Annotated in this window: 414 protein-coding genes, 1 tRNA gene, 1 other RNA gene, 3 pseudogenes and 3 riboswitches (2 of these 422 running past the window's edge); of the genes and pseudogenes, 334 read left to right on the forward strand and 85 right to left on the reverse strand. The window is 40.3% G+C overall.

What is annotated here, in order from left to right:
* The 19 genes from IQ283_RS01710 to sat form a co-directional block, all read right to left on the reverse strand.
* Nucleotides 1-246: the 5' portion of a hypothetical protein gene (locus IQ283_RS01710; RefSeq protein WP_194218438.1), read on the reverse strand. Its footprint begins 471 nt before the window's first position; only the first 246 of its 717 coding nucleotides appear in the window; it begins with the start codon at nt 244-246; its stop codon lies beyond the left edge, outside the window.
* A gap of 109 nt (nt 247-355) precedes the next feature.
* Complete coding sequence (gvpU, locus tag IQ283_RS01715; RefSeq protein ID WP_194218439.1) at nt 356-745, reverse strand: gas vesicle accessory protein GvpU; 390 nt, start codon at nt 743-745, stop codon at nt 356-358.
* A gap of 27 nt (nt 746-772) precedes the next feature.
* Nucleotides 773-1,672, reverse strand: coding sequence for a YtxH domain-containing protein (gvpT, locus tag IQ283_RS01720; RefSeq protein ID WP_194218440.1), 900 nt, complete (start codon nt 1,670-1,672; stop codon nt 773-775).
* A gap of 19 nt (nt 1,673-1,691) precedes the next feature.
* Nucleotides 1,692-2,018, reverse strand: coding sequence for a gas vesicle protein (locus IQ283_RS01725; RefSeq protein ID WP_160918163.1), 327 nt, complete (start codon nt 2,016-2,018; stop codon nt 1,692-1,694).
* Nucleotides 2,019-2,045: 27 nt separating this feature from the next.
* Entirely contained in the window at nt 2,046-2,327 is a 282-nt protein-coding gene (locus IQ283_RS01730; protein ID WP_160918162.1) for a gas vesicle protein K, read from the reverse strand.
* Nucleotides 2,290-2,568 (reverse strand): gas vesicle protein, encoded by a 279-nt coding sequence (locus IQ283_RS01735; RefSeq protein WP_194218441.1) that lies wholly within the window; start codon nt 2,566-2,568, stop codon nt 2,290-2,292. The genes IQ283_RS01730 and IQ283_RS01735 overlap by 38 nt, the downstream gene beginning before the upstream one ends.
* A 24-nt stretch (nt 2,569-2,592) precedes the next feature.
* Complete coding sequence (locus tag IQ283_RS01740) at nt 2,593-3,396, reverse strand: GvpL/GvpF family gas vesicle protein (protein ID WP_194219559.1); 804 nt, start codon at nt 3,394-3,396, stop codon at nt 2,593-2,595.
* A 4-nt stretch (nt 3,397-3,400) separates the two neighbouring features.
* A complete protein-coding gene (locus IQ283_RS01745) occupies nt 3,401-3,661 on the reverse strand; it encodes a gas vesicle protein GvpG (RefSeq protein ID WP_194218442.1) in 261 nt (86 codons plus the stop codon).
* Nucleotides 3,661-4,428 (reverse strand): GvpL/GvpF family gas vesicle protein, encoded by a 768-nt coding sequence (locus IQ283_RS01750; protein ID WP_194218443.1) that lies wholly within the window; start codon nt 4,426-4,428, stop codon nt 3,661-3,663. The genes IQ283_RS01745 and IQ283_RS01750 overlap by 1 nt, the downstream gene beginning before the upstream one ends.
* Nucleotides 4,429-4,441: 13 nt before the next feature.
* On the reverse strand, nt 4,442-5,353 hold the full coding sequence (gene gvpN / locus IQ283_RS01755) for a gas vesicle protein GvpN (protein ID WP_194218444.1): 912 nt from the start codon (nt 5,351-5,353) through the stop codon (nt 4,442-4,444).
* A 23-nt stretch (nt 5,354-5,376) separates the two neighbouring features.
* Nucleotides 5,377-5,643, reverse strand: a complete 267-nt coding sequence (gvpO, locus tag IQ283_RS01760) for a gas vesicle protein GvpO (protein WP_194218445.1) — start codon at nt 5,641-5,643, stop codon at nt 5,377-5,379.
* 55 nt (nt 5,644-5,698) lie between these two features.
* Nucleotides 5,699-5,959: a gas vesicle protein GvpJ gene (gene gvpJ, locus IQ283_RS01765; protein ID WP_159786140.1), complete on the reverse strand. Its 261-nt coding sequence runs from the start codon at nt 5,957-5,959 to the stop codon at nt 5,699-5,701.
* A 19-nt stretch (nt 5,960-5,978) separates the two neighbouring features.
* Entirely contained in the window at nt 5,979-6,440 is a 462-nt protein-coding gene (gvpQ, locus tag IQ283_RS01770; protein WP_194218446.1) for a gas vesicle protein GvpQ, read from the reverse strand.
* A gap of 25 nt (nt 6,441-6,465) precedes the next feature.
* Nucleotides 6,466-6,954: a GvpT/GvpP family gas vesicle accessory protein gene (gene gvpT, locus IQ283_RS01775; protein ID WP_242057214.1), complete on the reverse strand. Its 489-nt coding sequence runs from the start codon at nt 6,952-6,954 to the stop codon at nt 6,466-6,468.
* Between the two features lie 32 nt (nt 6,955-6,986).
* Entirely contained in the window at nt 6,987-7,247 is a 261-nt protein-coding gene (gene gvpA / locus IQ283_RS01780) for a gas vesicle structural protein GvpA (protein ID WP_194218447.1), read from the reverse strand.
* Between the two features lie 502 nt (nt 7,248-7,749).
* Nucleotides 7,750-8,508 carry a sulfotransferase domain-containing protein gene (locus IQ283_RS01785; RefSeq protein WP_194218448.1) on the reverse strand — a complete coding sequence of 253 codons (759 nt, stop codon included), beginning with the start codon at nt 8,506-8,508 and terminating at the stop codon, nt 7,750-7,752.
* Between the two features lie 98 nt (nt 8,509-8,606).
* Nucleotides 8,607-9,209 carry an adenylyl-sulfate kinase gene (gene cysC, locus IQ283_RS01790; protein ID WP_194218449.1) on the reverse strand — a complete coding sequence of 201 codons (603 nt, stop codon included), beginning with the start codon at nt 9,207-9,209 and terminating at the stop codon, nt 8,607-8,609.
* Nucleotides 9,210-9,227: 18 nt separating this feature from the next.
* Nucleotides 9,228-10,979 carry an SLC13 family permease gene (locus tag IQ283_RS01795; protein ID WP_194219561.1) on the reverse strand — a complete coding sequence of 584 codons (1,752 nt, stop codon included), beginning with the start codon at nt 10,977-10,979 and terminating at the stop codon, nt 9,228-9,230.
* An 18-nt stretch (nt 10,980-10,997) separates the two neighbouring features.
* The gene (gene sat / locus IQ283_RS01800) at nt 10,998-12,155 is read right to left on the reverse strand and encodes a sulfate adenylyltransferase (RefSeq protein ID WP_194218450.1); all 1,158 of its coding nucleotides are present in this window, start codon (nt 12,153-12,155) and stop codon (nt 10,998-11,000) included.
* 254 nt (nt 12,156-12,409) lie between these two features.
* Here sat and IQ283_RS01805 point away from each other — a divergent pair, with 254 nt between their 5' ends.
* The 22 genes from IQ283_RS01805 to IQ283_RS01910 all read left to right on the forward strand — a co-directional run bounded on the left by IQ283_RS01805 (nt 12,410) and on the right by IQ283_RS01910 (nt 32,518).
* A complete protein-coding gene (locus IQ283_RS01805; protein ID WP_194218451.1) occupies nt 12,410-12,820 on the forward strand; it encodes a BlaI/MecI/CopY family transcriptional regulator in 411 nt (136 codons plus the stop codon).
* 1 nt (nt 12,821) lies between these two features.
* Entirely contained in the window at nt 12,822-13,664 is an 843-nt protein-coding gene (locus IQ283_RS01810; protein ID WP_194218452.1) for a M56 family metallopeptidase, read from the forward strand.
* Nucleotides 13,665-13,723: 59 nt separating this feature from the next.
* A complete protein-coding gene (locus tag IQ283_RS01815) occupies nt 13,724-14,113 on the forward strand; it encodes a DoxX family protein (protein ID WP_194218453.1) in 390 nt (129 codons plus the stop codon).
* An 11-nt stretch (nt 14,114-14,124) separates the two neighbouring features.
* Nucleotides 14,125-14,829, forward strand: coding sequence for a DsbA family protein (locus tag IQ283_RS01820; protein ID WP_194218454.1), 705 nt, complete (start codon nt 14,125-14,127; stop codon nt 14,827-14,829).
* Between the two features lie 166 nt (nt 14,830-14,995).
* Nucleotides 14,996-15,406, forward strand: a complete 411-nt coding sequence (locus IQ283_RS01825) for a ferritin family protein (RefSeq protein WP_194218455.1) — start codon at nt 14,996-14,998, stop codon at nt 15,404-15,406.
* A 402-nt stretch (nt 15,407-15,808) separates the two neighbouring features.
* Nucleotides 15,809-16,498 (forward strand): response regulator transcription factor, encoded by a 690-nt coding sequence (locus IQ283_RS01830; protein ID WP_194218456.1) that lies wholly within the window; start codon nt 15,809-15,811, stop codon nt 16,496-16,498.
* 1 nt (nt 16,499) lies between these two features.
* Nucleotides 16,500-17,504: a sensor histidine kinase gene (locus IQ283_RS01835; RefSeq protein WP_194218457.1), complete on the forward strand. Its 1,005-nt coding sequence runs from the start codon at nt 16,500-16,502 to the stop codon at nt 17,502-17,504.
* 95 nt (nt 17,505-17,599) lie between these two features.
* Nucleotides 17,600-18,283 carry an ABC transporter ATP-binding protein gene (locus IQ283_RS01840; RefSeq protein ID WP_098445333.1) on the forward strand — a complete coding sequence of 228 codons (684 nt, stop codon included), beginning with the start codon at nt 17,600-17,602 and terminating at the stop codon, nt 18,281-18,283.
* Complete coding sequence (locus IQ283_RS01845; protein WP_194218458.1) at nt 18,280-20,862, forward strand: ABC transporter permease; 2,583 nt, start codon at nt 18,280-18,282, stop codon at nt 20,860-20,862. Before IQ283_RS01840 ends, IQ283_RS01845 begins: the two co-directional genes overlap by 4 nt.
* A 248-nt stretch (nt 20,863-21,110) precedes the next feature.
* A riboswitch (cobalamin riboswitch) is annotated at nt 21,111-21,295 on the forward strand.
* A gap of 138 nt (nt 21,296-21,433) precedes the next feature.
* Nucleotides 21,434-22,417 (forward strand): ABC transporter substrate-binding protein, encoded by a 984-nt coding sequence (locus tag IQ283_RS01850; protein ID WP_194218459.1) that lies wholly within the window; start codon nt 21,434-21,436, stop codon nt 22,415-22,417.
* Nucleotides 22,401-23,441: a FecCD family ABC transporter permease gene (locus tag IQ283_RS01855; RefSeq protein WP_194218460.1), complete on the forward strand. Its 1,041-nt coding sequence runs from the start codon at nt 22,401-22,403 to the stop codon at nt 23,439-23,441. Before IQ283_RS01850 ends, IQ283_RS01855 begins: the two co-directional genes overlap by 17 nt.
* Before the next feature lie 2 nt (nt 23,442-23,443).
* Nucleotides 23,444-24,913, forward strand: a complete 1,470-nt coding sequence (locus IQ283_RS01860) for an adenosylcobinamide amidohydrolase (protein WP_194218461.1) — start codon at nt 23,444-23,446, stop codon at nt 24,911-24,913.
* Nucleotides 24,910-25,872, forward strand: a complete 963-nt coding sequence (cbiB, locus tag IQ283_RS01865) for an adenosylcobinamide-phosphate synthase CbiB (protein ID WP_194218462.1) — start codon at nt 24,910-24,912, stop codon at nt 25,870-25,872. Before IQ283_RS01860 ends, cbiB begins: the two co-directional genes overlap by 4 nt.
* Nucleotides 25,850-26,914 carry a threonine-phosphate decarboxylase CobD gene (gene cobD / locus IQ283_RS01870; protein WP_194218463.1) on the forward strand — a complete coding sequence of 355 codons (1,065 nt, stop codon included), beginning with the start codon at nt 25,850-25,852 and terminating at the stop codon, nt 26,912-26,914. Before cbiB ends, cobD begins: the two co-directional genes overlap by 23 nt.
* On the forward strand, nt 26,902-27,465 hold the full coding sequence (locus IQ283_RS01875; protein WP_194218464.1) for a bifunctional adenosylcobinamide kinase/adenosylcobinamide-phosphate guanylyltransferase: 564 nt from the start codon (nt 26,902-26,904) through the stop codon (nt 27,463-27,465). The genes cobD and IQ283_RS01875 overlap by 13 nt, the downstream gene beginning before the upstream one ends.
* Complete coding sequence (locus tag IQ283_RS01880) at nt 27,462-28,949, forward strand: cobyric acid synthase (protein ID WP_194218465.1); 1,488 nt, start codon at nt 27,462-27,464, stop codon at nt 28,947-28,949. The genes IQ283_RS01875 and IQ283_RS01880 overlap by 4 nt, the downstream gene beginning before the upstream one ends.
* Nucleotides 28,946-29,737 (forward strand): adenosylcobinamide-GDP ribazoletransferase, encoded by a 792-nt coding sequence (cobS, locus tag IQ283_RS01885; RefSeq protein ID WP_194218466.1) that lies wholly within the window; start codon nt 28,946-28,948, stop codon nt 29,735-29,737. The genes IQ283_RS01880 and cobS overlap by 4 nt, the downstream gene beginning before the upstream one ends.
* Nucleotides 29,695-30,309, forward strand: a complete 615-nt coding sequence (locus tag IQ283_RS01890) for a histidine phosphatase family protein (protein WP_194218467.1) — start codon at nt 29,695-29,697, stop codon at nt 30,307-30,309. The genes cobS and IQ283_RS01890 overlap by 43 nt, the downstream gene beginning before the upstream one ends.
* Nucleotides 30,261-30,695 carry a bifunctional adenosylcobinamide kinase/adenosylcobinamide-phosphate guanylyltransferase gene (locus IQ283_RS01895; RefSeq protein ID WP_194218468.1) on the forward strand — a complete coding sequence of 145 codons (435 nt, stop codon included), beginning with the start codon at nt 30,261-30,263 and terminating at the stop codon, nt 30,693-30,695. The genes IQ283_RS01890 and IQ283_RS01895 overlap by 49 nt, the downstream gene beginning before the upstream one ends.
* Before the next feature lie 16 nt (nt 30,696-30,711).
* On the forward strand, nt 30,712-31,302 hold the full coding sequence (locus IQ283_RS01900) for a cob(I)yrinic acid a,c-diamide adenosyltransferase (RefSeq protein ID WP_194218469.1): 591 nt from the start codon (nt 30,712-30,714) through the stop codon (nt 31,300-31,302).
* Between the two features lie 2 nt (nt 31,303-31,304).
* On the forward strand, nt 31,305-31,790 hold the full coding sequence (locus tag IQ283_RS01905) for an ECF transporter S component (RefSeq protein WP_194218470.1): 486 nt from the start codon (nt 31,305-31,307) through the stop codon (nt 31,788-31,790).
* Nucleotides 31,787-32,518 (forward strand): ATP-binding protein, encoded by a 732-nt coding sequence (locus IQ283_RS01910; protein WP_194218471.1) that lies wholly within the window; start codon nt 31,787-31,789, stop codon nt 32,516-32,518. The genes IQ283_RS01905 and IQ283_RS01910 overlap by 4 nt, the downstream gene beginning before the upstream one ends.
* 77 nt (nt 32,519-32,595) lie before the next feature.
* On the opposite strand, the gene fbpA is transcribed toward IQ283_RS01910, so the two are convergent.
* Complete coding sequence (fbpA, locus tag IQ283_RS01915) at nt 32,596-32,760, reverse strand: Fur-regulated basic protein FbpA (RefSeq protein ID WP_194218472.1); 165 nt, start codon at nt 32,758-32,760, stop codon at nt 32,596-32,598.
* Nucleotides 32,761-33,392: 632 nt separating this feature from the next.
* On the opposite strand from fbpA, the gene IQ283_RS01920 reads away from it, so the two are divergent.
* The 9 genes from IQ283_RS01920 to IQ283_RS01960 all read left to right on the forward strand — a co-directional run bounded on the left by IQ283_RS01920 (nt 33,393) and on the right by IQ283_RS01960 (nt 44,715).
* Nucleotides 33,393-35,144: a solute:sodium symporter family transporter gene (locus tag IQ283_RS01920; RefSeq protein ID WP_194218473.1), complete on the forward strand. Its 1,752-nt coding sequence runs from the start codon at nt 33,393-33,395 to the stop codon at nt 35,142-35,144.
* Nucleotides 35,145-35,160: 16 nt separating this feature from the next.
* Nucleotides 35,161-36,183 carry an inositol 2-dehydrogenase gene (gene iolG / locus IQ283_RS01925; RefSeq protein WP_194218474.1) on the forward strand — a complete coding sequence of 341 codons (1,023 nt, stop codon included), beginning with the start codon at nt 35,161-35,163 and terminating at the stop codon, nt 36,181-36,183.
* Nucleotides 36,184-36,263: 80 nt separating this feature from the next.
* Nucleotides 36,264-37,076: a 5-deoxy-glucuronate isomerase gene (gene iolB, locus IQ283_RS01930; RefSeq protein ID WP_194218475.1), complete on the forward strand. Its 813-nt coding sequence runs from the start codon at nt 36,264-36,266 to the stop codon at nt 37,074-37,076.
* A 46-nt stretch (nt 37,077-37,122) separates the two neighbouring features.
* Nucleotides 37,123-38,121: a 5-dehydro-2-deoxygluconokinase gene (gene iolC, locus IQ283_RS01935; RefSeq protein ID WP_194218476.1), complete on the forward strand. Its 999-nt coding sequence runs from the start codon at nt 37,123-37,125 to the stop codon at nt 38,119-38,121.
* A gap of 17 nt (nt 38,122-38,138) precedes the next feature.
* Complete coding sequence (locus tag IQ283_RS01940) at nt 38,139-39,599, forward strand: CoA-acylating methylmalonate-semialdehyde dehydrogenase (RefSeq protein ID WP_194218477.1); 1,461 nt, start codon at nt 38,139-38,141, stop codon at nt 39,597-39,599.
* Between the two features lie 107 nt (nt 39,600-39,706).
* Entirely contained in the window at nt 39,707-41,608 is a 1,902-nt protein-coding gene (iolD, locus tag IQ283_RS01945) for a 3D-(3,5/4)-trihydroxycyclohexane-1,2-dione acylhydrolase (decyclizing) (protein ID WP_194219562.1), read from the forward strand.
* A gap of 11 nt (nt 41,609-41,619) precedes the next feature.
* Nucleotides 41,620-42,513: a myo-inosose-2 dehydratase gene (gene iolE / locus IQ283_RS01950; RefSeq protein ID WP_194218478.1), complete on the forward strand. Its 894-nt coding sequence runs from the start codon at nt 41,620-41,622 to the stop codon at nt 42,511-42,513.
* 10 nt (nt 42,514-42,523) lie between these two features.
* On the forward strand, nt 42,524-43,564 hold the full coding sequence (locus IQ283_RS01955; RefSeq protein ID WP_194218479.1) for a Gfo/Idh/MocA family protein: 1,041 nt from the start codon (nt 42,524-42,526) through the stop codon (nt 43,562-43,564).
* Between the two features lie 119 nt (nt 43,565-43,683).
* Nucleotides 43,684-44,715 carry a LacI family DNA-binding transcriptional regulator gene (locus tag IQ283_RS01960; protein ID WP_194218480.1) on the forward strand — a complete coding sequence of 344 codons (1,032 nt, stop codon included), beginning with the start codon at nt 43,684-43,686 and terminating at the stop codon, nt 44,713-44,715.
* Nucleotides 44,716-44,809: 94 nt separating this feature from the next.
* On the opposite strand, the gene IQ283_RS01965 is transcribed toward IQ283_RS01960, so the two are convergent.
* Nucleotides 44,810-45,427, reverse strand: a complete 618-nt coding sequence (locus IQ283_RS01965; RefSeq protein ID WP_194218481.1) for a cell wall hydrolase — start codon at nt 45,425-45,427, stop codon at nt 44,810-44,812.
* A gap of 443 nt (nt 45,428-45,870) precedes the next feature.
* On the opposite strand from IQ283_RS01965, the gene IQ283_RS01970 reads away from it, so the two are divergent.
* The 19 genes from IQ283_RS01970 to IQ283_RS02060 all read left to right on the forward strand — a co-directional run bounded on the left by IQ283_RS01970 (nt 45,871) and on the right by IQ283_RS02060 (nt 67,571).
* Nucleotides 45,871-46,881, forward strand: a complete 1,011-nt coding sequence (locus tag IQ283_RS01970; RefSeq protein WP_194218482.1) for a cell wall-binding repeat-containing protein — start codon at nt 45,871-45,873, stop codon at nt 46,879-46,881.
* Between the two features lie 201 nt (nt 46,882-47,082).
* The gene (locus tag IQ283_RS01975; protein WP_206759418.1) at nt 47,083-48,483 is read left to right on the forward strand and encodes a cell wall-binding repeat-containing protein; all 1,401 of its coding nucleotides are present in this window, start codon (nt 47,083-47,085) and stop codon (nt 48,481-48,483) included.
* Between the two features lie 206 nt (nt 48,484-48,689).
* The gene (locus tag IQ283_RS01980; protein WP_194218484.1) at nt 48,690-50,072 is read left to right on the forward strand and encodes a cell wall-binding repeat-containing protein; all 1,383 of its coding nucleotides are present in this window, start codon (nt 48,690-48,692) and stop codon (nt 50,070-50,072) included.
* A 482-nt stretch (nt 50,073-50,554) separates the two neighbouring features.
* Nucleotides 50,555-51,301 carry a YveK family protein gene (locus IQ283_RS01985; RefSeq protein ID WP_194218485.1) on the forward strand — a complete coding sequence of 249 codons (747 nt, stop codon included), beginning with the start codon at nt 50,555-50,557 and terminating at the stop codon, nt 51,299-51,301.
* Entirely contained in the window at nt 51,291-51,983 is a 693-nt protein-coding gene (locus IQ283_RS01990; RefSeq protein WP_194218486.1) for a CpsD/CapB family tyrosine-protein kinase, read from the forward strand. The genes IQ283_RS01985 and IQ283_RS01990 overlap by 11 nt, the downstream gene beginning before the upstream one ends.
* Before the next feature lie 99 nt (nt 51,984-52,082).
* Complete coding sequence (locus IQ283_RS01995) at nt 52,083-53,459, forward strand: sugar phosphate nucleotidyltransferase (protein WP_194218487.1); 1,377 nt, start codon at nt 52,083-52,085, stop codon at nt 53,457-53,459.
* A gap of 98 nt (nt 53,460-53,557) precedes the next feature.
* A complete protein-coding gene (locus tag IQ283_RS02000) occupies nt 53,558-54,244 on the forward strand; it encodes a sugar transferase (RefSeq protein ID WP_408962557.1) in 687 nt (228 codons plus the stop codon).
* Between the two features lie 40 nt (nt 54,245-54,284).
* Entirely contained in the window at nt 54,285-55,037 is a 753-nt protein-coding gene (locus tag IQ283_RS02005; protein ID WP_194218488.1) for a sugar phosphate nucleotidyltransferase, read from the forward strand.
* 93 nt (nt 55,038-55,130) lie between these two features.
* On the forward strand, nt 55,131-56,036 hold the full coding sequence (rfbD, locus tag IQ283_RS02010) for a dTDP-4-dehydrorhamnose reductase (RefSeq protein ID WP_194218489.1): 906 nt from the start codon (nt 55,131-55,133) through the stop codon (nt 56,034-56,036).
* Nucleotides 56,023-56,985, forward strand: a complete 963-nt coding sequence (locus IQ283_RS02015; RefSeq protein WP_194218490.1) for a glycosyltransferase family 2 protein — start codon at nt 56,023-56,025, stop codon at nt 56,983-56,985. Before rfbD ends, IQ283_RS02015 begins: the two co-directional genes overlap by 14 nt.
* A gap of 26 nt (nt 56,986-57,011) precedes the next feature.
* Nucleotides 57,012-58,316 (forward strand): glycoside hydrolase family 55 protein, encoded by a 1,305-nt coding sequence (locus tag IQ283_RS02020; RefSeq protein WP_242057216.1) that lies wholly within the window; start codon nt 57,012-57,014, stop codon nt 58,314-58,316.
* Nucleotides 58,317-58,520: 204 nt separating this feature from the next.
* Nucleotides 58,521-59,810 carry a hypothetical protein gene (locus tag IQ283_RS02025; protein ID WP_194218491.1) on the forward strand — a complete coding sequence of 430 codons (1,290 nt, stop codon included), beginning with the start codon at nt 58,521-58,523 and terminating at the stop codon, nt 59,808-59,810.
* 4 nt (nt 59,811-59,814) lie between these two features.
* Complete coding sequence (locus IQ283_RS02030) at nt 59,815-60,999, forward strand: glycosyltransferase family 4 protein (RefSeq protein WP_194218492.1); 1,185 nt, start codon at nt 59,815-59,817, stop codon at nt 60,997-60,999.
* Nucleotides 61,000-61,108: 109 nt separating this feature from the next.
* Nucleotides 61,109-62,506, forward strand: a complete 1,398-nt coding sequence (locus IQ283_RS02035) for a lipopolysaccharide biosynthesis protein (protein ID WP_194218493.1) — start codon at nt 61,109-61,111, stop codon at nt 62,504-62,506.
* A gap of 19 nt (nt 62,507-62,525) precedes the next feature.
* Complete coding sequence (locus tag IQ283_RS02040) at nt 62,526-63,707, forward strand: glycosyltransferase family 4 protein (protein WP_194218494.1); 1,182 nt, start codon at nt 62,526-62,528, stop codon at nt 63,705-63,707.
* Between the two features lie 81 nt (nt 63,708-63,788).
* Nucleotides 63,789-64,859 carry an acyltransferase family protein gene (locus tag IQ283_RS02045; RefSeq protein WP_194218495.1) on the forward strand — a complete coding sequence of 357 codons (1,071 nt, stop codon included), beginning with the start codon at nt 63,789-63,791 and terminating at the stop codon, nt 64,857-64,859.
* Nucleotides 64,860-64,939: 80 nt separating this feature from the next.
* Entirely contained in the window at nt 64,940-65,884 is a 945-nt protein-coding gene (fcl, locus tag IQ283_RS02050; protein WP_194218496.1) for a GDP-L-fucose synthase, read from the forward strand.
* A gap of 14 nt (nt 65,885-65,898) precedes the next feature.
* Nucleotides 65,899-66,924 carry a GDP-mannose 4,6-dehydratase gene (gmd, locus tag IQ283_RS02055; protein WP_194218497.1) on the forward strand — a complete coding sequence of 342 codons (1,026 nt, stop codon included), beginning with the start codon at nt 65,899-65,901 and terminating at the stop codon, nt 66,922-66,924.
* 482 nt (nt 66,925-67,406) lie between these two features.
* Entirely contained in the window at nt 67,407-67,571 is a 165-nt protein-coding gene (locus tag IQ283_RS02060) for a hypothetical protein (protein ID WP_194218498.1), read from the forward strand.
* A 54-nt stretch (nt 67,572-67,625) separates the two neighbouring features.
* Here the strand turns inward: IQ283_RS02060 and IQ283_RS02065 are convergent, their stop codons facing one another.
* Complete coding sequence (locus IQ283_RS02065; protein WP_194218499.1) at nt 67,626-68,531, reverse strand: LytR family transcriptional regulator; 906 nt, start codon at nt 68,529-68,531, stop codon at nt 67,626-67,628.
* A gap of 234 nt (nt 68,532-68,765) precedes the next feature.
* Here IQ283_RS02065 and IQ283_RS02070 point away from each other — a divergent pair, with 234 nt between their 5' ends.
* The 15 genes from IQ283_RS02070 (at nt 68,766) to galU (IQ283_RS02140) (ending at nt 85,024) form a co-directional block, all read left to right on the forward strand.
* Nucleotides 68,766-69,530: a tyrosine-protein phosphatase gene (locus tag IQ283_RS02070; RefSeq protein WP_194218500.1), complete on the forward strand. Its 765-nt coding sequence runs from the start codon at nt 68,766-68,768 to the stop codon at nt 69,528-69,530.
* 254 nt (nt 69,531-69,784) lie between these two features.
* Entirely contained in the window at nt 69,785-70,525 is a 741-nt protein-coding gene (locus IQ283_RS02075) for a YveK family protein (RefSeq protein WP_194218501.1), read from the forward strand.
* A complete protein-coding gene (locus IQ283_RS02080) occupies nt 70,515-71,216 on the forward strand; it encodes a CpsD/CapB family tyrosine-protein kinase (protein ID WP_194218502.1) in 702 nt (233 codons plus the stop codon). Before IQ283_RS02075 ends, IQ283_RS02080 begins: the two co-directional genes overlap by 11 nt.
* 105 nt (nt 71,217-71,321) lie before the next feature.
* Entirely contained in the window at nt 71,322-71,474 is a 153-nt protein-coding gene (locus IQ283_RS02085; RefSeq protein WP_159785920.1) for a hypothetical protein, read from the forward strand.
* Entirely contained in the window at nt 71,475-73,298 is a 1,824-nt protein-coding gene (locus tag IQ283_RS02090; protein WP_194218503.1) for a polysaccharide biosynthesis protein, read from the forward strand.
* A gap of 211 nt (nt 73,299-73,509) precedes the next feature.
* Nucleotides 73,510-74,145: a sugar transferase gene (locus tag IQ283_RS02095; protein WP_194218504.1), complete on the forward strand. Its 636-nt coding sequence runs from the start codon at nt 73,510-73,512 to the stop codon at nt 74,143-74,145.
* On the forward strand, nt 74,142-74,996 hold the full coding sequence (locus IQ283_RS02100; protein WP_194218505.1) for an NAD-dependent epimerase/dehydratase family protein: 855 nt from the start codon (nt 74,142-74,144) through the stop codon (nt 74,994-74,996). Before IQ283_RS02095 ends, IQ283_RS02100 begins: the two co-directional genes overlap by 4 nt.
* Nucleotides 74,993-75,772, forward strand: coding sequence for a glycosyltransferase family 2 protein (locus IQ283_RS02105; RefSeq protein ID WP_194218506.1), 780 nt, complete (start codon nt 74,993-74,995; stop codon nt 75,770-75,772). The genes IQ283_RS02100 and IQ283_RS02105 overlap by 4 nt, the downstream gene beginning before the upstream one ends.
* A gap of 197 nt (nt 75,773-75,969) precedes the next feature.
* Nucleotides 75,970-77,007, forward strand: a complete 1,038-nt coding sequence (locus IQ283_RS02110; RefSeq protein ID WP_194218507.1) for a glycosyltransferase family 4 protein — start codon at nt 75,970-75,972, stop codon at nt 77,005-77,007.
* Between the two features lie 58 nt (nt 77,008-77,065).
* Nucleotides 77,066-78,208: a glycosyltransferase family 4 protein gene (locus IQ283_RS02115; protein WP_194218508.1), complete on the forward strand. Its 1,143-nt coding sequence runs from the start codon at nt 77,066-77,068 to the stop codon at nt 78,206-78,208.
* 29 nt (nt 78,209-78,237) lie between these two features.
* A complete protein-coding gene (locus IQ283_RS02120) occupies nt 78,238-79,734 on the forward strand; it encodes an oligosaccharide flippase family protein (protein ID WP_206759419.1) in 1,497 nt (498 codons plus the stop codon).
* 64 nt (nt 79,735-79,798) lie between these two features.
* Nucleotides 79,799-80,989, forward strand: a complete 1,191-nt coding sequence (locus IQ283_RS02125; RefSeq protein WP_194218510.1) for an O-antigen ligase family protein — start codon at nt 79,799-79,801, stop codon at nt 80,987-80,989.
* 59 nt (nt 80,990-81,048) lie between these two features.
* Complete coding sequence (locus IQ283_RS02130; protein ID WP_194218511.1) at nt 81,049-82,191, forward strand: glycosyltransferase family 4 protein; 1,143 nt, start codon at nt 81,049-81,051, stop codon at nt 82,189-82,191.
* 43 nt (nt 82,192-82,234) lie between these two features.
* Entirely contained in the window at nt 82,235-82,939 is a 705-nt protein-coding gene (locus IQ283_RS02135; protein WP_194218512.1) for a hypothetical protein, read from the forward strand.
* Between the two features lie 1,197 nt (nt 82,940-84,136).
* A complete protein-coding gene (gene galU, locus IQ283_RS02140) occupies nt 84,137-85,024 on the forward strand; it encodes a UTP--glucose-1-phosphate uridylyltransferase GalU (RefSeq protein ID WP_194218513.1) in 888 nt (295 codons plus the stop codon).
* 349 nt (nt 85,025-85,373) lie between these two features.
* Here galU (IQ283_RS02140) and IQ283_RS02145 read toward each other — a convergent pair whose 3' ends face one another.
* Nucleotides 85,374-85,922, reverse strand: a complete 549-nt coding sequence (locus IQ283_RS02145) for a DUF4760 domain-containing protein (protein ID WP_206759420.1) — start codon at nt 85,920-85,922, stop codon at nt 85,374-85,376.
* A gap of 91 nt (nt 85,923-86,013) precedes the next feature.
* On the opposite strand from IQ283_RS02145, the gene IQ283_RS02150 reads away from it, so the two are divergent.
* The 22 genes and pseudogenes from IQ283_RS02150 to IQ283_RS02250 all read left to right on the forward strand — a co-directional run bounded on the left by IQ283_RS02150 (nt 86,014) and on the right by IQ283_RS02250 (nt 108,444).
* Entirely contained in the window at nt 86,014-86,670 is a 657-nt protein-coding gene (locus tag IQ283_RS02150) for an acetyltransferase (protein ID WP_194218515.1), read from the forward strand.
* Nucleotides 86,671-86,798: 128 nt separating this feature from the next.
* Entirely contained in the window at nt 86,799-87,038 is a 240-nt protein-coding gene (locus tag IQ283_RS02155) for a hypothetical protein (RefSeq protein ID WP_194218516.1), read from the forward strand.
* 174 nt (nt 87,039-87,212) lie between these two features.
* On the forward strand, nt 87,213-87,980 hold the full coding sequence (locus IQ283_RS02160; RefSeq protein WP_194218517.1) for a hypothetical protein: 768 nt from the start codon (nt 87,213-87,215) through the stop codon (nt 87,978-87,980).
* 260 nt (nt 87,981-88,240) lie between these two features.
* Nucleotides 88,241-88,849: a hypothetical protein gene (locus IQ283_RS02165; RefSeq protein WP_194218518.1), complete on the forward strand. Its 609-nt coding sequence runs from the start codon at nt 88,241-88,243 to the stop codon at nt 88,847-88,849.
* 909 nt (nt 88,850-89,758) lie between these two features.
* Complete coding sequence (locus tag IQ283_RS02170; protein WP_194218519.1) at nt 89,759-90,187, forward strand: hypothetical protein; 429 nt, start codon at nt 89,759-89,761, stop codon at nt 90,185-90,187.
* Nucleotides 90,187-90,483, forward strand: coding sequence for a YwqI/YxiC family protein (locus IQ283_RS02175; RefSeq protein ID WP_194218520.1), 297 nt, complete (start codon nt 90,187-90,189; stop codon nt 90,481-90,483). The genes IQ283_RS02170 and IQ283_RS02175 overlap by 1 nt, the downstream gene beginning before the upstream one ends.
* 20 nt (nt 90,484-90,503) lie before the next feature.
* A pseudogene (locus tag IQ283_RS24045) lies at nt 90,504-91,088 on the forward strand (T7SS effector LXG polymorphic toxin); the annotation flags it as partial.
* A 711-nt stretch (nt 91,089-91,799) separates the two neighbouring features.
* The gene (locus tag IQ283_RS24050; RefSeq protein WP_408962574.1) at nt 91,800-92,459 is read left to right on the forward strand and encodes an HNH endonuclease; all 660 of its coding nucleotides are present in this window, start codon (nt 91,800-91,802) and stop codon (nt 92,457-92,459) included.
* Nucleotides 92,456-92,923, forward strand: a complete 468-nt coding sequence (locus IQ283_RS02185; protein WP_194218522.1) for a DUF6985 domain-containing protein — start codon at nt 92,456-92,458, stop codon at nt 92,921-92,923. Before IQ283_RS24050 ends, IQ283_RS02185 begins: the two co-directional genes overlap by 4 nt.
* A gap of 248 nt (nt 92,924-93,171) precedes the next feature.
* On the forward strand, nt 93,172-93,756 hold the full coding sequence (locus IQ283_RS02190; protein WP_194218523.1) for a cupin domain-containing protein: 585 nt from the start codon (nt 93,172-93,174) through the stop codon (nt 93,754-93,756).
* Nucleotides 93,757-94,104: 348 nt separating this feature from the next.
* Entirely contained in the window at nt 94,105-95,391 is a 1,287-nt protein-coding gene (locus IQ283_RS02195; protein ID WP_194218524.1) for an ammonium transporter, read from the forward strand.
* Between the two features lie 24 nt (nt 95,392-95,415).
* Complete coding sequence (locus tag IQ283_RS02200) at nt 95,416-96,396, forward strand: DUF294 nucleotidyltransferase-like domain-containing protein (protein WP_194218525.1); 981 nt, start codon at nt 95,416-95,418, stop codon at nt 96,394-96,396.
* Nucleotides 96,393-97,124: an exonuclease domain-containing protein gene (locus tag IQ283_RS02205; RefSeq protein ID WP_194218526.1), complete on the forward strand. Its 732-nt coding sequence runs from the start codon at nt 96,393-96,395 to the stop codon at nt 97,122-97,124. Before IQ283_RS02200 ends, IQ283_RS02205 begins: the two co-directional genes overlap by 4 nt.
* A gap of 334 nt (nt 97,125-97,458) precedes the next feature.
* Nucleotides 97,459-98,172, forward strand: coding sequence for an acyltransferase (locus IQ283_RS02210; protein WP_242057217.1), 714 nt, complete (start codon nt 97,459-97,461; stop codon nt 98,170-98,172).
* Between the two features lie 400 nt (nt 98,173-98,572).
* Nucleotides 98,573-99,826, forward strand: a complete 1,254-nt coding sequence (locus IQ283_RS02215) for a hypothetical protein (RefSeq protein WP_194218527.1) — start codon at nt 98,573-98,575, stop codon at nt 99,824-99,826.
* Nucleotides 99,827-100,285: 459 nt separating this feature from the next.
* Entirely contained in the window at nt 100,286-101,329 is a 1,044-nt protein-coding gene (locus tag IQ283_RS02220; protein ID WP_194218528.1) for an acyltransferase family protein, read from the forward strand.
* Between the two features lie 238 nt (nt 101,330-101,567).
* Nucleotides 101,568-102,134, forward strand: coding sequence for a dTDP-4-dehydrorhamnose 3,5-epimerase (gene rfbC / locus IQ283_RS02225; protein WP_194218529.1), 567 nt, complete (start codon nt 101,568-101,570; stop codon nt 102,132-102,134).
* On the forward strand, nt 102,134-103,372 hold the full coding sequence (gene lhgO, locus IQ283_RS02230; RefSeq protein ID WP_194218530.1) for an L-2-hydroxyglutarate oxidase: 1,239 nt from the start codon (nt 102,134-102,136) through the stop codon (nt 103,370-103,372). The genes rfbC and lhgO overlap by 1 nt, the downstream gene beginning before the upstream one ends.
* Nucleotides 103,373-103,385: 13 nt before the next feature.
* Nucleotides 103,386-104,456, forward strand: coding sequence for an NAD-dependent epimerase/dehydratase family protein (locus IQ283_RS02235; protein WP_194218531.1), 1,071 nt, complete (start codon nt 103,386-103,388; stop codon nt 104,454-104,456).
* A gap of 37 nt (nt 104,457-104,493) precedes the next feature.
* Nucleotides 104,494-105,645, forward strand: coding sequence for an NAD(P)-dependent oxidoreductase (locus IQ283_RS02240; protein ID WP_194218532.1), 1,152 nt, complete (start codon nt 104,494-104,496; stop codon nt 105,643-105,645).
* Nucleotides 105,646-105,690: 45 nt separating this feature from the next.
* Nucleotides 105,691-106,035, forward strand: coding sequence for a helix-turn-helix domain-containing protein (locus IQ283_RS02245; RefSeq protein WP_194218533.1), 345 nt, complete (start codon nt 105,691-105,693; stop codon nt 106,033-106,035).
* Between the two features lie 264 nt (nt 106,036-106,299).
* Nucleotides 106,300-108,444: a glycoside hydrolase family 140 protein gene (locus tag IQ283_RS02250; protein WP_194218534.1), complete on the forward strand. Its 2,145-nt coding sequence runs from the start codon at nt 106,300-106,302 to the stop codon at nt 108,442-108,444.
* Nucleotides 108,445-108,712: 268 nt separating this feature from the next.
* Here IQ283_RS02250 and IQ283_RS02255 read toward each other — a convergent pair whose 3' ends face one another.
* On the reverse strand, nt 108,713-110,071 hold the full coding sequence (locus tag IQ283_RS02255; protein WP_194218535.1) for an SLC45 family MFS transporter: 1,359 nt from the start codon (nt 110,069-110,071) through the stop codon (nt 108,713-108,715).
* Nucleotides 110,072-110,463: 392 nt separating this feature from the next.
* Between IQ283_RS02255 and IQ283_RS02260 the strand changes: the two genes are divergently transcribed.
* From IQ283_RS02260 to IQ283_RS02290, 7 genes are all read left to right on the forward strand, one after another.
* On the forward strand, nt 110,464-112,095 hold the full coding sequence (locus IQ283_RS02260) for a DUF2207 domain-containing protein (protein WP_194218536.1): 1,632 nt from the start codon (nt 110,464-110,466) through the stop codon (nt 112,093-112,095).
* A gap of 486 nt (nt 112,096-112,581) precedes the next feature.
* A complete protein-coding gene (locus IQ283_RS02265; RefSeq protein WP_194218537.1) occupies nt 112,582-113,769 on the forward strand; it encodes a M14 family zinc carboxypeptidase in 1,188 nt (395 codons plus the stop codon).
* A 68-nt stretch (nt 113,770-113,837) separates the two neighbouring features.
* A complete protein-coding gene (locus IQ283_RS02270; protein WP_194218538.1) occupies nt 113,838-114,890 on the forward strand; it encodes a M14 family metallopeptidase in 1,053 nt (350 codons plus the stop codon).
* A 264-nt stretch (nt 114,891-115,154) separates the two neighbouring features.
* The gene (locus IQ283_RS02275) at nt 115,155-115,949 is read left to right on the forward strand and encodes an SDR family oxidoreductase (RefSeq protein WP_198427138.1); all 795 of its coding nucleotides are present in this window, start codon (nt 115,155-115,157) and stop codon (nt 115,947-115,949) included.
* A gap of 37 nt (nt 115,950-115,986) precedes the next feature.
* Nucleotides 115,987-117,459, forward strand: a complete 1,473-nt coding sequence (locus tag IQ283_RS02280; RefSeq protein WP_194218539.1) for an FAD-binding oxidoreductase — start codon at nt 115,987-115,989, stop codon at nt 117,457-117,459.
* A gap of 10 nt (nt 117,460-117,469) precedes the next feature.
* The gene (locus tag IQ283_RS02285) at nt 117,470-118,903 is read left to right on the forward strand and encodes an FGGY-family carbohydrate kinase (protein WP_194218540.1); all 1,434 of its coding nucleotides are present in this window, start codon (nt 117,470-117,472) and stop codon (nt 118,901-118,903) included.
* Nucleotides 118,904-119,058: 155 nt separating this feature from the next.
* Nucleotides 119,059-119,775, forward strand: coding sequence for a MurR/RpiR family transcriptional regulator (locus IQ283_RS02290; RefSeq protein ID WP_194218541.1), 717 nt, complete (start codon nt 119,059-119,061; stop codon nt 119,773-119,775).
* Nucleotides 119,776-119,839: 64 nt separating this feature from the next.
* Here IQ283_RS02290 and IQ283_RS02295 read toward each other — a convergent pair whose 3' ends face one another.
* The 3 genes from IQ283_RS02295 to IQ283_RS02305 are packed head-to-tail and all read right to left on the reverse strand — an operon-like array spanning nt 119,840 to nt 122,657.
* Nucleotides 119,840-120,178, reverse strand: coding sequence for a hypothetical protein (locus IQ283_RS02295; protein WP_194218542.1), 339 nt, complete (start codon nt 120,176-120,178; stop codon nt 119,840-119,842).
* 24 nt (nt 120,179-120,202) lie between these two features.
* Nucleotides 120,203-122,053 (reverse strand): DUF6792 domain-containing protein, encoded by a 1,851-nt coding sequence (locus IQ283_RS02300; protein WP_194218543.1) that lies wholly within the window; start codon nt 122,051-122,053, stop codon nt 120,203-120,205.
* A 4-nt stretch (nt 122,054-122,057) separates the two neighbouring features.
* Nucleotides 122,058-122,657 carry a hypothetical protein gene (locus tag IQ283_RS02305; protein ID WP_194218544.1) on the reverse strand — a complete coding sequence of 200 codons (600 nt, stop codon included), beginning with the start codon at nt 122,655-122,657 and terminating at the stop codon, nt 122,058-122,060.
* Between the two features lie 151 nt (nt 122,658-122,808).
* Here IQ283_RS02305 and IQ283_RS02310 point away from each other — a divergent pair, with 151 nt between their 5' ends.
* Nucleotides 122,809-123,234 carry a hypothetical protein gene (locus tag IQ283_RS02310; RefSeq protein WP_194218545.1) on the forward strand — a complete coding sequence of 142 codons (426 nt, stop codon included), beginning with the start codon at nt 122,809-122,811 and terminating at the stop codon, nt 123,232-123,234.
* A gap of 254 nt (nt 123,235-123,488) precedes the next feature.
* Here the strand turns inward: IQ283_RS02310 and IQ283_RS02315 are convergent, their stop codons facing one another.
* Nucleotides 123,489-123,974, reverse strand: coding sequence for a MarR family winged helix-turn-helix transcriptional regulator (locus tag IQ283_RS02315; RefSeq protein WP_194218546.1), 486 nt, complete (start codon nt 123,972-123,974; stop codon nt 123,489-123,491).
* 166 nt (nt 123,975-124,140) lie between these two features.
* Between IQ283_RS02315 and IQ283_RS02320 the strand changes: the two genes are divergently transcribed.
* From IQ283_RS02320 to IQ283_RS02430, 23 genes are all read left to right on the forward strand, one after another.
* Nucleotides 124,141-125,793, forward strand: coding sequence for an alpha-keto acid decarboxylase family protein (locus IQ283_RS02320; protein ID WP_194218547.1), 1,653 nt, complete (start codon nt 124,141-124,143; stop codon nt 125,791-125,793).
* 240 nt (nt 125,794-126,033) lie between these two features.
* Nucleotides 126,034-127,485, forward strand: coding sequence for a cell wall-binding repeat-containing protein (locus IQ283_RS02325; protein WP_194218548.1), 1,452 nt, complete (start codon nt 126,034-126,036; stop codon nt 127,483-127,485).
* Between the two features lie 232 nt (nt 127,486-127,717).
* On the forward strand, nt 127,718-129,091 hold the full coding sequence (locus IQ283_RS02330; RefSeq protein WP_194218549.1) for a hypothetical protein: 1,374 nt from the start codon (nt 127,718-127,720) through the stop codon (nt 129,089-129,091).
* Between the two features lie 153 nt (nt 129,092-129,244).
* Nucleotides 129,245-130,510 (forward strand): LysM peptidoglycan-binding domain-containing protein, encoded by a 1,266-nt coding sequence (locus IQ283_RS02335; RefSeq protein ID WP_194218550.1) that lies wholly within the window; start codon nt 129,245-129,247, stop codon nt 130,508-130,510.
* Between the two features lie 260 nt (nt 130,511-130,770).
* Nucleotides 130,771-131,298 carry a sigma-70 family RNA polymerase sigma factor gene (locus tag IQ283_RS02340; RefSeq protein ID WP_194218551.1) on the forward strand — a complete coding sequence of 176 codons (528 nt, stop codon included), beginning with the start codon at nt 130,771-130,773 and terminating at the stop codon, nt 131,296-131,298.
* Nucleotides 131,299-131,988, forward strand: coding sequence for a DUF6241 domain-containing protein (locus IQ283_RS02345; protein WP_194218552.1), 690 nt, complete (start codon nt 131,299-131,301; stop codon nt 131,986-131,988). It begins immediately after the preceding gene.
* Between the two features lie 37 nt (nt 131,989-132,025).
* On the forward strand, nt 132,026-132,553 hold the full coding sequence (locus IQ283_RS02350; protein WP_194218553.1) for a DUF6241 domain-containing protein: 528 nt from the start codon (nt 132,026-132,028) through the stop codon (nt 132,551-132,553).
* A 69-nt stretch (nt 132,554-132,622) separates the two neighbouring features.
* Nucleotides 132,623-132,814 (forward strand): hypothetical protein, encoded by a 192-nt coding sequence (locus IQ283_RS02355; protein WP_194218554.1) that lies wholly within the window; start codon nt 132,623-132,625, stop codon nt 132,812-132,814.
* A 181-nt stretch (nt 132,815-132,995) separates the two neighbouring features.
* Nucleotides 132,996-133,250 carry a hypothetical protein gene (locus IQ283_RS02360; RefSeq protein WP_194218555.1) on the forward strand — a complete coding sequence of 85 codons (255 nt, stop codon included), beginning with the start codon at nt 132,996-132,998 and terminating at the stop codon, nt 133,248-133,250.
* 214 nt (nt 133,251-133,464) lie between these two features.
* Nucleotides 133,465-134,703, forward strand: coding sequence for a multidrug effflux MFS transporter (locus tag IQ283_RS02365; protein WP_194218556.1), 1,239 nt, complete (start codon nt 133,465-133,467; stop codon nt 134,701-134,703).
* Between the two features lie 246 nt (nt 134,704-134,949).
* The gene (locus IQ283_RS02370) at nt 134,950-136,014 is read left to right on the forward strand and encodes an acyltransferase family protein (protein ID WP_194218557.1); all 1,065 of its coding nucleotides are present in this window, start codon (nt 134,950-134,952) and stop codon (nt 136,012-136,014) included.
* A gap of 504 nt (nt 136,015-136,518) precedes the next feature.
* Entirely contained in the window at nt 136,519-139,467 is a 2,949-nt protein-coding gene (locus tag IQ283_RS02375) for a CDP-glycerol glycerophosphotransferase family protein (protein WP_194218558.1), read from the forward strand.
* A gap of 572 nt (nt 139,468-140,039) precedes the next feature.
* Nucleotides 140,040-141,788 carry a polysaccharide deacetylase family protein gene (locus IQ283_RS02380; protein WP_194218559.1) on the forward strand — a complete coding sequence of 583 codons (1,749 nt, stop codon included), beginning with the start codon at nt 140,040-140,042 and terminating at the stop codon, nt 141,786-141,788.
* On the forward strand, nt 141,785-143,044 hold the full coding sequence (locus tag IQ283_RS02385; RefSeq protein WP_194218560.1) for a glycosyltransferase family 2 protein: 1,260 nt from the start codon (nt 141,785-141,787) through the stop codon (nt 143,042-143,044). Before IQ283_RS02380 ends, IQ283_RS02385 begins: the two co-directional genes overlap by 4 nt.
* 27 nt (nt 143,045-143,071) lie before the next feature.
* Entirely contained in the window at nt 143,072-143,215 is a 144-nt protein-coding gene (locus tag IQ283_RS02390; protein ID WP_194218561.1) for a hypothetical protein, read from the forward strand.
* A 199-nt stretch (nt 143,216-143,414) separates the two neighbouring features.
* Nucleotides 143,415-144,422 carry a glycosyl hydrolase family 8 gene (locus tag IQ283_RS02395; RefSeq protein WP_194218562.1) on the forward strand — a complete coding sequence of 336 codons (1,008 nt, stop codon included), beginning with the start codon at nt 143,415-143,417 and terminating at the stop codon, nt 144,420-144,422.
* A 269-nt stretch (nt 144,423-144,691) separates the two neighbouring features.
* Entirely contained in the window at nt 144,692-145,696 is a 1,005-nt protein-coding gene (locus tag IQ283_RS02400) for a LacI family DNA-binding transcriptional regulator (RefSeq protein WP_194218563.1), read from the forward strand.
* Between the two features lie 201 nt (nt 145,697-145,897).
* Complete coding sequence (locus tag IQ283_RS02405) at nt 145,898-146,653, forward strand: sugar phosphate isomerase/epimerase family protein (protein ID WP_194218564.1); 756 nt, start codon at nt 145,898-145,900, stop codon at nt 146,651-146,653.
* A 42-nt stretch (nt 146,654-146,695) separates the two neighbouring features.
* Complete coding sequence (locus IQ283_RS02410; RefSeq protein ID WP_194218565.1) at nt 146,696-147,976, forward strand: extracellular solute-binding protein; 1,281 nt, start codon at nt 146,696-146,698, stop codon at nt 147,974-147,976.
* Between the two features lie 55 nt (nt 147,977-148,031).
* Nucleotides 148,032-148,970, forward strand: coding sequence for a carbohydrate ABC transporter permease (locus IQ283_RS02415; RefSeq protein ID WP_194218566.1), 939 nt, complete (start codon nt 148,032-148,034; stop codon nt 148,968-148,970).
* Nucleotides 148,970-149,791 carry a carbohydrate ABC transporter permease gene (locus IQ283_RS02420; protein ID WP_194218567.1) on the forward strand — a complete coding sequence of 274 codons (822 nt, stop codon included), beginning with the start codon at nt 148,970-148,972 and terminating at the stop codon, nt 149,789-149,791. Before IQ283_RS02415 ends, IQ283_RS02420 begins: the two co-directional genes overlap by 1 nt.
* Before the next feature lie 25 nt (nt 149,792-149,816).
* Complete coding sequence (locus IQ283_RS02425) at nt 149,817-150,920, forward strand: Gfo/Idh/MocA family protein (RefSeq protein ID WP_194218568.1); 1,104 nt, start codon at nt 149,817-149,819, stop codon at nt 150,918-150,920.
* A gap of 3 nt (nt 150,921-150,923) precedes the next feature.
* Nucleotides 150,924-151,967, forward strand: a complete 1,044-nt coding sequence (locus tag IQ283_RS02430; protein WP_194218569.1) for a Gfo/Idh/MocA family protein — start codon at nt 150,924-150,926, stop codon at nt 151,965-151,967.
* Nucleotides 151,968-152,068: 101 nt separating this feature from the next.
* Here the strand turns inward: IQ283_RS02430 and paaK are convergent, their stop codons facing one another.
* A complete protein-coding gene (paaK, locus tag IQ283_RS02435) occupies nt 152,069-153,409 on the reverse strand; it encodes a phenylacetate--CoA ligase PaaK (RefSeq protein ID WP_194218570.1) in 1,341 nt (446 codons plus the stop codon).
* Nucleotides 153,410-153,698: 289 nt separating this feature from the next.
* On the opposite strand from paaK, the gene IQ283_RS02440 reads away from it, so the two are divergent.
* A complete protein-coding gene (locus tag IQ283_RS02440) occupies nt 153,699-154,514 on the forward strand; it encodes an alpha/beta fold hydrolase (protein WP_194218571.1) in 816 nt (271 codons plus the stop codon).
* Between the two features lie 210 nt (nt 154,515-154,724).
* Nucleotides 154,725-155,102 carry a hypothetical protein gene (locus tag IQ283_RS02445; RefSeq protein WP_194218572.1) on the forward strand — a complete coding sequence of 126 codons (378 nt, stop codon included), beginning with the start codon at nt 154,725-154,727 and terminating at the stop codon, nt 155,100-155,102.
* 112 nt (nt 155,103-155,214) lie between these two features.
* Here the strand turns inward: IQ283_RS02445 and IQ283_RS02450 are convergent, their stop codons facing one another.
* Nucleotides 155,215-155,865 (reverse strand): DUF1796 family putative cysteine peptidase, encoded by a 651-nt coding sequence (locus tag IQ283_RS02450; protein WP_194218573.1) that lies wholly within the window; start codon nt 155,863-155,865, stop codon nt 155,215-155,217.
* A gap of 117 nt (nt 155,866-155,982) precedes the next feature.
* Nucleotides 155,983-156,633, reverse strand: coding sequence for a cyclase family protein (locus tag IQ283_RS02455; RefSeq protein WP_194218574.1), 651 nt, complete (start codon nt 156,631-156,633; stop codon nt 155,983-155,985).
* A 183-nt stretch (nt 156,634-156,816) separates the two neighbouring features.
* On the opposite strand from IQ283_RS02455, the gene IQ283_RS02460 reads away from it, so the two are divergent.
* From IQ283_RS02460 to IQ283_RS02485, 6 genes are all read left to right on the forward strand, one after another.
* Complete coding sequence (locus IQ283_RS02460; RefSeq protein WP_194218575.1) at nt 156,817-157,932, forward strand: NAD(P)/FAD-dependent oxidoreductase; 1,116 nt, start codon at nt 156,817-156,819, stop codon at nt 157,930-157,932.
* Between the two features lie 203 nt (nt 157,933-158,135).
* Nucleotides 158,136-159,746, forward strand: coding sequence for a gamma-glutamyltransferase family protein (locus tag IQ283_RS02465; protein ID WP_194218576.1), 1,611 nt, complete (start codon nt 158,136-158,138; stop codon nt 159,744-159,746).
* A gap of 31 nt (nt 159,747-159,777) precedes the next feature.
* Entirely contained in the window at nt 159,778-160,359 is a 582-nt protein-coding gene (locus IQ283_RS02470) for a chromate transporter (RefSeq protein WP_194218577.1), read from the forward strand.
* Nucleotides 160,356-160,886: a chromate transporter gene (locus tag IQ283_RS02475; protein ID WP_194218578.1), complete on the forward strand. Its 531-nt coding sequence runs from the start codon at nt 160,356-160,358 to the stop codon at nt 160,884-160,886. Before IQ283_RS02470 ends, IQ283_RS02475 begins: the two co-directional genes overlap by 4 nt.
* Before the next feature lie 247 nt (nt 160,887-161,133).
* Nucleotides 161,134-161,736, forward strand: coding sequence for a TetR/AcrR family transcriptional regulator (locus IQ283_RS02480; protein WP_194218579.1), 603 nt, complete (start codon nt 161,134-161,136; stop codon nt 161,734-161,736).
* Nucleotides 161,737-161,747: 11 nt separating this feature from the next.
* Nucleotides 161,748-162,923, forward strand: coding sequence for an FAD-dependent oxidoreductase (locus IQ283_RS02485; protein WP_194218580.1), 1,176 nt, complete (start codon nt 161,748-161,750; stop codon nt 162,921-162,923).
* A gap of 108 nt (nt 162,924-163,031) precedes the next feature.
* Here the strand turns inward: IQ283_RS02485 and IQ283_RS24055 are convergent, their stop codons facing one another.
* On the reverse strand, nt 163,032-163,754 hold the full coding sequence (locus IQ283_RS24055; protein WP_242057218.1) for a hypothetical protein: 723 nt from the start codon (nt 163,752-163,754) through the stop codon (nt 163,032-163,034).
* A gap of 158 nt (nt 163,755-163,912) precedes the next feature.
* Here IQ283_RS24055 and IQ283_RS02495 point away from each other — a divergent pair, with 158 nt between their 5' ends.
* Together IQ283_RS02495 and IQ283_RS02500 are read left to right on the forward strand one after the other, a co-directional pair.
* The gene (locus IQ283_RS02495) at nt 163,913-165,415 is read left to right on the forward strand and encodes a plasmid pRiA4b ORF-3 family protein (protein ID WP_206759421.1); all 1,503 of its coding nucleotides are present in this window, start codon (nt 163,913-163,915) and stop codon (nt 165,413-165,415) included.
* Nucleotides 165,416-165,578: 163 nt separating this feature from the next.
* Nucleotides 165,579-166,313, forward strand: a complete 735-nt coding sequence (locus tag IQ283_RS02500) for a GntR family transcriptional regulator (protein WP_194218582.1) — start codon at nt 165,579-165,581, stop codon at nt 166,311-166,313.
* 120 nt (nt 166,314-166,433) lie between these two features.
* Here IQ283_RS02500 and IQ283_RS02505 read toward each other — a convergent pair whose 3' ends face one another.
* A complete protein-coding gene (locus tag IQ283_RS02505; protein WP_194218583.1) occupies nt 166,434-167,855 on the reverse strand; it encodes a peptide MFS transporter in 1,422 nt (473 codons plus the stop codon).
* A gap of 302 nt (nt 167,856-168,157) precedes the next feature.
* Nucleotides 168,158-169,978: an asparagine synthase (glutamine-hydrolyzing) gene (gene asnB / locus IQ283_RS02510; protein ID WP_194218584.1), complete on the reverse strand. Its 1,821-nt coding sequence runs from the start codon at nt 169,976-169,978 to the stop codon at nt 168,158-168,160.
* A 314-nt stretch (nt 169,979-170,292) separates the two neighbouring features.
* Here asnB and IQ283_RS02515 point away from each other — a divergent pair, with 314 nt between their 5' ends.
* The 4 genes from IQ283_RS02515 (at nt 170,293) to IQ283_RS02530 (ending at nt 173,487) form a co-directional block, all read left to right on the forward strand.
* Complete coding sequence (locus IQ283_RS02515; RefSeq protein WP_194218585.1) at nt 170,293-170,628, forward strand: hypothetical protein; 336 nt, start codon at nt 170,293-170,295, stop codon at nt 170,626-170,628.
* 349 nt (nt 170,629-170,977) lie between these two features.
* Complete coding sequence (locus tag IQ283_RS02520) at nt 170,978-171,790, forward strand: YitT family protein (RefSeq protein ID WP_194219568.1); 813 nt, start codon at nt 170,978-170,980, stop codon at nt 171,788-171,790.
* Nucleotides 171,791-171,964: 174 nt separating this feature from the next.
* On the forward strand, nt 171,965-172,639 hold the full coding sequence (locus IQ283_RS02525; protein ID WP_194218586.1) for an MgtC/SapB family protein: 675 nt from the start codon (nt 171,965-171,967) through the stop codon (nt 172,637-172,639).
* A 173-nt stretch (nt 172,640-172,812) separates the two neighbouring features.
* Complete coding sequence (locus IQ283_RS02530) at nt 172,813-173,487, forward strand: MgtC/SapB family protein (protein WP_194218587.1); 675 nt, start codon at nt 172,813-172,815, stop codon at nt 173,485-173,487.
* Nucleotides 173,488-173,549: 62 nt separating this feature from the next.
* Here IQ283_RS02530 and IQ283_RS02535 read toward each other — a convergent pair whose 3' ends face one another.
* Nucleotides 173,550-174,155, reverse strand: a complete 606-nt coding sequence (locus IQ283_RS02535) for a polysaccharide deacetylase family protein (RefSeq protein ID WP_242057219.1) — start codon at nt 174,153-174,155, stop codon at nt 173,550-173,552.
* Nucleotides 174,156-174,186: 31 nt separating this feature from the next.
* A complete protein-coding gene (locus IQ283_RS02540; protein WP_194218588.1) occupies nt 174,187-175,215 on the reverse strand; it encodes a glycosyltransferase in 1,029 nt (342 codons plus the stop codon).
* 639 nt (nt 175,216-175,854) lie between these two features.
* On the opposite strand from IQ283_RS02540, the gene IQ283_RS02545 reads away from it, so the two are divergent.
* The 4 genes from IQ283_RS02545 (at nt 175,855) to IQ283_RS02555 (ending at nt 179,471) form a co-directional block, all read left to right on the forward strand.
* Nucleotides 175,855-176,139 (forward strand): YhdT family protein, encoded by a 285-nt coding sequence (locus IQ283_RS02545; protein ID WP_194218589.1) that lies wholly within the window; start codon nt 175,855-175,857, stop codon nt 176,137-176,139.
* Complete coding sequence (panF, locus tag IQ283_RS02550; protein ID WP_194218590.1) at nt 176,136-177,602, forward strand: sodium/pantothenate symporter; 1,467 nt, start codon at nt 176,136-176,138, stop codon at nt 177,600-177,602. Before IQ283_RS02545 ends, panF begins: the two co-directional genes overlap by 4 nt.
* Before the next feature lie 172 nt (nt 177,603-177,774).
* Nucleotides 177,775-177,867, forward strand: coding sequence for a putative holin-like toxin (locus IQ283_RS24060; RefSeq protein WP_242057220.1), 93 nt, complete (start codon nt 177,775-177,777; stop codon nt 177,865-177,867).
* 365 nt (nt 177,868-178,232) lie between these two features.
* Nucleotides 178,233-179,471, forward strand: coding sequence for a Zn-dependent hydrolase (locus IQ283_RS02555; RefSeq protein WP_194218591.1), 1,239 nt, complete (start codon nt 178,233-178,235; stop codon nt 179,469-179,471).
* A gap of 136 nt (nt 179,472-179,607) precedes the next feature.
* On the opposite strand, the gene IQ283_RS02560 is transcribed toward IQ283_RS02555, so the two are convergent.
* Nucleotides 179,608-180,039: an acyl-CoA thioesterase gene (locus tag IQ283_RS02560; protein WP_194218592.1), complete on the reverse strand. Its 432-nt coding sequence runs from the start codon at nt 180,037-180,039 to the stop codon at nt 179,608-179,610.
* A gap of 167 nt (nt 180,040-180,206) precedes the next feature.
* Here IQ283_RS02560 and IQ283_RS02565 point away from each other — a divergent pair, with 167 nt between their 5' ends.
* Entirely contained in the window at nt 180,207-181,166 is a 960-nt protein-coding gene (locus tag IQ283_RS02565; protein WP_194218593.1) for a 2-hydroxyacid dehydrogenase, read from the forward strand.
* A 98-nt stretch (nt 181,167-181,264) separates the two neighbouring features.
* Here IQ283_RS02565 and IQ283_RS02570 read toward each other — a convergent pair whose 3' ends face one another.
* Nucleotides 181,265-182,218, reverse strand: coding sequence for a polysaccharide deacetylase family protein (locus tag IQ283_RS02570; RefSeq protein ID WP_194218594.1), 954 nt, complete (start codon nt 182,216-182,218; stop codon nt 181,265-181,267).
* Nucleotides 182,219-182,410: 192 nt separating this feature from the next.
* On the opposite strand from IQ283_RS02570, the gene IQ283_RS02575 reads away from it, so the two are divergent.
* Entirely contained in the window at nt 182,411-183,052 is a 642-nt protein-coding gene (locus IQ283_RS02575) for an REP-associated tyrosine transposase (protein ID WP_322097927.1), read from the forward strand.
* 72 nt (nt 183,053-183,124) lie between these two features.
* Here the strand turns inward: IQ283_RS02575 and IQ283_RS02580 are convergent, their stop codons facing one another.
* Complete coding sequence (locus IQ283_RS02580; protein WP_194218595.1) at nt 183,125-183,601, reverse strand: hypothetical protein; 477 nt, start codon at nt 183,599-183,601, stop codon at nt 183,125-183,127.
* Between the two features lie 154 nt (nt 183,602-183,755).
* Between IQ283_RS02580 and IQ283_RS02585 the strand changes: the two genes are divergently transcribed.
* Nucleotides 183,756-184,721, forward strand: a complete 966-nt coding sequence (locus IQ283_RS02585) for an ankyrin repeat domain-containing protein (protein ID WP_194218596.1) — start codon at nt 183,756-183,758, stop codon at nt 184,719-184,721.
* A gap of 50 nt (nt 184,722-184,771) precedes the next feature.
* Here IQ283_RS02585 and IQ283_RS02590 read toward each other — a convergent pair whose 3' ends face one another.
* The 5 genes from IQ283_RS02590 to IQ283_RS02610 all read right to left on the reverse strand — a co-directional run bounded on the left by IQ283_RS02590 (nt 184,772) and on the right by IQ283_RS02610 (nt 190,197).
* Nucleotides 184,772-185,671: a glycerophosphodiester phosphodiesterase gene (locus IQ283_RS02590; protein ID WP_408962559.1), complete on the reverse strand. Its 900-nt coding sequence runs from the start codon at nt 185,669-185,671 to the stop codon at nt 184,772-184,774.
* A 347-nt stretch (nt 185,672-186,018) separates the two neighbouring features.
* Nucleotides 186,019-187,011, reverse strand: coding sequence for a LacI family DNA-binding transcriptional regulator (locus IQ283_RS02595; protein WP_194218597.1), 993 nt, complete (start codon nt 187,009-187,011; stop codon nt 186,019-186,021).
* 110 nt (nt 187,012-187,121) lie between these two features.
* The gene (locus IQ283_RS02600; protein ID WP_194218598.1) at nt 187,122-187,952 is read right to left on the reverse strand and encodes a carbohydrate ABC transporter permease; all 831 of its coding nucleotides are present in this window, start codon (nt 187,950-187,952) and stop codon (nt 187,122-187,124) included.
* A gap of 23 nt (nt 187,953-187,975) precedes the next feature.
* A complete protein-coding gene (locus IQ283_RS02605; RefSeq protein WP_242057221.1) occupies nt 187,976-188,875 on the reverse strand; it encodes a carbohydrate ABC transporter permease in 900 nt (299 codons plus the stop codon).
* Nucleotides 188,876-188,955: 80 nt separating this feature from the next.
* Nucleotides 188,956-190,197 carry a sugar ABC transporter substrate-binding protein gene (locus IQ283_RS02610; protein ID WP_194218599.1) on the reverse strand — a complete coding sequence of 414 codons (1,242 nt, stop codon included), beginning with the start codon at nt 190,195-190,197 and terminating at the stop codon, nt 188,956-188,958.
* A 278-nt stretch (nt 190,198-190,475) separates the two neighbouring features.
* On the opposite strand from IQ283_RS02610, the gene bglX reads away from it, so the two are divergent.
* Nucleotides 190,476-192,638: a beta-glucosidase BglX gene (gene bglX / locus IQ283_RS02615; RefSeq protein ID WP_194218600.1), complete on the forward strand. Its 2,163-nt coding sequence runs from the start codon at nt 190,476-190,478 to the stop codon at nt 192,636-192,638.
* 21 nt (nt 192,639-192,659) lie between these two features.
* On the forward strand, nt 192,660-195,965 hold the full coding sequence (locus IQ283_RS02620; RefSeq protein ID WP_194218601.1) for a GH36-type glycosyl hydrolase domain-containing protein: 3,306 nt from the start codon (nt 192,660-192,662) through the stop codon (nt 195,963-195,965).
* Between the two features lie 80 nt (nt 195,966-196,045).
* Here the strand turns inward: IQ283_RS02620 and IQ283_RS02625 are convergent, their stop codons facing one another.
* The 4 genes from IQ283_RS02625 to IQ283_RS02640 form a co-directional block, all read right to left on the reverse strand.
* Complete coding sequence (locus tag IQ283_RS02625; protein ID WP_194218602.1) at nt 196,046-197,401, reverse strand: glucoamylase family protein; 1,356 nt, start codon at nt 197,399-197,401, stop codon at nt 196,046-196,048.
* 206 nt (nt 197,402-197,607) lie between these two features.
* Nucleotides 197,608-198,369, reverse strand: a complete 762-nt coding sequence (locus tag IQ283_RS02630) for an IclR family transcriptional regulator (RefSeq protein ID WP_194218603.1) — start codon at nt 198,367-198,369, stop codon at nt 197,608-197,610.
* Nucleotides 198,370-198,411: 42 nt separating this feature from the next.
* Nucleotides 198,412-199,071 (reverse strand): bifunctional 4-hydroxy-2-oxoglutarate aldolase/2-dehydro-3-deoxy-phosphogluconate aldolase, encoded by a 660-nt coding sequence (locus tag IQ283_RS02635; protein ID WP_194218604.1) that lies wholly within the window; start codon nt 199,069-199,071, stop codon nt 198,412-198,414.
* 13 nt (nt 199,072-199,084) lie between these two features.
* Nucleotides 199,085-200,047, reverse strand: a complete 963-nt coding sequence (locus tag IQ283_RS02640; protein ID WP_194218605.1) for a sugar kinase — start codon at nt 200,045-200,047, stop codon at nt 199,085-199,087.
* Nucleotides 200,048-200,272: 225 nt separating this feature from the next.
* Between IQ283_RS02640 and IQ283_RS02645 the strand changes: the two genes are divergently transcribed.
* The 21 genes and pseudogenes from IQ283_RS02645 (at nt 200,273) to IQ283_RS02745 (ending at nt 220,516) form a co-directional block, all read left to right on the forward strand.
* On the forward strand, nt 200,273-201,079 hold the full coding sequence (locus tag IQ283_RS02645) for a histidinol-phosphatase (protein ID WP_194218606.1): 807 nt from the start codon (nt 200,273-200,275) through the stop codon (nt 201,077-201,079).
* A gap of 204 nt (nt 201,080-201,283) precedes the next feature.
* Nucleotides 201,284-202,291: a LacI family DNA-binding transcriptional regulator gene (locus IQ283_RS02650; protein ID WP_194218607.1), complete on the forward strand. Its 1,008-nt coding sequence runs from the start codon at nt 201,284-201,286 to the stop codon at nt 202,289-202,291.
* Between the two features lie 18 nt (nt 202,292-202,309).
* The gene (locus IQ283_RS02655; RefSeq protein ID WP_194218608.1) at nt 202,310-203,266 is read left to right on the forward strand and encodes a sugar kinase; all 957 of its coding nucleotides are present in this window, start codon (nt 202,310-202,312) and stop codon (nt 203,264-203,266) included.
* A gap of 5 nt (nt 203,267-203,271) precedes the next feature.
* Nucleotides 203,272-203,922, forward strand: coding sequence for a 3-hexulose-6-phosphate synthase (gene hxlA, locus IQ283_RS02660; RefSeq protein ID WP_194218609.1), 651 nt, complete (start codon nt 203,272-203,274; stop codon nt 203,920-203,922).
* Nucleotides 203,894-204,448 (forward strand): 6-phospho-3-hexuloisomerase, encoded by a 555-nt coding sequence (gene hxlB / locus IQ283_RS02665; protein WP_194218610.1) that lies wholly within the window; start codon nt 203,894-203,896, stop codon nt 204,446-204,448. Before hxlA ends, hxlB begins: the two co-directional genes overlap by 29 nt.
* 11 nt (nt 204,449-204,459) lie before the next feature.
* Nucleotides 204,460-205,125 (forward strand): annotated as a pseudogene (locus IQ283_RS02670) (bifunctional 4-hydroxy-2-oxoglutarate aldolase/2-dehydro-3-deoxy-phosphogluconate aldolase).
* A gap of 13 nt (nt 205,126-205,138) precedes the next feature.
* Nucleotides 205,139-206,161, forward strand: a complete 1,023-nt coding sequence (locus tag IQ283_RS02675; protein ID WP_194218611.1) for a TRAP transporter substrate-binding protein — start codon at nt 205,139-205,141, stop codon at nt 206,159-206,161.
* Nucleotides 206,162-206,246: 85 nt separating this feature from the next.
* Complete coding sequence (locus IQ283_RS02680) at nt 206,247-206,726, forward strand: TRAP transporter small permease (protein WP_194218612.1); 480 nt, start codon at nt 206,247-206,249, stop codon at nt 206,724-206,726.
* Nucleotides 206,723-208,012, forward strand: coding sequence for a TRAP transporter large permease (locus tag IQ283_RS02685; protein ID WP_194218613.1), 1,290 nt, complete (start codon nt 206,723-206,725; stop codon nt 208,010-208,012). The genes IQ283_RS02680 and IQ283_RS02685 overlap by 4 nt, the downstream gene beginning before the upstream one ends.
* A 287-nt stretch (nt 208,013-208,299) precedes the next feature.
* Nucleotides 208,300-209,232, forward strand: coding sequence for a GntR family transcriptional regulator YhfZ (gene yhfZ / locus IQ283_RS02690; protein ID WP_194218614.1), 933 nt, complete (start codon nt 208,300-208,302; stop codon nt 209,230-209,232).
* Between the two features lie 67 nt (nt 209,233-209,299).
* Nucleotides 209,300-209,662, forward strand: a complete 363-nt coding sequence (locus tag IQ283_RS02695; RefSeq protein ID WP_194218615.1) for a PRD domain-containing protein — start codon at nt 209,300-209,302, stop codon at nt 209,660-209,662.
* Between the two features lie 13 nt (nt 209,663-209,675).
* Nucleotides 209,676-210,035: a DUF2620 domain-containing protein gene (locus IQ283_RS02700; protein ID WP_194218616.1), complete on the forward strand. Its 360-nt coding sequence runs from the start codon at nt 209,676-209,678 to the stop codon at nt 210,033-210,035.
* 20 nt (nt 210,036-210,055) lie between these two features.
* Nucleotides 210,056-211,351: a YhfT family protein gene (locus tag IQ283_RS02705; protein WP_194218617.1), complete on the forward strand. Its 1,296-nt coding sequence runs from the start codon at nt 210,056-210,058 to the stop codon at nt 211,349-211,351.
* Between the two features lie 14 nt (nt 211,352-211,365).
* Nucleotides 211,366-212,283: a phosphotriesterase family protein gene (locus IQ283_RS02710; protein ID WP_194218618.1), complete on the forward strand. Its 918-nt coding sequence runs from the start codon at nt 211,366-211,368 to the stop codon at nt 212,281-212,283.
* Nucleotides 212,284-212,285: 2 nt separating this feature from the next.
* On the forward strand, nt 212,286-213,380 hold the full coding sequence (locus IQ283_RS02715) for an aminotransferase class V-fold PLP-dependent enzyme (RefSeq protein WP_242057222.1): 1,095 nt from the start codon (nt 212,286-212,288) through the stop codon (nt 213,378-213,380).
* A gap of 49 nt (nt 213,381-213,429) precedes the next feature.
* Nucleotides 213,430-214,584: a YhfX family PLP-dependent enzyme gene (locus IQ283_RS02720; protein ID WP_194218619.1), complete on the forward strand. Its 1,155-nt coding sequence runs from the start codon at nt 213,430-213,432 to the stop codon at nt 214,582-214,584.
* Between the two features lie 2 nt (nt 214,585-214,586).
* The gene (locus IQ283_RS02725) at nt 214,587-215,774 is read left to right on the forward strand and encodes a phosphopentomutase (protein ID WP_194218620.1); all 1,188 of its coding nucleotides are present in this window, start codon (nt 214,587-214,589) and stop codon (nt 215,772-215,774) included.
* A 12-nt stretch (nt 215,775-215,786) separates the two neighbouring features.
* A complete protein-coding gene (locus tag IQ283_RS02730; protein WP_194218621.1) occupies nt 215,787-217,067 on the forward strand; it encodes a serine hydrolase in 1,281 nt (426 codons plus the stop codon).
* Between the two features lie 76 nt (nt 217,068-217,143).
* Nucleotides 217,144-218,070 (forward strand): nucleoside hydrolase, encoded by a 927-nt coding sequence (locus tag IQ283_RS02735; protein ID WP_194218622.1) that lies wholly within the window; start codon nt 217,144-217,146, stop codon nt 218,068-218,070.
* 147 nt (nt 218,071-218,217) lie between these two features.
* A complete protein-coding gene (locus tag IQ283_RS02740) occupies nt 218,218-219,825 on the forward strand; it encodes an ATP-binding protein (RefSeq protein ID WP_194218623.1) in 1,608 nt (535 codons plus the stop codon).
* Complete coding sequence (locus IQ283_RS02745; protein WP_194218624.1) at nt 219,818-220,516, forward strand: response regulator; 699 nt, start codon at nt 219,818-219,820, stop codon at nt 220,514-220,516. The genes IQ283_RS02740 and IQ283_RS02745 overlap by 8 nt, the downstream gene beginning before the upstream one ends.
* A gap of 57 nt (nt 220,517-220,573) precedes the next feature.
* Here IQ283_RS02745 and IQ283_RS02750 read toward each other — a convergent pair whose 3' ends face one another.
* The 3 genes from IQ283_RS02750 to IQ283_RS02760 form a co-directional block, all read right to left on the reverse strand.
* Nucleotides 220,574-222,091: a tripartite tricarboxylate transporter permease gene (locus tag IQ283_RS02750; protein ID WP_371017666.1), complete on the reverse strand. Its 1,518-nt coding sequence runs from the start codon at nt 222,089-222,091 to the stop codon at nt 220,574-220,576.
* Between the two features lie 15 nt (nt 222,092-222,106).
* Nucleotides 222,107-222,556, reverse strand: coding sequence for a tripartite tricarboxylate transporter TctB family protein (locus IQ283_RS02755; protein WP_194218626.1), 450 nt, complete (start codon nt 222,554-222,556; stop codon nt 222,107-222,109).
* A 62-nt stretch (nt 222,557-222,618) separates the two neighbouring features.
* Complete coding sequence (locus tag IQ283_RS02760) at nt 222,619-223,632, reverse strand: tripartite tricarboxylate transporter substrate binding protein (protein WP_194218627.1); 1,014 nt, start codon at nt 223,630-223,632, stop codon at nt 222,619-222,621.
* A 465-nt stretch (nt 223,633-224,097) separates the two neighbouring features.
* On the opposite strand from IQ283_RS02760, the gene IQ283_RS02765 reads away from it, so the two are divergent.
* From IQ283_RS02765 to murQ (IQ283_RS02825), 13 genes are all read left to right on the forward strand, one after another.
* Nucleotides 224,098-225,774, forward strand: coding sequence for a serine hydrolase domain-containing protein (locus IQ283_RS02765; RefSeq protein ID WP_194218628.1), 1,677 nt, complete (start codon nt 224,098-224,100; stop codon nt 225,772-225,774).
* Nucleotides 225,775-225,791: 17 nt separating this feature from the next.
* Nucleotides 225,792-227,891: a glycoside hydrolase family 3 protein gene (locus tag IQ283_RS02770; RefSeq protein WP_194218629.1), complete on the forward strand. Its 2,100-nt coding sequence runs from the start codon at nt 225,792-225,794 to the stop codon at nt 227,889-227,891.
* A gap of 60 nt (nt 227,892-227,951) precedes the next feature.
* Nucleotides 227,952-229,214: an exo-beta-N-acetylmuramidase NamZ family protein gene (locus IQ283_RS02775; RefSeq protein ID WP_194218630.1), complete on the forward strand. Its 1,263-nt coding sequence runs from the start codon at nt 227,952-227,954 to the stop codon at nt 229,212-229,214.
* Between the two features lie 274 nt (nt 229,215-229,488).
* The gene (locus IQ283_RS02780; RefSeq protein WP_242057223.1) at nt 229,489-230,889 is read left to right on the forward strand and encodes a PTS transporter subunit EIIC; all 1,401 of its coding nucleotides are present in this window, start codon (nt 229,489-229,491) and stop codon (nt 230,887-230,889) included.
* 21 nt (nt 230,890-230,910) lie between these two features.
* Nucleotides 230,911-231,978, forward strand: coding sequence for a DUF871 domain-containing protein (locus tag IQ283_RS02785; protein WP_194218632.1), 1,068 nt, complete (start codon nt 230,911-230,913; stop codon nt 231,976-231,978).
* A gap of 4 nt (nt 231,979-231,982) precedes the next feature.
* Nucleotides 231,983-232,888 (forward strand): N-acetylmuramic acid 6-phosphate etherase, encoded by a 906-nt coding sequence (gene murQ / locus IQ283_RS02790; protein WP_194218633.1) that lies wholly within the window; start codon nt 231,983-231,985, stop codon nt 232,886-232,888.
* A 72-nt stretch (nt 232,889-232,960) separates the two neighbouring features.
* The gene (locus IQ283_RS02795) at nt 232,961-233,812 is read left to right on the forward strand and encodes a MurR/RpiR family transcriptional regulator (RefSeq protein WP_194218634.1); all 852 of its coding nucleotides are present in this window, start codon (nt 232,961-232,963) and stop codon (nt 233,810-233,812) included.
* Nucleotides 233,805-234,824 carry a serine hydrolase domain-containing protein gene (locus IQ283_RS02800; RefSeq protein ID WP_194218635.1) on the forward strand — a complete coding sequence of 340 codons (1,020 nt, stop codon included), beginning with the start codon at nt 233,805-233,807 and terminating at the stop codon, nt 234,822-234,824. Before IQ283_RS02795 ends, IQ283_RS02800 begins: the two co-directional genes overlap by 8 nt.
* Before the next feature lie 25 nt (nt 234,825-234,849).
* Entirely contained in the window at nt 234,850-236,118 is a 1,269-nt protein-coding gene (locus IQ283_RS02805) for an ABC transporter substrate-binding protein (RefSeq protein WP_194219574.1), read from the forward strand.
* A gap of 15 nt (nt 236,119-236,133) precedes the next feature.
* A complete protein-coding gene (locus tag IQ283_RS02810; RefSeq protein WP_194218636.1) occupies nt 236,134-237,084 on the forward strand; it encodes a carbohydrate ABC transporter permease in 951 nt (316 codons plus the stop codon).
* Nucleotides 237,085-237,096: 12 nt separating this feature from the next.
* The gene (locus IQ283_RS02815; protein ID WP_194218637.1) at nt 237,097-237,921 is read left to right on the forward strand and encodes a carbohydrate ABC transporter permease; all 825 of its coding nucleotides are present in this window, start codon (nt 237,097-237,099) and stop codon (nt 237,919-237,921) included.
* Nucleotides 237,908-238,876, forward strand: coding sequence for an N-acetylglucosamine kinase (locus tag IQ283_RS02820; protein ID WP_194218638.1), 969 nt, complete (start codon nt 237,908-237,910; stop codon nt 238,874-238,876). Before IQ283_RS02815 ends, IQ283_RS02820 begins: the two co-directional genes overlap by 14 nt.
* Nucleotides 238,877-238,888: 12 nt before the next feature.
* Complete coding sequence (gene murQ, locus IQ283_RS02825) at nt 238,889-239,794, forward strand: N-acetylmuramic acid 6-phosphate etherase (RefSeq protein WP_194218639.1); 906 nt, start codon at nt 238,889-238,891, stop codon at nt 239,792-239,794.
* 133 nt (nt 239,795-239,927) lie between these two features.
* Here murQ (IQ283_RS02825) and IQ283_RS02830 read toward each other — a convergent pair whose 3' ends face one another.
* Nucleotides 239,928-240,077 carry a BH0509 family protein gene (locus tag IQ283_RS02830; RefSeq protein WP_159785356.1) on the reverse strand — a complete coding sequence of 50 codons (150 nt, stop codon included), beginning with the start codon at nt 240,075-240,077 and terminating at the stop codon, nt 239,928-239,930.
* Between the two features lie 393 nt (nt 240,078-240,470).
* On the opposite strand from IQ283_RS02830, the gene IQ283_RS02835 reads away from it, so the two are divergent.
* The 7 genes from IQ283_RS02835 (at nt 240,471) to IQ283_RS02865 (ending at nt 249,182) form a co-directional block, all read left to right on the forward strand.
* On the forward strand, nt 240,471-242,471 hold the full coding sequence (locus IQ283_RS02835; protein WP_198427139.1) for an alpha/beta hydrolase family protein: 2,001 nt from the start codon (nt 240,471-240,473) through the stop codon (nt 242,469-242,471).
* A 109-nt stretch (nt 242,472-242,580) separates the two neighbouring features.
* A riboswitch (SAM riboswitch) is annotated at nt 242,581-242,689 on the forward strand.
* Nucleotides 242,690-242,858: 169 nt separating this feature from the next.
* Entirely contained in the window at nt 242,859-243,665 is an 807-nt protein-coding gene (locus IQ283_RS02840; protein ID WP_194218641.1) for a MetQ/NlpA family ABC transporter substrate-binding protein, read from the forward strand.
* A 21-nt stretch (nt 243,666-243,686) separates the two neighbouring features.
* Nucleotides 243,687-244,721, forward strand: coding sequence for a methionine ABC transporter ATP-binding protein (locus IQ283_RS02845; RefSeq protein ID WP_194218642.1), 1,035 nt, complete (start codon nt 243,687-243,689; stop codon nt 244,719-244,721).
* A complete protein-coding gene (locus tag IQ283_RS02850; RefSeq protein WP_194218643.1) occupies nt 244,711-245,385 on the forward strand; it encodes a methionine ABC transporter permease in 675 nt (224 codons plus the stop codon). The genes IQ283_RS02845 and IQ283_RS02850 overlap by 11 nt, the downstream gene beginning before the upstream one ends.
* 100 nt (nt 245,386-245,485) lie before the next feature.
* Entirely contained in the window at nt 245,486-246,580 is a 1,095-nt protein-coding gene (locus IQ283_RS02855) for an iron-containing alcohol dehydrogenase family protein (protein WP_194218644.1), read from the forward strand.
* A gap of 527 nt (nt 246,581-247,107) precedes the next feature.
* Entirely contained in the window at nt 247,108-248,502 is a 1,395-nt protein-coding gene (locus IQ283_RS02860; RefSeq protein ID WP_194218645.1) for an L-cystine transporter, read from the forward strand.
* 179 nt (nt 248,503-248,681) lie between these two features.
* The gene (locus tag IQ283_RS02865) at nt 248,682-249,182 is read left to right on the forward strand and encodes a DUF6843 domain-containing protein (protein ID WP_194218646.1); all 501 of its coding nucleotides are present in this window, start codon (nt 248,682-248,684) and stop codon (nt 249,180-249,182) included.
* 104 nt (nt 249,183-249,286) lie between these two features.
* On the opposite strand, the gene IQ283_RS02870 is transcribed toward IQ283_RS02865, so the two are convergent.
* Together IQ283_RS02870 and IQ283_RS02875 are read right to left on the reverse strand one after the other, a co-directional pair.
* Nucleotides 249,287-249,853 (reverse strand): histidine phosphatase family protein, encoded by a 567-nt coding sequence (locus tag IQ283_RS02870; protein WP_194218647.1) that lies wholly within the window; start codon nt 249,851-249,853, stop codon nt 249,287-249,289.
* Between the two features lie 61 nt (nt 249,854-249,914).
* Complete coding sequence (locus IQ283_RS02875) at nt 249,915-251,888, reverse strand: LuxR C-terminal-related transcriptional regulator (RefSeq protein ID WP_194218648.1); 1,974 nt, start codon at nt 251,886-251,888, stop codon at nt 249,915-249,917.
* A 136-nt stretch (nt 251,889-252,024) separates the two neighbouring features.
* On the opposite strand from IQ283_RS02875, the gene IQ283_RS02880 reads away from it, so the two are divergent.
* Nucleotides 252,025-252,402 carry a DUF4870 domain-containing protein gene (locus IQ283_RS02880; protein ID WP_242057224.1) on the forward strand — a complete coding sequence of 126 codons (378 nt, stop codon included), beginning with the start codon at nt 252,025-252,027 and terminating at the stop codon, nt 252,400-252,402.
* A gap of 48 nt (nt 252,403-252,450) precedes the next feature.
* On the opposite strand, the gene galU (IQ283_RS02885) is transcribed toward IQ283_RS02880, so the two are convergent.
* The gene (gene galU, locus IQ283_RS02885) at nt 252,451-253,341 is read right to left on the reverse strand and encodes a UTP--glucose-1-phosphate uridylyltransferase GalU (protein ID WP_194218649.1); all 891 of its coding nucleotides are present in this window, start codon (nt 253,339-253,341) and stop codon (nt 252,451-252,453) included.
* An 855-nt stretch (nt 253,342-254,196) separates the two neighbouring features.
* Between galU (IQ283_RS02885) and IQ283_RS02890 the strand changes: the two genes are divergently transcribed.
* The 9 genes and pseudogenes from IQ283_RS02890 (at nt 254,197) to IQ283_RS02930 (ending at nt 263,592) form a co-directional block, all read left to right on the forward strand.
* Complete coding sequence (locus IQ283_RS02890) at nt 254,197-255,252, forward strand: glycosyltransferase family 2 protein (protein WP_194218650.1); 1,056 nt, start codon at nt 254,197-254,199, stop codon at nt 255,250-255,252.
* The gene (locus IQ283_RS02895) at nt 255,212-255,985 is read left to right on the forward strand and encodes a CDP-alcohol phosphatidyltransferase family protein (protein ID WP_194218651.1); all 774 of its coding nucleotides are present in this window, start codon (nt 255,212-255,214) and stop codon (nt 255,983-255,985) included. Before IQ283_RS02890 ends, IQ283_RS02895 begins: the two co-directional genes overlap by 41 nt.
* Nucleotides 255,986-256,113: 128 nt before the next feature.
* Complete coding sequence (tagD, locus tag IQ283_RS02900) at nt 256,114-256,509, forward strand: glycerol-3-phosphate cytidylyltransferase (RefSeq protein ID WP_194218652.1); 396 nt, start codon at nt 256,114-256,116, stop codon at nt 256,507-256,509.
* Between the two features lie 47 nt (nt 256,510-256,556).
* A complete protein-coding gene (locus IQ283_RS02905) occupies nt 256,557-258,716 on the forward strand; it encodes a bifunctional glycosyltransferase/CDP-glycerol:glycerophosphate glycerophosphotransferase (RefSeq protein ID WP_194218653.1) in 2,160 nt (719 codons plus the stop codon).
* 127 nt (nt 258,717-258,843) lie between these two features.
* Complete coding sequence (locus tag IQ283_RS02910; protein WP_408962560.1) at nt 258,844-260,046, forward strand: CDP-glycerol glycerophosphotransferase family protein; 1,203 nt, start codon at nt 258,844-258,846, stop codon at nt 260,044-260,046.
* Nucleotides 260,047-260,048: 2 nt separating this feature from the next.
* Nucleotides 260,049-260,852 carry an ABC transporter permease gene (locus IQ283_RS02915; RefSeq protein WP_194218654.1) on the forward strand — a complete coding sequence of 268 codons (804 nt, stop codon included), beginning with the start codon at nt 260,049-260,051 and terminating at the stop codon, nt 260,850-260,852.
* A gap of 15 nt (nt 260,853-260,867) precedes the next feature.
* A pseudogene (tagH, locus tag IQ283_RS02920) lies at nt 260,868-261,653 on the forward strand (teichoic acids export ABC transporter ATP-binding subunit TagH); the annotation flags it as partial.
* A 196-nt stretch (nt 261,654-261,849) separates the two neighbouring features.
* Nucleotides 261,850-262,878 (forward strand): UDP-glucose 4-epimerase GalE, encoded by a 1,029-nt coding sequence (gene galE, locus IQ283_RS02925; RefSeq protein WP_194218656.1) that lies wholly within the window; start codon nt 261,850-261,852, stop codon nt 262,876-262,878.
* 147 nt (nt 262,879-263,025) lie between these two features.
* Nucleotides 263,026-263,592 (forward strand): class I SAM-dependent methyltransferase, encoded by a 567-nt coding sequence (locus IQ283_RS02930; RefSeq protein WP_194218657.1) that lies wholly within the window; start codon nt 263,026-263,028, stop codon nt 263,590-263,592.
* A 128-nt stretch (nt 263,593-263,720) separates the two neighbouring features.
* Here the strand turns inward: IQ283_RS02930 and IQ283_RS02935 are convergent, their stop codons facing one another.
* Together IQ283_RS02935 and IQ283_RS02940 are read right to left on the reverse strand one after the other, a co-directional pair.
* Nucleotides 263,721-264,935: an alginate O-acetyltransferase AlgX-related protein gene (locus IQ283_RS02935; protein ID WP_194218658.1), complete on the reverse strand. Its 1,215-nt coding sequence runs from the start codon at nt 264,933-264,935 to the stop codon at nt 263,721-263,723.
* A gap of 21 nt (nt 264,936-264,956) precedes the next feature.
* Complete coding sequence (locus tag IQ283_RS02940; RefSeq protein WP_194218659.1) at nt 264,957-266,381, reverse strand: MBOAT family O-acyltransferase; 1,425 nt, start codon at nt 266,379-266,381, stop codon at nt 264,957-264,959.
* A 254-nt stretch (nt 266,382-266,635) separates the two neighbouring features.
* Between IQ283_RS02940 and IQ283_RS02945 the strand changes: the two genes are divergently transcribed.
* From IQ283_RS02945 to galE (IQ283_RS02995), 11 genes are all read left to right on the forward strand, one after another.
* The gene (locus tag IQ283_RS02945) at nt 266,636-267,928 is read left to right on the forward strand and encodes an ABC transporter substrate-binding protein (protein ID WP_242057225.1); all 1,293 of its coding nucleotides are present in this window, start codon (nt 266,636-266,638) and stop codon (nt 267,926-267,928) included.
* A 236-nt stretch (nt 267,929-268,164) separates the two neighbouring features.
* Nucleotides 268,165-269,445, forward strand: coding sequence for an ABC transporter substrate-binding protein (locus IQ283_RS02950; RefSeq protein WP_194218660.1), 1,281 nt, complete (start codon nt 268,165-268,167; stop codon nt 269,443-269,445).
* 61 nt (nt 269,446-269,506) lie between these two features.
* Complete coding sequence (locus IQ283_RS02955) at nt 269,507-270,358, forward strand: carbohydrate ABC transporter permease (protein ID WP_159785293.1); 852 nt, start codon at nt 269,507-269,509, stop codon at nt 270,356-270,358.
* 107 nt (nt 270,359-270,465) lie between these two features.
* Nucleotides 270,466-271,257 (forward strand): carbohydrate ABC transporter permease, encoded by a 792-nt coding sequence (locus tag IQ283_RS02960; protein WP_048312872.1) that lies wholly within the window; start codon nt 270,466-270,468, stop codon nt 271,255-271,257.
* Between the two features lie 12 nt (nt 271,258-271,269).
* Nucleotides 271,270-272,988, forward strand: coding sequence for a glycoside hydrolase family 35 protein (locus IQ283_RS02965; protein WP_194218662.1), 1,719 nt, complete (start codon nt 271,270-271,272; stop codon nt 272,986-272,988).
* 13 nt (nt 272,989-273,001) lie between these two features.
* Entirely contained in the window at nt 273,002-275,206 is a 2,205-nt protein-coding gene (locus IQ283_RS02970; protein ID WP_194218663.1) for an alpha-galactosidase, read from the forward strand.
* Between the two features lie 15 nt (nt 275,207-275,221).
* Nucleotides 275,222-276,211, forward strand: a complete 990-nt coding sequence (locus IQ283_RS02975) for a LacI family DNA-binding transcriptional regulator (RefSeq protein WP_194218664.1) — start codon at nt 275,222-275,224, stop codon at nt 276,209-276,211.
* Nucleotides 276,212-276,230: 19 nt separating this feature from the next.
* Nucleotides 276,231-277,409, forward strand: coding sequence for a galactokinase (locus tag IQ283_RS02980; RefSeq protein ID WP_194219578.1), 1,179 nt, complete (start codon nt 276,231-276,233; stop codon nt 277,407-277,409).
* A 25-nt stretch (nt 277,410-277,434) separates the two neighbouring features.
* The gene (gene galT / locus IQ283_RS02985) at nt 277,435-278,967 is read left to right on the forward strand and encodes a UDP-glucose--hexose-1-phosphate uridylyltransferase (protein WP_194218665.1); all 1,533 of its coding nucleotides are present in this window, start codon (nt 277,435-277,437) and stop codon (nt 278,965-278,967) included.
* Nucleotides 278,968-279,043: 76 nt separating this feature from the next.
* The gene (locus IQ283_RS02990; protein ID WP_276511790.1) at nt 279,044-281,056 is read left to right on the forward strand and encodes a beta-galactosidase; all 2,013 of its coding nucleotides are present in this window, start codon (nt 279,044-279,046) and stop codon (nt 281,054-281,056) included.
* 58 nt (nt 281,057-281,114) lie between these two features.
* Nucleotides 281,115-282,098: a UDP-glucose 4-epimerase GalE gene (gene galE, locus IQ283_RS02995; protein WP_194218667.1), complete on the forward strand. Its 984-nt coding sequence runs from the start codon at nt 281,115-281,117 to the stop codon at nt 282,096-282,098.
* Between the two features lie 102 nt (nt 282,099-282,200).
* Here galE (IQ283_RS02995) and IQ283_RS03000 read toward each other — a convergent pair whose 3' ends face one another.
* Both IQ283_RS03000 and IQ283_RS03005 read right to left on the reverse strand, forming a co-directional pair.
* A complete protein-coding gene (locus tag IQ283_RS03000; RefSeq protein ID WP_194218668.1) occupies nt 282,201-283,760 on the reverse strand; it encodes a zinc ribbon domain-containing protein in 1,560 nt (519 codons plus the stop codon).
* Between the two features lie 15 nt (nt 283,761-283,775).
* On the reverse strand, nt 283,776-284,261 hold the full coding sequence (locus IQ283_RS03005) for a zinc ribbon domain-containing protein (RefSeq protein WP_194218669.1): 486 nt from the start codon (nt 284,259-284,261) through the stop codon (nt 283,776-283,778).
* Between the two features lie 196 nt (nt 284,262-284,457).
* Here IQ283_RS03005 and IQ283_RS03010 point away from each other — a divergent pair, with 196 nt between their 5' ends.
* The 10 genes from IQ283_RS03010 to IQ283_RS03055 all read left to right on the forward strand — a co-directional run bounded on the left by IQ283_RS03010 (nt 284,458) and on the right by IQ283_RS03055 (nt 297,259).
* Complete coding sequence (locus tag IQ283_RS03010) at nt 284,458-285,861, forward strand: zinc ribbon domain-containing protein (RefSeq protein ID WP_194218670.1); 1,404 nt, start codon at nt 284,458-284,460, stop codon at nt 285,859-285,861.
* 164 nt (nt 285,862-286,025) lie between these two features.
* On the forward strand, nt 286,026-286,691 hold the full coding sequence (locus IQ283_RS03015) for a DUF4867 family protein (protein WP_194218671.1): 666 nt from the start codon (nt 286,026-286,028) through the stop codon (nt 286,689-286,691).
* 14 nt (nt 286,692-286,705) lie between these two features.
* Complete coding sequence (locus IQ283_RS03020; protein WP_194218672.1) at nt 286,706-288,487, forward strand: solute:sodium symporter family transporter; 1,782 nt, start codon at nt 286,706-286,708, stop codon at nt 288,485-288,487.
* A 24-nt stretch (nt 288,488-288,511) separates the two neighbouring features.
* A complete protein-coding gene (locus tag IQ283_RS03025; protein WP_194218673.1) occupies nt 288,512-290,557 on the forward strand; it encodes an alpha-glucosidase in 2,046 nt (681 codons plus the stop codon).
* A gap of 93 nt (nt 290,558-290,650) precedes the next feature.
* A complete protein-coding gene (sftI, locus tag IQ283_RS03030; RefSeq protein WP_194218674.1) occupies nt 290,651-291,994 on the forward strand; it encodes a sulfoquinovose isomerase in 1,344 nt (447 codons plus the stop codon).
* A gap of 14 nt (nt 291,995-292,008) precedes the next feature.
* The gene (locus tag IQ283_RS03035) at nt 292,009-293,172 is read left to right on the forward strand and encodes a diphosphate--fructose-6-phosphate 1-phosphotransferase (RefSeq protein ID WP_194218675.1); all 1,164 of its coding nucleotides are present in this window, start codon (nt 292,009-292,011) and stop codon (nt 293,170-293,172) included.
* Nucleotides 293,162-293,893, forward strand: coding sequence for a GntR family transcriptional regulator (locus IQ283_RS03040; RefSeq protein WP_242057226.1), 732 nt, complete (start codon nt 293,162-293,164; stop codon nt 293,891-293,893). Before IQ283_RS03035 ends, IQ283_RS03040 begins: the two co-directional genes overlap by 11 nt.
* Before the next feature lie 15 nt (nt 293,894-293,908).
* Nucleotides 293,909-294,799, forward strand: a complete 891-nt coding sequence (locus IQ283_RS03045; protein WP_194218677.1) for a class II fructose-bisphosphate aldolase — start codon at nt 293,909-293,911, stop codon at nt 294,797-294,799.
* A 20-nt stretch (nt 294,800-294,819) separates the two neighbouring features.
* Complete coding sequence (locus IQ283_RS03050) at nt 294,820-296,253, forward strand: aldehyde dehydrogenase family protein (protein WP_194218678.1); 1,434 nt, start codon at nt 294,820-294,822, stop codon at nt 296,251-296,253.
* Between the two features lie 97 nt (nt 296,254-296,350).
* Nucleotides 296,351-297,259, forward strand: a complete 909-nt coding sequence (locus IQ283_RS03055; protein WP_194218679.1) for an AEC family transporter — start codon at nt 296,351-296,353, stop codon at nt 297,257-297,259.
* Between the two features lie 90 nt (nt 297,260-297,349).
* Here IQ283_RS03055 and IQ283_RS03060 read toward each other — a convergent pair whose 3' ends face one another.
* The 3 genes from IQ283_RS03060 to ahlS all read right to left on the reverse strand — a co-directional run bounded on the left by IQ283_RS03060 (nt 297,350) and on the right by ahlS (nt 299,676).
* Nucleotides 297,350-297,514: a hypothetical protein gene (locus IQ283_RS03060; protein ID WP_194218680.1), complete on the reverse strand. Its 165-nt coding sequence runs from the start codon at nt 297,512-297,514 to the stop codon at nt 297,350-297,352.
* A 100-nt stretch (nt 297,515-297,614) separates the two neighbouring features.
* Nucleotides 297,615-298,817, reverse strand: coding sequence for an iron-containing alcohol dehydrogenase (locus IQ283_RS03065; protein WP_194218681.1), 1,203 nt, complete (start codon nt 298,815-298,817; stop codon nt 297,615-297,617).
* Between the two features lie 13 nt (nt 298,818-298,830).
* Entirely contained in the window at nt 298,831-299,676 is an 846-nt protein-coding gene (gene ahlS, locus IQ283_RS03070; RefSeq protein WP_194218682.1) for an AhlS family quorum-quenching N-acyl homoserine lactonase, read from the reverse strand.
* A gap of 365 nt (nt 299,677-300,041) precedes the next feature.
* Between ahlS and IQ283_RS03075 the strand changes: the two genes are divergently transcribed.
* The 3 genes from IQ283_RS03075 (at nt 300,042) to IQ283_RS03085 (ending at nt 302,797) form a co-directional block, all read left to right on the forward strand.
* Nucleotides 300,042-301,715: a sigma 54-interacting transcriptional regulator gene (locus tag IQ283_RS03075; RefSeq protein WP_194218683.1), complete on the forward strand. Its 1,674-nt coding sequence runs from the start codon at nt 300,042-300,044 to the stop codon at nt 301,713-301,715.
* A gap of 106 nt (nt 301,716-301,821) precedes the next feature.
* The gene (pcp, locus tag IQ283_RS03080; protein WP_194218684.1) at nt 301,822-302,439 is read left to right on the forward strand and encodes a pyroglutamyl-peptidase I; all 618 of its coding nucleotides are present in this window, start codon (nt 301,822-301,824) and stop codon (nt 302,437-302,439) included.
* 58 nt (nt 302,440-302,497) lie between these two features.
* Entirely contained in the window at nt 302,498-302,797 is a 300-nt protein-coding gene (locus tag IQ283_RS03085; protein WP_194218685.1) for a TIGR04104 family putative zinc finger protein, read from the forward strand.
* A gap of 65 nt (nt 302,798-302,862) precedes the next feature.
* Here IQ283_RS03085 and IQ283_RS03090 read toward each other — a convergent pair whose 3' ends face one another.
* Both IQ283_RS03090 and IQ283_RS03095 read right to left on the reverse strand, forming a co-directional pair.
* Nucleotides 302,863-304,701 carry a diguanylate cyclase gene (locus IQ283_RS03090; protein ID WP_194218686.1) on the reverse strand — a complete coding sequence of 613 codons (1,839 nt, stop codon included), beginning with the start codon at nt 304,699-304,701 and terminating at the stop codon, nt 302,863-302,865.
* A 177-nt stretch (nt 304,702-304,878) separates the two neighbouring features.
* Nucleotides 304,879-305,469, reverse strand: a complete 591-nt coding sequence (locus IQ283_RS03095) for a DUF5317 domain-containing protein (RefSeq protein ID WP_194218687.1) — start codon at nt 305,467-305,469, stop codon at nt 304,879-304,881.
* A 284-nt stretch (nt 305,470-305,753) separates the two neighbouring features.
* On the opposite strand from IQ283_RS03095, the gene IQ283_RS03100 reads away from it, so the two are divergent.
* From IQ283_RS03100 to IQ283_RS03135, 8 genes are all read left to right on the forward strand, one after another.
* Nucleotides 305,754-306,680: an ROK family protein gene (locus tag IQ283_RS03100; protein ID WP_194218688.1), complete on the forward strand. Its 927-nt coding sequence runs from the start codon at nt 305,754-305,756 to the stop codon at nt 306,678-306,680.
* Nucleotides 306,681-306,692: 12 nt separating this feature from the next.
* Nucleotides 306,693-307,655, forward strand: a complete 963-nt coding sequence (gene manA / locus IQ283_RS03105; protein ID WP_194218689.1) for a mannose-6-phosphate isomerase, class I — start codon at nt 306,693-306,695, stop codon at nt 307,653-307,655.
* 147 nt (nt 307,656-307,802) lie between these two features.
* The gene (locus IQ283_RS03110; RefSeq protein WP_194218690.1) at nt 307,803-309,539 is read left to right on the forward strand and encodes an ABC transporter ATP-binding protein; all 1,737 of its coding nucleotides are present in this window, start codon (nt 307,803-307,805) and stop codon (nt 309,537-309,539) included.
* The gene (locus tag IQ283_RS03115) at nt 309,514-311,280 is read left to right on the forward strand and encodes an ABC transporter ATP-binding protein (RefSeq protein ID WP_242057227.1); all 1,767 of its coding nucleotides are present in this window, start codon (nt 309,514-309,516) and stop codon (nt 311,278-311,280) included. Before IQ283_RS03110 ends, IQ283_RS03115 begins: the two co-directional genes overlap by 26 nt.
* A gap of 172 nt (nt 311,281-311,452) precedes the next feature.
* Nucleotides 311,453-314,839: a hypothetical protein gene (locus tag IQ283_RS03120; RefSeq protein ID WP_194218691.1), complete on the forward strand. Its 3,387-nt coding sequence runs from the start codon at nt 311,453-311,455 to the stop codon at nt 314,837-314,839.
* 214 nt (nt 314,840-315,053) lie between these two features.
* On the forward strand, nt 315,054-316,052 hold the full coding sequence (locus IQ283_RS03125; RefSeq protein ID WP_194218692.1) for a sugar-binding protein: 999 nt from the start codon (nt 315,054-315,056) through the stop codon (nt 316,050-316,052).
* Nucleotides 316,049-317,497 carry a sensor histidine kinase gene (locus tag IQ283_RS03130; protein WP_194218693.1) on the forward strand — a complete coding sequence of 483 codons (1,449 nt, stop codon included), beginning with the start codon at nt 316,049-316,051 and terminating at the stop codon, nt 317,495-317,497. Before IQ283_RS03125 ends, IQ283_RS03130 begins: the two co-directional genes overlap by 4 nt.
* Nucleotides 317,490-319,046, forward strand: coding sequence for a response regulator (locus tag IQ283_RS03135; protein WP_194218694.1), 1,557 nt, complete (start codon nt 317,490-317,492; stop codon nt 319,044-319,046). Before IQ283_RS03130 ends, IQ283_RS03135 begins: the two co-directional genes overlap by 8 nt.
* A gap of 35 nt (nt 319,047-319,081) precedes the next feature.
* On the opposite strand, the gene IQ283_RS03140 is transcribed toward IQ283_RS03135, so the two are convergent.
* Nucleotides 319,082-319,681, reverse strand: a complete 600-nt coding sequence (locus tag IQ283_RS03140) for a YdcF family protein (RefSeq protein ID WP_194218695.1) — start codon at nt 319,679-319,681, stop codon at nt 319,082-319,084.
* A gap of 205 nt (nt 319,682-319,886) precedes the next feature.
* Here IQ283_RS03140 and IQ283_RS03145 point away from each other — a divergent pair, with 205 nt between their 5' ends.
* The 13 genes from IQ283_RS03145 to IQ283_RS03205 all read left to right on the forward strand — a co-directional run bounded on the left by IQ283_RS03145 (nt 319,887) and on the right by IQ283_RS03205 (nt 336,778).
* Nucleotides 319,887-321,185 (forward strand): ABC transporter substrate-binding protein, encoded by a 1,299-nt coding sequence (locus IQ283_RS03145; protein WP_194218696.1) that lies wholly within the window; start codon nt 319,887-319,889, stop codon nt 321,183-321,185.
* A gap of 59 nt (nt 321,186-321,244) precedes the next feature.
* A complete protein-coding gene (locus tag IQ283_RS03150; RefSeq protein ID WP_194218697.1) occupies nt 321,245-322,210 on the forward strand; it encodes a carbohydrate ABC transporter permease in 966 nt (321 codons plus the stop codon).
* Nucleotides 322,210-323,031 (forward strand): carbohydrate ABC transporter permease, encoded by an 822-nt coding sequence (locus IQ283_RS03155; protein WP_194218698.1) that lies wholly within the window; start codon nt 322,210-322,212, stop codon nt 323,029-323,031. Before IQ283_RS03150 ends, IQ283_RS03155 begins: the two co-directional genes overlap by 1 nt.
* 243 nt (nt 323,032-323,274) lie before the next feature.
* The gene (locus IQ283_RS03160; RefSeq protein WP_194218699.1) at nt 323,275-324,729 is read left to right on the forward strand and encodes a circularly permuted type 2 ATP-grasp protein; all 1,455 of its coding nucleotides are present in this window, start codon (nt 323,275-323,277) and stop codon (nt 324,727-324,729) included.
* Between the two features lie 5 nt (nt 324,730-324,734).
* The gene (locus IQ283_RS03165; RefSeq protein ID WP_194218700.1) at nt 324,735-325,700 is read left to right on the forward strand and encodes an alpha-E domain-containing protein; all 966 of its coding nucleotides are present in this window, start codon (nt 324,735-324,737) and stop codon (nt 325,698-325,700) included.
* Nucleotides 325,697-326,563 carry a transglutaminase family protein gene (locus IQ283_RS03170; RefSeq protein ID WP_194218701.1) on the forward strand — a complete coding sequence of 289 codons (867 nt, stop codon included), beginning with the start codon at nt 325,697-325,699 and terminating at the stop codon, nt 326,561-326,563. Before IQ283_RS03165 ends, IQ283_RS03170 begins: the two co-directional genes overlap by 4 nt.
* Nucleotides 326,564-326,720: 157 nt before the next feature.
* Nucleotides 326,721-327,914, forward strand: a complete 1,194-nt coding sequence (locus tag IQ283_RS03175) for a CdaR family transcriptional regulator (protein ID WP_194218702.1) — start codon at nt 326,721-326,723, stop codon at nt 327,912-327,914.
* Between the two features lie 141 nt (nt 327,915-328,055).
* Complete coding sequence (locus IQ283_RS03180; protein WP_194218703.1) at nt 328,056-329,783, forward strand: sugar phosphorylase; 1,728 nt, start codon at nt 328,056-328,058, stop codon at nt 329,781-329,783.
* A complete protein-coding gene (locus IQ283_RS03185) occupies nt 329,780-330,919 on the forward strand; it encodes a glycerate kinase (protein WP_194218704.1) in 1,140 nt (379 codons plus the stop codon). Before IQ283_RS03180 ends, IQ283_RS03185 begins: the two co-directional genes overlap by 4 nt.
* 3 nt (nt 330,920-330,922) lie before the next feature.
* The gene (locus IQ283_RS03190) at nt 330,923-332,554 is read left to right on the forward strand and encodes a sodium:solute symporter (protein ID WP_194218705.1); all 1,632 of its coding nucleotides are present in this window, start codon (nt 330,923-330,925) and stop codon (nt 332,552-332,554) included.
* A gap of 15 nt (nt 332,555-332,569) precedes the next feature.
* A complete protein-coding gene (locus IQ283_RS03195) occupies nt 332,570-333,109 on the forward strand; it encodes a hypothetical protein (protein ID WP_194218706.1) in 540 nt (179 codons plus the stop codon).
* 188 nt (nt 333,110-333,297) lie between these two features.
* Entirely contained in the window at nt 333,298-336,264 is a 2,967-nt protein-coding gene (gene fdhF / locus IQ283_RS03200; protein ID WP_194218707.1) for a formate dehydrogenase subunit alpha, read from the forward strand.
* A complete protein-coding gene (locus IQ283_RS03205; RefSeq protein WP_194218708.1) occupies nt 336,248-336,778 on the forward strand; it encodes a DUF1641 domain-containing protein in 531 nt (176 codons plus the stop codon). Before fdhF ends, IQ283_RS03205 begins: the two co-directional genes overlap by 17 nt.
* A 46-nt stretch (nt 336,779-336,824) precedes the next feature.
* Here IQ283_RS03205 and IQ283_RS03210 read toward each other — a convergent pair whose 3' ends face one another.
* Nucleotides 336,825-337,307: a VanZ family protein gene (locus IQ283_RS03210; protein WP_194218709.1), complete on the reverse strand. Its 483-nt coding sequence runs from the start codon at nt 337,305-337,307 to the stop codon at nt 336,825-336,827.
* Between the two features lie 176 nt (nt 337,308-337,483).
* Between IQ283_RS03210 and IQ283_RS03215 the strand changes: the two genes are divergently transcribed.
* The 3 genes from IQ283_RS03215 (at nt 337,484) to IQ283_RS03225 (ending at nt 339,840) form a co-directional block, all read left to right on the forward strand.
* Nucleotides 337,484-338,833: a UDP-glucose dehydrogenase family protein gene (locus IQ283_RS03215; protein WP_194218710.1), complete on the forward strand. Its 1,350-nt coding sequence runs from the start codon at nt 337,484-337,486 to the stop codon at nt 338,831-338,833.
* A gap of 307 nt (nt 338,834-339,140) precedes the next feature.
* On the forward strand, nt 339,141-339,293 hold the full coding sequence (locus IQ283_RS03220) for a hypothetical protein (RefSeq protein WP_194218711.1): 153 nt from the start codon (nt 339,141-339,143) through the stop codon (nt 339,291-339,293).
* Nucleotides 339,294-339,426: 133 nt separating this feature from the next.
* Nucleotides 339,427-339,840, forward strand: coding sequence for a hypothetical protein (locus IQ283_RS03225; protein ID WP_194218712.1), 414 nt, complete (start codon nt 339,427-339,429; stop codon nt 339,838-339,840).
* 88 nt (nt 339,841-339,928) lie between these two features.
* Here IQ283_RS03225 and IQ283_RS03230 read toward each other — a convergent pair whose 3' ends face one another.
* Entirely contained in the window at nt 339,929-340,066 is a 138-nt protein-coding gene (locus IQ283_RS03230) for a hypothetical protein (RefSeq protein ID WP_194218713.1), read from the reverse strand.
* Between the two features lie 47 nt (nt 340,067-340,113).
* A riboswitch (cyclic di-GMP riboswitch) is annotated at nt 340,114-340,202 on the reverse strand.
* Nucleotides 340,203-340,593: 391 nt separating this feature from the next.
* Nucleotides 340,594-340,731 carry a hypothetical protein gene (locus IQ283_RS03235; protein WP_194218714.1) on the reverse strand — a complete coding sequence of 46 codons (138 nt, stop codon included), beginning with the start codon at nt 340,729-340,731 and terminating at the stop codon, nt 340,594-340,596.
* 199 nt (nt 340,732-340,930) lie between these two features.
* On the opposite strand from IQ283_RS03235, the gene IQ283_RS03240 reads away from it, so the two are divergent.
* From IQ283_RS03240 to IQ283_RS03260, 5 genes are all read left to right on the forward strand, one after another.
* Complete coding sequence (locus tag IQ283_RS03240; RefSeq protein ID WP_194218715.1) at nt 340,931-341,386, forward strand: SRPBCC family protein; 456 nt, start codon at nt 340,931-340,933, stop codon at nt 341,384-341,386.
* Between the two features lie 53 nt (nt 341,387-341,439).
* On the forward strand, nt 341,440-341,922 hold the full coding sequence (locus tag IQ283_RS03245) for a VanZ family protein (RefSeq protein WP_194218716.1): 483 nt from the start codon (nt 341,440-341,442) through the stop codon (nt 341,920-341,922).
* A gap of 285 nt (nt 341,923-342,207) precedes the next feature.
* Nucleotides 342,208-344,445, forward strand: coding sequence for a SpoIID/LytB domain-containing protein (locus IQ283_RS03250; RefSeq protein ID WP_194218717.1), 2,238 nt, complete (start codon nt 342,208-342,210; stop codon nt 344,443-344,445).
* 133 nt (nt 344,446-344,578) lie between these two features.
* A complete protein-coding gene (locus tag IQ283_RS03255; protein ID WP_194218718.1) occupies nt 344,579-344,866 on the forward strand; it encodes a hypothetical protein in 288 nt (95 codons plus the stop codon).
* Nucleotides 344,867-345,155: 289 nt separating this feature from the next.
* Entirely contained in the window at nt 345,156-346,148 is a 993-nt protein-coding gene (locus tag IQ283_RS03260) for a Gfo/Idh/MocA family protein (protein WP_194218719.1), read from the forward strand.
* Between the two features lie 19 nt (nt 346,149-346,167).
* On the opposite strand, the gene IQ283_RS03265 is transcribed toward IQ283_RS03260, so the two are convergent.
* From IQ283_RS03265 to IQ283_RS03270, 3 genes are all read right to left on the reverse strand, one after another.
* The gene (locus IQ283_RS03265; protein WP_194218720.1) at nt 346,168-346,944 is read right to left on the reverse strand and encodes an HAD-IIB family hydrolase; all 777 of its coding nucleotides are present in this window, start codon (nt 346,942-346,944) and stop codon (nt 346,168-346,170) included.
* A 99-nt stretch (nt 346,945-347,043) separates the two neighbouring features.
* On the reverse strand, nt 347,044-347,166 hold the full coding sequence (locus IQ283_RS24240; protein WP_276511792.1) for a hypothetical protein: 123 nt from the start codon (nt 347,164-347,166) through the stop codon (nt 347,044-347,046).
* A 19-nt stretch (nt 347,167-347,185) separates the two neighbouring features.
* Nucleotides 347,186-348,451, reverse strand: coding sequence for a helix-turn-helix domain-containing protein (locus IQ283_RS03270; RefSeq protein WP_194218721.1), 1,266 nt, complete (start codon nt 348,449-348,451; stop codon nt 347,186-347,188).
* A 215-nt stretch (nt 348,452-348,666) separates the two neighbouring features.
* Here IQ283_RS03270 and IQ283_RS03275 point away from each other — a divergent pair, with 215 nt between their 5' ends.
* The 19 genes from IQ283_RS03275 to IQ283_RS03365 all read left to right on the forward strand — a co-directional run bounded on the left by IQ283_RS03275 (nt 348,667) and on the right by IQ283_RS03365 (nt 375,814).
* Entirely contained in the window at nt 348,667-348,816 is a 150-nt protein-coding gene (locus tag IQ283_RS03275; RefSeq protein WP_194218722.1) for a hypothetical protein, read from the forward strand.
* A 145-nt stretch (nt 348,817-348,961) separates the two neighbouring features.
* A complete protein-coding gene (locus IQ283_RS03280) occupies nt 348,962-351,055 on the forward strand; it encodes a cell wall-binding repeat-containing protein (RefSeq protein ID WP_194218723.1) in 2,094 nt (697 codons plus the stop codon).
* Nucleotides 351,056-351,332: 277 nt separating this feature from the next.
* On the forward strand, nt 351,333-355,484 hold the full coding sequence (locus tag IQ283_RS03285) for a cell wall-binding repeat-containing protein (RefSeq protein ID WP_194218724.1): 4,152 nt from the start codon (nt 351,333-351,335) through the stop codon (nt 355,482-355,484).
* A 122-nt stretch (nt 355,485-355,606) separates the two neighbouring features.
* A complete protein-coding gene (locus tag IQ283_RS03290) occupies nt 355,607-356,398 on the forward strand; it encodes an SGNH/GDSL hydrolase family protein (RefSeq protein WP_194218725.1) in 792 nt (263 codons plus the stop codon).
* A 104-nt stretch (nt 356,399-356,502) separates the two neighbouring features.
* Nucleotides 356,503-357,645: a non-hydrolyzing UDP-N-acetylglucosamine 2-epimerase gene (gene wecB / locus IQ283_RS03295; RefSeq protein ID WP_194218726.1), complete on the forward strand. Its 1,143-nt coding sequence runs from the start codon at nt 356,503-356,505 to the stop codon at nt 357,643-357,645.
* Nucleotides 357,646-357,804: 159 nt separating this feature from the next.
* Nucleotides 357,805-359,886, forward strand: a complete 2,082-nt coding sequence (locus IQ283_RS03300) for a cell wall-binding repeat-containing protein (protein ID WP_194218727.1) — start codon at nt 357,805-357,807, stop codon at nt 359,884-359,886.
* 39 nt (nt 359,887-359,925) lie between these two features.
* Complete coding sequence (locus IQ283_RS03305; protein WP_194218728.1) at nt 359,926-360,528, forward strand: hypothetical protein; 603 nt, start codon at nt 359,926-359,928, stop codon at nt 360,526-360,528.
* Between the two features lie 321 nt (nt 360,529-360,849).
* Nucleotides 360,850-361,629, forward strand: a complete 780-nt coding sequence (locus IQ283_RS03310; protein WP_206759422.1) for an ABC transporter permease — start codon at nt 360,850-360,852, stop codon at nt 361,627-361,629.
* Complete coding sequence (locus IQ283_RS03315) at nt 361,630-362,355, forward strand: ABC transporter ATP-binding protein (RefSeq protein WP_194218730.1); 726 nt, start codon at nt 361,630-361,632, stop codon at nt 362,353-362,355. It begins immediately after the preceding gene.
* Nucleotides 362,352-363,563 carry a glycosyltransferase gene (locus IQ283_RS03320; RefSeq protein ID WP_194218731.1) on the forward strand — a complete coding sequence of 404 codons (1,212 nt, stop codon included), beginning with the start codon at nt 362,352-362,354 and terminating at the stop codon, nt 363,561-363,563. Before IQ283_RS03315 ends, IQ283_RS03320 begins: the two co-directional genes overlap by 4 nt.
* A 58-nt stretch (nt 363,564-363,621) precedes the next feature.
* Nucleotides 363,622-364,905, forward strand: coding sequence for a nucleotide sugar dehydrogenase (locus IQ283_RS03325; RefSeq protein WP_194218732.1), 1,284 nt, complete (start codon nt 363,622-363,624; stop codon nt 364,903-364,905).
* A 12-nt stretch (nt 364,906-364,917) separates the two neighbouring features.
* On the forward strand, nt 364,918-366,288 hold the full coding sequence (locus IQ283_RS03330; protein ID WP_194218733.1) for a nucleotide sugar dehydrogenase: 1,371 nt from the start codon (nt 364,918-364,920) through the stop codon (nt 366,286-366,288).
* Between the two features lie 23 nt (nt 366,289-366,311).
* Nucleotides 366,312-368,438, forward strand: a complete 2,127-nt coding sequence (locus IQ283_RS03335; RefSeq protein ID WP_194218734.1) for a glycosyltransferase — start codon at nt 366,312-366,314, stop codon at nt 368,436-368,438.
* A gap of 22 nt (nt 368,439-368,460) precedes the next feature.
* Nucleotides 368,461-369,162 carry a glycosyltransferase gene (locus tag IQ283_RS03340; protein ID WP_206759423.1) on the forward strand — a complete coding sequence of 234 codons (702 nt, stop codon included), beginning with the start codon at nt 368,461-368,463 and terminating at the stop codon, nt 369,160-369,162.
* A gap of 325 nt (nt 369,163-369,487) precedes the next feature.
* Nucleotides 369,488-371,176 (forward strand): hypothetical protein, encoded by a 1,689-nt coding sequence (locus IQ283_RS03345; RefSeq protein ID WP_194218736.1) that lies wholly within the window; start codon nt 369,488-369,490, stop codon nt 371,174-371,176.
* Complete coding sequence (locus IQ283_RS03350) at nt 371,173-372,237, forward strand: glycosyltransferase family 4 protein (protein ID WP_194218737.1); 1,065 nt, start codon at nt 371,173-371,175, stop codon at nt 372,235-372,237. The genes IQ283_RS03345 and IQ283_RS03350 overlap by 4 nt, the downstream gene beginning before the upstream one ends.
* Before the next feature lie 226 nt (nt 372,238-372,463).
* On the forward strand, nt 372,464-373,690 hold the full coding sequence (locus tag IQ283_RS03355; RefSeq protein ID WP_194218738.1) for a glycosyltransferase family 4 protein: 1,227 nt from the start codon (nt 372,464-372,466) through the stop codon (nt 373,688-373,690).
* Nucleotides 373,687-374,805, forward strand: a complete 1,119-nt coding sequence (locus IQ283_RS03360; RefSeq protein WP_194218739.1) for a glycosyltransferase family 4 protein — start codon at nt 373,687-373,689, stop codon at nt 374,803-374,805. The genes IQ283_RS03355 and IQ283_RS03360 overlap by 4 nt, the downstream gene beginning before the upstream one ends.
* Before the next feature lie 40 nt (nt 374,806-374,845).
* Entirely contained in the window at nt 374,846-375,814 is a 969-nt protein-coding gene (locus IQ283_RS03365) for an LCP family protein (RefSeq protein ID WP_194218740.1), read from the forward strand.
* A gap of 32 nt (nt 375,815-375,846) precedes the next feature.
* Here the strand turns inward: IQ283_RS03365 and IQ283_RS03370 are convergent, their stop codons facing one another.
* Together IQ283_RS03370 and IQ283_RS03375 are read right to left on the reverse strand one after the other, a co-directional pair.
* Nucleotides 375,847-376,926 carry a glycosyltransferase family 4 protein gene (locus IQ283_RS03370; protein WP_194218741.1) on the reverse strand — a complete coding sequence of 360 codons (1,080 nt, stop codon included), beginning with the start codon at nt 376,924-376,926 and terminating at the stop codon, nt 375,847-375,849.
* Between the two features lie 203 nt (nt 376,927-377,129).
* Nucleotides 377,130-377,762, reverse strand: a complete 633-nt coding sequence (locus IQ283_RS03375; protein ID WP_194218742.1) for a YigZ family protein — start codon at nt 377,760-377,762, stop codon at nt 377,130-377,132.
* Between the two features lie 270 nt (nt 377,763-378,032).
* Between IQ283_RS03375 and IQ283_RS03380 the strand changes: the two genes are divergently transcribed.
* Both IQ283_RS03380 and IQ283_RS03385 read left to right on the forward strand, forming a co-directional pair.
* The gene (locus tag IQ283_RS03380; protein WP_242057228.1) at nt 378,033-379,184 is read left to right on the forward strand and encodes a sensor histidine kinase; all 1,152 of its coding nucleotides are present in this window, start codon (nt 378,033-378,035) and stop codon (nt 379,182-379,184) included.
* Between the two features lie 3 nt (nt 379,185-379,187).
* On the forward strand, nt 379,188-379,892 hold the full coding sequence (locus tag IQ283_RS03385) for a response regulator (protein WP_159785070.1): 705 nt from the start codon (nt 379,188-379,190) through the stop codon (nt 379,890-379,892).
* A gap of 109 nt (nt 379,893-380,001) precedes the next feature.
* Here the strand turns inward: IQ283_RS03385 and IQ283_RS03390 are convergent, their stop codons facing one another.
* Nucleotides 380,002-380,928 (reverse strand): peptidoglycan-binding protein, encoded by a 927-nt coding sequence (locus IQ283_RS03390; RefSeq protein ID WP_194218743.1) that lies wholly within the window; start codon nt 380,926-380,928, stop codon nt 380,002-380,004.
* A 310-nt stretch (nt 380,929-381,238) separates the two neighbouring features.
* Here IQ283_RS03390 and IQ283_RS03395 point away from each other — a divergent pair, with 310 nt between their 5' ends.
* From IQ283_RS03395 to IQ283_RS03475, 17 genes are all read left to right on the forward strand, one after another.
* Complete coding sequence (locus IQ283_RS03395) at nt 381,239-382,087, forward strand: DegV family protein (RefSeq protein ID WP_194218744.1); 849 nt, start codon at nt 381,239-381,241, stop codon at nt 382,085-382,087.
* A 28-nt stretch (nt 382,088-382,115) separates the two neighbouring features.
* On the forward strand, nt 382,116-383,606 hold the full coding sequence (locus tag IQ283_RS03400) for a DEAD/DEAH box helicase (RefSeq protein WP_194218745.1): 1,491 nt from the start codon (nt 382,116-382,118) through the stop codon (nt 383,604-383,606).
* Nucleotides 383,594-384,316 (forward strand): ComF family protein, encoded by a 723-nt coding sequence (locus IQ283_RS03405; RefSeq protein ID WP_206759424.1) that lies wholly within the window; start codon nt 383,594-383,596, stop codon nt 384,314-384,316. The genes IQ283_RS03400 and IQ283_RS03405 overlap by 13 nt, the downstream gene beginning before the upstream one ends.
* Before the next feature lie 139 nt (nt 384,317-384,455).
* On the forward strand, nt 384,456-384,656 hold the full coding sequence (locus tag IQ283_RS03410; protein WP_194218747.1) for a cold shock domain-containing protein: 201 nt from the start codon (nt 384,456-384,458) through the stop codon (nt 384,654-384,656).
* 276 nt (nt 384,657-384,932) lie between these two features.
* Complete coding sequence (gene hpf, locus IQ283_RS03415) at nt 384,933-385,496, forward strand: ribosome hibernation-promoting factor, HPF/YfiA family (protein WP_194218748.1); 564 nt, start codon at nt 384,933-384,935, stop codon at nt 385,494-385,496.
* A gap of 218 nt (nt 385,497-385,714) precedes the next feature.
* The gene (secA, locus tag IQ283_RS03420) at nt 385,715-388,228 is read left to right on the forward strand and encodes a preprotein translocase subunit SecA (protein ID WP_194218749.1); all 2,514 of its coding nucleotides are present in this window, start codon (nt 385,715-385,717) and stop codon (nt 388,226-388,228) included.
* 226 nt (nt 388,229-388,454) lie between these two features.
* Nucleotides 388,455-389,559 (forward strand): peptide chain release factor 2 gene (gene prfB / locus IQ283_RS03425; protein WP_194218750.1). Its coding sequence is split into 2 segments (ribosomal slippage): nt 388,455-388,526 and nt 388,528-389,559, totalling 1,104 coding nucleotides; the frame shifts between segments, so codons are not numbered across the junction.
* Between the two features lie 288 nt (nt 389,560-389,847).
* Nucleotides 389,848-390,720 carry a YitT family protein gene (locus IQ283_RS03430; RefSeq protein WP_194219581.1) on the forward strand — a complete coding sequence of 291 codons (873 nt, stop codon included), beginning with the start codon at nt 389,848-389,850 and terminating at the stop codon, nt 390,718-390,720.
* A gap of 89 nt (nt 390,721-390,809) precedes the next feature.
* A complete protein-coding gene (locus IQ283_RS03435; protein ID WP_194218751.1) occupies nt 390,810-391,190 on the forward strand; it encodes a c-type cytochrome in 381 nt (126 codons plus the stop codon).
* A gap of 357 nt (nt 391,191-391,547) precedes the next feature.
* Entirely contained in the window at nt 391,548-392,234 is a 687-nt protein-coding gene (gene ftsE / locus IQ283_RS03440; RefSeq protein ID WP_194218752.1) for a cell division ATP-binding protein FtsE, read from the forward strand.
* The gene (gene ftsX, locus IQ283_RS03445; RefSeq protein ID WP_194218753.1) at nt 392,224-393,117 is read left to right on the forward strand and encodes a permease-like cell division protein FtsX; all 894 of its coding nucleotides are present in this window, start codon (nt 392,224-392,226) and stop codon (nt 393,115-393,117) included. The genes ftsE and ftsX overlap by 11 nt, the downstream gene beginning before the upstream one ends.
* A gap of 52 nt (nt 393,118-393,169) precedes the next feature.
* Nucleotides 393,170-394,531: a murein hydrolase activator EnvC family protein gene (locus IQ283_RS03450; RefSeq protein WP_226615293.1), complete on the forward strand. Its 1,362-nt coding sequence runs from the start codon at nt 393,170-393,172 to the stop codon at nt 394,529-394,531.
* 158 nt (nt 394,532-394,689) lie between these two features.
* Nucleotides 394,690-396,129, forward strand: a complete 1,440-nt coding sequence (locus tag IQ283_RS03455; RefSeq protein ID WP_194219582.1) for a S41 family peptidase — start codon at nt 394,690-394,692, stop codon at nt 396,127-396,129.
* A 253-nt stretch (nt 396,130-396,382) separates the two neighbouring features.
* Nucleotides 396,383-397,573, forward strand: a complete 1,191-nt coding sequence (locus IQ283_RS03460) for a PDZ domain-containing protein (protein ID WP_194218755.1) — start codon at nt 396,383-396,385, stop codon at nt 397,571-397,573.
* Nucleotides 397,574-397,867: 294 nt separating this feature from the next.
* Nucleotides 397,868-398,203 carry a hypothetical protein gene (locus IQ283_RS03465; protein ID WP_194218756.1) on the forward strand — a complete coding sequence of 112 codons (336 nt, stop codon included), beginning with the start codon at nt 397,868-397,870 and terminating at the stop codon, nt 398,201-398,203.
* 143 nt (nt 398,204-398,346) lie between these two features.
* On the forward strand, nt 398,347-398,874 hold the full coding sequence (locus tag IQ283_RS03470) for an acyl-CoA thioesterase (RefSeq protein ID WP_194219583.1): 528 nt from the start codon (nt 398,347-398,349) through the stop codon (nt 398,872-398,874).
* Between the two features lie 133 nt (nt 398,875-399,007).
* The gene (locus tag IQ283_RS03475; protein ID WP_194218757.1) at nt 399,008-399,238 is read left to right on the forward strand and encodes a DUF2198 family protein; all 231 of its coding nucleotides are present in this window, start codon (nt 399,008-399,010) and stop codon (nt 399,236-399,238) included.
* A gap of 3 nt (nt 399,239-399,241) precedes the next feature.
* Here the strand turns inward: IQ283_RS03475 and IQ283_RS03480 are convergent, their stop codons facing one another.
* The gene (locus IQ283_RS03480) at nt 399,242-400,108 is read right to left on the reverse strand and encodes a sulfite exporter TauE/SafE family protein (RefSeq protein ID WP_194218758.1); all 867 of its coding nucleotides are present in this window, start codon (nt 400,106-400,108) and stop codon (nt 399,242-399,244) included.
* A 205-nt stretch (nt 400,109-400,313) separates the two neighbouring features.
* Here IQ283_RS03480 and uvrB point away from each other — a divergent pair, with 205 nt between their 5' ends.
* From uvrB to IQ283_RS03550, 14 genes are all read left to right on the forward strand, one after another.
* Complete coding sequence (gene uvrB, locus IQ283_RS03485) at nt 400,314-402,290, forward strand: excinuclease ABC subunit UvrB (protein ID WP_194219584.1); 1,977 nt, start codon at nt 400,314-400,316, stop codon at nt 402,288-402,290.
* Between the two features lie 7 nt (nt 402,291-402,297).
* The gene (uvrA, locus tag IQ283_RS03490; RefSeq protein WP_194218759.1) at nt 402,298-405,165 is read left to right on the forward strand and encodes an excinuclease ABC subunit UvrA; all 2,868 of its coding nucleotides are present in this window, start codon (nt 402,298-402,300) and stop codon (nt 405,163-405,165) included.
* 108 nt (nt 405,166-405,273) lie between these two features.
* On the forward strand, nt 405,274-405,567 hold the full coding sequence (locus tag IQ283_RS03495; RefSeq protein ID WP_194218760.1) for a DUF4870 domain-containing protein: 294 nt from the start codon (nt 405,274-405,276) through the stop codon (nt 405,565-405,567).
* Nucleotides 405,568-405,610: 43 nt separating this feature from the next.
* The gene (locus IQ283_RS03500; protein WP_194218761.1) at nt 405,611-406,663 is read left to right on the forward strand and encodes a DUF4097 family beta strand repeat-containing protein; all 1,053 of its coding nucleotides are present in this window, start codon (nt 405,611-405,613) and stop codon (nt 406,661-406,663) included.
* Between the two features lie 63 nt (nt 406,664-406,726).
* A complete protein-coding gene (locus tag IQ283_RS03505) occupies nt 406,727-407,089 on the forward strand; it encodes a phage holin family protein (protein WP_194218762.1) in 363 nt (120 codons plus the stop codon).
* Between the two features lie 85 nt (nt 407,090-407,174).
* The gene (locus IQ283_RS03510; protein WP_194218763.1) at nt 407,175-407,735 is read left to right on the forward strand and encodes a glycerol-3-phosphate responsive antiterminator; all 561 of its coding nucleotides are present in this window, start codon (nt 407,175-407,177) and stop codon (nt 407,733-407,735) included.
* A 205-nt stretch (nt 407,736-407,940) separates the two neighbouring features.
* Nucleotides 407,941-408,768 (forward strand): MIP/aquaporin family protein, encoded by an 828-nt coding sequence (locus IQ283_RS03515; RefSeq protein ID WP_194219585.1) that lies wholly within the window; start codon nt 407,941-407,943, stop codon nt 408,766-408,768.
* Nucleotides 408,769-408,799: 31 nt separating this feature from the next.
* Nucleotides 408,800-410,296 carry a glycerol kinase GlpK gene (glpK, locus tag IQ283_RS03520; protein ID WP_194218764.1) on the forward strand — a complete coding sequence of 499 codons (1,497 nt, stop codon included), beginning with the start codon at nt 408,800-408,802 and terminating at the stop codon, nt 410,294-410,296.
* 272 nt (nt 410,297-410,568) lie between these two features.
* On the forward strand, nt 410,569-412,245 hold the full coding sequence (locus IQ283_RS03525) for a glycerol-3-phosphate dehydrogenase/oxidase (protein WP_206759438.1): 1,677 nt from the start codon (nt 410,569-410,571) through the stop codon (nt 412,243-412,245).
* 219 nt (nt 412,246-412,464) lie between these two features.
* Entirely contained in the window at nt 412,465-413,403 is a 939-nt protein-coding gene (gene hprK / locus IQ283_RS03530; RefSeq protein ID WP_194218766.1) for an HPr(Ser) kinase/phosphatase, read from the forward strand.
* A gap of 36 nt (nt 413,404-413,439) precedes the next feature.
* Nucleotides 413,440-414,252: a prolipoprotein diacylglyceryl transferase gene (gene lgt, locus IQ283_RS03535; RefSeq protein WP_194218767.1), complete on the forward strand. Its 813-nt coding sequence runs from the start codon at nt 413,440-413,442 to the stop codon at nt 414,250-414,252.
* Nucleotides 414,253-414,262: 10 nt separating this feature from the next.
* Nucleotides 414,263-415,213 (forward strand): nucleoside recognition domain-containing protein, encoded by a 951-nt coding sequence (locus tag IQ283_RS03540; protein ID WP_194219586.1) that lies wholly within the window; start codon nt 414,263-414,265, stop codon nt 415,211-415,213.
* Nucleotides 415,203-415,847 carry a pyrophosphatase PpaX gene (gene ppaX / locus IQ283_RS03545; RefSeq protein ID WP_194218768.1) on the forward strand — a complete coding sequence of 215 codons (645 nt, stop codon included), beginning with the start codon at nt 415,203-415,205 and terminating at the stop codon, nt 415,845-415,847. Before IQ283_RS03540 ends, ppaX begins: the two co-directional genes overlap by 11 nt.
* On the forward strand, nt 415,844-416,350 hold the full coding sequence (locus tag IQ283_RS03550; protein WP_194218769.1) for an acyltransferase: 507 nt from the start codon (nt 415,844-415,846) through the stop codon (nt 416,348-416,350). The genes ppaX and IQ283_RS03550 overlap by 4 nt, the downstream gene beginning before the upstream one ends.
* Nucleotides 416,351-416,386: 36 nt before the next feature.
* Here IQ283_RS03550 and map read toward each other — a convergent pair whose 3' ends face one another.
* Nucleotides 416,387-417,142, reverse strand: coding sequence for a type I methionyl aminopeptidase (map, locus tag IQ283_RS03555; RefSeq protein WP_194219587.1), 756 nt, complete (start codon nt 417,140-417,142; stop codon nt 416,387-416,389).
* A 212-nt stretch (nt 417,143-417,354) separates the two neighbouring features.
* Entirely contained in the window at nt 417,355-418,428 is a 1,074-nt protein-coding gene (gene cax / locus IQ283_RS03560; protein WP_194218770.1) for a calcium/proton exchanger, read from the reverse strand.
* Between the two features lie 305 nt (nt 418,429-418,733).
* On the opposite strand from cax, the gene IQ283_RS03565 reads away from it, so the two are divergent.
* From IQ283_RS03565 to IQ283_RS03640, 16 genes are all read left to right on the forward strand, one after another.
* Nucleotides 418,734-419,915 (forward strand): ATP phosphoribosyltransferase regulatory subunit, encoded by a 1,182-nt coding sequence (locus IQ283_RS03565; protein ID WP_194218771.1) that lies wholly within the window; start codon nt 418,734-418,736, stop codon nt 419,913-419,915.
* Complete coding sequence (gene hisG, locus IQ283_RS03570; RefSeq protein WP_194218772.1) at nt 419,915-420,556, forward strand: ATP phosphoribosyltransferase; 642 nt, start codon at nt 419,915-419,917, stop codon at nt 420,554-420,556. Before IQ283_RS03565 ends, hisG begins: the two co-directional genes overlap by 1 nt.
* Nucleotides 420,543-421,814, forward strand: coding sequence for a histidinol dehydrogenase (hisD, locus tag IQ283_RS03575; RefSeq protein ID WP_194218773.1), 1,272 nt, complete (start codon nt 420,543-420,545; stop codon nt 421,812-421,814). Before hisG ends, hisD begins: the two co-directional genes overlap by 14 nt.
* Entirely contained in the window at nt 421,814-422,407 is a 594-nt protein-coding gene (hisB, locus tag IQ283_RS03580; RefSeq protein ID WP_408962561.1) for an imidazoleglycerol-phosphate dehydratase HisB, read from the forward strand. The genes hisD and hisB overlap by 1 nt, the downstream gene beginning before the upstream one ends.
* Complete coding sequence (gene hisH, locus IQ283_RS03585; protein ID WP_194218775.1) at nt 422,408-423,043, forward strand: imidazole glycerol phosphate synthase subunit HisH; 636 nt, start codon at nt 422,408-422,410, stop codon at nt 423,041-423,043.
* A gap of 1 nt (nt 423,044) precedes the next feature.
* The gene (hisA, locus tag IQ283_RS03590) at nt 423,045-423,764 is read left to right on the forward strand and encodes a 1-(5-phosphoribosyl)-5-[(5-phosphoribosylamino)methylideneamino]imidazole-4-carboxamide isomerase (protein ID WP_194218776.1); all 720 of its coding nucleotides are present in this window, start codon (nt 423,045-423,047) and stop codon (nt 423,762-423,764) included.
* A 2-nt stretch (nt 423,765-423,766) separates the two neighbouring features.
* Nucleotides 423,767-424,525, forward strand: coding sequence for an imidazole glycerol phosphate synthase subunit HisF (gene hisF / locus IQ283_RS03595; RefSeq protein ID WP_194218777.1), 759 nt, complete (start codon nt 423,767-423,769; stop codon nt 424,523-424,525).
* Nucleotides 424,522-425,151 carry a bifunctional phosphoribosyl-AMP cyclohydrolase/phosphoribosyl-ATP diphosphatase HisIE gene (gene hisIE / locus IQ283_RS03600; RefSeq protein ID WP_194218778.1) on the forward strand — a complete coding sequence of 210 codons (630 nt, stop codon included), beginning with the start codon at nt 424,522-424,524 and terminating at the stop codon, nt 425,149-425,151. Before hisF ends, hisIE begins: the two co-directional genes overlap by 4 nt.
* 67 nt (nt 425,152-425,218) lie before the next feature.
* A complete protein-coding gene (locus tag IQ283_RS03605) occupies nt 425,219-425,356 on the forward strand; it encodes a hypothetical protein (protein ID WP_194219657.1) in 138 nt (45 codons plus the stop codon).
* 191 nt (nt 425,357-425,547) lie between these two features.
* A complete protein-coding gene (locus tag IQ283_RS03610) occupies nt 425,548-427,128 on the forward strand; it encodes a tetratricopeptide repeat protein (protein ID WP_194218779.1) in 1,581 nt (526 codons plus the stop codon).
* Nucleotides 427,129-427,240: 112 nt separating this feature from the next.
* Nucleotides 427,241-428,209, forward strand: a complete 969-nt coding sequence (gene trxB, locus IQ283_RS03615) for a thioredoxin-disulfide reductase (protein ID WP_303535194.1) — start codon at nt 427,241-427,243, stop codon at nt 428,207-428,209.
* A 368-nt stretch (nt 428,210-428,577) separates the two neighbouring features.
* On the forward strand, nt 428,578-429,051 hold the full coding sequence (locus IQ283_RS03620) for an 8-oxo-dGTP diphosphatase (RefSeq protein ID WP_408962562.1): 474 nt from the start codon (nt 428,578-428,580) through the stop codon (nt 429,049-429,051).
* Nucleotides 429,052-429,096: 45 nt separating this feature from the next.
* A complete protein-coding gene (gene rapZ / locus IQ283_RS03625) occupies nt 429,097-429,987 on the forward strand; it encodes an RNase adapter RapZ (protein WP_194218782.1) in 891 nt (296 codons plus the stop codon).
* A 1-nt stretch (nt 429,988) separates the two neighbouring features.
* On the forward strand, nt 429,989-430,957 hold the full coding sequence (locus IQ283_RS03630) for a gluconeogenesis factor YvcK family protein (protein WP_194218783.1): 969 nt from the start codon (nt 429,989-429,991) through the stop codon (nt 430,955-430,957).
* A 40-nt stretch (nt 430,958-430,997) separates the two neighbouring features.
* On the forward strand, nt 430,998-431,939 hold the full coding sequence (gene whiA / locus IQ283_RS03635; RefSeq protein ID WP_194218784.1) for a DNA-binding protein WhiA: 942 nt from the start codon (nt 430,998-431,000) through the stop codon (nt 431,937-431,939).
* Nucleotides 431,940-432,259: 320 nt separating this feature from the next.
* Nucleotides 432,260-432,514: an HPr family phosphocarrier protein gene (locus tag IQ283_RS03640; RefSeq protein ID WP_194218785.1), complete on the forward strand. Its 255-nt coding sequence runs from the start codon at nt 432,260-432,262 to the stop codon at nt 432,512-432,514.
* A 207-nt stretch (nt 432,515-432,721) separates the two neighbouring features.
* Here IQ283_RS03640 and clpP read toward each other — a convergent pair whose 3' ends face one another.
* Both clpP and IQ283_RS03650 read right to left on the reverse strand, forming a co-directional pair.
* Entirely contained in the window at nt 432,722-433,306 is a 585-nt protein-coding gene (gene clpP, locus IQ283_RS03645) for an ATP-dependent Clp endopeptidase proteolytic subunit ClpP (RefSeq protein ID WP_098445023.1), read from the reverse strand.
* 164 nt (nt 433,307-433,470) lie between these two features.
* On the reverse strand, nt 433,471-433,857 hold the full coding sequence (locus tag IQ283_RS03650; protein WP_194218786.1) for a hypothetical protein: 387 nt from the start codon (nt 433,855-433,857) through the stop codon (nt 433,471-433,473).
* Between the two features lie 302 nt (nt 433,858-434,159).
* Between IQ283_RS03650 and IQ283_RS03655 the strand changes: the two genes are divergently transcribed.
* Nucleotides 434,160-434,238, forward strand: a tRNA-Arg gene (locus IQ283_RS03655).
* A gap of 160 nt (nt 434,239-434,398) precedes the next feature.
* On the opposite strand, the gene IQ283_RS03660 is transcribed toward IQ283_RS03655, so the two are convergent.
* Entirely contained in the window at nt 434,399-434,680 is a 282-nt protein-coding gene (locus tag IQ283_RS03660; RefSeq protein WP_194218787.1) for a hypothetical protein, read from the reverse strand.
* Between the two features lie 191 nt (nt 434,681-434,871).
* Between IQ283_RS03660 and rpoN the strand changes: the two genes are divergently transcribed.
* The 19 genes from rpoN to IQ283_RS24070 all read left to right on the forward strand — a co-directional run bounded on the left by rpoN (nt 434,872) and on the right by IQ283_RS24070 (nt 457,180).
* Nucleotides 434,872-436,167, forward strand: a complete 1,296-nt coding sequence (gene rpoN / locus IQ283_RS03665) for an RNA polymerase factor sigma-54 (protein WP_194218788.1) — start codon at nt 434,872-434,874, stop codon at nt 436,165-436,167.
* Between the two features lie 80 nt (nt 436,168-436,247).
* Nucleotides 436,248-436,484: a glutaredoxin family protein gene (locus IQ283_RS03670; RefSeq protein WP_194218789.1), complete on the forward strand. Its 237-nt coding sequence runs from the start codon at nt 436,248-436,250 to the stop codon at nt 436,482-436,484.
* Between the two features lie 150 nt (nt 436,485-436,634).
* Complete coding sequence (locus IQ283_RS03675; RefSeq protein WP_194219588.1) at nt 436,635-437,666, forward strand: sugar-binding transcriptional regulator; 1,032 nt, start codon at nt 436,635-436,637, stop codon at nt 437,664-437,666.
* Nucleotides 437,667-437,713: 47 nt separating this feature from the next.
* The gene (gene gap, locus IQ283_RS03680; protein ID WP_194218790.1) at nt 437,714-438,721 is read left to right on the forward strand and encodes a type I glyceraldehyde-3-phosphate dehydrogenase; all 1,008 of its coding nucleotides are present in this window, start codon (nt 437,714-437,716) and stop codon (nt 438,719-438,721) included.
* Nucleotides 438,722-438,854: 133 nt separating this feature from the next.
* The gene (locus IQ283_RS03685; RefSeq protein WP_194218791.1) at nt 438,855-440,039 is read left to right on the forward strand and encodes a phosphoglycerate kinase; all 1,185 of its coding nucleotides are present in this window, start codon (nt 438,855-438,857) and stop codon (nt 440,037-440,039) included.
* A 41-nt stretch (nt 440,040-440,080) separates the two neighbouring features.
* Complete coding sequence (tpiA, locus tag IQ283_RS03690) at nt 440,081-440,842, forward strand: triose-phosphate isomerase (RefSeq protein ID WP_194218792.1); 762 nt, start codon at nt 440,081-440,083, stop codon at nt 440,840-440,842.
* Complete coding sequence (gene gpmI, locus IQ283_RS03695; protein WP_194218793.1) at nt 440,835-442,367, forward strand: 2,3-bisphosphoglycerate-independent phosphoglycerate mutase; 1,533 nt, start codon at nt 440,835-440,837, stop codon at nt 442,365-442,367. Before tpiA ends, gpmI begins: the two co-directional genes overlap by 8 nt.
* Before the next feature lie 26 nt (nt 442,368-442,393).
* On the forward strand, nt 442,394-443,683 hold the full coding sequence (eno, locus tag IQ283_RS03700; RefSeq protein WP_194218794.1) for a phosphopyruvate hydratase: 1,290 nt from the start codon (nt 442,394-442,396) through the stop codon (nt 443,681-443,683).
* 299 nt (nt 443,684-443,982) lie between these two features.
* On the forward strand, nt 443,983-444,213 hold the full coding sequence (gene secG / locus IQ283_RS03705) for a preprotein translocase subunit SecG (protein WP_098445013.1): 231 nt from the start codon (nt 443,983-443,985) through the stop codon (nt 444,211-444,213).
* 337 nt (nt 444,214-444,550) lie between these two features.
* Nucleotides 444,551-445,297 carry an alpha/beta hydrolase gene (locus IQ283_RS03710; RefSeq protein WP_194218795.1) on the forward strand — a complete coding sequence of 249 codons (747 nt, stop codon included), beginning with the start codon at nt 444,551-444,553 and terminating at the stop codon, nt 445,295-445,297.
* Nucleotides 445,298-445,335: 38 nt separating this feature from the next.
* Nucleotides 445,336-447,663, forward strand: a complete 2,328-nt coding sequence (gene rnr, locus IQ283_RS03715; RefSeq protein WP_194218796.1) for a ribonuclease R — start codon at nt 445,336-445,338, stop codon at nt 447,661-447,663.
* 98 nt (nt 447,664-447,761) lie between these two features.
* Nucleotides 447,762-448,229 carry an SsrA-binding protein SmpB gene (smpB, locus tag IQ283_RS03720; RefSeq protein ID WP_194218797.1) on the forward strand — a complete coding sequence of 156 codons (468 nt, stop codon included), beginning with the start codon at nt 447,762-447,764 and terminating at the stop codon, nt 448,227-448,229.
* 100 nt (nt 448,230-448,329) lie between these two features.
* Nucleotides 448,330-448,688: a transfer-messenger RNA gene (gene ssrA, locus IQ283_RS03725) on the forward strand.
* Between the two features lie 164 nt (nt 448,689-448,852).
* Nucleotides 448,853-449,827 (forward strand): tyrosine-type recombinase/integrase, encoded by a 975-nt coding sequence (locus IQ283_RS03730; protein WP_242057230.1) that lies wholly within the window; start codon nt 448,853-448,855, stop codon nt 449,825-449,827.
* Between the two features lie 71 nt (nt 449,828-449,898).
* Nucleotides 449,899-451,653, forward strand: coding sequence for a hypothetical protein (locus tag IQ283_RS03735; protein ID WP_206759425.1), 1,755 nt, complete (start codon nt 449,899-449,901; stop codon nt 451,651-451,653).
* A 358-nt stretch (nt 451,654-452,011) separates the two neighbouring features.
* Nucleotides 452,012-454,351: an EcoAI/FtnUII family type I restriction enzme subunit R gene (hsdR, locus tag IQ283_RS03740; protein ID WP_194219590.1), complete on the forward strand. Its 2,340-nt coding sequence runs from the start codon at nt 452,012-452,014 to the stop codon at nt 454,349-454,351.
* A 10-nt stretch (nt 454,352-454,361) separates the two neighbouring features.
* Complete coding sequence (locus IQ283_RS03745; protein WP_194218799.1) at nt 454,362-456,608, forward strand: N-6 DNA methylase; 2,247 nt, start codon at nt 454,362-454,364, stop codon at nt 456,606-456,608.
* 165 nt (nt 456,609-456,773) lie between these two features.
* On the forward strand, nt 456,774-456,995 hold the full coding sequence (locus IQ283_RS24065) for a recombinase family protein (RefSeq protein WP_242057280.1): 222 nt from the start codon (nt 456,774-456,776) through the stop codon (nt 456,993-456,995).
* A gap of 116 nt (nt 456,996-457,111) precedes the next feature.
* Nucleotides 457,112-457,180, forward strand: a complete 69-nt coding sequence (locus tag IQ283_RS24070; protein ID WP_242057281.1) for a hypothetical protein — start codon at nt 457,112-457,114, stop codon at nt 457,178-457,180.
* A 157-nt stretch (nt 457,181-457,337) separates the two neighbouring features.
* Here IQ283_RS24070 and IQ283_RS03755 read toward each other — a convergent pair whose 3' ends face one another.
* The 5 genes from IQ283_RS03755 to IQ283_RS03775 form a co-directional block, all read right to left on the reverse strand.
* A complete protein-coding gene (locus IQ283_RS03755) occupies nt 457,338-458,126 on the reverse strand; it encodes a phospholipase D-like domain-containing protein (RefSeq protein WP_194218800.1) in 789 nt (262 codons plus the stop codon).
* Nucleotides 458,127-458,504: 378 nt separating this feature from the next.
* Nucleotides 458,505-458,990 (reverse strand): DUF4188 domain-containing protein, encoded by a 486-nt coding sequence (locus IQ283_RS03760; RefSeq protein ID WP_194218801.1) that lies wholly within the window; start codon nt 458,988-458,990, stop codon nt 458,505-458,507.
* Nucleotides 458,991-459,004: 14 nt separating this feature from the next.
* A complete protein-coding gene (locus IQ283_RS03765; protein ID WP_194218802.1) occupies nt 459,005-459,544 on the reverse strand; it encodes a PadR family transcriptional regulator in 540 nt (179 codons plus the stop codon).
* A 175-nt stretch (nt 459,545-459,719) separates the two neighbouring features.
* Nucleotides 459,720-460,151: a carboxymuconolactone decarboxylase family protein gene (locus IQ283_RS03770; protein WP_194218803.1), complete on the reverse strand. Its 432-nt coding sequence runs from the start codon at nt 460,149-460,151 to the stop codon at nt 459,720-459,722.
* Nucleotides 460,152-460,267: 116 nt separating this feature from the next.
* A complete protein-coding gene (locus IQ283_RS03775) occupies nt 460,268-461,146 on the reverse strand; it encodes a LysR family transcriptional regulator (RefSeq protein WP_194218804.1) in 879 nt (292 codons plus the stop codon).
* A 184-nt stretch (nt 461,147-461,330) separates the two neighbouring features.
* On the opposite strand from IQ283_RS03775, the gene IQ283_RS03780 reads away from it, so the two are divergent.
* Nucleotides 461,331-461,373: the 5' portion of a DJ-1/PfpI family protein gene (locus tag IQ283_RS03780; RefSeq protein WP_194218805.1), read on the forward strand. The gene runs 509 nt beyond the window's last position; 43 of the gene's 552 nt are visible here — the first part of the coding sequence; the start codon lies at nt 461,331-461,333; its stop codon lies beyond the right edge, outside the window.

Raw genomic sequence — 461,373 nt, forward strand, 5'->3', positions numbered from 1 at the left:
TGATAACAGCATGCTAAATGCAAAAAGATAGGAAACTTTCACATACAGTGCCTGATCACACTCACTCGCGGTGAATTGTCTAACGAGTGAAATGAGCAAAAGTAAATAAATCAATAACCAAATCGCGAACGTATAGCCGGCGGGGGCAATCAGTACATCATTAGTACCCGACATATCTCCTGAGAAGAGGAGTGAAGAGGCGAGCAAATACAAGTAAGCAGCAATCGTAACGAGCTTCATGGTCATGACCGTTCCTCCTTCATAGGTCTAGTTACTCGTATGCTCCCCTGATTGGAGGATTCCTATTAAACAAAAAGGAACAGAGAATGGCGATAAGCCTTCTCTGCCCGCGATATCATTTATTCGCACCTGAAATTTTACCAAGAAAAAATCCATCGATTTCACTTAATTTTCCTCTCCAAACAATCTTGCCCTGTGAAGGGGTTGGCTTGCTATCGCCGAGATATACCTTTGTATTCTTTAAGTGAATAAAATTGGTCTGCGCATCATTTGTTTCTTCTAAAGTTTGTCCAGCATCAGCAAGTTTTTCACTCAATTTCTGAGCTACATCATTTCCGTTTCCAATTGATTCGCTTAAAGTATCAAAATACTCCTTTGCGGAAATCGTTGTTCCGGTAATCAGCGCTCCATTTACATTTAACGTAATATCCATCGCAAAATCATGTTTGTTCGAAGCGTGCGTGAAAAATTCAAGAATACTGTCTTTGCTTGATTCAAAACCCATCTTCACTTCTCCTTTCGCTGCAGTTGATTAAGAAGACGTGTCGTCATTACTTGAAAGTGTCGTTACTTTTTCTTTTTCATCACGGTTTTGCTCATCATTTTTATCACTCGTCTTTTTTGAACTGTTTGATTTTCGGGAAGTGCTTCGTTTCTTTTTATTTGATGACGACGAGGACTTCGGTTCTTCCGATTCCTCATTTTCATCCTCATCCTCTTCGTCGTCCTCATCTTCATCACTTTCTTGAGTGTTTTTCATCTTCTTATTGTCAGGAGTTTTATCTTCCTCCTCGTCTTCCTCTTTTTCGTCACTGTCGTCGTTCTTATTCTCCAGTTCACTTGAAGTTTTCTTATTCTTCTTTTTAGAGATAGGCTTACTTCCTTCGTCCTCTTTGTCCTCTTCGTGATCGTCCTCCTCAACATCTTCACCAAGTGCTCTCGTCAAACGGTCTAATTTTTCTTCGATCTGACTAAGGCGATTTTGGAGAGAATCATTTTCTTCTTTCAAAGAGTTGTACGCCTCATCTTCCGATTCCTGCTGTTGATCGGCTTTAACTTGCTCATCGGCTTCGATCGTTGGTGCTGCTTCATTGGAAGCGAGAATTGTTTCATTCGATTCTTCATTTTCAGGATCTTCTTGCTTATCACGCTTAAAAAGGTTAGCGGTTGATGTTCGAATCGAACCTGCTGCTTGCTTTGATTTTTCTTTTGTAGCTCGTCCAAAATCTTTTCCTTTGCTCTTCAACTTTTCCTGATCGATTTTGGCGATTAACTTTTTCCCGTTTTCCGGTGTAGCTAGGTAGCCAACAGTAGCACCAAGGATACTTCCCGTTACTGTTCTCGTAAGTGGGCCGTTCATTCCAGATTTGTTCTGATTCGTTTCCTGCTGAGGCTGAGTTTGGCTTTCAACTTTCGTATTTTGTTCTGTCATGATAAATCCCTCCAATAAATTATTTTTCATTTAGGCTAAGACGATTTTGGCTTAAGTTGTTTTCAAGTGCTTCCAATCTTTCTTGTAATTGCTTGTTTTCTTGTTCAAGTGCGGCTGTTTTGTTATCGGCGGCTTTCGAGCTAAGGTAGGGGTCATTTTCCCACCAGTCCATCCCTATTTCTTTTGCTTTATCAACGGAAGCGACGATTAAGCGAATCTTAATCGTAAGAAGTTCGACATCAGCGATCCCGACCGTAATATCACCGGCAATCACGACGCCTTTATCTAGCACTTTTTCTAACACATCGACAATCGTATTTGACTGCATCTGATGCTCAATAGCCATCTGAATGCCTCCTTTACCTGAAGCAAATTAAAGCAAGTTGCCAAGTGGGCCTAGATCGATGTTCAAATCTTCCGCATCAAGGCCAAATACATCCTTTAACTCTTCCATTTTTTCTTCTAAATTCATTAATGCGACACCGAGGTTCTCAACCTGCTCATCGGTTAACGTGCCGCCTTCAACACGTCTCATCGCATGTCTCTCGACAATCTGCCGTAGAAGTTCGACGACCGTAAGCACAAGCTGGGCGAGCCCTTGCTCGGCGTTATCAGGGTCAACGTTGATGCGACCACTCGTCGGGTTGTGCTGCATGATCCAAAGCCTCCCTATCTCGATCAAATTGTTCTGAATTTATGATTTTTCGTGTACCCTGCTTGTGTTGCACAAGCGTCTCTACAGATGAGATTAGTACGCGTAAGTCGAGGTAGACGAGGTCAACCCCAGCAATGGAAATGATTAAGTCTCCTTTAATCGCCACCCCTTTATCAAGAATGACGTCTAAAATATCGATAAGGGCAATGTCTTTATTTTCAATGGTTTCTCGTACCGTCATGGCAATTCATCCTCACTGTCTTCACTAAGAAAAGCTAGAAAAATGGTAGGGGGGCCATGGTCCAGATACTTCAAATTTCCATCCGGCTTCTTCAAAATCTCCTTCGTATTGCTCGACGTTGTTTAAAAACGTCTCCACGTTAGGCGAAGGGAGGAGAAAAACGCTATTCCACGCCATTTTTTCCTTACGGCCCGTTACATCCTTACCCCAAGTTTTCTTAATACTTCCGTAGAGAGAAACGCTCTTAAGCTTTTCATGAATGTCTTCACAAAAACGGTTTTTCTCATCTTCGAGTTCTTGATTGATCAGCTCGTCCATTTTCTTTTTCTCGAAAAATTGTCTGCCACGAGGTAAAACACTAATTTCTTCTCGTTTCGCTTTAATGACCGGATTGCTTTCACTTACTTGCTGTTTGATCTGCTCGTCATCACAATAAATTTTAAGATTCCATTCTTCGTTTCCATCAAGTAGTTCAAACGTTTCCTTCAGCTTCGTTTTGTTTTTATTAACCGTTTCTCGTAAGCTTTCTTCATTTTTATAAAGCGTACAGAATTTTAACGGGACAATCGTATATTGCTTCGCGAGCTGTTGCACCGTTTCATGATGATGAAATGCTTTTTCTTGTAGCCATTCCATATCATTGTTGATTTTGTCGCTAATCGTTTCTTCTGAATAGGCTGCATGATCCAGGTGACAAACGATTGCTGTCACGTCTTCATTAGGAAGCATAAAGATCTCGTGCTCACCATCAAACCCTTTTACAGAAGGGAGGGGGTGAGTTGCTTCACTTGTTGGGATAAGACCGTATAAGTAGAGGAGGTCCCCCATATCGTCACCTTCCATCTTTTTTCGTTAATTCTTCCCATTGCTCCATTTCTCGCTGCTTCGCAATTTCATAGCGCATCAGCAATTCTTCTTCTTTTTCCGTATAAGCATCTTCTGGCAGTTCGCCAAGCTCGTACATCATTTGAAGCTGAATTAACTTCTTTTGAATGGTAGGAAGATCGTATAATTCTTTATCTGCTTCTTCTTTAATTTTCTCACCGACTTTAATGACAAGATCAAAAGGCGCGGTAACCAGTTTGTGTATCATTACGCTTCTTCTACCTTTAAGTGAATGTTGACGAAATTATAGGCGGGCCATGGGCCGGTATAATTAAAATCAACTTTGTCTTTCCACTTCTCATGAGCTTCATTGACCTTTTGATCAAATTCCTGCTCACGATCGCGGTCTATGAGAAAGGAAGCATTTAAAAGCATTTTTTCACCAAGTGGGTCATTTGCTTTCGCCGACTCTGCCGTTTCTTCTAATGGAACGAAGATCTCCTGTTCAATTTCTTTTTGAAGGGAGACGAAGAATTTTTGTGCCATTCCCCCGAGCTGAATGCGCTCATAATACCCAGCCGCTTCTGATTTCCCTTTGACAGCTGCTGCCATTTTCTCTACCTCAGGGTTGTCGTTCACAGCGGCTTCAAGCCATTCTTTTTTACCAATCACTTTTAATCCAACTTCGATTTTGCCTTTAATATTCGGAAAAAGGTTCACGAATTGCGGATAGAGGTTTTCAAGGAGAACCTTTACATCGTCTTTCGATTTAAATACGTTCCCAAAGCTAATTGGAATAACCGTATCCTTCTGACTCATCACTTGAGAGACGGCGTTCTGATGCGTTAAGAGATTATCTTTCTTTGGATGATAAATTTTCATCGGCACTTCTGCCGCTACCATCGCGGCATCTTTGTAGCGAATCGTAAAAATGTCACGATTTTCGTTTTCAAGTTCAATTGTGCCAAAATCATCATCCTGGTTCGTTTGAATGGCACAAAAAATATAGATTCCCGTTGTTTCTGCTTCACTCATCGTTGACACTCCTTTATTCCTTAACAACTTTCATGTTTTCACAAGCATCTCGTATCACTTTTTCTACGGATTCTTGGTCTTCTTCTAAGCATTCGCTCATCGTGTGAGCTGTTATATCAAGACATAGACGTTGAAAATCAGCGTTTTGTCCATCTATGGGAATATCAGATTCAATCGCGAGGGTGGCGATCATCATGGAAGCCCGCAAACTTGGTCCGTGATTCGAACAATGGCTCCGTAACTCTGAGATCATGGAAGTGACTGCGCGTGCTTCACTCATGACCAGGTTCGCTTTCTCAGATACGATTAGCGCCTCGCGTTCAGGATCTTTGTAATCGACATTGATCGTAATTAGGCGGTCTAATAAAGCATCCTGCGTTCGATAAACACCGGCATATTCGGCAGGATTGCTGGTGAAAATTACCGAGAATGCAGGGTGAACGCGGATAAAAGGTTCTGTTAACTTGGAACCGTATAATGGAAGAATGCCTTCTTCAAGGATCGATAGGAAAAGGTTATTTGTCGTTGGTTGTGAACGCGTAAATTCGTCGTAGACGAGCGTATAGCCATTTTTCACAGCTTCCAACAAACGCCCATCTCGCCATGTTTCCGTCACGCTTTCATCTTTCTTATAAACCGATCGAACATATTGATCGACGACTTTTTTACTTGTATAACCAGTAAAATCACCAATTAAATCTTTGTTATTTAACTCATGATTTCCATGGATAAGCATCACCGGACGATTTCGCTTTTTTGCTAAAGCTAGGGCAAGAGATGTTTTTCCAGCACCTGATGGGCCGATATAGTGGACAGGATAGCCGGATTTCAGGTACTGAAGTGAACGTGAGAGCAGTTCCTTTGTTTCGTCATCCTGTATAAGCGCGCGTCGATCCTTTTTCTTGTGATTCGTTAAAACGGTCACGTCACATACCTCCTGCTCGTCGCCTACATTTCTTGTCCGATCGCACTTCGATAGCGGACGTCACGTCTCGAGAAAGAGACCACTTCTTTTTCATTATTTAAAAGCACTTCATATGTTCCGAGCATTTCATCTTTCGCGTACTTTTTCATATATTCTTTTTCTTCGATCACTTCAGCAATCACTTTCCAGCCTTCTTGGTCGTTCATTTCGACGGAAGTAATTTTATGGAGGGGAGCTACATGCTGGTTAAAAAAATCGGCTACTTGATTCATAATTTCCTTGATTTCCATAGTGTCCTCCTATCGTAATAGGGGAGGCGGCGATCCGCCTCACAATTGATTTCAGTTAAATACTAAACTGTGCGTTACGCTCATTCTGCTGATTCGCGAGACCCTCTTCTTGAACGTCATCACGAAGCAGACCAACGGCTTCCGCATAACGGAGCCACGTATCGACACTGGCAATGACGACGCGAGCTTCAATCGTAAGAATCTCAATTCCTACAACCGAGACGCGAGCGAAAGCGTCAATGACAATCCCCTTATCAAGAATACGGTCGATTACCTCAGCAAGACTTGAACTATCGGCACTTTTTTGAATAGCCATCATCATTCTCCTTTCATACTTAAGATGTGATCCGTTTAATGTCTTTCGACGATTTAATGTTTTCAGAGCTTTTAATTTCGGTGGAGCTTTTAATGTCGAGTGAACTTTTGATATCACTCACGCCTTTAAGACTTCCAACGCCTTTCACTTTTGTCTTCTTCTGATCAGAATCAGACATTTTTTCCTGGAACTCTTCGCCGGCTTCTTTTGCATTTCCAAGCTTTTCGCGAACAGATAAAAGCACATCTTGTACTTTCTCTTTCGCGTCTTCCGCTTTAGAATGAACGTTTTCCGCGTTTTCCTCTTTGGTTTTCTCCAATTTCTCAGAAGCTTCATTGACCTTTGATTGAACGCCATCCTGAACGTGATCCCGCATATCATCAGCGAACTTTTCCTTCGCTTTGTCCATCACTTTTTCTTTCACAGGCTCTGGCGTATGCTCAGCAACCTTTTTTACGATTTTCTTACCTACATGACTCATCGAATTCCCCCTTAAGGGACGTCTGTTATTTTGAATCTACTAAGCTCGAAAGCATGTTTTCGATTCGGTCTAACCGCTCGTTTAACTGTTTATTTTCTTCTCTAATTTCATCGATTTCTTCATTGGAAGATGAAGCGGCTACTTCATCGTTGGCTTGTTGCTGTTCTCCGCCGCCCTTCTTCGTTGATGAGAGGAGACGTCCTTCATATTTACTCATGTAGCCAGTCGCCGTTTGCCTCAATGTAATCATCGCTTGTTCTGTTATGAATTCTTGTGCCGATTTTCTTAGTTCCTTACCGGCATTTCTTACCGCTTCCGATTTGCCGAGGCTTTCAACGACTTTTTTGCCTGTTCCAGGATTTGAAAGTAAACCAACCCCGGCGCCAACAACGCCACCAATGATGGCGTAGTTCAATGATGGGCGTTCACTCGTTTCTTGTTGCTTCGTGTTCGCACCGTTTTCCGGCTGCGATAAAATTTTTCCACTTGTATGATTCACATCGTTTTCACTCATGTTTTTCCCTCATCTCTATTAGAATGGATTCATTAAACACTAAACTGTGGTGCGCGATCTTGATCCCGATTGGAAAGACCTTCCTCCTGGACGTCATCTCGAAGTAATCCGACGGCTTCTGCATAACGAAGCCATGTATCGACACTTGCGATGACGACGCGAGCTTCAATGGTTAGAATTTCAATCCCAACAAGAGAGACTCTCGCAAATGCATCAATCACAATACCTTTGTCGAGAATACGATCAATCACTTCCGCCAGACTCGAGCTGTCAGCGCTTTTTTGAATACTCATGCTTTCACTCCTTTTACGCGAATAGTCGATATGAGACTTTTGAACTGGATTTTTTTAGTAGAGTTGATTGTTGATTAAACGGAATATACCTCGGTGTGAATACCTTGAAACCACCGTATTTACCGCTATATCTTAAAAGAGTCATTTTTCCGACATCTTTTTACGGTTTTATAAACTTTTGTAATAAAAGTTTCGTTGATAAGTAAGGGTTTTCAAAAAAAAAACGAGAAGAAAAAACAATTATTACAAATACATTACATTTTTTAGACGCTTATAGAACTGAAAAACTATTGAAAGGAAAGTAGTACAAAAGACGGTATGGTGGGGGTTGGAACGAAAAAAGAATGAGAAGAAGGGGGTCAGGCGCGAGCCTGACCCCCTTTACAAACAAAAGTAACAAAGTGTCTCTCACAGAAAGACACTTTGTTACTAGTAATCTTATTTTTTGCTGAAAGTGAACGTCTCAAATCTATAGAAGAAAATCACATGGGGGAAACTAAATTTATCTCCCATACCCCAATTCATCTAACAACTGCCCTGCATGTTTCATAAATAGCGCTTCAAGCTCACCGTTTAATTCTTCACGCCAGCTGCCGATTTTTCCTTTTCGGAACGTAACGGATTCTTGTGGTTTGATGTTTGCCGTCATTTTTGTGATCAGTTCTTCACGATTGTAGCTATGCGCTATGTCACCCCAAAGAAAATCAATGATTTCACCAGTGGCTTTTCTTCTTTTCTCTTCTGAAGACATCAGGTCTTCAAATCGAACAGAGTGAACGTTTGGACGCCCCATCCACTCACTAAAACTTTGGTACCACTCAGCAAAATGAGGTTGCACAGCAACAAAAGGCGTGATCGGAACGCCCCCTTCGATTAGAAATTGAATCCGATCGTTGTGCGTAAATCCTTCCTGCATAAACGTTTCATAGAGATGGTGAGCTGGCACCTTTGGAATAAAATGTGCGTATGAAATGAGCACGTCACGTGGATCTCTCAGTACAAAAATTTGTTTTAACTTTAAATCTTCAAAAAATGTCTCCCACTCTTTGGAATAATGGAAATGTCCATTTAAGAAGCTGTGGTTAGGAAATGCTCTTGCAGTGGCCAATTTTTCTTCCGTTTGGTAATGAAAATGTCCGTACATACCAATGAACGGATCATTTTGCATACCTGGTACACCGAGCAGTAGTTGTTTTAAAAGATGCGTCCCGCTTTTCGGAATCGAATTTAATAAAAAGCGTGGTAGCTTTGTGTCAGTCAAACGTGTAAACCTCCTTTAATAAGCAAACGTGGTGGTGGACTTGCTTTACTATCCTATGAAGAAGAATGGTAAGAGGAGTGGACAGGGGGCCCGCCTGTTTACACATTTAAGTACCCGTTTTTTACCAAAAATGATTTGATCGTTTGAACAGCTTCTTCAATCGTTTCCTTTTCCGTATCGATTGTAAGCTCTGGCGAAACCGGAGCTTCATAAGGCGCATCAATTCCTGTGAACTGACGGATCTCACCTTTTCGCACTTTGGCGTAAAGGCCTTTAGGGTCACGGTTCTCACACGTTTCCACACTGGCTTTCACATAGATTTCAATAAATTCTTTGTCGCTGAAAAGTCCTCGAATCTTATCTCGCTCTTGCTGAAAAGGGGAGATGAACGCAGCAAGCGTCATAAGGCCAGCATCAACAAAAAGACGAGAGACTTCACCGATTCTTCGCATATTTTCAATCCGATCTGCATCTGAAAAGCTAAGGTCTGCGTTCAACCCGTGTCGAACGTTATCACCATCTAGCCTGTAAGTATGCACTCCTGATGCATGTAAGGCATTCTCAAGCTCAACCGAAATCGTTGATTTTCCTGACCCGGAAAGTCCTGTGAACCAGAGGACAGCTCCTTTGTGCATATTCATTTTTTCACGGTCCTGTTTCGTCACTTTTCCTTCATGCCAGGTGACATGTTTTTCTTTCATTTATTCGTCCTCCTTTCATTAAATCATCACAATAAACCGAACGATCAATAGCGTCGTCATCATGACGATCAGCGTTAACGGGAAACCAATTTTCAAAAAGTCGTGAAAGCGATAGCCTCCGGCGCCATAGACGATCAAATTCGTTTGATAGCCAATCGGGGTCATAAAACTTGCGGAGGCTGCAATTGCGACAATCATCGCAATGGGGAGGAGGTCAATCTCAAGCGTATGGGCAACCTCGATGGCAATGGGAAACATAAAGACAGCGGCAGCGCTATTTGTCATCATTTCAGTGAAGATGTTCGTTAACACATAAATGCTAAGCAACGTTGCAAGAAGCCCGAGCGGCGCCGTTAATTGGATAAGGAGACCTGCCATCGAAGCGGCTACACCTGAATTCAGAAGCGCTGTACCAATACCAAACGAACAAGCGATCATAAGGAGAACATGCCATTGAATCAAATCACGCGCTTCGCCTGGCGTCACAACCTTTGTTAAAAAGAGAAGCAGCGTCGTCACAGCCATAGCAGTGAGCATGGAGAGAACGCCCATCGTAACGAGAATAATCATGACACCAAGCCACCCAATCGAAAGCCAGCCTAATCTGATTTGACGCTGCGTAACGAGCTTATGATCGATTGGGGTAATGTCGTAGAAATCCTTTTGCTTATGAAACTGCTCTCCCGCGATCATTAAGAGAACGTCACCTGGTTTTAAGACAATATCACCAATTTTCGATTTCAGGCGCTGATTTTGGCGATGAACAGCGATTACGGCTGCTTGATGCTGGTGTCTAAAATTGGTGTCCTTTATCTTTTTGAAAAGGTGTGACGAATGAGGTGTGACAATCCCTTCAATGAGCTGGTGATTCTCTGGAAAATAAGATCCGGAGCTTCCCTGTAGCTGTAGTCCCTTCATCCGCTGTATCTCAGCGATGGTTGAGATGTCACCACTAAAAACAAGGCGGTCCCCTTCCTTCAGAACCGTCTCGCCTGATACAGGCGCGATCGCTCGTTCGTGACGCATAATACTGACGAGAAATAACCCTTTCAAGCTCCTTAGCTGCGCTTCTTTTACAGTGCAATTAATATAGGGGAATTGTTCTGTAACAAGCACTTCACCGGTGTATTTTTTGAGCAATTCAGGTTCAGTGAAGAATGCAGAACGTCGATCTGGAAGCAGGTTGTTACTAAAGAAGATCAAATACGCGAGACCGAATAGCGTGATCGGAATTCCAATCGCACTAAGCTGAAAAAAAGAAAAACCAGCATAGCCGTTTTCGAGTAGCAGTCCATGAACGACAAGATTTGTCGAAGTACCAATTAACGTAATGGTGCCGCCAAGAATCGTAGCGTAGGAAAGCGGAATAAGAAACTTCGAAGGAGACACCCCGTTTTCATCACACCATTTTTTCACCATTGGGGTAGAAGCGATCACGATCGGCGTATTGTTCACAAATGCTGAAATGAACGATATCGGAAATAGCAATGTAGTCAGGCGTTTCTTTGGTGAATGCGAGCTTTTTAGGAGACGTTGAAAGAGGCGATCCACAATGCCACTCCGCTGAATGCTTCCAGCTACGATGAAAAGAAGGGCAATCGTAAGCATCCCTTCATTCGAGAATCCGGCCGTTGCTTCCTCAGGCGTAATAATGCCAGTGAATAGAAATAAGACGAGAACCGAGGCTAGAATGACCTCAGGTCGTCCTTTTTCAAAGAAAAGACAGTAAAGCATGATGATCATCGTGATCAATACGAAATAGAATGCCATCATTCAGCGCACGCGGCATCATACGTCTTCATAATCGTGCTGCACCTCATCCAATAGAATCTCAATTACTTCAGGGCGAGAAAACTCTTTCGGAGGTCTTTGGCCATTCTTCAGCATTTCTCGGACCTTTGTGCCGCTTAGATGAATGTGAAATTCGCCATTGTGCGGGCACGTTTTGGCCGTAGCCATGCTCGAACACTTGATACAATAAAACGCGTGCTCGAAGGCCATAATCTCAATGCCGATTTCGTCTTTCGAAAATTGGTGAAAAATGTTCTGTGCCGCGAACGTATCGTAATAATCGCCAACACCTGCGTGGTCACGGCCAACAATAAAATGTGTGCAGCCAAAGTTCTTCCGAACGAGACTATGAAAAATCGCCTCGCGCGGGCCAGCATACCTCATCGCGGCTGGGAATACGGAGAGAATGACGCGATCAGACGGATAATAGTTTTCTAAAAGAGCGCTGTAGCTTTTCATCCGAATATCCGCTGGAATGTCATCTTTCTTCGTTTCGCCAACGAGTGGATGGATGAGAAGGCCATCAACGGTTTCAAGTGCCGTCTTTTGAAGGTATTCATGTGCGCGATGAATCGGATTGCGCGTTTGAAAGCCAACGATTGTTTTCCAGCCGCGTTGTTGGAATGTCTCTCTTAATTCTGCCGGCGTTTGAAAATGGTCTTGAAGAGCTGTTGGGTGCTGAAGGAGCGTGATTGGGCCACCGAGGTTAAACGCTTCCTGCTCGTACGTTTTTTGAACGCCTGGATGCTCAGCGTCGATCGTTCCATAGACGAGTCGAGCTTCTTCTGTTTTGTCTGCTTCATAAATATCTTCTACTTCCATTAGTCCATAGATCTCCCCGTCTTCACCCTTCAGGCAAACAGTAGGACTAGAAAAAATCTTGTCACGCGTTTCTTCGGAAACAGAAAGTGTAATAGGCAAGCTCCAGATTGTCCCATTTGCGAGTCTCATTTTATTTAAAACGTGCGTATAATTTGTTTGATTCATAAAGCCCGTTAACGGACTAAAAGCACCTATTGCAATCATATATAAATCAGATAAATTCCATGGTGTTAAGGTGACGACCGGCAACATTGTGGCCTTCTCGAGAAGCGCCAGGCGATCCTCTTCACATGGAATGCGGTTTATTAGCTGACCGCCATGTGGTTCTATCATAAATAAATCTCCCTTCTTGCTTGTTCACATATAGAGTTGCTACTAGCTTATGAAAGAAGGAGAGGAGAAGAGAGGGCTAAGGAGAAAAATGGATGAAGGGGGTTTTTAAAAGGGGGTCAGGCGCGAGCCTGCCCCCCTTCAAGTACAACTGTCTCCGCACCAAAGACACTCCAACACAGTCGGAGATATCCTCTCTTTTGCTTCTTGACCCTACCACACTTTTGGACTACACTGTGTAGTGTGAGGTGGAAGCGATGAAAATTCATCAGTTTAAAACGAATGAAACAGGGTTAAACCGCTTTTTCGGCTCTCTTGAAGCGAAGGTTATGGACATCCTCTTCGAAGGTCCAGAAATGACGATCAAAGATGTGAAGCAGAAGCTCGATCAAGAGAAAAGTACGAACTTTAACACGGTTATGACGGTGATGAATCGTCTCGTGGATAAAGGAATCCTAGTAAAACGAGTTGAAAAGCGCACATCAATGTTTAAGCCGCTTCTATCGAAAGAAGATTTTTTACAAACGCAATCGAAGGAATTAACACAGGATCTAATGGATGAATTTGGTCCGCTTGCTGTGAATCATATGCTTGATGCGCTCGATGAAGCGGATCCAGTTTTGATCGAAAAGCTTGAGCAAAAAATCAAGCAGCTAAAGGAGAAGTAAGATGAGAATAAAACAGCCGCGATTTTTGTTTATGCTGTCTTTTTTTCTTGTAGCCACGATGATTGTTCAAATGTCACTATACAGTCTGCATTTATACTCGAACTGGACGCTTATGTTAAGCGTACTTGAAGCCTGCCATAATATGCTTCGTGCGATCGGACTATCATCTATGAACATGCTATTAGAAGCTCTGATTCTCTCAACATTTTTATTGATCGTGATGATGGTCGTGAAGCAAATTTATCGATATGTCACCTTTTCGAAACGGCTGTCGCTTCTTCGTGAAGACACTGTCACACAGGAAATCATTCAGAATTTCGATTTAGGAAAGCAGGCACTCGAGGTAATTAGAAGCGATGAGCCTATCGCTCTTACTTATGGAATGATTAGACCCAAAATCGTTCTGTCGACTGAACTAGTTAGCATGTTGAGCAAAGAAGAGCTGCGCGCCGTGATTTATCACGAAACTTTTCATCAGCAGCATCGTGATCCATTGAAAAAATTTATCATCACCCTTCTCGTTCACGCGCTTTGGTACGTGCCGATTCTGAAATGGGTATCGAATCACTATCACACGCTACGCGAAATTGCCGCGGATCGGTTTGCGATGAAAGAAGCAAATATGCTGGATCTTAGTAGCGCGTTATTAAAACTATTAAAAAGCGATCACCGACAGCGTCATGCGTTTGCCGTATCTTTCGCGGAAACGTCTGTGAACGATCGCATACAACATATTCTTGCGCCAGAAAAAGAAGTGCATGTAACGTTGCCTGTTGGTACAGTCCTTTACTCACTTTATATTGTGTTAGGGTTATCCATCATGTTTATGGTGGCTACACCCTAGTTCTTTTTCGAAAACGAACACTACGACATGTAGTGTCAAAATTAGGAGGGAGTTAATTTATGAATTTATCACAAAACGTTGCTCTTGTCGTATTACGAATCGTACTCGGTCTCATTTTTACGGTTCACGGTCTTGATAAATTTGCTGGAGGGATTGGGAATACTGCTGGCTTTTTCGAGAGCATTGGCATTTTGGGTGGTTTAGCGTATGTCGTTGCAACGATTGAACTAGTCGGAGGTCTTCTTATGATCGTAGGACTAGGCACACGCATTGTTTCTTTTCTTTTCATTATCGTCATGCTAGGAGCGATTTTTACGGTTAAACTAACAACAGGATTTATCGGAGGCTACGAATTGGATCTTGCCCTTCTCGGTATGTCAGTCGCTGTATTGATTGGCGGAGGCGGAACGATTTCCGCTGATTACAAATTCTTTTCGAAACAATCATAGGAGGAAGAATGATGGCAAATAAGAATAAGAAAAAGCAACCGAACAAGCAAGCAAAAGCTAACGCGCAGAAAAAAACGAATACTTGGATCTACTGGCTAGTGGCAGCAATCGCTGCAGTTATCGTAATCGTGATCGTCGTCTCAAGCGGCTCGAGTTCCGATGGTTCAGAGGAAGAAGCGATGGAGCAACCATTTCTCGGGGATGAAAATGCGCAGGTAGAAGTAATTGAATTTGGAGATTACAAATGTCCTTACTGTAAAGCATTCGAACAGTCCTTTTTCCCGCAAATTGATCAAGAGTTAATTCAAACAGGGGAAATCAAATTCTCTTTTATCAACTATCCATTTATTAATGTTGATTCTGATCGATCAGCTGAATTTGCTGAAGTGGTGTACCAGGAGCTTGGGAATGACGTGTTCTGGGATTTCCATTCATTAATGTATGAAAAGCAAACAGAAGGCACGGAAAAGCAGGACATCTACACAGAAGATTACCTTGTCGACACGCTAAAAGAAGTGACTGATGAAGAAAAAGCTGAACAGGTTCTTGCAGCTTTTAAAGATGGCGAAGGAGAAGCGGCGATCGACTACGACTTATCGAAAGCCCGTGACCTTGATGTTACTGGTACACCAGCACTCTTCGTGAACGGCGAGGCTTTTGAAGGACAAACAATTGATGACCTGAAGAAAATGGTAGAAGAAGCGAAGGAAGAATAAAAAGAAGGAATGAAAGTAATTAAAAAACCGTAGATTGTCCGTCTGTGACGGACAATCTACGGTTTTTTGTATTTTAGAGGGGTCATATTTTAGAGGGGTCAGGCACGTGTCTGACCCCTCTAAAATACACTATCTTATTCAAACACCCCAATAAAGGAGCGAGCTCATGTCTTATCTCTACCGAACACTTGCAGATGATATAGCGACTGCCATCAACGGTCAATACACCGCCATTCAATGCTATAAGAAGCTAGCGAGACTAGCGCCAAATGAAGCGGAAAGGAACCGCATTAAAGAAATTCGACAGGATGAAAAGAAGCATTTCAGAGCCTTTCAACAAATCTATACGCAAATAACTGGCCGACAGCATGAGCCCCAGATCGTTGAGGAATGTGCAACTGATTATAGATTAGGTCTCGATCTTGCCTTTAACGATGAGCAAAACACAGTCGACTTCTATCTTGATATCGCTGAACAAACGCAGGACCTGTATATAAAAGAAACGTTCAAAAGAGCAGCAGCGGATGAGCAAAACCATGCGGTGTGGTTTTTGTATATGTTAACGAAGAGAAGGTAGTAACAAATTGGCGGGGTTAAGGATGTGATTCCACTCTGACCCACCACACGTGAAAAAGCGGACAAGTTTCTTTTACTAAATGATATCAGCCGTGCAAGGCATCATAGCAATAAGTACATAAGCAAACTTTACAATCTTTGGGACATGATCTATATGATAGTATGTAAATATTGTACACTTGAAAAAGAGGAAATAGTTGAAAGGGGTCAGGCTCGAGCCTGACCCCACCAAAAGACAAAACAGTGAAAAGTGTTCCTCATCTAGGGACACTTTTGATATTTAAATTAATGTAAGTAGCTCCTTAAAAGCCTTATCATTAAAGGGTTTGAGAGGGAATAGAGGAAGGAGGGGGTCAGGTTCGAACCAGACCCCCAAAAAGAACACAAAATGAGGGTGCTCCAAATGAAACTATTAATGGTGGAAGATGATAAGACGATTGCAATGGGGCTTGACTATTCCTTGCAAAACGATGGATATGAGACCATTGTCTGCTATAATGCTGAATCGGCCAGGGAAGTACTTATGAAACAGTTGCATGAGATCGATTTATGTTTAATTGATTTATCCTTACCAGATGGTAGTGGGTATAATCTTTGTGAATTAGTGAAGAAACAGAGTGATAAACCAGTTATTTTTCTTACGGCATTTGATGATGAAGTAAATGTAGTAATGGGTCTTGATATGGGCGCGGATGATTATATCACAAAGCCGTTTCGCATTCGTGAATTACTTTCAAGAATTAAATCGGTTTTGCGTCGTTACAATAAGCAACCACAGCCAAAATCCACTAGCATCATCACGATTGAAGATATCCGAATCAATACGCTAGAAGGCAAGGTTTATAAAAAAGGAGAGGAAGTTCTTCTAACGGCACTCGAGTATAGGCTCTTTCTGATTTTTGCCAATCATGTTGGACAGGTTTTAACGAGAAATCAGCTACTGGAACGAATCTGGGATGTGGCTGGTGATTTCGTCAACGATAATACGTTAACGGTGTACATCAAACGTCTACGAGAAAAGCTAGAGGACAATGCACAAAGCCCGAAAATCATCAAAACCGTGCGCGGATTTGGTTATAAGGTGGGTGAGTAGGTTGTTGCGTAATCGTGAAATACACTTTCTTTTTCTCGTTATTGGGGGAATCATTCTTGTTGCAACGGGACTCGCTGTGTTCGTGCTTTCTTACCAAGCGGCACTCTTAACACTGCTTACCTCGATCGCGCTCGTTAGTTGTTTTGTGTTTTTTACAAGATGGCGGTACCGTGAAATCGAGCGGCTTTCTGGTTATTTAAGACAGATTAGTAGTGGGGATTATACGTTAGATGTGAGAAATAATCATGAGGGTGAGCTCAGTATTTTAAAAAATGATATTTATAAAGTTACGATGATGCTTTCAGAGCACCGTTCCCTTTTACAAGAAGACAAAGTGAAATTAACCAACGCGATTTCGGATATCTCCCACCAGCTCAAAACTCCGCTAACTTCGATGCTGGTGATGGTGGATTTAGTGAGTGATCCGAATTTAGATGAGGAGAAACGCGTTGAATTCACGACGAACATTCGCGTTCAATTAGAAAGGATCGAATGGCTAGTTTCTTCTTTATTGAAATTATCGAAAATAGATGCTGGAACGATTACCTTTAAAAAAGAGAGCATTTCCCCTCGGCAGGTGATCCAAAAAGCAGTAGAATCCATTCTCATTCCAGTCGATATTAAACAACAAAACTTAAGCATATCGGGTGACGACTCTGCCACTTTTGTCGGAGATGTTAATTGGACTTCGGAGGCGCTTTTAAATATATTAAAAAACTGCGTGGAGCATACCGGTGAGGGTGGAACGATTTCACTCTCGTATTCCGAGAATCCGTTGTATACCGAAATCATCATTTCAGACAATGGAAATGGCATTCCGAAAGAAGATCTGCCTTATATTTTTAAACGATTTTATAGGGGTAAAAATGCGGGAGACGATAGCGTTGTTATCGGCCTTGCGATGGCGTACAGCATTATCACCAGCCAGAATGGGGATATTGAAGTAACGAGTGAACAGGGTACGGGGACCGAATTTACTATTAAATTTTATAAGCAAGTTGTTTAGAAAGGCCAGGTGACTAAACTGTCACCTAAGAGTCACTTTAACGTCATTTTAGGCAGATAAACTGAAGGTACATTAAATTTATGGGGGAATCTGCAATGGATATTTTACAAATAGAAAATCTGTCTAAAGTGTATGGCAAAGGGGAAACGGCCGTGAAGGCACTTGATAACGTCTCGTTTTCAGTTAAAAAGGGAGAATTTGTCGTCATTATCGGCCCATCTGGTTCGGGAAAATCAACCTTGCTTCACCTACTCGGAGGCGTGGATCGACCGACAAGCGGCAACGTTCTCGTCGATAATACAAACATCTATCAACTTGATGAAACGCAGCTTGCTATCTTTAGAAGAAGGCAAATCGGGTTGATTTATCAATTCTATAATTTGATTCCGATCTTAACTGTGGAAGAGAATATCACTCTTCCGATGCTATTGGATGAACATAAAGTCGATCAAAAACAGCTTGAGAATATCGTCGGCACATTGGGCTTACAAAATCGACTTGGGCATTTGCCGAATCAGTTATCAGGAGGACAGCAACAGCGTGTGTCAATTGGAAGGGCACTCATTAGTAATCCTTCCATTATGCTCGCCGATGAACCTACCGGAAATTTGGATAGTCAAAACAGCAGTGAAATTATGGAACTGCTGAAAATGTTTAATAAAAATTACAACCAAACGCTGATTGTCATTACGCATGATGAACGCATTGCTTTACAAGCGGATCGCGTCATTTCGATTGAAGACGGGAGGATTGCCAAAGACGAGGTGATCCGTCCATGAACATCGTAAACAAACTGACCGTGAGGCATTTGAAGGAGAATAAAAGACGGACGCTGGTTACCATCATTGGTGTCATTATCTCCGTAGCGATGGTCATGGCTGTCGCGACGCTTGGTGTCTCGTTCATGGATCTCTTGCAACGACAATCGATCGCCACGGATGGAGAGTGGCATGTTCAATATGAGAACGTCGATTCCGATCAAATCGAAGCGATCGAAAGCAACGAATCAACCAAGACTCTGGTTCTCGCAAACGATGTTGGTTATGCCAAATTAGATGAAGCGAAAAATGAAAGTAAACCTTATTTGTTTATTAAAGAATACAATGCGCAGGGATTCAAAAACTTCCCAATTGAAATAAGCGAGGGACGCTTGCCGCAGGAAGACAATGAGATTGTGTTGTCTGAAGAAGTTGCGGGGAATGCAAAGGTGAAACACGGGATTGGCGATCAACTCACACTGAACGTTGGCGAACGCCAGATGAAAGGTGTTGAACGTCCTTTTTCTCAAAACGATCCCCTCCAAACGGATGTAGAAGGTATAAGTGAGTCATTAGAAAATGAGAACACGAGAACGTATACGATTGTAGGAACAATCAAACGTCCCACATGGGAACCCGCGTGGGCGCCCGGTTATACGGCGATTAGCTATGTCGATCAAAGCCTTATGAATAGCAAGGACACCGTTGATGCCGTCGTCGTGTTGGACAAAGTGAAACGATCTCTTTATGAGCATGCAGAAACGCTGGCGAAACAAAACAATATTGAAAACGTCTCGTTTAACGATGAACTGCTTCGCTACTATGGCGTGACCGATAACGATAACCTGTTAACAACATTGCTACTGTTAACCGGAATTATTATGAGCGTTATCATTATCGGTTCCGTTGCATTGATTTACAATGCATTTGCGATTAGTGTTTCCGAACGTTCGAGACATTTAGGCATGCTGGCGAGCGTTGGAGCGACGAAACGACAGAAGCAAACATCGGTCTTTTTTGAAGGAGCGATTATTGGCCTGATCAGTATCCCGATCGGAATTCTTGCTGGATTTGCTGGAATAGCGGCTACTTTCATGTTCATTAATTCCTTTATTGAAGGGGCGCTTGGGGGTACAGAAAAGCTCCAAGTCGTCGTAACGCCTCTCAGTATTCTCGTTGCCTGTGGGATTTCAATCATCACAATTTTTATTTCATCCTATATGCCAGCACGTAAAGCATCGAAGGTCTCAGCCATTGATGCTATCCGACAAACGCAGGATATCAAGCTATCTGGCAAAACAGTGAAGACTTCCAAACTGATTCGAAAATTATTTGGGATCGAAGCGGAGATCGGCTTGAAGAATTTAAAGCGGAATAAAAGAAGGTATCAGGTGACCGTTTTTTCACTTGTGATTAGCATTATCCTGTTTCTATCTGTTTCCTACTTTACGTCTAATTTAGAAAAATCTCTTGAACTATCCCAGCAAAATATCAATTTTGATATTCAAGTATGGGGAAGCGGTGCGGATGAAGGGGACCTTGAGCCTTATACAAGGCTTAAGAATGTAACGAAGTCTAGTATCGTGAAGGAGCTGAACGTTAACACCTATGTGGCTCGGGATGCGATCCCGCAAGCGTTAGAAGAAAATGTTCAGCAGGATGAGAGCATTCTCAAAGATGGCAAATATCCATACTACACGGTAATTCATGGATTGGATGAGCAAAGTTTTCAGGACTATGCAAAAAAAGTGGGCGTTGATGCAGAGAAGCTCAAGGGTTCGGACAATCCAACTGGCATTGTCATTGAGAACATCTCTTATATGGATCAAGAGACAGGTCAATTTAAAGAAACCAAGTCTATTAAGACCCAAATTGGAGAAAGCATCGACCTTTATAAGATGAACTATGAAACAGAAGAAGAAACGCTCATGAACAAAGTCGAGGTCAGTGCGTTAACGGATGAGGTGCCAATGGGAGTGCATACAGCTGGTATTGGTGGAATTGACGTCATTGTTTCTAAGGAAACCATGAATCAGTTGATCGATAAAGACGTCCAAGAAGACGTGCAAGCTTATCTGTATATGAACAGTTCAGATCCGATGGAGACGCAAGAAGCGATTGAAGATGAGAAAGGAACGAATCTGAATGTCTATAATGTTGTCCAAAGTAGACAGCGCGACAAGCAAATGATTCTGCTCATGTCGGTCTTCACGTACGGATTTATTTCGTTAATTTCCCTAATCTCAATCGCAAATATTTTCAATACCATTTCGACAAGCATTTCTCTTCGTAAGCGAGAATTCGCTATGCTAAAGTCCGTCGGGATGACCCCAAAAGGGTTCAATAAAATGATGAACTACGAAAGCATCTTCTATGGCATGAAAGCAATCCTCTACGGGATTCCAATCAGCATTGCGATCATGTTCCTGATGTATTTGTCATTTAGAAGTACGTTTGTCTACGGGTTCACATTGCCGTGGATGAGTCTTCTCTTTGTGATCATTGCCATCTTCATCATCGTAGGTTCGGCGATGTTCTACTCCATTAAGAAATTAGAGAAGAATAATATTGTTGATACGCTGAAGCAAGAGAATGTGTGAGGGTGAGCGGTGGAAGCGGCGGGGTCATGGTCATGCCTGACCCCGCCAAAAGACAAAAGCAACAAAAGTGTCCTTCAGTGAGGGACGCTTTTGTTGCTTTTATAAGCCTGAGAATTTCTTCGAAGCCTTAATGAATAAGGGGGATCGTTGTTGAATGATAGCGAACGGGTCAGAGAGGGGTCTGACCCCCTCAAAACACAACTGTTCCCCCCACTCTCGCAATCATGTATAATAAACCTGTTACCAATTACATAGTGATCGATTCAGGTGTCTTTTCAATGAAGACTTAATAGGGAAGCTGGTGCAATTCCAGCGCGGTCCCGCCACTGTAAATGGTCGCCTGCTGCAGAATCCACTGTTCGAAACAGCGAATGGGAAGGAGCAGCATGCGATAACCATGAGCCAGGAGACCTGCCTGAATCTAGCACGAACAGCCTACGAGGATAGGGATGTGCGAACGGATTCAGGTGTAGACTTTGGCACACCGTTACTTCCATTCGACCATCTCCATGCCCTCGTGCGTGGAGATTTTTTAGTTTAGAGACATCAGAAAACAGGAGGAGAAACACACATGAAAAAGCTTTATTCACTACTCGTTTTACTTTTTCTCGTTACAGGAATTATCGCAGGTTGCGGAGCGAGTGAAGAGAACAGCGCGACAAATGAAGGAAATGCGAATACAGAGCAAGCGGAACAGTCAGAAGATAGCGCTTTCCCAGTAACGATAACGGATGCGTTAGACCAGGAAGTTACGATCGAAAAAGACCCTGAAAAAATTGTCTCCCTGATCCCGAGTAACACTGAGATCCTTTTCGACCTAGGAGCAGGGGAAGAAGTCGTTGGCGTTTCTGACTTCGCCAACTATCCAGAAGAAACAGCTGATATCGAAAAAATCGGCGGCATGGAATTTAACGTGGAGAAAATCATTTCTCTAAAGCCTGATCTCGTACTTGCACACGGCTCAAGCGCACATAACTCAGAAGCAGGGCTACAGCAGCTTCGTGATGCTGGCATTACCGTACTCGTTGTGAACGATGCGAAAAGCTTCGATGAAGTGTACGATTCCATCGAAATGATCGGACAAGCAACGGGCGAAACGGAAGAAGCGGAAACAACGATCGATGAGATGAAGCAAGATCTTGAAGACATTCAAGCAAAAGCAGAAAGCATTAGTGAAGAAGATCAGAAAAATGTCTTCGTCGAAGTATCCCCTGCACCCGAAATTTACTCTCCAGGGAAGAATACGTTCATGGATGACATGCTAGCAATGATTCACGCGAAAAACGTGACGCATGACCAGGATGGCTGGAACCAGGTGGATCAGGAAGCGATTATTGAAGCGAATCCTGACGTGATCATCACAACATACGGCTACTATACAGAGAAGCCAGTTGAACAGGTGTTAAGCCGCGAAGGCTGGCAAGACGTGACAGCTGTCAAAGATGAACAGGTTGTCGATGTGCATTCTGACCTTGTTACACGCTCTGGCCCTCGTCTTACTGAAGGAGTAGAGGAACTTGCAAAAGCGGTTTACCCGGATGTTTTTGCTGAATAAACGTTTTATTGCCTATCCGATTGCGTTAGCACTCTTAATTGGTGCCATGCTCCTTGGCATTTCAATCGGTACTGTTTCAGTTCCAGTGCTTACCATTCTGAAATTAATCGGAAGCGAAGTTTTGCACCTTCCATTCATAGGCACAACCGATCCGATGTTTACAACAATTGTGATGGATATTCGCCTGCCGCGCGTCATTTTGGCAGGTATTGTGGGGGCGTCTCTTGCGATAGCAGGGGCCGCCTTTCAAGGTCTTTTACGCAATCCATTAGCGGATCCGTATGTGCTCGGCGTGTCGTCCGGAGCATCTGTTGGGGCCGTTCTCGTACTCTTTTTCAACCTATCATTGCCATTTGTCGGCATGTTCACCTTACCAGTTATGAGCATTGCCGCATCGATTCTTACCATTTTCCTCGTGCTTTTCTTTGCACGACAAATTGAGCGATCGATGCGCGTGGAGACGATCATCCTCACCGGAATTGTGTTTAGTTCATTTCTTGGCTCACTTCTGTCACTTATGATCGCTTTAACTGGAGAGGAGCTTCGTCAAATTATCGGCTGGCTTCTTGGAAGCGTGTCGATGCGCGGATGGGAATACATCGGGATCATTCTTCCCTTTTTCATCATTGGATCAGGGATCCTGCTCTTTAGCAGCAAGGAGCTGAACGCAATGTCGTTTGGTGAAGAACGCGCTCAGCATATCGGCGTGAACGTCGCGAAACGAAAGCTTTGGATTCTCATCGGCGGCTCGATTTTAACAGGGGCAGCTGTTGCGGTTTCAGGAACGATTGGCTTCGTTGGCCTTGTGATTCCGCATTTAACGCGCCTCCTATGGGGTCCGGATCACAGGCATTTACTGCCACTCTCCATTTTACTTGGAGCTGCTTTTCTAATCATCGCTGATTTAATTTCAAGAACGATCATTTCACCAACTGAGCTGCCGATTGGCGTCATCACTTCGCTTATCGGTGCCCCGGTATTTGCCATTATTTTAATAAGAAGACGTAAGGAAAGAAGAGGATAAGCATGCTAAGCGTACATTCTGTTACAGGAGGATACCCCGGTCACGACGTGCTTGATGACATCACGTTTGATGTGAATCAAGGCGAGCTTCTCGGCATCGTTGGACCAAACGGAAGCGGCAAAACGACTATTTTTAAAATGGTTAGCGGCATCCTGAAGGCAAAGTCAGGCTCAATCATGCTCAAAGATAAGCCGCTCTCAAGCTACTCAGCGAAACAGCTGGCGCGCGTGCTCGCGGTTCTTCCACAGCATGCGGATCAGGCTTTTCCTTATACCGTTAAAGAAACCGTTTCGCTAGGTCGCTATGCCCATCAAACGGGATGGTTTCAAATGTGGAGCGAGCATGACGAGGCGGTTGTACAGCGTACAATGGAGCAAACGGGAATCGCCGCCTTCGCGGATAACTACGTGAATGAACTCTCAGGCGGTGAGCGTCAGCGCGTCTTTCTCGCACAGGCGCTCGCGCAGGAACCTGAGATTCTCTTGTTAGATGAGCCAACGAACCACCTCGACCTTTCTTATCAAAAAGAACTGCTCGATCTCTTAAAAAAATGGACGCGCGAACAGGGGCTAACGGTGATTTCGATTTTTCACGACTTGAATCTGGCAGGTCTGTACTGTGACCGCCTGCTTCTTCTTGAAAATGGGAAAATCAACATGCACAACAAGCCAAATGACGTCCTAAACGAACAGCGCATTCAATCGGTTTATCGCACAAAAATTGAAAAGCATCCTCATCCGACCGTGCCAAAGCCACAAATGCTGTTATTGCCAGAAAAACAGGCAGAGGATCAAAGCGATCTCACTATTGATGAGCGCTACCTTGAGCGGTCAGAAAACATGATCACGCTTACCACACCATTTCCGCTTCGCACGATGTCTTCGGGTGTCGTAGGATCTGGAACTGGCTGGTATCGCACGTTCGTCAACCGACACGTCCCTAAAAGCTACAGTTGCTCAGATCATAAAGAAGAAATGGCGACGTTTTTAGAGGAGCACGGCATCGATCCGACAGAAACAGTTGGCATGATGACGGCCGTTCGATTAGAGGATGTCTCTTACCGCTTAGTAGAAGATGAAGGCGTTTCGGTATTTGTCGTTGTAACGGCAGGCGTTGGAAACGCCGTTGATGCCTCGAAAAGCGCAGAGCACGTATACGAGCCGCTCCCTGGAACGATCAACACGTGGATTTTCGTGAACGGAACGCTCACAGATGAAGCGTTCATCCAAAGCATCATGACCGCAACGGAAGCAAAGGTTAAGGTCATGCACGACCAGCAAGTAAAAGACTCGGTGACAGGCACCATAGCAACAGGTACTTCTACAGACAGCATTCTGATCGCCGCGACACAGCGTGGACAGCATCAGGCATACGCGGGCACGATTACAACGCTCGGAAAATTGATTAGCCTCGGCGTTTACAACTGTATGACAGAGGCACTTGAAAAGTACCGTACGAGGCTCTCGCTATGATCATGCATCACCTTCTTGCGATCAGCCTCGCTTTTTTTCTAGATCTATTGATTGGCGATCCACCAAAATGGCCGCATCCAGTGAAGTGGTTTGGCTCACTTATCAGCTTTCTCGACAAACGCTGGAACTATGGTGCGAACCGCAAACAAAAAGGTGCCCTCATGATGCTCACTGTTCTTGTTGTTGTGATCACACTAACCGGGTTAACCGTTTTTCTTGCCTACAACCTTCACCCGCTTGTGGGGATTTTCTTTGAAGGCATTCTCATCGCAACAACAATCTCACAGAAAAGCTTGCGAGAGGCGGCACTGGACGTATATAAGCCCCTTCAGCAAGGCGATATGCCAGAAGCGCGACGCAAGCTTTCCTGGATCGTTGGACGTGATACAGATCATCTCGATGAAAGTGAAATCGTACGAGGCACTGTTGAAACGGTTGCTGAGAACACTAGTGACGGCATTACGGCACCGCTATTCTGGGCACTTATCGGCGGTAGCGTTGGGGCGATGGCCTACCGAGCGATTAACACATGTGATTCAATGGTTGGCTATCGAAACGAAAAATATGAAGCATTTGGCTACGCCTCTGCGAAGCTTGATGACGCTGTGAACTGGATTCCAAGTCGCATTACAGGCTGCTGCATGATGCTTTCCAAAAAGCCTGAGCATACCGCAAGAAGCCGCGCCTGGCACGTTCTATTTCGCGATGCAAAACAGCATCCGAGTCCAAACAGCGGCTGGGGAGAAGCGGCAACGGCAGCGCTTCTCGGCGTGCAGCTTGGCGGGATAAACACATATAAAGGCATCGTCTCAAACCGTGCGCTGATCGGTGATCCCATCATCAAATTAAGCGGCATACATATTCCAAAAGCGATTGCGATCATGAATCGCACGAGCGTTCTTTTTCTACTTATCTTATGGATCGGAGGGCTTTTCATTGCTACCATCACACGGCTCTAATCCGCACTATTTATACGATTCGCTAAGCATCGCGCAGCCCGAGGAGACGCTCGATTTCAGCGCAAACCTGAATCCATTCGGTCCTCCAAAGGCGCTAATCGAAAAGTGGCCTGACGCTTTCAACCTTATCACAACATACCCTGATCCCCACGCCTCATCGCTAACGAAAAAGCTTGCAGCAATGCACGATACGGAAGAAAGTCACGTTCTCGTAGGTAACGGTGGTGCTGAGCTGATTACGCTCGTCGGCCGTTTTCTTTTTCATAAACGAGTTTGCATCGTGCAGCCGGCTTTTTCAGAATATGAAGAAGCGTGCCGTAGTGCAGGATGCGAAATCACTTACCATATGCTTGAAGAGGGATGGCGTCTTGACCCAAATCCACTTATTGAAATAATGAATCACCTTGACGCCATTTTTCTCTGTACGCCAAATAACCCAACTGGTGTTTCGTACGATGCTGAAACAGTCAGAACCTTGATTGCTGAAGCGGATAAGAGAGCTTGCTATTTGATCATCGATGAAGCCTTCGCTGACTTTTTACAAAAAGAGCCCTGTTATACCGTAGAGATCTTGACAAATAAGCGCTTGATTATTCTGCGCTCGTTAACGAAAATGTTCGCCATTCCAGGCTTACGTCTAGGTTATATGATGGCGCATCCTGAAGTGATTCGCACAGTTAAAAAGCTCAAGCCACACTGGAGCGTTAACGCTTTGGCGCTTATGGCGGGGGAGATTTGTATCGAAGAACAGGCGTATATGACGCTAACGCGAAAGTTTATCGAGGAGGAGCGGGAGAAACTCCAGACTTTTTTTGAAAAGCATCGCTATATCTACTCACGATCAAGCGTGAATTTTTATTTGCTAAAAGATCCTGAACAAATTGATCAAGCGCCGCTTCTACTTTACTTAATGAAAAACGGCATCGTCCCAAGGCATACGGAGAACTTTCCGGGTCTTAACGGGCGATGGCTCAGATTTGCGATTCGAACTTCCGATGAAAACGACCGACTCATGGAGGTGCTAGCATCATGGCGACGCTGATCTTTATAACAGGAGGCGTGAGGAGCGGGAAAAGTCGTTTTGCGGAAAAGCGAGCAGCTTCGGCCCGGACAGAAAACAGTACGCTTCATTACATCGCCTGCGGTCAGGCAAGTGACGTAGAGATGGAAGCGCGAATTCGCCGTCACCAGCAGGATAGGGAAAAAGCCATCGTTCCATGGCAAACAGTTGAATGCCCAAAGGATGTAGGAAGCGACACCGCGCAACTTGGGGCAAAGGCGGTTGTTTTGCTAGATTGCGTAACAACGCTTCTATCTAATGAATTGTTTCAAAACGGAGACTGGTCAAACGCCATTTTTCAGGAACAGACGAAACAGAAAATTCAGCGTGATATCGAAAAACTTAACGAAAGCTCAGAAGCCCTCGTCATTGTTAGCAATGAACTTGGGCATGAACCGTTAGAAGGGGAACTTGTCTCCGTTTATGCACGATTGCTTGGCGAGATTCATCAGTGGATTGTTAGCCAAGCGGACGAAGCTTATCTGATTGAAATGGGCCTGCCGCAGGTTATGAAGGGAGACGGAATCACATGAAGGGTGTCATGATTCAAGGCACAGCATCAGACGTTGGCAAAAGCTTGATCGTGACGGCCCTTTGCCGTCTTCTCGCAAACGAAGGCTATGCCGTCGCTCCGTTTAAATCACAAAACATGTCGAACAATTCTTACGTAACAATGGAAGGAAAAGAGATCGGACGGGCACAGGGCGCGCAGGCAGAAGCCGCTAGAACCGAAGCGAGCGTTTGGATGAATCCGATCCTGCTAAAACCAAGATCCGATCAGCATGCGGAAGTGATTCAGTTCGGAACCTCTTACCGTACGCTCTCGGGCAAAGATTACCGAGAATCGTACTACGAGATGGGCATAGAAAGCATTGAGCGTGCGCTCGATCACCTACAGCAAAACTATGATGTGGTTGTAATGGAAGGAGCGGGCAGCCCGGTTGAAGTCAATTTAAAAGATCGCGAGCTCGTGAACATGAAGGTGGCTGAAATGGCCGATGTTCCTGTCATTCTTGTGGCGGATATCGATCGCGGCGGCGTGTTTGCAAGCATCGTCGGCACGCTTGAGCTCCTGGATGCTCACGAGCGGAAGCGGGTAAAAGGCATCATCATTAACAAATTTCGTGGCGATCCAGCGCTCTTCGAAGATGGCATCACATGGCTTGAAGAGCGAACCGGTCTACCAATGATCGGCGTCCTTCCTTATGTGGAGCATCATGTGGAAGGGGAGGATTCTCTCTCGCTTACCGATCGGTTTACACAGAAAAAGGGTGCGCTTGAAATCGTCGTGCTTCAGCTTCCGTTTGTTTCCAACTATAGCGATATGGAGCCGTTTAACGATGAGGACGTCACAGTTCGCTGGGTGCAGCACTCGGATGAAGTTGGCGATCCTGATGCGGTCATTATTCCTGGAACGAAAAGTACCATCCGTGATTTGGATTGGTTGAAGGATCGAGGTTTTGACGACGTGTTACAAAGCTACATAGCACGTGGCGGAAGCGTTGTTGGCATATGCGGTGGCTATCAAATGCTAACGGAGACGCTGATGGATCCTTATGGCGCAGATACAGGGGAGCCTGGGAAAACGGTTGAAGGAATGGGGCTCATTCCCGCGCAAACGTCGTTTCATATAGAAAAAACAACCGTACGAGCAAGCGGTTCACTTCATTCAGCTACTAACCTAGCAATGCCAATTGAAGGCTATGAAATTCATCTAGGGGAAACACGTTTTGCTCATACAGCCAAACCTTTCCTCCAGATCGAGGGTCGGCCTGAAGGCTACTATGGTGAAGGAGGTCGCGTGATTGGTACGTATTTACATCATCTTTTTCATAATGATGAATGGCGAACCGAGTGGCTGAATCGTCTGCGAACGAGGAAAGGATTACCTCAACAAAAGCAACTCAACCGTGCGAGCATGAAAGAGAAAACGTACGATCATCTCGCTAACCAGCTGAAGCCACACTTGAACTGGGAGCTTATGAAAAGCATCATGTTTCAGCGTGTGCGCCAATGAGTTTGTGGCAAGGATTTCTTATTAATGTGCAATTTTTCACCGTTATCCCGGTGCGACGCGAACTTCCAATGGAGCGGGAGCCGTTAACGCGCTCGGTTCAAACGTTTCCGATTCTTGGACTGCTTCAAGGTATGCTATCGGCAGCGCTTCTCTACGGGCTCATCGAATGGACGCCTTTTTCGTCGCTAGCGATTGCGTTCATTACATGGGTGTTTCTGATGGCGCTAACGGGCGGTCTTCATCTTGACGGCTGGATGGATGCGAGCGATGCGTTTTTCTCGTATCGCGATTTAGGAAAACGTCTTGAGATTATGAAGGATCCACGGACAGGGGCTTTCGGCGTGCTTTCGGTGATTGTGCTTCTCTCGGCAAGGTTTCTTTTTCTTTATGAAATCATTCAAATGGCGACGTTCAGCTCGTATCTCCTCATTGCTGCCATACCCTTTTTAAGCAAAAGTGTGATGGGATATTTTCTGTTAAGCATTCAACCTTCGAAACAAGAGGGGCTTGCTTACTTTTTTCAGAAATCGATTCAGCGATCAAGCTTATGGATTTATCCGATTTATTGGATCGCGCTCATCGGAATGACGGTGCTACTCTCACTGGAGGTTTCTCTAGGCATGCTGTTGTTAAGTGCAATAACAGTTCTTTTTACGATCGCGATGAGAAGAAAGGTACTTAGCTGGTTTAACGGCGTAACCGGAGATGTGCTCGGCGCGAGCGTTGAAGGGATGGAGGTGATCTTATGGATGAGCGTGTGGCTATTACATTATTTCGTCATGGGATAACGGATGATAACAAGCGCGGTGCTTATATTGGCTGGACAGATACACCGCTTAATGAAGCCGCTGAACTTGCTACAGTCGACGCTGATCAGTACGATCTTATTTTCACGAGCGACTTGCAGCGATGCATGCAAACAGCGAAACGCCTCTTTCCGAATCGGAAAAGAATTCCCGTGCCTCTGTTGCGGGAAATCCTGTTTGGGGAATGGGAAGGAAAAACGTATGCCGACCTTGAACATGATATCCAATACAGAAGCTGGATTGATGATCCATTCACCATCTCTCCACCTGGAGGTGAGAACTACGCTCAATTTGGTCAGCGGATTGAAGAAGGGTTCAAATCGGTCGTCGAACAGGTCATTGAATCACAGAATCAGAGAGGCATCGTGATTACACATGGAGGCGTTATTCGCTATTTGCTAACCAAGTATGCCCCAGAAAAGCGTTCGTTTTGGGAATGGAAAGTTCCCCACGGTTCAGGAATTGAGCTTGAATGGAAACGAGATGATTTAAGGAGGGATATGCGATGCACTTCGTTACAGGAGGTGCCTATAACGGCAAATCAAAATGGGTGAAAACGTTCTACGGATTAACGGAGGATCACTGCTGGAGATCCGCTTATGACCAAATGAAAATCCCGCTTAATGTAAGTCGCTTCTACGGAGATGTCGTTGTTCTTGAAGGTGTAGAACAGTGGATTAAAGGACTTACGGCTGACTCGGGGCATGAAGAATGCCGGGCGATCTGGCAGTCGTTGCTAGGTATCTGGCGCTCGTGGGAAAGCGAGCAACATGAGCGAACGGTCGTAATCATAGGCGCGGATATTACTAAAGGAATCGTACCAATGGAAAAAGAAGAGCGCGAATGGCGTGATTTAACAGGATGGGCGTACCAGGATTTAGCGGCCATAGCCGACCGTGTTGATGTGATCTGGTACGGACTCAATCAGCAGTTAAAATAATCGAGGGGGAATAGGGATGAGAATTTATACACGAACAGGTGACGAGGGAAAAACGAGCATTATCGGGGGAAGAGTCGATAAAGACGATGTACGAGTAGAAGCTTACGGCACGGTAGATGAAGCGAATGGCTTCGTTGGACAGGCGATTGTCGAATTAAGCGAGCTTGGCTCAGATCAATTTACGGATCTTCTAGAAGATTTGGAAAAAATTCAGCATGAGCTTTTTGACTGTGGCGGCGACCTTGCGAACGTCTCACCAAAACGAGAAATGAAGCTAATGGAAGAGTCGATTACGTACCTTGAAGGACGCATCGATGAATTTATTGAAGAAGCGCCAGCGCTTGAGAAATTCATCTTACCGGGTGGAAGCAAGCCGTCCGCAACGATTCATATCGCTCGCACAATCACACGTCGCGCCGAGCGCCACGTTGTTACGTTAAATAAAGTAGAAGAAAACATTCCACCCGTCCCAATGAAATACTTAAACCGCCTATCAGATTACTTTTTCGCCCTTGCTCGCGTGATTAATTTCCGTTTGAACGTAAAAGACGTGGAGTACGCAAGAAGCGCGAAAGTATTCCGTGGCGGCAAGCGTAAAGGAGAGTAGGCATGTCGGGAAAACGCGCAAGCCTTCTCGCTATGTTCATTGCACTATCCGTTGTTGGCGCGCTTATTAAAATCCCATCCGTTATCGGAAGCGTTGCGCTCGATGCGTTTCCAGCTCTCGTAGCAGCCGTTCTCCTCGGAAGCAGGAGCGGTGCGGTGATCGCAGGATTCGGTCATCTACTATCTGCGCTTATTGTCGGCTTTCCGCTCGGTCCCATGCATCTACTAATCGCGGCAGAAATGGCGGTGCTTGTTTGGTTGTTTGGTGCGCTTTATGAGAAAAGTAAACGAAAAATAGCTGTTGGACTCTTTTTAGTAGGAAACGGAGTTATTGCTCCACTACCGTTTCTTTTTATGCTTGGCACGGGCTTTTACATGGCGATTATGCCAGGGCTAGTTGTTGCATCAGCGATCAATCTCGTACTTGCAATGGCTCTTATCCCACGCTTAGCAACGATTTTTGAGAAAAAAGGACTTGCGAGCTTATGAGAGACGGGACGATGATTCCTCTATATGATGAATATCTCGTAATTACAAGCGATAACAGCGGAGGCATCGGAGAGAAAGAGCATGATATCGTGAACGTGCCATATGATGTGCTTTCTTACTTCGCTTTTCGCGTTGCGGTAATGGAAAATATCGCGCATGGAGCAACGCCACTTTCTGTCGTTTTACATAACTTCTGCGGCGGCGCAAAGTGGGAGGAGTTTGTAAGCGGCATCGAGCGAGGAAAAAGAGAATTAGGCATGAACGAGCTGACAATCACAGGAAGCTCCGAAACAAATATGCCTCTCCTCCAATCAGCGCTTGGTGTTGTGGTGATTGGACGGAAGCGGCGTAACGAACTTCCGGAAGTATCGCTAAATAACGGTATCCGTTTTGCCGTAATCGGTAAACCGCTCGTTGGTGAAGAAGTGGTGAACGAGCCGAATGCGATAGCACCGCTTGATCTGTTTCGATGGGTGAGTGAACAAGAGGACGTTCGAGCTGTATTGCCTGTTGGATCAAAAGGGATACTGTATGAGTTAAATGAGCTTCTATCAGATGATGAAGTGATGGATGAACAAGTGATGGTAGACCTAGACGTTCATAAATCCTCAGGACCGTCTACTTGTTTTATTGTCGCTTATGGAGAAGAGATAGAGGAGCAGCTACGTGAACGAGCGGGTGGGCTTCTTCATGTAGTGGAAATTGAAAGGGGTCAGGCACGTGCCTAACCCCACATACAAACAAAAACCGCGCATTGTCCGCCCGAGGCAGACAATGCGCGGTTTTCTATCTATTCAAGTATTCTTTACAATGTTTTCATACGATTTTCTCTCTCATACTTCTTCTCAAGCTCTGTTAACGTAAGGCTATGAAGTTGAGTAAGGTCTTCTCGATTGTGTGGTGAATTTAGTAACTTGCGAATTAGGTAGGTTCGACGATCAATCATGCCTTTTCGGAGTTGAACTCCCATGAACACAACCTCCTTCCTTTACTATCAAGTTTGACTCTAGCATAACGCGTTTTGCTTCTTTTGTGTGTTAAGAAATTGTGAAGAAATTAACAAAGAATGTGGGAAAGGAGGGAGAAGTGGAGCGATGTGCGGTGAAGGGGGTCAGGCGCGCGCCTGACCCCCTTCACATACAAAAAAGAAGCAAAGTCCACTCCACACGGACATTCAAATGAGCTATACTCCCTGTTTCTTTAAAATTTAAGCTAACCCGATTTGCATTCAGAATAGGTTAAGAAGAAATATGCAACTAAGGTCTTTATTTTCTGAAAAATCACAAAAAACATTGCGTGTAGAAAAAATGTGTTTTATAATAACTCAGGTAAGCGCTTTCTTTTACTTTTTTAGGAAGGAGACTTGATTTGTGGATTTGAAAATAAGTGATAAGTCATGATTATGTCGCCGTTTTCACTGAGTTTTGTTTTCCAGGGGAAAAGTGCATTAATTATAAGGCGAACAATCATGGTACATTAATTTCGTTAATAAGGTAAGCGCTTTCCTTGTGAAGCTTATAAACATGTTATAAGTAGATTGGTTTAATTTATTTGCTCTATTACGCAAATCAACAAAATTACTTGAAACGGAGGTCTACGCCTATGATGTGGGTGATTGTTAGTAGTTTTCTTGTTTATACGGGTTTTGTCGCCTGGTTTTCTTGGTATAAGACGAGAGAAACAGACTTAACAAGTTCCGATGGTTATTTTCTGGCTGGTCGAAGTTTAACGGGTATTGTTATTGCAGGATCACTTATTTTAACGAACCTCTCAACAGAGCAAATGGTAGGACTGAATGGACAGGGGTTTGGTGAATCAATGGTCGTAATGGCGTGGGAAGTAACCTCGCCTATAGCGCTTATATTCATGGCTTTTATCTTCCTTCCAAGGTATTTAAAAGCAGGAATATCCACGATCCCTGACTTTCTGGAACAGCGGTATGACCTTCGAACGCGACAAATTGTTTCGATTCTATTTCTTCTTGGATATGCGGTTGCTTATTTACCTACCGTCCTCTACTCTGGTGCGCTTGTATTAGATAGTATATTCTCACTGTCCACCATTAGCGGGACGAGCCAGTTTACAACCGTCATGATCGTTGCTTTTGCAATCGGAATTATTGGCTGCTGCTATGTCATCTTTGGTGGGTTACGAGCCTGTGCCATTAGCGATACGATCAATGGTGTTGGGCTAATTATAGGAGGATTTCTGATTCCCTTTCTTGCATTAGTTGCTCTTGGAGGCGGCAATCTTGTTTATGGAGTAGATAAACTACTTCATGCCAATCCTGCCAAGCTAAATGCGATTGGAAATCATGAATCGTCTGTTCCGTGGACGGTGCTTTTAACGGGTCTTCTTTTTAATAACCTTTTCTATTGGTGTACCAACCAGGCAATTATTCAACGGACGTTAGGAGCAAAGAATCTCGCAGAAGGACAAAAGGGAGTTTTGTACGCAGGATTCTTTAAAATATTTGGTGCCTTCTTTTTAGTTTTACCTGGGATCATTGCTTTCTTACTTTACGGAGAAGGTGGACTTAAAAACGCTGATATGGCGTATCCGTCATTAGTGACAGATGTTCTTCCTCTGGCGCTATCTGGGTTTTTAGCTGCCGTTCTATTCGGAGCAATTTTAAGTTCTTTTAATGGAGCATTAAATAGCTCTATTACTCTTTTTACTTTGGACATTTATCGTCCAATTTTCAAACCCAATGCAAAGGAACGAGAGCTTGTTAAAGTGGGAAGGATTTTTGCCGGTGGACTTGCAGCGGTTGCCGTAATTGTGGCGCCGTTCATTATCTTTGCTCCTTCGGGTTTGTACTATTATCTTCAGGAAATGTTTGGTTTTTACAATATACCGATTATCGCCATGGTACTTGTAGGCTTCTTTAGTAAACATGTACCGTCAAGTGCACCAAAAATAACGATTCTTGTTCATATAGTCGTTTATGCTCTATCAAAGGTGTTTCTTGGCCACGTGAATTTTCTGTACGTTCTTTCCGTACTGTTCCCACTCAACATTTTTGTTATGGTGCTAGTTGGTAAGCTTCGACCGAGAACGACAGCTTACGAATTATATGATTCTAAAAAAGTTGATCTCACACCATGGAAGCATGCGAGGATTTTCTCGATTTTTATCTTAGTATTAATGATCGGTGTCTATGCTTTCTTCTCTCCGATAGGGGTGGCAGAAGCTAGTGCCGAATATTTACCAATGTCACTTGTTTTCATGCTTGGAACGCTTGTTTTAATAAGTGGAGTGATCTGGTTCTGGCGAAGTACGACATTGAAACAAAGGAAACAGGAAGCAGAGCGATCGAAGTTTAATCAGGCTCTAAAACAATCATCACTATAAAGAAAGGGGATTTTACATGTCAAAAGTAACTGCAGGTATTATCGGAGGTGGCCGCATCGGTCAATTACATGCTGATAACTTAATTCAATCACCTTACTATCAGTTGAGAAGTATTTCAGATATTCATATCTCACACCTTGAGGGGACGGTATATGAAAAGGAAGCAATCATTACAACTAACCCTAATGACCTCTTTTTAGACCCTGAAATCGACGCTATTTTTATTTGCTCATCAACAGATACGCATGTTGATTTTATTAAACGAGCTGCACAAGCAGGAAAGCACGTCTTTTGCGAAAAGCCAGTCAGTTTTCAAATTGAAGAAACGCGTGAAGCTCTTCAAGTTGTTAAAGACGCTGGGGTCAATTTTCAAGTTGGCTTCAATCGTCGCTATGATAAGCATTTTAGGAAAGTATTTGAAACAGTACGTTCCGGTACAATTGGTGAACCGCACGTGATCAAAGTAACTTCTCGAGATCCTGAAGCACCACCAGAAGCTTATATCCAACGATCCGGTGGAATGTTCATGGATATGACCATTCATGATTTTGATATGATTCGTTATTTATCTGGAAAAGAAGTTGTAGATGTCACAGTGAAAGCAGCGAATCTAATTGATGAGAAATTCAAACGAAACGACGATGTCGATACAGCCATCATCACGCTAACTTTTGAAGACGGTAGTCTTGGAGTAATAGACAATAGTCGTCAGGCGGCTTATGGATATGATCAACGAATCGAAGTTTTTGGAGATAAAGGCGTTGTTTCTGCTGAAAATGAACAAAATACGACCGTGAAAATTAGCACGAGAGAATCGGTGTCAAGTGATCATCCTAAATACTTTTTCCTTGATCGCTATAAAGAAGCTTATGTAGAAGAAGTGAGGGATTTTGCTTTATCTATATTGGAACAAAAGCCTTTAACGTGCAGTGGATATGACGGGTTACAGGCTGAAAATCTTGCGCTCGCTGCCCGCTTATCGTGGCAAGAGGGTCGAACGGTTACACTTTCTGAGCTAATTCCAGTAAAAATAGATTGAATTTTTAAACATCATGTTGTAGACTCGAATATAGACAAGGTAAGCGCTTACCTTAATTATTGTGAAGGAGGAAGTTGATCATGTCTCAATTGCTTATCAAACCTATCCAGGCAACTGAAGAAGGCAACATACTTAGAGTAACTCCTGAATCAGCGGGGTGGGAGTATGTGGGCTTTGAAGTCTACTCGTTAGAAAAGGGGAGTACGCTAAAGCAGAACACAAACAATCAAGAAGTTTGTCTAGTTTTGCTAAGCGGAAAAGCAGATGTCCAAACGAATAAAGAAAAATTCGTGAACATCGGAAAGCGTATGAGTGTATTCGAAAAAATTCCACCATATTCCGTTTATATACCAAACGATGATCATTATGAAGTAACTGCTTTAAGTGATGTGAAACTTGCCGTTTGTTCTGCCCCCGGTAGAGGATCTTATCAAGCAAGACTAATTGCTCCAGACGATGTTGGCGTAGAAGATCGAGGACATGGAAAGATGTCTCGTAAAATTCACAATATCTTACCAGAGCAAAAAGAGGCGGACAGTCTACTTGTGGTAGAAGTATATACACCTGACGGAAACACTTCAAGCTACCCACCTCATAAGCATGATCGCGATCATTTACCATATGAATCCTATCTTGAGGAGACATACTATCATGAACTTAATCCACCTCAAGGTTTCGTGTTCCAAAGAGTTTATAACGACAATCGGAGTTTAAATGAAACACTGAGCGTTGAGAATGGAAATGTCGTTCTAGTTCCGGAAGGGTATCATCCCGTCTCATCAATTCCAGGATATGAATCCTATTATTTAAATGTAATGGCTGGTCCAAAAAGAACCTGGAAGTTCCATAACGACCCGGATCATGAATGGTTATTCGAAAATGTAATGAAGTAATGTCTTTAAGGTAAGCGCTTAACCTAATTGGGATGGAGGGAAACGAATGTATCACCTTGAGTTCAAAAAAGATCGCCCTATTGATTTAATCGGACTTGGAAGACTGTGCATTGATTTGAACGCAAATGAAATCAATCGACCGATGGAAGAAACTTATTCTTTTACGAAATACGTCGGAGGTTCACCAGCAAATATTGCTATTGGAGCAGCGCGACTTGGCTTGAACAGCGGATTTATTGGGAAAGTCTCAAGTGATCAAATGGGAAACTATATCGTTGATTATCTTGAAAGGAACAAAATAGATACGTCAAGTGTCGTGAAGGACCAGACAGGAGCAGTAACGGGTCTTGCCTTTACTGAAATTAAAAGTCCTGAGGAATGTAGCATCCTCATGTACCGAGATAACGTAGCCGATTTAAAACTTGAAACAACAGATATATCAGAAGACTACATTAGGGAGTCCAAATCACTTCTGATTTCAGGAACTGCCCTTTCCCAAAGTCCTTCAAGAGAAGCTGTTTTTCTTGCTCTTGAATACGCACGCAAACATGACGTCATCGTGATCTTTGACCTTGATTATCGTCCTTACAGCTGGAATTCAGCCAAAGAGACAGCCATCTATTATAATCTTGCTGCTGAAAAGTGTGATGTGATTATCGGAACAAGAGAAGAGTTTAATATGATGGAACAATTTGAGAAAGAGGATAAAAATGATCAACGTACCGCTCAAAAATGGTTCGATCATCATGCGGAAGTCGTCGTAATCAAGCATGGTGGGGAAGGTTCGATCGCTTATTCCAAAGACGGTAGTGCACATCGTGGCGGGATTTTTAAAACAAAAGTTCTGAAAACATTCGGTGCTGGTGATTCTTATGCTTCTGCATTTATATATGGATTACTTAATCACTGGGGTTTATCTGAAGCGATGAAATATGGAAGCGCTTCAGCGAGCATTGTTATCTCAAAACACAGCTGTTCAGAAGCAATGCCAACGAGAAAAGAAGTTGATGAAAAAATTCGTACAACAGAATTCCAACCAGTCTAATTTTAGGAGGAAATAATATGACAAAAACAGCGGTAAAAACAATTCAAAACTATGTAGGTGGAGAATGGATTGATTCGAAAACGAAGGAATATCAACCGGTATATAATCCGGCAACAGGAGAAGTCATTGCTGAAGTTCCGATTTCCACAAAGGAAGACCTTGATCATGCAGTAGCGACTGCGAAGGAAGCATTCAAAACATGGAGTGAAGTTCCAGTACCTCGTCGTGCACGAATTCTATTTAAGTACCAGCAGCTCCTTGTAGATAACTGGGATCAGCTTGCTGAGTTAATTACAATTGAAAACGGAAAAAATGTGAAAGAAGCAAAGGGAGAAGTACAACGTGGCATTGAGTGTGTGGAGTTTGCTGCGGGTGCTCCGACATTAACAATGGGCTCACAGCTTCCGTCAATTGCAACAGGGTTAGAGTCAGGTGTTTACCGTTATCCAATTGGGGTTGTTGGTGGCATTACACCATTTAATTTCCCAATGATGGTCCCATGCTGGATGTTTCCGATGGCTATCGCAACTGGGAATACTTTCATTATGAAGCCATCTGAACGCACGCCTCTCCTTGCTAATCGTCTGGCAGAGCTTCTTGAAGAAGCAGGGCTTCCGAAAGGCGTATTTAATATTGTGCATGGCGCTCATGATGTGGTGAACGGTCTTCTTGAACATAAACAAGTAAAAGCGATTTCGTTCGTCGGCTCTCAACCAGTGGCAGAATACGTGTACAAAAAAGGAACAGAAAACCTTAAGCGTGTTCAAGCGCTAGCAGGTGCTAAAAACCATTCGATTATTCTTGAAGATGCTAATTTAGAAAATGCAGCAACGCAGGTGTTAAATGCCGCTTTCGGTTCGGCTGGTGAGCGTTGCATGGCTTGCTCGGTTGTGGCTGTAGAAGAAAGTGTAGCTGATCAGTTTATCGAAACTCTCGTCCAGAAGTCGAACGAAATAAAAATTGGGAATGGCCTGGAGGACGATGTTTTCCTTGGACCAGTCATTCGTGATCAGCACAAAGAACGGACGCTTCAATACATTGAAACAGGTGAAAAAGAAGGAGCGAAACTGATTCGCGATGGTCGTAAGGATAAGGATATTCAGCGAGAAGGTTATTTTGTTGGACCGACCATTTTTGATAATGTGACGAGCGAAATGAAAATTTGGCAGGATGAAATATTTGCTCCGGTTCTTTCGATTTCTCGTGTGAAAAATCTAGAAGAAGCGGTAGAGCTAACAAATCAATCCCGCTTCGCTAACGGAGCTTGCCTGTTCACAAACCACGGAGGTAAAGTACGTACATTCCGTGAAACGATTGATGCAGGTATGCTTGGAATTAACATTGGCGTGCCGGCCCCAATGGCCTTCTTCCCATTCTCTGGGTGGAAAGATTCGTTCTATGGTGATCTTCATGCTAACGGTTCTGACGGAGTGGAATTCTACACGCGCAAAAAAGTAGTTACAACACGCTGGGTATAAAAAGAATAGCCGGATAGGTGCAAACCGTCCGGCTTTATTCCTTGATGAAGGGTTATCCATTATTAAGTTAATTTTTTCTTTATTTTCATGGAGGTGATCATTTGAGAATGACAATGGCTCAAGCACTCATAAAATTTTTGGATCAACAGTATATGGATCGAGACGGAGAGGAGCAGAAGCTCTTCAAAGGGATTTTCACCATCTTTGGACACGGCAATGTTCTTGGACTCGGTCAGGCTCTAGAAGAAGATTCTGGGGATCTAGAAGTTTATCAAGGGCGTAACGAACAGGGAATGGCGCATGCAGCGACAGCATTTGGGAAACAGAAACGTCAAAAGCAACTGATCGCATGTACCTCATCAGTGGGTCCAGGTGCAGCGAATATGATCACAGCTGCCGCTACTGCTACTGCTAATAATGTTCCTTTGCTTCTTCTACCAGGAGACACTTTTGCTTCACGTCAGCCAGATCCAGTATTACAGCAGGTTGAACAAGCACATGATGCAAGCATCACGACGAATGATGCCTATCGTCCTGTGAGCAAATATTGGGATAGAATTACGAGGCCAGAACAGCTGATGACTGCGATGTTAAACGCCATGCGTGTCTTAACAAACCCTGCAGAAACAGGTGCTGTTACGATTGCTCTTCCTCAAGATGTTCAGGGGGAAGCATATGATTATCCGGAGAGCTTCTTTAAGAAAAGGGTACATCGTTTAAATCGAAAACAGCCAAGTGAAACAGAACTAAATGAAGCTGTTCAATTGATTCGTTCAAAAAAGAAGCCGCTTATTATTTGTGGTGGTGGTGTCCGCTATTCTGAAGCAGGCGATACATTAAAAGCATTTGCAGAAAAGTATCACATTCCTTTTGCTGAAACACAGGCAGGGAAAAGCGCTGTAGAAAGCACCCATTCTTACAATCTTGGTGGAGTAGGTGTAACAGGGAACAAAGCAGCAAATGATTTGGCGAGAGAAGCAGATCTTGTCATAGGAGTAGGTACGCGTTTTTCTGATTTTACAACGTCATCCAAACAGCTTTTCCAACATACCGATGTTTCCTTTTTAAATATTAATCTATCAGATTATCATGCAAATAAATTCGATGCGACAACTTTAGTGGCGGATGCCAAAACGGCCCTTAAAGCATTAGATGATCATCTTGGAACTTATTCCAGCGCTTATGGAAATCAGATTGAGCAAGCGAAAGCGGAATGGAAAGATGAACTTGAACGCCTTTACAATACGAACTATGAAGACGAAAACTATCAACCTGAAATAGATGGTCAACTTGATTTATCCGAGTATCAACAAGTTCTTAAGTCTTCACTTACACAGACAGCAGTTCTAGGAGAGGTTAACCGTTCTATTGCTGAAAATGCGATTGTTGTAGGTGCAGCAGGTAGTTTGCCAGGAGATCTCCAGCGCATGTGGGTGAGTCATACCCCGAACACGTACCATCTGGAATATGGTTATTCTTGTATGGGATATGAGATTGCAGGAGCACTTGGAGCAAAAATGGCAGCTCCAGATCAGGAAGTGTATGCCATGGTTGGAGACGGAAGCTACATGATGCTCCACTCCGAGCTAGTTACTAGCATACAAGAAGGCCTTAAGATTAACGTCATTCTTTTTGATAACGCTGGGTTTGGCTGTATTAATAACTTGCAGATGGGTAACGGCATGGGGAGCTTTGGGACTGAGTTCCGGAAGCGGGATCCTCAGCAGTTAACAGGTGAGTTAATGCCAATTGATTTTGCGAAAAGTGCAAGCGGATATGGTGTGAAAACCTATTCTGTTCGAACGATGGATGAACTGAAAACAGCGATAGAAGATGCGAAGCAACAGAACGTTTCAACGCTTATTGACATTAAAGTTTTGCCTAAGACGATGACGGCTGGCTATGGCTCATGGTGGCACGTTGGCGTAGCTGAAACGTCGAAGAAAGAAGCGATCCAACAAGCTTATAAAGAAAAGGAAAAACAGCTAGAAATCGCACGTCGCTATTAAGGGGGGAAATCATGTTTCGTGAAAACAGTGTAAAGCTAGGCATTGCGCCAATAGGATGGACAAATGATGATATGCCGGAGCTTGGGAAAGAAATTACATTTGAACAATGCGTCAGTGAAATGGCGTTAGCGGGTTTTTCTGGAACGGAGATTGGCAATAAATATCCTAGAGACCCGCATGTATTAAAGCGAGCTTTATCCATACGAAATATCGAAATTGTAAGCGCATGGTTCAGTACTTACCTCACAACAAAACCATATGAAATAACGGAAAAATCCTTCCTTGAGCATCGCGATTTTCTTCATGAAATGGGAGCGAAGGTAATCGTCGTATCAGAACAAGGAAAAAGCATTCAGGGTCAGGACATTCCGCTCTTTGAGCATAAGCCGTCCTTTTTAGATCAAGAATGGGGACGACTTGCTTCAGGTCTCGAACGGCTCGGGGAACTGGCACATGAAAAGGGGATGAAGCTTGTTTTTCATCATCACATGGGAACAGGTATTCAGACAGCGGATGAAATCAATCGACTGATGGAGATGACTGATCCTGAGAAAGTTCATCTTCTTTATGATACAGGTCATTTGTATTTTTCAGATGAAAACCCGCTTGACGTGTTGAAGAAATTTCAGCATCGCGTTCATCATGTTCATCTGAAAGATGTGCGCAATCCGATCGCCAATCGCGTGAAAGAAGAAAAGCTCAGCTTTCTCCAGGCAGTGAAAGAAGGAGTGTTTACCGTTCCAGGTAACGGTGATATTGATTTTGAACCGGTTCTGAAAAGCATTGGCGAATCAGATTATACAGGCTGGCTTCTCGTCGAGGCAGAACAAGATCCTGCAATTGCCAATCCATTTGAATACGCTCTTATGGCGCGCCAGTATTTGAAAGAAACTGCAGGAGTGTAAGGGGGATCATATGGAAAAAGTAAAAGTTGGCATCGTAGGGCTCGGACGACTTGGCAGACAACACGCAGAAAATTTAGCTTTTCGCATTCCTCATTGTGAGTTAACCGCCATCTGCAGTGTGGTTGAAGAAGAAGTGTGGGAAGTTCAGTCTAAATGGAAGATTCCATATGGCTACACCACCTATGAAGAAATGCTCAAGAACAAAGAGCTGGATGCGATCTTTATTGCGTCTCCATCTGGGTTTCATTGCAACCAAATCCAGTTAGCACTTGAAGCCGGCTTTCACGTATTCAGTGAGAAACCATTGGGATTATATTTAGAAGAAGCAATTGACGTTGAAAAAGCTGTAAAAGCACACCCAAATCAAGTGTTTATGCTTGGATTTATGCGTCGCTATGATAAATCGTATTTGGCTGCTAAAGAAAAGATCGATCGCGGTGAGATTGGAGATCCGATTTTTATTCGCTGCTACGGTCTTGATCCAGCTGCTAAAATAGAAAGTTTCCTTCAATTTGCTGAAGCTAACTATAGCGGAGGACTATTTATAGATATGGCGATTCATGACCTTGACCTCGCACGGTGGTATCTTGGAACAGAAGGGAAAGAAGTTTGGGCGATCGGCGGAGGCTATGAGCGAAAAGAATTCGATGCCCTTCAAGATGCTGAAACAGGTGCTGCCATGGTTCGATTTGAGAACAACGCAATTGGTGTTTTTCTAGCTGGGCGGAATTGTGCTCATGGTTATCATATCGAAACCGAAATCATTGGGACGAAGGGAAGCCTTCGAATAGGAACCGTCCCTGAACGTAATCAAGTGGTTCTCTTTAACGAGTTGGGAGCGGTACAAGAGTGCGTTGATGGTTTTCTTGAACGTTTCGAGCAGGCCTATCGTAGTGAGGTAGAAGAATTTATATCTTGTATTCTCGAAGGCCGAAAGCCAGCCGTGACAGTTCAAGATGGCGTAGAATCCACAAGGCTTGGCTATGCTTGTAAGGAATCCTTTGAGAAGCGTGAACTTGTTAAAAATAAGGCGCATACGGGTATCGTTTAAGCAGGCTGAGCGTTCAGCCTGCTTTTAGCATAGCTTTTCCTAGAAGCCAAACACACTACATAAATGGTATGATGAAAAATAGAAGAACAGGGAAGTTTGGAAAGAAAGGAGGGGAACTGATGAAAGCGACAATCTATGATGTAGCGAAAGCAGCAGGTGTCTCAATTGCAACGGTTTCTAAGGTTATTAACCATACCGGTAAAATTAGTGAAGCGACGCGTGTAAAAGTACTTGAGACGATGAAGGAGCTAAACTATCATCCAAGCGTAGTAGCCTCTGCTTTAACAGGAAAACGAACGGAAACTCTAGGGCTCTTGGTGCCGGACATTTCAAATCCATTCTTTTCAGAAATGGCAAGAACGATAGAGGATCGCGCTCATGATCGAGGAATGAGCGTCATTATGTGTAGCACAGACGATCAAGCAGAGAAAGAAAAGAAATACATTGAGCTTTTACAGCGGAAACAGGTAGATGGTTTAATTATCGCCTCTGGATTTCGAGACAAAAGTTTATTAGATGAATTAAAGAGAAATAAGGTGCCGCTGGCTATGCTATCTTTTGATGACCCTTCCCTTGATGTAACCACGGTATCCGTCGATGACTACAAAGGCGGATATGAAGCCGCTTCACATCTCATATCACTTGGTCACCGTAATATAGCCATTATCGGTGAAGACGTTCATAGTAGTCGAATGAGGATTTTTGGGTATCGAGATGCATTTGAAGCTTTTGGAGTAACATGTTTAGAAGAGAACACGCTAAGAACAACGGCTTCTCTCGAAAATGGTGCAAAGTGCGTTAAAGAGTTGCTTCAACGTGAACATCCTCCGACAGCGATCTTCGCATGCAATGACCTCATCGCTATTGGAGCGATTCAGGGAGCAAGAGAATTGGGAATTAAGGTGCCTTCTGATTTATCAATAGTTGGTTTCGATAACACTATTTTAGCAACGACAACCGTGCCGGCCCTTACAACAATTTCTCAACCTATTGAGGAAATGGGGCGTAAGATTGTTGATGTGTTGATTGAGGAAATACATAAACGGGTTGTTATAAGAGAAAGAGTTCTCTTTAAGCCGTCACTCATTGTAAGAGGTACTACGACTGCTTTCAAAGAAGAGATCAATGAAGGGGGTCAGGCTCGCGCCTGACCCCCTCCACAAACAAAAAAGCCACAAAGTCCGCCCCACGCGGACTTTGTGGCTTTCCCTCTATAAATCTCTTTCATTCTCTCTCTATTGCCATCTACCGCGCATACACATGCTGCCCAATCGTCTTAATCACATCACGCGAATAAATCCACTCATCCGACACGCCACTCGGATTGTAGTAATACGTCGCACCGTCAGATGGATCCCATCCAAAGTAAGCATCCTTCGCAGCGCGGTAAGAAGAAGCATCAGGCGTGAGCCAGTACTGGCCATCATTCAAAGCGGTAAACGCATTCTGTTGATAAATTACCCCGTATGTACTCCCTGGAAACGAAGAGGATTGAACGCGATTCAAGATAACAGCGGCGACCGCAACCTTACCTTCATAGAGCTCACCACGAGATTCACCATGAACAACATGTGCGATCATCTCAAGATTACTCAGCATGTTCAGCGTATTCGTACCCGCTACGCCATCTGCGCTAAGTCCAAAATCCGCCTGGAAATTACGAACCGCTTCTTTCGTCACCGATCCATAATAGCCCGTTGGCGTCGTATGGAAGTAATCGAGCTTCTCTAAAATTGACTGCATGTGCTGAACTTCTGATCCTCTTGATCCCGTGTCCATCATTGCTGATGCATTGTCCTCTAAGACGAATAAATAAAAGCATGATGCAAGGACGAGGGAACCAAGGACATGTACAAATTTCATTAGCAAACTCCTCTCCATAAATTAACCTCTATTATAATACAGGTAATTGAGGAAAGATATGGAACGTAATGCCTTCCTTATAGATTGGAAAATAACATCGATAGTCTAGTTTTAACCAAAATAAGGAGTATAGTAGGTTCCTTCTACCTAATCAAACTTCAATACGCCTCTTCTATAAAAGGATAAATGGGCCACTCCAGCTGCTCAAATTCTCTTTGGGAATAGCATTCCTGATGGTAAGGATGCTATTGGAGAAGGCGTTGAGAAGACTTAAATGTTTTAGTTGGTTAATCAATAAGCAAGACTCAGACACGTGGCTGAGTCTAGTAAAAAAACTTTTTCGTTCGACAAAAAATGCTATAGCTATGCGGCAAAAATCTATATATAATCCTCTTAGCGCTATTGAACGGAAGGATGATGAAGGAGCAGGGGGACATGCTCGTATGGCACCATATATGAGAATGATAGGGGAAAAGAAACGAATGAAAAAGGCACTTGGTTTATTATCAACCGCAATCCTCGCAGGAAGCTTGCTTGCTCCTGCTGCTTCAGCTGCTACAACTGACACGGAGATTATGAGAATTGAAGGGGCTGACCGCTACGAAACGGCTGTGAAAATCGCTAAAGTCGACTATGAAAAAGGCGACACTCCGGAAGTTGTTTTCGCAACAGGTCTCGATTTTCCTGACGCCCTTGCTGGAGCACCGCTTGCTTACGAGATGGATGCACCAATCCTATTAACACAAACTAAATCGATTCCAGCTAAAGTTAAAGAAGCTCTAACTTACTTCGGCGTTGATCACGTCACCATTCTTGGCGGCACGAAGGCAATTTCGAAGGATGTCGAAGCCGAGCTAAAGAAAATGAATATTGATTATGATCGTATCGCAGGAGAGAATCGCTATGACACGGCAGCTAAAATCGCCGCTGAACTTAGCCCATCTCCATTTGATTCAGCTTATGTAACGTACGGAGGGAATTATCCTGATGCTTTATCCGTTGCAGCGATTGCAGCGCTTGAAGGCAGTCCGATCCTTTTGACTCAAACAAATTCGCTTCCTGTTGAAACAGAGAAGGCACTTAAAAATTACAGTGAATCGATTGCGATTGGCGGACCAGCTGTGATTAGTAACGACGTTTTGAAAAAGCTCCCTAGCAAAGAGCGAATTGCAGGCGTTGATCGCTATGATACATCTGTGAAAGTAGTAGAAGAACGTTATGGCCCAGCGTTCTCAGTCACGCTTGCAACAGGAGCAGGCTTTGCCGATGCGTTAACGGGATCGATTTATGCAGCAAACGGCTTTGAGCCGGTAGTGTTAACGAAGAAAAACGGTTTATCGGATCAAGCTAAAGCATTTTTCCGCGATAGTGAAACGGAATACTACACGATTCTTGGTGGAAAAAGTGCCATTGGCGTAGGCGTTGAACAAGACATAAATCACTTATTTGATTAAAATCTACGAAAAGCTCAGGCCCACGTCTGAGCTTTTTATTTAGTGGAAGAAAAAACTTCCTATTCGACAAAAACAGCCTATAGCGCAACCTTCGTTTCTCCTATATAATCCTCTTAGTGTAAAGAAATGGAAGGGTGATGAAGGAGCAGGGGATATGCTCGTTTTGCTTAAAAAATGAGAATGATAGGGGAAAAGATCCGAATGAAAAAAGTACTTGGATTAGTATCAACCGCACTCCTGGCAGGAAGCCTCATTGGTGGGCCTGTTGCCTCTGCCTCCACCCACGATGCGCTTATGAAAAAAGCGCAGAAAATGACGATGAACGACGGTTATGATGATTGGGAATACATCTCTGAAGTCGAACCAAATAATAGTTTCAAAGAAGCAAATTCCTATATAAATGATGACGTCATGACCGGTAAATTAACCGATCAGGATCAAGATTTCTATAAATTCGAAGTCGAAGCAGACGAGCCAGTCTCCCTATCTTTCGGTGCAGGTACGGATGAAGAAGAGCCAACAATGGAGCTTTGGGTTGATCTTTATGATGAGAATCAGAAGAAAATCACACCTGATTACGAAGAAGGCGAATACGGTTATTACGGAGGTATCGAGGAGCTTGAGCCTGGAACCTACTATTTCAGAGTCACGGATTCCGCTAATAAAAATAATAACGTAGACTACTATTTCTCCGCCTTCACGTACTCCAATGATCCAATCGTGATGAGAATCGCAGGCGAAGACCGTTACGAGACAGCGGTTGAAATCGCCAAGACAGGATTTGAAGAAGGCTACACCAGACACGTTGTTCTTGCGACAGGACAAAACTTCCCTGATGCCCTTGCAGGAGCACCACTTGCTTATCAATATAGCGCGCCAATCCTTCTCACCCAAACGAAAGAGCTACCAGCTTCTGTGAAAGAAGCGCTAACCTATTTTGGAACAGAGCACGTCACGATCCTTGGTGGCCAAACAGCTGTATCAAAGAATGTGGAAAAGTCCCTCACAAAAATGGGCATCACATTCGATCGTATTGAAGGAAAAGATCGCTACGAAACAGCTGCCAAAATTGCTAAACAAATCGATCCTTATTTCAGTGATACAGCGTTTGTCACCTACGGAGGAAACTTCCCAGATGCGTTATCTGTCGCCTCCATTGCGGCTGCACAGGGAAGTCCAATTTTATTAACAAAAACAAAAGAAATTCCAGCTGTAACAGCAAAAGCATTAAAAAATTACAATGACACATACGTTATTGGCGGAACGGCCGTTGTCAGCAATACGGTCTTCAACAAGCTCCCACATCCAAAGCGGATCTCAGGAGAAAACCGCTATGATACATCTGTTCAGGTGGCAAAGCAGCTCGATACGTCGGGGTATGCAGTTAACCTCGCAACGGGTGAAAACTTCGCAGATGCTCTTTCCGGATCCGTCCTTGCCGCAAACTTCTACGAGCCCGTTCTCCTAACGAGAAAGAACGAGCTTCCTAAGGAAGTTAAAAAACTATTTATGGATAAAGATACATTCTTCTTCACGATCTTCGGTGGACCGAATGCGATTAGTGAAGACGTGGAGGATGAGATTTGGGAGATGTTTGAGTAAAAAATGGACGGTTAGCATGAGCTAACCGTCTTTTTTGTCTTTGAGCGGGGTCAGGCACGTGCCTGACCCCACACGACATTATACCTACACCCTCTGGATTATTCTCCCACTTTCTTGTTATACTCAAACACGTGCAATGAACATAACAGGAGGTGGAGAGAGACAACACAGGCATAAATCAGAGAATACCGGGGGAATACATACTAATGAAGAGAGCATTCGGGATCCTAACATCACTTTTACTCGCAGGAAGCTTAATCGGTCAGTCAGCTTCTGCAGAAACAGGTAGCGCAGAACAGCCTCAGCCGAGCGCTAAAGCACCCTTTGACATTAAAGGCTTTATCGGGGAAATGGAGCCAAATAATGAGTTTAAGGATGCACGTGAAACGGGCATCGATTACATAGCGGCTGGAACTTTAACAGATCATGATCAAGATATTTATAAACTAGAAATCAGGGAGGAACAGCGACTTGATTTTTTCGCTGGAACAGATACATTGGATTCACCTCTTCAGTTTCAAGTGGATGTCTATGATCAGAACTTCGAGAAAATGACGCCAGATAGTGAAGAGAACATTGAACTGTACAAAGGAAGTTTTGATCACCTGAAGCCAGGAACGTACTATTTTGTTATTAAAGACCTTAACAACGTAGATAACGGTGAGACATATTATTTCCAGACGTTCGGGGAAGGGATGCTTTTCTCTGATCGCATTTACGGTTTTAACCGCTACGATACAGCTGTTGAAATCGCCAAAGAAACGTTTCGAGAAAATGAAGCGCCACACGTGGTCCTTGCAACCGGATCAGATTTTCCAGACGCTCTTGCAGGTGCACCACTAGCCTATGCAAAAGATGCGCCAATTCTTTTAACGAAAACAGATCGAATCCCAGATGATGTTCTCAATGCATTTGACTACTTTGGCGTAGAAGAAGTAACGATTATCGGCGGGGAAAATGCAGTATCCAAAAAGGTAGAGAGCAAATTAAAATACGATCTTTCGATGAAGGTAAATCGTATCGCAGGTAATGACCGCTATGATACGGCAGCAAAAATTGCTGACGAGCTCGACACAACAAGCGAAACAGCTTATGTCACGTACGGTGGTAACTATCCCGACGCACTATCCATTGCTTCAATTGCCGCGATGGAAGGAAGTCCGATTCTCTTAACGAAATCAAACGACATTCCGGAAGCCACGAGCGACGCGCTTCAAAACTACAGCGATTCGTACGCCATCGGTGGACCGGCTGTTATCTCAGACAGTGTCGTTGATCAACTTCCAGACGGAGAGCGTATTGCAGGATCAGATCGTTATGAAACATCTGTAAATGTCGCAAAAGAGCTGGACGTTCGCTTACAATCTGTGAATCTAGCAACGGGTCTTGGCTTCGCTGATGCGCTAACAGGATCCGTGCATGCAGCGGTTAATGAAGAACCAGTGATCTTAACAAGACCAAACAAACTGTCCACTCCTGCGAAAAATCTCTTTGAAGACTATGGTACGAACACGTTCACGATTTTTGGTGGACCAGCTGCCGTAGACTTTGAAGTTGATGATGAGATCTATGAGATGTTCTTAGACTAAAAATGGGATATTAAAATGGTGATTAAACCGGTTGTGAGTATGGTAAACAACCGGTTTAAATTTTTCTTGAAATCTTTGTAATCGGAGATGCCTTCCTGGGACTTATCGCAGTTCTTGACCTCAAAAGGTACCTCTAATGGAACAAGTTGTTTGAATCGTATGGTTGTTAAATTAGTTCAAAATAAGATTCATTTCCATATATTTTCAAAACAATGATTAGTAAAGAAAATTGAAGGAAAAGAGAGAATAAGCCTTTAATTATCTAATTGTAATAGAAAAATAACACTTGTGTTTTATATAAAAAACACTATAATAGCATTAAGTTCATTAAAAAGAACGAAATAGTGGTTGTTTGTGTATGACTGATCTTGAAAGGGTATTTATAGCAAATCCTGGTTTCACGATCAATTTTTTTGTTAGTGTGTTCTTTTTAAAGAACGGATTATACTAAAAGTGAATGTTAACAATGGATGGAGGCAGTGATGGAAGAAAAGTTGAATTTAAGAGACTTGTATAGAATGGTCAAAAAGCATCTTGTCATGATCGTGGCGATCACTATTGTGGCGATGGTGATTAGTGGAGTTGTTTCGAAATTTGCTATTACGCCAATTTACCAGTCATCAACACAGATTCTAGTAAACCAAGCTGATTCAGAAAATATTTTTGATGTGAATGTTGTGAAATCAAATCTTGAATTAATCAATACGTATAGTGTCATTATGAAAAGCCCGCTTATCTTAGAAAAAGTTATTAAGGAACTTGATCTAAATCGAGATTTTGAAGTTCTATATGAACAAGTAGCTGTTTCGAGTCAAGAGGATTCACAAGTTGTTGTCATTTCAGTTGAGGATGAAAATCAAGAAACAGCAGCCAATATCGCAAATTCGATCACCAAAGTATTTGAGAGTGAAATTAAAAAAGTAATGAAAGTCGATAATGTAAACGTTTTGTACCCGGCAATGGTTAAACCAAATCCCGAACCCATTAAACCTCAGCCAGCTTTAAATGTTGTGGTTGCAGGACTAGCAGGTCTATTTCTTGGGATTGGCATTGCTTTTACAAGAGATTATTTTGATAACACTATTAAAACAGAAGCAGATATTGAGAATAAACTTGGACTTCCAGCATTAGGTTCGATTACAACGATAAACGAAACTGGAATTACGTCAACTGTAGCGCAAATGAAAACAAAGAAAAAGGACGTGGGAGGTAAGATGAGTGGTTCATAAAAAACATAACGAACAACGAAGTCATAAGCTTGTAACCCATCTAAATCCTAAATCACCAATATCAGAACAGTATAGAACAATTCGTACAAATATACATTTCACTTCTATTAACGAGACTATGCAAACTTATATGGTCACATCCCCCATGTCTGGTGAGGGAAAAACAACTACAATTACCAACCTTGGTGTTGTAATGGCGCAACAAGAGAAGAAAGTATTAATCGTTGACGCAGATACAAGGAAGCCCTCAGTCCACTATTCTTTCCAAAGACATAATACAAAGGGACTGACCAATGTATTAACAAGCCAGCTTTCGCTTAGAGGAGCTGTCATATCTACAGCTGTTCCTAACCTTGATATATTGACAAGCGGACCAATTCCTCCGAATCCTTCTGAATTACTAGCTTCACCACAAATGGAACAACTTCTTAAAGAAGCTTGTCGGCATTACGATATTGTATTGGTAGATACACCGCCAGTATTAATCGTATCTGATGCGCAAATCATGGCCAATCGATGCCACGGTTCTATTTTAGTTGTTAACAGTGGAAAAACGGAGCTGGATTCGGCCAATCAGGCGAAAGAAGCACTAGTGCACGCGAAGGCAAAATTATTAGGTGTAGTGTTAAATCGCAAAAATAAGCGTAGGGACAAAACATTTTATTATTACGGTCCACAATGATAACGTCCTTTTTTCTAAGTTGTTGTTCTCTTTGGAGAATACAAACAACCTAGATGAAGAACGGTTCATATATATTTATATACAGAAAGGGGCGCGAATATGAAGCTTGTATTGTTATCTGGAGGGTCTGGAAAACGATTGTGGCCATTATCGAATGATTCAAGATCTAAGCAATTTCTAAAAGTACTTAAGAATCGACAGGGTGGCATGGAGTCTATGGTTCAGAGGGTATGGAAGCAACTTAAAGCAGTGAATTTAGATGAATCAGCCTTTGTGGCAACGAGTAAGAGTCAGGTTGATATGATTCAAAATCAGCTTGGTGGGAGCGTTCCTTTGATAATCGAACCAGAGAGAAGAGATACATTTCCAGCTATTGCATTAGCCGCAACATATTTATATTCGATTGCCGGTGTAGGATTGAATGAAGTAATCGGTGTACTTCCGGTTGATCCGTATGTGCACGATAATTTCTTTCGTAAGGTGAAAGAATTAGAAGAGGTGCTGAAGAAATCGGATGCGGAACTTGCGTTGTTAGGGGTGGAACCAACCTATCCTTCCTCAAAATACGGGTATATTATTCCAGAGCTTCCTCAAAAACCAGGTACTAGCGGTCTAACTGTAAGTCATTTTAAGGAAAAACCATCTGAGACTGAAGCGGAAGGGTTAATCCAACAGAAAGCCTTATGGAACTGTGGTGTTTTTGCTTTTAAACTGGATTACATTATCAATTTGCTTGTTCAAAAAGGGCTTCCTATTCATTACGAAGAACTTTCCAAACAATATAGTCGTCTCTTGAAAACAAGCTTTGACTATGAGGTGGTAGAAAAAGCTGAGAAGATCATCGCTTTACCATACTCAGGGAGTTGGAAAGATCTTGGCACGTGGAATACTCTGACCGAAGAAATGTCTACTCTACAAATTGGAAAAGGGAAAATTTGTGATGAATCATCAAACACGCATATTGTAAATGAACTTGATATCCCTGTTACAGTTCTAGGTATCCAAAATGCAGTCGTTGCCGTCAGTCCTGATGGTATTTTAGTAACAGATAAATCATCGAGTCCTCGAGTAAAGGATTTAATTAAAGATCTGGTGCAGAGGCCAATGTTTGAAGAACGACGATGGGGGTGGTATAGGGTCCTTGATCATGTAACTTATTCTGAAGGGAATGAAGTGCTTACCAAGAGAATTGGTGTTTTCGCTGGGAAAAACATTAGTTACCAAAGACATGGACGGCGAAGTGAAGTGTGGACAATTCTAAAGGGAGAAGGACTATTTGCCATAAATGATGAAATTCGCTTAGTTAAAGCGGGAGATGTTTTAGAAGTACCAGTGGGTAGTAACCATGGTCTTAAGGCGCTATCAGATATGGAATTTATCGAAGTTCAAACGGGAATTGAATTGGTCGAAGAGGATATTGAGCGCCTCTATCTCACATGGGAAGATATAGAAGCTCATTGTGAGTTTTCAAGGTAATGAGAGGAGTCATGCATGGTTGTTCTTTAATAAGAACGATCGTGCATGTGTAATCTATCAAGCTCTTTCCAATTTACAAGTAGGAGGATGGTAAATCAGTGGCTAAGTCTAATTTTGAAATGGAAGCGGTGAAATCCTTTCCGACTCCTGAACAGGTGAAACCCGTTCAGTTATCACCAGGATACTATGCAGTCAAGCGACTCACGGATATAGTTGCTGCACTGATTGCCCTTATTCTACTATCACCCTTACTCGTCATACTAATGCTGACGTATATTTTTGATCCAGGGCCAATTCTTTTCAAACAACGAAGATACGGAAAGGAAGGAAAGTTATTTTATATCTACAAATTCCGTTCGATGGTTAGGGATGCTGAACAGGTGTTGAGAAGTGATGAACTTCTTTATCAGAAATATGTAGAAAATAACTTCAAACTCGGGCCTGAAGAGGACCCACGAATTACAAGAATAGGTCGCTTTATGAGAAAGACCAGTCTAGATGAAATACCACAGCTACTCAATGTATTAAAAGGTGAGATGAGTCTAGTTGGTCCGAGACCAATTGTAAATGAAGAACTTCAGGAGTATGGCACTAAACAGAATGTGTTTCTCTCGGTAAAACCAGGAATGACAGGATATTGGCAAATTAGTGGAAGAAGTGCGGTGGGGTACCCAGAGCGTGTAGATGTTGAATTGTTCTATGTATATAACCAGTCACTTAAACTGGATCTGAAAATTATATTAGGAACGTTTACGGCCGTTCTTAAGCGTAAGGGCGCTTATTAAGTAAGAGGAATTAAAATTATACTAATGAGGTGAGCGGAATATGAAAGGCATTATACTCGCTGGTGGAACGGGGTCTCGTTTATATCCATTAACAAAAGTAACGAATAAACACTTATTACCTGTTGGGAAATTCCCAATGATTTACCACTCTATTTACAAGTTGAAGGAAGCAGGAATTGAAGACATCTTAATCGTTACCGGGCGAGAACATATGGGTGACGTCGTGAATTTACTAGGCAGCGGAGCAGAATTCGATGTTAGCATCACTTACCGCGTTCAAGATCAAGCAGGAGGCATTGCGGAAGCCCTAGGGTTAGCGAAAACCTTTGCACATAATCAACCCATGGTCGTTATTCTAGGAGACAATATATTTCAGGATAGTATTTCATCTTATGTTCAAAGCTATATCACACAAGGCGAAGGTGCAAAGTTGTTAATTAAAGAAGTAGAAGATCCCGAGCGATTTGGTGTTCCAGAAATTATTGGAGATTACATTGTTTCAATAGATGAGAAGCCAAAAGTTCCGAAATCTAAATATGCCGTAACGGGCATTTATATGTTCGATTCAAGTGTATTCGATATTATCGATACCCTTATTCCATCCGGAAGAGGTGAGCTTGAAATTACGGATGTGAATAATGCTTATATTGCTCGAGGGGCGTTAACATTTAATACGCTTGAAGGGTATTGGACAGACGCAGGTACACATGCTTCACTTGCAAGAGCTAATCTTCTTGTACAGAATATTGACTTCAGCCCACTTTTTGGAAGAGAAACGGCTTTAATTAAGTAGAGGTAAGAAGGAGTATATGATGAGAAGAGACTGGAATAAAACGCATTATTGCTATTTTCTATGGCCGAATAATTTTTTGAGAAGTTGTGTGAAATGATGGACATTCATGAAATAAAGCAAGCAGAGTCTTTTGATCAACCTGTCAAAAAAATCATGGTTTTAGGAGCAGGGGGACAGGTGGGAAAAGAGTTTGTGCGTGTGTTGCGAACATTACCTTATGAAGTTTTTTTCTATACGAGAAATGAGCTTGATATTACTCAATATGATAGTGTCCTGAAGAAATGCAAAGAGGTTATGCCTAATATAATCGTGAACTGCGCTGCTTATACAAATGTGGATCAAGCAGAATGGGAGCAAGAACTTGTCTTTGAGGTTAATGAGAATGCTGTTAAGCGATTAGCAGAAGTGACAAGAGAAATAAATGCAGAGCTTGTTCATATCAGCACAAATTATGTTTTCGATGGGGAGTCAAGAGTACCTTATACAGAAGACGACCTTCCTAATCCGGTTAACATTTATGGCAGAAGTAAACTTGCTGGTGAAAATGCGATAAAGAAAACACTCGAAGCTCATTACATTATTCGAACCTCCTGGGTATACGGGTGTGCGGGGGATAATTACTTTGTGAATCTATTAGAAGCCGCGAAAATACAGGAGACGATCGGTATAGTTGATGTTCAGGTTAGTAGTCCAACATATACAGAAGATTTGGTTTATACAGTAGTGAAATTGATGGAGACAAAAAAATTCGGCACTTATCATATGACTAACAGTGGCTCGTGTTCTCGATATGAATTTGCATCAGCTGTATTAGAGTTGGCAGGTAAAGAAAAGAAGCTTGAACGCATTATACCAGATCAGCTAATGGCAAAAAGACCGGCGTATTCAGTGCTCAATCATGAGCAGTTGAGGCGAGCTGGAATGGCACCTCGACGTTGGAAAGAGGCTTTGTCGGCTTGTATGACAGCTAAAATGGGGGACATAAATGGTGATCAATAGTAAAAAGTCTGTGGCCATTATCTTGTTGAATTGGAAAAGTTATGAGGATACTTCAGAATGTCTGAAGTCATTAGAAAAACTCGACTACGAGCCTTTTCATGTATACATTGTGGACAATCTATCGGGCGACGGTTCTTATGAGAAACTCATCCAAATATATGAAAACAATGGTTTTTCAACTAATGTAACGTTTATACAATCTGGTGGAAATCTCGGTTTTGCTGGTGGAAATAATAAGGGTATTAAGCAAGCTTATGAAGATGGGTACGAGTACATCTGGCTGTTAAATAACGATACAACAGTCGATGAACTTGCTCTTCAACCGCTGATTGACGTTATCGAAAACGATAAACAGATTGGAATAGTAGGATCAAAGATTTACTTCGCTGATACTGGCCTACTTTGGTTTGCTGGTGGGGAGGTTAATTGCTATTCGGGTTCAACTCATCACATTGGTTATAAGGAAAAGGATCATGGACAATACGATGAAGTGAAGCTTGTAAAATACATTGTGGGATGTAGTCTTTTATTCAGAAGAGAATTAATTGATTCAATTGGTTATCTAGAGGAAGATTACTTTCTTTATTACGAAGATACTGATTGGAATATTCGAGCAGCCAGAAATGGATGGAAAGTCATTTATGTACCACAGTCTATTGTTTACCATAAGGTTTCAAGTGCATCTTCTTCTAAAGAAGTAGCACCTTTCTTTGCTTATTATAATATTCGAAATGCATACTTGATGATACTTAGGAATGAAGGGTTTCTTGCGAGATTTAGTGCTTTTCTTCATGTACTGTGGAAGGTATTTGAATATCATGTCCGTGTAATTGTAAAGAACCAAGATAGTAAGCGGAGACGAAGTAGTTTAATTATGCAGGGAGCTCTTGATGGTTTTCGAGCGAGATCAGGTAAGAAGGACCTCCGTATGAAATTAAAAAATGGATAGGGCGTGGAGAGGGGCAAGAAGGAAATATGAAGAAGTGGTTGATGGCAAGTATTACGATCTTATTGCTGATAGTTGGGGGTTATCTCTTTTTGCAAGAAGACAAAGGGCAGCGTACTCCACCAGTTAGTGCAGATGTTGGCCAAGATGTAGTAAAAGAACCAGATCGTATTAATGTTCAAGATTACGGTGCCAAAGGCGATGGGAAAACAGATGATACTAAAGCGATACAAAAGGCGATCAATGATGGCGCCTATTTATTTTTTCCTGCGGGTACTTATTTAATATCTGAAACAATCGTACTTGATCATCATAAAGTTCATGGTTCTGGTATGGAGAACACAGTACTTATGAGTAAAGCAGATGCCCCTATTTTTAAGGTGCAAGGATCTTTTACTAACATTGAAGATATGACTCTTCAATATGAAGGCTGGTATCAAGAGGAACACCCTGATCGAAATGCGATTGTCTTTGATGGTGAGATCGGTCATTCTAATTTTGAGAATTTGAGACTCATTTCTGTATATAGAGGCTTTTATATTCTTCCTTCTAGCGAGAAAGAAAATCATGCTTTCTCATTAAATCTACGAAATATCTATGTGTTTAACTATGCAAAGAATGCGCTACATTTCATGCCATCTACTGGTGGACTTTCAGGTAGTGTGATGGAGAATATCTATACGCACAATGGTCTTCGAGATGATCGTTATGATGAGAATGTTATTCCATATGTGTTCGATCATTTCTCTGAGGTCACGCTTATTCAACTTAATGCGGAATGGTCAGATATCTCGACTGCTTTCCAGATTAATGACAGTAGAAACGTCGTGATGATTAGTCCTCACATCGAAGGTACAGATTTGTATGAAGATGGTGTTTATTTTGATGTGCATAATTCTAACGTAAAGATAATGGGAGCTGACTTAATTAATAATGCTGTGCACTCAGACAGTGCTATATTTAAAGCTTACGGTAATTCGAGCTTGTCAGTCGATGGCGTGCATACAAGGGACACTAACCAGGAGAAGGGAGCACTCTCCATTTTTAGAACCGTAGGGGAAGAAAATAATTCTGCCTATATTGATCGATTCATTGGAGATATAGAGAAAGTCGGGGCATTGAATGGCCTTGTAAATAATGATGGAACGCCAATATTGAAGCGTTACAATGATCAACAGTTCTATGAGAAAATTGGTGTTCACAACGAGAGTAAACTACCTATACCTTCAGAAGCGATGCGAGGAATGGTTGTATTAGTTGAAAACAACCAAAAGGATGAACTTTATATTTGTGTAAAGGATGGAAACGTATATAAGTGGGAGTTACTTAAATAGGTTTTGTTCTATATAAAGTACAACGGGGCGTAAATTAGATCAATTAGGAGTATTTTAAAGAAAAATAAGGATAATATGACTTAAATCCTTGAATATCATACTTTATCAATCTTTACATTATTAGTATAATTTACTCAATCGTTCAATATAAAGAACAACAGCTGAGGTATTCATATTTTGGGAGTAAGAGAAGAGGTGAAGGACATGGAGTTAGATGATAATAAAATCACATCAGAACGTTTTTTACTTCTTTTCCTCCTTGTATTATTGGTATTTGTCCAGCGTTTGGGAATTACTATAAGTGGAATGGTGATTCCCTTGCTTTTTTGTATAGGCATGCCGATCATACTGCTTCTATTCTTATTCAATCGGCTAGTCGTTGATCCTAAGAAGTTCTTTTTGTTCGTTATAGCGCTTGTTTGTGTATTAGTATCAAGTGTCTATTCGATGTTCTTTACTTCAACTTTTAGTCTAAACTCTCTCTTATTCTTGTTAACTTTCTACCTACCAATCATTTTTGTTTATCGCGACAGGAAACAATTCTTCTTTTTGCTAAAGAGTTTTCAAACGGTAATGGTGATGATCACTGTGATAGGTATATTTCAGTTTCTATTTCAATTTGTTGGAGAGTTTATTGACCCTTTTGAAAGTTTGCCACCAACGCTTATGCTACAAGGCTACAATACACATATTCCGCTTGTGTTTGGGTCTCCAATCTTCAAATCACATGGAATGTTCCTTCTTGAGCCTTCCTTCTACTCGAAATTCATAGCAACAGCTATCATTATTGAATTTTTTTATTTCAAAAGGATGAAGATCATTTTGCTCTTTGTTATAGGGATGCTATTTGGCTTTTCGGGGACCGGGATTATTCTCTTACTCCTAGCGGGAATCCCAATTTTACTACAGATGAAGATGAAGCAGCTTTTACCACTAGCGATTCTTTCTTTAATTCCTATTATATTTTTTCTTTCGAGTGAGTTTGGAGAATTGATGATTGGAAGGTTGGATGAGTTCACACAACCAGAAAGTAGTGCATATATTCGGTTTGTAGCACCTTATCTTGCATACGCGGAATTTATACAGTTAAAAACCTTCGCGACGATCATATTTGGAACAGGTCCAGGTACGATTGATATCTTTCAGGGGATTAACTATACATTCAACGAAGCGATTCCTTTAAAGCAAGCGCATAGTATAGCATTTATCAAATTATTAATAGAGTATGGGCTTCTTGGAGGAACGGCGTTTATTCTGCTAATTGTCTATTCTTTCTTCGCAAATACACATAACAAAGTCCTAGCATTCTGTATGTTTGTCAATTATGTCATTTTATCAGGTGCCTTACTTGAAGCTGTAACATTCTACCTTTGCTACATCATCGGGATAATGTTCACAGCGGAAGGAGTGGCAAATGCTGAAGAAGTAACACATATGAAATCTACTTCACAACAATCGCTACACACCCTGTACTTAATCGATCAAAGGAGGTAATGATATGCGCATAATGGTGCATGACTATGGTGGTTATTCTTTTCCAATCCAATTAAGTAGAGCCCTCTCTGAACGAGGACATGATGTACGACATGTTTATTCAAAATCAGTTCTTGCTCCTCAAGGATCGCTTCAACGGAAACAAGGTGATCCTGAAAGTTTAACATTTAAAGGCATTTCGCTTTCTTACATAATTGATAAACAGTCCTACATGAAAAGACGAAGACAGGAAATTGAATATGGTAGGCTATTGGCCGAAGAAGTCAAGGCATGGAAGCCTGATGTTGTTTTGTCAGGTAATACCCCCCTCGATACGCAGAAGCTTCTAATGAAACAATGTCATGCACTGGAAACGAATTTTGTTTTTTGGATTCAAGATCTGTATGGAGTAGCTGTGAATCGAATTTTACGTAAGAAACTTCCGATTATCGGAAGTATAATCGGAAGTTATTATGTAAATCTTGAGCGCTCCCTTCTTCGGAATAGTAAGGACATTATTTTGATTACTGAAGACTTTAAACATCAGATGAAAGAATGGAAGGTGAGAGAAGATAACCTTCATGTCATTGAGAACTGGGCTCCTCTTGAAGACTTGCCAATTCGGACTAAGCAAAATGATTGGGCGAAAAAGCATAAGCTAGATCAGTCAAAATGCATTGTTTACTCTGGCACTCTTGGAATGAAACACAATCCTTCTCTTCTTTTGGATCTATCTGTTCGTTTTAAGGAACAAAAAGATGTGAAGGTGGTAGTTGTATCAGAAGGTGCAGGGGCGGATTGGCTGAAGAAAAAAAAGCTAGAGATGGGACTGGATAACTTACTCATTCTTGGCTTCCAGCCTTTTGATCAGGTAGCGAATGTTCTAGGAACAGCTGATTTACTTGTAGCTGTACTTGAACCTGATGCTGGTTCGTTTTCTGTTCCTTCTAAAGTATTAACCTATCATTGCTCAGGGAAACCGATGCTACTTAGTGTACCTGGAACGAATTTGGCAGCGAAGATTGTAAAGAGGCAAGGATCAGGGAAAGTGGTAGAGCCGTTTGAAACGGAGGAATTTGTAAATCAAGCAGAGCATTTGATTCGAGATGACATCGCTCTTAAGAAGATGGGGAGAAATGCAAGAGCATATGCAGAAGAGGCTTTTGATATTAAGAGAATTACCGATAAGTTTGAATCTGTCTTCGGGTAACTTGAGTTAATCCAGAGGAAGCGGTGGTTGTTTTGTCAGAAAGGATTACTAGTGAAAGCTTGTTTTATAAATATAGAGAACGTGTATCTCAGAAAGGGGGAAGTGAGTGATGTTGCAGCAGCTAATGGAAAGAATGATGGACAATCCAATAGCAAAGCGGTTGTTAAGTCACGGAGTATGGGCTATGGCAGGGAAATTTGGAACGGTTTTTCTTAGCCTGCTCGTAAATTCACTGCTTGCGCGAATTCTTGCCCCTGATGAGGTAGGGATTTATTTTCTTCTTTTCAGTGTTGTGACATTTGGTAGCTACATAGGGATGTTGGGGCTGAGACAGACGATTGTTAAAATGCTTGCAGAGAATTTGGACGATCCTCATCGAGTAAAGCTTCTAGTAAAACGAATCTTGAAAATCGCTCTTTGTGGAGCAGGTGGATTTACAATTGTCTTCGCTATTTTCTTTCAATCGATAGCTGAAGCAGTGTTTAACATAAACCTCGTTATGCCAATTGTTGTTTTGGTTGCCGTTTGGATCTTGATCGATATTTTTCAGCAGATTATCTCGGAAGGTTTCAGAGGATTTCATAATATTAAGCTCGCTTCGATCTTCGGAGGATTTCTTTCAAGTTTAACTCTAGTTGTGAGTTTGTTTGTCATCTATTTTCTCGGTGAAACACGATTAATAGTTGTCGTCGCTCTCATGGTTGTTTCGTTACTAACAAGCGTTAGCATTGCAAGCTGGCTTTTTAAACGCCAGGTGACTAGAGTGAAAAAAACGTATTCTGGAATCACGCTTCCCTCCGTCGATACGATTTCGTACAAAGGTATTCTTGGTGTTTCTGTTCCATTATTAATTTTCACTATAACGGCATTCTTTTTGTATCAATCAGATTTATGGATCGTTGGGGCCTTCGGAACGGAGGAAGAGGTAGCGATTTATGGAGCCGCTTTTCGTCTCGTCTTAATTGTATCAATGCCAGTGGTCATTGCTGATATGATTACGCCTCCTTTAATTGCCCAGATGAATGCCCAGAATAAATTAAAAGAAATTGAAGGAACGTTAAGAAACGTATCGACTATAGCGAGTATTCCTGCTATTGCTGTGATCGTTGTCTTTATCGCTTGTGGTCAACTTATTCTTGGTTTAATCTTTGGGGAATTTTACAAGAGTGGGGCGGTTATTCTCTCTATCCTCTGTATTGGACAACTATTCAATGTCATCGGTGGTTCAAGTGGTTCAACTCTTATGATGACTGGCAATCAGAAAGCGATCATGATTATTACCCTTATCTCAAGTTTCCTCATGATCGTGGGAAGTATTATCGCCGTTCAGAAATATGGTCCGGCAGGAGTGGCCGTCGTTAAATCAGCGGGCTTGCTCGTTCAAAACATTCTAATGATCATTGTTACAAAAAGGAAGTTGGGCATCTGGACACATATTACATGGATTACGAGGCTATCCCTTCCGAATGGGAAAGAAAGTTATAAAGTTGAGCGCGAAGCAAATTAAGGAGAGGGGAGTGGACAGAATGAGGGTGCTATTTCTGAATGGTGATCATCCCTGGGAAGGACAGGATGGTTATTATAAGCTGACCAGACAGATTTTGGATATGATTAGTGTTCAGCATGAGGTTCATTTACTTGCCCTAACAGGCAGTGAAGAAATTGCAGGAGGGAAGAAACATCCCCTCGCTTCATTAAATGTTCTATTTAAAGTAAGAAAGAACAAGAAAGCATCTCAGATTCGGTCAGTAATTAGTCGAGAGTCAATGGTGACATGGCAGTTTAAACACAAAGATCTGCTGGATAAAGTGAACAAGCAGATTGATAAATTACAACCAGATTTGATTATCTTTAATCATATCCGCAGTGCCTGGCTTGCCCCTTTAATCAACAGTTATGCCCGTAAAATCTATATTGCTCATAACGCGGAAGCACATGCGATTGGTTCTATTTCAACAAATGAAACGGGTCTAATGAAGCGAATTACGAAGCTTGAGTCAGGGAAATTAAGAAAACTTGAAAGTGATATTCTCGAAGGCATTGATACGTGTGTTACGTTAACGGCTGAAGATCAGGAGCGTTTAGCATTGTTATGTCCCAACTTAAACTTTGAAGTTATTCCTCCTCCAATCACGATGCCTTCTTTGAAAGCGACCATTCGTAAACCTAACCTTCTGCTAGTCGGGAGTTATAAATGGTATCCCAAACGTAAGAATGCCCTATGGCTTGCGGAAGAAGTACTGCCTAGAGTAGCAAATGTATACCCTGGCATTACTCTAAAGTTTGTTGGAGAGGGAGCCTCATTGCTTGAGGATGAGATTGGTAAGAAGTCAACGATCGAGTATTACTCAGATGTTCCTGAAATCGCGCCTTACTTAGCTAATGGCGATATCTTTCTTGTACCCGAGCGCCAAGAAGGTGGAATAAAAATAAAGACACTCGAAGCAGCAAGCTATGGTCTTCCGATTGTAGCGACTAAAGCGGGTATGGAAGGTTCTACATTAATTAATGGGAAAAACATTTTGCAAGCAAATACTGCCCAGGAGTTTGCGGATCAGATTACTTATTTGCTTCAGCATTCAGATGAAACAACTAGAATTGCGAGCGAAGCCCATATGGCCATTAAAGAATCGTTCCAAGCTTCTCATATACAACAGATGTATGAAGAACTTCTCCAAAGCCATCGTGTTTTAGAAGTCGTCCGTTAATCATCTAGCAATTAATACAAGGGTTATCGCTCATGGTAAAGGAGTAGATGAAAGGGTCACTATTAGAGTGGAGGAGATAGTGTGAAACCCGGACATGAAAAGCTTGTTGAGCGTATGGGGGGAAGGAAAAATCAGTTTGATATTATTCGTTTCGTAGCAGCTTCACTCGTCGTGGTCACACATGCGTATGCTACATCGCTAGGTCATGAAGATACAGAACCATTCATGCTAGTAAGCAGTGGACAATCGACTCTTGGATATTTGGCCGTTCTAGTCTTCTTTGTGACAAGCGGTTTTCTAATTACAATGAGTTTTGATAGGGCTTCTTCACTTGTTTACTTCTTAAAAGCAAGGATATTACGTATTTTCCCTGCACTTTTGATCATTGTTTTATTTACTGTCTTTCTACTTGGTCCACTGATGACATCGATGGATGTAAGAGAGTACTTGAGTCAACAAGAGACCTATCACTATTTAAGAGCAATAGCGCTATGGCCTATGCCTTATGAGCTGCCAGGTGTTTTTGAAGGGAATGTAAATCAAGCAATAGTCAATGGTTCACTCTGGACACTTGCTTATGAATTTCTGTTCTATCTAGTTGTAGCTATGCTGGGAATAATGGGGATATTAAAGAAACGAGTTCTTATTTTGACGTTATTCGTCATAACCGTTCTCCTATCGAACTTCTCCCTTCCTATTGGGGGACAAACGGTTGAATTATTCTCAGCTTTCTCTAGCGGAATGATCTTTTACCTTTATCGAAAAGAAATACCATACCACGGTGGTTTAGCACTAATTTCACTCGTGATACTTGGGTTAACGGTTCAATTCGGAGAATTCACCATAGCCTTTCCAATTTTCGGCGGATATCTTACTTTCTATCTAGCCTATATGAAAAGCAACCATTTATTTAAATTTGGTAAATATGGAGACTTTTCTTATGGAATCTATATTTACGGCTATCCAATTCAGCAGGTAGTAACAAAGCAGTTCGGCGGGAGTATGGATCCATACGTCAATCTCCTTATCTCTTATCCGATTATTCTACTCTTTGCCTACTTATCCTGGCATATCGTTGAGAAACGATCGCTGAAATGGAAGCATCGTAAAGTCGGACTTTTAAAGAAAGAAACAGTCGTTCAGCATCTTTAGCGCAAACAAAATAGACACTTCAATGAACTAAGATAAGAGCAAGATGTAACATGAAAGTATAAGAGCAAAGGGGTGGCGACATGCGTAAGGAAGATCGAATTTTTGTAGCCGGACACAGAGGGTTAGTTGGATCAGCGATCGTAAGACGGCTTGAACAGGCAGGATATAATAACTTAGTTAAAAAGACAAGTAAAGAACTGGATCTTCGTAATAAACACGATGTTGATCAATTCTTTCAAAACGAAACCATTGATATCGTGTTTCTAGCTGCTGCAAAAGTAGGTGGTATCGTCGCCAACAACGATTATCCGGCAGATTTTATAAGAGATAATTTGCTAATTCAGACAAATGTCATCACATCAGCATTCGAGGCTGGCATTACTAGATTGCTTTTTCTTGGGAGCACATGCATTTATCCAAAATTTGCTCCGCAACCAATGAGGGAAGAATATCTACTCACTGGGGAACTAGAGGAAACAAATGAACCGTATGCTATAGCCAAAATAGCCGGTATAAAGATGTGTCAGTCGTATAACCGCCAGTATGGAACGAACTATATTTCTGTTATGCCTACGAATTTGTATGGCATCCATGATAATTTTGACCTGCAAAGTTCTCATGTTTTACCTGCTTTACTTAGGAAATGCCACGAAGCAAAGGAGAGTGGCAATCCAACAATTGAAGTATGGGGATCTGGGAAACCACGAAGAGAATTTCTTTACAGTGATGACCTTGCAGATGCATGTGTCTATCTCATGGAAACGTATGAAGGAAATGAGATCGTAAACATCGGTGTAGGAAAGGATATTTCTATTTCTGAGCTTGTTGAGAAAATAAAGGGCGTTGTTGGATATGAAGGAGAGATTGTTTATAATACTGGCAAACCAGACGGCACCCCAAGGAAGCTTGTGAATGTAACGAAGCTTCAATCACTTGGTTGGCAGGCTTCTACTTCGCTTGAGGATGGACTAAGTGAAACATATCGCTGGTATCTAGAAAACTATGAAACGCTTGCTATTAACTAAATGGGGGGATCACTATGAAAAAAGCATTGATTACTGGAATCACGGGTCAGGACGGGTCTTATCTAGCAGAATTTCTTCTAAGTAAAGGGTATGAAGTATACGGAATGCGTCGTCGCACGAGTACACCCAACTTCCAAAATGTTGAACTGATTAAAGACCAAATTCAATGGATTTCTGGTGATCTAACAGATCTTCCCTCGATGATTGAGGCAGTACGAGAAGCCGATCCAGATGAAGTCTATAACTTAGCTGCCCAATCATATGTTGCTGCTTCTTGGCCTCAGCCTTCTCTAACCTCACAAGTGACAGCTCTTGGAGTGAACAACATTCTAGAAGCTGTAAGAATCGTTAAACCTGAAGCGCGATTTTATCAGGCTTCAAGTAGTGAAATGTTTGGAAAAGTGTTAGAAACACCTCAGAAAGAATCAACGCCTTTCTATCCAAGAAGCCCATACGGTGTTTCAAAAGTGTACGGACATTGGATTACCGTGAATTATCGTGAAAGCTTTGACATGTATGCATGTTCAGGTATTCTTTTCAATCATGAATCACCGAGACGGGGGCATGAATTTGTAACACGAAAGGTAACCGATGCAGTTGCGAGAATCAAACTCGGTTTACAGACAGAGCTTCGAATGGGAAATCTGGATGCGAAGCGGGACTGGGGATTTGCAGGCGATTATGTGAAAGCAATGTGGCTAATGCTTCAGCAAGATGCCCCTGATGATTATGTTATTGCTACGGGAGAAATGCATACAGTCAGAGAGCTAGTTGAAATTGCATTTTCACAAGTTGATCTTGATTATCATGATTATGTCGTGCTTGATCCTAAATTTGTTCGACCAGCGGAAGTAGATCTTTTGCTCGGTGATTGTACAAAAGCGAAGCTGAAACTAGGTTGGGAGAAAGAAGTGAGCTTTGAGCAATTAGTTCAAATGATGGTGGAAGAAGATTTGAAACGAGTAAAAGCTGAACTAGCTTATCAGGAAGCTTATCAGGGGCAAAGCGAAACGAGTGTTTCAAATTCCCTTGTGCTATAAGTAAAGTACAAACTAAACAAAGGAGTTGAGCCTAATTGGCACAACTCCTTTGTTCTATATCATTAAGTTACTGTGTTCATCACGATCTTCGCCCACCCAAACAATGCGATCCAGAGAGGAATACTTAATGAGACGCCCCATACCATGCCTTTAGCAAAATTGCCTTCTTCCTGGTAATGCATATGCTCATCCCCTTTGACTGAAAGTCCATCCGGTTAAGGCAGGGTGACTTTCATCTATCATACATGAAAACGCAATCATAATCTGTCGTTCTACGAAAAAGAATCAGGCGTGTTTTGGTTCATTTTGTTTAAACCCTCTTACTAGAGTATACCCCGTTTAAGCAATTGATATACCGGTTAATAGAATGTAGAGAAGAAGCGCTAAATAAATTTACAGATAATTAACAATCATTCTATGGAAATTACTTGAAAACGGTGGTATAATCGCCAAATAGTTTACTAGAAAACGGAGGATTTGGAATGAAAGGGAAAGAGAATCAAAACCCGATGTGGGATGAATTACAGCAATTTGTGCAGCAGGTTGAGGGAGAAGCGAAGCAGGCAGGCGAGGCGAAGCCTTACATAGACCAGATTCGAGACATCCTATCAAAGAACATGTCACTATCAAAACTAGAAATAGAATAGCAGAAAGAAAGCCTCTTCCATTTCAATAGGAAGAGGCTTTCTTTTACTAATAAGCTAGCTAATTTCGAGATGGTTCTTCAACTTCTGTGTAATCGACTGCTTCTCCTGATCAGATACAATGTAATACCAGAGACCGTCAATCATCTCACCGCTGCCATCAATTTCGAATGTCTCCATGTTATTACGTGCGCCCTTATAGTTCTTGAATATATCATTCATTTCTTTGAACGTCATGTTCGTCTTGACGTTGCTGCCGACGGCTTCAAGCAGGTCGTCGATTTTATTAATGCTTCCAACGTTAGCGCCTTTGTCGATAATCGCCTTAATGATTTCACGCTGACGATCGTTTCGACCAAGGTCACCTTTCGGATCTTCGTAGCGCATGCGAGAGAAAGCGAGAGCTTCGTCTGCATTTAAGCTTACTTCACCTTTAGGGAAGGTGTAGCCACCGTAGTCGAACGCAAATGGATTGTCTACTGTAACGCCATTCAATGCGGATACCACATCTTCAAATGCTTCCATGTTTACTTTAAAATAATAGTCAATCGGAACATCGAGGAAATTCTCAACTGTATCCATTGCCATTTCAACGCCACCGTATGCGTAGGCGTGGTTCATTTTTTCAACTGTACCACGACCGATAATTTCCGTTCGCGTATCGCGTGGGATATTGAACATGATCATTGAATTGTCATTTGGGTTTACTGTAATCATGATCATTGTGTCGGAGCGCCCCTGATCATTCTCTCGTTCATCAACACCCATTAAGAGAATCGAGATCGGGTCTTTCTCCTTCGTCTCTACTTTATCCGCTCTTAGTGTAGAGGTTTCACGGCTAATGGGCTCATGCATGTCGCTTGCTGTGTCTTTTACGGAGTCATATAAATAATAGGCGTATCCGCCACCTGCTAGTACAAGAACACCAAGAATTACACCAACGATGATAAGGAACTTCTTCATTTTACATTCCAGCTTTCCATAGAGTAGTTGTCTGTTTGAAAGGTTAAAAGTCTATCTTTCATTATAAGTCGAACTATTTTGCAAAGTAAATACCTACCAGAAAATGATCAGCTCGAGATGCACAAAGTTGAAGATTATGGTAACATCATAAAAAGACGTTCTTCAAAAAGAACATGCCGGTTTCTATAAAACAATGAATAGAACATGCTACAGCAAAGAAAGGGGAATGGGGAAATGATTGATATCCACTGTCATATCTTACCCGGAATCGATGATGGCGCCCAAGAGTTAAAGGATAGTCTTGAAATGGCACGTCAGGCACAATCGCAGGGCATTACCCAAATTGTCGCAAGTCCTCACCATAAGAATGGAAGCTATGATAACAACTTGCAAGACATTCTGACGGAAGTAAATCTACTAAACAAAGAACTAGTGAGGGAAGGAATCGATCTAGAGATTCTTCCGGGTCAGGAAGTGAGAATATACGGAGAGATGGAAGAGGATCTTGATGTGGATCTTCTTACCGTTAACAATTCAGGGGTTTACATGCTAATTGAATTTCCATCAAGCCATTTGCCGCGCTATGCAAACAAGCTTCTGTTTGATCTTCAGCTAAAAGGGATCGTTCCCATTATCGTTCATCCTGAGCGAAACCGTGAGATCATGGAGGATCCATCCAAACTCTATCGTTTGATTAAAGAAGGCTCGCTTAGTCAGGTAACGGCATCGAGCGTAATGGGGAGAATGGGAAAGAAGATTAAGAAGTTCTCGCTTGATTTGCTTTCTCATAACCTGGCTCACTTCATCGCTTCCGATTCACATAACACGACAACGAGGCCGTTTGATTTAAGGGACGCTTATGAAACGGTTGAAAAAGAGTTAGGGACATCTTTCCGGTACATGATTCAAGAAAATCCAGAGGATATGATCAAAGGGAAGATGATCGACAAGGACATTCCGGAACGAATCAAAAAGAAAAAAGTTCTTGGACTGTTTTAATAGCGAAAAAACACGAAAATCCGCTTGTTTAAAAATGAGCGGATTTTTCTTGTGAAGAAATTTCGTTATTTTTTTGTAAAGAAAGCGTTTTCTTCGACAGTGTTCGACACTGTTCTATGTATCTATCTTACTATTTAAGGGTTTAATGGTTTTAACGTAAAAAAAACCCTAAATTTTACTGATTTTCTGTGTTATAGTAAAACCTGTAATTCTTTCTGTACCAAAATAAATTACGATTGCGTTGGAGGCACCTTATGGAAGAAACGATTAGTTTAAAGGAAATATTTGAAGTACTTAAGAAACGTCTTGCACTCATTCTACTTATTACTCTACTCGCTACAGCTACGAGCGGTGTTGTCTCTTATTTCTTTCTTACCCCAATTTATGAAACTTCAACCCAAATTCTAGTAAATCAAAAAGCTGATTCCGAAAATGGATTTGACTATAACCAAGTTAAAACAAACGTGGAGCTTATTAATACATATAGCGTCATTATTAAAAGTCCAACGATTCTTGACGATGTAAAAGAAGAACTTTCATTAGATATGACAACAAGTGCGCTTAATAACAAAATTTCAGTAAGCAATGCGCAAAACTCTCAAGTTGTTTCATTATCTGTTACAGACCCTGATCCTGCTGTTGCGGTTGATATCGCGAATAAAACAGCAAGCGTATTTGAAAAAGAAATTAGTAACATCATGAACGTCGATAACGTTAGTATTCTTTCAAAAGCTGGTTTTGAAGGCACGCCTTCTCCAGTGAATCCAAATCCGGTCTTGAACATGGCGATCGCATTCGTCGTTGGTTTAATGGTTGGTGTTGGACTAGCATTCTTACTTGAATACCTGGATAACACGATTAAATCTGAGGAAGATATCGAGAAAGTCCTTGGCGTTCCTGTACTTGGAACAATCGCCGTCATTGAAGACAAAGAAGCAGGCATCTCCAAGAATAAAGGCAAAAAGTCAGTAAGGGGTGAAGCAGTTGAGTCGTAAAGAGCGCGGAGCTGTTAAAGTTGACAAGGAAAGAAGTCTTTTAACGCACCAAAATCCAAAGTCACCAATCGCCGAGCAATACCGTACGATCCGTACAAATATTCAATTTGCTTCTGTTGAAGAAGATATGCGCACGATCATGGTAACCTCTTCTGGCCCAATGGAAGGGAAGTCTACAACGATCGCGAACCTTGGTGTTGTGCTCGCGCAACAAGGAAAAAAGGTTTTGATTGCTGATACGGATCTTCGTAAACCAACAGTTCACTATACATTCCGCGTGATGAACACAAGAGGATTAACAAATGTGCTTACGCGTCAAGCGGAGTTAACGGATGTTACGACGGCAACAGAAGTACCGAATCTAGACGTGCTAACAAGCGGTCCAGTTCCACCGAATCCATCTGAACTTCTTGGTTCAAAAGCAATGGATGCACTAATACAAGAAGCACTTACGCACTATGACATTATACTCTTCGACTGTCCTCCAGTACTTGCGGTGGCAGATTCGCAAATTATTGCGAATAAAGTTCAGGGAACAGTGCTTGTCATTAGTAGCGGAACGACCGAACGAGAAGCAGCGGTAAAAGCAAAAGAACGACTTGATTCAGCTAAGGGGAAGCTGCTTGGGGTTGTGCTTAACCGTAAGAAGATGAAAGACGGTAGCTATTATTACTACTACGCACAGAAATAAATAGGAAAATACTTCTTTAGAGAAGTATTTTTTTGGGAGAATAGCGTGACTTAAGATGTGCGCCTTAAGTCACCTTAAGCGTTTATTAAAAGGGGGAGTGGTGAAATGAAGGGGACGGATCAATTGCCAAAGTCGATTCGAAAAGCCATTCGGTATATTAAGCAAGATGCTCCAGATCAGAAGCTGCTAGAAATTCAGGGATTATTGAACAGATCCATTGAAGAGCGTATGACAAAATCAAAAGTGGGGTGCAAGTAAATGACTTATCGAAAACGGTTATCGTCGTTAATCGTGATAGATTCATTGATTGTAGCTTTTGCGATTTTTATTAGTAGCTTTCTTCTTAATTATCATGATTTTTTATCATCAAAACCGATCATAGCTAGCTCGATTGTACTTTTACTTGGTCATCATTTCTTTTCATACTATTACAAGCTATACAAACGAGCATGGCAGTATGCGAGTATCGGGGAGCTAGTCGTTATATTCCGGGTCGTGACGTTCTCGATCGCTCTAGCAGCATTAGCACAATTCGTTATGCTACAGGATATATACTTCAGAGCGTTAGCGATCACGTGGATGATTCATATGTTACTCATCGGAGGCTCACGCTTCGCCTGGAGAATGTTCCGAGATACGTATATGAATACGAAAAATAAGAAGAAGCGCGTACTTGTGATCGGCGCTGGCTCAGCAGGGCGGATGATCGTTAGGCAGTTAAGGCAAAGTGTTGATTCTGACTTGAATCCAATTGGCTTTATCGATGATGATATCAGAAAGCAGAACTTAGAAATCATGGGTGTTCCTGTTCTTGGCTCAACAGATGATATCGAAGAACAAGTGAGAAAGCTTGAAATTGATAATATCGTCATTGCGATTCCCTCTCTCTCTAAAGGTGAGATGAAGCGCATTTACGAAGAATGCTCGAAAACAAAAGCGAAGACGCAAATCATTCCAATGATTGAAGACTTAATGACTGGTAAACTGTCGATCAACAGCTTTCGTGATGTGAAAGTAGAAGATTTATTAGGCCGCGAGCCGATTAAATTGGATACGGACAATATCGCTGAAACGCTCACTGGAAAAACAGTTCTCGTTACAGGTGCTGGCGGTTCCATCGGTTCTGAAATCTGTCGCCAGGTATCGAAATTCAATCCAGATCAAGTTGTTCTACTCGGTCACGGTGAAAACAGCATTTATACAATTGAAATGGAACTCCGCAATACATACGGTGACACCATTACGTTCATTCCAGTGATTGCGGACGTACAGGATCGTGAGCGTCTTGGCGAAGTGATGAAAACGCACTGTCCGAATGTTGTGTATCATGCGGCAGCGCATAAACACGTACCTTTAATGGAAGCAAACCCGCATGAATCGGTGAAAAATAACGTTATCGGAACGAAAAATGTTGCCGAAGCCGCAAGCGATGCGGACGTTGATACGTTCGTTATGGTATCAACAGATAAAGCCGTTAACCCAACAAGTGTCATGGGCGCAACAAAGCGTCTTGCGGAAATGATTGTCCAACAGATGGACAAGATCAGCGCGACACGATTCGTAGCCGTTCGTTTCGGTAATGTACTTGGCAGTCGTGGTAGCGTCATTCCACTCTTTAAGAAGCAAATTCAAAAAGGTGGACCGGTTACCGTCACGCATCCGGATATGGTTCGTTACTTTATGACCATCCCTGAAGCGTCAAGACTAGTGATTCAAGCTGGCGCAATGGCAAGAGGCGGAGAGATTTTTGTTCTTGATATGGGTGAGCCGGTTAAGATTGTGGATCTCGCGGAAAATCTTATTAAACTGTCCGGTTACTCGGTTGATGAGATTGGGATTAAGTTTGCCGGTGTGCGACCAGGTGAGAAGTTGTATGAAGAGCTTCTTGGTAAGGATGAGGTTCATGATGAGCAGATTTATCCTAAGATCTATGTTGGGAAGTCGATTAATGCGGATTTGAGTGTAGTGATGGATTTTGTTGGGCGGTTTGAGGATATGGATAAGTTGGGTGTGAGAGAGAGGGCTTTGGATATTGCGCATAATCGGGTTGGTTCTGAGGAAGAGTTGGTGTATGCGAAGTGATCTTCTCTTTCTGATTTTTAACTAGTAATTTTATGTAGGTGTTGAGTACTTTCAGATTCCTGTACTTAACACCTATAACATTGAGGAGTTAAGTGTGATTAAAAGGAAGATAGACAAAATAGTGGGTTACTTGGTTAGTTGCTAGTTTGATAGAAAAACTATCTTAGAACTAGCATCTACCCAACTAGCTGACTTAAAAGGAGAGTTAACTATGTATATGAAGGTTAAGAGAGTTATGGATATTGTTCTTTCTTCATTAGGAATTGTGATATTATCACCGGTTTTTATCGTTTTAATTATTGCAATCAAGGCAGAATCGAAGGGGCCGGTACTATTTAAACAAAAACGTGTCGGTATTCATAAAAAGCATTTCAATATATTGAAGTTCCGTACGATGAGAATTGATACACCTAAGGACACTCCTACTCACTTATTAGAGAATCCGGAACAGTATATTACAAAAGTCGGGAAGTTTATGAGAAAGACAAGCTTGGATGAACTTCCGCAGATCTTTAATATATTTGCTGGTCAAATGGCAGTGATTGGACCTCGTCCAGCGCTTTGGAATCAGTATGATCTTATTGAAGAGCGTGATAAGTATGGGGCTAATGATGTTCCGCCTGGGTTGACTGGGTGGGCACAGATTAATGGGAGAGATGAGCTGGCTATTGAGGTGAAGTCAAAATTGGATGGGGAGTACATTGAGAGAATTGGTTTTGGGATGGATGTTAAGTGTTTTTTTGGTACTCTAATAAGTATTATTAAGAGTGATGGAGTTATTGAAGGTGGTACGGGTAACATGGTGGATAAAGAAATTGCTAGTACGAAGGAGAGCTCTTCCAAATGAAGACGATTCTAATTACAGGAGTTAACAGTTATATAGGTTTAAGCTTTAAGCAATGGCTGGAAAACTACCAAGGTCAATATATAGTAGAGTCAATTAGCTTACGAAACGATGCATGGAAGACAAAAGACTTCTCAAAGTATGATGTTGTTTATCATGTAGCTGGAATAGCACATATTAAGGAAACGAGAGAAAACGCTAATCTATATTTTAAGGTAAATCGAGATTTGACTAGTGAACTAGCACTTAAAGCAAAAAATGAGGGTGTCAAACAATTCATATTCGTGAGTTCTATGAGTGTTTATGGAATTGAGAGTGGTGTAATTGATGAAAAATCTCCTCTTAAGCCAAAAAGTAATTATGGAATGTCTAAGCTACAAGCTGAGAAAAAGATTAAAATGTTAGAAAATGATTTTTTTAAAGTTGTAATATTACGCCCGCCCATGATTTATGGTAAGGATTGCAAAGGGAATTATAATAAGTTAGCAAAAATCGCTCGAAAATTACCTTTCTTTCCAAATATAGAAAATAAACGTAGCATGATATATATAGATAACTTATCCGAACTCGTAAGATTGCTAGTTGAGAATTCTAATAGCGGTTTATTTTTTCCTCAGAATAAAGAATATGTCTCTACTTCAAAAATGGTTAAACTTATAGCAGATAATCATAAAAATAAGATTAGATTTACAAGATTATTTAATCCTTTGTTAAAGCATAACAGGGTTAGCATTATTAATAAAGTGTTTGGGAATCTGGTATATGAGAAGCAGATGTCTGAAGTAAATATGAAATATCAATTATATGACTTAGAAACTTCAATTCCTCTAACTGAAAGGGGGCACTTAAAATGAGTACTATAAAAACTGAGGGTAATTTTATAAGCATTATTATGCCTTCATATAATTGTGAAAACTTTATAGAAGATGCTATTAGGTCTGTAATAGAACAAACATATAAACAATGGGAATTAATAGTAATTGATGATGGATCTGTAGACAATACAAATAGAATAATAGAAAAATTATCAAATACAGATAGTCGTATTAGATTCTATATAAATGATGAAAATCAGGGCGTATCAGCTACAAGGAATAAAGGCCTATCACTTGCAGTCGGTGATTGGATTGCTTTTTTAGATAGCGACGATATGTGGGAGAAAACAAAACTTGAAAAACAGATGCTTCACGCACGAAATTCAAAGTCTGAGTTTTTATTCACAGGATCCTCTTTTATTAACGAATCTGGAGAGTATTATCAAGGTGAATTTAAGGTTCCAGAATTGGTTGACTATAGAAAATTGAAAAAACATAATGTGATTTCTTGCTCATCAGTTCTTATTAAAAAGCGGTATTTTGATGATGTTAAAATGGAAAATGACGATATACATGAAGATTATGCAGTATGGTTAAAGGTTCTTAAATCTAATACAGTTGCTCATGGTATTAATGAACCGCTCTTAATATATAGAATTTCTCGAAAATCTAAATCAGGAAATAAAATAAAAACTATAAAAATGACATATAAAGTTTACCGGTTTATAGGGATAAATCCAATTAGTTCTTTATATTATATGGTAAGTCACATTTTGGGATCAATTAAAAAGTACAAAAAAATCAAATTTAATTGATAAGGTTGTATATTACATCTTACATATTGAAAAATTGTAATGTTTATCTGAATAATTCTCTTTGATAATAGTTAATTTTAATTAGATATTACTTTGAACCGAGCATAAAAATTATTATCAATCACTTAGAGTTTTTCAAGAATACATATATAAACTAGTTTTTTTATGTGAATTATTAATTAAAGTAGGGATAAATAATGGAAAAGCAAATTTTTATTTGTGGTAACTTTGGTTATGAAAATAACCAATTAGATGGACAAACAATTAAGACTAGAGTTTTAAAAGAAGAGTTAGAGAAACGTATCAATACTAATATTGTTTTTACAGACACATCTTATATAAAAAAGAATCCAATTTCAGTACTAAAAGACATTTTTAAAAAATTCATAAGAAGTTCACATATTATTATTATGCCTGATAGCAGAGCATTAAAGGTGTTACTGCCATTTTATATACTTCTTAATAATAAAAAAAGGGATATTAGATATGTAGTAATTGGTGGTTGGTTACCTAGCTTTTTGGAAGCAAACAGCATTTATCGGATTTTATGCGCGAAACTTAACGGTATATATGTAGAAGCAAATGAAATGAAGAACAGGATGGAGAAAATAGGATTAAATAACATTAAAGTGTTGCCTAACTTCAGAGACTTTAGTGTTGAAAAAAAACAGAAAAAAGGAAAACACCTCCCGTTGAGACTTGTTTACTTTTCAAGAGTGATAAAGGAAAAAGGTGTGGAATTAGCAATAGCAGCTATAAATGAACTAAATAAAAAAGAAACAGTAGTTATGTTAGATATATTTGGGCCGCTAATTGAAGAATATAAGCCTGATTTTCTAGAGATAATGAAAAATCAAGGTAAAGAAATAGAATATAAAGGTTATTTAGAGCCTGATGAAATACACGAAAAATTATCTGAATATGATGCCATGATACTTCCTACATACTTTTCATCTGAAGGTTTTCCAGGGGCAGTGATAGATGCTTACATTTCAGGTCTTCCGGTATTAGCTTCTGATTGGAAATATAATAAAGAGTTTGTTATTGATAATTACACAGGTTTAATATTCAAAGTAAAAGACATTGAAGATATAATCAAAAAAATCGAAATAATATTAACAAACTCTAATTTACTCGAAAGCTTAAAAGAAAATAGTTTGAAGCAATCCTTAAAATATCATGTAGATTTTGTAATTCCAGAAATAATAAAAGATATGAATATAGATAAAACATGAATTAACTGGTATTAGTTGTACAAATATGAATGAGTTGTTATATGAGGTGTGGATTTTAATGAGGAAAAAAGTACTTTTTTTTGCGATTTCTAAAAAAGAATTATCTGGTGGCCAAACCATGATTTATAATGCCTTGAAACATATTGATAAAGCAAACTATGATGTTGAATTACTTGTTCAATCAGAGTGCCCATTATCAAGAAAAGTTGAACGTGAAGGAATAAAAGTTAATTTTTTACCCTTCCCTAATATATCACTTCAAAAAAAGAGAATTAATTCTAATTGGATTAGTATATTCATTAGTAAAATTTTGATGGTTTTAACGCTCTTATTATTCTCAATTCGAACATTTCAATTTGTTAGAAAACATGAGTATGAAATTGTTTGGTGTGAAAATATAAAAGTTTTATTATCTGTCTCATTACTAAAGTTTTCCAATGTTAAGTTAGTATTCAATATGTGGAGCATGGTCAACTCCCGTTTGGGCATACGGTTAATTACTTTAATCTCTAATCACATTATAGTTGAAGGCTTTTTTCAAAAGGAATTGTTTACTTCCGTAAAAGCGCCACCAATCACAGTAATTTATACTCAAATTGATAAAGATATATTTAAAGGTTCACAGATAAACACGAGAAAGGAAACTAGTAAAACTATAATTGGTTTTCTAGGAGGATGTAGGTATAGTAAAGGTTATGATATTTTTATTGAAGTTGCCTATAACTTGGTTGTGAGACAAGGATTAACAGATTTAATTTTTCATGTTGCAGGGGCTAGCCAAAGTGATGATTTAATAGATGCCACCGATTTGAGAATAAAAATAGATAAGTTAGGCGATCACATCCAGATAAATCAATGGATTGAGGATAAACACTTTTTTTATAATGAAATTGATATATTTGTCTCAACCTCTAGGAGTGAGGGACTCCCCGGAGCGGTAAGAGAAGCAATGGGATTTGGTTTACCGGTTATAGCCACAGACGTTGGAGGTACCCAGGAAGCATTGGGGGAAACCGGGCTTATAATAACAGGAAATACTAGAGAAGAGATAGAAAAACATTGTGAGCAATTTATAAAACATTTAGTTACTTATAAACGAAAATCTCAAATTCTTGGTTCTGCTGCTCATAAAAGAGCGAATGATCTTTTTATTGGATATGGCTGGGTAAAACAACTAGAAAAAGTATTTTCTAAACAATAGTTTTGATAAACCTAAGGTTGAGGTAAATAATGTCGAATAACAATTTGAAACAGATTAAGAATAAAACAATTAAAAGTCTTAAATGGCAATCTTTTAATTCATTAGTTAGCACAATAGTGAATCCTATTTCATTAATAGTGTTAGCATATCTTTTAACACCTAAGGAGTATGGTTATATTGCAATTCTAACTATAATTATTAGTTTTGCCGAAAAAATAGCTAATATGGGTTTTTCACATGCGATAATTCAGAAAGAAAAGGTTTCTAAGAAGGATCTTAACAGTATTTTTTGGTTTATTACAACTTTTAGTGTGATGATCTCAATAATAATTTATATATTTTCTTATAATATTGCAACGCTTTTTGGAGAACCAGAATTAGTTAAATTAATTAAATACTCATCATTAATATTTTTATTACAACCTATTGGATCGATATTCAATTCGATTCTAAAAAAGGAACTGCAATATGACTTATTTACAAAGGTTCAGATAGCACAGTTAGTTACTAATAAAGGAAGTATGTTATATTTAGCTTTTATTGGCTTAGGAACAGCAAGTTTCCCTATAGGCTATATACTTGGAAATTTAATAGCTAATTTACTGTTAATTGTAATTTTCATCAGAGGAAATATCTGGTTTCCGAAGATTCAATTTTCATTAAATAATCTTTCTAAATATTTTAAGTTTGGTTTTTCAGTATCATTAAATTCAATTTTAAATAACCTTAGCTATTATATCGATGAAATAATTATTAGTTCTATTTTTAGTATTGAAACATTAGGGATTTATCATTTTGTGAAAAATATATTTAATAATGTTATTAGAATAGTTGATTCAACTATATCCCAAGTAATGTTTCCAGTATTTTCAAAGATGCAGAGTTTTGATAAAGAATTTACAAATTCAATTTTAAAACTTCTCAAATCTGTTTCGTTACTTATTGTACCTGTATCAATTGGTTTATCACTAACTAGCTCACTTTTTGTACCAGTGCTGTTCGGTAGTGAGTGGCTAAATGCTATTACTATGTTTTATTATATGTGTTTCTGGGCAATATCTCACCTTACTACATCAATTTTAGTAGGGCCATTATATGGGAGAGGTAGGTCTGATTGGGTATTATTAGTTACTGTAGTAGAAATTCCTGTAAGAATATTAGTACTTTATCTATTTAGTTATATGGGAATTAATTATTTCATTCTAGCATTTAGTATTTTGCCGCTATTTAAATTAATTATTTATTTAAATATGATAAAAAAATTGACCGGAATTGATCTAGTTTATACAATTTTGAGTTTAAAGGGAATATATTTGGCAGCAATATTTTCTTCAAGTATTGGGCTATTAATTAAATTATCCTTACAAAATATTATTGGATTAATTTTCACGTTATTAATAGTTATTTTATTTGTCGCCATAATATATATATTATTAATACGTTATTTAGATAGAAGTATGTTTAACTACACCATTACTTTAATGAAGAAAGTATTTAATAGCGAGAAAAAAATTGAAACTCAGTGAATTAAGAAGTAAATTATTTTAAAGTTAAGTTGACATATTCGTCGAGTGTAAGGGGTTATACATTATGATTTATCGTAACTTTAACTTAGTAGTGTTTATAAATAAAATAGCTATTTTTCTTATCTATACGTTTCCCTTTATACCATTGTTTAATATTGGATCGAGAGTAATTCAAGTCGAGACATTAGTATTCATTTTAGTACTTATATCTTTTACTATTGAGTTGTCTAGAATTAGTTTTGGGGATTTATCCAAAGATAATATTATTTTGTTATTTGTATTGTGGTTGTTTTCCTTACTAACAGTGATTAGTCTTTTTTATACAAGTGAAGTAATATTGGCACAATTACAAGATTTAATCTATTGGCTGCTCAGTTTTTCGCCACTTATTCTTATTAGAAGTAAATTAAATGGTGTCCCTACATATAATTATATTCGTAGCATAATGTTCTCATCTATAGTAGGGTCACTTATAGTTATTCTGATTAAAGTAAGTAGTGATACGGTCATAAGAAGTACAGGATTTATGTCTAGTTCTAATTTAGCAGGAGTACTATTTGCATTAGCTGCAATTATTAGTTTTGGATATTATCTTGAATTCAAAGGTAAACTTGCTCTAATTACATTCTTAATAAATATAGTTGCAATTCTTTCCACCGGATCAAGAGAATCTTTAATTACGTTAGTAATAGCTATTGTAATCATTGGTCTGTTATTATTTATAAAATCAAGAAAACAAGTTATGAGATGGGTTTTATTGGTGATAGTTATTTTTGTTGCCGGTTTGTTCATATTAAATAAGTTACTACCAGATATTTTGCGTCGGTACTTGGTTACCATCACAAGTATATCTAGTGGGAATGAAAGTGAAATAAACTTTGCATTTTCAGATAGAATTATTTTATGGAAAGAGTTGGTTAATTGGATTATTGAAAATCCCTTAACTCCTTTGGGTTTTCAAGGTTTACAAATAACAGGGACTTTTGGGCTTTATGCGCATAATATGTTTTTACAATCTATAGTGATTGGTGGATTGGTTGGTTTAATTGCATTTTTTTTATTGATAGGGATTATCTATAAATACTGTCTAAGAGTTTTTTTAAATCAACCCTCACCTATTTCATCATCATTATTAGCACTATTAATAAGTTATTCATTAACTGGAATGGTCTCCGATCATTTTTTGAATTTTTTTACCTGGAATTTCATAATGTTTATAGTTTTAAGGCAGCATGTTGAGAAGCAAAATTTATAAAAAATTTGATTTATATATACGTAAATAATAACAATAATGTAAAAGAAAAGGTGTTTTGAATGAATGTATTAATCGCAGGGGTCCCCAAAAAAATATCAAGTGGTGTTCGTACTCACACACATTCACTAAGGTCAGGTTTAGAAGAAAATGGTGTGGAAACTTCATACTTATCTTCTTACCCACAACGTATGGATAAATTATTAACTTCAGTGCCCTATAGATTATTAAATATGGCTGATAAGAATGCTGCTTTCAATTGGAAGTTTAAATCATTGAATCAATATGTCTATAAAAAAAAGATAAACAAAACCTTTAACAATTTTCAAGTAATAAACATTCAATCTGTGGATTGGTTTTATAGTATTAATTCTTTGTTGGAAAATAAAGATGTTGGAATTGTGTTAACTATACACGGTGCGTACGCTGATCAGTTAAAAGCAAAGGGGTATAACGAAAAGACTATAGAAAGAGTCTTAAATTTAGAAAGAGAAGCTTTTCGGTCTGTTAAAGCATTAGTTGCTGTAAGTCCTAAGACAGCTGAGTATGTTACTGAAATTTCTGGACGAAATGATGTTCAAATAATTCCTAATGGTATTATTACTGACACTCAAAAATTAGAAAAGAATGTAGATTATACCGAGAAAATAAAGTGCGTATTTGTTGGTAGTCTTATAAAATATAAAGGAGTACATATAGCAATTGAAGCTATATCAAAAGCTAATTCTAGGGGTATAGATGTCTCACTTGACATCATTGGTGATGGACCAGAAAGAAAAGCTCTTTATAGCCTTGCAAAGGAATTAGGGATTGAAAACAAAATTAACTTTCTAGGAATGTTACCTCAACAAGATGTTCGAAAAAAGCTATCTTATTATCATATATCTTTAATTCCCTCTATTCCATATGGGGAAAAGGGGGAAGAGTCCTTTCCATACTCATGTTTGGAATCTATGTATAGTGGCTTGATAACAATAGCCTCAAATGTAGGTGGATTATCAAAAATTGTTTCAAATGGTCATGATGGTTTTTTAGTAGAGCATAGTAAGCCAGGCGAAATCAGTGAAATAATTGAAAGGTATTATAAATTCCCTGAAAAATTCATTCAAGTAAAAAAGCATGCTAGGGAAAATATTAGTAGTAATTATTCAGCATCAGCTATGGCAGAGAGATATTTATACGTTTATGAATCACTTCTTAAATAGAATGAGTATAAAATAGTCGTTATTAGCGAAAGGAATTTTTATATTGAATAGTAATAAACCCTTAGTAGTCGAGTTAAACGGTATACCAGGTAGTGGTAAAACCTCTACTGTGAAAGAATTGTTTCATAACTTAGAAAAAAGAGGATTAAAAGTACTAATTCTAAGGGATGTTTATTTTTACAAGGAAAAGAAAACGTCGAGCAAATTATTGGTAACTTTGAAAGCTATTTTTTCTTTTACTCTGTTAAAAAATAATATGTTAACTATTAAGTTTTTACTACTCTTTCCATTCAATCTTTCAAGGTTATTATTCGCTCTAAGGTTAATTAAATTAAATTATCAATTATTAAGAGTATATGAAAGTGAAAATTGTGACATAATTCTTCTTGAAGAAGGTTTACTACAGTATACTGCTAATATTCCCCATGTAGATTCTTTCGATAATAAAACTACTTTAAACAAATTACTAAAGAATATGACCTTCCCTTATAAAAATATGTTATTAATAAACTGTGATTTGAATTTAAAGGAATCGGTAAAAAGGATATATAATCGGGGATTAAAAAATCGTAGATTTGATGTTATGGAAGAGCAAGAACTCTTGACCGGATTAAAGAAAAACCAAGAGTTTTTTGGTTATATGAGAGAAATTTGTAAGCATAAAGATAGTATAAGTTTAAACATGTCTTGCGAACTTAATTATAATGTTGACATAGTGGTAAATAAAATTTCACAAAAATTAAGTTGACGAAGCGAAAAGAGTAAATTCAGAATTGTCAATAAGTATATGTGATGTGGTTTGTTAAATAGGAATATACTTTAGTTTTTATTGGAGTATCAGAAGTTATAGAGCGTTCTCGGAGGCTTATGTTAATAAATTTGCTTTTGACCTTATTACTGAGTGTCTCCAAATATTTGGATTTCAACATTGAAAAAGTGCATAATAATTTTATTATTATGCACTTTACAGCTTTTACTACATTTTTTGGATTGAAATTGTAAGATGTATCTTGCGTGTTTTAGAGTGTCAAGCTGAATGCAATTATATTCAATCATTAATTATTTGGGAGAAATAAGATATTTCTGCAACCGTCAGCTTAGGTACAAAAAATCTAAAGTGATAAATGTCAATTATGGACATAGTGTACGGTAGTAGTAGTTTCGATTATTTAAGAAATTGACTTCTCTAATAATTATAGCTATTTTTAGAAAGGTATATTTCACAAAAAATATTAAACTAAAATCATTCACCTACCTAATGAGTATTAGATTTAAACTTAACAGTTGAAAACTGTAAATTTAAATCTAATGTTGATAATGTTTTTTTAACTTCATCTAACATCTTTTGAGATGGTAAATTGCTTTCATTAATAGTTTACTTTTTAATTTTTCTTCTAGGCAGTCATTAGCTAAGTTTAATAAATAGTTTTTTCTCAATAAATGAAAAGTTTTAATCAAGACAAATCCCCTCCTAATATATTGATTTTATTTTAACTAAGGAATGTAAATTATCGGTTAAATGAGCATTAAAATATTATGAATAATTACGAGATCAGAATCGTGGTATAACTTTCCGAAAACTTTATGGGGATAACAATAGATGTAGTGTATAAGATTAAGTATGGGAATTCACAAATAATTATTCACTATATCTAGTAGTTCCTTAAAACGGACATGGGGCAAGGTTCCCATCCTATTATTAAAAAGGAGTCGATGGTGCTCCTGACTTTTCAAATTACCGCCATTCTCTCAACTTTTGCTTTTAAGTATCATTGAGAAAGTATTCATGAGGCTATCTAAAATATTGAATTTAGAATTTAATTTGGATATTTAGAGGCGTAAATTGTTCTATTCAGTAGTATTAATTCAAGGATAGATTTATTTATAGTTAAAAAACTCAAATTACATATGTGTCACATATATTAAGCGAACGGGGGACTTACTTATGAAAGTGAAAAAGGCAATTATACCTGCAGCAGGACTAGGAACTAGATTTTTACCAGCTACAAAAGCACAGCCAAAAGAAATGCTTCCAATCGTAGATAAACCAACGATTCAGTATATTGTGGAAGAAGCAGTAGCTGCAGGAATTGAAGATATTATCATTGTAAGTGGTCGTGGAAAACGAGCAATTGAAGATCACTTTGATAAGTCTTATGAATTAGAAGAGACACTAACAAAGAAGCAGAAAGATAAGATGCTTGAAGAGGTGAAGGGGATCTCCAACCTTGCGAACATTCATTATATTCGTCAGAAAGAACCAAAAGGATTGGGACATGCGATTGGGTGTGCGAGTCGTTTTATAGGAGATGAGCCATTTGCTGTGTTATTAGGTGATGATATTGTGCGTTCTGAAACACCATGTATTAAACAATTAATGGATGTGTTTGATCGTTATAGAAGTTCTGTGGTTGGTGTTCAGCAAGTAGCCGAACAGGATGTTTCAAAGTATGGTGTGATTGCACCTAAAGGTAGTGAGTTAGAAGAGAGAACGCTTCCTGTTGAGACACTGGTTGAAAAGCCGGCAGTTGAAGATGCTCCTTCAAATTACGCGATTTTAGGGCGTTATATACTTACTCCTGAAATTTTTGAGATTCTTGAGACATTGCCAACTGGTGCTGGTGGTGAAGTGCAGTTGACGGATGCGATTAAAGTGTTGAATGAGTCGCATGCGGTGTTGGCTCATGAATTTACTGGTGAGAGGTATGATGTAGGGGATAAGTTTGGATTTATTAAAGCGACTGTTGATTTTGCTCTTAAGAGAGAAGATCTTCAGGGTGAAGTGATGGCGTATTTGAAGAGTGTTGTGGAGAAGGAATTGGCTTATAATTAATCGAACTAAAGAGATGAGTTGAGGGTAGTGACATGTTCCAAAAGCTGACTCACAAAAAGGTCCAGAATTACAACATTTCAGATATCAAATCAGTATGAGATTATAGATAGTTCAATTTCGGAGCCATTCTTTAATATAGTTTCTGAGAATCACGGGGACGTTTCTCGTGATTCACTCTCTAAACGTGTGAAGATCTGCTTGAATCTATCTTCTATATCAAAACTCTAAGGAGTGCTAATTATTATTTTGATTAGCACTTCTTTTATATATAAGATGGACTTATAAGAAGAATTCTCACGATGATTTTAGGTTGTGAGCTCCCAAAAGCTGTTTACTGTGTCGAATATATTTATTCTTCTTCATCTTCAGATCGTGGAATGTAAGTGTACTTATATTCCTTGGTTATTCTCTTCGCAAGGTATTCAAATCCTTCACCATAATATTTGTTATTGGATAGTCTTCGCTGTGCTATGTATGGTGTTACTAAGTGGTGAAGGCGAACTATGGATGGTCCTGAAGCGCTTTTGAAGATCCATAGAGGTAAAAAACCTTTCTTCACCATCATTCCCCAGAAATGAAAAAAGGAACATATTAGTGTTGCAGCTTCAGGATCAAGATCAACCCCCTTGTTTTCACTTTCATAAATGTTATGCCTGGCTTTTGTCATTTCTGGTGTATCACCCTGTTGGAAATACTCCCTTATGGCTTCGAAGTTTGCCACTCGTTTTGTTGACAGACTCATTAGAATACCTGAAACCCCAGAAGCTATTGCAGCTATTCCCACTAATGTACTCAGTCTCACCTCTTGAGACAGCGAAGATACTTCCTCCTGAAAAAATAATAAGCTTAGTAGAACACTTAAGGTTATCAGAGTGTAAGCAATAATTCTCTTATTCACATCATTCTCCTTTTAAGGTAAAATCTTCTATCTTCTATTCTAATACTTTGATAAATTAAAGTTAATAGAGAATGAGAGGAAAATGAATTTAATGGATAACATTGTAATCTTTGGATCAGGTGGTCATAGTAAAGTAGTCATTGATATTGTTGAGAAAGAAGGTCGCTATAATATAGTGGGACTCGTTGACCCATTTCAACCAATTGGAAAAGAAGTATTGGGGTACGAAGTGATTGGTGATTTACAAGATTTAATAGAAATGAATGAAACTGTGCTAGGTGGAATAGTAGCAATGGGAGATAACTGGAAAAGATATGAGACAGTAAAAAGAATACAGGAACTTCTTCCTACGTTTTATTTTGTAAAAGCTATACACCCATCTGCACAGATTGGCAAAAATGTAACGATCGGAAATGGAACAGTTGTGATGGCGAATACAGTAATTAATAGTCACACTAGTATCAGAGATCATTGCATTATTAATACGAAGTCTTCGATCGATCATGACGGATGTCTACATAACTTTGTCACAATAGCCCCAGGTGCAACGTTAGCTGGCTCAGTCTCGATTGGTGATCATTCAGTAATATCAATAGGTGCGACTGTCATTCATAATCGGAACATAGGTAGGCATACCGTAATCGGAGCAGGATCAACTGTCTTACACGATATCGACTCTTATGTGGTAGCTTATGGTACTCCTGCTAAATCTATTAGGGAGAGAAAAGAAGGGGAACCTTACTTGTAAGCAATGCGGTAGTGTTACCCCTGGATATAGAAACGTTTTGCTAATCCTTATAGACTAAAATCAATTTAATATAAAATTAGTTTTTTATACCTAATCCAAGTGAAAAGTAGTAAGGGAGGAATATATGTATGGCCGAGAGATATTCTCTAAATGAACAGACTCTCCAATTCATCTTAGAATTTGAAAAAGGTGTTGAAGCTCGTAAGTCTTACACTACTCAAGAATTAGTTGATCAGTTTATATCTTCAACTTATCATAGAGTGCAATTTGATTCTTATAAGAAAACTCCAAACAGTTCAATGTGGTATGCAATAAGACGTAGTAATAAGTGGGTAAGGGTGGAGAATGGTACGTATATGAAAAAGTAAAAAAATCAAGAAGACGGTGCCTTGAGTTAGGGACAATAGTAGTGCGCTACGTACTTGTGTTGAATTCTGAGTCAATATAATTGTCCAGCTGATATTCAGTAAATTACTTAACTTGTTTCTAGTGATATATGAGGTCATCCTCAAGTGAGCCTATTCTAAAAAAGGAGAATGTTAGTGAGTACGGGAAAAGAAAGTAGGAACATTCTAGCACGATATATAAAAAACGAACCCCAAGTTACCATCCCAATTTTGACTTCGGCTGTGTTTATCGGTGCTTTAATCAATAAAAAAGGTTATTTTGATTATCATAATATCCCTATTAGCTATGTGGATTTTAACATCTTTCAGTTTTTTGTAAATGATATGCTAGTTATCATATTAACTGGATTATTTTTATTATTATTATGTGGGTTAATTTATTTAATAGGTGAAATTGCTATTAGCAGAAGAGAAGTATTAGAAACCAATAATTTGTACTCAACAAAAGAATCCAAAGTTATTTCAAAAAATAACATTAAAGATGACTTTGCAATCATGATAATCATATTAATTGATATATTTGTGGGTTTCGCAATAATTTTCTATTTGGATAAAATAAGCTGGGTTTTCTTGTTTATGATTTTAATTTTTGTTACGTTTATTCCTTTATTTTATTGCCTTATTATAAAACGATTTTATGCTATAGCATTACTCACAATATCACTTCAATTCTTAATAATATGTTATATATCAGGATACATGAATGGAAAAGTAACTGTTCTTGATATTGCTTGTGTGGAAGGTGAAAAATTCAAAGTGATAGATTATTATGACGACAAATATATTTTAAAACCCACAAAGGATAAAAGCGAATATTTTAAAGTCAGTAATCTTAATAATTCCCCTGTGAGTGTATTTAATACTAGGGAAGTAAATGATATTTCCTGTAATAGTTCTAAGTAATGTGGGATCAGTGGTTGCAGTGTTCGTGAATTATTTCAATGTTGATATAGATTTCATAAATGTAAGTCAAAAATGAATGACGGGTACGGTTCTTGTGATTCACTTCAGAGTTATGCGAGGAGTCTAATCGTTCTATTGGTTGTAAAACTGATTTTTTCTGTTTTGTGTAAGAAGGTGAATTAGCAGAACCGGCTCGATTATTCTAGTTTAGGGTTTAAAATTGAGCGAAATTATATACAAAAGTAATGAGGTGTAATTTGTTGGGAGCATATAAAAAGAAAGCATTATCGTTATTTTTAATAGTTATGGTTTTCATTACATTAATGATAGCATTGCATTGGAAATACAATATAAGTTTAGAAACAATTATACAGGTTATTGGATCTATGTTTGGCATACTAATTGGTAGTTATTTGACTGGAAGATATGCAGTTAATTCAGTAAGAGAGCAAATTAGTCACAATGAACAGCAAAAAAGAGATGAGATCGAAAGCAGACAAAGTAAGTATAATATCTTTTTACGCATTCATTTAAATCTTATTCGAAATGAAGCAAAGAGTATTAATTCCTTTATGAATCTGAATGCTCACCCAGTGAACCCATATAACGTGGATCCTTTAGAAAAAGTGGAAAATGCATTTCTAAAAATAAAAGACACAATTAGTTTGCTATTTAGCATTAGTCCTGATTATATATCTGAAGATAACTATAGGCTTTTGGGTGAAGTTAACAATAAAATTTATGAAACAGAAAGAGCATATGAGGGTTTTTTAGCTACAGAAGAGGAAGAGCAAAGAAGTCATTTTGATGAAGTTAAGAAATTATCGAATCAATTAGAAAATCTAGTGAATGTAGATCATGATGAATGAATTACGGACGGTTCTCGTGATTATATATAGAAATAACAGTGTGTATAAATCGATGGATTAGACCCAGCACTGGAGGGACATGGGAGGGACATGGGGACAGGTTCCTTGTCCCAACCAGTGAAGAAGGAGATAGGATAGACCCACCTCTGTCATTTATTTGATCCACTTAGGACAAGAAAATGATCCACTTGTGCCATAAGTGAACCACTATCAATAATGATAGTGGCTTTAATCTTCATTTTGCAGGTAGGGAAATAAGGGACACGGGGACAGGTACCTCGTCCCACTGGATCTGTTCAAGTAAGCGAAATATTATACGCTGAAGAAGTAATGAAGGAAACCCACTGAGTTGGCTGATGCAGCCGCTTGGTGGGCTTTTTTGTTGTTATGAAATGTTTTATTTTGAGACAGGCCTTTTTATTGATATGGTAAAATTATCAAAAAATTATGATTTATGATGGGGAATAGATAATGAATGAAACGATCAAACATACTCCAAATGATATACAAAATATTAAAGTCCCTAAAGATGAAGCAGCTAAACTCATTAAACATTATGCTATCCAATATAGGAGGGACATGGAGACCGGTTTCTCTTCTCACCAGAAATCGCGGCATTAGTAATACAGTAATACTTCAGTAATTGTAGAAAGGTTATGATTATGTCTGCAGTGTTGATCTATTAGTTATCTGCTGTGACAAGGCACCTATTTCGGTGTCCCCCCCAGGAATTACTGAGCTGAAACATGACTATTAAGTTTAATAAGTACATGATTTCCCGACTATTTGCTCATTTTTTATGAAAAATTATTGATTGGAAATAAATTGAATTGGGTAAATGGTAAGATAGATATCGGGATAAATCCTTTTGTGAAGAGGAATTCATATTGAAGGTATTGAGGTGAAGTCATGGGGATTTATGGCGAGTTAAGTAGTCTTCAAGGATTGATAAATGGAAAAGCAAGTGAAATAGCTGATCAATTGCGTAGGCTACGAGAAGCGAAAGCTGAAATTAATCGAGAGCAAAATTTGTTGCTTGGGGAAATTCGGAATTTGCGAAGACCCGATTTATCAGATCAATGGGTAGGACCACTCTCCGATAAATATGATACTGATCGAGAGGCATCCTATCAAGCTATGAATCAGATAGGGAATGAACAGTACGATTTGTACCAAAGGGTCATAGACTCTCGGATTCACGCTCTTGAAGCCCAGCAAAGTCACTATAGCTTTCTTGGGAGTCTCGCACATGAAGCAGAATCTTTGTTGCATAAAGGGGAAGATTTTGCGGAAGATGTATCAGCGAAAATCAATCATATTAAGGGGAGGATTTTCTGATGTATATAGCCGTTTCCGGCGGAGGATCTTCTACGGAGATTAAACTCAATTATTCAGAAGTGATGACGAAATTAGAAGAAGCAATGAATGCCGTTCAACATCTCACGTTACCAGAGCCTTCAGCAGGTCAACTGGGGCGTAACAAAATAAACTATACAGATGCCTGGATTAATCGTGAACAAAACCTTCAACGTTTATTGCAGGATTATATGACGGTTGTGCAAAAAAACCTTGAAGATACGAAAGCAAATGTGGATTCACTTAAAGAGCAGGATGAAGCTATTACAAGATCTTAAAGAAGGGGTAGTCGTTATAAGTGACAGTCTATGAAGCTTCAACCTTATTTGATACGATGTCGACAAGAAAAAGGGAATACGAGACCCTAAGAGAACAATTGATCACCCTTCAAAAGGCTTTTCAAAGTATCGTTGAACTTGATGAAGCCCTTAAAGGCAAAGGTGCCGAGGCGATTAAAGGATTTTATCAGGCTCAACTTGAAGTGTTAAGTTTATGGCTTCAGCTTGTTGATCGAAATATCGCTTTTTTTAATGAGATTCCTGAAAGGGCTGCGTCAAAAAATCTTGAAAATGAAACGGTTGAGCTGCCTTTTCTAGAAGATGAGCTATCGAATAGTGAAAGTAGAGCGAGAGAAATGATTGCAGAGCAGCAGGAAGATCTGCAACGGATTTTCGATCGCATCAGCGACATTCAACCACTGCAAATTTTTTCTCGAAACGAAGTCGATCAACAACTTGATGAAGCAAAGATGAAACGAGAAAAGACGATTGAGAGCGTTGAACAATTTGATGAAGAATTAACGAGTAAGTACACGATGTTGGAAAGTGATGAGCAGGTCCTAACCGCTTTGTTCAGTGAATTAATGAATGCCTCGAGTCAAGGGAATCAGGTTTCATCGATCTACTACGATGCCGCATCTTTTCATTCGAGTGATATTTATTCGGCGATTGCTGCGAGCCAAGCGGAAGCGGCAATCGTGAAGAAAGAGCAAACTTCACAGGAAGTTAAGTCGACTGTGGAGGAAAACGAGAATCCTTTTATTGAATCGGTTAATAGTTTTAAAGAGATTGGTACTGATTTTTGGGCTGGCTTTCAAGAGCGTGGCGAAAAGAAAATGGATTCTCTTTACGACTTTGGCAATTACCTCACCTCCGGATTGTTCGATGGCGTAAGAGGTACTGTTAGTGCAATGGACGAACGATCTGATAAAGCTATGGATTCACCTTATGATTTTGTGAACTACTTGACGAGTGGCGGAGCGGATCTTGTGAAAGGTGCAGTAAATCCAGAAGACGATTTTTCTAAAGAACATTGGTTGAGTAGTTTTGGGCTGGCTTCGATGGTTGCTGGGGCTAAGGTGAGTGTACCTAAAAGCGGCACGGCTAAGATGAATAGTATCAAGCATACGATTCATCTGGACGTTACAAGGAAAGTCATGAAAGAGACTTATCAAAAAGTGGTGCAGGGTCCACTTATTAATTCGGGGATGTATATGAAAGATAGTGTGCGGCAGGTCCTTGATTATAAGGTTCCGTTGCGAACGGATTATGCTTTGGCGGGAGTTGGAGATATTCCTCATAATACTGTGAGAGATATGGGGAAGAATGCTAAAGAAACGTTGCATTTTAGTGTTGGGAAAAGAGATGGAAGAATTAACGAAAATGGTAATGACACTCCAGCCGCTTTCAGACAAACTGAATTTGCTAGTTCATATGAAAATAGGCTTAATCAGACACCTTCAACAATTAACCCAAAGGTAGAATTTGATGGAATAAGAGGAGAGTCTTTATGTACACTAAAACCACCACCAGATCAAGAATTAAAACGATTATTTGATGATGCCGGCATTGGAGGAATCCAATATAAAAGTGGAGTACCTGATTTCTCATCAGTAGCAAAAGCCCAAGTGGAAATCAATTATATGCTAGGTGGAAAGAGTGTTTATGGAGGTAAAGCTAGACGAGCTAATTTTACACAATCAGATCAAAAATTAGCTGGACAGCTTAACAATTCACCTGAATTAGCAAGTGAGTTTGGAATGGAATCTGGTACAATCAGAGCAAGAGATATAAAAAAATACCGCGAAATAAACAATTTCACATGGCACGAACTAAATGATGTTAAAACAATGCAACTTGTGCCAACCAAAATTAATAGTGAATTTGGACACCTTGGTGGTGTTGGTGAGATAAATGCAGGAGCTTTTGGGCATGGAGGCTTTGCCAATAAACAAAGGGAGAAGATTTTTGAATGATTATAAAAGATGCAATTTTCGGTGAACTCGAGTATGAATTTGGATGGTCAAGAGTTATGACTATAGATTTCTTTGGAAATGAAATCGAGATAGATCTAATGATCGATGGTGAGGAAGATGGGCAGTTTGATGAAGGTCAATATATAGCGTACCAATTAGTAATGAAACATTGGAACGATTTACAACAGGATTTTTTGAATTCTGTATTAACTTATTACACACAAAAACGGAGTGAATTAGGCTTTGATACTGAGTTAAATGAAAATTATCCAGTAGTTGAGACAACTGATCAAATACTCAAAATGATAAGTTTAGATGGAATTGTTGTTCCATATGAAGATATTTTTGAGGAACGACATATTGGGGTTTTATTTAATTGCACCTGGGATACAGAAAACGGACTAGGACTTCGCTTGTTAAATGAGAAAGTAACAGAAGTTGGTTATCAAGATGTCGCAATATAAACATTTCTGTTTTAAAAAAAATGCCGATTAGCGGTTCTCTTGATTCGTTTCAAAGTTTAAGCAGGTTACCACAAATTTAAGTCAAAAAAACCAGGGGGGCAAATCGTTCTATTGATTAGCTTACCTGGCTTTTCTATTTTTTTAACAAGTGAATCAGCAGAACCGTCCCGGTGATTCTCTCTAGGCATTTATCACGGGTTAATGGCTCTCTCATAGTATATAAAAAATTCTAATGGAGAGTGATTCCCGTGCCAGCCCCAAATCAAAATTCCAACCAGCTGCAGTATTTTTCTGACGTCAATCAAAATCGATTGTTTACACGTAATGCAACGAATTACATTAATCGGCTAGGAAGGGATGTTCTGAATACGCTAGGGAATGTGTCTCTTCTAGATATTTATCTAAGTCAGGGGCGCGTGGTAGAGCCACATTATCATCAAAATGCGTCAGAATTAGTTTACTGTATTGCTGGTTCTGCAGGTGTTTCACTCATTAATCCTTTTACAAATGAAGTTATTCATCTATCGATTCATCCTGGTCAAGTAGCGAATATTCCTCAAGGTTGGTGGCATTGGGAAGTGGCTTATGAAGACAAAACTCACCTCCTTGCGATCTTCGATGCGCCTTATCCAGAATATATTTTTGGCTCGGACATTCTAACTAAAACCCCTATTCAAGTATTGGCTCATACTTATTGTTTAAATCCGGAACTGTTAAGAAAAGCATTAAAGCCACTTAATAATGAAACGATTATAATTGGCCCAACTAATCAGTGTGTTGAAGGGCATTCTAATGGGGGGTATGAACAACAGAAGATGAATCAACATTATTAAGGATTTCCGGTGTTTCTTTTGAATAATTCTATATAAAAACAGAGAGAAAGTATGTCGAGTCCCAAACAGCCTAATGAAATTTCACAAACAAGTTAATGAAACCCAGTTGAGCGCATCTTTCTAATGATTCGCTCAACTGGTTTTTTCGTATTGCACATTAAAGAAAACCAGCAGTCTCGTTCCTCTAATACCTGACCACCCCTCAACAGATAGTCAGAGAGATAATGTGACATGATTGTTGTAGACAATTTTTGTTCATGCAAAAATACTTATAATAATAAATGTCAGATTAATTAACATTTTCTAAAAATAAGATTATGGTTCTGAAAAGTGAAAGGGGAAGTTGGAATGGATTCGATGTTTTTGATGAATAGTCTTTGGGTGATGTTTTCAGCAGTACTTGTTATTTTGATGCTAGGCGGTTTTATTTTACTTGAAGCTGGGTCAACGCGAATGAAAAATGCTGGCCATATTGCTGGTAAGACGATCTTCACATTTGGGATTGCTTCGTTGGTCTTTTGGGCAGTGGGATACGGCTTAATTTTCGGTGAAGGAAATGCTCTCTTCGGTTTAACGGACTTTTTCTATTCAGGTTATGAAATTGAGGGATTAGGACTTTCAGCTCCAGTTTTCTTCTTATTTCAGCTAGCGTTCGCAGGTATTTCCTTAACGATTGCATTTGGTGGCTTTGCTGAACGTGCGAAACTAACAGCTTATATTCTGTTTGCGGTTTTATTCTCAGTCCTCGTTTATCCTGTGATTGCCCACTGGATTTGGGGCGGCGGCTGGTTAGCTGAGCACGGGAAACAGGACTTTGCAGGTTCAACGGTTGTTCACCTTACAGGTGCAATGGGCGCTTTTGCCGCAACAATTCTTTTAAAACCACGGATTGGTAAATACAATAAAGATGGTTCTCCAAACAACATTGCCGGACACAACCAGGTATTTACGGCACTTGGTGTGCTTGTTTTATGGGTAGGTTGGTTCGGATTTAATGCAGGTAGTACGTTATCTGCTGACGCTGCATTCTTTGGATTTGTTGCCATGAATACAAACTTAGCAGCAGGTGCTGGAGCGGTAGCCGCTTTAGTTGTGGCGTGGGCCGTAACAGGAAAAGCGGATGTGCCAACGATGTTAAACGGTGGATTAGCAGGATTAGTTGCGATTACAGCTTCCTGTGCTTTTGTCGACACGTGGGCAGCGGTTGTGATTGGATTAGTTGCTGGAATGATCGTGTTTTACAGCATGAGATTTTTCGAAAAGCGAAAAGTGGATGACCCGATCTTTGCTTTATCTGTTCACGGGGTAGCAGGCGTTTGGGGTACGTTATCAAACGGTTTGTTCGCAACTCCAGAACTTGCAACAGTAGGTCAACCAGGACTTTTCTACGGAGGCGGTTTCGAACAGCTAGGTGTTCAAGCACTTGGTGTTGGTGCGAGTGGGGCTTATGCCTTTGGTGTTTCGTTTATTCTTTTGGTGATCATTAAGAAAGTGCTAAACGGTTTACGAGTCACTGAAGAAGAAGAGATTATTGGTCTTGATCTCAGTGAGCACGGTAGCTATGGCTATCCAGAATTTTTGCAGACGAGCGAACAGCCAGTACAACAAGGTGGAAAAAGCTCAAAATCCGGTTAATTGAGATGCAAAGGGGCTGTCGGTATGGATGATGGTGTTGAAACTTATGAGGATCTAAGAAAAATGAGAGAACAACAAATCAAGAACGTTGCGACAGATCATTTTGCACTGAATCACTTCCATGATCAGCTGATGAGTCAAATCGTGCATCTAGCAGTGGAGAAAGTGAAAAAAGAGTGGGGGCCACCTCCCTCTCCTTTTTCATTTTTTTTAATGGGGAGCGGCGGTCGGTTTGAGCAAGCGCTATGGAGTGACCAGGATCATGGGATTGTCTATGAAGTTACGAGCGAAGAGGCGAGTAACTATTTTCTTAAGCTTGGAAAAGAAATCTCGGTTGGTCTCAATACGATTGGATATGAATTCTGTGATGGAAATGTGATGGCGTCTAATCCACTTTGGTGTAAATCAGTGGAAGAGTGGAAAAGGCAGCTAGAAAATTGGATGGATGATGAAAGCTTTGAAGCTATCCGACATTTGTTGATTTTTATTGATGCGAGAGCGTTAGTGGGTCGGGAGGCGTTTATTGAAGAGTTAAAGCAAGTGATTCACTCTAAAATCGAGGAATCACCATACTTATTAAAAAGAATGCTGAAAAATACGATGAGGCTTCAAAAAGGGATCGGTGTATTCGGACAAATACTCGTCGAAACGCATGGAACCCATACTGGAGAAATCAATTTAAAACAGACGGCTTTATTTCCCTATGTTAATGCAGTGAGGCTTCTTGCATTGAAGGATAGCGTGATGACGACGTCTACTTTAGCAAGACTTGGTGCATTATCAGACAATAGCCGTTCAGAATGGAAGCAGTATGAAGATAAATTTAGGCAGCTTTTACAGTTTCGGCTTCGTTATGGAAAACAAGAAGATTATGAAGCCGTTCATTACGTGACGATTGACTCCCTTCCTAAAGAAAAGAAGAAAGAGCTCAAGGAGATTATGAAAAAAGGGATTGAGCTTTACAATGACACCACAAAGCACATCGAAAAGGGTGTTACTAAATGAAGATGAATCAAATGGTTCAATATTTAAAGCAGCTGTCCGGTAAGGTGAATACGAGCATGTACGCATCCATTCAAGATCAATCAAATCCTCATCATATTTCCATGCTAAGACAGATGCAGAAAGAAATTAAAATGAAAAACACGTTAGAAGTACCCTTAAATCAATTACGAGTCGTTGTGTTTGATCTTGAAACAACTGGTTTTTATCCGAATAAAGGGGACGCCATCCTGTCGATTGGGGCGGTGAAAGTAACCGGTGAAACCATCGAAAAAGATACTTTTTATTCATTAGTTCAGTCTAGTAACGCCCCATCCGAAGAGGTTACTGAATTAACGGGCATTAAGGTGGAAGATCTGGATTCAGCACCACCCCTCTCAGATGTGCTCGCTCGATTTTATGAATTTATGAAAGGGCACACCTTAGTTGCGCATCATGCAAAGCATGAACAAGCCTTCATGCAGCACGCTACCTGGAGTTTGATGCGTGCCAATTTCGATCATCGTATTGTGGATACTTCTTTTTTAATACGAATTGCTGATCCTGAGCTAAAAGGGTTTCAATTAGAAGAGTGCTGTACAAATTGCGGAGTTGAGGTAAAGGATCGGCATCATGCCCTGGGAGATGCCAAAATGACAGCTGAGCTTTGGTGTCATTACTTGAAGAGAATTCAGGAGATGGGGTTTACGAATTTGCGTGAGGTTTATGAGCGGTTGGCGCGGATGGGGTAGTGGATGCAACGGTTGATTTTTTCGGTCTATTTGAAATTTATACTGTTGGCTACAAGTAAGTCTCAAAGAGAAAACAAGTGAGTTTTTCATGCTAATGAAAAACTCACTTGTTTTTATATGTAAGCTAGTAAATCATTATAAAAGCTTTTGTGATTTTTCCTAAAAAAGGATTTAATACCTTGAGACACGAATTATAGAATTATGATTATCAATTTTTTAACCTTTCGTCTTAGTGTGTTCTTTATAAAGAACGCTGGTGTAATTGTCACTAATAGGTGTATTCTCTCATGGATTACTATTTAATTTATTCTTAACAAAAGAAAGGAAGTTAAGTATGGCCAAAAAAGTAGTGTTTTCTAATCAATCAATTATTCAAAGTCGCGAACGAGGTATCGCGAATCGAGCCAAAATCATGCATTTCATTAGCAGAATCGTGAAAGTGAATTTATTGAAAACGTTTTTGATGATGTTCAGGTTTTCCGGAAATCATATTTCATCATTTATTATAGGATGGAACACAATTGTGAGGTTAAAGAAAACCGCTGTAATATCAGTTTGTCCAGAAGGAAGGTTAACGATTGGAATGAATGAGGTTAATGGTAAAAAAACCATCATTTTACTTGATCACTACGCAAATTTCCACATATCAGGAAAAGTATCGGTGTTTAATGGTTGTAAAGTTTCTGTGGGGGAAAATGCTACCTTATCAATAGGAGATAATACATATATTAATGAATCTTCTAGAATCACTGCTGTAGAGAGAATTACCATCGGTGATTCATGCGCTATTTCCTGGGATGTAACGATTATTGATAGTGATATGCACTCTATTATTGAGGACAGTAAACCCAAAATACATACTGCTCCAATATCGATAGGAAATAAGGTTTGGATTGGTGCGAATGTACTGATTTTAAAGGGGGTTACAATTGGAGATAATGTAGTAATAGCAGCTGGAACGCTAGTCAATCGAGATATCCCAGATAATAGTTTAGTAATGGGAAATCCAATGAAAATCGTGAAATCTTCTATTCAATGGGAGCTATAATAGGCTGCGGTGCCTGTCACTCCCCGAATGATGTTACATATGGTCGAATTCAGTTTATATAAAGCAGAATTATAATATTAGTAATCTTTAGAGTCCCTCACAATTGAAGGATTCTTTTTCTAGTATTAATTTTCAAGAGTGAACAGAACAATATAACGGAATAAAGGTATTTATTTCAACCAGCTAGTATCTTGTCCAATCGTATAATTTCGTTACGCATATTATAGAATACACTAATCCAAATCGAAATATGGATGTTTCTATCCTTCTGCCTATTTATCAGATTTAATCCCATTCTTCCATATATTTTTTATTGAAAAAGTGAGAATGAGTATTTAGGATAAGGGACAATCTCTCAGCCTGGAAGGAAGTGTAGACTAACATAGTAAAGGTGGTATAAATGGAAAATCTTTTGCCTTATTCATTTGATCAAGATGGTAATCTTGAATTGAAAATACCAAGTGATATTTTTGATGGAAATAACGGCGGACAACCCCCAGTTGACCCACCGGCTGGTGGCAACACCTTGGATGTGACAGTTGAGGACTATGGTGCGATACCGAATGAAGCTTCAAAAGCTTCACAAAATCGAGCAGCGATTCAACGAGCAATCAATGAAAATAATTATATCGTTTTTCCCGGTAAATATTACATTGATGCTCCTCTACTAACGGGTTCTACTAAATATACCGTAGGACGAGGTATGAATAAGAGTGGTCTAATCGGTGTCGCTGGTATGGACGCTCCTCTTTTCATTTTTGAAAATGGCTTTAATAGCCAGATCAGTGACATGGAATTATCATACGGAGATTGGGCACCTGGTCAAAATCGAAATGCTATTTTATTCAGAGGACAAGTAGCTCACTCTAATTTCAGGAATCTTCGTTTCATTTCTGTCACGCGTGCCTTATTTATTGATCCAACAAGTACGATTGGTGGAAATGTGTTTTCCAATAATTTTGAGAACCTTTATACCTTCTGGTACTCAGCAAATGCCTACCATCTTAAAGCGAGAAGTGGTGCCAATACAGGGAATGTTTTATCAAACCTTTATTGTAACAATGGACAGCCTAGTAATCGCTACCAGGGAACAGTGACACCATTCTATTTTGAAGAACTATCTGAAAGTACAATGATACAATTGAATGCCGAATGGTCAAATATAGATTCGGCCTATCATTTCAAATATTGTAGGAATATAAACCTATTATCCGCTCATATAGAAGGATTGAATATGAAAACTCAAAATAGAGGACTATTTCGAGTGGAGGGCATTTCAGGATCTCCGAATCAAAAAGGATCGCTGCGCATCATTGGAATAGATCTGTATAGTGTAAAATGCGATGTTCCAGGTTACGTTTTTCAACCGATAAACAATGGTATTATCTATGCTCATGATATGAATGAGCAGGTAACTGAGGGGACGCTTAAGTTGGTGCATACGACGGCAGCGGGAGATGATTATCTTTATTTAGAAAACATAAGGTATAGTAAAATAACAGATATAGAGCCTCCTGTTAAGATGAATTCAAATGGAAAGCCTAAATTAATGAAATTCAATGACGACAATCGCTACCTAGTTGTATCAGGAACTGATGGACAGCAGTATCAGATTCAAGTTGAAAATGGTTCTGTGAGAGCAAAAAGAATATAGATGAATTAGAACTTGATCAAAAGATCGACACGGTGTGTAATCGACCTGTCGATTTTTTCTTATTAGATAGGAATAGTAAGAGCGATTCTTTTATAGTAGAAGGGCTGTGGTACATAAAAAATTATATGCAGATAATCACCAATTAAAATTAATTCTTATAGAAGACAGCAGCTTATCCATATGAAGATTGTTGAATAACATAAAAAATCAAATCTTGAAAAAGTGAATTTTATTTAAATAATAACAAGGATTTTTGTTCGTTATATAGAATTTATTAATAGTGTAAAAAGAACAAAAGTGAGTTTGTGGAAGATGAAGCAATAGGACTTTATTTTTATAGTGTTAGCCATTCTATAAAGATCGGTTGCATTTCGCAAATGAATGACTCTTTTTTATTCCAATAATCTGTATGATTTTGAAAGAGGTGCTGTTAACAGTGGCTTAAAGGAGAGAAATGACGTGAAAAACAGATCCATTGATTCTTATATCGTTAGTAAGGGGCGAAATAATAATCTAGATATTTTTCGTTTTACCCTGGCAACCCTCGTAGTCTATTCTCATTCTTACTGGATAACTGGTACAGAAGACGGAACTGAATCACTTAGGGTAATGATGTTTTTTATTATAAGTGGATTCTTTATATCAGCTAGCTACAATCGCTTAAATAATTTGAAATCTTATTTCAAAGCAAGAGCTTTACGTATTTTCCCGGCGCTTATCTTAGTCGTTCTTCTTACAGTTTTTTTATTAGGCCCTCTTGTTACAACGTTGCAGACAGGGGACTACTTAACTAACTATCAAACCTATCACTATTTAAAGACACTTCTTCTATTTGATATTCAATATGATCTACCGGGTCTTTTTGAAAACAACCCTGAGACATTAGTTGTAAATGGCTCTATATGGACGATTTATCCAGAAGCTCTGTACTATATTGTAGTTGGAATTCTTGGTTTTACAAAAATATTAAATAAACAAATCGTGTTATTTCTTTTTATTCTCACTCACATTTTGTATTTCATTCAATTTCCTATTGGGCATTTGTATATTGGATTTTTTAGGTACTTTCTAGCAGGTATGTTATTTTACCAGTTTAAAAATAAGATTCCGCTTCACTATTCGCTATTTCTTTTATCTGGTATTGGCATGTATATAGGCTATTTAACAGAACATTTCGCGGACTATTTCGTGTTTTTTGGAACATACATGGTATTTTATTTTATCTATGTTCCAAAAATTGAACTTTCTTTTAGCCGACAGCTTGGAAATTATTCATATGGTGTGTTTCTGTTTGGGTACCCGATTCAACAAACTATTGCCCTTTTATACGGAGAGGGAATGACACCTCTTCTGAATTTTGTTATAGCCATGCCTATAGCAATTTTATGTGCTATTGTTTCTTGGAATCTAGTTGAAAAGAGAGCGTTAGCTATGAAAGATAAACCAATTAAAAGCATTGTTCCTACCTTTTCTTTCCGCAAACAATGGAAAAAAGTTAGTTAATGAAGAATTTAATCTTTTAGGGGATCAGGTATTTTATACAATATAGAAATAATGAAGAAAAATTTAGAATACAGTCTTGTGTTCTTTATAATGAACAGTATAATGGTTTATATAGAACTTATTTACTGATCCTATTTTAGAAAAAGTGAGAATTACTTTGTGACGGAACAACAGTAAATGAAAATGATTGGGTACTCGATCTGGTTTGAAATAATACGTGCGTGGGAGGAGAAATTAAATGGAAGTCATTGCATCAACTCTTAATGGTGTGAAATTGTTACAACCAAAGGTTTTTGGTGATCAGAGAGGATTCTTTCTAGAGAGCTTCAATGAAAAGATGTTTAACCAAAATGGATTGCCGGTTGGATATCTTCAGGATAACCACTCCTTGTCAGAAGAGGCAGGTATTTTAAGAGGTCTTCATTATCAATTGGAGCCACGATCACAGCTTAAAGTTGTTAGGGTCATTACCGGTGTTATTTATGATGTTGTTGTAGATTTACGAAAAGGATCGCCAACTTATAAAGAGTGGAAAGGTTTTATTTTAAGTGAGTTCAATCATAGAATGCTTGTTGTTCCAAAAGGATTTGCACATGGTTTTTGTACACTTACGACGCATACAAATGTTTGCTACAAAGTCGATGAATATTATTCTCCAGAACATGATCGGGGGATCATGTGGAATGATCCAGAATTGAATATAGATTGGCCTGTTAGTGATCCAATTCTATCTGCAAAAGATCAGCAGCATCCTCTTCTTAAAGATGCAGAAATTAATTTCACTATGGAAAGCGTTCAAGTGTAATGGAAAAGTCTTATGATTACCTCATCGCAGGTGGTGGGATTATAGGCTTAACGATTGCAAGAGAGTTAAAGCTTCGGTATCCACATTTGCAGATTGGCATCCTTGAGAAGGAATCAGGTATAGCCTATCACTCTAGCGGACGTAATAGTGGCGTTCTCCACGCTGGCTTTTATTATACAGAGGACAGCTTGAAGGCTCGCTTCACTCGTGAAGGTAATCAAAAAATGACAGCATACTGCCTACATAAAGGATTAAAGATAAACCAATGTGGGAAGCTTGTCGTGGCAACAAATGAAGAAGAAGTAAGAGGACTTGAAGAGCTTAAACGAAGGGGCGATCGAAACGGAGTTGAACTTCAATGGATGACGGAAGAGCAGACTTCACGTATTGACCCCTCGGTTAAGACTTACAAGAAAGCACTTTACTCTCCTTCGACATCTACTGTAGATCCTTTGGAAGTTTGCAATGCCATTTATCAGGAGATTGTCAGTCTAGGAGTTGAAGTACTCTTTGAGACAGCTTATAAAGGTAAACAAGACGCCACTATTTTAACCAATAATGGTGAATTACGTTGCCACTACTTTATTAATGCTGCGGGATTATACGCTGATCGTATTGCAAAAGATTTTAATTATGGTGATGACTATACGATCATTCCATTTAAAGGCATTTATCTAAAATATGCAAAGAATAAAGAGGATGTTGAAACCAATATATATCCTGTTCCTAATCTAGCAAATCCATTTCTCGGTGTTCATTTTACTAAAACAGTTGATGGAACGATCAAGATTGGACCGACTGCTATCCCAGCTTTATGGAGAGAGAATTATAGAGGATTGGAGAACTTTAAACTCAAAGAGTTTTTCTCCATTCTTTATTATGAAGCAAAACTATTTATAACGAATTCTTTTAACTTTCGTAGACTAGCATTTGAAGAAATAAAGAAGTATTACAGACCAGGATTCATTAATTTGTCGTTAAACATGGTGAAAAATATTGATCGACGAGGTTTTGGACAATTTGCGAGACCTGGGATTAGAGCTCAATTACTGAACAAAAAAACGCTAGAGTTAGTCTCTGATTTTGTTCTTGAAGGTGACGAGCAATCCATGCACGTCCTAAATGCTGTTTCACCTGGATTCACCTGTTCTTTTCCTTTTGCTTCATATGTAGTAGATGAGATTGAAAAAAAGAAGCAGATACCAGAATTGAATCACCAATTAAAAATGAAAGTATAGGAGTGGGTTAACTATGAAAGAAATTCTTGTAACAGGGGCAGGCGGCTATGTAGGTAGTGTTTTAGTACCTAAGTTACTTGATAAAGGATATCATGTGAAAGCTATTGATCGTTTTTTCTTCGGGAGAGACAAACTTCCTACCCATGCCAATTTGACTGTTGTACAAGAGGACACTAGAAGACTGCAAGCTAGCCACTTCAATGGTATCGATGCAGTTATCGATTTAGTCGCGATTTCCAATGATCCAAGCGGTGAACTGTTCCAGGATGTTACTTATGAAATTAATCATCGTTCACGACTGAATTCTGCTGTCCTTGCAAAGGAAAACGGTGTAAAGCGTTATATCCTTCCATCTTCTTGTAGTATATATGGATTCCAAGATAAAGATGTGGTTGTTAATGAAGAAACAGTCACTAATCCATTAACAACATATGCAAAGGCAAATGAGAAGGCAGAGCAGGATGTGCTCCCTCTTGCGGATGATGAATTTACAGTCGTGGTAATGAGACAAGCAACTCTTTATGGCTATTCGAAACGTATGCGTTTCGATTTGGCTATCAATGGAATGGTATATGGAGCTTGGAAGAATGGATCGATTCCTTTAATGAGAGACGGTTCACAATGGAGACCGATGCTTCATGTTGAAGATACAACAGATGTAATGTGCCTATTACTTGAAGCAGAATCAGAAAAAATAAACGGCCAAATTTTCAATACGGGCTCTGAGGAAGGGAATTACCAGCTTGGTAATCTTGCAGAAATCATCGCTTCTACTATTCCAAATGAAGTGAAGATTGAATGGTATGGTGATCCGGATCATCGTTCTTACCGAGTGAATTTTCAGAAGGTCGAAAAAGTACTTAATTGGAAGGCAAAGTGGAACGCAGAACTTGCAGCACTACAGATTTTTGAAGCGCTTGAAAGTGGAAAGCTATCAAAAACAGAGGACACGATTACGCTTGATTGGTATAAGAAATTAATTGAGCTACATCAATTCGCACAGTCTGTGGAAATGCATGGTGGTATTCTGAAACTAAACTCTCCTGTTTTTGAAAAAGAGAAGGTTCCGGTAATTGGTAAGTAAAACAAGGCATTTATCATATTGAAAGCGGGGGGAAAGTATGGAGCACGCTAGAGTAGGTGTGATTGGTACGGGTTTAATAGGAACAGGCTTGATTAGACTACTAAGTAGACAAAAAGATGTTAGTGTCTCTAATATCTTAACAAGAAGAAACACAGCAGAAATGGTAGGATACCCTTTACATGATCGGCTAACGAACTCAGTTGACGAGCTGATTCAGACTTCAGATCTGATCGTTGAATGTAGCGGCGATGTTATCTATGGTAGTGAAATAATCGAGAAAGCTATGGAAGCGGGCCTGCCTATCGTTACGATGAATGCTGAGTTACATGTTACAACAGGGTCATATTTTGCTCGAAAAGGTTTCATTACTGAAGCTGAAGGTGATCAGCCTGGTTGCCTTGCAGCCCTTAATGAGAACATAAGACAAATGGGATTTAAGCCAGTAGTTTATGGAAATATTAAAGGCTTCTTGAATACGAATCCGTCAAAGGAAGACATGGAGTTTTGGTCTAAGCGAAATGGCACAACTCTAGGAATGACAACCTCCTTTACAGATGGAACGAAGGTACAAATTGAACAGGCTCTTGTTGCAAATGGACTAGGGGGCACGATAGCTAGGAATGGTTTGCTAGGGTTTGCTTCGGATGATGCGAATGATGGAGGCGAGCAATTAGCGAGAGTGGCTGAAAGTACCAACATGCCAATTAGTGATTATATTCTTTCATCCAAACTTCCTCCAGGAGTGTTCATTACTGCAACCCATGACGAAGGTCAGCAGGATACATTGCGTTATTACAAAATGGGTATGGGACCTTACTATACTCTTATGACAAATTATCATTTATGTCATTTGGAAATACTTAAAACGATTAGACGGGTATTAGATGGTAAAGGGGTATTACTCAATAATAGTGAGCATCCTAAAGTAAGTGTTGCAGCAATCGCAAAAAAGAAGCTAGATGCGAATCAGTTTATCGAACAAGGCATTGGAAGTTTTGATGTTAGGGGAGAGGCGGTCTTAATTGAAGGGAATGAGAATCATATTCCAATTGGTGTCCTCCGTAACGCAAGGCTTAAGAGACCAATTGAAGAAGGAGAGATGATTCAATTCTCTGATGTGGAAATCCCTGAAAGCATTGCCTTAAAAGCATGGAATAGTATATTGAAGAAGCAAATCACGCTTAAATAGTTTAAGCATGAGAAGGGATGATAAGCTGGAAGGTGAAGATGTTGAATGATAGGAAAAAATATCAAAAAGTACCGTCTTGCAAAAGGGATCTCTCTAACGGAATTAGCTGAGAGGTCAGGTGTTTCCAAATCATATCTAAACAGCCTTGAGCGCAACATTAAGAACAATCCCTCTATCAATGTCATCAACCGACTTGCGGACGTATTAGAAACAGATTTGAATGATATACTTGGAGCTGAAGCAACCGGGGATGTTCATCCAAACGATTTGGAAGGCTGGCAAAGATTCATTGAAGAAGCTAAGAAGGCAGGAATTGAACAGGCTCACTTAAGTGAGTACAAAGAAGTTATTGCTTATATTAAATGGAAAAATAGACAGGATAAATCATAAAACAAGGTTATTAACTGAAAGATGTCTTTTCTTTTATATATGAGAGAAGACGTCTTTTTGTTATGCAATATTTAATGAAATGAATCTGTTTAAATAAACGTTTGTTTAACCTTCTATAGCTATATTAGAAACATGATTCGTCTTTCGGTTGCTATTTCAGTGAGTTAAGAGCCCTATTTTTCTAATAAGAGCCTGATATGTTTAAATAGCCCTTACTAATTCTCGTTTTCTAAATAAGATATATTATAAGAAAGGAGACAAGTTGTGAATTTGTTACCAGATTTTTCAAGCTATCAGTGGATCAAACATAGTCCAAATCGAATAAATGTAACTGGAATGAATGAAGTAGTCATTAATGCTAATGCCCAGTGGCACGTGGTTGATATAATAATATCTGTTCAAGCAAATACTAATTATCATTTCAAAGTAGATAACCCCAATAATGGTAGTGTTTTTATTTTTGAAAGAAACAATGGCAAAGAGACTTATTTAGCTGGTTCTTCTGATTTAGAATTTACTACAAAGAATAATACAGATAGTCTGCGGATTGGTGTATCTAACGGAGTTATTTCTACCGGTTCCTATTTATTTAGAAATTCTTTATTAGAAATAGTGAATACAAATAATGAACTTTTACCAGAGCTTTCTAATAGTCAGTGGGTCAATAATAGTCCGTCACAAATATCAATCACTGCTCAGAATGAAATTACAATTCAACCGAAAGCACAATGGCATGTTTATGAGATCATTTTGGCAGTTCAGCCTTCTAGAACTTACTCATTAAGTGTAGAGAATTTGAATAATGGAACAGTCTTCATTTTTGAGCGAGACCAATTTAATAAAGAACAATTTCTAGCAATTTCATCAACGATTGAATTTGAAACGAAAAGTACTACAAAAAGTCTACGTATAGGACTGTCAAACGGTACAACTTCTTCGGGTAAATTTCTTTTTCGAAATGCAAGTCTTGTAGATAAAGTTGGCGATTCCACTCCACCACCCCCGCCTCCACCACCTCCGAATAATGAGCTGTTTAGTCATGGTGATTTAAAAGTAAGTAGTAATGGGCATTATCTCGTTCACCAAGATGAAACACCATTTTTCTTTATGGCTGACACATCATGGGAGTTATTTGCAAGAGCGACTAGAGAGCAAGTAGAAACTTATCTGCTCAATCGAAAGCAAAAAGGATTTAACGTTATTCAGGCGGTTGTTGTGTCACAGTTTGAAAGGTTTAATGTCGCTCCAAATATTTATGGAGAAAAACCAATATTGAACAATAACTTCTATCAACCGAATGAAGCTTACTATCAAAACGTAGATTGGATTGTAAATAAGGCAGAGGAAATCGGACTCTACATTGCTATGCTTCCTATTTGGGGAAGTGCTGAATTAGAAGGACCAGCAAGGGGATTTCCAAATCCGATGTTAAATCCAGGAACAAACAATCAGGGGTTGCAAGAAGCGGAAAACAAAGCGTACTTCCACGGGAACTTGCTAGGAAATAGATATAAGAATAAACCAAACATCATTTGGATGCTTGGAGGAGATACCGATCCAGTTAAACCAGGAGAATATGATTATATCTCCATTTATAGAGCGATGGCGAATGGCATTGTTGATGCAGATGGAGGACGCTTATTAAGAACGTATCACTCTGCAGGAAGTCCAACATCTAGATTCCTTCAAACAACGACTTTAGCAAATGGTGAAAAAATGATTGATTTTAATACGATTCAAACGACCTCTGTTTTTGATTTTCCAAATTATGTTCCAGTCTATAATGATTGGAAATTAACACCGCCTACTCCTACCTTGAATGCAGAGAACAGATATGAAGATTCTCCTAATAATTATACAGCAGGTAATCCACGCCTAACTGATTTTGATGTTAGGCAAGCACAATATTGGGCGTTATTCTCTGGTGCTTTTGGCATCACTTATGGTCATAATGATATCTGGCAAATGTACGTGAGCGGACTTTACCCATCATGGACTGGGGCAAATACAAATTGGTACGATGAGCTAGATAGCCCAGGAGCTTTTCATATGTCATATCTCAAAAAATTAATGATAAGCCGTCCGATTTTAAGTAGAATTCCAGATCAAACAATTATTGCATCAAGTCAGCCATCTACTGCTGGAGCATATATTGTAGCGACAAGATCTTCAGATGGAAGTTATGCATTCGTTTATTCCCCTTACGGCGGTACTGTATCAATCAATATGAATAAAATCAGTGGTGGCACTGTAAAAGCGCAGTGGTATAATCCGCGAAATGGTTCGGTAACTTTAATCGGGACATATACTAACACCGGAACACGAAATTTTACTGCTCCAAGCTCTGGAAGAGGAAACGACTGGATTCTAATACTTGATGATAATTCCAAGAACTTCCCAACACCGTAGAAATTAGTGATTTATTCGTAGTAGAGAAGCAATAGATGTAAACAATAAAAGAAAAAAGGCTAAAAATACTTTTATGTAGTTCAATTTATTTGGAGAAATATAGTGATTGATTTGTGATAAGAATTGTTAGAGACAATGAGATTTTCTTCAGAAAAACGCGAAGAAATTTCAAAAAACCAGGAGGCCATCTTATGTATGGTTCACCTGGTTTTTGTGTTTTGTGTAATCAAGAGAGTTTATTGAACAAATAGTATTATATTATGACTTCCTACTTCGCATACGTCTCCTTAATAACCGGTACAGACAACGCCCCAACCACAAGTAACACACCTGAAAGCAAGATCATAAACGGCATAGAAGAGCCGATCAATGGAAATAAAACAAAGCTTAAGCATGATGCAATAATTTGCGGCAAACAAATACTACCGTTAAACAGCCCAAGATATGTACCCATATTCTTCCCTTTCAGCGCGTTCGTTAAGATCGTGAATGGGAAGGTCATCATCGCGGCCCAAGCGATTCCGATTAACGTAAAGGAAATAATGAGTGCCCACTGATTGTGCACGAAGAAGACAGATCCAAATCCGATCCCACCTAGCAATAAGCTCATGGAGTAATAGAATTTGCGTGAGTTGTTTGGAATTCTGGATAACGCGAGAGACCAGAGTACGGCGCCAATCGACTGAACGGCTGTTAAAATCCCAAACCAGTTCCCGGCATCTTGATAAGCTGCGCTAGAAGGGTCGCTCGTATTCCAAACGTTTAACGCAATGGCACCGGTGCCATACGTCCACAAGTATTGAAAACCCATCCAGCAGAATAATTGAACGAGTGTAACGGTCCAAAATACTTTTGGAGCGCTTCCAAGTAATTTGAAAATGTTTACCTTTTCTTTCGTTGATTCTTTCGAAATGCCGTGATAAATAGCAAACTCATCTGGTGTATACTCTTTTACTTTCCATACCGTTATCAGACTACAGAAGATAAGAACTCCTGCACCAACATAAAATGAAAGGACGACAGATTGTGGCACGACGCCTTTGGGTGCACTGTTTGAAACGCCGATAATCGTTAATAGAAACGGGAAAATACTAGCTAACACAGCACCACTATTTGATAAAAAGCTTTGGATCGAATACGCAAATCCTTTTTGTTCTTTGTTCACCATGTCTCCAACCATCATTTTAAATGGCTGCATCGCCATGTTTGATGAAACATCCATAAATAGAATGGCGATGGCTCCAAACGTCATCGCTGTGACTGCAGTAAATCCGAAACTACCCGAATTGGGCAAGAGACACATGACAATGACAGCAACTACAGCTCCAACGAGTAGATAAGGAATTCGTCGGCCAAGCCCTGGAATCCAGGTCCTATCGGAAAAATATCCAACTAAAGGTTGTACAACTAATCCAGCGAGTGGCGGTAGGATAAAGAATAAACCGAGATTATGAGGATCTGCTCCTAAGGTTTGGAAAATGCGCCCCATATTCGCGCTTTGTAATGAAAAGGCCATTTGAACGCCTAAAAAACCGAAGCTAATTAACCAGATTGTAGTGAGCGGCAGTGCAGGTAATTCTTTTTGATATCGTTTTTCATTCGTTGTGGCAACTTGTTCTTGTAGCATAATTTCCTCCTGTATATGTATGGCGTATAAATAAGTGAACATAGATAATGCAATCGCTTGCATGAGAATTAAAAAATAAATGCTGTACTCGCGAATGGTTCCGATCAGCCTTCTGTAAAGTGAATTAGTCGTGATAACGCTTTAGTTATAAGCTTTATACCTCACTAGGATCGTGAAGTAGTAAAGGAATGCATCGTTAATATGATAAAGCGTTTTCTTTGAATAGTATATACTAACCTTTAATATTTACGCAACCGCTTGCATTGATGTTATTGTGAAAAATAATGGTTTAATGTTAAAACGATTTCTAAGCTGAACGTAATGAATTTGTAACTTTTACCTATTTTATCCGTATATAAAAGTGTAAATGTACAGGAAAGAAGGTTACGTCTATGAAAAAGGTGCTATTTTTAGGCTTCTTTCTTTTTATCTTACTCATTCCTGTAAATGTATGGGCGGTTGAATTTTCAATTGAAGCGACCGATATCACTGCCCAACTACACGAGGACGGTCGGGTAGATGTAAAAGAAAGTCACACGTATGAATTTGATGGAGATTTTAACGGCATTACAAGGAGACTTATCTCGAAAGAAAAGACGACAATTAAGAACTTCCAAGCTACTGAAAATGGGAAGGAACTTAAGGTAGAGAAAGATGGAGATGTTTATAAAGTATACCGTGGTGGCTCTGATGAAACTGTGACTGTCGACATCACCTATACGATTACTAATGGAGTGGAACGATTCGAAGACGTCGCCCAGTTTTATTATCCTTTTTTTGACGAAAGCAATGAAACGACATACGAAAATATGACGATAACGGTTGTACCTCCCAAACCTGCTGATGTGAAGGCAGCGTACGGATATGATGAAGCTTATGATGCTGTTGAAACGATTGATGAGGGGACAGTCGTTTTCAATCTCGGGGAAGTATCGAGTGAGGAAAACGGCGATATTCGCGTTGCATATGATGCCTCACTTTTTTCAGAAGCAACTTTGACAGCTGAAATGCCAATGCTTGGTGACATTCTTGCTGATCAAGAGAAAACGGACGCGGAAGTAACTGCCGAAAGGGAGGCGAGAGAGCGTTGGGGTGGGGTTGCTCCTGTTATTGTTGGTGGATTGCTTCTAATTGTAATTGTATTGCTCGTTCAAGCAATCAGAAGAAAGAGGTTGACTGGGATTGAGATTGAACGGCAGATTAGCGGAAATGGTCGCTTTCCAGATACAGAAATGAGCTTGCCTGCGATTCTATTGTTTACAGGAGGTAATCTTAAAGCATCAGCGGTTATTGCTTCGTTACTTGAACTTGTTCGAAATGAAAATATCAAAAAGATATCAGATGAAGAGTTTGAACTAGTGAATAGAGATACTGATTTTAAGCATGAAACTAGATTAATCGAATGGCTATTTGATGATATTGCTTCAAGTCATATCTTTCACGTGAAGGATCTGGAAAGCTATGTGGAAGAGAAGAAAAATCATGAGAAATATCAAAGAAGCTTTTCAGGCTGGAAAGAAGCGGTACGGAGAGAGTATAAGCAGTATGATCTGACTGAAAAAGCAGTGAAAACCCGTTGGATTTCAGGATTAGCCGCACTTGGATCCTTCATAAGCATCTTCTTGTTTGCTTATCATGAACTGTTTCTCTGGATGCTTCTGGTTAGTTTGCTTTTCCTTTTCTTTCTTATCTTTCCCATCGCCTACCGACCGTTAAATGAAAAGGGAAGAAGAATTATGGAAACAGTGACGCCGCTAAAGGTCAGCGATCAATGGAAAGAGTGGGATCAGGATGAGCAAGTTCAGGCTCTTCTATACCAAATTGGAGCAGGGAAGCGAAAGATGTCCGCTCAATTTGCTTCTACGTCACAAAATAATGAGTGGATGATTTACCTACTTTTAGCTGAAACGTTTCAGTCAGGCTTTGAGAAAGCAGATCAACATACTGCCGTATCAGCAGCTGGTTCTAGCGGTGGCGGTGGATCAGGCGTAGGAGGTGGGGGAGGAGGTTCAGGGGCGTTTTAGAAAAAGCCCGCTGAAAAAGAAATCGTCTTTAAAATTAACTTACAAGATTATACAGAAAAACCAGGGGCTAATCTGTTAATTGATTAGTTTACCTGGTTTTTTTGTGGATTTTTGAAATTCATTTATTAACTTTCGTTTATCTGCTTTATGTGTTGAAAGACAAAAGAAAGATGGAGATCACTTTTTAGCTACCTGAAACCGTAAAACCGGAACCCTTCCATTAACAATATGATAGCAAATCCTAATGACAACGAAGAAGAACACGGTGATGAAAGCATTGAAATTTGCTTGGTGTTGAAGAAATCACAATCACCGTCAAATGTCCTTTTCTTTTTTATAACGATGTTAAAATCCCCCATGTAAATCGACCTATTTTCTCCATAACCCTTAGTCCAAACGTTTCGTTTTCGCCAGATTTAAAAGGGAAGGAGATGGAAATCGAGAATGACGGAGTGGTAGAGTCTTTAAAAACGGAGGAGGAATGAGATGAATCGAAAGAAAAAGGTAACGTTGTTGTGTAGCACGCTGATATTGACATCAGTATTTGCTAGCCCTACGATGGCAGCGCCGAACGCCAAACCAGTGCAAGCGCAAAGCCAAGAATACTCGATCTCTGGTTTTATTAGTCATGCGGAGCTAAGTAAAAAACTTCAGCAAATTGATAAAAGCAGTCAGGGACAGGTTAATGTGGAGGTTGCAGGTTACTCCAATCAAGGCCGTGAAATTTATAAGGCGACAGTTGGATCGGGTGACAAAGTCATTTTAGTACAAAGCGAAATTCATGGGAATGAAAAAACGGGTACGGCAGCACTATTGAATTTACTGCAGAAGCTTGGCTCGAATTCGCCAGAAGCAAAGAAAATCAGGAATGAAGTGACGATTGTTGCCATGCCGATGGTGAACCCGGATGCGACAGAGTTAAACAGACGGGGAAATGATATGTCCTGGAGTGAAGTTGTGGAAGATTTCCCTCAGCTCGCTAGTGCGTTGCCATCCTGGAATTACTACACGTATACGAACCAATATTGGGATTATGATTCGAATCCGGGATTTGATGTGAACCGAGATTTTAATCCAAATCTTAACTATGTGCCACAACCTGAAGATTTTCCAAATAACTCTTCGAATCCAGGCTGGTACATTACTCCTGAAGCCCAAACGGTTCGTGATGTTTACAAAGGGTTGTTGAGTGAGTATGGAGTAGTCGATGTGTTCGTTGATTTGCATCATCAAGGCGAATATTTTGTTGAAGGCACAGATGATAAAGTGACGCTTTCGATTTCAGGGGATTTTGTTCCTGATCCTGAAAGTGAAGAAGGCTCGAAATACAGTGAGTATGCTGATACATATGATGGTGATTTTTCAAAGCAGTTAAATGTTGCTGCATATAACGCTCTGCAAGAACGAGGGAATTCCCCATTTGATCATATTAGCCTGTATCCACAGAATCTTGATTTACCTGGTACTGCACTTGGTTCCTTTGCACTTAATGGAAGCGGCGCAGTGCTGTTTGAGGTAACTGGTCAAACGCAAAGCTATGGTCAGAAGGAAAAAGGAAGGCTGATTAAGGCCGTTGAAATTGGACTTAATGGCATTATTGACAGCGTAGTGAGCGAAGATGTTTATGAAATTGACCCTGAGGATTATGATAGCATCCCATTAACAGAACGATAGTCCAGTTAGATACAGAGTTTTATAAGCGGAAACACAACCAATCATTGATGATTTAGAGGAGGATATATATGAAAAAACAAATTCTTACATTAACAGTAGCAGGAACGATGCTTGTGTCTGGTTCGTTTTTAACAGGGAATACGGCTTTAGCGGGAGATAACGGACCGAATGGACCGAACTATGGTGGCAATGAAACGATAAAAAATGAACGCCTGCATTCTTATGAAGAAATGGTGAGCTTTTTAGAAAAAGTCGATAAGCGCTCTGAAGCGTTGGAGCTTGAAGTGTACGGTCAGTCGGTTAAAGGGAGAGATCTTTACCTTGCTAAGTTTGGTACCATGAACCCAGATAATCCAACAATTCTATTCTTAACACAGCAGCACGGAAATGAAACGTTAACGACGGAAGGCGCTCTTGAGATGATTAAGTATTTATCTTCGAACGGAAACAATGTGCAGAATATCCTTGATAACGTGAATGTGCTGATTGCACCGCGACTTAATGTTGATGGGGCAGAAGGTGATGTGAATTTTTCATTAGAAGACTATGTTTCTGGTACGCATACACGCTATAATGCCAACGAAGTTGATCTTAACCGTGATCATGTGGATCGCGAGCAGCCTGAAACACAGGCGCTACACGAGAATGTGCTACAAAAATATTCGCCGGATTATATGATTGACCTTCATCATCAGGGGACGCAAACAACGTTAGGCGACACGGGCGAGCTTGTGTCTGGTTCTATTCTTTATCCTACAAACGGAGACGTTGATCCAGAAGTGGTGGAGCAGTCTAAAGAACTCGGATCCGTTGTTTATAACGCGGTGGAAGCAAAAGGATATGGCCTACTGTCGAAGTATCCGGGAGGAAGTGCGCCAACAATTAGTCGAAACGGACTCGCGATGGAATACGGTATTGCAACACTTCTTTTTGAAATGCGTGGTATGGCCGATCATTATCGCGATGATTATGTTCTCGGGCAGAAGAGTAATGGTTATTTAATCCAACAAGCGGTTACGGCAATGAAAGCGAGTCTAAACGCTCTAGCAGATGACTCAATTAATTCAGCCGATACTACATTCTGGGATACTCTTCCCGAAAGTAATTATGATGGGGAGTAAGAAAAAATTACGCTATAAAAAAAAGGCAGTTTAAATGAAAGAGACAAACCTATTAGGGATTTAATAGGTTTGTCTCTTTTTCTTGTTATTAATGTAAAAGGTGATGAAGGGGTAACAAGTATTTATGGTTTTGGAGAAAATTTTCCTTGTTAGTGACTTTTATAAGTATTTATAGAGAAATTTCTCTATATATACTTGATATTGAACTACTGAAGGCTTAAACTAAACGTAGTTAAACAATTCTGAAAGGTGGCTAGATGGAGTATGAACCCCGATTTAAATCAAATTACTGATTTTACGATGGAATTTTTTAATCTTAAAGGAAAAGTTGCAATTATCACTGGAGGCAATTCAGGTATAGGGCAGGGGTTTGCACTTGCATTAGCTAAAGCTGGTGCCGACATCTTTGCGGTTAGTATGGCAGAAGATGATGACCAGACGAAGAAACTGATTGAAGCAGAAGGTGTTCGTTATCATTTAATGCTTGGAAATCTGACAGAAGACGGTTTTTGTAAAGCGATTGTTGATGAATGTTTAGAAGTTTTTGGACAAATCGATATTCTTATTAATAACGCTGGAATTAACATCAATGAGCCTGACGTTACAAAGTTTACGAGATTACATTGGGATAAAATGGTGTCGGTTAACTTGGATGCGCCGTTTGAACTGTCACATGAAGTAGCGAAGCAATTGATTCCACAAAAAAGTGGAAAAATCATTAACACTTGTTCACTGTTTTCGTACCTTGGGGGTCAATGGTCTCCGGCCTATGCTGCTACGAAACATGGTTTAGCAGGTTTTACAAAAGCGTATTGCGATGAACTCGCTCAATACAATATTCAAGTAAACGGCATTGCGCCGGGTTATTTTGCAACAGACGTAACGAAGGCGACAAGAGAGAATGTAGAAAGCAACCAGCGTATACTCGATCACATTCCAGCGAATCGCTGGGGAAACATTCAGGATCTCATGGGAGCAGTTGTTTTCTTGGCATCTGACGCTTCTAACTATGTAAATGGAACGTTACTTAATGTCGATGGTGGTTACCTCGTTCGATAAATCTATTAAAAATGATAACTAAAAAGGAGAATCAATTATGAAAAACCTATTAGAAGAGTTAAAATCTCTACTTTCTGAGGATCAAATCGTAACAAATGAAGAGGCGCTCTACGATGCATCAGCTGATCGCTATAAGAAATACGCAAAAACGAAAAATGTACTCGATGTTCCAGCACCACTGGCGATCGTGTTCCCTCATTCAACGGAAGAAGTTAAAACGCTTCTCATGTTCTGTAATGAAAATAATATTAACGTGATCCCTAGAAGTGGGAAAACAGGCACTGAGGGTGGACTTGAGAACTGGAAAGAAACGACGCTCGTCATCGACGGTTCTAAGATGAATGAAATTATTAAAATGGATACGTACAACATGCAGGCTACGGTTCAGTCTGGGGTGAAGCTTCAAACGCTTGAAGATGAGCTACGTAAATTGGGCTATACGACTGGTCACTCACCACAGTCCAAGCCAGTTGCTCAATATGGTGGCCTTGTTTCCACAAGAAGTATTGGTCAGCTTTCCACTTTGTATGGTGCGATTGAAGATATGGTTGTTGGTCTTGAGTGTGTATTCCCAGAAGGACAACTTTCAAAAATTAAAAACGTTCCAAGACGTTCTGGTGGTCCAGATATTCGCCACATCGCGATTGGGAACGAAGGCGCGCTTTGTTATATCACAGAAGTAACAGTGAAAATCTTCAAGCACAATCCAGAGAATAATGCGTTCCACGGCTACTTGATTAAAGATGTTGAAACTGGGATCAAAGTGCTACGTGAAGTCATGGTGAATGGTTACCGTCCATCTGTTGCGCGCGTTTATTCTGAAGAAGATGCAAGACAGCATTTTAAACATTTTTATAATGATAAGTGCGTTTTGATTTTCATGGCGGAAGGTCCAAAAGGAATCGTAGAAGCAACTAACACAGGTATTGAAGAAGCGGTTGAAAAGTTCCAGTCGGGTATTGTTGAAAAAGTAGATTCGTCGCTAATTGAAAACTGGTTCAATAACTTGAACTGGGATGAAAGCCGCATTGAGCGCGAAATCCAAGATATGATTGATCACAATACTCATGATGGGTTTACAACAGAAGTGTCGGCTGACTGGGAAAGTATTCCGAAACTTTATAACAATGTTATCGAACGGATTAAAAATGAGTTTGATCGTGCAGATGAGCTAACGATGCTTGGCGGTCACTCTTCTCATAGCTACTTGAACGGAACAAATATGTATTTTGTTTACAACTACACAATTAATTGTGCACCAGAAGATGAAATGCGCATTTATCACCACCCGATTCACCAAATCATTATTGAAGAAACGTTGAAGCTTGGCGGCTCTATGTGTCACCACCATGGTATTGGGAAGTATCGTTCTGAATGGACAAAAGAAGAGCACGGTTCTGCATACTATATGCTTGAGAAGTTGAAAGAAGCGTTTGATCCAAAAGGCATCATGAATCACGGAACGATTTTCCCTCAACCTAGCGAAGTGAAAAAGTATATTAGAGGCTAGGAGGGAAATCATGGCGAATCGATACATCATGGGGATTGATAATGGATCACAAAGTACAAAAGTAGTGATCTTTGACCTAGAAGGAAATGAAGTCGCTTATGGTTCACAGGCGTTAAGGGAAACCTTAACACCTGAACCAGGCGTCGTCATTCACCCAGACGATGACTTATGGGATAGTGTTTATTACGGTGTGAAAAACTGTTTAGCAAATTTCGACGGTAATCTGAAAGAAATCGAAGCAATCGGGTTATGTACAATCCGATGCTGTCGCGTTTTACTTAATGAAGACGGTGATTTAGCCCATCCAGCGATTAGCTGGATGGATGCTAGATTATCAAAACCGTATGAGCACAAAGATGATCGCGTACAGTATGTGACAACAACTTCTGGCTATTTAGGATTACAGCTGACGGGAGAATACAACGATACGGCTGGTAATCAGGAAGTATTTTGGCCGATTGACCGTGAAACGTTAGATTGGTCGACGGATGACGCCGTAATTGAAGCGAACGGCTTACGAAGAGATATGCTGTTTAACCTTGTGAAACCAGGTGAAAAGCTCGGTTCCATTCGTAATGAGCTTGCAAAGGAATTTGGTTTAAGCGAAGGCATTCCAGTCGTTGCTACTTCGAACGATAAAGCGGTGGAAGTGCTTGGATCAGGTATTCAGAACGACAGTTCAATCATGATTTCATTGGGTACCTTTATTTCTTCCATGTTATTAAGAGACAACTATTATGAGGACGCGAAAAACTTTTTTCCAACCTTTGCATCCATTCCTTTTAAATACGTCTATGAATCTAACGGTATTCGACGTGGATTATGGACGGTTAGCTGGTTTAAGAAGTTAATCGGTGAAGAGCTTGTAACGGAAGCAGAAAAGTTAGGGATCTCGGAAGAAGAGTTCTTGAATCGTAAGGCGGAAGAAGTTCCTGTTGGTAGTGAAGGGTTGATTACGATCCTAGATTGGTTAGCTTCACCTGATAAGCCTTATCGAAAAGGGTTAATGCTAGGCTTCGATCAACGACATTCTAGGTACCACATTTATCGTTCGATCCTGGAAGCGATTGCATTTAATATTAAAAACAACATTGATAAGATGTTAGATGAAATTGATGTTGAGTTGAACGAGGTTGTCGTCATTGGCGGCGGTTCAAAGAGCGATGTGATCATGCAGATTATCGCTGATTTGTTTGGTTTACCTGTTCACCGACGCATGGGAAGTAGTAGCGCGTGTCTAGGTGCCGCGATTAGTGCAACGAAGCATTTAAGAGTGTATGATACGTTCCCAGAGGCGATCGAGCAAATGGTAAAAACGGAAAAAACGTTCACTCCAGTGCAGAGTCATTATGAATTCTACAACAAGTTGAACGAAACAGTTGTGAAAAACGTTAGAAAGCATACGGATGAAATATTAAAGCTTTCTTATCCGATTTTTAATTAAGCCTTCTTAGGGAATCATGTTATGGTAGACCTATTGTAAATTGTGACATGAGCGTTTCAATTAGGAGAAAAGCAATCGTTATTTTCTAATAGGAAATGACGGTTGCTTGTTTTCGCTGCGCGAGTCAGGAGCAAAGTGAAAGGACTGGAAGAAGTATGATCAAATTAGATACGAATCATTTAACGAAATTAGAAGAAGAAGTTCACGGCAAATTATCGGATGTTGTTGCTACAAACGATAAGTTAAAAATAATTGATGCTGCTGAGCTATGTGACGTTTCTCCTTCTAAAGTGTCAAAACTCGTACGTAAATTAGGCTTCGATAACTTTAAGCAGTACAAGCTTTACTTTAGCGGGCAGCAAATCAACCTTGAAAAACAAAAAAAATCAAACGAAATTGAGCGACTAATGCAGTTTTTGGAAAACTTCGATCCTGAACTTATTGATGATTTTGTTTCTGTTTTTCAAAAGTATAAGAAGGTGATCATCTACGGTCTTGGCCCATCTTTTATTAGTGCAGAGTACTTTGCGTACAAGCTGACAGTTGTCACAAATAAAAATATCACCGTAACACAAAGTGAAGACTTTGCAAGCCGACTGGCAGATGAAGACACGTTACTGATCGTTCTTTCCGTTACAGGGAAATTCTCATCGTTTGAAAATTTATTTACAGAAACAAAGCAAAACGGTGCAGATATCATGCTGATTCTAGAAGAGTATGTGAACACGTTAAACTCGATGGCGGATTATATTTTCTATTTATCGAAGTTTAATCAGGATAACAGCCTGCTTCCTTTTGAAAAAACGAGAACGGTGTTTTTTATTTTTATTGAAGAAGTGATTGCGAGGATTAGTGGGGGAGGCGAAAGGTGAACACGGTATTAGAAAAGCGTCTTACTTCATAGGGGAATGAGGTGAGACGCTTTTTGTGTACAAGTTAAGCAGAAGGAGTATCTTCATAAGTAATCGTTAGACTCTGAACCTTTAGATCATCTGCCTGTCTGTCTAAAGATTTGACAGCCTGTTCAGACTGGTTTTCTAAAGCTGTTAGCAGAGTGCGGTTTGTCATTGTATAACGCTCGGTTTCCTCTACCATTGCTTTAACAATTTCGCCTTGCTGATCTTCGCTAATGATAATAGTCCGTACCAAATTTAGAAACTGTTCGTCGATATGATGAATGTCGTCAATGGCATCCTGAAGCTGTTTTTGCTTATGTAATAGACTTGTGGATTCAAGAATTCGTTCTCTTACTGTTAATGAATGTAGTTCTTTCAAGAAAAACCCTCCTTAGGCAACTCATTAAATGAGTGAAAAAAGCGTAGAAACTCGGTCATCTTCGTGAAACAAATCTTCAATAGCTTTTCGATACTTTTCGATATAGTCATACCCCTTAGTTACTTGTTTACGAAGAGCAGACAGCTCATAGTCGAAATCAACACCTTGAAGAGGAGGAATAGATTCGTGAACAGAGATATGACGAATGGTTTTACTTAATCGACTGAAATAGATGTGCTTTCGAAGATACATGCTATAATGAGCTGGATTTTGCTCAATATCATTTACTTTCGTAAAAACTTGATGCTTTTGTTTTAAGTATTCTTCCTCGATCTCTCTATTCACAGCGAGCTCAAACCTTCGGATTGCCTCTTCTTTTTCCTGAATAACCGTTTTTCCATCCCGATACATGCGGAGAGACGCGGATATATTCACCAAAATGGTCTCACCATTCTGACTTGTGGAGTAAACCATATCTGTACCCTGATAGGATTTATTACCAGACCTAATGGCCTCAAGCATTTCAGCTATGCTATGACTGGATACGATCGTATCCATAAGTTTCTTGTATTCTTCTTTATTTAAAGTCTCAAGCTGCGAGAGAATCTGCGTGTAATTATGATAAAGTCTGGAAGCCAAAATTGCATCTCCAGCGATAGGCGGTGGTTGGGGAATCACTGAATCGAAGCGAATCTGATCCATTTTCCAAATAATATCCTCAATGTCTTGTAAATCTTTCTTTACTTTCTCAAAGACATGCACAAGCTCGGTTTTTTGGTCAGTTGTAATATAGTTGGCTTCTACTAACTTTCCGAAAATGGTGTCGGCGTTTTGAGTAATGACCTGAACATTATCGAGAAGGTCAGGAACTTTTTCGTTCATGCTTTCGACCATATCACTAAATTTTGATTGGTCGAGCAGATATGTGCCAGAAATATTTGCGATTGGGTTGCCGTTTAATAGTTCAGGATCGAAACCTACCAAATCCTTAATCACTTGATCATTTCCATCTTTTTTAGAGGCAACCGTATAATTAATGGCAAGCTGCTGAAAGTCTTCAATAACATGGTCAGGAATTTCATCAACCAATTCACGAATGCCTTTATAAGTTGGGTTTGTATCGATCATGTCTACTTCCCCAAGAGTAACAAATCCTCTTACACCACTTGCCCCATATAACGGATCATCATAGGAGATGGTTTGATGAACCCTTTTTGCTTTTTGGCTGTAGTAATCTTTGGTGAAGGCTTCGAGGGCTTTGGGGTCTATAGTGTAGATAGCATTTCGGTTATCAGGCGAAATGGAAAATGTTTTTGCAAGTTCTCTTTGGAAATTAGTATCAGCCTCAAATAACTGATAGTAATTAGTTTGTGCACCATTTACACTATAGACTTCATCAAATGTGTTGTATAAAAGTAGAGCAGTTGTATTATTGTTATGTGCTAGTGAATGAGAAAGTCCGATTATCGGGACAGTATTGTCTTTCTCTGAAATTTGAAATTCATTTTTTACATCTTTAACAAATTCATTTGTCATCTGCGCTTGTGAATAATCTTTACCAGCAAACATAGCTTTAATGTTATAAGTCCAATCGTCATTTCCTTGGGAGCCCTGTGAAATAACATATATTTCATTGATATCATTTTCTTTTGATTTAAAATGAATTGCTGTACCGTCATAACCTGAAGTATCTCCTTCAAGTCTGACAGACTCCGATGAGTGGAAGATATCTATGTTAGCAGGAAGAACTTCCCCGAATTCTTCAAGATAAATTTGTTGTACTTCTTGAATGAACTCTTTATCGGAAAGATTGCTATACTCCAATTCTGTTATTCTTAGACGAAACTCGCGAGAATTTGATAGTTGAATCGTCATAAGTTTACTCACTTTCCGTAATGAATTTAATGGATTCTAGCCAATGATAGATAGTGGTTTTGTAATCTTTCTTAACTTGATTACAGTGACTGTCGGCATTACCCTTACTACACTCTGAAAGTGTTGTCACTTCAATAGCTCCATTATTTTCTGTGTTCTGAACCATGGCGACTACTCCAAAGTAACCATCTTCATCTTCATAAAAAGCTCTTTGTATAGTGCGTCCATCAAGTTTTTTTTCTTGAAATTGAAGAGGGAGATCAAAATTTTCTTCAAGCGTTTGCAAGCTAGACTCCATAAATTCAGCTTTCATAAATTGATAGTATTTAATATTGATTCTAGTACTGACATTATTATCTTTCAGACCAATACTATATTTTTCAGTACCGTCTTGTACATAATATCCTCTTTCATCTATAACGCCCTCTTGAGGAAAGTTCATACTATAAGCACCAGTTTCAGAAAGAAAAGGATAAAATCCTTCTTCTGTTTCGTTAATTGATTGAATGAACCCCTTAGTAAATTCATCTTCAAATGCTTTTACATTCGGCAGTTTCTCTGTATCTACTTTCTCTGGATCCGTAGTTTGATTTTCTTCACTCATTTGACAGCCTCCTAAAAATATAGATAAAACCATGAGTAGACTAATAATTAATCTCATTGTGATCCTCCAGCTTCATATGGTTGTTATAGGGCTCTTATTAAAAGATACAATAGATATCCTTTTCTTGGAATGTAACTGAGAGATTTTTTGTTTGGTCAGCGAAGTAGAGACATTAGTACTAGTTGTGCTATGTCTGATTTATTGTCGTTTTGATGAATGGAATTTTTCTGTTGAGTGTTTTTTCACCTATTGCTTTCTATACGATCCGGAGTATTTTGGGCATAAGTTAACTATAGTGTCTGCTAAGAATATCACCGTAGCCCAAAGTGAAGACTTTGCGAGCCGACTGGCAGATGAAGACACGTTACTGATCGTTCTTTCCGTTACAGGGAAATTTTCATCGTTTGAAATTTTATTTACAGAAACAAAGCAACACGGTACAGATATCATGCTGATTCTAGAAGAATGCGTGAATACGTTAAAATCGATGGCGGTCTATATTTTCTATTTATCGAAATTTAATCGGGATAACAGCCTGCTTCCTTTTGAAAAAACGAGAACGGTGTTTTTTTATTGAAGAAGTGATTGCGAGGATTAATGGGGGAGAGTCTGAGTAATCTACCCGTAAAAGATAAGCTGTATAAGCGGCGTTTTACAACATATGAAATGACGCGGTTCACTTAAACAAACGTTTGATTAAGTGAACTGCGTCATTTTTTGGATCATATGGTATGTAATAGATGTCTCATTAATAAAAACGAAGAGGTTTATAACAACATCATAAACCTCCTCGTTTTCTGTTATCTATGAAGCCATTTACTCAAAACGAAATCATTTAGACTCCTCTGAATGATTTCTTAATTTATCTTTCCACGCTTCAAACCCATCCCGCTCAACCGATAATTTCTCCATAATCGTTTGCCAGGCATCGACCTGTTCGGGCTTTAGTTCTTGAAAAATGGAAGTGAGATGGTGTTTTTGTGTGTTGCTCAGCTTTTCCTCTAAATGTTTGCCTTTATCCGTTAGAAACAGCTGTTTAACACGGCGGTCGTGTTCCGCTTCTGATGTTGTGACAAGTTCTTTTTCGATTAAAGTTTTCATTGGTCGATGAAGCGCCTGTTTGCTTACTTCTAACAGTGATAATAATTCATTCACACTAAGTCCAGGAAAACGTGCGATGAAAAAAAGAATGCGGTGGTGAACGCGTTGGATGCCGTACTCTTCAATCATAATATCCGGTTCTTCTGTGAACGTTTTGTAGGCGAAGTAAAACATGGCTAACACTTCATTCATTTGTTCGTTCGTTTTTTCCTTCATCACTACCCCCTGAAGCTTTGAACATATCGCATTGATTGTATTTCCTAGTATACCACTGCGTCCTTTTTGCCACCAATAAAGAGTCAATAAGTTTGACCTATATCATTTTGTTTGATATCCTTTTATTAAGTCAACATAGTTGACGTTATTTAAGGAGTGTTCAATGATGCAACAAACATATACAGTAGGAAATTATTTATTAGATCGTTTATCTGAATTAGGGATTCGCCATATGTTTGGCGTACCCGGAGATTATAATCTTGCGTTTCTTGATACGATTCTTGAGGATGGAAAAATGGAGTGGATTGGAAATGCTAATGAACTGAATGCAGCTTATGCTGCGGATGGATATGCAAGAATGAATGGTGCGGGTGCACTTGTTACAACGTTTGGGGTTGGAGAACTCAGTGCAGTGAACGGAATTGCTGGCGCATATGCTGAACGCGTGCCGGTGGTAAAAATAACAGGCACACCAACAACGGCTGTGATGAAAAATGGATCGCTTGTTCACCATACGCTTGGTGATGGGAAGTTCGATCGCTTTGCGAGAATGTATGAAGAAGTAACGGTGGCGCAAACGACTTTAACGGAAGAAAATGCGGCGCAGGAAATCGACCGCGTCCTGCAAACATGCTGGATGGAAAAGCGTCCGGTACATATTAATCTTCCAATTGATGTGTACAATAAGCCGGTTAACAGACCAGCTTCACCATTAAATTTATCGTTTGAAGGAAATGAGGAAGTGCTGGATGAAATGGTGCGTGAGATTACGAGAGAAGCAAATGAAGCGACTCAGCCAGTCATTTTAGCTGATTATGAAGTGGACCGTTTCGGAGCACGTGAAGCATTGCTTCGTTTTGCAGAAAAAACAGGTTACCCTGTTGCGACATTAAGCATGGGAAAAGGAGTCTTCCCAGAATCTCATCCTCAATTCATTGGGGTTTATAATGGTGAACTGAGCTCTCCGGAGGTACAAAAACGAGTAGACGAAGCCGATGTTATTTTCCAGATTGGTGTAAAGCTTAGTGATTCGATTACGGGTGGTTTCTCTCATCAATTTACGGAAGAACAGGTTGTCGAGGTTAACCCGTATGGCGTGAAGCGGAAGGAAGCAAAATACGCTCCTATTTCAATGATTCAGGCGATGGATGAACTAGCTGCTCGTCTGGATCAATATGAGGGAGAAGCGGAGCCAACGCGATTAGCAGAGGATGAGGTTTCTTCAAGTTCAAATGAAATCACGCAGAAGTGGTTTTATGAGCGAATGGGTAAATTCTTGAAGAAAAACGATGTCCTTTTAGCTGAGCAAGGAACGTCTTTCTTCGGTGCAGCGACGATGTCTTTACCTGAGGGAGCACGTTTTATCGGTCAACCGCTCTGGGGTTCAATTGGTTACACATTGCCGGCTTTACTTGGCTCTCAACTCGCAGACACTGAGCGACGAAATCTTTTGTTTATCGGCGATGGGTCATTCCAGCTAACAGCACAGGAACTGTCGACGATCATGCGTCATCGTTTAAAGCCAATCATTTTCCTCATTAATAATGATGGTTATACGGTTGAACGCGCGATTCATGGACCTGAGCAAGTTTATAACGATATTGCGACTTGGGATTATCAAAAACTTCCGCATGCGTTTGGATCGAAGGAGCACTTCACGACGTTTAAAGCAGAGACGGAGGAAGAGCTTGATCAGGTGCTCGCTAGTGCTAATGCAGAAGATGAGAAGCTTTGCTTTATCGAAGTTGTCATGCATCGTGACGATACGCCTGAGCTGCTATCAAAGTTAACGAAGAAGTTTGCGGCGCAGAATAATTGATGGAATGAAAAACGTAAGGAATGAATGATAGGGAGTTCGAATCATTGTTATTGATGATTCGGGCTCTTTTTTTCATATTTTAGTAGCTCATCTAACTGACATAGATTGACACTAGGTCACCCTTATTCCTCTTTCATATTTCCTATGCTTCGACAGAACCTCCCATGGTTTCTGGTTCCTAGTGCCTATATAATAGAGTGGTATTTATGACACTATTTGGGAAAAATGGGGGATGGTTGAATGAGGAAAGTGGTATTTTATCTAGTTGCTAGTCTTCTAGTATTAAGCGGATTAACGTTGCAGGGAAAAGGTTATGCAGCAAGTGATAGTCATAATGAGTGGAAGAATGAAATTAAGAAGCTGGAACAGGACAAAGGAACTACTTTTTCGAAAGAAGATTTAGAGAAAATTGAATCACAGGTAAAAGACAAGCTATCGAGTGATCCTAACAAGGTGAAAACACTAACGGATTATTGGGAGAATGAACCCAATGATACGTTGGATCGAGCGAATCTATTAAATCTCGATGATACGGTGTATGGCACGTTTGAATGGGATGATGTTGACGTCTATCAAATTGAAGTGAAAAATCCGATAGAATTGGTGGTTTCAGGCGCTTCACAGCGTGGGATTGACCTCGGTTTTCTTCTTGTCGATGGAAATGGGAACGGGTTGACTCCAGATGCTTATGAGATTTACGACGGCGTTCAAGTTCAACTATACGTGATTCCAGAAGGAACTTATTATATAGTAGCTCTTGATTTAAATGGCGGTGGTTCAGATAGCATGTATGCTTTATCTGCCATGAATATGGAGTATATTGATCGCATCTCAGGTGACGATCGCTATGAAACGGCGATCGAGATTGCTAGAGCAGGGTGGCCAAATGGAGCAGATAATGTGGTTCTTGCGACCGGTTCTACTTTTCCCGATGCACTAGCAGGGGCACCTCTAGCATTCCAAATGGATGCACCGATTCTTCTAACCCCAAAAGCCAAGCTTGATAAGCGCGTAAGGAATTTAATGAAAGAATTCGGCGTGAAGAAGGTTACGATTCTTGGTGGACCGAATGCTGTTTCGTCAGCAGTAGAAAATGAACTGAAAAAAGATATGAAGTTAACCGTTAATCGAATTCAAGGAGAGAATCGATACGAAACGGCAGCGGCGATTGCGGAGACGCTTCTACCGAATCGAACAGCAGTTGTAGTTGATGGTGGGAACTTCCCTGATGCTCTTTCCATGGCTCCATATGCAGCTATGTACGGTCATCCAATCTTTCTAACGGATTCAAATGAATTATCTAAAGCAACTAAGGATGCGATGGCGAATTATACAAAAACCTACGTGATTGGTGGACCGAATGCGATTAGTGAGAAAGTGAAAAAACAGCTACCGTCGCCAACAAGGATACAAGGAAATGATCGTTATGAAACATCAATAGCTGTTACGAAGAAGCTGAAGCTACCAACATACGGCGTATTTGTAGCGACAGGTGAAGGATTCGCTGATGCTTTGACTGGGTCTGTATTAGCAGCTAAGTTTGGTGCACCAACAATTCTAACAAAGAAAAATCAGCTTCCAGAGTCTACTTATAAATTCTTTAAAGAAGAGCAAACGACTGATTATATTATTTTAGGTGGAACAAGTGCTGTTGGACCTGGTGTAGAGGATGATATTCTTTCGTTGGATTGATGGTTGATGGTGCCTGTCACCGCCCGAACTGTGTAACTATTTGTCGAAGAGGATGTAGATTGATAAAAGAGATCGTGGGGCTTTGCTCCACGATTTCTTTCTATTCGTTTTTATGATATCTAGGAGGGTGGCTTTGGAATTCTGAATTCAATCACTTATTTCTCAGTTTGCTTTAGCATTCTTTATAACGAAAGTACTTTTATTATTAACTTGGAGAAAGCAGGTAGTGATTATGAAGAAATCGGGATTACTCATATTTTTGTTTTTCATTCTTGTTGCATGTTCCATTGAGGAGAAGACTGATTCCAATCCGGAAAACACCAAAACGGCCAATACAGAAGAGGAGAACTCGTCAACTAGTGAAACAACTGAATTATCTAATCAGAATTCGGAAGAAGTTGATAGCGAAGAAATATCTCCCCAGGAAATCCAGTCTATTATTGAATCGGGTTTTGATTTACCACACGGAGATGCGGAATCGGTGAAGAAAGTAGATTTTCATGGAGATGGTATACCAGAATTTGTAACAATTATGCAGGGTCCAGAGTATGATTTGCTCACTGTGTATGAGTATGATTTGGAAAATAAAAAATGGATAGCGGTTTATGAAGATGAATCTCACGAAAATTATGGAGGTGTTGAAAGTCTTAACATTCTAGAAACGGCTAATATGCTTGATGATCAAAAGAAAGAACAAGTGGTTATAGGATTTAACAGTGGTAGCGGTGCATTTCTTAGTTTCTATGTATTATGTGAAGTTGACTCAGGCATAGAGAAAGTACTTTCAAAGTTCGATGGAGATTATTCGCAAGGAAGTATTGCTGTTAAGGGTGGTGCCTTAATAGTGATGAGTGAAGCTGAGGAAGTGGAGCGATTTAGTAACTTGGATTTTCAGGTTTCCGATAATCATGCGGGAGGGGGATCTCGCCATGAAGAGAATATCCTTACAATTGACACAGCTTCTGCTCTCATTAATGAATTTTATGTTGCGGTCGTAAGTGGAAACTATGAGAATGCTTATGATTTGATAGGAGAACCATGGAGAAATCAAATGAGCTATGATTCTTTCTCAACAGGCTATATTGATACAGCGTCACTCAAGTTTTCAATTGATAATGCTTCGAACCAATCAAGAAATGAAATACTTGTTATAGGGACGGTAGAGGCGGTGAATAAAGGTACAGAAACCACGCAATTGTTTGAGGTGCAGTATGTTGTTAGCATGCAAGAGGGGGAATTGAAGATCAAAGAAGGGAGAGGCAAAGAAATCGCCAATAAATCAGATAAGAAAGTTACTACCCAAACACTTAACCCAGAAGACGATTGGACCTTTGGTGAATGGGAAGCTGCTACGTTTAATGAAAAAGTGGTCAAAATTGCAAGGACGTGGGAGGAGCATGTCTATCAGAACCCAGGTGCTGCAAAAGCTGATACGGTTTTAGTGTCGACAGCGCTCTATATTGAAGACAATTACACGACTCTTAAACAGTCAGTAGATTCTATTGAAGAACTGATTATTGGATCTTATCTAGCATCGGATGTATCTTCGTATGATCCGGAAGAAAAATGCTTGCTAGAGATGGAAGGGGCTTGCGGGTTTGAGTAAGTTCACGAACGCTCCACAAGAGGTTTGAATCCTGCGGTGCCTGTCACCGCCCGAAGTATGAAAAGTTATGTCGAAATATAGGATGAATCATGAACTTCTCCTTCCCAAAATACACTAACAGTATAGTCTGCTGCATAATTAGGAGGAGATTCAATGGCGATCCACACAGTAATAATGGGGGATAATCTTTGGCGAATTTCAATGACCTATGGTGTCCCAATCTCCACTTTGAAGACAGTGAACGGTCTCGTTTCTGATCGGCTTGTCCCTGGCTTGAATTTGTATATCCCCGATCAAGAGTTACCTGAGCGATATTATCAAATTAAAGAGGGAGATACGTTTTGGAACCTTTCTCAAAAATATAAAACATCCGTGCAAGCGATCGTTGCAGCTAATCCTACGATTAATCCGACAACGATTCCAATCGGTGCAAGAATTCGCATTCCTACTATGCAGAAATATCCTATGGAAACCCTCGTCTTCTTTGATGCAATAGAAGGCTCACCTTACTTAGAAACGTTGAATGAATTAGCAGATTCTATAACCTATTTAGCTATCTTCACTTACTCATTCACGGCTGAAGGCGAGCTTATTACAATCGATGATGATCTAATCTTAAAGCAAACGAAACAATTAAACATTAAGCCATTACTTGTCATCAGTAACTATGACGTGCAAATGTTTAGTGCGGAGTTAGCCGCTACGGTTCTTCAAAATAAAGAAAGACGAGCAACACTCGTTCGAAATCTCGTTGCGAAATTAAAAGAAAAAGGCTATGCAGGAATTAGTATTGATTTCGAATTTGTTCCACCTGAGAGAAGAAATGATTTTACCTCCTTTTTAATGGAGTTAAAGAAAGGGCTGGGTAATCTAACACTCCAACTCAATGCGCATGCCAAAAGCAGCGACATACCAACAAACCGTTTAGTCGGTTTTCTTGACTACAGGGCGGTTGGTGAGATTGTGGACATTGTTTCCATTATGACGATTGACTACGGATACGCGATTGGTCCAGCTGACCCGATCTCACCTGTGTGGTGGATCGAACAGGTATTAACTTACGCCACTGGGGAGATCGATGCACGCAAAGTCATGATGGCGATGAGTTTGTATGGATATGACTGGACGGTGCCGATTCAGTCTAAACCAGCTCAAATGATTTCTGCGCAAATAGCCCAGAATCGAGCAGTCAATGCGTGGATTCCCATTCAATACAACCAAACCGCACAGGCGCCAAACTACCGCTACACCTTTGCAAATACGTCGCACGCAGTTTGGTATGAAGACATCCAAAGCGTCACAGCGAAATTCAAACAAATGCAAGTTTATGGTTTGCTTGGTACGACTTACTGGAGGCTTCGCTTTTCGTTTCCGCAGAACTGGGCGTATGTGAAGAAGAATATGCTTGTGCGTAAATAAGAGAGCTATTCAAAATTGTATCATTCGTTCTTTGAAGAGCTGATCATATGGTTGAAAGAATGTAAGTACTTGAAAACGATATACGAACTTTTGAACCACAGAAATCTGCGAACTTTCTGCGGTTCTTTTTTGTGTTGATATCTTTAACTAGATAAGATTTGAATTTAATTCTGGTCGTAAACTGCTAAAGATGGTATATTTTTGAACCGATAACGAAAAGTAAGTCGTCTATCATACAGGTGAATCCAGGGGGGAGCTAGTTGGGGGAGAAAAAAACAGACAATGAGTTTGAGAGAAATGAAATCGTTAGGGAGTTTATTGATGACTTTGCCGAGCAGATTAAGCGGCTGGCTTATACATACGTGAAAAATTGGGCGGTAGCGGATGATATTACGCAAGAAGTATTTATTTCTTGTTTTAAAAACATAGAACATTTCAGGGGAGAAAGTAGCTATAAAACCTGGTTGTTTAAAATCACGGTCAATCGATGTAAAGATTATTTGAAGAGTAAGTGGTTCAGGTCGATGGTTCCTTTTCGCGGGGATGAAAAGGTGGAGGTGGCGGCTGGTCTTGACGAGATACTCGTTCAAAAAAGCGAAGGGGAAGAGATTTCTCAGAAGGTTCTTTCGCTTTCGGTGAAATATCGAGAAGTGATTATATTGTTCTATTATGAGGATTTAGGTCTTCAGGAAATAGAAGAATTAACAGGTATTAAAACAGAGACGGTTAAAACAAGATTAAGGCGTGCTAAATTGCAACTTCGTGAGCTTTATAAGGAGGTTGAGTAGATGGAGGATAAGCTGAAAAATCTTCGGGATAAAATGAATAGAACGGTGTTGAAAAAGGGTGCGGTAAGTGAAGTAGATAAGGAGCGGCTTTATCGTAAGGCGTTGCAATCTAGAGAAATTAAGAGAAGCCCTAAGCGATTGGGGCCAGTTCTATCCATCGCATCCTGTCTTATTCTTCTTATCATCTTCACTTCCTATGGGTATACAAATAATATCGTGAAAAAGCAAATAGGTGATAAGGAAAGCTCCAGAAAAATCACTGGAATGAATGAAACTACCGATCGTGAAGCAAAAGAATTAATTGATGGAGAGAAACTGCCATTATTTCCATCAGAAAATGAGATCAAGAAAAATCGTAATTCAATTCCTACTGAAGAGCAATTCATAAACTCTATTCATGGCATGACCCACCAAAAAGTACTGGCTGATGAAAAATGGGGTCTTTATGAAATGAACGATGAGAGCATCGCGAATATGTTGGATATTCTCGACAAAGTCAAAAGTCAGGAAACTTATGAACATTATGATTTCTACTACGAGACACTAACTCAATGGAAGAAAGGGAACTTCGAAAACGCTGTGGATGTACACAATCAAATCTGGAGGTGGAGTGGTGGGACAACTGGCAAAGCAACACGGTTGTTGACTGATGCAGAAGAACAGGAGTTTATAGAAAAGAACTATGATTAAAGGATACATTAATTACAATTAAGGGGTTGCATTAAAAATGCCATCAATAAAAATATTACTTATTTCCATAACATCCGCCGTCCTTCTCACGATCGGACTTGCATACTGGTTTATATCAGATATTAATACAAATTTAGCCGAAGAAAAAGGACAGACAGAAGCTTCCGGGGAGAAGTCCAAGGAAGAGATTGATCCAGAACGCTACATCGATGACGGTGGGGGTTCAACTGAGGATAACGATATTCCAAGCGAGAATCGTTTTATGAATATTCTCCATGGTATGACGCACCAAAAAGTTTATGCCGATGATAAGTGGACGCTAGTTGAAATGACGGATGATCGTATTGAAGAAATGCTAGTGACACTCGATCAAGTAAAAGATCAGGGCACATATGAGCATTATGATTTATACTACACCGCATTAACAGAGTGGAAAAACGGGAATTTTGAAAATGCTGTAGACGTTCACAATCAAATTTGGAGTATGAATAGTGGTACGGTAGGAAGAGCAACACGCTTATTAAGCGCTGAAGAAGAGAGCGCATTTGTTGAAGAACATTATTAAAAAGTAAGATTTAGATAATATTAGTAGATTGATAAGTTATGAAAACTATAGTAAAGGATGTGAGCAAAAATGATGAAACTAGAAGTTTCCGAAACAGAAAAGTCCGTTTTTCTCGATGGACTAAGGTTGTGGTACAACAAGGAAAGCGGGGCAATACGCTTGAAGGTACCTGGAGTGAAGGAACTTCATTATGTGAAAAAAGGGTCAGACCTATATGAGCCGTTGCTTCAAGAGGTTAAGAGGGTTTCAAAAGACGATTAAATGAATGGTGCGGGAGTTAAACAAACGTTTGTTTAACTCCCGCCGTTTTATTTTGGTAATGAAACTTGTGGTGAAATCACTAAGTGGCTTCAAGTCATTTGTCTTTAGTGGCCTTTCTGTTTATATACATCTATTTAAATACCAATTAATTCTAAAATAATAACAAAAATGAGGTGCTATCATGAATACAAAGAGAGACAGTGGGATTAAAGTGGCCGCCTTCTTAGTGGGCTGGATGATTCTTATTTTTGGAGTAATCACTGGCATCATTGTGTGGAATGTATCTCAATCCTGGTTTGGTGGTGTGAATGTTATTGGGAGTAGCTTATTCTTTGGGGTTATTCTGCTTGGACTGTCTCAGATCATGACTTACCAGGAGCAACAGCTAAGTGAAACAGAAGAACTAAAACGTATGATAAAAGATCGGCGAGAATGAAGAAGGTTAGTTCATATATGAGTGCTAAGGGGTAAAAGGAGTGAGTCGGTTCTAAATAAGTAGGGGTTAAGGATACGCTGAATTCACAAATTCATTATCTCTTTTCAGTTACTCTTCCCACTAAATTCTTCTTCAAGATAATAAAAAACTTGACCCTCCAGTTACTGGAGGGTTTATGATTGTTCTGTTATAAGATATTGAGGGGAGAGCAATTATGAAACAAGAAGAATTAACAGCGACCTCAAGCGGCTCAAAGAAATCCATTTATTTCTTTATTTTTATACTTGGTGCTCTTAGTGCGTTTGGTCCTTTAACAATTGATATGTATTTACCGGCACTTCCTACGTTGGCTGATGATTTGCAAACCAATGCGTCTATGGCACAGCTAAGTTTAACAGCTTGTTTAATTGGATTAGCGTTGGGGCAAATCGTGGTTGGACCATTTAGTGATATACAGGGTAGACGTAAGCCACTCATCATTTCACTAACTATTTATACGATCGCTTCGTTACTTTGTCTGTTTGTGACGTCGATCTGGCCATTCATTGCCCTTCGTTTACTTCAGGGACTTTCAGGTGCAGCCGGAATGGTGATTTCAAGAGCGAGTCTACGTGATAAGTTCTCAGGAACAGAGATGACGAAGTACTTTGCCCTACTTATGCTTGTGAATGGAATTGCACCAATAGCTGCGCCAGTTGCAGGCGGACAGCTTCTCCAATTTTTATCATGGCGTGGTGTTTTTGGCGTATTAACTGTAATCGGCGCCATTATGTTTTTTGCGGTTCTATTTGGATTAAAAGAAACACTGCCTGTTAATAGGCGAAAAACAGGAGGGTTCAAAGAGGTTCTTCAGACGTACGGACTTCTTTTTAAAGATAAAATCTTTTTCGGTTATGTGCTCGTACAAGGATTTGTGATGAGTGCGATGTTTGCGTACATTTCAGGTTCCACATTCGTGCTTCAAGAAGTGTATGGACTTTCTGCTCAAATGTTTAGTCTTGTTTTTGCGTTGAACGGCGTTGGACTAATCATCGCGACCCAAATCACAGGAAGGCTCGCTGGAAAAATTGGGGAGAGTCGTCTGCTTGTTTACGGTCTATCGCAAGCTATGATCAGCAGTCTTTTATTGCTAATGGTGATCGCAATGGATGCACCTGTTATCTATGTTTGCATTCTTTTGTTTTTCACCGTCTCAAGTGTAGGTGTGGTGAATACATCCGTATTTTCACTAGCACTTGAAAATCAAGCAGAGCATGCCGGAAGTGCTTCAGCATTACTTGGTTTATTACCATTTCTTCTCGGTGCTATTGTTGCCCCAATAGTAGGATTAGGGGAAGGTGGTTTATCAATGGCTCTTGTGATTGCAGCATGTGAACTGATTGCTGTAGGAGCATATGTCTTTCTTGTTAAAAGGAACAAGAAAGTGTATCTTGTTGCGAACGAAGCGAGTTGATGGAATATGGGTTAAGACTGCTAAGCGTAGCTTAGCAGTCTTATTTTGCTGGTGCCTGTCACTCCCCGTTATTTGTCGAAGGCTATTCATGCGCTTTAGAGAATATTATTTAGTGCGGATGAAGGCATTGTAAGGATGATGTCAGCTCTATTAATCTTTTGTAAAGAATAGCCGTTACCCCTCCACAGCGAGAGTCACATCCTTATAATAGAGGTATCAAGTCAAACCACAACGGGATGTGAGCTCATGCAGAGAACGAATCAAGGTCAAAGCGAAATCATTTTTCTAAGTGCGATTACTTGCTTGCTTCTAATTCTAGTTCATGTTTTGGAAATGTTTTTCTTTGGAGAAAGACAGTCATTGAATGAGATTAGTTCTACTACCTATCAACTCAGTCAATTTGGGATTGCGATATTTGCGGTGATCGTTGGCCTATATCTATTTAGACAATCGGGAAGTAGGAAGAAAGAGAAGCGATTAGGTGCCTTTGAAGTTTCTAAGGTTATTCTTCTATTCGTTCTCTGGAGTCTTTTCTATCTTGTTCTTGCAAAAGTAGCTATGAACGTAGAGATGTTTACCGGTTGGAAAGATTCTATTCTTACTTTTGCCATGGGGGATTCATTTTATCACTTGTCTTTTATTTCAGTCATTCTACAATTTCTTTTATTTCTCCCTTTACTGAAGCTTGTTCAAACTAAGGCTGGTTGGTCGATTCTATTAGTTGTTACTGGAATGATTCATTACTATTTCGTATCTCCAGTCTTAACTGAAGGAAATGCATTTCTGACACAAGACGGTTTGCTTTTAAAATGGCTTTTCTTCTTTGTTCTTGGAGGTTACTTAGCTCGGTACTGGGATTCTGTACAGAACCTTCTAAAGAAATTCGATCGATTCGGACTTGTGGCATTGATTGGGTTAATTGGTTTCGAGGTTACCTACTATTTGATGTATGGCTCTATCTATCAGGAAGAATGGTTTCTTATGATAACGGTGCCTGTTATATTGATATCATTGCTGGGGATTTATCAGTCAGTTAGAAAAGTGGTGCTGTTGGATATTTTCTTGCATTCCATTGGGGAAAACACAATAGGACTCTATTTTATCTTCCCATTCATTATTTTCGCGTATTCAAGTATTTTGCCAGATGCGATATGGCAGAAAGAATATTTTGTACTTGTCTTCACCTTAGTGCTTGGAACGTCGGTTTTTATTAGTAAGCTAGTAAGGTTAATTGTCATCAACATCGAGGGGATAAAAGGCCCTGTTGTGAAAACAAAAATGCTGAATCAACAGGAACTTGGAATTAATTAAACGTTTGATTAATACATTCGAATGAACGTAAAGAACCCATCATATTTAGGTGATGGGTTTTTTTGTGTATCAATATCTCCGTTAAAATTAGTGTGATAAGAAGCGGATCTCAATCTATGAGATAGACACATGCATGACTAATTGACTAGTTATTAGTCAGATATGCTTGAAAACGAATCTATAAGTGGTAATATTAACGTTATGTGTTGGTTATCATTGGTTTTCAATGGATATAAATGGAACCCGAAAACGACTATCCAATCATTCGACTTTACATCTCTTTTAAGGGAGTAGAGTTTTTTACCGTTATTTCGATCAAACGATCTTTTGTTTTGAAAATAGAAAACGAGGTATTTTTTTGAATTATTCTTTGTAAAGAAATTGTAAATTACGTTCAGGCTATTGTTATGGGTAAAGATTTATGATGCGTCTAGTTGAGTGTGAAAATAAATAGCTGTTTTTGCCTAATTAAAAGGAAAATTAATGGTACAAAGGAAGAGATAAATGCTTGTTAAACGTCATCAAGTTGAAAGAAGAAATATTGCAGTAAACGATGTGCGATGGGATGGAGAGATGTTAAGCTTCCAGATAAAAAATGAAGAAATTCATAATTTAGAATCTCTCAATCTATGTCTTATAAATCGTAAAAATGAAGAAATTATATGGCCGGACTTTAAACAAGAAAAAGTAGGTTCTTTTATCAATTTCAGCTTATTTAAAGAGGATTTAAGTGGATTAAACTCAGGAAAATGGGATTTCTTTATAATAAATGGTCGAAGTAAAAGCATGGATAGAAAGAGAATTGGTGTCTATCAAGCTCCCATAGCTTCTAGACCACACAGGTATTTGAAACCGATTGTTGAAATGGAGCAGCACTCTTGGATTCCTTATCTTACGGATCGAAATGAACTTTCCTTGCATATTGGGAGTATAAGTGAGCTAGAAAAAGTTAGTTTTGAAGTTGTTGACTTCCAAAGTCAGGTCATCTCCATGGAAGAAGAAGACAACCGCCTCATTCTACATATCGATCAGTACTTTCCTTCTTCACCAGTAATGGTTCACACGAACGATTTAACTTCTCGAAAGATCCCTTCATCTTATCATCCAGAAGATAAATCTTTAACAATTCATAATGAAAACAAAAATGACTTTGTAAATGGAGAAGGTGAGCTTCAACTTCATTTTAAGCGTGGAAACATTCTTGAAGTTTATCCGTTAATTTTTGAGAATAGTCTAGTGACCCCAATCGTGCAACCTTCGTTTACTAAAATAGTGAAGGGGCAGCTTCATGCTCAGAACTTACGTGTTACGCACGATCGCATCTTATTTGATGTTTCTACGAATTTCATCGAATATGCGAGTGAAATTCAATTTTATTTGAAGAAACGTAAAAGAGATGAAATCGTGAATTTGGAAGTTTCCCGTCATTTACATGGTTCAGTGGAAGAAATCGGTGTATCTATAAGCCAATTCAATGGATTATTTACTAACACAAGCCGCTGGGATCTTTTTGTTGAAATTCGGTACGCTAACCTAGTTGAGGTAAGAAGAGTCGGCGAGTATAATAACCCTCTTAACCACCTTGAACGGCATGTGAGCCACCTTCCTATAACAGAGGATCTTTATCTCTCACCTTATTTAACAAATGATCATGAATTTTCATTTTACGTTAGTACTGAGGAGCAATATTTAAAAAGTAAGTACCCTGGTAATGTTTCGCTACATCGTTTGAATCTCAAACGAAATGGTGAACTGCAATTGACAGCTACCGTTTCAATGAAAAGGATAGAAAGTTTTGAAGTGAAGGAGCTTGTTTTAAGGTTACGAAGTGATAAGAGTAAACGAGTAATTGTACCTTACCATAAAGTGGTGGAAACGTCCGCTAATAAACAAAAAGTAAGTTTCCGCATTCAATTAAATGAAGTTGAATTTGAACAGTTTTATTGGGACTTTTTTATTTCAGTAAAAGTAAATAATCACGAGACGAGATTAATTAGAGTAGTTAGTGATAATTTACTTATTCATAAGCAATTGAAACATCGGATGTGGAAATACACTTTAAATCAATCCAATGGCTACATGATCTATCCCTATATCACGATTAATGGTGGGGTTAGTATCACTTATCGCTATAAAGGCGAATATGAGAGCATAAAGTATAAAATGAATGAGTACATTGCGTACTATTTGTATATCCTTTTCTACTGGAATGCGTTTTGGAAACCTACCTGGTTAATTCATGAGAAATACTCAGAAACAGCGCAAGATAATGCCTATTACTTCTTTAAACATTGCTTTGAAGAACATAAAGATAAGAAGGTTTACTATGTTATTAAAAAAGGATCTGAAGATGAACGCAATTTAATTCCTTATAAGGAACGAGTCGTTTATTTCATGAGCATTAAACACCTTTTCTTAATCCTATCTTCCAAAGTGATTGTTTCATCTGAAGCGAAGGGACACGGTTATGCCTGGAGGGTAGCTCGTGGACCGATTCGTGATTATGTGAATAGTAAGCGCTACGTGTTTCTACAGCACGGTGTGTTAGGTCTGAAGAAGGTAGAAAATACGTTTAAGGTTGGTTCGGCGAATTCAGCTGATTTGTTCGTTGTGTCTTCAGATTTTGAAAAGCAAATCGTCATGGACCACTTTGGATATAAAGCGAAGAACATTATTGTGACGGGCTTATCAAGATGGGATGTAGTAGAAGATCGTTCCCAAGAGCTAACCGATAGCGGTAAGAAAGAGGTCTTTCTTATGCCGACCTGGCGGAATTGGCTTGATGAAGTAGAAGAAGGCGAATTTGTACTATCCGATTACTATAAAGCTTATAATGCTCTGCTAAACTCTAATGAGCTACATGACACGCTAAGGAAAAATAATTTGCTTCTCAATTTCTATGTTCATCCCAAGTTTATGCCCTATGTCTCTCATTTTACTAGTGAAAATGAGCATGTAAGAGTTATTCAATTCGGTGAGGAAAAGATTAATGATCTCCTGATGCGCTCCAGTATGTTAATTACGGATTATTCCAGTGTCGCCTGGGAGATGTACTATCAGAAGAAGCCAGTGTTATTTTTCCATTTTGATTTGAGTAAGTATAATGAATTGCAGGGAAGTTATATGGATCTTAACAAAGAATTATTTGGAGATGTCGCATACTCTTCCGCAGCGTTAGTTTCAAAATTCGAAGAGTATGCGAGCACGAATTTCGCTGAAAAACCTGAAATTAGCAGCAAGCGATTTGAGTACTTTAACTATATTGATGATGGTAACAGCTCAAGGATCTTTTCTGAAATTAAGAAAAAAGAGAAAGAAGTAACAAGAAGAAAAACGCTCAAAGAAGTGTTGAAGAGCAGCGATGCTGTCTCCACAATGTGGAGAAGGTATAAAAAATACCCTATTGTTAATCAAGTAGGTGGCAAACTTCTCGCAACGTTAAGGTCACATTAATTTTGAGAGTCCAATGGTTGGGTTACGTTGGGCTCTTTTTTTGTGGATTTGTTTAGAATGAATTTTAGATCCGAGGAGTTGAACGGTACACATTTCATATGCGAATCTTTATGAGAGTGGGTATTCAGAAGCTTAACTGGATGAGTTATTGAAAGCGATGGAGAAATAATAAAAAAAGAATGGAGAAAATAAAATGACTTAGTAAGCCTTTTAACTTTTAATAAGATTATTTAAACTTGTGTTCTTTATAAAAAACGTTATAATGAGCATTAAGAACTAGAAAAGATTATTTTGACTATAAATTTTTTTTTAAAAGGATTTTTTGTTTATAAAATAGTCATACCTCTATATCAAACGAACCTTATGGGTGTGTAGACACATTAACTAAATAAACTCATATTGAGACAACTTAGTCGCAGTTTTACGCTCAGTGAATAGGGATTTTGAACCAACTCTTTCTTACTAAACTCGTGTCATTTAACGCAAAAGCAAAATATTAGGGGAAGTTAAGTAACTTCATACACTTATGTTCTTTATAAAGAACATAAGTGTTAATACGGAGGAGTTCATTCATGAATTTTGAATTTTATTTTTTAAGAAATGGCATAAAGAATTTTTCTCTCACATTTCTGTTCCTACTATTGTTAATCCCTCTACCTCAATTAGTAAGGGCTGATGAAGATGATGAAGTCGTCAGCAACCCTACTGTATTAATCATTTATTCTTCAAAACAGGGGGAGATAAGTGAGAATATCCGGTTACTAGATATCATAGTTGGTCATTACACTTCCGATATAACCGTCAAAGAAGATAGTGAGGTTACAAAGGGAGATTTAATCGGTGTGACTCATTTACTATATTATGGCGAAGTAAAAAAGACACTTCCTAATAACCTATCAAGGGTAGTTGAGGATTTCAATGGGCCTATATTTGGTATTGGTTATAATACTGAACAGTTTGAAGATCATTTCAGTTTTTTCACTCAGAAAAATGAATTGAATATTGATGGCATTTCATTTATTGGTGAAGAGATCAAGAATATAATTGAACAAACCATTCTTAACATAGAACTTTCTACTAATACGACAACGCTGATTGAAGGACACGCTGCAAATAGAGCATTCCCTCTTTTAGTGAGAAATTCAACTGATTTTTATTATGGTGTGACATCTCTGGATGGAGTATTACCAAATTATCTTTCTGAAACGTTACATGAATTCTTCGGCATTTCCCATCAGGAAGTTCATCCAGGTATTATTCGATTAGAAGATATTCATCCACTGGTTGATCCAGTTCCATTAAAAGAAATTGCAGACCTTTTGTTCGAAAAAAATATCCCATACATGATTGCAGTGATTCCCATTTATCGCGATCCAGAGACTGGGGAAGAATTTAGGTTCTCAGATTCTCCTGAGCTTCTTAAAGTGCTTAAGTTCATGCAAAATCATGGAGGCACAATTATTATGCATGGGTACTCCCATCAATATCGCTACAGTGAAACAGGGGAAGGGTTTGAATTCTGGGATGTGAAAAACGATCGCCCAATATCCGTCCCTCCTCAAAAAAATAGTCGTGAGAAAACAAGATCTGATTTTTCGTCAGAAGAGGATTTTCAAGAATATTTAACTGAAATCAAAAATTTTGAGACGAACTATATTCAGTCCAAAATTACGAAAGGAATAAATGAATTAGTGAGTTATGGTTTGTATCCTGCAGCATTTGAAGCTCCTCACTACGCCATTTCATTCAATGGTTATCGTGTCGTTTCAGAACATTTTTCAACTTATCTTGGCCAACTGCAAATTAGTGATGATAGCTGGGAAATGATGCGCTCTTCACCGACGATTACAACACCTTCATTTATAAACGGTTTGACACTGCTACCTGAAACGATTGGCTATGTTGATGAAAACGAAAAAGACCCCATACGAAAAATAACTCAATCTATACAAAAACAACAAATTGTAAGAGATGGGGTGATCTCCGGGTTTTATCATCCTTATCTGGGTATTGAGAATTTCAAAGAAATGATTCATGAGATGGAAACTGTTCCGAATCTTTCATGGGTTGATTTAAAGAGTTTTGATACGCTAACGAAAGCAGATCATGTTTCCATCCAATTCACGAATCATGAACCTGAGGTTAAATTGGATTATGTCGGGATGATAAAATCTTCTCCTGAATATTATGAGCCTTATTTAAATCGTGTAACGAATGGTGTGTTATGGGTTATTGCGACTGTGGCCGGGTTTATGATTATACTCTTCATAGCTTTTATTCTAATGCTCAACTTTCGAAAAAATAAGGAGGGGTTAAGATGACAATTAATATGATATTCAATTCCGCGCTCTTCCTTATTTGGTTTATGCTGATCTACCATATGTTCCTTATGCACGGTGGTTTCTTACATGCCATGAGTTACCGTAAAACAATTGAAAATTGGAAAGGATGGGACCGCTCTCTTCCTACAGTTAGCGTTCTTATACCTGCCCATAATGAAGAAGTGGTTATTCGAGACACTCTTGAGGCAATGGTGAAATTGCGGTATCCCCTAGATCGATTGGAAATTATATTGATAAATGATAACTCTTCCGATCGAACTGGAGAAATTGGGAATGAATATGCAAGAAACTATCCCTTTATTAAAGTAGTTCATACCAAGCCGCCCAATGTAGGAAAAGGAAAGTCAGGAGCCTTAAACCAGGGATTTATGGCATCTAAAGGATCAATTGTGATTGTATATGATGCTGATAATACACCAGAAGAAGATGCTGTTTATTATCTAGCGATCGGATTGCAGAATGACCCAAAAGCAGGAGCTATGGTAGGGAAATTCCGCGTAATAAATGCCTCTAAGAACTTGCTGACTAAGTTCATTAATATTGAAACGATTACTTTTCAATGGCTGGCTCAGGCTGGGAGATGGTACTGGTTTAAATTATCCACTATCCCAGGTACCAATTTTGCGATTAGAAGATCTATTCTCGAGAAACTAGGAGGATGGGATGAAAAGGCTCTCTCAGAGGATACTGAACTAAGCATTAGAGTGTATAACCTTGGTTACTATATTCGTTTTTTTCCAGCAGCAATTACTTGGGAACAGGAGCCTGAGGCATGGAAAGTCTGGTGGAAGCAAAGGACAAGGTGGGCACGTGGCAATCAATATGTGATTGGGAAGTATTTATTAGGATTTTTCAAGCTAAAAAATAAAAAGATTGTTCTTGATTTAATTTATTTTTTCTTTACTTACTTCCTCTTTTTATGCGGCGTACTTGTCTCTGATTCCCTACTTGTTTTAAATATATTTACCCCAATTACACTTTCAGTTGGACCAGTTATTATTGTTCTCCTAGTTTTAGCTATTCTCCTCTATCTTACTGAAGTGCTCTTAGCATTAAGTATCGAAAAAGAAACGTTAAATCTTACAAACGTTTTGATTGTTTGTTTAATGTATTTTACTTACTCTCAAATCTGGATCGCACTTGTTGTTTGGTCATTATGTTTGGAAGTGAAAAGAGTGCTATTCAAGCAAGAAGCGAAGTGGTATAAAACGGAGCGATACAAGCAATCTGCGTAACATGATAAATGGATGAGGTATGGGCGTGTGAAAGTTGCTGTTATTTTTGGGACGAGATCAGAAGGAATTAAAATGGCATCTATAATGGCGTCTCTTCAGCAAATTTCACTATGGCAAGTAGAAGCTTACTTGAGGATAAAGAAACGTTTAATTCAATTAACATTGTTTTGATAAAAACATGTCTTCTCGCACAAAGCAAAGTGTCCGAGAGCTAATTTTAATAATGTGAGATACTTGGAGATGATGGTGAGGTTTGAAGAAGAGGATAGCTAGCAAAAAACATTATCGATTTCTTTTGCTCTTCCTACTGATTCTTTTGTTGCTAGGAATATTCATTCTTCTTGATAAAAATGGTGGAGGAGTACATTCGATGCGATTAACAGAATCTTTCATAGAAACAAATATGAAAAATCCCAATGGGACTCTCGCAACTTATTTAAAAGAAAGTGATCAACTCGATCAAGATGAAGTGAAAGGAAAAGAAGCAATCTCAGAGTCGGTCGGAATATGGCTTCAGTATCATTTGAAAAAGAAAGACAGGGAAGGTTTTGAAGAAGCATACGAGACGTTTGTTAACTACTTTATTAATGAAGAAGGCCTTATTTATTGGAAACTAAACCCAAAAGGAGAACCGATTGTAACCACCAATGCACTAGTAGATGATTTAAGAATCATTGAAGTGTTGTACGAGGCAGCTTCATTGTGGAATGAGGAAAGATATAAAACGTCTGCAACGACATTCAGTGATTATTTGGTCAAGCATAATCACATAGAAAGTGTGTTAAGCGATTTTTATGATGATCGAACGAAAGAAATTTCAACTACATTAACACTTTCTTATATTGATCCGTCTGCATTAGAAGTGATGAGGGCAAATAGTGAGTTAGGTAGTCAAATTTATACAGAGATGCTTACGATTTTACAAAAAACTCCCACAGACAATAGTTTTTATGCAAAGGCCTATCATATTAATGAACAAAAATATGTTTTTGATGAGCAGGTGAATATGATTGATCAGGCTCTCGTTGCGTGGCAGCTGGCAGAAATAGGAGTTTCAACAGATTCCTTTTATCAGTTTATCGAGTCAGAGTACTCTGAGAGAGGTTTCATTTATGGGAGATATGATCGGAACTCACAATTACCTGTAGTCGAGTATGAATCTCCATCTTTATATGGTTTTATCATTCTTTATTGTTTGGAAGTGGGAGATAAAGAATTTGCGAAGCGGATTTATGAAAGAATGATAGAATTTCGAAACGAAGAAGAAGAAAGCAAGTACTGTGGTGGATACTCCATTAAAGCTAATCAGGACACGCATATCTTTGATAACCTTATTCCTTTATTAGCGGAGGAGAGGTTGTTGAGTGAGACAGAGTAGGGTGAGGGAGTTCGGAGTGGTGCCTGTCACCACTCCGAACTATCGTATAAATTGTCGAATCAATATTTTAACTAAATTAATTAAAAATAAACAATTTTCTAAAATATATTGAAATTCGTCTGATTATTCTCTATAATGAGCATCAGTTGCAGGAAATAGATAATCCGTTCACTAAATGTAATCCATTACATTTTTGCTTGAATTCTCACTATCAGCCATTTATAGTTTAAAATAAAGATACTATTTTAAACACTAGGGAGATAGTTGAAATGGCGAATATGACAGATGTAGCAAAGCTTGCGAATGTATCAACAGCTACTGTGTCCAGGGTGATTCAAAATCCTGATGCTGTAAAAGAAAAGACGCGAATGAAGGTGCTTCAGGCAATTGAAGAATTAAACTATCAGCCAAATGTTCTAGCTCGTTATTTTAGAAGAACTGAAACGAAGACGATCCTCGTGATGGTTCCTTCTATTGAGAATAATGTTTTTCCGCAAATGATTGCCGGAATTGACTTGATCGCCCATCAATCGGGTTACAAAGTGCTTCTTGGAAATACCTATCAAGATCCGGATAAAGCATACAGCTATCTTGAAGAGTTGAAGCAGAAACAGGTAGATGGGGTGATATTATTAACAACGAGGTTGGATAATAACGTTATTACCGACATTGCTGACAAATATCCTGTTGTGCTTACATCTGACTTTATTGCAGGTCTCAACGTTCCTACGGTAGCGATTGATAATATTAGTAGTGCACGTAATGCGGTGGAGCATTTACTGCAGCTTGGACATCAACGAGTTGGAATGATTACAGGTCCGTTAGATATTCCGTTAAGTCGGGATCGGTTAAAAGGTTATCGACAGGCGCTTCTTGAGCACGGCATAGGAGTCGATGGGGTTCTTATTCAAGAGGGAGATCATAAGTACGATTCTGGTTATCATCAGATGAATAAGTTTCTTGCACTGGAAAACCCTCCTACAGCTATATTTGCTGCAAATGATAGCATGGCAATGGGGGCTGTTAAAGCGATCAAAACTCACGGGCTTCGAGTACCAGAAGACATTGGAGTTGTTGGTTTTGATAATATCCAGTTCTCAGATATCTTTGAGCCGTCGCTTACGACAGTAGCGCAACCTTTTATGGAAATGGGACAAAGATCTATGGAACTCCTTTTGAAGCAAATTAATGGTGAAACCTTAACGAAAAAGCAGCACGTGCTTGATACCAAACTTATTATCAGAGAGTCATGCGGTTATAAAAAGCAGGTTTAGTCTTGATGACTATTCTGTTTCACTAAAATGTAATCGTTTACTTTACGAGAGGTGGAGAAACCTTTATTTTTAAGCTCTTTAGCAATTAATTATATTCATAAATGTAATCCATTACATTTATGAAGTCGACTATTTCCAGGAGGTGAAGAACGGACTATCGGCTGAGGTAAACAAATTAACTATTTAAAGGAGAGGTAGTAAATGGCAAATATACCTGTTGCAGTACAGATGTATACGTTACGAGAGGAAAGTGAAAAGGACTTTATTGGTACTTTGAAAAAGATTTCGGACATCGGTTACCACGGTGTGGAATTTGCTGGGTATTACGATATGTCTGCAAAGGATTTGAAGAAAGTAATGGATGACCTTGGATTAATGGCAGCTTCTAGCCACATTCCTCTCGATAAACTATTGGAAGATTTAAGTAGTGTGATAGCGTATCAGCATGAAATTGGAAGTACCAAGCTTGTTTGTCCGTTTCTTGCACCTGAAATGCGAACAGAGGAAGGATATTCGGAGCTCATTCGAAGCTTGAATGACATTGGACGAGAGTGCTCGAAAGAAGGGATCACATTATGTTATCACAATCATGATTTTGAATTAGAGAGGCTGTCGAATGGTAAAACTGCGCTTGGGACCATTTTAGATGAAACGAACCCAGAGTGTGTGAAGGCGGAGTTTGATATTTATTGGCTCACTCGGGCTGGGGAAAATCCGGTCGAGTGGATGAAGCGATATCAAGATCGCACGCCTCTTGTTCATTTGAAAGACATGACTACGGATGGGGAGCAATTCTTCGCTGAGCTCGGCACAGGAGGGGTTGACCTTAATGGAGTCCTCAATCAAGGCGATGTGTCTAACGTTGACTGGTGGATTGTTGAACAAGATAAATGTAAGCGCTCTCCTTTGGAAAGTATTGAAATGAGTATGAACTATTTCCTTAGTAAACATTCTTGATCAGTTGCTATATAGTCATTACTACAAATTAGGGGGTAAAGCATGAAGAAAGTAACGGCTTTATTATCGGTTTTAGTGTTGTTGCTGTTAGCGGCATGTGGGGGGAACCAGGGAGCATCTGGAAGTTCTGATTCTGGCAACGGGGATGAGAAGGTAATTGAAGTTTGGCACATTGAAACGGGTGAACGGGAAAAGCTTTTTCAGGAAGTAGCGAAGCAGTTTGAAGAAGAACATGATGGTGTGAAGGTGAAGTTACTCCAAACACCAAACGATGCTTACAAGCAGAAATTAGCTGTCTCGATGTCGGGTGGAAATCCACCAGATATCTTTCAGAGCTGGGGTGGCGGCTGGTTGAAGCATTTCGTTGATCAGGGAAATGTGCAGGATATTACTGAAAATATCGATCAAGATCATTACTTAGAAATGGCATTAAATAACGGGACATTCGATGAAAAGGTGTACGGTGTTCCATTGGGTTTATCGCTCGATGTGATTTTTTACAACAAAGAAATCTTTGAAAAGTATGACCTTGAAGAACCAAAGACGTATGAGGAATTTACTGAAGTGATTAAGACGCTGAAAAAGAATGATGTGACGCCACTTGCGTTAACGAATAAAACGAAATGGCCAGGAGCGTACTATTTAATGAATTTTGCAAGTCGAATTGGTGGACCAGATTTATTCGAGAGCGCATTTAATCGCGAAGGTCGCGGTTTTGATGATCCTGCTTATGTTGAAGCGGGTGAGTATATTCAAGATCTCGTCAAGATGGATGCATTTAATGCTGGATTTAACGGTATTCCTTACGATGAAGGCCGCGGTCGACAGCTCATGTACTCCGGGCAAGCTGCGATGATGGATATGACGATTTCTTTCTTAAATAACGTGAGAGAAGAAGCTCCACAGTTCGAGGAGAAACTTGGTTTCTTCGTATTCCCGACGATTTCAGGTGGGGAAGGAAATGAAACGCAAGTCGGGGGTGCCACTGGACCGGTTTGGTCAGTTGCAAAAGAATCTAAAAATCCTGATTTAGCAGCTGAGTTTATTCAAGCGTTAACGAGTAAAGAAACAGCACAGAAATTCACGGATCGCACGGGAACGCTGTCAGCTGTAAAAGATGTTGTTCCTGAGGATGAATTTGTAAAGCAGTTCTATGATGTAGCTCAGAATGCTTCTCATATTCAAATGCCTTATGACCAGACACTTCCTCCAGAGCTTGCTGAACTTCATAAAGATACGACGCAGGCACTATTCGGTCTATCAATGACGCCAGAAGAAGCAGCTAACAAAATGGAAGCCAAGGCAGAAGAGCTTCTTGAATAAGTGAAGGAGGGGATGAGTCCCCTCTTTCTTATCTACAGAAGGGAGAGCTTTACATATGGAAACAGCTGAAGTGGCGAGAAGAAGCGAGACGACGAGAGTGGCTCACGGAACGAAGAAGCGCAATATGAGAAAAGCGGTCACGATTGGTTTATTCACAGCGCCAGCCCTTATTGTTTATCTTGTCTATGTGATTTACCCCATTTTATCTACATTAGGTTATAGCTTCTACAGCTGGGATGGAACGAATGACAAAACGTTTATTGGGCTCGATAATTACGTTCAATTATTTAACGATGCCGTCTTTTGGACTTCGCTTACGAACAATGCATGGGTTGTTCTGACGTCTGTCTTTGTGCAAATTCCACTCGGCATGATCATGGCGCTGATGCTGTTTGCGCCTATACGAGGCATTCGCTTGTTTAGTAGCGTTTATTTTCTTCCATTCTTAATGTCTACGGTTGCGATCGGCCTCTTATGGGTGTATATGTTTGACCCAATCAACGGGATTATTAATCAGATTGTGAATTTACTTGGCTTTGAAAATGTAGCATGGCTTAGTGATGAAAACACATCGTTGATTGCAATCTTATTAGTAGTCGTTTGGCAGTTCTCACCTTTTTATATGATCCTATTTAAGGCAGCTATGGTCGGGATAGGAGAGGAACTCTATGAATCTGCCCAAATCGATGGAGCGAATTCTTGGCAGAAGTTCTTCCACATCACGTTACCTTTGCTTATGCCAACCATTGTGAGTTCATCCATTCTAGCCATTGTTGGATCCTTAAAGGCTTTTGATATTTTCTATATTATGACTGGTGGTGGACCGAATCACGCAACAGAACTGATGGGCACTTATATGTTCAAGCAGGCTTTTATTAACTTCAATATGGGCTATGCAAGTGCGATTGCGTTTCTAATGTTTCTAATTGCGCTCGTTGTTACTGTACTTATCCAAATCGTTGATTATAACCGCAAGAAGAAAGGGGCTTTCTAATGGTGCAATTACTCAGGAAGATGCCTTTGTATCTAATCGGATTATTGCTTTTGGTTTTCACAGGTTATCCATTTGTTTATATGATTTCGACCTCATTAAAAGATCAGAGCACTTTTTTTGAAAGACCATTTGCTATTTTTACCTCGATCGAGTGGGGTAACTACGCGGATGTATTCCAGATGGGGCTAACTCGTTATTTTTTAAACAGTATCCTAGTTTCGGTGGTGGCAGTTGTGGCGGTTATGTTAATTGCTGCTCTAGCAAGTTATCCATTAAGTAGAATGAATTTCAAGTTTAACCGTGGTTTGTTTCTTCTTTTCATATCTGGAATGATGCTACCAATTCATGCCACGCTTATCCCAATCTTTAAGCTGTCTCAAAATATGGGTTTGTATGATTCATTGCTAGCTTTACTTGGACCTTATATTGCTTTCAGTTTACCGATTTCGATCTTTATTTTAACGCAATTTATGCAAGAAATTCCGAAGTCATTAGAAGAAGCGGCGAAGATCGATGGTTGTTCTCATTTCGGAATTTTTTGGCGCATTATTCTTCCGATATTAACGCCGGCTCTTATGACCGTTTTTATCTATAATTTTATTCATCTATGGAATGAATTTATTTTTGCACTCGTTCTCGTATCAAGCCCTGAGAACATGACCCTACCATTAGGATTACAAGATTTCTATGGAGAATTTTCAGTAAATGTCCCTGGTTTGATGGCGGCATTAACACTTGCGAGTCTTCCAATGCTCGTTGTGTACTTGTTCTCACAAGAAAAAGTAGTAAAAGGACTAACGGGTGGTGCGGTGAAAGGTTAGGGAACTTGGAAAGGAGTGGGAGAGTATGGAGAAAATGAAAATTGGTGTCATCGGCTGTGGCAACATTAGCGACATTTATTTAACGAATCTTCGCGAGTATGCGAATCTCGAAGTGGTTGCAGTAGCTGATCTGAATCACGAAAAAGCAGTTGAGAAAGCAGAGAAATATGAGATTCCTCGTGTTCTGGATGTGGATGCCCTTTTGGCAGATCCGACCATAGAACTCGTTCTTAATTTAACGATTCCTGCGGCACATGCAGAAGTTAGTTTACGCATATTAGAAGCAGGAAAGCATGTGTATTCTGAGAAACCGCTAGCGATAAAGCTTGAAGACGGGCAAAAGGTTCTAGCGAAGGCGAAGGAAAAAGGTCTATTAGTAAGTGTTGCACCTGATACATTTCTCGGTGGTGGACTTCAGACGTGTAAAAAGCTAATCGAGGATGGCGCAATAGGGGAACCAGTTGCTGCGTCCGCCTTCATGCTGGGTCATGGACCGGAAAGCTGGCACCCTGATCCAGCCTTTTTCTATCGAGAGGGAGCGGGGCCGATGTTTGATATGGGTCCATATTACTTAACTGCTCTCATTCATTTAATTGGACCGATTCGTCGACTTACTGGATCGACAAGGATCACCTCGCCTGAACGGATGATTACAAGCGAACCGAAGTCTGGACAGACGATTAAGGTCGAGACGCCGACGCACGTTGCAGGCATTTTGGATTTTGAAAATGGGGCGATCGGTACGATCATCACGAGCTTTGATGTTTGGGGAGCGAAAACTCCTTTTCTAGAAATCTACGGTACGAATGGATCGTTAAGTGTACCTGATCCGAATACATTCGGCGGCCCAGTACTAGTAAGAAATGCGGGAGAAGTTGAATGGAAGGAAGTTTCCCTTACGCATGGATCCATTGAAAATAGCCGTGGACTTGGTGTGGTGGACATGGTGAACGCTTTACGAGAAGAGCGGAAACCACGAGCAAATGGTGAACTTGCTTATCATGTACTCGAAACGATGCATGGTATACATGAATCTTCAGTGGAGGGTAAGCATTATGAGATGACGAGTAAGTGCGAGCAACCTGATTCAAAGCCAAGTGACAGTTTATCTGAGACGATGGAGGGATAGGGAATGAAAAAAATGAAAGTAGCGGTTATCGGTTGTGGAAGTATTGCGAGACGGCGTCATTTGCCGGAGTACAATGCAGAGGAAAATGTGGAAATTGTAGCGGTGTGTGATGTGGTGAAAGAGCGCGCGGAGGATATGGTGAACTTGTATGGCGGCACGGCATATACTGATTATCTCACGTTACTTGAAGATGATGAAATTGATGCAGTGAGCGTGTGTTTACCAAACGCATTGCACGCACCTGTATCGATTGCGGCATTGAAAGCAGGGAAGCACGTTCTTTGTGAAAAGCCGATGGCGACTTCAATTGAGGAAGCGAAAGCAATGAATGAGGCAGCGGAGATAAATGGAAAAAAGCTAATGATTGCTCATAATCAGCGATTCGTCGCGTCACACGTGAAAGCGAAGGAATTGATCGAAGGCGGCGAGATTGGAAAGGTCTACAGCTTCCGCACAACGTTCGGTCATCCTGGACCTGAACGGTGGAGTATTGATGGAGCGGATAGCTGGTTCTTCGATAAAGAGCGAGCGTTTATCGGAGCGATGGGAGACCTTGGCGTACATAAATCAGATCTCATGCGCTATTTGCTTGGAGAAATTGTGGAGGTTGGCGCGTTTGTAGAAACGAAGGCGAAGGATAACACGGATGTGGATGATAATGCGGTGTGTATTCTTAAAACGAAGACGGGAGTGATTGGCACACTCGCAGCAAGCTGGTCTTACGTTTCTGGTGGCGATAATTCAACCGTAATCTATGGGGAAAATGCGGTGCTTCGCCTAGAGGATGATCCGGAGCATTCACTGGTTGTTCAGTACAAAAACGGTGATGTCGTGAAATATGAGCTTCAGAAAATCCAAACAAATGAAGCGGGCGGACAGCAAACGACGCACGTGGTTGAGAATTTCGTGGATTGTATTGCGAACGATACCGTACCAGCCGTGAGTGGTGAAGAAGGGATGAAATCGTTGCAGGTGATTTTAGCTGCACTGGAAGCGAATGAAACGAAGCGAGTGGTTGAGGTAGAGGGTGAGCGGGCGGTTATTTAGGGGGTGAGTGGTTGCGCGGTTGGCGCGGTGCCTGTCACCACCCGAACTATGTCACTAAATGTCGAACAGGCTGACGAGATGAATCGTCAGCCTGTTTTGAATTAATGAATAGAAGTTTTAGGAATAATTTTTGTACGGGCATCTAGCACTCGCTTTGCTTTTCCTTCGGAGCGAGGTATTGAGTGTGGTTCTTTCAATTGGATATCCACTGATATAAGCGTTTTCATTTTAAGAGTTTTTCCAAGACTCTCAACAAGCTTCACCGCCATAGGATGGTTAAAATTCATTTCTAGCTTCTTATAAAACTCCTGCTTTACTTCAACATGCAAGGTTACGTGATCTAAGTGGCCTTTTTTCTGCAAGTGGATTTGATAGTGGGGGACGAGTTCTTCTAGATTACATATATATCGTTCGATTTCAGAAGGAAAAACGTTAACTCCCCTGATAATCAGCATATCATCGATACGTCCTTTTACACGGCTCATTCTTGTGGTTGTTCTGCCGCAAAGACACTTTTCTCTCGTAATGGATGCGATGTCACCTGTTCGGTATCTTATTATTGGAAGCGCTTCTTTTGTAAGGCTTGTGAAAACCAGTTCGCCGTATTGTCCCTCGTCGACTTGATCGAGAGTATCAGGGTTAATGATTTCAGCGATAAAATGATCGTCTGCGATGTGGAGGCCATTCTGACATTCTGCACATTCCATTGCAATGCCCGGTCCCATTACTTCACTTAATCCATAAATGTCCGTTGCTTTCAGATGGAATAATTTTTCAATTTGAAATCTCATTTCTTCCGACCATGGCTCTGCACCAAGAATGGCGTATTGTAATGAGGTTGAAGCTGGATCAATGCCTTGCATCATCATAGCTTCTCCAATGTTAAGGAGATAGGATGGAGTGGAGCAAATGATTCTGGGCTTAAAATCTTGAATTAGGGTAATTTGATTAGCTGTATTTCCGCCTGATATCGGGACTGTTGCGCAGCCAAGTCGCTCTGAGCCTGCATGGAGACCGAGGCCACCTGTGAACAGTCCATATCCGTAGGCGTTATGAAGGATGTCTCCCTTTTGTCCGCCTGCGAGTGTGATCGATCTTGCAACAATATCGGCCCAATTTTGAATATCATTCTTTGTATAAGCGACTACGGTAGGTTTACCGCTCGTCCCAGATGAAGCATGGATGCGGACAACTTCGTCCATAGGACAGGCGAGCATCTTGAAAGGGTAATTTTCTCTTAGGTGATGTTTCTTTGTAAATGGAAGTCGTTGCAGATCCTCGAGTGACTGAATATCACCTGGGGTTATATGTATGTTCTTAAAAGTCTCGTGGTAGAAAGGGATGTTCTGGTAGGCGTGTCTGACTGTTCGTTTTAATCCTTCTAATTGATGGTCATGCATTTGAGCGGTGCTCCAAGTTTCTCGTTCAGAATAAATTGCCATACGGTAGCCTCCTTGTATGATACAAAATAAACGACTGAGAGCATAAGTGTCATATTAAAGGTACCTTTTTATGGAAGCGTGGTCAATGAGAATTAGCGGAATTGTGTCTTTGGTCGTGGTGCCTGCGTGGTGCCTGTCACCGCCCGATATATGAAAGAATTTGTCGAATGTTTCTCTCTTCACTATTGTTTTGATATTAGGCAGTTATAAAAGAGGGATATGCTGTTTAGTAGCGAACTTTGTAGGAGTTATACCATAACAAAATTCATATTAAAGGAGATGGTTTACCGTGTCGTTTATCGAAGTGAACGAAACACCGCTCTATTATGAAGATTATGGTCCAAAGGATGCACCGGTTTTGGTTTTTAGTCATTCGTTATTTTTTAACTCAGATATGTTTCAACATCAGGTGGAGCATTTTTCAAAAGACTATAGAGTCATTTGCTATGACCACCGCGGTCAAGGGAATAGCGGGAGGTCTTCTTTAGAAAACCTCGATATGGATACGCTTACAAATGATGCTGCTGCGTTGATTGAAAGTCTTGGGATTGAGAAGTGTCATTTTATCGGTAATTCGATGGGTGGTTTCATAGCCCTAAGACTTGCGGCTAGAAGGCCGGATCTTCTTCATTCGTGCGTTGTTCTTGGAAGCTCTGGTGAAGCAGAGTACAAGAAAGAGGAGTTCCAGCCGCTTGTTACACAGCTTCAGAAGAATGGGGCGGAGGAAGTTGTGGATACGCTGATGTACATCATGTTTGGTGATGCATCGCTTGGGTCGATGGAATTCGAAAGAGAGCGTAACTACTGGAGAGATTATATGAAAAAACTTGAGCCATCCATAGGGGATGCGGCTCACCAGGTTATTCATCGAAAGAGTGTGCTTGAGGAACTGGAAGGCGTAAGCGTGCCGGTTCTTGCTGTTGCAGGCGAGCAAGATCATGCGTATACGATTAAACTGTCCGAGAACATTGCGAAAGCAGTTGAGAATGGACGATGCGAAGTTATAGGGAGAGCGGGTCATTCGGTAGCGCTTGAGAAGTCTCCGGAAGTGAATAAAGTGTTGGAGAAGCATCTTGTAAGATTGAAGGTTCGTCAGGGAACTTAAATATTTATACTTATTGGAGAGAATTCTCCATCTAATGTTTGGAAGAATTTTATTTCATAGAATGATTTTGAGAGCCTCGGTTTGATCGAGGCTCTCTTTTTATTTGGGGTAGAAACAATTAGGATGTGATCGGAAGATAGGGGAATAATGTGATGGTATTTGTAGCAAAATAATTAGGTAGGTATACCATTTGTTGGGAGGTTCTTAGTGATGTGGAAGAAAAGAAACGGTTTTTGGAGTTTAGTGACTGCTGCTCTCCTATTGCTTACTTTTTCTACGAGAGCAAGAAGAGGAACTAGAAAAGCCATTCTTAAAGGAGCGGACGCAGCAATTGACTTAACGGATCAATGGAGAGGGAAGGCTTCTAAAACGACTATGAGAAGTGAACGTGGAAAAGAGGATATCGAAGTGCCACGATATCCTTCGTATGTAGGTTATGAAGCGAATCGAGGATTAAACGACCGAAAGGGTGCGGAGAAGGTTCGTAAAGTAAACCCCACTCGCTTCAAAAACGCTAAAAACGTTATGAACGATGAAGTGATGCCTTACCATATGGCGGAGATTGCTGAGGAGTTCGATTTAGATTAAGAGGTGCCTGTCACCGCCCGAACTGTGCAACTATTTGTCGAATGAAAACAGAGCCCGCTCTCGGAGAGAGAAGGGCTCTGTTTGTGTATGATCGACCTACTGCGGGAATAAGTTAGGGCTTTAATAAGATTCCATCTAATATCTTGTCCCACATCAACGTGTTATCTGGTTGGTTAGGGACTTTTAGAATACAAATATCCTCCATTGGAACGTGTGTATCCTGAACGATTTCGAGGTTTGGATCAGGGGTCAGCAAGAGAATATGAAATGATCCGTTGACGCATTTCTTTAACGTTTGTTGCATTTCGATCGCTTCTGCATAGTTACCAGACCATCTGATAAATAGAATGGAGGAAGCCTGTTGTAATTGCAGAAGAAATCGTTCAATCCGTCGCTCTAGCTTCTGTCGATAGGCCGGATAGGTATCGCTCCATTCTTTATTAGGAAGAATGGGGAAATCATGAACAGACAGCATATTATTATGCGTATCTTGAACAAAATAAGCTTTTGAATTTTGAGCAACTTCGTTATCGTCGAGGAAGTTTGCTTGTCCATCTATGCGTTGTAAATTTTCTAGTAACATGAAATCTTTAAACTGATGTTGAATCACTCGATTAATGTCAGATAGTTTCGGAGTAACAATCCAGTCAAAAGGCATTGAAAATTTCCTTAAGTGATTTCTTCTTAGATGACCTGCAGGACTGCATGAACTACCCAAACTCACGATAAGATCGTACGGTTTTTTAATCTCGTCTAAATTCAATAAAGCACCTCCTATAAAATGAATTACTACTAGTAGATGCTTTATTGACCGAGTTGGTTTGTGTTAGTACCTAAAATGTTAATAAATGGATGTTGAAATCGAAGTAAAGGAAGATTTCTATTCCACTTCCACCGCAACTGCCCTCACAGGTGATCCATCCAATCCTTCAAGTTTTAACGGCAGCGCAATGATGAGCGGATTTTCAAAATCGATCTGGTCAAGGTTACATAGATTCTCTCCGATAATACCGTTGTTGGACGTAATGGCTTCATGAACTGGAAATGTTGAACCACCTGGTTGATCAACATTAAGCGCATCAACAAAGAAAGTGGTGACGCCTTTTTCTAGTAGTGTATTAATAATATCGACGGATAGGTAAGGGTAGTTAAAATAAGTCTGTGTTCCTATATGTTTTGACCAACCTGTATGGAAAAGAGCGATCGTTCCTGGAACGATGCTATCGATTTGGTGTGCTACATCGTTTAATGTGATTTGTTCGCCTGGCTCTTTGCCTGTTACATCAATGACGTGACCGGGTCCCATCACTTTCATTAAATTCGATTGATCGATGGGATCGCCATCTTTCTGGAAGTGGAAAGGGGCATCAAGGTGTGTGCCGGTATGTGTGCCGATATTCATTTGGGTCACCTGATATCCGTCTTTGTCATGCTCCGCTACAGGATAGATGTTCGGTTTCGGATCACCTGGGAAAACAGGCGTGTCGTTATTAACTGGAATCGAGAGATCAATGATTTTTTTGAAATTCATATGTGCCTCCTCCTTCTTAAACAAACGTTTGATTAAAGGTGAAAATAGCAGGATACGTCTACAGTCTTTCCTTTTCTTCAGTTTGTCATGAAGTTTGTTTGATCACAAGCTATGCCGTGATTGAGTCTCTTCCGACATTCCTGTAAAATACCTAATCAGACAAACGACGAAAAGGTGTAAGATATGAAATCAATCATTGTAATCGGATCTGGTATTTTAGGAGCATCAACGGCTTATCATCTGGCGAAGCAGGGAGCGGATGTGATGCTCGTTGATCGGAAAGACGCAGGACAGGCGACAGAAGCGGCGGCTGGGATCGTATGTCCATGGCTAACGAATCGACGCGGAGGGGCATTTTATCGCCTCGTCGAAGCTGGGGCGCGTTATTATCCGGAATTAATAGAAGAGTTGAGAAAAGATGGCGAAATGGATACGGGCTACGCTCGCGTTGGCGCGATCAACATTTATTCAGGTGAGACGAAGCTTGAGAGAAAGCTTGCGCTTGCGATGGAGCGACGAAAGGATACGCCTGAAATGGGAGAGGTGTCACGGCTTTCAGCTGCTGAAACAAATGCGCTGTTTCCTCCGCTTTCAGATCATTACGCCGCTGTTCATGTGAGTGGGGCAGCACGTGTAAATGGCGGAGCTTTACGAAATGCACTCATTCGAGGAGCAAAAAATCACGGTGCGAAGGTGATTCATGGGGATGCCTCACTTTTATGGGATGATGCGAAGGTCAACGGAGTCGAGGTGAATGGCGAGAACTATTTTGCGAACAATGTGATTGTCACTGGAGGAGCTTGGGCGCGTGAACTGCTTCAGCCACTTGGAATGAAGTTCCTCGTTTCACCTCAAAAAGCCCAGATTGTGCATCTCGATCTGCCTGAAACGGATACAGGAAAATGGCCAATCGTCATGCCACCTTTTATTCAATATTTCCTTCCGTTTGAAAATGGGCGAATTGTCATCGGGTCCACACAGGAAGATCAGGCTGGCTTTGATCTGCGCGTTACGATGGGTGGTGTTCAGCATATTATTGATCGTGCGTTGAAAGTAGCTCCGGGTCTATCGGATAGCACGTATGTGGAGACGAAGGTAGGCTTCAGGCCGTTTACGCCAGGGAATGTTCCGATAGCAGGAGCGGTTCCTCGCGTGAGAGGACTGTTGGTGGCGAATGGTCTTGGAGCTTCGGGATTAACGAGTGGCCCGTTTCTTGGCGCTGAGCTTGCGCGGTTGGTGCTTGGGGAGAGGAATGAGTTGGATCTTGAGGCGTATCATCCTGGGAGTGCGTTTGGGTGAGCTGTCTCGTTTGTGGAGAAGAATTTGATAAGTGACCGAAAAATAAAAATATTCTAAAGAAAACCTTTTCATCCAAGGGAGCTTCCTATATAATGGGAAAATCTCTGAGGTATGAAGGGGTTTCTTTTTTATGGTTTTTTGAGATTCGGAAATAGTGCTTAGCTTATTCATCTCTACATAAATCGAAAGGAGCTTTTATAACAATGACAACTGACTACTTACATTATCCCTATGCTTCTCAGCGCATGACAACAGTAGCGAACAAAGGAATGGTGGCCACCTCCCAGCCGCTAGCGGCACAGGCAGGACTAGATTTGTTGAAAAAAGGAGGTAATGCGATTGATGCGGCGATTGCGACTGCGGCAGTATTGACGGTAGTGGAGCCGACGTCAAACGGGATCGGCGGAGATGCGTTTGCTCTTGTTTGGACGAAGGGTGAATTGCATGGTTTGAATGGAAGTGGACCATCGCCACAATCGATCTCCATTGATTCAGTCAAAGAACGTGGGTATAATGAAATTCCGAAATACGGTTGGATTCCTGTTACTGTGCCAGGCGTTCCGGCATCGTGGGCTGCTTTGTCGAAACGATTTGGGAAACTTTCCTTAAAAGAGGCGCTTGCGCCGGCGATTCACTATGCTGAGGAAGGTTTTCCGGTTTCTCCGATTTTAAGTAAGTTTTGGAAGAATGCTTATGCGCATTTTGAAAAAGAGTTAAAGAAAGAAGAGTTTCAGCACTGGTTTGAAACGTTTGCGCCGGACGGTCGTCCGCCTGAAGTAGGCGAGGTTTGGAAGTCGAAGGGTCACGCGGAGACGTTAAGGCAAATCGCAGAAACCGATGCCGCTTCTTTTTATCAGGGAGAAATTGCGGATAAGATTGATGCTTTTTCGAAAGCGTATAATGGGTATTTGAGGAAGGAAGATCTTTCGGGGTTTGCACCTGAGTGGGTCGATCCGATCTCAGTTCAATATCGCGGGTATGATGTTTGGGAGATCCCCCCAAATGGGCAAGGACTGATTGCATTGTCTGCGCTGAATATCGTAAAAGGGTTTGAGTTTGATCATAAAGATTCCGTCGATACATATCATAAGCAAATTGAAGCGATGAAGCTTGCTTTTGCGGATGGACAGAAGTACATTACTGACGAGCAGGAAATGTCAGTCGCTGTTCAGGATTTGCTCTCGCCTTCTTACGGTGAAAGTCGCCGTCAGTTAATTGATGATGAAGCGCTTTTGCCCTCTCCTGGCCAGCCTCCAAAAGGTGGTACTGTCTATTTAGCGACGGCTGATGATGAAGGAAACATGGTCTCGTTTATTCAGAGTAATTATATGGGCTTTGGTTCAGGACTTGTGGTGCCTGGCACCGGGATTGCGCTCCAAAATCGCGGGCATAATTTTTCGATGGATCCTGAGCATGACAATGCGCTAAAAGGTGGAAAACGGACGTATCACACGATCATTCCTGGATTTCTCAGTAAAGATGGTAACGCGGTTGGACCGTTTGGCGTGATGGGAGGCTTTATGCAGCCGCAGGGGCATTTACAGGTGATTACGAATCTGATTGATTTTCATTTAAATCCGCAGTCTGCCCTTGATGCGCCGAGGTGGCAGTGGGTTGACGGGAAGCGCGTGTGGGTTGAGTCGACTTTCCCTCCTCATCTTGCCGAGGCGCTTAGCCGAAAAGGTCATCAAATCGAAGTTCAGTTGGAAAAGGGTGCGTTCGGCCGCGGACAAATTATCTGGCGTGATCAGCAGTCAGGTACCTTATTTGGAGGCACAGAATCAAGAACAGACGGAACGATCGCCGCTTATTAAAAGGGCGTGAGGTTTCGGAAGGTGGTGAGTCATGCAACAGTGGCATCTTTTTCTCGCTTTTTTTAGAGTGGGAATGCTTGGGTACGGAGGAGGACCTTCTTCTATTCCACTGGTACATAAAGAGGTAGTTGAGAAATACAAATGGATGGATGACGATGAATTTGCGGACATTCTCGCTTTAGGAAATTCACTTCCTGGTCCAATTGCGACAAAAATGGCGGGGTATATTGGGCATCGAGTTGCAGGGATTACGGGGATGCTGAATGCTGTGCTGGCAACGATTGTGCCGACGATTGGGATTATGATTTTCTTGCTAACGTTTCTTTCCACGTTTCGAGAAAAAGCATGGGTACAGGGGATGACGCAGGCCGTTGTTCCAGTGGTTGGTGTTATGCTAGCCGTGTTAACGTATGATTTTTTCAGAAAAGCACAGGGCAATTTAGGGTGGATTTTAACAATTGTGTTGACGGTTGCTTCCTTTTTATTTATTGAAATTGCGGGGATACATCCGGGAATTGTAATAGGGTGTTTGCTACTTTATGCGTTGCTTAAACCGACTCGTAGTGATGGGAAGTCCGATGATGATCAGGTGAGAAAGGAGCCATCCTCATGATTTACTGGGATATCTTTGTTGCGTTTTTCATACCTGGAATTGTTGGTTACGGAGGCGGACCTGCGTCTATCCCGCTTGTAGAAAATGAAGTTGTTGGTCGGTTCGGCTGGATGAGTGTGAATGAATTTAGTGAAATGCTAGCGATGGCCAATGCGCTACCTGGACCAATTGCGACGAAAATGGCAGGTTACATAGGGTTTCGGCAGGGAGGGGTTCTTGGCGCATTTGTTGGTGTGTTTGCGACAGTGGCACCTTCGCTCGTTCTGATGATTGTCCTACTGAGTTTATTAAATCGGTTTAAGAACTCACCAAAAGTGAAAAAAATGACGGCCCTCATTCGCCCGACGATTGCGATCTTGCTTGGCGTGATGGCGTTTCAGTTCTTTGCTAGTTCATATGAAGGTGCGGGGCTGGTTCAAACGATCTTTCTGATTGTGGCTAGTTTTGTACTGATGGAGAAGATGAAAGTGCATCCGGCGTTTGTGATTGTCGGGGCACTGGCGTATGGGTCAGTGTTTTTGGGGTAGGAGCGGGTTCGGTGGATCGTGAGTTAGCGAGTGCCTGTCACCGCCCGAATTAGCGCGAATAAAGTCGAGTTTTGCGTTAGAACGATTCCTTTTTAGAAGGAATCGTTCTAACGCATTTTTAAATGTGGATATAAGAATAAGGAAGTCTTGCCACGCAAGGTTGCAGTTTCATACGAGTAGGTTTAAAATATGAGTATACTCATAAATGAGCGCAGTCATAAATTAACTGAGGTATTAGGAGGTTATGATGAGCGGACTACGTGAACAAAAGAAGCAGGCAACGAGAAAGACGATCATGGAGGTAGCGAAAGGTCTTTTTCTTGAAAAAGGATATGAAGAGACATCAACAGAGCTTGTAGCTAGGAGGGCCGGGATCGGTTCAGGAACGTTATTTAATTACTTTCCTTCTAAAGCAGAGCTTCTGGTTGAAGTGATGCGAGCGGAATTTACAGGTATGGAAGAGAGGAAGGATCCAAGTTTTGAAGTTCAGGAGACAGCTGAAGCTACCGTTCGAAATTATTTAACGAAGCGTTTGGAAGGCTTCAGTTTGCTAGAGAAGAAGCTTTTTCGAGAATTGATTGTGGCGTCATTGAATGCTTATCAAAGTAAACCAGAATTCCTGCAAAGCTTGATGCACCTCGATTTTATGTTTATTGAAGAGCTGGTTGAACTTCTTAAGGAAATAAGGCGACTAGGTAAGCTTCGGGATAATTTCGAAGTAGAAATTGCCGCTGAGCTTATTTATAGTTCAGTGATGTTTGAAACGCTTATTTACCTTTACCAGGAGGAGCGCAGTCTTGAAGAAGTGTTAGAGCAAACGGGTCGTAAGCTTACATTTATTTTAAAGTGAGGTGAATCGTGATGGACGTATGTATTGTGGGTGGCGGTATTGCAGGATTAACCCTTGCTTATTGTTTGAGTGAAAGAGGAGATCAAGTCACGATTGTTGAGAAATCTCCTTCGATACGAACGGAAGGCTATATGATTGATTTCTTTGGAGCAGGTTATGACGTGGCTGAAAAGCTGGGCATGCTCGATGATTTAAGTCGTATTCATTATCCGATCGATTCTCTTTCTTTTTTGAAGGGAAATGGCTCGGAGAAATACAGGGTTTCCTATCAGTCTCTGCGTGAGTTATTAAATCAAAAGCACTTCAATTTTATGCGCGGAGATCTTGAGACAGTGCTTTATGAGAAGGTTCGAGAACAGGTTACGTTTCGGTTTGGGGTATCTCCAGAGCGAATTGAACAGGATGCGGAAAAGGCGCATGTGAGTCTCTCAGATGGTACGAAACTTACATGTGATTTAGTTGTAGGTGCGGACGGTATGCGATCGAAAGTGCGCTCGAAAGTGCGCTCTCTTTCGTTTAAGGAAGAGAAGGAGCCAATTCGCTACATGGGTTATTATACAGCGGCTTATATTGTTGAAGACCCTGCTTTTCTTGAAAAAATTGATAAGAATTTTTATACGTATTCGGAACCGAATCGCCAGGTTTCTGTGTATCCGATTCGAGGCAATAAAGTGGCGACGTTTTTCTTATATCGCTATCCAGAACAACAGGGGCATGTGCAAAAGGAAAAAGCACTGGAGCAACTGAATGAATATTTTGGTCATATGAATTGGATTGTTCCAGATTTGCTCGAAGCAGGCAAAGAGGCGAAGGATTTTTACTTCGATGAGGTGTCGCAAGTAGGATTATCCCAGTGGCGAAACGACAGGATTACTTTTGTGGGTGATTCCTGTCAGTGCATTTCGTTACTAGCCGGGCAGGGTGCTTCCATGGCGATGGCGGGGGCATATACGCTTGCAAAATCGCTTGATCAACATCCAAATGATTTGGAAGCTGCGCTTACGGATTATGAACGGTCTCTCCATCCAGATATCGATAAGCTTCAGAAGTCGGCTAGAAGGTTTGCGAGCTTCTTCTTGCCTTCTTCTTGGTGGGGGATTTTTGTTAGAGATGTATTGACGAGGGTATCGGTATGGCCGGGAGTGAGGAAGTTAGTGAACTTTAGTACGGTGCGGCTGCCGAAGTGAGTTTGCGTGAGTTCGCAAGTCGCGAGTGCCTGTCACCGCCCGAATTAACACACATATTGTCGAAACTAAAGCCCGCGCTCATGTGAGCGTGGGCTTTAGGTGTGTTGTTTATTCGACTGGAATTAACTTCACCGGTCCCAGGGTTTCGATCATATCCCCATCACTGGTGAAGAAGACGAAATCCCCCGTTCCAACAATGCTGTCTCCTAGTATGGTGTTTACTGTTGGTAATCCACTTGGGTTATAAACGAAGAAGTTTGTGCCTTCTCCAACGTTCGTTACTTGATACCGACCTTCTGGGATATCGCTGCCAACAATATATTGGCCGGCGCTGAGTTTAATAGGTTCTTCGTTTTTCTTTACAATGGTTTCTTCGAGTTGATCAATCTCCTTTTTCTTTGCTTTGATTGTGTCATCTAGTGTGCTCACTTTATCCTTTTTCGCTTTAATGTCATCTTCAAGCTTGCTCATTTCTTTTTTCGTGCTTTCCTTTTCTTTTTTTAACTTTTCAATATCTGCAGAGACATTTTCCTTCTCATCGAGTAACTTTTTTACTTCCTCAGCTTTTACTTTAGCTTCTTCTAGATTCTGAGTTTCAGTCGCAAGCTTCTCTTCTGTACTGCTCATTTCATTTTGAATCGATAGAAGCTTCTCACCTTCTTCTTTCGCTGCCTTCTCAGATTCAGTAATCTCTGCTTTGATTTTCTTCAAATCCTCGGTGTAGTTTTCTTCAAGATCCGCGTTCCCAATTAACACTCCGATTAAAACGCTGACAAGGATGGTTGCGATTGCGCCTCCAATGGAGAGGGTAAGGATTAGGCCTTTTTTCAACACACATTCCTCCGAACATGTCTTAGTAAGCTACTATCCTATGTATATTGCTGGGATAGGTCATTTATCACATAAAATGACGAGTCTGTGTTTCGGAGGGACATGCTATACTATGAAAAAAGTCGTTTTACAAGAGTATAAGGAAAGGATGAGAGATGGTGATTTTCCAAATAAAAGTGAGCCTAATTGAGATGAAATCAAAGATTTGGAGACGATTTGAGGTAGATGATTCGATCTTTCTTAGTGAGCTACATGAATACATACAAATTGCTTTTAATTGGTCGAACGCACATCATCATTATTTTATTATGGATCATCGCGATTTATTTACATTAGGTGATGAAGAAAGTGAATTATTCATTGGTCCCACACAAGTAGATTCTCAAAACGCTGGAATGGAAATGCGTGATGAACGTAAAGTTCGGCTTTCGGATGTTTTAAATGAGGAGCAGGTTTCATTAACATACGTTTATGGTTCGGAGGAGAACTGGCGGCATGAGATTTTTCTGGAAAAAGCGTTTAGCGGTCGGAAGGATGCAACTTTTCCAACATGTTTAATGGTCTATAAAGGCGCACCTGAAGAAGGGAAGCGAGATCAGTATGAGCAAGGAAAAATGCCTTCTGCAGGTGAGATGAAGCGTATTAATGAGCAACTTGCTGTTTTTAGAGAGAGTGAGGTAGGTGAGCATGATCTGTGGAAAGAGCTTTTTGAACTTACGATGGCCTATAGAAAGCTTCAACCTTGGAAGTGGATTCATAGCAACGAGATGTTCATTGTAGAAATTCCGGGAACGGGTGAAGTTGCTTATTGTTCGGTGCTCGGGATGAATGGGCAGCACTTTGGGCTTGGCGTTCACCTTGGTAATGACGGTCTTGCTTATAAAATGGCGGTAAGGGATGGCCGTGATGATATTCAGACTGTAATTGAATATGAGCGTAGCTTGTTGCTGGCGTTTCAGGCTCGCGATGAGTTAAAGACAGAGGATCTTCGGTGGATTAAAAAGCTGGGGCTTCGTTTTCGTGGTCGGCAGGAATGGCCGGTTTTTAGAAGTATGTCGTCCGGATATTATCCGTGGCATTTCTCTCGAAAGGAAGTACGGACGTTTTGTGAGATCTTAAAGCAGGCGATTCACGTGGTAGAAGAGACGGAGAAGAATGACGCCTACTTGTTAAAAGGTTATGATGGGCGGTGGCGTGCACGGTTGCTGGAGTCAGGTCAGTGGGTAGATGGCGTGATGAATGCTGTTATAGAACCTGAAGAGGAAGAGGCGGTGCTGATTTCCGAGATTGAAATGAGGCGGATTCAGAAATATAGACAGGTGAAAATGCGTCTTGAGTTTGCATCATACTTTGAAGAAGAAGCGATTCAGGAAAGAGATGGAGAACGTCCGTTTTTTCCGAATGTCGTTCTTGGGGTTGAAGATGAAGGGGCTATGATCGTTTATTATCAGGTGTTTGAGAGAGTTGATTATGGAAAACAGCTACAGGCAGCACTAGTAGAAATGCTTAATAAACTCGGTTTCTTGCCAGCTGAAATCTGTGTGGATTCAGAACGAATTGCACTCAAGATCTCAGCTCTGACATCCAAAGTCGGTATTAGATTAGTGCGTGTTAATCGTCTACTTAATGTGGAAGAAGTGAGAGAAAGAGTTGAGCGGTGACAGGCACCGCCCGATGTTTGTCCTTCTTTGTCGAACGGGTGGTATATCAAAAAGGGATCCTAGCTTCAAGAATGGCACTACTCTTTTAAAGCGAGCTCCTTTTTAGCTATAATGAATGTATGAACCGAGCCAAACAGTTGGCGGCTCAAGAGGAGAGGCTTATATGTCATCAGATAAACTGAACCATAATAAAGGGGAAGCGCTATACCTTCAAATAAAAGATGTTCTGATTAAACGAATTCAAACCGGTGCCTGGAAGCCGAATACGTTGATTCCTACTGAACAGGATCTCATCAAAGAATTTGATGTAAGTCGAACGACAATCAGGCAGGCGATTTCGATTCTTGTGCAGAATGGCTTGTTAGAGAAAAAGCAGGGGCGCGGAACGGTAGTCAAACCACAGAATTTGATCGGAAACCTTGGGAAGCTTAGGGGCTTCGCTGAAGAAGTGCTGGAACGTGGACAAACTCCCCATTCAAAGGTACTGAGAGCAGAATTTCGTGATGACCTTTACCATGAGAACGATATGCTGAAGGTAACGGAAGGTGAGCCAATCCTTCTTGTGGAGCGGATTCGCTTTGCTGATGAGGTGCCGATAGCTCTTGAACGAACGTGCTGGCCAAAGGAAATTGGCGAGATTTTAATTAAATTTGATCTTAATCAGGCGATGTATTATGAAGTACTTGAACAACATCAATATTATCTCAAAAAAGCGAGTGAGCGAATCACGGCAATTAACGCCACGATCAACGAAGCAGACGCACTTGGTATTCGCCCTGGTGAAGCGCTCCTGGAAATGACGCGTCTAAGTCTTGGTATAAATGATCATCCGATCGAATATACGAGAACGAAGTACCGGAGCGATCAATATCACTATAATATTGAGCTTGAGAGGTAGAGTGAGGTCTGAACAGAAATATATTGTTTATCGATAGTAAGAACAGTGAGGAATTAACGGAAAAGGGTTTGCTCTCCATTTGGAGAGCAAACCCTTTTTTGACTAGCCTATTTTATTGGTTTAGTTCATCTGCTTAGCAACATGATCCTCATTAAATTCTTCAAGATGCATGAGTTTTTGTAGCTTCTTAGAAAGCAAGAGCAGGATCACACCTAAACTTAGAGCAGCGACACCTAAATAAATGAAGATTTCAAGATAGCCCGCTGATGTTGTGAGTGAAGCGATGTAACCTGCAAGGTAGTTAGCAGCAGCGTTACTTAGGAACCAAACACCCATCAATAGTGAAGCGATTTTCACTGGAGACATTTTACTAACTAGAGAAAGTCCGATTGGTGAAAGCGATAGTTCGCCAAGTGTATGGAAGAAGTACGTCACAACCATAAATAGCATGCTAGCTTTTACTGCAATGTTACCTTCATCACTACCGGTCATCATAACCGCCGGAACCATTACCATGAATCCGACACCAAGTAGGATTAAACCGAAAGCCATTTTTGTAGGAATGGCAAAATCACCGCGTTTTGATTTTGCTAGTTTTAGCCAAATGGCTGAAATGATTGGTGCTAGCAATAATACAAACATTGGGTTCAGTGATTGGAAGAAGGATACTGGTACTTCGTAGCCAAAGACCGTTCTATCTATGAAATCCCTTGTATAAAGCGTAAAGGAAGCACCTGCTTGTTCGAATCCTGCCCAGAATGTAACGGTGAAAATGGCTAGGATTAGAATGACTGAAGTACGCTGCTTTTCAATTTTTGTAAGCGGCTTAGCTTTTCCTTCAATCGTTGGTGTTACACGGTTACTGGATGGAGTTCTTCCAATATTACCAAGATATTTTTTAGAAAGTAGATTAAAGGTGATTTGTCCGATAATCATCCCAATTGATGATGCTAGAAATGCATATTTAAATCCAAACGTTTCAACGCCGCCTGTATTTGTATAGAAAACATTAGCGTATAAAAGACCGGCAATTAATGGTGAAATCAGGCCACCAAGGTTAATTCCCATATAGAAAATGGTGAACGCTGAATCTTTTCGCTTATCGTTCTTACTGTATAGCTCTCCAACAAGAGTGGAAATATTAGGTTTGAAAAACCCATTACCGATAATCAGTAACAATAACCCGGTATAAAGGCCCCATTGTTCTTGGACAGCAAACAGTGTAAAATCACCGATGGCCATTGTAATACCACCAATGGTAATGGCCGTTCTTAATCCGATGAATTTATCGGTTAAATATCCACCAATTAATGGTGTGAAGTAAACAAGACCAGTGTACATACCGTAAAGCAATAGTGCTTTATCTTGATCCATCCCCAGTCCTCCGCTAATTAACTCAGCGGTTAAATAAAGAATGAGTATTGAACGCATTCCATAAAAGCTATAGCGTTCCCACATTTCTGTGATAAACAAAAGATACAAGCCAGGAGGGTGTTTTAGCTTCCCTTTTTTCGTTGGCTTCTCGTCTATGGTGGTGTCCATAATCAAACCTCCAATTTTTTATAACTTCCCCATTTTAGCAAATTATTTGTCAATTTAAAGCGTTAATGAAAAAGTGCACCTTTTTAAAATGTTTTTAAATTTGTAAAAATTATAAGGAGGTATCACGGATTCACTGTCGAAAATTGGAGGTTTTTTGATTCAATAATGCCTTTAAACCGTTAGTTTGGTTGCATTTAAGAAGTAATGTAAAGACTTATGAAAATTAGACGAAGCATTCTAACGATTACAATTGAATTAAAAAAATAAGGAGAACGACCTAGTCGTTCTCCGGTGATATTTGTCTAGCTGACAAGCTCAATATCGTATTCATCAAGCCATGCGTTGATTTGAATCAAGTAGTCGAGTAGACCTTTCATTTGATCGGTATTCAATCCTTCTGCCTCATTCGAAGCAATCGCACGAACTTTTTTCGTATCAATTAATGAAAGAATAGGGGAATCTGGATTGTCGAGAATGCCGATCATCCAATTTTGTACGCCCTCAAGATAAACTGGGTCTTTATCACTTGGATACGCACTTTTCTTACGATAAAGGACATCATCTGGAAGCGTTCCTTTTAGAGCGCGACGTAGAATTCCTTTCTCAATGTCATCGACGTTTTTGTAATCAATTGGAACGTTCCACAGGTATTCAACGATACGATAATCACAGAAAGGTACGCGTACTTCAAAGCCTATTTTCATACTTGCGCGGTCTTTGCGATCAAGCATAAACGGTAGGAAGCGTGTGATGAAAAAGTAAGACATTTGACGCTGTTTCGCTTCAAACTCACTTTCCCCTTCAAGGAATGGAATTTCTTCATAAGCTTCTGCAAAACGCTCTTTCTGGTATTGCTCAGGCTGAATTTGTTTTTTCGTTTCTTCAGAAAGCACGGAAGAAATGCCTTTTAGGTTCACGAGCCATGGATATACTTCAGCATCCAGATATTTTTCCTGATGGAACCATGGATAACCTGAGAATACCTCATCGGCAGACTCACCAGAAAGCGCCACGGTAGCATCCTTTTTCATTTCTTTGAAAAGGAGATAGAGCGATGTTTCGATTTCACCGACGCCGGGCAGATCTCGTCCTCTCATTGGTTCAAGGAGATTTGAAAGCAGCTGGTCCGCTCCGAACGTGACAGAATGATGGTCTGTTCCAACATGGTCAGACACTCGTTTGACCCACGGCTCGTCCATATCATGTCTGAGGAAATCCTTTTGGAAGTGATCTTCGTTTTGGTCGAAATCGATTGAATAGGTTCCTAGCGTTTTGTCTGATTGTTTGAATTCTTGAGCGGCAAGACTTGTTAGGCCACTAGAATCAAGTCCTCCTGAAAGCATCGAAACAACAGGCATATCAGAGATGAGCTGACGTTGAACAGTATCTGTTAAAAGCTCACGAATTGTTTCAGTTGTCGTATCTACATCATCTGTATGAGGCTTTGATTCTAACTTCCAATAGCGGTGCTCTTCGATGGAATCCGCTGTTGCGATCACGTAATGCCCAGGACGAACTTCATCAATCCCTTTGAAAATAGCCTGTCCAGGTGTTCGCATAGGTCCCATTCCGAAAACTTCAGCAAGGCCTTTACGGTCGACTTGTGGCTGCACGGATGGGTGCGCGAGAATCGCTTTCATTTCAGAGCCATAGAAGAGTGAATCGCCCTGTTTTGAATAGAAAAGCGGCTTGACACCGAGGTGGTCACGGCCAAGGAAAAGCTGCTGTTCTTTTTTATCCCAGATCGCAAATGCGAAGATGCCGTTAAAATGTTTCACGCATTCTTCTTTCCATTCCATGTAAGCGTGTAGGACAACTTCTGTATCTGAATTAGAAGTGAACGTATGCCCTTTCTGCTTTAGTTCCTGTGTTAATTCCCGATAATTGTAGAGTTCCCCGTTATACGTAAGAACAAGTTGTTGATCTGATGACGTCATCGGCTGTTTACCGCCGCGAGGATCAATAACGATCAAACGACGATGAGCGAGTGCCGCCTGTTCTGATAGCCAGAATCCTTCTTCATCAGGTCCACGGTGAGCAATAGAATCTGCCATTTTCTTTAGCGTATCTTGCTCCGTTGAGAGGTCACCAGACCAATTAATCCAACCTGTAATGCCACACATAACAATTCCTTCTTTCTTAATAGATTGCTTAAATTTCTAAAGTACTTTCCAATCGTATTCCTCTTATTCGGGGAGGGTCAACATGTGAAAGAGCCTGTAAAAATGGTTTTATTTTCCTTTGTTGGAAAAACAGTAGTGTAATAGTCTTGCTCTTTAGGAAGAGGTGGGAAATAATGGTGTCTGTCACCGCCCGAAAAAACTCAAGTTTTGTCGATCACTTCTCCCGTGCGTTGCCTACTTGTGGACAATTAATTTCAAGCAGTGATAAAATTAATAAGATGTGGATAAGTATGACAGGGAGAGGAGGGTTTGAGATGAGACAGGTGCTACTGCTGATGTTATTTGGTTTTCTCGTGTTTATATATCCAGCACAGCAATTAAATCAATATGATTATCATTCTGCCGATAAACCGACGATCAGTGAATTTGCTTATCTCCCAGATGCAAAGTTGATTCCTCCCCCGACATCAGTTTCTCTTCAGAAACAAAAGGTCATTGGTCCTTTTGTTCCGTTTACGAGTGAGCAGAACTTTCAGGATCATCTTACATATCCTCAAAAAAACATGATGCAAATAGAAGCTTTTCCTGATGCGAGAGGCTTCCTGAATGTATATGCTGTTCACTCTAATTACCTCATCAACCTTCTATAAACAATCATTCACTAATAGCAATGATGCCGAACTACTATGTCATTTTCTTGATAAGTTTAAAATGATGAATGCCCATAGTTGAGCGAAATAATGATGGCAAAGCAAGCTTGAACGTTTCGGATGGGCTGTTCTTTTAACCCTCCCAATTATGGGGAGGATTAAGCTCTCAGCGAAACTGTCTAGTCATCGTGTACTGCAGTTAGTGTTATCTTATTTTAAATAAGTACAATGTTTTGATAGATAAAGAGGAGGCAATATTTTGAGTGAAAGTAAACCGATAGAAGAGTTAATTAATGAAACGAAAATTCATAAAAAAACACCGCTTCAAGAAAAAGCGAGAAGAACGTTTATGATTACATTAGGTGCCGTTATTATGGCTGTTGGTCTAGAAGTTTTTCTAGTACCCAATCAGGTTATTGACGGAGGGATTGTTGGTATTTCCATTATGCTCTCCCATTTAAGTGGCATTAGCTTAGGAATTTTCTTATTCGTTCTTAACCTTCCGTTTATTTATATTGGCTACAAACAAATTGGCAAGACGTTCGCTTTCTCAACGCTGTACGGTATCGTGATTTTATCCATATCGACTGCGCTATTGCATCCTGTCCCGGCTTTTACTGATGACATTCTCTTAGCCACATTGTTTGGCGGAGTTGTCCTCGGAATTGGGGTCGGAATGGTCATTCGTTTTGGTGGATCACTTGATGGAACAGAAATTCTTGCGATTCTTGCGAGTAAAAAGCTTCCGTTCTCTGTTGGAGAAATTATCATGTTCGCGAACCTGTTCATTCTTGGTAGCGCAGGATTCGTATTCAGCTTTGATCGCGCGATGTATTCATTGCTCGCCTACTATGTTGCTTATAAAATGATCGATATTACGATCAAAGGTCTTGATGAATCAAAGTCCGTTTGGATTATTAGTGACAACCATAAAGAACTCGGCGATGCTATTTTAAGCCGCTTAGGCAGAGGGGTAACCTATTTGCACGGCGAGGGTGCTTTTTCTGGTGATGATAAGAAAGTGATTTTCTGTGTGATCACTCGACTAGAAGAAGCGAAATTAAAAGACATTGTCGCTGACCATGATGATTCGGCTTTCCTTGCGATGGCCGATATTGCAGAAGTAAGAGGCGGTCGCTTTAAGAAAAAAGATATTCATTAGTGATGATATAAAAGTCGTTTGAGAGTTGCAGAGGATGATCCTCTAGCGACTCTTTTTTATGTGTTGTGATTCACGCATTTGATTTATTTCGTGGGTGAGTGTTAATTCCTTTTGATCCTTTGCTCCTTTTATTGGTAAAATAATAGAAATATCTATTGAAGGCAGGTGTGTCGCGTGGTAGTTATCGTCGTTAAACTTTGTATATCAGCTTGTCTAGGACTCATGATTGGAATTGAACGCGAGTTAAAGCATAAGCCTCTAGGTTTAAAAACGTGTATGGTTATTGCAGTGAGCAGCTGCTTATTAACGATTGTTTCCATTGAATCCGCTGAAACGTACTCTCAGATATCTGACAACATCCGAACAGATCCAATGCGACTTGCTGCTCAAGTTGTTTCTGGGATTGGTTTTATCGGTGCGGGCGTTATTTTAAGACGAAATAACGATGCCATCTCAGGATTAACAACCGCGGCGATTATATGGGGAGCTTCTGGACTAGGTATCGCCGCAGGAGCGGGGTTTTATTTTGAAGCGTTTGTAGGGGCAAGCTTGATTCTGTTTAGCGTAAATATCCTTCCCTGGATTATCAAAAAAATTGGCCCTAGCCAGCTAAGACAGCGTGAGATGAGAGCAAAAATTACGCTTCGAAAAGGAACGAACATTACCGCATTTATGAAAACAATCCAGGCGGCCGATTTTGAAATCAAGCACGTTCGCGTTCGCGATACGAAGGAAAAAAACCATCAAATAGATTTGCGTCTGCTCACCTTTGAAGCGAATCATACGACTAGTATTTATCAGCAGCTAAGAGACATTGACGGAGCAACGTTTGTGGAGGTTGAGGGGTAGCGTGTGGCGGGGCACGAAGGTGCCTGTCACCGCCCGATTTAGCTCACATTCTGTCGAACTCTAAACTAAGTGCTTCGGAGTGGCCATTCGTCGTATTCTAATATTTCCTTCTCCTGAATAGAGTAATACAGAGATGCGCTACTTCTATTTTACGACGTTGGAGATGACGAACGATGGTAGTTGTGCTTATTAAACTATGTATTTCTGGTTTGCTCGGATTAATGATTGGGATTGAGCGCGAGTTAAAGCATAAGCCACTCGGTTTAAAGACTTGTATTGTCATCGCAGTAAGCAGCTGTTTGTTAACGATCGTGTCGATTGAATCGGCGGAAACGTTCGCGGAGCTTTCCCCGAATATTCGAACGGATCCAATGCGATTGGCGGCTCAAATTGTTTCTGGGATTGGTTTTATCGGTGCTGGTGTAATCTTGCGGCGAAATAATGATGCGATTTCTGGCTTAACAACTGCAGCGATTATTTGGGGAGCATCTGGATTAGGAATAGCAGCGGGTGCCGGTTTTTATTATGAAGCTTTTGTTGGTGCTGGATTGATTCTGTTCAGTGTGAATATTCTTCCATGGATCATCAAACGGATTGGACCAAAGGCACTTAGACAGCGGGAAATGCGTGCCAAAATCACGTTAAAGAAAAGTGTAGATGTGACTCATTTTATGAAAGCCATTGTGGCAAATGATTTTGAGATTCGACACGTTCGTGTGCGAGATACAAAAGATAGAAACCCGCAAGTTGAGTTGAAACTTATGACGTTTGAAAAAAATCATACGACGGATATTTATCAGCTTCTTCGAAAAGTGGAAGGCGTAAATGAAGTAGAGGTTGAAGGGTAAATGAGTCGTTGCGTGATCTAAAAAGGGAAGGAGGTAGCCATTTATGAGCCACCTCCTCTTTTTTATTTTTTCAACGGTGGTAGTAAGGAAAATTCATAGCCCTCGGCGCGGATTTTTTTGATTAGATCTGGGAGCACCTGGATAGTTTGTTGTAGTTCATGAAGGAGAATAATGGCACCATTTTCAAGGTTCTGAATCACATTTTGTAAGATTTCTTCCGGATGGCGTGCAAGTTCCCAATCCATTGAGCTAATTCGCCACATCACCGTTGTTAAGCCAAGATCCTGAGCTGCTTTAAATGTCTCAAGATTATATTGACCAAACGGCGGCCTAAAATAAGTCACAGGTGAGCCGGTGATTTCGTGGATTTTTAGCTTGCTGTATTCAAGCTCCTCAAACTGCTCGGCATAACTAAGTTTTGTTAAATTAGGATGTTTGCAAGAGTGGGTGCCAATTAGGTGACCTTCATCTAGTACTCTTTTCCAAGGTCTTTCTTTATAGAGGAGGCGTGACTGCCAGAAAAACATGGCTTGTACCTCTTCCTTTTTTAAAATATCGAGAAGTTTAGGAAGCACACGTCCTGGACCATCATCAAAGGTTAAGATGACTGTCTTATTTGCTCCTTTTTCTCCTGATGTAATGACGTTTTGATCAATAGAGTCGTACACGACCCTTGAGCTGTCAACGACTCATGGACTTTTAATCATCATCGTTTCCTCTTTTCTTTAGCTCTGCCAGACTTTTTTCGTACATGTTAACCATTGCTGAGATTTCTTGTGTCGCAGAATGGTGCTCTTCAACATACGTAGCTGCATTTTCACCTAGTACTTCTCGGAGAGACGCTTTATCGATTAAACGAATAGCATATGTTAAGAATTGATTGATGCCGTCATAAACGAATCCAGTCTCTTCGTTCGAAACGAGGCTCATGTTTCCTTTGTTTTTTGAGACGAGTACAGGTAAACCGAAACTCATCGCCTCGAGGATAGCAGAGGATTGTCCTTCGCTATGAGATGTATTAATTACAGCATCTGCATTACTGTATAATGCTTCCATGTCTTTATGAGGAATCACTCCTTTATAAGTCACCCAGTCACTGTTTTCTAAAACTAACTGCTGAACGAGCTCTCCCTCATCAGGCTCTATTATTGGGCCGACAATTGTTAAGTTAATGTTTGCGTTAGTTTTGCGTAATTCCAGTAGACTATTAATTGCGAACGGAATGTTTTTCACTTTTCGTATGCCTGCGGGAAAAAGAAAATGGAACGTGTCCGGTTTGGTTTTCTCTAGTACGTTTCTTTTTCTAGAGGTGCTCGTTCCCTGTGCAATCACATAAAGCTTATTTTCTAATTTTGGTAAAATATTGAGAACAATGCGCTTAGCCTTTTCATCAAAAACATGGACTGCTAACGCATTCGTTAAACAGGCAATAACATCGTTTTTTCTAGTTGGGTTCATTAGGTCATGGTTCAAATCCGTTCCCGTTAGTGTAACGGTATAACTTGTGATTGGAGGACTTATTGATTTTCTAAATTGATAAAAACGATAAGCATTAAAACCGTGAATCAAATCAGCATCTTTAAGGGAATGGTGATGATCGTCTTGCTCTGTTATAGAGATCACTTCCGTTTCGACACCAGCATGAATCAATCCATCAGCAATACGCCGAACGGTGATCGTATTGCCACGAAGCTGGTGAAAGAAAGGGGTAGCGAGGATTACTTTCATGCATGCTCATCCTTTAGTCATTTGGGTGGTGTGGGTGGTGACAGGCACTCCCCGATATTTGTCATATTGTGTACTCTCATCTTCCTTCTGATAAAGTTTGATTGAAGGAACAGTTGTGATTTTGGTTCGTACTGTATATTAGTTTACTAAAGATTAGGAGTGTGACAAATATGAAGGGGTTTTTTCGAAGGTTAATTGGATTAGAGAAATGTATGATTTGTCATAGGAAACCTACACGTCCTCAATATTATTTAGATGATGAGGGAAATCGGAAGCCGGTTTGTTTTAAATGTGTGTCCTATGCGGAGAGAAGGGCTTATCGGAAGGCGTAATGTGTGTTAAATAAACGTTTGTTTAATATCAAAATAAAAGAGTGAAGAGTCCTATGAATAGGGCGCTTCACTCTTTTAACGTAGGCCTTGATTTTTATGATAAACGGAATATGCTTGCCTGTACTTATTTAAGCTAGTTTACTGAGATATACAAAGAAAAACATGGCAGCATGTCATTATTTCTTTTACCCTTATAATGGTTCACTGCTATACTCATTAAGGAGTCCGCTGTGATAAACATTTCACTATGGTTGAAGAAGACCTTCTGGTTATAATAGAACGAGGTTTGTTTTGAAGGAGGAAAAGCATGAAGCAACACGAAGAAACGCCTAAAGATGATCCGCGATACCTCGTGGCCAATCGTGAAGCGCTTATTGGCGTTGGGCTTGTTTTAATAAATTTTATACTCTGGTATGGATTTGCCTACGGTTTTGGTTCAAAACCAGTAGAGGAGTATAGCTATATATGGGGATTACCAGCGTGGTTTTTCTACAGCTGTCTGCTTGGAACTGGGATTGTGATTGTCCTTGTAATTTTAGCGGTTGTCTTCTTGTTTAAAGAAGTTCCGTTTGATAAGGAGGAGGACGAATGAATTGGCAAGTTGTGATTCCTCTCCTTATTTTTCTTGTTATCATTTTTCTTATTGGTTTTTATGCCTCAACACATTTGAAATCGACTTCGAACTTTTTGCAAGAGTACTTTCTAGGTAGTCGGCAACTTGGTGGATTTATACTCGCGATGACGATGATTGCTACATATGGAAGTGCCAGTAGTTTTATCGGAGGCCCTGGTGTAGCTTACACGATGGGGCTGGGATGGGTGCTTTTATCGATGTCTCAGCTTGCCACTGGTTATTTCGTTTTATCTGTTCTTGGGAAAAAATTTGCGATTATGTCTCGGAAAATTCGGGCAGTAACGTTGATTGATTTCCTGAAGGAACGTTACCAAAGCAAAGCGGTTGTCATTTTATCTGCGCTTAGTATCATTATTTTCTTGTTTTCCGCGATGGCTGCTCAGTGGGTCGGTGGTGCAAGGCTCATTGAATCGCTGACGGGATTGCCTTATACGGGGGCACTGTTTATTTTTGCGGTGTCTGTTCTTGTGTATGTTATTATCGGAGGATTTCGCGCGGTTGCGATCACGGATACGGTTCAGGGCATCGTGATGTTAGGTGGAACGCTTGTTATCCTAATTGGAACGGTTATAGCGGGTGGTGGCGTTGAGAGCATTGTTACTACGCTTGCGTCTGAAAATCCTGACTTAATTTCTCCTTTTGGTGCTGATCGATCTTTAACACCACTGTATGTATCGTCTTTCTGGATTCTCGTGGGCGTAGGGGTTGTTGGTTTGCCACAGGTGGCCGTTCGAGCGATGTCTTATAAAAGCTCAAAAGGCATGCATCGTGCTTTAATAATTGGAACGGTCGTAGTTGGCGTCATTATGCTCGGAATGCATCTCACTGGGGTGTTTGCACGCGCGGTGCTTCCTGGAATTGAGGTAGGAGATACGGTTATGCCGAGAATTGCCCTAGAAGTGCTACCATCCTGGCTCGCGGGAATTGTTTTGGCTGCTCCTATGGCTGCTATCATGTCGACAGTGGATTCGCTGTTGCTACTTGTTAGTTCTGCCATCGTGAAAGACGTCTACCTGAATTACGTGAAGCCTGAAGCGAGCGATCAAACGATCAAGCGAATTAGCGTAGGTGTGACAATGGTATTGGGAATATTGGTGTTTGCAATGGCTGTTAACCCTCCGGAACTTCTCATTTGGTTAAACTTATTCTCTTTTGGAGGCCTTGAAGCTGCGTTCATCTGGCCGGTTGTTATGGGACTTTATTGGAAGAAGGGAAATGCGAGCGGTGCGATGGCTTCCATTCTTGTTGGAGTTGGAAGCTATATTGGATTTAATACATTTATGCCAAATGCATTTGGGATGCATACGGTTGTGCTGCCGGTACTTCTTTCGTTTCTTAGTTATGTGAGCGTGAGTTTGATGACGGGGAGGCGTCATAAGGAAGTACAGGATGCTGTGGTACTGAAGCTGTGGAAGGCGTGAAGGTGTGACGGTGCCTGTCACCACTCGTTATTTGTCACTTCATGTCGAGCTAAACTAAACTCGACTAATGACCTATCCTTTTTAATCAGATGTCTATGATAAAATGAATAGTATCAGCTGCAAAGCAGGGTGGGCGGCGGTACCCCGTTTATGAAAGGGGGTGCTGCCTATAATGATGAGCACATACGAGGCGCTTGTATTGATGATCAGTTTTGCTTCTCTCGTGGTCACGATTATTACTGTTTCCAGTAATAAAAAGAAGTAACCCACCCTGCCCCGGCCAAGGATTAAGGTGAGTTACTTTTTGCCTTTTGAGCCGCCGCTCGTCATGCGGAGCAGCTGTATGGACGCTGGTGCGAAAGCACCGGCGTTCTTTTTTTATACTTTATGTTATCTAGCTCTATTATATGCAATGAAGGGTGCTGTGGCAAGAGGGTGATGGTATGATGTTGCCTGTCACCACCCGTTTTTTGGTGGATAATGTCGAATGCATACCATGTCATTTGGGGCAATATCTTGCCTGAATAGACGAAGTATATATAATAACCAGCTAATACCTTACGTTTTGTATAATGTGCGATGGCATTCGCTTTGCTATAGTGAATAAAAAGCCGAAAAGGATGAGTGTGAATGGGGATTAACCGAAGTCGTTTACAGAGTCATCTTGAAGAACTCGCTAAGATTGGAAAGATTGGGGAAACAGGAGTCTGTCGTCTTGCTCACTCGAAAGAAGATCGGGAAGCTGTGGAAGTTGTAAAGGGATGGATGGAAGAGTCTGGACTAACTGCTCGAATTGATGGTTTTGGGAATTTAATTGGCAGAATAGAAGGCTCAGAAAAAGATAAGGCAATCCTCATGCTTGGCTCTCACATCGATTCTCAACCTTATGGCGGTCGCTTTGACGGCACGGCTGGAGCTCTTGGAGCGATTGAAGTTGTACATACGATGAAGGACAACGGCGTATTACCAAAGCGAACGATCGAAGTGGTTTGTTTCTCTGATGAAGAGGGTTCACGTTTTAATAAAGGTGTTTTCGGAGTTCGGGCTCTTGCTGGCCTTTTAGAAGATGGTGAACTCGAGCGAAAAGATAAGAAAGGGATGACACGAAAAGAAGCACTGAAAGAATTCGGTGTCGAGCCTGATCTTTCACAAAGCCCGGTATACAAGAAAGGCGATATTGAAGCGTTTCTCGAGCTTCATATTGAACAGGGACCGGTTCTGGAATCTAAAGACAAACCTGTAGGAATTGTTTCGGGAATTTCAGGTCCTATCTGGTTAACCGTTACACTTGAAGGATTCGCTGGACATGCAGGTTCTGTTCCGATGCCGTTACGAAAAGATGCGATGGTTGGAGCCAGTGAGATCATTACGAAATTTGATCAGTTAATAAAAGAAGAGGGGAAAGAAACAACGGTTGGGACTGTGGGAAGTGTGCAGGTATTTCCGAATTCACGTAACATCATTCCTGAAAAAGTTGAATTTACAATGGATTTGCGTGACATCGACCTGGAGCACCGTACGATGCTTGAGAAAAAGCTTTACACGATCATTGAAGAAGCCGCCACGACTTACAAACTTATCTATACGATCACCGAAGATACAAGAAGTGAGCCGCGCTATTGTGCTGACTGGATTAAAGAAATCATGAGTGAAGAGGATAAAGCGCTCGGTTTCGAATCCCCTGTTTTAATGAGCGGACCATTCCATGATGCTCTGTTTATGTCGTATATCAGTGATTATGGGATGATTTTTGTTCGATGTGAAAAGGGGATTAGCCATAACCCGCTTGAGTTTGCGGAAATGGATGATATTGAGAAAGGAGTGCAATTGCTTTATCAAACAGCAGTGCGGATTGCGCAGAAGGAGTAAAATTCGCAGATAATGAAGTTGTTTCATGAAGGAGTTTCACATTTTCAACTTTTTTGGTCACCGTAGTAAATAGAAAAGTCGGTATGCTTTCATTGGCATGCCGACTTTTTCTGTAAATCTATAAAAAATGAGAAGATTAATGATCACTTAGCTTTTCAAAAATGATAATCGCTTGCTTAATTTCTTGAGGAATCGCTTTTGCATGACCGGTTGTTGAGTCAAAATTCACCTGGATGACCTCTGCTTTTACAAGAGTTTCCTCATTTCTTGTTATAGTGTGATCAAGTTGAAAACTACTCTGACCTATTTTAGTAATTCGGCAGTACACATCAAGGAGATCATCCAATTTTGCTGGTTTGATGAATTCAATCGTTATTTTCCTTAACACCGGATCAAACAACTGATCTTCAGCTAGTTTCTGTAATCGATCACCTAAGACGTGTCGGAAATACTCAGTTGTAGCAATGTCGATATAAGTAGAATAGTGGGCATTGAATACAATTTTTTGACCGTCGATTTCGGAGTAACGAACGCGGATGGGAAAAGAAAAGTGATAGTTATGTAACATGGTTTACCTCAACTTTCGATTTTCTTTATTTTATCACAATATTCCGTTATTATTTTGCGTATCGCTTCGAAATTTCCCGGGTAATGTCTCTATGTGGAAGAGGAATTTCGTTTTTATTCGTGAAACATGTAGGATAGAGACAATTTGAGTTAAGGAGTGGAATGTGGATGAAACCCAAAGTGTATATTACGAGGAAGTTGCCAGATGAAATTGTGAAGCCTATTCGTGAAACATGTGAAGTAAGGATGTGGGACAAGGAAAAAGAACCAGTGCCGCACGCTGTCTTAGAAGAAGAAATTAAGCGTGTGGACGGGCTTTTTTGTATGTTAACTGAACAAGTAGATCACTCACTTCTAAAAAAAGCCAACAACCTGAAAGTAGTAGCCAATATGGCTGTAGGTTATAACAACATTGATATTGAAGCAGCTAAAGAATGCGGGATTGTTGTGACGAATACTCCGGGGGTTCTGACGGAAACAACAGCCGACTTAACCTTTGCTTTACTAATGGCTACCGCACGCCGAATTCCTGAAGCATCCAATTATTTGCGTGAAGGAAACTGGGAAGCCTGGTCACCTATGCAGCTAACAGGGCAGGATATCTATGGGGCGACATTAGGGATTATAGGCATGGGGAGAATTGGGGAAGCTGTGGCGAAAAGAGCTAGAGGATTTGATATGAATGTGGTTTATCACAACCGTCGTCGGAATCAGGAAGCAGAAAGTAGATTAGATCTTCAGTTTAAAGAGTTTGAAGAGCTTTTAAAGGAGTCTGATTTTGTATGTGTTTTGACCCCATTAACGCCTGAAACTGAGAATTTAATTGGGGTAGAGCAGCTTGAAACGATGAAGAGGAGCGCTGTTTTAATCAACACAGCAAGAGGAGGAATTGTAAATGAAGATGCTCTTTATGAAGCCCTAACGAATGGTGTTATATGGGCTGCGGGTTTAGATGTTTTTAAGGAAGAGCCAGTACCGCTTGATCATCCCTTGCTTCGTCTTTCAAACGTCGTTACCCTTCCTCATATAGGGAGTGCAAGTGTAAAAACAAGGTTGAGAATGGCAGAAGTCGCTGCTATGAACTTATTGAAAGTACTTGAAGGAGAAGAGGCGCCAAATAAGGTGTAGAGGCAATGGTGCCTGTCACCACCCGATACCACCGGATTGGTGCCGAATGCCATATAAAAGAACAGGCACAATGGCCTGTTCTTTTATATGGCATAAAGTTAGTTGATTTCCATCACATTCTTAAAGTCTTCAATTGTATTATAAGGTCTCACGGAATTTCGGTGAATCTGTAGCGTGTCATCTCCGGGCTGAACGTAGCCAGCTTGTACAGTAAAAGCAAAGTCGATTCCAGCAACATCCATTGCTTCCATCGTCTGTTCATCGTAAGCCCCATAAGGATAAGCAAGTGCGTTTGTATCACCAATTAATTCAATGCTTGTTTCTACATCTTCTTGAATTTCAGGAAGAGATTTTGAGATTAGATAAGGTGTGCCGTTATCCAAATTGTGAAAACTGTTGGTATGGCTTGCATATTCGAAGACGTCGCTTGCTGCTTCAATTTCTTGATGACTGAGATATTGATTTGTATCAGTATTATATGGAACGGTTTTGTCTTTATTTCGATTCGTAATCAAAAATTCAACAGCGTGAAAATCATATTTCTTCAATACCGGATAAGCTTCTATGTAATTATTCTTATGACCATCGTCAAACGTAAGTAAAACACTTTTTTCAGGGACAGGTATTTCGCTAGTTATATATTTTTCGAATTCCTCAAGCGTTAACGTAAAAAAACCATTTTCATGCAAAACATTCATTTGTTGCTTAAAGTCTTCAAGTAAAACAATGGTGCTTGATAGATTACCATCATCGCCATAGTGTCTCTCTTTCAAATTTTCTTTTGAGATTATATTATGATAGGTTAACACAGGTATATGAGGAGCAGCTCCTCTTTCAGCAGCTTCTTCTAGTTTTTGAATTCTAAGTTCTTGCTCATTAATTTTTTCTTCTTCATGATCTTCTTGATGAGAAGCTTCAGCTGTAGAACTGCTTTCATTAGTAGATAATGTAACTTGATCTAGATCAATAGTGCCCATGTCGCCCCATCCAAACCCTACTAAACTCCCGATTATAGCTAGTAAAACAAAGCTAAATAAGTAAATTTTTTTCATTTATATCCCCCTTTTTGCCCGATACTTCCCTATACTACCATTAATTTGGTTTAATTTGGTATTAAAATTGCGAGTGCCTGTCACTCCCCGAATCCTGTCGATAAAATTTGATTGACGAGTAAGAGGGGGAAGATTATTCTTGGAGAAAGAGAAGATTACTGACAAGGGAGGAAGAAAAATGACGAAGCTACTTTGTTACAGGAATCTATTAAATCCACATGCAACAACACTAATGATATGGTGAGAAAACCACGAGTTTGGCTACCGAATCATTTCTATCACATCGTGAGTCGAGGAAATCGTAAAGAACTTTTGTTCTACGATAACAGAGATTATCGAACGTTTTTGTCTATCCTCGATCAAGTCTTCGAAACACACCCGTTTGAGTTAGCTTCTTATTGTTTAATGAACAACCACTATCATCTTCAACTTCGCTCCAAAGAACATTCCATTTCAAAGATCATGTCACTCATTAACAAACGATACGCGACTTATTTCAATGGAAGATATGAGTTAACTGGCCACGTTTTTGAAAAACGCTATTTTGATGAACCGTTAAATAGCTCATCAAACATGCTTGAAGTTAGCCGTTATATTCATTTGAATCCCGTAAAAGCAAACCTTGTCTCAGACCCAGAAGATTATCCATGGTCGAGCTATCACTACTACCGTTTACGTAATAAACCTAATAAACCCTACCTTTATTTACTTCCGTTAATTGAAGGCTATCCTGGGACTATCCATCAAAAGAAAAAGCAGTACTGTAAGTTCGTGATGGCACGAAGAGATGTTATTGTGCAATCCCTTTTATCACAGAAGGAAGGTTTAAGCTAATTTCAAAATAAAAAAGATGCCGATTTTATCCGGCACCTCCCCTTAATCAAACGTTTGTTTAATCTTCTATTTCTACTTGTAATCCCACAAGACCTTGTATTCTCCCTCTTCTTTTATTACAAACACTTCCTGAACGAGATCAAAATTTCCAAACTGATCGTGAAACTGAAGCGTGACTTTCATTGTGTAAACTTTTTTCATGATGACTCCATTTACTCCAGAACGCCAATTTTTCTTTGTTTTTACTTTGCCAATATCGAACGTAAACGAGGTAGCGCCAATATCTTGTGTAATCAGCTGTGAGCGTAATTGACTGTACTGTTCATCTGAAAACCGATTCTGCATTTCTGGATGAAAAAGGTTCCAGGCTTTTTTGAAATCACCACTTTGCTCATATAAATAGAATTCCTTAACAGTTGCTAAGGCTTGTGATTTAGGCTGTTGCCAGATCCAAATAGCGATGCTGCCACCGAGAAGCAGCAAGACGATTAAGCTAAAAATAACCTTTCCTGAACCTCCGCGCTTCCTCCTCGTTTTAAAGTATGACAACGTCTCGTCCTCCCTGAAGCTTGACTATTAAAGTGTATGACGGGCGGAAGTTGTCCCATTCGAAGACATATTTCACTAAATTTTAATCTTTCCTCAGAGAGTTTCACGATATAATGGTTTAGGAATTGACTTTTTATAAAGTTGGAGGGAAACAATGAAGCGAAAGTTACTTTGGATGATCATGCCTATGTTGATCGTGGTAGCGGCATGTTCTGAATTAAATCGAGATAAAACGACGTCTGAATCACATAAAGAAGCTAGTGCAGAAAATCAAGGAACAGACACCGACGTTCTTACAGAAGAAGACCAATTGTGGGAACTCCTCTATCAGAATGGTTCAGATGAAACGACATTAAAGGAGATGGAGGATCTTTTTCATGAGGGCGTTTCGCCAGATACAGTAAACAATGATGGCGTATCACCAATCACTTATGCGGTCATGGAAGGAGATAGCAAGCTTGTTGAGTTCCTACTTCTGAATGGGGTAGAGGTACATGATCATGAAGAATCGGATCACGATGGGGATGCTGAAGTAAATCATGAGAAAAATGAGAACCTTCTAGAAGTAGCAGTCGAACAAGGAAATAACGAAATTGTTGACTTGCTATTAAAAATGGGTGCTCATTTTGAAATCGGAAATGAGAAAATGTTAGTCAAAGCTGTAAAGGAAGAAAACATCGAGCTCATCAAAATTTTATTACACAATGGTTATAATCCGAACCTAGAAATAGAAGTGGAAGGCGAGCATGATACTTTATTAACTTATTCCATCGCACAAGGAAATGAAGAAACAAGTGCATTACTCCTTGATTCTGGAGCAAATCCAAACTTTACGGTAGAAAAAAACGATGAAAGTGCGCTAGTTACGGCAGTCACCAAAGAAAAGTCTACCGAACTTGTTTCTTTGCTACTAGGTAGAGGTGGGGATGCGAATGCTCGTTATGAAGGAGATCCATTGCTATTTGAAGCAATCAAACAAGACAATCCTTCCCTTGTTGAAGCTTTCCTCGTAGCGGGAGCCCTTCCTTCTTCTATTGAGGAAAGTGAAGAGGCATTTGCGTTAGCGGAAGAGAGCGATCATACTGCGATTGCAGAGCTCCTTCAGCAATATGGCTGGTAAACGTCCAAAAGGTATTCGTTGGTAGTTACCAACGAATACCTTTTTTGTGATTATTTACTATGAAGTACATCACTCAAACGATCAGGGTAGTTCGTAAATATCCCCGTTACGCCCCAGTCTAATAAGCGCGTCATTTGGTCTTTCTCATTCACTGTATAAGGATGAATGAGTAAACCAGCGCTTCTTACTTTTTGTACGTACGTTTCGTCAATTTTTGAAGCAGACATTCCGACGCCGACTGCATACTCAGTTAGTTCTTGAAGTTCTCCCTCAGAAATTGTTGCTGGCTCTTTATATGAGATGAGCTGAATAAGCGGTAAATTAGGATTGAGGTTATGCATTTTCAATAGACTTTCCTGACTAAAAGATTGAATAAGCACTTTACTAGATCGTTCATTAACACCTGTTAAATTGTACTTGTTAAGAATGCGAAGGAGCTCTTCTTCCATACCAGGATATACCTCGGGAGATTTTGTCTCAATATAATAGCGAGCATCCTTCCCGAATGTTTGGAGTACTTGTTCAAGAGTAGGCACTTGAAGCCCTTCGTAAGCAGGATTAGCTTTCTCAGGATATTTTTCATTAAACCAGCTACCTGCATCTAACTCTTTTAGCTGCTCAAGTGTATAGTCTTTTACAAGGCCTGTCCCGTTTGTGGTCCGATCAACTGATTCATCATGCATGGCAATGAGTTTACCATCCTTCGTCATCTGAAGGTCGATTTCAATGTAATCGCCTTTCATTTCATCCCCAAGTTTATAGGATGCAAGTGTGTGTTCAGGAGCATGTCCAGAAGCACCTCTGTGAGCTACGTTTAATAGTTTGTTAGAGTTCATGCCTGGAGACTTGTCCTTTTCAACTGCTGAGGCAGCTCCAGTCGGGAGCATACTTGCAAATAAGAAAATGCTCATTGATAATGCTGCAATTTTAATTCTCCGCTTCATCTTCATCACTATCATCCTTTCAAAATCGATTCAACTGATAGTATATTCAATGAATGTAAATGGTGATTTACATAAGTCGGATTTTTAAATAGAAAAGGGGCGAATTCAATTGTTTTGTTAGAAGCGTTGAAGTGGAGGTTAGGAGGGATGGACAGGAAAAAATGAGGGGAAGGTCTCTTGAAAGGTGCTAATAAACTCGTATAGTGGTACAAAAGTGAGGGGAAAATAGGATTCGTGGTATCAGGACTTTTAGCATGAGAATATTAATAATTTCGACATAAACCGCGGGTGACAGGCACCATTAAACAGGCACCATTAAAACCACCGCAGGCACGCCCTGCGGTGGTTTGATTTTAATCCTTCCTAGCAACAGACTTTCTTTCAACTAGTTCTGTAGGAAGTTTATAATAGCGATCCACTTTCTCGAGTGAAAGCTGCTGGAAGATAAGGTGAACGGCAAGAGCGCCGGCCTCATATTTGGGTTGTTTAATCGTTGTTAGTGGTGGTGAGACATATTCCGATAGCTGGATGTCATCAAAGCCAATGATGGAAATATCATCTGGGACAGAGATTTTCTTTTCGTTAAATGCCTGAATGCCTCCGATCGCCATTTCATCATTTCCGTAGAAAACAGCTGTCGGTAGGTTGCCTTGAGCAATTAGCATTTTTGTTGCACGATAGCCACCTTCTCTAGTGAAGTCACCTGAGATTTTCCATCTCGTTTGAAAACGAAGCTCGTGTTCCTTTAATGCTTGTTCATATCCTTTGAAGCGCATTTTATTGTCATGAGAATCATATGGGCCGCTAATATAAGCGATATCCTTATGACCATTCTGAATTAACTGTTCCGTTGCGAGATAACCACCCTGAATGTTATCGACCTCTACTTGAATAACGTGATCATTGTTTAATGTTCGATCAAGTACGACCAGAGGAAAGCCTTCACGAGCTGCTTCACTGATGATTTCATCAGTTATGTTGTGAGCTAAAATAATTGCCCCATCAACGCGCTTTTCCGTTAGAAATTTTACCGCAGTGGATTGAGCGCCACCTATCGAGCTACAGGCGATCAAGTCAAAACCATTTGTCATGGTTACTTCTTGAACGCCCTTAATCAGCTCAGAGTAATAAGGTCCTGAAAGATCCTTTAGAATCAATGCAATCGTATTTGTTTTTGTTCGCTTTAGGTCAGAAGCAAAGCCGTTTTTTTGATAGTTTAGTTCTCTGGCGGCGTCTTGCACTTTTTTCACCGTTGCAGGACTAACTTTTTTTATGTTATTCAATGCGTAGGAGGCCGTTGAGACGGCTACACCTGCGCGTTTTGCTACGTCCTTTATCGTTGCCATCTTTTCACATCCTCTATCTAGACAACTTTATAATATGTTTACTTTAAGTGTACAACTAATTGTTAGCAATTGTCAGGTGAATCATTTGCCCCACTTCTTCCAGCTCACTTTTATTTAAGACCTGACATTGTAAATCCTTCCACAATGTATTTCTGAAAGAAAGAGAAGATGACGACGATCGGAACGACCATAATAGCAGCTCCTGCCATTTGGAGGGCGTAGTTATTTGCATATTGTCCCTTCAGTAGTGACAGCCCAACAGAAAGCGTATATAGTCTTTCATCATTTGCGATAATCAACGGCCATAAGAAGCTGTTCCAAGCGCCAATGAATGTTAAGATTCCCTGCACAGCAAAGATTGGTTTTGCGATAGGAATGATAAGTTTAAAGAAAATATAGAACTCACCAGCGCCATCAAGGCGGGCTGCTTCAATTAAATCCGTCGGAATCGTCGTCATGAATTGCCTGAAGAGAAAAATACTAAAGGCGACGGCGAGGCCTGGGAGAATAATTCCGGTCATAGTGTTTGTTAGCCCTATTTCATTTAATAGAAGGTAAACAGGGATCATCGTTACTTGGGCTGGGATCATCATTGTAGCAAGAACGATGTAAAAGATCTTTTCTTTTCCTTTAAAATTAAATTTCGCAAATCCATACCCGGCCATTGCGTTTAATAGAAGACCAAGGAAAGAGAAGAGTACGATAATCAGCGTATTTTTCAAATAAAGCCCAAAGTTTAAGCTTTGAAAAAGGTTTATATAGTTGTCTAACGTTGGATTACTTGGAATGAGCTGTGGCGGTATGTTTAAGACGTCACTTTCTTGCTTGAACGAGCTTGAAAGCATCCAAAGAAAAGGGATGGAGACAACCACGCCTCCTACGATGAGGAGTAACGTCACAAAAGGCTTTTCGATTTTTTGTAAAAAGGATCTTGATTCCATTCTTTTCACTCCGATCCTGTCTATTAATATTCTGTATCCGATTTTCGTACCTTAAATTGAACAAGCGTGACAATGATAATGAAAATAAAAAGAACAAATGAGCCAGCTGCTGCATAGCCAAATTCGCTGAACTGGAAGCCGTTTTTGTAAATAAAGAGCGCCATTGATATGGTTCCATCTAGCGGGCCACCATCGGTCATGACGAACGGCTCTTCGAAAAATTGCATCCAACCTATTAGTGTTGTTACGGTCACAAAGAATGTGGCGTATCGCAGTAAAGGAATGGTGACATTGAATAACACCTGAATCCGATTGGCGCCGTCAATTTGTGCCGCTTCATAATAAGATTTTGGTATGCCTTGAAGAGCGGCAAGAAAGATGATCATGTTAATCCCGATTCCTTTCCAGACGGCAAGAATAATAAGTGATAGTTTTGCAATCGTAGGTTCTGTTAACCATGGAATTGAATCGACAGAGAGCAACGAAAGGATATAGTTAAAGAGCCCGTACTCGGTATTGTAGAGGTAGCCCCATACGACTGCGATCGCAATAATATTAGTAATGGATGGCATGTAATAGACTGCCCGAAAGAACGTAAACAGTTTTGATGTTCCGTAGTTTAATAGAAGGGCGATACCGAGAGAGAAGAAAATGACGAGTGGTACCCCAATTAACACATAGAAAATCGTGTTAAAAACAGATTTATGAAACAGATCGTCTGAGAAAAGATCCACGTAGTTTTCGAATCCAATAAAGCTAATATTTGACCAGTCAGCAAGCCCTTTAAGGTTCAGATCCGTGAAGCTGATAAAAAATGCGATGAGAATCGGAACAATACTGAAGACAATTAATATGAGAACTGCAGGGGCGATGAACATTAGTCCATGTCTTGCTTGAAAGGCATTTCTTAGTATACTGCGCATGTTATCCCACCTATCTGAAGAGCGCTTTTCTTTCGATAAAACGGAGTTCAGACGATATACGCCTGTAACTCCGTCAGTGATTAGTCTTCTAGCATTTCATTTGCTTTTTTGCTAAATTCATCAAGCTCTTTATCTACATTAGCACCGCCAACATTAATTCGTTCAATTGAGGCTAGTAGTTCCTGAGCCATTGCTTCAAATTCCTTCATTTGTGGAGCACCTTCTGTATTCTCAAGCTGCTCACCTAGCGTGGCGTACATTTCGTTATCGCTTAAAGCAGGGTCTTCCCAAGCTTCCACTCGAGATGGAAGAGTGTTCGAAACATCAAGCCATTCCAATTGTGTATCCACATCGTTCATATAGGAAAGATATTTTAGCGCTTCGTCCACGTTTTCAGAGTTATGGAAGATAGAGAAGTTCGATCCTCCGATACTCGATGTATTTGTTTCCTTCTCAGGCATAACGGCTACATCCCATTTGCCTTCAAGATCTGGAGCCTGGTCGTTCAAAATGTTAATCATCCATGGCCCGCTGAAAAACATTGGTTTCTTGTCATCTTTGAAGGCCTGAACAATATCAACGCCTTCAGCTGTTTGACTGAGTCCTTCTTTAAAGTAGCTGTTATAGTACTTCATTGCTTCGCGGAATTCTGGACTGTCGAAGTTTAGATCTTTGTTCTCAACGTCCATCTCGTATCCATTTTGCCATGCAAAAATAAATGGGGTGATTTGATCGTTCATATCAATATCAAGTCCATAGTAGTCGTCTCCACGATCGGAAAGCTTTGTTGCTGCGTCTTTCAGTTCATCCCACGTTGCAGGAGGTTCTTCAAAACCAGCTTCTTTCAATAAATCTGTACGATAATAGAGGACGCGTGTTTCAACGTACCAAGGAACGCCAATGACTTGATCATCGAATGTCATGGAATCAGCAGCACCCTCGAAATAATTTTCTGGCTTAAATTCAGGGTAGTCTTCAAGATAAGGAGAAAGATCAAGTAAAGCACCGGCATCTGCGAATTCAGGTACCCAGGTTGTTCCTAATTGAACAATGTCTGGTCCTTTTTGGGAAGCGACAGCTGTTAGCAGCTTATCATGGGCGTTTTCCCAGGGGATGGCCTGAACCTTTACTTTTATGTCGGGATTTTCTTCCTCGAATTTATCACTGAGATCACTAAGTTTTTTTCCTTCTTCACCCATTGCCCATACCGTAATTTCCTTTTTGCCATCACTTGAACTACTGTCATCGTTTGAACAAGCTCCAAGAACCATTGAAATTGTAAGTAAGAACGTAGCCAATAGTGCTGCGGTTTTCTTCTTCATGCAATCCATCTCCTTTTTCACTCTATTTTCCATGCCTACTAACTTGCGACTGACATACAAACTTTATTGAAACGTTTCGATATTTCGATTATAATCAAATGTGTATCCGCTTTCAACACTTTTGTTAAAATTATTTGAAAACGGTGATTAGAAGCTTTACTAATATGGTTTTATGAAGAAATTTAATGAAATCACTCTTTGACTAATTATTTTAGACATGCTTATAATTCAACTAAGATAAAATTGAAACGTTTCGATAAAAGATGAGGAGGAAAGAAATGAAACCTAATGAATTGAAGAACTTACTTAGTCAAATGACGATACATGAAAAAACAGCTCAGTTGATGCAGCTCGCAACGCCTTTCTTTAAAGGGGCGAAAGAAGCTGGGGAGATAACGGGTCCATTAGAACAACTAAACCTTGATGAAGTACAGGTCCGTCATAGTGGTTCTGTTCTCGGAGCATCCGGAGCGGAAAATATCCGCAATATCCAGAAGACTTATCTTAAAGAAAGTAGACTAGGGATTCCTCTTCTTTTTATGTCTGATATCGTTCATGGCTATAAAACGATTTTTCCGGTTCCACTTGCCATTGGATGCTCATGGGATCTGAACCTTGCAGAAGAAAGCGCAAAAGTGGCAGCTCGGGAAGCGGGCGTTTCGGGCATTCACGTAACCTTTGCTCCGATGGTTGATCTTGTTCGAGACCCAAGGTGGGGACGAGTGATGGAGTCGACTGGAGAAGATCCGCATTTAAATAGTGAATATGCACGGGCTTTTGTGAGAGGTTTTCAGGGAGAAGATTTGAGAAACGATGCTGAACGAGTTGCCGCTTGTGTGAAGCATTTCGCTGCATATGGTGCCGTTGAAGGCGGTCGTGATTATAACTATGTTGATTTATCAGAACGAGAGCTTCGCGAAAATTATTTACCTGCGTACAAAGCTGCCCTTGATGAGGGTTGTGAAATGGTAATGACGGCATTTAATACGGTCGATGGCATCCCGGCAAGTGGGAATAAGCGGTTAATGCGCGATTTATTACGTAAAGAATGGGGGTTTGATGGTGTCGTGATCTCTGACTGGGGGGCCGTGAAGGAGCTCATTCCTCATGGTGTTGCGGAAGATGAGCGAGAAGCTGCATTAAAATCGATTGCTGCAGGAGTGGATATTGAGATGATGACCTCAACTTATGTTCACCACTTACCAGCGCTTGTCAAAGAAGGCGCTATAGATGAAGAGGTCATTGATGAAGCTGTACTTCGAATTCTAGAGCTGAAGGAGAAGCTCGGATTGTTTGAAAATCCATTCAGAGGTGCTGATGTTGAACGGGAAAGAGAAGTTGTTTTATGCAAAGAACATCGGCAAGTGGCAAGAAAGCTTGCTCAGAAATCAAGCGTGCTGTTAAAAAATGATTCTGTGCTTCCTCTAAAGAAAGAGCAGAAAGTAGCGCTTATCGGACCATTTGGAGAAAGTAATGACATTCTTGGCCCGTGGTCTTGGTTAGGATCAGGAGATGAAGCCGTTCTTTTAAAAGAAGGATTGTTATCAAAAATAAACTCTTCTCTTTTGCACGTTGCTAAAGGCTGCGATATCGAAAATGGCTCAAAAGAAACGTTAAAAGAAGCGGTTGAGGTTGCAAAGGATGCAGATGTGATTGTGCTCGCCCTTGGAGAGGATTCAGATATGAGTGGTGAAGCAGGTTGTCGAAGCGATATTCGTCTTCCAAAGGTTCAGCTTGAGCTCATTGCTGAAATGAAGAAGCTGAATAAACCTATCGTTGCTGTGCTCTTTAATGGACGGCCGCTTGATCTTCACGGTGTTGTTGAGGAAGCTGATGCGTTACTTGAGGCGTGGTATCCAGGAACTGAAGGAGGGGCGGCAGTTGCTGATCTTCTTTACGGAGATGCGAATCCTTCTGGACGGTTAGCGATGTCGTTTCCACATTCAGTTGGACAGGTACCTGTTTACTACAATCACTTTAACACGGGACGTCCGAAAGATGCGCCGGATGCGCAAGTTCGCTATGTGTCGCAATATCTTGATATTCCGAATGAACCGGTATTTCCGTTTGGTTTTGGATTAAGCTATACAGACTTTACTTACCGTAATGCGACACTATCCGATTCTATTATGAGTGAAGAAGATTTAGTCGTTCACGTGACTGTTGAAAATGTTGGGTCATATGAAGGTGAGGAAGTCGTTCAGCTATATGTAAGAGATATCGCTGGAGAGGTTGTACGACCAATGAAAGAACTGAAAGATTTTAAGAAAATCACGTTACGACCCGGAGAGACAAAGGAAGTTGTTTTTACAATAACAGAGACGCAACTTCGTTATCATCATAGTGATTTATCTTTTGAAAGCGATCCAGGGAATTATATTGCTTTTGTTGGTTCTAACAGTTATGACGTTCAAGAATTGCCATTTAAATTAGTGAAGTAAAGGAGTGGGGCTCGAGTGATAATGATCGATCGAGGAAAAGCATGTTTACGAGCTGGAGACATGGAAGCCATTTTTCTAAAAAGTGGAGATCTTTATGAATTAACGACGGGAAATATTATGATCAATCAAGTGCTATCGAATGCTATTGATGGTGCATTAAATAATTTATATTTACGAGTGTTTACGAATGAAGAGATTAGCGCATACCCTTTAATCGGAACTAAATCCAATAGTACTTTTCAATTTGGAACGTCTGAGGCAATTTGGAGAGGGAAAGTTGCGGATGTGCACTATACCGTTACTTTTCATCTTACGGAACAGAATCTTTGGTTCTGGAACGTCACGCTTGAAGGAAACGATGTTGAAGTAGACGTTGTATACGGACAGGATCTTGGACTTGCTGAAAAAGGCGGTGTTCGAACAAATGAAGCATACACGTCTCAGTATATGGATCATACCGTTTTTGAAGAGGATGGTTACATCGTTTGTACACGTCAAAATCAACCACAGCAGGGGGGATTTCCTTACCTTCAACAAGGTTCTCTCGGGAATACAAAAGGCTATTCTACAGATGGTTTTCAGTTCTTCGGGTTATCTTATAAGGAAACAAATGAACCAGAAAGGTTGAAGGAAGAGTCGCTAGCAAATGAAATCTATCAATATGAATTCGCCTATACAGCTCTTCAAACAGATCGCGTGAAGTTAAATGGAGAAAAAGAATTCACTTTTTATGGACTATTTCAAAATGATCATCCTCATTCGACTTCAAAGCCTGTTAGTCGAGATAACATTATCGCTTCTTGGGATTCGATTAAATTGGACCCACACCTAGAAAAAGCACAAGAACGAGTGCAGCATCATGTCGGACAGCCTATTCAATCTCTTGATATGACAGAGGAAGATATCATAGAGCTATTCCCTAATCGTCAACAAGAAGAGCGTGAGAATGGGGAGCTACTATCTTTTTTCACCGATACGTATGAGCACGTCGTATTAAAGCAAAAAGAACTTCTAGTCGAACGGCCACATGGGCATATTTTGATGTCTGGGGAAAATGATCGATTGAATCGGAATGTTATTTCGACAACGTCCTATATGTATGGTGTCTTCAATTCCCAAATTTCTTTAGGAAATACATCGTTTCATAAGATGATAAGCAATCAGCGTAATCCCCTTAATGTTCTAAAAACGTCGGGCCAGAGATTGTATGTGGAATACGAAGGAACCTATCGACTTTTAACAATGCCTTCATTATTTGAAATGGGATTTAATTACGCGCGCTGGTATTACAAATTTGAGAACGACACTATTATCATCACAAATTTTACAACCGTTGATTCTCAGCAAGTGCAGTTAGATGTGAGTTCGAAAAGTGGTAAAGAATATCGCTATTTGGTTACGAATCAAATCTCAATGGCTAACCATGAATATGAAGAAGTCTATGATGTGGAGCAGAAAGGTCGTGTTTTAACGTTCCGACCACATAGTTCCGAAAGTACAAAGGTCAATCCTAACCTCACTTATCAGTTATCCGTCTCCGGTACTGATATAGAAGTGGGAGATGAGCGTCTACTCGTTCATCCTATTGAAGAAGGGGATGCTTCGCTTGTTGTGCTTCAAATTCAATCTACACAACAGTTCTCATTACATATACAGGGGACACGTGATGGGGAGTATGCTCTCTCTGAACGAGAAGCAAGTGCTGAAATTAAACGCTACCGGGACTATTTAGGAAAGGTTATGAATCAGTTTCATCTCAGTCATAAAGAAAAGAATGCCGAGTTAGACAGAATGAACGCACTTGCTTGGTGGTACACGCACAATATGCTTGTGCATTATTCTGTTCCAAGAGGTCTTGAGCAATCGATTGGGGCAGCTTGGGGAACACGAGATGTTTGCCAGGGGCCAACTGAATATTTCATGGCGACGCAGAATTATGACTCTGTGAAAGAAATCATTCAAACAGTATACGCTCATCAATATGAAGATGAAGGTAACTGGCCACAGTGGTTTATGTTTGATGAGTATGGGGCTGTTCAGCAGGAGGAAAGTCATGGGGATGTTGTGATTTGGCCGCTAAAAGTCGTCGCTGACTACCTTGCTGTAACAGGTGATCATACGATTTTAGCTATGGAATTACCATATACCCTGCGAGAAGATTTTACATTTAGCGAAAAGAAACATTCATTAAAGGATCATATTAAAAAACAGCTTGAGTATGTGAAACGACATTTTCTCAACGATACCTTCCTTTCTTCTTATGGTGATGGGGATTGGGATGATACCCTTCAGCCTGCGAACGCTCAATTAAAAAAATACATGGTGAGTAGCTGGACGGTTGCGCTGACTTACCAGGCTGTGCGTAAGTTTGCAGATGCACTAGTAGAACCTGAATGGAAAAAGGATCTTCAGGAGCTTGCACTTGGAATTGAACGCGACTATCAGAAATTTCTCCTCGATACAGGAGTTCTTCCAGGGTTTTTGTATATGGAAGATCAAAAGCGTCCTGAAAAGATGCTTCATCCAGAGGATAAGAAGACAGGTATCCATTATCGTTTATTACCGATGATTAGAGGCATGATCAGTGAGCTTTTATCTGCAGAGGAAGCAGGAGATCATTACCAGATTATTAAAGAAAAGCTCGCATGCCCGGATGGTGTTCGATTAATGGATAAGCCTGCGAATTATAAAGGTGGAGTGAGTACTCATTTCAAAAGAGCGGAGCAAGCAGCGAACTTTGGAAGAGAAATTGGACTTCAATATGTTCATGCACATATTCGTTTTATTGAGGCAATGGCGAAACTTGGCCAAAGGGAAGAAGTTTGGAAGGGGCTACAAGTTATTAATCCGGTTGGTATTACGGATGTGGTGTCAAACGCAGAGAAACGACAAAGTAATGCCTACTTCAGTAGTTCAGATGGGAAATTCAATACGCGTTACGAGGCGCAGAATCGGTTTGATGATCTTAAAAGCGGATCAGTTCCGGTGAAAGGCGGTTGGCGGATTTATTCAAGTGGACCAGGAATTTATATGAATCAGCTTGTAACAAATGCACTTGGCATCCGCCAGGAAGAAGGAAACATGGTGCTTGACCCTATCCTTCCTACTAGACTAGATGGCCTTCGATTAGACTATCAGTTCTGGGGGATGGACGTTACTTTTCAGTATCATCTAACAAATGAAGAAAGAAAAGTTCATATAAACGGTGAGCGCGTTGAAACAGCTCTTAGCTCTAATCGTTATCGTGAGGGTGGAATGGTTGTTCGAAAGGCAGTTGCAGAAAAGTATTTGAATAGCGGCATGAACACTATTGAAATTTGGTTATGATGTAACATTTGAGGTAATTGTGGAATAAAATAATGAAACCGGGATATCGATACGTTTCGATATCCCGGTTTATTTTTACCTTATTTAATTGAGAAATTCTCTTTTATTAATAAATCTTCTGGTCTTTCGCCAATGTCATCTTCATGGAAGTAATCCTTAATAATGCCATCTTCCAGGTAGTTTGCGATCGCAACCATAGACATTCCTTGATCAAGCGCGAGGTACGCTTCTGTTACTTCTCCAGTTAGGACATTAACTGAATCATAAAAGCCGTATTTCCCGTAAGTACCAAAGTCTTTAAGTGTTTTTAAGTTCTTGTACACTTCTTTAGGTGCGTACTCTAATGCAAGGAAAGACGCATGTGGTGTTACAATTGCTCCTTCTGCACTATAACCGTCCATACCAAGAGGAGTTGCGCCAAATTCGGAATAGTCGTCAGGAGTTGCGGCAGGAGATAATCCCCATGCAGGATAGCCAAGCTCTTCTTTTGCATATTCGATTTGGATATCAACATGCTTTTGATTATTTAACCCAAGTGCGTTTTGACCAAGTTCCTTTTCTTTCAAGACAAGACCCGGCATTAAGGCTTCAAACATACTACCTCCCCAACTTGGTACATACTTTTGGTCATTGTATGTATAGTGACCTTCAAATACATCAATGCCATCATATGTTTTGGTATATCCTTCTGGTACTTGAGATTGCCAGTCCCAGCTTGCAGGCATTGTCCGATACATTTTCCACCAATGTTCTACAGGAACGTCTCCTTTACCAATCGAGATATAGCTCGCAAGGCGTGGTTCTGTATAAAACGCTCCGTAGTGATGCTCTGTAACGCTTTCAGTTGCTACATCGTACCCTCCGCGCATTTGGCCAACCTCTGAATCGTAGAGCTTAGAATAGTCCATCGCTTCCACTAATTCACTTGTTTGATCATTTAACTCAGGATAAGCTTGTCCGGCTACGATTAAACCTGCGGATAGCCAGCCGTTATCAACGGTTGAGATGAACTCACCCCAGTCGGTCATAAGTGAACCATCCTTAGTGAAGTACCAGTTATAATATAAACCATTCCACGTCTCGAGTTCTTCTAATGTTTGAAGTGTAGTTTGAATCCTGTGGACTGCTTCATCTCTTGAAATTATCCCAATTTCTTGAGCAGATACTGTACTCATGAAATACATGCCGATGTTTGTTGGTGATGTAAAGTCTTGTACTGTCTTTTCACCATTCTTCATTCGAACGGCATCATACGTTAATCCAGTCTTTTCATCCGTGAAATCTTCAAAGTACCGATACGTCTTCTTTGAAATCGCTTTCAATTGTTTGGAAAAGGCATGCTTCTTTCCTTTGGTAGAACTTTCAGCATTAGCGACTGGCAAGGATCCGGTTAAAACAATGGCTGCTACAAGAAAAAACAAAAGAAATTTTCTCATGAATCCACTTCCTTTCAAAATTAGTGAAACGTTTCGATTTTAGTATACATAAGGAACTGAGGATAGTAAACGGATTGAATAAAAAATATCAGAATTTACTAAAAACAGACCGATGGACATGGGAGAAAGGTTGGATAGTAAGGGGAGAGGGGGATTCGACATAAACCGCGGGTGACAGGCACCATCAAAAGCCGATAGGACAACTCCTATCGGCTTCCTTTATACCCGAGTCTTCTCGATATTTCTTTCCCGGCTTGTTTCAGAATGGGTAAATATTCAGCTAAGCGTTCTTCTGACATTTGAGGAACGGTGCCTGTAATGCTGATCGCGTACGTTGCACTTCCGAGATGGTCAAAGATCGGAACAGCGATGCAGCGAATGCCTTCTTCGTGTTCTTCGTCGTCAATAGCGAAGCCATTTTGACGAACTTTTTCTAATTCGTTTTGAAATTCTGTAGCGTCCGTGATGGTCCGATCTGTTAGCTTAAATAACTCTTTAGTTGAAAGGAAATCGTTTAGTTGCTTATCACTCGAATATGCTAAGATCGCTTTCCCTACACCTGTGCAATGAAGCGGAGCTTTTCGCCCAGTACGAGAGTATATCCGAATCGTGGACTGTGTTTCCACTTTATCAAGATAAATGACTTGATGATCTTCTTCGATCATAACAAGGTGAGCGATTTTTGAAGTTCGTTCACTTAATTCTTCAAGAACATTCCGCGCGACTTCTAAAATATTTAACTCATCGACAACCACATGGTACATCTCAATGAATTTCAACCCAAGTCGATAAGATGTTTGATCAGCCGAGCGCTGGATATATTGGTGTGACTCAAGGGTAGAAACAAGTCGATGAATCGTGCTTTTTGCCACATCAAGCTTGTTAGCGAGCTCTGTAATGCCCATTCCTTCTGGTTTTTCTTTCAATAGTTCTAAAATTTGAAGTGATCGATCGACAGACTGAATCATAACATCTTCCTTTCCTAGACCGATCACGACAATCAGAACGATTTAATTCGAATTGACAAGGGCATGTCGGCCTTTTTGTACTTCATCACAATATTGCTTTGCGAGGGATTGTAGTTCGCTGTATCGCTTTTCTGCGATTAAATCTTTTCGTAATAGGGAGCCACCAACACCTACGGCAGCTGCCCCAGCTCGTATATATTCCGCTGTATTTGAAAGACTTACTCCGCCGGTTGGCATCATGTTCACGTGAGCGAGAGGGCCTTTCACATCTTTAATGAAGGTTGGTCCAAGTACGCTTGCAGGGAAAATTTTCACAAGATCTGCCCCAGCTTGTTGGGCTTGCAGTATTTCTGTCGGCGTGAATACACCTGGTATCACAATTTTACCATATCGATTAGCGGTCAAAATGGTTTCTGTATTCATTGTTGGAGAGAAAATGAATTCGGCACCAGCGTGAATCGCCATGTTTGCTGATTGCGCATCAAGAACCGTACCTGCCCCAACAACTGCCTGACCTTTAAATGCAAGATTTGCTTCGCGAATCATATCAAGTGCCCCATCAGAATCAAGTGTGATTTCAATTCCACTAATACCACCATCTACAATTGCTTCAATCACTTGCATCACTTTATCTCGGTCAATTTTTCGAACGACGGCTACAACACCACCGTCCATCATTTTTGTTAAGATCGCCTGTTTCATTCTCCCACTCCTTTTATCTTAATACATCCTGTTTCGTTGCATTTAAAGATTCAATTTCTTGAATCGTTGGAAGCCCTTCAATATCGCCAAATACAGAAACAATGATGGAACCAATTAATGAGCCAAGATCAACAGATTCTTGAAATGTTTTCCCCTTCAGAAGGCCAGAGAGAACTCCTGCAGCAAAACCATCTCCTGCTCCAATGGGATCATTCACTTTAGAGACAGGATAGCTTTTCACAAATCCATTCTCACCATTTGCTGTGGCAAAGGTAGTCCCAATTGCTCCGTTTTTTATCGCGATTTTCTGAACGCCAGAGGCTAGAAAAAATGAAATGATTTCATCAGGATCACTTGTACCTATCAATTGTTCAGCTTCGTCTAGTCCTGGAAGAAGAATATCCGCTTGTCTTGCGAGGTCTAGCAATTTTTCTTGTCCATTTGGAATATTCTTCAGCAGTTTTATTCGAATATTAGGATCAAATGAAACCTTAATTTCATGTTTTTTAGCAAAGTGGAAAACCTCATTCACTAGCTCATAACAAGATTCACTCAACAGAGGAGTAATGCCAGTTAAGTGAACGATTCTCGCCCTTTTTATGTAGTCCCAGTTGATGTCTGCTGTAGTCATAGTGCTTGCAGCGGAACCACTGCGGTAATAGTAAACTTGATTGCGATCTGTTCGCTTTTCTTTAACATATAAGCCCGTTTGTTCTTCAGGGTCCATAAGGACATTCGTTGTATCGACCCCTTCGCCACGAATGGCATTTAATGTAAAATGACCTAATTCTTCATCGCCCAGCTTACTGATCCAGCCTACAGAGTGACCAAGCTTTGAAAGACCGATCGCTACGTTTGATTCAGCCCCGCCGATTCGCTTGTTAAACTGATTCGTATATCGAAGAGGGCCGGTAGAAGCGGCATCAAAAAGAACCATGGTTTCACCGAGTGTGACGACATCCAATTGTGATTGCATAAACTGCCTCCTTCTTGTTCCTTAATAAGGAACGGTGTTCTTCATTATGTTTTCACTTTACTGAATTGTGAAAATGATGTCAATTTAATTATGTGAGAATTTTCAAAAATATAGATCATGAGTATGAATTTTCTGTAAATACATTGCGTGAAAGTCAACTCTTATAAGACAAATATGGTAGGATAACGATATTACGACTTACAAGTATTGGGAAGGAGCGGTACGATGAAATTTGATTACCATACGCACCATGAACGATGTGGTCATGCAGAAGCAGGAATTGAAGATTACATAAAAGCAGCAATCCAAAATGATTTGCAGATGATCGGAATTTCTGATCATTCACCGTTTTTTGCAAGTGAGAAGGATCGAGCGTTGCCTCGCATTGCTATGGCCAAGAGTGAGTTCGCTTCTTATGTAGAAGAAGTGCTCTCGCTTAAGGAAAAGTACCGTGGCAAGATTGACGTTTTGCTTGGTGTTGAATCTGACTTTTTTCGAGACCATTACCCGTTATATAAAAGCATTTATGATCAGTACCCGTTTGACTACATAATTGGCTCTGTTCATTTTAGTAATGGAACTAACATCTTTGATAAAAGTCGATGGGAAAATTTAATTGAAGAAGACATACGCAAAGAAAAAGAGCATTATTACAAGCTAATCGTAGAATCAGCTGAAAGCGGCATCTTCGATATTCTAGCCCATATTGATGCCATGAAGGGATTTTATCCAGACTTCGCAAACGTCCAAACACCTGAAGTCGAAAAAGCATTGAAGCGACTCGGAGAGCTTGAGTCAACGATTGAAATCAACACATCTGGTAAGCATAAAGACTGCGGCGGCTGGTATCCCGCGAATGACATGCTCGAAATGGCCTGCCATTATGGTGTTGGAGTTACTTTCGGATCTGACGCTCATTGGCCTTCACGCGTTGGAGAAGAATTTGAAGAAGTTCGAACAAAGCTGAAGGAGATTGGATTTAAGAATTGGACGGTGTTTCGAGAGAGGAAGAAGGAGTTTGTTGGGATGTGAGGGCGTAGAGGAGTGGCGAAGACAAATGTCTTCCCCACTCTTTTATTTTTACCTTCTCTTTTGTACCGTAACCGCAGTAATGACTAAATAATCTGTCGATTTTAAAATCAAGGGTTGTAAAACGCTTACACCCCCTTTATAATACAACTAAATCGATTTACTAAATCGGTTTAGTAAAATCACTTTAGATGTGGAGAATGATTTATGAGAACTGTAACTATGGCAGACGTTGCAAAAAAAGCACAAGTATCGAAGAGCACCGTTTCGCAATATTTAAACAAACGATATGACTATATGAGTGAAAAAACGAAAGTAAGAATTGAAGAAGCGATTAAAGAGCTTGGTTATCAACCTAACATTGTAGCCAGGAGCTTGAAACAAAAATCTACGAAAACAATTGGAGTCATTGTTGCTAATATTCTCCATACTTTTTCAACAGAAGTGAGTAGAGCAGTAGAAGATTTGTGTCATGAAAAAGGTTTTCATACAATTATTTGTAATGCTGATGATGATCCAGTTAAAGAAAAGCGTTACATTGAAATGCTTCGTGCCAAACAGGTGGACGGATTGATTATCTTTCCAACGGGTAACAACCGTGAACTCTACAAACAAATGTTGGATGAAGAATATCCGCTCGTTTTTCTAGATCGTTTAGTTCCAGATATTCCAGCATCCTCTATAATGCTCAACAATGAAAAAGCTTCCGAATTAGCTGTTGAACATTTTGTTCGTAAAGGGCATAAGCGTATTGCCATTATGACTACATCTTTTATAGATAACATCTCTTCACGGTATGAGAGAGTAGAAGGTTATAAGGAAGCTCTGATTGAACGAAACATTGAATTAAAAGAAGATTATATCCAATGTGTTGATCCAGATTTGATTGCTTCATCACTTGAAAAGATGTTAGCACTTCCTTCACCTCCAGATTGTATTATTGCAGGAAATGATTTTGTACTAAAAGAAGTGCTTCGTTTTGCCAAGCAACAATCTTTGCGCATTCCTGAGGACTTATCTGTTATCGGAATTGATGATGTACCGTATGCGAGTTTCTTTACTCCTCCCATCACGGCAGTTGCGCAGCCTACTTTTAAAATGGGTAAAATGGCAGCCGAGATTTTGTTGGATAAAATTAATAAAACGACAAGAATAAATGATCAGCCAGAGTATCGTTTTGAACCAAAATTGATGATAAGAGAATCAGTTAACTAAATGGAAGGGAGATCGGGCATGAAAAAAGATGTTGTTACGATTGGAGATGCGATGATCACATTTGATCCTTCACATCATGGTCCAATGCGGTATGCTTCCAATTTTGAAAGAAAAGCAGGTGGAGCTGAATTTAATTTCGCTGTTGGATGTGCAAGGCTCGGGTTACAAACAGGATGGATTAGTAGGTTAGGGAATGACGAGTTTGGAAAATATATTCGTAATTTTGCTAGAGGTGAGGGAATCGATGTTTCAGAAGTGCAGTTGCTCGATCGATATTCAACCTCGTTGAATTTCAAGGAGATTAGAGAAGACGGTAATGGTCAAACGTTCTATTATCGTCATCAATCACCTACGGAGGCACTGACAGAGGCTACCCTTGATGAAGCTATGCTGAGACGTTGCAAGGTGTTACATATAACAGGCGTTTTTGCTGCAATTAATCCGGATAAGAATATTTCACTTCTCCAAAAAGCTGCTACGATAGCAAAAGATAACGGAGCGATGGTCACTTTCGACCCTAATATACGATTGAAATTGTGGTCTCCCGAAGAAGCTAAGTACGGCTTAACAGAACTCCTTCCATATGTAGACGTACTGCTTACTGGTGAAGATGAAGCTGAATTACTTTTTGGAGTTCATGACCCTGAACAAATTGCGCAAGCTTGTCAAAGATACGGTATTTCAACAATAGCGATAAAAAAAGGTGAGGATGGAGCAAGTGCTTATAAAAATGGTGAACTTATTCATGCGCCAGCAATACCTCCAAAAAAAGTGGTCGATACGGTAGGAGCAGGAGACGGGTTTGATGCAGGGTTTGTTTATGGATTACTAAATGGCTGGACTCTTGAAAGAACTCTTAAGTTCTCAAATGCAATTGGTTCTATGGTAGTGAGCGTTTATGGAGATAATGAAGGGTTGCCAGAACTAAGTGAAGTTCTTACACAGCTTGGAGAAAGAGAAATTATTGAGAGGTGAGATAGATGAAACTTCAATTAGCATTGGACAGGCTATCCCGTGAAGAGTGTTTAGACATTTTAGGAGAGACATATGATTCCATCGACTGGATTGAGATTGGAACTGGTGTTATCAAAGAATACGGAATGTCAATTGTAACGGAAATTAGAGAGTCCTTTCCTGAATCAATCATTGTAACAGATATGAAAACATGTGATGCGGGCAAATTTGAAGCTGCTCAGGCTTTTGAAGCTGGGGCCGATATTACGACTGTCATGGCTTTCGCAGCAGATCAAACGATTTCCGATATGTTAGACGTAGCCTTAGAGCATAAAGGCAGAGTAATGGTTGATTTACTGGGCGTTACTAATAAATTGCGCATCAATCAGCTCCAAAACCTTGGAGTCGATCTCATTAGCCTACATTTTGGTAAAGATATGCAGAAAAAAGGAAATATCACCGGTGATCTCTTTGAACTTGTAAGCGAATCCTCAGGTATAGAAATTGCTGTAGCAGGTGGAATCAACCTTGATTCTCTGTCATCAATTCTTTCTTACGCTCCCGATACTTTAATCGTTGGGGGAGGCATTACGAAGCAGGATAACCGTAAACAAGCGGCTGCACAAATTAAGGAGGCGATCAAGGAATATGAAAAAAGTCATTCACACTGTAGTTAATGAAGTTAATCAGGTGTTATCAGAAGTGAACGAAGATCAAGCGAAGCAGCTTTCAACTCATATAGAAGAAGCTAAAAGAATTTTTGTGACTGGTGAGGGACGTTCTGGACTAGTGGGAAAAGCATTTGCTATGCGATTAATGCATGGTGGATATGAGGTATATGTTACAGGGGAAACGGTTACTCCGAATATCGAAACTGGCGATTTGTTAATCGCTATCTCTGGATCAGGTTCAACTCAGTCTATATGTTTTTATGCGGAAAAAGCAAAAGAAATAGGAGCATGTATTTCAGCGGTTACAACGAATGGCAGCTCTAGGCTTGCTGGAATAAGTGATCATTTGTTAGTCGTTCCTGCAGCAACTAAAAAGAGATTACCAGAAGAGCCTAGTACGATTCAGCCGCTTGGAAACCAATTTGATCAATCGCTGCACCTCCTCCTAGACGCTATTATCATCTACACAATTAATCAATCAAAGCAAACGGATAACGAAAGAATGACTTCCAAACACGCAAATATGGAATAGAGGTGTACTAAATGGCTAACCTGCTAAAAGTACAGGAGGCAAAAATTATTCCTGTCATCCGTAAAGCAAATCAAAAAAATATCTTACCAATTGCTCAAGCTTTATATGAGGGTGGTATTAAAGCAATCGAGATTACAGCTGAAACACCAGAGGTTGAAACGTTGATTTAGAAAGTTAGAGATAGTTTTGATGGGTTATTAATAGGTGCAGGAACTGTGCTCGATGGTGAAACAGCCAGAGCAGTTATTATGGCAGGGGCCCATTTTATTGTTTCTCCTACGGTGAATCTAAATACAGTTAAAGTGGCGAAAAGATATGGAGTCCCATGCATTATAGGTGCCTTGACCCCAACGGAAATGGTGACAGCTTATGAATCAGGCGCTGATATGGTAAAAGTTTTTCCGGCGGACACAATGGGCGCTCGTTATATAAAAAATATTCTCGGTCCTCTACCTCAAATTGAAATAATGGCAACTGGTGGAATTGATAAGGAAAATATGCTTGATTATTTCCAAGCTGGAGCTAAGGTTGTTGGGATTGGAGGCCAACTTGTTCAATTTGATCATCTAACGTCAGAAGACGATTTCAATAGTTTAAAAGAATTGGCAAGTCAATATGTTGAAAAGCTAAGAGGAGCAAATCATACTTCATTATTTGAAAGCGGATTCAGAAAATAAAGGGGGAGATTTTATGAAATATGTATCTACATTATTGTTCGTTATGATTTTATCTCTAGGTTTTTTGACGGGTTGCGGTAACAATGAAAATGCTGGAGCAAACGAAAATGGCAAGATTAAAATCATTGCAGCACATAACCAAACTTCGCCTGAAAATCCTTACCAATATGGGATGAAGGAATTTAAAAAAGTAGCTGAAGAAAATGGAGACGGCAATATTGAAGTAGAAGTACATGCGGGAACTCTGGGCACAAGTGAATCAGAACTTGTGGAAAAGCTTAAGCTTGGCGGCGCTGATGTTGTTCTTGTGTCTCCAGGTTTTATGTCGAAAACAGGTATTAAAGAAATTGATCTATTCGCTATGCCTTACGTATTTGATAGTTATGACCATTGGGAGAAAGCAGTTGAGGGAGAAGTTGGCGATCAAATTGCTGAAACGATTAATGAGAAGTCTGATAATACATTCAAAGTTTTGGGCTATTGGACAGCTGGAGTTCGTCATTACTATGGGAAAGAGCCATTGAATTCCATAAAGGATATTGAGGGGATGAAATTCCGGACGCAAACTTCTGGTGCTATTGCAGAGTATTGGGAAGAAACTGGAGCCGTACCAACATCGGTAGCATGGGGAGAGTTATATCAAGCGTTACAACAAGGTGTCGTTGATGCCTCTGAGAACGCTTATCCATACTTCGTTCAACAAAATCACCATAAAACTGAAAATGGAAAGTACATCACAGAAACAGCGCATGACTACACGACTCGCTTATTACTCATTAATGGAAAGAAATTTGATTCTTATACAGATGAGCAAAAAGATGCCGTATTAAAAGCAGCTGAAGCTTCAGTAAAGAAAGAGATTGAGGTCCTTCACAAGCAAGAAGAAGAGTACAAACAAAAAGCTATTGATGAAGGGGCAGAAGTAAATGACATTGATCGTAAACCGTTCATTGAATTAGCGAAGCCTATTCAAGACAAAACAGCAGAAGAAATTGGTGCGACGGATCTTTTGAAAAAAATTCGTGATTTGAAATAAGTAAAGAGTGAAGCGAGGGTATAGTCGGTACCTTCGCTCTTATTCTAATCATTAGCCTTACGCTTGTAGAAAGGGGAAGTTAGCCGTGCTCGTTAAGCTGCTTGAGAAAATTCAATTAACTGTTGGTGTCTTGTTTCTAGTTGTCTTTTTTATCACGATCATTATCCAGGTTATTACGCGGTATATGGGGGTTTCAGCTATTTGGACGGAAGAAGTTGCGACTTATTCCTTTATTTGGGCCGTGTTTATGGGGGCATCCGTCATGCTCAATCGAAGAGAGCATTTTAAATTTGATCTTCTATTGAATAAGTTAACTGGCAAAAGTAAGAACAGCCTATATCTCATTAATGATCTTATTCTTCTAGTATTTAGTACAGGTTTATTTTATTTAGGAATAGAAGCTGTGCAAAACTTCTGGAACTATACCTGGGTTTCTATCCCGGAATTAAAAATGGGGTATGTATGGATTTCAATTCCGATTATGGGTGGAACGATGATGATATATACGTTTGCTCACATTTTACGTAACGTAAGAAGCTTCTCTAAGAAGGAGGTAACCGAATGATTGGTATTCTGTTAGTTGGTCTCTTTATTATCCTGATGTTTCTTGGTATTCCTATTGCGTTCGTAATCGGAATTGTAGCCCTGCTAGGAATTATGAACGTACCTTATATTCCTGAAGTAACAGTACCAGTTAAAATGCTGAACGGTCTCGATTCGTTTGTTTTATTAGCCGTTCCTCTTTTCATACTAGCAGCTAACTTGATGAATAGCGGCCAAATCTCCCAAAAGTTAATAGACTTAGCACTAGCAATTGTCGGGCACATCCGTGGTGGATTAGCACACGCCAATATTCTCGTATCTATGCTCTTTGCAGGGGTTTCAGGCGCAGCTCAAGCTGACACGGCCGGGGTTGGTAAAATCCTAATTCCTAATATGAAAAAACAAGGATATGACACTGAAACAGCTGTTGGTATTACAGCGGCCTCTTCTACAATCGGTGTTATCATTCCCCCAAGTATCCCGATGATCATTTTTGCGGGGCTAACAAATGTATCAGTTGGCGCTTTGTTCTTAGTAGGAATTATCCCTGGTATCCTCGTAGGACTCGGTATGATGATCCTTGTTTATATTCTTGCTAGGAAGAGAGGATATCCCACATATCAGAAAGCTTCAATGAAAAATTTCTTGAAACAGTTTGTTGGCACAATTCCTGCACTAATGACACCCGTGATTCTGATTGGTGGGATTATCACCGGAATTTTCACAGCGACTGAAGCAGCGGCATTTGCTTCACTTTATACAGTCATCATTGGCCTTTTTTATTACAAGACATTAAAAATAAAAGATTTCCCTAAGATTTTAGTGGATACGTTAACACTTAGTTCATTATCCTTATTCGCCTTAGCCGCAGCAAATGCTTTAGGAGAATTGATGAGTTACTACCAATTATCATCATGGGCGGAACAATTTTTCGCAAATAACATCGATAGTAAATGGGTTTTTCTATTAATTATCATTGCATTCTTCCTCTTTGTAGGAACGTTCATGGATGCTATACCAGCAATGATTTTATTTATCCCAGTGATCTTGCCAGTTGCGATCGGCTTTGAGATTGATCCCATTCTATTAGGTATCGTTACAATCATGACGTTAGCTGTGGGTCTAGTGACGCCCCCATATGGTTTATGTTTACTCTTAGCTGCGAAAATTGGAAAATTACCAGTTGAACGTTCACTAGGTGCCGTTATGCCATATATAGCTATAGTACTCGTAGTACTGCTAGTAGTTGCATTTGTACCGGATGTTGCTTTTTACTTACCAAAGGTGATTAATTCTAATTTGTTTTAATTATAGAATTTATATAGAACGGTTTTGCTTTGTTAGCTTTCACTTTATTATTTTATTTATAACCCTTATATCACGCTAAAAGTCGAGTGAATCAATATTTTATTTGAAGGTGTCAAACCTATAGAAATCAACAAGTTTTATTAGCATAGAATAGGTAAAAAGACAGTAAGAATGCGAGGTGACTAATTACACCGCGCATTCTTTTTTAGGAAATCAGTTGAAATTTTCAGATTTTTGTTTTATTCTTTAAAGTGAAAATACGAAAAATTGTATATTGAGGTGAGGATATGGAAGGCAAATGGGAGAAATTATACAGCAAGAATGGACTGGCAGCTAGGAGAATTGCAGCTAATCTAATAGCGATCGAGCCAGGAAGCCGTATTCCTCGCGTAAGTGATTTTGTTACAGAAACATCACTTGGAAGGGGGACAATTCAGGGAGCGTTACGTCTACTCGAAGAAATAGGAGCTATTGTTCTTGAAGCAAGAGGACACCTTGGTACGTTTCTTGTTAGAACGGATCGAGAGCTACTTTGGGATATTGCAGGACTTGGTTCTGTGATGGGGGCAATGCCTTTACCATATTCGCGAAAATATGAAGGCCTTGCTACTGGTTTAGTTCAGGTGCTTGAAATGATGAAAATACCTTTTAATTTGGCTTTCATGAGAGGCTCATCGAATAGAATAGAGGCATTGAAAGCTGGAAGATATGATTTTGTGATTGTTTCAAGGCATGCGGCTGAGCTTGCTGTTCGGAATGACGCTCGTATCGAAATGGCAAAAACATTTGGAAATAACTCATATGTTTCCGGACATGAAATCTTTTTTTCAGACTCTAAAACAGAGCAGATTCAAAACGGCATGCGGGTAGGTATTGATTATTCTTCAGCTGATCAGCATCTTCTAACGGAGTATGAAATAGAAGGTATTGATGTTCAGCTAATTGAAGTGAACTACATGCAGATGATGGAGATGCTTAAGAACAATGAAATTGATGCAGCAGTTTGGAATAAGGATGAGATTATTCATTCTGAAGGAATGGGCAAAGGATCGTTTCGTTCGATAAAAGCTCAGGAATTAAGTCGGAAGGTGAATGAAGCAACTATGGTCTTAAATAGGGAGAGGATAGAACTTAGAGATGCACTACTCGACCTGTCAGTATTTAACGTCAAGGAGCTACAAGTTCGAGTAGAAAAGGGGGAAATTTATCCTCGATATTAGGCGGGATTTCATTTTGAATCCCTATGATTTTAATATACTAAATCCTGTATATTGGAGGTTGGTTTTTATGACAACGATTAAGGAACGACTAGATATTCTGAAAGCTGGCGATGTGATTAGTGAGGAAGCATCAACTATCGCTGAGGAAGCGGTGCAAAGATTAAGTGTCCATACGCAAAGGCCGCTTCCTCAAAATAAAGTAGAAATGCTTGTTACTCATCTTGCATCAGCCTTAACGCGTATGTCCCGCGGTGAATCAGTCGATGGCCCACCGGAAGAGCTTTTTTCAGAAATTGAGAAATCTGAGCAAATTGATCTAGCGAATAGAGAGATTAATTGGCTTAAATCCAATTGGGGTGATGAAATTCCAAAATCTGAGATCGCTTTTTTAAAAATGCACTATGTATCTATTTTTAAAGATATGAAATAGGAGGAGATTTTTCATGAAAATTGTTATTGGTGGACAGGTAGATAAAAAGGAAGTCGAAGCCCTAGTGAAGGAACATGGACCAAATGGAGTGGAAACTTCTATTAAATCAGATGTAGAAGCGGCAATGGCAGTGAAAACAGGTCAGGCAGAATACTATGTTGGAGCGTGTCACACTGGTGGTGGAGGTGCGTTAGCGATGGCGATTGCTATTATTGGAAAACCAAGCTGTGAAACTGTTTCAATGCCAGGAAGAAAACCGAGTGAAGAGAAAATTCAACAGGCTGTTAAGGAAGGAAAGAAAGCATTTGGTTTTACTGCTGATCATATGGAAACAGTCGTTCCAATGATTATGAGAGCAATTAAAGCACTTTAATTTAGAAGGGGGTTCGTCAAATGGAAATGGTTCTCGTCATCTTGATCGGGGCTATGGCAGCTGTTCTTGCAAATTTAAATTTAGCTGTGTTTAATGACGGCTTACGACCAATTGTACCTGAAAATACTGAAGGGCGAATGGGACGTAAAGAGCTTGGTTTAACTGCCTTTGCTATGAGTTTTGGACTTGTAGTTGGTTTTGGGATTCCTTTTACCATTACTGCGAGTATTATCCTTATCCATAGCATTCTGCTTGGAACAGATATCATTGGATTAATTACCCCGCGAAATAAATGGGGTACGCCTGTTGCGGCAATTGTTGGTGGCGCATATGGTGCAGGTTTGTTAGTTGGACTAGAAGGATTTGTCACCTTATTTGAAAAACTACCATTGAATTTCTTAGATGCGATGGGGGAAGTGGGATCCCCAGTTGTTGTCACCTTTATGGCATTTCCAGCTCTAGCAGTGGCATTGCAATTCAGTGTTAAAAAAGGTGTGCTAACATTTGTCACTTCAGCTATCATTCGACAGTTAGCTGTATGGTTAAATGAAAGCGGTGCCATGGCTTTTGGTGATACGACGGTTACGTTAAATCAAGAAGGAATGGCTCTCATTACTGGAATGATTTTCTTAATTACATATGCTGTGCGCCAAAAACCTGAAGGAGAAGGTAGCAGTATTGATCTTGCTTCGGTTTTTAGCGAGAGAGTGAATCGCATTAAAAAGCATGTAATTTATTTCATGATTATGGGGGGGCTGATTGCTGCGGCTACGAACCTTCTGATTATGGCTGGAGATCCGATATCATTAAATTTAATCGCAGACGGAAAAGTAACAGATGCTGCCATCGCTGCTGGAGCCCGAGCGCTGGGATTCATTCCACTTGTTGCTAGTACGGCGATTGCAACAGGTGTGTATAGTCCAGTTGGGTTTACAATCATTTTCGTTGTAGGGTTGCTTGTTCCTAATGTATGGGTTGCGGCTATCCTTGGTATTATTACTGTTTTTCTTGAGGTTATGTTATTGAGTAAGATTGCACGTTTCCTTGACAAATATCCTGGAGTTCGACAATCAGGAGAAAATATTCGTACAGCGATGAGTCGAATTTTAGAAGTGGCTCTTTTAATTGGTGGTGCAAACGCAGCTAATGCTATTGCTCCAGGGCTTGGATTTTTTATCATTGCAGGGTTCTATTTGTTAAATGAGATTGCGGGCCGTCCAATTGTGCGAATGGCAGTAGGACCGATTGGCGCAATAGCAGTTGGTATCTTGGCGAATGTTCTTGTCGTACTTGGCCTCATGCAAATACCACAGTAGAAGGAGGAGATAAGATGATACAAACGGTTAGAGGACCAATTGCTCCTACTGAGCTCGGGATTTGTTCCGCTCATGAACATCTTTGTATTGATTTATCACGAATTAAAAATGATCCTGACACTATTCTTGACGATATAGGCGGAATGGAAGAAGAACTTCGCTATTTTAAAGCTTCAGGTGGGCAGGCGATGATAGAAGTTACGAATGACGGAATGGGTCGAAATGCAAGTCTCCTTAGAAAGTTAAGCGAAACGACAGGAGTGCATTTGATCGCAAGTACCGGTTTTTACAAAGACCCATTCCTTCCAAACCAAGCGACTGAGTGGAATCGCGATCAGTTTGCACAATACATGATTGATGAAATAAAGAATGGAATTGAAGGAACAGACGTATATCCTGGCGTTATTGGAGAAATAGGGAGCAGTCACTATGAAATCAAGCCTATTGAAGAAGAGCTCTTAACTGGTGCGGGAATCGCAGCAATGGAAACGGGGCTTCCGCTCACCACACATACAACGCTCGGAACGATGGGAGTCGAGCAAGTTGAACTTTATTCTGCCCTTGGATTGCCAATGAACCAATTGATTGTGGGGCATCAAGACCTTAATCAAGATGATGAACGAGTACTTTCTGTTGTGGAAGCAGGGGCATTTGTAGGATTTGATACGATTGGAAAAATTAATTATCGACCTGATGAAGAGCGAATTCATACAATTTGTCGTCTATTTGAAAGAGGATATGGTGCGCAGATTTTATTATCAGCTGATTTAACTAGAAAGTCACATTGGCATAAGCACGGAGGTATTGGATATGACTATGTTCTCAATGAATTTGTTCCTCGTTTAAAAGTAGCAGGCTTGTCTGATGAGGATATCAGAATGATGTTAATCGATAATCCTGCTCATGCTTTCAGTCGAAAGGGGATTGCATAACATTGAAACACCAGGAATCTGTTATACCTCAGATGTCACTTGCAGAAGCAACAAATAAACAATTTGAAATTGTGGATTATATCACAAAGGAATTTAAAGACAATGAAATGTTCCATGATGGCGATCGCGGTGTGCATCCGATCTATAAACGACCTAGAACAACTGCGAAAGTTGAGAACGTTCTTGCTAGTATTTTTGGAGGTGATCAGGCAGTACTTGTACGAGGATCGGGTACCGGTGCAATTCGATCTCTCTTAAGTGCCCTCCTTGAACCGGGAGAATCTATGATTATTCACACTGCACCTATTTATATGACGACTAAAGAAACGATCCGAATGCTTGGGTTAGGAACGGAAGAAGTGAATTTCAATGATTTAGATGCTATTAAACAAAGTCTTCCTCATTCAGAAGCAAAGGTTTTCTATATCCAACATGCAAGGCAGCAACCAATCGACACTTATCGTCTTAAAGAAGTGATTAAGTTAGTTAAGACGATCAACCCTGAAATGATTGTAGTTGTTGATGATAATTATTGTGCATTGAAAATGCATGGAATTGGTGTAGAGGCTGGCGCTGATTATTCCACTTTTTCCGGATTTAAGCTACTTGGACCTGAAGGAATTGGAGTAGTGATAGGGAAGAGCGCCATTAAAACAATTCAACAGCGAAATTATTCTGGAGGCAGTCAAGTTCAGGGACCAGAAGCGATGGAGTTACTTCGATCCCTACCTTTTGCACCTGTCTCATTAGCTATTCAGAGTCAGCAAGTTGAAGTTCTATGTGACTTGTTAAATAAAGGTGAAGTGTATGGAGTAAAAGAGGCATATATTACAAACTCTCAATCAAAGAATGTCATTGTTGAACTGAAAGAGCCAGTTGCCCGTGAAGTAATCGAGCGAAGTAAGGCCTTTGGAGCAGCAACATATCCAATTGGAGCAGAATCACGTTTTGAACTTGTTCCAATGATTTATCGAGTTTCTGGTAGTTTCCTTGAAAGTACACCCGCATTACTTGAATATGGTTTACGGATTAACCCTATGAAGGCTGGAGCAGAGACTGTTATTCGTATTCTTCGAGAATCATTGCGAGGAGAGTAAGTATACATCAAGACATAATCTATACGCTGTTGTTTAGGAGGCTACTACATTGTTTCTTTCACTTACAAAGAAGAGAAATCCAGAACTCATTAAAGCGGGAGTAAAACTTCACCAATCTGGGCTTATTCCTCCCAATACGTATGTTCTCGACCTTGACACAATAGCCCACAATGTCAGAAGAATGGCGCAAGCTGCTAAAGAGAATGATTTCACATTGTATTTTATGAGTAAGCAGCTTGGTCGTATAGGCGATCTCGGGAATTGGATTGCGGAACATGGAATTGAAAAAGCTGTTGCCGTTGAATTTGAAGAAGCTTACCGACTATATCATTCCGGTGTCAGTATTGGTAACGTGGGTCATCTTGTCCAACCTGGGAAACATCAGTGGGATGAGGTTCTTAGTTTCGATCCAGAAGTTGTGACGGTTTTTTCGATTGAGCGAGCAAGACAAGTATCAGATGCAGCTATGAAACTGGGAAAAAAACAGGAGATCATTCTGCGAGTAATCAATTCATCAGACACTATTTATCCTGGACAGTGGGGAGGATTTCAGGTAGAGGAGCTTCAAGGTTTTATTCCAGAGCTAAAGCAGCTGAAAGGAATCGAAGTAATCGGCGTTACTTCATTTCCGTTATTACTAATGGACAAAGAACGTAAGGAGCTATTGTTTACAGAAAACCTGAAAACAATTCTTTCGGCAAAAGCAATACTTGAAGCATCAGGATTTCATATTCGTCAAGTAAATGGTCCAAGTGCAACAAGTACAGAAACGATTCCAATGCTAAAAAAAGCCGGGGTTACACATGGGGAACCTGGACATGCTCTAACAGGGACTACCCCACTTCATGCGGTTCGAACTCTTCCTGAGGATCCTGCTATTATCTATGTATCTGAAGTCTCTCATGAAGACGAGGAGAATTTTTATGTGATTGGAGGAGGGTTTTATGAAAGGGGAAATATGACAGGCGCTTACGTCGGAAGATCCCCTGAACGTATTTTTGATACATTTTTAAAAGGCAAGCCTCTAAATTCCGAGTACATTGATTACTATGGAAGACTTGAACATGACTCAAGAGTATCTATCGGTGATACAGCAATATATGCTTTTCGGACGCAAGTGTTTGTAACAAGGGCAAATGTTGCCCTTGTTCGTGGGTTACATGATGGTGTTCCAGAAATTGTACATTTTGAAAGGAGAGGTTAACGATGGGACGTATCGTTGTGCTCGTTCTCGATAGTTTTGGGATTGGAGCAATGGATGACTGTGCAGATTTTGAACCAGGGGACTGCATAGCAAATACGTACGAGCATATTCGAAAAAAAGTACCGATAGCCATTCCCACCATGTATTCGCTTGGACTTAATCAACTTGTAGATGAAACCGGAACACCAAAAGGAGCTTACGGAAAAGCACGACTCGCACACTACGGAGCTGATACTTATATGGGACACCAAGAGATTGTAGGAAGTCTTCCGAAACGTCCCGCCAAACGATTGATGAAAGACGTTCATAAGAATATAGCTACGAGTCTACTAAGGGAAAATTTCAAAGTAACTTATCCTTTTAAAGATTTGCCAATATTGTTAATTGACGATGCAATCATTGTTGCAGATAACATTGAATCAACCCCTGGAAATATTATTAATGTTACGGCAGACCTGACAAAGGTTTCGTTTGAGTATGCGCTTAAAGTAGGAAGCGTTGTAAGGAAAGTCGTTGATACAAGTCGAGTTATTACATTAGGCGGTCCTCATACTTCGGTCGCGCGACTTCTATCAGTAGTAAAAAAAGGGGAAGCGGGACAGTGGGGAATTGATAGCCCTAAAGCAGGCTTGTATGGACAAGACTATCAAGTTCGTCACCTGGGATATGGTGTAAACGTACAAAGACAATTCCAGACCCTAGCTGAATCTAAAATTCCAGTTTATCGAATTGGGAAAACGGCAGATGTACTCGAAGGAAAGCATTTGGCTTATTCTATTGTGAATACAGCGGAGGTGCTTCAACAACTAAAAGAAGCATTTAGTAAAGAAAAGCATGGGGCTTTTCTAGTAAATGTACAAGAAACGGACCTTGCTGGTCATGCAGAAGATACGAATTGGTACGCATCACTTCTTGAAGAAGTAGATGATTGGCTGGAGAATTTTATTCCTCTACTTAAAGAAGATGATATTTTAATAGTAACGGCCGATCATGGGAATGACCCTACGATCGGACACTCAAAACATACAAGAGAGTATACTCCTCTTATGGTTACTGGTCCTAAAGTGAAGCCAGTATCGATTGGGACAAGAAATACTATGGCAGATATAGGGGCAACCTTGAGTGATTATTTTCGTATTGAATCCACTGAAGCAGGTACTAGCTTTCTTAATCAAATCCTCAAAAACTAAGGAGGAGTATATATGAAGAAACGAATTTTTATAATACCGATCGTGGTTCTGCTGGTGAATATCTCTGTCTTTTCCACAGCTTCAGCTACTGCCAACGGAGAGAAGCTGAGTCATGGTAGTCCGAAGAGTGCTGGAATGAATGCTACTACACTTGAGGAAATTGATGACGTAGTACAAGAAGCTATAAGTAATGATATAACTCCTGGAGCAGTGGTACTTGTGGCTAAAAGTGGTAAAGTCGTAAAAGAGTCTGCCTATGGAGATGCACAAAAATATGATATGGGAAATCTATTAGAAAAACCAAGGAAGATGAAAAAGAAAACAATGTTTGACCTTGCCTCTTTAACTAAAGTAATGGGAACAACGCAAGGGATTATGAAGCTTGTCAGTGATGGGGAATTAGCAGTAAATGATCGAGTAGCAAAATATATTCCTAATTTTGCTTCTAATGGTAAGGACGATATTACAATCGCAGACCTTTTAACACATACCTCTGGCTTAACTCCTTGGCAGCCCACTTATTTTCATGCTAAGAATTCGGAAGAAGTTCTAAACTATATTAATGCACTTCCACTCGAATACGAAACCGGCACGGATCGTCGCTATAGTGATTTTAGTTTTATGACGCTAGGGTTCATCATTGAGGAAATAAGCGGAGAGAAGCTTGATGATTATCTTCAGAAAAATATTTATGAGCCATTGAAAATGAAAGATACGATGTTTACTCCTTCAGATCACCTTGATGATAAAATCGCAGCCACCTCATGGGGGAATCCTTTTGAATATAAAATGGTGGATGATCCCGATTTCGGCTACAATGTTCCTGAACGAGCTGAGGATTTTGGAAGGTGGCGAACTGAAACACTTGTTGGAGAAGTTAATGACGGTAATAGTTTTTATGCAAACGAAGGTATAGCTGGACACGCTGGCTTGTTCTCCACGGCACGAGATCTTGCCGTACTTGGACAGGCGATGTTGAATGGTGGGAGTTACGGTAAAGTGAAGCTATATGATCAGGAGGTTATTGAAGACTTCACAACCCCACAGCGTTTTGGACAGGGCTATGGATGGGAACTCGACAAGAGCTGGTACATGGGTGACAAACATTCAGAAGCGACTTTTGGGCATACAGGTTTTACAGGGACCCAAGTGATCTTTGACCCATCTAATGATCTCCAAATTATTGTGTTAACTAATAAACAAAATAACGGCCCTCTCGAATCTGGATCCTATCCAAGCACTGGAGGACTTTCGAAACATATCGCGAATATCGTATACGAGTCTATTCAATAATAACTCAACCCTGATTAGCTTCCTTTCTTGGAGGTGCTCAGGGTTCTTCTATTTTAACAACGAGGAGAGATGCTGAATGAGGGAAAAGAGAAAAGTGATTTTAGATTGTGATCCAGGCCATGATGATGCGATTTCGATTATTCTTGCAGCTTCTAGTGATCAGATTCAGATTGAAGGCATTACGACGGTAGCGGGGAACGTAGATGTTGAGAAGACAACGCTTAATGCGTTAAAAGTATGTGATTTCATAGGGCTCGACGTGCCAGTTGCTCGTGGAGCTGAGCAGCCACTAGTTAAAACGCGTGAATTCGCACCAGACATTCATGGAGATTCTGGTCTTGATGGACCAGAGCTTCCGGAAGTTCCAAAGAAAATGATGATCGATCAGCATGCTGTCGATTTTATCATTGAGAGATTGTTAGATTCTGATGGAGAGATCACGCTAGTTCCGACAGGTCCGCTCACGAATATCGCTTTAGCGATTGAAAAGGAACCTGCGATCGTTGGAAAGATTCGTGAAATCGTACTGATGGGTGGAGGGACGTTTGGAAATTGGACACCTATGGCGGAATTTAATATTTATGTCGATGCCGAGGCGGCGGTTGTTGTTTTTAACAGCGGAGTGCCTGTGACAATGTTTGGTCTAGACATTACGCATCAGGCGATTACAACGCCAGCGATTCTTCAGGAGATTTCTTCTATTGGCACGAATGTTTCGAAATTTGTGGGGGATCTTCTTGAATTCTTTACTAAAACTTATAAAGAAGTTTTCGATTTTGAAGGAGCTCCCATTCACGATGCATGCACGATAGCGTATTTAATTGATGAATCGATTTTTGAATTCGAGACGGTTCGAGTGGATATTGAGACAAAAGGAGAATTTACATACGGTACAACGTGCGTTGATCGTCTGCATGTAACGGGAAGAAAGCCGAATGTGAAGTTTGCGCATGGCATTAATCAAGAAAAGTTTTGGGGATTGTTGATTAATGCGTTGAAGTGAGAAGGGCGGAATTGGTGGTGCCTGTCACTCGCGAATTCGCGGGTGACAGGCACCACGAAACCACGAACCACTATTACCTCCTCTTGTGCTAATCTCAAGTCATCGTTAGAATAATAGTAAGACAATTCAGTCAGGAAGTGTAAGCGTATGCAAAGACTGAAATCAATTTCTCTTCAAACGAAATTATCTTTAATGATATTGGGACTATTACTTACAGTTTTACTTATTCTTGGTTTGATTTTCACTCGTTTATATTCGACAAGTGTTGAAGAACAGATGGGAGAACGGGCGCTCAATGTCGCTCAGTCGGTGGCGATGATGCCGGCCGTGATCAATGCGATGAAGTCGAATCATCCATCCGATTCTATTCAGCCAATCGCAGAGGATCTTCGGTATAAAACAGGAGCGGAATTTATTGTAGTAGGAGATAAGGATGGTATTCGGGTAGCTCATCCATTACTTGATCGCATTGGTAAACATATGGTTGGTGGCGATAGCCAGCAGGCTTTAGTAGAAGGAGAATCATATGTTTCTAAAGCAGAAGGATCGCTTGGGTCCTCGCTTAGAGGAAAAACACCTATTTTTGATAATGGTGAAATTATCGGTATCGTTTCTGTTGGTTTTTTAACTGAGGATATTCAACAGAAAGTAGATCAATTTGAATTAAAGGTTATGAGTTTAATAGGCACAATATTGTTACTTGGTTTAGCAGGTGGTTTTTTTATTGCGAGGAATGTGAAGAAGTCCATTTTTGGTATTGAACCATCAGAAATCGGGGCTATGTTTCTGGAGCGAAATACGATTCTTCAAACGATCAGAGAAGGAATTATTGCGGTTGATGCGAAGGGAGAGATCACCCTTGCTAATCAAGAAGCTCATCGTATGCTAAATAGAAAGGTAGATGAAAATTTAGAAGGAGAAGACATTGTCTCTGTTCTCCCAAATACAAGAATGCCAGAAGTGCTACTATCTGGAGAGTCAGAGTATGATCAGGAGATCATCATCGGTCATAATCATGTGATTGTGAATCGGATTCCTATCATTCAAAAAGGTGAAATTACAGGAGCTGTTTCAAGTTTTAGAAGGAAAACAGAAATTGAGGCTTTATCACGAGAGCTCTCTCAAGTTCAAAGCTATGCGAAAGTTCTTCGCTCTCAAACGCATGAGTATGCCAATAAACTATATACCATTTTAGGATTAATTCAGTTAGGAGCATACGATGAGGCGATTGAATTAATACATAAGGAAGCGATTGGTTATCAGGAGGTTGTACAGCTTTTGGTGAAAGCTGTGCCAAATCCAATTATTTCAGCTCTGCTTTTAGGGAAGTATAACAGGGCTCATGAGCTTCATATTCAATTTTTAATTGATGAGGAAAGTAGTATGAGTGACTTTCCTGAGCGGATGGAGCAAGAAAAGATTGTAACGATCGTTGGGAACTTAATTGATAATGCGATGGATGCTGTTCTTGAAAAGCAAGATGAAGAAAGAGTGGTCCATTTATTTATGACGGACATTGGGAGAGATTTGATTTTTGAAATAGAAGACTCCGGTAATGGCGTGCATGAAGAGGAATTGGAACAGATTTTTGAGCGAGGAGTTAGTAATAAAGAGGGGAAAGATCGAGGAATCGGACTTTCTCTCGTGAAAAATGCACTCGAATATCTTGGAGGGTATGTCACCATATCAACAAGTCGTTACGGTGGAGCTGCGTTCACAGTTGTGATTCCTAAGGGGGAACAAACGAATGTCTGATATTGAAGTGTTAATTGTAGAAGATGATCATCGAATTGCTAGAATCAATCAGAAATTTACTGAAAATGTACCGGGATATGTAGTTATAGGAGTTGCTTCAAGCATTACGGAAGGGAAGGAACTTCTAGAAATAGTAGAGCCAGACCTTGTGCTCCTAGATATCTTTTTTCCTGAAGAAAGCGGACTTCACTTACTTTGGCACATCCGTAAAAATTATAAAGAAACAGATGTGATGATGATTACTGCTGCGAAAGAAATCGAGGCGGTTCAGGAAGCAATGCGTGGAGGGGCAATTGATTACATTATTAAACCGGTTATCTTTGATCGCTTTAAGCAAACTCTAGAAAAATTCAAACAAACGAGAGGAAGAATGAATCATCAGAAGGTTGTTAGCCAGGAGGAAGTGGATCATTTATTTACAAGACAAGGAACACGTGAAACGGTCGCGACTCAAGTCGCTCCAAAAGGAATTGATCCCTTAACGTTATCGAAGCTGACAGAAGTACTTTTATGCCACACGCCTCAAGGCATGACGGCTGAAGAAGTCGGAAGTGAGATGGGGTGTAGCAGAACAACAGCGAGAAGATATTTGGAATACATGGTTTCACTTAGACAGGTGGATGCTGACTTGTCATATGGAACAGTGGGTCGTCCTGAACGACGCTATCATTCCGTAAAGAATGGAAGGTGAAAAGGGCCGCTTCAAGTGGAAGCTCATAAGGAGATCTCACTTTAGAAGCGGCTTTTTTCATGATGCTAAATGTTCCTTTTCCTCTTCTGCTGTTTTCTTACTGAGCTTGCTCTTTATAATAGGTAGCGTAAGAGAAAGAAGTGACAGAATGAGGAGGACGACGGTTACTGTACTATCGAAAAACGTCACATAACTCCCATTTGATATCGTTAGCGCCTGTCTAAATGATTGTTCCATCATTCCACCTAGAATAAAGGCGAGAATGAGCGGTGCTGCTGGAAAGTTAAGAAGTCTCATTATAAAACCCATCACTCCAAATGCTAGTAAGAGATAAAGATCAAAAGTGCTGAAGCTCACTCCATAAACCCCAATCATACAGAAGATAATAACAAGTGAGATTAGTAGCGCTTTTGGAATGTAAAGAATCCGAGCGATAAACGGAATAAGTGGCAGATTTAAAACTAGCAAGAAAAGGTTGCCAAGATACATACTAGCAATCACTCCCCAAAATACGTCCGGATGATCGGTCAGCATTAACGGACCTGGTTGTACACCGACAACGAGGAGGGCACCAAGCAATACAGCGGTTGTGCCAGAGCCTGGGATACCAAGCGTTAACAGGGGAACGAAAGCCCCACTCGTTGCGGCGTTATTAGATGTTTCTGGGGCAGCGAGTCCTTTGATATTTCCTTTTCCGAAAGACGAAGGATCCTTAGAAATTTTCTTCTCTGTGATATAGGACATGAAGGAAGCAATAGTTGCACCAGCGCCTGGTAGCACGCCAAGAATAAATCCGAGCACAGAATGACGAGCGATCGGACCAGAGATTTCTTTTGCTTCTTGCCTCGTGATTTTCAATGAGCCAACATTGGAGTTACCGTCCATCATTTTTGATTTTCGGGACAAGATTAGCGAGCAAACCTCAGCAAGCGCGAAAAGTCCTAGGGCAATGATTAAAAAGTCGATTCCTTCAAGAAGGTTCGGATTACCAAAAGTAAAACGCTGTGTTCCTGTTTGCTGGTCAACGCCAATTGTAGCAATGATTAAACCGATCGTTGCAGAGATTAACGCCTTCACAGTTGAGCCTTCGGACAAGCTTGCAATCGCTGTTAAACCAAGCAACATGAGGGCGAAATACTCAGTCGGACCGAATGAGACGGCAAAGCTAGCCATTAGAGGAGCAACTAGCATAAGGGCAACAACACTTACGGTACCACCAGCGAAAGATGAAATAGCAGCAATAGCGAGTGCTTTACCAGCCTTACCTTGTTTGGCGAGCGGGTAACCGTCAAAGGAGGTGGCGACAGTTCCTGATATACCCGGTGCATTTAATAAAATGGATGAGGTAGATCCTCCGAAGACGGCACCATAGTAAACTCCTGCCATAAGAATAAGGGCTGAGGCTGGATCCATGCCATAGCTTAAAGGAATCATAATGGCGATCGCTGAGATAGGACCCAGTCCAGGGAGCATCCCGATTAGTGTGCCAGCAAGAACGCCAATAAAAACAAAAAGGATGTTCTGGAAGGTTAAGACAACCTGAAAGCCATATAACATATTCGAAATAGTGTCCATCATCTTTCCTCCTTTCTAAAAGGGAAGTGGGCCTTGCGGTAAATAGATTTGAAGTAAATAGTTAAATGAAAAATAAAGGACAAGCGTAAAGCCGATTGAAACAGCAATCAATGTTTTCCGTTTTGTATAACCAAGCATACGTGACGTAACGAGTAGGAATAAGATTGTGACAATCACAAATCCTAGGAGCTCAAATAAGAGAATATAGACAAAGATAAGGCCAGAAACGGCCAGTAACATGAGCACTTCATCTTTTTTAATGTCACTTTTTTTTCGATCTTCAGTAGGGTTCAGAATGAATAGTAAGATCGAGAGCGCTGCGAGTAAAAATCCCAGTCCTTTCGGTAGTGCGTCGGCATCTACGATGGCGTATGGAAAAGCTGGCAGCTGAAAACTAAGGAAGAGATATAAAATGGAAATAAGCAATAAAACAATGGCTACTTTACGTTCAACACTTGCTAGCATGACGAGTCACCTGCCTTTAATAAATATGAAAGGTCAGCGTGAACTGACCTTTCGCTCTATCCTTATTTTGCTAAACCAACTTCGTTCATCAATTCTTCCATCGTGTCATATTCTTGATCCAGAAATTCTTGAAAGTCCTCACCGGACATAAAGTTATCATTCCAACCAAAATTGTCAAGCTGTGTTTTCCATTCATCCGTTTCCATCATGTCTTTGACAGCTTGCTCATAGAATGTAGCGGCTTCTGCCGACATATCTTTTGGTCCCATAATACCTCTCCAAACGATGAATTCGTCATCGATCCCTTGTTCTTTTAGCGTTGGAAATTCGGATACTGTTTCGCCTTCAAGTGGCTCAGGTGAAGTTATAGCAAGAACTTTCACTTTACCAGCACGTGCCTGTTCTGTTGCTTCTGCGAGACCTGTTGAGTAGACATCGACTTTATTTCCAAGCAGCATGCTCATTCCGCTACCATCCTGAGCAGAAACATATTTCAGTTGCTTAATATCAACACCACCGGCTTTTACGGCTTTAACGAATGCCATGTGATCCATGCTTCCTGGAGAAGAATCTCCCACAACTGACACAGAGGTTGGATCTTCTTTTAGTGCATCAACAAGATCATTCATACTATCGTATGGCGAATTAGCAGGTACAACAAAAGCTGAATAGTCCGCAATTACACCCGCAATTGGTGTGAAATCATTGTGTCCAAGCTCGGATTGTCCGTTTAATGGAACAAATAAAATCGGGGGTGATGTGATGAAAAGTGTATGATCGCCACCTTTCTTATCGACATAAGACCAACCAACAGCACCTCCACCACCTGGTTTATTGGCAACAGCCATACGTTTATCGATAATATTTTCCTTCTCCATTACTTTTGAGATTGTTCGAGCAGTTGTATCCCAACCACCCCCAGCTCCAGCCGGCGCAATCATTTCGATGGGTTTATCAGGACTCCATTCACCATTATCGCCTGAAGAATTTCCCGCACTTTCATTACTTCCACAAGCGCTCAATAGAAGAACGCTCCCCAACAAAAGGGACATGAACAAGTTCATTTTTCGTCTCATAGTGATAACCTCTCCCCTTAATGTAATCGCTTACAGATTAACCACCAACAATATACCTGATTATTTTAGTTAGATTAAGAAAAGGGAAATAAGAAAGGTTTGTTTCATTCTGTACATTATGTTCATAAAGTTCATGAAAGATTATGAGTTCGCAAGTTCGCAAGTGACAGGCACTCCCCAATCTATCGCTACTAAACAAACGTTTATTTAACGTATGTACTCATATTCTGAAGTAAAGCTACAGATATAAAATGTATCAAACGGTATAAAACTTCAAAATCATTCTAATGACCTGGGTATAAAGATAGATAAATCCGGGTGTTTTTCTTCTATCTATGACTTAAGTGGTATAGACGACTATAAAGGAAGAGGTTACGATTTGGGTAGAATATTCTGAATGTTATTTCGTTTCATTGAGGAGGTAGCTCGTTAATACTTGTATTCATTAACAATGGGGAGGGCACTATGAAAAGAAAAACGCTGTCACTGCTTCTGACCACCGCGCTTGGTACATCACTTTTAGCTCCAGGATCTGGTTTGGCTGCACCTGGTCCAACGATTGAGAAAGCGGGGAAGGTCAACATGAGTCATAGTAAGAGTCATCCAACTTTTTCGTGGGACAATCCTGGACCGACATCGCCTGTTCTGCATCTTGGTTCAGTCAAAGGAGCCGGAATGCGAGAAGAACCACTTAATGAGATTGATGATTTGATCGAAGGCGCCATCGATGAACAGGTTATGCCTGGCGCGGTTGCGTTTGTAGCGAGAAGAGGACATATCGTAAAGGAAGAAGCTTACGGTTATGCTGCGCAATACACAGATGATGAGTTTACTGAAATGAAAAACCGAATTCCGATGAGTAAGGAAACCATTTTTGATCTTGCCTCAATTAGCAAACTTTTCACAACAACGGCGGCAATGACGCTCTATGAAGATGGGGAATTTAAGCTGGATGATCCCGTAGCGAAGTACATTCCGGAATTTGCAGCGAACGGAAAGGAAAGCGTTACCATCGAACAGCTGATGACACATACATCGGGATTCAAACCATGGATTCCGCTCTACACGATCGAAGGCGATCGAGAAGATCGCCTGGAGTATGTTTTTAACTATCCACTTCAATCAGAGCCGGGGAGTGAGTATACATACAGCGATCTTAACATGATTACACTTGGTGCTCTTATTGAACGATTGTCTGGGATGCGTCTAGATGAATATGTAAAAAAAGAAATCACCAATCCGCTTGATATGAAGGATACGATGTACAATCCTCCTGCTGAATTAAAGGAACGAATTGCGGCTACGGAATACCAGCCATGGACGAACAGAGGGCTTGTCTGGGGGGAAGTTCATGATGAGAGTGCCTGGTCATTGGACGGAGTCGCTGGTCATGCAGGTGTTTTCTCGACAGCATCGGATCTCGCTAAATTTGCTCATATGTTTCTGATGGAAGGGCGCTATGGTGGGACACGCATTCTTCAACCGGAGACGGTGAAACTTTTAACAGAAAATCGGATTCCAGAGTTTCCGGGTGACGATCATGGCCTCGGCTGGGAGCTCCAACAAGGTTGGTTCATGGATGCTTTATCTGAAAGCACAACGCTCGGTCATACAGGTTATACAGGGACGTCAATCGTTGTCAGTCCAACGAATCAGACAATTGCGATCTTATTAACGAATCGGGTTCATCCGACGCGTGAAACCGTATCTACTTCTCCAACGAGACGGAAGTTTGCAAGAAAGGTAGCGGATGCGATTCCAGTTGCGATGAACAAGAAAGCTGATCCCTGGTTTGCTGGTTATGGAGATAACGAATCGAAGTATCTGACTGCTAAAGTTAACGTGCACAAAGAATCTATTATTACTTTTGATACGTGGTACCAAATTGAGGAAGGCTACGACATGGGAACAGTAGAGGTTTCAGAGAATGGAAATGAATGGACCGAAGAACTTCAGCTAACAGGAAGCAGTAAGAAATGGGAGGCGAAAGAAGTCGCTTTACCTGCAAACACAAAGTACGTTCGCTTCACATATAAGACAGATGGCTCTACGAACAAACGTGGTTGGTATGTTGATGATTTGAAGGTGAATGGCTCAACAGTCACGCTTACGAGTGATGAATGGATGAAGCGATCATATTAAAAACCAGGAGGGATAGCATGCGAACGAGACAGAAACGGCTGATTGTCACTTTTCTTGCATTGTTAATGATCTTTTCCCAGGCAGTTATGTTACCGGGGAAAGCTTCCGCAAAAAAAGCAGGTTCACCCGAGTTGATTTTAATGGAAAATGTTCCTGAAGTGAGTTCAGAATTTGATGGGAAAAGCATCACATTGCATGCGCTTCACATTTACGATGATGGTCACTTTATGAAAATAGATCAAAATCTGAAGTGGAAGTCATCCAATAAAAAGGTGGCAAAAGTAGATCGTGAAGGGAACGTAACGCTGACAGGTAAGCGTGGCCGGACGTTCATTACGGTTTCAGATGGTAAGAACAAAGATCGGATTGCCCTTGATTATAAAGTGGATAAATCAAATAAAAAATCATCCGCTCCGTCTTTGATTAAACAGAAAGGGAAGCAATACGACATTATCGAAAATGCGATTGACGGTATGACGATGGAAGAAAAAATCGGTCAAATGCTGATGCCGGACTATCGAAATTGGAACGGTGAAAATGTCACTGAAATGCTTCCGGAAATTGAAGAGCAAATTGAAGAATATCATCTCGGAGGCGTGATTTTATTCAGAGAAAACGTGGTTACAACCGAGCAAACGACGAAGCTTGTTGCTGATTATCAGGAAGCATCTGAGAAGTACGGTCTGCTCATGACGATTGATCAGGAGGGAGGCATTGTAACGCGTCTGCAGTCGGGAACAGATATGCCAGGGAACATGGCGCTCGGTGCTACGCGTTCTAAAGATCTGACGAAGGAAGTTGGACATGCGATTGGGGAAGAGCTTGCCTCCCTTGGTATTAACATGAACTTCGCACCTGATATGGACGTGAACAACAATCCGGATAATCCTGTTATTGGTGTTCGTTCATTTGGAGAAGATCCAGAGCTCGTTGCGGACCTTGGTATTGCGTATACAAAAGGTCTTCAGGAAACTGGCGTTGCAGCAACGGCTAAGCACTTTCCAGGGCACGGAGACACAGCAGTTGATTCACATCTAGGTCTTCCAGAAGTGCCTTATGATAAAGAACGTCTCATGGAAGTCGAACTCTATCCATTTCAGAAGGCAATGGAAGCTGGGATTGACGCGATTATGACAGCGCACGTGACGTTCCCTAAAATCGATGATACGAAAGTGATTTCCAAAAAAGATGGTACAGAAATTTCTCTTCCGGCCACACTCTCGCACAAAGTTTTAACAGAATTAATGCGTGATGAGATGGGGTATGAAGGCGTCATTACAACGGATGCGATGAACATGGGTGCCATCCAGGATCACTTCGGATCTGTTGACGCAGCGATTCGCGCAGTGAAAGCAGGAACCGATATCGTCCTGATGCCAGTTGGACTTCAAGAAGTGGCAGAAGGATTATATGGAGCAGTTGAATCAGGTGACATATCTGAAGAACGGATCGAAGCATCAGTGGAACGAATCCTAACATTAAAAGTGAATCGTGGAATCATCAAGTCGGAGAACCCGAGTGACGTAAATAAACAAATTCAAGAAGCGCTCGAGACAGTAGGGTCAGACGAGCATAAAGCCGTTGAGAAAGAAGCGGCGGATAAATCCATTACGCTTGTAAAGAATGACAATGTCCTTCCTCTTGACGGGAACAGTGATGATCACGTTGTCGTTATCGGACGAAGTTTTGTTGAATCACTCGGTAACGCAGTAAAAGCAGCGCATGACAATACGACGGTTATTGAAGTAAATGCAAGCTACACACTAACAGATGAACAGCGTGAAACTCTTGCGTCTGCTGATCAAATCATCATTGGCACGTATACGTACAGTGTGAGTACGCGTTCGCCTGAGCATCCACAGATGATGATGGTCGATACGATTATGAGTGAAACGGATGCGGATGTGATTGCGATTGGGATCCGTAATCCATATGACATTATGGCTTATCCGAACGTTGACAGTTACATTGCTCAGTATGGTTTTAGAACGGCTAGCTTTGAAGCAACAGCCGCTACCATTTTTGGTGAAAATGCACCGTCAGGTAAGCTACCAATAACGATCCCGGGGGAAACGGGCGGCGTGCTTTATAACTTTGGTCATGGGTTAACGTACTAAAATTGTGATCGGGAAGACTTGTTCTTCCCGATTCTTAAAAAATGGGGAGGCGTTTTAAACATGAAAAAGTGGCTTGTGATGGTGTTAACTACGATGCTTGTCTTATCATCATTATCTGTGGCATTCGCTGATAACAATGGGAAAGGACACGGTCATGATAAGCGTAAGAAGTTCAAGCTTGGTGTGGAAGTTCTACTCGAAGATCAAAAAGAGCTTATCGAAGGAAAAAGCGTTGGCCTGATTACAAATCCTACAGGGGTAGATCAGGAGCTTAATAGCATTGTTGACTTGCTTCACAATGATTCCGATGTTGATTTAAAGGCACTTTATGGACCGGAACATGGCGTGCGTGGAAGCGCACAGGCAGGAGAATATGTCGAGTATTATACGGATGAAGAAACAGGGTTACCCGTTTACAGTCTCTATGGATCTACTAAAAAGCCGACGCCAGAAATGCTAGAAGGCATTGATGTTCTTCTTTTCGATATTCAGGATGTAGGCACGCGTTTCTATACGTACATTTATACGATGGCCTATGCTATGGAAGCTGCCAGCGAGAATGACATTGAATTCATCGTGCTTGATCGTCCTAACCCTCTAGGTGGGGAAGCGGTGGAAGGTCCCGTTCTTGATGATGAATACGCTTCGTTCGTCGGAAAATATGAAATTCCACTTCGTCATGGCATGACAGTAGGTGAGCTTGCTTCACTTTTCAATGAAGAATTTGAAATCGGTGCTGATTTAACAGTTGTTGAAATGGATAAGTGGAAGAGGGATATGTATTACGATGATACGCCACTTGAATGGGTATTGCCCTCGCCTAATATGCCAACGCTCGATACAGCGCTCGCTTATCCTGGAGCTGCCTTAATCGAAGGAACAAACGTATCCGAAGGTCGAGGTACCACAAAGCCTTTTGAATTAATCGGTGCACCATTTATTAACGCAACGGAACTTGCCGGTGAACTGAACGAATTGAAACTTCCAGGGGTTGATTTTAGGGCAGCTTCCTTTACTCCTTCGTTTTCGAAGCATGCGGGAGAGTTAACACATGGCGTTCAAATTCATGTGACTGATAAAGAAGCGTTCAAGCCAGTCAAAACAGGATTAAGCCTCGTGAAAACCATTCACGATCTCTATCCTGAAGACTTTGAATTTCGCGCAGAAAATAGCGCAGGCGTCTCATTCTTTGATCTTCTCGTTGGAAACGGGTGGATTCGAGAAGGCATTGAAAATGGAGACAGCGTGAAAAAGATGGAGAAGCAGTGGGAAGATGATTTAAAAGATTTTAAAGAAGTAAGAGAAGACTATTTACTATACTAGATAGATTGTTAAGCACTCGCATAGCGTCGAGTGCTTTTTTTATTTTATGTAATAAAACTTCACAAAAACACTTACATTATTAAATAAAACTTGTTAAACTGAAATTATTAGAAAATTCAACTCAATTAACAGATATGAAGGAGGGCCGATCACGAACGAAATAAACAGGATTGATTAGGGCGCATTTGTAGGCAGTTACTACATAGCCAGAGGTTCCATCAATATGAGGAAACGGAGTACATCACGAAATCATAAGAAGAAATGGGGAAAGCTTGTGAGAAAAGAAGAACGCTTAGCAGGGGAGATTCTACCGCATTTAGGTGGACCATCGAACATTAGCTCTTTAACAAGTTGTATGACGAGGCTTAGGGTAACACCGATTGATGAGACAAAAGTAGATCTTGATCAATTGAAAGAAATTGACGGCGTGCTTGGCGTAGTGGAAGCTGAAACAATCCAAATTATTTTAGGTCCTGGAATTGTGACAAGGGTAGCAGAAGAAGTTTCAAAGCTGAGTGGTGTTGATGCGGAGGATTTGGAAGATGATGAGAACATCTTTGAAGGACTCGCAGATCAAACAAAATCAGATCTTAAGCAAAAGAACGCAACACCATTTAAGTTATTTTTACGAAAAATAGCTAGTATATTCATTCCTCTTATTCCAGCTATCGTTGCGTCAGGATTAATTGCTGGAATAACGAATATTGTAATTCGATCAGGTGTTGATCCGGAAACGTCACTTGTGTCTATTCTAAACTTTATTGGTTGGGGCTTGTTTAGCTACCTTGGCATTTTCGTTGGGATAAACGCAGCCAAGGAATTTGGTGGAACCCCTGCCCTCGGCGGTATCGCTGGTATTTTAATTATTAACCCAGCACTCGCTGAAATTACGCTTTTTGGTGAACAGCTTGTGCCTGGTCGAGGCGGCTTAGTAGGCGTCATGCTTGCAGCGTTTTTCATGGCATGGACCGAGCGCCGCGTGCGTCGTTTTGTTCCATCTTCCCTCGATATTATCGTGACGCCAACGATCTCTGTTTTGATTACGGGGTTTGCGACATTAATTGTCCTACAACCAATTGGTGGATTTGTATCAGACCTTATCACAAAAGGGCTACTAGGATTAATTGACGCAGGAGGTATTTTCTCAGGATTGATTCTAGCAGGAACGTTCCTTCCTCTAGTTGTTACTGGGCTTCATCAAGGGCTTACGCCTGTTCACATGGAATTAATCAACACGATTGGTGATGATCCATTGCTTCCGATCCTTGCTATGGGAGGCGCTGGTCAAGTAGGGGCTGCCTTCGCGATATATTTCAAAACGAAAAATAAGAAACTAAGAAAAGTGATCAAAGCTGGGTTGCCAGTCGGCATTTTAGGGATCGGAGAACCACTGATTTTCGGTGTGACGCTACCACTTGGTCGTCCATTTATTACGGCATGTCTTGGCGCAGCCATTGGAGGCGCGTTTGCTGCATTCTTTAAAGTGGCGACAATTGCGATCGGAGTATCTGGCTTACCGCTAATCTTCCTCGTGAATTCGAATCAAATTTTATATTATATTATTTCTCTCGTTGTTGCTTATTTCTTTGGTTTTGTCTTCACGTATCTCTTCGGGTTTAAAGAAGAAATGACCGTTGCGATTGATAAAGGAGCTTCAAAGAACACAGCTGCATAAGAAAATGGAGGGTCAGATGTCATGCTTGGAATATCTGTTTATCTTGGAAGTGATGGAGGAGATGTTGAGCAACGCTTAGAAAGAGCTAAATCAATTGGATTCGATGCTATCTTTACATCCCTCCATATTCCTGAAGATGATCATTCGCTCTATCAAACTCGTTTGAAAGAGCTTGGTCAATTAGCAAGGAAATTTGAGATGGAGCTTGTCGCAGATATTTCGCCAGAATCCATTACCCATTTAAATATTCAACATTATGAAGAGTTATTGGACTGGGGAGTGAATGGCGTTCGTCCGGACTATGGTTATACCGATGATCTAATTGTTTCTTTATCTCAGTTGATGAAAGTGGGCTTAAATGCAAGTACTATTTCGAGAGAGGAAATTGAGACGTGGCTTGAAATGGGTGCAAACGTTTCTAACCTCGAGGCCTGGCATAATTACTACCCAAGACCAGAAACTGGATTAGACGTTAATTTTTTTTCGGAACGAAATCGCTTATTTAAAGAATATGGCATTCAAACAATGGCGTTTATTCCAGGCGATCAAAACCTTCGAGGACCGATTTACTCTGGCCTTCCAACGCTTGAGAAACATCGTTCTATGTCTCCTCATATGGCCTGTGCTGAGCTACTATATCATTATCAAGTTGACAAAGTCCTGATAGGAGATATTTCAGTCAGTGATAGTCAATTAGAAAAGCTTTCACTCCTTGCAAAAGGAGTGATTCCGCTTGAGGTTTCGAAAGTGGATGATCAGTTTGAAAGTTTTCATGTGAAGGGAAAACATAGGAACCGTCCCGATCCAGCGCGGGATGTGATCCGTTCAGTAGAGTCGAGACAGTTACAACATCGTCCTGAACCAATACCTTCATTAAAAAGAAAACGCGGCGCCATCACGATTGATAATATGAACTATGGCCGCTATGCTGGTGAAATTCAGCTTGTAAAGCACGATCTTCCGGAGGACGATCGTGTGAATGTTATTGGAAATGTGATTAGAGAAGATTTGCCTCTATTAAATTACATTGGGGCATCTCAACCGTTTGAATTACTTTTGAAAATTGATGCTACTCATGAAAGGAATTAACACAATGAATTTAAATAACATCCAGACCGAGCGTAGAAATCAAAACACACTGAACATTGATCAAATGACAACACATGAAGTTCTTACCATCATAAACGAGGAAGATCATGTTATACCAGACGCTATTAAAGAAACCCTACCAGTTATTGAACGTCTTGTTGATCGAATTGTAGATGCCTTTCAACATAATGGTCGCTTAATTTATGTGGGGGCAGGGACGAGTGGGAGACTTGGCGTTCTTGATGCCTCTGAATGCCCTCCAACGTTCGGAACGCCGTCAAATCAGGTGATTGGTGTGATCGCGGGTGGCGATAAAGCTCTTCAATATGCGCTTGAAGGTGCTGAGGATGATGAAGAGCAGGCTGTCTTAGATATGAAAGAGCTGTCGCTTACGAAGAAAGACGTGATCGTAGGGATTGCAGCTAGTGGACGCACACCTTATACGGTAGCCGCAATGGCTTATGCCAAAGAAATTGGTGCAACGGTTGGGGCGGTTACGTGTAGTGAAAATACAAAGATGGAAGAAGTCGCTCACCACAGCATCGTTGCGAATGTCGGACCAGAAGTTGTCACGGGATCGACGCGGATGAAAGCGGGGACGGCCCAGAAGCTTGTATTAAATATGCTAACGACTGCTTCGATGATTAAAATTGGAAAAGTTTATAGCAATTTGATGGTTGATGTTGTACCAACAAATAGTAAACTCGTTCAGCGTGGTAAGAACATTGTTGCAGAAATTTCAGGTGTATCTACTGAGGAGGCGGAGAAAGCTCTTGAAGAATACGGATCAACGAAAGGAGCGATTCTTTCGTTACTAACAGGATTAAAAGGAGAAATTGTTCATTCGACATTAGAAAGGTATGATGGGCATTTGCGAAAAGCGATTGAATCTGCTTTTGTGACAAGCTAAGGTAAGAATCGCTAAATAAGATATGCTAAAATGAAATGATTGAAAATCTATTCAGGTAAAGGTGGGCTAGGAATGAACGGAGGCCTGATCAGTATTCAGGAATCAATCACTTCATTAAAACCTTCAGAACGAAAAGTAGCGGAATACATCATTCATTATCCGGAAGAAGTAATCAACCTTTCCATTCAGAAACTCTCGAAACGAACAGAAGTGAGTGAAGCGACAATTATCCGCCTTGCTCGAACGCTGAACTACAAAGGGTTTCAAGAATTGAAGCTTCGAATCGCGGGTGATCTTGCAACGAAGCAGACGAGCAAATCTTATCAAGAAATATCGATTGATGGGACGGTGGATTCGTTTATTGAAAATGTATCAAACAATAATATTCAGTCGATTAATGATACAATTTCTGTTCTATCAAAAGAGGAAGTAGAGAAAGCAATCACTGTTTTAAGTCGTGCGAGGAAAATTGCGCTATATGGTATTGGAGCATCAGGATTAATTGCCCAGGATTTCAAACAAAAACTTTCTCGTATTAATCGCTGGTGTGAAGCTGCAGTCGATTATGATACACAAGGGACGATTAGCGCAAACCTCGGAGAAGCTGACGTCGTTTTCGGCATTTCTTATTCTGGCCAAACAAGAGACATTATTGAATCTCTGAAAATCGCAAAAGACAATGGTGCCACTGTGATTACTTTAACCAAATACGGTACAAATCCAGTTTATGACCTCGCTGATATTAAGCTTTTCACAAGCTCTCTTGAAAAGAGCATTCGAAGTGGTGCGATGAGCTCACGTATTTCTCAACTGAACGTCATTGATATTTTGTATGTTGGCATGACCAGTCGAAACTACGATGAGAGCGTTGCTGCACTTGAGCGAACGCGAAAAGCAGTTGAGGTTGTGAAGAAGCATGTATGACTTTGATACTTACTTAAAAACATTAATTGACGAAAAGGAGCTCTCTGGCGCTGTTCTTCATGTTCAACATAAAGGGAGCACTGTTTTTCATCAAGCTTACGGTCGTTTTCAAGACAGGATACAACAATCTCACACCATGAATACCACAACGCTTTTTGATATAGCCTCCCTAACAAAAGTGGTGGCAACCCTTCCTTCTATCTTATGGCTGATCGACAACACGTCAGTTGAATTAAATCACACCATTCAAACCTACATCCCAGAATTGAACCATTCAGATATCACGATTCACCAAGCACTTACACATACAACAGGCTTACCTGCAGACATTGATCCGCCTGTTCAACGAGTCGATAATCGGTTGATTTTGCAAGAAGTTGTCAACGCAGATCTTATCCATCAACCAGGGAGCGTTGTGCAGTATAGTGATCTAGGCATGATTTTACTTGGAGAAGTAATAGAGCGTGTGAGCGGCGTGGATTTACCTACCTTCACGAATACTAAACTCTTCAAGCCATGGGGGTTAACGAAAACGATGTTCAATCCTCCGCAACACCGAGAAATCGCTTCAACAGAATGGCATAACGATCATTACGTTCAGGGGGAGGTGCATGACGAGAAAGCGCTCCACCTCGGCGGAGCAAGCGGAAGTGCAGGTGTATTTTCTACAGCTCAAGATCTCGGAAAATTCGGTCGATATTTCTTGTATCCAGAAACGCAGCAGGTGCTGTCACCGGAGACGATTAGGAATGCTAGAAAGCATGTGATACAAAATCGTGGGCTTGGCTTTGAGGTTTGGGACGGAGAAGGAAAGACATTATCATGTGGAAGGAGGTGGTCAGAAGGAAGCTTCGGCCACACAGGGTTTACTGGTACTAGTTTATGGATTGATCCTAAAGAAGAGCTGATCGTCACTTTTTTAACGAATATCGTGCATTACGGAAGAAACCATAACATGAGACAGATTAGACTTCATCTCCATTCTTTGATTCATGACTCTTTTACTAATTAAATGAGGGGGAAATATTTTGGATAAAATGAAAGCGTTTACTTTTTCTGGTTTTCTAGCGTTGATTCTTGTTCTATCTGCGTGTAGCTCAGAAAGTGGTGGGAATTCGGGAGACTCTGAAGCAAGTGAAGATAGCGTTACGATAACGATCGGAAGCTGGAGAACAGAAGACAAAGCAAGCTATCAAAAAATGATTGATGCTTTTAATGAAGAAAATCCGGACATTAACGTGGAATTCAAGCCTTCAAAGAATACGGAGTATAACACGATCTTAAATACGGCCCTTCAAAGTGGGGAAGGTCCTGATATCATTCACCTTCGCCCTTATACACCGGGCATCGAGCTTGCGGATGCTGGATATCTTGAGCCGCTGGATGATCTGGAAGGACTAGATCAATATCCAGAGGAAACCCTTGCCGCTTCGAAAGGATCTGATGATAAGCAGTACGGTGTGCCGCTAAATATGAGCACGACGCAAATGTTCTACAACAAGAAAATGTTTGAAGAAATGGGTCTTGAAGAACCGCAAACATGGGAAGAGTTCATGACGCTAAATGAAAAAATAAAGAAGGAAGGTACTACACCGATCGCTCTTGGAACAAAGGAAGGGTGGCTCTTATCATTATCGCATGGAATTATTGGTCCAGCTCACTATGGTGGTAATGAATTTGTTGATCAAATTACAGCTGGTGAGACGGATTTTACAAGTGATGAATTTCAGAATTCGATTGACGCGATGGATGAACTGAAAGAATTTTTCCCTGAAAATTACGAAGGTCTTGGAATGGAAGATATTCGTACGATGTTCTTTACAGGTGATGCAGCGATGTTCCCACTTGGAAGCTGGGAAATTGAAGTGCTACGTGAAATGAATCCTGATCTTGAACTTGGCTTCTTCCCAATGCCGTCTGCTGTAGGAAAAGAACCTACGATTACAACTTGGGTAGATGGATCGTATGCAATCAATGCAAGCTCGGAGCATAAAGATGCCGCGAAGAAATTTCTTCAGTTTATGACAACAGAAGAGTTTGGCACGATGTTCACAGAAGAATTTAAAATGATCAGCGCAATCCCTGGTATTGAGTCGGAAGATGAACTTGTCAATGCGCTTGGAAAAGCAGCAGAAGAACAGTCAACACCGTACATGATGCTCGTTCATTTCGCTGGTGGAAATCCTTCCACAAAAGCGACGATCGAAACAGAGCTTCAGGGGATGTATCTTGGCGAACGTACACCAGAGGAAGTAGCAAAGACTATTCAAGAAAGCGCACAGTCCTGGTATGAGCCACTACAGTAATAAGGGGCGGACAATATGAAACTAGCTACAAATTCAATCGTGAAAATCAAAAAAGAAAGGAACTGGAAAAGGTGGACCATCCACCTTTTCCCGATTCCTGCCCTGATTATATATGGACTTTTCATCGTTTATCCTTTGTTTGCAGCCTTAACCTACAGCTTTTTTGATTGGAAAGGAATTGTACGTGGGGAGTTCGTGGGGCTGAAAAATTTTAAAGATCTGTTTACGCTGGAGCCTTTTTCGGGACTGTTTTGGGGTGCGTTTGGCCATAACATTCTTTATTTTGTACTACAGATGATTTTCCAGAACGGCCTTGCTTTTGTACTTGCCTATATTATTTATAAAAAAGTGAAGGGATCGGAATTTCTTAAAATTGCTTATTTCCTGCCGCGACTTCTATCCGTCATCGTTGTCGGTTTTCTCTGGAAGCTGATTCTAAATCCAAACTACGGTGCACTGAATGTGATACTTGAAAAGATCGGTTTGGAACAGCTTCAAAAAGCGTGGCTTGGTGATCCAGATACAGCTTTGATTTCTATTATTCTCGTTAACTGCTGGTATGGTATTGGGTTCGGTGTCCTTATTTTTCTTGCCGGTCTTCAGTCGATCCCGAAGGAACTGTTCGAAGCAGGCAAGCTTGATGGCGCAGATGGTTTGTCGATGATACGTAAAATCGTGCTTCCGTTAATGGTTCCTTCGTTCATGATTATGACAGTCCTCACATTTATTCAGTCATTTGAAGCGTTTGAACTCGTCTACGCGATGCAGGGATCGCAGGGAGAACCTTACCATTCTACTGATACGCTTGCGATTTACTTTTATCGTCTCGCATTCGGAGGTTCTGCAGGAGGATCGACAACGGCAGTCGGATTAGGATCAGCACTTGCGGTTGTGCTCTTTCTCTTTATCTCATTCTTTACCGCACTCTATTTACGCTATATGCAGAAAAAACAAGTGGACATGTAAGGAGGCGATACTATGAACCATACGATTTGGACGAGACCGTTTTACTATGTATTTGCTTTTCTCATCGCATCCATTAGCATCTATCCGATTCTATTAATGATCCTTTCTTCCTTTAAAACAAGCGCAGAGATTTTCACAAGTCCACTCTCATTACCGAAGACGTTCACGCTTGATACGTATCGGAACTTACTGGAGATCATACCGTTTACAACGTATTTCATGAATAGCGTGTTTGTGAGCGTCGTTTCTGTTCTATTAATTTTGATTACCTCGTCACTTGCCGCCTTCTATATCGCACGCTTCACGTTTGTATGGAATAACATCATCTTCTTTTTCTTTCTGATGGGAATGATGCTTCCAATCAAACTAGGCATTGTGCCACTGTTTATTTTAATGAAAGATCTCAATCTACTAAACTCGCTTTGGTCACTGATCTTTATGTATGTCGCCACGGGAATTCCACTGTCGATTTTGATTTTGACAGGATTCTTCCGAACAATGCCTCGTGAACTAGAAGAAGCGGCCCGTATTGATGGAGCGGGAAACCTTCGTATTTTATGGAGTGTTGTGCTACCACTGATGCGACCGGCGCTTGGAACCGTGATGATCATCCAATTTATCCAGGCCTGGAACGATTTTTTCTTCCCACTTATTTTTATTACCGATGACCTGAAAAAGACAATCCCAGTCGGCATGCTTTCCTTATTTGGCGAATACTCTGCAGATTGGGGAGCCCTTTTTGCCGGTCTGACCCTTGCGTCACTTCCGATGATTGTCCTGTTCTTCATCGCATCTAAACAATTTATGGAAGGACTTACTCAAGGTGCAATTAAATAAGCGATTCTACATTGGCATAGACGGCGGAGGAACGAAAACTCTTGGATTATTGTGCAATCAAAACGGAGTAATTTTAGCTAAAAGTACGGCTGGTTCGACAAATCTAAAATCTCGCGCAGAACAAGAGGTGCGATTTGCCATTCATCACGTGATCACGGAATTAACGTCGGGATTAAAAGATGGAAAGCTTGCAGGAATCTTTGTTTCAACGGCGGGTGGTGACCGAGAAGAGGATCAGAAGCGATGGGAAAGATGGCTGAGGGAAAGGCTTCCGAGTTTTGAAGGGATTCTTAAGGTTAAGAACGATGCTTACGGTGCGCTTGCAAGCGGTACATTTTCGATGGAAGGGACCGTTCTCATTGCGGGTACTGGTTCGATTTCCTATTCGATCGATGCAAATGGTTCCCGTCGTGTGGGAGGCTGGGGCTATTTGTTTGGTGATGAAGGAAGCGGCTACGATATTGGGCGGAAGGCGCTCCGGACAGTTGCGATGATGCATGATGGAAGAATGATGTTGGACGAAGCTTTTTGTAGTAACATCCTTTCCTTCTTACAGGTAAACGGTGCGCCTGAAATAATTACGGCGATTTATGAGGATTCCTATGCGCGTATGAAAATCGCTTCTGTTGCTGAGAAGGTCATCAAGCTTGCAGAGCGACAAAATCAAACGGCGTTGAAGATCGTTCAGAGAGCTTTTGAGAGTTTGAGTGAATTAGTTCGTGCCATCGAGATTAGGGGCAGTCAACTAGTGATTTGCGGAGGGCTAATGCAATCCTCCTTCTTTCGAAATGGGTTTCTTGAAGAATTGAAAACAAGAGGGGTAAGCGATGTGTATTATCCTAACTTATCTCCAGCTGTAGGGGCATGCATTTGTGCACTACTTTGTTGTGGTGTACCGCTCACAGAGGAACGGAAAGCAAATCTGATGTCGTCTCATCACGTAATGGACGGCTAAACTAGGGGAGAGATGACGTTGACAGACGTGAATGAGATGAAGACAGAAATGCGTAATGCAAAATCGGAAAATCTGCACCAATTTTCAACGCTTGAAATAATCGAGCTGATGAACGAAGAGGATGGGAGCGTAGCTGGAATTGTGAAAGCCGCCCTCCCCGAGATTGAGAAAGTGGTTGATCAAGTTGTTGCTGTGATGAAAAAAGGAGGAAAGCTCTTTTATTTTGGTGCTGGTACAAGCGGGCGTCTCGGCGTGTTAGATGCTTCTGAGTGCCCGCCGACATTTGGTGTTGCGGCTGACCTAGTGAATGGCGTAATTGCTGGAGGAGACCGAGCGCTCAGGTATCCAATCGAGGGGGCCGAAGATAGTCGGGAAACGGGGGGAGAGGATGTAAGGAAGCGTGTTAGTACACAAGATTTAGTCATTGGTATTGCTTCAAGCGGAAGAACCCCTTATGTGCTTGGCGCTATCGAAGAAGCGAATAAAATGGGTGTAGTGACAGCAGGGATCTCGTGTAATACAGGCGCACCGCTTTCAAAAATGGTTACATATCCGATTGAATTACCAGTAGGTCCCGAAGTGGTGACAGGTTCAACGCGGCTTAAAGCAGGAACAGCACAGAAGATGGTATTAAATATGATTACGACAGCATCGATGATCAAGCTTGGGAAGGTCTATCGTAATTTAATGGTGAACGTTCAAGCATCGAATGAAAAGCTACGGAAGCGAACAGTTTCGATTATTCAGGAGTTAACGAGAGTGAGTGAAGAAGAAGCTGCACGCTACAGTGAACAGGCAGAAGGCGATGCGCGGGTAGCGGTGCTGATGATTTTGCGAAAAGTGGACGCGGATCGAGCGAGGCGACTGCTTGAGGAGAAGAGTGGGGATTTTGTGGCTGCGATGGAGGGGGGAAGATAGGTAAGGGGTCAGGTGCGTTACCGGTGACGTACCTGATCCCTATTAGATACATCTGTTTTCTCAACAAAGACACATCGCATTCTTTCTATTAAAACAGCCCCTGCGGAGTTACCGCAGGGGCTGTAGATATTTATTACATCATTAAGTCCGCTGGTGAGTCATCAAAGTAGAGCCAGTGAAAATATTCTACTTCCGCATCAGACATTCTCAGAACTTCTTCTCTGTTCATTGTCGTTTTGTCGCACAAAAGATCAATAAATTGGTTTCGTGCTTGCTGGCTCATTGTAAATCCTCCCTGTATTTTAAGCGGCAATTCCTGTTTGGTAACCGCTTTCAATTTGTTAATTTTATTATACATCTCACAATGAGATGATTCAAATACCAAAATGAGATATATTGCAGGGAACCGATGTGAAATTGCTATGAAAGTGATCGGAAGTTCGGGGAATAAGAGTTATAAAGAGAATGTGTGTTCTTATTTTCTGGATTTCACTTGAAAAAAATGTGTATTTTGGTTGTTTACTCCTTTTTAACAAACTGGATGAAGTGATCTTTATTCTAGAAGAGATGGTTAGAATCAGAATTAGAGATGGATTTAGAAGGAGATTTGCCCGCTCTGCAGGAGTTTTTTCCTATTCAATGGAAGTAGAGAAGATGTAGAAAGGGAGTGTGGATGATGGAAATTGAAATTGGAAGTGACAAGAAACAAAAGAATTTGGAAGAAAGCCTTTATGATTTCACTTTTGTTGGTGATCCCCAACTTTCACCTGATGGGAGCTACGTTGTTTATGTAAAGAAAGTGATAAATGAGAACAAAGAATATACTTCAAATTTAGTCATAGTAAATCGCGATACTGGAATTGAGCATGATTGGACATATGCTTCTGGGGAGAAAAAAGATCACTCTCCGCGCTGGTCGCCTGATGGGAAGACGATTGCTTTCGTTTCGAATCGATCAGGAGAAAATCAAATATGGCTTATCTCAACTGATGGTGGCGAAGCGCGACAACTATCTGATTTAAAAAGTGGTGTTTCCGCTCCTGTTTGGAAACCCGATGGTTCTTCGCTACTTGTTTTAAGTAAGGATACAAAAGAGAAAGAAGAAGGACGTAAGCCTCTCGTTGTGACTGACTTACAGTATAAAGCAGACGGCAGTGGTTTGCTTGACAATCACCATATGCAAGTTGTCTTGATCGAGGTAACCTCAGGTGAAAAGAGAATAGAATGGCTAACAGATGCACCATTTAATCATTCTAGCCCTAACTGGTCACCGGATGGACAATCCATTGTATATGTGAGAGATCGATATGAAGAACAGGGGTCCTACATGCGAGCCGACATCTTTATTCAGGGTCTGAATGAAGGATCAGAGCCTGATCAGTTAAATCGTGAGGGTGGGAGCTTTAGCACACCGAACTGGTCACCAGATGGGAAGAAGCTCTCATTCATTGGGCATAACTTTGAGCATGAAGGAGCTACGTTGAATAAAATCTGGACTGTTGACATAGCGAAGAAAGAGTTTACTTGTTTAACAGAGGAGGTTGATTTAGAGTGTTCGGATGTATTGATTTCAGATATGCACTGGGGAGGCGCTTCTCCTGGTGCGATGTGGAACCAAAATGGAGATGGACTCTCTTTCCTTGCTAGTAAAGAAGGAAACACTGGTGTTTATTTCGTCGGAGAAGATTGCACGGTTCGACAAATAGCGGGTGGTGACAGGCACCATTACGCGTTTCACTACTTGCCAGGCGCGAATGAAGCGGCTGTTGCAATTAGCGATCCACTTAACATTGGCGATATTTATACGCTTTCGTTTCATGGAGATCGAGTAAATGAACAGTGTTTGTCTCAATCAAATGCTGACGTTCTCGAAAGCTTGGAGCTCTCGACACCAGAAATGTTTACATACGCTGGGAAAGACGGTTTGGAGATTCAGGCCTGGCTATTGAAACCAAATGATTATCAGGAAGGTGAGGGATATCCTCTTATTCTTGAAATTCACGGTGGACCGCATATGATGTATGGTAATTCATTTATGCACGAATTTCAGCTACTTGCAGCAAAAGGATATGTTGTCCTTTATACGAATCCACGTGGTAGTCAGGGATATGGACAAGAGTTTGTGAATGGTTGCCGAGGAGATTATGGTGGGGGTGATTATGAGGATTTGATGGCGGGTGTTGATGCCTCGTTGAACAAATATTCCTTTATTGATGAAGCTCAACTTTTCGTGACGGGAGGAAGCTACGGTGGCTTTATGACGAACTGGATTGTTGGGAAAACTGATCGATTCAAAGCAGCGGTTACCCAGCGCTCTATTTCGAATTGGCAGAGTTTCTATGGTGTTAGTGACATCGGATACTTTTTCACAAAGTGGGAAGTTGGAAGTGATTTAGATGAAAACCCTGATAAGCTTTGGCATCATTCACCGCTTAAGTATGTGGACCAAATCGAAACCCCACTTTTAATTCTTCATAGCGAAAATGATTACAGGTGCCCTATTGAGCAAGGAGAGCAGTTATATGTCGCTTTAAAGCATCGTGGGAAGGAAACGATGTTTGTAAGATTCCCAGAGTCTGATCATAATTTATCACGAAGCGGTCATCCAGAACTACGAGTGGAACGACTTAAGCATCTAGGAAACTGGTTCGACAATTACCTAGAAGGAAGACAATAAGAGATCTTTCGACAAATAGCGGGCGGTGACAGGCACTTTTTGAGATCTTCCCTTGACGCGCTTCGAGAAAGATACTATACTATTGAAAATAGTTAAATAATATCGAAAACTCTTATCAAGAGTGGCAGAGGGACTGGCCCTGTGACGCCCAGCAACCATCTCAGTTCGTGAGAAAGGTGCTAATTCCAGCAAACGAGCAATCGTTTGAAAGATGAGAGAGAGTTCAGCGCTGCTGATAATGATGAAATGATACTACTCTCTCTGTACTTTACAGAGGGAGTTTTTTTATTGGGAGGGGATTTTAGCAGGTCGAAGTACTTTTGCGCTTTTATGTTTTAGTACTAAAACGCTTTACATTACTATGTGAATTTTAAAGGAGATTGAGAAATGAAGAAATCATTGTATTTATTAGGTGCACTTATTTTAGTCTTTTTGGCAGGTTGTTCAGGGAATGAGGCTTCTGGGGATTCAGAAGATAGCCCACTGAAGGTAGGGGTAACGGCTGGACCGCATGAAGATGTGATGAACAAGGTGAAGGAAATCGCAGCGGAAGACGGGTTTGATATTGAAGTGATTGCGTTTAATGATTATGTGATGCCAAATACAGCCCTTGATGAAGGGGAATTGGATGCGAACGTATTTCAGCATGAACCTTATTTGAATGATTATGTAAAAGAAAGAGGACTCGATCTTTCCAAGGTAGCAACTACGATTACTTTTCCCATGGGAATTTATTCTGACAAATATAAGAGTCTTGATGAATTGCAAGAAGGCGACAAAGTTGGGTTGCCTAACCATTCAACAGGCGAACCGAGAGCGCTAATGTTGTTTGAGCAAGCTGGCATTATTGAGTTGAAAGATGGCGTTGGTGTTAAAGCAACGATCAAAGATATTGAGAAGAATCCTTACAATCTCGAGTTTGTTCCATTAGAAGCTTCACAAATTCCAAGACAGCTTGGTGAGCTTGCGATTGCAGCAATTAATACGAACTTTGCAATGGAAAGTGGACGCGTACCGAAAGAAGATTCGCTTGAAATGGAACCAGAAGATTCCCCGTGGGTGAACGTGATTGCAACACAAACAGAGAACAAAGATGATGAACGTATTCAAAAGCTAGTGAACTACTATCAATCAGATGAAGTGAAGCAATTTATCCAGGACGAATTTAACGGTTCTGTAGTTGCATCCTGGTAATTCGAAAGAGGAGTGAGCACGATGATTCGATTAGAAAATATAACGAAAACGTATAAAAGCGGTGAGACGATTACGAAGGCGGTTGATGATGTTTCCATAGAAGTAGAGAAAGGAAGCATCTATGGCGTCATCGGTTATAGTGGTGCAGGAAAGAGCACGCTTGTCCGAATGGTGAATCTTCTGGAGCGACCGACAGATGGAAAGGTATTTATCAATGACATTGAGCTCACTTCTTTGTCTACCGGAAAGCTTCAAAAAACAAGACAGCGCATTGGGATGATTTTTCAGTCTTTTAATTTGTTGAAAACAGGCACTGTGTATCAAAACATTGCCATCCCGCTGAAGCTTACGGGTCTTCGTAAAAAAGAGATTGAAGCGCGAGTTGATAAATATTTAGGTATCGTTGGGTTATCGGATAAGCGGGATGCTTATCCTTCCCAGCTATCAGGCGGTCAGAAGCAGCGTGTGGCGATTGCCCGTGCGCTTGCTCATGAACCTGAAGTACTACTATGCGATGAGGCAACGAGTGCCCTTGACCCAGATACGACAGAATCAATCCTATCTTTATTGGAACAAATCAATCGTGATTTTGGAATCACGATTTTACTCATTACGCATGAAATGCACGTTGTCCAGAAAATATGTCATGAAGTGGCTGTGATGGAGAACGGGAAGGTGATTGAACAGGGGCGAGTGATCGATATCTTTAGTAAGCCTGCTACAACGACGGCCAAACGATTTGTTCAGTCGTTATTCCAGGATGAGCTTCCAGAGTCGCTTGTGTCGCGATTGAAAGAGCGTGGTCAGATCGTGAATCTTTCATTTATTGGGGAGAAATCAGGTAGTCCCGCTCTTGCGCTTGTTAGTAAGAAGTTCGACGTGTATCCGTCCATTTTAGCAGGGAACATTACACAACTGAAGGATCAGCCTTTTGGTAGGCTAGTCGTTCATTTAGATGGGGAAGCGGAAGAGACGGCTCGGGCCGTTGCCTTTTTAGAGGAAAGTGGCGTCGTAGTAGAAGGCTATGTTCAGGAGGTGGAAGCTCATGTCAGCTAAGGTATCGGAGTTTATTGATCTTTGGGGTGCAGACATTTGGAACGCGATTATTGAAACATTTCAAATGGTTGGGATCTCACTACTGATTTCAGTGTTGATTGGCCTCCCGCTTGGTGTGCTACTTGTTTTAACTAGACCTGAAAAAGCATTAGAAAATAAAGTTCTTTTCCGTATATTAAATGCGGCTATAAACGTGATCAGGTCGATTCCATTTATCATTTTACTGTTTTTCATTTTACCTTTTACAAAAATGATTGCAGGTACAACTATTGGAGTAAAAGGTGTGATTGTGCCGCTCGTTGTCTTTACGGCGCCGTATATCGCAAGGTTGATGGAGTCCGCTCTTCTTGAGGTCGATCGTGGAGTAGTAGAAGCTTATGAAGCAATGGGGGTAAAAACGAGACACATTATCTGGCATGTTCTTGTAAGGGAGTCTCGTTCATCGATCGTTCTTGGATTAACGATTGCGACAATTGGACTGATTGGGGCAACGGCAATGGCTGGGCTCGTTGGAGCAGGTGGACTTGGTGATCTCGCTTATCGATACGGTCATTTGCGATATGAAGTCGATGTGATGTACGTTACGGTATTTCTCCTTATTGTCCTTGTTCAGGGGCTACAATCGTTTGGGAATGTTCTCTCCGCTCGTTTGAAGAAGGATTAAGTTAAAAGAAAACCATTTTGTTTTATTGTCATTAGCAGGTGTGTCTTCAATAAATGAACTTCATGATCAGTTTGTTCATCAGATTTAGGAGGAAGAAAAGATGGAATCAATTCAGGTAAGAGCAACGCCAGGACATTATGAATGTCGATCAGGTATCCTTCAAGAATTACCACGATTGCTTAAGGAAGGGCAGTTTCAAAAAGTGTTTGTGATTTCTGGACAGCAATCTTGGGAAGCAGCCCAGGGTTATTTTCCAGATCTATCTGCCTTTCATGTAGCTTATTCTACGTACGGTGGTGAATGTTCAGAAACGGAAATTAAAAGACAGTCTGAATTAGCCAATATTCACGGTGCCGATTTGATTCTTGGTGTAGGTGGCGGAAAGGTTCTGGATGTAGCGAAAGCAGTTGGTAATGAAGTGAATAAAGATGTGGCTCTTGTGCCAACGCTTGCGTCTACATGTGCGGCAACGACGCCACTTAGTGTGAAGTATTCAGACGAGGGAGAGTTTATTGAGTATACTATTTTTCCAAGAAGTACATATCTTGTTCTTGTAGAGCCTGAAATTCTAGTGCAGTCACCAATCGCTTATTTGAAAGCAGGAATTGGTGATACGCTGGCCAAATGGTATGAAGCGAGAGCACTCATTGAGGAACTGCCTTCAACGCCAATTCCCGTAAAACTAGCGTATGAAGTAGCAAGAAGCTGCCGTGATGTCCTTGTGGCAGATGGTGAAAAAGCGGTTAAGGATCAACAGAATGGTCGTTTGAGTGAAGCGTTTATTAGGGTAATTGAAACAAGTTTTTTATCAGGAGGGATGGTAGGAGGTCTTGGAGACCGCTATGGTCGGATTGCAGCGGCACATTCCATTCATAACGGATTAACACACGTATCTGAAGCTCATTCGTTTCTTCACGGTGAGAAGGTAGCTTATGGCATACTTGTGCAACTTGTACTAGAAGGTGAGTGGGAAGAGGTGAGAGGTTTATTTGCCTATTATAAAGAAATTGGTTTGCCCCTCTCGTTAGAGTCAATTGGCATTGAACCAACAAATGTGGAGAGCATAGGTCAAGTCATCGCAGAATACGCTACGAGAGATGGGGAGTCTATTCATTTCCCTTCAGGTCATGTGACGAAAAATGATGTAGTTGAAGCGATTCTTGGATTAGAAGCATTACAAGTTACGTTAAGTTGATTAGGCATATCTAGTGAGTAAAAAAGTCCCCTGGAAGTTACGGTTCAACGCCCAGGGGATTAAATATGATAGATGGATTTTGCGAGTAGATCAAGATGGCGATTGCGATGTTCCTTCCATTGACATTGTTGATCAGCACCTGGCTGAAAATAGTTCTTGATCAGTAATAAAATCATTGAAATGTTCCCCTCCGATTCAACGAATGTGTTGTTTAGCGCCTATTAATAATTTCCTGTTCAAGAACGTAAATGTTCTCCATGTCCAGCACCTCCTTGTTTCTCTCTTTCCTTGTTAATTACAGTCTACGCCGTATGCGTATCAAATAAACCAGTCACCAGTTCGGTTTTCAACTCATACTTAAGATGGAGATTTCCTAAGCCTTTTCCTCCATTCGACAAATAGCGGGGAGTGACAGGCACCAGCACTTGACAGTGCCACAAATTGGTAGTATTTTAGATTAATGCCGACTAAACTTATATGGATTATAAAGTTTTGGTTTTATAGAGAAAATAAAAGGGGGAAATAGCGTGGATACATTTTTAGTCATTGTGAATATTGCCATTTTACTTGTTCTTATTGGTGTTTTAATTAAGATGCAACAGAAGCATGTGTCTTTTAGTAAGCGTGTGTTTGCTGGTTTAGGATTTGGGGTTGTGTTAGGTGTTTACTTGCAAGCTGTCTTCGGAGCTAGCTCAGAGATTGTGAGTCAAACATCAGATTGGTATAGCATTGTAGGGAGCGGATATGTACGCCTTCTAATGATGATTGTTATACCACTTGTCATGGTTTCGATCATTCAATCGATTACGAACCTTGAGAAGACTTCAGAGCTTGGCAAAATGTCAGGCTGGATTATTGGAATCCTTGTATCAACCGCGATGGTTGCAGCGATCGTTGGTGTAGGAAGCTCGCTCGTCTTTGATTTAAATGCTGAGCAAATTGAAGCAGGGCAAGCGGAACAGGATCGTGGAAGCTATCTAGAAGAAACGCTTGGTAGTGTGAAAGATATGAGTACGCCAGATAAAATTCTTGCGTTTATCCCTGCAAATCCGTTTGAAGATATGACAGGAGCTCGCCCGACCTCAACAATTGCCGTTGTTATATTCTCAGCTATTGTTGGAATCGCGGCACTAGGTGTACGTCGTAAAAATCCAGAGCAAGCAGCCGTCTTCACGAAAGGTGTGAATGCTGTCTATGCGATCGTTATGAGAATCGTCACACTAGTTCTTCGCTTAACTCCATTCGGGATTATGGGCTTGATGGCAACTACCGTCGCTCAAACGAACGTAGGCGGTATTCTCGAACTCGGGAAATTCGTTCTTGCATCCTATTTAGCACTGCTTGTGATGTTTATCATTCATTTGATTTTGGTTGCGACAGGTGGATTAAATCCACTAACATATTTGAAGAAGGTATTACCTGTTCTTACGTTTGCCTTCACTTCTCGTTCAAGTGCAGGGACAATTCCTTTGAATATTTCCGCTCAGAAAAATAGCCTTGGTGTTGATGAAGGAACAGCGAACATGTCTGCATCCTTTGGTGCAACGATTGGCCAAAATGGTTGCGCTGGTATTTATCCAGCGATGCTCGCAGTTATGATTGCGCCAACGGTAGGTATTGATCCGCTCAGTCCTGGATTTTTAATCCAACTTGTCTTAATCGTTGGTATTAGTTCGTTTGGTGTGGCTGGAGTCGGAGGCGGAGCGACATTTGCTGCGTTAATCGTTCTTTCTTCTATGAACCTACCCGTTTACTTAGCCGGTCTTCTCATTTCTGTTGAGCCACTCATTGATATGGGGCGGACGGCGTTAAATGTGAATGGTGCGATGACTTCAGGTACACTAACATCACGAATTCTTGGCAAGTTGAACCACGATAAGTTCAATGATTCAAATGCTGTTGAAAAAGATATTGCCGTTTAACTAACGGATGAAGCCCGCTTCCCATAGAAGGCGGGCTTTTTTATGAGAAGAATAACTCGATTGACATAGTGCATCGTCATAACCCGGTCAGTTTGTTGTTAGGAATTTTTCCATGTGAAGGAAGTGCAACCACCACCGTCGAAAAAGATAAAGGTACAAACGGTCAGGGGGAGAAGCGTATGTATGCGATCAGATTACTCGTCGTAGTTTTGATAATGTTGATGGCCGCTTCATGTTCGTCTAAGGCTACAACCGTTCATCATGAAAAAACAGATACCGTTCATTTAGTTCCTGAGGGGTTTGAAGGGAAATTGATCGTGATTTACAACGTGGAAAGCGCTCCAAAATTAAAACAAGAAAAAGGTTTTACAGTTATTCCTTATAGCGAAGACGGTATGTATTTAACTTCAACGGAAGATATGAAATACGGGGCAGTAACGGATGAATTCTATTACGTGGATCAAAAAGACAAGCGTACTGAAATTGATACAAGCTGTACGTATTTGTTCCCAAATAGCGGAATCACTATAGAAGGTCGCCGCCTCCTTTATAATGCTTTTTATTTAACACAGTCACACTGTAGTGAAGATTTTCATGGTAAAGGTCCTGAAAATGAAGGGAATCGAAACATTTTCGCTAGCGTAGAGGAGAAGTTAAAGAAAGAGGGGATTTTAGAGTAAGGTTCTTTAAATTGAGACATATCGAGGGTTCAAGTTTTTCACAAGAAAGTAAACCACACACTTGAACAGCATAAAAAATGACGGCGCATAAGGGCCGTCATTTTTTATGCTGTTCTTTCCCAAATACGGTCCACCTTCATTAACTCTTCTCCTTGAAAGGTGAGGCAATACACATCAGGCATATCGAGATTTTCCCAAAAGTGTCTATCGTACTGATCATCGAAATGACTCATCATGAGAACCATTAAATTCCCGTGAGTACCAATCACTACGCTTTTTCCTTTGTATGTTTTAAGTACGTTTTGAAGGGCGCTCACTCCTCGGCTACGAGCGAATTCGTTGGATTCACCACCAGGGTAGCTAAACGTTTCATCTTGCCAAACAGCGTCGATCGCGGATTGGAAATCCTCAACAGGTTGCCCTGCAAGTGTTCGCTCTTTAAATGCTTCTATAACTTGAATGTCTATCGAGTGATGTTTTGCGATGCCTTCAACTGTATGAATCGCTCGGTTATAAGGGCTAGAAAGCACAACATCAATTTGTTTTTCTTTCATTAGATATGTAAGGCTCTTTTCATCTCTGTTACCTTTAAGTGATAATCCTCGTCCGTATTCATCAGGTGTATAAGAAGAATGAGCATGACGAACAAGATAAATTTTTGTTTCATTCATTTATCGCTTCACCTCTTTAAAGGAGCGGGGGTCAGGTCCGCACCTGACCCCCGCTCCTCCATTATTTCCACTCAAGCATAATACGCGTTAGCTGCGTGCGGTTCTTTACACCCGTTTTTTCGTAAATTCGACTTAAATGCTTTTTGATAGTCACTTCGCTTAAGGAGAGTTCAGCAGCAAGATTAGCATTTGAGTATCCTTGGATGACGAGTGTAACAACCTCTTCTTCACGCGGGGTAAACTGAAATGGATGGTGCGGTGTTTCCGTTAGATTTACGCCGAGCGCCTGTGCGAATGTTTCAAGGTACTGGGAAAGACGAGCGTTTCTTAAATCAAGTTCATAAGTCCTGGAAGGGCGGTCGGGACCATAGTCAAAATGCATTGCATCGTGTAATTCGTTGAAACGGAACTGCTCTAATAAATCTTGATAAAAAGGAAGCGGTGTCGATGCAACGAGAATTCCTTCTGTTAGAACAAGAGGCAGAAGATGATACAAAAGTGCCTGGCGATCTTCTATTTGATTCACATTTTTAACACCGAGGTATCGAATGACCCACCCTGCTGGCTTATCCTGAGACAAAATACGTTTTTCTTCTGAAGAAGACAGCCTCTTAAAATAACTTCTTGTAACAGGGCTTTGCTGTAGCTTCTTAAGCGTGCTGGACTGGATTGGAATAAGAAAAGCGATTCCAATGACTTTTCCACCACGGTGACGTAGCAGTTTCACATGCTGAATCCCTACAGACTCAATCATTTCCTTCGTTATATAGGCGGACTCCTTATCGCCGCTCTTTGGAGCACGTTGATGAAAACCCTGGCTACTTTGATCATTAACGAACGAGGCTTCGCCGGCGTCATTCATCGTGGGATGGCTCTTCAAATAAGGAAGAACCTCGTCCCAATCGTCTGAGCTAGCAGATGTCATACTATAGGTAGAAAGCGTGTCATGATCAAATAAAGAAGCACGCATCATTGGTTCACCAAGCAAGTAGAAGAATTCGCTAATTTCGGTGGAATCCATTACACGATCATGCTTAAAAAAGGATCGACAATAGAGCAGGGCGCGTTTCCATAATTGATGATAATACGTGGGTTTTCTTCTACGCAGGTCGTCTCTCATTGCCCGTTGAAAAAGAGTGTTAAGCTGCCACCCTGACTCTGTTTCCTCAAAAAAGGAAAGGGATACGAGTGCTTCAAAATCTTTTCGCGAGATCGTTTGATCCAGCATTACTTCAAGCTTTTCCTGTTGAATGTAGTGACCAATCGACGCCACTTCTATGTAGGGAAGGAGGCGATCATCTTCAAGTTCACTTAGCCATTCTTGGACGACGGTTCTATAAATTTTCTGCTCATCCTTTTCATTCCATTCCTGCGTCTCGTTTAGTTTCTGAACGCAAAGCGATAATGCATAGGGATTACCACTTGAAAATTGCCAGGCTAACTTAGTGAGCTCTGGTTTAAGAGTGCGAAAGGCAGAATCATACTGTCCGATGCTGAAACCTTTTAATTCAATGGAAGTAATGAAAGGATACCAGATCGATGCCCTCCAGGATTCCCTGAGCTTTTTGCGCCCGCAAAAAATGAGAATGCTTGAAGAGGGAAGAGATGGAAGGAAAGATTGCCTGAACCATTCATCTAATTTTTCAAAGCGTTCATATGAGTCAATGGCTATGACGAAACGAATTCCTTGTTGTTCAAGATGTTGGATGTGCATATTAATTGCTTCAAGAGGCGAAATGTATAGGTTAGATGCTCCCATTTGCTCCAATAGTAATTGAAGAAAAGCGGATGGTTCAGCCTTTGAATACTGTGCGTTTACAAGGTAGAAAACAATATCTCTGTCTGACGCTTCCTTTTGATAATGCGTCATTAGCTCACTTTTACCTGTCCCGGGCTGTCCATATACGGATAGAATGCTGCTACCGTTTTGATCTAGCAAACGAGAAAATACGGCTAACTCTTTTTCTCTCGTAATATTAAACGGAAAAGCCTTCGACTGAATTTGTTCTTGATTGGGGTTATCTGGAAGGTTCATCCTTATCACACTCCACTGAAAAAGTACTCGATTTTTGTCTAAGTAGTATACTTTCGTATACTACCCTCCAATTCCTGCTTTTGATAAAATTAATTTATACAATATTCAGAATTTACAAAATAAGGGAGGTATCGCAGTGGAAACAGGGAATAACCCTGAAAAAATGGGCCAAACCCCTCGCAAAACATCGAGTGGTATGGAGGAAAATGTCTCAGGACTGTTGACCTATGTGCTGGGGTTCGTGACAGGTATTATTTTCTTGTTGATTGAAAAGGAAAACAAATTTGTGCGTTTTCATGCCATGCAGTCGATCGTTGTGTTCGGAACATTATTTGTCGCAAGTCTTGTTATGAATGTGATTCCAATTATAGGATCGCTTGTCTCTCTTCTTATATTGCCACCGCTAAGCTTAATTGTTTGGATTGTCTTGATGGTAAAAGCTTATCAGGGACAGATGTATAAGCTACCGATTGTAGGCGAATTTGCAGAGAAACAGCTAGAGAAAATCAAATAATAAAAACCGCATTCCTCTATTATGGGAGGAGTGCGGTTTTTGTCTTACTTATTTATTTGTTGTGAGTTCTTGATCCACAACTTGTTTTAAATAGTTCATCACATCTTTTTGGAGATCTGGACGATTAAGGGCAAAATCAACTGTTGCTTTTATAAATCCGAATTTATCACCAACGTCATAACGTTGACCTTCGAACTCATGAGCAAAGACTGCTTGCTGCTCATTTAGCACCTTGATCGCATCTGTAAGCTGAATTTCTCCGCCTGCCCCTTTAGGTAGGTTCTCAAGAATAGAGAAGATTTCAGGTGTTAAGATGTAGCGTCCAAGAATGGCATAATTAGAAGGTGCCTCTTCAAGGGATGGTTTCTCAACGAGTGACTTAATTGGAATAATGCCGTTGTCAATTTGTTCTCCCTTAGGAGAGATGATTCCGTATTTAGAAACAGCATCGTCAGCCACTTGTTGAACACCTACGATTGAAGTGCGGTAACGATTGTAGCTATCCATTAGCTGGCCGATACATGGTTGATCTGATTTTACAATGTCATCACCAAGGAGAACAGCGAAAGGTTCATTGCCGATGAAACGGCTAGCACAATTAATGGCATGACCAAGTCCTTTAGGTTCTTTTTGGCGAATGTAGTGAATGTTAGCGAGATTAGAAATTTGTTGTACTTCTTTTAACATCTTGTCTTTTTGCTTCTTGATAAGCGTTTCTTCAAGCTCATATGATTTATCGAAATGATCTTCAATAGCACGCTTTCCGCGACCGCTAACGATGATAATGTCTTCAATTCCAGCAGCGACAGCCTCTTCTACAATATATTGAATCGTTGGCTTGTCCACGATTGGTAGCATTTCTTTTGGCTGTGCCTTAGTTGCTGGTAAGAACCTTGTTCCAAGACCAGCGGCAGGTATAATCGCCTTTCTAACTCTCATGTTGAATCCTCCCAGTAACTAATTGTTTTCAAAATCCCAATAAGTGCTTACTAATATTAACATATATCATGACTATTTTCCTGCATTTTCATAATGAAGAGACATGACGATAGGAAGACTTCACTCGAATTAAACTAAAATCGAGAATCAACAATTAATGCTAACATAGCTTTGCAAATAAGAAGCCATTCTTCATTGTCGTTGGCTTCCATAACAGATTTTTCGACAGCGATAGTCGGTATCCTTCTCATTTGGGTAATGTTATGATAAAGCATAACGAAATAACGCTTTTCTTTGTGTTTATTGAGTCTTGTTTGCTTTTATTGACCTTTGCTTCTCATATCTTCATTGTTTTTAATTACATCTAAAAGGGTAATGAAGGTTAACTATGTATAAGTCTGTTTAAGTATAAAATGGATCATTTTTTTCAACGATAGAATCTCCTATTCCCATAGCAATCAAAAAGTATGTGTCGGATTTAGATTGCATAGGTCACTAAAGTACGTGATTCTAACTAAGCATCCATTTATTACAAGTGATCGTAGGGCCACAATCTTAATGAGAGCGACGAAGGATGTCAGTATGTTAATTAAGACGTGAATGCATTATGAAATATTAAAATACCGCTCATTTCAAACTCGCTTTTCTGCGATAAGTCTTTGTTTATTCTTAGAAAACGACAGCAATGGCCGATGATTGTTCACACAATTGAAAGAAAATAAATTACTTTTCCCTTATTTTTACAATGATTCTTTAACCTGTATCATGTATACTTAAATATTAGATTGAAAAGGTTTATGTAAGTCTCTTAGATTAAAAGAGAGATAAGGCGAAGTTGTGAAGGGATGAAAAGAAATGAAAGAATTGTTCTTTTCCGTGCTTCTCGTCGTGAAGAATGAAGAGAGGTATATACGAAAGTTGCTGGAAGGTGTCTTGCAACAGGAGTTTCCTCAAGATTCATATGAAATTCTAGTAGTAGATGGAATGTCGTCCGATCGAACGAAGGATATTATAGAAGATGTTAGTAGTAAGAACCCGGGAAGAATACGGTTGTTTGAAAACCCAAAAGAGACGTTGCCGACAGGATGGAATCTTGCCATTCAAAATGCGAAAGGGCAATACATTCTACGAGTAGATGGTCATACTATGATTCCAACTAATTTCCTTACGAGTTATTACGACTTAACTCAGCGTCAGCCAGATATGGACTGCGTTGGTGGAGTCATTCGAACGGAAGGAAAAGGGTTCTGGGGAACGATTAATGCTTATGTTTACTCACATCCTATGGGCGTTGGGAACTCTATGTTCCGCATCACTAAAAGCTCTAGCAAATGGGAAGGGCGAGTAGATACTGTGCCATATGGCGCTTACAAACGTGAAGTGTTCCAGAAAGCCGGATTATTCAACGAAAACTTAAGAAGAAGTGAAGATATTGAATTTCATGCGAGAGTACGGAATCAGGGTGGCAAGTTTTATTTATCAAGCGAAATTGCTTCCACTTACTACGCAAGAGATAGTCTGAAAGCATTTGTTCAGAAATCCTATGCAGATGGAAAATGGGGTATTATTGCATCGAGAAGTACTCGAGGTGTGATGAGATTCCGACAGCTTGCTCCGTTAATGGCATTTCTAACTGGAACAGGTCTTGGAATTGGAGCGCTATTTAACAATGCGTTTCTAATTAGCTTAATCACGCTCGTTACTATTTATATGATGATGATCGGCATTTCTTCGCTAGGAGTTATTAAAAAACATGGTTTCCGCGCTTATTTCCCAACTGTGATGCAGTTCTTTTTGCTTCACTTTACGAGAGGACTTGGACTAGTAGGCGGATACTTTAGCAAACAATACTGGAAGGTGAAGACCGGTCATGAAAAATGGGCAAGAATTACTACCGACCACATTTCTTGATAATGAGACGATCCTTGCATATCGTAAGCAGTCTCAAACATTAAGTTACAAAGAAGATCTGTGGTCATGGTACGTACTGCGTCGAATTTCGATTTACCTTACAATTCTTTTTTGTAAGATGCGTATAAAACCAAATACGATAAGCTGGATGAGTGTATTCTTCATTCTCATATCAGGCTTATCACTTGTGATTGCTACACCACTATCCATTATACTTGCGGCGCTCTTTTACAATATCGGTTATTTACTTGATTGTGTAGATGGTGAAGTTGCTCGCATTACGAAGCAAACGTCGTCGAAAGGTTATTATATCGATATTATTATCCAAGCAGCTGCTCTACCTGTCTTTTTATCGATGGTTTTAACGGTATTAAGACAAGCTGGAATGCTAGATGTTAGTATACTCGAAATGGTTCTTGTTTATGCAACGTTTGTTGCGATTATTATGGCATTACTCGTTCCGATTGCTTATCAATTAACGAAGCTGACGATGTCACAATCAACCACTCAAGATCCTGTTAATTCGATTCGAGATGGATCATTATTCTTTGATATTGTAGCTGTTCTGCTCGGTCTACCTGGTTTCTTTGTAGCTGTTGTTGTCATCATCATTGTTGAACAACTAACAGGAGTAGATCTGCTACTTTACTATATATCCTTTTTCCTTGCCATGCTTGTATTAAAGACAGGCCTACGGGTCTTCATTACATCACGTTCATTTGATAAGAGCTAATATTCAATATAAATCCATTATAAATCATAATGAACTCGCGTGATGTTAAGTGTTATTAAAGATTGTAAATTGTATGTTAATTCACGTCTCGTAAAAATTATTAAACACTACTAACTGGAGGGGTCGAAATGAAGAAGGTTTTGACTTACGGTACATTTGATTTATTGCATTGGGGCCACATTAATATATTGAAGAGAGCTAAAGATCTTGGCGATTATCTTATTGTAGCTATTTCAACAGATGAATTTAATGAAATTAAAAATAAAAAAGCATATCATAGCTATGAAAACCGCAAAATGATATTAGAAGCTATTCGCTATGTTGATGAAGTGATTCCAGAAGAACACTGGGAGCAAAAAGTAGATGACGTAAAAAATCACGATGTAGACATCTTTGTGATGGGTGATGATTGGGAAGGGAAATTTGATTTCTTGAAAGATCATTGTGAAGTCATTTATCTTCCTCGCACAGCGGGAATTTCGACATCGAAAATCAAGAAAGAGCTACTTGTATCTAACGGATAAGCAATTGTAGAAAGAAAGAATAAATAGTTGAGGTGCTAGGAATTGTTATGGGACAAATTAGTGTAATAGTAACCGTTTATAATAAAGAAGACTATATCGAAAAATGCCTTGATTCCCTATTGCAGCAGACTTTTCAGGATATAGAAATCATTCTGATTAACGATGCATCAACTGATAATAGTAAGGGAATTATTGAGCGTTACAGCGATTCGAGAATGACTTGCTATCATCTAGATAAAAATGTTGGTGTCTCAAAAGCGCGCAACATGGGGATCGAGTACGCTTCAAGCGAGTTTATCTATTTTGTTGACGGTGACGATTACCTGGCGCCATACACACTAGAGCTTCTCCTAAACAACATAGGAGAAGCAAACTTTATTGGTGGTTCTATTTTCAAAGCTGGAAAAATTGCTATTCCAATGGAAATCGGAGAAGATTCTTACTATTTGCGTAGATTAAGTGGTGGAAGAAAAATCAAAGCACTTCGTCGTAGGAGTGCTACTAACTTGTTGCTACGCAAAGACTTTGTGGACGTTCAAGAGCTTCGTTTTGATGAACAAGCTACCTTTTACACGGACCTTACCTTCTCTATTCCAGCAATAGTAAATACAGAGGAGATTCCTATGATTACAGGCGTCCCCACTTATTTAAAAGGGGAGTGCTATGATCCGATCGACCAGCCAACTCTCATGCTACATTCTGTAGAGGAGAAGTTGCCTGATTTATTTTATGTGTATCATAAAATGAAGATGTCGTACACTGATACGAAAAGCATTAGTCGCTATTTGGACCTTCTCTTGTTAAATTATTATTCAAAGAGCATAACTAATAAAGCCGTGAAGAACTCTAACGTTTTGTTTGATCATTTCACTGCTTTAAAGAACAGTCTCTCTTTAGTAGCACCTGGAAGGATTAAGAGACGGAATATCATCGAACGAAGAGAGCATCGTCTTCTACAAAAGGGGAAAAAAGAAGCCGTTCTGAAGTCAATGATGTTTCGAGTACGCTTAAGGCAGTGGCGTAGATCATTGAGGAAGAAACACTTACTCATGCGTCAGCTTTACCGAACGGTTCTTGTGAAAATGCCAATGAAACCGAAAAAAGTACTTCTTGAGAGCTTCGGTGGTAAGGGGTATTCAGATAGCCCTCGCTACATTTATGAAGAACTGTTAAAAAGCGATCATAAGTATGATTATTTATGGGTTTATGATAAAAAGAAAAAGGATATACCGGGGAATCCTAAGCAGGTGAGACGCTTAAGCCCCGCTTACTATTACCATCTTGCGACTGCCAAGTACTGGGTATCGAATGCCAGAATGCCAAACTTTGCGATTAAACGTCCTGAGACAGTTTATTTACAAACATGGCATGGTACACCGCTCAAAAAACTGGCAGCTGATATGAAAGAAGTACGTATGCCTGGCACGACAACAGAAAAATATAAGCGGAACTTTTACAATGAAGCCCAAAAATGGGACTATCTCGTTTCGCCAAATGATTATTCGACTTCTATTTTCAGAAGAGCCTTTAAGTTCGGGAAAGAAGTTCTTGATGTGGGCTATCCGAGAAACGATATCCTCTATCTTGAGGATGAAGAAAAAGCTAGACGTCAGCAGGAAATAAAGGCTAAACTTGGTATTCCTGCTGATAAAAAAGTCATTCTTTATGCCCCTACGTGGCGGGATGACGAGTTTCACGGTAAGGGGAAATATAAGTTTGATTTAAAGCTGAACCTTAGCGAAATGCAGGCACGTCTTGGTGACGAATATGTGATTGGTCTACGCATGCATTATTTAATTGCAGAGCATATTGATACGACTGGGATGAGCGATTTTGTATACAATTTATCTGACTACGGAGATATTGCGGAGCTTTATTTACTATCAGATATTCTGATTACTGATTATTCATCCGTGTTCTTTGATTTCGCAAATTTACGTCGTCCTATTTTATTTTTCACTTATGACATTGAAAAGTATCGCGATTCACTTCGCGGATTCTATATGGATTTTGAGAATGAAGCACCAGGTCCGCTTCTTAAAACGTCGGACGGTGTCATAGATGCGATAGAACATATCGAGAAAATAGAAGCTACCTATCAAAGCAATTTTGATGCATTCTATGATAAATATTGTCATCTTGATGATGGGCACGCTTCTAGAAAAGTAATTAATAGGGTATTTGAGCCTGAGAAAGCTGAAATGTAGATAGACTTTAGAGAAACAGGGTACTGCCGCTGGTGAAGGCGATATGGCACTATCCTGTTTTTTCAAAGCGACAGCGCATTTCGAATAGAGGTAATCTACTACTAGTCGGGAGTATGGTGTCCATTTCATGAAAAAGCTATTGAGAATGTTGAAAATATATCCATTAATGAAGGCGTTTAGTCGACTTCTTTTTGTGGCGTTGGGCCGTTTTCCAGCAAACAAGCGCCTTGTTATTTTTGAGAGCTTTTCTGGCAAGCAGTACAGCTGTAATCCAAGGGCGATCTACGAATATCTGTTAGAGCACGACTATGATTTAGACATGATTTGGAGTGTTGAAGAATCTCATGCTGAGTCTTTTCGTAAAAGGGGTATACCTACTGTAAGGCGTTTTTCGCTAAGATGGTTTTATCTCATGGCTCGTGCGCGTTATTGGGTGACTAATAGTCGGATGTCGCTTTGGATTCCTAAGCCATCTCACACTGTCTATGTACAAACGTGGCATGGAACGCCGCTTAAGAAGCTTGCAGGTGATATGGAAGAAGTGTACATGCCTGGAACAAACACGCTCTCCTATAAAGATAATTTCTATAAGGAAGCAGCGAAGTGGGATTACTTAATCTCGCCGAATCGTTACTCATCTGAGATTTTTGAGAGAGCATTTGGTTTTAAAAAAAACATGGTAGAATCGGGCTATCCACGTAATGATCGTCTTCATCTTGAAAATCATCAAGAAAAGATCGATGCATTGAAAGTGGAGTATAGCATTCCTACAGAAAAAAAAGTGGTTCTTTATGCACCAACCTGGAGAGATGATGAATTTTATCAACCGGGGAAATATAAACATGAGCTGAAATTAGATCTTGATTTATTGAGACGTGAAATCGGCGAGGAATATGTTATTGTATTAAGGATGCACTATTTAATTGCAGAGCAGTTTGATCTTTCTCTATATGAAGGATTTGTTTTTGATTTATCACTTGGTGTCGATGTCAATGATCTCTATTTAATTTCTGATGTGTTGATTACAGATTATTCATCTGTCTTTTTCGATTATGCGAATTTGAGGAGACCAATTATTTTCTTCGCTTATGATCTTGCTTCATATCGTGATAAATTGCGTGGCTTTTACTTTGATCTTGAAGAAGAGGCGCCAGGTCCTGTCGTGACAACATCTGAAGAAGTTTTACACGCTATTCAAACGTTTGAAAATGAAGGATTTGGCGTATTTGAAGAAAAGTATAACGATTTCTATAACACTTATTGTTACCTTGAAGGAGGGTCTGCTACCAAAAAGGTTGTTGACCAAATTTTTGTTAGTGAGGCAAAATAAGCATGAATTCTATGATTGCAGTTTTAAAAGAACAAGTTAGCAACTTCTACCTAATTAATCGGCTTTCGATTTATCAGGTAAAGAGCACGAATAGCAATAATTATCTTGGTATGGTTTGGGAAATTCTGAATCCACTTTTCCAAATGAGCATTTACTGGTTTGTATTTGGCTTTGGAATACGAAACGGGAACCCGGTTGATGGCGTCCCATTTGTTCTATGGATGTCTGCTGGACTTGTTGTATGGTTCTTCTTTAATCCTGCTGTTATACAAGGATCAAAGTCGATTTATACCAGGATATCAATGGTATCCAAAATGAACTTTCCAATGAGTACGATTCCGAGCTATGTAATTATGTCAGTCTTTTATCAACATTTGATTTTACTTGGTATATACTTTGCAGCAGTGTTATTAACTGGCCAGGGGGTATCCTGGCACTTGCTTCAACTACCGTATTATATGTTTGCTTTAATTATTCTCATTTTTGCCATCTCTCTCATTACGTCGACGCTATCGACAATCGTTCGAGATGTGCACAAAATGCTTCAGTCGTTTATTCGGATGTTTCTTTATTTAACACCAATTTTATGGACAATTGATGATCTTCCTGGATTTATTCAGATTGGGATGAAACTTAATCCGCTATACTATATAGTGGAAGGCTACAGAGATGCACTTCTCGGCATGGGCTGGGTTCATCAGACGCTTCAATATACCCTTTACTACTGGGTTGTCGTTGTGCTCTTACTGATGATTGGTTCCTACCTGCATATGAAGTTCAAGAGTCATTTCGTAGACTATATTTAATAAGGACTGTCGTTTATGAGTTATTCAGTTAAATTAAACGGGATTACGAAAAAATATAAAATGCACAGGCAGAACTCTGATAAGCTCAAGGATATTCTTCTTCCTGGTGGCTATGGTGAGGATTTCTATGCCATTCGTGATTTAACCTTTGAAGCAAGTGAAGGTGATGTCGTTGGTATTATCGGAGTGAACGGGTCCGGGAAATCAACGTTCTCAAACCTTGTCGCTAATATTACGCCGCCAACTAGTGGGGAAATTGACGTAAAAGGTGACGTTTCCCTTATCGCCGTTTCTGCTGGCTTAAATAAAGAGCTAACAGGGCGAGAGAATATCGAATTGAAGCTGCTTATGATGGGATATAAGAAAGACGTTATTGAAAAGATGAAGCCTGACATTATTGATTTTGCAGATATTGGTAAATTTATCGATATGCCTGTTAAAAAATATTCCAGTGGTATGAAATCACGTCTAGGTTTTTCTATATCCATTAGCGTCGATCCAGATGTTCTGATCGTCGATGAGGCCCTTTCTGTAGGTGATAAGACGTTTGCCGATAAGTGCCTTGTCAAAATGGACGAGTTTAAGGAACGAGGAAAAACAATTTTCTTTGTTAGTCATTCAAACGGCCAGATGAAGAAGTTTTGTAATAAAGCAATCTGGCTTGAACATGGCACGATCCGTGAGTATGGCGCAATGAAAGATATCATGCCGAAGTATGAAGCTTTTATTAAAGAGTACAAATCGTGGTCGAAGGAAGAAAAGCGTCGCTTCAAAGAAGAAGGTATGAAGAAGCAGGAAGGTCTTTTAGCTGCTGATTCAGAAGAGAAAGGGAAGCGAAAGAAATCCAGACTCTTGTCTAGATGATTTGCTTCCTTCTATAGCAGAATCGCTCTCATAGAGAGCGATTTTTTCATTATTTGCGCTGAATTTATGGGAATGAATGTGATATGATGAGAAGGAATTTTTTGGTGACATAACAAGAAGTGGGGGAGTAAGAATGGCTATTTTAGTAACAGGCGGTGCTGGATATATTGGAAGTCATACGTGTGTTCAGTTACTTAATCACGGTTCTGATATTGTTGTCGTGGATAACTTTTCGAATAGTAAAATGGAGTCGCTTGATCGTGTGAAAGAGTTAACTGAGCGAGATTTTCCGATTTATGAAGTGGATCTACTTGATCGATCTTCTTTAGAAATGGTGTTTGAAGAAAATGAAATTGAAGCAGTCATTCATTTTGCAGGCTTGAAAGCTGTTGGCGAATCGGTTTCCATGCCACTTCATTATTACCATAATAACTTAACAGGGACGTTCATTCTTTGTGAAGTGATGGAGAAATTTAACGTTCGAAACATTGTGTTTAGCTCATCTGCAACCGTTTATGGTATGCCTGACGTTATGCCAATCACTGAAGAAGCCCCTTTAAGCGCAACGAATCCGTATGGACAAACGAAGCTCATGATTGAACAAATTCTTCGTGATCTTCATGTTTCTGATTCAAACTGGAGCATTGCCCTTCTTCGCTATTTCAATCCAATCGGAGCTCATGTGAGCGGAAGAATTGGGGAAGATCCTAACGGGATTCCAAATAACCTCATGCCGTATATTAGTCAAGTTGCGGTTGGAAAACTCGAAAAGCTTAACGTGTTTGGAGATGACTACGATACAGCAGATGGTACAGGCGTTCGTGATTATATCCATGTGGAGGATCTGGCTAACGGGCATTTGAAAGCGTTAGAGCATATCCTAGGTACAACGGGAGTAGAAGCGTATAACCTTGGCACGGGAAATGGGTATAGCGTGCTTCAGATGGTGAAGGCTTTTGAAGAAGCGACTGGGAAAGAAGTGAAGTACTCCATTGCTCCGCGCCGTCCTGGCGATATTGGAGAATGCTATGCAGATCCCGCGAAAGCTGAAGCTGAGCTTGGCTGGAAAGCGGAAAAAGGCATTGAAGAAATGTGCCGCGACACGTGGCGCTGGCAGTCGGAAAATCCTGATGGGTATAAGAGGGGTCAGGTGCGTACCTGACCCCCACGGAGGACAGCTGTCTTTCTATAGAGGACACTAAAGCCCGCTCATTAATGAGCGGGCTTTAGTGTTTAAATAAGGTTTCTCTCGTATAACTGCCAGTAGTGTTGTGAAGAATTAGAAAGAAATTCTAAGGAGGTTCTCGCTGTGGCTGGTAAACGATTCAAACCAGGTAATGCGGGTCGACTACTTGATCCGAAACGAAAGGAAATTATTTCACCTGAACAAGTTATCGCTCATCTTGATGTAAAGGCAACCGATCATGTAGCTGATTTAGGAGCGGGAAATGGGTATTTTACATTGCCGTTGTCGGAAGCAGCTGAAAAGGTTTATGCGGTTGATATTGAAAGGCAGATGCTAGATCTTCTTAAAAATCGTGTTTCAGAAGAAAATCTAGCAGGGCATATCGAGTACGTTGTCAGTAGCTTGGAGCAGATTAATCTAAGAGATCACGTCGCTGACAAAGCGATTGCGGCATTTGTGATTCATGAAGTGCCTGATCTTACAAGAGCATTTCAAGAATTTAAGCGAATTATTAAGCTAGGACAGAAATTGCTTGTACTTGAATGGGAAGCCATTGAAATGGATATGGGCCCACCACTTCATGATCGAATTTCTTCTGAGAAGATGATGCAGATTTTTAAAGAGAATGGACTTGAACCTGAGATCCACCATTTTCATGAGTCTGTATATGGGGTAACTGCGGAAGTATAGGGTAGGGGGACAAGGTGCGTACCTGTCCCCCACAAAAGACGGCTGTCCTCAAAACAAAGACAAAAAAACCAGCTCTCTTCATTGAGAGCTGGTTTCATTTATTTTGCTCAACTAAAACTTCGTTCGATTTAGTCTTCCATTGGTGTTGAGAAGCGGAAGGATTCGCCTTGAAGCATGGCGTCATTATACAAGAACAGGACTACATCAAAATCCTTATCCGCCATATACTCTGTTAAAATCTGATCATCGTTATAACGGATATCATAAACAGTCGTATTGGAGAAATGCTGGGCAATGTGGAACGCAATTGGGTTTGCGTAGGAATCTTTTAAAATCAATAGTCGACTTTCTTTTTGAACGGCAGGGTTCTCAATTGTAATTTCAGCTGTATTGTTCATGTACAGCCCACCAAAATCGATAGGATCGTTATCTCTAAATATGTCAGTACCATATACCTGTTTAAATGTACGCTCTTTGCCGTTCCAGGTAATTTGATAGTTATCAAATAGATTATCTTTAGGTAACATGTGACAGATCTTTTCACCTGTTGCATCAACCGTTAAATAAAGCTGATTATTATAGCTTCCAATAAATTGTTTGTCGTTATAACACTTTAATTCATAGTCACTGTCGTCTTCGTTCATGTTTGTGTAGTAAGTTGAATTCTCAGAGAGAAGGTCTGCTACTTTTTGATAGCCTTCAAACGCCCCAAACATGTTCCAGTGATGGTCTGTCTTGAAGTAGCGCTCTTTCAATTCATCATCAGTATATTCTTCTTTAAATTCTTTCCCAACATCAACTGTTGGGATGCTCTTTTGGTTAAATTTTGAGAAAAAGTAATCTTTCTTTTCTATTCCTGTTCCCTCTTCAATATAAGACGGCAGGATGTCGATGGTATTCACTTTATGAGGAAGAGAAGCAAAATAAACTTCCTTTCCCTCATCCTTCATCGCCGCCGCAAATTCGTTTAAGTTATCAACTGCCTTATCAATATGGGTAGAAGGCTTACTATAACTCGGTTTTGGGATGATCCAATTCGAGTCAGATACATAGTAATCAAAAATATAGGTTTTGTTCGTCATTTGCTGATATTGAAGATATGATTTCAACCAGATATTTCGACCGGGAAACTGATCAAGAAAATACGATTCAAAATCGTTCATGTATTCTCCGTTCGAAACATTCTCAATCGAAAGGTCAGGGTTTTGAGCTAGTTCTCTTTTTTCTACGTCAGATACTTCGATATCTGCTGAAACTGTAAGGTAGAAGAAAACGGTAAAGATAAACGCAAAGAATAAGATAATGAGCATCCATTTCCTTGCCTTTTCAATTCGCTGAATCATAGCAAAGCTCCTTTATTGGCATTAAAACCTGAAATAAATAAATGGGTTGTAACTAGAATTGACTAATCGAACCATAGCGAAAACCATTAGCGTCATATAAATCGCTGGTTCTGAGAAAAGCGTGACGACCTGTAGTCCCTTTGCTTTCGTCGCCATACGATTGTAAATGTTGCCGATATTCGCTATGAAAGGTGTGCTGAAAATAACGCCAGCTAGGAATAACACCCAGTTATCATTCCACTGCAATAGGAACATTGAATCTGCGAAAGCAGCCTGATTAAAGCCGAACATCGTTTGTAAGTATTCAAATGAATACGTAAAGTTATCAGCGCGGAAAAAGACCCAGCCGATCATGACGAGCAATAGGACATAGATATGTTGAAGAGGCGACCATAGGCGACTTAACCATTTACTAAATCCGAGGCTTTCAATTACGATAATTGCCCCGTAGTAGAATCCCCAGGCCATAAACGTCCAGCTAGCGCCATGCCAGAACCCAGTAATCGTCCACACGATTAGAAGATTACGTACCTGCACAAGCTTTCCATGGCGATTCCCACCTAGTGGGATATAAACGTAATCTTTGAACCATGTTCCAAGAGAAATGTGCCATCTTCTCCAGAATTCTGAAATGCTTTTAGATATGTAGGGGTATCGAAAGTTCTCTAGAAAATCAAAGCCAAACATTTTTCCTAGACCAATGGCCATGTCACTATACCCTGAGAAATCAAAGTAAATTTGTAGTGTGTAAGCAATAACACCAATCCACGCCATCATCACGCTCATTTCACCTGCGGGAGTGTTAAATGCCTGATCCGCAACAACTGCGAAACTATTAGCTAACAGTACTTTTTTTGATAAACCAATAATAAATCGTTTGATTCCTTCGTGTACCTTATCAGCAGTTATAGAGCGAGAATGAATTTGTTGATCAACGGTGTTGTATCGAACAATTGGCCCTGCAACGAGCTGTGGGAAAAGAGAGATATAAAGAGCTAGTGAGAAAACATTTTTCTGAACGGGTGCGTCTTTTCGATAAATATCAATGACATAGCTCATCGCTTGGAATGTAAAAAACGAGATTCCAATTGGAAGAGGCAGCTCTCCAAGTGCAAAACTTGTCCCAAAGGAGCCATTAACATTAGCTAATACGAAGCCTGCGTACTTAAAGTAACCAAGAATCGCAATGTTACCGACGATCGATAACGTTAGGAGTAATTTTTTCGTTACAAGCTGGTTATGAAAATGGTCAATTCCTCTCCCAAAACCATAGTTCATTATAATAGAGAAGAGCATCAGAAAGACATACTGTGGTTCTCCCCATGCGTAGAAAACAAGACTAGCAATAAGAAGCACGATGTTTCGAAAACTTTTTCTAGCAAAAAAATAAGAAAATAAGACGATCGGCATAAAAGCAAATAAGAAAACGAGATTACTAAATACCATAAAGCTCCTCCAATAATTAAATATAATCCACTTAATACTATAGCATTTATATCTTTGAAATTTGCTTTTCTTCAATATTTTACAAAAACTTAAAATACATGAGGCAGAATTAAAAGATTATAGCCGTCAAAAAAGTAAATTAATCAGTAAACATTTACTTGACTAAGTTTTGAATGTACCTTAATCTATAAACATGAATGCGCTTTCATTTTTGTCGTTCAATGTTTTTTAGTAAACAAACAGGAGGGGTTATTTTGAGAAAGGTAATCGGTCGAGTTAGTTTCTTGCTTGTTCTGATGTTAGTTCTCGGTGCTTGTTCTAGTGATAATAGCTCAAGTGAAGGGTCGGCGGGAGACGGAGATAGTAATGGTAAAAAGGTGACAGCATGGGCATGGAACATTAATGTTCCAGTTCTTGAAGAAGCGGCAGAGAAGTTTAAAGAAGAAAACCCGGATTTCGAACTAGAGGTTGTAGAACTCGGTCGTGAAGATGTTTATTCGAAATTAACGACTGGCCTTCAAGCTGGAGGGAAAGGGTTGCCAGATATCGTACTTGTCGAGGATGATCGTATCCAGGGTTATATGGAAACATTCCCTGATGCGTTCGTAAATGTATCTGATAAGGGATTTGATGAAAGCAAAGAGAGCTTTCCTACTTATAAAATAGACCTTCTTTCAAAAGACAATGCAATGTATGGCTTCCCATTTGATGGTGGTCCAACGGGCGTTTTTTATCGAACAGATTACTTTGAAAAAGCTGGTGTAAATCCCGATGATATTAAGACGTGGGATGACTTCATTGAAGCGGGGGAAAAGATCAAAGAAGCTACAGGAAAAGCAATGCTTGGCCTTGATTTGAATGGTGATGACGGTCTTTACCGTATGATGATGACGCAGCAAGGAACATTCTATTTTGATGATGAGAAGAATGTGAACTTCACTTCTGAAGAATCTAAAATGGCGGCAGAGAAAGTACAAATGATGAAAGAAGCTGGACTAGTTAAAGATACAGTGGGTTGGGACGCGTGGATTAGTGCAATGGCACAAGGTGATGTTGCGACTGCTCCTTCTGGCGCGTGGTTGAGCGGTTCTATTACACAGCAAGCTAAAGACACAGAAGGTAACTGGGGAGTGTTTAAGCTTCCGGCGTTTGAAGAAGATGGTAACCGTGCAGCGAACCTTGGCGGAAGTAACTATGTGATTACAAGTGCGAGCAAGAATCAGGATATGGCTTATGATTTCATGGAATTCTTTACTACTAGTGATGACGTACAGCTAACGGCGATGGACAATGGTTTGTTTCCAACGCTGAACACGATTTATGAAAATGATGCATTCACAAAGGATGTGGAATTCTTTAGCAATCAGCCAATCTGGGAGCTGTTTGCAAGCGAGATGAATGATATTCCTTCTGTGAACTATACAGGTAATTATGCGCTTGCAAGCGATGAGTCGATCAAAGCACAATCGGAAGTGATGAATGGTAAAAAATCGATTGGAGAAGCTTATAAAGCAGCGGAAGATCGGTTGAAGAATCGGATTCAATAATAGTGCTGGGGCCAGGTACGTACCTGACCCCCTATAAAGACAAAAAGAAGAAAGTGTCCGTCATAGATGGACACTTTCTTCTTTGTAACAACCTCCATTAATTGGTAAGTAAAAAAGTAGTAAACTTTTAGTAAAAGTTTACTTGACTACGTTTACCTCTTCGACTATTCTAATAAGTGTAGACGCTTTCATTACGAATTTTTGAAGTTTTCAGTAATTAATTGGAGGGGTAGTCGATGAAGAAGGTAACGGGTCTAGTTAGTATAAGTATGATGCTTGTCTTAAGTCTGTTTCTTGCGGCGTGTGGGAATGGTGGAAATGATAGTGAAGGATCAGGCGATAGCAATAAAGTAACAGCCTGGGCTTGGAATATTAACGTACCGGTGCTTGAAGAAGCAGCCGAGAAATTTAAAGAAGAAAATCCGGATTTTGAACTAGAAGTTGTTGAAATGGGTACTGATGATGTTTATTCGAAGTTAACAACTGGTCTTCAAGCAGGAGGTAAAGGTTTACCGGATATCGTCCTTGTTGAAGATGATCGCGTTCAAGGTTATATGAGTGCTTTCCCGGACGCTTTTGTAAACGTTTCCGATAAAGGGTTTGACGAAATGAAAGATAGCTTCCCATCTTATAAAACGGAGCTTGTTTCAAAAGATGGCGCAATGTACGGCTTCCCGTTTGACGGTGGACCAACAGGAGTCTTCTATCGCACCGATATTTTTGAAGAAGCTGGCGTAAATGCAGAAGATATTAAAACTTGGGATGACTATATTGAAGCTGGTAAAACAATCAAAGAAAAAACGGATAAAGCAATGATTGGTCTTGATCTGAACGGTGATGACGGCCTTTATCGTATGATGCTCAATCAGCAAGGCACATTCTATTTTGACGATGAGAAAAATGTAGCCCTCACTTCCGAAGAGTCGAAAAAGGCAATGGAAGTACAAAAGAATCTAAATGAAGAAGGACTTGTTAAAGAAACAGTAGGTTGGGACGCATGGATTAGTGCGATGACTAGTGGAGATGTTGCGACAGCTCCATCGGGTGCATGGTTGTACGGTTCGATCACCCAGCAGGGCAAAGATACTTCAGGTAAATGGGGATTAATTGAACTTCCAGCATTTGAAGAGGGCGGAAATCGCGCATCGAACTTGGGCGGAAGTAACTACATGATTCCTAGTGCGAGTAACAATGCTGATCTTGCTTATGACTTTATGGAATTCTTCTCAACAAATAAAGATGTTCAATTATCAGCAATGGAAGGCGGCTTGTTCCCTTCATTGAACACGATTTACGATAACGAAGCTTTCACAAAAGAAGTTGAGTTCTTTAACAATCAGCCGATCTGGAGTCTACTTGCTGACGAAATGGATAGCATTCCTGCTGTCAACTACACAGGAGACTATGCCGTCGCGAAAGATGAAGCTGTGAAAGCACAGTCTGAAATCGCAAATGGCAAAGCCATTGAAGAAGCGTTAAAAGCTTCGGAAGATCGTTTGAAAAACCGTATTCAATAAGCTACAGAAATTATCAGGGGTTGATTCATTTCAACCCCTGTCATGTTAAGGTGGGATATTCATGAATCGAGCGAAACGTTTTCCATATTTATTCGCAGCTCCGGCCATTCTGCTTTTCCTAGCATTTACCGTCTATCCGATTATCGCGTCCTTCGTTCTCAGTTTTCAGGAACGAGTTGGTGGAGAATACGTTTTTGCAGGATTGAAGAACTATACGCGTCTCTGGAACGATGATATTTTTTGGACGGCGATGCAGAACACATTCATTATCTTTGTTGTTCAAGTCCCAGTTATGATCATTCTTGCAATGGTACTAGCCAATGTTTTGAACAACCAGTTGTTAAAGCTGAAAGGATTTTTCCGCGTTTCTTTCTTTCTACCGGCTGTCACGTCGCTTGTCGCATACTCAATCTTATTTTCAATTATGCTGCAAGAAGAGGGAATTATTAACACGGCATTAAGCTACATTGGGATTACTGCGATTCCGTGGTTATCTGATCCGTTTTGGGCAAAGGCTTCGATCATTATCGCCATGACGTGGAGATGGACAGGGTATAACATGGTTATTTTCCTTGCAGCCCTTCAAAACATTCCAGAAGATTTATATGAAGCTGCTTCACTTGATGGAGCGAATAAGTTTAAGCAATTTTTCTATATTACTGTTCCTCAGCTTAAACCGGTTATTCTCTTTGCTGGTATCCTTTCCACAATCGGAACGCTTCAGCTTTTCGACGAGCCATTCAACTTAACAGGCGGTGGACCGGCGGATTCAACGATGACCCTTGGACTTTATATTTACCAGAGTGGATTTGAATACTTTGATTTCGGCTACGCTTCCGCAATTGCATACGCGGTTGTTGTGATGGTTGGTATTCTCTCCATTATCCAATTTAAGATAGCAGGTGATGATTAATGGCTAAGAACCTTGAGGTAATTGAACAGTCGACGAATAAACTCACCCTTGCTCAAAGGCAACAAAAGAAACCTAAGAAAAAGAAAAATAAGCTAAAAGCCGTTTGGATGTATACGCTACTAAGCATCTTCCTTGTTGTTTCGATCTTCCCGTTCTACTGGATGTTTATCGGGGCGACGAACGACTCTAGTAAAATGTTTACGAACCCGCCAACGCTTTTACCTGGCGATCAGTTTATGACGAACTTAACCAATCTAAATGAGTCAATTGGTATTTTCAGAGTACTGTTTAACTCTCTCTTCGTCTCAGGACTTTATGTAGTGATTGCCCTTGCAGTTTGTGCGAGCGCAGCCTACGTTCTAGCGAAGTACAACTTCAAAGGGAAAAAGTTCATCTTTACTGCATTCTTGCTTTCCATGATGATTCCTTACCAGGCAACACTGATTCCGTTGTTCCAAATGATGTCTGATTTTAATCTATTAAACACATACTTTGCGGTTATTGCACCGCAATTGTGCTTCCCGTTTGCGATTTTCTTATTAAGACAGAACTTCCTGGCATTCCCTACAGAGTTGATGGAGTCAGCACGTCTTGATGGCGCAAGCGAAACGCGTATCTTTATCTCGATCGTCATTCCATCAATGCGACCAGCTTTAGCAGCTGCTTCGATCTTCCTTTTCATGACGCAGTGGAACAACTTTATGTGGCCGCTCGTTGTATTGAATACGAACGATATGTACACATTCCCTGTTGCGCTATCTAGCTTAATGGGACTCTCTTATATCGACTACGGTCAAGTGATGATGGGCGTTACGTTAGCGACTGTTCCGATCATTGCATTCTTCTTAACACTGCAAAAACAATTTATTTCAGGTATGCTCGGAAGCGCCTTGAAATAGTAGGAGGCTGTTATGCTGGAAGCGAGAAAGAACCACTTTTACTTAAATGACGAACCTTTTCAAATTCTTTCTGGAGGCCTTCATTACTTCAGAGTTGTCCCTGAGTATTGGAAAGATCGCCTTCAGAAGCTGAAGGCACTTGGACTGAATACGGTAGAAACATATATACCATGGAACTTTCATGAACCGAAGAAGGGTCAGTTTCATTTTGAAGGAATGGCTGATGTGGAGCGGTTCATAGCTGAAGCACAGGACGTTGGGCTTTATGTTATTCTTCGTCCTTCTCCTTATATTTGTGCAGAGTGGGAAATGGGAGGGCTTCCTTCTTGGCTTCTAAAAGAAGATGACATGGCGCTTCGCTGTAGTCATCCTGCTTTTCTAAGACATGTAGAGGAATACTTTAATGATCTTCTTCCACGGTTGAAGCCTTTCTTACAAAAGAACGGCGGTCCGGTGATTGCCTTTCAAATTGAAAATGAATATGGCGCATATGGCAACGATCAGAACTATCTTGAGTTTCATAAAGAACAGTACGAGAAACATGGCATTGATACGTTTTACTTCACATCAGACGGACCAGATTTCATTAAACAGGGTTCAATGGATAACGTCGTAACGACGCTAAATTTTGGTTCCAGACCAGAAGAAGCCTTTGCGGCACTTGAAGCGATGAAACCTGATTCACCTAAAATGGTCGCGGAATTCTGGATCGGCTGGTTTGATCACTGGAGCGGCGAGCATCATACACGTGACGCAAAGGAAGCAGCGGAAGTGTTCCGGAAGTTAATGGATATGGGCGCATCTGTGAATTTCTACATGTTCCACGGTGGAACAAACTTTGGTTTCTATAACGGTGCGAATCATTACGAAAAATATGCTCCGACGATTACTAGCTATGACTACGATTCGCTCTTAACAGAATGGGGCGACGTGACAGATAAGTATCTCGCGATGGCGGAAGTGTTGAAAAGCGTAGCAGACGTTTCGATTGAAGACGTTTCTAAAGTTGAGACGAAAAGCTATGGAGAAGTGAAGCTAATGGAGAGTGCAAGCCTATTCGATGTTCTCCAAGAAGTAGGAACCAGGGTAGAGCACGTTGCACCACGGAGCATGGAGAAGATTGATCAAAGTTTCGGCTACACGCTTTATCGAACGTCGATTAACGACACTGGAACGTTTGAGCTTGATACAACGCCAATTCATGATCGAGCTTTTCTTTACGTCAATGGGAAACATGAGGCGACGATTTCAGTAAATGATGAGTCAAAATCGGTTATGATCCCGTTTCCGAATGAAGTAAATGTTTTTGAAGTTCTTGTTGAAAACCTTGGAAGAGTGAATTATGGAAAACATCTATCTGACCAGAAGGGGATTGTGCAGAATCTCTGGCTAAACAACCAGTATTGGTTTGACTGGGAAATGATTAAAATTGAAGGAGATCGTTTACCGAAGACGTATTCATCAGGAGAACGTTATCCGAAATATTTCAAAGGCATATTCCAAGCTGATCAATGCTATGATACATTTGTTGATTTGGAAGGGTTTACAAAAGGGAATGTTTATATTAATGCCTTTAATCTTGGTCGCTACTGGCAAACGATGGGGCCACAGCAGCACCTTTACTTGCCAGGTCCACTGTTAAATGAAGGTACAAATGAAATTGTCGTTCTGGAATTAGAAGGACATACTGCAAGCAGCGTAAAACTAGTGAACGAACCTAAACTCGGATAAAGGATCGATGGCAATGAGCATTCTGGTTAACCAACAGCAGTTTCATCTAACGAATGGAAAGATCAGCTACATCTTTCATATTTTAAAAAATGGTCAGCTCGGTCATTTGTATTTCGGAAAAGCGCTTCGTCCTGATCGTGATTATCGTCATTTTCAGAACACCAACAATCCAACGCCTGCTAGCTGTCATTCATATGAGAACGACACGGCTTTTTCGCTTGAAACGATTAGGCAGGAGTACCCGGCCTATGGAAAAGGAGATTTTCGAGAGCCTGCCTTTATGGTGTCAGCAGGTCAAAAGCCTATAGCGAACTTTGTTTATAAATCACATGAGCAAGTGAAAGGGAAGCCTCGCTTGAAAGGTTTGCCGACCACTTATGCGAATGCGCAAGAAGCGGAGACGTTACTCATTGTGTTGGAGGATACGTATCAGAAGGTTGAGCTTCATCTCAGCTACACGATTTTTGAAAATGAATCTGTGATTGCGAGGAACGCGCGTCTTATTAACAACACAGATAGCGAGCTATCTATTGATCGAATGATGTCACTGTCTGTTGATCTTCCTTATGCTGATATGGAAATGGTGCACCTCTCAGGAACATGGGCCCGTGAGCGTCATGTGAAAACGAGGAAATTAGAGCAGGGCATTCAGTCCGTTTCGAGTATTCGTGGAGCAAGCTCTCATCATCACAATCCATTTCTTGCACTAAAAGCAATAGATGCAACAGAACATACGGGTGAGGTGTTTGGGTTCCAGTTCGTGTATAGCGGCAATTTTCTAGCGCAAACGGAAGTTGATCATTATGGCGTGGCGCGTGCGCAGCTTGGTATTCATCCGCTTGGTTTTAAGTGGAATCTTAGTCCGGGTGAATCGTTCCAATCACCAGAAGCGATTATGGTTTACTCTGATCAAGGATTGAACGGGATGAGCCAAACGTTCCATCATCTTTACAGCAATCAGTTGATTAGTGAACAGTGGAAAAAGAAAGAGCGTCCTGTCTTAATTAATAACTGGGAAGCTACTTACTTTGATTTTAATGAAGAGAAGCTTATTCATTTTGCGAAAGAGGCAAAAGAACTTGGTGTTGAACTTTTCGTCCTTGATGATGGCTGGTTTGGGAAGAGAAACAATGACCGATCATCACTAGGAGATTGGACGGTTGATCTTAACAAACTCCCAGATGGCATTGCCTCTCTAGCTGAAAAAGTGAAGGAAACGGGATTGCAATTTGGATTGTGGTTTGAGCCTGAAATGATTAGTCCTGATAGTGAGCTCTACAGAGAGCATCCTGAATGGGCTGTAGGTATTCAAGGTGAGCACTTTACGCTTGGACGCAATCAGCGAGTGCTTGATTATACACGTACAGAAGTAGTGAATTATATTTTCGAACGAATGAAAGCGATCATTGAGTCGACGAAGCTGGATTATATTAAATGGGATATGAATCGGAACATTACGGAGGCCTACTCTGCAGGTTTAGAGCACCAGGGAGAGTTTTTCCATCGTTACATTCTCGGTGTCTATGATCTTTATGAACGGTTAACATCAGAGTTTCCAAATGTACTGTTTGAATCGTGTGCGGGTGGCGGTGGTCGTTTTGATCCGGCTCTCCTTTACTACGCCCCACAAGCATGGGCAAGTGATGATACAGACGCGGTGGAGCGTCTGAAAATCCAATATGGTACCTCTATCGCTTATCCTATCTATAGCATGGGTTCTCACGTATCAGCCGTACCAAACCACCAAACGCTTCGTTCAACCCCGCTGTCAATGCGGGCAGATGTCGCGTATTTTGGAACCTTTGGTTATGAATTGGATCCTTCAACCCTGTCTGATGAAGAAAAAGAAATTGTAAAAGAACAAATTAAACGATACCAGTCATTTCGACATCTTGTCCGTGATGGTGATTTCATTCGCTTACAAAGTCCGTTTGAAAGCAATGAAACGGCCTGGATGATCGTTTCGTCGAATCGAAATGAAGCGCTTGTTGGCTGGTATAAATCATCAAGCACTCCGAATCCACGCACCAATCAGTTTGTGAAATTAAAAGGTTTAGCTCCTGATCGTCATTATAACGTCGATGGGGAGACATACTTCGGAGATGAACTGATGCAGCACGGCATTCCGCTTCCGGTTGAGTTCAATGGAGCGAATGGCGAGCAAGCTGAGCGCGGTGGTGACTTTCAATCGAAAGTGTTTTATTTAAAAGCAGAATAAAAAAGGATGATGACCATGGCAACGATTAAGGACATCGCACAAAAAGTGAAATGTTCACCATCGACCGTTTCACGCGTCCTTAACTATGATGAAACGTTATCTGTTTCAGATGATACGAAAAAACGGATTTTCGAAGTGGCAGAAGAGCTTTCCTATAGTAAAAAACGTGGAAAAAAATCACTAACACCGAAAATTGCGATTATCCATTGGTATACCGAAAAGGAAGAGTTGAATGACCTGTATTACATGTCGATTCGACTTGGGGTTGAGCAACGCTGTCAGGAAGAGCGACTTGAACTCGTGAAAATTTTTAAAGATAACTATGGTGAGCTAGAAAAGGAAAACATTCAGGGCATGATTGCCGTCGGTAAGTTTAGTAGTCAAGAAATAGCTTCATTAAATAAAGTCACTCCTAATATCGTATTCGTTGACTATGATCCAGATAATGAAAAGTACGACGCGGTTGTCGTGGATTTTGAAAAGGCGACCAAAAAAGTGCTCGATTATTTTGCGAGTAAAGGTCATGAGAGAATTGGCTACATTGGTGGCAGAGAAACATTTCGAGATGCTAGTGCTGAAATTGTTGATGAACGCGAAATCACGTTCAAGCGCTATATGACGGAACGTGATCAGGATCATGAATCTTACGTGTACACAGGATCGTTTACGGTAGATGATGGTTATTCCCTTATGAATCGTGCGATCGAAGAGCTTGGAGAGAAGCTACCGACTGCTTTCTTTGTAGGAAATGACACAATGGCGATTGGATGTCTCCGCGCTCTTCATGAGAACGGCGTAGCTGTTCCTGATCGCGTTAGCTTAATTGGAGTGAATGACATTAGCGTTTCGAAGTATGTTTATCCTGCTTTGAGTACGGTCAAAGTGTACACAGAACTGATGGGTGAAACGGCTGTTGGCCTTTTGATGGAGCGTCTATTGAGAAGGAAAGTAGCCAAAAAAGTGACGATGTCGACAAAACTGAAGCTGCGGAAGAGCAGTAAATAAACGAGGCCGGGTGAAATTAATGAAAACCCTATACGAAACATTTCGAGAGGTGTATGGAGAAGGTGGCGAGATAAGAAGCTTCTTCTCGCCAGGGCGCGTCAATTTAATTGGCGAACATACGGATTATAATGGGGGACACGTTTTTCCATGCTCGCTTAGTATTGGTACCTATGCCGTTGCTAGAAAAAGAAAAGATAATCTTATTCGGTTTTATTCGCTGAACTTCAAAACGCAAGGTGTGATGACAGTTGATTCAACAAGTCTTGCGTATGATGCTGAACATGATTGGGCGAATTACCCGAAAGGCGTTGTTTCGATCTTTAAGGAGTCAGGTTATGACGTTAGCGGATTTGATGTCCTTTACTTTGGAAACATTCCGAATGGAGCGGGACTTTCGTCTTCAGCGTCAATCGAACTTGCGACGGCTGTTCTATTAAATGAACTAAATCACTTTCATCTTGAGATGGTGGAAATGGTGAAAATCAGTCAGCGTGCTGAAAATGAATTTGTAGGCGTAAACTGTGGCATCATGGATCAGTTTGCCATTGGGATGGGGAAAGAAAAAGCAGCGGTTCTTCTTGATTGCAACACGCTTGCTTATAGCTACAGCCCGGTAGTTCTAGAAAAAGCTTCACTCGTTATTGCAAATACGAATAAACGAAGAGGGCTTGCTGATTCAAAATATAATGAGCGACGTTCTGAATGTGAACGGGCACTCGCCGAGCTTCAAGAACATGTTTCGATTCAATCACTTGGTGATTTAACAATTGACTCGTTTGAAGCGCATAAACACCACATTACAAATCCGATTGATCAGAAACGTGCGAAACATGCAGTTTATGAAAACGTTCGTACGATTGAAGCGGCTAAACGTTTAAAGGCTGGAGAAATTGAAGCATTTGGTCAGTTAATGAATGAGTCACACGTTTCCTTGCGCGATGATTATGAAGTAACTGGTCTTGAGCTTGATGCTTTAGTAGAAGCTGCATGGTCAGAAGAAGGTGTGATTGGCTCTCGGATGACTGGGGCAGGGTTTGGTGGCTGTACGATCAGCATTGTGGAGGATCAATTTTTAACATCATTCCAAACTAATGTAGCGAAAACATATAAAAAGAAAACGGGCTTAACACCTGAATTTTACGTTGTGGAAATAGGTGCAGGAGCAAGAGAAATAAATCAGCTTTCGGAAGCACTGTAATTCTTGAGAGGAGTGGAGAGAAACCATGACGAACATCGATCAAGAGATTAACCGTCTCCTCCAATACGGATTGAATAAACATCTTTTTCGTGAGTGGGATTTATCATATGTTCGCAATCAAATTCTAGAAGTTCTTCAGCTTGAGGAGATCGATACAAGTGATATTCCTGCGAATATTCCAGATAGCCCTGTTTCGATTTTAGATCGCATCCTGAATTGGGCATATGATCATGATCGACTAATAGAAAATACGGTAACTTATCGTGACTTGCTCGATACAAAAATTATGGGATGTTTAACCGAGCGACCTTCAGAAGTGATTGAGAAGTTTGAAGCGACTTATGAACATGCTGGCCCTGAAGCAGCAACGGCTAACTTTTATCAATATTCAAAAGACGTTCACTACATTCGTACCGATCGCATAGCAAAAAATGAAGACTGGCTTACGGAAACAGAGTATGGTGAGATGGAAATCACGATCAACCTTTCTAAACCAGAGAAAGATCCGAAAGCGATTGCGGCAGCCAAAACGTTGAAGTCAAGCGGATATCCTAGGTGTCTGCTTTGTAAAGAGAACGAAGGGTATGCGGGACGATTAAATCATCCTGCGCGACAAAATCTTAGGATGATCCCTATAACCCTTGAAGAGAAACAGTGGTATTTGCAGTACTCTCCATACGTTTACTACAACGAACATGCGATTGTATTATACGGTGAACACGAGCCGATGAAAATTTCACGAGGTACGTTCGACAGGCTACTAGAGTTTGTTGGCAAGTTTCCTCATTATTTTATCGGCTCGAATGCTGATCTACCAATCGTAGGCGGTTCGATATTAAGTCATGATCATTTCCAGGGAGGGAAGCATGAGTTCCCGATGGCGAAAGCAGAGATGGAGCGAAACGTCGTTCTATTAGCTTATCCGAACGTGAAGGCAGGCATTGTGAAGTGGCCGATGTCTGTGCTACGACTTCAAAGCAACGATCGAGATGAACTTGGCGAACTGGCTGATGCGATTCTTCAATTCTGGAAGGAATATAGCGATGAGAGTGTTGATGTTCGTGCGGTTACAGGTAATGAGTCTCATAACACGATTACACCTATAGCTCGTCGAAATGGCGAGCACTATGAGCTTGATCTTGTACTCCGGAACAATCGTACAACGAAACAGCATCCAATGGGACTTTTTCACCCCCATGCAGAAGTGCATCATATAAAAAAAGAGAATATCGGTTTAATTGAAGTAATGGGGCTAGCTGTGCTTCCTGGTAGATTACAAGAAGAGCTTCACTTGCTTGGTGAATCTCTTATAAGTGAAAATCCGCTAGAAAGTATTAAGCAAGATGATCGCATTCAGAAACATGTTACATGGGCTGATTCTCTTCTTAAGAAGTATTCAGACCTGAATTCATCGAATGTACAGGGACGATTGCGTCATGAGGTTGGGTTGATCTTCTCCAATATTTTAAGCCATGCAGGCGTTTTTAAACGAACGGCTTCAGGTCAGGAAGCATTTGACCGCTTTACACATGAGCTTAACAACCATTTAAACCAATAAGAGCTTGCCGATTCTGGCGGGCTTCTTTTCTAATTGATTTAATATTCAAAAAAATAGATCGGTAAAAGGAGCTAACATGATGTATGTAGGTGTTGATTATTACCCGGAACAGTGGCCGAAAGAGCGTTGGACAGAAGATGTACGATTGATGAAAGAACTCGGTGTGAATGTCGTTCGAATTGCTGAATTCGGCTGGCAGCTGATGGAGCCTGAGGAGGGAACGTTTGATTTCTCGCTTTATGATGAAGCGATCGACCTAATGACAAGTAACGGCATCGAGGTTGTTCTTGGGACACCAACGGCCACGCCGCCTGCGTGGATGGTTGAAAAGTATCCAGAAATTTTACCTGTGGATCCTAACGGGACAGTCATTTCATTCGGAGCGAGACGTCACTATACCGTGAACAGTGAAGTATATCAAGAATTGACAGCAAAGATTGTTGAGAAAATGGCGAAACGCTATGGTCAGCACGAAGGAATTATTGGCTGGCAAGTAGACAATGAATACGGTCATGAAAAATCTGATCGAAGCTATGGAGAAGTGGATCAAAAAGCATTCCAAATTTGGCTACAGCAAAAATACGAAACGCTTGATGCCTTAAATGAAGCTTGGGGTACGGTTTTCTGGAGTCAAACGTATACAGCGTGGTCACAAATCCCTGTGCCTCGTAAAGTATTACAGGAACATAATCCAAGCTTGCTTCTTGATTTTGATCGTTTCTGTGCGGATGCGTATACGTCTTATAATAAGATTCAAACTGACATTCTTCGTAAACATATTCGCTCGGATCAGTGGATTACGCATAACTTCGTATTTACGGACTTAGCGATTAATCAATGGGATATGGCAAAGGATCTTGACTTCATTTCATTTGATAACTATCCGGTATGGGGCGGTTTACCAGAACCGATTGCGCCTGCTGCGATCGCACATCAACACGACCTTTGTCGCTCTTCAAAGGGTGGAAAAGGCTTCTGGGTAATGGAAGAACTTTCAGGAGCGCAAGGGTGGAGTCGCATCGGTTACTTACCTCGTCCAGGTCATATTAAACTTTGGACGTATCAGGCGATTGCTCGTGGAGCGGAAGCAATTGTTTACTTCCGCTGGCGTGCGGCACGCTTTGGGACGGAAGAGTTTTGCCATGGTGTACTCGATCATGATGGTAAGCCAAAGCGTAAATATAATGAAGTAAAAGAAGTAATCGATTCTCTTAGCGTGTTTGGGGATGAGTGGATTGCGTCTAAGTACCAGGCGGATGTGGCTGTGTATTATGATGTCGAGAACGCCTGGGCATGGGGTATTCAGCCGCAAAGCAATGCATTTGAATACAAGCAAGAATTCCTCCGCTTCTATAGCCCTGCGCACCGTATGAATGCCATGACGGACATTGTGACGAAAGAAAGCAAGCTGGATGGGTACAAAGTGCTCGTTGTACCGGTTTATTTCCTTACAGACCCAGTTGTAAACGACAAAATTTCACGTTTTGCTGAGCAAGGTGGAACGGTGATCTTATCCTATCGCGCCGGTGTGAAGGAACAGAATAACTTTGTTGTAGAAGATACGTTGCCAGGCGCATTACGTGAGCTTGCAGGAGTGGAAATTAATGAATATGAATCACTTCAGCTCGGACAAAACAACGAGGTTGAAGGCGTTCAAGGTGCAATGAAAGGTATGAGCTCCGTTGCTTCCATCTGGTGTGATCTTGTTGAGCCGACAACTGCGGAAGTCCTTGCTGAATATCGCTCTTGCTTCTACGAAAAAACGGCGGCGATTACAAAAAACGCATATGGAAAAGGAACGGTCTATTACATCGGCTCTGCACTCCAGGAGGAAATAATGGATGCTCTTTATGCAGAAGTTTTCCAAGAAACAGACGTAACAACGATCGCTTCAAGTAAAAACGTAGAAGCTGTCACGCGTACAGGACAAGACGGGGCGGTATTCTTATGTGTTGTGAATCATTCGACGGACGAAAAAGGGTCGCTAACATTGCCGAAAGGAACCTGGGTAGATGCCGTTTCTCATGATGAATTTAGTGGAGAAATGTCTATTAAACCGCTTGGATCCTCTGTACTAAAGCTTAATTAGTATTTTCCGGGAAATAACGATAGGTTTCGACGAAGTTTTACTAAATGGAGGGAATAACATGGCAATTTTAGTTACTGGTGGAGCCGGTTATATTGGTAGCCATACGGTTATGTACTTGCGTGAGCAAAAAGAAGACGTAGTCGTGCTGGATAATCTAACAAAAGGTCACGAGCAAGCTGTGCTTGACGTTCCTTTGTATAAAGGGGACTTAACAGATGGGAAAGTGATTGATCAAATTTTCGCCGATCATTCGATCGATTCTGTCATTCACTTTGCTGCGAGCTCGCTAGTTGGAGAAAGTGTTTCGAATCCGCTTGAATATTATCGAAATAACGTAGCGGGTTCTCAGGCGCTTGTTTCAAAGTTAGTTGAACACGATGTAAAGTACATTGTGTTCTCCTCGACAGCGGCCACCTATGGGAATCCAGAACGTACGCCGATTCAAGAGAGTGACGCTACCAATCCAACAAATCCATATGGCGAAACAAAGCTAGCGATTGAGAAGATGCTTCGCTGGTGTGATGATGCTTATGGGCTTAAATCAACCTCTCTTCGCTACTTTAATGCTGCTGGTGCTGATCCGGAAGGAAGAATTGGGGAAGATCATCAACCCGAGTCTCATCTTATACCAATCGTTCTACAAGCTGCACTTGGTCAAAGAGAAAAGGTATCTATTTTCGGTAATGATTATGATACGAAGGATGGCACGTGTGTGCGCGATTATATTCATGTGCTTGACCTTGCGCAGGCTCACTACCTTGCATTGAAAAAGATGAAAGAAACGAATGAGAGCGGCGTATACAATCTTGGAAATGGAAAAGGGTTTACGGTTAAAGAAGTGATTGATACGTGTCGAAGCGTGACAGAAAAAACGATCGAAGCAGAAGTAGCGGCACGCCGTGCCGGAGATCCAGCGACACTGATAGCCTCTTCGTCGAAAGCAATGAGCGCACTTGGCTGGAAGCCAGTATACCCAGAGCTCGCGCAGATTGTATCTCATGCCTGGAGCTGGCATCAAAACAATCCGAATGGATATGAGTGAGAAAAAGGGGGTCAGGCGCGAGCCTGACCCCCTAAAAAGACAAAAAGAAAGAAATGTCCACCTTCAGAGGGCTGAATAGGAACAAAAGACAATCCCTTTCACTTATTGTGTTCGGTATCTCTTCCAATAGGCGCCACATATGGCTAGGAGAGTTGAGTAGATAAAGCACTTAAAAAATGTAGCAATTGCCGAGAAACCAATGAATAGAAACGGGACTTCTGTTATGTCGCTAATTTCTCCGGCGAAGCTCTCCAAATTAAAGGTGAATCCTGTATTCAAGCCTGCTGCTAATAGCGACATCATAAAGGCGTATAGCAAGCCGAAGATAATCATGCGATGGAACTGAATCGCACCTCCCTGGTGCATCCGATAACCTGCCCAAATGAATAAACATAGTGGAATCAGCAAACCAATCATCATGTAGATCTTCGTGTTACCTGGGTCGCTAAATAAGTAGGTGAAAATAGAAATAGATTCATTTGTTTCGATCTTCATCCCACCAAGTACTGAATAGATCATTTGAAATTTCTCCCCTGGAATAGTTATATCGAAGGTAAGGGAAGAAAGGTTCAGCGTGTTCCATAGAAGAAACCCTCCTTGAAAAACGATGATAAGAAAATAACTCGCCGGAATATCTTGAAAGCTAATAAGTGAGTTATCTTCGAACATAAAGCGATAAAGGAAGAGAATCATCAAGACGATTGAGATGGAGATCCCTAGTGTGAGTGTGCGCACTCCTTCTTTAAGGGGAGAAGAAGTTAATTTTTTCATTGCACGACTGCCGTACAAACTACCAATAAACGAAAAGATTGTTCCAAGGAATAAGCCACCAAATAAAGCTTTCAAAAACGGATAGTTATTTTCAATTGATAAACTCGAAACGATTCCACCCTCTTGCGCAGAAGCTTCAAAGTTGAATCCAGCGAAAAGAGCGATCATCGCTGTCAGTAATCCGTAAATCATTCCGATAAGAAGTGAAGAAAGCCAGTATTGCTGGAAGGTACACGTTGTTTTTCGTCCATACATATATCCGGCAAGCAGTAGTGCCATGAGAGGTAGTAATAAAAGAATGAGCATTCCTGAATGGAGTTCGATCTCTCCGCTCAACAAATTTCCCATTCCTTGCGTGTTGAAAGAAAGAGTTGAATTGAGAAGGTGAGCTGACATCCAGTAGTCTGTCATTCCATAAAAAGGTTCCACAGTTAACTCGGAATTTTCGTTGCCAAAGTAATAATAAAATTCATTGATTACTCCCGTTGGACCTAACTCAGTGAATTCTTCAAGGGTTTGCTGAAAAGTAGCGGCTTGTTGCTGAAATCCCTCCGATACAATAAACGACATAATACCAACAACTAGAAATGCAAGAAGTCCGCATAGTATCGCAAACTTTTTATTAATGGTACTAAGATCTGGTATCGCGTGCGAGGGAGCTGCTACTTTTTCTTTTGCGCGTTCTACTTTAAATGGAATGAGAGTGAGTTGAAAAGAACCGCACTGAATACAGTAGGGATGATCACTAGTATTCGATGTACCACAATCTGAACAAAACTTTGGAGGGGCAGTCGTGACGGCGTGATGTTCTGTGTGAAGCTGAAATGTCCCATCAAAGGGGCAATAATTATCACCAAACGGAACTTCGTTACCACACGTTGTACAGTACATGACCTTGATCACCTCCTAGCCGTTTTTCGAACCACAACACCCGCAAAATAAAGCCGTCTCAGGTATTTCTTCCTTGCATGTGGTACATTGAACTGTCGGTACTGGTAGTGGTGCTTCTGATAATTGAACTCGATTGCCACAGCTGCCGCAAAACGTATCCTCTTCATTAACAGCTGCTCCGCACTCACATACGTCACCACCCGGTTCCTTTCGCAATTGACTCTCTAAAGCTCTGTTCGCTTGATAGAGTTCTAGATCATATTGAAGTAGGCGCTCAGCTTGTTCATTTAATTCGGGTTGTTGGATCTCCCCTTTACGGATCAAACGATAGGTGAGTTCGCCAAGCTGACTAATGATTTTTGTTCGGTTTGTGGCAGCATCGCTCGCGTTTTTCTTAAGCTGTGAAACTTCCTGAGCCGTTTGAAGTTTGTTTTTTCCTTGCTGAAGACCATCTTGAAGTTTTGATAGTCCTCCGCCTATTTTAGTTTGCAAATCTGACATTATCATTCCTCCTTATTAAGTAAATAAAGGTTTCTTGTCAGGTTTTTCAGGGAGCTTGTGCTTTTCACGTACTTTTTCATAGTTATGTACAAAGTCCTTAATCATGTTAAAAAATGTATAGGAAAATAGTAGGGAAAAGTGGTCATAATTAGAAATCTCTCCCATATGATTTGGAATAATGGGTGGAGGTGGGAAGATGAATTGGTGTCGTCACTGCAATAGGGAAGAGGCCGGTGCATTTTGTGTGAAATGTGGACAAAAGGTAACGAGAACAGCTCCGGCACAGGTAAAGAAAAAAGGGTGGCTGTTATGGGGAGCAATCGTTGTAGGAATTATGATCGTACTAATAGGCAGTTTTTTTACATTAAGATGGATATCTTCTCCTGAACGTGCAGTTGATCAATTTCGAGAGGCCCTGTTGCATGAGGATTATGAAGCGATCGGGAAGGCTATTCCAAAGGTTAATCCTGTCCTTTCACAGAAAGCTGAGATTGAGAGTTTTGTATCGTTATTAAAGAATCATCCAGATCAACGGACGCTGTTGCTTCAAGATTTAGAACGACAAGCAAGAGCGATAGAGGACCATACACTCCTGAGTCGAAACGAAGACTTGCTTGTCCAATTGGAATTAGTAGAGGAAGGCAAAACTTTTTACCTTTTCAATAATTATGTGATTTCACCTGCACCTATTTACGTAGAGGTTCATACACAATTCTCTAAAACAGCTCTATTTATCAACGAGGAAGAGAGCGGCACAATTGGAGAAAAGGGGAAGAAAATGGGTCCGTTCCTTCCAGGTGACTATCATTTTGAAACAAAGTTAGAAAATGAAGGTTATAAGATGCGGGGAGAAGCGGAAGTAGAATTGATTAGACCGGGCAAACATTTAGAAGTGGACCTTCCTGTAAACGGTGCGTTTCTAACACCTGATTCCAATTATGAGGATGCTCGCTTGTTTATTAATGGGAAAGATACCGGGGAAACGATTAGCAAAACCGGTCAAATAGGTCCCTACCCAACAGACGGTTCGGTTGTGATGCATGCAGAAAAAAACTTCGAAGCTGGCGTAGTTAAAAGTCCTTCCGTTCAATTTGAAGGTGATGGTGTTTATTTCGTTATTGATTATAGTGAACCAGAGCCTGTAGTGATCGAGAAGGAAGTGGCAATCGATGTTCCAGAGAGTGGTCATGATGAGACGAATGCAGTAATAGCGGCAGTAAACACGTATTTATATGACTGGATAATGGCTTATGAGAATTTAGATACGGGCTACTTTTCAAATCTAACACCTGAGCTAAATTCGTATTTTGAAGATCGCTTTATTTCAGTGAAAGAAAATAATGCGGCCTTTACGGGAGAAGTGTTAGAAGCAGCTTTTGACCTCGACAGCCTCTACATCGATTCTTCCGGAAAGAAAGCAGAAATCGACGTTCTCATTACGATGGATTCAGCGAACCATGACCGAAGCGAGAGCAATGTGAAGACAGAGGTAACCTCAAGTGCGTTTCATTATAAACTTGTAAAAAGCGGAGGGGAATGGTTGATTGATAGTCGAGAAGAAGTGGATAATATCGACTTAACAAATGCTGTGGTATATTAAAGTGGTATCGCAGAGGGGGTCAGGCGCGTACATGACCCCCTCTGCGATATAAATTACTGATAATTTCAAAAAAACCATTGCAATCATGAATACGTTTACAATATAATGTTATAAAAGGTTATGATGTTTAAATAAACATTACTACTTATATCGGAGGTTCGGCTATGATTGAAATCGTAAAGGAACGGAATCCACATCTGGATGTGCAGTCGGTTGACTCGGCAGCTTTTAAGACGTATGGCAAAATTCTTCATGATTTCCCATATGAACAGATGTCGGAGTTAATGAAGGAAACGGTTATTCCTGAACAAGGAAATCAGTACGTTCCTTCAAAAGAAGAACTTGAGGATGATCGTATCAAAAAGTTCATCGAGAACAGCTACTATGGAGGGATGCCGGTCCAAATTGGGTACTGCAACGGGAATAATTCTTCTCTTGGAGGACTTGAGTTTCATAAGGGCAGCGAAATAAACGTGGCAGTGACGGATTTTGTGCTCCTACTAGGCCATATGAATGACGTTGTGGATCATACATACGATGTGAAGAACATCCAGGTATTTTATGTTCCAGAGGGGACCGCGATTGAAATGTACCAAACGACGCTTCACCTTGCTCCTTGTAAAGTAAGTGATGAAGGATTTAAATGTACAGTGATCTTACCTGAAGGCACAAATTTACCATTAGCACAAGCGCAAAGAGGGCACGATCCGCTTCTATTCATGAAAAATAAATGGCTTCTTGCTCATCGTGAACATGAACGTTTTATGGCACAGGGCGCACACGAAGGAATAGTCGGTGAAAATATAACAGTTGCTTACAGCAAGCTATAAAGGAGGACAAGCTCATGTCTGGTATTACATTCACATTAGTATCGTGCGTCTTTTTCATGGCACTTGTTGCTTGGGTTTCATACTTAAAAACAAGAAATTCAGTTAATGATTCGGATGGTTACTTTCTCGCAGGTCGTGGGTTAACGGGGGGATTTATTGCAGGATCTCTTTTGCTCACAAACTTATCAGCAGAACAGTTAATTGGTTTGAATGGACAGGCCTATAGAACAAATCTTTCCAACATGGCCTGGGAAGTAACGGCGGCTTTTGCAATTGTCATTATGGCATTAATTTTGCTGCCGCGCTATCTTGGCGGAGCCTTCTCAACATTACCTGAGTTTTTAAGTAAACGATATGATGAAAGCGTTCGCAGGTATACAGTTATTCTGTTTATGCTTGGTTATATGTTTGTAACCATTCCATCAGTACTGTATTCAGGAGCGCTTGCTATTCTTCGACTTTTTGATGTACCAGAGCTACTCGGTATCTCCTTTCAATCCTCTGTCTGGCTCGTGATTTGGGTTATTGGTATTATCGGTGCCATCTATGCGATCTTCGGAGGATTAAAAGCGGTGGCAGTCTCAGATACTCTGAACGGAATCGGTCTTCTCTTTATTGGATTAATTGTTCCAGTACTAGGTTTTATAGCACTTGGAAATGGCGACATGTTAGATGGGATAAAAACTATTACGACGGAAAACCCTGAGAAGTTAAATGCAATTGGCTCAAGTACGGATTCTGTTCCGTTTTCAACGATTTTTACCGGTATGATTTTTATGAATATGTTCTACTGGGGAACGAACCAGTACGTGATTCAACGAACGCTTGGGGCGAAGAACCTTGCTGAAGGACAAAAAGGGGTTCTTTTATCAGGATTCTATAAATTAACTGTTCCGTTTATAATGATGATTCCAGGTGTTATTGCCTTTCACCTTTATGGCAGTTCAATGGATCCTGTTGATCTAGCTTATCCAACGGTTGTATCAAATTTGCTACCTACATTTATGTCTGGACTCTTTCTAGCTGTGCTTCTTGGTGCTGTGTTCTCAAGTTTTAACTCTCTATTAAATAGTGCGGCTACGATGTTTGCGCTTGATGTATACAAAGCAGGTATTAATAAAAACGCAACAGATCGACAACTAATTAATGTCAGTAAGTATTTTGGAAGCGTTCTCGCACTTGTCTCTTTTTTCATTGCGCCAATGCTGATGAACGCACCTGATGGATTATGGGATTTGATTCGCCGCTTTACAGGCTTCTTTAACATCCCGATTATTGCCATTGTTCTTGTTGGGATTGTTTCGAAACGCATCCCTGCACTTGGAGCAAAAATCGCGATTATTTTCCACGTGATTACGTACTACATGCTTGTGTGGGGATTAAACCAGCTGTTTAACATAGAAATAACGATGAACTTTATTCATATTTCAGCCATCCTTTTCCTTATTGAGGTTACGATCATGATGGTCGTTGGGCGCATTCGTCCTCTTCCTGAAGCGTATGAGTTCCGAGCGAATCCAAAGGTGGACATGGTGCCGTGGAAGTTTACGATTCCAGTATCTGTTGTTCTCATTAGCCTTGTCGTGATGGTCTACATCCTCTTCTCACCAATTGGATTTGCCTACGCAGGTGGAATGGTTTCTGGATGGTTCTGGCCAGCGATCTTAGGAACGGCTGTCGTTGGAGGAATTTGTTACCTTCTTGCCCTTAAATCATGGAATAAAAAATACTCTGGATTTGTTACAAGGAAGCATGAAGAAGCAGTTAACGCTGAAAAGAAATTTAGAAGCGCATAAACGATAAATATGTAGGGGGAAATCATGTTAAATACAAAAACGATCAAACCGAGTTTTGAAGTGAAGCAAAATGGAGAAGAATTTGACATTCATCTGGACGGTCGCTTACTGTTTCGTCATTCACCAGCCCAACCATTTATTTTCGTTGGTAGCGGTGAAGAAACGATTGATATGTACAGAGGTAATTTTAAAATAAAAGATTATGTTGTGGAACGAGTAGCTCTTCGCTATGCAACGGTACGGTATGAAGGAGAGACTTGTCGCATCGGATTTCGCCACTTCTCTCACGATCACGAGCTGTTAACAATGGTATTAAAGCAAGACAAAGAAGGTCTGCGCGTATCGTTTGAGCTCGTAGATCCTCTGTTTAATCGTTTCTGGTTACGGGTTGCCGCTGATGCCGATGAGAAAATTTATGGGTGTGGGGAACAGCTTTCCTATTTCAATTTAAGAGGAAAGAACTTCCCACTCTGGACGTCTGAACCCGGTGTAGGACGGAATAAATCGACTTATACCACCTGGCAAGCCGACGTGAAAGATCAAGCTGGTGGCGACTATTACAATACGAATTATCCGCAACCAACCTATGTATCTACGAATAAATATTATTGCCATGTAGAGACAACAGCTTTTGCAGACTTTGATTTTCAAAGAGACGATTTTCATGAGCTGCATATCTGGGAAGCGCCAGCCTCGATTCTTTTTGAAACGGGACAAACATATAAGGATCTCGTTGAAAAACTAACTTCTCGTCTCGGTAGACAGCCCGAGCTGCCCGAGTGGACGTATAATGGCATCTGGCTCGGAATGCAAGGAGGAACAGAACGAGTACAAAATAAGCTTGATCGCGCTATTGGTAAAGGGATGAAAATCGGTGCTGTTTGGTGTCAGGACTGGCAGGGAAAGCGTGTGACGTCATTCGGTAAGCGGTTGATGTGGAATTGGAAATGGAATCCGGAAGAGTACCCGGAGCTTGACCAAAAAGTGAAAGAATGGAAGCAAAAAGGGATTCGTTTTATGGGGTATATTAACCCCTATGTCGCTGTGGAAGGTGATCTTTACCGTGAAGCTTATGACAACGGCTATCTTGCTACAGCGTTAGATGGCGGTGATTATATCGTTGACTTTGGTGAGTTTTATTGCGGGGTGGTTGACTTTACAAACGAAGCAGCATGTGAATGGTACGAAGATGTCATTCAAAAGAACATGATTGATTTTGGTATGGACGGGTGGATGGCCGATTTTGGTGAGTACTTGCCGACTGATCTGAGACTTCACAATGGTGAATCTGCTACAAAAATGCACAATGCGTGGCCAGTGATGTGGGCAAAAGTGAATCATAATGCTGTAAAGAAAGCTGGACGATGGGGCGATGTTGTTTACTTTATGCGCGCAGGATACTCAGGAAGTCAGGGGTATTGTCCACTTCTATGGGCTGGTGATCAAAGTGTCGATTGGAGCCTTGACGATGGTCTTGCATCTGTTATTCCAGCCGCCTTATCTGCTGGAATGAGCGGGAATGGCGTTCACCATAGTGATATCGGCGGATATACAAGTCTTCATGGGAACAAGCGGAACAAAGAACTGTTGCTTCGCTGGGTTGATATGGCGGCATTCACTCCCGTCATGCGAACGCACGAAGGCAACCGTCCTGATGATTGCTTCCAGTTTGATCAAGACGAAGAGACGCTTGAGCATTTTGTGAAAATGACGAACGTTTATACAGCACTTAAGCCTTATCTTAAAGAGCTAAGCAAAGAAAATGCTGAAAAAGGAATTCCGGTGCAACGTCCATTGTTTATGGAATATGAGAATGATCTAGCCTCTTATGACATTCAATATCAATATATGCTTGGATCAGATATGGTTGTCGCCCCGGTTTATGAAGAAGGAAAAGAAAACTGGTCCGTGTACTTACCTGAAGATGAATGGATTCATTTATGGAGTGGCAAAGAGATGGGTGGAGGACAAGTTGAAGTAAAGGCTCCAATCGGAGAAACTCCTGTTTTCTATCGGAAGGGTTCTTCTTATGCAGAGGTATTCCAAAAAGCAGCCCTTGAGTTAAAATAAGAAAGTAAATATAAAGGTTACTACCTATTTTAAAACATAATAATGTATGATATAGTGTTTGTAACAAACAGAGGAGAAAGGTTGTGTCCAATCGTGCCAAAAACAAGCATTCTATATGTACCAATTGGTAGAAAAACGTTTGATCTTGAAGCGGGGGAACTACAGAGAAAGAAAAGTTCAGAATTTCTTCATAGCGTGACGGCAAATGTGATTGAGCCTGAGGAGATCATCACATCACCTGAAGATCTAGAAGCATTTCTTGAAAACGTTAACAGCGAAGACATTGTTGCTAGTATTTATCAAAGCGTCACGTTTGCGGACGGTGAATTCATTGAGGCCCTCATTAAAAGAGTGGAAGCGCCAGTGATCGTCTGGTCCGTTCGTGAACCAAGTGTTGGCGGGAGACTTCGCTTAAACTCCTTAACCGGCGGCAACAGCACAAGTCATGTGCTTCGATGTGCGAATCATCCATTTAGCTTTGTATTTGGGAATGGCGATGAAGCGCAGGTGCAAAAGAGAATCAAGATTCAGCTAAAGGTTCAAAAGGTGATTGAAGATCTCAAAGGTCTCACCATTGGTGTGATCGGGGAGCATCCTCCAGGCTTTTTCTTCTCAGGAACGGATGAAGAAGCCTTGCAGAAACAGCTTGGTGTGACAGTGAAAAACTTTGATTTAAACAAAGCGTTTGAGGAATGTGTGAAGCTCCCTCAGGAAAGATGGGAAGGCGCGATTGAACGAGCGGAGCAGCAGGTGATTGGCCTAAATCGTAACGAAGAAACCGTTCAGCGATTTGCTCAGTTTACAACGTATGTGCAGGAGCAAATTGATGCAGAAGACGTTTCGGCGCTTGCAGTACGTTGTTGGCCGGACTTTTTCAATGAACTTGGCGCTGCAGCATGCTCAACTCTTTCTCAATTTACAGAAGACGGTGTGGTTTCATCGTGTGAATCGGATATTCATGGTTCGGTTTCGATGTTTATTCTTCAGCAGCTAACAGGAAGCGCCCCATACCTAGGTGATATGGTTCACGTGAACGAGGCGAGCAATTCAGTTGTGTTCTGGCATTGCGGCGCAGGCGCGTATTCACTTGCACACCCCGATCAAGGCGCTCGACCTGGTGTTCATCCAAACCGTAAGCTCGGCTTTACGATGGAATTCGGTTTAAAGCCAGGTCGCGTAACGATGTTCCGAGTTGGTTATACGCCAGAAGGTTATCGCTTGTTGGTTATGAGGGGGAACGCATTGGATACGCCGCAGCGCTTCAATGGTACGTCTGTCGAAGTGGAACTGGAAACAGAAATCAATGATACGCTATACGGCTTAATGGAAGAAGGCTTCGAACCACATTACGCCATTATTTATGATGATGTTGCGGATGAGCTTGTTGAACTTGGTAAGCAGCTTGGGCTTGAGACGACGATCTATACGAAGAACTGAAGGGAGACAGTTGCATGAAAAAGGTCGCCATTGGCCAGGCCGGGGGACCTACGGCCGTCATTAATGCTACCCTCGCAGGGTTTGTGAAGGAAATCGAACGAGATCATGCCCTGCTTTTTATACAAAATGGTTATGAAGGACTTGCGCACGGAATGTATCTTGACGGAGATAGTGAGATGCTTAGTCGCGTTCATCTACATCAGGATGTCCCGGGTGCGTGCCTTGGTTCTGGACGCTTTCCGTTAACAGATGAGCATATTGAAAATGGTGTGCGCTTGCTTCAGGCGCAGGGTGTCGAAGTGCTTGTTTTTATCGGTGGTAATGGAACGATGGAGGCGCTAGCCAAAGTAGAAGCCGAAGCGAGAAGGCAAAACGTTTCGCTTCAGGTTCTTGGACTCCCTAAAACGGTTGATAATGACCTTGGAGGGACGGATCATGCGCCAGGTTTTGGAAGCTCAGCACGATATGTCGCTCAGGCCACAAGAGATATGAGCCGGGATCTCGCGTCGATGCAGAACTTTGAAAAGGTCAGGGTTCTTGAAACGATGGGAAGAAATGCCGGCTGGCTTTCCGCAGCGTCAGGGCTATTACAAGAATATGAAGAAGAAGGGCCTCATTTTATCGCTATACCTGAGCGGCCTATAAAAAAAGAAGTCCTTCTTGAGAACGTAAATACGGCTTTGAACCGCTTTGGTTACGCAACAGTCGTTGTAAGTGAAGGTGTTTTATTTGGGAATAGTGGTCAGGTTGAGAGAGGAAATGTGGATGGGAGAGCCATACTCGGTGGCATTTCAAGTCAAGTGGCTCACTTTTTAAAAGATGAGCTAAGCGTTATGACAAGGGCTGAACTCCTAGGAATGAATCAGCGAAGCTTCTCCGCAGTCATATCAGATGTTGATCGAGAAGAAGCTTATACGGTTGGAAGAGTTGGCGCTGAATGGATTCGTGAAGGAAGATCAAACGTTATGGTTTCAATTCAAAGGAATGCTCATCATCGTTATTCAGTGAAAATGCTTCCGATTGAACTTGAAAAAGTTGTCGAAGCTGGTGAACGTGTGTTGCCTGATGCGTTCATTCAAAATAAGAAGACTTACTATGAATGGTTGAAGCCGCTCATTGGAGAAGATCTTGCGACGTATCCACCACCTATAAAGGGGTATGAGATCTATGTCGATTAATCAGATTAATCCAAAGGGGGATGCTCTTTACCTCCAAATCAAAGATGTCCTTATTGAGCGCATTCAGACTGGTGCGTGGAAATCGAATACGCTCATTCCAACAGAGCAAGCGCTCATCAAGGAATTCGGTGTGAGTCGAACAACAATTCGTCAGGCGATTACAATTCTCGTTCAGAATGGACTGCTTGAGAAAAAGCAGGGCCATGGGACCATCGTCAAGCCTCATCAATTGGTTGGGAATCTCGGTCAGCTGAAAGGTTTTGCGGAAGAAGTAATGGAAAAAGGTCAAGTTCCTTCGTCAAAGGTTATCCGAGCTGAATTCAAATATAACCTTTTCCATGAAAGTGAAATGCTTCAAGTGGCAGAGGGGTCACCTATTTTACTTGTAGAACGAATACGATTTGCTGATGAGACGCCAGTTGCGCTTGAACGCACATGCTGGCCAGAATCGATTGGCAAGCTACTAATTCAACATGATTTAAATGAAGCGAAATACTATGAAATACTCGAAAACTATCAGATTTATTTAAACAAAGCACAGGAGCGAATTGCAGCGATTAATGCGACGTTGGACGAAGCGGATTCTTTGGCGATACGGCCGGGTGAAGCGCTACTGGAAATGACACGTCTCAGCTATGGATTGAATGACCATCTAATAGAATACACCAAAACGAAATACCGAAGTGATCAGTACCACTACAATATAGAATTGAAGCGATAGAAGGGAGAAATGGTTATGCCATTTATTAACGGAAAAACAATGCTGGATCATGCTTTTCAAAACGGATATGGGGTAGGTGCTTTTAGCGCCCATAATGCGGAAACAGTGCTAGCAATTTTTGAAGCAGCTGCTGAGGAAAAAGCACCAATTATGATTCAAGTTGGACAAAAGGTGATTCAAACGCTAGGCATGGAAGCATTAAAAGGTTTAATTGATACGTACGAAAAAGAATTTGATGTTCCTGTTGCGATTCATCTTGATCATAGTCGTCAGTTCGAACAAACGATGCAAGCTGTTCAAATGGGCTTCCAATCCGTTATGTTCGATGGGTCAGGTTTATCGTTTGAAGAGAATACGGCGACAACGAGGAAAGTGGTCGACATTGCAAGAGCACTTGGCATTGGTTCAGAAGGGGAGATTGGTAAAATCGGGGGAACGGAAGATGATATTACCGTTGATGAAAAGGACGCCCTTATTACAACTACTGAAGAAGCTGTTGCTTTTGTAGAAGCGACAGATGTTGATTATCTCGCTGTATCAATTGGAACAGCACACGGTATTTATAAAGAAACGCCAAATCTTCGGTTCGAACGATTGAAAGAAATTGTGGAGGCAGTCGAGCGCCCTGTCGTTCTACACGGCGGTTCAGATGTGCCAGATGAGCAAGTACAGCGCGCGATCTCTCTAGGTATTGCGAAAATCAATGTTGATACTGAGCTACGTCAAGCCTTCACTAGAGGCGTGCAAGAAGCATTTGGCGAAAATCAAAATGACATTGTGCTCGCGAACTCACTTGGTCTTGGGCGTTTACGAATGAAGGAAAAAGTACAAGAAAAAATTCGCGTATTTGGAAGTCAAGGAAAAACAGAAGAACTTTTGTCAGAGAAAAAGGTCGTAACGTTATAAAAAGAGAGGATGATGTTAAGGTGACAACGCAAACTTCAGTACGAACGTACGGATTATACATTAACGGAGAATGGCGAGAAAAAACGACAACGGATGATGTGCTAAATAAATATACGCAAGAAGTAACGGCCAAAACGTCTGCCGCTGAAGAACAAGATGTAAAAGATGCGGTCCAAGCTGCCAAAGAAGCTTTGAAAACCTCTTTTTCTCCTTATGATCGATATACGGTACTTATTAAAGCAGCTGCAGTGCTCAGAGCTCGTCAAGATGAACTAGGTGAAGTGCTGGCGAAAGAAGTTGGTAAGCCATTAGCCGAATGTAAGGGTGAAGTAGGAAGAGCTGCTTTAACTCTGGAAGTTTCAGCAGAGGAAGCCAAACGGATCCACGGCGAAGGAATCCCAGTGGAGTCAGCGCCAGGGTCTGAACAGCGTCAAGCTTATACGAGACGGTTTCCGATTGGTGTTGTCGCAGCGATTACGCCGTTTAACGTGCCGCTAAATCTTGTTTGCCACAAAATTGGCCCAGCGCTAGCCGCCGGGAATAGCGTTGTACTAAAACCAGCTGAAGTTACGCCAGTTTGTGCGATTCTGTTAACAGAGATTATGGAAGAAGCAGGTCTTCCGGCAGGCCGCCTGAACCTTGTCACTGGGGACGGGGCTACGGTAGGTGAATGGCTTCTATCTAACCAGGACGTGAACATGTTTACATTTACGGGAAGCCCTCGCGTTGGTCAGCATATTCGCGAAAAAGCTGGTTTACGTAAAGTAGCGCTTGAGTTAGGAAATAACTCCGCAACAATTGTGCATCACGATGCAGATCTTGAAACAGCTGCTACTCAGTCCGCACAGAAAAGTTTTAATAACGCAGGCCAGGTTTGTATTTCTGTTCAACGCGTTTATGTTCATGAAGATGTTTATGAGCCGTTCCTTGCAAAAATGAAGGAAGTAACAGAAGGTCTTGTTTTAGGAGATCCAATGGATCAGGCAACCGATGTTGGGCCGATGATTGCTGAGCGTGAAGCCATTCGTGTAGAAAGTTGGGTGAACGAAGCGGTTGAGCAGGGAGCTACTGTTGAAACAGGCGGAGAAAGAAATGGCGTCTTCTACCAACCTACTATTCTTTCAAATGTAAATGATAATATGAAAGTATGTCGCCAGGAAGTTTTTGGACCAGTCGTTGCAGTAAGCACGTACGGTTCCACAGATGAAGTGATTGCGAGAGTGAATGATTCAGAATATGGCCTTCAAGCTGGCCTATTCACGAACGACCTAGCGTTTACGTTAAAAGCGATCAATGAGGTACATGTGGGTGGACTGATTGTTAACGATACGTCAGGTTATCGCGTTGACCATATGCCATATGGTGGTGTGAAGAAAAGCGGAACGGGAAAAGAAGGTCCACGCTATGCGATTGAAGAAATGACAGAAGAAAAAATTATCGTTTTTAACGGATAAGCGAAGAAAGGGGGCTGATTTTATCAGTTCCCTTTCATCCTGTTTTATTCGTATTCCAGGGCACGCTATCCTTTTAAGAAGCTGAAGGAGAATGAAGATGTCGATCATAACCATATTGCTGCCGATCTTCTTCGTATTTGGAGTCGGATATATTGCGCAACGTTTTCTTAACTTGGAGACAAGGGTGCTTTCAAACCTCGCTTTATATGTCCTCGTTCCGCTTCTCGTTTTTCGAACATTTTATGAGCAAGAAATTGATTCCTCCTATGGTTATTTGTCGATCTACATGCTTGGACTTTGCTTTGCGCTTATTGGGATCGTGAGCATTCTCTCAAAACTATATGGCTATACCGAATCAGAACGATGCGGATTGGTTTTATCGAGCGCGTTTATGAATAACGGAAATTACGGAACTCCGCTTGTTCTCTTTCTGTTTGGGGCAGTCGGGATGGAAACAGCGATTGTTTTAATGGTGTTGCAGCAACTGTTAATGAGCACACTTGGCGTATATTATGCCGCAAAGGGAAGTCCGGACCACGATGGGATAAAGGCAGCTTTAAAAGCTGTTAGGAAAATGCCGATGGTTTACGGCGCCATTGTCGGGCTGTTGTTTCAATGGTTACATCTTCCTTTGGGTACAATAAGTGATGGCGTGGATTTAATTGCGGATGCGGCTATTCCCGTTATTATGGCGACGCTTGGTATGCAGCTTGCGAACATTCGTATTCGGGCGATTGACTGGCGCAAGCTATCAACGGCATTATCACTTAAGCTTATGGTTGCTCCGCTGATTGCCGCTGGCATTGTGCTTCTTATGCCTGTTGATCCATTAACAAAGCAAATTATGATAATAATGGCTGCTACCCCAACTGCCGCGAACACGACAATGTACGCGATTCAGTTTCATACTGAACCCCAAAACGTTTCAAGCGCAACGCTTGTTTCCACCGTGTCGAGCTTAGCGACGATGCCGGTGGTCATTTATTTAGCGACGACGTTTGTATAAAGTGGGGGGTCAGGCGCGAGCCTGACCCTCACTACAAACAAAAAAGGCGAAAGTGTCCACTCACAGCGGACACTTTCGCCTTTTTGATCATCAAATAAATGAAGCAATCAATAATGCGAGAAAGATAAGCGAGATTAATCCAAGAAAGATCACGCCCATTTTGCGAATAGCAGGAGGGAAGCGATCGGTTAGCGGTACTCGTATAAGAAAAATCATGATGGTAACTGATAGAATAAGAAGTAAAAAGTAACCCAAGTGTGACACCACCTAATTCATTTTTAAGTGGTGTTCCCTATGAAAGGGGAAATCAATCATAAAGCCCGCTGCGTAAGCAGGCTTTATAACTTAAATGACTTTATGGATGTTGAATAGTAGTAGGGGATGATTCAACAATTTCTCCCTTAAATGCTGATTGATAGATCGCGCGAATATCATCCTCATGAAGAGGGAGAGGGCTTCTTGCAAGCAGTCTTTTTTGTTTCAGGCCATCTTCTGTTAAGGACTCCAGGGCGTTAGCTGGAATTTCGAATCCACCAAGAGTACTTGGGATGCCAACGTCTTGAACGAGTCTTTCTAGCATTCGTACGCACTCATACGAGGCTTCTTCTTCTGAAAGGAATTGTGAGTTACCGCCAAGTGCATTCAGAATATCTCCCATTCGTTTCGTACAACTTTTTCGAATATATCCCATCACGTAAGGAAGAAGAACGGCATTGGAATCACCATGAGCGATATGAAATTGCCCGCCAAGAGGATAGGCAAGAGCATGAACTCCTGCTACGCCAGCATTAAAAAAGGCAAGGCCAGCGATATAGCTTCCGTTACTCATATCGATTCGTGCTTCGCGGTCTTCTCCATCCGAAACAGCACGTCTGATCGAGCGACTAATTAACCTAATTGCTTGGAGAGCGAGGCCATCCGTTGTCGGGCTAGCGTTAATCGAGACATAAGCCTCAATCGCATGGGTAAGCGCATCGACACCGGTTGCTGCGGTCACTTTTGCTGGAACGGAAACGGTTAACTCGGGATCAACGATGGCTGCATCAGCTAGAAGATAGTCGTGTGTGACGACATCTTTTGTGCTTTCGAGTGAAAGAACAGATATATTTGTAACCTCTGACCCGGTACCGGCAGTTGTTGGAATTAATATTTTTGGCAAACCTTTATCGGTTATCTGTCTGCTTCCTGATAAGTTGAGGTAGTCAGAAACAGAACCTTCATGTACTGACAGAACAGCTGTTAATTTCGCGAGATCTAGCGCACTTCCTCCTCCGAGTCCTATAACGAGGTCAAATGCATTTTCTTTCGTATAGTTGACGAGTCTTTCGCCGATGGCAAGCGGTGGCTCTGGCTGTATATCAGTATATATATCGACTGAATATCCGGCCTCTTTTAAAGGAATGCTGACGCGATCTACGATACCGATATCATTTAATACAGGGTCAGTTACGACCAAAATTCGCTTTGCAGTATATTTTTTAACTTCAGGTAAGAGTTGTGCAAGTGATCCCCAACCAGTGTAGCTTAGTGGGGTGAAGACGAGTTTGGAAAAAGTCATTCAGATCCTCCTTTTATTCGTAGTAGCCTTCTGTTGATTTACGGAAATTATTAAACTGGTTTGAGTCATGACCGAACCATACTTGACTATTCGTTTCCTTTGCGAGGCGTCGGATTTTTTCTACTGAAGCTGCGTAGCCGAGAGAATCATAGATAATGCCAGGTGGTTTGATCGGTGGCCCAAAACTTTCGGCTGTATACACGGCATCTGAGGCGAGAATGATTCCACCGGTTTCCGGCATCTGAATATGCAGACCAATCATTCCCCAGGCGTGTCCGCTCCCAAAATTTAATACTTTAATACCTTCTGCAAGTTGCACATTGTCTTCATTTCGCTTAATGGTTTGCCACTGAAGATTGTTTTTAATCCATGCATCAATATCTCCCCAAATATAGGCGCCTTCTTTCTGATTACGCGCATAGGACTGAAGAGTTCCGTTCAATTCATCTTCATGAACAATAATGGTAGCGTTCGTAAACATTTCAAGACATCCTGCATGGTCAAGATGGAGGTGAGAAGCGACAACGAATTTAATGTCTTCAGGACGTACATTCAGCTGCTCCAGCCGATTATGAAGGTAGCATTCCTCACTAGCTTTATAGGGGAAAGTTTGCTGTGTCGCTTCTGTCCAACGGCCTTCTGGTCCCATCGAATTTGGATTACAAGCTGTATCAAAAAGGATCTTGCCGGCCGGGTGATCGATTAGAACTGTGTAAATAGGGAATTCAACAAATTCAGTTTGGGCATTGGGATTCGTAATCGTAGCGGGATTGTGCATCGCAATCATCCAGTTTTTATCCATACTCATACGCCCATTATCCATTACGTACAATTTCGGGTGTTTGTTAATAATGTTCATTCATATTCCTCCTATTATGTTGGTTTTAATTGTGAAAAATTTCATTCAAGGCCTGAGACGCTAGCTTTTTAACGCTATGGGGTATTGAGACCATACAGATGATCTTTGGAATACTTCTTTCTTAAGTAATGGTCCGGTGTGGGTGTGTTCAGATAGCACAGTTAGCTCTTTCCTTACGACTTTTAGTGATGCAAGTTTGGTGCCAACTTTTAAAAGCTGACAATATAGCCTTTTTAGATAAATCAACAATTGTTAGGTGATTTTTTTCACCAGTAGGAAGGTATTTGTCTGAATAGATTGAATAATTAAGTGGTGACGTAGTTCACCATAAGTTGATAAATTTCACCATTAGAGAGGTGGGTTTTATGCTGAATATAGCCAAAACAACTGGTTGGGAAGAGGTCTTTTCTTCCTTACACAATGGGGTTGTTATGATAGATCGGGAAGAACGAATTACTTACATGAATGCATCAGCTGAAGACCTTCTTCGTGTACAGCATTGGAAAGGTGCAACTATTCGTGCTTTCGTTCCAAATTCAAGAATCAGCGAAGTACTTGAAAACGAGCATAGTTTAATAGGTGAACGTCTCCAACTGTTTGATCGTGAATGTGTTGTCAATCGAACGCCTCTATATCAGGACGAAGAGCTTATTGGCGTCATTAGTGTCATTCAGGATATTACGGAAGTGAAACACTACCGCGATTTGCTGCGACAGTTTGAATCAATTATTGAGTTTTCGACAGACGGATTATATGTTGTGGATAAAGAGGGAACGACGATTTACGTTAACTCAGCATATGAAGAAATGACCGGCTTTCCGCGCTCTGAATTAATTGGGCGACATATGAAAGATTTAATGCAAGAAGGGTATATCGATCAGTCCGTTTCTTTGCTTGTACTAAAAGAAAAAGAGCGGGTGTCCATTCTACAAAAAATCGGGGGTAAGAAGGACGTTATCGTGACGGGAAGTCCGGTTTTTGATGAGAATCACGAGATCGAATTGGTGGTAACAAGCGTAAGAGATATCACACAATTAAACGGTTTGCGCTCTGAGCTTGATCGTGCCAAAACTTTCTCCGAGTTGAATCAAAATAGGTATTCCCTTCAATTGAAAGGGGTAGCTGACAAGGTTGTTTTTCGAAGTAAAGAAATGGGCGTCATTTACGAGAAAGTAAAACAGGTAGCTCCATACCCTACAAGCATATTATTAACTGGAGAATCAGGCGTAGGTAAAGAAGTTGTGGCTAATTTAATTCACTATGAAAGTGATCGGAAGGACAAGCCTTTTATTAAAGTGAACTGTGGAGCTATCCCTGAACATTTATTAGAATCAGAGTTATTTGGTTATGAGTCAGGCGCGTTCACTGGAGCGCGTAAGGAAGGAAAAATCGGTTTGCTCGAATTGGCCCAGGGTGGGACGGTTATGCTTGATGAAGTAGGGGAGATGCCTGTTTCTCTCCAAGTGAAACTTCTCAGGGTTTTACAAGAGAGCGAGTTTTATCGGATTGGTGGAAATAAACCGATTAAACTTGATATTCGAATCATCTCTGCTACAAATAAACAGTTGTTAGAAGAAATCGAGAAAGGTTCATTTCGCGAAGATTTTTATTACAGGCTTCAAGTTATTGAGATTTCTATTCCTCCGTTAGCTGATCGTGTCCATGATATTGAAGTATTGGTAGATCATTTCTTTTCTTATTTCTGTTCGAAATATCATATTGAAAAACGGATGACTAAGGAAACACGTAGCGCCTTGCTTACTTATCGCTGGCCTGGAAACGTTCGAGAACTGAAAAATATGATTGAAAGCCTTGTCGTATCTGTTCCTACCATCTCTATTGAACCGCATCATTTACCAGTCCATATTACGGATTATCGTATAAAAGGGAGCGAACCACTTTCATTGAAAGAGCGAGTAGGAAGTTTTGAAAAGAGAATCATATTAGATACGATTCAACAACATCCATCTCTTCGTTCTGCAGCTAAGGAATTAAGGATGGATCATTCAACGCTTGTGAAGAAAATGAAAAGGTGGTAAAAAATGACTATAATTTGAAGGTTAAACCGGTTTGAAAGAGGTAATAGAAAGATAAGTGTTCAGATTATTTGGAGTAATTTGTTATTAAGCGAAAGGGGAGAAGAGAATGAGACCGCTATTGTTGACTGGTTTTGAGCCTTTTCTTGAACATCGTCATAATCCAACTGAGCAAATCGTCAAGGAATTGGATGAGGAAGTGATAGGAGGATATGAAATTATCTCACGTGTTCTTCCTGTTGATTATGAGCGAGCATCAGAAATGCTGATTGAGTATGTTGAACAATGTGAACCGATTGCTGTGATCATGCTTGGACTTGCCGCTGACCGAACAAAAGTAACGCCTGAGCGAATTGCAATTAATGTGAATGATAGTGTAGAAGATAATGTGGGGCGTGCGCCGGAAGATCAGCCAATCGTGGAAGGTGGACCGGCAGCTTATTTCTCAACGCTCCCTATTAAAAAGATGACTGAGGCACTTGTACAAAATGGTATACCTGCAGAAATATCCAATACAGCTGGAACTTATTTATGTAACAACGTGATGTATAGCGTTTTGTATGCACTTGAACAAAAAGACATCGATATCCCAGCAGGATTCGTTCATGTTCCACCTACATTCGAGATGACGCTCCATCATTCAGCACATACTGGTTTTCCGTTCACTAGCATACGAGACGCCATTAAGATTATGATTCATGCTTTATCGGATTTAGAAGGAGATTAACAGAATTTTGAAACTCGTATGACGTTGAGTTCGTATAAGTAGTATGGGGGTCATAAAAATGACAACTTGTCAGCAATGTCATTCGGAGTGGACGTGGAAAGAATCGTTCCTTATGTTGTTTTCGTTTAAAAAAGCTGTTGTCTGTCCCTATTGTGATAGGGAACAGTATTTAACACGTCGGGCAAGGAATAATTTATCTGTTATTCCAAGTATTGTTTCGCTTCTATGGTTACCAATGATCGCATTCCAAGTTCCCATTTCAGTCATTATCCCAATCGAAGTCGTGATGGCGATTGGTACGGTCTTCATTCTTCCATATTTTTTTGAAGTAACTGATCATAATGAGCCGTTATGGTAGTGAAAATAAAATGTGAAGCGTTTCTAACGGAAACAAAAAAAGCGAATGCAGCCACATTCGCTTTTTTAAATGCTGATTTTGTTTGGTTGTTCAATTGAATGTTTGTGCAGTGGACTTGAATGAATCACCTCAATAAACTCATGAACAAGTTCAGGATCAAACTGCGTTTCAGCACATTTTTGTAATTCGTCTATCGCTTCACTAATTGACTTTGTTTTTTGATAGGGGCGCTCAGTCGTCATGGCATCAAAGGAATCGATAATTGTTAACATGCGAACAAGTCGAGGGATTTCTTGTCCGCTTAATCCGTACGGATAGCCTTTCCCGTCATAACGTTCGTGATGAAGTTCAACGAGTGGAAGAAGATCAGCTAGCTCGCGGTTTGTTGATACAATTTCCCTCCCCCAAATGACATGTTTCTGAACCATCTCCCACTCATCCTTCGTAAGCTTTCCTTTTTTGTTGATAACGTCACGAGGAATCTCAAGCTTTCCGATGTCATGAATGAGTGCCCCCATAACAAGTATTTTCTGATCATTGCTATTCAAGTTAAGCTTGTTGCTGAACTCAATCGCATATTCATAAACTCTTCTGCTATGTTTGTACGTGTACACATCTTTATAAAGAAAGATTTTTAGCTGCTGCTCCAATAATTCCATTTCTTTGTTATTATAAAAGGTTTTAGCAGGTACATTATCAGCGTCAAAAATACAAACGTTGTTCTTTCCTTTAGTCTTGGCATAGTACATCGCTTGATCGGCTTTTTCAAGGACTTCTGAGGAATCGTACATGTCCTGGTTGTATTGGATGATTCCTGCAGAAAACGAGAGACAGCCGTGTGGAAGCACTTCGACTCCTTCGAAATATTGATCATTGATTTCTTTTCGAAAGTGATTGATGAATTGATAGGCTTCGAGTTCCGTCTTACCAGGCATTAGCAGTGCAAACTCTTCTCCTCCATAGCGAGCTGCTGTAAACGAGTCGCTCGCACTCTTTTTCAATTCTGCTCCGAAGTGTTTAAGAAGCTTATCTCCTTGAAGGTGCCCGTGCTGATCATTGTATTTCTTGAAGTCATCAAGGTCGATCAAACCGATTGATAGAGGCTGATTTGCTAGTTTGGCTGTTTTGATTTCTTCTTCCAAAAGAGATTTGAAATAGCCATGATTGTATAGTTCTGTTAGATGATCAATGTCCGCTTTTTGGGATACTTCTTGATAGAGCTCAAAATATTGTTTGAAGGAAATGGAGAGTAGCACGGCTACAGTTAGAAATAATAGAACGCCAAGTATAATTTGCTGCTTCATGAGTAGGACAAGATTCAAGGAAAGGATTAACGTGATTAAATAGCTTGAGATGGTTTCCTTTAACATTCCTTTAACAATTTGAAGAAGATTCTCGGTAGCGGTTAAAACAAAGAAAAATCCAATGAATAACACGTTCAGCAGAAAATAAACGCTAAGCGAAAGCATATACGAAGTTACGTTAAAGAATGAAAGTGTTCCGAGAGTTCCACCAAATAGAAAGAAAGCTTCATACGTTCCAATAATCATAATGCTATAAATAGAGAAATTAAATAAATGCTTCCACCAAACAACGCTTTTTTTATACAGAGCATAGATGATCGAGGTTAGTAACAAGATGGTTAGCGCCATATGAATACCAAATACAAATAGGACTGCCAAATAGATCGCCGAATCCATTGATAGGGAATTGCCGCTTGGTGGCAATAGAATTGTATAGTGGTTTAATAGTAAAATTGCCGCTACAAACGTGAAGGCCAGACTCCAGTTAAGAGGTGTATATGTCAAGAAGTACTGAGTGAGAAATAAAGAAATCCCTGTGATAGATGCCAGTGTAATATACACGCTTACAACATTAGTGAATTTCTGAAATATGCCCTTCATGTCTCGATCACTCTCATTTAAATTTAGTTTTTTAGGAGAAGCAATGCCTCTCCATCTTGATTAAACCAATTTAAATCCAGAAGTTAGTGCGATAACAGCAGTAGTAATGATAGCGATATTCACAAGGATGCCTGTTAGCTTAATCCCCTCTTTACGTTCCATGAACGTCACCTCCCTTCATATTCCTTTTTGAGGCGCAGGTGATTTGATGAGGTCTTCTGGATGTTTGGACTTAACCATTACGCGCTGGATGAAAATAAAAATACCGATGTTCATAATGATGTCGCCAATACTAATGACTTGATCTTTTGGATAAGGATCAGTAATAGGGATGATGTCACCGAGAAACCCAAAGGCAGTACTGTCGGTTAGGACTGCATGTTTTCCATAGAGACCATTTTTGATGGATTCTGCATATGCGGGATCAAGTATATTTGCCGCTTCAAGTGATACCGGCATTCGCCCTCCATTAATCGCCATTACGATAAAGTTAAGGAGCACTCCTATGAAAAGAAGCATAATGCCGATGTTCATTTTACGATTTATCCAAAGAAAAATGAGTCCTACAATATAAATAAGCATAAAGAGTGGTGCGCTCAGTGTGCCGAGCCAGGCATAGGAAGATTGGAATGTGAAAATACCAATTTCAATAAGAAGCAACAGGGGGAAGATCCAACCTGCTTTAAAGGAAAGATAAGCAAAGCCTTTTAAGCTACCTTTGCGTAAGTACCCGACAAGAATAGATAATAAAATGCCGTCAAAAACCATTGAGTCACCCGATTTGTGTAGTTTTATTAATAGTTTAGCAGAGGTTTGGATAATTAGGAAGAATTTTCTGAAATAATATATTGATTTCCAATCTGTTAGACTAGGTGCGTTAATATTGTTGATTTCTCAATGCTTGGATCATTGATATAGCCATCTTATAACTTTGTCTTCATTCTAATTCTTTCATATCTAAAATTGGATATTCTATCGTAATCTCTGTTTCGTTTCTTATAAAGTGAAAATTCGTGATAATATATAGAAAAGAAAGTTTGGGAGGTAGGATGTTGGAAAATGTATATATAGGAGTTGACCTTGGCGGTACAAATCTCCGCGTCGGTCTCGTAGACGAGAGCGGACGAATACTACAAGTAAAACAAATACCTACAGAGGCAAGCTTAGGTTACGAATCGATTATAACTAGAATGGTTGATTTAATAAAAGAAGTGAAAAAAGCGTATTCAGCTGTATCTATTGGGATTGGTTCACCCGGGCCGCTTAATCCTTTTGATGGAGTTGTTGTATCACCGCCTAATCTTCCTGGTTGGCAAGATGTTCCGATTACAGAAATGGTAGAGGAAGCGATTGGTATCCCTACGTATCTTGTGAATGATGCTGACGCTGCTGCTCTTGGTGAAGCATTGTATGGAGGAGGAAAGGGGCGCGAAAGCTCATTTTACATAACTGTAAGTACGGGGATCGGTGGGGGTTACGTTCAAAATAATCGCCTTATTCAAGGCGAGCATGGCTACAGTGCTGAGATCGGTAATATGATCATTAAGCCTGGAGGTCAAAAGCATGCCAACATGAACGCAGGATCTCTTGAAGCACTTGCTTCTGGGACGTCGATTGCAAGAGAAGGTAAGGCACGACTTGAAATTTCGGGTGGTGCTGAAGAAGTTTTTGAGCTTGCGGAACAAGAAAATGAGGAAGCTGTTGCTATTATTGACGAAGCTATGGATGCACTAGCGATAGGCATTGCGAACATCGTTCATTCTATTGATCCATCTGTTATTATACTGGGCGGTGGCGTGATGCAGGCAAAGGATATGATTCTACCACTACTTAAAGAAAAAGTAGATTCTTATGTATACGAAGGACTACGTGGGAAAATAGAGATTGAACCAGTACATCTGCATGATAAGGCTGGGATAATTGGTGCCGCTATGCATGGTCGCCAGAATTTTGAAAATGAAAAGTTTAAAGAAAATTAGGGGGCACATAGTATGTACCAACATGAACCACTTTTTCTAACGCCAGAATTTAAGGATCGTCTTTGGGGCGGCACAAAACTGAGAGATGTATTCGGCTATACGATTCCAACAGAAACGACTGGAGAATGCTGGGGAATTTCAGCTCATCAGAATGGGCCAAGTGAGGTAAGAAATGGTCCGCTTGCAGGAAAGAAGTTAAATGAAGTTTGGGATAGTCATCGTGAATTGTTCGGGAATGAAGGCGGAGAGCATTTTCCACTTTTGATTAAAATTCTGGATGCCGATCGTGATCTTTCTGTTCAGGTTCACCCTGGTGATACATATGCAAGAGAAGTAGAAGGTGAAGCCTATGGGAAAACCGAGTGCTGGTATATTATTGATTGTGATCCAGGTTCAGAACTGATCTTTGGCCATCATGCACAGTCGAAAGAGTCTTTTGAAGAAATGATTGCAAAGGGTGAATGGGACAGTTTACTACGTCGTGTTCCGATTGAGCCAGGTGAATTTTATTTTGTACCAAGCGGAACCATTCACGCAATCGGTGCCGGAACGATGATTCTTGAGACTCAGCAAAGCTCTGACACAACTTATCGCGTGTACGACTATGATCGAACAGACGCAAATGGAAACACACGTAAGCTTCATATTGAACGTTCAGTTGATGTATCGACGATTCCCCATGAAGATCCGCCGTTCTCACCTGTCGTAACGGAAGAAGATGGATTAAACCAGGTTGAGCTTGTATCATCGGAATATTTCACGGTTTATAAATGGGAACTTGATGGAGAATATTCTCTTTCGCAAGATCATCCTTATTTACTTGTTAGTGTGCTGAGTGGAGAAGGCATGATTACATCTTCAGAAACCTCTCACTCTGTTAAGCAGGGAGACCATCTAATCATCCCTGCCACAATGAAAGATTGTAAGCTAGAAGGCGATCTTGAAATGATCGTTTCTAAAAGCAATAAAGCATAGTTCTAAGCCAGCTCGAAAGTGAGCTGGCCTTTATTATTTCCGATGAATATTCGTAGTGATTATGAAAAAGCTCATTTTTGTTCGAGGCCCTAAATATCCTGTATAATATGAAAATAAGAAAAAGGATGTAGGATGAGGGAGGATGCCATGCAAAAAGTACTATCCTTTATTAAACCATACAAGGTGGCGGCGATTGTAGCGGCCCTTTTAATGCTTGTTGAATTAGCCGTTGAACTTTGGCTACCGCTATTTATGGCGGATATTATTGATAACGGTATTGCGAAGGAAAACCTTAGTGTCATTACTAAACTGGGGATCTGGATGCTCGTTTTAACGGTTGTCTCATTTATTGCTTCGATCGTTAATACTTACCTTGCTTCATACGTTAGTCAACATTTTGGTTTTGATCTCAGAAAAGCTCTCTTTGAAAAGGTACAGTCTTTCGCTTTTGCTGACTTTAACCGCTTCCCCACTTCATCTCTTTTAACAAGACTAACGAATGATGTGAATCAGGTGCAACTCGTAGTATTTATGGGACTCCGTATTATGGTTCGAGCCCCGCTGCTCGTGGTTGGTGGGGTGATCATGGCCTTTGTTGTCGATGTACAGCTCGCCCTTCTTTTAACAGCCGCGATTCCTTTAGTCATTGTCTTTCTTTATTTTGTGATGAAAAAGGGAGTTCCGCTTTTCAGCTCAGTACAGGAAAAACTTGATCGAGTTAATGGCGTGATGAGAGAAAATCTAGTTGGCGTTAGACTCATTAAAGCTTATCTTCGAAGTAAGCATGAGCAACAAAGGTTTAAAAATGTGAACGAGAATTTAATGAATCAAACGGTAACATCTCTTCGCTTGATTGAACTCGCTACGCCGGTACTGTTGATTCTTATGAACGTGGCAATTGTTGCCGTAATCTGGTTTGGCGGAGTGAAAGTGGTCGGTGGAACAGCGCAGGTTGGTGAAATTTCAGCCATCATTACATATGGCACACGGATTACAGTAGCACTAACCATGTTTTCGTTTATTTTGATGCTTCTTTCACGAGCAAGAGCTTCTACCTATCGGATGGAGGAAGTGTTGGATACAAATACGTCTTCCAAAGAAACATCAGCTGTTCAGCCATTAGCGTTAGAGAAACTTCAGTTTCACCATGTGAGCTTTCGTTATCCCGATTCAGAGGACGATGTGCTGCGAGATATAAATTTCACTGCAGATAAAGGACAATTTATTGGTGTCATGGGTGCGACAGGTTCAGGTAAGTCATCCATGGTTCAGCTTATTCCAAGATTGTATGAACCTGTAGAAGGTCACATTACGTTCAATGGACAGGATGAGACAGATATCGGTATTGATGAATTAAGGAGCCGAATGGGAGTGGTTCCTCAAGAAGTCGTGTTATTCAGCGGCACCATTGCTGAGAATATTCGGTGGGGAAAGGAAGATGCTACCGCAAAAGAGGTTGAAGAAGCGGCTAAAGCAGCCCAAATCCATTCGTTTATTAAGACGCTTCCTAATCAATATGAAACGGTACTTGGACAAAAAGGAATTAACCTTTCTGGAGGGCAGAAACAGCGTTTATCGATTGCGCGTGCCCTTATCCGTAATCCAGAAATTCTTATTCTTGATGACAGTACAAGTGCACTTGATCTAAAAACAGAAGCTGAGTTACAAAAAGCGTTGAGGCATCGTGAAAGCATGATTTTATTAATTGCTCAGAAAATCAGTTCAATTAAAGAGGCGGATAAAATTATTTTGCTTGAAGATGGGGCAATTATTGGAGAAGGGACTCACGAGCAACTTCTTCGGAACAATGACGTTTATCGTGAGATCTATGTGTCTCAGTACGGAGAGGAGGCGTCCAATGAGCTCAAACAACAAACCCTCTAAGAAACAAGCGAGAAAGCGACCGGATGATTTGAAGGGAACTGTTGCGCGCATCTGGCGCTATTTATCGATGAAAAAAGGATTGCTTTTCCTCGTCATTGTGATGGTTCTTTTTAGTTCAGGATTTAGTCTTCTTGGGCCTTATCTAACGAGCATTGCAATTGATGAATATCTTGTACCAGCCGATTTAAATGGATTACTGCTTATTCTCGGACTATTAGTCGGTGTGTACGTATTACAATCTGCCGCTACTTTTCTCCAAAACTACTGGATGATTGGGATTGCACAAGAAACGGTCTATCGAATGCGGAAAGATCTATTTCATCACCTGCATCGTTTGCCGATTCCATTCTTCGATAAGAAGACGCACGGAGAGTTAATGAGCCGATTAACAAATGACATAGAAAATGTCAGTCGAACGTTAAATAGTTCAGTGATCCAGATCTTTTCAAGTGTGCTCACTCTTGTTGGTACGGTAGGGCTGATGTTGTGGTTAAGTCCGCTTTTAACGCTGATTACGTTCACCATCATTCCTCTTATGTTTCTCGGAATGAAGTGGATCACGAACCGGACTGGTCATTATTTTAAAGAACAGCAGCGTAATCTTGGTGAGATGAACAGTGTTATTGAAGAGACACTCTCTGGGCAGCAAATTATCAAATCATTTTCTCAAGAACAGCGCGTGCTAAAGCAGTTAGACCAAAAAAATGAAGCGCTACGCACATCGGGGTTCTGGGCGATGACCTATTCTGGTTTTATACCTAAATTGATGAACGTGTTAAATAATTTAAGCTTTTTACTCATAGCAGCGGCAGGAGGTTGGCTGTCACTTAAAGGAATGGTTTCGATTGGTGTGATTGTAGCCTTTATCCAATACTCTCGACTTTTCACGAGACCTCTAAACGATCTTGCGAATCAGTTTAATACGATATTATCTGCTGTTGCAGGTGCTGAGCGTGTTTTTACTATTTTGGATGAGAAAGAAGAGCGTCCGGATGAGGAAAATGCAGTAGCACTGAAACAGGCGAAGGGAAAAGTGGCGTTTCGAAATGTTTCATTTGGCTATGATAAAGAAGGTTCGACGCTTACGAATATTTCTTTTGAAGCGAAGCCAGGTGAATCGATTGCGATTATTGGGCCAACTGGTGCAGGAAAAACTACCATCGTAAACTTGTTGATGCGCTTCTATGAACTGAATGGTGGCACGATTGAAGTGGATAATCATGATGTTACGAAAGTGACAAGACAAAGCTTGCGACAAAACATGGGATTCGTTCTTCAGGACACGTTTCTTTTCAATGGAACGGTTCGCGAAAACATCCGCTACGGGAGACTGGATGCAAGCGATGATGAAGTAGAAAAAGCAGCGCAGGTCGCTAATGCTCATACGTTTATTTCCAGGTTATCAGAAGGATATGATACTGTATTGAACCAGGATGGAGGGGGAATTAGTCATGGTCAAAGACAGCTTCTCTCCATCGCGAGAGCGGTGCTTGCCGATCCAGCGATTTTAATTCTCGATGAAGCCACGAGTAGCATTGACACACGAACTGAAATTCAAATCCAAAAAGCGCTCTGGGCGTTAATGGAAGGTAGAACGAGCTTTATTATCGCGCATCGCCTAAATACCATTCAACGAGCAGATCAAATTATCGCCCTCGATCATGGTGAAATCATTGAAAAGGGCACACATGAAGAATTGTTAGAGCAGAAAGGTTATTTGTGGGGTCAGGTCAGTACCTGACCCCCCTCAATGACAAAACAAAGCGATTGTCCACCATACATGGACAATCGCTTTGTTTTGTGAATAAACAGAAAAATGGAAGGAATCATATTGCAAGGAAGAAATGAGTATGAGTAAACTAAGAGCAAGAAAGAAATTAGGAAAATGTTGTTAATCATTGGAGGTGTGAAAAATGAATGAGGAAGAGAGGGAAAAAGCATTTCAATCTGAGCTGCAAAGGCTCAGGGTGAAAGATTACATATCAGAGCAGACATACGGTACTGTTTCGAACGCGTATCAAAAAATGATGGACGACGCTATAGAAGCGGAGGAAAAGCATGAGGAAGTTATTGTCGCACGAGAAATAGTTCCAACTAAGTCAGAGGCGCCAAACCCTGTCAAAGAACAGAAAGTGAAATCAACACAGGAGCTTAGAGATCGAAATTTAACATGGATTTTGGTTATTGGTGTGGTGTTCTTGTTACTTGGTGCGCTGGTACTTGCCACTAGTACGTGGGATGTGATGACATCGATCATGAAGACCGCGCTCATTGGCGGAATTGCGGCTGTGTTCTTTGGGATTAGCTGGCTCAGTGGACATAAGCTTCGCATTGAGAAGACCGCCTTCTCCTTTTTAGTTCTCGGAAGCCTATTTCTGCCTATCGTTGTATTTTCAGCAGGTTATTTTCAACTTTTTGGAGATTGGTTATCTGTGAGTGGCGATGGGAATGAAGTGCTTGGTTTTATTGGTGTTTTGGTTTGTTTGCCTCTCTATTTCCTGCAAGCAAATCGGCAACAATCACGTTTATTTGTTTGGTTTTCTTTTGTGACGTTAAGCATCGGTGCGGCCTTTTTTATCCAGGTATTCAACCCGCAAGTAGATCTCTTTTATCTTGGAATCGTGATCTTTAATGGACTGTTGCTCCTAATCTATGCTCGAACAAAAAATATGAAGAGTTTCGCTCTTTTTACGAAAGAACTTCCTATCTATGCGCAGGGGAATCTCATTCTCTCAACGCTGCTCCTACTATTCTTTTATGAAAGTGACGTTTTTTATAGTTTTAATGTGATCTTGACGGCTTTTCTTTATCTTTCTATGATTTTTATTGGAAAACAAAAGGAATATCATTTTGTCTTTACGTTCTTACTTGTGTATGGCATTTATCAGCTTATTGAGCACTCGTTCCTTGAAGCTGCGGACGTTATGTTATACGCACTTGTCGGCTTTATTTTCATTGGCTTACAGTCGGTGGATCGTCTTCAAAATCCATATATGAGAAAAGCATTTCAACTGACAAGTGGTGCTGTATCACTATGTGCGTTCTTTTTTATCACATACAAAGGCTTGATTTTGCGCTTTGATGATCCGTCCTGGCTGCTTGTGATTGGTTACTTGCTCATTAGTCTTAATTATATATACCTTGCTAATCTATCACGCTATCGAATTTTTGGTTTTTTGGCTCCACTATTTCTAGCTGCTGCAGGACTGTATGCGATAAGTTTACTTTATACGAATCCATCGGTTGAAACAGTGATGCTTCATTTGTTTTTTACTGGCGTAACGATATATGTGGGTGGCTATTATTTGAATACATGGAGCGCGACAAAAAGAATTCAAACTGGATCGCTCTTCGTTTCTTTTGGTCCTATGATGCTCTCCCTATTGCTTGGTCTTCTTAGCGAGCTATGGTGGCTAGAAAGTATACTATTATTCATGCTAGGAATTGTTCATCTATCGATCTATCGAAAAGGGAAGTGGAAATGGCTTCGTCAAACGGGAGCGTTACTGCATTCTATTTCATGGGGAACTGCGCTGTTGGCGCTTTGTCCTCTATTGGCGAGAAATGATTTCTATGAAGATAGCTTGGGTGCGCCCTTCCATACGGCGATTGCAGCGCTACTCATTATCGGTACTCATTTTATTTGGCAAAAAAGGAATGTAAAAGACCTGGAGGAAATGGCTTTTTGGACCGGTGTCAGCTTCTATGGATTGGCATTGCTTCTCTTGTTAAGCGCGACGGTAGAGGAATTATTTGTTCGCTCGGGACTATTGGTAGGAGCTATTGGCGTACTCTATCTGATCTTTAAGCGCACAGAGGAAGAGACGTTATGGCCAGTGATCAGTGTATTTACTTTGGGTGCTTATCTTTCTGTTGCGGAAGCCTTTCCTATTCAAGGAATGTTTCAGTGGATCATCGGGGCGGTTCTTCTGATCCTGATCGCTGACACGCTTGGAAAAAAAGACGTTGTTATACAGCGTAGTTATTTTTATGTAGGACATGTCTATTTGCCGATCGCTCTCATTTATACCATTTTAGAGCAGGGGAATGAGCCAGTCTTATATATCGTTGGCCTTTTCGTTTATGCTTATTCCGTTCTAACAAGGAAAATCGAATGGGAGGTTCGTACGTTTCTTTATGCAGGTTTTACCGTTCTTCCTTTTCTCTACATGGCGTTAGTTGATACTTTTGATTTAGACGGTGAGGCATACACGTATACAGGGTTTGCATCAAGTATCATTATGTTTACGCTTTGGTTTTTCCTTGGTGGAAGGTGGAAAGAGAGGATTAAGTGGTATGCGGTTCCATTTGCTATCTTAGGATTTCTTCCTTTTATAACCGAATACAGTGAAATCAGTTCTGTGCCTTTTAGTGTTGGTCTACTCTATGCGGTTCTGCTGCTTTACTTGATTCACCAATCTGATTGGCAGATCATCACGATTATCCCTCTCCTATTCGTTCAAACGCTGGTATTTCTTCTCCCTGTTGAGACAATGGAGATGCGAACGCTTCTTTTTGTAGGAGTGGCAGTAGGGATGTTAACTGCGGGCTTCCTTATTCATAAAAGGCTCTATTCCTTTAGAGTAAAGCAACTGAAGGAAAAGCATATTGATTGGTACTCCGTAACAGCTCTTTTAACAGTACTTAATCTTTATCAAGAGCTTACATTCGACTCTTTCTGGGCTGATGAGTTACGAGCACTGTTTATCTTTGTTTTTTTCGCACTTCAAGTAAGGAGAGTGCCGACTGGTTTGGCTGCAAAAGTAATGAAAAGCATTACTGCCCTGTCATTATTAGTCCCTTATTACACGCTCCTTCATCACATTGAAATCAATAAGTATATTGTGACAGAAGTTTATGTATTGCCATGGATTGCGTTAACGATTTATTTATCAAAGCGTACGTGGAATCAAAGCAAGCAAATCATGAGTTTCATAGAATGGAGCATTCTTTCAATCGTAGCAGCAGTTCTTGTAGGTGATGCTTTGATGAGTAATACAATATATGATGCGATCATAGCTGGTGGGCTATCCCTTGGTTCCGTGCTTGCAGGTTTTTACTATCGCATCAAATCATACTTTGTCATCGGATGTAGCGTTCTTCTTTTGAACCTTCTTCTGCAAACGCGACCTTATTGGGGGAATATGCCATGGTGGGCGTACCTATTAATCGCAGGAGCCACACTCATTACTGTTGCAAGTTTCTACGAATGGCAGAAGCAAAATAAAGATAAAGAAGGAAATACATTACTTCAGTTAAAAAAACAACAGTTTATAGAAAAATGGAAGCAATGGCGTTAAAAAACAAAAGCTGTTTCTATCAACGTGTTTTAGAACCGTTTATAGAGGCAGTTTTTTGTTTTGCTGCAAATCTTATATGAAAAACAAGTTGATTCTATGTAGCTACTACGATATATAATGACGTAAAGGTAAGAGAGTCTCGTGAGCGAGGACAAGTGTCTTTTGAGGGGGTCAGGTACGTACCTGACCCCCATCAAAAAAAGGAGGTTGAGCGATGGCACGCTGGATATACGGTGTTGGCGGTTTTTTAGTGATTTTGTCATTTTATTTTTTTCTCTTCTATTCTGTAAGGGCTTTCAACATTACGCCTGATCGCCCTTCTGCCTCCTATACAGCACCGGATTACCGTTTCGTTCTTGTAACGGAAGAAATCGATAACGACTACTGGCGACTTGTGGAGAAAGGAGCGCGGGAAGCAGCTACAAAGTACAATGTTTCACTTGAATACACAGGTCCAAAACAAGCGAACCTTGAAGAGCATATCAAAACGATTGAGATGGCAGCGGCATCAAAACCTGATGGCATTATGGCACAGGGATTAAATCAAGACGTATCCGCTACGATTATCAATCGTGTCACAGAGAAAGGAATTCCTTTTCTAACAGTCGACACAGATGCCCCTGATAGTAAGCGTGTGGCATATGTAGGCACAGATAATTATTATGCTGGATTTCTCGCAGGTCAGGCGCTTCTTAAAGATACAATTGACGAAGTAAAGGTTGGGATTATTACGGGAAGGTTTGATTCGGCGAATCAAAAGCTTCGCGTAGAAGGGTTTAAAGATGCTATAAAATATAGCGATCGCGTCGATGTTGTTGCCATCGATGCCTCACAAATTACGCGAATACAAGCAGCGGAGAAAACGTACGAAATGATAAAAGCACATCCTGAAATCAATGCTTTTTATGGGACGAGCGCTCTTGATGCGATTGGTATCGTGCAGGTTCTTGAAAGCATCGGGATGACCGACCAGGTTTATGTGATTGGTTTTGATGTGCTTCCTGAGACGATGCAGCTACTTAAAGATGGAAAGTTAGAAGCAACAGTTGAACAAAAGCCATATGAGATGGGATATAACGCGGTGGAATTAATGATACAAATTATCGAAGGAAAGGATGTTTCAACGTATCATCATACGAAGACAGAAGTATTGAGAAAAAAAGATTTAAAGCAACTAGAAAGAACGACGCCGGGAGGGATTAAACTACCATGAAAATCCAGGGCAAATTTATTCTCTTTTTTACCATGCTCGTCATTTTAATGAATGGTGTCGCTTTCTATTTGTTTCATAGCAGTCAACGGACAATTGATGATTACCATACGAGCTTTGAACGCTTTATCGTGCTGAACGAAATATCACAGCAAACAAATAAAGTGTATGAGGCGATGAATACCTTTCTAACAGAACGGACACAGAAAGAATTAGAAGCATACGCCATGGAGCGAAAGATTCTCTCTGAAGAAAAAGACGAGCTTCTTAACTCGGTAAAAAATGAAGCGAACGATCAAACCGTCACGAATTATGAAAATATGATCGAAAGCTTCCTGCTTGAATGTGATATTACAGTACAAGCTTTTCAGCGACAGGATATTAATCAATATTCAGGTCATTTAAATGAAGCTGCCCAAATCTCAGCATTTATCCAAGAAACAACGTTAACATTAATTAATTCTGAGCTAACGGATTATCGCATGTTTTACAACCAGATGGAGAAAAAGAGTACGTATTTGCAGTGGATGGGCATTTCATTATTCGTTTCGATGATTTTATTTAGTTTGTTGATGGCATTTTGGTTCTCAAGAGGAATCACAAGGCCCATACACGAGCTTGCAGCAGCAGCTAAGAAGCTATCGAAAGGGGACTTTACTGCGAATAGAGTAGTTGTGAGATCTAGAAATGAGCTACAGCTACTAGCGGATACTTTTTATCGCATGCAGGAGAACATCCGAGGATTAATTAAAGAGATAAAACAGAAATCAGAGTTAGATCAGCTGTTGAAAGAAATGGAGCTCAAAAGTCTTCAAAGTCAGATCAACCCACATTTTCTTTTTAATACGCTAAATACGATTTCGAGACGTGCCTATATCGAAGGCGCGGATCAAACGAGTGAGCTCATTGAATCTGTTGCCGCTCTTCTTCGTTACAATCTAGGAAATTTAGCGAAGGATGTCACATTAAAAGAAGAACTGAATATTGTTCGAGAATATTTCTTTATCCAGCAGTCACGATTTGGTGAAAGGGTTACGTTTAACGTAGTGGCAGACGAAGAGATTCTTGATTGCATGATCCCTGTCTTAACGCTTCAGCCGATCGTGGAAAATGCGTTTATACATGGAGTGGAGTCGTATGAAGAAGGGGGAGAAATCGTCATTCGGGTCTATTCTGATCAAAATGATGTTGTTGTGGAGGTGGCAGATAATGGTGTTGGAATTGAAAAAGCAAGACTAACACAGCTTCTCTTCAATGACGGACGATCGGTTTCTGAGAAGAGACAAGGACATTCGACGGGGCTTGGCATGCAAAATGTGAAAAAAAGAATTGAATTATACTATCAGGAAACAGGCACGATGACGGTGGAATCCACAAAAGGTTCAGGTACGACGGTTCGTCTGAATTTACCTTATACGAAGATGAGAGGAGATGAACAGCTTGCTTAGGATTATGGTTGTAGATGACGAACAGTTAGAGCGTGAAGCGGTCGAATTGATGATTAAAAGAGAATATGGAGATCACGTCACCATTCAGAAAGCAAAAAATGGACGAGAAGCTATTGAATTTGCCGAAAAGTTTCAGCCCGAGATTGTCTTTATGGATATTAAAATGCCAGGTATCGATGGGGTAGAAGCAGTGAAAACGATAAAGAGAAATCAACCCGAAATAAAATTTATCATGCTATCCGCGTTCGATACGTTTGACTATGCCCGCGAAGTGATGAAGCAGGGAGTGAAAGAGTATTTACTAAAGCCAGGGAGAAAGCAAGAGATCTTTTCCGCCATTACGCGTATCTCAGCCGAAATTGAAAATGAACGAGTAGAAGCCGAGAAGCAAGATCATGTACAAGCACAGCTGACAAAAGCTGTTCATCTTCTAGAAGGAGAGTGGATGAACGCGATCCTAATGGATCACGTCACAGAGTTTAGTCCTTCAGAGTGGAGTGAGCTGTTAGGCTTTCAGACGACGGTTGGGTATGCGGTTATCTTTAAATTTCCTGAGGGAAGAAAAGCGATCGTCAATGAAATGGTTCAGTGGGTAAAAGAAAAAATGAAATCCAACGTGTCCGGTGAGGCGATGATTGGAATGAGGGATGATAGGAATTTACCCTGCTTTCTTTTTAGTGAAGATCTTCTGGAGAAGGATAAACGATTAAAAGCGAAGTTACAGCCTACGTTAAGACAACTTCTTCATGAATTTTATCAGGATTTCCAAGAGGTCGTATGTATCGGCGTTGGGAGACCTTATCAGGAAGCGGATCAATTTGTTGAATCTTATCGCGAAGCACTTCATGCGGTAAATACACTAGACTTTCAACGAGAGGTCACATATGCCTTTTATCAAGAAAGTAAGACTCCTAACGCACCGCGCCAGAGCGGAACTCAGGAGCAGGAGTCTATCGTGATCAACGCCATTAACAATGGTGATTTCACAAAAGCGATGCAAGAACTTGAAGTGTTTCTTGGTATGATTTCAGGTGAACAGCCTGCTATATTTGTTCAAAAGGTGAACGAGCTCTTTCTTGTTGCAGAACGAATTTTACAAAATAACGGAATTTTCTTAACTTCCTACAAGTACATTCAAGCGGAAAGCGAGAATGAGGCAAGAAATCTAGCCAGAGCAAAGCTTCGGAAATTGAATGAGAGTGTGCAAACATGGCGTTCTCTTCATGGAGGAGATCGTCTTGAACAGGTGAAGCAATATATTCACACACATTTTCATGAGCAGCTAACACTTGAAGAAGCAGCTGATCATGTTGATCTTAGTCCTTATTATGTAAGCAAATTATTTAAAGACAAAAGTGGTATGACGTTTATTGATTATGTTACAGAAGTTAGAATTACAGCAGCGAAACGAGAAATGCTTGATCCTTCAAAGAGCTTGAAAGAAATTTGTTTCAATGTTGGTTATAAGGACCCTAATTATTTTAGTCGAGTGTTTAAACGAAAAGCAGGTTTTTCACCATCTCAGTACCGTGAACAATTTCACGTATGACAAAAAAAGAAACCGACTAGCGGTTTTTTTTTTTGCTATTGGAAAGGTAGATCCTTCAAAATGCCTTTCTTTATATACTTCTGCATGGAGTGAAGTTCTTTCATGACTCTAGCGTTTTCTCTATCACTCTTCCACCAGTTGTCTCCCTGTCCAGATTCTCTGTCATCGGGGCAGAGAGTATAGGAGATCCAGTCCGGCATATAGGTGGTGAGAGTTAATTGACACCTTTTCATGTGATAGGGGGAGCTCACAATCAGAAGTCTATTGATGTGATTAAGCCCAAATGAGCGTTGAAGTACCATAAGTGAAGCAATGACGTTTTCGGTCGTATTAGCTGCTTCGAGTTCGAGAAGAATATCTTCCTCAGGTACCCCAAAGTTAAGTAAATGGTTTTTCATCCAAATAGCTTCTAACTCTTCTTCTTTACCCCACCTTGCTGCAGATCCGGACACCAAAATTTTTGGAGCGCGCTTGTTGTGATATAGCCTGGCTGCTTTTTGAACGCGATGAATCGTTTTAGCACCAAAAACGAGAATGCACTCTCCATCTTTTCCATCATCTACAATGCTATCGAACATGAATGAAGTAATTTGTTGCCTTGAGAGATTGTCCAGATTAACTTCAGAAAACATCATTTCTCTTTCACCTCGTTAGGACATTTCTTAGTAACTCTCTTCTCCTTTTAATCAAGAGATCCTTTCTTTCGTAGTTCTGTACTAGCTTATGAGCATGACCACAAAAAAGTGAAGATAACCACAAAAATATGAAGGCGCTTACATGAGTTGTTATTCATTCAATTTGATAAAGTAAATGTAATAAAAGAAACGGGGGATTGATTGTATGAAGGGAACGTTGAAAAAATTTACGGGATGGATTCTCGTCCTTGTCCTCGCTCTTGTACCACTTTCTGCTTGTTCAAACTCTGGGGAAACGAATAGCAGTAGTGAAGGAAGTGCTAGTAAAGAAGAAACGCTTGATATTTTTAGCTGGTGGACAGGTGCTGGTGAAGAGGATGGATTGAATGCGCTAATTGACTTATTTAAAGAAGAATACCCTGATATTGAAGTAGAAAACGCAGCAGTTGCGGGCGGAGCAGGAACGAACGCGAAAGCCGTGCTTGCAAGTCGCATGCAGGGTGATGATCCACCAGCAACCTTCCAGGTTCATGGTGGTTCTGAATTGAACGATGGATGGGTTGCGGCTGACAAAATGGAAGCGCTTAACGACCTGTATGAATCCGAAGGTTGGGGAGATAAGTTTCCTGAAGATTTAATTGATCTTGTTAGTAAAGATGGAGATATCTATTCGGTTCCTGTGAATATTCATCGTGGAAATGTTCTATGGTATAACACGAGCATCTTTGAAGAGAACGGTGTCGAGCCGCCAGCGACGTTTGATGACTTTTTCGCTGCTGCTGACCAATTACAAGAAGCTGGTGTTACGCCGCTTGCTCTTGGAGACAAAGAGCCCTGGACAGCAACTCATTTGTTTGAGACTGCGCTCTTAGGAACGCTTGGAGCAGATGATTACAAAAAGCTTTTCACTGGAGAAATGTCGTTTAGTGATCCGAAAGTAAAGGAAGCAGCTGAGAACTTTAAGAAGATGCTCAGTTATGTGAATGAAGACCATAGCTCACGAAATTGGCAGGATGCTTCCCAGCTTGTTGCAGATGGAGAAGCCGCGATGAACGTTATGGGAGACTGGGCAAAGGGTTATTTTGTGAACGACCTTAACTTAAAGGTGAAAGAAGACTTTGGTTGGGTGGCAACACCTGGAACGGACGGTATGTTTATGGTGATTACAGATACATTTGGTCTCCCAAAGGGAGTTTCAAATCCTGAAGATGTTAAGAAATTCTTATCTGTTCTTGGTTCTGTTGAAGGACAGGATGCGTTCAACCCATTAAAAGGCTCTATTCCAGCTCGAGTTGATGCCGATCTCTCCAACTATGATGAATATGGGAAAGAAACAATTGAAGACTTTAAAAATGCTAGTCTTGCTCCAAGTCTTGCCCACGGATCGGCTGCACCTGAAGGCTTTGTCACAAAAGTGAACCAGGCGATTAATATCTTTGTCACACAGCAGGATGTGGATCAATTTATTAGTTCGCTAGAAGATGCTTCAGGCGATCTTAAGTAAAAGAAGATGGGGGGAGAGGGATTGCTCTTCTCCCTTTTTCTATCGTAAGGGGGATGAGGATGAAGACTGAAACAATGATAAACCAATCTGTTAAAGCCGTAACAACTCGAAAAAGACGTTCACTTACGAAAGATCACATAATCGCCATTGCTTTCCTTATTCCATCCATCCTATTAGTAGGTGTTTTTGTTTATGGTTTTATCGGATGGACTGGCTATGTCTCTTTGAGTAATTGGAATTCACTTGTACCAGACTTTTCATTTGTTGGATTGAAAAATTACATCTACTTGTTTAGTGATTTTCGTTTTCAAGCTGACTTACGAAATACACTATTTTTTACGATTCTCTTCATTCTAGTCGTGATTGTGGTAGGGCAGTTTCTCGCCATTCTTCTTGATCAAAAAATTCAGCAGGAGTCACTCTTTCGAAATATCTTTTTCTTTCCGATGGCGCTTTCGTTTGTTGTGACGGGTGTAGTTTGGCAATGGCTATTAAACCCTTCGACAGGTGTTAACCTATTTCTTGAAAAGATTGGTCTTGATTCAAAATGGTACACGGATACAACTATTTTCCCTGCAATTGGATGGGGAAAGATTGAATTCGGGATTCCGATAGCGATGATTGCCGTTGTGATTGCTGCAGTATGGCAAATGACGGGCTTCTCTGTTGCCATGTATCTTGCCGGTTTACGTGGGGTGCCTGAAGAAGTGCGAGAAGCAGCGAGAATGGATGGAGCGAATGAATTCCAAGTATATTGGAAAATCATAATGCCGATCCTTCGCCCGATTACGATTAGTGTCATTATTATTATGGCTCATATTTCACTTAAAATTTTCGATTTGATTTACGCGATGACAGGTCCTGGCGCGAACTTTGTAACCGATGTTCCAGGTGTATATATGTACGAAACGACGTTCCGTGGTAATTACTACGCAAACGGAGCAGCCATTGCTGTGGTCATGCTTCTCGCTGTTGCTATCTTTATCGTTCCATATCTGTGGTCGAGTCGAAAGGGGGAAGCTTGATGGCGATTAGAACGATCACCCGTCCGCTTCTTTATGCTCTCCTTATTGCTTTATCATGCTTTTATTTAATGCCAGTTTACGTCATGATCATAACGAGCCTGAAGCCACTTGAAGAAGTGACCTTAAGTCAAATGTGGCAGTTACCTTCAACTTTTGATTTTAGTAGTTATTCAGTAGCGTTTACGAAGCTTGCTCCAAACTTATTAAATAGTTTCTATCTTGTTATCCCAGCAACATTGCTATCAGCGTTATTAGGATCACTTAACGGTTACGTACTTTCAAAGTGGAAGTTTAAAGGCGCAAATACGCTATTTACGGTTATTTTGTTCGGAATGTTTATACCCTATCAAAGTATCCTTATCCCGCTCATTCAGTTTCTTAGAGAAATCGGATTATATAATTCTATTGCAGGGCTTATCTTTGTTCACGTTGTGTATGGGATTCCGATTACGACACTTATGTTTCGCAATTTCTATGCTAGCATTCCTGATTCGATGATTGAATCTGCCAAAATAGATGGGGCAGGGTTTATCGGAATTTACCGTTTCATCATGATGCCTTTATCAATTACAGGGTTTGTTGTTGTCGCAATCTGGCAGTTTACGAACATCTGGAACGAATTTTTATTTGCTGTCACGATCACAACATCTGATCAACAACCTGTTATGGTTGCTCTTCAGAATTTATCCGGCAGTCAAATCGTTCAATGGAATGTACAAATGGCAGGTGCACTCCTTGCTGCACTGCCAACTCTACTCGTTTATATTTTCTTAGGTAAGTTTTTTGTAAAAGGATTACTTGCGGGATCAGTAAAAGGGTGAAATCTACTTTTGATAAGAGCAGCTCATGCTGTTCTTTTTTTTACTCATTTACGTTCTGTGATGACCTTTCACATGGATGATTCAAAAATCGAGAAAACAACATCATGAGATAACATTGCTATTTTTATTTGAATGAGTGTCTTAATATAGAGGGATTCCCTACTTTATCTTGAAATTTGTTAGAATAGTGAGAAAAATGGTAAAATTAATAAGTGATCTTATAATAGTGGAGGGGGAGTGCTGATGTTTCATTCGTATAAAGTAGATGGTTACTTTGATGAAATGCTTGAAGAAGGCAAGAAACCAAGGGGACATTGCAAACCGTTCCATGAGAAATTAAACGAGGTAGCTCCTGAAGAATTACAGTCGAGGTATGAACTAGCGCAAAGCGATTTTCTTCGCCAGGGAATTACGTTTACCGTTTATAGTGACAATGAGGGTACAGAACGGACAATGCCATTTGATTTTGTTCCCAAAATAATTCCACCTGACGAATGGCAACATCTTGAGCGAGGACTCATGCAGCGATTTGATGCGCTCAATGCTTTTCTTGATGACGTCTATCACGAACAAAACATTCTTAAAGACGGCATTATTCCACGGGATCTGGTCGTCAATTGCCAGCATTTTTTCGAACAAGTGGCAGGGATTGATCTTCCGAGAAGGCAGCATATTTTTATGGCAGGAATTGATTTAATTCGGGATGATAATGGGGAGTATCGCGTTCTAGAAGATAATCTTCGTAATCCCTCTGGCCTCTCTTATGTTTTTCAAAACCGTTATGTAATGAGAAAAGTTTACCCTGAATTTTTCAATCAATATTCTGTTCAATCTCTTGAACAGCAATTTTCATATCTACACTCAGCAATGGCCTCGCTTGCTCCTGATGATAGCACATCACCGACGATTGTATTATTAACACCTGGTGTTCATAATTCAGCATACTACGACCACTCCTTTATTGCTCAGCGAACAGGAATTGAACTCGTAGAAGGCAGAGACCTTGTTGTAAGGGAGCGACAGGTGTTTATGAAAACTGCTCGTGGATTGAAGAAGGTAGATGTGATCTATCGTAGAATAGACGACGAGTTTCTTGACCCACTGGAATTTCGTGAAGATTCGCTTCTTGGGGTTCCAGGGCTCATTGATGTGTATCGAGCGGGAAATGTTTCGATTCTAAATGGTATTGGTAATGGAGTTGCCGATGATAAAGCGATCTATCATTTTGTTCCTGATATGATTCGCTATTATTTAAAGGAAGAACCACTAGTGAAAAACGTCGATACATATCTTCTGAGATATGACGATCAGTTGGAATATGTTCTTGATCATTTGTCAGAGTTAGTCGTCAAACACACGAACGCTTCAGGCGGCTATAACATGCTTATCGGTCCTCATGCTACGGAAGAGGAGATTGAAGCCTATCGAGCGCAAATTTTAAAGAATCCATCTGAATTTATTGCTCAACCGACAATTAAATTATCTCGCCTACCAGCATTTAAAGAAGACCGCTTTGCTGCATGTCACGTTGATCTTCGCGTGTTTATATTTGGTGGAGAGAAGACTCACGTATTTCCTGGTGGTTTAACACGTGTCGCTCTCAAGGAAGGTTCTCTTGTTGTCAATTCTTCACAGGGCGGCGGAGCGAAAGATACGTGGGTACTAGAAGAGAATCCAATTGTAACGGGGGGAGAGTGACAACCATGCTAAGCAGAGTAGCTGATTCGCTTTACTGGTTAACCCGAAATGTCGAACGAGCAGAGAATAACGCGCGATTGATCGCGGTTAAGTTAACGAGTCGTCTTGAGAATGCTAATCCAATCGAAGAGACGAATCAGAACTGGTATGAACTGATTGAAATAAGCGGGTTTCAAGAGGTTTTTGATGAAGAACATGATCGACCGATGGATCGAAATGTGATGGAGTTCCTACTGTTTTCATCAAAGAATCCTAATTCAGTACTCAATACAATAACTATTGCTAGGGAAAATGCACGTGCAGTTCGAGAAATTATCCCCAATGAACTATGGGAAAGTATTAATTCTTTTTATTTAAAATTAAAGCAACAAAGCCACACGCCATGGACGATGGAAGAAGTTAGCGATATTTGTGAATTTGTAAAGAAGGAATCTCTTTTATTTCAGGGGATTGTTGAAGCAACAATGCCACGAGGAGATGCTTACCTTTTCATGGAAATGGGTAAACACCTGGAAAGAGCTGAGAAGGCAGCTCGCATATTGGATGTTTATTATCACAAAAATTTAGAGAGCTACCAGAACACAGAAATTGTGGAGTATCATCACTGGTGGTCAGTTCTTCAGTCTGTGAGTGGACATGAAGCTTACATTAAAACGTATCGACCGTTGATTAAAAGTCGCAATGTCGCTGAGTTTTTCATTTTAAATGCTGAGTTTCCAAGATCAATGATGTACTGTATTCAAAAAGTGCGAAATGCATTTGTCGCGCTTGAAGATGGTCATGTCGAACATTATTCAGAATCACTTGCACAAGAGCTCGAGCACCTTGCCAATGATCTTTATGATTTCTCAATCGAAGAAATTTTGAATCAAGGAGCTCATGCGTTTCTTCAGAGTTTTCAACACAGATGTATGACGATCGGCATGCACATTACGAAAACCTATTACCTGGGGGAAGTTGTGATACCATGAAATACGAAGTTACCCAAACGAACACTTATCACTATGAGCTGCCAGTAAGGCAGAGTATTAATCAGTTCAGATTGCGACCGCTTCATGATGTGCAACAAACGCTTCATGACTATCGCGTTCGCATCCAACCTGAAAGCAAGACTTACGGGCATACGGACTATTGGGGCAACTATGTTGAAACGTTCTATCTATGGGGCGAACATCAGGACCTTGAAATTGAAACCATTTCAACGATTGAAATTCATCCACTCGCGCTGGATGTTACTTTACCACTTACGGATAATCAGCTAGCTGAACTTCATTCAGAATCTTTTAAGCAAGCTCATGCCGAATATATGATCGAAACGGATTATACGACAATCTCCAAGCATGTGATGGAAGAAGAAACACGAGAGCTCTGGGCAAATGCTAGAGATGAACTTGACTTTGCAGTGAAGCTTAATGAACATATTTATAACACGATGGAGTACGTTGCAGGAGCCACAAATGTTGAAACGACCGCTGAAAAAATTCTCACTCATCGTACTGGCGTTTGTCAGGATTATACTCATCTAATGCTTGCACTCTGTAGGCATCGAGGGATTCCGGCTCGCTATGTTAGTGGATATATTTATAGCGGGGAGAATTCCGCTTACCGTGGGGACGCAGCAACTCATGCGTGGCTTGAAGTAAAAGTGCCGGGCCTAGCCTGGATCGGCCTTGATCCAACGAATAATGCCGTAGCTCGCGAACAGCACATTCGGATTGCAGTAGGCCGAGACTATCGTGATATTTCTCCTCTAAAAGGGGTATATATCGGTGGAGCCCACACGCTTAACGTTAGTGTAGGTGTAAAGAATTTAGAAGAACGGGTCAGCGGGTAAGAAGCTGCCCGTTTTTTAAATTTGACATCCTTCCATCACTAAAACCGCTTGAAAGCATGGAAATAGTAGTAGCATTCATGTAAGGTTTTGTTTGTTAATCATATTTTTCTTAAGCGATAATCTTACCGCTAATTAAACAGAAAAGAGGCGAAAATGGTTGATTATTTCACCTCCGCTAGCTCAATCAATCGTAGAAGAAACGGAAAGTATCATTAGTCGCAATATTAATTTTATGGATAGTGAAGGAAAAATTATTGCTAGTACTGATCCAAATCGTATCGGTCACTTCCATGAAGGAGCCTATAATGTTCTGCAACGGCAACAAAGTTTAGTGATCGAAGAGGATGATGAGTTAGAAGGAACGAGAAAAGGCATAAACCTCCCCGTTTTTTTGCATGACCAGATTATTGGTGTGATCGGTATTACCGGAGCCCCTGAAGAAATCAAACAGATGGGCGAGGTAATCCAAAAAATGACTGAAATTCTTGTGAAGGAAGCTTACTTTGATGAACAGCTCGAACTAGAAGATCGAGCGAAAGAAGCGTTTATTGATGAATGGATCGATGGAAAGTGGGAAAATGATAAATTATTTGCCTCAAGAGGATGGATTCTTGGCATCAATGTCCATATCCCGAGAGTCGCTGTCATTCTTGATATGATCGGGATGAATGATCTTATTTATAATAAATTATCAAGCTATCAAGCTGATGTTAAAGGAGAACTTGAAATTCAGCGTTTTCGTCGAGATATTCTTCAAGAGATTCAATCGAGGTTTCCACCCAATAGTCAGCATGTGATCATACCAACAGGAAGTACACGTTATATTCTTTTATTATCCGTTAATGATCAAGTGGCCGAGGTGAATCGTAAAGGAAAGATTCAATTTCGACTGGAACAAATCCAGCAAGCTATCGAATCTTCTTACCCCTTCACAATGGCTGCGGGTATTGGAAGGATGTATACAACGCCAAGAGAAATATCAAGGTCTGTACAAGAAGCAGAGAAAGCCTTGCTTCATTCCAGAAAGCAGAGTAATTTGTTTTTCTATGATCAACTTGGCATTGAATCTTTTGTGTATGATCTCGCCCCAGAAGTGAGATTAGATTTTGTTGAGAGGGTTCTCCCTTTAGAACAATTAGAGAAAAAAGATCAAATGATTGAAACGCTTGAAGCTTTCTATAAAGCAAATGGCTCCATTCAAAAAGCATCGAGTGATTTATATATCCATAAGAACACTCTTCAGTACCGCTTAAAGAAAATTAGTGAATTTACTGGATATGACCCTAGAAATTATGAGGATGCTGTTCTTCTGCAAGTAGCTCTTGCTTTTTATAAATCAAACCCTACGTAAAAGACACTTTAAAAAAGTGTCTTTTATTATATGTACTAAAAATATTTATGTAATACACGTTTTTTTAGTTCTCTGTAACATAGATTGCTTTCGGGAGATTTAATAAACTAATAGTAGAACATATTTCGGGAGGCATAACAGATGAGAACATCAATTCAGGAGAGCATATACAACAAGTTAGAGCGACTGTACGGAGAACAAAGAGCGCTTTCTGTGACATCTGAAGTAATGGAACTAATTAATTCATATAAGCGAAAGCAAATAGAGCCTGATAAAAAATGGGTAGATGAAAAAGATATTATGATGATCACTTATGGTGATTCTATTAAAGAAGAGGGGGAAGTTCCTCTTAGAACGCTGCGAGAATTTTTATCTGATCACCTTACGAATGAAATCAATTCGGTGCATATTCTTCCTTTCTATCCTTATACGAGTGATGACGGATTTTCAGTGATGGATTATAAATCAATAAATGAAGAGCTTGGTAATTGGGATGATATTCAAGCGCTTTCTAATCAAACGGATCTAATGTTTGACGCTGTTATAAATCATATTTCAAGTGAAAGTAATTGGTTTAAAGAATATTTAAAAGGAAACGAGGCTTATCAGGATTACTTTATTGAAGCTGATCCTGAAGCGGATTATAGCAAGGTGACCCGTCCTCGCGCGCTCCCTCTTTTAACTAAAGTTGAAACGAACAATGGAGAGAAGCACATTTGGACGACGTTTAGTGAAGATCAAATTGATTTAAATTACGGAAGTGATCGTGTCCTCCTTGAAGTCCTTGATATTCTTCTCACTTATGTTGAGAGAGGAGCACGCTTTTTAAGATTAGATGCGATTGGCTTCATGTGGAAAAAACTAGGTACGACATCGATTCACCTAGAGGAAACTCATTTGCTAGTGCAGGTTATGAGAGAAGTACTTGAAGAAGCAGCACCGGGAACGATCGTAATTACAGAAACTAACGTTCCCCATAAAGATAACATTAGTTATTTTGGGGACGGTTCAAACGAAGCCCATCTTGTTTATCAATTCCCATTACCTCCATTGACGCTCCATTCCTTTCAAACTGGCGATGCATCGGAGTTAACGAAATGGGCCAAATCCCTTGAAGCTACTACGGAAACAACTACTTATTTTAACTTTCTAGCTTCTCATGATGGAATAGGTGTTCGACCTGTAGAAGGTATCCTATCAGCATCTGAAGTGCAGAGAATGGCGGATAAAGTTCAAGAAAATGGTGGTTACGTCTCTTATAAAAATAATGGTGATGGAACAAAGAGTCCATATGAATTGAACATTAATTATTTAGATGCGATTTCAAATAATGGAGAATCGAATGAGAAAAAGGCAAAGCGGTTTATTGCAGCTCAATCAGTATTGCTTTCATTGATGGGCGTACCTGGCATCTACGTTCATAGTTTACTAGGCTCTCAAAATGATCAAAGTGGCGTCGATGAAACAGGACGATACCGCTCGATTAATCGAGAGAAGCTTTCACGATCAACGCTTGAAGATGAACTTCAAAAGGAAGGAAGCTTACGGAATCTAGTTTTCAATGATCTTAAGAAGCTTATCAGAACGCGTAAATCAAATAAAGCTTTTCATCCCAATGCTTCTCAACAAGTGTTGGAAATGGATCAACGCATTTTCTCTGTTGTTCGTACGAATGAACAGACGGGAGATAGAGTTGTAGCGATTACTAATGTTTCAGATGACACTATTACGCTCAAACGAGAAATACTTGATCCTTATTTTGATAGTACTGCCTTCGATCTCATTTCAAAGTGTAAAATCTCTTCAGATATGACGTTATCTCCTTATGAAGTTCTTTGGGTGTGTACAACATCGGAGGTGAGTGAATGAGAATCGTAATAGCTCCTGATTCTTTTAAAGGATCTATGAGTAGTCTTAATGCCGCCCACGCCATAAAGCGTGGGATAAAGGAAGTTATTCCTGATGCAGAAACGATTCTCATACCAATGGCAGATGGTGGAGAAGGAACAGTAGATGCGTTAGCTACTATTCTCAATGGGCAAGAGATCGTCGTTGAAGGCATCAGCGACCCTCTTGGCCGGCCGATCAGGGCGACATATAGTTGGGTAGAATCAACATCTACTGCGATTATTGAAACAGCATCAGCTTCAGGACTCCCTCTTCTTAAAGAAAGTGAACTCGATCCGCATCAAGCCTCCACTTATGGGACAGGACAGTTAATTAAGCATGCTCTTAATAAGAAGGCACGAAAAATCATACTCGGTTTAGGTGGTAGCGCAACTGTTGACGCAGGAACTGGTTGTTTTGAAGCGCTTGGGGTTAAGTTTCTCGATCAGAAAGGTGAAAGAATAAAGGCAAATGGCGCATCTCTTGCTCATATTTCTTCTATCGACCTTACAGCATTAGATTCTCGTCTGAAAGACGTAGAAGTTGTAGTGGCGTCTGATGTAACGAATCCTTTACTTGGGAAGGAAGGCGCTATTTCTGTGTTCGGTCCACAAAAGGGTGTTAACGATATTAATAGATTTGAAGCTGGAATGAAAAACTATGCGAATAGAGTGAGTGAAAAAATTGGCATGAATCTGGAGAACAGCGATGGAAGCGGAGCAGCTGGCGGGTTTGGTTTTAGCCTACTAGCCTACTTAGATCCAATTTTTATGAGCGGCTTCTCTTTACTTGCTGAGCATAGCTGTTTAAAAGAACAAATGAAGTCGAGTCACTTAGTGATTACGGGAGAAGGAAAGCTAGATGCCCAAACGTTATATGGTAAAGTACCTTCGGGTATTTCTCGGCTAGCTAAATCTGTTAATATTCCTGCGATCGCTTTCGCTGGTACTTCTACGATTCTAGAAGATAGGGAGATGGGCATTATGACCGTTCTACCTATTATTGATGAGCCAATGGAATTGAAAGAAGCCATGACTCGAGGACCAGAGTTATTGTACCGTGCAAGCAAGCGCTTTATGACGCTTTATCAATGGATTAATGAGGGGAAGGGAGAATAGAAGATGAGCCAATTCACAATGCTAGATTACGTGGTTCTTGTTGTTTATATTCTTGGGATTGCTTGGTTTGGAGCGCGTTTCGGAAAGAATCAAAACACGACAAAGGATTATTTTCTTGGCGGAAGAAGCATTCCATGGTGGGCAATCGGGCTTTCAGTTATGGCAACACAAGCGAGTGCGATCACATTTATAGGTGCACCTGGTTGGGGATATGAAGGTGGACTAGAGCGCATTAACACGTTTATTAATGTGCCGCTTGCAATGGCTTTTCTTATCGCTACAATTGTCCCTTTTTTCTATCGAGCAGAAGTTTATACGGCTTATGAGTATTTAGAGAGACGCTTCGGAGCGGGAACACGGACATTATCCGCCGCCCTCTTCTTAGTGGCTCGAGGACTTGCGACAGGTGTTGTTCTTTATGCCCCAGCATTAGTACTATCCGTCGTAACAGGATGGGATATTAAGATAACGATTATTTTAATGGCTGTGATAGCGGTATCATATACGGTACTTGGTGGGATCAGTGCTGTTATCTGGACTGACGTGATTCAAATGTTCGTATTATGGTTAGGTGCCGCTATTAGTATCGTTGTTATTTTAGTGAAAGTTCCGGGCGGAATGAGTAGTATTCTTGCCAGCGCTTCAGACGCAGGTATGCTCCAATCGCTCAATTTCTCCTTTGACCTTTCTATTGAATATAGCGTTTGGGCCGGTGTGATTGGCGGGTTCTTCCTTCATGCTGCTTACTTTGGAACAGACCAAAGTCAAATCCAGCGTGTTTTAACAAGTAAGTCAATACGCGAAAGTAAACTTTCACTCGTTCTAAGCGGAGTTCTTTTAATCCCGCAAATGCTGCTTTTCCTTTTTATCGGTATTCTTTTGTTTGCATTCTACCGAACATTTGGTGACCCGAATGTTGATAACTTAAATGAACTATTTCCACTATTCGTTGTGAACCAATTACCAGCAGGAATTTCGGGTCTTATTATTGCAGGGGTGTTTGCAGCCGCTATGTCTAGCCTGGACTCTGCTCTTAACTCATTGTCAGCCGTGTCGATTCGAGATTTCTATGGTCAATTCGTGAAAAAGAATGCAACAGATCAGCATTATTTAAAAGCATCGCGATGGGCTACAATTTTTTGGGGAATTTACGCAACAATCTTCGCTTTCTTTGCAGCTAATCTTGGTCCGGTTATTGAAGCTGTAAATAAGATAGGCTCCTATTTCTATGGTGCACTTTTGGGTGTGTTTATCCTCGCCATTTTCACAAAGCGAACAAACGGTGTAGGTGCAGTGACTGGTATTATAGCGGGAATGCTTTCTGTTTGGGGCGTTACCCAGTTTGCTGAAGTATCATGGTTATACAATAATTTCGTAGGAGCGATTGTTTCAGTAGGGGTTGGATATGTTGTTAGCTTTATTGGAGCAAAACCTAAAGCTGAGAAACTAGCAGGGCTTACGCTGTTTGATCTAGATGACGATATACAAGAAGTGTTAAAAGCACGTTCTGAAGCAGCGTCGTCTCTAAGTGATGAAGAGATTGAAGAAGAACGCCGTACGTCAAAATGGCCGATTTATTTAGTCGGGTATTTCGTTGTTGTTATGATTGTGCTCTATCTCATAGGGCTGATCTAAAGGAGGTTATAGAAGATGACCTATTATATTGAACCAACAATTGATCGGGAGAAAGCTTTGAAAGCAATGAAACAATATACCTCTAGTCTGCTGCTGCGCATCGTTGAAAATAAAAAAAGGATTGAATCGAGTGAACTCGTTTATCTCCCTTTTTGGATGTATGAGTATCACCTGAAAACAACCTCATTGAAAGAAGGAATTAACGGAAGAATTGCGATCGAGTCAATCTCTGAACAAGCAGCTATTCTTCCAGTGGACTACCCTCTTAAAAAAGGGGAGGTCCCTGGGGAAATGTTTGCCCATTGTTCTCCAGATCCAGATAAAGCAAAACATGCGTTATATTGGGAAGCGTTTGGAAAAGAAAAAAAGAAAAAACAGATCAACATTTCTTTAGAGGAACCATCCAAACTGTATTTGCCTTATTGGGTAGGCTATATCAAAGGAAATAGAAGAGAAGTCTATATGGTTGATGGCGTAACTGGGAAAGTTGATTTACCAATGAAAGACTCTTTCCTCCATCATTTAAAAAATCAATTGAAGCACAGCTCGATATGAGCTGTGCTTTTTGATTTTACATAAATGTGATAATCAATACTAGAAGCCTTCTTAGCTTCCAAAAATAAGAGCATGTGAATATTTTAATAGATTATTAAATGTTTTTTAGAAAATACTGTCTAAAGCTTGAATAAGTAGGGAAAGAAATAATTAGTAATATTGAAAATTATGATAAAGGGTGATGTCATTTGTCGGATTCCATCCATGTAACGATTAATGGTAAAAGTGAACAAATTTCTAGTGAGAAAAGTGTGCTTCAAGCACTTAATGATCATAATCTAGACTTGCCGAGCGTATGCTATCATCCAAGTCTTGGAGCCATCGAAACTTGTGACACTTGTATGGTGGAAGTAAACGGAGAAGTTGTAAGGGGTTGTTCAACGACTCTCTCAAATGGAGATAGTATTAACACAACAGCTTCTCACGTAAAGGAAGCTCAGAATATTGCAATGGATCGTATTCTTCATAATCACGAGCTTTATTGTACTGTCTGTGATTACAATAACGGCACGTGTGAAGTACATAATACGGTGAAACAAATGAAGATGAATCATCAGGCGATTCCTTTTGAACAAAAACCAGACCCTGTTGATAATTCAAATCCTTTCTATCGATACGATCCAGATCAGTGTATTCTTTGCGGACGCTGCGTCGAAGCTTGCCAGGATGTGCAGGTAACAGAGACGTTAACAATTGATTGGGAGAGAGAACGTCCGCGCGTCATCTGGGATAATGACGTTGATATTAATGAATCTTCTTGTGTTTCTTGTGGACATTGCTCAACCGTGTGTCCTTGTAATGCCATGATGGAGAAAGGCATGGAAGGTGAGGCTGGCTTTTTAACTGGTATTCAACAAGATACGCTTCGCCCTATGATCGAATTAACAAAAAACGTGGAGACTGGCTATAATTCTATTCTTGCGATATCTGATATGGAATCGTCCATGCGTGAAAATGAAATTAAAAAAACGAAAACCGTATGTACGTATTGCGGTGTAGGATGTAGTTTTGACGTTTGGACAAAAGGGAGAGATATCCTAAAAGTAGAGCCTCAGGTAGAAGCTCCAGCGAACGGGATTTCCACTTGTGTAAAAGGGAAATTTGGCTGGGATTACGTGAATAGTGAAGAACGCTTAACAAAACCACTTATTCGCGAAGGCGATTCATTTAGAGAAGCAGAATGGGAAGAGGCACTTAAACTCATTAGCCGAAAGTTTTCTGAGGTGAAAGAAGACCATGGTGCAAATGCTCTTTCTTTTATTAGTTCTTCCAAGTGTACAAATGAAGAATCGTATTTAATGCAGAAGCTAGGAAGAAGTGTCATCGGAACAAATAACATTGATAACTGCTCTCGCTATTGCCAAACTCCAGCAACAGTAGGGTTATTCCGTACAGTAGGCCACGGTGGTGATGCTGGATCGATAAAAGATATCGAAATGTCTGAGCTTGTCATTGTTATTGGATCAAACACTTCAGAATCTCACCCTGTTTTATCGACAAGGGTAAAGCGTTCGAATAAGTTGAACGGTCAAAAACTCATCGTATCCGATTTGAGAAAACATGAAATGGCTGAACGCTCTGATTTATTTATTCGCCCTTCTTCAGGTTCTGATCTTGTTTGGCTCTCTGCTGTAACGAAGTATATTATTGACCAAGGATGGGCTGATGAGGCTTTCTTGAAGGACCGTGTGAATGGTCTTGATGACTATATCGCTAGTCTTGAAAAGTACACTATGAGCTATGCATCTGAAGTAACAGGAATTGATGAGGCGGAATTAATCCAAATTGCTGAAATGATCCATGAAGCAAAGACAACTGTAGCACTTTGGGCAATGGGCGTCACACAACATAGTGGCGGGTCAGATACGAGTACTGCCATCTCAAATTTACTTCTTGTTACTGGAAACTATGGTAAACCAGGAGCAGGTGCCTATCCACTTCGAGGTCATAATAATGTCCAGGGTGCGAGTGACTTTGGAAGCATGCCTGATAAAATGCCCGGTTACGAAAATGTGACCGATCAAAAAGTGCGTGATAAGTATGAAAAAGCATGGGGAACGCCACTTCCTGAAGAAGTCGGCTTAAATAATCATGAAATGGTCGAACATATTCATGAAGGAAAATTAAAAGCGATGTATTTAAAAGGAGAAGATATGGGAATTGTCGACTCTAACATTAACCATGTTCACGCAGCATTTGAGAAGCTAGACTTCTTCGTCGTGCAAGATCTTTTCCTTACGAAGACAGCTCAGTTTGCAGATGTCGTCCTTCCAGCAAGTCCAAGCCTTGAAAAAGAAGGAACGTTCACAAACACAGAACGCCGTTTTCAACGTCTCTATCAGGCACTAGAACCACTTGGAGATTCGAAACCCGACTGGAGAATTATTATGGAAATCGCAAATGAAATGGGAGCAGGTTGGGATTATGATAGTCCGAGTGACATTATGGCTGAGGCCGTTCAGCTTGCTGACATGTTTGCTGGGGTTTCTTATGAACGTCTTGAAGGATATAAGAGTCAACAGTGGCCAGTTGCGGCAGATGGCACGGATTCACCACTACTCTTTACAGAAGAATTTCCATTTCCGGATGGAAAAGCAAGACTATTCCCAGTCGAATGGACAGAACCACTCGAGTACGATGAGCAGTACGATCTTCATGTCAATAATGGGCGTTTGCTAGAGCATTTTCATGAAGGAAATATGACGTATCGAAATGAAGGCATTAAATCGAAAACACCAAGTACGTTCGTTGAAGTTTCTCCTGAATTAGCAGAAGAAAGAGGGTTATCTGACGGAACGTTAGTTAGACTTGTGTCACCATATGGAGCTGTTAAGATTAAATGTCTCGTAACAGACCGTGTGCAAGGAAAAGAAGTATACATTCCGCTAAATGATCAAGATGATGCGGCGATTAACTTACTTACAAGTAGCAAGGCAGATAAAGATACTGATACGCCTGTTTATAAAGAAGTGAAAGCGAAGATGGAAATTTTGAAAGACAAAGGGACTTCACCACTTCCAAAGATCAATCATCGCTATGGAAATCCACAGCCTCAAAAAGGCGTCATGGTTGAGCGGAAATGGGCAAGAAAAGATTATCTCTTCCCTGGAGATATGGTGAAAAAGGAGGGCATTAACTATGGCAAAAGCCATTAAGCAAATCAAGCGTATTGAAGTTTCTGAAGAAGAGAAGCGCGCGAGTGATCTTAGAGAGATTGAAGATGCTTTGATTGAAAATAAAGATGCCCTTCTTGAAACATTAAGCGTTGTAGGTGGGATGAAAGATCGAGGCATTTTAACGCTTTTAAACGGTCTTTTTGGAGAAGGTGACCGCGTTCTGAAGGTCATCGTCGATCTATTAAATGTTCCGGAAAATACAACGGCGTTAAAAAATCTGATGCTTCTCTTTGGAGCAGCAGGAAAGATTAACGTTCAGGATCTTGAGCCATTGCTTTTAAAGGTAAACTCAGGTATTGAGAATGTTGCTGAGCATTCTGACGACAACGAGAAGACTAGCTATCTGAGTCTTCTTCGCGCACTAAAAGATCCGGAGATTAATCGATCTTTAACCATTCTAATCACTTTTTTGAAAGGGATGGGGAAAGATATTGAGAACGAAGAGCAAATGACCGATAAATCACAGTCCTCTGAGGGTAGACAGGATCTTTAACTTTCTATAATTCCACTGAAAAGCCCCGCAAATTGAGCGGGGCTTTTCAGCGTGCAGCTTTACTTTTTCTTTGTGAGATGATGACAAAGGCCATAAACGTAAGCACTATACCTAATGAATCTGGTACAAGCACATCAATTAAATGTCCCGTTCTTCCCTCAACGAGACTTTGATGGTATTCATCAAATAATGCATAGAGAAAAGCTGTTAATGAGCCTAGGATAAGGGATGCTTTTCGATTGCTTTCTTTCCATGCCATGATACATAAAAACGCTAGTAAACCGAACGAGGCAACATGGGCTCCCTTCCTAAGAAAAAATTCAACATATTGATATGGCGCTGAAGGTGTAACAAGTGCACCATCATAGGTGAATTCAATTGGGGGTAAATCCTCTTCTTGGATCGAAATCATTCCTTTAAAGAACGGTTTCATATCCTGTTTTTGATAAGGGGTATTAGAGGAGACGAAAAGTATGATCATCATTAAGAGTGCGAGACTAAACCATTTTCGCTTACCGAACCATTTCATGCATTTTCCACTTTCTTTCTTAAGCAGTTTAGTCCCTATCATACCGAATTTCGTGCATAATAGGGAGTGGTTTTCCAAAGAAATATTAAGATTTTGTGTTGATCGAGTGAAGGGGATCTGAAACTATTTCTGTTCACTTATAATAGAAAATAGATGAAAGAGAAAGGAGATATAAGATGAAGATTGCTGTAATCGGTACCGGTTATGTCGGTCTAGTAACAGGAGTATGCCTAGCTGAAATCGGCCATCAAGTAACGTGCGTTGACGTCGACCACAAGAAAATTGCGATGATGACTGACGGCTATTCGCCTATTTTCGAACCTGATTTAGAGAAGTTAATGAAAAGAAATTTATTGGATGGTCGGCTTCACTTTACAACAGCTCATCAGGAAGCATTGGCAAAGGTGGACGTGATCTATATTGCGGTCGGTACACCACAACGATCTGATGGAACGTCCGACCTTCAATACATCCAGCAAGCTGCCCGACATATCGGCACATCACTTCAGCAGGATAGTATCGTTGTAACCAAAAGTACGGTCCCCGTAGGAACAAATGAACTGATACAAAAGTGGATTGAGCAAACGTTAAGATCGAACAATAAAGTAGAAGTTGTTTCAAATCCAGAATTCTTACGAGAAGGTTCAGCTGTACATGACACGTTTCATGGAGATCGTATTGTTATTGGATCAGAGAATAAAACAGCCGCCGCAGTATTAGAAGACATTAATCAGCCTTTTGGTATTCCAATTTATCATACGGATCGGAAAAGCGCTGAACTAATTAAATATGCGTCTAACGCATTTCTAGCAACGAAGATAAGCTTTATAAATGAAATATCAGCTATTTGTGAAAAAGTTGGGGCAAATGTAGATGATGTGGCTCTTGGAATGGGAAAGGATAAGAGAATTGGGGATCAATTTCTACAAGCTGGGATTGGCTATGGGGGCTCGTGTTTTCCAAAAGATACAAACGCTCTTGTACAAATTGCCGGTAACAACCAACATAACTTTCAATTGTTGAAATCTGTTATCGAGGTAAACAATACTCAGCAAAATAAGCTTATTCAAAAAGCGAAAGAGGTAGTTGGACCACTTCAAGGGAAAAAAGTAGCCTTACTCGGTTTAGCTTTCAAACCAAATACAGACGATATGCGTGAGGCAGCCTCTATCCCAATTGCTCGATCTTTAGTAGAAGAAGGAGCAGAAGTTCTTGCTTATGATCCCATTGCGATATCGAATGCTATAGGCTACTTGCCTAAAGAAGTGATCTTTAAAGAATCCTTAATAGAGGTTTTAACTGGAGCAGATGCGGCACTCATCATAACGGAATGGAAAGAAATTAAAGAGCTAGATTTAGCTGTATATGTGAAACGAATGACTTCTCCCATTGTGATAGACGGAAGGAATTGCTATTCATTAGAAGATGCGGCGAAATATCCACTACACTATATCTCTATAGGTCGGCCACCATTAATCAGTTACAAGTCCCTTCAACGGTTTAATAATTCGACAAAACAGCCTTAGCTGTTCGTCGAATTTTTTTTGAACTTTTTATATTGAGCTATTTATGTAAACATTGTTGCTGAGGGGAGGGGGGCTCGCTCCAGGAAGCTTATTTATACAAAAAATTTAATCAAATGAGCAAAAATCGAGATCTAAATTTGTAAGATAACATAGCTTGAACTTTTAATAACAGATCAAAAATATCTCGAGTTCAGAATATTTATACTTGAAAAAAACATCCACTTTGGTAAAATATGTTTGTCAGTATACTTTATGGAGACAATTAGGATTTCTGAATGAAATAAAAAAGATTGAATGGAGTGATGAAATGGTAGAGAAAACGTGTAATAAATGTCAAAAACCTTCTTATAGCAGTAATTATCAAGGAGAATGGATTTGTCCATATTGTGGAAAAGATTTAACGGAAATTCAAGTGAACAATGAGGACTACCTTTATAAGGCAGTAGTAGAGAAGAAATAACCTATAATGGGCCCACTTATTTTCTTTAGGACGAGCTTTGCATGAGAAGCTCTGGATGATGGGTAGGGGGACTTGTCACCTGAATGAAACATGTCTAGAATAATGAGTATTCGACTTAAAAGGATAGTGTGATATGGGAGAGTTTATCAAGTTAATCGTTGCCATTGTTAATGAGCTTCATGATATTGTCATTACATTAATGTATAGCCTTGGCTTTTCGGTCACAGATAAAGAACTACACTTTTGGGTGATTGGCTTACTAGGTATGGCAGGATTTATTGTTGTGCAATTCTTGTTCCGTATACTTGCAAATTGGAGTATCACAGCGATTTCGTTTATTTATACGGTAACTGTATTGCTTGTAGTCGTTTTTGCCATTGAAATTCAACAGAAAATCACCGGAAGAGGAAATATGGAGTTTGCAGACGCTGTTGTTGGATTGCAGGGCTTTATTGTGTTATTCATAATATATGTGGTCATACGCCTCATTTTAATTGGTATAAAAAAGCTACGTAAATCAGTAACAAATAAGAGCGATGCGAAGTAGATGACCTGAAGTGAGGGTTGTCTTTTTTATTTTGTTCAAAAAAGATCAATAAAATAGGAGAGCTATGATTCGCTCCCCAACCCCGGTTTTAATATGTCATTTGTGTAAGGAAAGCAATAGCTGCTCCAATCACAATAGCTGAAACGGGTAGAAGAAGATAAACCATCTTCTCTTTACGTTGTCGTCTGTACTGGATTTCCTCTGGCGTTAGCCATGATTCTCTCATCATTCATATCCCCCTTGGTTCTTGCAACAATCGCAGTGGAGGCCGTATTCGGCAGCTGGCTGACTGTCGGAAATCAGTCCGCGAAGTCCCTATAGCTTTGCGTCATCATTTTTCAATGATTTTGCCATTCTCGTACGATTTGTAGCATATAAAAATAAGAAAACGAAGTCATAAAAAATTAAAAATTGTCGAAAAATGACTACAGTTTCAAGTATAGCGTATTCTGGAAACTATGTATATTGGGAAAGTGCATTTAATTTGTTTTATCAAATAAAGCTTTTGTAAAGCAGGTTTCCCAATGTCATAGTTAAAGCGCGAATGCTTTTTTCGAAGATCTCGTAAATCATTCTTTTAAAGTCAACATACGTGAATCAAGATGAAATGTAAAAGATAATCAAGTAAAGGCAGGTTTTATTGAGAAACCGTAAAGCAAACCCTACAATAACAAATAATCAAACTCCTATAGAGAGCGTTCCAATCTTTGAAAACACAAAGCGAAGTAGAAAAAAGAAAACAGAATAACACAATTAAAATCCGCTATTAGCGGCTATCGCAATAACAACACCTAACAGGATGGATAGGATAGGTATGGCAAGGAAAAGGATCTTTTCCCTGCGTTTTTTTTGAAATTGAATTTCTTCAGGAGTTTTCCAGTTTCGTCTCATATGAATCCGCCCAGTAACGTCACTTTCCAATAATGTATAATGCGTGTGAAAGTGAAATCTCGTTTATTTTTATTATCGGTTCATTTGTTTAAATAATTTAGCCTTAAATGTCGAATTTTAAGAAATAATCTTTATGGCCTGTTTTTATTCAATATAATGGAAGATAATAAGGTCTAAGGAATTATGGAGGTGTTGATACATGCCTGTTATTTACCTGGAAACATTGATTGAAGCTCCTATTGAAATCTGCTTCAATTACGCAAGAAGTGTTGAAGCACATATGAAAAGCACAGAGCAAACAAATGAGAAAGCAGTAAGCGGGGTTACGGAAGGATTGCTAGGCAATGGTGATGCCGTTACATGGGAAGCGACTCACTTTGGCATTAAGCAAAAATTAACTGCCAAAATCACTGGGATGCAGGAACCAGATTGGTTTATTGATGAAATGACAAAGGGAGCATTTAAATCTTTTGTTCATTCTCATCGTTTTGAGGAAATCGATGATGTAACGTTAATGATCGATGAATTTAGTTATGAAGCTCCGTTTGGTTTAATTGGTAGCATCGCAAACCTTTTGTTTTTAAAAAAGTATATGAAAAATCTGCTAGAAAAGAGAGCCCTTGAATTAAAGAAAATGGCTGAACGAACGGAATAACCTTTTCCCCATTAGGCGATACTTAAGAGAGCTTATTTAGGGAGGAGACAATCATGTCGGTGTCTCGGACTATCGTTTCGGTTTGTATTCAGTGCTGGTTGGGAATCGGTTTTTTGATTTCATGTATGGCAATGCTTACACTAATAGGGCATGAACCATCTCCCTTCATTGTGGATAGTGTATCCTCCATTATCCAGTCTAGGGAGTTCCAATACGGACCTTTGACGTTAAGTTTAGAAAAAAACGGAGAACTAGGATTGGCACATTTTGTCGTTCGTAAGCTAGGTCACTTCTTTGTTTACAGTTTCATAGCATTAGTTTTACTACAGCTATTTAAAGGGGAATCATCTGTTTTTCGTACATTCATTGTCATTATCGTTGTAGCTATTTTTGCTGTAACGGATGAATTTATTCAAGCCTTTTTACCAGAAAGGACATCGTTAATCACTGATGTGATTGTGGATCTTGCTGGATGCCTACATAGTGTTATCATTTATAAAATATGGCATTACTCCACCTTAAAAGCTCTCGCATAGCGGGAGTTTTTTTATGTGATAGCTTAGCTTATACTGTTGAGTTTTGATACAGAACGTAAATGATCCAAAAATCAACCTCGCTCATTAACATATACCCTTTCAAAAATCACTACTATTATTTTTATAGTAAAAATAACCTATAGATTCGACAATGTACCTGGGTATTCTATGTTATTTTTGTAATATTCGTCATTTGGATGATATTTTAATGTAAAATTTATGCTAAAGTGTTAAAAAGGGAGAATAGAACTAATATTTTCTTAAAAAATCTTAGGGGGAAAAGATTTGAAACTTTTTACGTCATTTTTGATTGGCATTTTAGCATTTTCTTTATCCATGAATGGTGTTCAGGCTGCAGGGGAGTCAGTTACGGTTAAACTAGTAAACTATATTAAGGATACGACCGTAATCAAATTTAATGTGACAGGTAGTTATCAGATTGAAAATAGTAGCATTAAAATAGACAGTTCCCAGGCTGATGAATACAGTGTAAAAGCTGAAGCGGGTAAAGTGGTCCTTTATCGAGGCAATACCAAGCTTGAAGACTTCGGGAATTCCATGACGATCGTTCCAACGATTTCCAAATCGATGGACAGCTATGTGGGAATAGGTGACAAAAAATATCTCGGAGTAATGAAATTTGCAATTGAGGGAAAGTACATCCGTCCGATAAATACGCTCTCTATTGAGGAATATTTAAAAGGGGTAGTGCCTAGCGAAATGCCGGCCTACTGGGGAAATAATGGTGGAATGGAAGCATTAAAAGCCCAGGCAATCGCTGCTAGGACTTTCGCTTTACCACAGAAAGATTCTCTAATGGATAGTCAATCCAGTCAAGTTTATAAAGGTTATGACTGGTATCAAACGACAAACGAAGCGGTAGATGCAACTGCTGGAAAAGCACTAAAGTATAACGGGAAGTACATAGGTGCCTTTTATTCTTCCACAAATGGTGGAATGGTTATGTCCAATACGAACTCGTGGGGAAGTAGTTGGATTCCATATTTACAGACGAAAGTAGATCCATATGATGAGAAGATGATAACAAGCTATGATTATTGGGACTATACACTAGGAAAGCAACAAATTGACACAAAAAAACTAGATTTGAAAAAACCTGAGTCCTGGTGGTCTAACGTGACTGAGCTAAGTTCAAACGTAACAGAAATAAAGAATATGAAGTCATGGCTATTATCTAAAGGGAAAATTAAATCTACAGATGAAATAAAAATCACCGATATTTCGAATATTAATTTCACAGTTCCACCATTTAAATCTGATGAAGTATTAAGAGGTAGTGTCGAGATTCAGTATTTCTTAAAAAACAAAGATGGATTTGTTATGGATACAAATGGGGATTTGAAAAAGCATACGATGAAAATCGAGGATACTTCTTATAATATCCGATTTATGATTGGTACAACGATTATGAAAAGTCCTTATGTAAAAGAAATTAAACAAACGAGTAATTCATTTGTCGTTTCAGGTAGTGGCTTTGGGCATGGCATAGGCATGAGCCAATACGGAGCTTATCAACAGTCCAAAGATGGACGTAATTACGAACAAATTCTATCATTCTATTATCCTGGGACAGAATTAGTCAAAGAATCATTTGAAACAAACTTGATTACACGACTTGCAGGAAATAATCGATATGAAACTAGCGTAGCTATATCAAAAGATGGATGGAAGCATTCATCAGATGTTGTTGTACTTGGAAGAGGAGATCTTTCAGTAGATGCTCTTACGGGAAGCGTTCTTGCTAAAAAGTACAATGCTCCATTACTTTTAACAAAAAGTGAGGGACTGCCTTCTGTCGTTGAGGAAGAATTAGATCGTTTACAACCTGAAAAGATTTATATTCTAGGTGGACCAGCAGCCATTTCAGAGAAGGTAGTTGATCAACTTTCTACTAAAGTATATATTTCTGATGTAGAAAGAATAAGCGGTCAAAATCGATATGAAACGTCAATCGCAGTTGCTAATGAAGTAGGGAATAGTAATCAAGTGATCGTGACAACAGGAGATGACACATCCCCTGATGCTCTATCAATCGCTCCATATGCAGCTTCAAAGCAAATTCCAATCTTATTGACTAATAGTGAAAAGTTAAGTGAAGCTACTGGTTCGTATATGAATACAACGAAACCTGTTGCGGCTACGATTATCGGTGGGCAAAATGCGGTTTCAAGTGTTGTTGAGGACAAACTTGCTACAACTTCAACGGTCAAACGAGTTGCTGGCGATAATCGTTACGAAACAAGCGTGAAGATTGCAGAAACATTTGATTTTGAAAATAAGAGTGTTTTCTTTGCAAATGGAGATGTATTTATTGATGCACTTCCTGGATCGCCCTTTGCCGCTGCCATGAGCGCACCAGTCATTTTAACTAAGCAAAATAAATTATCGAATGAAGCTGAACAGTACGTTAAGAAATCAATGAGTAGAGAATACTACTTCCTGGGCGGGGAAGCTGCTATTAGTAAACCTGTTGAAGAAACAGTTGATAAACTATCAAATTAACCGTGGACACCTCTCTTAAAAGCAGAGAGGTGTTTTATGTTATTATAGTTAAAATGAGTAATTTCATTTTTATAAGAACGTAGACATAACGAGAGACATATAGCAAAATAAACTCAGATAAGGATGTGATGTCTTGCACCAGGAAAAAGAAATTGAAATATTGTGCGATGCTTTACGAACATATTGGAATGAACATCCAGAGAAAAGTCTCGGTCATTTGTTGAAAGATCTACATAACAAGTACGAAAAAACAGAAGCATTTACGGAAACGGATGATAAGAACTGGTTGCACTGGTTGTTAGAAAATAGTAAGCAGCGAGACCTTATTGAAAAAAAATACCGTAACCAATCTCAAATTAAAGATTTAGAGCATCATATTCGCCCTGAGCTTATGGAAGTGATCAAGCGATTTGTAGATTGAGTCAGTCGTTTTGTTACTGCTAGAGAAGCTCGTAGATTAGTTGCTAATATAAATGAGAACTTACTATGTAAGAATCACTAATTAAAAGAGCCGTACTCGTCATAACGAGTACGGCTCTTGTTTTCCTTATAATCAAAAGGGGGGATTAAAGGGATTACTTAATGTTTCGGTTTATACGCTATTACGCTGGGGGTAGAAGGGTAGGAAGAATGAAAGAATTTGATGTAGTCTGCTTCGTGGGATAATATGGTAAAATTATATAGATATACTTAGAAAGGGAGTGCTAAATATGGGAATTAGATTTGGTATTATGGGAACAGCCAATATTGCTAGAAAAGCGGTTATTCCAGCTATTCAAAATGCTCAAGGTGCTGAAGTGGTGAGTGTTGCTAGCGGTAGTGGTCGAGCGAGAGAATTTGCAGCAGAAATGGGCATTGAGCATTATCATGACAGTTATGAAGCGATGCTAGATGATCAATCAATCGATGCGGTTTACATTCCACTTCCAAATACATTACACAAAAAATGGACAATTGCAGCGGCTCAAAAAGGAAAGCACGTACTATGCGAAAAGCCTGCTGCCATTACAGCCCGTGATGCCATGCAAATGGTGCAAGCCTGTGAAGACAACAGTGTTATTTTTATGGAAGCATTTATGTATCAATTCCATCCCCAACATGAAATTGTAAGAGAAGTGATTGCTTCAGGTGAAATTGGTGACGTCAAGCATATGCGTACTAATTTTTCATTTTATATCGGTGACAAACCAAATAACATCCGTCTCAACAGTGAACTAGGTGGTGGCAGCATCTGGGATGTGGGATGTTACTGTATTCACTCCTCTAGGTTCATAATTGGAAGCGAACCATTAAAAGTTTACGCTCAGGCTTCCATTCCTAAGGAAGTTGGCGTAGATCTTTCGGCTGCAGGAATCTTTACGTTTGCAAATGGAGTAACAGCTTCATTTGATTGTAGCTTTGAACGACAAATGAGCAATTCCTATGAAATTCTTGGTACAAAAGGAAGTATTCATGTTCCATTTGCATACCGTCCAGACGCGCCTGGAGCTGGTGGTTTAATTCGAATTAAAAATAGCGAAGGCAACGTGAGAGAAGAAAAGGTTGAAGGTGAGCAGTATACACTTATGGTTGAACATTTTACGCGTTGTGTTGAAAATCAGCATATCCCATCATATTCCGGCGAAGCGACAGTAAATAATTTGAAAACGATAGAAGCTTGCTATGAATCTATTGATAAAAATCAACCAGTTGAGCTAGTATAATACAAAAAAGCACATTGGATTAGCCAATGTGCTTTTCTAGAAGTTCCTTCGTTCCTTCTGAATAGGACTTCTTGCTTGAAATTGAAGTGATATTCTTTTCTTGTGGTGTTTCACCTTCTCCAACCCAATGAAACGTAATGTTATTTAATTCATGCTCTTTGGCTGTTACAGCCATAACCATATCCCCGCTGCTATCTCCAAAAACAAACACTTTATCGGCAGATTGGATTTCATCAATAATCCACGTCGCTCCAATTTTTTTAGACAGATCTGGATGAATCACATCGACCCCATAAGTGGAAACGACTGTTTTATTACCAGATTTAGAAGAAATCGAATCTACATCATCTGCGTATTCCTGAAGAGCTTCTCGTGTTTTCTTTAAGTGCTCTTTATCACCAGGATCACCATGAACAGCTTCAACCGTACCCATCGATTCTTTCGTCTGATCCCATTGAATAAGACCATCATATTGTTCTTTTTGACTAACTTTATATAGTTTATCTTTTACCTCATCCGCGATCACATATTCCTCATCTAGCTCCCAGGAAGAAATATCGGTTCCGCGCCCTTTTATCGCCCCGTGCTCAGAAACACAATATAGGGAAGACCAGTCAATTTCATCATCAAATAGAGGGAAAAGGTGATCGGAAAGCCAACCTCTAGAACGCCCTGTGACGAAAGAAAGAATATGTCCCTCTGTAGCTAGCTTTTCAATCATCTTAACAACTTCTTTATCTGGTCTAGCATTCTCATCTGTTAGAACGCCATCAACATCAAACATATAAAAAGCCATATTAGCACTCTCCTATTCGAATTAAATTATGATTAGTATAGCGTTGTGGAGGATGGAAGGGCAAATAAAAAAGGGAGGAATATCCCTCCCTTTCTCAAATTAAATATTTACTTGCTCTGTTTGTACTTCACTAGATTGTGGGAATTTCTCATGATCCAAAGCACCAATTACAGAAGCTGTTAAAGCAAAAACAGTTGCCAAAGTGATAGCGAATTTTTTCATTTTCATTCTCTCCTTTAATTTAGTTAATGATTTTTTTTCTGGCATCATTGGCCAGACGATAATAATAACTAGCATTTTTGTATTGCGATGAATGATTATAATAATCAGCTAGTTTTTCACAATAATCAGTAACGTATTTCCAAGATTGTTTCTCTTCAAAATAAGGGATAGCCTCCTCTTTTAATAGGACCTCATAATCAGAGTTATATGTTTGTTTAACATGATGTTCTAAAATTTTGAAATGATACACGTAATTAATAACTTCATTATTCAGAGCTTGCTTTAATCCTGTTGCTAGCCAATTCTCTGCATTCTCTATTTTATTTAATTTACTATATTCAGTAGCAATTAAGTAAATAGTCTGTACTACTTCTTCAGAGTCATCTTCATTAATATATTGAAGACCAGATTTATAATAATCCAAAGCCTCAAGTGATAAACCCATGGCAGCGGATACCAAACCTAAGTTGTGGTAAACAATACTTTTTAAGTACTTATCATTAAATGATTCAGCATATTTCAAAGTGTTTTTGAAATGATTTGTAGCTTCTTCATAATTTAATATTCTTAAATTATTTATTCCAAGTAGAACTTCAATATCAGCACTTCTTTTAAAATTATACTCTTGATTAAATAATGATAGAGCTTTGACAGCGTGATTATTAGATAATGCTACTTGATATAGCCTTCCATGAACCAGCGCTTTTTGATAATAGAATTCACTCAGTTCCCCTACATCTAGGTTCATAGTTTTACTAAGCTTTTCTGCCTTTTTGTAGACTTCTAGAGAATCACTAAATTTCTTTAATTGGTAATAATACAATCCTAAAAAATAATAATAGTAGAATTCTAGATCATGATTTAAGCTTTCTTGAACTATATATAATCGCTCAAGTAAAGTATTAGATTTATCTAATTCTAAATTAAGAAGATGATAGCGAAATTTAAATAAAAGATAAGTAGTAAGTAGTATGGGATCTTCAATATTCTCAAACTCTTTTTCGATCTTTTTCTTCTTATTTTCAACTTGCTCGAGATCTCTTATTCTCATTTCTCTGTACCAGTCTTTTAGATACTTAGTCATTTCTGAGATTTTATCTTCATCATCAACCTGTTCTAAAGAGACACCTAGCTCATTACATAGATGTTCGACAAGTTCTTCACTTGGCTGGGCAAGTCCGTGTTCAATCTTACTTAGATAAGGAATAGAACAGATACCGGAAGCAAGTTGTTCTTGAGTGATGCCTTTCATTTGTCTGAAGTATCGGATTTTTGCTCCAATCATTCTTTGCTCCCTTTCTCCTAGAACTATTTGATTACAGTTTACTAAAAATTCTCAGAAAAGAGAATAGTTTTGAGGTTGGGAAATATAAACGAATTTATAGGGTTTAAATGCCTATTTTCGACGCAGTTTTCCCAACATGAGTTTGTCGAAAGAATTTTCGAACGATACAGACCATTATATGGTAAAATGATGAAAATGAAAAGGAGGTGTCGAAAATGCAAGAAGATCGGTTAGAACGCGTAGAAACAATGATCACGAGTTTGATTCAAATTATTGGAAATATGCGGAAAGAGCAACATAACCTCGAAGAAAAACTCCAGGCAATCCAGCAACAACACCAAAACCTTCTACACGAACGTGTTTAACCCCTTTTTCAGCGATAAAACTCCCAAATAAATGCGACTTTACTCCCCTAAACCATTTTTTTCTAACTCTTATTGTGATACTATTCTAGTGATTTGTCGAAAATTCGTTATAGACTAGAGATAGCAGAAATGAAGTTATTCAATCATGGGAGAGGTGTCACAACTGAAGTCAAAAACTATTTTTCTTTTGTTATTATGCAGTTTCTTCTTTTCAGTAAATCCTGAATTATCAGAAGCGGAATCTGATAATGAGACAGAGCGTATTCTTGTTACATATGAACAGACTAAAAGTCCATCAAGAGATTCGAAACTTTCTACCAAAGTAGAAGTGATTAATGTACCTGTCAATGAAGTAGATAAAATGATTGAACAATTTGAAGCAAATAAAGATGTTCAGCATGTCGAAATGGACCAACCAGTTTATTTAATGGATTCAGTACAACCCAACGACACTTTTTTATCATATCAAAAGCCGTGGATCGATCAAATTCATCTCATAAAAGGGTGGGAGCTTGCTAATGTTGAATCAAGTTCATTAAAGGTTGCGGTAATTGATTCAGGAGTTGATCTGACTCATCCAGATTTAAAACCAAATCTTGTAGATGGGATTAACCTAGTGGAACCGTCTAAATCGGTTCAGGATATTGATGGTCATGGTACAAAAGTTTCTGGACTTATTGGAGCTGTAACGAACAATCAACTAGGGGTAGTTTCTCCTTCTCGTGGAACTTCGATTATGCCAATTAAAGTGACAGAAAACGGTACTGGTAATTTATCAACCGTTGTTCAAGGTATTCGTTATGCAATTGATCATGATGCAGATGTAATTAATTTAAGTTTAGGAAACTATAATAACTCGTTTGCTCTAAGAACTGTAATTGAAGAAGCGATTTCAAAAAATATTCTTATCGTAGGTGCAGCCGGTAATGATAATGATTCTGGAGTGGTTTTTCCAGCGGCATATCCTGATGTTTTAGCTGTAGCCTCTGTTAAAACAGGGACCGAAGAAAAAGCCTCATTTTCAAATTATGGAGCATTAGTTGATATTTCCGCTCCTGGCACGGACATTTATAGTACTTCATTGAATGGAGAATATGCTTTTGATAAAGGTACAAGTATGTCTGCGCCAATTGTCGCTTCATCAGGTGTGTTACTAAAGGAATATGCTCCATATTTAACGAATAAGCAAACGTTTAAATTATTAAAGCAAACGGCTAGTGCTCTGACTAGTTCATACGACCTTGGAAGTGGCGTGTTAAATATGGAAGGAGCTATCAACGGCGTAACAGAGTATAACCGTATCTATGGTGACACTGCAATTGATACAGCAATCGAAATTTCCAAAAATAATTGGACTACGTTGGAGGAACAAACGCTATCCATTGGAGGCGATAACAAGAAAGGTCGCTTCGTAGTACTTGCTCGCTCAGATGAATTTCCTGATAGCTTAGCCGCTTCACCGCTTGCTTCTATGCTTGGTAGTCCGATTCTACTCACGAAAAAAAATAGTCTATCAATCAATGTAATGAGGGAACTTAGTAGGTTATCTGCTAATCATGTTTTAGTTATAGGTGGGAATAATGCAATTCCTGAAGCAATTACAGAACAGCTTAAAGCGGAAGGGATTTCGAGTACACGCATTGCAGGAGATAACCGCTATGAAACAGCTACTAAAATTGCGAATATCGTCGGTAGTGAAAAGACAAAAGAAGCATTCATCGTTTCTGGTGAAAAGTTCCCAGATGCTTTGTCTATTTCATCTTTCGCATCAAGGCTCGGAGCCCCTGTACTTTTTACGAAAAGTGATTTTTTACCAGCTGAAACGAAGGCTTTTTTGAACGAGCTTGATCCAGACAAAGCTTATGTTATTGGTGGAGAATCGATCATCGGTAAGAGTGTGTACTCTCAAATCCCATCTTCCAATACGGAGAGAATTGGGGGAGAAGACCGCTTTGATACAAACTTCAAAGTATTGCTAAGGTTTGGAGTAGCAGAAAATAGTGAGGAAGTCTACTTTGCTACTGGTCTTAAGTTTCCAGATGCCTTAACTGGTGGGGCAGCTGCATCGTTATCAGGTCATTCTATTATTTTGGTTCACCCTACTAGAGAGAATAATGCTTTAGAGAAGTCCATTCTCTATTTAAATAATCAAGGAATAAATCAATATCGGATTCTAGGTGGTCCAGCAGCCATTAATCAAACAAAAGCCTGGGATATTGATCAAATGCTTGTTCAATAAAAAAGAAGCGTCAGTGAAAATACTGACGCTTCTTTTTATGTTATCTAGTTAACTGAGCGTTTGAGAGGATTTATTCATTACGTCATTATTAAGCTTTTATGGACAAAAGTCCTAAAATATCTACAAATTATCAAAAAATTTCACAATTTTAACAGTTAAAGATTGACTCTTAATCTCTTTATAATTAAACTGAAAATAGTGAATTATTATAATAATTCCGCTCATAAGGAGGATCGATTGCAGGAACTTCACAAATTACTAAGGGGGATTTAATTAAATGACGTTTAAGAAAAAAGTCCTAACTATTGTTGCGGGCGCTTCTCTTGTTGCTTCTTCATTCGCGGGAATGACGTATAATCCAGAAAAAGCTGAGGCTGCTTTAACAGAAACGAAGAAATTTAAGCTTCCTGTCACACAGGAGATTGCCTCACTTGCTGCAAGTGAACAATCAAAACAGGAATTGATTATTGTTGCAAACGAACACGGTGGGGCTGATCTTACAAAAGAGCTTGAAAAACTTGGAGTGAAAGTAAAGAAGAATACAAACAACTACTTGTATCTTGCTGAAGTTCCAACAAATAAAGTTCTGCAGGTATATCGTTTAGACTCTGTTGGTATGCTCGGGGCGAACAATGAAATCGTGCTGGATGAAGGTCCGAAAGAAGATACTGATCTTAAACCGAAAGTGAAAAACCCTGAAGATGTTGTTAAACCTGCAACCGAAGAAACTCACTCAGCAACCGGTGTTGATGAATTCCACGACAAGTATGATGGAACAGGAGTGAAAGTAGGGATTATTGACACTGGTGTCGATCCAGGCCACGAAGCCTTTACTCAATATAATGAAAAAGGCGAAATTATTTCTTCTAAAATTAAAGGCGTCGTAGATACAGTAGGAGAAGGAGACGTGTGGTTTCAGCAGGAAGCAGCTGAAGGCGACTCTATTACTGTAGAAGAAGACACATATAAAACAGAAGGTATTGATGCGGAAGACGATACATATTATTTCGGTACGTTGAATCCAGCATCTTATGATGTAGATGGAAAAGGCAAGCCGTTGTATAGAGACTTAAATGGAGATGGAACAGGAGATGCTAATTTCGATGTTCTTCTCGTAGATGACAAAGTCTATATCGATATCGATCAGGACAAAGATTTCACTGACGAAAAAGCATATGGCGAGGGCGATGTTGATAACATGGACCTTAACCCCGAAGACAAAGTAGCTGGTGCTAACTTTAGAATTGCAAGTCCTAGTCCTACTTATCAAGGTCATCAATTCCCAGATTCAACATTGTATCCATTCCCAGTTGCGACAATTTTCTTTGATGGTGACGGTCATGGTACACACGTATCTGGTATTACGGCTGCAAATGGGCCAGACCGAGAAAATGAAACTGGCGCTGTAGCAGCTGAAGGTGTAGCACCTGGGGCAGATCTATACGGTCTAAAAGTATTTGACTCCGCCGGCAGAACTTACGGCTGGAGTATTGCCAATGCAATGTATCTTGCTGCTGTACCTGAAGAGTTAGGTGGATTTGGTACAGATGTCGTAAACATGAGTCTTGGCTCCTCACCAGACCTTAATGATGGATCCGGTGCTTATGCGAAAATCATTGAAGATATGGGCGAGCTATTCGATACGATTTATGTCACTTCTGCTGGTAATGATGGACCCGGCGTGGATTCTGTAGGTGCTCCTGGTGATGGAGTGAAAGCTCTTTCGATTGGAGCATACATTAACAGTAAGATGTGGGCAACTGAGTATGGATACTACCCATATGGGAAAAATGCAGATGGATCTCCAGTACAAGGTGAAGGTTTATGGTACTTCTCTGCAAACGGACCGACGGAAGATGGTCAACAAAAACCAGACTTTGTGGCACCGGGATCTGCTTATGCTTCTTTCCCAGAGCATTTAGGTAATTACGAAGTTCTTCAAGGGACAAGTATGTCTTCTCCATATGTAGCCGGAGCGGTAGCAACACTAAAGCAAGCTGCCCTTAAAGATCGTATTCCATTCGATTATGAGCTTGCTCGTGAAGCACTTATTCAAACAGCTGTTCATGTGGACGGCTACACTCGTGTTCAAGAAGGTGCTGGTCTAATTGATGTACCCGCAGCCTATGAATACATTCGCAAGCATTTTATTAATGAAGTAAAAGAAGTCAATGTAACGGTTTACCACGGTGAAAAAGTTTCTGGTGGACCAGGACTTTATGTTCGAAACAAAGAAGTACCTGAAGAAGTTAAAGTAATGGTAGAAAACCCAACAGATGAGACGAAAAACCTTAACATTTCATCAAACTCTGATTGGTTTACTCCTTCTGTGAAAAGCATTAAACTTGCACCAGGTGAATTTAAGGAAATGACTGTGAAGTATGATAAGAGCAAGATGAATATTGGTGTTAATGCAGGCACACTTTTGATCGATGATCCAGATACCGCTTATGCAGAAGCACGTTCTTTCCAAACCATCATACTTGGAGAAGACTTTACTTCTGAAGATCGTTTCCGTTTAACACATGAAGATGAAGTGCAGTCTTCGAAGACGAAGAGTTATTTCTTTAACGTTGAAGAAGGCGCACAAGAAGTGCGATTTGCCTTGGAAGCTCTTAAAGAAAACGATGAATTCCAGGGACGTGTTCGCATGCTTGTTATGAATCCTGATGGTGATCAGGTTAACGCATTCCAGGGGTATGCTGGTTATGATGGTATTGGCGTAGAAGACTATGTTGCGAAAAGTCCAAAGTCTGGTGTTTGGGAAGTAGCGGTCTATGGTACTGCAGCTCCAAAAGACGACCTTGATATGAACAAATTTAAACTAGAAGCATTCGTTCAGGATATTGTATCTAGCCCAGGAAGAATTGCGCTTGGTAGCGCTATGCCGGGAAGTGAAGTATCTAAATCTGTCACATTTGAAAACTACTTATCTACGAAACGCTCAGTAGAAGTAGTAGGCGGCGCATTTAGTAAGCCTGAAACAATGAAAAGCCGTGAAACAGTCAAAGGTGAAGGTGGCGTCTATGATAAGACAATGACCTTGAAGAATAATATTTCTCTCGATGTAGCAATCGGCAATACGAGTGATGCGGGCGATGATCTTGATCTTTACCTTTATCGTTCAAAAGATGGTAAAACGATTGGGGATTATATTGCCATTGATGCAGACGGAGATTCTGAAGAATCGTTCTCTGTTAAAAATCTTCCAGATGGTGAATATACAATCCGTGTAGAAGGTTATTCAACGGTTGGAGATACTACAGATTTCGACCTCTCTGTTACAGAAGCGAAAGTGCTTGAAGCTGGTGAAAAAGGTGCCGGTAAGATTGAAGTTACTGGTAAGTCTAGCTTTGATTTAGGGGTAGGTAAGAAAGCAACGACGGATGTGAAAATTACGACACCAGAAAATAGTGGTAAATATACAGCTGGAGTATTCTTGAAAGATAAAGCGACTGGTGAAGTTCTTTCAATCGTACCGGTTGAAACAGATGGCGATATGGTAGAAGTGGTAGCAGGGGACAATCGCTTTGAAACAGCTATTGAAGTATCAAAGCAAATGTACCCAGAAGGTACTACTGCTGATACAGTATTCATCGCAACTGGATTTAATTTCCCGGATGCACTATCTGCTGGACCATTAGCAAGTGCTTACGATGCACCAATTTTACTTGCTAATAAAGATGGTATGCTTTCAGATGAAGTTCTAAACGAAATTTCTCGCCTAAAAGCTAAGAATGTGATGATTCTTGGTGGCGAAAATGCAATCTCGAAGAAAGTAAACACTCAGCTTGCAAACATTGGCGTAAGTACAGCTGATATCGAGCGCCTTAGCGGAGACACTCGTTATGATACGAACGTTCAAATTATTAATAAGCTTGCTGAAAAAGGTTCAACTAGTAAAGCGGTCTTCCTTGCTACTGGTAAAAACTTCGCAGATGCCCTAAGTGCAGCTTCCATTGCTGGTGCTAACGATATGCCAATTGTACTGACTGATGGAAAAACGCTTACTGAAGATGCGAAAAAGCTAATGAAAGGTAAGCAAGTATATGTTCTTGGTGGGGATGCGGTAATCTCAGATGAGGTAGTTGATATGACTGATGAACTATCGCTTACGACAAAACGCCTTGCGGGAGCAAACCGTTTTGGTACGCTTGTTGAAATTCATAAAGAACTAGGTACAAATACAGATCAACTGTTTGTTGCAAATGGAATGAACTTCCCGGATGCACTTGCAGCTGCACCACTTGTTGTGAAAGATCAAGGTAGTATGTTCCTTGTGAAGAGTGATGAAATCCCGAAAGAGATTGAATCTTATCTTGTTAAGTACTTTACAACAACGGATGTATCTGGAGCGAAAGTGCTTGGTGGAGAAAATGCCGTGAACAAAGATGTGAAAAATCAACTAAACAAATGGTTAAATAAGTAATTATTCTAAAAAGCCGCTCTCTTAAAAAAGAGCGGCTTTTTTAATTTATACTTGCAATCATTTTCCCTTTATTACAATAATATTAATAGATACCATTATTCGACAGATTTCAGGGGGAATGTATGAAGAATGTAGTATTATTGATTGCGATCATTGGGTGTCTAGCACTTGTAATAGCTGGAAAATTTCATTGGGACGATAAGATTGCCCAAACAGGTGAGACTGTTAGTGCAGAAGTCGATTCAAACTCGAATGTAGATACTCGAAACAGTGAACTTAATGAAAAGCCGGTAAGTGATAAGGATTTAAAAAAACTTGTTTCCAATTTTCCAGAGCAGGTACAGGAGAAAATAATGTCTTCTAATGATCCGATTTCAGTCGCTATTGTTGGGTCTGAATCGATTGGAACAAAGAAAAATGGACTCAAGCAAAGCGTTGAAAAAGGTTTGGAAGAGTCGTTTTGGAAAGGGGCTTTTACTGTGGAGGTGTTCACCTTCGAAGAAGCGACAACAAAGACGATTGTTCAGGATGAGTTATATGATGATGTTATCGACGAAAAGCCAGATATTGTTGTATTAGAAGCCTTTACGTTAAATGACAATGGGAAGGTTATTATTGATGAAGGGCACAAGAATCTTTCGACTGTTATGTCAGAATTAAACGAGTCGTTACCTGGTGTGAGCATTATGCTAATGCCCTCTAACCCAATTGCGGACCCCGGCTATTATAATATTCAAATCAATGCGTTAGGAAATTATGCTGAGGCGAATGACCTGATTTATTTGGATCATTGGTCAGTCTGGCCAGTTGTTGATAGTACAGAAATAGAAGACTATTTAGTAGACTCAAGGCCAAATGATAAAGGCTTTGACGTTTGGGGAGAATTTATCGTGGATTATTTCAGTGGTCACTAAATAGGTAGCCTTCCTTATGAATAGGAAGGCTTTTGCTTTTTTATGTGTGTTTTAATAAGATGGTACTAAACGTGCACCATCATTCGACCAAAAGGAGAGTCAACATGGCACCTGTTAAAGTAATGAGTGTATTTGGGACAAGACCTGAAGCGATAAAAATGGCGCCGCTAGTGAACGAATTAAAAAAGCATCCACAATTTATTACGCCACTTGTTGCTGTAACAGCGCAACATCGAGAAATGCTTGATCAAGTTTTATCTATCTTTGAGATAGAGCCAGATTATGACCTCAATATCATGAAAAGCAAACAGACGCTTGCTGATATTACAACGCGAGCCTTAAATGGTCTAGATTCGATCATGAAGGAAGAAAAGCCCGATCTCGTACTTGTTCATGGTGATACCACGACGACGTTTGCTGCAAGTCTAGCTGCTTTTTATAATCAAGTAGCTGTAGGTCACGTGGAAGCTGGTCTAAGGTCTTTTAATAAGATGTCGCCATATCCAGAAGAAATGAACCGTATGATGACCGGTGTGCTTGCTGATTTGCATTTTGCACCGACGATGCGAGCATTTGATAATTTATATAATGAAGGAAAAGATACAGAACATATTTATATTACTGGAAATACAGCAATTGACGCTTTGAAGCATACTGTGAAAGAGGATTATTCTCATTCACTTTTAGAACAAATTGATGGCAAGAGAATGATCCTGCTTACTTCACACCGACGAGAAAATCATGGAGAACCTATGAGGAATATTTTTCAAGCAGTTCGCCGTATTATAAATGAATATGATGATGTGCATGTGGTGTTCCCTGTTCATTTAAATCCAGCTATTAGACAGTTAGCGGATGAAGTGCTAGGTGGACAGTCACGTGTTCATTTAACTGAACCTCTTGACGTGATTGATTTTCATAATTTTGCATCAAGAGCTACGTTGATCTTAACGGATTCAGGTGGTGTGCAAGAAGAAGCCCCATCTCTTGGCTCACCTGTTCTTGTATTAAGAGAAAATACGGAAAGACCTGAAGGCGTATCAGCGGGTACACTAAAACTTGTTGGAACGGATGAAGAGACGATCTATTCCACGGCATCGACTCTTCTCACAAATAAGGAAGAGTATTACAAAATGTCTCAAGCATCTAATCCTTATGGAGACGGTGAAGCATCTAAGCGAATCGTTGAGGCGATTTTATATTATTATGGAGTATCTGAAACGAAGCCCGCACCATTTGTTGAATAAATGATGAGAAGCCTTTCTGCTTAGAGTGCAGAAAGGCTTTTTTGATGCAAATGTTATATCATCCAAATCACACATTTTAGAATAATTTGTCAAGGAGCATAGAAGTTCCAGTCATACTATAATAAAATGTAATAGATTACCATGATAGGAGAGTGGGATATGAAGAAAAGGTTAATTGTTCATTTTTTTCTTTTGTTGATCGTGTTTTTGTTCAGTCCGTCATTTGCTGCAGCAGAAAAATACATAGTTATTGATCCGGGACATGGGGGACGTTTTACAGGTACGTCTGGTTATTCTGGGGATCAAACAGGCTTTTATGAAAAAGTTGGGACACTTGAAATCGGTTTAAAACTAAAAGAAAAATTGCAAGGAACCGATATCAAGGTATTTATGACAAGACAAACGGATCGAGATTTTGCGAAGGATTCAAAGGAAGATTTGATTGAAAGAACGAAAATCGCAAACAATTACGTAAAGGGGAATAATGACAATTCACTTTTTATCTCCATTCATCACAATGCCTACCCTTTTAGCACGCTCGTAAAAGGATATGAAACCTACTATTATAGTAAAGCGGCAGCATGGGATGAGGAATACCCACCAGATCCCATTCAAGTTAACTTTGAATCTGAAAGTCGCAGGTTAGCTAGTATCGTTCACCCGCAAGTGCTGAGTAAAACCGGGTTGCTCGATAAGGGTATCCAAAATGATCAGGCTTTCTTTGTTATTCGAAATGCACAGATGCCGTCTGTGCTCGTAGAACTTGGCTATATGTCAAATCCTTCAGAAGAAAATCTGATCAAAACAACCCGTTTCCAAAATGATGCAGCTGATGCGCTTGCTCAGGCTGCAATTAAATTCTTTAAAGTGTTTGAAGTGAAAGACAGTAGCGGAAATGAAATTAAGCAATTCACTTCACGAGATGATGCGATAACCTTCGCTAAGACGCTTAAGAATGTCACGGTATTTGATAAAGATAAGCAGGAAACGATCTATGATTCTACTAAAGTAAACTATGAGGTGTTTAGTAAAGGAAAAGCTGAAGCTGAGTCGTTTACTGAGCTTTCGGATGCCATTATTTATGCAAAAGAGCGAAAAAATACGAAAGTGATTGATAAGAAGCATGGCACGGTTGAGTGGTCGAATTATTTAACGCGCCCTTATCAAATCCAGAACAATGATGGCTCAAGTCACGGTAATTATTATGAAAAGGGTCAGGCCATTGCAGCGGCTAAAGTAATGAAAAATGTAAAAGTGATCAATCGATCGTCTTCTGATATTCTTTGGACGAACATTTCCGGAGAAAATGTTACAAAGACTCTTAATAGTAAAACCCTCTTTGGAAGCGACCGATTTGAAACAGCTGTAAAAATATCAAAAGAAATTTATCCTAATGGATTTAAAAGTAGTAAAGAAGAAAAGACAGTTGTCCTTACGAATGGATTAGGTTATGCAGATGCCCTTTCTGTTGGCCCTCTTGCTGCCCAACTAGGAAACGCGCCTATCCTGTTAACTAGAGGCTCTTCACTTGACCCCTTTTCCGAAAAAGAAATCAATCGATTGGGTGCTAATAAAGCCCTTTTGGTTGGTGGAGAAAATGCGATCTCAGATAAGGTTGAAAAGCAAGTGAAACAATTAGGGGTATCAGTAGAACGAATTGGTGGAATCGATCGGTATGAAACAAACTCTATGATTAATGAGAAACTTGATCATGTTGAAGGTGTGTTTGTAGCGAATGGCTTGAGCTATGCAGATGCGCTGGCAAGCGCACCAATCGCTTCATCAACCGATTGGGCGATTATTCTAACTGATAAGAAAAAAATAACAGCGGAAGCTCTCTTGTATGTAAAAGGAAAGAGAACAGCTATCCTTGGTGGCGAAGCTGCAATTTCTTCAAATCTAGAAGAACAGTTGAGAAACTTGAATGGCACTACTGTGAAGCGTTTGGCTGGCGAAACAAGATATGAAACGCTTTCTGCTATTTTAAATGAATTCAGTGATGAAATGGCATCAGACACCGTGCTCCTTTCAATAGGTCAGGACTTCCCGGATGCCCTGGTTTCTTCCGCGATTGCTTCACAAAAAGGTTCGCCGCTAATACTTGTACACGATGAATTGAATTCATCTGTTCAAGATGCTCTATTTGAATATGGAATGAAGAATCGGGTAACATCACTGTTCACTGTAGGTGGAAAAGTTCAGGATAAGCCTAAAAACCAGGTGGCTAATCGATTGTACTAATTAAGGACTTTTATAGTTATTTTAAGTATGGAGGCCGATATGAAAAAAATAGGAATAAGTTTACTTCTAGTGATACTTCTTACGACTGGGTGTGGGACAGCGTCATTGAAAAATGGCTCAAGTGAAACGAGTAAGGTCAGCGGAGAAACGAGCGAAAGTAGCGAAATGAATTTTATGATGTATCGACCTGAAACAGGTGTAACCAAAACGTTCAAGTCACAAGGGAAACAGCTCTTTACAGAATACATTGTTGATCAAAATGAAGAATATATTCAAAGAGTTATTACCCTTGGTGACATGGAAACAACTCAGGTAGTTCAATGGACGAAAAATCGAGCTTCCATCGTAGAAGAAAGTCAATCAAGTAGTAAGGAAAGTGTACTAAATGGATACGAGTCATTAGAGGAAGTAGAGACGCTGTTCGATCGTTCCGAAAAACAAGATGGAATAGAAATAACAACGGTGGATAAAGTTGAAGTTCCTTATGGCAGCTTTCATGACGTAATTCAAGTTACTAAAAGGCAAGATCAAATGATCATGACGATTTTCTATGCAAAAAGTGTGGGAATGATTAAGCAAGTATATGAAACAACAGAAGAAAACGCTGAAAGAGAAATAGCGGAATTAACCAAAATCGAATAAGACAATAAAAAGCAGCCGACTGGGCTGCTTTTTTATTGTGGGAGAACTCCAAAAGTTATTCGACAAAAGATGGTAATTCAGGTTGGATTATGAAAGAATAAGTTAATCGTTTCTACTTTTTGAGAAACGTTAAGATTTTGTAAATTACGGTTGAATAAAGGGGGAGATGAGCGAAAAAGTGTAGAGAAAAGTCGATATAGCAAGGGTTATTACCTAGGATGCCACGCTTCTGATATTGGTAGACGACAGGAGCGGAATTATATAAAATATAATATGACGTTTGGAAATATAAATGCAGTTAGATTAGGAGTTAACAAGCGAATGATTAAAAAATTACTTAATGATTGGCGAAACAACAAGGATTTGCTTTATCACCTAACCGTATCCGAGCTGAAATCGAATACAGCTAGAACATACCTTGGAACATTATGGTGGATTGTCGATCCAATTCTGTATATGGCGATTTATTATTTTCTCGTTGGGATTGTATTAGATCGAGGTGGAGACGATTACGCTGTTTATCTATTCACTGGATTAATTCCATTAAAATGGGCAACGGCGTGTATGGTCGATGCAACTACTGCTATTTCGTCAAAAGCGAGAATTCTGCAGCAGGTATACGTGCCAAAACTAACGTTTATTTTGGTTAGGCTTGGCGTGAACACTTTCAAGTTTCTTGTAAGTTCGTTCATTATGGTTTTATTCCTTTACTTCAGTGGAGTGGAATTGACCTTTAATGCGTTGAATTTCTTTATATTAATAGTATTGAACCTTCTTTTATTACTCCCGATCATGATCATTATGGCTCATATCGGAGTGTACATGAAAGATATCAAGAATATGATGCAATACATTTCACGAACATTGCTTTACTTATCACCCGTTCTTTTCAGAATGGAAAGGGTTCCTGCGGATATTAGGGGTTATCTTTACTTAAATCCGTTCACAGATTTTCTAGTTTCCTACAGAAATATTTTCTTATACAAAGGACAGCCACTATGGGACAACCTCTTCATTATATTAGGGCTCTCATTAGTTCTCTTGTTTATTGGACTACGCATTTTGAACAAATACGACAAACAATATGCCAAGGTGATTTAATTGAAAAAGGACATTATTGAACTTAAAGATATTTGGGTTTCTTACCCTGAGCATTCAGATAATCCATTGAAACAATTGCTTAGCAAAGAAAAAAAGCAGTTTTGGGCATTAAAGGGTCTAGATTTCACTGTAAAGAAAGGTGAGGTTCTTGGTATTATCGGTCGAAATGGCTCAGGAAAGAGTACCCTTTTAAAGCTCATGAGTGGCTTAATTGAACCAGATCAGGGGGCTTATCATGTTGAAGGGAAGCGGCCGATGCTACTCTCTCTTGGTGCAGGGTTTCAACCTGAGTTATCCGGAATCGAGAATATTTACCTAAATGCCCTTCTGTTAGGAAATCGCAAAAAGAAAATCGATGATAACCTTGAAGCGATTATTGAATTTTCCGAGCTAGACGACTTTATTTATAAACCGGTAAGAACGTATTCATCCGGTATGAGAGCAAGACTTGCGTTCTCTACTGCTATTATGCTTGACCCAGAAATTCTATTGATTGATGAAGTTCTCGGGGTAGGGGACTCTGCGTTCCAGAAAAAATGTAAAGATGCCATATTAGAGAAAATCCAACAGGATCGGACCGTTATTCTCGTTACGCATTCATCAGGTCTTGTGAAGCAGATCTGTGATCGGGTTGTCTGGATTCACCGCGGTGAGCAAAAAGCGGTTGGAGATACGAAAGAAATTGTCGAGCAGTATGATGAGTTTATGAAGGCTAAGAAAAAATGAAGCACATCTTAATGGTTCTTTTTAAAGACATTGATTACGATGCACGGGTTCAACGTGAAGCCATTGCGCTTGCCGAAAGTGGCTATCAGGTAACCATTTGCTGTTTAAATGAATTTGATACTGATCCGCCTTTTTTGCATGAATTGATCAAGATTAATAAGCTAGCCATTTCAACAAAACAGGCAAAGAAGGGAATGGCTACTGGACCGTCGCGAAAACCATCTGTTGTAGCGAAAATGGTTAGAAATCCAGCCGTAAAGCTGGCGAAGGATCAATATGCCAGCTACGAGTTTTACAAAAAAGTAAAGGGAACGATGGCTTCTGAAACCATTCATGCGATTCACTGTCACGATTTAAATACGCTCGATACCGGTAAGCGTTTAGCAGAACATTTTCATAGCAAGTTGATTTACGACTCACATGAACTTTTTAATGAAATGACCGGTCGCAACCCGCTTGATCGACGTTTTGGTTATTATTTGGAAGGCAAGTTAATGAAACATGTTGATCGTTTTATTACCGTAAATCCGTATTTGATCGATAAATTCAATAAACGCTATGGCGAGCTACCACCCTCAATTTATTTGCAGAATATACCGCTCCTTCGTTTGGAACAAGAGCGTAAAAATGATCATTATTTTCATCATCTTTTTGGAATACCTACTGATAAGATCATTCTTCTATATCAAGGAGGATTCTCGAAAAATCGCGGAATTGAGCTTTGTGTCAGAGCCATGAATCATTTACCTGATCCGTATCACCTTGTTTTGCTTGGCGATGGCGATATAAAGGAAGCACTTGAGCGTTTAGTGGACGAACAGAAGCTCACTTCAAGAGTGCATTTTCATCCTAAAGTACCGCCTTCAGAAATACTTTCACTAACAAAGGAAGCAGACATTGGACTCGTGATGTACGAAAATGTAAGCGAAAATAACTATTATTCTACACCTAATAAAATATTCGAATATATGTTAATGGGGCTTCCAGTAGTATCTTCTAACCATCCAGGGAAAGCCTATTTATTAGAAGAATATGACTTTGGTCTACCTGTTGCAGAAGATGAACTAGCCATTGTAAAAGGCATTGAAGCTATTCAGCAAAGAAGCGATTATTACGTACAAAAATGTAATGAAGCGAGTAAAGTATTGAATTGGCCGAATGAATCCCGAAAGTTAATTCAAATGTATGGTGAATTATTTTCGAAGTAAGTAAGGAGAATTCGTAGATCTTAATTTCTGAAGTTACTGTGAGTGAGGAGTTGTAATTATGAAACTTGTCGTAATGGGCCTTGGATACATCGGGTTACCGACTGCTGTCATGTTTGCAAGGCACGGCGTTCAAGTGCATGGCGTGGATATTAATGAGCACGTGATCGAAACGTTAAAAAATAAGACGCTTCACATTGAAGAGCCTGGTCTAGGTGAGATGCTGGTTGAAGCAATTGATTCAGGCAATTTAACTTTTGGAACAGAACCGGTGTCAGCAGATGGTTTTATTATTGCTGTACCAACGCCAGTTAATCCTGATAAAACGGCGAACTTAAATTATGTGCGATCGGCGGCTAAAATGATTCAGCCTTTACTAAAGGAAGGGAACCTGGTCATTCTTGAATCAACAAGCCCTCCTGGCACGACGCTGAAGGTGCTGTCACCTATTCTAGAGTCATCGGGCTTAAAAGTCGGAAAAGATTTGTATGTTGCTTATTCTCCAGAGCGGGTATTGCCGGGTAAATTACTGGATGAACTTGTTCATAATAATCGAATAGTAGGCGGCGTGAATGCTGATTCGAGTATCATGACAGAGAGAATTTACAAAATCTTTGTAAAAGGAATGATTCACCAGACTGATGCAACTACGGCAGAAATGGTAAAATTAATGGAGAATACGTATCGGGATGTGAATATTGCGTTAGCTAACGAATTGGCGCGTATTGCAGAACAGGTAGGATGCGATATTTGGAAAGCTGTCGAGCTGGCTAACTGCCACCCGCGGGTTAATGTACACTCACCTGGCCCTGGAGTTGGGGGGCACTGCATCGCGGTTGATCCCTGGTTCCTAGTTGAAGCAAGTCCAGGAGATGCTAAATTGATTCAAACAGCGCGAGCAATCAATGATGATGTTCCGAAAAGGATCGCTAACCAAATTAAGGAGCGAACAGAAGGAGTTGTAAACCCAAAAGTATCTTTACTTGGACTTGCTTATAAAGGAAATATTGGTGATGCGCGTGAAAGTCCATCACTGACTATATTGCAGGAACTTGAAGATATGGAAATTGAGTGTGCAGTTCATGATCCATACGTAGTCGATAAGCGGATCAAAAACCAATTTGATACAGTAGAAGAAACTGTACGCCATTCAGATTGTCTCATTATTTTAACAGATCATAATGAATATAAGGCGTTAGACCTTAAATCTCTAGCTCCTTTGATGCGTCATACGTTGCTTTATGATACTAAGAATTTAATAAATAAGGAGCAGGCAGAGAGTGCTGGCTTCCGTTATGAAAAAGTAGGGGAATCCCAAATCAACACGAATTTATTACATTTATAAAGGATGAATGAGATGAAGGAAGCATTGTTAACGAAGTTTGAAACAGGTAATGCACGTGTAGGAGTTATTGGACTTGGCTATGTAGGACTTCCCCTTGCGGTTGAAATGGCACAAAAGGGTTTTGAAGTATATGGAATCGATGTATCTAAAGAAAAAATGGACATTCTAAATAACGGGAAGAGTTATGTAATGGACATTTCTGATAACCAAGTAGAGGCCATTATTGGTAAGAACTTCTTCCCTGGAGATGATTTTTCAGTTATCTCTAAATTGGATGCTGTTAGTATTTGTGTCCCAACACCTCTTGCTAAAACAAAAGAGCCAGACGTTTCTTACATCAATGCCGTTGTTGAAAAATTGGTTGAGTTTATGACAGAAGGAACGCTAGTTGTTCTTGAAAGTACGACTTATCCAGGAACAACAGATGAATTGATTAAAGCTGTCATTGAAGAAAAGACTTCTTTCCGTGCGGGTGAAGATTTCTTCCTTTGTTTCTCACCTGAGCGTGTTGATCCAGGTAACCAGCAGTTTAATACAAAAAACACACCTAAAGTGCTCGGTGGTGCAACAAAGCCATGTCTTGAACTCGGAGTCTCTCTTTATAGCTCGTTCCTTGAAAACATCGTTCCTGTTAGCTCAACAAGCGTTGCTGAAATGGTTAAGCTTCTTGAAAACACTTTCCGTAGCGTTAATATCGGTCTTGTGAACGAGCTAACGATGATGTGTGATCGAATGGGAATCAATGCTTGGGAAGTTATTGATGCAGCAGCTACGAAGCCATTTGGCTATATGCCTTTCTATCCTGGTCCAGGAATTGGTGGACACTGTATTCCGCTTGATCCAGCTTATCTTTCGTGGAAAGCAAAGATGTTTAACTTCTATAACCGTTTCATTGAACTTGCAAGTGATGTGAATGGAAACATGCCACGCTATGCGCTTAATCAAGCTGCAGATATTTTAAATGATAATGAGAAGTCCATTAAAGGATCTAAAATCTTTATTTTGGGTATGGCATATAAGAAAAACATCGATGACCTACGTGAATCTCCAGCACTTGAAATTTATCGCCTTCTTGAAGATAAGGGAGCACACGTGTATTATCATGATCCGTTTGTTTCAAGCTTTAAGAATGGAGAAGAAGTTGTTTATTCCGTTGAGCTGAACGACCAGAACCTTGATGACGCTGATCTAGTTGTCATCGCGACTGATCACACAACAGTAGATTATGATTATGTCATTGATCGTTCTAAGCTAATTTATGACACACGGAATGTAACAAAGAACTACAAAGATTCGAAAGGTAAAGTGACGCTACTAGGTGGACAGCAGAACTTTGATCTACCGACGAATGTTGAAGAAAACTCAAGTGTGAATCCTAAGTAATTGAAGTAAAAGGAGAATTTTACATGAAATTTGATGTTAGCCCATTTTATACAGAAAATATCGAGGTTTCTATTAATGAGGGTTGCTTAAACAACAAAATGATCGCAAGCGGAAGAAAAGCAAATTCCCTTCTTATTCTTTCTGGTAATGGGGAAACACAAGCTTCATTAGAACTAGCAAGACTTGATCAACGTGTGAAGGAGCTTGTTCGTTTTGATGAGGAGCTGCAACGAAAGAGTGAGTCATATCAATCACTGCCACGAGAGCTTCAGGAAAACATCATAATTCAAAAAGCGAATTTCTATCATTCAGAAGAGTTACGCTCATACCAAACAGACATGGTGCTTTTAGAAGGAAGCTTTACAAAAAGGTTCTTTGAAGAAGCATTTCTTGGAACGTTACATGGTTTAGTTTCCGAAGACATCAATGGTACGATTGCAGTCAAATTACCAATGAATGAAGAAATTACAGAGGACATTTCAGAAGTTGTTCTTTGCTTAAACCAATTTTTCATAGCAACTTCTATGGGGTTTGAAGATGGTTATTTCTTTTTCCTGGGAGAACCCCGGACTGCACTTCCTGAAGAACGGATCAAGCAAGAGGTTACAAGTGGCCTACTAGCTGCGATTTTGAAACTTGAGAAAGCACTCCAAAAGTTGAATCAAAGTCATCCTGTGGTACAAGAAAAGAGTGACAATCAAGAAAATGATGAGATTGCAAAAGCGGTGGCAAATCAGAATCTTGATCAAATGATTCAGCAACAGTTTCAAATTCGAGAGCTTAGTGAACAGCTTAAGGTTCTTAAAAATGATTCGAAAAAGAAAGAAAAACAGATTACTCAGATCACAAAGAAATACAACCGTGCTCAGCACATCGTAAACCACTTGGATTCAAATGCGTCGGCTAGATATTTAATTGGTGATGCTGTCATGGGATCAACAAAATCATTCGGTCGAGCCATTCGACTTCCGAAGCGACTTGTTCAAATTTACAGGGACGCTAAAAATGGTAAATTAGGTCGAATTAAGAATGGTTCTGGATCATTTGAGATTGAACCGATCGATGATGGAAATGCCATTCTCTTTGTACCAACTAACGGGGCGGGTCTTGGACATCTCACGAGATTACTGGCTATTGCAAGACGAGTAAAGCGTATTGAGCCATCTAAGAAAATTATTTTTCATACGACGAGTTCAGCCATGCACTTGATATTGCAAGAAGGGTTTCTAGGTTACCACTTACCTTCCAAAATGCTCTTTCCTAAAGAAATGAGCGCAAAGCAGTGGAATGCGATGCTACGTGATCATCTTGAAACGGTTATTAGTATTCACCAGCCAGAAACGATTGTTTTTGATGGTGCGTTTCCTTATGCGGGTCTTGTTGCCTCAATGCGTAAAAAAGATGGATTGAGAAAGATCTGGGTGAAGCGAGGACAGCATAAAGAAGGTAAAGCAGAGTTAGTGGAATCGAAAGAAGCAGAATTCGACGAGGTTTATGTTCCAGGTGAAGCTGGTGGGGAAAACAGTATGCGAAAAGAAGGAATGAAAACGTACTGTGAGCCAGTGTTATATCTTGATCGAGAAGAGCTAAAGGATCGTGAGAGTGTTCGTCGACAATGGAATATCCCAGAAGGTATGAAGATGGTGTATGTTCAGCTTGGAGCAGGTAAAATCAATGACATTCATTCAACGATTTCTATTCTTCTTAATGAACTGCTAAAGAGAGATGATGTTTTCGTAGTAATTGGGGAATCCATTATTGGTAATCGAATGGATTTAAAAATGGATCGTGTTCTGACACTAAGAGACTATCCAAATTCGATTTACTTCAATGCCTTTGATCTCATCGTTACAGCTACTGGCTATAACACATTCCACGAAGTGATGTATTTTGGAGTGCCATCGATCTTAATTCCCAACGAGAATACAAAAACAGATGATCAGGTGGCAAGAGCCATGATCGCTGGAGATGCTGGGGCTGCAATCGTCTTAAGAGATCCGGGCGCTACTGATTTTGAAAAAGCGATTCGAGAAGCTCTTGATGAAGAGAACAATCGAAATATGAGGAAAAGTGCTCTTTCACTTATGAAGGAGAATGGAGCACAGCAAATGGCTGAAATGATTGTCCAAAATGTAGCAGCTAATAAATAGAATTGGATTTGGGAGAGTGAAGATGATGAAACGAAAAATTCTAGTGCCAATCGCATTTAATAACTGGGCTTTAACAGATGTGAATGAGAGTCGTTTAACGAAGGAATGGATTGACCATCGTATGGAGATTTTCATGAAATACACGTGCAAAAGTCTTAAAGCCCAAACGAACCAGGATTTCACTACAATTCTTCAGTATGATCAGCGTTCAGAAGAGCATGTGATGAACGCTCTTAAACAGCACGATCCACTTCCAGATAATATTAGATTCGTGCCTAAGAATGCCTATAACAAAACATTAGAACGTGAAATTCAGGACTATGATGAAGTGTACTTCGCCCGCATTGATTCTGATGATATGTACCACAAAGGTTATTTTGATTTTCTAAAAGATCATCAGCCAGTTGAAGGTACTGAGGCGCTTATCAACCAATATGGCTATTTTTATGACGAGTATTCAGATAAAGTAGCAACTGCCAAAATCAAATCACCGCCTTTTTATACACTTATTTATAACGTTGCTGAATATTTAGAAGGAAAGCGCCACCCTGTAAAAGGGCATTTATCGGTGCACAGCCTGAAACATGAATTGTTAGAACCAAGAAACTATGTGCAAGTTATTCACTCGAATAACATGTCTACATCATTTGAAAATCGCTACATCGATGGATTAGTTGAAGATGAGAATGAAAAAAATCAAATTCTCCGTAATTTCTGGGGATAAACGTTTATATGAAAAGCTGTCGGGTTGTGCCGACGGCTTTTTTTACTAATAGTTCTTGGTGTTTATGCGCTAAATGAAAGCGACTTAGAAAATAGCGATAAAATAAGTGGAAGCTTATTTGTAAATAGAAGCAAGAACCCTTCATGCGATTGATTTCATAATAAAGAATGCCACCTCATTTTTTAACAGTAGCTTTAAGGAAAGATGTAAAACATTCGAAATTTACCATTTAATCCTTTTTTGATCATGTGGAATCATATATAATTCAAATAAATGGTATTCAATTAATCAGCTGCTTTGGCAGTAGAATCAGGAGAATGGTATGTTGAAAAATCAATTAACATATTTACAAAATGAGTCATTTACCATTCCTGAATCTCAACGCTCCAGACTAAGGTGGTGTGGGTCTAGAGCTTCAGGGCAACATATACTTCATATTAGTCAAAAACCAGGTATTCTCTCGATCATTAATCAAGATCCTCAGCTAGATGTTGTAAATATTTTCGCTAGTAAAGACTCAGTAGTTCTTACTCATCCACTAAGTAAGGATTGTGTAAGTACCTTTTGGTCGGGGGATTTGAAGAGCGAGATTCCTTTTCCTATGAATTACTTCGATGCCATTATTACGGAAGACACGTTAATCGAAGTTATGTCTTCGCAGAATAATGAAGTCCAGAGATTACTTAAACCGAATGGGAAAATAATTGTAACTGAAGCATTAGAACATGCAGGAGAATTAAGAGATGAGTGGGAAACACTATTTCATAACTTTGAAGAAATTGATATGCGCATTGATGAACACTACGTGAGTTGGGTTGGACGAAATGTTGTAAATCCCCCTACAGATTATGGGGAGGCAGGGAAAGCTTTTCTTGAAGAAATAAGAAAAGTCATAGTGCAAAAGAAAGCTAAGCGTGCTGCCTTGTTACAAAAAGAGCTAGAAACGAAAAGAAATGAGGAAGTAGTTAGGCTTGAAGAAAAGAATAAACTTCTTATGAAGCTCCCTATTATCAAGAAAAAGCACGAAGCGCGAATTGATCAAATCCAGTTAACGAGTGTTGAGAAAAAGCGCATTCTTCAAGAGCCGGAAGAAACGATAGTGAAACCTAACAAAATGAGACCTGAAGAGCAATTAGCTCATTTTTCAACGTTAGGAAAAATGACAATTGTCTATTGGGATTCCGAAGTATATAGAAAAAATAGTCTTAAGCTTGCACATCAGTTAGTGGAAACACTGAGGAATAGGGGTAAAAATGTCGTTTACGTCTATGAAGAGGAAAACGAATTGATAATTCCCATTCACCTTGATGGATCGAGGTTCTTACAAATTTCAACTTCTGAATTCTGGAGAAGCCTCCATTTATTTGAAGAGCCAGAAATGTATATTACTCATTCTGATCTCCAAATAGCCAAAAGAATGGGGCGATTGCAGTGGAAGAAATGGAGTATCTTCTATTTACCAGAAAAGATAGTAGATCGTGATGCTCACTTATTTCTTATGAATAGTCTTGATCCCAGTCACTTTCTAGTGTCAATGGGACGCATGCATCCCATTGAATTGAGAGAAGAAAATTCTGTAGTGAACACATTAACTAATGAATCTTCTCGTATTGTAATCGGTTTTGTTGGTGATCTTGGAAAAGACTGCATTGATTATCAAGCAATGAAAGATTTGCTCGTGGAAAACAAAGGTCTAGGTATAGAGTTAATAGGGTACAATCTACCAGATTCAAAGCCTATCAACTCGAAAAGACTTACGATCAGAGAGTATGCAAACGATGTTGATTTAATGAAAAGAGTCGGAAGATGGACAGGTGGCATTCTTCCATTTCGATATTCGGCGTCAACCTCCGCGCTTGTAAAGATGGAAAGCTTAGGCATTCCTATATTTCATATTAAAGAATGGAGTGCTCCACTAGAAGATCAGGAATTTATTTCTTATGGTAGTGGAGAGAAAGTCGGTGTCTTGTTAGAGGAAGCTGTCTTACGCTTAGAGGGGAGGAACGATCGTTGAAAATCCTCTATATTTATCGCTATTTATTACTAGGTGGAGTGACGACACAACTTGCGAATAGACTTGGGTTTCTAAAATCGATTAGTGATCCCCACTTTATCTTTCTATCCGATCATGGGGGACAGACGGCCTTTGGAGATTACGAGAAAATCCATGTTATGACAGAACCTTTGACCATCTATCAGTATATAAAAGAACATGATTTCGATTTAGTTATTGCAATTGACACGAAGGAAATAACGGACTACTTAATAGAAGTTCATTGCAAGACCCCTATTATTCAAGAAGTACATGGTATATCTTATAAGCTAAATTATTTAGTAGAAGAGGATCAACGCCATTTCCAGGGGTATATTGTGCCTTCGAATTATAGTAAAAACAGAATTGTAGAAGATTATTCTGCACCCGAAGAGCGAACATATGTCATTCCAAACTGTCTAGATACGACATTGTTTTCCCCCAAAGAAGTAGAACCGATTACAAATAAAAAGATCATTTGTTGGGTTGGAAAACTCAATGATCATAAAAATTGGCAAGGTTTTTTGGACCTCGCAGCACGAATTTCTCAGAAGAGAGATGACTGCGTTTTTTGGATTGTCGGTGGAGAGACTGCTTCGTCAAAAGCAACTAAGCACCTTTTTCAGGAAGCAAACAAGCGAGAGCTCAGTATTCACTGGATAGACCGGATGGAGTATAGTGAAATGCCAAAGCTGTATGCAATGGTGGCCAAAAGCGGTGGTTGTACAGTGAGCACTTCCAAAGGAGAATCGTTTGGGATGAGTTTGATTGAAGCGATGGCTTGTGGATGCCCTGCAGTAGCACCGAGGGTTGGAGCTATTCCTGAAATATATCTGGGGGATTTAGGGCGCCTAACATATGAATTACACGATTTGGTAGCGTGTGAGTCTATTGTGGATAGTCTCCTTGATAATGCAAAGGAACGAAATGAGCAAATTCAAAAGGGAATTCAAAAGGTACAAAAACACTATTCAATTAATCAAGTCGTCACCCAATACTTTGAGTTACTTCAAACATTATCTACTGTTCAAAAAGTCTGGTAAAATACCGGGCTTTTTGTATGTCGTCCGGTTCTACTCGTAAATAGCTATTGTTGTTAGCAACAATAGTGGATGGCACAAATTTAACAATAGAAATTATGAACTGAGTGTAAATTTTTGTTTACACTTCTGATCCATTCCTCAATCAACTTTTCTTTCGAATCATAACGAAGTATAATGAAAGAAGTGTTTTTATGTCGTATTCTGGTTAAGAGGGAAAGGATTCATTATGAAGATTTTATATATATCTCAACATTTCCCGCCCGAGATAGGTGCAGCTCAGGCGCGCGCCTATGATATGTCAATGAACTTGGTAGAAGAAGGCTGCGATGTAACTGTAGTTACATCATTTCCTAATCATGTTTCTTCCAAAAAAATATTTCAATCGAGCAAGCATCTTGGTGTAAATGTTATTCGTACTTTTGTCGTACAAGATACAAAAAAGAGCAAGCTCAGAAGAATGCTGAATTACTTTTCATTTATGACAACCTCTATCATAGCCGGATTATTTGCTAAAAAACCTGACGTCGTCTTTGCTACTACCCCTCAACTTTTTGTTGGGCTTTCCGGTTATGTATTAAGTAAACTGAAACGTGCCAAATTCGTGATTGAAGTTCGAGATTTATGGGTGGATTTTGCAGAAGTTTTAAATCAAATTAATAATAAAAAATTATTAACGCTGGCTCGGAAATTAGAATGGTTTCTTTTTAAGCAAGCTGATCATATTGTTGTAGTTACGCATGGGTACAAACAATATCTTATTGAAAAGGGTATCCCTGAAAATAAAATCGATGTGATTACTAACGGTGTTAATCCAACTGAGACAGGAGTCCTAGTACCTGAAGAGGGAGTGAGGATTCGTGCTGAGCACGGTCTGGAAAATCAGTTCATTATTTTATATGCGGGTAACATGGGCATTGCTCAAGGCTTGAAAACTGTACTTGAAGCGGCAAATGTTCTGAAAGATGTCTCTTCGATTACCTTTGTTCTTATTGGTGAAGGAGCTGAGAAAGAACGCTTACAACAGTATCAAAAGGATAAAGATCTCCAGAATGTTCTGATCCTCGACAGCCGAGCTAAACAGGAATTGAATGGATTTTATGCGGCTGCTGATTTATGTCTTGTTATTTTAAAGAACCATCCGCTGTTTGAAATAACTATTCCTTCAAAATTATTTGATTGTCTGGCTATGAATAAACCGATCCTATTAGGGATTGGTGGAGAGTCAAAAGAAATTGTCAAAAGTTTAAATGCTGGCCTCTTTTTTGAACCAGAAAATGCTGAGTCGCTTGCGAACGTTGTGTTAGAAGCTACTTCTAATCCTAAAATTATGGAGTTATTAGAGAAAGATGTACGAAGTAAAATGTTGTTAAAATATAATCGTCAGGAGCTATCCAAGAACCTGGCTCACTTATTAGAATCTACTCAGGACAATGTAAAAGGTTGGTCGCAATGAAAAAAGTGTGTGTCATCACGTCTATTCATTCTCCTTATGACGGACGTATTTATCATAAGCAATGCAAAAGCTTAAAAAGAGCAGGCTATGACGTTGTGTTAATTGCTCCAGAGCCTGAGGTGGCTGAATCAGAAGAAATTCCTCTCATTACCTTTAAGCGTCCTTCAGGTGTAAAGGAGCGTCTTAAATCAACTTTTCATTTGTATAAACTTGCGAAAAAAACAAAGGCGGATCTTTATCACTTTCACGACCCTGAGCTTATGATTGTAGGGATTATGATCGAGGTGTTTCTTAAAAAGCCTGTTATTTATGATGTGCATGAGCATTACCCGAATACAATCATGGGGAGGGAATATATTCCTTCTTTAGTGAAAGTCCCTATGAAATACGCCTATGTAGGCATTGAAAAATTGGCATTAATGAAAATAAGCGGTGTGATTTATACAACAGAAGAAATTGGTCGTCGTTATCGCCGCTATAATGGATGTAAGATTGAAAATTACCCTCTCAAACAAATGTTTCCAGAAGCATCTAAAGAAAAAGATAAAAACCAAATTATCTATTTGGGGGGGATTACGAAAATTAGGGGCGTATTGCAGCTGCTTGAAGGTTTTGGAGAAGTTGTGAAAAAAGCTCCTGATGCGAAATTACTCTTTCTTGGTAGTTTTGAATCGACTGCATTTAAAGAGGAAGTAGATCAACTTATTAACAAGCTGGGTATTGATCTGAATGTAACGTTCATCAGCAGGGTACCATACGAACAGATATCGGCATATGTCGAACGTTCTGCCATTGGGGTTCTTCCGTATCTACCTTACCCCAACCATCTTGTTGCCCTTCCTAACAAGTTATTTGAATATATGGCTGCTAGTAATGCTATTATCGCATCAAATTTCTCGCACTATGCGAAAGTAATCGAGAATAGTCAGGGTGGCTTAGTTATTAATCCCGAAGATCCTAAAGATATAGCCATGAAACTAAATCAACTTCTTAGTTCCCCGAGTAAAACAAAAGAGCTCGGTGAAAATGCCAGAAGAGCCTTTGAAAACACGTACAATTGGTCTTGCGAGGAAAAAAAACTGCTTGAATTTTACCATGCTTTATTAACAAGGTAGCGGTGAAATTGGAGAAGTTTGAAAGAAGCGGGGAATTTTAATGAAAAAGCAATCAAGAATAAAAAGAAGGCGGAAGAAAAGTTTATTTCGCAGACTGTTAACGTTTGTTCTATTGATCGTTCTTGTCCTTATTGGTTATGGTGCTTATCTTGCCTATAATGCCTATGATGCAGCATCTGGCTCCTATCAGGGATTATCTCGAGGAGAAAAATCAGCCCTTCGTGATGCGGAGGTTGCAGTAACGAAGGATCCGATTTCGATATTAATCATGGGAATAGAGGATTATTCTACAGGTGGCGATAATGGGCGGACTGATACGCTAATGGTAGCGACAGTTGATCCAGATTCAAAAAAAGTCAAGTTACTAAGTATCCCTAGAGATTCGAGAGTAGAGATTGTTGGTAAAGGGATTGAGGATAAAATTACTCACGCTCACGCTTATGGTGGAACAGAAATGACGATTAACACTGTAGAGAATTTCTTGAATATTCCAATTGATTATTATGTGAAAGTGAACTTTGAAGGATTTAAAGATGTGATCGATGAAATCGGCGGTATAACGGTGGACGTCCCATTCGATTTCATTGCGCATACGGATGTACCAGGTGGTAGAGCAACGTTCACAGAAGGCCCAATGAACCTCGATGGAACAGAGGCACTAGCTTATGCACGAATGCGTAAGGATGATCCTCGCGGTGATTTCGGTCGAAGTGATCGACAGAAGCAGGTAATAAAAGCTGCAATGGACGAAGTTTCTACAGCATCAGGTTTACTAAAGTTGGACGACATTGCTCAGCACATTGGAAATAACATCGAAACGAACTTGAAGCCAACTGAATTATTTGCTCTACAAAAAGCTTATTCTGGTGTAAGGTCCTCTGATATTGAAAGCCTTACAATTGATGGTTCGGATGAAAGAATTAACAACGTGTATTATTTTAAACCAGACGAAGAAAGTGTAGCTTCACTCAGTCAGCAACTAAATGCCACTTTAAATTCAACTAAATAAATGAAAAAAAAGCATCCGATTATGGATGCTTTTTAACGTTTCATTGTACTTGTAAAAACAAGTAGTTTTTTTAATGTATTGATTAAAGGTTTCCGCTGATTACCAATTAAACCAATGAGTTCTGCCGTAAACTGAATCACAACAAGCAATAAGATAAGCAAGAAAAGTGATCCCCACAGCGTAGAGGCTGAGAATAGAATGGCAGTAATTCCAAAGAAAAAGCTGAGAAGGTAAATAATGATCACGGTTGATTGGTGAGAAAATCCAATAGCTAGTAAACAATGATGAATGTGAAATTTATCAGGCGTTGAGATTTTTTGCTTTCTTAATATCCGTCTAATGATAGCAAAGAATGTGTCAAAAATGGGGACTGCAAGAATGATGACAGGAATGATCAAACTAAACACCGTCACACTTTTGAATAATCCTAGCATAGACATTACTGAGATGGCAAACCCAAGAAAAAGAGCTCCGGTATCTCCCATGAAGATGCTTGCAGGGTGAAAGTTGAAGATAAGGAAGCCAAGAGTACTACCTATTAAAATCACGGCTAGTGCAATGACTACAAGTTGATGGTCAAGAATGGCCATTGTTAGAATAGAACCTAAAGCAATAGTGGATACACCTGCAGCTAATCCATCAAGACCGTCGATTAAATTAATGGAATTCGTTACCCCAACAATCCACAATACTGTAATAAAAAAGCTCATAAATCCGAACTCAATTCTACCTACGAATGGAAGTGAAACGAATTCAACCTGAAGTCCCGATGAGGCAACAATAATAGCGGCAATAATTTGACCAACAAGTTTAACTTTCGGTGAAACAGCCAGTTTATCATCAAAAACGCCTAAAACAATAATGAGTGTTCCAGCGATAATAATTTCTGGCATATACGGTGAATAAGGACTAAGATATAAAAAGCCTGCGACAGTACCTGCAAAAATAGCAAGTCCGCCAGCTGAAGGCATAAGCCCTTTATGAACTTTCCGTTGATTTGGTTTATCAGCTATTTTAAATTTAAGTGATACATATTTAACAATTGGTGTAGAAATGATAGCGACGGTTATAGAGATGATAAACGCTATGATATACTCTGTTAACGAATACAATAAAATCCCCCTCTAACTGAGGAATAGTAATTCATTCCTTTCATATCATATCAAAATAAGTGTGTATTGCAAGAGGTTTCTTAGCGTGCATACTTTCGAAATCACTCATGGCATTACTATCTTTCCCGAATAATGGACTTTCATGTTGAATGATAGAGGTACATTTAATTACCAATACCCTTTAGAATTAATAAGTAATCTTTTTAGACATCATATTCTTTATAGAGTTGGCCATTTGAGTGGATTTTCGCCTGTCCACTTGTAATATTCGTCATCCATTCGGTAAACTGCTCTTCTAATCCGCTTTGGATAAGAGTTTGAACTTGTACATTCTCCATGTAATCAATCTGATCTAATAAGTAATTCGATGAACGAATTTCATTTTCGACTTTACCTAATAAGGAATAATCAATTTCTGTTGTCATTTTTTCCATTAGTCTTCGCTCTACGATTCCAGTCGCATTCAGCCCTTCTGAAACCGATTGACCGTAAGCGCGAATTAAACCGCCTGCGCCTAGTTTAATTCCACCAAAGTAGCGGGTAACGACTACCGTAGTATCTTTTAGCTTTCGTTTTTTTAACACTTCAAGCATCGGTACACCTGCCGTACCCGATGGTTCACCATCGTCGTTAGCTTTTTGAATAAGATCTTGTTCTCCAATTAAGTAAGCTGAGCAATTGTGCGTAGCACTTGCATGCTCTTTTTTGATCGATTGGATGAATTCTTGCGCTTCCTCTTCGGTTGGCGTCCTTTTTACATGTGCAATAAATCGTGATTTTTGTATAGTGATTTCGTTTTTTCCATCACCTTTGACTGTATAATATGAAGTAAGCATTTGGTTAACCTCCAAGATAATCATTGAACATTCTTTAGAATGAAAGGGATTTGTTTCTTACCATCGAATAGTACATAATTAAAGATTGTGATTTAAGAGGGAAAGTAATAAGGTCGGTTAGTGTCTTTCTTATTATAAGTTTCTTAAATTAATCCATCAAATATATATCCTCAAGTCATAAAAAGACGGTCAGATACGAATTTTGTAAAAGAAGTACTTTTGGACTATCTTTTCTTAGTGTCCGTCCCTTGAAGGAATGGAGGGGTTAGCTTGGATTTTCAGAAGCTTGATCCAAATTCATTAGATGTCATTCTTGACAGGACAATGGAGAGTATTAACACAAGTAAATCAAAATTGTTCGAAATTGGAGAGCTGTCTCATGACGAATGTCAGCAGATCAATAATCAACTTCAATTGTTAAAAGAAGAATTAGAGACCGTTCAGGGTCTCAGGCAAGAAAGGCTTCATATGGACAGAATCGCTCGAGCTGAGCTTGTAAAGATTAGTAAGAACTTTCAAGACTATGGAGAGCCGGAGATTAGAAACGCTTATGAGAAGGCTTCAGACGCCCAAATTAAGCTATCTGTTAGTATGGAGAAGGAAACTCGTCTTAAAGACCAGATCGCAGACCTAGAACAGCGGATTTCTTCACTTCAAAATACGTCGGATAAAGCCGAGTCTTTTATGAGTCAAATCTCAACAGTACTTAGTTATCTAGGAGGAGAACTAAGACTCTACGGTGAGGTCATCGAAGACGCTAGAAGAAAACAAGAGTATGGTCTTAAAATTATTGAAGCACAGGAAGAAGAGAGAAAGCGTCTCTCAAGAGAAATTCATGATGGTCCGGCCCAAGTTCTTGCGAATGTGTTATTAAGGTCACAATTAATTGAACGAATTTATGAGAAAAAGGGAAAAGATGAAGCATTCAAGGAAATAAAGGATATGAGATCCTTAATTGAGGATGCTTTAAAAGAAGTTAGGCGACTTATTTATGATCTTCGTCCAATGGCTTTGGATGACCTGGGTCTAGTGCCTACATTACTAAAGTATTTAAATAAAGTGGATGACCGCTCAGAGGCAACGATATATTTCGATTATTTTGAAGGGATTCAACGACTTCACGTTCGGCTTGAGGCAGCGATCTTTCGACTTGTACAAGAAGCAGTGCAAAATGCGCTAAAGCATGCTGATGCAACTGAAATAAGTGTTGACCTGAATCTTGATGGTGATAAGATTGTGGTAACCATTGAAGATAATGGAATTGGCTTTGATGTGAACGTTCGTAAAGATCAATCTTTTGGATTGATTGGAATGAAAGAGCGTGTCGGTTTATTAAATGGGACAATTCAGGTTCAATCAACGCCGAACAAGGGTACATATATATTGATAAGAATCCCGATTCATGAACAGGAGGGCGTGTAAGAAATGTATGCAGCTAAAACCAAAACGAAAATTATAATAATAGATGACCATCGCTTGTTTCGCGAGGGAGTTAAACGTATTTTAGACATGGAAGATGATTTTGAGGTGATCGCTGAAGGTGATGATGGAGATGAAGCACTTCGTCTTGTCGAAGAAAATAAACCTGACGTGGTCTTAATGGATATCAATATGCCGCATGTGAATGGCGTAGAAGCAACAAGACAGCTTATTGAACAAGTACCGGAGACAAAAGTCATTATTTTATCAATTCATGATGACGAAACATATGTCACCCACGCAGTGAAAACAGGGGCAGCAGGGTATCTATTGAAAGAAATGGATGCAAACTCTCTTGTTGAGGCTGTTAAGGTTGTTGCATCTGGTGGAGCTTATATTCATCCTAAAGTAACGCATAATCTTGTGAATGAATATCGTCGTCTTGCTACGGAAGGTAAAAGACCATCAACTCAAATTGGTTACAAAGAAGTTGAATATCGTAAACCACTTCATATTTTAACGCGTCGAGAATGCGAAGTACTTCAACTGCTAACAGACGGAAAAAGTAATCGCTCTATAGGTGAAGATCTTTATATTAGTGAAAAAACGGTAAAAAACCACGTTTCAAATATTTTGCAAAAAATGAATGTAAACGACCGTACTCAAGCGGTTGTAGAAGCAATTAAAAAGGGATGGGTTAAGGTGCGCTGAGGCGCGCCTTTTTTCTTTGGGTCTACTTGTTATGAGAGGTAAAGATAGAGAGAAAACAAAATGAAGACAAAAAAATAGCCTCCAATGTTGGAGGCTATTTTTTGTACCATTATGCGCGCTTTGCACCAAGGTAACGTGGAGACCAGTAAGAGTTATCCATGTCACTGATTGTTACTCCGTATGAAGAAGAAGAGTGAATGAACTGACCGTTACCGATATAAATACCAGCGTGAGATGGGCCAGATTTATAAGTTTCAAAGAATACAAGATCTCCAACAGAAGGTGAAGAAACTTTGTCTGTTGCGTTCCAGATGCTAGCTACAGTACGTGGGATGGATTTACCAGCTTTATTGAATACGTATTGTAGGTAGCCGCTGCAGTCAAAACCAGATGGTGTTGTTCCAGCCCAAACATATGGTACACCGATGTATTGCTTAGCAATAGATACGACAGAAGAGTTAGATGTTGATGCACTCTTTACCTGTGATGAAGAAGATGAGCTTACAGAAGAACCATTAAGTGCTGCAAATGTGTTTGATCCTGCAATACCATCTACGCTAAGACCATTTGCACTTTGGAAGTTACGTACTGCTTGTTGTGTAATGGATCCATAAATGCCGTCAATGGAATAGTTGTAGTAGCCTTTTGATTTAAGCTGACTTTGTAAATTTGTTACACTTTGTCCACGATCCCCGTGACGAAGTGTGCTGCTGTATGTATTAGAAGAGCTGCTTGATTTAGATGAAGTTGAACCTTTTAGTGCGCTAACTGTTTGTGGCCCTACAACACCGTCTACGCTAATGCCTGCGCTACGTTGGAAGTCGCGAACGCCATCTTCAGTAATATTTCCGAAATATCCAGTTGCTTTATGGTAATCAAAATAGCCTTTGTTATCAAGTTCATTTTGTAGTTGAGTTACGTCAGAGTTGCTCATGCCATTGTATAGGGTACGGTCGCCTAGTGCTGCTTCACTTACGTTTGGTGCTAATAAAAGAGTACCTGCGAGTGTAGTAGTGATCACGACTTTCTTAAACATATTATAATTCCCCCTGATTTATAAGTTAAAACCTTTTATTTTCTCTATCACGATTGCTAGTTTACATGATTGAGATAACAGGAGGATGAATATAACATTACAATTATGTAACAGAATACCTGCCTAATTTACTAAAAGTTTCATTTTACGACATTTACATTAAAAAATATGGGGAGAAATGGTTGACAAATTATGTGAAAAATATTATAAGCTTTTGTTGGCACAAAGCCTAAAATGCTCTATCATTAACTTGACTGGTTTTTAACGTAAATCGTATGAAGTACTTAATAGATTGAAGAGAGGCGTTAATATGAAGACAGTTGCTATTGTAACAGATAGTACGGCTTATATACCTGAATCAATGTTAGATGAATACGAAGTGACGATGGTTCCGCTTAGCGTAATATTCGGTAATGAATCCTATTTAGAAGAAAGAGAAATACAGGCAGGGGATTTTTTTGAAAAAGTAAAAAAAGAAGATGAGCTTCCTAAAACTTCTCAGCCTTCTATAGGAAGTTTTGTCGAAGCATATGAAACATTAGCTCGTACTCATGATGAAATTATTACGATTACTCTTTCCAGCGGTATCAGTGGTACCTATCAGTCAGCTCATTCAGCTGGAGGAATGATTGAAGGCGCAGACGTTCATGTTTTTGATTCAGAGATCAGTTGCATGATGCAGGGTTTCTATGTTCTAGAAGCAGCACAAATGGCGCAAGATGGTTTTAAAAGTAAAGAAATATTAAATCGTCTTCAAAAGATAAAAAGTCAAGGGACGAATGCCTATTTCCTTGTGGATGATCTTAGCCATTTACATCGAGGAGGTAGGTTGAATGCTGCACAGCTTGTAGTCGGAAACCTTCTTCAAATAAAACCCGTACTAACTTTTGAAGATAAAAAAATTGTTCCATATGAAAAAATTAGAACTCGAAAAAAAGCATTAAATAAACTGATGACGCTATTTGATGACGCTGCAAAAGGCGGAGATATCATTAAAGCAACTGTCATCTATGCAACGAATAAAGAAGAAGCAGAGTTTTTGAAAGCTGAATTAGAAGAAAAATACTCGAACGTAAGCATTATTTTAAGTTATTTCGGACCAGTTATTGCTACACACCTCGGTGAAGGTTCTCTTGGACTCGGCTGGTATCGTGTATGATCGTTAAAATCGAAAAGGAAGCAAATCCATGAGGTTTGCTTCCTATGTGTTAAATAACCAGCAAGTATTTATACCTGAATTGCTCAATCAACCTTCTTACTCCCTCAATTTCGCTCCAATTGGTATGTTCAACTCGATTCCCACTCAACCGCAAAATCCCGATTTTCATCCGAATGTTCAACTTATGAAATTTTTATATGGAAGGCATTTATTAATCGATGAAATCCCTTACTCATTTCTTGAACTTCATGAACACTATTTAAATGGCTATCTTCATTTTGAACCCGGTATTCAAAGCATTGATGGAAAAGCAACTTGTATGAGGTGTGGAAGTACTGATTCATTTTCATTTTTCGCGTGCTCGCGCTGCCATAGTAAGAACTGTAGATATTGTAGAAAGTGTATCAGAATGGGAAAGGTAACATTTTGTTCTCCACTATATTCCATATCCAAGTGGATACCAAAAAATGAAGATAAAGCTGTTTTAGAGTGGTCTGGCACATTGTCGGATGGTCAAAAGGAAGCTTCTAATGCTGTTGTCATGGCTATTCAACATAATCTTACTCTCCTTGTATGGGCTGTTTGTGGTAGTGGTAAAACAGAAGTGTTATTTAATGGATTAGCTCATGCCCTCACCAATCAAAAGTCTGTATGCGTTGCTACGCCACGTACAGATGTTGTACTAGAATTAGCTCCACGCCTACAAAAGGTCTTCCCTAGTCTTGTGATTTCTCCCCTATATGCAGGTCATTCCGATCCTCATTCTCATTTTGTTGTTTCTACGACGCATCAAATGATTCGTTTTAAGAATTACTTTGATGTCATGATCATTGATGAAGTAGATGCGTTTCCATATAGTGTGGATTCTTCTCTTCAATACAATGTTGAGAAAGCGAGAAAGCAAGGCGGTTCCCTCATTTATTTAACAGCAACACCTTCACCGTTGATTTTGAAAAAAGAAAATCTCCAAATCGTAAGGATTCCCTCAAGGTACCATGGTTTCCCACTGCCTAATCCAACCTGTCATTGGAGTGGCAATTGGAGAAAGAAAATAAATAAAGGTCATCTTCCTCATATATTAATTGAATGGATAAAGAAACAAGTATCTGAGCGAAAGCCCGTCCTTTTATTTCTTCCATCCATAAAAATCATTAATCAAACAAAAGATATATTTGAAAAAAATCACTTCCGATGTGAATCTGTTCATTCTGAGGATGAAAATCGAGCCGAAAAAGTTCTCCGTTTTCGAAACAAAGAAATCCCTATTCTCCTCTCCTCGACTATTCTCGAGAGAGGCATTACGATTGAAAATATATCAGTAGCCGTGCTTGGAGCAGAGGATGAGGTATTTACAGAGAGTGCCCTGGTGCAAATTGCCGGAAGAGCTGGAAGAAGTAAGAGATTCCCAGATGGAGATGTTCGCTTTTTTCATTATGGTAAAACAAATGCCATGTTAGAGGCTATAAAACATATTAAGAAAATGAATGTTGAAGCGAGGGAGAAAGGTTGGCTCAATTAAATCGTTGTACTATGTGTGGGGAAGATGTAAGTCAAAATGTATCCTGGAGCTGGTTGGTCGGAATAAAAAGTGACCCGGATTGTTGTGAGCTGTGCCGAAAGCAGCTTGTGCTAATTGAGGGAGACTTATGTCGGAAATGTGGGCGGCCTCTAAATAAACTTCCTAGTAAATTTGTAGAAAATCAGTTCTGTTCTGATTGTAGAAAGTGGGAGGAAAAAGGATGGGGAAAAGTTCTTATCCATAATAAGTCGTTTTATGAATACAATGCTTTTTTGAAAAACAAGCTTGCTCTTTATAAGTTTAGAGGAGATGTTGAAGTAGGAAGAGTATTCTCACATTTGATTCAAAAAGAGTTGAAGAAATCTTATTCCTTTATCGATCAAGTCATTCCAATGCCAACTAGTAAGGAAAGGCTCTATGAGAGAGGCTTTAATCAATGTGAGGTTTGGATTGAAGGGACATCCTTTGAACAAGAGTCACCACTGCTCCGAATCAAAAACGAAGAAAAGCAAAGTAAATTGTCACGTGAAAAAAGAATGAATCGTACAGAAGGCATGTTTCGCGTAACAGAAGGATCTGCACTAAATGGAAAGAAGATACTTCTATTAGACGATCTTTATACAACGGGAACAACTATTCACTATGCTGCGCTCACCCTAAGAAATGCAGGTGCATCTGAAGTTTATTCCCTTACATTAAGCAGGGGATAGGCATTGTCGAAAAATATTTAAGAAAACGCCTTCATTCGAGTTATATCAACAAAAACACCCCTTTGCCAGTGTGTAAATATAAACGTATAATAAACATGTGGCACTGCCATGAAGATTTTTGAAGGGAATGTTGAACAAGATGCAGGGAAAAGTAAAATGGTTTAACAATGAAAAAGGATTTGGCTTTATTGAAAGAGAAGATGGCGACGACGTATTCGTTCATTTTTCAGCAATCAGTGGGGAAGGATTCAAATCCCTTGAAGAAGGCCAAACAGTTGAATTCGAGATTGTTGATGGAGCTCGTGGACCACAGGCTGCTAACGTAGAAAAAGTTTCTTAAATTAATCGCTTAAAGCTCCTATCATTAGATAGGGGCTTTTTATTTTTAAAAGCTATTTTAGTTTATACTGAGGTTTTTTTAAATTAAGCTTATTGATCGGGTTATATAATAGGAGGGTACGCCCTTATATGTATGTATTTGTTAAAAATTGTCGGAATTTAGAGTGTTTTGTGAAAAAAACGTAAAAATATTTGTGATTTTTTAAAGTTTATAGAGGGTAATAGAGGGGGTATAACGAATAATATAGTTATAGCATGGAAGGAGGAGTGCCACATGATGAATTTCAACATCCGTGGTGAAAACATTAAAGTTACACCTGCAATGAGAGAATATACTGAGAAGAAGGTAAGTAAACTTGAAAGGTATTTCGATACTCCACCTAATACTGATGTTCATGTAAACATGAAGGTCTATAACGATCAACAAATGATTGAAGTAACCATCCCTATGCCAAACCTTCTACTTCGAGCAGAAGAAGAGCATCAGGATATGTATGCAGCAATTGATTTAGTTGTTGAGAAGCTTGAACGACAAATTCGCAAGCATAAAACAAAAGTTAATCGCAAATTCCGTCAGGAAGGTAGCGTTAAATATATGTTCCGCGATGAATTAAACCCTACAACAACAAGTGTTGCTGAAGCTGATATGGATGAGGATGACGATCTACAAGTAGTGAAAACAAAGCGTTTTACATTCAAGCCGATGGACGTTGAAGAAGCGATTCTTCAGATGGACATGCTTGGACACAGCTTTTTCGTTTTCTCAAACGCTGTTACAGGAAGCACAGGCGTTGTCTATCGTCGTAAAGATGGTAAATACGGACTGATCGAGCAAGATTAACGAATAAATGAACAAGGGCAGGGGTGATCACCCCTGCCCTTTAAATATGTGCTGATGTTTGTTTTTTATCTACATTAATATAGTCGTTAGAAGGCATGGTTTTTTACTTTCTTGTGCCTCTAGCAACTAATTGTTAAAATAACTACATAGTATAAAAAATTCTTAGTTTAGTTAGATATATGATAGCACTCTACTGACAACAAAAGAGGAGCGTTTTGATGAAAGGTTTATTACGAAAAATCATACCCAATGGCAATGAACGTCAGGTTAGTCGCTTACAGAAGATTGCAGATCAAGTAGAGACTTTCTCAGATGAAATGAAGAAGTTATCTGATGATCAGCTCCGTAACAAAACGGAAGAATACAAAGAACGGATTCAAAAAGGTGAAGATTTAGACAAAATGTTACCAGAAGTGTACGCTACCGTTCGCGAAGCATCTGAACGTGTTCTTGGTATGCGCCCATTTCCAGTACAAATTATGGGAGCGGCGTCTCTTCATGAAGGAAATATTGCTGAAATGAAAACAGGTGAAGGTAAAACCCTTAGTGCCACAATGCCTGTTTATCTTAATGCCTTAACTGGCAAAGGTGTACACGTTATTACGGTCAACGAATACCTGGCGAAGCGTGACGCTGAAGAAATGGGAGAGCTTTACCACTATCTCGGTTTAACAGTTGGACTAAACATTAGCGGACTGTCAAAAGAAGAAAAAGCCGAAGCTTATGCTGCGGATATTACGTATGGAACAAACAATGAATTTGGTTTCGATTATTTGCGTGACAACATGGTCTTATATAAAGAAGAAATGGTTCAACGCCCTCTTCATTATGCCATCATTGATGAAGTTGACTCAGTGTTAATTGACGAAGCAAGAACACCCCTTATTATTTCTGGGAGTGCTGAGAAGTCAACTACTTTATACATTCAAGCGAACCAATTTGTTAGAACACTAAAAGAAGAAGACGACTATAACGTTGATATCAAAACAAAGAACGTTCAATTAACGGAAGATGGGATTACGAAAGCAGAAAAATTCTTCGCTATTGAGAATTTATATGATTACAAACATGTTCAACTAAACCACCATATTAATCAGGCAATGAAAGCCAATTTTATTATGCAACTCGATATGGACTATGTTGTTCAGGATGAGGAAGTTGTGATCGTTGATTCATTTACTGGACGTTTAATGGCTGGACGTCGCTATAGCGATGGACTTCATCAAGCGATTGAAGCGAAGGAAGGTCTTGTTATCCAGCGTGAAAGCATGACGCTAGCTACGATTACATTCCAAAACTATTTTAGAATGTATGAAAAGCTTTCTGGTATGACAGGTACAGCGAAAACCGAGGAAGAAGAATTCCGGAATATTTACAATATGAATGTTATTGCGATTCCTACGAATAAGCCAATTGCTCGTATGGACTATCCTGATCTCGTTTATAAATCCACTAACGGTAAATTCCAGGCACTCGCTAGAGAAATTGAAGAGCGTCATAAGAATGGACAACCCATCCTTGTTGGTACAGTCGCGGTAGAAACATCTGAGTTGATTTCGCAATTCTTAAAGAAACGCGGAATTCCTCACAATATACTAAATGCCAAAAACCATGCTCGTGAAGCGGAAATTATTGAATCAGCTGGTCAAAAAGGTGCGGTAACGATCGCGACAAACATGGCTGGACGTGGTACAGATATTAAATTAGGCACAGGTGTACTTGATCTTGGAGGCCTCTTTATCTTAGGTACGGAACGTCATGAAAGTCGAAGAATAGATAACCAGCTTCGCGGACGTTCAGGACGTCAAGGTGATCCAGGTGAATCAAGGTTCTATATTTCTATGGAAGATGAGCTAATGAGAAGGTTTGGCTCGGATAATATGATGAACATGATGAACCGTCTCGGGATGGAAGAGGATCAGCCGATTGAATCGAAGCTTGTCTCAAGAGCAGTGGAGTCAGCACAAAAACGCGTCGAGGGTAATAACTATGATGCTCGTAAGCAGCTTCTTCAATATGATGATGTGATGAGACAACAGCGCGAGATCATTTATGCTCAACGTGCAGAAGTACTTGAATCAGATAATTTACGTGAAATTGTCGAAACGATGCTCACTTCTGTTATTACACGTATCGTTGATGCTCATACAGGTGATGAGGATATTCAAGAAGAGTGGGATCATCAAGCGATTATTGATCACGCGAAAGGTATCTTCCTTCAAGAAGGCCAGGTAACAGTGAAAGATATCAAAGGTCTTGATAAGGAAGAAATCGTAGAACTTCTTGTTGAGAAAATGAAAATAAATTACGATGAAAAAGAAGCTGCATTCGAACCGGAACGCATGCGTGAATTCGAAAAAGTTATTCTTCTGCGCAGTGTTGATCGTAAATGGATGGATCACATTGATGCAATGAATCAGCTACGTCAGGGAATTCACTTGCGCGCTTACGGGCAAAATGATCCTTTACGCGAGTATCAATTTGAAGGATTTGAAATGTTCGAGGACATGGTTACAGAGATAGAAGAAGAAGTCTCTACTTATATTATGAAAGCTCAGATTGAAAGTAATCTAAAGCGAGAAAAAGTAGCGGAAGGCAAAGCCGTTAATCCAAAAGAAGAAGGAAGCTTGAAGCCAAAACCTGTTAAGAAAAAGCAGGATATTGGACGAAATGATCCTTGTCCTTGCGGCAGCGGTAAGAAATATAAAAACTGTCACGGCAAAGCTGAATAAAATCGAGCAGGTGTCGTAAGCATTTGCTATTCCCGTACTTTAGGGACAGTACCCCCACCTCCAAATGCAGGTTAGTCAACAAGTAATGGTGGGTGTGCTGTCCCTAAAAGTCTGCTTGATGTACTAACCATCAAAGGTGTGAAAGTCTTTGATAGTAGATCTTTCGATTTTTGGATCATCAATATAGCCTGAATCGAAGTAAAATAATGATGTAGAGGTGCAAACTATGGAAATGCATGAAATTCGCAACGAATTAAATACAATTGAAACACGATTAAACGATTTTAGGGGGTCTCTTTGACCTCGAAAATAAAAGAGCCCGTATCGATGAATTAGACATTCAAATGACTGATCCAGATTTCTGGAATGATCAAAATGCCGCTCAAAAAGTGATCAATGAATCAAACTCTCTAAAAGAAGCTGTTAATGAGTTCGATTCTCTTCAAGAAGAATATGAGAACCTGGAAGTTTCTTATGAACTTGTGAAAGAAGAAAACGATCAGGAGTTATTTGAAGATCTTGAAGTAGAAATTAAAGATCTGAAAAAAGCAGTCAATCAATTTGAACTTACGCTTCTTCTAAGCGAAGAGCATGATAAAAATAATGCGATTCTTGAACTTCACCCAGGTGCTGGTGGTACAGAGTCACAAGACTGGGCATCGATGCTTCTTAGAATGTATACGCGTTATGGTGAGAAGAAAGGATTTAAAGTTGAAACGCTTGATTACCTCCCAGGTGATGAAGCTGGTGTGAAAAGTGTTACGCTGAACTTTAAAGGTCATAATGCTTATGGGTATTTAAAAGCAGAAAAGGGCGTCCACCGTCTTGTTCGTATCTCACCATTTGACTCAAGTGGCAGACGTCATACTTCTTTTGTTTCTTGCGAAGTTATGCCTGAGTTTAATGATGAAATTGAGATTGACATTCGCACAGAAGATTTGAAGATCGATACGTATCGTGCGAGTGGGGCTGGTGGTCAGCACATTAATACGACTGACTCTGCCGTTCGAATCACTCACCTTCCTACAAAAGTAGTCGTGAGTTGTCAGGGAGAACGTTCTCAGATTAAAAACCGAGAACAGGCCATGAAAATGTTGAAAGCAAAGCTATATCAGTTGAAAATTGAAGAACAAGAAGCAGAGCTCGATGAGATCCGAGGCGAGCAGAAAGAAATTGGCTGGGGTAGTCAAATTCGATCTTATGTTTTCCATCCGTATAGTATGGTAAAAGATCATCGTACAAATATGGAAGTTGGGAACACTCAATCTGTCATGGATGGCGATCTCGATCCATTTATTGATGCATTTCTCCGCTCTCGTTTAAATGATTAAAACTAACTTCAAGCCTACCTGTAGAATCAGGTGGGCTTTTTTCTATAATGGCTATGTTCATTTACGTTGTTGACTTTTCGGTAATTTACCCTTTGTGATCACCAATTGCTTCTTCATGTTTCTGTCATAAATGGGGCAAAGTATAAAAGGAGAAAGAAGTGCTTCAACTTGATAACGCGCTGCTACAATGCGGTTTACACCCCATATGCCCGATGATATACTACTGAAGGCTTTTGCTTAGAAATGAGCAGTGACTTAAATCATAGAGGTAAGTGAGTGAATGCAGTTATGATAGCAACGTTAGCGAAATTTACAGCAAGAAAGGTTTCACCAACACATAAGATACTGGAATATTTAAGCGTTATGGTAGGATCCGCCCTTGTGGCGATAGCCTTTAACCTTTTCCTACTCCCTAATAGCATTGCTTCTGGTGGGGTAAGCGGGATCAGTACCATTACAAAAGGAGTCTTTGATTGGAAACCGGCATATGTCCAGTGGGCTTTTAATATTCCATTGTTTATAAGTGGTTTAATCTTTCTGGGGAAAAAGTATGGTCCAAAAACCTTGGTCGGAACTCTCTTCTTACCTTTTGTCGTAAAATTGACAGAGAACGTAGAACCAGCGACAACAGATCCGTTATTAGGTGCCCTTTTCGGTGGTCTTGGAGTTGGGATTGGCCTTGGAATTGTATTCAGGGGAAAAGCCTCTACTGGAGGTACGGACCTTGCTGCACAAATTGTGAACAAGTATACAGGAGTTTCGCTCGGAACGTGTGTATTTATGATTGATGGCTTAATTGTCGTTGCTTCAGCGTTTGTGTTCAGCCTTGAAGAAGCACTTTATGCCCTTATTGCTATGTATCTAACAGGTAAAACAATTGATGTTGTTCAACTAGGATTGGGCTACTCGAAAATGGCTCTTATTATTTCAGATAAAGAAGAAGAGCTGCGTGAAGGGATCATCACTGTAATAGATCGAGGTGTGACAAGAATTTCAGGTCAGGGTGGATACACCAATGATAAGCGTCCCATCTTAATGGTCGTTGTTGCGCAAAATGAGGTTACAAAGCTAAAAGAGCTCGTAAAGGGTGTTGATCCTTCAGCATTTGTGATTGTATCCAACGCTACTGAAGTGCTGGGGGAAGGTTTTAAAAGAGAGTAAGCCGGCTATAGTAAGTGAAGGTGAGCTCCATTAGAGGCGAGGTTTTTACTTTGTCCAATGGGTGGCAGTATATATGAGGAGTGAAGATAATGAAGAAGTGGATGGGGTTTCTGTTTGTAGTTGTTCTGATTTTTAGTTTAGCTGCATGTGGTGCGAGTAATAATGAAAATAGCACGAATGAGGGCTCTTCAAAAGAAAGTAACTCAGAAAATGAGAATGCAGGCCAAGCTTCTGGTGAATATGATGCTAATGCCGCAGAAGCTACATATCAAACGAATTGCTTAAGCTGTCATGGAGACAACCTTGAGGGGAAAGTAGGGCCACAACTTTCAAATGTTGGCTCACGTTTATCGAAAGATGAGATTCTCTCTGTCATTCAAAACGGGAAAGGGCAAATGCCTGGTAATATTTTACGTGGAGATACGGAAGTGGAAGAAAATGTAGCAAGTTGGCTAGCTGATATGAAATAGGTAGAGAAGAAGCACTGAATAGTGCTTTTTTTATTGTCCTATTTTTGATTATGAACCTGGAAAAAGAAGGATGTAATATTACGAAGGAGAGAGGGGATCTCTTATATTTCCCTTCTTGACAAAGTTAAGCATAGATAATTGTGTAATAATCTATTGACTATTAATGCATTATTGCAGAAGATGTCAGATTGAGAGGGTCTTGAAATAAAAATGTAATAAAAATTTGTCTTAAAATAGCGAATTTGTTTGTTATAATATCTTCAGATGTAAAGGAACTAATCAAAAATAAAACACCAATAAAAAACTAACTCCTAAGAATTTGCATCGAGAATTTAAGCAAGTAGGAAGTGGTACAGTTTGATCGAAATGAAAGATGTTTGGAAAACATACGACAATGGAATCAAAGCCATAAACGGTATCGATATTACAATTGATAAAGGTGAATTTGTCTACATAGTAGGACCAAGTGGCGCCGGTAAGTCAACATTTATGAGAATGATGTATCGGGAAGAAAAGCCTACAAGTGGAAAAATCATAATTAATGGAAAAGATGTTGGCAAATTGAAGAATAAGTACATTCCCAAGCTACGTCGCGAAATCGGCGTTGTTTTTCAGGACTTTAAACTTTTGCCAAGATTAACCGTTTATGAGAACGTCGCTTTTGCTCTTGAAGTCATCGAGGAAAGTAAAGCAAATACGCGCAAGCGAGTCATGGAAACGCTAAGTCTCGTTAATTTGAAAAACAAAGCAAGGTTCTTACCAGACGAACTTTCTGGTGGGGAACAGCAGAGGGTTTCAATAGCAAGAGCGATCGTCAATAACCCTCACATTCTGCTAACAGATGAGCCTACCGGGAATCTGGATCCAGAAACAGCATGGGGCATTATGGATTTACTAGATCAAATCAACAATCGCGGTACAACTGTTATTATGGCAACCCATAATAAGGATATTGTGAATACATTCAGAAAACGTGTTATTGCAATTGATGGCGGTATAGTTACCCGTGATGAAGCAAGAGGTGAGTACGGGTATGAAAATTAAAACGTTTGGTCGCCACGGAAAAGAAGGTTTCAAAAATCTTGGTCGAAATGGCTGGATGACCTTCGCTTCGATTTCTGCGGTTACCGTTACACTACTTTTAGTCGGCGTTTGTCTCGCATTGCTTCTTAATTTAAATGCTTTTGGTGATCAACTTGAAAGTGATGTTGAAATCAGCGCATTTATTGATTTAACGGCGCAGCAAGAACAGCAAGATGAACTTAAGTCCAGGATCGAGAACATTTCTGAAGTGGAATCTGTTACTTATCAATCTAAAGAAGAAGGATTGGATAATTTAATTGATAATCTTGGGGATGAAGGTGAAGTGTTCGAGTCATTAAGAGAAGAAAATCCTTTAAGTGACGCTTTCCTGATCAAAACCAAAGATCCTCAGAATGTAACGGCAGTTGCTGAAGAGATTAAGCAACTAGAAAATGTACAAGATGTTGAGTTTGCAGAAGATACGGTGAATCGACTTTTTAAAGTTCTTGAGATCGCACGAAATGTTGGACTGGCCCTTGTGGTTGGATTATTATTTACAGCCATGTTCCTCATTTCTAATACTATTAAACTAACAATTGTTGCCAGAAGTCATGAAATTGAAATTATGAAGCTAGTGGGAGCAACGAACTGGTTCATTCGATGGCCATTCCTAGTAGAAGGTATCCTAATTGGAATTTTCGGCTCGATTATCCCAATTGGAATTCTAATCTACGGCTATTACTATTTAATTGAATTAATAGCAAATCGTTTCCCAACTTTATTCATCGATTTACTACCGGTAACACCGTTTGTTTATCAGTTATCAGGGTTGTTAATTATCCTTGGTGTGATTATCGGAGTATGGGGAAGTCTTACATCAATGCGTAAATTCTTAAAAGTTTAAAATGAAAATTAAGAGATAAATAGATTCATCTATTTTGGGGGAGGAACAAAGATTGAAGCGTAAAATATTAGCAACGGCTCTAACATTGACTCTAGGTTTAAGCGGACTAACAACTGCAGCACTTCCACAAACGACTGAAGCCGCAAATCTTGATGATCAACTTAATAATGTCAAAGAAAAGCAGTCTTCAAACCAGGAAGAGCTTGAGCAAAAGGAATCTGAACTTGCGGACGTGAAAGCAGAGCAAGAAGATGTTCGAGCAGAAATTGAACAGTTAAACAAAGAAGTAGCTGAAACGGATGAGAAGATTTCAGTGAAAGAGAAGGAAATTAAAGATACAAATGCAGAAATTGATCAGTTGAAAGAAGAAATTAGCGCTTTAGAAGACCGTATTGCTGAGCGTGATAAGTTATTGAAAGATCGCATTCGCTCTATGCAACAAAACGGTGGCGGAACAGTTGATTACATGGAAGTTTTACTTGGTGCTACTGATTTTGGTGATCTAGTAGAACGCGTTCTTGCTCTTAATACAATCGCTGATCAAGACAAAAAGATTCTTGAAGAGCATAAAGCGGACAAGCAGGCAGTAGAAGAAAAGAAAGCTCAAGTAGAAGAGAAACTTGCCTCTCTTGAAGAGAATAAAGCAGAGCTTGAAGATCTTAAAAAAGAGCTTGATTCTAAAAAAGCACAAAAAGATAAGCTAATGAAGTCCCTTGAAGAAGAAGAAGGCGATCTTCATAACCATATGATGGACTTAAATGAAACTGCTGAACTTTTAGCAGCTCAAGAAAAAGCAGTAAAGCAAGAGATTAAGCGTGCTGAAGAAGCAGCTCGTAAAGCTGAAGAAGAGCGTAAAGCCGCAGCTAAAGCGGCAAAAGAAAAAGCTGAAGCTGAAGCTGCAGCACAAGCGAAAAAGGAAGCAGCGGCAAGCTCAAGCAAGTCTAGCAGTTCAAATAGTTCAAGCAGTTCAAATTCAGCACCGGCGCCAACTCCTGAGCCAGCACCAGCGCCTTCTAGTAACGCAACATTCATTAAGCCTGCTGCTGGTCCAATTACATCTGGATTAGGCCGCCGCTGGGGAACGTTCCACGCAGGAATTGATATTGCTCAAGGTGGTCAAAACCCAGTATCAGCTGCTGCAGATGGAACAGTATTGAGATCTTATCATTCAGATTCATACGGTAATGTAGTATTCTTGACGCATAGTATCAATGGGCAAATGTACACAACAGTGTATGCTCATATGCAAAATCGCGCAGTTTCTACAGGTCAGTCAGTAAGTCAGGGAACTTACCTTGGTACAATGGGGAATACTGGTCATTCAACTGGACAACATTTACACTTTGAAATTCACAAAGGTTCATGGAACTCTAGTAAGTCAAATGCTGTTAACCCAATGAATTACATTCAATAATTAGATGAGCCTCGCTTCAACGGGCTTTCCCCCTCACAATTTGAGATGGAAACATAATGAAAACAACTGAATCATATAGTACAATAAGATGAAAAGGCATCGCATCGTTATGATGGGGTGCCTTTTCCTTCAAATTAGAAGAGGTGAGTACAATGAAGATACAGGGGAAAGTTGTCGCTTTACTTGTCGTGATTGCCCTCGTAATCGGTTCAGGTGGTACATACGCGGCCTTCACTTTATTACAGGACGAGCCTGAGGGGAGCACTCAATCTTTAACTCTTGGTTCTGGTAATGAAATAGAGACAGAAGAGCTAACGAAAATTAACAAAGCTTATGAATTAATCCAGGATCGCTATGTGAATGATGTCGATCAAAAAGAGTTGTTAGATGGAGCTATTAAAGGAATGGTAGATACTCTTGAAGATCCCTATTCAGTCTATATGGACCCTAAAACAGCCGAGCAATTTAGCCAGTCTCTTGGTTCTTCCTTTGAGGGGATCGGGGCGGAAGTTAATATGACTGACGGAAGAGTAACGATTGTGTCACCTTATAAAGATTCACCTGCTGAGAAAGCAGGCCTCCGTCCGAATGATAAAATCATGACGATCGACGGTGAAAGCACAGAAGGACTTGATTTGTATGATGCTGTATTAAAGATTCGTGGGGAGAAAGGCACGGTTGTCACGCTCGGCGTTCAACGCCCAGGCGCTTCAGAGACTATGAAGGTAGAAGTGACGCGTGATGAGATTCCTATTGAAACGGTCCGTGCAAGTACGGTAGAAGAAAACGGAAAAACAATCGGTGTCTTGCAAATCACCTCATTCTCAGAGGATACAGCTAAAAGCTTCTCAGAAGAGTTGAAGAAATTAGAAAAACAGGGCATTGATGGTTTGGTACTTGACGTTCGTAATAATCCAGGTGGCCTGTTAAATGTTGTTTCGGATATGGCGGAAGAACTGATTCCTAATGACAAACCTTACGTTCAAATTGAAGATCGTGAAGGAGAGAAACAGCGTTCTGTTTCTTCTCTTGAAGAGAAAAAAGATTATCCTGTCGTAGGACTTATTGATCGCGGGAGTGCATCTGCTGCAGAAATTCTTGCCGGAGCGCTTAAAGAAGCAGGCGATTATGATTTGGTCGGTGAAACGTCATTTGGTAAAGGAACGGTTCAATCAACGCTAGACCTTGGAGATGGCAGTAATATTAAACTGACAATGTTTAAATGGTTAACACCAGATGGCAACTGGATTCATAAAGAAGGAATTGAGCCAACGGTTGAAGCGAAGCAGCCGGATTACTTCTATGTAAATCCATTATCTACTGAAAAGACGTTAGAATTTGATCAGAACAGCGAGCAAGTAGAGTCTGCGCAAATCATGCTCAAGGGCCTTGGTTTTGAACCGGGACGCAAAGACGGTTATTTTAGTGATAAAACAGTTACAGCAGTAAAAGCTTTCCAACGTTCGAATGATATAAATATTACTGGGAAAATAGATGAAAAAACTGCGCAGAAACTTCAGGAAAAAATTATTGATTCCATTCGCAATCCTGATAACGATGTGCAGCTTAAGACAGCGGTGGAGCTCCTTGCTAAATAATTCCAAGAAGGAAATGAACTGTTGATGTCGAAGCTATTCCGCAGGAAATCCTGCGGAATTTTTTTCGACCATGATAAGCACATTGAACAAATAGAAGGCATTTTCAAAATGAGGTAAACTAGATTGGTTGTCTCATGATTATTTGGCAATGTTAGGGTATTTTCGATAATTCTCTCATGACAAAAATGAGCAGAACATTCATATAACATAGCCAGTCATTTAGTAACTGCTAAGAAGCATGGAGGAATATAAAATGGACACTTTTGGCCTTTCAATACTTAAGGGAATTATTAGTTTTTTCCTTCATCCCCTCACGTATATTACGATTATTGGAGCATTTATGCTCGGCCTTTCACGAGTAAAACGTGATAGAAGAGATTTTCACACAAGAGTACATGATGTTTTGGACGATGTTCCATTTGCTATCATACCTGGATTATTGATTGGAGCCGCTTTTCTGATACTTAATCTTTTGCTTGGTTTAACGATTCCTTTCAGTACCACCGTAGCAATGAGTCTCGGAGCATTTTTGCTTTTAGTAACAGGACAAATTCGTTTTTTATCACCTGCTTTTGTGTTCATCTTACCTACACTAGCAACGTTTTTTTATACTCCAATCGATTTCGGTAACGATACTCTCAATACGATGCAAGAGGGGATCGGGAATGCATCGCCGATTGCGCTCGCTATTTTAGTTGGCTTTCTAGTATTCATGGAAGGGTTATTCATTACGATGAATGCTGGGAAACAGACGTCACCAAGACTCGTAGAAAGTAAACGTGGAAAGTTAGTGGGGGCCCATGAAGTCCAAAGACTATGGCTTTTACCACTATTCCTCTTCCTTCCAGTCGGTCAGGTTGAATCATTTACATGGTGGCCTCTTCTTGATTTTGGTGCTGGAACCTATGCCTTTATCTTATTGCCATTTCCAATTGGCTTTCGAAAGCTCATACACCATGCATTACCCCTTCCAGAGATGAAGAGTAATGGTAGGCAGGTTGCTCTTCTCGGGGGAGCAACGGTCTTAATTGGTCTAATGAGTTACTTTTTGAGTAATAAATGGATTGCATTAGTTGCGATCATTCTAGTGATTCTTGGACGAGCTGGTATTTTACTTCTTCATCGAGGTAAAAATAAGCCTGCCTATTTCAATGAACGAAATAAAGGACTTGTTATTCTCGGAATTCTCCCCGGCTCACCTGCAGATCAAATGAACTTACAAGTTGGCGAAGTCATTTCTAAGGTGAATGGGCTACCTTTAGGAAAAGGTGTAGATTTTTATACGGCTCTTCAACGTAATGCCGCTTTTTGTAAAATGGAAGTGCTTGATGTTAATGGAGAAGTTAGGTTTGAGCAAAAAGCGCTTTATAATAATACTCATCATGAGCTTGGTTTGCTATTTGTAAAAGAAAATCGTTTTGAGGAGCAAGAGGAAGCACAATAATAAACGAATCGTTAGAAGAAGGCTGAGGCTTTCTTCTTTTTTGTTGTGCTATTTTTCGTTATATAGCAAAAGTCATGTTTCTCTTTGTCACTTATAGAATTAAACCTATTTCAACAATAAAGTTGTACTTGTTTCTATGCCATTTAGTTATAGGTTCTATTCAAGAAATATATGGAAGTTAGAAAACCGTTTCATCCCTTGGATGATTGCGTTTACAGTGATTTTCTCTGTCTTGTATGTTAGCAAAACGCTTGCTACACTTTGATCATTCTTAACGTAAAGGAGCATGTCGCAATGACTGGAGAAAAGCAGTTGCAGCAACAATTAATGGATCTTAATGAAAGAGAAATGAAGTTGCTTCAAAAGTTTGAAATAGAGCGTGAGACAATTATGAAACAAATGCACGGTAGCGCGTCTGTGGTTACAAGAGCTCCAATTTCCGAAATCGTAGAAACCCTTGAACGTTCTCAAGTGGCGATGGGGCCGCTTTACCTGACAGATCTACTAGAGAAGCATTATAGAATCACTATTTCAAAGTCATCCCTTTTTAATATCCTTGAAATGCTCGCAGAATCAAAAGATTATCCTATTACTCGGATTAGTGAGAAAGGATTTAAATATAGTAAATAAGCTATAAAGGGTTGAATTTTGTCATTTGTTACTAACAACACAGATTTACTCGATTAGGGTATAAATCTAGAACCCAGTGTATTAGCAGAGCCATTAAGAAAGAAAAGGTGATTAGAATGGACAATGTATTCGAAGATACAAATATGAAGTCTACCAATGAGTCAAGAACGGCTAAAGCAACCGTGGTCAATCCGACTCATACAAATATTCATGGAACATTATTTGGGGGTCAACTGATGGCCTTCATTGATGACGTTGCTCTTATTTCAGCAACTCGTCATTCAAGAAGACCCTGTGTAACAGCATCAACTGATTCAGTGGATTTTCTTCATCCGATTAATCAAGGAGACATTGTTTGTCTTGAATCCATGGTGACGTGGACACACAAAACATCAATGGAGGTTTTTGTTAAAGCAATTGCAGAGAAAATGTTCACTGGTGAACGTCACGTATGTGCGACTGCGCTTTTAACATTTGTAGCCCTTGATGAAGAAGGAAATCCAGTTGAGGTACCAGGTGTTTACCCTGAAACAGAAGAGGAGAAATTCTTGAATGAAACAGCTGTTGAACGAAAAGAGATTCGTAAAGGTCGCAAAGGTGAAAGTAGAAAGCTAGCTCGTGAATTTGGAACTCCAAAGCCCTGGGATGCAGCTCAGTTTACTACATTGTAAAGTCGTTTCTTATCCTATGTGATAAGGTTACGAATATCCAATGATGAGTTTTCTTTTCTGATCATAGCATTCTCTCCCTAACTTGTTGTAAGATGGGGGGAGAAGTTGTGATTAGAGAGGGGAACTTACCAGTATGCAAGGAATATTAATTGCTTTATTCGTTCCGGCAATTATCATGGTCGTGTTTACGCGAGTTACATATAATACTTACGTTAGTTTCGGGTTAACGATTTTATTTATGTGGGCTGTGTTTGGTGGAATCGATCATCCGATACATCTGATTGTCTTAACGGTTTTGTCAGCGCTTGTTGGATTTTATTTTTCAATGAAAACACAAAAACAAAATAAGAAAAAAATGAAGTAGCGCCTATTTTAAAAAGAATAGGCGCTTCTTTTTCGTCCAATACTGGTAAATGAAGAGACACATTAGGCAAATAATATAGAGAAATAGAATGAGTAGGCCTGAAATCGACTGATGGAATAGCTGTAATAGAATACTAACTAACGTAAAAAAGTAAAGAATGCCAAGAAGATTCTTTAATGTGGTTTCAGTGAAAGAATCTGTCATTCCTGCTCCGATTCTAGCTCCAATGATCGCTCCAATCACTAAGAGAATGGCAAGGGTGATTGGAATGGTAACCGTTTGAATATATGAGAAGAAACCGGTCAATACAATGAAGAAGATGGAAGTTAAAGATGTACCCACTGCAAGTCGTGGCGGAAGACGTAGTACATGAATTAATAGTGGTACCATGACAAAACCGCCCCCCACTCCAAGAGTAGAAGAAATAAATCCGCCTAGTAAGCCGATTAAAATTGTTCGAAGAGGGGAAACAGAAATAGAAACATTTTCTTCATCTATAGTTTGTCCTTTGGAAAGCATGGATATGGAAAAGTATGCGAGAAGAACGATATATAAGATTGAGATAACTGGACCATCGATTTTGCTCTCTTCCAAATATAAGACAAGTGGTTTAGCAACCTGTGTTCCGATCATGCCACTAATCGATAGAAAAAGAGTCACTTTCCATAGAATTCTTTTACTTTGAATATACTTCAAAGATCCAGAAATCGAAGTGCTCATGCTATAAAGAAGGCTAATGGTGATTGCTGTTGCAGGTGAATAACCAAGTAACAAAAGAATAGGTGTGAGGAGAAATCCCCCGCCTACGCCAAAAAATCCTGAGACAGCACCGATTGAGAGGCCAAGTGGTAAAGCCCATAAAAGCAGCAATGTTAAAACTCCTTTGTAGTAAAACTTATTACTGCGTGAATTGCGCTACACTGTGAATCAACCTTTAACAGCATACAATAGTTTTGTATGGAGAGAAAGATAACCTTGAAAATAAAATGCGAATATCAGTTCGCTTTAATTGAAGTTTAAACCATATTCTATGATATAATAAGGGACATGGATGATAGGAACGGAGGCGAAGATGGTGGAAAAAAAGTTCGAGTTGGTATCTGATTATGAGCCTCAAGGCGACCAGCCAGAAGCCATTAAGAAACTTGTACAAGGTGTTCATAATAATGAACGCCACCAAACGTTGCTCGGCGCAACAGGAACTGGTAAAACGTTCACAATGTCTAACGTGATACAAGAGGTGAATAAACCGACCCTCATTATTGCGCACAATAAAACTCTTGCTGGTCAATTATATAGTGAATTTAAGGAGTACTTTCCGCATAACGCTGTGGAATATTTTGTAAGCTATTATGATTATTATCAACCAGAAGCGTACATACCTCAATCGGATACATTCATCGAAAAAGATGCAAGTATTAATGACGAAATAGATAAACTACGACATTCTGCAACATCAAGTTTGTTTGAGCGTAATGACGTCATAATTGTAGCAAGTGTTTCTTGTATTTATGGTCTTGGTAATCCAGAGGAATACAGAAGTCTAGTACTTTCAATTCGAAAAGGAATGGAAAAAGATCGTGATCAACTGTTGCGCGATATGGTCGATATTCAATATTCCCGGAATGATATTAATTTCACACGTGGTACATTCCGCGTTAGAGGAGACGTTGTGGAAATTTTCCCTGTCTCACGAGATGAACACTGTATTCGCGTCGAATTTTTTGGAGATGAAATTGACCGTATCACTGAAGTGAATTCCCTAACAGGTGAAATTCTTGGAGAAAGAGAGCACGTGGCTATATTCCCGGCTTCCCACTTCGTTACCCGTGAAGAAAAGTTAAAAATCGCGATACAGCGAATTGAAGCTGAGCTTGAAGAGAGACTGAAGGTTTTAAATGAAGAAGGCAAACTTCTTGAAGCTCAACGACTTGAACAGCGCACAAGATACGATGTTGAAATGATGGCTGAAATGGGCTTTTGTTCAGGAATTGAAAACTATTCTAGGCATTTGACACTAAGAGAAGCAGGAGCAACGCCATATACATTAATGGACTACTTTCCAGATGATTTCTTAATTATGGTTGATGAATCTCACGTTACGCTTCCCCAAGTAAGAGGAATGTACAATGGAGATCAGGCAAGAAAAGGTGTGTTAGTGGATCATGGATTCCGCTTGCCATCAGCAAAAGATAATCGCCCACTTCGCTTTGAAGAATTTGAAGAGAAGGCTCATCAATTTGTTTATGTATCTGCAACGCCAGGACCATATGAAGAAGAACATTCAACCAAAGTTGTTGAACAAATTATCCGTCCAACCGGTCTGCTTGATCCAACAATTGAAATTCGTCCTATCGAAGGTCAGATTGATGACCTATTAGATGAAATCAATCAGCGGTCTGCACGTAATGAACGGGTACTTGTGACGACGCTCACGAAAAAGATGTCAGAGGATTTAACGGATTATTTGCTTGAAATGGGGGTAAAGGTACGTTACCTTCACTCTGAAATAAAGACGCTCGAGCGAATTGAAATTATTCGTGATCTCCGATTAGGTGTATTTGACGTTCTTGTTGGTATTAACCTTCTAAGGGAAGGTCTTGATATCCCAGAAGTATCTCTTGTTACAATTTTAGATGCAGATAAGGAAGGGTTCTTACGATCTGAGCGTTCTTTAATTCAAACAATCGGACGTGCTGCCCGAAATTCAGGTGGCCATGTTATCTTGTATGCTGATAAAATTACCAATTCAATGGAAGTGGCCATGAATGAAACGAGTCGTAGAAGAGAAATACAACAAGAATACAACGCAAAATATGGCATTACGCCGACAACAATTCAAAAGAAAGTGCGTGAAGGTATAAGAGCAACGATTGCAGCTGAAGATGGAGAAGAATATAAGATTCCTAAGCAAGGTAAGATGACGAAGCAAGAGCGTGCTAAAGTGATTGAAAATGTGGAAACTGAAATGAAGGAAGCTGCACGAGAACTGAATTTCGAACGTGCTGCAGAACTTCGTGACCTACTATTAGAGCTTAAAGCGGAAGGATGACGAACAGATGGCAAACGATGAGATCGTCGTCAAAGGGGCAAGAGCCCATAATTTAAAAAATATAGATGTATCGATCCCAAGAGATAAGCTTGTTGTTGTAACAGGCTTATCAGGATCAGGAAAATCATCTCTAGCGTTTGATACGATTTATGCAGAAGGACAGAGACGGTATGTTGAATCGTTATCAGCATATGCAAGACAATTTCTTGGACAGATGGATAAGCCGGATGTAGATGCTATTGAAGGTCTGTCTCCCGCCATTTCTATTGATCAAAAGACAACGAGTCGTAACCCTCGTTCAACGGTTGGAACGGTAACCGAGATTTATGACTACCTCCGTCTTCTATTTGCAAGAATCGGACGTCCTGTTTGTCCACGTCATGGCGTAGAAATTACGTCACAGACGATCGAGCAAATGGTTGATCGGATACTGACTTATGAAGAGCGAACTAAGCTTCAAATTCTATCCCCAGTCGTTTCAGGTCGTAAAGGCGAACATGTGAAAGTATTAGAAGATATTAAGAAGCAAGGCTATGTTCGCGTACGAGTAGATGGAGAGATGATGGAAGTTGCGGATGAGATCTCGCTAGAAAAAAACAAGAAACATTCCATTGAAGTTGTGATTGATCGTATTGTAGTGAAAGAAGGCGTTCAATCAAGATTAGCAGATTCACTTGAAACCGCCCTTAATCTTGGAGGTGGCCAGGTGATCGTAGATGTGATGGGGCAGGAAGAGCTTCTTTTCAATCAGCATCATTCCTGTCCGTACTGTGGTTTTTCAATCGGGGAATTGGAGCCGAGATTATTTTCGTTTAATAGTCCATTTGGTGCTTGTCCTTCTTGTGACGGCTTAGGACTGAAACTTGAAGTGGATCTTGACCTAGTCATACCGGATTGGGACAAATCCCTTCGAGAACATGCCATTGCACCTTGGGAGCCGGTAAGTTCCAATTACTACCCACAGCTACTTCAAAGTGTTTGTAATCATTTTGGAATTGATATGGATACCCCAGTAGACAAAATTCCTAGAGCACAGCTCGATAAAGTGCTTTATGGTAGCGATGGGGAAAAAGTTTACTTCCGTTATGAAAATGATTTTGGGCAGGTTCGTGAAAATAACGTTCCTTTTGAAGGAGTTATTCCAAACGTTGAACGACGCTATCGTGAAACTAGTTCAGATTATATCCGTGAGCAAATGGAAGCCTATATGGCACAAAAACCTTGTCCAACTTGTAAAGGTTATCGATTAAAGAAAGAAGCTCGCTCTGTCTTAATTAATGGAAAGCATATTGGCGAAGCAACGGAATATGCGATTAAAGATGCTGCTGGCTTTTTTGATCAGTTGGATTTAACTGCAAAAGAAGCTACAATCGGAAAAATGATTTTACGAGAAATCCAGGATCGACTTGGCTTCCTTGTCAATGTTGGTTTGGATTATTTAACGCTTAACCGATCAGCTGGTACATTATCCGGAGGTGAAGCGCAGCGGATTAGACTTGCAACCCAGGTAGGATCAAGATTAATGGGTGTACTGTATATTTTGGATGAACCGTCTATCGGACTACATCAGCGTGATAACGATCGTTTAATATCAACCCTTCAGAACATGCGGGATCTTGGAAATACACTTATCGTTGTGGAGCATGATGAAGATACGATGTTAGCAGCAGATCATATTATTGATATTGGACCTGGTGCAGGAGCCCACGGTGGATATATTACGTCAGAAGGCTCGCCTGCTGAAATAATGAATGACGAGGATTCTTTAACAGGGGAATATCTATCAGGCAAGAAATTTATCCCTGTTCCGACTGAGCGTCGAAAACCAGACGGTCGATATATTGAAATAGTAGGGGCAAAAGAAAATAATCTAAAAAACACGAAGGCGAAGATTCCAATTGGATTATTCACCTGTGTAACGGGTGTATCTGGCTCAGGTAAAAGTACACTTATTAATGAAATTTTATATAAGGCACTTGCTCAGAAACTCCATAAAGCAAAGGATAAACCAGGTGAGCACAAGAAGATAAATGGACTCGAGAATGTGGATAAAGTCATTGATATCGATCAGTCTCCAATTGGCCGTACGCCACGGTCAAATCCTGCAACGTATACAGGAGTTTTTGATGACATTCGTGATGTTTTTGCACAAACAAATGAAGCAAAAGTTCGCGGGTATAAGAAGGGACGATTCAGCTTTAACGTCAAAGGTGGACGTTGTGAAGCTTGTCGTGGTGATGGGATTATTAAAATTGAAATGCACTTCTTGCCAGACGTTTATGTGCCGTGTGAAGTATGTCATGGCAAACGCTATAATCGTGAAACGCTTGAAATTGAATACAAGGGTATGAATATTGCCGATATTCTTGAGATGACGGTAGAAGATGGTCTAGATTTCTTTAAAAACATTCCAAAGATTAATCGTAAACTTCAAACGCTTTATGATGTCGGATTAAGCTATATTAAATTAGGTCAGCCTGCAACAACCGTATCCGGTGGTGAAGCGCAGCGTGTGAAGCTAGCTTCACAACTATACAAACGTTCAACGGGTAAAACCCTATATATTCTTGATGAACCGACTACGGGATTACATGTAGACGATATTTCAAGGTTACTGGAAGTTTTACAGAGACTTGTTGAAAACGGTGATTCTGTCCTCATTATTGAGCATAATCTAGATGTCATCAAAACCGCTGATTACCTCATTGATCTTGGACCTGAAGGTGGCGACGGTGGTGGTGAAATCATTGCAACTGGCACACCAGAAAAAATTGTGAAAGAAGAGCGTTCCTATACGGGAAGTTACCTTGCCCCAATTCTAGAGCGTGATAAGAACCGGATGAAGAAAAGGTTAGAACAAACACAGTCAGTATAATTGGAAAAGACAGCGATCGCTGTCTTTTCGTTTTTCTTTTTCATTTTTGAAACTTTCTTTTTGACGAATCGTATAGATAGTTAGAGAATATTGAAAGGGGAAGCAATTATGTCTGTTGAGAAAGTGATGTCCTCCCTTTGTTATTTTAGCGTTTTTTTCGCACCGTTTCTTTTCCCAATCATCGTTTATTTTGTGGTGAAGGATGAAGAAGTCTCTTACCATGCGAAGCGCTCGATAGTTTCTCATCTCCTTCCATTCCTCACTATCCTTCTTGCGTTGGTGGCTGTTTTTATGATGGATATAGGAGTTGTGATCATTTTAGGTTTTTTATTGTTTAGTTTACTAAATGTCATTGTGTTTGTTTGGAACATTGTCAAAGGTATTCAGGTTCTCCGCTGGTAATCGTACAGGGGTTCACACGAATTTAAAAAAGGAGATGTTTTGAATGAATGAAGAACGTAGAATGATTTTGAAAATGATTGAAGATGGTAAAATATCAGCTGATGAGGGTGCGAAACTGTTAAAAGCTCTTGGCACAAACGAAAAATCCGAAGAAACGAAGCAAGAGAAGTCTTCAGATTCTAACGCGGATCGGTCGGCTCCAGCATATAGAGTAGGTCAATTCGTTGAGTCGCTCATACAAAAAGTAAAGGATATGGATCTTGATTTCAACTTTGGTTCTTCTGAAGAGGTTTCCCATGTTTTTGAACAATCAGAGGTTTCGACGGAGACACTTGATGTTCATGTTCGAAATGGGGAAATTACATTCCAGACATGGGACCGTAACGACGTAAAAATTGATTGTCGTGCTAATGTTTACAGAGTGTCTAATCAAAAAGATGCCATGGATAAGCTTCTCCGTGAAACGTACTTTTCCGTTGATAATGATAAAGTAACTTTTAAATCAGAACGTGCCGATGTGAAAGTGAATTTAGTCATTTATGTTCCTGCTAAAGAATATCAAGGTGTATGGATAACGACCTTCAATGGTGACGTTACAGGTGAAGGAATGAACTCTGCGAAAGCTAAGTTAAAAACAGGGAATGGTAAAATTGGCATTCGAAAATCTACGGTGAAAGTGCTTGAAGCTGAGACCGGAAACGGCGCAATTTCTGTAGAAGATACAAATGGAGAAGTTTGTGAGCTCGAGACAGCAAACGGCCCAATTACAATTGATGGGACATTTGTTGAAGCTGATGCGCAATCCATGAACGGAGCTATTCGTCATACTCTTACCAATCCAGTAAGCGGAAGTGCAGACCTTAAAACAGTAAACGGTACGATTCAAATTGTTGTGCCGAAGGGTATGAATATTAAAGGTGATCTAAAATCGACGATTGGAGCGATTACGACTGACCTTGATCATATGAGTATTATTCGCGAGAAGAAAGAAATTTCTCACCGATTGAAGAAGTTTAGAACAGAAGAAGAATCAGAACATAACTATCGAATTGAAGCCAATTCGACTGCTGGTTCGATTTCAGTGTCGTATCTTTAATGGCTCGAATAAGGTGTAATTAACAGTTTATACCATTAAGGTCAATTGTAAGGAGGAATCGTGATGCGCCACTGGATTGTAAGCTTACTCGTCAACAGTATAGTATTAATGGTCGTAGCAGGATATTTTGAAGGTTTTTACCTTCAAGGAATCGGGTCGGCTATACTGGCAAGCGTGCTCCTTGCAATTGTGAATGTTTTTGTGAAGCCGATTTTAATTTTACTTACGCTTCCTGTTACGATTGTCACTCTGGGTCTGTTTCTCATTGTCATTAATGCTATTACGCTTATGATAACGGCCTTTTTAATGGGAGAAGCTTTCGTAATTGATGGTTTTATGATGGCCATTCTTGCTGCGCTTATTATAGGTTTGTTGAACTTGTTAATTGATAAAGTGATTATCGAACCTATTCGTAATAAAGCCTAAAAGCACGCCCTCTTGTGAGGGCGTGTTTTTCGTCGCATTCGGAAGTGCTTTTTCTGGTAAGATAATAAGAAAAGGAGGGGTGTGCATGTCATTTCATAACCAGAGCATTTTGCCTGCTGTTAGGAAGATGCGTGATTTTGAAACATTATTGAACAGTAAGTATACATATATCGTGCTTTTAGATACGCACATTGGTCAGTTGAAATCGGTGATTAAGGAAGGGAATCGAGCAGGGAAAAAGATTCTTCTTCATGCTGATTTAGTTCAAGGGTTAAGGAATGATGAACATGGTGCAGAATTTCTCTGTCAGGAAGTAAAGCCTGCTGGATTAATTTCTACAAGATCGAGCGTTCTTTCCGTTGCTAAACGGAGAGGGATTCTTTCTGTGCAGCGTTTGTTTATGCTTGATTCAATGGCCCTTGATACCAGTTACAGCATGGTCAGAAATACGAAGCCAGACTGTGTTGAGGTATTGCCTGGTATCATTCCGCAGGTTTTTGAAGAGCTTCATGAACAAATTAAAGTACCTATTTTCGCAGGAGGATTTATTCGTTCAGTAGAGGATGTAGAAGCGGCGTTAAGAGGTGGTGCTGCTGCTGTAACAACCTCTAAGAAAGAGCTGTGGAGACATTTCCAACCAAATTAATCCAGTTGACATCGCTTACATTCATCTGGTTAAATAGTATTAGGTTAATAACTCGTGCCTGAGATGAGGAGAACCACACACAAGTCCTATCATTTAGATAGGAAAGATTGTTGTGGTTTTTTTTATTTACCCTTTTAGAATAATAAAAAAAGGGAATAGATACATGGAAGAGTTTTTACCTAAACTCAAGAGGAAGGTGACTAAGTTGACTCCATTTATTGGTGAAATATTAGGAACTATGATTTTAATTATTTTTGGTGGTGGCGTTGTTGCAAACGTTAACTTAAAAGATTCTAAAGCTCAGGGAGGTGGATGGATCGTTGTAGCCCTCGGTTGGGGACTTGGTGTTGCGATGGGTGTTTATGCTGTTGGACAAGTTAGTGGGGCTCACCTCAATCCAGCTGTAACATTAGGACTAGCTGCCGTTGGCGATTTTCCATGGAGCGATGTACCGAGCTACATAACGGCGCAAATGATTGGTGCATTCCTCGGTGGATGTATTGTATATTTTCATTTTCTACCTCATTTTCGTAGAGAAGATGATAAAGCGCTTAAATTAGCTGTTTTTTCTACTGACCCTGCTATACCGCATACGTTCAGCAACTTTTTAAGTGAGTTTATTGGGACGGCTATGCTTTTAATTGGGTTACTAGCGATTGGTTCTAATGAATTTACAGATGGACTGAATCCATTCATCGTTGGTTTTCTCATTGTAGCTATTGGTCTATCACTAGGCGGTACGACTGGTTACGCCATTAACCCTGCTCGTGATCTTGGTCCAAGAATCGCACACTTTTTCTTACCTATTCCAGGTAAAGGTGATTCGAATTGGCAATATGCATGGATTCCAGTTATAGGGCCAGTGTGTGGGGGAATGTATGGAGCCATTCTTTTTAAAGCGGTAACAGAAGCAAGTTATGGTATGATTTTCTGGATAGCTACAGTGATTACAGCCATTTTATTTATTGTGTTATATCAGCTTAGTGATAAACTTCAAGATTCTGTTCACTCTTCTTCAGAGGCTAAAAATTAATCTTCATAACTATATTTAGGGAGGAATTATCATGTCAGAGAAGTTCATTCTATCATTAGACCAAGGAACTACGAGTTCACGTGCCATTTTGTTTAATAAGAAAGGTGAAATTGTAAACGTTGCTCAAAAAGAATTTAAGCAGTATTTTCCTAAGGCTGGTTGGGTTGAGCACGATGCTCAAGAAATCTGGAGCTCTATTCTTTCGGTAATGGCTCAAGTTCTTTCGTCCACTTCTGAGTTGTCTGCGAAAGACATTGAAGCCATCGGGATTACAAATCAACGTGAAACAACAGTTGTTTGGGATAAAAATACTGGTAAGCCAATCTACCATGCAATTGTATGGCAGTCTCGCCAAACAGCCGGAATCGTCAATGAATTAAAAGAACAGGGCTATGGAGAAATGGTTCGAGATAAAACTGGTCTTCTAATCGATGCTTACTTTTCTGGAACGAAAGTTAAATGGATTCTGGATAATGTTGATGGTGCACGCGAGAAGGCTGAGAATGGGGATCTTCTCTTTGGTACAATTGATTCCTGGTTGATCTGGAAACTTTCTGGTGGGAAAGCACACGTGACGGATTATACAAATGCTTCTCGTACGATGATGTATAACATTTATGACTTGAAATGGGACGATGAGTTGCTTGAAATGCTGAATGTTCCTAAGTCAATGCTTCCTGAAGTTCGCCCATCTTCTGAAGTATATGCTAATACAGTCGATTACCACTTCTTCGGTCAGAATGTCCCAATTGCTGGGGTGGCCGGAGACCAGCAAGCAGCATTATTTGGTCAGGCATGTTATGAAAAAGGAATGGCTAAGAACACATATGGTACAGGTTGTTTCATGCTTATGAATACAGGTGAAAAAGCGGTTAAGTCAGATAATGGACTTCTCACGACAATCGCATGGGGCGTTGATGGAAAAGTGGAATATGCTCTTGAAGGTAGTATTTTCGTCGCGGGATCAGCAATTCAATGGCTAAGAGACGGATTACGTATGTTTAACGAAGCACCAGAAAGTGAGCGCTATGCGGAACGCGTTGAGTCAACAGACGGTGTGTATATGGTACCTGCCTTTGTTGGTCTTGGTACACCTTATTGGGATAGCGATGTAAAAGGTGCTGTATTTGGATTAACAAGAGGAACGAGTAAGGAGCACTTTGTTCGTGCAACTCTTGAATCACTTGCTTATCAAACAAGAGATGTTCTTGATGCGATGACAGCTGATTCTGGCATCGACTTGAAAACACTTCGCGTCGATGGAGGCGTAGTAAACAATAGCTTCTTGATGCAATTCCAGAGCGATATCATTGGTGTACCTGTTGAGCGTCCGACTGTTAGTGAGACGACTGCACTTGGTGCAGCTTATCTTGCAGGACTTGCGACAGGATATTGGAAGAATAAAGAAGAGATCAAAAAGCAATGGATGATTGATCACACGTTTGATCCTCAAATGAAAGAAGATCAGAGAGAAGAGCTTTACGGAGGATGGAAGAAAGCTGTAAATGCTACAATGGCTTTTAAATAATCCTTTTCTGTAGGCATAGTCTTCTAACTGTGTTACAATGGAGACAAGTTAATATAGTTCTGGTCGGAGAATAGGAGAAGACCACAGCGCCCAAGCATAGTTTGTTATGCTCTGGTGTGTTGTGGTCTTTTTTTGTCCTTTAAACCAGTTTTCTTAGTAGCAATGTTCAATCTTATGCTTAAGAAACCCTACATTAGGGGTAAAGTACTGAAGAGGTATTAATTAATCATTTTAAAAATGTAAGTGTTTATATAACAAAAGGGAGTGTGTTCATCTTGGTTAAACCATTTTCAGGATTACAAAGAAGCGTTGTGCTTGATCAAATTGTATCAGAGGAGTTAGATGTACTCGTTGTTGGCGGCGGAATTACAGGGGCAGGTATCTTACTTGATTCTGCATCTCGTGGAATGAACTCGGCTGTTATCGAAATGCAGGATTTCGCTGCTGGTACGTCAAGTCGTTCAACGAAACTTGTTCACGGTGGATTGCGTTATTTGAAAAATCTCGAAATTGGATTAGTCGCTGAAGTTGGTAAAGAGCGAGCGATCGTTTATGAAAATGCTCCTCACGTTACAACACCTGAATGGATGCTACTACCAATTATTAAAGGCGGTACATTCGGCAAATTTTCTACTGGAGCTGGTCTTGCACTTTATGACAGACTGGCTGGTGTTAAACGGAAAGAAAGAAGAAGCATGCTTTCTAAGAAGGAAGCGCTAGACAAAGAGCCGCTTCTTCGTAAAAGTGATGTGAAGGGCGGCGGATATTATGTTGAGTATCGAACAGATGATGCCCGTCTCACGCTTGAAATTATGAAAGAAGCCGTTCATCGCGGTGGAAAAGCTGTAAACTATGTGAAAGCAGAACAGCTTTTATATGAAGATGGTAAGATTGTTGGTGTACGAGCTAAAGACGTTGTAACAGGTGAAACACGTGAGATTAGAGCGAAAAAAGTTGTGAATGCAGCTGGCCCATGGGTCGATGAAATTCGTGGTCTTGATCAATCGAAAAAAGGTAAGCACATGTTCCTAACTAAAGGGGTTCACCTAGTATTTGATCAATCTAAATTCCCACTTCAACAAGCCGTCTATTTCGACACGCCATTTAATGATGGGCGAATGATGTTTGCAATCCCACGCGCCGGCAAAACGTATATCGGTACAACGGATACGCATTATACGAAAAATCCTGTACATCCGCAGATGACAGTAGAAGACAGAGATTATATTGTTGATGCAGCGAACTATATGTTCCCAAGCATTAATGTAACAAAAGAAGATGTGGAATCAAGCTGGTCAGGTGTACGTCCGTTGATTCACGAAGAAGGAAAAGACCCATCTGAAATTTCTCGTAAAGATGAGATCTTCCTATCAGATTCCGGTTTGATTACCATTGCTGGTGGTAAATTAACGGGCTATCGCAAAATGGCTGAAAAAGTCGTTAGTCTGATTGCGGATCAATTTAAAGAAGAAAAATATAAGAAATTCCCTGCTTCTACTACAAAGAATATGGTTCTCTCTGGTGGCTATGTTGGAGGAAGCAAAGGCTTTAAGGAATATGCAACAGAACAAGTTCGTAGAGGTACAACACTTGGTCTAAGTGTTAATGAAGCAGAAACCCTCGTGCAGCGATATGGTTCTAACATTGAACGAATTTATCAAATCATTGAAACGGTCGGAACGGAAGCGAATTTCCATAACTTAAGTCTTGAAGTATTCGCTACCCTTATCTATGGTATTGAAGAAGAAATGGTGGCAACTCCACTTGATTACTTCAATCGTAGAACAAGTGCCCTTTACTTTGACATTGATTGGGTTCGTCGCTGGAAAGAGCCAGTTATCGAGTATATGGCTAAGCGACTTAACTGGTCAAATGAAATGAAACAAGCACACATTCAAGAGCTAGATAAGCAAATGCATGATGCTGTTGTGCCATTAAAAGTAAAATAAGCTTTTCAAACCGAAGCATTCGCTTCGGTTTTTTTTGTATTTTAAGGAGTGTTAATCTTCTGAAGGGTGAGAGTGGGTCAGGTACGTACCTGACCCCACTCTCATGACCCCACTCTCAAAAAGGGCTCCAATTCTGTATGTGCTTTGAAATAGGAAATGGTACAATAGGGGAAGTTGAAATGGAACCGTCTTTTTGGTTCTTACATAGGAGGTTTACGAATGGTTAAAGTTCGTATGAAAGATGTCATTGAGAAGTTCAGTCTTGAGCTTGTGAGCGGGGAGGAAGGGATTCATCGTCCGATCACAACGAGTGATATTTCACGACCGGGACTAGAAATGGCTGGTTTTTTCACTTATTATCCAGCAGAACGTTTGCAGCTACTCGGAAAGACAGAGATGTCCTTCTTTCATGGTTTAACAGATGAGCAGAAAGTAGAGCGGATGCAGAAGCTCTGTACAGACGAAACACCTGGGATAGTTCTTTCTAGAGATATGGAAGTTCCTGAGGAATTGATCGCGTCATCTAAAGAAAAAGATGTTCCTATTTTACGATCTAATATGACAACGACTCGCTTAAGCAGCCGCTTAACGAATTATCTTGAGAGTCAGCTTGCGCCAAACACTGCGATTCACGGTGTTCTTGTGGATATTTATGGCGTAGGTGTACTCATTACAGGCTCGAGTGGCGTAGGGAAAAGTGAAACAGCTCTTGAGCTTGTAAAGCGTGGTCATCGTCTTGTAGCAGATGATTCCGTGGAAATCCGTCAGGAAGCGGAAAATACGCTAGTCGGTAGCGCTCCTGAATTAATTCAACATTTACTTGAAATAAGAGGCCTCGGCATCATTAACGTCATGACGTTGTTTGGTGCAGGTGCGATTCGAAATTACAAAAAGATCTCCCTAGTGATGAATCTAGAACTTTGGGATTCGAAAAAGGTTTATGATCGTCTTGGTCTTGAAGAGGAGTATATGAAAATCATTGATTCGAATGTGCCAAGACTTGTTGTGCCAGTTCGTCCAGGACGAAACCTTGCGATCATTATAGAAGTAGCAGCGATGAATTTCCGTCTGAAAAATATGGGGATGAATGCAGCAAAGCAATTTTCAGAAAGACTGACAAGAGAGATTGAAGATGGAGACGAGCACGACAGCATCTAATCTTAATCAAGATATGGATAAAGGAGAGACAACGACATGCTAGCCTCAATACAGCCTCTTGATCGCGTCGCGCTAGAGCTTGGACCGATCTCGATTTACTGGTACGGCATTATCATTGCTTTTGGAGCTTACCTTGGCTTGCTTCTAGCTATGAGAGAAACAAAGCGCCAGGGCCTGCCAAAAGAAACCTTTGTTGATCTAATTTTATGGGCTGTCCCCATAGCCATTATTTCAGCGCGTATTTACTATGTTATTTTCCAGTGGAGCTACTACAAAGATAATCCTGGTGACATCTTTGCCATTTGGGAAGGTGGTATCGCCATTCACGGTGCATTAATTGGTTCTGTTATTACAGCTATTATTTTCACTAGAAAGCGTGGACTATCTTTCTGGAAAATTGCTGACATCGCTGCTCCGAGTATTATACTAGGGCAAGCGATCGGACGTTGGGGTAACTTTATGAACCAGGAAGCGCATGGGGGACCTGTCACTAGAGCATTTCTCGAGAATCTGATGCTTCCGGATTTTATTATTAATCAAATGTATATTGACGGGACTTATTATCACCCGACATTTCTTTACGAATCACTTTGGAACATAGCTGGAGTCGTGCTGCTTGTAATTCTTCAAAGAACGGCCGTTAAGCGAGGAGAAGTTTTCCTTGCTTATGTAACATGGTATTCTATTGGTCGCCTTTATATTGAGGGACTCCGTACAGATAGTCTAATGTTAACGGAATCTTTAAGGGTAGCACAGGTGATTTCAGTTGTATTAATTATTGTGTCGATCGCTTTAATCATTTATCGACGCAAAGTAATGAAAGCAAAGCCTTATAACGAAAAAGGATAGGAGGAGTGTCATTGTGGGCATTTTGCGACGGGGCTTAAAAGCAGGGCTCATAACAACGTGGGACCTTGGGAAAATTATTTTTCCAATCACCTTAGTAATGACCCTCCTTCGTTATACACCTGTTCTCGAATGGATCGTTACGTTAATCGCTCCTGTCATGAAATGGATGGGCTTGTCTGGAGACGCAGCTATTCCTCTTGTGCTAGGGAATTTCTTGAATCTTTATGCGGGGATCGGAGCCATTCTTACACTCGATTTAACGGTCAAAGAGGTGTTTATTTTGGCTGTTATGCTTTCCTTCTCACACAATTTGCTTATTGAGTCAGGCGTTGCTGCAAGAGTGGGTGTAAAGTTATGGGTTATTCTTGCCGTTAGACTGGGGCTTGCTGTCCTCTCTGCTTTTATAATCAACATTGTCTGGCGAGGTGGAAGCGAACAGGCAGCGTATGGTTTTGTTTCTCAAACGAATGAAATGGTTACCGGTTGGGGCTCTATTATTCTTCAAGGATTAGAAAAAGCATCGTTAGGTGTTCTTCAGCTCGCTCTGATCGTGATTCCACTTATGATTTTCATACAGGTTATGAAAGACTTTTCCTGGCTTTCGACGTTTTCACGCTGGATGGCTCCAGTGACGAAGGGGTTAGGTATGAAAGAAAATACATCTACAACGCTTGCTGCAGGTCTTGTTTTTGGGCTCGCTTATGGAGCAGGAGTAATGATTCAAGCTGTAAAAGAAGATGGCGTTGAGAAGAAAGACCTTTACTTAGCGTTTATTTTTCTTGTGGCGTGTCATGCTGTCATTGAGGATACTCTTATTTTCATTCCTCTTGGAATTCCTGTTATCTGGCTTCTTCTCGTAAGACTTGTAACAGCCATACTTTTAACGATTATCGTCTCAGTAATATGGAAGCGACGTGAATTGAACGCTTCAGAAAGAAAGGAACCATCGTATGAGCATTAACACAATTTTATTTGATTTAGACGGAACACTGATTAATACGAATGATTTAATTATGGCTTCATTTAGGCATACGTTTGAACACTTTTATCCAGGTCGTTATGAGGATGAAGAGTTGAAGCAGTTTATTGGAGAGCCACTTTATCTGACATTTGCTAAGCATGATGAAAGTCGAGCGGAAGAAATGGTCGCTTTTTATCGTGAACATAATATCGCAAATCACGATAATCTTGTAACGGAATTCGATGGCGTTTTTGAAACGATTAAGACGCTATCTGAAAACGGATATAAGCTTGCAATTGTGACGTCGAAAATGAGAAACACAGTTGAAATGGGGTTAAAGCTAACTGAGCTTGATCAGTTCTTCCCAGTTGTCATCACAGTTGATGAAGTTGAGAACCCTAAACCGCATCCAGAACAGCTTGAAACAGCAATGAAGGAGCTTCGTTCAGTTCGAGAAGAAACGATTATGGTTGGAGATAGCCAATACGATATTCTTGCTGGACAAAACGCAGGTGTTACGACTGTAGGTGTTTCGTGGACGATTAAAGGGAGCGACTTCCTGGCGTCGTTTAAGCCAGATTACCTTGTTGACCATATGGGAGAACTTCTTGCGATTGCTGGAGTCGAAAAGTGAGAAACACGGAGAGGTACCCCGTTACTGGTAGCAACGCTCTCTGGCAAATTTATAAAACAGTCCCCTTTTGGAAGGTAGTTAAGAATTTTATTGTTATTCAGCTTGCTCGGTATACCCCGTTTATTCCGATGAAAAATTGGTTATATAAGACATTTCTTGGAGTGGAAATCGGCGACCAAACCGCATTTGCCCTAATGGTGATGCTCGACATTATGTTTCCGGAGAAAATTTCAGTCGGGAAGAATTCGATTGTTGGTTACAATACGACCATTCTTGCTCATGAATATTTGATTGATGAGTATCGACTTGGAGATGTTGTGATTGGCGATCGCGTAATGATCGGAGCAAATACTACTTTGCTTCCTGGCATTACAATTGGTGACGGAGCGATTGTTTCAGCTGGAACGCTTGTTCATAAAAGTGTGCCAGCAGGGGCTTTTGTTGGTGGGAATCCGATGCAGGTGATTTATACGAAAGAAGAACGAGCAAAGCATGATATATAGAAATCCCGTAGCATATTGCTACGGGATTTCTATTAGTTATTCGTCACCTTGATCAGTTAAAATTACCGGGCCGTCTTTTGTAATTGCGAGCGTATGCTCATACTGAGCTGATGTAGAACCATCTACTGTGCGAGCTGTCCAGCCGTCTTCGTCAATTGTGCTATATGGTTTACCGATGTTTAGCATCGGTTCAATTGTAATCACCATACCTTCTTTCAATCGTGCTCCTGTACCAGGTTGACCAAAGTGTGGAATCATTGGTTCTTCGTGAAGGGTAGGTCCAATGCCATGTCCAGTGAAGTCACGGACAACGCCAAAGCCTTCTGCTTCAGCGTATTTTTGAATCGCATGGCCAATATCGCCAATACGATTGCCAATGACTGCCTGCTCGATACCAAGGTAGAGGGACTTTTTCGTCGCTTCAAGCAAATGCTGCTTTTCCTCTGAAATTTCTCCAACTGCATACGTCCATGCAGAATCAGCGAGTGCGCCATTCAAATTGACAACCATATCAATTGTAACGATGTCGCCTTCTTTTAATTTTTTCGAACCTGGGAATCCGTGGCAAATGACATCATTAACTGAAGCACACGTTGCGTAAGGATAGTCCTGGTATCCCTTTTGCTCAGGTGTCGCGCCGCGTTCTTCTAGAAAGAGTTCAACAAAGTCATCGATTTGTTTGGTTGTTACACCAGGCTTGATAATGCTTCGTAATTCTTTGTGACAATCGGCAAGTACTTCGCCTGCTTCTTTCATTAATTGAATCTCTCGATTTGTTTTACGGTGAATCATATTTTCGCCTACTTTCTGCGTATTCATTTATTCTATTAGGTGTTTCTTCCACCTGCTATTGGCTATTATCGTTTATTTTCTAACACGTTATGCGGAAGAACTTCCCTCAGTTACTGTAACAAAAAAACCCGCAAATTGCAGGTTTATTGTTTAGCTTATATTAATGAACCAAAAATAAAGATATCAACAATATAAGCCAACATAGCTATTGATTAAAGTAAATAAAATCCTATCCCCATGATTAAGTAAGCAGCAAGTAATGTTGCTCCTTCAAACCAGTTTGTTTCTCCATCATTACTAATCACAATCATAAGTAAGACAGCTGTTACCATAGTGACAAGCTCTGGTAATGTAAATACGAGTGGCATTTGTACTGGGAAGAAAAGAGAGATTAGGACAAGTAGCGGTGCAACAAACATCGCAACTTGAAGCGTTGAACCTACTGCAATTTCCACAGCAACATCCATTTTGTTTTTGTAGGCCATAATAATAGCTGAAGCATGTTCAGCGGCATTTCCTACAATCGCTACAATAATCACCCCGATGAATAACTCGCTCCATCCAAACGTTTCTCCAACTGTTTCAAACGTATGAACAAGGCTTTCTGACACGTAAGCAACGGCGGCTGTGGAGAGTGCTAGAACGAGCATTGCTTTTTTTCTGCTCCATTCAGGCTCTTCATGTGTGTGATCGCTACCTTCTTGGTCTGAGACGTGCTGATAGACGCCGCGGTGAGTGACGAGCTTGAAGAAGAGAGCGGCAAGGTAAAGAATGATGAGGATAATGGAAATGCCTGTACTCAATGAAATGGCTTCAGCGTCACTCATGCCCATTGAAAAAACTTCAGGAATAACAAACGCTACGATGACACCAAACATAAGTAATCCTGAGTTGTGCCTTGCATCGTATACATTGAATTTTTGCCTTTTGAATTTTAAGCCTCCAACGAAAAAGGATAATCCAGCAACGAGAAGTAGATTTCCCAGTACTGATCCTGTTAGCGAAGCGAGCACAATTTCAATTAACCCTTCTCTTAATGCAAAGATAGAAATGATCAGTTCAACAGCATTGCCAAATGTGGCGTTTAACAATCCACCAATTCTAGGGCCAGAGATAACAGCAAGGCTTTCCGTCGCTCTTCCCATAAAAGCAGCAAGAGAAATGATTGTTAAGCAATAGACAATAAACATTAGTGTTTGCGACCAGTGAAGAAGACTTCCGGCAACGGACAATGGTACTCCAATAATAACTAGGAAGAAGAAGATTTTATTGACCACATGACACATCCTCTCTTTTCATCATCTACTCTTTTCCTCATTATAGATTTCCTTAATTGGAAAAGAAAGTTTCTTTCAAAGCTATTACCCTAATTTATCAATAAGTGATCCTGATGAAGACGGGATGAGTCATAAATCGACATCATTCCTTAAGATTACCTAAAAAATAAAGGGGATTCATATTGGAGTACAGAAAAGGAGTAAAGGGAATAATGCCCCTTATCGGTTGACGAAAAAAATAAAGGCGTGTAAACTACAAATAACTTCATCTTGTTAGTATGTTAGCGAACTAAAGGAAATGTGAGGTGCACAAAATGACAAGACCATTCGTATTTGAGAAGCCGCTCGGTATGCGCGATACGCTACCGGTACTATATGACTTGAAAACAAGCATTCGTGAAAAAATTCAGCGTGTAACAGAGGGATGGGGCTATCGTTTTATGAACACCCCTACGCTAGAGTACTATGAAACGGTCGGAGAAGCTTCTGCTATCCTTGATCAGCAGCTTTTCAAACTACTTGACCAGCGTGGCAATACGCTTGTCTTAAGACCTGATATGACCGCCCCAATTGCTCGTGTCGCTGCGTCTAGTCTAAAGAATGAGCCTTTTCCACTGCGCCTTGCTTATGATTCTAATGTGTTTCGAGCGCAGGAAGACGAAGGTGGAAAACCGGCAGAGTTTGAACAAATAGGTGTTGAGTTAATTGGTGATCGCACGACGAGCGCCGATGCAGAAGTGATCGCATTAATGGCAGCCGTGTTAAAAGAAGCCGGTCTTGAAGATTTCCAAATCGCGATTGGCCATGTTGGATTTATTCAGGAGCTGTTTCTTTCGATCGTTGGTAACGAAGACAGAGCTGCCGTTCTACGCCGCTATTTATATGAAAAAAACTATGTAGGGTATCGCCAGCATGTAAGAGAAATGCCGCTCTCTACAATTGATCAAAAAAGACTTATGGCTCTCTTAACGCTCAGAGGTGATGGTTCAAAACTAGAAGAAGCCATTGAGTTGCTACCGACTGACGCTGGTGAAAGAGTTCTTGATGAGCTTCGTACACTTCTACATACGCTTGAAGCATATGGGGTAGCTAACCAGGTGAAATTTGATTTCACTCTTGTAAGTCACATGAGTTATTACACGGGAGTTGTGTTTGAGGGATATGCCAATAATCTTGGTGTACCGTTAAGCAATGGCGGACGCTACGATGAACTGCTGTCGCGTTTTGATCGTCCGGCACAGGCAACAGGGTTCGGTATTCGTTTGGATCACCTTGCTGAAGCACTTGGTGTAACGAGTGAGGAAAAGCTCCCATATGCGATTATCTTTAGTCCTGAACGAAGAGAAGAAGCGATTCAACAGGCGTCAGAACGAAGGGCTAATGGTGAAAAAGTTGTGGTGCAGGAGTTAAGTGGTGTCACAAACCTTGATGCTTACTCAGAACGTTTTGATGACGTCACGTATTTAATCGGTAAGAACGGAAAGGGGATGTTGTAATGCTGACGATGGCAATGCCAAAAGGGCGTATTTTTGAAGAGGCGGTAGAATTGCTTCGAAACGCGGGTTATCAACTTCCCCCTGAGTTTGATGATTCAAGAAAATTAATTCTCGATATAGAAGAAGAAAATCTTCGTTTCATTCTAGCAAAACCAATGGATGTTCCGACATACGTGGAGCACGGTGTAGCGGATGTTGGAATTGCTGGGAAAGATGTCATGCTAGAAGAAGAGCGCAATGTATACGAAGTACTAGATTTAAAAATTAGTGGATGCTATTTAGCTGTTGCAGGTCTTTCGGATGGACCAATTAAAGGCGTTGCACCAAAGATTGCTACAAAGTATCCGAACGTAGCTTCTAACTATTTTCGTCAGCAGGGTGAACAGGTAGAGATTATTAAGTTAAACGGATCGATTGAGCTTGCTCCGCTAATCGGCCTTGCTGATCGCATCGTCGATATTGTTTCAACAGGAAGAACGTTAACGGAAAACGGTTTAATGGAAACGGCGTTTATTGAGCCAATCACCTCTCGCTTTATTGTGAATCCGGTAAGCTATCGAACGAAGGATGCAATCATTGACGATATGGTCGAGCGTCTTTCAGCGGTTGTGGAAGGAGAGAGCGTAGATGAAAATCGTTAATAGGAGCGAAGGGGCATCCATCAAACGATCGATTGAGCAGGGAACAGAAGAGCAGCGTCAGGCTGTTCTTTCTATTCTTTCGCAAGTTAAAGCAACTGGCGATGAAGCCGTTAAGGAAAATACAAAGAAGTTTGATGGAGCAGACTTGAAAGAACTTCGCGTTTCAAATGAAGAAATCGAACGGGCATATCGCGATTTATCTGATGAACTCATTACGACGATTAGACAGGCGGCTGGCAATATTCAATCATTTCACGAACGCCAGCGTCGTCAATCATGGTTTACAACTTCTGAAGACGGTACAATGCTTGGACAAAAAGTAACACCGCTTGATTCTGTCGGTGTTTATGTTCCAGGTGGCAAAGCTGCATATCCTTCTTCCGTATTAATGAATGTTATTCCTGCTGTCGCTGCAGGTGTGAAGCGAATTGCAATGGTAACGCCACCTGACTCAGACGGAAATGTTCCTTCAGGTGTACTTGTTGCAGCAAATGAAGTGGGTGTATCGGAAATCTTTAAAGTAGGTGGAGCGCAGGCTGTTGGCGCGCTTGCTTACGGGACGGAATCGATCGCACCCGTAGATAAAATCGTCGGTCCAGGAAATATTTTTGTGGCCCTTGCGAAACGAGAAGTATTTGGGATTGTTGATATTGATATGATCGCTGGTCCAAGTGAAATCGTTGTTCTCGCCGATGAAAAGGCTAATCCAGCTTATGTGGCAGCAGACTTATTATCGCAGGCTGAACACGATGAGCGAGCTAGCGCTGTTCTAGTGACAACTTCAGAGACACTAGCTGAGCGTGTTCAAGAAGAGGTGAAGCAACAGCTTGTCGAGCTTCCACGAGCTGAAATTGCATCTAAGTCAATTGATGATTACGGAATGATTTATGTCGTGAATCATCTTGCCGAAGCGGTAGATGCCGTCAATGAACTCGCTCCTGAGCACCTTGAAATTATGGTCGAGGAACCAATGACGCTTCTTGGGAAAATTCGTCACGCAGGAGCTATTTTCCTTGGACCATATAGCTCAGAGCCTGTTGGTGATTATTTTGCCGGCCCGAACCACGTACTACCTACGAACGGAACAGCTCGTTTTTCAAGTCCGCTATCAGTAGACGATTTCATTAAAAAATCAAGCGTTATTTCTTATAGTAAAGAAGCAATGAGAACAAACGGTAGCAGCATCGCAGCGCTCGCAAAGCTTGAAGGTCTGGATGCACACGCAAGAGCCGTTGAACTTCGATTGGAGGATTTATGATGGGTGAAGAGAGAAAAAGTTCGATTTCAAGAGAAACATCTGAAACATCGATTAACCTTTCATTTGGGGTAGATGGAAGCGGGAAAACAGATTTACAAACCGGCGTTCCTTTTCTTACTCATATGCTTGATCTGTTCACGAAGCACGGAAAGTTTGATTTAGCCATTGCTGCGAACGGAGATACCGAAGTGGATGATCACCACACAACGGAAGACATTGGTATTTGTCTAGGGGAAGCGTTGAAACAAGCACTTGGTACGAAAGAAGGCATTAAGCGGTATGGAAATGCGTTTGTGCCGATGGATGACGCGCTTGCGCAGGTAGTGGTTGATCTAAGCAACCGTCCTCATCTTGAATATCGTGTTGAATTGCCATCGAATCGCGTAGGGACATTTGATACCGAATTGGTTCATGAGTTTTTATGGAAGCTTGCCATTGAAGCAAGAATGAACTTACACGTGATTGTTCACTATGGTCACAATACGCACCACATCATTGAAGCCATTTTTAAAGCGCTAGGACGTGCTTTAGACGAAGCAACGCTTATTGATCCTCGTGTAAAAGGCGTGCCATCAACGAAAGGAATGCTGTAAATGATCGGAATTATTGATTATGGCATGGGGAATTTATACAGCGTTAGTAAGGCACTAGAGCGTCTCGGTTATGATTATTTCGTTTCCGAAGATGAACAGGAGCTTTCAAAAGCAACGGGGCTCCTCCTTCCTGGCGTCGGCTCCTTTCGTGACGCGATGTCGATTTTGACTGAAACAGGATTAAAGGCTTTTATTGAAAAAGAAGTGGAGGCAGGAAAGCCGCTACTTGGGATTTGTCTTGGCATGCAGCTTCTATTTGAAGAAAGCGATGAGAATGGGTATGCGGAAGGCTTTTCTTTTTTGCCAGGTAAAGTAAAGAAATTTCCTGGACAAGATTCTTTAGGCAACGCTTATAAAGTTCCACATATGGGATGGAACAAGCTAGTGATCGAGCAGCCAGAGTCGTTTTTAATGAATGATGTCGGTGAGGAACACGTGTATTTTGTTCACTCCTATTATGTTGATACGAACGATCGGGATGTTCTTATTGCCACGGCAGATTACGCTGAGGAAGTTCCAGCGGTTGTTGGTAAAGGGAAGGTGTTTGGCACCCAGTTTCACCCGGAGAAAAGTAGCCATGCTGGCCTTGAGATCTTAAAGAATTATGCACAATACGTAGAAAGGAATGACGCATAAGATGCCAATTACGATCTATCCTGCTATTGATATGAGAGGCGGCAAATGTGTGCGCCTTTTGCAAGGTGACTATAACAAAGAAACGGTTTACGGCGATTCACCATTTGATATGGCAAAGCAATTTGCAGATGATGGGGCCGAGTGGATTCACATGGTTGATCTTGACGGTGCGAGAGAAGGTAAGCGCGTGAATGATCGTCACGTTCTTGAGGTCGCCAATGGGTTATCAGCACGTGTCCAGGTTGGCGGCGGGGTTCGAACTGAAGAAGATGTCGCTTATTACCTTGAAAACGGTGTTGATCGTATTATTCTCGGTAGTAGCGCCATTTCAGATCCTGACTTCGTGAAAAGAATGCTTGAGCGCTATAAAGAAAAAATCGCGATTGGTATCGATGCAAGAGATGGATATGTCGCTGTCGAAGGCTGGTTGAAAACCTCTGAAATCAAAGCGGTGGATCTTGGCAAGGAACTCGCTGAACACGGAGCGGAAGTTTTCATTTTCACGGATATTTCAAAGGACGGCACGCTGTCTGGGCCAAACGTTGAGGCAATTGCTGAACTTGGTGAGGCTACGGGGAAAGAAGTGATCGCTTCAGGTGGGATAAGTAACCTTGACGATGTAAAAAGTCTTCAGCAAAGAAGTGATTCGATTAGCGGTGCGATCATCGGGAAAGCTCTTTATACAAATCAATTTACATTAAAACAGGCGCTGGAGGTCTAGGCATGCTAACAAAGCGAATTATTCCATGTCTTGATGTAAAAGACGGCCGCGTTGTGAAAGGTATCCAATTTGTTGGTCTGAGAGACGCCGGTGATCCAGTTGAATTAGCAAGAGTGTATGATGAAGAAGGCGCTGATGAACTCGTTTTTCTAGATATATCAGCTTCTCATGAAGGAAGAGAAACGATGGTTGATGTGGTAAGGCAAGTTGCAGCAGAGCTTGCCATTCCTTTCACAGTTGGTGGAGGCATTAATAAGCTTGAGGATATGAAGCGTGTACTTCGTGCCGGAGCTGATAAAGTATCGATGAATACCGCCGCTGTTCTTCGTCCAGAATTAATTCGTGAAGGTGCCGATTATTTTGGGACGCAGTGCATGGTTGTGGCGATTGACGCGAAGTGGGAAGATGAAACACAATCATGGCGTGTGTATACGCACGGTGGTCGGACTGCGACGGAATGGGATGCAGTTGAATGGGCAATCAAGGCACAGGAAATGGGCGCAGGAGAAATATTACTAACTAGTATGAATGCGGATGGCAGTAAAGATGGTTTTGATGTTCCTTTAACGAAAGCAATTGGAGATGCCGTCTCAATTCCAGTGATTGCATCAGGAGGAGCAGGGTCTTCAGAAGATTTTCTCGAAGTCTTCCATGATGCTTCAGCAGATGCTGCTCTTGCGGCGTCCATCTTCCATTATAAAGAAACCTCTCTATCACATGTGAAAGATTACTTAAAACAAAACGGGGTGGCGATTCGATGAATACCGAAATGATCCAATTTGATGAAAAAGGTCTAGTGCCAGCGATTGTACAGGATGCAGCAAGTAAAGAAGTTCTCACACTTGCTTATATGAACAAAGAGTCCCTTACGAAAACGATTGAAACAAAAGAAACGTGGTTTTACAGTCGCTCTCGTGAAGAACTCTGGCATAAAGGAGAGACTTCAGGTAATACGCAACAGGTATTGGATCTACGTTATGACTGCGATCAAGACGCCGTCCTTGTACTTGTGAACCCTGCGGGACCTGCCTGCCATAAAGGAACCTATTCTTGCTTCAATGATTCCTTACTTTCAGAAGAAGTAAAGCCGGACGCTGATCGCTTCGCCATACTCAATACGCTTGAAGAAGTGATTGCGAAAAGAGAAGCAGAGCGTCCTGAAGGGGCTTATACTACGTATCTCTTTAAGGAAGGTGTCGATAAAATACTGAAGAAGGTAGGAGAAGAGGCTTCTGAAGTTATTATTGCAGCGAAAAACCGCGACCACGAAGAACTTACGTGGGAATCAGCGGATCTCATTTTCCACTGGATGGTTCTGTTAAGAGAGCAGGAATGTTCGCTTGATGACGTCCTTCAAGTACTTGAGGAACGACACGCTTCGAAATAATGAAACTTTATTCTCTTTTGATCGTAAATAAGAGTAAATTCAATTACGAGAAATGGAGAGAGGTCGTATGTTTGTAGGATTTATGTTTGTGGGACTTGCTATTGGGCTTTTTCTCGGACAGCCAGGACCTGGTGTACTGCTTGGGATGGGGATCGGGTTTATTGCACAGAAGGTAGCTAAACACAAAAAAGATATGTGGAAATAAAAGCGAGCCGCGGAGCTCGTTTTTATTTTGGGCTATTGGGACAGAAAGAAACAATTTAGTTAGCTTGAGTGTGCCGCTAGCCAGGTTTTACTACTAATTTTCTTTTACGACTTCACCTTGATGTATGTTATACTTTTGAACGGATATGACTGGTAATAGAATTATTCGAAGCGAAATTATTGGGGGGAAACATGAGGAAAGAACTTCATGCTTCTTCGGAAATGAAAGGCCGACTGATTCCGTTCGTTCAGGACGGAGATTATTTTTATAAAAAGGCTATGAGAGCCTATCAGCAACGGAATTTGGATAAAGCAAAACAGCATCTTGAACGTGCGGTTAAACTTGTCCCCGAAGAAGTCGATTATATATGTCAACTTGCAGCGGTCCTGTCGGAATTAGGCGAATATGAAGCATCAAATGAATGGCTCAAATTTGTACTTGACGATCTTGATCCTGAATACTATGATTGCTACTTTTTTCTTGCGAACAATTACGCACATATGGGTCTGTTTAAACAAACGGAAGAGAATGCGCGAACTTACCTTGAGCACGAACCTGAGGGAGAATTTATTGAAGATGCAGAAGAGCTCGTAGATCTTATTTTATTCGAGCAGTCGGAAGATTTACCTCAGGAGATTGGTGAAGAAGAGCAGCTGATTCAGGAGCATGAAGCTGCACGTAAAGCCATTGAATCCGGCCAATTTCTTGATGCCATAGATTTACTGGAGCGGATGACGGAGGTTTACTCTGAATTCTGGCCTGCCTATAACAACCTTGCGCTAGCTTATTTTTATAGCGAGCAATATGAGGAAGCTATTCAAGTACTAGATGATGTTCTGACGAAAAACGAAGGGAACTTGAATGCGGTTTGTAACCTCACGCTTTTCTATGATTTCCTTGGCCAACACGTCAAACGCGATGTCATGCTTGAACGGTTGAAGAATGTTTATCCGATTCATCCTGATCATTCATATAAGCTTGGGAGTACATTTGGATTCTTAGGTCAACATGAGCTAGCATATCACTGGCTACGTAAAGCAGAAGTAACACGCCACACATGGGATGCACCATTCTATCATTGGCTGGCTGTCTCTGCTTTTCACCTCGATCGTCCTGATCTTGCGAGACGTAATTGGAAAAAGATGCAGCAAGTGGAATCATCTAATGAAATGGCGAGCCGCTATCTTGCTGAACTAGAGCAAGGGACGCTTGATAAAAATCAGCTAAGCTACCGATCCCAAATGTCGGTTTCAAAGGAGCATGAAGCGAAACATGATTATCATGCGAGAATGACGCATCTTATGCTGCTCTATACAAGACGTGATCCTGAAGGCGCATCAATTCTGCAATCGTATTGCAGACGTAAAGATGAGTCCCTTATTGTAAAGGAACTGTCAGCTTATATTGCGCTTACGCTTTCTGATGAACCTGTTCAAATTGTAAATGAAAAAGATGAATATATGGTTTACACTCAGACAGACTTCCCTGATCACGTTCTTTCAGGTATGCGTGTGATTGCTGAGCTCGAGCAGGCAGACATCAGTGACTCAGATTTGCATGAGCTAATTGCGATGATCTGGTTACCTTGTTATGTTAAGCTTTCAGAAAGTGGCAAAGCATTTCAGAATCAGAAAGCCACTGCTGCAGCCATGCTCTACATGTGGCATAAAGTTAACCAAACGGATGTGACTCAAATCGACGTAGCAAATGCGTTCGGTGTATCTGGGTCAACAGTTTATGCCTATCGTAAAAAGTTAACTCGATTACTTTAGAACACTAGGTATGATGAGCATCCTATTAGACTTTTTTCTACTAATCGGATATGATTCTAAATAAGAAACATTACTTTTTAATAATGAATATAATTAAATTACTAATAGAAACGTGAAGGAAGTGAAACAGATGAGTGAAAAAATTTATGATGTCATTATTGTCGGTGCCGGTCCTGCAGGTATGACTGCAGCTGTATACACTTCTCGTGCTAATCTCGATGTTCTTATGATTGAACGCGGGATTCCGGGCGGACAAATGGCAAATACAGAAGATGTAGAAAACTATCCAGGATTTGATAGTATTCTTGGTCCAGATCTATCTACAAAAATGTTTGAGCACGCGAAGAAATTTGGCGCTCAATATCAATATGGTGATGTAAAAGAAATTCGAGATAATGGTGATTACAAAACAGTTGTCTCCGGAAATCAAGAATTCCACGCGAAAGCCATTATTGTAACAAGCGGAGCTGAATACAAGAAAATTGGTGTACCTGGTGAAGCTGAGTACAGTGGTCGTGGCGTATCTTATTGCGCAGTTTGTGACGGGGCTTTCTTTAAAAACAAAGAACTCGTTGTTGTAGGTGGAGGAGACTCTGCTGTTGAGGAAGGTGTGTATCTTACTCGATTTGCATCTAAAGTAACGATTGTACACAGACGTGATCAGCTAAGAGCACAGAAGATTCTTCAGCAACGTGCGTTTGATAATGAAAAAATCGACTTTATCTGGAATCATACAATAAAAGAAATTCTAGGTGAAAATGGGAAAGTGAGCAAAACGCTTCTTGTGAACACTGTAACGGGCGAAGAGCGTGAATTCAGTGCAGATGGCGTCTTTATCTACATCGGTATGCTTCCATTAAATCAGGCCGTTAGCGGACTTGAGATTACAAATGAAGAAGGTTATATCGTAACAGATGAAAACATGGCGACGAAGGTTCCAGGCATCTATGCAGCTGGTGACATTCGAGACAAAATGCTTCGTCAAATCGTAACAGCTACTGGTGATGGAAGTATTGCTGCACAATCTGTTCAGCACTACATTGAATCACTAGAAGACGCTGGAAAAGAAGCGTTAGTTTAATACCAAAACGAAGCCGGGAATTTCATGATTCCCGGCTTTACATTTGACCCATAAACCTTATTTCGACAGCTTTCGAGCGGTATCGGGTGGTGCCTGTCACCGCGTCATTCGCTTTTAATTTCGCTGTAACAGCGGTGAAATACAAATGGGGTAAACTATAAATAGATTTAACCCCCTTTAAATAGATTCATTCATTGGCACGGGCATATGCTCCGTGCTCTTTTTTTTGTGGAGTTGAGACGGTTCGTAACAGCTTCTCCAAACCGATCTCATTGTTCATGATAAGCAATCATAGTATACTATGTATAGAAAATCTTGAAGTCTGAGCACATAAGGCTTTCATATAAAAATCGGATAATTGAATTGAGGTGACAATTGTGCAACGTGTAACAAACTGTATTTTAAATGACGAAGCAAATGATCGAGTACTTTTACTACAAAAGCCAAGACGCGGATGGTGGGTTGCACCAGGTGGAAAAATGGAATCGGAAGAATCAATCCGTGACTCAGTGATCCGAGAGTTTCGAGAAGAGACTGGTGTCTATTTAAAGAATCCAAAACTAAAAGGCATTTTCACATTCATTATTAAAGAAAATGAAGTAACAAAATCAGAATGGATGATGTTTACGTTTCTTGCAACGGAGTACGATGGCGAGCCAGTTGAGAAATCAGATGAAGGAAAAGTCTCCTGGGTAAATACAAATGATGTTAGTGAGCTTCCAATGGCCCCAGGTGATTATCATATACTTGATTATATGATGAAGGGTCACGGCATTATTTACGGTACATTTACTTATACACCTGACTTTAAACTTCTTTCATATCGATTAGATCCGTCTTAAATAGAAGTGTCACAATAAGAGAAATTGAGAAACGGAGTGGGGAAAATGACCGATTCGATTGATAAACGCATTCATATGGTCATTATTACAGGAATGAGTGGTGCTGGTAAGACAGTGGCAATGCAGTGTTTTGAAGATATCGGCTATTTCTGTATTGATAATCTGCCACCCGCGCTCTTACCGAAGTTCGTTGAAATGGTTGACGGTTCGGAAGGGAAATTAAATAAAGTAGCACTCGTGATGGATTTGCGTGGTGGGGATTTCTTTGACCATCTCGTGGAAGCTGTTGATCACCTCGATTCACATGAGCGTCTTGATGCGGAGATTCTTTTCCTTGATTCAAAGGACTCAACACTTGTCAGGCGCTATAAAGAAACAAGACGTTCTCATCCGCTTGCACCAGAAGGTTTGCCTCTAGAAGGCATTAAGAAAGAAAGAGAAATGCTTGAAGAGCTAAAAGGGCGCTCTCAGCAAATTATTGATACGAGCGACATTAAGCCAGTTCAGCTAAGAGAAAAAATCATGGACCGATTCTCGAACAATGAGAAAGAGAACTTTGGTGTCAATGTGATGTCGTTTGGATTTAAATACGGTATTCCAATCGATGCCGATCTAGTCTTTGACATTCGTTTTCTACCAAACCCACACTATGTGGAGCATTTGCGTCCAAAAACAGGTGTGGAAGAAGAAGTCGCGAACTATGTATTTAAGTGGAAAGAAACACAAACATTTCTAGCTAAATTAATTGATATGCTTGCGTATATGCTTCCTCAATATAAACGAGAAGGGAAGAGCCAGCTCGTCATTGGGATTGGATGTACGGGTGGAAAGCATCGATCTGTTGCATTTGCAGAACACATTGGTCACCATTTCGAAACAGAGTATCGCACGAATATTACGCACAGGGATATCGAAAAAGGGAAGGGTCATAAATAATATGGATGACACTAATCTGCCAAAGGCTGTCGTCATTGGTGGAGGAACAGGCCTATCGGTACTTCTTCGTGGACTTAAAAAGTTTCCTGTCGACATTACTGCGATTGTCACTGTAGCTGACGACGGAGGAAGTTCAGGTCGATTACGTGATGAGTTTGATATACCTCCTCCAGGTGATGTACGAAATGTTATTACAGCGTTATCGGAGGTTGAACCTCTGTTAGAAGGACTTATGCAACATCGGTTTAAAAATGGGAATGGACTATCAGGTCATTCCCTTGGCAACCTAATGTTAGCCGCCATGACGGACATTACTGGTGATTTTGTAACAGGAGTTAGAGAAATGTGCCGCGTTCTTAACGTACGTGGTGAAGTTCTTCCTGCATCAAATCGAAGTATTGTTTTACATGCTGAAATGCGTGATGGTACTTTTGTTCAAGGTGAATCACAAATTCCTAAGGTAAATAAAGCAATTAAGCGGGTATTTCTTTCACCACCAGGCATCAAAGCGCTCCCCGAATCGCTACAAGCCATTCGTGAAGCTGATTTAATTGTTCTTGGGCCAGGTAGTCTATATACGAGCATTCTACCGAATTTACTTGTTCCGGGCATTGCTGAGGAAATTCAGCAGTCAAAGGCAAGGAAAGTGTATGTTTGTAACGTTATGACTCAGCTCGGTGAAACGGAAAACTATACGGCGAGTGACCACGTGCAGGCACTCATTGATCACATCGGCTATAAACTTATGGATACGATTATTGTAAACGAGGAAATGATTCCATCTTTCTATGCAAAACGTTATGCAGAAGAACGAGCAGAGGTTGTGCAATATGACGAAAATCGTCTAAAGAGCTTTGGTTTTCATGTAATCAGTGATAAAATTATTCAATACGATGAGAAATATGTACGCCATGATGCGAAGGAAATATCATCGATTCTTTTATCCTTATTAGACGATAAAAGGTCATGATGGGTCAGTGGGGCCCCTGCATGAAAAAGGGGGGATGGCAATGTCATTTGCTGCTGATACAAAGAAAGAATTGACGCAGTTAGAAAGTAAACCTTGCTGTGCAAGATCAGAACTAGCAGCACTTATTCGAATGAATGGATCGATCTCGTTTGGAAACAGACAGCTGATCCTAAACATTCCGACTGAACATGCTGCCATTGCAAGAAGAATTTATACGCTCATTAAGCGGATATACAACTTCGATGTTGAACTACTTGTCCGTAAAAAAATGAGGCTGAAGAAAAACAATGTATATATTGTCCGTGTCTCAGCCAAAGCAAGAGATCTCCTTGAAGATCTCGGTATAATGGATAATGCCTTTACGTTCACTAGAGTAATCTCAAAGGATTTTACCAAAAAGTCTTGTTGTAAACGTTCTTATCTAAGAGGAGCATTTCTGGCGGGTGGATCAATCAATCATCCTGAAACCTCTTATCATCTTGAGATCTTCTCAATGTACGAAGAGCATACGGAATCGCTTTGTAACTTAATGAATGAATTTGGATTAAACGCGAAAATGCTTGAGCGAAAGAAAGGGTATATCGTTTATATCAAAGAAGGCGAGAAGATTACGGAGTTCTTAAGTGTTGTCGGTGCCCATCAGGCGCTACTCTATTTTGAGGATGTACGCATTATGAAAGACATGCGGAATTCTGTTAATCGTATCGTGAATTGCGAAACGGCTAATTTGAATAAAACGGTAGGCGCGGCTTTTCGGCAGGTTGAGAATATTCGCTTCATCCAAAAGGAAGTTGGTTTAGAAATTCTTCCTGATAAGTTAAGAGAGATCGCTGAACTTCGCGTGAAGCATCAAGATGTTACACTGAAAGAACTCGGTGAGATGGTTACTGGCGGAGCTATTAGTAAATCAGGGATCAATCATAGATTACGAAAGATTGACCAGATTGCTGATAAGCTTCGTGATGGTAAACCGATCTCCTAAGCCTTTCGGACAAGTTAGAAAAAAGCTTCCACCTATAATGGTGGAAGGTTGTTTTCTAGCAGTACAATAGATAGCATAAATCTTCAAAGAAAAACACTATTTCTTAATGAAAGCATTGGAAATAGCGTTTTTCTAAATTTTTCACCTTTCGAGATAGCGCTTACTTTTTTAGGTGAAATAACACTTTGGTAAATTAAAAATCGAGAGGCTACAAAATAAGCTATCATAGCCTTCGTTTGAAAGTGGCGAGTGCAAGGGAAACTGGTATAGCACTTCTGGTGTTCTGATCGACTGTTTTAAATAAGGGGAGGAATGAACAAGTGATTCAAAAAGAAGTTGTGGTTACATTGGATACAGGATTACAAGCACGTCCAGCAGCTCTTTTCGTACAGGAAGCAAACCGGTTTAACTCGGACATCTTCCTTGAAAAGGATGGTAAAAAAGTTAATGCCAAAAGCATCATGGGCATCATGAGCCTTGCTGTTGGTACTGGTTCTTCTGTTGTTTTAACTGTTGATGGTAATGATGAGGAAGATGCGATGTCTTCATTAATTGATTTTATTCAAAAAGATTAGCAAAACCTGGCTGTGTGCCAGGTTTTTGTTTTGCATTAAACTGTTAACGTTGCGAAACATTCTTAAGAGAATAGAGTTATAGAGAGAGGGAGCATACAATGTGGTTCATTGGATGCTCAAATAGAAGTTGTTTCAAAAAACAGCACCTATTCCAAGAAATAAAAAGCCTTTCCCAACTATGTAGGGAAAGGCTTTTTAGGGTCTATCTTATGCTTTCTTTTCCATTACTTCATCAATCAAGCCGTATTCTTTCGCTTCAGTCGCTTCCATGAAACGGTCACGATCTGTGTCGCGATCGATTGTTTCAAGTGGTTGACCTGTGCGCTCAGAAAGAATTTTGTTTAGCTTCTCGCGCATTTGGATGATGCGTTTTGCGTGAATTTCAATGTCAGAAGCTTGACCTTGCGTACCGCCGAGCGGTTGGTGAATCATTACTTCACTGTTTGGTAGAGCATAGCGCTTACCAGGTTCACCAGCAGCAAGAAGGAAGGCACCCATTGAAGCAGCCATACCGATGCAGATTGTTGATACTTTTGGCTTAATGAATTGCATAGTATCGTAAATCGCCATACCTGCAGTGATTGAACCACCAGGGCTGTTGATATAAAGTGAGATGTCTTTATCTGGGTCTTCAGCAGCAAGGAAAAGAAGCTGTGCAACGACTGCGTTTGATACGTTGTCGTCAATTGCTGTTCCTAGCATAATAATACGGTCCTTAAGAAGACGAGAATAAATGTCGTACGCTCTCTCACCGCGGTTTGTTTGTTCAATTACCGTTGGAATTAAAACCATTTTAAATTCCTCCCTTATATTTGTGGAATATGTAGTTGCTGTATGTTCATCATACCTAAAAGGTCAATATAGGTCAAATAAAGTGCTGTCCTATTTTTTAATAGATGAAAAGGGTTTGATTTTTCTTTAACCACATACACCCATTTTCCCCGCATCCCTTTATTTTAAACAGAGGGAATGTTCCTTTTTTTTAATCGATCGTCTGCTAAAAAGTAAGCTAAAATTCGTCTTTCTACCTGATTACGTATTTGAATGGAAGAATAGCGGTATGTTTGATTGTAACCTCGACAATATACTTTGCAAATCACAACATCTTCTTTCGTATCTTCTATATAGACGCGGATTCCTCTATCATGAAGCATTGCTTTTGCCCATTTTAAGTCAGAGGAGGCTAACGTTATAGCGGCATGAATTAGTTCCAGATAAGGGCGCGGAAGTTTCATTTTCGAATGGTTGACCCATTTCGTGTCAATTTCCAGCACTCTTTTCAGGTAAGGAAGTAAGAGGTAGTTTCTTAATGCCTTCGTTTCTTCTTTACTTAATTGGAACATGATCATCTCCACCTAACAGAACGTATGTTTGGTATAACTTTACTATGAGACAGTTGAGACGTCAAGAACTGAAGCGATACCTTTTCTATGATATGAATGAAATGTTTGGATAATAGCTTTGGCCAATATTGTTAATATCTCACCGTTCACCAGAGCAAAAAAGCAACAGCGTTCATTAACATGGTATAGATAAAATGCTCTTATACTCTATTGATTACTCATTGATCGTCATTTGGAAGCTATGAAATTCACCTTGCAAAAAGAAGGGGCATATCGTATAATAATCCTTGCGCTAATGAAGCGCGCCCGTAGCTCAGTCGGATAGAGCGGTGGTTTCCGGTACCGCGTCAGTCGGGGGTTCGAATCCCTCCGGGCGCACCAAATACATAATTCCAATCCTTTTCGCTAGTGCGAAGGGGATTTTTTTATGATAAATGTCATCTTTGTTCGCTTAGACCCAGGGAATGAATAGTATCCTTCATTTTGAACAGAAAAAAGAAGAGTAGAACTCGTCCACTCTTCTTGCGATCAGTCTTACCTTCTAACAGGGCTTATCTTTGTCATCGTCATGTCCTTTGCTGATTGCTCCACTCATCGTGTGTTTGAAGCCTGAGTGCATTCCAGTAGCGCATAGTCCAAGCCATAATCCTATAAAGAAGGCTTTTTTGAAGTCTTCCGGTTCAACATAAATGTGGCTCATTACAATTCCAATTGCAATGGAAAGAATCGGTAAGAACCTTACCGGAAAACCAAACACCTTAAAAAGGTGTACAACTCCAATGATGACTGGAAGCAAAGCAATTCCATATACAGCTAAATCCATGGCATTTGCCTCCTTTTCTCTCTCTATAAGACAGTTTATGTAGAAATTTGACTAAGGGACGGGCTATTTCATCATTTTCTTTAAAAATGGTGTCAAAATCCCCTTTTAAAAAACAGAAAATTCTGGTCATTATCATTTTTTTCATACCATAAAATGAAGCGATATAGTATGATGAAGGTGGAGGGATTGCGATGGAATTAGGATTGATACAAAAGCAGACAACGAAATTAGTCATGACAACCCAGTTGCATCAAGCGATTTCTATACTCCAATATTCTACGGTCGAATTACTGGAGTACGTGAAAGAACAGGCTCTTGAAAATCCATTAATTGAATTACACTCGCCTTCATGGGATGGTGGCGTTCGTTCTTCAAAACGCTCTTATGATACGGGACTTAAAAAAGATCCACTCGAATACGCTGAAACAAGAAAAAGTTTGCATGATGAGCTACACGATCAGGCGAGGTGTCTACACTTTCCACGTAAAAGGGAAGCCATTGTGCATTATTTAATTGATAATATTGATGAAAGTGGTTACTTAAGAATAAATGAGACGGAGGTAATGAATTACCTTGATGTCGAGCCCTTTGAGATTACTGAAGCCATTAGAGAGATTCAATTACTTGATCCACCAGGTATAGGGGCGCGTTCTCTTTCCGAATGTCTCTTATTACAGTTAAATGAGTCGGGAGAAATTTTTGAGCTTGCTCGAGATCTTGTTTCCTATCATTTGAAAGCGCTAGCAGAAAAGAAATATCGTGAACTCTCGAGAGAATTTCATGTTCCTGTGGAGCAGATACAGCGGGCTGCAGATATAGTAGCTGATCTCGATCCTCGTCCAGGATCAAAGTGGGGCATTGATAAACCATCCTACATTGTTCCAGATGTCATGATAGAAGAGAAAAATGGGAGGTTCTCTATAGCATTACTTGATGACGATTTACCAGCAATGAAAGTGAGCAACGCCTACCGTTCTTTTAAAAATAACGAAGCGGAAGAGTATCTAAAGGATAAATACCAGCAAGTCAGCTGGTTATTAAAAAGTATTGAGCAAAGAAAGCAAACGCTTCGTGCAATCATGGGCGTTTTTATTGTTCACCAACAAAATTTTTTGAGAAATGGGATAAGTGAGCTTTCTCCAATAACCTTGAGGGAAGTAGCGATGGAAGCAGATGTTCACGAGTCCACAGTAAGTCGAGCGATTAAAAGCAAATACGTCCAAACACCACATGGTCTTTTTGCCTTAAAGGACTTATTTACTTCCAAACTGTCTAGTGAATCTGGAGAAGCTGCTTCTTCCTCTAGTGTAAAGCTATTTATTAAGGAACTTGTGGAGAATGAGAATAAGATGAAACCATTATCCGATCAAAAGATTGTAGAAGCTCTTCATATCCAGAAAGGAATTGAAGTATCGAGGCGTACGATTGCAAAGTATCGAGATGAGTTAAAGATCTTAAGCTCATCGAAACGAAAACGATTTTCGTAGCGGCTACACTAGTCGCTCTTTTTTTGCGTTCGAAAGGTTGTCTGAGTAAACTAGTAAAGTAATGAAGGGAGGTTTAACGTGTGCAAAAATCGGTTATTTTATATTCGAAAGAGACATGCCCACTTTGTGATGAAGCATATGAACTACTTCTTGAGCTTCAAAAAGAGGAAATGTTCTCTCTTCAGATAGTTGATATTTATAAGGATGAGGCACTGTTAGAAAAGTTTATGCTGATGATACCCGTCGTTGAAATCGATGAGGAAGTAGTGGATTATGGTCGAATTTCAAAAAAATCGATAAGAAAACGCTTACTTTAAAAATTTCAGTATAACATAGTTGCCCATACTTTTGGCAACTGCTACAATGAAAATTGTAAGAAGTTCTTTTTGATCCAGGTGGGACTAAAAATGTCTAAGCGGGACATAATACGTCTCGTGGAAAAAGAAGAACAGCAGGGGAGACGAATTATGCGCTCATTATTGTCACTTCAACAAAAATTATTGCCGGACATGTTAGATGTTATGAATAAGCGCTATCGGGTATTAAGACAGTTGAGGCTAATGCAGCCAATTGGCCGTAGAAGTCTTGCGAACAGTCTGGGTATAACCGAACGAGTTCTCAGAAGCGAAGTCACTTTCTTTAAAGATCAGGGGCTCCTACATATGTCTGTACAAGGTATGCAACTGACGGAGGAAGGCGAACAGCTACTTCTTGAGCTTGAACCGGTTATGAATGAAGTTTCCGGGCTTGATAATCTCGAAAAACGCTTGAAAGATAAACTTGGCATTCCGGAAGTATTTATTGTCCCTGGTGATAGTGATGTAACCCCCTGGGTAAAGAAAGAAATGGGCAGAGCCGCTGTGGGACGCTTGAAAAAGTTTCAGCTAAAAGATAGAGTGATTGCTGTAACAGGCGGTACCACGCTCGCAGGTGTGGCTGATATGATGATTCCTTCCTCAGATATGGAAGGGACGCTGTTTGTTCCGGCTCGAGGGGGCCTCGGAGAACAGGTTGAAAATCAGGCCAACACAATTTGTGCGAAAATGGCAAGAAAAGCCCATACTGACTATCGTTTGCTTCATGTTCCAGATCAATTGAGTGAAGAAGCATACCAATCCCTTATTGAAGAGCCTGGCGTGAAAGATATCCTTGAGATTATCAAGTCTGCCGGTATTGTGGTTCATGGGATTGGGGAAGCTAGAACGATGGCGCAAAGGCGTAAATCTACGCTTGATGTTATTGATAAGATTGAGCGTGAGGATGCTGTCGCTGAAGCGTTCGGGTATTACTTCAATCAGTCTGGTGAAGTCGTTCATAAAGTAAAAACGATCGGACTGCAGCTCGAAGATTTAGAGCGAAGTGAACTAGTCATTGCGGTAGCCGGCGGCCGTTCGAAAGCAAAAGCCATCGAAGCCTATCTTAAGACAGGGATTCAAAGTATCCTTGTGACTGATGAAGGCGCCGCTAAAGCGTTATTAGAGGGAGATTCCCTTTATTAAATAAACCACACCTCGGGAAACGAGGAAATTCAAGGAGGAACTACACAATGGCAACAAAAGTAGGTATTAACGGTTTTGGACGTATTGGACGTAACGTATTCCGTGCAGCATTAAACAACCCTGGTGTTGATATTGTAGCTGTAAACGATCTTACGGATGCAAACATGCTTGCACACCTTCTAAAATACGATTCCGTACATGGAGAACTTAATGTTGAAGTTGAAGTTAACGGCGAGAACCTTGTAGTTAACGGAACTGAAATCACTGTTCTTTCTGAGCGCGACCCAGCACAACTTGGATGGGGAGATCTTGGTGTTGAAGTGGTAATCGAATCCACTGGCCGTTTCACAAACCGTGACGATGCTGCGAAGCACCTTGAAGCAGGAGCTAAGAAAGTTGTCATCTCCGCACCAGCTAAAGACGAAGACATTACAGTTGTTCTAGGTGTTAACGAAGACAAGTACGATGCAGCTAGCCATCACGTAATCTCAAACGCATCTTGTACTACAAACTGTCTTGCACCAGTTGCTAAAGTATTGAACGACAAGTTCGGTATTAAGCGTGGTCTAATGACTACAACTCACTCTTATACAAACGATCAGCAAATTCTTGATCTTCCACATAAAGACTACCGTCGTGCTCGTGCGGCAGCTGAAAATATCATCCCAACATCTACAGGCGCTGCTAAAGCAGTATCTCTTGTACTTCCAGAGCTTGATGGTAAGTTGAATGGTATGGCTATGCGCGTACCTACACCTAACGTATCAATCGTTGACCTTGTAGCTGAACTTGATAAAGACGTTTCAGTTGACGAAGTAAATGCTGCTCTTAAAGAAGCTGCTGAAGGCGACCTTAAAGGATACCTTGGTTATAGCGACGAGCCACTAGTATCAAAAGACTACAACGGTAACCCGAACTCTTCAATCGTAGATGGTCTTTCTACTATGGGTATCGATGGAAACATGGTTAAAGTTATCTCTTGGTACGACAACGAGTGGGGCTATTCTAACCGTGTAGTAGATCTAGTCGACTACATTGCTGCAAAAGGGCTATAATAAGAATTGTTAATAGAGGAGGAGGAAGTCTTGAGCCTTCCTCCTTTTCCATTGTCATTACTAACGATATAGCTATATTTAAAAGGTGGTATAAACGACCTTTTAAAACTTTATGCAGAGGAGGACATGCGTGATGAACAAAAAGTCAATTCGTGATGTCGAGTTAAAAGGCAAAAAGGTATTTTGTCGCGTTGATTTCAATGTACCTATGGAAGATGGAAAGGTAACAGATGAAACGCGCATTAAAGCAGCACTTCCAACGATTCAGCATTTGGCTGATCAAGGAGCAAAAGTCATCCTTGCAAGCCATCTTGGTCGTCCTAAAGGTGAAGCTGTTGATGAGTTACGTCTTGATCCGGTTGCAGACCGTTTAAGCGACCTCATTGGCAAAACAGTAACAAAAACTGATGCAGTCTATGGTGAGGAAGTAGACCGTGCGATTGCAGGTCTTGAAGATGGCGACCTTCTTCTTATTGAGAATGTTCGTTTTGAAGCTGGAGAAGAGAAGAATGATGAAGAACTTGCGAAGAAATTTGCTGCAATGGCAGATCTTTACGTAAATGATGCTTTTGGAGCTGCACACCGTGCTCACGCTTCAACAGAAGGCATCGCTCATCATATTCCTGCTGTAGCTGGTTTTCTTATGGAAAAAGAACTTGAAGTTCTCGGAAGCGCGCTAACTGAGCCTTCTCGTCCATTTACTGCAATTATCGGTGGAGCGAAAGTAAAAGACAAAATCGGTGTGATTGATCATCTACTAGATAAAGTGGACAACTTGATCATCGGTGGTGGACTTGCTTATACATTCGTAAAAGCGCTTGGCCATGAAATCGGTCTTTCTCTTCTTGAAGAAGACAAAATTGAGCTTGCGAAAACATTCATGGATAAAGCGAAAGAAAAAGGCGTTAATTTCTATATGCCAGAAGACGTTGTTATTGGCGACGATTTCTCAAATGATGCAAACACGAAAATTGTAAGCATCGAAGAAATTCCTTCTGACTGGGAAGCGCTTGATATTGGACCAAAAACAAGAGAAACGTACAGCAAAGTTGTTGCTGATTCCAAGCTAGTTATCTGGAACGGCCCTATGGGTGTATTTGAACTAGATGTTTACGCTAATGGAACAAAAGCAGTAGCAGAAGCACTTGCTAATGCAAATGATACGTATTCTGTTATTGGTGGCGGTGACTCTGCAGCAGCGGTTGAGAAATTCGGCTATGCTGATCAAATGAGCCATATCTCTACTGGTGGCGGTGCTTCACTTGAGTTTATGGAAGGTAAAGAACTTCCTGGCGTTGTCGCACTTAACGACAAATAAAATACTTATGACTTAAATTTATAAAGGGATGGTGAGTGAACATGCGCAAACCAATCATCGCAGGTAACTGGAAGATGAACAAAACACTTACGGAAACAAAAAGCTTTGTTGACGAAGTGAAAGGACTTATTCCTAATGGCGATCGCGTAGATTCCGTTGTCTGTGCTCCTGCTCTTTTCCTTGATTATTTAACGGATGAGCTAGAAGGAACAGCACTTCAAGTAGGTGCTCAAAACATGCACTTTGAAGAAAATGGCGCGTTTACAGGTGAAATCAGCCCTGTCGCACTTAACGATCTTGGAGTAGGCTATGTCATTCTTGGTCACTCTGAACGCCGTGAGCTATTTGGTGAAACGGACGAAATCGTTAACCAGAAAACTCATTCAGCGTTTAAACATAACCTAACACCGATCATCTGTGTTGGTGAAACGCTTGAACAGCGTGAAAGCAACGTAACAGAAGATGTCGTTAAAGGACAAGTTCAAAAGGCAATCGCTGGTCTTACAAATGAACAGGTAGCTCAATCTGTCATCGCATATGAGCCGATCTGGGCAATTGGAACTGGCAAAACAGCAACAAGTGATCAAGCAAATGATGTATGTGCATTTATCCGCGGCGTCCTTAAAGACGAAACGTCTGACGAAACAGCTAATGCGGTCCGTATCCAATATGGCGGCAGTGTGAAACCTGGTAACATTGACGAGCTTATGGGTAAATCCGACATTGATGGAGCTTTAGTCGGCGGCGCGAGTCTTGATGCGAAATCTTTCCTTCAGCTTTTGGAGGCTGGTCAGAATGCCTAAAAAGCCAGAAGCTTTAATCATCTTAGATGGTTTCGGCCTTAGAGATGAAGAAAAAGGAAATGCCGTAGCTCATGCGAAAAAACCGAATTTTGACCGTTACTGGAACCAATATCCACACGCTACCCTACAAGCGAGTGGTAAAGCAGTTGGTCTTCCAGACGGACAAATGGGTAACTCAGAAGTTGGCCACTTGAATATCGGTGCAGGACGCATTGTTTATCAAAGCTTAACAAGAGTAAATCTTGCAATTGAAGAAGGCGACTTCTTCGAGAACGAAACATTTCTAGAGGCTATTGACCATGCGAAGAAAAAAGGGACAAGCCTACACTTGTTCGGACTTCTTTCTGACGGTGGTATTCATAGTCACATTAAACATCTTTTCGCTCTTCTTGAACTTGCTGCTAAGCAAGGTTTAGAAGATGTCTATGTTCACGGTTTCCTTGATGGTCGTGATGTTGGCCAACAATCTGCGAAAACCTACATTCAGCAGTTAGAGGAAAAAATGGAAGAAGTCGGAGTAGGTCGTCTTGCGACTCTCTCAGGACGTTATTATTCCATGGACCGCGACAAGCGTTGGGATCGCGTAGAGAAGTCTTACCGTGCCCTGGCATACGGTGAAGGCCCTTCTTACAAAGATCCAAATGAGTTAATTGATGATAATTACAAGAATGAAATCTATGATGAATTCGTTCTTCCTTCCGTTATGACAGAAGAAGACGGTTCACCGATTGCGACGGTAGATGATGAGGATGCAGTAATCTTCTTTAACTTCCGTCCTGACCGAGCAATCCAGATTTCACAAGTCTTTACGAATGATGATTTCCGCGGTTTCGATCGTGGGGAAGAACGTCCGAAAGATCTTCACTTTGTCTCACTCACTCGTTTTAGTGAAACAGTTGGAGGCGACGTTGCTTTCAAACCAACAAACCTTGATAACACGCTTGGTGAAGTACTAGCTCAGCAGGACTACAAGCAGCTGCGTATTGCTGAGACAGAGAAATACCCACACGTTACTTTCTTCTTTAGCGGTGGACGCGAAGAAGAGTTTCCTGGGGAAGAGCGCATTCTTATCGACTCTCCGAAGGTTGCAACCTATGACTTGAAGCCGGAGATGAGTGCCTACGAAGTAACGGACGCGTTACTGAAAGAGCTCGATGCCGATAAGCACGATGCGATTATCTTGAACTTTGCTAACCCTGACATGGTAGGGCATTCCGGAATGCTTGAACCGACAGTCAAAGCGATTGAAGCTGTTGACGAATGTCTTGGTAAGATCGTTGATAAAATTTTAGAAAAAGGCGGAAATGCGATCATTACCGCTGACCACGGGAACTCTGATGAAGTCACGACGCTTGATGGCGATGCGATGACTGCTCATACAACGAATCCTGTACCTGTTATTGTTACTAAAGACGGTGCTGAGCTTCGTACAGACGGAATTCTTGCGGACCTTTCACCAACCCTTCTTGATTTGCTTGGCGGCAAGCAACCGAAGGAAATGACAGGGAAATCATTAATTAAATAACTTACATTTAAAGGAGATGACACGTTATGCCAATCATTACTGACGTTTATGCACGCGAGGTCCTTGACTCCCGCGGCAATCCAACAGTTGAAGTAGAAGTATTTACAGACGCAGGCGTTAAAGCACGCGCAATGGTACCATCTGGCGCATCCACTGGTGAATACGAAGCAGTTGAACTTCGTGACGGTGACAAAGATCGCTACCTTGGTAAAGGCGTAGAAAAAGCAGTAGCTAACATTAACGAAACAATCGCTCCAGAGCTAGTAGGAATGAGCGTTTATGATCAGCTTGGAATCGACCACATGATGATCGACCTTGATGGTACTGATAACAAAGGCAATCTAGGTGCTAACGCTATTCTTGGCGTATCTATGGCTGTTGCACGTGCAGCTGCTGAAGAGCTTGAACTTCCACTTTACGTTTATCTTGGTGGTTTCAATGCCAAAACTCTTCCAACACCAATGATGAACATTCTTAATGGTGGAGAGCACGCTGATAACAACGTAGACATTCAAGAATTTATGGTTATGCCTGTTGGAGCACCTTCTTTCAAAGAAGCACTTCGCACTGGCGCTGAAATTTTCCACAGCCTTAAAGGTGTTTTGAAAGAAAAAGGCCTTAACACTTCTGTAGGTGACGAAGGCGGATTCGCTCCTAACCTTGGTTCAAACGAAGAAGCGATCCAAACAATTATCGAAGCTATCGAAAAAGCTGGCTACAAGCCTGGTGAAGAAGTAATGCTCGCTCTAGACGTAGCATCTTCTGAAATCTATAGCGACGGTAAATACAACCTTGCTGGTGAAGGCGTAGTGAAGACATCTGAAGAAATGATCGAATTCTACAGCCAGCTATGTGAAAAATACCCAATCATCTCAATTGAAGATGGTCTTGACGAAAACGACTGGGAAGGCTGGGAGAAACTTACTCAAGCTCTTGGTGAGAAAGTTCAACTTGTTGGTGACGATCTTTTCGTTACAAACACAAACAAACTTTCTGAAGGAATCGAGCGCAGTGTAGGTAACTCTATCCTAATCAAAGTGAACCAAATTGGTACACTAACTGAAACGTTTGATGCTGTTGAAATGGCGAAGCGCGCTGGATACACAGCTGTTATTTCTCACCGTTCTGGTGAAACAGAAGATACAACAATCGCTGACATCGCTGTTGCGACTAACGCTGGACAAATTAAGACAGGCGCACCGTCTCGTACGGACCGCGTAGCTAAATACAACCAGCTTCTTCGTATCGAAGATGAGCTTGAGCACCTTGCAATCTACGGTGGCCGTAAAAGCTTCTACAACTTAGATAAGAAGTAAGTTGAACAACCCCCCGCGTGAAGACGCGGGGGTTTTTGTTGGGTTCTTTTCTTTTTTAGCCTTTGTTAATGAACAGTATGATTTTTGGCTGATTTGCGTGAAGTTGAGATTTCACGCAAATCAGCCACCACTCTTATCGGAACAACGTCTACAAAAACAGTCGTTACCGTTCAAGAAGTGTTAACACAATGTTTAAGAAGGTATGAGAATGTCCTGTATTACCGAAATAGATTGCTTTTACTGAAAAATATATGGTAAATTTATAGTATTGAAAAGGCTATAGTCCGGGAGGTGGAATCATGCATCTTGCAGCTACAATTGCATTAGTTATCGTTTCAATCTTACTTATTACTGTCGTATTGCTTCAGTCTGGTAAAAGCGCTGGGTTATCAGGAGCCATTACAGGTGGAGCTGAGCAATTATTCGGAAAGCAAAAAGCCCGCGGCTTTGAAGCGGTTTTAAATAAAGTAACGGTAGTACTTGCCGTATTGTTCTTTGTTCTTTCAATTCTCGTTGCGTATCTCGTGTAATGTGATAAAGGAAGCAGCAGGTGTTGAACCACTTGCTGCTTTTTTCATTGGAGGAAATGAAAGTATCAATTTCAGTGAAGCCGAGATCTGGCGCTTATATCCGCTCGAGGTCTTAAGCATGTTGCGGGTGAAATAGGCGCTTGTGCTTTTTTAAAGAAGAAAGAAAAGCAAGTTTTTTGTCGAATGAAACAGGGAAATAAGCTAGAAGAACACATTCCTTTTTCCTGAGGACGGAAACGGTTAAAATGCATATAAGGACTTCAATAGACAGGATAAATCGTTTTTTTGAAGGTCAAACTAATGAGTAGGACTGGATTATTTAGAGGAGGATCACATCATGAAAGTAGTAGCACCTAAGCCATTTACATTTGAAGGAGGCAATCGCGCGGTACTGATGTTGCATGGCTTTACTGGAAATACAGCAGATGTCCGAATGATGGGACGTTATTTGCAGGAACAGGGATATACGTGTCATGCCCCGCAATATGAAGGACATGGCGTTCCCCCAGAAGAGTTAGTACATACAGGTCCTCAAGACTGGTGGAAAAACGTCAAAGAGGGGTATGAAAAGCTGAAAAGCATGGGGCATGAGGAAATAGCTGTTGTGGGATTATCGCTTGGAGGCGTATTTTCTTTAAAGCTCGGTTATACTGTTCCTGTAAAGGGAATCGTACCCATGTGCGCCCCAATGGATATGAAGGATGAAGAAACGATGTATCAGGGTGTTCTTTCTTACGCAAGAGAATATAAGAAATTTGAACGGAAGTCTCCTGAACAAATTGAAGAAGAAATGGAAGCGTTCAAAGAAACCCCAATGAACACGCTCGGAGAACTTCGAGACCTGATCTATGATGTGCGTGATAACATTGATATGATTTATGCTCCGACATTTGTCGCTCAGGCAAGACACGATGAGATGATTAATACGGAGAGTGCGAATGTAATTCATGATCATGTAGAATCAGATGAGAAGAGCTTGAAATGGTATGAGAATTCAACACACGCTATTACGCTTGGAAAAGAGAAAGAGGAACTTCATAAGGACGTGCACGCATTTCTTGATGGACTTGATTGGTCTAAATAATCTACGGATATATTTTACTAGAAAGAAGGTGGAAGACAATGGCAGAAGAACATGAACAGAGAATATTGAGCTTCATGAAAGAGGAAGCATACAAACCACTAACTGTACAAGAACTTGAAGAAGTTTTTGGAGTGAAAGATTCAAGTGAGTTTAAGGAGTTTGTGAAAACCCTAAACGGGATGGAAGATGAAGGTTTAATTGTAAGAACAAGAAGTAACCGCTATGGCATTCCTGAGAAAATGAATCTTGTAAGAGGAAAGCTACAGGTGCATGCAAAAGGTTTTGCATTCCTGATTTCAGATAGCGACACTGGCGAGAAGGATGTTTATATTAACCAGAGTGACCTTGAGGGAGCGATGAATGGAGACCGTGTCATCGCACGACTACATCAAAAATCATCAGGGACACGTCCAGAGGGGACCGTTATTCGTATCATTGAGCGTGGTGTTAAGCGCACAGTTGGTACATACTCTGACAGCAAGCATTTTGGTTTTGTGATTGCGGATGATAAACGAATCCCACATGACATTTTTATTCCAAAAGGGGCTACTGGTGGTGCGGTTGACGGCCACAAAGTCGTTGTCGAAATTACGAAGTATCCTGAAGGACGTATGAGTGCTGAAGGACGAATTACAGAAATACTAGGACACAAGAATGATCCTGGAGTAGATATTCTTTCCATTATTTATAAACATGAATTACCAGGCGAATTTCCGGATGCAACGATGAAACAGGCCAATGACACGCCTGATCAAATTGATGAGAAGGAAATTGAAGGTAGACGTGATTTGCGTGAAGAAACGATTGTAACGATTGATGGTGCTGATGCAAAAGACCTTGATGATGCGGTTAACGTTGTTAAACTTCCAAACGGGAACTATAAATTAGGTGTTCATATTGCTGACGTCACGTATTATGTCACTGAGAACTCTCCAATTGATCAAGAAGCGCTTGATCGTGGTACGAGTGTCTATCTTGTCGATCGTGTAATCCCGATGATTCCACACCGACTATCAAACGGTATTTGTAGTTTAAATCCTCAAGTGGATCGTTTAACGATTTCATGTGAGATGGAAATTACAACGCAGGGGGAAGTTGTGAATCATGAAATTTTCCCAAGCGTTATTCGTACAAATGAGCGAATGACATATACGGATGTACGTAAAATTCTTAAACGTGAAGACGATGAAGTACTTGAGCGCTATAAATCTCTTGTTCCATTCTTTGATGGCATGGGAGAACTAGCTGAAATCTTAAGAAAAGGTCGCTTCGAACGAGGCGCTATTGATTTTGATTTTGCGGAAGCCAAAGTCCTTGTAGATGAAGAAGGGGCACCTCAGGAGATTGTTCAACGAGAACGCTCGGTAGCTGAACGTTTAATTGAAGAATTTATGCTTGTAGCGAACGAAACAGTTGCACAACATTTCCACTTCATGGAAGTGCCGTTTATGTACCGTATTCACGAAGATCCGGATTCAGACAAACTCAATACATTCTTTGAGTTTATTACAAACTTCGGCTATGTCGTACGAGGTAATGCTAACACGGTGCACCCGCGTGCGCTTCAAAAGCTTTTAGAAGAAGTGAAAGGTGAGCCAGAAGAAGCGGTCATCAGTAAGGTTATGCTTCGCTCTATGCAACAGGCGAAATACTTCCCTGAAAGTCTCGGCCACTTCGGTTTATCGACAGATTTCTATACGCATTTCACATCGCCAATTCGTCGTTATCCTGACTTAATTGTGCATCGTTTAATTCGTACGTACCTGTTTGAGAAAAAAGTCGACAATCAGACAACTTCTAAGTGGGGCGAAGCGCTTGGTGAAATCGCTCAGCACGCTTCAGCGATGGAACGACGTGCAGTTGACGCTGAACGCGAAACCGATGATCTGAAAAAAGCTGAGTTTATGAAAGATAAAATTGGGGAAGAGTTCGAAGGCGTGATTAGCGGCGTAACAAACTTTGGCTTATTTGTTGAATTGCCAAATACAATCGAAGGGCTTGTCCACGTTAGCTATTTAACCGATGACTATTACCATTATGACGAGGGTGCTTATGCGATGATCGGCGAACGTACCGGTAACGTATACCGCATCGGTGACGAAATCGCCATTCGCGTCTTAAATGTTAACATTGACGAACGAGCGATCGACTTCGAAATTGTTGGCATGAAGCCACCGAAAGAACGTCGTCGTAGAGAAAGTCCTAAAGTTATTGAAGGCGGAAAGCGTAAAAAACGTGGGAAGTCATCGAATAAAACAACTGATGCAGGACAGAAAAAAAGAAAGTTCTCTCCACCTAAAGATGGTCAGGGAACGAAAAAGAAAGCAAAAAACAAAAAGAAAAAACGTCGAAATAATAATGCTTAACTAGGGATATTTCAATCATGTCGGTCGGAGTAAGTCATCTTGACTTATTCTGACCAAATTGATATACTGGAGTTCGACGTTTGAGAGGGGGGACGGTCATGCCAAAAGGTGATGGTGGACTCATTGCACAAAATAAGAAAGCAAGACACGATTATTCTGTTATTGAAACATATGAAGCAGGTCTAGTTCTACAAGGAACTGAAATTAAATCCATCAGGGCAAGACGCGTAAACCTGAAAGACTCTCACGCCATTATTCGTAAAGGCGAAATTTTTCTTATCAATATGCACGTCAATGAATATGAGCAGGGAAATCGTTTTAATCACGATCCAACCCGTACTCGTAAGCTATTGATGAAGAGGAAAGAGATTGATAAGCTCCTTGGCTTAACGAAAGAACAGGGCTATACAATTATTCCACTTAAAGTATATATTAAGAATGGTTATGCGAAAGTACTTCTAGGTCTTGCCAAAGGTAAGAAAAAGTACGATAAGCGCCAAGATCTGAAAGATAAAACGATGAAGCGTGAAGTGGATAAAGCGTTGAAAGAGCGTCAACGGATATAGTTTCCATTTGATTGGAAGCTGATCTGTGTTATACTAACTATTACCGAAACAACATATGAAGCTTAAGTGCTTTCCCGTCTTCGGTTCTCATTTCTTATATGGGGACGTTACGGATTCGACAGGGATAGGTCGAGCTTAAGTCGCGAGTCGAGTTGGCGAGCTACGTTAAAAACGCCATGCCTATAACTGGCAAAGAAAACAACAACTTCGCACTAGCAGCGTAAGCTGTTTTGCGGTTCCTCCCTCCATCGCCCATGTGGTAGGGTAAGGGACTCAACTTAAGTGGGATACGCCAACAATCCACCGTCTGAGGAAAGTTGGAAGAGATTAACCAGACTAGCTACAAGGACGCCTGTCGTTGGGCAGAATTGTAGTGAAACACTAATATAACGACTACACTCGTAGAAGCTTAAGTGCCGATATCTCTGGACGTGGGTTCGACTCCCACCGTCTCCACCAAATACATACGGTGGGAATACAGTAATATCAACGATTATAAAGTTATGGGGTATTGAACAAGAGTTGAACTCTTGCTCAATACCCCTATTTTCTTACTTGGGGATATTTACTACATATTTGAACTGATCATAGACCTTCTAATTCATCAATTAGGAGGTTTTTTTGTGATAGTTAATAACAGAAAGCACGGCATCTTTTCTGTACCTGAGGAAGCTAGACAATTAAGCTATAACCAAGATAACAAACATAGTACAATAACAATTAAGGACGCACTGACTAACGTATTCCAACAAATGAGAGTGTCTGGTAATCGTGAACGAACAATTGAAAGTTATAATTATATTTTTAAGCAGTTTGTTGACATGACTCAGATCCAATACGTGGAAGATATTACATTAGACAGTATTTACAGCTATCTTGATGCATTGAACGTATCAAGGGAAACAAAACTCATTCGACTTAAATCACTAAAGGCTATCCTATCCCGCTTTCACAACAATGGTTGGGTACAGAAAAAATTCTGGTCAACTATTCAAATTAAAATTGATAAGAAGGTTAAAAAGGGGACAGCAGAAGAAGATATTAAAAAGCTCATAACTCTCATTGATCAAAGTACCTTTATAGGCTTACGAGATACAGTTGCCATACTAATGATGTACAAGACTGGAATACGTATTAGGACTATAGGAGAATTACTGGAGCAACATATAGACTTTGATAACTTGTGTTTAAATCTTGATGGATCAATTATGAAAAATCACAATTATTTAAAGTTGCCAATTGACGATGAACTAGCAAATATGCTTAAGGCACTCATCTATATGAATAGTAGAATCCGATCATATTATAATCGAAACAATACTAATGTATTTATCACACAAAATGGCTGCTCCTTGAATAGTAGTAAATCATCAAATAATGCTATTTCAAAGCAATTAAATAAATATAGTAAAATATATGGTTTAGAGAATATCAATGCACATGCACTTAGAAGAGCGTATGCTAAGGATCTACTAAATAAGGGGGCAAGTGTACCGCTTATTAGTAAGGCTTTGGGACATTCAGATATAGCTGTCACTACACAATACTTAGAATTAGATGTAGATGAGGTAGCAAACGATTTGCGTAAATATATATAATTAACTTATGTGGAAATGTACTATTGATTATTTAATTCAATTTCGGGTGTAAGAAAGGTGATTATTTACTAGTGGATAACTTGATACTGGAGCAAATGAAACAGCAATTACAACATGAAGTAAAAAATGGAACAAATGATCCTAATAGATTCCATGTATATGCTTGGGAAGCGGGATTAGGAAAAAGCACACATGTGAATAATAGTATTAGAGAGTATTTTAACGATCATGGATTCGAGAGTAATGTTAATAAGTATTTGATAGTAAAAAAATTCAAAACTGATGTGTATGAAACTGTAGAACAGTTAGAAAAAAGTGATGCGTTAAAAATGTATGGTGATTATGGTGTTCTTGGGATAACAGGTGATAATATTGCTTCCTATACAACAGAACAAGTTAGAAACTGCAAAGTGCTTGTAATCACTCATACAAGGTATATAGCTGCATGCGAAAAAGAACTAATAGAATCTTTTGGTAAAAGAGATGTGTTAATAATTGATGAGCAAGTGCAGTTCCCTGTAATGAAATTCGGGAGAGCTGAGTACAATACAAAACGTCAACAAATCCATTTATATGAAGGACAAGCTTTGTTTGATAAATGCTTGTTACCATTATTAGATTGGTTAGATACTATATACAAAGAAAAAGAATATAATAATATCATTACTTTCAAAGGCGAATTTTGTAAAGAGCCGCTAAATGATTTTAAAAAGTGGGTTAAGAAAAATACTAATGCTGGGAGAAAAAATAAGTATAACGAATTAGTTCAAGAAATAGAATCCTTATACAATAAGAATAATTTAGGATTTATCCATAATGATACTCTGTTTTTTATTGACCAAGGTAAACGATTCCGAAAATTAAAATCTAATATCATTCTAGATGCTAGTGCTGACATTACTCCATTGTATCAATTAAAAAATCATTTTAATGTAGTAGAGAAGAGATTAAGTATAAATCATTCACAATCTAAAATTATGTGCATGCCAGTTAATACAAGTAAAAGTGGTATGAAAAACTATCGAGATAACATAATTAAGGATATTCAGCATAGGCTGCGAAAGATGAAAAACATTGATAAGCAGGCGCTTATTGTGTGCCATAAAGAGAATTCTACTGAATTACTAAGTGGTCTAAAGCAAACTTTAGGTGAGAAGATATATATTCCAAATGAAGAATCTATGGAAGAAGAAGCTCTTCAAACGATCGCAGCAGTAGATTGGTATGGGAATATTGTCGGGAAAAACACATATAGAGAATATGATATTTGTATGATTGTAGGAACGTTTAACATGCCGCTCCCAGTTTATTTGTTGCAGTTTTTCCAATATAACAGACAAGTTGATCCGACTCAACTTCCCGATAAATTGGAGTTAGAAAGCGGTCATTTTAAAAGTGAAAAATTCGAAGAGATCAGAAAGGCTTTTGTTGCAGCTGATTTTTATCAAGCAGCTAGACGTATACAACGAAATCAAAATCCTAAAGCAGTGTATATTTTATATACTTATGATGAGGATGTTTTGCATGCTTTTAAAAATAAATTCAAGGATATAGGAGATGTACTTTACTTAAACAGGGAAAGTATTATGGAGAAAGAGGTTTCTCCTCGAAAAGAAAAAGCGATTCAAATGTTAATGTATATAGCAGAAAACGTTGAGGTAGGAGAACTTATTGCTAAGCAGAATTTGGCTCATGCAATAAGTGTATCTGAAAGCAATTTTTCTAGGTATTTGAAAAATGATGTTATGCAAAAGCATGTAGAACAAGAGGATATTGAAATCAGAAACAAAGATATTATAAAAAAGTCTGACTTTGTAGTTGTGTAGAAACTCGTCACCTCCCCTTATAATATAATTAAGATGACGAGATGAGTTAGGAGGCTGTAAATATAATAAAACCATTATTTTATTCACAACTACAATATGCGATTGAAGAGTTTACTTTTTGCGAAGCAAGAAGTGAACTCTATCGAGGAGTGCAACAGTGAGGAACGAGCGTTGCATGGGCTGATAAGCCAGAAGTAGAGCATTGCTCTACTTCTTTTTCTTTTGCAATGACAAATGGCAGAAGGATTTTGGGATCATCTCACAACAAATACCATTTATCATGTAAAATAGTAATAGATAGTTTATTTATGACAACTATTCAAGGGGGCGGGATTAGTTGAGTAAGTCAAAACAACAAATGACCGAAGAAGATATTAAATTGAAATATATTACACCCGCCATTCAAAAAGCTGAATGGGATATTGTAAGTGATGTGTTTTGTGAATATAGTTTCACAGATGGTCGGATTATTGTGCGGGGAAATTTAACTACACGTGGTAGACAAAAACGAGCGGATTATCTGCTTTTTTATAAAAAGAACTATCCTATCGCAATCATTGAAGCAAAAGATAACAAGCATGAAGTGGGAGCAGGTATGCAACAAGCTCTTGATTATGCCAGTATACTGGATGTGCCATTTGCATTTTCATCAAATGGTGATGGATTTATTGAACATAATCGGTTAACAGGTATTGAAAGAGAGTTAACATTGGATGAATTTCCTACGAGGGAAGAATTATGGAATAATTACGTTGAGAACGCTCATATTACACCTGCTCAAGAGGAAATAATTAATGAACCATACTTTTTTCAATTAGGGGATAAAACGCCTCGTTACTATCAACGTATTGCTATCAATCGCACAGTAGAAGCAATTGCAAATGGACAAAATAAGGTACTGATTGTGATGGCAACTGGTACAGGTAAAACATATACCGCTTTTCAAATCATATATCGGTTATGGAAGGCAGGTAAGAAGAAGAAAGTTTTATTTCTAGCAGATAGAAATGTACTTGTAGACCAAACAATTACAAATGATTTTAAACCATTTGATAAAGTGATGACTAAAATTAAAGGTCATAAGCTTGATAGTTCATATGAAATTTACTTAGCACTTTATCATCAATTAGCTGGGGATGATGGAGAAGAGCCGTTCCGCCAGTTTAAACCAGACTTTTTTGATTTGATTATTGTAGATGAAGCACACCGTGGTTCAGCAAAAGAGGATAGTCGTTGGAGAAAAGTATTAAAATATTTTGATACTGAAGATACCGCACAAATTGGTCTAACGGCTACTCCAAAAGAAACAAAGGAAGCATCAAATATTTCTTACTTTGGTGAACCAGTTTATACTTATAGCCTAAATCAAGGAATTGATGATGGATTTCTAGCACCATATAAAGTAGTACGTGTGGGTCTTGATAAAGATTTAGAAGGTTATCGACCCGAAATAGGTAAGGTAGATATGTATGGAGAGGAAATTGAGGATAGAGAGTATTCTCAAAAAGATTTCGATAAGAATATGATTATTGATGCACGTACAGAAGCGGTTGCCAAACGTATATCACAATTTTTGAAGAAAAGTGATCGGTTCGCTAAAACAATCATATTCTGTGTGGATATAGACCATGCAGAACGTATGCGTAGGGCATTGGGCAATGAAAATAGCGACCTTGTAGCACAAAACGATAAGTATATTATGCGTATTACAGGCGACAACAAAGAAGGTAAAGCACAGCTAGACAACTTCATTGATAGAGAAAGCAAATACCCTTCTATAGTAACTACATCTAAGTTATTAACAACTGGTGTGGATGTTAAAACATGTAAGCTTATTGTGTTAGATTCTAATATCAATTCAATGACTGAGTTTAAGCAAATCATTGGACGGGGAACACGTTTGGATATAGAACATGGGAAAGAGTATTTTACAATTATGGATTTCCGTAATGCAAGTCGGTTATTCGCTGACCCCGAGTTTGATGGTGACCCTATATCGGTTATAGAGATACCTAATGATGGAGAAATGGAAATCCCGCCTGGTGAAGGAGAAGAGGTTGGTGGGGACGATGAAGAAACTACAGGTGGTTTAACTGGTGTAGATGATGAAGGTGATGTAGATCCACCCAAAGGACGTAAAAGGTATCGCATAAATGATGTAGATGTTCAGATTGTTAACGAACGTGTTCAATATTATGATGTGGGTGGTAAGCTTATTACTGAAAGCTTAACAGACTATACTAGGAAGAACATTCGTAAAGAGTTTGCGAATTTAGACGCTTTTCTACGTAAATGGAATGAAGAAGATAGAAAGGAAGTAATTATTGATGCTTTAAAAGAGCGGGGGGTGCTGTTAGATGCGGTGCGGGAGCAAGAACATCTACAAGAACTAGATGAATTCGACTTGATTCTTCATTTAGCATATGATCAACCGCCATTAACAAAAGCTGAACGAGTAAACAATGTGAAAAAACGAGGATACATCTACCAATATAAAGATATTGCCCATGACGTATTGGAAATGATTCTTGAAAAATATAAAGATGAAGGTATTACAGAGATTGAAGGGACTAAAGTTTTGGAATTGAATGAGTTTCAAAAATTCGGAAGTCCGTTAAAGATTGTAAAAGCGTTTGGTAATAAGAAAAAATATTTAGAAGCAATCAAAAAATTAAAAGAAGAAATATATCTAGCTTAGGAGATTAAACATGTCTATTACATCATTTGTTAAAACATTACAGAACATTATGCGCAATGACGCTGGTATCTCAGGAGATGCACAACGCATTGAGCAAATTGTATGGATACTATTTTTAAAAATTTATGACGCAAAAGAAGAAATATGGGAGTTCCATAATGATTCTTTTCAATCCATCATACCTGAGGATTATCGTTGGAGAAATTGGGCAGTAGATAACAAAGATGGTAAGGCTATGACAGGTGAAGCTTTACTAAACTTCGTAAATGGTGAATTGTTCCCTGTATTAAAAGAAATTGAAGTAGACGAAAATACACCAATAAGTAAAGCGATTGTCCGTTTTGCTTTCGAGGATGCTTATAACTATATGAAAGATGGTGTATTGCTTCGTCAGGTAATTAATTTTATTGATAGTATTGATTTTACGGACTATAAAGAGAGGCATGCTTTCAATGAAATTTACGAACAAATTTTAAAAGATCTACAAGCTCAACGTGCGTCTGGTGAGTTCTATTCACCACGTGCAACCACAGATTTTATAACTCAGATGATTAAGCCACAATTAGGAGAACGTGTAGCGGATTTTGCATCTGGTACAGGTGGTTTCTTAACATCTGCATTAAATTACTTAAAACCACAAGTGAAATCCACAGAGGATAATGAAGTCTATAATAATTCGGTGTTTGGTATAGAAAAAAAAGCATTTCCTTATTTATTAAGTATCACAAATTTATTATTGCATGATATTGATGATCCAGTCATTATCCATGGTAACAGTTTAGATAAGAATGTTCGTGAATACAATGAAAACGAGAAGTTTGAAGTTATAATGATGAATCCCCCATACGGTGGATCAGAAAAAGACAGTATTAAGATGAATTTCCCTATGGAGTTACGTAGTAGTGAAACAGCTGATTTATTCTTATCGGTCATAATGTATCGTCTTAAACAGAATGGTCGAGCAGGGGTTATACTACCAGATGGATTCTTATTTGGTACAGACGGAGCAAAAAGAGCAATTAAACAAAAAATGTTTAAAGAATTTAATGTTCATACTATTATTCGTTTACCGCATAGTGTGTTTGCACCCTATACAACTATTCATACGAACATTTTATTCTTTGATAAATCACACCCAACAGAAGAGGTTTGGTTTTACCGTTTAGACATGCCCGAAGGATATAAAAACTTTTCCAAAACAAAACCAATTAAGTTAGAACATTTTCAGCCTGCAATGGATTGGTGGGATAATCGTGTTGTCATCTCCGAAAATAATGGCTTCAAATCACAACGATATACTGCCCAGGAGATTATTGATGATTCATATAACTTAGACTTATGTGGCTTCCCACAAGAGGAAGAAATTTTCTTAGAACCTAAAGAACTAATTGCTAATTATCAAGAAGAACGCAGACGTATAAACAATCAAATTGACAGCATCTTAAAAGAAGTTCAGTTGGAGTTAGATGAATTAACGGCAATTAATGAACAAAAAAGTATTATTGCAACACGGGAAAAAAGAGAATCGACTTATGAAAAACTAGAGTTAAACAGTAGAAGAATCGAAAAAGATTTTCCCCTTAAACTTGAAAAGTCCATTCTTTATTATGCTATGCAAGGCAAGTTAGTAGAACAGAACCCAGAAGATGAACCAGCTAGTCAATTAATTGACCGTATTAAACTTGAGAAAGAAGGATTAATAAAGGAAAAGGTCATTAAGAAGGAAAAGGTATTACCGAATATAACAGAAAGTGAGATTCCATTTGAGATACCTTCAACGTGGGAATGGTGTAGGATGGGAGAAATCATTCAATTAATTTCAGGCAGAGATTTGAAAGCTAGTGAGTATGGTACAGATAGTAAAGAAACACCATATATTACAGGTGCAAGCAATTTCAATGATGGAGAGGTGGAAATTGTAAGATGGACACCTGTACCTAGAGTAATCTCAAAGAAAGGTGACTTACTAATCACTTGTAAAGGTACAATAGGAGAAACATCTATTCAGAAAATTGAAGAGGCACACATAGCTAGACAAGTAATGGCAATTAGATTACCAGAAATGCTAGATACTAATTATGTACAAAATTACTTAAAAGCAGTTGTTCAAGATATTAAGAATTCTGCTAAGAGTATGATACCTGGAATATCACGAGATGATTTATTATTAAGGCTAATACCTTTACCGCCTTTCGAGGAACAAAGAAGGATAGTGAAATCATTCAACACAATTATGGAAAAGGTTAACTACCTTTGATGTTTTTTAACTACCTCTTCTTGATTCAAATTGATGTACTAGTTTTTTGTAATGTATTCTATAATTGTGTATTGAAAAACCTCTGGCTAATGGAATAGTTTTAGGAATTTTAAGTATGTCATCCAGTGTTTAGAAACTATATCCCCAAGTGAAGGTGTAACAATAATTGTTACTAAGTTAGATCGCTTCGCTCGCAGTTCAAAAGGTGCTTTAGCAATAATTGAACTTCTCAACGATAAACAAGTGAACTTAATTGTATTGAACATGGGTGGAGAAAAGGTAGATATATCTACAGCTATCGGTAAGCTCATGATTACTGTATTAAGCGGTATAGCTGTATTTGAAACGGATATGATTAAGGAAAGACAACTTGAGGAATTGAACTAGACAAGCAACGTGGTATTTACAAAGGTCGCCCGAACCCGAAGCGTTATATCGATAAACATAAAGATTTACAACATGCTATTGAGCTTTACAACAAACGGGATGAGAATAAACTAACAGTGAATGAGATTAGCGAAATTACAAAGGTGAGCCGTGCAACTTTATATAGAACTGTTAAAGAGCAGTGAAATAAAGAGGATATATCCACTTCTTCAATTTGCCAAAGGGGGGATATTTTCCTCTTTTTTCAGCTCTTCTATATAGCGATAGGTGTATAGTAGGTGCATCTACACATTACTGTATGGAAACTACCGATACGAGGCGAGTTTTCAGATACATGTATAGTTATAATAGCTTATTTCGCACAAAACGACTTGCATAAGTTTCAGCGGTAGAATAACTATGTATTATATTTATATTCTCATGATTGTACATTGCTTTGTTTGTCCAATTGTATGAACCGTTTATTACTGTTTTTAAGTCTATTACGCAAAATTTTTCATGAAATATATTATCTTGAAAAGCTCCGAAACCAGTTTTTCTATATGTTTCAAAATAATTTTCAAAAACAAATCCAGTTTGTGAATTAATATCATCCTTATTAATTATGAGTTGAATATTAATACCCTGAGATGCTTTCTTTTTTAAGATGCTAAAGAGTGTATTATCTGTAAACCATGCAACTGATACCCAGATTGTAAATTTGGCTTGTGTTAATTGTTCCAATATTTCACTTTGAATATTTTCAAAAGAGGTTTGAATCTCTATAATATCTTCTGGAATTAAACCTTCTCCTGTTACAACAAATTCATCCTGTTCATTCTTCTGTAAGGCATACCCACAATATTTAATGATTTCGTTTATAGGTTCTATTAAATCTGAGGCTATATTGATATCACTTCCAAGATATGTTCTTGAATATACAATATGGTTCATAAATCTTTCAAGTTGTTTTGAGTTATTGATGTCCTCTAACTTTGATAAAGTGTAATCACTCCTAGATGGAAACCCTCTACCATAAACATCTTCACTACCATATTGATTAAATAAATCTACTAATTCTGGACCTGTTCGATAATAACACTCATTGATGTATGGTACTAAATGTTTTAACGCAATTTCATCCAATTTCAAAGTTAATCTATCCTTTCTAATTATTTTAATAATATTATATCTATTAACAAGGAACATTTGGGAAAAGCTTTAAAACTTGCTAGTAATTAGTATATAATGATTCATAGAAGGTCTCCGAACTCAGTTCGTAAATATGTAATACTCCCTAATAATAATAATCGTTAATGATGGCACTTCTAAGTCTTGCTGTTAAGGGACTAAGAATTGTAGTGAAACACTAATATAACGACTACACTCGTAGAAGCTTAAGTGCCGATATCTCTGGACGTGGGTTCGACTCCCACCGTCTCCACCAAATACATATTTGGTGGTTTTTTATTTGCAAAAATCACTTCACTAAAAAAGCGGAGAACATGAACTTTCATGTTCTCCGCTTTTTTAGTGACTAATTTGTTTCCCCTGGAGTCGTTTAGTAAAAGAATCAGCTTGAGGGGTGACCGCAACATGGCCGAGTGCTTTTCCTAATCCAAAAGCAGGCATATTTCCATAAAGGGTTTCATAGTGAGAGCTCGGAAGGACGTATGTTTCGTGATAAATACCGACAGCACGGTTATTTCCGATCTTTTGATTGAAGTTTTTCCATGCTTTTAAGTGAGCTTGACCATGCGCGTAATGGCGTAGGTCATCAGATGAGCGCCAGTATTGAAGAAGTAGCGTTGTACGAAAACTAAAGAAGTTTTCCATAGAAAGGCATCCTAACTGTTTATTGGTGCTAAGTTCACGAATCATGCCAGGCATCGCAAGAAAGACTGGAAGCCATTTATGCACAGCCCACCACTGATTGATTCGCATGCCAATGAGAAATACTACAACGTCCTGTCCTTTATCCACCGTGTAGCGCCCGCTAAAGACCTGATTTGCCATCTGAATTTCCTCCTCTAGAGCTTTATTTTCGCATCCTTTGCCCATTCAATAGCAGCTTTTGTCGTTCGTTTCCCATAGTCAAGAGTCATAAGCCAGAACTTTGCATCCCCCTGATCACCATACGTTTGTACAATCATCTCCTCGATGGCTTCATAAGTTTTGAAGCGATCCAGAAGTTTGGAGAGATAGCTTTCCAATTGCTTTTTGACTGCTTCATCACTCTGATGATGACTAAAAAACAGCTTAAGCAATAACTCATTTTTCTCTAAAGCTACTTCCTCAACAGGCGTTTCCATCCACTTTTTGAGCGCATCCCAGCCCAATTGTGTTAATTCATATTCCTTTTTGTCTGGCTTTCCGGCTTCGCTTTGTTTTTGGACGGTAATAAATCCTTCATCCAGAAGACTTTTCAGTGTCGGATAAATTTGACCGTAGCTGATTTTCCAAAAATGATTCAAGCTATCATCCATCATTTGTTTCATTGAATAGCCAGTGCGACAACCGGTAGTTAGTAAGCCTAAAATAGCAAATTTCGTATTTGATTGTTTTTCCATAGTTCTCCCCCCCTATATCTAAAAGATATATATCAATTAGATATATGATAGCACGTTTTTTAAAAATATGGAAATTGAAGAATGGTTTTTATTTACAATTGGCATTATGTCTATCAACTTGTTCAAATACAATCTAAAAAAACAAGCCGTCCTTTTGGACGACTAGTTTGGTTTTCTATTCAGATGCTACTTTGGTTTCTTCGTGGACTGAAACTTCGAGGTTGCGTTGAGTAAACACTTTTTTGGCAAGCGTAAGCGCATTAAGAACTCGTGGAAAGCCTGTGTAGGGAATGAGTTGTATGATAGCTTCCACAACCTCTGATGCCGTCAGCCCGGAGGTGAGTGCGGTATTGATGTGAAGTTCAAGCTGAGGTTCTGTTCCTTGAGTCACAAGTGATGAAAGGGTAACGAGCGCTCTTTGCTGATTCGTTAACCCATCACGAGAGTAGATGTCTCCGTAAGCAAATTCAATAATATATTTACTAACATCAGGAGCAATTTCCTCCAGATCATCTGAGATTTTCAAATGAGTTGATATGTCGTCATTTGACGATAATGTGTATTCCATTAATTTATCTAGACCTTGCTGCAGGCGATCTTTTTCCATTGTAAAAGCCTCCTATAATATATCCTTTAGTAGGATCACGTGTCCTACTATACCGCGCGGAAGCTTTTGTGTGAAATACCTATTTTGAATAGAGTCTATTCGAATGAGATATACAACTAGATAGAAGACTTAATGTAGTTTATAAAAGCACGGGATGCGTAAGAGATATATTTTTCTTTTCGGAGGATAATCCCGAGGTCCCATGGTATTGAAGGATTTACAATCGGGACAGAGACCACATTATCTTGATTGATTTTTCTGAGAATAGATTTAGGAAAGAACGTAATTCCTAAATTGTGACTAACCATATCGCTTATGAAATCCCATTGAGAACTAACATACGATATTTGAGGCTCAAAACCTGCTTGGCGACACTGTTCAATCATTTGATCATGTAGCATGAAGTCTTCACTAAATAGAATAATCCGCTCATTACGTAAATCACTGATTGAGACGTCACTTTTTTCGGCGAATGGATGCGAACTGTGCACAAAAAGCATTAATTCTTCCTTTGTGAACGGAAGTGTTTCAAATTTTGTTTCATTAACAGGTAAGAGGCCGACTGCAAAATCTAATTCTCCATCAAGGATTTTTTGTTGAGCAATGTTAGCTCCGTGCTCCATTAGTTCAATCGTAATGTCGGGGTAGAGTTCTTGAAATCCTTTCAAAATACCTGGGAAGTAGAGGGCGCCGATGAGTGGCGGGAGACCAACTTTAATGTGCCCTTTCTTTAAGTTCATCATGTCATATAAGTGAGAAGAAAGATCGTCTACCATATTCAGTATTTTTTCACCTTGAAGATACACGATTTTTCCTGCATCGGTTAGTTCGCTCGATCGTGCCGAGCGATCGAGTAGTTCAACATCTAACTCGGCTTCTAAACTTTTCACCATTTTACTTAAAGTTGGCTGTGAGATGTAGAGCGAGTGTGAGGCTTTCGTAAAGCTTTTTTGCTTCGCAACTTCAACGAAATAGGCTAACTGCTTAATGTCCATATGAAAGCTCCTGTCTCTATTCCCATCAGAATGAGAAATGCATTATGGTTTATTGTAGTCGCAAATCATATGCGAATTCAACCATAGACGGGGATTCTAGACCTATTTTTTACGAGAGCTGTTACATATGTAAAAAAGAGGGGTAATGAAGAAGGCAATCAAATATCTTATGGAGGTGCTCGTTTTGAGTAAAAAAGTATTAATCATTTCCGGTGATGCTGTTGAAG

The sequence above is a fragment of the Pseudalkalibacillus hwajinpoensis genome (genome assembly GCF_015234585.1).
Taxonomy (GTDB): Bacteria; Bacillota; Bacilli; order Bacillales; family Guptibacillaceae; genus Guptibacillus; species Guptibacillus hwajinpoensis_B.

What these genes read in the sequence shown, in the direction of transcription:
- paaK (WP_194218570.1), bottom strand. Translation starts at nt 153,409, where the DNA reads ATGGCAATTTATTCTGAACGAGAAACTTGGAGCACCGCTCAAATGCAT.
- IQ283_RS03685 (WP_194218791.1), top strand. Translation starts at nt 438,855, where the DNA reads ATGAACAAAAAGTCAATTCGTGATGTCGAGTTAAAAGGCAAAAAGGTA.
- IQ283_RS03505 (WP_194218762.1), top strand. Translation starts at nt 406,727, where the DNA reads ATGCGCCACTGGATTGTAAGCTTACTCGTCAACAGTATAGTATTAATG.
- IQ283_RS03360 (WP_194218739.1), top strand. Translation starts at nt 373,687, where the DNA reads ATGAAAAAAGTGTGTGTCATCACGTCTATTCATTCTCCTTATGACGGA.
- IQ283_RS02315 (WP_194218546.1), bottom strand. Translation starts at nt 123,974, where the DNA reads ATGAAGGAAAAAACGAACGAACAAATGAATGAAGTGTTAGCCATGTTT.
- IQ283_RS02090 (WP_194218503.1), top strand. Translation starts at nt 71,475, where the DNA reads ATGACTTATCGAAAACGGTTATCGTCGTTAATCGTGATAGATTCATTG.
- iolG (WP_194218474.1), top strand. Translation starts at nt 35,161, where the DNA reads ATGTCAAAAGTAACTGCAGGTATTATCGGAGGTGGCCGCATCGGTCAA.
- hisA (WP_194218776.1), top strand. Translation starts at nt 423,045, where the DNA reads ATGCCAATTACGATCTATCCTGCTATTGATATGAGAGGCGGCAAATGT.
- IQ283_RS03325 (WP_194218732.1), top strand. Translation starts at nt 363,622, where the DNA reads ATGAAACTTGTCGTAATGGGCCTTGGATACATCGGGTTACCGACTGCT.
- IQ283_RS03220 (WP_194218711.1), top strand. Translation starts at nt 339,141, where the DNA reads ATGGTAGAGAAAACGTGTAATAAATGTCAAAAACCTTCTTATAGCAGT.
- IQ283_RS02630 (WP_194218603.1), bottom strand. Translation starts at nt 198,369, where the DNA reads ATGATTCAGTCTGTCGATCGATCACTTCAAATTTTAGAACTATTGAAA.
- IQ283_RS03400 (WP_194218745.1), top strand. Translation starts at nt 382,116, where the DNA reads ATGAGGTTTGCTTCCTATGTGTTAAATAACCAGCAAGTATTTATACCT.
- IQ283_RS03215 (WP_194218710.1), top strand. Translation starts at nt 337,484, where the DNA reads ATGAAGATTGCTGTAATCGGTACCGGTTATGTCGGTCTAGTAACAGGA.
- IQ283_RS03205 (WP_194218708.1), top strand. Translation starts at nt 336,248, where the DNA reads ATGGCAAAAGCCATTAAGCAAATCAAGCGTATTGAAGTTTCTGAAGAA.
- IQ283_RS03170 (WP_194218701.1), top strand. Translation starts at nt 325,697, where the DNA reads ATGAAATACGAAGTTACCCAAACGAACACTTATCACTATGAGCTGCCA.
- IQ283_RS02710 (WP_194218618.1), top strand. Translation starts at nt 211,366, where the DNA reads ATGATACAAACGGTTAGAGGACCAATTGCTCCTACTGAGCTCGGGATT.
- IQ283_RS02845 (WP_194218642.1), top strand. Translation starts at nt 243,687, where the DNA reads ATGATTCGATTAGAAAATATAACGAAAACGTATAAAAGCGGTGAGACG.
- IQ283_RS02505 (WP_194218583.1), bottom strand. Translation starts at nt 167,855, where the DNA reads ATGGACACCACCATAGACGAGAAGCCAACGAAAAAAGGGAAGCTAAAA.
- IQ283_RS02640 (WP_194218605.1), bottom strand. Translation starts at nt 200,047, where the DNA reads ATGCAATCACAATTGGATGTCGTCACACTCGGTGAAACCATGGTTCTT.
- IQ283_RS03330 (WP_194218733.1), top strand. Translation starts at nt 364,918, where the DNA reads ATGAAGGAAGCATTGTTAACGAAGTTTGAAACAGGTAATGCACGTGTA.
- IQ283_RS03025 (WP_194218673.1), top strand. Translation starts at nt 288,512, where the DNA reads ATGTTAAATACAAAAACGATCAAACCGAGTTTTGAAGTGAAGCAAAAT.
- hisH (WP_194218775.1), top strand. Translation starts at nt 422,408, where the DNA reads ATGATCGGAATTATTGATTATGGCATGGGGAATTTATACAGCGTTAGT.
- IQ283_RS02185 (WP_194218522.1), top strand. Translation starts at nt 92,456, where the DNA reads ATGATTATAAAAGATGCAATTTTCGGTGAACTCGAGTATGAATTTGGA.
- IQ283_RS03055 (WP_194218679.1), top strand. Translation starts at nt 296,351, where the DNA reads ATGTCGATCATAACCATATTGCTGCCGATCTTCTTCGTATTTGGAGTC.
- IQ283_RS02570 (WP_194218594.1), bottom strand. Translation starts at nt 182,218, where the DNA reads ATGAAAAAAATTTACTTATTTAGCTTTGTTTTACTAGCTATAATCGGG.
- IQ283_RS03150 (WP_194218697.1), top strand. Translation starts at nt 321,245, where the DNA reads ATGAAGACTGAAACAATGATAAACCAATCTGTTAAAGCCGTAACAACT.
- gvpT (WP_242057214.1), bottom strand. Translation starts at nt 6,954, where the DNA reads ATGAGTGAAAACGATGTGAATCATACAAGTGGAAAAATTTTATCGCAG.
- IQ283_RS02380 (WP_194218559.1), top strand. Translation starts at nt 140,040, where the DNA reads ATGAATTTTGAATTTTATTTTTTAAGAAATGGCATAAAGAATTTTTCT.
- IQ283_RS01855 (WP_194218460.1), top strand. Translation starts at nt 22,401, where the DNA reads ATGTTTTTGCTGAATAAACGTTTTATTGCCTATCCGATTGCGTTAGCA.
- IQ283_RS02265 (WP_194218537.1), top strand. Translation starts at nt 112,582, where the DNA reads ATGAATCGAAAGAAAAAGGTAACGTTGTTGTGTAGCACGCTGATATTG.
- cysC (WP_194218449.1), bottom strand. Translation starts at nt 9,209, where the DNA reads ATGAAAGAAAAACATGTCACCTGGCATGAAGGAAAAGTGACGAAACAG.
- IQ283_RS01745 (WP_194218442.1), bottom strand. Translation starts at nt 3,661, where the DNA reads ATGATACACAAACTGGTTACCGCGCCTTTTGATCTTGTCATTAAAGTC.
- IQ283_RS02610 (WP_194218599.1), bottom strand. Translation starts at nt 190,197, where the DNA reads ATGAAGAAGAAAACCGCAGCACTATTGGCTACGTTCTTACTTACAATT.
- IQ283_RS02070 (WP_194218500.1), top strand. Translation starts at nt 68,766, where the DNA reads ATGATTGATATCCACTGTCATATCTTACCCGGAATCGATGATGGCGCC.
- IQ283_RS02290 (WP_194218541.1), top strand. Translation starts at nt 119,059, where the DNA reads ATGATCAAATTAGATACGAATCATTTAACGAAATTAGAAGAAGAAGTT.
- IQ283_RS02560 (WP_194218592.1), bottom strand. Translation starts at nt 180,039, where the DNA reads ATGTTACATAACTATCACTTTTCTTTTCCCATCCGCGTTCGTTACTCC.
- IQ283_RS01795 (WP_194219561.1), bottom strand. Translation starts at nt 10,979, where the DNA reads ATGGCATTCTATTTCGTATTGATCACGATGATCATCATGCTTTACTGT.
- IQ283_RS02150 (WP_194218515.1), top strand. Translation starts at nt 86,014, where the DNA reads ATGGATAACATTGTAATCTTTGGATCAGGTGGTCATAGTAAAGTAGTC.
- IQ283_RS02330 (WP_194218549.1), top strand. Translation starts at nt 127,718, where the DNA reads ATGAAGAAATCGGGATTACTCATATTTTTGTTTTTCATTCTTGTTGCA.
- IQ283_RS02910 (WP_408962560.1), top strand. Translation starts at nt 258,844, where the DNA reads ATGAAAAAGCTATTGAGAATGTTGAAAATATATCCATTAATGAAGGCG.
- iolB (WP_194218475.1), top strand. Translation starts at nt 36,264, where the DNA reads ATGTCTCAATTGCTTATCAAACCTATCCAGGCAACTGAAGAAGGCAAC.
- cax (WP_194218770.1), bottom strand. Translation starts at nt 418,428, where the DNA reads ATGTGTCATGTGGTCAATAAAATCTTCTTCTTCCTAGTTATTATTGGA.
- IQ283_RS02855 (WP_194218644.1), top strand. Translation starts at nt 245,486, where the DNA reads ATGGAATCAATTCAGGTAAGAGCAACGCCAGGACATTATGAATGTCGA.
- IQ283_RS02520 (WP_194219568.1), top strand. Translation starts at nt 170,978, where the DNA reads ATGATTACATTAGGTGCCGTTATTATGGCTGTTGGTCTAGAAGTTTTT.
- IQ283_RS02595 (WP_194218597.1), bottom strand. Translation starts at nt 187,011, where the DNA reads ATGGCAACGATAAAGGACGTAGCAAAACGCGCAGGTGTAGCCGTCTCA.
- hsdR (WP_194219590.1), top strand. Translation starts at nt 452,012, where the DNA reads ATGACCGAAGAAGATATTAAATTGAAATATATTACACCCGCCATTCAA.
- IQ283_RS03495 (WP_194218760.1), top strand. Translation starts at nt 405,274, where the DNA reads ATGTCTGTTGAGAAAGTGATGTCCTCCCTTTGTTATTTTAGCGTTTTT.
- rfbC (WP_194218529.1), top strand. Translation starts at nt 101,568, where the DNA reads ATGGAAGTCATTGCATCAACTCTTAATGGTGTGAAATTGTTACAACCA.
- IQ283_RS02365 (WP_194218556.1), top strand. Translation starts at nt 133,465, where the DNA reads ATGAAACAAGAAGAATTAACAGCGACCTCAAGCGGCTCAAAGAAATCC.
- IQ283_RS03230 (WP_194218713.1), bottom strand. Translation starts at nt 340,066, where the DNA reads ATGAGAGAATCATGGCTAACGCCAGAGGAAATCCAGTACAGACGACAA.
- IQ283_RS01830 (WP_194218456.1), top strand. Translation starts at nt 15,809, where the DNA reads ATGAAACTATTAATGGTGGAAGATGATAAGACGATTGCAATGGGGCTT.
- map (WP_194219587.1), bottom strand. Translation starts at nt 417,142, where the DNA reads ATGATTCACCGTAAAACAAATCGAGAGATTCAATTAATGAAAGAAGCA.
- murQ (WP_194218639.1), top strand. Translation starts at nt 238,889, where the DNA reads ATGACGTTGACAGACGTGAATGAGATGAAGACAGAAATGCGTAATGCA.
- IQ283_RS03120 (WP_194218691.1), top strand. Translation starts at nt 311,453, where the DNA reads ATGAATGAGGAAGAGAGGGAAAAAGCATTTCAATCTGAGCTGCAAAGG.
- IQ283_RS03045 (WP_194218677.1), top strand. Translation starts at nt 293,909, where the DNA reads ATGCCATTTATTAACGGAAAAACAATGCTGGATCATGCTTTTCAAAAC.
- IQ283_RS01965 (WP_194218481.1), bottom strand. Translation starts at nt 45,427, where the DNA reads ATGAAATTTGTACATGTCCTTGGTTCCCTCGTCCTTGCATCATGCTTT.
- IQ283_RS03240 (WP_194218715.1), top strand. Translation starts at nt 340,931, where the DNA reads ATGCCTGTTATTTACCTGGAAACATTGATTGAAGCTCCTATTGAAATC.
- lhgO (WP_194218530.1), top strand. Translation starts at nt 102,134, where the DNA reads ATGGAAAAGTCTTATGATTACCTCATCGCAGGTGGTGGGATTATAGGC.
- IQ283_RS01735 (WP_194218441.1), bottom strand. Translation starts at nt 2,568, where the DNA reads ATGACGGTACGAGAAACCATTGAAAATAAAGACATTGCCCTTATCGAT.
- IQ283_RS02695 (WP_194218615.1), top strand. Translation starts at nt 209,300, where the DNA reads ATGACAACGATTAAGGAACGACTAGATATTCTGAAAGCTGGCGATGTG.
- IQ283_RS03165 (WP_194218700.1), top strand. Translation starts at nt 324,735, where the DNA reads ATGCTAAGCAGAGTAGCTGATTCGCTTTACTGGTTAACCCGAAATGTC.
- IQ283_RS01860 (WP_194218461.1), top strand. Translation starts at nt 23,444, where the DNA reads ATGCTAAGCGTACATTCTGTTACAGGAGGATACCCCGGTCACGACGTG.
- ftsX (WP_194218753.1), top strand. Translation starts at nt 392,224, where the DNA reads ATGAAAATTAAAACGTTTGGTCGCCACGGAAAAGAAGGTTTCAAAAAT.
- IQ283_RS03225 (WP_194218712.1), top strand. Translation starts at nt 339,427, where the DNA reads ATGGGAGAGTTTATCAAGTTAATCGTTGCCATTGTTAATGAGCTTCAT.
- IQ283_RS01905 (WP_194218470.1), top strand. Translation starts at nt 31,305, where the DNA reads ATGTCGGGAAAACGCGCAAGCCTTCTCGCTATGTTCATTGCACTATCC.
- IQ283_RS02420 (WP_194218567.1), top strand. Translation starts at nt 148,970, where the DNA reads ATGGTGCAATTACTCAGGAAGATGCCTTTGTATCTAATCGGATTATTG.
- IQ283_RS02545 (WP_194218589.1), top strand. Translation starts at nt 175,855, where the DNA reads ATGAAGCAACACGAAGAAACGCCTAAAGATGATCCGCGATACCTCGTG.
- tagD (WP_194218652.1), top strand. Translation starts at nt 256,114, where the DNA reads ATGAAGAAGGTTTTGACTTACGGTACATTTGATTTATTGCATTGGGGC.
- IQ283_RS02645 (WP_194218606.1), top strand. Translation starts at nt 200,273, where the DNA reads ATGAAATTTGATTACCATACGCACCATGAACGATGTGGTCATGCAGAA.
- IQ283_RS03235 (WP_194218714.1), bottom strand. Translation starts at nt 340,731, where the DNA reads ATGAGACGAAACTGGAAAACTCCTGAAGAAATTCAATTTCAAAAAAAA.
- IQ283_RS02305 (WP_194218544.1), bottom strand. Translation starts at nt 122,657, where the DNA reads ATGAGTGAAGAAAATCAAACTACGGATCCAGAGAAAGTAGATACAGAG.
- IQ283_RS02065 (WP_194218499.1), bottom strand. Translation starts at nt 68,531, where the DNA reads ATGAAGAAGTTCCTTATCATCGTTGGTGTAATTCTTGGTGTTCTTGTA.
- IQ283_RS03280 (WP_194218723.1), top strand. Translation starts at nt 348,962, where the DNA reads ATGGGAGAGGTGTCACAACTGAAGTCAAAAACTATTTTTCTTTTGTTA.
- gmd (WP_194218497.1), top strand. Translation starts at nt 65,899, where the DNA reads ATGAAAAAAGCATTGATTACTGGAATCACGGGTCAGGACGGGTCTTAT.
- galT (WP_194218665.1), top strand. Translation starts at nt 277,435, where the DNA reads ATGACGAACATCGATCAAGAGATTAACCGTCTCCTCCAATACGGATTG.
- IQ283_RS02275 (WP_198427138.1), top strand. Translation starts at nt 115,155, where the DNA reads ATGAACCCCGATTTAAATCAAATTACTGATTTTACGATGGAATTTTTT.
- IQ283_RS02740 (WP_194218623.1), top strand. Translation starts at nt 218,218, where the DNA reads ATGCAAAGACTGAAATCAATTTCTCTTCAAACGAAATTATCTTTAATG.
- asnB (WP_194218584.1), bottom strand. Translation starts at nt 169,978, where the DNA reads ATGTGTGGCATTACAGGTTGGATTAATTGGTCTGGTGACCTCTCAACG.
- IQ283_RS02605 (WP_242057221.1), bottom strand. Translation starts at nt 188,875, where the DNA reads ATGCGCAGTATACTAAGAAATGCCTTTCAAGCAAGACATGGACTAATG.
- IQ283_RS02020 (WP_242057216.1), top strand. Translation starts at nt 57,012, where the DNA reads ATGAAGAAGTGGTTGATGGCAAGTATTACGATCTTATTGCTGATAGTT.
- hisB (WP_408962561.1), top strand. Translation starts at nt 421,814, where the DNA reads ATGGGTGAAGAGAGAAAAAGTTCGATTTCAAGAGAAACATCTGAAACA.
- IQ283_RS03660 (WP_194218787.1), bottom strand. Translation starts at nt 434,680, where the DNA reads ATGGATTTAGCTGTATATGGAATTGCTTTGCTTCCAGTCATCATTGGA.
- IQ283_RS01985 (WP_194218485.1), top strand. Translation starts at nt 50,555, where the DNA reads ATGGAAGAAAAGTTGAATTTAAGAGACTTGTATAGAATGGTCAAAAAG.
- IQ283_RS02775 (WP_194218630.1), top strand. Translation starts at nt 227,952, where the DNA reads ATGAAAAAGTGGCTTGTGATGGTGTTAACTACGATGCTTGTCTTATCA.
- IQ283_RS02155 (WP_194218516.1), top strand. Translation starts at nt 86,799, where the DNA reads ATGGCCGAGAGATATTCTCTAAATGAACAGACTCTCCAATTCATCTTA.
- IQ283_RS02725 (WP_194218620.1), top strand. Translation starts at nt 214,587, where the DNA reads ATGGGACGTATCGTTGTGCTCGTTCTCGATAGTTTTGGGATTGGAGCA.
- IQ283_RS02865 (WP_194218646.1), top strand. Translation starts at nt 248,682, where the DNA reads ATGTATGCGATCAGATTACTCGTCGTAGTTTTGATAATGTTGATGGCC.
- IQ283_RS02935 (WP_194218658.1), bottom strand. Translation starts at nt 264,935, where the DNA reads ATGATTCAGCGAATTGAAAAGGCAAGGAAATGGATGCTCATTATCTTA.
- IQ283_RS02200 (WP_194218525.1), top strand. Translation starts at nt 95,416, where the DNA reads ATGGATGATGGTGTTGAAACTTATGAGGATCTAAGAAAAATGAGAGAA.
- IQ283_RS02635 (WP_194218604.1), bottom strand. Translation starts at nt 199,071, where the DNA reads ATGAAACAGGCGATCTTAACAAAAATGATGGACGGTGGTGTTGTAGCC.
- IQ283_RS03190 (WP_194218705.1), top strand. Translation starts at nt 330,923, where the DNA reads ATGAGCCAATTCACAATGCTAGATTACGTGGTTCTTGTTGTTTATATT.
- IQ283_RS02325 (WP_194218548.1), top strand. Translation starts at nt 126,034, where the DNA reads ATGAGGAAAGTGGTATTTTATCTAGTTGCTAGTCTTCTAGTATTAAGC.
- IQ283_RS03010 (WP_194218670.1), top strand. Translation starts at nt 284,458, where the DNA reads ATGAATTGGTGTCGTCACTGCAATAGGGAAGAGGCCGGTGCATTTTGT.
- IQ283_RS03195 (WP_194218706.1), top strand. Translation starts at nt 332,570, where the DNA reads ATGACCTATTATATTGAACCAACAATTGATCGGGAGAAAGCTTTGAAA.
- IQ283_RS02540 (WP_194218588.1), bottom strand. Translation starts at nt 175,215, where the DNA reads ATGAAAGTAATCCTCGCTACCCCTTTCTTTCACCAGCTTCGTGGCAAT.
- IQ283_RS02835 (WP_198427139.1), top strand. Translation starts at nt 240,471, where the DNA reads ATGGAAATTGAAATTGGAAGTGACAAGAAACAAAAGAATTTGGAAGAA.
- IQ283_RS02600 (WP_194218598.1), bottom strand. Translation starts at nt 187,952, where the DNA reads ATGGAATCAAGATCCTTTTTACAAAAAATCGAAAAGCCTTTTGTGACG.
- IQ283_RS02765 (WP_194218628.1), top strand. Translation starts at nt 224,098, where the DNA reads ATGAAAAGAAAAACGCTGTCACTGCTTCTGACCACCGCGCTTGGTACA.
- IQ283_RS03610 (WP_194218779.1), top strand. Translation starts at nt 425,548, where the DNA reads ATGAGGAAAGAACTTCATGCTTCTTCGGAAATGAAAGGCCGACTGATT.
- IQ283_RS03650 (WP_194218786.1), bottom strand. Translation starts at nt 433,857, where the DNA reads ATGTTCCAATTAAGTAAAGAAGAAACGAAGGCATTAAGAAACTACCTC.
- lgt (WP_194218767.1), top strand. Translation starts at nt 413,440, where the DNA reads ATGCTAGCCTCAATACAGCCTCTTGATCGCGTCGCGCTAGAGCTTGGA.
- IQ283_RS02395 (WP_194218562.1), top strand. Translation starts at nt 143,415, where the DNA reads ATGCGATTAACAGAATCTTTCATAGAAACAAATATGAAAAATCCCAAT.
- IQ283_RS02035 (WP_194218493.1), top strand. Translation starts at nt 61,109, where the DNA reads ATGTTGCAGCAGCTAATGGAAAGAATGATGGACAATCCAATAGCAAAG.
- IQ283_RS02425 (WP_194218568.1), top strand. Translation starts at nt 149,817, where the DNA reads ATGGAGAAAATGAAAATTGGTGTCATCGGCTGTGGCAACATTAGCGAC.
- IQ283_RS02375 (WP_194218558.1), top strand. Translation starts at nt 136,519, where the DNA reads ATGCTTGTTAAACGTCATCAAGTTGAAAGAAGAAATATTGCAGTAAAC.
- IQ283_RS03300 (WP_194218727.1), top strand. Translation starts at nt 357,805, where the DNA reads ATGAAGAAAAGGTTAATTGTTCATTTTTTTCTTTTGTTGATCGTGTTT.
- IQ283_RS03460 (WP_194218755.1), top strand. Translation starts at nt 396,383, where the DNA reads ATGGACACTTTTGGCCTTTCAATACTTAAGGGAATTATTAGTTTTTTC.
- IQ283_RS02085 (WP_159785920.1), top strand. Translation starts at nt 71,322, where the DNA reads ATGAAGGGGACGGATCAATTGCCAAAGTCGATTCGAAAAGCCATTCGG.
- hpf (WP_194218748.1), top strand. Translation starts at nt 384,933, where the DNA reads ATGAATTTCAACATCCGTGGTGAAAACATTAAAGTTACACCTGCAATG.
- IQ283_RS03340 (WP_206759423.1), top strand. Translation starts at nt 368,461, where the DNA reads ATGATGAAACGAAAAATTCTAGTGCCAATCGCATTTAATAACTGGGCT.
- IQ283_RS03180 (WP_194218703.1), top strand. Translation starts at nt 328,056, where the DNA reads ATGAGAACATCAATTCAGGAGAGCATATACAACAAGTTAGAGCGACTG.
- IQ283_RS02040 (WP_194218494.1), top strand. Translation starts at nt 62,526, where the DNA reads ATGAGGGTGCTATTTCTGAATGGTGATCATCCCTGGGAAGGACAGGAT.
- rpoN (WP_194218788.1), top strand. Translation starts at nt 434,872, where the DNA reads ATGGAATTAGGATTGATACAAAAGCAGACAACGAAATTAGTCATGACA.
- panF (WP_194218590.1), top strand. Translation starts at nt 176,136, where the DNA reads ATGAATTGGCAAGTTGTGATTCCTCTCCTTATTTTTCTTGTTATCATT.
- IQ283_RS03020 (WP_194218672.1), top strand. Translation starts at nt 286,706, where the DNA reads ATGTCTGGTATTACATTCACATTAGTATCGTGCGTCTTTTTCATGGCA.
- IQ283_RS02815 (WP_194218637.1), top strand. Translation starts at nt 237,097, where the DNA reads ATGAACCATACGATTTGGACGAGACCGTTTTACTATGTATTTGCTTTT.
- IQ283_RS24060 (WP_242057220.1), top strand. Translation starts at nt 177,775, where the DNA reads ATGATGAGCACATACGAGGCGCTTGTATTGATGATCAGTTTTGCTTCT.
- IQ283_RS03210 (WP_194218709.1), bottom strand. Translation starts at nt 337,307, where the DNA reads ATGAAATGGTTCGGTAAGCGAAAATGGTTTAGTCTCGCACTCTTAATG.
- IQ283_RS01730 (WP_160918162.1), bottom strand. Translation starts at nt 2,327, where the DNA reads ATGCAGCACAACCCGACGAGTGGTCGCATCAACGTTGACCCTGATAAC.
- IQ283_RS02895 (WP_194218651.1), top strand. Translation starts at nt 255,212, where the DNA reads ATGAAAAATGGGCAAGAATTACTACCGACCACATTTCTTGATAATGAG.
- IQ283_RS03260 (WP_194218719.1), top strand. Translation starts at nt 345,156, where the DNA reads ATGGGAATTAGATTTGGTATTATGGGAACAGCCAATATTGCTAGAAAA.
- IQ283_RS01815 (WP_194218453.1), top strand. Translation starts at nt 13,724, where the DNA reads ATGAATTTATCACAAAACGTTGCTCTTGTCGTATTACGAATCGTACTC.
- IQ283_RS02280 (WP_194218539.1), top strand. Translation starts at nt 115,987, where the DNA reads ATGAAAAACCTATTAGAAGAGTTAAAATCTCTACTTTCTGAGGATCAA.
- IQ283_RS01895 (WP_194218468.1), top strand. Translation starts at nt 30,261, where the DNA reads ATGCACTTCGTTACAGGAGGTGCCTATAACGGCAAATCAAAATGGGTG.
- IQ283_RS02470 (WP_194218577.1), top strand. Translation starts at nt 159,778, where the DNA reads ATGCAACAGTGGCATCTTTTTCTCGCTTTTTTTAGAGTGGGAATGCTT.
- iolE (WP_194218478.1), top strand. Translation starts at nt 41,620, where the DNA reads ATGTTTCGTGAAAACAGTGTAAAGCTAGGCATTGCGCCAATAGGATGG.
- IQ283_RS03770 (WP_194218803.1), bottom strand. Translation starts at nt 460,151, where the DNA reads ATGGAAAAAGATCGCCTGCAGCAAGGTCTAGATAAATTAATGGAATAC.
- glpK (WP_194218764.1), top strand. Translation starts at nt 408,800, where the DNA reads ATGTCAGAGAAGTTCATTCTATCATTAGACCAAGGAACTACGAGTTCA.
- IQ283_RS01750 (WP_194218443.1), bottom strand. Translation starts at nt 4,428, where the DNA reads ATGAGTGAAGCAGAAACAACGGGAATCTATATTTTTTGTGCCATTCAA.
- IQ283_RS03500 (WP_194218761.1), top strand. Translation starts at nt 405,611, where the DNA reads ATGAATGAAGAACGTAGAATGATTTTGAAAATGATTGAAGATGGTAAA.
- IQ283_RS02585 (WP_194218596.1), top strand. Translation starts at nt 183,756, where the DNA reads ATGAAGCGAAAGTTACTTTGGATGATCATGCCTATGTTGATCGTGGTA.
- IQ283_RS02675 (WP_194218611.1), top strand. Translation starts at nt 205,139, where the DNA reads ATGAAATATGTATCTACATTATTGTTCGTTATGATTTTATCTCTAGGT.
- IQ283_RS01740 (WP_194219559.1), bottom strand. Translation starts at nt 3,396, where the DNA reads ATGGGGGACCTCCTCTACTTATACGGTCTTATCCCAACAAGTGAAGCA.
- IQ283_RS02240 (WP_194218532.1), top strand. Translation starts at nt 104,494, where the DNA reads ATGGAGCACGCTAGAGTAGGTGTGATTGGTACGGGTTTAATAGGAACA.
- IQ283_RS02205 (WP_194218526.1), top strand. Translation starts at nt 96,393, where the DNA reads ATGAAGATGAATCAAATGGTTCAATATTTAAAGCAGCTGTCCGGTAAG.
- IQ283_RS03140 (WP_194218695.1), bottom strand. Translation starts at nt 319,681, where the DNA reads ATGATGTTTTCTGAAGTTAATCTGGACAATCTCTCAAGGCAACAAATT.
- IQ283_RS01960 (WP_194218480.1), top strand. Translation starts at nt 43,684, where the DNA reads ATGAAAGCGACAATCTATGATGTAGCGAAAGCAGCAGGTGTCTCAATT.
- IQ283_RS03115 (WP_242057227.1), top strand. Translation starts at nt 309,514, where the DNA reads ATGAGCTCAAACAACAAACCCTCTAAGAAACAAGCGAGAAAGCGACCG.
- IQ283_RS02115 (WP_194218508.1), top strand. Translation starts at nt 77,066, where the DNA reads ATGAGGAAAAAAGTACTTTTTTTTGCGATTTCTAAAAAAGAATTATCT.
- IQ283_RS03710 (WP_194218795.1), top strand. Translation starts at nt 444,551, where the DNA reads ATGAAAGTAGTAGCACCTAAGCCATTTACATTTGAAGGAGGCAATCGC.
- IQ283_RS03775 (WP_194218804.1), bottom strand. Translation starts at nt 461,146, where the DNA reads ATGGACATTAAGCAGTTAGCCTATTTCGTTGAAGTTGCGAAGCAAAAA.
- IQ283_RS02385 (WP_194218560.1), top strand. Translation starts at nt 141,785, where the DNA reads ATGACAATTAATATGATATTCAATTCCGCGCTCTTCCTTATTTGGTTT.
- secG (WP_098445013.1), top strand. Translation starts at nt 443,983, where the DNA reads ATGCATCTTGCAGCTACAATTGCATTAGTTATCGTTTCAATCTTACTT.
- IQ283_RS03465 (WP_194218756.1), top strand. Translation starts at nt 397,868, where the DNA reads ATGACTGGAGAAAAGCAGTTGCAGCAACAATTAATGGATCTTAATGAA.
- ppaX (WP_194218768.1), top strand. Translation starts at nt 415,203, where the DNA reads ATGAGCATTAACACAATTTTATTTGATTTAGACGGAACACTGATTAAT.
- IQ283_RS03675 (WP_194219588.1), top strand. Translation starts at nt 436,635, where the DNA reads ATGCGCTCATTATTGTCACTTCAACAAAAATTATTGCCGGACATGTTA.
- IQ283_RS02965 (WP_194218662.1), top strand. Translation starts at nt 271,270, where the DNA reads ATGCTGGAAGCGAGAAAGAACCACTTTTACTTAAATGACGAACCTTTT.
- IQ283_RS01875 (WP_194218464.1), top strand. Translation starts at nt 26,902, where the DNA reads ATGGCGACGCTGATCTTTATAACAGGAGGCGTGAGGAGCGGGAAAAGT.
- IQ283_RS03475 (WP_194218757.1), top strand. Translation starts at nt 399,008, where the DNA reads ATGCAAGGAATATTAATTGCTTTATTCGTTCCGGCAATTATCATGGTC.
- IQ283_RS02760 (WP_194218627.1), bottom strand. Translation starts at nt 223,632, where the DNA reads ATGAGACGAAAAATGAACTTGTTCATGTCCCTTTTGTTGGGGAGCGTT.
- IQ283_RS01940 (WP_194218477.1), top strand. Translation starts at nt 38,139, where the DNA reads ATGACAAAAACAGCGGTAAAAACAATTCAAAACTATGTAGGTGGAGAA.
- IQ283_RS02360 (WP_194218555.1), top strand. Translation starts at nt 132,996, where the DNA reads ATGAATACAAAGAGAGACAGTGGGATTAAAGTGGCCGCCTTCTTAGTG.
- yhfZ (WP_194218614.1), top strand. Translation starts at nt 208,300, where the DNA reads ATGGAAGGCAAATGGGAGAAATTATACAGCAAGAATGGACTGGCAGCT.
- IQ283_RS02460 (WP_194218575.1), top strand. Translation starts at nt 156,817, where the DNA reads ATGAAATCAATCATTGTAATCGGATCTGGTATTTTAGGAGCATCAACG.
- IQ283_RS02500 (WP_194218582.1), top strand. Translation starts at nt 165,579, where the DNA reads ATGTCATCAGATAAACTGAACCATAATAAAGGGGAAGCGCTATACCTT.
- uvrA (WP_194218759.1), top strand. Translation starts at nt 402,298, where the DNA reads ATGGCAAACGATGAGATCGTCGTCAAAGGGGCAAGAGCCCATAATTTA.
- gvpO (WP_194218445.1), bottom strand. Translation starts at nt 5,643, where the DNA reads ATGGAAATCAAGGAAATTATGAATCAAGTAGCCGATTTTTTTAACCAG.
- IQ283_RS02840 (WP_194218641.1), top strand. Translation starts at nt 242,859, where the DNA reads ATGAAGAAATCATTGTATTTATTAGGTGCACTTATTTTAGTCTTTTTG.
- IQ283_RS03065 (WP_194218681.1), bottom strand. Translation starts at nt 298,817, where the DNA reads ATGACTTTTTCCAAACTCGTCTTCACCCCACTAAGCTACACTGGTTGG.
- IQ283_RS02120 (WP_206759419.1), top strand. Translation starts at nt 78,238, where the DNA reads ATGTCGAATAACAATTTGAAACAGATTAAGAATAAAACAATTAAAAGT.
- IQ283_RS03005 (WP_194218669.1), bottom strand. Translation starts at nt 284,261, where the DNA reads ATGTCAGATTTGCAAACTAAAATAGGCGGAGGACTATCAAAACTTCAA.
- IQ283_RS02480 (WP_194218579.1), top strand. Translation starts at nt 161,134, where the DNA reads ATGAGCGGACTACGTGAACAAAAGAAGCAGGCAACGAGAAAGACGATC.
- IQ283_RS01725 (WP_160918163.1), bottom strand. Translation starts at nt 2,018, where the DNA reads ATGGCTATTGAGCATCAGATGCAGTCAAATACGATTGTCGATGTGTTA.
- IQ283_RS01995 (WP_194218487.1), top strand. Translation starts at nt 52,083, where the DNA reads ATGAAGCTTGTATTGTTATCTGGAGGGTCTGGAAAACGATTGTGGCCA.
- hprK (WP_194218766.1), top strand. Translation starts at nt 412,465, where the DNA reads ATGGTTAAAGTTCGTATGAAAGATGTCATTGAGAAGTTCAGTCTTGAG.
- IQ283_RS03470 (WP_194219583.1), top strand. Translation starts at nt 398,347, where the DNA reads ATGAAGTCTACCAATGAGTCAAGAACGGCTAAAGCAACCGTGGTCAAT.
- IQ283_RS03265 (WP_194218720.1), bottom strand. Translation starts at nt 346,944, where the DNA reads ATGGCTTTTTATATGTTTGATGTTGATGGCGTTCTAACAGATGAGAAT.
- IQ283_RS02465 (WP_194218576.1), top strand. Translation starts at nt 158,136, where the DNA reads ATGACAACTGACTACTTACATTATCCCTATGCTTCTCAGCGCATGACA.
- IQ283_RS01805 (WP_194218451.1), top strand. Translation starts at nt 12,410, where the DNA reads ATGAAAATTCATCAGTTTAAAACGAATGAAACAGGGTTAAACCGCTTT.
- rfbD (WP_194218489.1), top strand. Translation starts at nt 55,131, where the DNA reads ATGATGGACATTCATGAAATAAAGCAAGCAGAGTCTTTTGATCAACCT.
- galU (WP_194218649.1), bottom strand. Translation starts at nt 253,341, where the DNA reads ATGAGAGTTAGAAAGGCGATTATACCTGCCGCTGGTCTTGGAACAAGG.
- IQ283_RS03410 (WP_194218747.1), top strand. Translation starts at nt 384,456, where the DNA reads ATGCAGGGAAAAGTAAAATGGTTTAACAATGAAAAAGGATTTGGCTTT.
- fbpA (WP_194218472.1), bottom strand. Translation starts at nt 32,760, where the DNA reads ATGGGAGTTCAACTCCGAAAAGGCATGATTGATCGTCGAACCTACCTA.
- IQ283_RS02030 (WP_194218492.1), top strand. Translation starts at nt 59,815, where the DNA reads ATGCGCATAATGGTGCATGACTATGGTGGTTATTCTTTTCCAATCCAA.
- IQ283_RS03765 (WP_194218802.1), bottom strand. Translation starts at nt 459,544, where the DNA reads ATGGAAAAACAATCAAATACGAAATTTGCTATTTTAGGCTTACTAACT.
- manA (WP_194218689.1), top strand. Translation starts at nt 306,693, where the DNA reads ATGTACCAACATGAACCACTTTTTCTAACGCCAGAATTTAAGGATCGT.
- IQ283_RS03395 (WP_194218744.1), top strand. Translation starts at nt 381,239, where the DNA reads ATGAAGACAGTTGCTATTGTAACAGATAGTACGGCTTATATACCTGAA.
- IQ283_RS02735 (WP_194218622.1), top strand. Translation starts at nt 217,144, where the DNA reads ATGAGGGAAAAGAGAAAAGTGATTTTAGATTGTGATCCAGGCCATGAT.
- gvpU (WP_194218439.1), bottom strand. Translation starts at nt 745, where the DNA reads ATGGGTTTTGAATCAAGCAAAGACAGTATTCTTGAATTTTTCACGCAC.
- IQ283_RS03130 (WP_194218693.1), top strand. Translation starts at nt 316,049, where the DNA reads ATGAAAATCCAGGGCAAATTTATTCTCTTTTTTACCATGCTCGTCATT.
- IQ283_RS02320 (WP_194218547.1), top strand. Translation starts at nt 124,141, where the DNA reads ATGCAACAAACATATACAGTAGGAAATTATTTATTAGATCGTTTATCT.
- IQ283_RS02795 (WP_194218634.1), top strand. Translation starts at nt 232,961, where the DNA reads ATGAACGGAGGCCTGATCAGTATTCAGGAATCAATCACTTCATTAAAA.
- IQ283_RS03185 (WP_194218704.1), top strand. Translation starts at nt 329,780, where the DNA reads ATGAGAATCGTAATAGCTCCTGATTCTTTTAAAGGATCTATGAGTAGT.
- IQ283_RS02260 (WP_194218536.1), top strand. Translation starts at nt 110,464, where the DNA reads ATGAAAAAGGTGCTATTTTTAGGCTTCTTTCTTTTTATCTTACTCATT.
- IQ283_RS02530 (WP_194218587.1), top strand. Translation starts at nt 172,813, where the DNA reads ATGGTAGTTGTGCTTATTAAACTATGTATTTCTGGTTTGCTCGGATTA.
- IQ283_RS03035 (WP_194218675.1), top strand. Translation starts at nt 292,009, where the DNA reads ATGAAAAAGGTCGCCATTGGCCAGGCCGGGGGACCTACGGCCGTCATT.
- IQ283_RS03155 (WP_194218698.1), top strand. Translation starts at nt 322,210, where the DNA reads ATGGCGATTAGAACGATCACCCGTCCGCTTCTTTATGCTCTCCTTATT.
- iolD (WP_194219562.1), top strand. Translation starts at nt 39,707, where the DNA reads ATGACAATGGCTCAAGCACTCATAAAATTTTTGGATCAACAGTATATG.
- IQ283_RS02415 (WP_194218566.1), top strand. Translation starts at nt 148,032, where the DNA reads ATGGAAACAGCTGAAGTGGCGAGAAGAAGCGAGACGACGAGAGTGGCT.
- IQ283_RS03745 (WP_194218799.1), top strand. Translation starts at nt 454,362, where the DNA reads ATGTCTATTACATCATTTGTTAAAACATTACAGAACATTATGCGCAAT.
- IQ283_RS02370 (WP_194218557.1), top strand. Translation starts at nt 134,950, where the DNA reads ATGCAGAGAACGAATCAAGGTCAAAGCGAAATCATTTTTCTAAGTGCG.
- IQ283_RS02270 (WP_194218538.1), top strand. Translation starts at nt 113,838, where the DNA reads ATGAAAAAACAAATTCTTACATTAACAGTAGCAGGAACGATGCTTGTG.
- IQ283_RS03320 (WP_194218731.1), top strand. Translation starts at nt 362,352, where the DNA reads ATGAAGCACATCTTAATGGTTCTTTTTAAAGACATTGATTACGATGCA.
- IQ283_RS03095 (WP_194218687.1), bottom strand. Translation starts at nt 305,469, where the DNA reads ATGGTTTTTGACGGCATTTTATTATCTATTCTTGTCGGGTACTTACGC.
- rapZ (WP_194218782.1), top strand. Translation starts at nt 429,097, where the DNA reads ATGACCGATTCGATTGATAAACGCATTCATATGGTCATTATTACAGGA.
- IQ283_RS01955 (WP_194218479.1), top strand. Translation starts at nt 42,524, where the DNA reads ATGGAAAAAGTAAAAGTTGGCATCGTAGGGCTCGGACGACTTGGCAGA.
- hisG (WP_194218772.1), top strand. Translation starts at nt 419,915, where the DNA reads ATGCTGACGATGGCAATGCCAAAAGGGCGTATTTTTGAAGAGGCGGTA.
- IQ283_RS02105 (WP_194218506.1), top strand. Translation starts at nt 74,993, where the DNA reads ATGAGTACTATAAAAACTGAGGGTAATTTTATAAGCATTATTATGCCT.
- IQ283_RS02125 (WP_194218510.1), top strand. Translation starts at nt 79,799, where the DNA reads ATGATTTATCGTAACTTTAACTTAGTAGTGTTTATAAATAAAATAGCT.
- cobS (WP_194218466.1), top strand. Translation starts at nt 28,946, where the DNA reads ATGAGTTTGTGGCAAGGATTTCTTATTAATGTGCAATTTTTCACCGTT.
- IQ283_RS03310 (WP_206759422.1), top strand. Translation starts at nt 360,850, where the DNA reads ATGATTAAAAAATTACTTAATGATTGGCGAAACAACAAGGATTTGCTT.
- IQ283_RS02770 (WP_194218629.1), top strand. Translation starts at nt 225,792, where the DNA reads ATGCGAACGAGACAGAAACGGCTGATTGTCACTTTTCTTGCATTGTTA.
- IQ283_RS02625 (WP_194218602.1), bottom strand. Translation starts at nt 197,401, where the DNA reads ATGAGAAAATTTCTTTTGTTTTTTCTTGTAGCAGCCATTGTTTTAACC.
- IQ283_RS03125 (WP_194218692.1), top strand. Translation starts at nt 315,054, where the DNA reads ATGGCACGCTGGATATACGGTGTTGGCGGTTTTTTAGTGATTTTGTCA.
- IQ283_RS02940 (WP_194218659.1), bottom strand. Translation starts at nt 266,381, where the DNA reads ATGGTATTTAGTAATCTCGTTTTCTTATTTGCTTTTATGCCGATCGTC.
- IQ283_RS02980 (WP_194219578.1), top strand. Translation starts at nt 276,231, where the DNA reads ATGAAAACCCTATACGAAACATTTCGAGAGGTGTATGGAGAAGGTGGC.
- IQ283_RS01820 (WP_194218454.1), top strand. Translation starts at nt 14,125, where the DNA reads ATGGCAAATAAGAATAAGAAAAAGCAACCGAACAAGCAAGCAAAAGCT.
- secA (WP_194218749.1), top strand. Translation starts at nt 385,715, where the DNA reads ATGAAAGGTTTATTACGAAAAATCATACCCAATGGCAATGAACGTCAG.
- IQ283_RS02445 (WP_194218572.1), top strand. Translation starts at nt 154,725, where the DNA reads ATGTGGAAGAAAAGAAACGGTTTTTGGAGTTTAGTGACTGCTGCTCTC.
- IQ283_RS03015 (WP_194218671.1), top strand. Translation starts at nt 286,026, where the DNA reads ATGATTGAAATCGTAAAGGAACGGAATCCACATCTGGATGTGCAGTCG.
- IQ283_RS02130 (WP_194218511.1), top strand. Translation starts at nt 81,049, where the DNA reads ATGAATGTATTAATCGCAGGGGTCCCCAAAAAAATATCAAGTGGTGTT.
- IQ283_RS03075 (WP_194218683.1), top strand. Translation starts at nt 300,042, where the DNA reads ATGCTGAATATAGCCAAAACAACTGGTTGGGAAGAGGTCTTTTCTTCC.
- IQ283_RS24050 (WP_408962574.1), top strand. Translation starts at nt 91,800, where the DNA reads ATGGGGAAGAATGCTAAAGAAACGTTGCATTTTAGTGTTGGGAAAAGA.
- IQ283_RS02210 (WP_242057217.1), top strand. Translation starts at nt 97,459, where the DNA reads ATGGCCAAAAAAGTAGTGTTTTCTAATCAATCAATTATTCAAAGTCGC.
- IQ283_RS03510 (WP_194218763.1), top strand. Translation starts at nt 407,175, where the DNA reads ATGTCATTTCATAACCAGAGCATTTTGCCTGCTGTTAGGAAGATGCGT.
- IQ283_RS01850 (WP_194218459.1), top strand. Translation starts at nt 21,434, where the DNA reads ATGAAAAAGCTTTATTCACTACTCGTTTTACTTTTTCTCGTTACAGGA.
- IQ283_RS03630 (WP_194218783.1), top strand. Translation starts at nt 429,989, where the DNA reads ATGGATGACACTAATCTGCCAAAGGCTGTCGTCATTGGTGGAGGAACA.
- IQ283_RS02215 (WP_194218527.1), top strand. Translation starts at nt 98,573, where the DNA reads ATGGAAAATCTTTTGCCTTATTCATTTGATCAAGATGGTAATCTTGAA.
- IQ283_RS01910 (WP_194218471.1), top strand. Translation starts at nt 31,787, where the DNA reads ATGAGAGACGGGACGATGATTCCTCTATATGATGAATATCTCGTAATT.
- IQ283_RS02485 (WP_194218580.1), top strand. Translation starts at nt 161,748, where the DNA reads ATGGACGTATGTATTGTGGGTGGCGGTATTGCAGGATTAACCCTTGCT.
- IQ283_RS02745 (WP_194218624.1), top strand. Translation starts at nt 219,818, where the DNA reads ATGTCTGATATTGAAGTGTTAATTGTAGAAGATGATCATCGAATTGCT.
- IQ283_RS02195 (WP_194218524.1), top strand. Translation starts at nt 94,105, where the DNA reads ATGGATTCGATGTTTTTGATGAATAGTCTTTGGGTGATGTTTTCAGCA.
- IQ283_RS02350 (WP_194218553.1), top strand. Translation starts at nt 132,026, where the DNA reads ATGCCATCAATAAAAATATTACTTATTTCCATAACATCCGCCGTCCTT.
- ahlS (WP_194218682.1), bottom strand. Translation starts at nt 299,676, where the DNA reads ATGAACATTATTAACAAACACCCGAAATTGTACGTAATGGATAATGGG.
- IQ283_RS01975 (WP_206759418.1), top strand. Translation starts at nt 47,083, where the DNA reads ATGAAAAAAGTACTTGGATTAGTATCAACCGCACTCCTGGCAGGAAGC.
- smpB (WP_194218797.1), top strand. Translation starts at nt 447,762, where the DNA reads ATGCCAAAAGGTGATGGTGGACTCATTGCACAAAATAAGAAAGCAAGA.
- IQ283_RS02515 (WP_194218585.1), top strand. Translation starts at nt 170,293, where the DNA reads ATGAGACAGGTGCTACTGCTGATGTTATTTGGTTTTCTCGTGTTTATA.
- IQ283_RS02110 (WP_194218507.1), top strand. Translation starts at nt 75,970, where the DNA reads ATGGAAAAGCAAATTTTTATTTGTGGTAACTTTGGTTATGAAAATAAC.
- IQ283_RS02700 (WP_194218616.1), top strand. Translation starts at nt 209,676, where the DNA reads ATGAAAATTGTTATTGGTGGACAGGTAGATAAAAAGGAAGTCGAAGCC.
- IQ283_RS02025 (WP_194218491.1), top strand. Translation starts at nt 58,521, where the DNA reads ATGGAGTTAGATGATAATAAAATCACATCAGAACGTTTTTTACTTCTT.
- IQ283_RS02810 (WP_194218636.1), top strand. Translation starts at nt 236,134, where the DNA reads ATGAAACTAGCTACAAATTCAATCGTGAAAATCAAAAAAGAAAGGAAC.
- IQ283_RS03390 (WP_194218743.1), bottom strand. Translation starts at nt 380,928, where the DNA reads ATGTTTAAGAAAGTCGTGATCACTACTACACTCGCAGGTACTCTTTTA.
- IQ283_RS02800 (WP_194218635.1), top strand. Translation starts at nt 233,805, where the DNA reads ATGTATGACTTTGATACTTACTTAAAAACATTAATTGACGAAAAGGAG.
- murQ (WP_194218633.1), top strand. Translation starts at nt 231,983, where the DNA reads ATGAATTTAAATAACATCCAGACCGAGCGTAGAAATCAAAACACACTG.
- IQ283_RS03435 (WP_194218751.1), top strand. Translation starts at nt 390,810, where the DNA reads ATGAAGAAGTGGATGGGGTTTCTGTTTGTAGTTGTTCTGATTTTTAGT.
- IQ283_RS03245 (WP_194218716.1), top strand. Translation starts at nt 341,440, where the DNA reads ATGTCGGTGTCTCGGACTATCGTTTCGGTTTGTATTCAGTGCTGGTTG.
- IQ283_RS02870 (WP_194218647.1), bottom strand. Translation starts at nt 249,853, where the DNA reads ATGAATGAAACAAAAATTTATCTTGTTCGTCATGCTCATTCTTCTTAT.
- IQ283_RS02915 (WP_194218654.1), top strand. Translation starts at nt 260,049, where the DNA reads ATGAATTCTATGATTGCAGTTTTAAAAGAACAAGTTAGCAACTTCTAC.
- IQ283_RS02750 (WP_371017666.1), bottom strand. Translation starts at nt 222,091, where the DNA reads ATGGACACTATTTCGAATATGTTATATGGCTTTCAGGTTGTCTTAACC.
- IQ283_RS02590 (WP_408962559.1), bottom strand. Translation starts at nt 185,671, where the DNA reads ATGAAGATGAAGCGGAGAATTAAAATTGCAGCATTATCAATGAGCATT.
- IQ283_RS02285 (WP_194218540.1), top strand. Translation starts at nt 117,470, where the DNA reads ATGGCGAATCGATACATCATGGGGATTGATAATGGATCACAAAGTACA.
- IQ283_RS02400 (WP_194218563.1), top strand. Translation starts at nt 144,692, where the DNA reads ATGGCGAATATGACAGATGTAGCAAAGCTTGCGAATGTATCAACAGCT.
- gvpJ (WP_159786140.1), bottom strand. Translation starts at nt 5,959, where the DNA reads ATGGCTATTCAAAAAAGTGCCGATAGTTCAAGTCTTGCTGAGGTAATC.
- IQ283_RS03110 (WP_194218690.1), top strand. Translation starts at nt 307,803, where the DNA reads ATGCAAAAAGTACTATCCTTTATTAAACCATACAAGGTGGCGGCGATT.
- IQ283_RS02345 (WP_194218552.1), top strand. Translation starts at nt 131,299, where the DNA reads ATGGAGGATAAGCTGAAAAATCTTCGGGATAAAATGAATAGAACGGTG.
- IQ283_RS02955 (WP_159785293.1), top strand. Translation starts at nt 269,507, where the DNA reads ATGAATCGAGCGAAACGTTTTCCATATTTATTCGCAGCTCCGGCCATT.
- IQ283_RS02060 (WP_194218498.1), top strand. Translation starts at nt 67,407, where the DNA reads ATGAAAGGGAAAGAGAATCAAAACCCGATGTGGGATGAATTACAGCAA.
- IQ283_RS01920 (WP_194218473.1), top strand. Translation starts at nt 33,393, where the DNA reads ATGATGTGGGTGATTGTTAGTAGTTTTCTTGTTTATACGGGTTTTGTC.
- IQ283_RS03305 (WP_194218728.1), top strand. Translation starts at nt 359,926, where the DNA reads ATGAAAAAAATAGGAATAAGTTTACTTCTAGTGATACTTCTTACGACT.
- IQ283_RS03145 (WP_194218696.1), top strand. Translation starts at nt 319,887, where the DNA reads ATGAAGGGAACGTTGAAAAAATTTACGGGATGGATTCTCGTCCTTGTC.
- IQ283_RS03090 (WP_194218686.1), bottom strand. Translation starts at nt 304,701, where the DNA reads ATGAAGGGCATATTTCAGAAATTCACTAATGTTGTAAGCGTGTATATT.
- hisIE (WP_194218778.1), top strand. Translation starts at nt 424,522, where the DNA reads ATGAATACCGAAATGATCCAATTTGATGAAAAAGGTCTAGTGCCAGCG.
- gvpA (WP_194218447.1), bottom strand. Translation starts at nt 7,247, where the DNA reads ATGAGTATTCAAAAAAGCGCTGACAGCTCGAGTCTGGCGGAAGTGATT.
- IQ283_RS02970 (WP_194218663.1), top strand. Translation starts at nt 273,002, where the DNA reads ATGAGCATTCTGGTTAACCAACAGCAGTTTCATCTAACGAATGGAAAG.
- IQ283_RS03160 (WP_194218699.1), top strand. Translation starts at nt 323,275, where the DNA reads ATGTTTCATTCGTATAAAGTAGATGGTTACTTTGATGAAATGCTTGAA.
- IQ283_RS02075 (WP_194218501.1), top strand. Translation starts at nt 69,785, where the DNA reads ATGGAAGAAACGATTAGTTTAAAGGAAATATTTGAAGTACTTAAGAAA.
- IQ283_RS03385 (WP_159785070.1), top strand. Translation starts at nt 379,188, where the DNA reads ATGTATGCAGCTAAAACCAAAACGAAAATTATAATAATAGATGACCAT.
- IQ283_RS03275 (WP_194218722.1), top strand. Translation starts at nt 348,667, where the DNA reads ATGCAAGAAGATCGGTTAGAACGCGTAGAAACAATGATCACGAGTTTG.
- gvpQ (WP_194218446.1), bottom strand. Translation starts at nt 6,440, where the DNA reads ATGAGTCATGTAGGTAAGAAAATCGTAAAAAAGGTTGCTGAGCATACG.
- IQ283_RS02875 (WP_194218648.1), bottom strand. Translation starts at nt 251,888, where the DNA reads ATGAACCTTCCAGATAACCCCAATCAAGAACAAATTCAGTCGAAGGCT.
- iolC (WP_194218476.1), top strand. Translation starts at nt 37,123, where the DNA reads ATGTATCACCTTGAGTTCAAAAAAGATCGCCCTATTGATTTAATCGGA.
- IQ283_RS02685 (WP_194218613.1), top strand. Translation starts at nt 206,723, where the DNA reads ATGATTGGTATTCTGTTAGTTGGTCTCTTTATTATCCTGATGTTTCTT.
- IQ283_RS02175 (WP_194218520.1), top strand. Translation starts at nt 90,187, where the DNA reads ATGTATATAGCCGTTTCCGGCGGAGGATCTTCTACGGAGATTAAACTC.
- IQ283_RS02960 (WP_048312872.1), top strand. Translation starts at nt 270,466, where the DNA reads ATGTATACGCTACTAAGCATCTTCCTTGTTGTTTCGATCTTCCCGTTC.
- IQ283_RS03000 (WP_194218668.1), bottom strand. Translation starts at nt 283,760, where the DNA reads ATGTACTGTACAACGTGTGGTAACGAAGTTCCGTTTGGTGATAATTAT.
- IQ283_RS02890 (WP_194218650.1), top strand. Translation starts at nt 254,197, where the DNA reads ATGAAAGAATTGTTCTTTTCCGTGCTTCTCGTCGTGAAGAATGAAGAG.
- IQ283_RS02455 (WP_194218574.1), bottom strand. Translation starts at nt 156,633, where the DNA reads ATGAATTTCAAAAAAATCATTGATCTCTCGATTCCAGTTAATAACGAC.
- IQ283_RS02730 (WP_194218621.1), top strand. Translation starts at nt 215,787, where the DNA reads ATGAAGAAACGAATTTTTATAATACCGATCGTGGTTCTGCTGGTGAAT.
- IQ283_RS02235 (WP_194218531.1), top strand. Translation starts at nt 103,386, where the DNA reads ATGAAAGAAATTCTTGTAACAGGGGCAGGCGGCTATGTAGGTAGTGTT.
- IQ283_RS02335 (WP_194218550.1), top strand. Translation starts at nt 129,245, where the DNA reads ATGGCGATCCACACAGTAATAATGGGGGATAATCTTTGGCGAATTTCA.
- gvpT (WP_194218440.1), bottom strand. Translation starts at nt 1,672, where the DNA reads ATGACAGAACAAAATACGAAAGTTGAAAGCCAAACTCAGCCTCAGCAG.
- bglX (WP_194218600.1), top strand. Translation starts at nt 190,476, where the DNA reads ATGAAACCTAATGAATTGAAGAACTTACTTAGTCAAATGACGATACAT.
- IQ283_RS03565 (WP_194218771.1), top strand. Translation starts at nt 418,734, where the DNA reads ATGACAAGACCATTCGTATTTGAGAAGCCGCTCGGTATGCGCGATACG.
- IQ283_RS02410 (WP_194218565.1), top strand. Translation starts at nt 146,696, where the DNA reads ATGAAGAAAGTAACGGCTTTATTATCGGTTTTAGTGTTGTTGCTGTTA.
- IQ283_RS03085 (WP_194218685.1), top strand. Translation starts at nt 302,498, where the DNA reads ATGACAACTTGTCAGCAATGTCATTCGGAGTGGACGTGGAAAGAATCG.
- IQ283_RS01980 (WP_194218484.1), top strand. Translation starts at nt 48,690, where the DNA reads ATGAAGAGAGCATTCGGGATCCTAACATCACTTTTACTCGCAGGAAGC.
- IQ283_RS02555 (WP_194218591.1), top strand. Translation starts at nt 178,233, where the DNA reads ATGGGGATTAACCGAAGTCGTTTACAGAGTCATCTTGAAGAACTCGCT.
- IQ283_RS03290 (WP_194218725.1), top strand. Translation starts at nt 355,607, where the DNA reads ATGAAGAATGTAGTATTATTGATTGCGATCATTGGGTGTCTAGCACTT.
- IQ283_RS02990 (WP_276511790.1), top strand. Translation starts at nt 279,044, where the DNA reads ATGATGTATGTAGGTGTTGATTATTACCCGGAACAGTGGCCGAAAGAG.
- IQ283_RS02355 (WP_194218554.1), top strand. Translation starts at nt 132,623, where the DNA reads ATGATGAAACTAGAAGTTTCCGAAACAGAAAAGTCCGTTTTTCTCGAT.
- hisF (WP_194218777.1), top strand. Translation starts at nt 423,767, where the DNA reads ATGCTAACAAAGCGAATTATTCCATGTCTTGATGTAAAAGACGGCCGC.
- IQ283_RS02255 (WP_194218535.1), bottom strand. Translation starts at nt 110,071, where the DNA reads ATGCTACAAGAACAAGTTGCCACAACGAATGAAAAACGATATCAAAAA.
- IQ283_RS02170 (WP_194218519.1), top strand. Translation starts at nt 89,759, where the DNA reads ATGGGGATTTATGGCGAGTTAAGTAGTCTTCAAGGATTGATAAATGGA.
- IQ283_RS03285 (WP_194218724.1), top strand. Translation starts at nt 351,333, where the DNA reads ATGACGTTTAAGAAAAAAGTCCTAACTATTGTTGCGGGCGCTTCTCTT.
- IQ283_RS02015 (WP_194218490.1), top strand. Translation starts at nt 56,023, where the DNA reads ATGGTGATCAATAGTAAAAAGTCTGTGGCCATTATCTTGTTGAATTGG.
- hxlB (WP_194218610.1), top strand. Translation starts at nt 203,894, where the DNA reads ATGAAAAAAGTCATTCACACTGTAGTTAATGAAGTTAATCAGGTGTTA.
- clpP (WP_098445023.1), bottom strand. Translation starts at nt 433,306, where the DNA reads ATGGTTTTAATTCCAACGGTAATTGAACAAACAAACCGCGGTGAGAGA.
- IQ283_RS01840 (WP_098445333.1), top strand. Translation starts at nt 17,600, where the DNA reads ATGGATATTTTACAAATAGAAAATCTGTCTAAAGTGTATGGCAAAGGG.
- IQ283_RS02565 (WP_194218593.1), top strand. Translation starts at nt 180,207, where the DNA reads ATGAAACCCAAAGTGTATATTACGAGGAAGTTGCCAGATGAAATTGTG.
- cbiB (WP_194218462.1), top strand. Translation starts at nt 24,910, where the DNA reads ATGATCATGCATCACCTTCTTGCGATCAGCCTCGCTTTTTTTCTAGAT.
- IQ283_RS03375 (WP_194218742.1), bottom strand. Translation starts at nt 377,762, where the DNA reads ATGCTTACTTCATATTATACAGTCAAAGGTGATGGAAAAAACGAAATC.
- IQ283_RS02805 (WP_194219574.1), top strand. Translation starts at nt 234,850, where the DNA reads ATGAAAGCGTTTACTTTTTCTGGTTTTCTAGCGTTGATTCTTGTTCTA.
- galU (WP_194218513.1), top strand. Translation starts at nt 84,137, where the DNA reads ATGAAAGTGAAAAAGGCAATTATACCTGCAGCAGGACTAGGAACTAGA.
- IQ283_RS01825 (WP_194218455.1), top strand. Translation starts at nt 14,996, where the DNA reads ATGTCTTATCTCTACCGAACACTTGCAGATGATATAGCGACTGCCATC.
- IQ283_RS03355 (WP_194218738.1), top strand. Translation starts at nt 372,464, where the DNA reads ATGAAGATTTTATATATATCTCAACATTTCCCGCCCGAGATAGGTGCA.
- IQ283_RS24240 (WP_276511792.1), bottom strand. Translation starts at nt 347,166, where the DNA reads ATGAAAAAATTCGCTATCACTTTGGCAACTGTTTTTGCTTTAACAGCT.
- IQ283_RS03760 (WP_194218801.1), bottom strand. Translation starts at nt 458,990, where the DNA reads ATGGCAAATCAGGTCTTTAGCGGGCGCTACACGGTGGATAAAGGACAG.
- IQ283_RS02975 (WP_194218664.1), top strand. Translation starts at nt 275,222, where the DNA reads ATGGCAACGATTAAGGACATCGCACAAAAAGTGAAATGTTCACCATCG.
- rnr (WP_194218796.1), top strand. Translation starts at nt 445,336, where the DNA reads ATGGCAGAAGAACATGAACAGAGAATATTGAGCTTCATGAAAGAGGAA.
- tpiA (WP_194218792.1), top strand. Translation starts at nt 440,081, where the DNA reads ATGCGCAAACCAATCATCGCAGGTAACTGGAAGATGAACAAAACACTT.
- IQ283_RS01810 (WP_194218452.1), top strand. Translation starts at nt 12,822, where the DNA reads ATGAGAATAAAACAGCCGCGATTTTTGTTTATGCTGTCTTTTTTTCTT.
- IQ283_RS02950 (WP_194218660.1), top strand. Translation starts at nt 268,165, where the DNA reads ATGAAGAAGGTAACGGGTCTAGTTAGTATAAGTATGATGCTTGTCTTA.
- IQ283_RS01880 (WP_194218465.1), top strand. Translation starts at nt 27,462, where the DNA reads ATGAAGGGTGTCATGATTCAAGGCACAGCATCAGACGTTGGCAAAAGC.
- pcp (WP_194218684.1), top strand. Translation starts at nt 301,822, where the DNA reads ATGAGACCGCTATTGTTGACTGGTTTTGAGCCTTTTCTTGAACATCGT.
- IQ283_RS03605 (WP_194219657.1), top strand. Translation starts at nt 425,219, where the DNA reads ATGTTTGTAGGATTTATGTTTGTGGGACTTGCTATTGGGCTTTTTCTC.
- IQ283_RS01890 (WP_194218467.1), top strand. Translation starts at nt 29,695, where the DNA reads ATGGATGAGCGTGTGGCTATTACATTATTTCGTCATGGGATAACGGAT.
- IQ283_RS02100 (WP_194218505.1), top strand. Translation starts at nt 74,142, where the DNA reads ATGAAGACGATTCTAATTACAGGAGTTAACAGTTATATAGGTTTAAGC.
- wecB (WP_194218726.1), top strand. Translation starts at nt 356,503, where the DNA reads ATGGCACCTGTTAAAGTAATGAGTGTATTTGGGACAAGACCTGAAGCG.
- IQ283_RS02655 (WP_194218608.1), top strand. Translation starts at nt 202,310, where the DNA reads ATGAAAAAAGATGTTGTTACGATTGGAGATGCGATGATCACATTTGAT.
- sat (WP_194218450.1), bottom strand. Translation starts at nt 12,155, where the DNA reads ATGATAGAACCACATGGCGGTCAGCTAATAAACCGCATTCCATGTGAA.
- whiA (WP_194218784.1), top strand. Translation starts at nt 430,998, where the DNA reads ATGTCATTTGCTGCTGATACAAAGAAAGAATTGACGCAGTTAGAAAGT.
- IQ283_RS01970 (WP_194218482.1), top strand. Translation starts at nt 45,871, where the DNA reads ATGGCACCATATATGAGAATGATAGGGGAAAAGAAACGAATGAAAAAG.
- galE (WP_194218667.1), top strand. Translation starts at nt 281,115, where the DNA reads ATGGCAATTTTAGTTACTGGTGGAGCCGGTTATATTGGTAGCCATACG.
- IQ283_RS02620 (WP_194218601.1), top strand. Translation starts at nt 192,660, where the DNA reads ATGATCGATCGAGGAAAAGCATGTTTACGAGCTGGAGACATGGAAGCC.
- hxlA (WP_194218609.1), top strand. Translation starts at nt 203,272, where the DNA reads ATGAAACTTCAATTAGCATTGGACAGGCTATCCCGTGAAGAGTGTTTA.
- gpmI (WP_194218793.1), top strand. Translation starts at nt 440,835, where the DNA reads ATGCCTAAAAAGCCAGAAGCTTTAATCATCTTAGATGGTTTCGGCCTT.
- gap (WP_194218790.1), top strand. Translation starts at nt 437,714, where the DNA reads ATGGCAACAAAAGTAGGTATTAACGGTTTTGGACGTATTGGACGTAAC.
- IQ283_RS02245 (WP_194218533.1), top strand. Translation starts at nt 105,691, where the DNA reads ATGATAGGAAAAAATATCAAAAAGTACCGTCTTGCAAAAGGGATCTCT.
- IQ283_RS02905 (WP_194218653.1), top strand. Translation starts at nt 256,557, where the DNA reads ATGGGACAAATTAGTGTAATAGTAACCGTTTATAATAAAGAAGACTAT.
- IQ283_RS02785 (WP_194218632.1), top strand. Translation starts at nt 230,911, where the DNA reads ATGCTTGGAATATCTGTTTATCTTGGAAGTGATGGAGGAGATGTTGAG.
- IQ283_RS02755 (WP_194218626.1), bottom strand. Translation starts at nt 222,556, where the DNA reads ATGCTAGCAAGTGTTGAACGTAAAGTAGCCATTGTTTTATTGCTTATT.
- IQ283_RS02475 (WP_194218578.1), top strand. Translation starts at nt 160,356, where the DNA reads ATGATTTACTGGGATATCTTTGTTGCGTTTTTCATACCTGGAATTGTT.
- IQ283_RS02300 (WP_194218543.1), bottom strand. Translation starts at nt 122,053, where the DNA reads ATGACGATTCAACTATCAAATTCTCGCGAGTTTCGTCTAAGAATAACA.
- IQ283_RS01845 (WP_194218458.1), top strand. Translation starts at nt 18,280, where the DNA reads ATGAACATCGTAAACAAACTGACCGTGAGGCATTTGAAGGAGAATAAA.
- IQ283_RS03430 (WP_194219581.1), top strand. Translation starts at nt 389,848, where the DNA reads ATGATAGCAACGTTAGCGAAATTTACAGCAAGAAAGGTTTCACCAACA.
- IQ283_RS02650 (WP_194218607.1), top strand. Translation starts at nt 201,284, where the DNA reads ATGAGAACTGTAACTATGGCAGACGTTGCAAAAAAAGCACAAGTATCG.
- IQ283_RS03365 (WP_194218740.1), top strand. Translation starts at nt 374,846, where the DNA reads ATGAAAAAGCAATCAAGAATAAAAAGAAGGCGGAAGAAAAGTTTATTT.
- IQ283_RS02005 (WP_194218488.1), top strand. Translation starts at nt 54,285, where the DNA reads ATGAAAGGCATTATACTCGCTGGTGGAACGGGGTCTCGTTTATATCCA.
- hisD (WP_194218773.1), top strand. Translation starts at nt 420,543, where the DNA reads ATGAAAATCGTTAATAGGAGCGAAGGGGCATCCATCAAACGATCGATT.
- galE (WP_194218656.1), top strand. Translation starts at nt 261,850, where the DNA reads ATGGCTATTTTAGTAACAGGCGGTGCTGGATATATTGGAAGTCATACG.
- IQ283_RS02830 (WP_159785356.1), bottom strand. Translation starts at nt 240,077, where the DNA reads ATGAGCCAGCAAGCACGAAACCAATTTATTGATCTTTTGTGCGACAAA.
- IQ283_RS02405 (WP_194218564.1), top strand. Translation starts at nt 145,898, where the DNA reads ATGGCAAATATACCTGTTGCAGTACAGATGTATACGTTACGAGAGGAA.
- IQ283_RS02430 (WP_194218569.1), top strand. Translation starts at nt 150,924, where the DNA reads ATGAAAAAAATGAAAGTAGCGGTTATCGGTTGTGGAAGTATTGCGAGA.
- IQ283_RS03040 (WP_242057226.1), top strand. Translation starts at nt 293,162, where the DNA reads ATGTCGATTAATCAGATTAATCCAAAGGGGGATGCTCTTTACCTCCAA.
- IQ283_RS01900 (WP_194218469.1), top strand. Translation starts at nt 30,712, where the DNA reads ATGAGAATTTATACACGAACAGGTGACGAGGGAAAAACGAGCATTATC.
- IQ283_RS02705 (WP_194218617.1), top strand. Translation starts at nt 210,056, where the DNA reads ATGGAAATGGTTCTCGTCATCTTGATCGGGGCTATGGCAGCTGTTCTT.
- IQ283_RS03335 (WP_194218734.1), top strand. Translation starts at nt 366,312, where the DNA reads ATGAAATTTGATGTTAGCCCATTTTATACAGAAAATATCGAGGTTTCT.
- IQ283_RS02850 (WP_194218643.1), top strand. Translation starts at nt 244,711, where the DNA reads ATGTCAGCTAAGGTATCGGAGTTTATTGATCTTTGGGGTGCAGACATT.
- fcl (WP_194218496.1), top strand. Translation starts at nt 64,940, where the DNA reads ATGCGTAAGGAAGATCGAATTTTTGTAGCCGGACACAGAGGGTTAGTT.
- IQ283_RS02095 (WP_194218504.1), top strand. Translation starts at nt 73,510, where the DNA reads ATGTATATGAAGGTTAAGAGAGTTATGGATATTGTTCTTTCTTCATTA.
- IQ283_RS03270 (WP_194218721.1), bottom strand. Translation starts at nt 348,451, where the DNA reads ATGATTGGAGCAAAAATCCGATACTTCAGACAAATGAAAGGCATCACT.
- eno (WP_194218794.1), top strand. Translation starts at nt 442,394, where the DNA reads ATGCCAATCATTACTGACGTTTATGCACGCGAGGTCCTTGACTCCCGC.